Genomic DNA, 364536 nt, shown 5'->3' with positions numbered 1-364536 from the left:
TTCGAATCCCACCCTCTCCGCCAAACTAAGTTGGAGAAGTACTCAAGTGGCTGAAGAGGCTCCCCTGCTAAGGGAGTAGGCCTTAATAGGGCGCGAGGGTTCAAATCCCTCCTTCTCCGCCATAGTGCAAGATGGAGGAACTTCACTTATATAGGGGTGTAGTTCAGCTGGTAGAACGTCGGTCTCCAAAACCGAATGTCGTGGGTTCAAGTCCTGCCACCCCTGCCAAAGCAAAAAAGGTAGGAAACAAGGTAACAAGGTAACAAAATAGTATCGGGGCGTAGCGCAGTTTGGTAGCGCATCTGGTTTGGGACCAGAGGGCCGCGGGTTCAAATCCTGCCGCCCCGACCATATTAAGGGCCTATAGCTCAGCTGGTTAGAGTGCACGCCTGATAAGCGTGAGGTCGGTGGTTCGAGTCCACCTAGGCCCACCATTAACAAAATATGAATGAGGGCCATTAGCTCAGTTGGTTAGAGCGCCCGGCTCATAACCGGTAGGTCTGGGGTTCGAGTCCCTGATGGCCCACCATATGCCCAGATAGCTCAGTCGGTAGAGCAGAGGACTGAAAATCCTCGTGTCGGTGGTTCGATTCCGCCTCTGGGCACCATATTGGTGATGAAACAACTCCTTTACGGGAGTTGTTTTGTTTTTTGAACATTGATACAATTGATATATCAATATAATATTTGAGTGGCACTTGTGTCATACAACATTCCTGTCCAATATAAGTCTCATCAACATGAGGATATTTTCCACCAGTGGTGAGCCTTCATTTGACATTACTAGGTATTTATCTGTTTTTATGAAGCCCAAATCCTTCAGGTTTACATATTTTATGCTTTTGCCGTTTGCTATCCCATCGGATGTCAGTATTTCCAGTTCAAGTAATCCTTTGTTTCTATTCCAGTAGTATTTGTAACAAAATGAATTTACATTGATATCAATATCGTTATGGGGAAGAGTCCTGATCCTTATTTTAAGCTGGTTTTTTTTATCAAACAACTTGTCAAAAAATAGATAGTTAAATTCAGGTCTTTCTATTTCCAAACAGTTCTTTCCTTTGAAGTCGTTTACAAGTTCCATTATGAAGGGGAGGTTGTATATGTCTTCAAAGTTGTGAAGCATCATAATTTCAAGATATTCATCCTTGGGGTTCATCCTGTAGGATGTATTGAGTTTCACAAGATCCTTTCCGCTCAATTCATCTTGCCTTAAAATTCCAAGCCTTTCCTCAACAGTTTTGAGTTTGTAGTTTACATAATTAAGACAATCCTTGTACCTTGATAAAATCTGATAGAGGTCAAGCATTATTTTCTTGTCAAGTTGGGGGTCTGTTTTGTTTATCTTGCATCTATGTACATAGAATGGAATATCAAAGGAGTTTCCATTGTATGTTATGATGTACTTTTTTGTTTTTAGTATGTTGGATATTTCATTTGTCAGATATTTTTCTGAATTGGAAGATGTCGAAAACATCTGTTTTAAAATGTAATTGTCACCGGACTTGTAAAGAAATCCTGCAATGAAGATTTCGGATGTAAGCTTTGAAAGTCCTGTTGTTTCTATGTCAAAAAAAACGCAGTCATCTGCGATGGCTTCAGGAATTAATGAATTGTAAATTCTGTTGTCTATTGTTTTCTCTCTGGTTATCATTTGTACACCTGCGATTAAATAATTAATGACTTTTATTATTGGCATAAATTTGTTAATATATGATTATGAAAAATCTAACATTATATGCCACACTTTCTCTGATGCTGGGGATAGTGTCATCCAGATATAATTTAATAAGGATTGAAGTCATCTTTTCTATTTTACCACTAATATCCGGAATTGTTTATTGTTTAATTAAAAACAAGAAATATTTATTGTATGTATCCCTGGTTGGATCTTTTTTTATTCTCGGATATGCATCGACCAATTATTTTTCTGTAGACAAGCTGTCAGCAATGTATGAAGAAGATGTGGATTTTGCAGGAATAGTAACTGGAATATACGTGCCTAAGGGTGGAAGCGACTATGATTCCTTCTCAGCTGACTGTAAAATCAATAAGGACGGAAGGGAAATAGAAGCGAAGGTAATCCTGTATTTAAAGAACGGCAGAGATATAAGGCCTGGAATGGAAATAACAGGGAGTGGAACAATACTTGAACCATCAAAGGCGGGTAATTTTTTAGAATTTGATTATAAGGATTATTTGATGAACAGAGGAGTAGATGGAACATTGATTTCCGGCGACTTTGTCACCTATGATGGCATAGGACCAGGCTACAGGCTTAAGAACGGATTCAGAGACTATATCATTGAAACCATTAATGATAATCTGGATGCACCTGAAGGAGGACTATTAAAGGGGATATTGCTTGGAGATACTGATTTCATCAATGAGGACCTTCTGGAAAGTATAAGAGGAGTGGGTGCAGCTCATGTCCTTGCCGTGTCAGGACTACACATAGGAATAATCATAGCTTCCATAGGTTTCATATTGAGGCTTTTCAGGATGAACAGACGCCATGCACTAGTTCTAAGTCTTTTTATTGGGTGGATATATGCCTGGTTCATAGGATTTCCACTGTCTGTCTTGAGAGCCCTGATAATGATGACATTTGTAATCCTTGGATCCATTCTTCATAGAAAATACGACATGTTGAACTCCATAATGAATGCCATATGCCTAATGCTGATAGCAAGACCACTGTGGCTTTTTGATACCGGGTTTCAGATGTCTTTTGCAGCAGTAATGGGAATTTGTCTGTTCAACAGGACTGCAGAATATTATGAAATGTCAAAAATATTTAAATATCTGCTTTTCATCATTTTTGTACAGATATTTGTTTTTCCCGTTTCATTGTATTACTTCAACCAAATATCCTTACTGGGGATCATTGCAAATCTGCTCATAGTGCCTGTTGTTTCGGCAACCTTATTTTTGACTGTCTGGGTGCTTCCGTTAAATCTCATATCAGGTTTTGTTTCAGCGTTTTTATTCATTTTTATTGAATTTGCACTGAAAACTGTGGTTTTTGCAACAGAGATCCTTACTAGTGTTGAATATACCCTTTTGAATTTCAGATCACCGGAATTTGATGAAATAATAGTATATTATATGCTTGTTGCAGCTGTTTTATACTTCCTGTCATATCCCGAGGAAAGATACAGGTTCAAAGCTGTCTATAGAATAACAGCGATTACGGTAATCTTACATATATCGGTTTTTCACATGATACCTTTAATGACAGGCAACAGTCTTAGGATATCAATAATAAATGTTGGACAGGGGTCGGCTTCTCTTCTCCAATATGAGAATAAAAACTACATGATCGATGCCGGTGGAACAGTCAATGGAGCTTATGAAGTTGCTGACAGAGTCTTGCCGGATTATCTTGTCAAACGGGGAGTAGGAGTTCTGGATGCAATTTTTATCACTCATTATCACGCAGACCACTATAGCGGAATAGACAAGATTGATGAAAAGGTAAAGATTAAGAGTATCATATCAGGCCACAGGGATGATATGATAATTTCTGAATTCAATAAGGATATAGATTTTCTGGAAATCAACAGGGGGGACAGTATTAAACTGGGAAAAGATCTCGCGATTGATGTTATTTGGCCTCCGGTTGGATTTGAATCCGATAATGAAAACAATAACTCCCTTGTACTTCTGGTTGATTTCAAGGGAACTGAAATACTATTTACAGGAGACATGGAGAAGGAAGTGGAGGATGAAATAGCAGACAGCCTGGATAAAACAGACATACTCATAGTGCCTCACCATGGCAGTGAAACTTCATCCAGTGAAAATTTTTTGTTGAAGACTATGCCGGTTTATGGAATAATGAGTTATGGTAAAAACAGTTATGGTATACCTTCAAAAGATGTGATTAAAAGATATGAAGATATAAATACAAACCTCTATGAAACATATATTGATGGTGAAGTAGTCATTAATGTTGAAGGTAGAGGTGGGTATACGGTAAAGTCCCTTAATGAAGATGTTGAAGCAGGAGTTGCCCAGTTGATGACCGGGTCGATTCTACTGGTTGCAGCAGCATATCTGACAGGAAATATACGAATCGAGAGGAAGTGTCGCAATGAGCAGCAAGGACGTAATAATATTGACAGGCAATGAGGTGTATTTGACAGACAACTTCATAGGCAAGCTAAAAAAGAAATACATGTCCGGATTTGAGGATATGAATTTCTTTGTAATAGACAATATAAAAAACAGAGGGGACGAGGTTGGCAGATTCATGAATACCATACCATTCATGGTGGAAAAGAAGATCATGGTCATTGAAAACTGTGACTTCCTCACATCAAAGAAATCACTTGCAGCCGATGACGAAAAACATATAATGGGATATCTTGACAGTAGAGTTGATGAAAATATACTCATTTTCAACTGTTCGGGAATAAAGGTGGACAGTAGAAAAAAACTGTACAAGAAAATCAACAAGATGGGATCAATAGTAAAGTACGACAAGCTTAAGGAAAACGAACTGGTTTCATGGATTAAGATGTATGTCAGCAAGAACAACAGGGAAATGTCAGATGGGGATGTTCATTATCTTGCGCAGGTAATCGGATATCTTGATTATGAAAGTCCTTTGACTTTATATGATGTAAAGAACGAATTGGACAAGTTGATAAGCAATACCGAAAAGGGAGGAGACATAAACAGATCCAATATAGACAGTGTTACCATAATATCCATTGAAAATAACATTTTCAAGCTTGTGGACTTCATATGCGAAGGAAATTCGGATAATGCCTTCAGAATGGTTTACGACATGATAGGAAAGAACGTTGCAGCACACTATATTTTCCACATGATATCCAGACATTACAGGCTTTTATTGAGACTTTATCTGATGGAGAAGGACGGATACAGTTCAAATGAAATACAAAAGGCCATGGGTCTCAGACCCTTCAGCTTCAACAAGATGAAAAAACAGCAAAGACAACTGTCCCAGAATAAAGTCAAAAAAATATACGATATGTGTTTTGATTTTGATAAAAGGGTAAAGAAGGGGCTTCTTGATATGGAAACGGGCATAGACATGATTATAACTGCAGCAAAGGAATAAGAGTATGCTTGAAAAAAAATAAAAACCAGAATATAATCTGGTTTTTTAATCTTAATTATGCCATTGTGTTAAGTCTTTTTGTCAATCTGCTTATTTTTCTGGAAGCTGCGTTAGAGTGCATAGTGCTCTTTGCAGAAGCTCTGCTCAACTTCTTCTGTAATAAAACCAATAATTCTTTAGCTTCTTCTATGTTGTTTTCTTCAACAGAAGCTTCAAATTTCTTGATATAAGTCTTTATTTCAGATTTTCTAGCTCTGTTAATCGCATTTTTTTTATCATTAACTAGAATTCTTTTCTTTGCTGATTTAATATTTGCCACGAAATTCACCTCCTCGGAAGTATAGTATTTATTTTATAATACTAATATTTATTAAATTTAAGCGACTTTAAAATTATACAGTCTTTGCTGGAAAAAATCAATAGGAAATTAAAAAAATCTAAAAAAATAATCTTTCAAAGGAGTGTATTATTTGATATAATTACATTCGGATTAAAAACTAGGAGGCAACCGTGCAGGATAAACAAAAATTTATTAGAAATTTTTCAATAATTGCTCATATAGATCACGGAAAATCAACTTTAGCGGATAGATTAATAGAAAAAACTGGACTGCTTACATCGAGGGAAATGCAGGAGCAGATACTTGACAATATGGACCTTGAAAGGGAAAGAGGTATAACCATAAAGCTTCAGACAATCAGATTGGTTTACAAGGCAAAAGATGGCAACGAGTATATCCTTAACCTTATCGATACTCCCGGACATGTTGACTTCAACTATGAAGTGTCAAGAAGTCTTGCGGCATGTGAGGGAGCAGTCCTGGTGGTGGATGCGGCACAGGGAATCGAGGCCCAGACTCTTGCGAATGTATATCTTGCAGTTGACCAGGACCTTGAAATAGTTCCAGTGATAAACAAGATAGATTTGCCGAGTGCAAGACCGGATGAAATAAAGGAAGAAATAGAGGACGTAATAGGCCTTGAAGCCCATGATGCACCTCTTATATCGGCAAAGGACGGGCTGAACATAGAAGACGTGCTTGAAGCCATTGTGGAGAAGGTGCCTGCTCCGACAGGCGACAAGGATGGAACTCTGAGGGCATTGATTTTCGATTCGTACTATGACAGCTACAAGGGCGTTGTCGCTTATATCAGAGTCAAGGAAGGCACTGTGAGAAAAGGCGACAAGATAAAAATGATGGCAACAAATGCAAACTTTGAAGTTACGGAGGTAGGCATACTGGCTCCAGGTCAGGTTCCAATGGAAAAACTGAGCGCAGGTGATGTTGGATATCTCGCTGCCAGCATAAAGGAAGTCAAGAACTGTAGGGTAGGGGATACCATCACCTCTAAAGAACACCCGGCAGAAGAGCCCCTGCCTGGATACAAGAAGGTCGTATCCATGGTCTACTGTGGAATGTATCCTGCAGAGGGAGAAGATTACAACAATATAAGGGACGCTCTTGAAAAGCTCCAGGTTAACGATGCAGCACTTACCTTTGAACCTGAAACTTCTGTAGCTCTGGGTTTCGGATTCAGATGCGGGTTTTTGGGACTTCTTCATATGGAAATAATTCAGGAAAGGCTTGAAAGGGAATTTGACCTAAACATCATAGCTACGTCGCCTAGTGTTATCTACAACATATACAAGACCGACGGAACAATGATGAAGCTGCAGAATCCTACAAACATGCCTTCGCCGGCAGAAATAGAATATATGGAAGAGCCTGTTGTAAAGGCAAGCATAATGACGCCAACTGACTATGTAGGTGCAATAATGGAATTATGTCAGAACAGAAGAGGCGAATTCATGAATATGGAATATATAGAAACCACCAGGGTTATCCTTCATTACAGGCTGCCTTTGAATGAAGTAATATATGATTTCTTTGATGCTATAAAGTCAAAGACCAAGGGTTATGCTTCACTGGATTACGAACTGGAAGGATACCAAAGGTCTAATCTGGTTAAGCTCGACATTCTCATCAACAGCGAGCTTGTGGATGCTTTTTCCATGATTGTACATGAAGATAAGGCTTATGAACGCGGAAGAACCATAGCTGAGAAGCTTAAGGATGTAATACCTAGACACATGTTTGTAGTGCCAATTCAGGCCGCTGTGGGATCCAAGATCATAGCAAGAGAGACAGTAAAGGCTATGAGAAAGGATGTTCTCGCAAAGTGCTATGGTGGAGACATTTCCAGAAAGAAAAAACTTCTGGCAAAACAGAAGGAAGGAAAGAAAAGGATGCGTCAGATCGGCAGCGTAGATGTTCCTCAGGAAGCATTCCTAACAGTCCTCAAGTTTGATGACAGCAAATAGGGTCGAAAGACCCTTTTTTACTGCGTAGGCTGAAAAAGATACATTAGGAGCAGGATATTGAAAAAACTAGGATTATATATACATATACCTTTCTGCAGGAGAAAATGCCTGTATTGTGACTTTTGTTCCTTTGTGGACCTTGACGAGTCCGTGGAACAAAGATATGCAAAGGCTCTTGTCGATGAACTGAAGCTATATGGCAAGCGGTTTGAAAGCCATGTGGTAGATTCCATTTTCATAGGAGGCGGGACCCCGTCCTTGTTTAGGGGCGGCAGCATTGAATATTTAATGAAGAGTATCAATAAGAACTTAAGGATTGCTAAAGACTGTGAAACTACAATAGAGATCAATCCTGGGACTATAGATGCAAAAAAGGCTCAAGCATATAAACGGGCGGGCATAAACCGCATAAGTGTAGGAGTACAAAGTCTTGACGATGAGGTTCTAAAGAAAATCGGAAGGATCCATAGCAGACAAGAGGTATTCGATACAATCGAAATGTTGAGGGAAACAGGATTTGAAAATATAAGCGCAGACATAATATTCAATCTTCCCGGTCAGAATGTGGAGTCTCCGGTCAATGACATTAAGGAAATACTGAAAACCGGAATCAAACATGTTTCGTATTATTCATTGAAGCTTGAAGAAGGAACTCCTATGTACAGCATGTTTGACAGAGGAGAAATACGTGTTTGTGATGATGAAGATGAAAGAAGAATGTATTATTCGGGAAGAAGGGAAATGGCTGAAAAAGGATTTTTGCAATATGAAATTTCAAACTTTTCACTGAAAGGATTTGAAAGCAGGCATAATCTGAAGTACTGGAACAGGGAAGAATATCTTGGGCTTGGATTGTCGGCTCATTCATGCCTTGACGATCTGCGTTTTTCAAATACCACTGATCTTGACAAATACTTGAAAAATATTGAATTTGGTAAACTTGAATATGAAACTCTAGAAGAAATAGAAAAAAGTGAAGCTGAGTGGGAATATATGATTCTGGGCTTGAGAAAGACCGCAGGAATTACATATAAAGACTACGAAAAAAACATAGTTATAAACCGTGACCGCTTTAATGATAAGATTACTGCACTTGTTGAAAAAGGGCTGATTTTCAATGATGGGGGATCAATCAGACTTACAGAGAAAGGCCTTGACCTTTCGAACTCTGTCTTTATTGAATTAATGCCTGATTAAATCTTCTAAAAAAATGCATATTGGTATTGACAAAACCAATAGTTAGTAGTATCTTATTGCTATGAGCTTAGCACTCATCTGGATAGAGTGCTAACAGAGGAGCTGATAAAATGGAATTGAGCGATAGAAAAATTAAAATATTGAAAGCCATAGTCAGCAGTTATATTCACGAAGGCGAAGCCATCGGTTCAAGGACGATTTCAAAGAAATACGACCTTGGAATAAGTTCTGCAACAGTCAGGAATGAAATGTCCGACCTTGAAGAACTGGGATTCTTGATACAACCTCATACTTCTGCCGGCAGAGTGCCTACAGACAAGGCCTACAGATTATATGTGGATAAGCTTATCAGAAAAAGTTCAAGAAATAAATACAATGAGCAGATAAAGAAAATCCTTCAGGAAGAAATTGATGAAATGGAAAAATTCATCAGAAATTCAGCAAGGATATTGTCCCAGCTCACAAAATATACTGCTTTTGCAATGACGCCACAGCTTAAGGAATCAAAGCTGAAGCGGATACAACTGGTACCTATCACTGAAAACAAGTTGCTGATGGTTCTTGTAACTGAAAACAATCTTGTCAAAAATGTAATATTGAATATTAAGGTACCGGTACCGGCAGATCAGTTGAATCAGATATCCAATCTGTTGACTGAAAAGCTTGGAGGCATACAGCTCAAATCTTTGGACAAAACTCTTTACAGCCAAATATTGAGAGAAATTTATTCCATCAGGGAAAACTTTGATGAAAAGATGGATGAGATTTTTATGCTTCTTCTTAATACAATGAAGCAATATGAAAAGGTAGACTTGTATTATGACGGACTGACAAATATATTGAACTATCCTGAATACAATAATACGGAAAAAGCCAGGGAACTGTTGTTATTCATGGAAGACAGGCAGGCCATGGCAAGTATTCTCATGGATGAAACAGGAAAAGACCTGAACGTATCCATAGGCAATGAGAACAAATATGATGAAATCAAACAGTGCAGTGTTGTTTCAGCCACATACAAGTTGAATGGTGTTACCATAGGCAAGATAGGGCTAATAGGACCAACGAGGATGGATTATAAGAATGTAATATCCATGGTCAAGGCACTGTCCTTAAATGTCAACAGACTGATAGATAAAAACTATATAGATATAGCAAGGAGTGATACAGATGAGCAAGAAGAAAAAGGATGAGATTATAGAGGAAGTGTCTGAAGAAATTGAAGACATGGAATCCGAAGAAATCGTAGAAACTGAAGATGAAGAAGTAGAAACTGAGGAAAGTCAGGAAGAAGAGCCTGAAGAGGAAAAAGACGATATGAATACAAAACTATTGAGACTGCAGGCGGACTTTATCAACTACAAGAACAGAGCCGACAAGGAAAAAACAAGAATCTATTCTTCGGCAGTTGAAGATGTTGTTTGCGAAATGCTTACGGTTCTGGACAATTTTGAAAGAGCCCTTGAGGCGCCAGATGACAATGGAAGCTTCAAGGAAGGAGTACAAATGATATTTGACCAGTTTAAACAAACCCTTGAAAAAAGAGGTTTGGAGGAAATAGATGCTTTGGGAGCAACTTTCGATCCTGCAATGCACCACGGAGTAATGTCCGAAGAGGTTGAAGGTACTGAAGCGGATATAGTACTGGAAGTTTTGCAAAAAGGATACAAAATAAAGGAAAAGATTATCAGACCTAGCATGGTTAAAGTTTCTAGATAACAACAAGGAGGATTAAGATGAGTAAAATAATAGGAATTGACTTAGGTACAACAAATTCATGCGTTGCAGTAATGGAAGGTGGAGAAGCGGTTGTTATTCCAAATAAGGAAGGCAAGAGAACTACCCCTTCAATAGTAGCATTTACAAAAGATGGTGAAAGGCTAGTAGGAGAGACTGCCAAGAGACAAGCGGTAACAAACCCTGACAATACAGTGATGTCCATAAAAAGACATATGGGTACAGACCACAAGGTTACAATACATGGAAAGACATATACACCTCAGGATATTTCAGCTTTTATTCTTCAGAAATTGAAGGCTGATGCAGAGAGCTACCTTGGAGAAACAGTTACTGACGCCGTAATTACAGTACCTGCATATTTCTCTGACAGTCAGAGACAAGCTACAAAGGATGCCGGAAGAATAGCGGGACTCAATGTAAGAAGGATAATCAACGAGCCTACTGCAGCTTCTCTTGCCTATGGCATAGACAAGGAAGAGACCATGCAGACTATAATGGTATTCGACCTTGGTGGAGGTACATTTGACGTATCAATCCTGGAAATTGGAGAGGGTGTGTTTGAAGTTAAATCTACAAATGGAAACAACCACCTTGGCGGAGATGATTTCGACGATAAAGTAGTAAACTACCTGGCTACACAGTTTAAGAACGAGAATGGAGTGGATCTTAGAAACGACAAGATGGCTCTTCAAAGACTTAAGGAAGCAGCTGAGAATGCAAAGAAGGAATTGTCTTCAACAATGTCTACAAACATAAACCTTCCTTTCATAACCGCTACTCAGGAAGGACCAAAGCATATGAACATGGATCTTTCAAGAGCGAAGTTCAATGAAATGACAAGTGATCTGGTAGACATGACTAAAGACCCTATAAGGAAGGCAATGGCAGATGCCAAGCTTTCAGCTTCAGACATAGACCAGGTTATACTTGTTGGAGGATCAACAAGAATACCTGCAGTGCAGGAAGCTGTTGAGAGACTGACAATTGAGCCTCACAAAGGTGTAAACCCTGATGAAGTTGTTGCTCTTGGAGCTGCAATCCAGGGTGGAGTTCTTACTGGAGAATTTGGAAATGAAATACTTCTTGTGGACGTTACTCCTCTTTCTCTTGGAATCGAAACACTTGGTTCTGTTACTACAACTCTTATAGAAAGAAACACAAGAATACCAACAAAGAAAAGTCAGGTGTTCTCTACTGCGGCAGACAATCAGACGGCAGTTGACATCCACGTTTTACAGGGTGAAAGACAAATGGCTGCAGACAATATCTCACTTGGAAGATTCCAACTCACAGGAATACCTCCTGCACCAAGGGGAATTCCACAAATCGAAGTAACATTCGACATCGATGCCAACGGTATAGTTAATGTATCAGCCAAGGACAAGGGAACAGGACAGGAGCAGAAGATTACAATAACTGCATCAACAAATCTTTCTGATGATGACATAGAAAAGAAGGTCAAGGAAGCTGAACAGTTCGCAGAAGAGGACAAGAAGAAGAAGGAAGAAATAGAAATAAAGAACAATGCAGACAACATGATATACCAGACAGAAAAAAGCATGAAGGATCTTGGCGACAAGCTTTCAGCTGAAGAGACTGCATTGATTAACGGAAAGATAGACGAACTAAAAAAAGCTGTGGAATCAAATGTGACGGAAGACATCAAGGCCAAGCTTGATGCTCTTACAGAAGAATTCAACAAGCTTGCACAAAAGATATATCAGCAGACAGCACAGGAACAAGGCGCTCAGCAAGGACAGCCACAGGAAGGTGCGGCGGACGATGACGTTGTAGATGCAGAATATGAAGTCGTAGATGACGAAGAGAGTCAAAGCTAAATCATTAGATTTAGCTTTACCCTTGTAGCGGATGATGGGACATGGTTGCAGCCTTTATTGGCTGACACATTATGTCCCTAAGTCCATACTTAAATGGTGGTGAAAAAATGAGTAGTAAAAGAGATTATTATGATATACTGGGCATTGGTAAAGATGCAGATAATGCTGAAATAAAAAAGGCATTCAGGAAGCAGGCTAAGAAGTACCATCCTGACTTGAATCCAGACGACCATGAAGCGGAAATGAAATTCAAGGAAGTCAATGAAGCATATGAAGTGCTCAGTGATGAAGAGAAAAGGGCAAAATACGATAGATTCGGACATTCTGCATTTGAAAACGGCGGCCAGGGATTTGGCGGTGCCGGTGGATTTGGCGGTGCAGGCGGATTTGAAGATATTTTTGGTGACATTTTCGGCGACATGTTCGGAGGCGGAGGCAGACAGAGGAGGCAAGGTCCAAGAAAGGGTGCCGATCTCAAGATAAGACTCAACATTTCTTTTGAAGATGCTGCCTTCGGTACAAAAAAAGAAGTGAAGGTCTCAAGAATGGAAACATGTTCACATTGCGGCGGAGACGGTGCAGAACCGGGAACATCCAAGAAGACATGTACAACATGTAATGGCATGGGAAGTGTAAGATCTGTTCAGAATACACCCTTCGGACAGTTTTCTAATGTAAGCACCTGTCCCACATGCAAGGGGACCGGAAAGATAATCGAAGAGCCTTGCAGGGTTTGCCATGGATCAGGAAAAGAGAAGAAAGCAAGGAAGATTACAATAAACATACCTGCAGGCGTGGATTCCGATTCAATCATACCTCTCAGGGGAGAAGGAAACCATGGAGACAAGGGAGCGCCTCCGGGAGATCTTTATGTGTATCTCAACGTTAAGTCTCACAAGCTGTTCAACAGGGACGGATACGATATATGGTATGATATGCCGGTATCTTTTGTTACTGCAACCTTAGGCAATACTGTCGAAGTGCCAACTCTTGAGGGGAAGGTGAAGTATCATATTCCGGAAGGAACACAGACAGGTACGGTATTTAGACTGAGGAACAGAGGTATCCAGCACCTTAGAGGCGGCGGAAAAGGCGATCAGTATGTAAGGGTAGTGATAGATACACCAACCAAGCTGACAGACAAGCAGAAAGAGATATTAATGAACTTTGCCAAAGAGTTTGGTGAAAATGTAGAACCTCAAAAAAAGGGGATATTTGATAAAGTAAAAGATGCTTTTAGTTAGGAGAGTGCAGTAATTTGAAATGGATTGAAATTGTTATAAAAACCACTTTTGAGGCAAAGGAAGCTGTTACAAACATACTTCATGAAGCAATGGTTGAAGGGATTGTCATAGAGGATCCAAATGATATTCTGAACCTTTTGAAGGAAGATGAACGATGGGACTACCTGGATGAGGATTTGGCGAAGGACTATTATGATGGTGTTGTGATAAAGGGGTATTTTGAAAATGACGAAAACTGGGAAGAGAAGAAGGATTTCATCAAGGAAAGAATAAATATGCTGCCAAGGTATGACTTGGATCTTGGATTGACAGAAATTGAAATCCAGGATTTGGAGGACAGGGATTGGAACAGCGAGTGGAAGAAGAATTTCAAACCTTTCAAACTTGGAGAAAATGTTGTAGTCAAGCCGACATGGGAGGAATATTCCCAAAAAGAAGGGGAAATTATAATTGAAATCGATCCTGGGGCTGCATTCGGTACAGGAACTCATGAAACAACATCATTGTGCATAGAGCAGCTGGAAGGCAAGATAGATTCGGAAAGCAAGGTTCTTGATATTGGTACGGGAACTGGAATACTGGCAATTCTATCTTCAAAGCTTGGTGCAAAAGAAGTTTTAGGCATAGATATAGATGACGACTCTGTAAGGATTGCCAAGGAAAATGTTGAAGTAAACGACTGTGACAATGTAGATATAAAGAAAGGAAACCTGCTGAACAAGGTGGATTATGAAGCTGACATAGTGGTTGCAAATATAACTGCTGATATTATAATAAGAATGGTGAGCCAGCTGTCAAATGTCTTGAAGAATGGAGGGCTTTTCATTTCTTCGGGAATTTTGGCTACAAAGGTGGAAAATGTAAGGACCGCCCTTGTGGAAAATGATTTTGACATAGTTGAAACCCTTGTGAAAGGCGAATGGGCCGGTATTACGGCAAGGTTGAAATAATATGAATAGATTCTTCATTGATGAATGTGATGGGAAAACCGCTCTTTTGAAAGGCGGGGATTTCAAACATTGTAAAAATGTATTAAGATTAAGGGAAAATGACCAGGTTTATCTGGTGATAGATGAAAAAGAGTACATCGGCAGAATTGAAAGTTTTGGCGATGATACTGTTTTTTGCACTGTTGTTGAAGAAAGCAAATACAAGAGGGAGGCTGATCTGAAGATCAATCTTTATCAATGTTTGCCAAAAGCCAGCAAAATGGAGCTTATTGTACAGAAGAACACTGAGGTAGGTGTTGCTGCCATAATTCCTGTAATCAGCCACCGTACCGTTGTTAAGCTCTCCGATAAGAAAAGGGAACTGAAGAAAGTCGACAGGTGGAGCAAGATAGCAATGGAAGCAGCTAAGCAGTCCATGAGGAACATAGTCCCCGTAGTTGATGAAATAGTGTCTTTTAAGGAGATGATATCCATGCTGAAGGAAAACGGCGGTGACATAATAGTTCCCTATGAAGACGAGGATAATCTCGGTCTTAATGATATAGAAATCGAAGGCAATATTGCCAATGTAATAATTGGTCCTGAAGGGGGATTTGAAGCTTTGGAAATTGAAGAGCTCAAAAATGCCGGGGCGAAAATTGTAACTTTGGGACCAAGAATTTTAAGGACAGAAACAGCTGGAATTGTTGTAAATTCCATACTGATGTATAAAACTAAGAATATTTAGGTGATTTTATTGAATGTATCATTTTACACCCTGGGCTGCAAGGTCAATCAATTTGAAACTGATGCAATGATGCAGCTGTTTAAAGACAGGGGCTACAAGGTTATAGAACCCTGCGGGGAGACTGATGTTTTCATTGTGAACTCCTGTACAGTGACTGCGGCAAGTGACAAGAAAACAAGAAACCTTGTAAAGAGGGCCAAGAAGCTCAACGGTGAAAGTGTTGTAGTAATGGCGGGATGCTATGCACAGGGCAGACGGGAAGAATTGAAGGATAACGACAATATCGACATAGTGGTTGGTACAAAGCACAAGGACAGCGTTGTTGATTTTGTTGCAGAATACTTTGAATCCAATCATCATCTTTACAAGGTTGATGAATTCAAGCCCCATGAAAAATATGAAGAAATGACAATATCACATACTTCTGAGCGTACAAGGGCAACTGTGAAGATACAGGACGGATGCAGACAGTTTTGTACCTACTGCATCATACCCTATGTGAGAGGACCTGTGAGAAGCAGGGAAATAAGCGATATAACAGACGAGATTGTCAAGCTTCATTCCAATGGATACAAGGAAATAGTATTCAACGGTATCCATATGACATCTTATGGTACGGATTTGGAAGATACGAATCTTGAAGATCTGGTGGATGCAATAAATAAACTGAACCTGGATGATATAAGGTACAGGTTCGGATCTCTGGAGCCTGGAATAATAAGCAGGGAATTCATGGAGAAGCTTGTGGAGGGTGATTTCTGCGATCATTTCCATCTGTCACTTCAAAGCGGTTCGGATACGGTTCTTAAGAGAATGAACAGAAGGTATGACACCGCTGAATACAGGGGAAAGGTTGAACTTATAAGGGAATATATGCCGCAAGTGGGAATAACCACTGACATAATAGTAGGATTCCCTGGAGAAACAGAGGAAGAATTCGAGGAGACATGCAGGTTTGTTGAAGATATAAGGTTTTCAAAGGTTCATGTTTTTCCATTTTCACCCAGAAAAGGAACAAAGGCATATGACATGGATAACAAGATTCCAAACCAGGTCAAGAAGGAAAGGGCCAGGGTCCTGGCGGAAATATGTGAAAAAACCGCTGAAAAGTTCTACAGCGATTTTATAGGAAAAGAACTGGAAGTGCTATACGAAAGTTTAAGGGATTCGGACGAATATATGGGTCATTCAAGCAATTATTTGACGGTATTGTCCAAATCGGCTTCGGATTTGCATAATTCGATAAAAAACGTTAAAATAAGTTATAGCAACAACGGTTTTTTATATACGGAGGAGGTGTAAGTGTGAAGGATTGTTTGTTTTGCAAGATAGCAAATAAGGAAATACCTTCAGAAGCAGTTTTTGAAAATGAAGACGTATTTGCCTTTAATGATATTAACCCGGAAGCGCCGGTTCATGTTCTAGTGATTCCGAAAGTTCATATTTCATCATTAAATGATGTGAATGAAGAAAACAGCAAACATATAAGCAGGATTTTTGAAATCATTCCGGAGATAGCTAAAAAAGCCGGTATAGACGAATCAGGCTACAGAATCGTTTCCAACTGCGGCAAGGACGCCATGCAGACTGTCAATCATGTTCATTTCCATATTCTGGGAAAAAGATCCTTGCAGTGGCCTCCAGGCTAAAAATATAAAATAACTGTTGTAATATTTGAATACATAATGTATAATGTACAAGTGCAATTTGAGTATTGTCACAATAGAATTACGAAGGGAGGGTCGCAAATGACAGAAGTTAAAGTAAGAGAAAATGAATCTTTGGATAATGCCTTAAAGAGATTCAAAAGACAATGTGCTATCACTGGCGTTCTCTCTGAAGTAAGAAAGCGAGAGCATTACGAAAAGCCAAGCGTTAAAAGAAAGAAAAAAGCTGAAGCTGCTAAAAGAAAAAGAAACAAGAAAAGTAGATAATTGAGGTGACGTTATGTCTTTAAAAGAGAAGCTAATGGAAGATTTGAAAGCTTCAATGAAAAATAAAGACAAGGTAAGAAAAAATGTCGTAACCATGATTAGAGCAGCTGTAAAGCAGTCCGAAGTTGACAACAGAGTTGAACTTGAAGATGAAGATGTTTTGAGCATTATCATGAAGCAGGTTAAACAAAGGAAGGACAGCATCGAAGATTTTAAGGCTGGCGGCAGAGATGATTTGGTTGCGCTTACTGAAGAGGAAATATCCATATTGACTGAATATTTACCGCCACAACTAGGAGCTGAAGAGCTCGAAGAAATAGTTGTTCAGGCTATCAAGGATACCAATGCACAGTCCAAAAAGGACATGGGCAAGATTATGGGCAAGGTTATGCCGATAATCAAAGGTCGTGCAGATGGTAAACAGGTTAATCAGATAGTCATGAAGTACTTCGGTTAAATTAAAAAAATAGACCCGTAAAGGGTCTTTTTTTTGTGCAATGCTTTTATGCCAGTTCCAGTGCTATTTCTATCATGTCGGTGAGGGTTTTTTCTCTTTCCTCTGATGTTGTCAGTTCATGTGTAACGAGACTGTCGCTGACGGTTAGTATTGCAAGAGCGTTGGCTCCAAGTTTTGCAGCATTCATGTAAAGGGCCGCAGCTTCCATTTCAACTCCCATTACTCCCAGGGCAGCCCACTTCTTCCACGCATCAGGATTGGCATCATAGAATATATCGCTGGAAAGGATATTTCCAACCTTCACGGGGATGCTTTTTTCATCGGCAGCTTTCTTGGCCTTTTCCAGAAGTTCATATGAAGCTGTTGGTGCAAAAGTTCCCGGAAGTTCGTATTGGGATGCATAGTTTGAATTTGTTGATGCGCTCATTGCGAGCAATACGTCTCTTACTTTTATGTTTTCGTTGAAAGAACCGCAGGATCCTATTCTTATGAGGTTTTTCACTCCATAGTCAGCGATGAGTTCATGGGAGTAGATGCCGATGGAAGGCATTCCCATTCCTGTTCCCTGAACAGAAATCCTTTTACCCTTATAATGACCTGTGTATCCATACATTCCCCTTACTTCATTGTAGCACACCGGATTTTCCAAATATTTTTCAGCCACGAATCTGGCTCTTAAAGGATCTCCCGGTAATAATATTGTTTCAGCTATGTCTCCTTTTTTTGCTCCAATATGTACAGTCATTTGCATTCCTCCTTTATAGAACAATTTTATCAGAGAAAACCGCTAAATACAATTCGTTTATACATCGGATTTATAAACTCATGAAAGTAAATATGCATAACCCCTTGAAACGTTGGTATTACGCTTTAAAGGAAACTTTCCTTTGCACCCTAATAAATGCTTACGCATTTAACACGACATAGCCGCTTTCTTGGTAGAAAAAATACATGACTTGTGTTATCATTAAGGTACGTTTTATGACCAAGGAGGATAAATGGACAATTTTGAAAAACAATTGAGTATAAACAACAGTAAAACGGTTCAAATATTATTTGGACAGATGGACAGCAATATCAAACAAATTAGAGAACTTTTTAATATAGATTTGCTTGTAAGAGAAAATGACCTTAAAATAATTGGAAAAGAAGAAGATGTCAAGGCAGTGGCTAAGATGCTTGACGAAATAATTTCAGCCATAGAAAAGGAAGGCAAGGTTTCCCAGGAGAAATTCAATTATTTGATGAGACACTATGCAGAAGGCAATACTGAGAGGGTCAGCGACTATCTCAATGATATATTGACAGTCACCTCTTCGGGCAGGATGATCAAGCCAAAAACCATAGGACAGAAGATGTATATAGACAATATAAGAAAGAACGATATTGTTTTCGGCATTGGTCCGGCAGGTACCGGGAAAACTTATCTTGCAGTGGCAATGGCGGTGGATGCATTCAGGAAGAAGGAAGTGGAGAGGATCATACTTACAAGACCTGCTGTAGAGGCCGGAGAAAAGCTTGGATTTCTTCCGGGTGATCTGCAGGATAAGGTTGATCCTTATTTGAGGCCTCTTTATGATGCATTGTTTGAAATAATGGGTGCTGAAAACTATTTGAGAAATCTTGAAAAAGGATTGATAGAAGTGGCACCCCTTGCTTACATGAGGGGAAGGACTATAGATTCAGCCTTTATAATACTGGATGAAGCGCAAAATACAACAAAGGAACAGATGAAAATGTTTCTTACGAGGCTGGGTTACGGGTCTAAAGCTGTTGTTACGGGCGATGTAACGCAGATAGATTTGCCTGCAGGCAAAAAATCAGGACTCAAACAGGTTGAAGGTATACTAAAAAATGTAAAAGGAATATCGTTCATCTATTTCGATAAAAAGGATGTAGTTAGACACAGGCTGGTTCAAGATATCATAAGTGCATATGAAAAATTTGAAAAAAACAAGGACAGAGAGGAAAAGAGAAGAAATGGAAATTCTAATAGATAACAGGACCGATGGGTGGGAACTAAGTGAAGAAGAAAGCAAGCTTATAGATACGGTTTGCGAGACCACCTTCAATCATCTGGGAGACAGGACAAATTACGAGGTGAGCATTTCATTCGTCACCAACGAAGAAATAAGGGAACTGAACAAAGCGTATAGAGACAAGGATTCGGTAACAGATGTCTTGTCCTTTCCAATGGATGAGGAATTTGAACTTGACTTTGAAAACACCATTCTAGGTGATGTGGTCATATCCGTGGACAGGCTAAGGGAGCAGGCTGAGGAATTCAACCATTCATTCCAGAGAGAACTGTCATACCTTCTTGTACATTCACTTCTTCACCTTTTTGGCTTTGACCATATTGAAGAAGATGATAAACTGGAAATGAGGAAAGAAGAAAAGGAAATAATGGACAAACTGAAAATCTACAAATAAATTTGACTTACATAGGAGAAATTATGCTTAGAAAACTTGTTATTCTTATGGTAATCGCTTTGGCTGCAACCTCCTGCAGTCCAAAAGCTGAGGAAAACAACAATGATCCGGAAACTGAAAACAGTGGAGATCTAGGAAGTGAAAGCGAATCAACAGACAATGGGTCGGAAGTTGCTGAGAACGAAGATTCAGATATTTCGGGAGGCGACGGCCTGACAGGAGAGGACTCACAAGGTGGCGGCCAGGGGGATGTTTCCGAAGATAATCAAGAAGATGAAGTAGTTATTGTAGATGGAGTCTATTCGCCCTTGAGCGGTGTGCTTTATGAAAGGGAACAGACTGAAAACAGGCCTGTCAGCGTAATGATAGACAATCACCCTTCGGCAAGGTGGCAGGCTGGAATCTGCAAAGCCGAGATTGTCTACGAATGCGAGGTTGAATATCCATATACAAGGTATATGGCTGTGTTCATGTGCGAGGCACCTGAACATATCGGCCCTGTAAGAAGCGCCAGACCATATTACTTGAGATATGCCCTTGAATACGATTCCATGTATGTTCATGTAGGAGGAAGCCAGGAGGCTCTTGGAACCATAGTTGACTACAATATGGCAGACCTTGACGGGCTTACCAGCGGCGAATTCTGGAGATATTACAAGACCGGGAAAGATATTCCAAACAACATGTATACTGCCATGGAGAACATAAGGTCTGCACAGTCATACCTGAAGTACAGGCAGACTGGAAATTTTGAAGGCTTCAGCTTCCACGAAGAGCTGACAGGGTTGGATTCATTATATGAAGATGCTGTAGAATGTACAGATCTTAAAATTACATACAACAGATCATATGCAGTGGATTTTGAATACAGCAGCGACGGAGACTACAAGCGTTATGTAAACGGAGAAAGACAGATTGATGAGTATTATGAAGAAAAGATTAATGCTTCAAACATCATAATACAGAAGGTAGACAAGGAAGTAGTGGACAATTATGGAAGAATCCATTTGAACACTGTTTCTGAGGGTACGGGATATTTCATTACAGATGGAAAATGCATAGATATAACATGGAAAAAGGATACATACAGAAGCAAGACCGTGTATATGGATCTCAGTGGCGATGAAATAATCTTAAATCCAGGACAGACATGGATTCAGGTTGTTTCGCAGGATTCAACTGTAGAATTCTAAGGAGGGACAATGGAAGCAGAAAAATTGATTGAAATGGCCATTGAAGCAAGAGAAAAAGCCTATGTTCCTTATTCGGGATTCAAGGTCGGAGCAGCGGTATTGACTAAAGAAGGAAAGGTCTTTACAGGATGCAATATTGAATCGGCATCATATTCGCCAACTATTTGCGCAGAAAGAACAGCCATTGCCAAGGCTGTATCGGAAGGATACAGGGATATTGACACTATAGCCATAGTGGGGAGTCTGGAAAAGCTTTCCTATCCCTGTGGTGTCTGCAGACAGATGATCAGGGAATTCGGAGAGGATATAAAAATAATTGTGGCAAAAAATGCAGAAGAATATAAGGAGTACACAATCAGGGAACTTCTACCTGAAAGCTTTGGACCGGAGGATTTGGAAAATGAGTGAGTTTAAATCAGGATTTGTAACGGTAGTGGGAAGACCCAATGTGGGAAAATCCACTTTAATCAACTATATGGTAGGTGAGAAGGTGATGATAATGTCCGACAAGCCTCAGACTACCAGAAACAAGATAAGGGCTGTATATACCGATAAGGAGGCTCAGATAGTATTTATAGACACACCGGGCATACATAAAGGAAGAAGCAAGCTTTCCGACTTTATGCAGTCGGAGATTGACGGAGCATTGGAGGAGATGGATGTTCTAATATTCATCACGGATGAGAAGAACAAGCTCGGACCTGGGGACAAGTATATAATAGAAAAGGTGAGGGAAATGGCAATACCCAAGATAGCCCTTGTCAATAAATCCGACCTATACAAGGAAAATGAAGCTGTAGAGGAAGAAATAAGGGATATGAATGTATTCAGCGATGTAATCAGGATTTCTGCTACTACAGGCAAGAATATAGGCAGGATTGTTTCCTTCATCAAGGAAAACCTTAATGAAGGACCCCAGTATTTTCCTGAAGATTATATGACTGACAGGCCTGAATGGTTTGTAATTTCTGAACTGATAAGGGAAAAGGCTTTGCTTACCCTTGAGGATGAAGTGCCCCACGGCGTTGGTGTAATGATAGAAAAAATTGAAGAGAGAAAGAACAAGAATATGATAGATGTGTATGCTGTAATACTTTGCGAGAGGAAATCCCACAAGGGAATTATTATAGGCAAGGGGGGCAGCAAGCTGTCAAGCATAGGCAAGAAGGCCAGGATTGACATAGAGAGGCTCCTTGGTACCAAGGTCTATCTGAATCTTTGGGTAAAGGTAAACAAGGACTGGAGAGACAATGAAAAAATGCTCAAGGAACTTGGATACAAGAGCTGGTAACTGTAATGGCTGCCAGTGATGAAATTATCATTTTAAAGGAAGTCAAATACAAGGACAATGACAAGATACTCCACTGCTTCAGCAGAAAGCGAGGCAAAATACAGATAATGGCAAAAAACTCCAGAAAGACAAACAGCAGGAATTTGTCGCTTACACAGACTTTAAGCCATATTTCTGCAGATCTTTACAGGGGAAAGGGAATGTACAGTCTGTCCGATGGAGAAGTGTTGAACAGTTTCTATAGTTTAAAGAATGACTATGAAGGCTTTGTCTATTCCAGCTATGTTCTTGAAATACTTAACCATGTACTTCAGGAAAATGAGAATTATTCAAAAATATTTGACATGACTGTCAAGTTGTTTACCATGCTGTCGGAATCTGTTGAAAACATAGAAGTCCTTGTGGCTGCCTATGAAATCAAGCTTGTAAGCATACTGGGATACAAACCGTGGCTTGATTCATGCATATCCTGTGGGAGCGAAGAAGGGAAATACGCTTTTTCAATTCCGGAAGGAGGTCTTGTTTGCGGAGACTGTCGTGAGAAAGGTAAAAACTATGCATATATGAATAAAGGAGACGTGGACTGTTTGAAGATACTGCTCATGTCGAAGTTTGAAGATTTGGGCAAAGTTGATGTTTGCAGCAAAAAAATATTGAAATTGGCCGGATTATATTTCCGGTACCATATAGGGAAAAACAATTTCAAATCCCTGAAGCTTCTTGGAGGTAATGGAAATGTTTGATGATTTGAAGAAGGTTGATGAAATAATCAAGAGAACCAACTGCAGCTATGAGGATGCAAGAGGAGCCCTTCTTGATAGTGGCGGAGACCTTTTGGCGGCAATAATATATGTGGAAAGGAAAAAATCCACAGAAGAGAAACTGAAGGCAAGAAGTGAGGATGTCATTGATGAAATAAAAAAGGCCATTGTAGATGCAAATGCATCAAAGCTCGTTGTAAAAAAGGGTGACGAAATACTTATCAACATCCCTGTTTCTGCAGGCGTCATCGGTGCAGTTCTGGCGCCACTCTTCAGCGTTGCTGGAATAACTGCGGCAATGGTGAGCAACTATGAGTTCGATATCTACACAAAAGACGGAAACAAAATAAACCTTAACAGCAAACTTGAAGAATCACTGGATAGAATTGATAAATCCATAAACAAAATCAAGGATGAATTTAATATACACAAAAAATAAAGATTATATTGACATATAGAGTTTATGGTGATAAATTATTATTAAAATTATAATGCTATGATGGAAAATAGTATCTGATTAAGCAATCAAGAGATTTAGGGATGGTGGGAACCTAATTTGCAAGGTCATGAGAATGGAGCTCCTGAGCATATTCTACTGAGAGGACATTATGTCAAGTAGGGTGGAACCGCGGAATTTAATTTCGTCCCTATACCGGGGATGAAATTTTTTATTTTTTGTACATGACGTTCAAAGTGATTGCGGTATTTGGGAATTACAATTAATTTATTTATTTTTAGGAAGGAAGGATAAAGATGGCTAAGAAGAAAGAAAAAAGCAAATTGGAAAAACTGGTTTCGTTATCAAAAAGTAGAGGAATAATATTCCCAGGCTCTGAAATATACGGAGGATTGGCAAATACTTGGGATTACGGTCCTGTTGGCGTTGAAATTAAAAACAATGTGAAAAAGGCATGGTGGAATAAATTTGTACAGGCCAACGAATACAACGTAGGACTGGATTCTGCAATACTTATGAATCCCCAGACTTGGGTGGCTTCGGGCCATGTCGGAGGATTCAACGACCCTTTGATGGACTGCAAGAGCTGCAAGGCAAGATTCAGGGCGGACAAGCTGATAGAAGACTATTTCATGGAACAAGGAGATCTTGATACGGTAGTAGATGGCTGGTCAAATGAGCAGATGGAGAAATTCATTGAGGAAAAAGGCATCAAGTGCCCTGAATGCGGAAAGCATGATTTCACAAATATAAGACAGTTCAATCTTATGTTTAAGACATTCCAGGGAGTAACTGAAGATTCACAGGCTGAAATATTTCTTAGACCGGAAACTGCTCAGGGTATATTTGTAAACTTCAAGAATGTAGTTCGTTCGTCAAGAAAGAAGGTTCCTTTTGGAATAGGACAGATAGGAAAGTCTTTCAGAAATGAAATAACACCTGGAAACTTCACTTTCAGAACAAGGGAATTCGAGCAGATGGAGCTGGAATTCTTCTGCAAGCCCGGTGAAGACCTTGAATGGTACAACTACTGGAAGGAATACTGCATGAACTGGCTTCTTTCTCTTGGAATGACAAAGGAAAATGTCAGATTTAGAGACCATGACGAGGAGGAGCTCTCTCACTACAGCAATGCTACTACAGACATAGAGTATCTGTTCCCGTTTGGATGGGGAGAACTGTGGGGCATAGCAGACAGAACTGACTTTGACTTGATGCAGCATCAGGAAGTGTCTGGAGAAGACATGAAATATACTGATCCTGTAACAAATGAAAAATATGTACCTTACTGTATTGAACCTTCGTTGGGTGTGGACAGGGTAATGCTTGCATTCCTTATCGATGCCTACAATGAAGAACAGCTTGAAGACGGGAGCGAAAGACTGGTTATGAAGATTCACCCTGCACTTTCTGCATTCAAGGCTGCCGTATTCCCTCTAACCAAGAAGCTGAGAGAACCTGCAATGGAAGTATTTAAGGAACTGTCCACTTTTATGGCAGTTGATTATGATGAGGCAGGAAGCATTGGAAAGAGATACAGGAGACATGATGAAATAGGAACTCCTTTCTGTATAACATTTGACTATGACTCACTTGAAGATAAATGCGTTACAGTTAGAGACCGAGATACAATGGAGCAAAAAAGAATTAAAATTGAGGAATTGACTCTTTACATACTTAAACACCTAACTTTCTAAGGATGTGATATTATCAAACTTTCGGAAAGACAAAACAAGATTGTTGAACTTGTCAAGAAAAAGGAACCCATAACAGGGGAGCAGATCGGGGATTTTCTCAAACTTTCAAGAGGAACCATAAGACCGGATCTGTCCATTCTGACAATGTCGGGAATACTGGAAGCGAAGCCCAAGGTTGGATATTTCTACAAGGGTGAGCAATCCGGTCCGGAACTGAATGAAGCCTTGTCTATTAGCGTAGACAAGGTGAAGTCAGTACCTGTTGTAATAGATGAAGAAACAACGGTATATGATGCTGCTGTAACCATGTTTTTGGAAGATGTAGGTACAATTTTTGTTGTTAAAGACAACCTGCTGAAGGGGGTCATCTCAAGGAAGGATTTGTTGAAGGCCACACTTACAGGCGATTCCGGGGCTACAATACCGGTTTCCGTAGTAATGACCAGACTGGCAAAGATTGTATATTGCTACAAGAATGACAGGTTCATAGAAGCTGTAAGAAAAATTGTGGAATACGATGTGGACTGCCTGCCCATTGTTGTTGAAGAAGGAGAAAATGAACTCAGGGTAATAGGCAGAATTTCTAAAACCAGTATTTCAAGATATATTTTGGAATTGGCAAAGCCAAACAAGGAGTAATTATGAAAAATGTAAAAATATTTGCCCTTTCTGATTCCATCGGGGAAACTTCAGAACAGGTTTCAAAGGCGGTACTTGAGCAGTTTGACGAAATAGACTATGACATAAAGTTGTATCCTCATGTCAAGACAAGGAAACAGATAGATGATATAATCGAAGATGCAAAAAAAGAAAATGCAGTCATTGTATTCACTCTTGTTGTAGTTGAATTGAGGGATTATCTTATAGTGAAATCCAAAACCCATAATGTTACAAGTGTGGATCTTATAACACCTTTGTTGACACCCTTGATCGAGCACATTGGACTAAAGCCAAAGAGAGAGCCGGGACTTCTGCATAAATTTGATGAAAACTATTTCAGAAAAATGGATGCTATAGAATTTGCAGTGAAGTATGATGATGGAAAGGACACAAGAGGCATTACATTGGCCGATGTAGTCTTGATAGGCATATCAAGAACATCCAAAACTCCTCTTTGCATGTACCTGGCCAACAAGAATATCAAGGCTGCCAACATACCGTTGGTTCCCGAGGTGGATCCTCCGGAGGAACTGATGAAGGCAAATGCAGGAAAGATAGTAGGACTTTTTGCGGATCCTGAATATCTTAACAGGATAAGAAAAGAAAGGCTTAAGGTATTGGGTCTTAGGGACAATGCATCATATGCAAGTCTTGACAGGATAATAAAGGAACTGGAATATGCCGACAGGTATATCAAGAAATTAGGCTGCAAAAAAATTGATATAACAAACAAGTCCATTGAAGAAACAGCAAGCATAATAATCAACTGGCATAATGATATTGCAAAAAAGGAAAGAGAATAACTCTTTCTTTTTTTGGGTAGTAAAAGAAGAGGTGATTATGGTATGAATATCAGAGAAAAGTACGAAGAACTTGAATACAATATTTTATCAGAATTTGCTGTAAAGGCCAAGGAATCAAAGGGGAGATTAAAAGTTGAAAAGGACTGCGACATAAGAACCTGTTTTCAGAGAGACAGGGACAGGATTATCCATTCAAAGGCTTTTAGAAGACTTAAGCACAAGACCCAGGTTTTTTTGGCCCCTGCAGGTGATCACTACAGGACTAGACTTACCCACACTCTTGAAGTATCCCAGATTTCCAGAACCATAGCAAGAGCACTGGGGCTGAATGAGGACCTGACAGAAGCAATATCCCTTGGCCATGACTTGGGGCATACTCCTTTTGGACACAATGGAGAATCGATTCTAAACAGGCTTTTAAAGGATGGGTTCAGACACAATGAGCAGAGTCTGAGGGTCGTGGATATTCTTGCAAAGCACAAGGAAGAATATGGCCTTAACCTGACCATGGAGGTAAGGGACGGGATACTCAACCATACCGGTACAGCAAAACCATTTACATTGGAAGGTCAGATAGTCAAGATTTCAGATAGAATAGCATATCTGAACCATGACATTGACGATGCAGAAAGAGCAGGCCTTGAAGGTATTTCTGAAATACCGGTACATCTCCTTAAAGTATTGGGCTATACTCACGGGGAGCGCATCAATAACATGATACTGGATATAATAACAAACTCCACAAATAAGGATGAAATTATCATGAGTGATGGAATCTATAGAGCTACAATGGATTTGAGAAAATTCATGTTTGAAAAAATATATACAAATGAGATAGCAAAAAGCGAGGACAGGAAAGCTGAAAAAATTCTAAGTGATTTGTTCAACTACTATATGGAGCATATTGATGAAATACCAAACCATGGCAAAAAGGATGGATTTACCGATGAGGAGATCGTAAAAGACTATATAGCCGGCATGACGGACACTTTCGTCATAAAGCAATACCGTGATATTTTTCTTCCATTGCCATGGGATAAATATTGACATTTGCCGAATAAAATTGTATAATTATTGTTCCTAAATTGATATAATGGTGGTAGTATGCCAAACTCTATAAATGAATATAAAATTGAAGAAATTTTAAACCTGAATGACATAGTGGAAGTAATAGGTGAATTGATAACCTTGAAAAAGGCAGGAGCCAACTATTCGGGACTCTGTCCTTTTCACAAGGAAAAGACACCTTCTTTTGTTGTATCTCCAGACAAGCAGATATACCATTGCTTTGGTTGTGGTGAGGGTGGTGATGCAATAAGCTTCATTATGAACTACAAGAATCTGAGTTTTATGGAATCACTTGAATATCTTGGTGACAGGGTTGGAATAAAAGTTGAAAAAACCAGTTCTTCCCAGAAACAGGACAGATACAAGATTAATTATGAGATGAACAGGGATGCAGCTGTGTATTTTTACAAGCAGCTCAGTCAGAACAAGCAGGCTACTGAATATTTGAGGAAGCGTGGCATAAGCAATGAAGCAAGGAAGCTGTTTGGAATTGGATTTTCACAAAACAAATGGGACGGATTGATAAAATATCTTGAAGAAAAAGGATACAAAAAAAAGGATATGGAAGTCAATGGTCTCATAATCAAGAGTGATAAGAGCAGCAGCTATTACGACCGATTCAGAAACAGGGTGATTTTTCCAATCTTTGATGTAAAAAAAAGGATTATAGGATTTGGAGGAAGAGTACTGGGCAATGAACTTCCAAAATATATCAATTCTCCAGATTCTCCCATATTCAACAAGGGAAGGAACCTTTATAATTTGAACAATGCTAAAAGTTTCTCCCATAGAGACGGTATAATACTGACAGAGGGATATATGGATGTCATTAAATTGTCCATCAACGGATTTGAAAATGCTGTTGCATCTCTGGGAACGGCCCTTACGGTTGAACAGGTTAAGCTGATGAAAAAATACAGCAAGAGCTTTTATATTTCCTACGACTCTGACGGAGCAGGAAAAAAAGCTGCAGTTAAGGCGGCAAACTTATTGAAATCCAATGATCTTCAATGTCGCGTACTGTTGTTTCCCGACAAAAAGGATCCGGATGAATTCATCTCACAATATGGAAGGGCAAAATACAAGGAAAGACTTGAAAATTCGCTTGAATACTTTGAATTCCTCGATTATTTTCTTTCTTCTGAATATGACTTGAATTCCGACAAGGGTAAGTTGAATTATATAAGGGAAATGATACAGTATTTAAACAATGTAAACAATGCAGTTGAAAAAGAACTGTATATTGATAAAATATCAAAAAAACTGAATATTTCAAAAGATTCCATTTTCAATTTATTTAAAAAGAGCCAGCATTCCAAAAGAAAGAATGAAAAAAACGTATTTAAAAAAATTGATATGGGAACAGGCAAAACAAATTCATACGAGGTGAAGCTGTTGGATTTGCTTAAAAAGAATCCGGAGCTTTCAGAATATATTAAATCCAAATATAAGGAGGATATATTCAAGAACACCAAATACAAAAGCGAGTTTTATAGTCTTATGAGCAGGGAATTCAAAAACGATGAATTACAGGGTTCATCGGACATAAATCTTACACAACAAGAACTTATAGACATTGCGGATGATTATATAAACAAGATACGTAATGACGGCAAAAAGAAGATTAGAAATATGTTGTACGACAGATTGATGTCAGAACCTGACAACGAGATGTTGCTAAAGCAAATTAAAAATATTGATGAGGAAATAAATTAAGGGGGCTACTATATGAGTGCAAAGAAAGTTGTAAATAACGATTCGAAGAATGAACAGGATGAAACTATAGAGCAAAACACGGTCGAAGAACTTAAGCAGATGCTTAAAAAGAAATGTAAAAAGGAAGGATTTATTGAATATAAGGAAATAGTTGAAACCTTTGAAAAAGTTGATATTTCGCCTGATGAGATAGATGAGGTTTATAAGTTCCTTGAAGACAATAAAATAGAGATAATGGGCTTTCAGGATGACTTGATTCTGACTGAAAAAGAAGATGAAGATGGCGTGGAAGTCGAACCGGATGATAGTGTTACCGATGATGATATCGAAGATATAACCACCAGAAAGAAGAAGGAATCGGATGTGGTCCTTCTTAAAGGTGTAAATGTTGACGACCCTGTCAGAATGTATCTCAAGGAAATTGGAAAGGTACCATTGCTTACGGCTGAAGAGGAAGTAGAGCTTGCTAAGAGAATGGAAGAAAAAGACGATATAGCCAAGAGCAGGCTTGCAGAAGCAAACCTTAGACTTGTTGTAAGTATAGCAAAAAGATATGTAGGCAGGGGAATGCTGTTCCTTGACCTCATTCAGGAAGGAAATCTTGGACTTATCAAGGCTGTTGAAAAGTTTGACTACAGAAAAGGATACAAGTTCAGTACATATGCAACATGGTGGATAAGACAAGCCATCACAAGGGCAATTGCCGACCAGGCAAGAACCATCAGGATACCTGTCCATATGGTAGAAACCATCAACAAGCTCATAAGAGTCAAGAGACAGCTTCTCCAGGAACTGGGAAGAGATGCAACACCTGAAGAGATAGCGGAAGAGATGGATATGGAACCTGAAAAGGTAAGAGAAATCCTTAAAATTGCTCAGGAACCTGTTTCTCTCGAGACTCCAATCGGAGAAGAGGAAGACAGCCATCTTGGAGACTTTATTCCCGATGACGATGCACAGGCACCTGCAGATGCTGCAACGTCAATCCTACTTAAGGAACAGCTTGTAGATGTATTGGATACGCTGACAGAAAGGGAGCAAAAAGTGCTCAGGCTCAGATTTGGCCTTGATGATGGAAGAGCAAGAACTCTTGAAGAAGTCGGCAAGGAGTTCGATGTAACAAGGGAAAGAATCAGACAAATTGAAGCCAAGGCTTTGAGAAAATTGAGGCACCCAAGCAGAAGCAAGAAGCTTAAAGATTATTTAGAATAAGAATATATAGATAAAGATTCGGTTTCCGAATCTTTATCTAGTTAATCGGTCAATATGATTCAACTGACCGGAAATTCGAAGGACTTGATATCCTGAGAATTTTATTATTGTAGGAGAAAAACATGAGTGAAAGACTTAAAACCATAATCAAAATGTTCGACAAGTGCAATAGTGCCGCAGATATAGGGACGGACCATGCATACATTCCGGAAATGCTGATTAAGAATAACTTGTGCAAAAAGGTTGTTGCAACAGATGTCAATGAAGGTCCTTATAGAATTGCCAAAAACTATGTTGAATCCACAGGTCTTGAGGAGTCCATAGAAGTAAGGCTTGGAAACGGACTTCAGCCTGTTGCCCTAGAAGAAGTTGATACCATTGTAATCGCAGGTATGGGAGGAATTCTCATAACAAAAATACTTGATGAAAAAATTACAGAATTTGATGAAATAAAGACATTGATCCTCCAGCCAATGAATGCTGCAGACAAGGTTAGGAAATACCTTCATGAAAAGGGATTTTGCATCGTAGATGAAGAAATAGCCAAGGAAGACTATCATTACTACGAACTTATCAAGGCAAGGAAGTCGTCCAAGGCCTGCATTTATGATAAGGAACTTTTTTATGAAACGGGGAGGACTCTTTTTGAAAAGAAACATCCCTTGCTGAAGAAGTTTGTTGAAAACAAGATGAGGATAAATTCCGAAATAATCCACAATATGGACAAGGCAAATATTTCTAATAAAAAGAAGGAAGACCTGAAGTCCAGAAATGAAGAATACAGGGAGGTATTGAAAAGCTATGGTATTGAATAACCTGATCAATTACTTGAATGAAAGATTTCCTTTGTCTCTGGCTGAATCGTGGGATAATTCAGGAAGCCAGCTTGTAGATGAGAGCAGGGAAGTGAAGAAGATAGTTTTAACCATAGATGTGACAGACAAGGCTGTTGAATATGCGATTGAAAACAATGCAGACATGATACTTTCACATCATCCTTTCATCTTTTCTCCCCTGAAGAACCTGGAGCTTAACACATACAGGGGAGGAATAATTAAAAAGCTTATAGTCAATGATATAAGCTGCTATTCCATGCATACAAATTATGATTCCGGTAAAGACGGCATGAACACCATAGTAGCTGGAATGCTCGAACTTTCAAACTGCAGAAATCTCGTGGAAACCGATGCGGAAATGGAAGCTGGTTTTGGCATGGTAGGAGAACTTGAAAACGCTGAAGAAATTGATGATTTTGTTGAAAGTGTGAAATCTACTTTCAAATTGGATTATGTTATAGAGTATGTCTTCAATAAAGAGAACAAAATCAAGAAAGTGGCTTTTTGTGGAGGTGCAGGATCAGAATTCATAGCTGAAGCAAGCAGCCTCAATGCAGATATTTACCTAACGGGAGACATCAAGCATCACGATGCACAGCTGGCATATGAACTTGGACTGAATCTTTTGGATGTAAGCCACTATGGTTTGGAAAAGGTGTTTGTTGACCATATGGAAAAAGTAATCAGTCACAAATTCCCGGATATTGAATTATTGAAGTACAACAGCAATGACTTTTCAGGAAGAATAAAATAACGATTGATATTATTACAGAAGTGTACTATAATGTTCAAGAGTAAGTTGGATAATCGCATGGAAACATGAGGAAAGTCCGAGCTTCATAGAGCATGATGCTGGTTAACGGCCAGTGAGGGTGACCTTAAGGCAAGTGCAACAGAAAATTACCGCCCGCAAGGGTAAGGATGAAAAGGTGAGGTAAGAGCTCACCAGCGGCTAGGCGACTAGTCGGCTGTGTAAACCCCATTTGAAGCAAGACCAAGCAGGGACCTGGAATGGCTGCTCGTCATATCCCGTGGTAGGTCGCTTGAGCACTTCGGCAACGATGTGCCTAGATAGATGATTATCGAATACAGAACTCGGCTTATAGATTTACTCAACCTAATTGATAGTAATATCAACGGATACAGCTCATGACTATTTTGTTTATGGGCTGTTTTTTATTTTCTATAAGTGAAGTTCGGTAGAAATCTAGTTATTAAATAGAAAAATAAAAATTAGTATGAAATATAGACAGGAGATTTTTTTAGGCCTTGGCGAACCGAATGTGATTCTCGAGGCATATTCGGTTCGGTAGAAAGTGTTGGTAAATAGTGAAAACAAAGCAACGAGTCTTTTATGACTCGTTGCTTTGTTTTGTGAAAAAAAGAAACGTTGGAATTTCATACGATTTTATACTTGTAATCTTGGCATGATAATTGCTTATTAATCTATTGTAATATTCTTTATCAATATATGATGTGAGTAAATATTATGATATTTAAACATAATTACTTTAGAAGTAGCATTCCAATATGCATTTAAGAAAAGGGGAGGCGTTTAAACCACTACTGTATAGGAGAAAGTCAGTTAATTAAATTTGAAGTTACATAGAAAAATTAGGAGGAATAGAATGAAAATATTACCTAGAGTTAATAATCTTAGTAAAGATATTATTGAAAGATACAAAAATGCGGAACCAGCAACAGCTGGACACTATATCCATACCGGATTTATGAATCCGGCAATAAAACCTGTATTTCCAAACGTTAAGGTTGTTGGACCAGCTTTTACATTAAAAATTACAGTTAATGATTCTACACTTCTGCATTATTGTATTGACTTGATTCAACCGGGTGACGTTATAGTGATTGATCGTATCGGAGATGATGTATATGCACCGGTAGGGGATGTATTAGCATTAGCGGCCAAGGAAAGGGGTGCTGCTGCAATTATTGTTGATGGTCCAGTAACGGATATTCATGGAATAAAAGATGTTGGTATTCCGGTGTTTGCAACTGGAGTATCTGTTGTTACTACTAAACTATTAGGTTTGTATGGCGAAATAAATACATCTATTCAATGTGGTGGGGCAGTAGTTAATCCTGGAGATTTGATATTCGGAGATGATACAGGTGTTTTAGTAATCAAGTGTGAAGATGCAGATGAATTATTGGAAAAAGTAGAAAAGGATATGAAGTTTGAAAAAGAACTAATAAAAAAGATAAAGAATGGAATGAGTCTACCAGAAATATCTGGCGCTACTAATTTAGTGAAATCAATAATGTTGTAATATCTTTAATTATTCTAGTTAGTTAATAGATTAGACTTGTTATTAAATATTGAGGTGGTGTATGAAAATGGAAAAACTTCGAATAGGTTTAGGACAATTAAATACAAAAGATGATGTTGAGAGGAATTTGGAAACCATTAAGGATATTACTGAAAAATGTGCTGCAGAAGGTGCAAAACTAGTGGTGTTTCCTGAATGTTCAACTTATTTATCAGATAAAAACATGATAGAACATGCAGAGTTTTTAAATGACAACATTATCAATACTATCAGAAGAATTGCTGTGAAGAATAATGTATACATTCATAATGGAAGCTTTTTGGAAAAGGATGAATCTGAAGAAAAAGTATATAATACATCTGTTTTGATAAATCCCAAAGGGCAAATTGAAACAGTATATAGGAAGATACATTTGTTTGATGTTGATATACCAGGCATAGTAAATGAAAAAGAATCTGATATTGTTAAAAATGGTAATGAAGTAGTTAATGCGGTAACTGAAATTGGATGTTTTGGATTCTCTATTTGCTATGATTTGAGATTTCCAGAATTATTTAGAAAGCTTACTGAAAAAGGCGCTAAAATAATTTTTGTACCAGCTGCCTTTACACTCTATACTGGTAAAGATCATTGGGAGGTATTGTTAAGATCAAGAGCTATTGAAAATCAGGTATTTATTGTAGGTGTAAATCAATTTGGGGAAAGACCTATTGGAAAAATATCTTATGGAAATACTATGGTAGTAGATCCTTGGGGTACAGTTATTGCAAGAGCTAAAGAAGGAGTTGGCTATTTGATGGCAGATATAGATATGAATTATCTGGAAAATATTAGGAAAACAATTCCATGTCTTGAACATAAGAGGGATTTTGTATAGGGAATAATACTAGAGTTATCTACTAATGAATAGTTACAAAACAATGAAATGTGGATGCTCAATAAGAAAGATACAACTAATATATATAAAAAATTAGTTAATATTAAAGAGGAGGTGATGATATGATAAGAGGAGTGCAGCTACATTCACTTTATGGATAAGGTGTAAAGAATTAAAGGATATATTAGTATATTTCAATTCAAAATATGTCAATTAAATTATATTAGGATAGACAGTTTAATTATTATTTGAATGAAGTAGAACGATAATGATATTATTATAGTAGTATTTATGATAAGTAGTGCTACATTAGAAATTGTTGATATTTGAGGATAGAATTATCGTTTGTATACTGGTGTTAGTCAATTTGAGTATTTAACAGGAGGAAATTGTGGAGAAAATTTTTGAGTATATTGATGAACATTTTGACAATATGATTGAAGAACTTCAAGAAATATGTAAGTTTAGAAGTGTAATTGGTGATGAAGAAGGATTGGATAAATCAGCTAAGTATATTGCGAATAAAATGGAATTATTGGATCTAAACTGCAAATCTTATCCAATAGATGAGGGTAATCCGATAGTTTTTGGAGAAAAAACCGGAAATGAGAATAAAACTATTCTTTTTTATAATCATTATGACATAGTAGCTGAACATCCTATTGATAAATGGAAATATTCACCGTTTAAAGGAGAAATTCATAACGGTAAAATATACGCTAGAGGTGTTTCAGACAATAAAGGTGGATTGTTTTCAAGATTGCATGCCGTTGAAGCAATCTTAGCGGTTAAAAAAGAACTGCCTATTAATGTTAAGTTTTTGGTTGAGGGTGATGAAGAAACTGGCAGTACAAGTTTATATAGATTTGCTAAAGAGCAAAAAGAAACATTTAGGCAAATGACAAAAGCGGATTTATGTATTTGGGAGAATGGTAGAAAAGATGAAGATAATAATCCTTGGGTAAGATATGGTGTAAGGGGAGGTATTGGATTAGAATTAGTATGTAAGACTTCAAATGTAGATGTACACGCCAGGATGGGGTCTATAGTACCTAATGCTGCTTGGAGATTAGTTTGGGCTTTAAGCACCTTAAAAGATGTTAATGAGAGAGTATTAATTGATGGCTTTTATGATAAAGTAATTCCTCTTACAAAAGAGGATATTAAAGTATTGAATGATTTCCCATTTGATGAAGAAAAATTAAGAGCTAGAATAGGCAACAGAAAATTCATTGATAATATTAGCGGATATGAAGTTAAAGAGAAATTATACACAGTTCCTACTCTTGTAATTAATGGATTGGAGTCAGGTGAAATGTATAAGAGTAAACGTCTTATTAACCCTTATTTGGCTTCAGCAAAAGCAAATTTCAACCTTGTAGCCAATCAAGATCCAGATGAAATCATTGATTTGTTAAGAAAACATTTAGACAAGCATGGTTTTGAGGATATTGAAATTTATATAACTGGTAAAAATACTCCAGTTAGAACACCTATAGAAAGTGAATTTACTGAGATAATGCGTAAATCAGCGCAGAAAGTTTATGATAAACCAATTGTTTTAGAGCTTACTGCCCTAGGAGGCGGTCCTGGTATTGTATTTAGAGAGGTTTGGCCAGAAATACCAATTATAGGAATAGGCCCAGCAAATACAGGTTCATCTCATCATGGACCTAATGAAAATTTATCACTCGATGATTATAAAGAGTCGATAAAACATATTGTAGCATTACTCTATCAATGTATAAAAAAATAAATTATGTAGAAGTTAGTGTTAAGAAATAGAATAATATTTATAATTCGGAGGTTAAATAATGATTAATGAAAAAGCTAGAGAAACTAGTAAAAGAACTCTTATTATTGGAATGACTCCCTCATGGTTTTTGTTGTTTGGTACAATAATTATGGTAGCAGCATATTTGGGTAAACTCCCAAATAATTTAATTGGTGGATTTGCTGTTTGTATGTTCATTGGATCTGCATTATCATTTGTAGCAAATAAAATTCCTTTTATTAAAAATACGATTGGTGGAGTAGCGGCAATTGCTTTTACTTGTGCTATTCTAAATCATTTTCATGTATTTCCAGAAAATTTAATTGAGACAGTCAAGGGTTTTGTGGGCGGTAATACAAGTTTTATAACATTTTATATTTCTGGTTTGATATGTGGAAGTTTATTAGGGATTGATAGGAATTTGTTAATTAAAGCAGGTTCAAGATATTTCATACCAATTACCGCTGGTATTATTGGGGCATACGCATTAGCTGGATTAGTAGGTCAAGTTGCAGGTATTGGTTGGAAAGAGAGTATTTTATATATAGCAGCACCTATCATGGGAGGAGGTACAGGTGGCGGGGCAATACCTATGTCGGAAATATATGGTACGGCACTTGGAACGGGTAATGAAGTTATGTTTAGTAAGATTTATCCAGCAGTAACTCTTGGGGGAATATCTTCACTGGTGTTTGCTGGAGTATTAAATTCACTAGGAAAGAAGAAACCTTCTCTATCAGGTAATGGAGTATTGATGAAAGGATTCACTATGGTAGAAAGTGAAGAATATGAAGATGATGATTCAATGACTATAACAGATCTAGGTACAGGACTATTTATGTCATCCGCATTCTTTATTTTCGGGAGAATAGTGGGTAACTTTGTTCCGGTAATTCATTATTATGCTTTCATTATTATAACGGTAGCATTAGCAAAAATAACAGGGATCGTTCCTAAGAAAATGGAACTTGCGGCATTAAAATGGTATAAATTCTTGGTGAAAAATTTCACATTAGCATTAATGGCAGGTGTTGGAATAACTATGATTAGCATTCAAGGGATAATTGACATTCTTAGTCCAATTTACTTAATTGTATGTATTGCTACAGTAGTTGGAGGATTCTTAGGGGCAGGAATTGTTGGAAGACTGGTAAATTTCTTTTTTATAGAATCAGCTATTACTGCTGGACTTTGTATGTCTAATGTTGGAGGAAATGGAGATGTAGCAATACTATCTGCATCGGAGAGAATGAATTTGATGCCATTTGCTCAAATATCATCCAGGTTAGGTGGTGCATTGATACTTATCATCCAGAGTTTTCTCATTAGAATACTGGCAGGTTAATATTTAACTTTGGATTACTTGATTGGATCTATATCCTTAATACAGATATAGATCCAATATTTATGAGGAGTGAAAGTTATTGTGTAATTTCAGATAAAAAATGTTATTGTTGATTTTGATATTAGTATAGGAGGATGAATTAATGAAAAATAGATTACGTGAAATGAGTTGGGTAGAGTTTAATAGATGCATAGAGATGACTGATATGGTTATAATACCCACAGGTGCAATTGAAGGATACGGGCCACATATGCCGTTGGGTACAGATATTATAGTAGTGGAGGAAGTTGCAAGAAAAGTAGCAGATATAACTGGAGCATTGGTGGGACCTAGTATTGATGTTGGCGAGAGTAGCATATTAAGAGCTTTCCCAGGAAGTATGACAGTATCGGAGGAAAATTTCAAATGGTATGTCAGAGATATTTGCGAAAGTTTAAGGGGATGGGGATTTAAGAAATTTTTATTCATCACAGGTCATTCAGGAAATGTCCCTATGATTGATTATATTTGTAAAGAGTATAGAGATAAGTACCCTGAAATACAAACGATGCAGGTAGATTGGTGGAGATTTGCAATGGTTAATGATGGAAACTCCCTTGATAATACAGGATATATGGCCCATGGACATGCCAGTGAATGTGGAACTTCAGTCATGTTGTATTTAAGGCCCGAACTAGTAGATATGAATCTTGCTATCAAGCAGGAAATTGAAGAAAAATATTATAATTCATTTAAAGATATCATCCAGTACACATCAATTAATAATATATCTGACTCAGGTGTTATAGGAGATGCGACTTCAGCAACAGTAGAGAAAGGTGAAAAGATAGTAAATGCCTGTATAGGAAGAATTGTTGAGTATATAAAGAATAGTTATTGATTGATTGAATAATTATTTAATAAATAGGGTGTTGAAATATTACACCATAATAATTGAGGAGATATGAAATGATAATTGATAAATATGTATATACATTTTCACCTGACAATTCACCGATTATTGAAATTGAAAAAGGAGATTCTGTTGTATTTAAAACAATTGACTGTTTTTCTAATCAAATATATTCAGATGAACAATTAATCTCTGATGTCAATTATGACAAATTAAATCCTTCGACAGGACCTGTATATATTAGAAACGCAGAAGTTGGAGATATTGTTGTTGTAAACATCGTTGATATTAGTGTTTCAGACCATGGAGTCGTTTCAAGCTTACCAGAAATTGGACCGTTAAGCGATAGGTGTGATTTGAAAACAAAAATAATTAGAATAGAAGAAAATATTGCATATTTTAATGATTTAGAATTATCAATTAATCCCATGATTGGAGTTATTGGATTAGCACCCCAGGAAAGAAGTATTCCAACCGGCTTTCCTGGAAAGCATGGTGGAAATATGGACTGTAAAATAATTACTAAAGGAAGTACTGTATATTTACCTGTTAATACACCTGGTGGATTATTACAAATCGGAGATTTGCATGCTGTCATGGGTGATGGTGAAGTATGTGGTACAGGCCTTGAAGTTGCAGGTAAAGTAACCGTGAAAATTGACTTGATAAAACAGTTTGAGATAAAATGGCCAATAGTCGAAACTAATGATAAATGGTATGTTATTACAAGCGCAAGTGACTATGCAATTGCTCTTAAGCATGCTTCTGAAGTTATGCAAAAGCTACTTGAAGATGCCTATGGATGGGATAAAACAGATGTCTATCTTTATATGTCGTTACAAGGTGATGTTGAAATTTGTCAAGGGTGTAAACCTTGTTCTGTTGATCTAGTATTAAGATTAGGTATTCCAAAAGTAAATAGTAAGAAAAGACTTATATGGTCTGAATAACAATACATGTAATATACAAAATTAATTAGAAGAAATTATTGAATATTAAAATTGAGTAATTTTATGAATACACAAGTATAGTTCTACTCATCAAATTAATAGTATTGATAGCTACAAAAGCTCATGTCCATACGGATATGAGCTTTTAAGTATTTGTAAAAAAAATATATATAAAATATCTTTAAATTAAAGCAAAGAGTATGAATTTGTGATAAAGTTAAATAGCAATAATAAAATTAGGATAATAGATTCGATATCAACTAGTCTGGAAGTTGGATATATATTTGATTTTGATGTTTAATATGACATTTTCTGATTTTAATCGTGATAAAATTATACTAATTGTATACTATTTTAACAGCTAATAAATGAAATGGAGGATTTATTGTGAAATCTGAAATAGAGGATTTGAAAGAACAGTTAATGGTACAGAAATTGATTTTCAATAATGCATATGATGGGTTATATATAGTAGATGCTAAAGGTTATACAGAAGATGTAAACGAGGCATATTTAAAAATGATGGGTTTGAAAAGAGAAGACTTAGTTGGTTATCACATGGAAGAACTTAGGAAAAAAGGATACTTTACAAAATCAGCAGTATTGGAAGCTTTAGAAACTAGTAAAACGGTAACTGTTCTTTTCTTATATAATGGGAAGAAGTGTTTAAGCACTGCTAAACCTATATTTGATAATAATGGGGAAGTTTTTAAAATTATTACAAGTACACGAGATATTACTGATTTAACTGAGCTGCAAAATAAAATAGAAGAGACGGAAAAATTGAATAAAAAATACAAGGAAGAAATAAATTATCTTAGACAGGAGAAAGATAATTCTGACAATATAATTGGTGAAAGTGATTCCTTCAAAAAAAACCTGGAATTAGTACACAAAGTTGCAAAATATGATTCGACGGTTTTAATAACCGGCGAAACGGGAACTGGAAAAGAAATAATTGCACGTGAAATTCATAGGACAAGTTTTAGAAAAAACAAACCATTTATCAAAGTAAATTGTGCTGCTATACCAGAAAATTTACTTGAATCAGAACTTTTTGGTTTTGAAAAAGGAGCTTTTACTGGTGCGCACAAGAGCAAGCTCGGGAAATTTGAATTAGCAGATTCAGGGACAATATTGCTAGATGAAATCGGAGAAATGCCTTTAAGTCTGCAATCAAAATTATTGAGAGTGCTACAAGAAAAGGAAATAACTCATCTAGGAGGTGTGAATCCTATTAAAATAGATATTAGAATAATTGCATCAACAAATAGAAATATTGAAGAACTCATTGATAAAGGAAGTTTTAGACAAGATCTTTTCTATAGACTAAATGTAGTGCCTATTCAAGTTCCCGCATTAAGAGACAGGAAAGAAGACATAATATTGTTAATTAAATTTTTTCTTGAAAAATTCAATATGAAGCATAATAAGAATATAAAATTTGATATTAGAATATTTAATATACTTGAAAGATATAGATGGCCGGGTAATATCAGGGAGTTGGAAAACTTAATAGAGAGACTAGTAGTAGTAAGCGAAAATGATATTGTAGATAGTAGTGTTTTGTCTAATTTTTTAAGTGATAAATATCTCTCACAATTTGATTCGGTTTATAAATCTGGAAATACATTTAGTAGCATAATTGAAAGTGTAGAGAAACAAATATTAAAGGAAACTTATGATGAATTTAAATCAACACGAAAAGTCGCTAAAGTATTAGGACTCAGTCAGACAACGGTAGTTAGGAAAATGAAGAAACATAAAATAACTTATTGATTATACAAAGTATAAATGTGAAGAGTGAACCAATTTTGCAGAATGATTCGTATATGGTTCACACGAATGCGTTTGGAAACAACAACAAACAAAGCAACGAGTCGTTTTAGACTCGTTGCTTTGTTTGTTGTTGTTAATAAATGTTGAAAATTCAATGAATGTTGTAGGGATATATCTGGCATGAATATTGCATAATATTTTGTATCATTAAAACCAATATTCATAAAATGTTATTAAGCCTGTATTGTTCATATAAATAAAAATCTAGAAAATTGAATATATTACAAGTATTTTAATCATTTTTCTTCGCGGCTATGCTGTTTACCGTTTACATTTTAAAAGGAGCGCATATAACGTCAATGGTTTCCCAGAATATTGGTGAAGAATAAATGATTATATAAATGTTGAAGTAATATTTTCTTGTTATTATGAAATTATTGTGAATAATCTGGGATTAATATAATAAATTAAAGAATTTGGAGGAAATATTATTATGTTTTGGAAAAAATCAATTTGTGTGAATTTGCTTATTATGTTTATGGTTTTGATTTGTTTAGGAGGTTGCCAATCAAAAGAACCAAATATCCAATCTACAACAAATGAAAACACACCGAAAGAACCAGTGATAATAAAAATGGGAACAAAGATGTCTGAAGAAAGCATTGAAGGGCAAGGCTTTAAAAAATTTGCGGAACTTGTTGAAGAAAGAACTAAGGGAGAAATAATAGTGCAAGTGTATCCTTCAGAACAATTAGGGGATGCGATGACTCAGTTAGATAATTTGCAGCTTGGGACTCAAGATATTTATTGTGAAGGTGCAGCATATCTTAGTAGATATGATAAAGATTTTGGTGTAGAATCAATTCCATTTTTATTTAAAGACCATGATACAAAACGTGAATTTTATTATAGTGAAATTGGACAGAAGTTAAGTGAAAATCTTATTGAAAATGGCTTGAAAATCATCAATGATAAACGAAATTTTATAAGAGGACCATATAATGTTATAGTTTCAAAAAAACCAATTAAGAGCATTGAAGATGTTAAAGGATTAAGATTAAGAACTTTTGATTCAGAAATATATATGAAGGCTTGGGATAAACTAGGTGCTAACCCCATTGTTATAGCTTGGACAGAAGCATACTTAGCTTTAAAACAGAATACAGTTGATGCAGTTACAGCTCCGATTTCGTTAGTATATAATATGAAATTTACTGAAGTCGCTCCGTACGTTACTACTACAAATGAGTTCCGTCAAGATGTTATTTTCATAATGAATAATGACCGTTTTGAGTCATTTACAGAAGTACAGAGACAAATAATAATTGATTCGGCTAATGATGCAGGCGACTATGTAACTGAACAAATTAATGGGTTTGTTGAATCTGAAATAGAGAGAATGAAAAGTGAACATAATGCTGAATTTTATGAAATGGACACCGAGCCATTCAGAGAAATATTAGTTGAGTTTTATCAGGAACTTGAAGACAAAGGGGAAATTAGTGAAGGGATTTTAGGTATTGTTTTTGAATGAAAATTCAATATCGATTGAATAAACTAATTCATAAAGGTATGAATGCTTTTTCAAAATAGAACTATGTTTTTAGAAAGCCATAGATTTTAATAGTATCAAGAGCTGAATCGCTAAGAAAAGAGATTTGATAAAAATGAGGATGAAATTCAAAGAAGTCAGTCATAATAGGTTGTAAAACGGAAGAATCGCCTACTGATTTATAAGTGGAATTGTCTTTCTTTTCGACAACCATCTCCGATTAAGATGATTTGAATTTATCATCCATAAAGTAATGTGCGGTATAATACCAAGACCGATGGTGAGAATAGAAAATTTGTTATCATAGCAGAAGTGGTCATTTGTGAATATTTGCTTATGTAGCTGGTGCAGAAGCACTGGAGAAGGCATGAGTTGTAAGACATCTTGTAAGAATCAACCTCGGTATTGTATTGTAGAATGACTTAAGTCTTTTATCATTGTATTGAGGTCTTAGGATTGTCTTTCTTTACATAAAGCGCAATACCAGAAGTGTCAAAGATAAGCATCTGAGAAGGACAGTAGTCAACTATGTATTCGACATAAGTTTAGTATGTGTAATAAAATCTTGCTTGAATTGGGTTAACATAGGTACATCAGGGATCTTCGAAAAACAGCAGAAATCCCTAAACTCTTTGTAGATGGTGAGAATGGGAAGATGAGAATTAGTAGGTATGTAAAAATTTTTTGAAGAATGAGAGAGGAAAGAAATCTAGTTAATCGATACTTCCGTTTACGCTCAAGGATTTTATAGATAGTCTTGTGAAATTTTGAAGAGATGAACTTATCCATTTCCATATACTAAGAAATTAAAGAAGGAGGTACTGCCGGAAAGAAATATATTCTGACATTGTTCAAAGGATTCAGAAAGAGTAATCTGATGAACTTATTTATCCATAAATTTTTCTCCGTTTTTTGTTATTTTGAGTGTTTTGTCACTTTTGTTATACCATTAAACGGAGAGAAAATCTATATACACAGATTAGAACAATACAGTTAATTCAAAGGTACAGACACTTAACAAGTACCCAACTAAAAAGGAGAATGGTTTTGGACAAATTGGTTTCAAATTTTGGAAAAAAAATAAAACAAATTGTTGATATTCAAATGTTGATATCGGTAATTGCACTGGTATTACTAATTTTAATCAATGCGTATGAAATTTTCGTTAGAAATACATTTGATAAATCAATAATTTGGATACAGGATATAAGCATTTTATTAATGGTATGGATGGTTTTTTTAGGGTTCTCAAAAATTGTATACAATAAAAACACTATTAGAATAACAGTTGTTTATGATAAATTTCCATCTATTATTAAATCATTTTTAGATTGTTTTCGGTTTATTGTTATAATTATATTTTTTATAATATTATCATTTGCTAGTTATAAACTAATCGTATCTCAATACGGACAAGGAACTACTACTGCGAGTATCCCATTAGTATATTACACGTCAGCTGTATTAGTCAATGCAATAACAATTATATTGATTTATATAAACGAATTTATGAAGACAACAATATTAAGACAAGGAGGTAGATAATTATGGAAATAGGAGCTTTGATTCTTTTTTCATTTATTATTTTAATAATTCTTAGTGTTCCGATAAGTATATCAATGGGAATAGCTACTATGCTTGGCATTTTTGCTAGTGATTATGTATTTGAAGTATTACCGCTTATGATTAGTAGGGGAACTAGTAATTATGCATTAATAGCCATACCTTATTTTGTATTAGCAGGTAACCTCATGAATACAGGTGGAATTACAAATCGAATTTTCGAATTTTCGAATACATTATTAGGGCATATAAAAGGAGGATTAGCACAAGTCAATGTTCTTGCAAGTATGATATTTTCTGGAATTTCAGGTACAGCAGCTGCAGATGCTGCTGGCTTAGGATTAGTTGAAATAAATGCTATGACTGACAAAGGATATGAAAAATCTTTTTCAACGGCTATAACACTTGCATCTTCAATAATTGGGCCAATTATTCCTCCAAGTGTTCCATTTCTAATATATGCAGTTTTGGCTAATGTATCAGTAGGGAAACTCTTTGTTGCTGGAATTATTCCAGGGGTATTAGTTGGATTTATATTAATGGCAACTAATTATTATTTAGCTGCAAAGAAAAAGGTTAAAATACCAGAAGCTGAGCCTTTTGAACTAATAAAAGTAATTAAGGCTTTTAAAAATGGTTTTTTTGCTTTACTTGCACCAGTTGTATTGCTTGGTGGAATAATGTCTGGATTAGCAACACCAACTGAAGCTGGAATTATTGCTGTACTTTATTCGTTGTTGGTAGGTTATATTTATAAAGAATTAACCCTTGAAGGAATTATAAATGCATTAAGATATACAATTTATTCAGCAGCGTTGATTATGTTTTTGATTGGTATGGGAAAAGCCCTAGGGTGGGTCACAACAGCTGAAAGACTACCGATATTAGCTTCAGAATTTCTTTTTGGCTTAACGAATAATAAAATACTTTTGTTGCTTATCATTAATGTGTTTTTAATCATTCTAGGTATGGTACTTGATGGTGTTACAATTAGTTTAATTATGGTTCCAATTCTATTACCTATAATTAAGACGTTAGGTGTAAACACACTACAATTTGGAGTAATACTAACATTGAATACATTAATTGGAAGTGCTACACCACCTGTTGGAGTCGGTTTGTTTATTATGAGCTCAATTACTGATTTATCTCTACCTCAAATTGTAAAATCGTTTATTCCATATTTTATTCCACTGGTTATAGCTTTAATACTTATTACATATATACCATTTATCACAACATGGTTACCATCAATCATATTTCCATAATAGTTTGTATAGGTTTTGCTTAAATTATGAAGAACTATGTATACAGGGGATACTTTCCTCTTTTTCAGAGAATTTCTTGATCTGTTCGTATCAGGTTAAAGCAATCACCTTTTTGAAGAGTTTATGCAAATACTTTCCTGGGAAAGTTACTAAATATACATTTTTAAAATGATATTTATAGTCATTATCTATGTAGTTAAAACTTCATTTTTCAAAGTTGTTTTTGGAGGAATTATGTCAAATGAAATATTAAGTGTAGGTATAGATGTAGGAACTACAACTACACAAGTAATATTCAGCAAGCTTGTTTTTGAAAATTCAGCAAATTATTTTACGGTTCCAAAAGTATCTATAGTCGAGAAGGAGGTTATTTATAAAAGTGATATATATTTTACACCTTTGCTGAAATACTCATTAATAGATATGGATGGGCTTACAGACATTATATTAAGGGAATATGAAAAAGCCGGTTTTGACAAGGAGGATGTTAAGACCGGGGCGGTAATAATTACGGGAGAATCCGCTCGGAAAGAAAATTCTGAAACTGTACTGAATGGTTTAAGCGAATATGCCGGCGATTTTGTAGTTGCAACAGCCGGACCTGATCTTGAAGCTATTATTGCAGGAAAGGGCAGTGGAGCTTATCAGTATTCTATGGATCATGGTAAGGTTATTGTCAATTTGGATATAGGCGGAGGTACTACGAATGTTGTTGTATTTGATAATGGTAATGTGTATTCAAAAGGTTGTTGGAACCTTGGAGGCAGAATAATAAGGATAGACAATGAAGGCACAGTTGAGTATATAAGTGATTCAGCAAAAACTATCATTGAATCCTTAGGTCTCGATGAAAAAGTGGTAATAGGCAACATAATAGATAGAAGAATAAACGACATGATAATAAACAAGATGGCTCAACTGATTGCTCAAATACTGGGGGTATGTCCTCCTGAAAAGTTACTTGAAAAACTTAGGACCAGCGGAAGCAGTGAGTTTTTTCTACCGGAAAATATTGATGCAATATGTTTTTCGGGTGGAGTGGCAGAGGCAATATACAATAAAGTTGAAAATGACGATTACAATTACGGAGATATAGGTATAGGTTTTGGTACGGCAGTAGGCAGACAGGAACAGATAAGTCGGTTTCCCATTATACAACCGAAGGAAACTATTAGAGCAACTGTTGTTGGAGCTGGAATCTATACCACAAGCGTAACAGGGAGCACTATATATTTTGATAGGGAAATTCTTCCGTTGAAGAGCATACCTGTGCTGAAAGTAAGTAAAGAAATTGAAAGTGAATGTTATTATGGTAATTCTTCAAAACTAAAAGATAATATTTCTTGGTTTTTGGAGCAAAGTGGTTCAGAATCGGCTGTTATAGCAATTTATGGCAAGATAAATCCGGAATATCATGAAGTAGTGAATATTGCAAAGTGTATAGCAGAATCCCATATGGAGTTGATGAGTCGCAAAAATCTGATTGTGTGTGTTGAAAATGACATGGCAAAGGCTTTGGGGCAACAGATAATAAAAGTATTGGGAGATGAAAAAAGTATTATTTGCATAGATGGTATCAAGGTAGAATCCAATGATTACTTAGATTTAGGAGAACCAGTCATAAACGATTTGGCGATTCCTGTTATTATCAAAACTTTGATTTATGGTTGAATCGAAAGGAGAAACAAATGAACTTAAAAGCAACTCTTAGGGGTCAAACCTTCGTATTTGACTCAATAAAAGAGGTGTTGGCAAAAGCTAATGAGGAGAAATCGGGTGATATCCTTGCTGGTTTGGCAGCGTCTACGGGACTTGAAAGAATAGCTGCAAAAGAAGTTTTGTCAGACCTGATGCTCAGTGATTTAAGAGATAATCCAGTTGTACCCTATGATACAGATGAAGTAACAAGGATTATTCAAGATCAGGTGAATGAGAAGATATACAGTCAAATAAGGAATTGGACTGTTAGTGATTTAAGAGAATGGATACTAGACAATGAAACCAAGGAATCAGATATCAAGAGAATATCCTGTGGATTGACCAGTGAAATGGTGGCTGCTGTCTGTAAACTGATGAGTAATCTGGATCTGATTTACGGGGCTTCTAAAATCAGAATAACGGCACATTGCAACACCACTATCGGTTCAAGAGGCAATTTTTCAACAAGACTTCAGCCCAACCATACAACTGATGGAATTGAGGGTATAACAGCATCCTTGTTTGAGGGACTCAGCTATGGTTGTGGAGATGCCCTTGTGGGATTGAATCCCGTAAACGATACAGTAGCAAGTCTTAGTGAAGTGCTTAAGAGGTTTCATGAAATAAAGCAACAATTTGACATACCAACACAGACTTGTGTTTTGGGTCATATTAAAACACAGATAGAAGCGGTTAAAAATGGAGCGCCAACAGATATTATATTTCAAAGCATTGCAGGTAGTGAAAAGGGCAACCAGGCATTTGGTTTTTCGACAGGTACCATAAGGGAAGCTCGCCAACTATTGATTAGTCAGGGTACAGGAACGGGACCAAATGTGATGTATTTTGAAACAGGACAAGGGTCAGAATTGTCAAGCAATGCCCATTATGGGACGGATCAAGTCACTATGGAAGCAAGATGTTACGGATATGCAAAGGCATTCAAGCCTTTCATGGTAAATACCGTAGTCGGATTCATCGGTCCGGAATATCTTTATAACAGTAAGCAGGTAATCAGAGCCGGTTTAGAAGATCATTTCATGGGCAAGCTTACAGGTGTTCCTATGGGATGCGACTGTTGCTACACAAATCACATGGATGCAGATCAAAATGATATAGAGAATCTTACAATGCTCCTTGCAAGTGCTGGCATCAATTTCACAATAGGCGTGCCTGGAAGTGACGATATTATGTTGAATTATCAATCTAATTCTTATCATGACGCTGCTGCTGTAAGGGAAATACTTGGCTTGCGTCCAATTAAAGAATTTGAGATATGGTTGGAAAAGATGGGAATTATGGAAAATGGCAAATTAACCAAGAATGCAGGAGATCCAACAATTTTCACTTATAACAGATAGTTGTTGCAGATGGGAGAGATATTTAATATATGATTAACATGGATATAGAAACAATTGTCAAGGATGTATTGGAAGAGCTTGCGAATTCTTCTGCAAAGCAAGAACCAGCAAAGGAAGAAGTTATAGTTCCAAGATTCCAGAATCCCAAAGCAATGGAAAACATGATTCAAAAAACTTCAGCTAGAATAGGAATTGGGAAATCTGGTGCAAGGCTGAAGACAAAGACATTATTGAAACTTAGAACAGATCAAGCGGCTGCAGTAGATTCGGTCATGTTGGATGTATCGGATGATTATCTTGACAGGCTGAACCTTTTTACAGCCAAAACCAAATGCACAAGCAGAAACGAGCATTTGACCAGACCAGATTTGGGAAGAGAGTTCAGCGAAGAGACAAGTAAGGGAATCAGAGAAAAATGTCTACAAGGACCTGATGTCCAGATTTACGTGGCTGACGGTCTTAGTTCAAAGGCAATCGAAGCAAATATAGACAGATTGATGCCTATACTGACTGATGCATTAAAAGAAAAAGGATTATCGATAGGAACGCCATTTTTTGTCAAGTATGGCAGGGTGGCAACAATGGACCATGTTTCGAAAATTGTTAACAGCAAGGTTACATGTGTTCTCATTGGAGAAAGACCAGGACTTGGCTCTGCTGAAAGTATGAGTGCCTATATTGCATATGATGCATATCCGGGTATGATTGAATCCAACCGTTCCGTAGTGTCAAATATCCATAAAAATGGCTTGAATGCAGTAGAGGCAGGAGCATACCTGGCTGACTTGATAGAACTGATATTTAAGCAAAAGGTAAGTGGAGTCGATTTGAAGAAGTAGTTGGAGGTTTATATGACAGGCGAATCAGTAAAGGCATGTGTATTGAGCAGTCAAATAATTCCAAGGGCAGACCAGTCTCTTCTTAGAAGGCTTGGAGCAAAAGCAAGCGAATGTAGTCTTGGAATAATAACAAGTGACTGCGATGATTTATCTTATGTAGCGGTTGATGAATCTACAAAAAAAGCAAATGTACGTGTCGTATATACAAAGAGTATGTATGCGGGAGCAGATAATGCGACAACGAACCTTGCTGGAGAGTGGATAGGAATAATTGCGGGTGAAAATCCTGATGATGTAAAGTATGGATTGGAGGTTGCTAAATCATATATTGAGAATGAGAGAGGGTTTGTCAAGGCAAATGAAGATGGTTCCATAGTATGTTTTGCTCATTGCATTTCAAGCATTGGAACATACTTTTCAAAAATTGCCAAGATTCCCGTAGGATCATCTTTGGCTTATTTGATAGCACCTCCTTCAGAAGCAATCTGTGCTCTTGATGCTGCGTTGAAGTCAGCGGATGTAAAAATCAAGGTATTTTATGGACCTCCTACAGAAACAAACTTTGCAGGAGGATTGCTGACAGGTGAACAGGCTGCATGTGAAGCTGCATGTGATTCATTTTACACAGAAGTGAAAAAGGTGGCAGATAGACCCTTGTCAGTATAATAAATAGGCAGGAAAGGAGTGGTAAATATGACATTTGATAAAGATCTAATCTCGATACAGAGTGTAAGAGATTTAATTAAAAGATCAGAACAAGCACAGAAGCAGCTGTCCGAATATAATCAAGAACAAATAGATGCTATTGTTGCAAAAATTGCAAAAGCATGTGCCAGTAATGCTGAGTTATTGGCCAAGCTGGCAGTTGAAGAGACAGGGTTTGGGAGATGGCAGGACAAGGTGCTCAAAAACCTGCTTGGAAGTACAATGACCTATGAAAGTTGCAAGGATATGAAAACAATAGGCATAATAAATGAAGATGCTGAAAAAAAGTTGATGGATGTAGGCGTGCCTGTTGGAATTGTAGCGGCGTTGATACCTTCTACTAATCCAACGTCAACAACCATGTACAAGGCAATAATTTCAATCAAATCTGGAAATTCAGTAATCTTCAGTCCTCATCCTAATGCAAGGAAATGTATTCTTGAAACCATAAGGATAATAAAAGAAGCAATTGTCGATGCAGGAGGACCAAAGGATACGGTTCTTTCTATTGAGAATGTTACTTTACAGGCGGTGAATGAACTTATAACCGACAGGAGAATTGGAATGATACTGGCTACAGGCGGTGAAGCAATGGTCAGGGCTGCATACAGTTCAGGAAATCCTGCTATTGGAGTGGGACCTGGAAATGGACCTGCCTTTATAGAGCAATCTGCAGATGTTTCCAAGGCTGTAAGACAAATTGTGGAAAGTAAAACATTTGATAATGGAACTATATGTGCATCTGAACAAAGTATAATAACCGAAGACTGTATTAAGGACGAGGTTGTAGAAAAACTGAAAAAGCAGGGATGTTATTTCATGACGACTGAGGAGATTGAGAAGCTTGCGAAATTTATACTTCGAAGCAATGGAACTATGAATCCTCAAATTGTAGGAAAAGATGCAAAAACCATAGCGGACCTGGCAAATATAAGAATTCCTGTAGGAACAAAGATTTTAGTGGCAGAGCAAAATGAAGTTGGAAAAAACAATCCGTATGCAAGAGAAAAATTGTGTCCTATTCTTGCATTCTATACAGAGAACAGCTGGGAAAGAGCATGTGAGAGAAGTATGGAGATTCTACACAATGAGGGAGTAGGACATACTATGACAATACATACAAAAGATGAAAGTGTTGTTAAGGAATTTGCACTGAAAAAACCAGTATCGAGGCTGCTGGTAAATACACCGGCAACTCTTGGTGGAGTAGGAGCAACAACAAATCTGAGTCCTGCATTTACTTTAGGATGCGGTGCAGTAGGGGGTAGTTCAACATCAGACAATATCACACCTATGCATTTGTTGAATGTTAGAAGAGTTGCGTATGGAGTAAAGGAACTGTCTGACATAAGCGGTAAAGAAGTAGTAGATGAATTCGAGAACTTAAAATCAAGTAATACATCTGAAACTTTTTCAAAAGAACAGGTAGAAGAAATTACTAAGGCAGTTTTAAGAAGATTGTCAATAAATTAAAAATTGGAGGATTAAAATGGCAGATTCATTACAAGCATTAGGAATGGTAGAGACAAAAGGATTGGTAGGAGCAATAGAAGCTTCGGATGCAATGGTAAAGGCGGCAAATGTTACACTTATTGGGAAAACACATGTTGGTGGAGGTCTTGTTACTGTAATGGTAAGGGGCGATGTGGGAGCAGTCAAGGCGGCTACAGATGCAGGAGCTGCAGCGGCAGAAAAGATTGGAGAGTTGCTTTCAGTACATGTAATTCCACGTCCTCATACAGAGGTTGAATCAATACTTCCAACCCTCGATAAGTAATTTGGATTTCCCTGTGGAAGAATATTCCGCAGGGAAATTGTCATAAGTAGGCAATGAATCCATATTGATTAGGAGTTTAGAATGAAAGTGATGACAGAAGCCAATTTAAGAAAAAGGTTCAATGATGGGGAAAAGAGGAAAATAATTATTGACAGTGAAACTCTAATTACACCAGCGGCAAAGGATTTTGCTTCCGAAAATAAGATTAGTATAGAAACAGCAAATGAAGTGGAATATGAAATAGAAGAAATGCCAGTTTCCAGGGGATGTTCCAGCGAGTACATAAGTATTGAAACCGGCGAAACATTTGATGAAAAGCCTGAGGATATGACTCACTTGTACGGAATGAACATAGTGAAGAAAACAAATAAACAAATTGTTTTCAGAGGAAAGCTAGATAGTCTTCAGGCGAAAATAATAGAAAGCCAACTGGTTGCATATAGGGGAAAACATGAAAAACTGATTGATGATTTGGAAGAAATGCTTCAATTTACAAGGGAAATGCTTTCTGCAGAAGTAAAGGGTACACCACTTGGAGAAGCATATATTATGGGAATGTATGCAGAGAAGATCCGATATGTATCTCATAATATAAAAGCGGTATATGGAATACCTCATCCAACACCCAATTATAAAATGGGTGAATTGTGCATAAGCTTAAACACATTAAGGACAGTAATACGAGAAACGGAACTTATAGCGGCTGAAGCATTTGATATGGAAGATGGAAACAGTAGAATAGATATAGTCAAAGGACTTAACAGATTGAGCAGCTGTTCTTATATACTTCTATGTCGAGTGTTGGCAGGATATTATAAAAATTAAGGATGATGTCAATGAATAATTATGAAATTAAGGACATAGTGGAAAAAATACTAAATGAGATTTCAAACAAGAGAGTTGAAAGAAAGTCAAAATTAGTACCCGTTGAAGCGTCAGCCAGGCATGTACACCTTTCGAGAAACGATGTTGAAGCGCTTTTTGGAAAAGGAGCGAAGTTAACAAAAAGAAGAGACTTGTCACAACCTGGTGAGTTTTTATCTGAACAGAGAATCAAGTTGATTACGGATAAGGGAATTATTGAAAACGTAGCAGTTCTAGGACCTGAAAGGGATGCTACTCAAGTTGAAATATCAATGACTGATGCAAGAACACTAGGATTGAATGCACCTGTTAATCTCTCAGGAAATCTCAATAATGCATCTAGTGCATATCTTGTTGGAAACAATGGAATGGTTGAGGCGGTAAATAGTGTTATAGTTGCAAAATGCCATATACATATGAGTGTTGGTGATGCAAGGGCTTTTGGGCTGGTCAACGGACAACGAGTTAGAGTAAGGATAGCCGGACAGCGGCCAATGACATTTGATGATGTTGTAGTGAGGGTAAACCCTGATTTTACCTTGGCCATGCATATTGACTATGACGAAGCAAATGCATGTGCGCTTGAAAAGAATAATTATGGAACAATACTTGATTTAAATGAAATGAATTGTGAACTGGAAGTTGAAAACTCTGATATTAATTGTTTAGAGAAACAAGAAGATAAAAAGCCGATGGATATTGGAAAGCTCATTACTGAAAGCAAGGCTACTGATCTCATAAAGTGTAAAGGTGAAAATATTGATGTTCCGGCAGGTACAATCATAACCCCTTCAGCTAAGGATATTTTTAGCAGGAATAATAAGATATTGAATTTTGTTTGATGAAAGGAGCGTGTCGCTATGCAGATATGCAAAGTGATTGGTAATGTGTGGGCAACAAGAAAAGAAGAATCTCTTAAGGGTACAAAAATGATGGTTGTAAAGGAAACAGAGACAAGTCAAGGAGACAAAAAGGTTTTTGTTGCAATTGATGTAGTTGGATCTGGAATAGGAGAAAGAGTATTGGTCGTAAAAGGAAGTCCGGCTAGACTTGCGATAGGTCGTGGACGAGATATTCCTATTGACTGTGCGATTGTAGGAATAATTGATTCTCTAGAGATTAGTGAAGATTAGAAAGTGAAAAGGTTTGTTTTACAGAAAGGAATGTTATGAAATTAGTTGATAAAGTATATTGTGCAGGTATCGTGGGCTGTGGTGGAGCGGGATTTCCAACTCATGTTAAGATGAATGCAAAAGTTGAATATTTTCTGATAAATGCAGTAGAGTGTGAACCATTGCTTTATTCAGACCGGTGGATTATGAAAAATAAAGCTCATGAAGTGGTGGTGGCGATTAGTGCGGTTATGAAGGAACTGGAGGCACAAACTTGTATTATCGCATTGAAGAATGAATATAAAAGTGAAATAGAATCATTGAAAGATGCAATTAAAAAGAATAATGCAAATATAAGAATTCATGGAATGAAAAGTTTTTATCCTGCTGGGGATGAACAGGTTGTCGTTTATGAAACAACTGGAAGAATAGTGCCGGAAGGTGGTATTCCTCTTAATGTAGGATGCGTTGTAAGCAATGTAACAACTTTAAAGCATATTTTTGATGCTATAAATGGAATTCCATTTACAAATAGAGTGTTGACAGTCACAGGAAATGTAAAGAATCCTACAATCGTGGATGTTCCAATTGGAACGTCATTTGAAGAATGCATAGAAATTGCCGGTGGAAGTTTGACTAGAAATTATTCAGTTATAGATGGCGGACCAATGATGGGGAAATACCTGGAAGAATCAGATGTCAGAAACAGTCATGTAAAAAAAACCACTTCTGGAATAATAGTACTATCTGAAGATGATCACCTTACAATAAAGAATAGAGTAAGTATAGAAACAATGAGAAAACTGGCTTCATCGGCCTGTATACAGTGTAATTTCTGTTCCCAGTTATGCCCTAGGAATCTACTTGGCCATGGAATACAGCCTCACAGGATAATGAGAAAACTAGCTATGAATACGAGCTTTGAATCAATATTGCAATATGATGATGTAAAGGCTGCCATGCTTTGCAGTGAATGTGGTGTATGTGAAAACTTTGCCTGTCCCATGGGACTTCAACCAAGGACTATAAATAGCGAAGTGAAAAAACTCCTTGCTGAAAATGGTATAAGGTATGGAAGTGAAGTGAAAGAGTTGAAAGAAGATTATTTCCGTCGATATAGAAAGATACCTACAAAAAGGATTATATCAAGACTAGGCCTCAATAAATACTATTTAGCAAAAATTGAAGCAAGTACCAGTTACAAACCTAACAGCGTAAGTATCCCCCTCTCACAGCATATTGGAGCACCATCAAAACCTGTTGTTGAAATCGGTGATTCGGTCACTGAGGGTCAAGTCATTGCAAGCTGTGAAGAAGGAAAACTTGGAGCTCGTGTACATGCATCCATTAGTGGAATGGTTAGAGAAATAACCGACAAGATAGTGATTTCAAAATGAAAAGTTAAGGAGAATTGATATGATTGGAACGATAGGATTTTTGGAACTGAATAGTATAGCCAAAGGAATAGAAGCAGCCGATAGTATGCTTAAAGCTGCTGATGTGGAATTGTTGATGGCTTGCCCAACCTGTCCAGGGAAATATCATGTTTTGATAAGCGGAGAAGTGTCTGCTGTACAGGCATCAATAGAAGTAGGGACTGAAATAGGAGGATCATTTGTAATAGACAAGTGTATAATACCAAGGATTAACAGCCAAGTAATACAAGCTATACAAAAGGCAAGCGAATATGTTCAGGTTAATGCAATAGGGATAATGGAATTTTTCAGTGTTACAGCTTCAATATATGCTGCCGATATAGCGGTTAAAATGTCAGATATAAGTCTCATTGATGTAAGATTGGGGACAGGAATAGGAGGAAAATCCTTTGTAGTATTGAGTGGAGACGTTTCGGCTGTCAGGGCTGCAATAGATTCCGGAGTTGCAGATGAAAACTGTGAGGGTTTAGGAATAGCCAATGTGATTATTCCAAGTCCTAACAGGGAATTGTTTGAAAGTTTACTTTAGTATCATAAATTTATATTACGGGGTTAAATCTGGAATGAGTTGTAATTATTTTTATTATACTCTCTTGTGGGATTTGCTAAGCACAAAACATGGTTATTGGACTGTAAAATTAACCTATTGAACTGACTACATAGTGTGGTTGTTTTTTATAAAGATAAACAAAAAGTCACTAAAAAATATGATATAATATAATGTAGATTGTTTGATGAGGGGGTTGTTTGAACAAGAATTTATTCTATTGACTGACTAGAATCTGACGAATTGTAAGAAATAATCAGAATTATAGGAGATGTTAAATGGATATATTTAAAAAGATGGAACTGATTTCAGGAAATTATCTGGAAAATGATTGCGTTGGCGGTAATGAAGAAAATCCGCTAAGTATTGAATTGCTGAAATTGCAATTGGTAAGAGAAGGAGTACTAAAAGAACTGGATAGAATAACTAGACCGGTGTTTGACAGTTATGTCAACAGTATGAAAGCGACTTTGTTTACAGAATATGACATAGATTTTGAAGAAAAGGATATCTATGATGACTATATTTTACATACATCCAATAAAGGCATACAGGAAAAAATCAATAAGATAAGACGGGTTATAGAAATGCTTGACAACAAAATTATTGATTTGGAAGATGCCATGGAAGAGGAAAAGAAGCACAGGATCTTTGGATGACGGAAATCGGGAACCCTAATTTTAGGGTTCTTTTTATCTGTGATTTTTTGTATTTTGATGATAAGATATTATATTGAGAAAATGAAAGTGATTTTGGAGGATAAAATGACATGTAAACCCGATGGAACGTATACGTCAGTCTGTCCGAGAGACTGTTTTGGAGGCTGTACGCTTAAGGTAACAATAGAAGATGGAAAGATTGTTAAGGTTGCAGGGAATAAAAGCAACACAAATTCTGACGGCTATCTTTGCAGCAAGGGAGCGTCATATCATAAGCGCCTATACCACCCTGACAGAATTACATTCCCCATGCTTAAGGAAAAGAACACCGGGGAATTCAGTAGAATATCATGGGACGAGGCTTTGGACATTATTGCAAGAAAATTGACTGATTCCGTAAGGGATTGTGGGGCTGAATCCATTATGTATATGATGGGCTACGGACATATGGGGAAGCTTAACGACTATGCAAAAAGCTTTTGGATGCAGCTTGGAAGCATAACTTCCTGCTATGGCAGCCTCTGCATGGCGGCTGGAAAGACTGCTGTGAAATATACATATGGTACTGTTATGCAAAATCACAACAGCGATCTTCAAAATGCAAGGCTGATAATCGTGTGGGGATCCAATCCGGCAAATACAAATATACACAGGATGAGAAACATCAAGGCTGCTGTAAAGAAAGGAGCAAAACTTATAGTAATAGATCCAAGGGTCAGCGAAACCATGATAGAAGGTGCAGTACGGATTCATCCTAGAGGAGGAACGGACGGTCTTCTGGCAATGGGAATTGCAAAGATTATGATTGATAGGAACATTTGCAACCATGATTTTATCCATAAGCACGTCCTTGGCTTTGAAGAATATTGTGAAAGATTGAAGGAATATGATTTGGATGAAATATCTGCCAAGACCGGCATAGCCCTCGAGCAGATAAATGAAGTTGTAGATCATATCGAAGAAAATCCCGTATATGCCTTCATTACAGGATCAGGGAAATCCAGATATTCTAACGGCGGGCAGACGGAAAGGTGTGTGTGCATTTTGCCTGCCCTTACTGGAAGTATTGGTGTCAGCGGGGGAGGGTTCTATTTCTCTGATGACCAGAACCCCAGAATAAGTTGGAAAAACCTGCCGGTTAAGGGATATGAGATAAATGAAAACATACATGTCGGGAAAGTTGCTGAAGCCTTGGAAGATGAGTCTTCCAGAATAAGACTGCTTTGGATTGAAAAGGCCAATCCGCTGGTGAGCTCTCCAGACATTACCGGGATGAAAAAGGTTATGGATAAGATTGATTTTATAGTTACAGTAGAGCATTTCATGACGGATACGGCTCTTGATTCGGACCTTGTATTGCCTGCGGCTATGTTTTCTGAAAAGGATGATATATTTTCGATATACGGAGACTCATATATTCAATTGATGCCAAAGCTCGTTGAGCCTCAGGGGGAATGCAAGAGCGAACCTGAAATATACAGGCTCCTGGGAGAAAAGCTGGGGTTTGACCTGGCGTACCTGCCTGTAATAGATGAAGATGCCATAAACCGGCTCATTAAAGACAATAATATCAATACGACTTATGAAGAACTCAAGGAGAAACCTTATCTCTATGAGGGATATAATGAAATAGCTTATGAGGACCTTGTTTTTGACACACCAAGCGGTAAGATTGAGATATTCAGCGAACAAATGAAAAACTGGGGAAAGGACCCTTTGCCTGACTATTGTGAATCTGTTGAAAGCAGGTACAGCAAACCTGAACTTTACAGCAAGTATCCCTTGCAACTATTCAGCAGCCATGCTCCCGGGATGATAAATTCCCAGTTCAAGGAGATGAAGCTGTCCGTTAAAAACAGTGTGCCGAAGGTTCAGGTCAATTCAATGGATGCGGAAAAAAGGGATATTGCAAACGGAGACCTTGTCGGAATATACAACGACAGGGGAGTGATTGAAATGATTGCAGATGTTGGAGATATGGTAAGGGAAGGAGAAGTCCACATATATGCCGGCTGGGGAGACGGTACAGGGGCTTCCGTCAATGTTCTTATTCCTGGAAGGAAAACGGATATAGGCGATGCTACGGCATACCATGACTGTTTGGTGGAGATCGGCAAGGTATGATAATCAAACGTAAAATGGAGGGGATGTAATGAAAATACTGGTAGGTCCGGATAGTTTTAAGGATAGTGTGAGTGCCTACAAATTTTGTGAAATTGCAAAGGAAGTCATAGCGGAGCATTGGCCGGAAGACGAAGTGACTGTTTTGCCTCTTGCGGATGGAGGGGAAGGTACTGTAGAAGCTCTGGTTGCTGGCCAAAAGGGTGAATTTGTTTATGCACAGGTTGAAGATCCTCTTGGAACACTTGTCAATGCACAATATGGCCTTATTGAAGATGGAAAGGTTGCAGTTATTGAAATGGCTGCAGCTTCAGGACTGCCTCTAGTGCCTGTTGAGTTGAGAAATCCCATGGTTGCTTCGACTTACGGCACGGGACAGTTGATTCTTGATGCCATCAACAAAGGTGTTAAGAGAATAATTGTGGGAATTGGCGGCAGTGCAACTTCCGATGCAGGTCTTGGGATGCTGCAGGCTTTGGGATTCAAGTGCTTGGATAAAAATGGCAATGAGGTTGAAAGAGGAGGAATAGCTCTTCTCCAACTGGCGGCTATTGAAAGACCTGTGGATAGAGACGGCAAATTCATCTTTGAAGGAATTGACCTTCTTGTAGCCTGTGATGTAAACAATCCCCTATACGGCGAAAAAGGTGCAGCCTATGTTTATGGCCCGCAAAAGGGTGCGACTGAAGAAATGGTCAGGGAGCTGGATCTTGGTCTTAGAAATTTTGCAGAAGTTTTTAAAAAGTCCTTGGGAGTGGAAGTTGATTCCCTAATTGGGGGAGGTGCTGCCGGCGGTCTTGGGGCTTGTCTCTATGGTGCCTTGAATGGGCAATTGAAGCCTGGATTTGAAATAATCAAGGATCAGGTTGGACTTGAAGACATACTTAAAGAAGGTGTGGATCTTGTAGTTACAGCAGAGGGACAGATGAATCATCAGTCGCTGCACGGCAAGCTTCCAATTGAACTGGCAAAGCTGGCAAAATCCTACGGTTCCAAGACAGTAGCAATAGTGGGAGCCAGAGACATAGCCTTTGAGGAATTCTATGAACATGGAATCATAGGTGTTTTCCCCATCGCTAATTGTCCAATGACCCTGGAGTATTCAATGATGAACGGCGAAAATCTCTTAAGGGACACCCTCGTCAATGTTTTGAGTCTGCTTCACAATTGAAATTAAAAAGGTAGTTGAAATATAAATCTCAACTACCTTTCTTAGACCTTTAAATATCCATGTCGGTCACAAGAAGCGTGAATGGATAATGCTTCTTGTGACCAACCTTATGGAATGCTGTTTTGGCATTCTTCCCACTGGTAGTATTCATCTTCAAGCTGTGATTTGAGATTTTCCAGATTGTCATTTACTTCTTTTGCCTTTATATGATCGTTGTATACTTCGGGTAGGCAAAGCTTGCCTTCAAGTTCGGAAATTTCCTCCTCAAGTTTGACGATTGAAGCTTCAATTTCTTCAATCTTTTTCTTAAGCCGTTGTCTCTCCCTGATGATTTCACGTTCTTTTTTCGCATTGTTTTTAAGTTCTGTCTTGGTTATTCTGTTTTCCGGTTCTTCCTCCATATTCAACATGTTCTTCTTATAGTAATAGTAGTCGTAGTCTCCGAGATATTCAGTTATTCCCATTGAATCCATATCAAATATTTTTGTTACAATCTTGTTCAGAAAATACCTGTCATGGGAGATTACAAGTATCGTACCGGTATAGTCGGATATGGTTTTCTCAAGTACGTCCTTGGAATCAATATCAAGATGGTTTGTAGGCTCGTCCATTACTATGAAGTTTGTATTTGAAAGCATAAGTTTCAGGAGAGATAGTCTGCTTTTTTCTCCGCCGCTTAGATTGTCGATGGTTTTAAACAGGTCATCATTGAAAAAATTAAACCTGGCAAGGTAGCCTCTAACTTCATGTACCTTCAATCTGGGGTATTCATCCCAGATTTCATCAAGAACCGAATTGTCCGGGTTGAGTCCTGAAAGTTCCTGGTCAAAGTATCCTATGTTTACATTGTGGCCGAAGTTGTATTCCCCTGAATCAGAGCTCAACTGACCGGTTATGATTTTTACAAGAGTTGATTTGCCTACGCCGTTTGGACCGATTAAACCGATTTTATCACCCTTGTATATGTTGAAGTCTATATTTTCGAATACTTTCTCATCATCGAAGGACTTTGATAAGTTATTAACAAAAAGAACGTCGTTTCCGCTTTCCAAGCCGGGTGTAAATCTTATGGATATTTTGTTGTTCTCCTCTTCAGGTTTTTCAACCCTTTGAATATTTTGAAGCATTTTTTCTCTACTTTTTGCCTGTTTGACTTTTTTGTCTCTTCCGTTTGACAGGAATTTTGCTATTATTTCCTTCTGGCGCTGTATCTCCTTTTCCTGGATTATGTATTTCTTTCTCTGAAGTTCGAGTTCTTCTGAACGTTTATTGATGAAGTAGCTGTAGTTGCCGTTGTATTGCGTAATGTGCTTGTTGTTCAGAAACAGTGTTTTTGAAGTTACGCTGTCAAGAAAATACCTGTCATGGGAAATCAAAAGCACGGTACCTTTGTAATCCTTGATGAATTTCTCCAGCCACTCAACAGACTTAATATCGAGGTGGTTGGTAGGTTCGTCAAGAAGGAGTATGTCAGGGGAGGTAAGAAGAAGTTTAGCCAGCATGACTCTGTTCTTTTGACCGCCACTGAGTTTGTTGATGTTTTTGCTGAAATCGTCATGTTTGAACCCCAGTCCGTTTAGAACTCCTTTTATCCTGCTCTGATAGCTGTATCCGTCCAGTTTTTCGAATTCATCATTGACTGCTGAATATTCTTCCATTATAAGGGCTACGTCTTCGCCATCTTTGGGATTGCTCATTTTTGCTTCCAGACTTCTTAGAAGGCCTTCCAGATTCATTATATGCTTGAATACTTCTTCTATGACACTGTATATTGTGTCCTTGTCGGAAAAATCATCGATCTGTTTCAAGTACCCAAGTTTTTTTGACTTGTTGACAAAGACTGTACCGTTGTCATAGTCCAGTCTTGAAGTTAAAATATTAAATAAAGTTGTCTTTCCGGATCCATTTAGACCAATTAATGCTACCTTTTCGTATTCATTTATGGTAAAATCTATTTTGTCTAGTATTTTTTCAGCGGAATAAGACATTGTTAGTTTTTTACATGTTATATCAATCATTTTATCACCATCATATAGTATATTTATAAATATGACAGTTGTAAAGTGTATTTATGATTCCGTTATAAGATTTGCTTAAGCAGTATAAAAAAAACGATTGGGGAATTGTGCTAAATTAGGGATTAATATTTTTAAAAGTATTGAAATAATACCCGAAAATTGTTAAAATATTATCTAAGTGGAGGTGTAAGCATGGGGAAAAAGAAAATATCTGATGCTGTAATAAGAAGACTACCTAAATACTACAGATATTTGGGAGATTTACTGGAAAATGGAATTAATAGAGTATCATCGAATGATTTAAGTAAAATGACTGGATTCACCGCTTCGCAAATAAGACAGGATTTAAATAATTTTGGAGGATTTGGACAGCAGGGTTACGGATATGATGCAATGAATCTGAGAGAAGAAATAAACAAGATACTTGGATTGAACCAAAAGTTTAGAGTTGTAATTGTTGGAGCCGGAAACATTGGTCAGGCTGTTGCAAATTATGCTGGTTTCTATGAAGAAGGATTTGAAGTACTGGCTCTGTTTGACAAGAATCCAAAGCTTATAGGATTAAGGATAAGGGACATAGAGATCAAGGACCTGGATGATCTTCCCGGTTATCTGGATGATAACGAAATAGATATGGGTGTAATATGTACGCCTAAGGCTGTAAGCCAGGATGTGGCTGACATCTTGACTTCACACGGAATCAAGGCTATTTGGAATTTTGCTCCTACTGATATAAAGGTAGATGATGATGTAGCCATTGAACATGTGAGAATGAATGAGAGTCTTTACACATTGGCTTATTACTATAAACAAAAGAATGATACTGAAGAATAAAACTCGTGTATGCGAGTTTTTATTTTTTCTGCATTCTGGTTGCTGAACATATATCCCTTTATGTGATGTGATTTTGAATCAGGGAAAATTATGGAGGATTAGGTGATAATTAAATATTATGAGGATAGAGTTGAAATAGAGAATATAAATGATTTTATACCGAGACATGTATTTGACTGCGGGCAGTGTTTCAGATGGACTGAAGAAGAGGATGGCAGCTATACGGGAGTGGCATATAAAAAGGTTGTCAATATCGGTATGTTTGGAGATAAACTTGTTATAAATAACACCAACAAGCAGGATTTTGATAATATATGGAATGATTATCTTGATCTTACCAGAGATTATGGAAGGATAAAAAGTCATATAGATATAGATGAACACATGCACAAGGCCATTGGTTTTGGAAGAGGAATCAGGACACTCAATCAGGATGAATGGGAAATATTGATTACTTTTATTATTTCTGCAAACAATAGAATACCTATGATTAGAAATGCTGTTGAAAATCTTTCGGAAAAATATGGTGAGGAAATAGGGGAATACAGAGGAAGGAAATATTATGCTTTTCCAACGCCGCAGGCAATTGCGAAAGCGAATCTTGAAGATATCAGAAACTGCAAGGTTGGATTCAGGGACAAGTATATTCTAGCTGCGGCAAAGCATATAGAAAAAAACATGGAATGGCTCTATTCAATAAAGGAATTTGACTATGAAGCGGCTTCCAGGGAACTTAAGAAATTGAAAGGGGTAGGTGACAAGGTGGCTCATTGCATATTGCTTTTTTCCATGGGTAAATACAGTGCTTTTCCTGTGGATGTATGGATAAAAAGAATAATGACTACTCTTTATGGCGATGAAATTGAAGGTAATGGAATTGGAGAATTTGCTTCCAGTAATTTCGGTGAATATGCTGGTTTTGCACAACAGTATCTCTTTTTCTATGGAAGAGAAAATAATGTGGGCAAGAATAATGAAAAACGAAGCAAAATGAAATAAAACGAAGAAAAATAACGTAAATCGAAGGTAAATGAGAATAAGTAAGGAAAATATTCATAATCGTTCGAATATACATTGAAATTGCGTTTGAAAGTTTATCTCTATTGAAGTATTATATTCATTGTAAGTGTTAGCACTCGGGTCTGGTGAGTGCTAATAAAATAGAAAATATAAGATTATATGGAGGTAATCATGAATATTAAACCTTTAGGTGACAGAGTAGTGATAAAAATGCTTGAAGCTGAAGAGAAAACACAAAGTGGAATAGTTTTGCCGGGAACTGCAAAGGAAAAACCGTCAATAGCTGAAGTTGTAGCTGTTGGAACAGGAATCCTTAATGATGAGGAGAAAAAAGAAGAGATCAAGGTTGGCGACAAGGTAATAATCGCTAAATATGTAGGTACTGAAATAAAGATGGACGGAAATGAATTTACGGTTTTGGCGCTAAAAGATGTTTTGGCGATAGTAGAATAAGGGCGAGGTGTAGAAAATGGCTAAACAGATTAAATTTGATGAAAAGGCAAGAAGAGCTATGGAATCAGGTATCAACCAGTTGGCTGATACAGTAAAGGTTACTTTGGGACCAAAAGGAAGAAATGTAGTGCTTCAAAAATCATTCGGATCACCATTGATTACAAATGACGGAGTTACTATAGCTAGAGAAATAGAGCTTAGTGATGCATATGAGAACCTTGGCGCACAACTTGTAAAGGAAGTTGCTACAAAAACTAATGATGTAGCAGGTGACGGAACAACTACTGCAACGCTTTTAGCTCAAGCGATAATCAGAGAAGGAATGAAGAATGTTGCTGCGGGTGCGAATCCAATGATTCTTAAAAGAGGAATCCAGAAAGCTGTTGATGCAGCAGTGAAGGAACTTAGAGGTTTCTCGAAGCAGGTTGAAACAAGCGAAGACGTTGCTCAGGTTGCATCGATTTCAGCTGCTGACGAGTTCATAGGAAAGCTTATTTCTGAAGCAATGGACAAGGTTGGAAAAGAAGGCGTTATAACTGTTGAAGAATCAAGGACTATGGATACAAATCTTGACGTAGTTGAAGGTATGCAGTTTGACAGGGGATATCTTTCTCCATACATGGTATCGGATGCTGAAAAGATGGAAGCAAATCTTACTGATGCATTCCTTTTGATAACAGACAAGAAAATCACAAATATTCAGGATATACTTCCAGTGCTTGAAAAAATTGTACAGCAGGGAAGACCTCTTTTGATAATTGCTGAAGATATTGAAGGAGAAGCCTTGGCTACACTCGTAGTAAACAAGCTGAGGGGAACTTTCAACTGTGTTGCTGTAAAGGCGCCAGGATTTGGAGACAGAAGAAAAGAAATGCTGAGAGACATTGCAATCCTTACTGGAGCTCAGGTTGTTTCGGAAGAGCTTGGATACGACATCAAGGAAGCCACAGTAGATATGCTCGGAACTGCTAAATCTATAAAGGTAGACAAGGAAAACACTACAATTGTTGGTGGATCAGGAACTGAAGAAGCAATTGTAGAAAGAGTAAATCAAATCAAGGCTCAATACGAGGAAGCTACTTCGGAATTTGACAAGGAAAAACTTCAGGAAAGACTTGCCAAGCTTTCTGGCGGAGTTGCAGTAATAAATGTCGGTGCCGCTACTGAGACGGAAATGAAGGAAAAGAAGCTGAGAATTGAAGATGCATTGAATGCTACAAGAGCTGCCGTTGAAGAAGGAATCGTTTCAGGCGGTGGAGTTGCTCTTCTAAACACTGTAAAAGCTGTTGAAGAAGTTGCTGCAGAACTTGAGGGAGATGCCAGGACAGGTGCCCTTATAATTATGAGAGCTCTTGAAGAGCCTGTGAGACAAATAGCTATAAACGCCGGACTTGAAGGATCTGTAATAGTTGACAAAATCAAGAACAGTGAACATGGAATCGGCTTTGATGCTTTAAATGAAAGATATGTAAACATGATGGATGCAGGTATTGTTGACCCTGCCAAAGTAACAAGATCTGCGCTTCAAAATGCTGCATCCGTATCAGCTATGGTACTTACTACTGAAGCTGCCGTTGTAGATGAGCCAAAGGATAATGATATGATGGGCGGAATGCCAGGCGGAATGCCAGGTGGAATGCCGGGAATGATGTAATCAGTCTTTGCAAAAGTAGAATTCAAGAAATATCCGAGGATGTTCATTAAGTTTAAAAACTTAATGAACATCCTTTTGTATATTGTTATTTAATGGATAAAAGGGGAGTGGTGAACGCGAAAAAAGATGGCCCTTTGGCCATCTTTTTCTGGGTTTTGATTTGCTTTTTAATATTCCTTAAACGATCTTTTGTTTCCCCGAAATTAATAATTCCTAATACTGTGCTCTTTTTTAGTTTTGTTATATTAGGATGTTTGATTTTACGGCAGTAAATTTTCGGAAGCAGCATTGCCGCCTTATCAAACCCCAATATATTTATTAGATTTCCTCTTGTTTCCCTCTTTAGAGTCTAGTGCTCTTTTATTTGTTAGTTTATTCTTTGTTTGTTATTGCGGCAGCTCCGGATTCTCCGGTTCTGATTCTGTAGATGTTTTCGACCGGATAAACGAAAATCTTACCATCGCCTATGTTTCCGGTCCTGCAAACTTCATATACCTTGTCTACTACATCCTGTACTGGAGTTGTGGCTATTACAACCTCCACCTTTATCTTGGGGAGGAGTTGAGCTGTATAGTCAGTTCCTCTGTACTTTGTAGTCATACCTTTCTGTGTACCTGAGCCCATTACATTTGATACGGACATTCCCTCTACTCCGATATCAACCAAGGCGTTTTTGAGCTCTTCAAATTTATCAGGTCTTGTAATTATATCCAGTTTTGTATAAGTTTCTGACATGATGGAACCTCCTTATTTAATGCCTAGCGCTCTAGGTGCAAAATCAGCATAACTTTCACAGCCGTGCTCTTCGATGTCTAGACCTATTTTTTCTTCCTCTTCGGTTACTCTAAGTCCAAATGCTGCATCGATTGCCTTGAAAATTATAAAACCTGTTGCCAAAGTCCATGCACCAACTGCAATAACTCCTATAGCTTGAACAGTCAATAGGCTGGATCCTCCACCGAAGAAAAGTCCGCCGTCAGTTGCAAAGAGACCTACGCATAGTGTTCCAAAAGCTCCGCTGATACCGTGTACGCCAATTGCGCCTACAGGGTCATCTATTTTGAGAACCTTATCGACAAATTCTATACCGAAAACCATTACGAAGCTTGTGAGTGCACCAGTTAATACTGCACCGCCCATTCCTATTGCATCGCAACCTGCTGTGATTGCAACAAGACCTCCAAGAGCTCCGTTCAATGTCATACTGACATCAGGCTTCCCGTATTTGATCCATGTAAAAAACATTGTTACGACTGCACATGCAGCAGCTGAAAGATTTGTTGTCATGAATATGTGAGAAATGTCTTCGACTGCCATACCTGCAATTGTAGAACCTGGGTTGAAGCCGAACCATCCGAACCAGAGGATGAATACTCCAAGGGCACCGAGCGTGAGACTGTGTCCAGGCATTGCATTGGGTTTTCCGTCTTTTCCATATTTTCCAACTCTAGGACCTAAAACGAAGGCTCCCATCAAAGCTGCCCATCCTCCAACGGAATGGACTGCAGTTGAACCGGCAAAATCACGGAATCCCATGTTTGCTAACCAGCCGCCACCCCAGATCCAATGGCCTGAGATCGGATAGATTATCAAACAGATGAAAAAGCTGTAAACCAGATAAGATTTGAATTTAGTTCTTTCTGCCATAGCTCCCGATACGATAGTGGCAGCAGTGGCACAAAAAACTGTTTGGAAAATTAGAAATGCTGATTTTGGAATGGTTAATCCTAAATGCTCATATGTTCCTGTAGCCATGAGATCCAATGATCCTATTAACCCTCCAACATCGCTTCCGAACATAATTCCGAAACCGATAAACCAAAATACCAATGAACCTACTGAAAAGTCCATCAAGTTTTTCATGATGATATTCCCAGCGTTTTTAGCTCTTGTAAATCCTGTCTCCACCATTGCAAACCCCGCTTGCATGAAGAAGACAAATGCAGCAGCAATCAAAACCCAAATTGTATCAATAGCAATACTATAATCCATAATAATCACTCCTAATTATATTTTGTTTTGCTGCTTCCGAATGCATATTCCTCCTTTCTTTTTAAATGCTTGGATAATATCAGCTAGTTACTAATATTTATGCGAATCCAACAACATTTGTTAAATCATGAACTAATTGTAACACAACCTCTAATGTTTGTAAATAGACAAAACAAAAATAATTTTCGAGAAAACGTTTCCATTTTAAAAAGCGCCGAAAACATTGGTAAAACAGCGTTTTCCTATGATTGACTAAAAGTGACAAAGATAAAAAGAATTGCGCAAAACAGCCAAAAGACGAACGAAAAAACATTAAAAATAAATAACGTTAAGAAAAATAGACGTGCAATCACTGGATTAAATATGCATACCTGCGTATATATGCTTTGGAAATGTTAAATATATTAAATGGAAGTAAAGAAAGAACTATGGTATAATGTTTTGAATATAAATAGAGGTAAGGATATTGAATAATTTGTTAGACAGTATAAATGACATAAAAGATATAAAAAAATTGAAAATAAATGAACTGGAAAAGTTGTCCGGTGAAATTAGAGAATTTCTGATAAATACAGTTTCAAAAACCGGAGGACATCTAGCATCCAATCTTGGCGTGGTTGAACTTACCATAGCTCTTCATTATGTATTTGATTCTCCGGAGGATAAGCTTATATGGGATGTAGGCCATCAAAGCTATGTTCACAAGATTTTGACGGGCAGAAAGAAGCAGATGGACACAATAAGACAATTTGGAGGATTGAGCGGATTCCCAAAACGGTCTGAAAGTGAACATGATGTATTCGAAACCGGCCACAGCAGCACATCCATATCGGCTGCACTTGGATTTGTAAATGCCAGGGACATTAAAGGCGAGGACTACAGTGTGGTATCAATCATAGGAGATGGGGCATTGACAGGGGGGATGGCCCTGGAAGCTATTAATAATGCAGGCAGAAAGAAGAGCAATATGATAGTGATACTCAATGACAATGAAATGTCCATTTCCAAGAATGTAGGAAGTATTTCTTCTTATCTTAACAGGGTGAGAACAGGTACGGCGTATTATACCGCCAAAAGGGGAATAGAAACAGCCATATCTAAAATACCCATAGTCGGTAATTCCATGGTCAGGTTTATTAGAAAAACCAAGGAATCTTTAAAAACCTTTCTGGTTAACGGCGGAATGTTGTTTGAGGAATTCGGGTTCAGATATATAGGGCCTATAGACGGGCACAGTATAGATGACCTTATTGATGTTCTGGAAAGGGTGAAAAAAATAGAGGCTCCCGTAATGGTACATGTACATACGAAAAAAGGGAAAGGTTATCTTCCTGCTGAGAAGAAGCCGGATGTTTTTCATGGTGTCGGTAAATTTGATGTAAAGACGGGGAAGAGTTTGGATAAGTCCTCGATATCGTTCTCCAAGGTGTTTGGAAGCAAGATGGTGGAACTGGCGGAAGAAAATAAAAATCTTGTTGCCATAACAGCAGCTATGGCAGGAGGAACCGGTCTTGCTGAATTTGAAAAAAAGTTCCCTAAACGATTCGTTGATGTTGGAATTGCGGAACAGCACGGAGTTACTCTTGCAGCAGGAATGGCAAGCAATGGAATGGTGCCTGTGTTTGCTCTTTATTCTTCGTTTATGCAGAGGGCTTATGATCAGCTTGTTCACGATGTAGCTCTTCAAAACCTGCATGTTGTACTTTGCATTGACAGGGCAGGAATAGTGGGAAGAGACGGAGAAACTCATCAGGGTGTATTTGATTCGGCTTTTTTGTATCAGATACCAAATGTCACTGTTATGTCTCCCGTTGATGCTTCCGACCTGGAAAATATGCTTGAGTGGGCTGTGAATGAAGGAACAGGACCTGTAGTAATAAGGTATCCACGAGGTTATGTTGATTCAAGCCTTCCTGAAAAAAGAGAAGGATTTGGGAATACGGAAATTCTAAAGGAAGGTAAGGATATCACCCTTGTTTCATTTGGAAAACTGGTACATGATGCAATGAGGGCTTCTGAGATGCTTGGAAAAGAGGGGATCGAGGCAGGGGTAGTGGCCTTGAAGACAATCAAGCCAATAAGCAGGGAGCTGATAATTGAAGAAGGGCAAAAGACAGGGAAAATACTGTTTGTTGATGAAACCGTAAAATATGGTTCTGTTGGAAGGCTCCTTTATGATTTTCTTCCCGATGGTGTCGAATTGAGGCTGCATACCCTTCCGGACGATTTTATAGAACACGGCAGCGTAGAGGAGCTGTTTGCCAAATATAAGCTTGACGGTGAAGGAATTTCCGAAATTGTACTCAAGTGGTTAAGAAATGGATAGAATTCTTGTACTTGGTCCTTGTGGAGCGGGAAAGTCACATCTTGGCGATAAACTGGGAAGAAAGCTAAAGCTTCCGGTATATCATCTGGACTCAATATTCTGGAATCCAGGATGGGTTGAGTCCGACGGCGATGAGTTCCTTAAAGCAATCAATGAAATAGTTGCAAGGGGAAAGTGGATAATAGATGGAAATTACACGAATTACTGGGGGAACCGTCTGGACAGATGTGACGCTATAATCCTTCTTGATTATAGTAGACGGGTATGTTTTTATAGAACGGTTATGAGAATATTGAGGGGATATAATAAGGTAAGGTCGGATATGGCAGAGGGGTGCCCGGAAAGGTTCGACTGGGAGTTTTTAAAATATTCCTGGAATTTCCGAAAGGATAAAATGTACAATTTATATGAAGTGTTGGAGAAGTATAAAGGGGAAAAGAAGATTTATGTTTTTCGTAAACCTTCTGACCTTGAAGTTTTTATAAGGACGAAAAGTGGGAAATAGAGATTGAAAACCTTGTAAAATGAACGCTTTTGTTAACAGAAGGCAGGAGTATAAATTTCTTCCTGATTTTGTTAAAAAAGTGTTTATTTTTGTTAACATATAGTGTATAGTATATACTATGAGTTTATTGAAGGAACACAGGTGTGTTTGAGGAGGAAACAAAATGTTGAAAGTAGCAAAATTTGGTGGATCATCGTCAGCAAGCGGCGAACAGTTGAAAAAAGTAGCAGATATAATAAAATCTGATTTAGATAAAAAGTATATTGTTGTGTCGGCACCGGGAAAAAGATTTGGAGAAGACAATAAGATTACAGATCTTCTTTATTTATGTCATGCACATATAACATATTCGGTACCTTTTGACCAGGTTTATAAAATGATAGTTGACAGATATTCTGAAATTGTTAAGGACCTAGGTATAGAATTTGATCTTGATGGCGAGCTGAATGAGATTAAAGAAAAACTTGGAAAGAATATTTCAGTCGACTATCTTGTCAGCAGGGGAGAATATCTTAATGCAAAAATTCTGGCTAAATATCTTGGATATAAATTTGTAGATGCAAAGGATATTGTATTCTTCAAGATGGATGGAACTCTTGATGAAGAAAAAACAAGTGTTGTTATGAGAAAGGTGTTGAACCAGGCCGGGAATGCGGTGATTCCAGGATTTTATGGTACTGGAGCACTTGGGGATATCAAGACTTTCTCAAGAGGCGGGTCCGATATTACAGGAGCAATAGTATCAATGGTGATGGATGCTGATGTTTATGAAAACTGGACGGATGTTTCCGGATTCATGATGGCGGATCCCAGGATTATTGACAATCCAAAGAGGATCAGAAGCATTACATACAGGGAACTCAGGGAATTGTCATATATGGGAGCCAAGGTGCTTCATGATGAGGCGATTTATCCTGTCAGGAATGCCAACATACCTATAAACATAAAAAACACAAACAATCCTGAGGATCCTGGAACGATGATAATCAATGAAAGAGAGAAGCTGGATACGGATTTGCCTATAACAGGTATTGCAGGCAGAAAGGATTTTACGGTTATTGGGCTTCAGAAATTCTACATGAATTCAGAGGTTGGATTTGTAAGGAAACTATTGTCCACGCTTGAAATGTTCGACATCACTTTTGAACATATTCCTTCGGGAATAGATACGGTGTCGATTGTAATAGACAATGAAAATCTAAATGGAAAATTGGAGAAGCTTCTCAGTGAAATAGAAAGAGTCTGCAAGCCGGATGCGCTGAATGTATACAAAAACATTGCCTTGCTTGCGGTAGTTGGTCAAAACATGGCTTTTACAACAGGTGTATCGGCTAAGATTTTCAATTCTCTTGGTGAAAATGATATAAACATCAGAATGATAGACCAGGGTTCAAGTGAAATGAACATAATTGTAGGTGTTGCCGAGAAAGATTTTGAAAAGGCAATCAAGTCAATATACGCAGCTTTCAACAAGTAATTAAATATCTATTATCTATAATAATGGGCTATTCATGGCTGGAGGATAATTCCAGCCGTGAATAGCCTTTTTGACAGTTTAAGCAGGTTGAAATGTATGACAAGAATACAACGGCTTCGCTATGTTAAATGCGCAAGCTATAAAAAAACGCCTTCTTTTTACAGAAGGCATTTAATCATTCTAATGTATTATTGTTCTGAATAAAACTGTTTAACCAGTGCTACGGCAGCAAGGGCATCCTTTCCATAGAAATTGGCATTGATTTCCCTGGAATACTCTTCTGTCAACACTGCTCCGCCTACCATTATTTTGGCATCCGGTATATCCCTGTTTATAGCCTCGATAGTCTTTTTCATATTGGCCACCGTTGTAGTCATTAAGGCGCTGAGACCTACCAGCTTTATGTTTTCTTCCTTTGCAACCTTTACTACATCCGCTATTGGGACATCCTTGCCCAGGTCGACTACATCGAAGCCATAGTTGTCCAGCAGCATCTTAACTATGCCTTTGCCTATATCGTGTACATCGCCCTGTACAGTTGCCAGGATGACTCTTTTATTTCTGTCTACTGTTGCATTTGTTTTGCTGCTTTCCTTTATTATCTTGAATATGTTTTGAACGGTTTCAGCAGAAAGCAGAAGCTGGGGAAGGAATATTTCACCTGTTTCATATTTCGATCCAACTTTATCAAGGGCAGGCGCAATGTATTCATTTATTATTTCTATACTTGTCTTTTTCTCAAGCAATTCCTTTGTGATTTCTGCAGCTTTAACTTTCAATGCATTTATTATTGCATGGTCCAGGGTCATTTCAGATTCGGGAATCGGCTTTTCTGCTGTTTCCTTGGTTGTTCTTGAAGTGTCCTTGTAGAATTCTATATAGTCTGCTGAGTCCCTGTCGATATTTTTCAGCACCTTGAAAGCCCTTATTGCATCCATTGAGCTTTCTGATGCCGGATTCATGATTGGTGCATCAAGACCCATTGCAAGGGCGCTGGTAAGGAATGCAGTTGTAAGGAGGTCCCTTTCAGGCAGTCCGAAGGAAACATTGCTGACTCCAAGGCAGGTTTTGGCGCCGATTTCTTTTTTTACCCTGGAAAGGGCGACCAGGGTGTCAAAAACATCCTCTTGCTGTGCAGATGCCGTAAGCGTGAGGCAGTCTATGAAAATATCCTTTCTTTCGATGCCGTATTTTTCCGCTTCTTCAACTATCTTTTTTGCTATGTCAAATCTTTCACTGCTTTTACCCGGTATTCCATCATCGTCCATTGTCAGACCTACAACGCAGCATCCGTATTTTTGAATCAGGGGAAGTATGTTTTCCAGGGATTCCTGTTTGCCGTTTACAGAATTGACCATTGCTTTTCCGTTGTATTTTCTAAGAGCGTTTTCTATTGCATCGTAGTCGGAGCTGTCTATCTGGAGGGGAAGTGTTGAGTGCTTGGACACTTCCATGATTACATCCTCCATTGTCTTGGATTCATCGATGCCCGGTACTCCAACATTGATGTCCAGTATGTCCGCTCCTTCCTTTTCCTGTTTCTTGGCCAGCCCTGCAATATATTCAAGGTCATGGTTTTTAATTGCTTCCTTGAGTTTTTTCTTTCCAGTGGGATTTATTCTTTCTCCGATTATTGCAATGCCGTCAACTACGATGGTTTTTGTAGACGAAGATACAAAGGTATAATCCTTCTTTACAACCTCAGTCGGGGAGAAGTCTTTAATGTTGTCCTTGAAAGCCCTTATATGGTCAGGAGTAGTGCCGCAGCATCCGCCCAGAACATTGACGCCAAGGTCCTTGATCCTGGCCATTGTCGATGCGTATTCTTCGGGACCAAGGTCGAATACGGTCACGCCATCAATCATTTTGGGAAGTCCTGCATTCGGTTGCACAATTATATTTTTGGAAGAATATTTTACCATTTCCTCTATGAAGGGAATCATTTCATCAGGTCCAAAAGAACAGTTCAATCCTATTACATCTGTCCCTAGAGATTCCAATATTGAAACTATGGTAACTATATCTGTTCCTGTAAGCGTTCTTCCGTTTTCCTGCAGGGTCATGCTGCATATAACAGGAAGGTCCGAGTTTTCCTTGGCGGCCAGGACGGCGGCTTTTGCCTCGTAAATGTCTGTCATCGTTTCTATAAGAACCAAATCGCAGCCGGCATCTCTGCCTGCAATAATCTGCTCCTTGAATATGCCATAGGCAAAATCAAAGTCGTATTTGGTATCGTTATTTATAAGCACGCCTATTGGACCTATATCAAGTGCGCAATAGGCATTGGTGGATTCTTTCACGTTCTTGATTCCCCTGGATACAACTTCCTCGACGCTGTATCCTGATTTTTCAAGCTTGTATCCGTTTGCGCCAAAAGTATTTGATGTGATTATATTGGAACCTGCCTTTTCATAGTCTCTGTGTATGGACTTTATAAGGTCCGGCTGAGTTATGTTCAAGAGTTCGGGATTGATTCCGGGGTCTTCAAATCTTTTTTGTATTTCCGTACCCATGGCTCCATCTAGAATCATTATTTTTTCATTTAAATCTTTAATAAAGTTTTTCATATATACCTACCAATTCATGTTTTTAAATATTTTTTTCGCTACTTCGGGTTTGTTCATCACATAAAGATGGAATCCGTCTACTCCAAATTCATTCAACTCTTCCATTTGTCTGCAGGCATATTCTATTCCTGCCTCCATCATTGATTTGTTGTCGTTTTCATACTTTTTCAGCAAGGTATCGAGCTTGGCTGGAATTGAAGCACCGCTCAAGGTGGTGATTCTTTTTATTTGCTTCGCATTTGTAACAGGCAATATACCCATTGTAATTGGTACTGATAGATTTTTTTTAGAAAGCTTATCCTTGAAGGTATAATATTTTTCGTTGTCAAAGAATAATTGGGTTATGAGAAAGTCTGCACCCATTTCCACTTTTTTGCATAGATTGTCGATATCCTTGTCAAGGGAATCGCAATCCATATGACCTTCCGGATAGCAGGCTGCGGCTGCTGAAATATCATACTTGCTTGATTTTATATACTTGATAAGGTCAGATGCATACTGGAAATGTAGAGGGTCGGGAAATTTAAAGTTTGGGTCCGTTGGAAGGTCTCCTCTTAAAGCCAGGACGTTTCTAAGCTTCTTTTCTTCTATGGACCTTAAAATTTCATCTATCTTGTCCTTTGTTGAAGTTATGCAGGTGAGATGAGGCATGGCTTCGATCGTATATTTTTCCTTTATATACTGAGCTATATCTATTGTATAGTTGCTGTTTGCATTTCCTGAAGCTCCGTAAGTTACAGAAATAAAATCGGGTCTGAACAGGGCTAGTTCGTCTATTACATCAAGAAGCTGTTTCAGGGTCATGGTTTTATTTGGAGGGAAAATTTCAAAGGATATTACCTTGTCTTTTTTGTTGAATTTCTCTATTATGTTCATTTTTACCACCTCTAAAATATTTATCATTATATTATAATAAATAATTACATTAATTTAAAGAAAATTAATAAATTTATAACATATTTTCGAGCTTATGTCAAAAAAATGCAGTGCTAATATTTGTGGTGTGTATGGATTGATTAAATAAAAAAATATAGGATATCGATTCATACCGATCATCCTATATTTGTTTCTTGCTTATTTCGTACCGAACAGCCTGTCTCCTGCATCTCCAAGTCCCGGTACTATGTAGGACTTTTCGTTAAGACCTTCGTCTATCGAGATTGTATATATTTCTATGTCGGGGTGGTATTTTAGAACTTCGTTTATACCTGTTTCAGTTGCCACAAGAATCATTGCCTTGATATTTACTGCACCTCTGTTTTTGAGCATTGTAATTGCATCTCTCAGTGAGCCTCCGGTAGCAAGCATGGGGTCTGTTACAATTACAAGTCTTTTAGAAATGTCAGAAGGCAGCTTGCAGTAATATTCTATAGGTTCAATTGTTTCTTCGTTTCTATATAGACCGATATGTCCAACCTTTGCATTGGGAATAAGGCTCAGCATTCCTTCAACCATTCCCATTCCCGCTCTCATTATAGGAACGATTGCTACATCAAGACCGCTTAGGCATTTTCCAACAGTCTTGCAGATTGGAGTTTCAATTTCAACATCTTCAACAGGGAGGTTTCTGGTAACTTCAAATGCCATAAGCATGGAAAGTTCGTTAACAAGTTCTCTAAAATCCTTTGATGATGTATTTTTGTCTCTTAACATTGTCAATTTATGCTGGATCAATGGATGTTTAATCAGCGTTACATTCTCTTTCATTTTGCACCTCTCATTTTTACTAATATATATTATATACACTGACTGAATAATGTCAATTGAATGTTTACATTTTATTTCATTAATTATATAATTTTCTTGGTGATGATAATGATAAGCAATGGAATAGACATAGTAGAAGTGAAAAGGATAGAGAAACTGATAAAAAAAGAGAAATTCTTAAAACGGATTTATTCGGAATCTGAATTGGAATATCTTGAATCAAGAAAATTCAAGGCAACAACGGCTGCCGGCATATTTTCAGCCAAGGAAGCTGTAAGTAAATGCATAGGGACGGGAATAGCCGGATTCAACTGGGATGAGATTGTAATAAGCAGTGATGAATTTGGGAAACCCCATGTGGAACTTCTTGGAAAGGCTCTTTTAATGGCGGAAGAAATGGGCATATCAGATATTGAAGTATCAATAACCCACAGTGACGAATATGCTGCTGCATCAGCCATTGGCCAGATGAAGAAAAATTGGGCGAGCATTCCCGAACCGCCGGTGAAGATATTGAAAAGAAAGAAGGACACCCATAAAGGCGATTATGGAAGGATCGGAGTATTGGGAGGAAAGAAGGGAATGAGTGGAGCCGTATATATGGCGGGCCAGTCTGCATTGAAATCCGGCAGCGGTCTTGTACATGTCCTTGCTCCTGAGGTGTTGCATAACATACTTGCTGTTAAGTTCAACGAAGTTATCATAGAAGAACTTGATTTCAGCAAGGATTTTCTTTCTTGTGATGATTATAAGAATATTGAAAAAAAGATTTCGGAATATGATTCTCTTTGCATCGGTCCTGGAATTGGAAGGGATGAATCTACAGTGAAACTGATATGTGAAGTGATAAAAATGACCGATGTACCCATTGTACTTGATGCCGACGGATTGAATTGTATATCGGAAAATCTTGAGGTTCTGGAAAGCAGGAATGGAGATATCATTGTAACGCCTCATCCGGGAGAAATGTCAAGACTGACTGGATACAGTATAAGTCATATTAATGAAAACAGAGTGGAGGTAGCAAGGGAATTTTCTTTAAAATACGGAGCGGTGACTGTATTGAAGGGGCATAATACTGTCGTTGCAAACGGAGATGATGTTTACATCAATAAAACGGGTAATCCTGGCATGGCAACGGCCGGCAGCGGAGATGTCCTTACTGGGATAATCGGGTCCCTGGTGGGGCAGGGTTTTGGATTGATGGATTCAGCAAAACTCGGTGTGTATCTCCATGGATTGGCAGGCGATATGGCAAAGAAGAAGTACGGCGAATATGGATTGACAGCTATGAATATTATAGAGTATATACCTGATGCCTTTGCTGCAGCATATTGAATAAGCAATAAAATTTCACATATTTACATAGAAAGATGGTTGCAATTCTGATATAATTGTTTAGCACATTTTAGATATAGGAGCAGAATGATGAAATTAAAGAATATATTGGTATTGATGGTTGTTGTAAGCTTGTTGTTTTCCTTTGGTGCCTTGCATGAAAGGTTCAATATAGAAAAGGGGCTGAAAGAGTATAATTACATACTTGACCTTGATGAGATGGAAAAACTGGCTGATGATTCAGACAAGAGTCTGGAGTACTGGCTTGGCTTTTTCAAGGGCCTGGGAGCGGGATATGTTTCCCTCAATGAAGAAACACTGTATTCCATGATTGAAGATGGAAAAAGTTTGTCTGTCGATATAGTTGGAGACTTGGAAAAAGAATATGAAAAATACAGCAGTCTTCCCGAATCCATAAAGAATGATATGAAAGACGGCAATGTCGACAAGTTTGACCTGATAGTGAAAATCCATGACAGTGAAACTTTTGATTTTGTGTGCAATGGTCTGAAAAACAGATATGACGAAGATTTCTATAGGGTTTATGAGGAAGAGAATAATTATGTAGTTTTGGACGGGTCATATGAGGATATGATCTATACCGATGCTGTAAAATACCTTGATATTGATGGTACTGGAATAATAAATGTCAACAATCCCGTTTCATCAAAACTTCTTCTTATTGGTATAGGCTATGACATGGAAAAGTATTCGCTTTTGGAAGCCAGCGGGTTGAAAATTCTTTTCAGACCTATAAACTACAGCAGGTATTCAGATAAGATTGTTGACAATTTCATTGATTCAATAAATACGTTGAATCCTGAACAGAGGTATGTACTTTTTTATGGCAAGGAAGTTGCGGGATATCCTTCGGGCATGGGTAAATTATCTCAATATATGAGGGATAAGGGCATTGTTCCTGTCATGATAGAAAGCGGCGAGCAGAGGGAACATCTGGTTCAAAGCGGTCTGGACAGTCTTGTGGAGTCTCTTGACTATTCTGCAATCAGGGCATTTACAATGTGGGATTTTATAAGGGAAAGAATAGGCTACTATAATTATGCCGGAGCCGAGGAAATAGAAAATTCATTGTACAGGGCCATAACGGAAAGAAATATCAGATTCATATATTTTAAGCCTTACATGGATGGAGATTTGAATTATTCCGACAATGAACAACTATATGTGGATTCCTTTGCAAGCCTTGAAGAAAGGCTTCAAGCCCATGGAATAATACTGGGAGAACCATCGGATATGGGAAATACAAGCAATTCAATAGTTGATACTTTTATTATGAGTCTTGGAATTGTAGCTATAGGCATATATCTGATCAATGGATTGGTGTCAATGAGAAGCAAGACAAATATTGCACTTGCGGCTGCAGCCGTATCATTGTTCGGATTGTTGACTTATTTAAAACCGGACCTTGCAAAGGTTACATTTGCATTGCTTGGTGCTGTCTGTTTTTCTTCGCTGGCAGCATATGTCCTTGCAAGGGAAGGAATGAAAATTGGAAATGGGGACCTTGGAATTTTTGGATGCATGTCAAAGGCTGCAAGAATTCTTGTCGTGTGTACAGCAATAGCACTCATGGGTGGATTATATTCCACATCGTTTCTGTCGGAAACCAAATTCATGCTTGAAATGGATATCTTCAGAGGTGTGAAAATCAGTCAGATCATTCCTATTGCTGCAATGATTGTGTTTTATCTGGAAATCATCTACAAGGATAAGGATGACAGTATAATCAAGATGGCGAAAAGAGTTATGATGAGTGACATCAAGATCATATATGTTGTCATTGGTCTTGTGCTGGCATATGTCGGATATATATATATATCCAGAACAGGTCATGAAACCAGCGTACAGCCCTCCGATATTGAAATGATATCAAGGAATTTCCTTGAAAGGGTGCTTCCGGCCAGACCGAGGACAAAGGAATTCCTTATAGCCTTTCCGGCTTTGTATGCCATGGTTTATTTCTTGAACAAGGGCTTCAAAATATTGGGAGGAATCATGTCTGTTGGAGCTGTAATAGGACTTGCGTCAATAGTCAATACTTTCAGCCACATAAGAAGTCCTCTTTATCTTTCCGTAGTTAGAAGCGGATTCTCACTGGCATTTGGAATCGTTTTGGGATGTGTTGCTCTTGTAGTAATAGACATGGCCTATAAAACATTCTGCAGGTATAAGGAGTCACTGGATGCGTAAAATTTTACTTGCAGGTTATTACGGATTGAACAATATTGGCGATGAGGCAATACTTGAAAAGTTTATAGAAATGATAAGGGGGAATTCAGCAGATGCGGAGATAAGCGTTTTATCTGGCAAGCCTGAATATACGGAAAAGACGTTTGATGTGAGCTCGGTAGACAGGAAGGACTTTTTCAAGGTGAACAAGGCTATAGCGGACAATGACATTGTAGTATTCGGTGGAGGCAGTCTTCTTCAGGATGTTACGAGCAAAAAGAGTATTTACTATTATCTTTATCTGATTTTTGTTTCAGAGCTTTTAAAAAAGAAGGTTATTTTGCTGAGTCAGGGAATAGGACCCATTGAAGGCAAATTCAACAGGTGGATGACGGCAAGACTGCTAAACAGAGCGGACAGGATAACGGTCAGGGATGCCAATTCCTTCAATGTATTGAAGGAACTTGGTGTAAAAGAAGATAAGACAGGTTTTTCTGCGGATCCCGTAATAGACTACGGACCGGATATCAAGTATGAAAAAATGGATAAGACCCTTGTGGGAATATCGGTCAGGAAATGGAAGGACACCGATGTGGTTTCGCCTGTTGTGGAGATAATCGAGAAGCTCCATGAAAAAGGTATAGAGGTTGTGCTTATACCTTTTCATTTTGATGAAGATATTGAATTGATTGAAGAAATTGAGGCAAGAACAGATGTTGAACTGGGAACAGTGAAGGACAAAATGACGTCAAAGGAATTATATGGGCTCATAGGAAGGTTAAGTCTGCTTCTGGGCGCCAGACTTCATTCCTTGATATTTGCCGTTTCATCATTTGTCAGGATATCCGCCATATCCTATGATCCAAAGGTTGAATACTTTATGAAAAGTCTGGGTATGAAATCAACATGCAGCATAGAAAACATAGACCCAGACAAGGTGTGCGGTGACATTTTTGAAAAACTTGAAGGCAATATAGAATATATTGGGAAAAGGAACGAGCTTGTGAATACGCTGGAAGAGAATAAAAAAATTATAAAGGAATTGCTTGAGGAATAGTATGAATAAGATTTCTATAATGGATGTAAGCATCAATAATGTTACAAAAGCAGAGGCTGGGGAAAAAATAAGGAATCGCCTTGAAAAGGGAGGCGATGGAATATTTACAATTTTCACACCAAACACTGAGATTGTAATGCTTTGCAACGATGACAGCGAATTGAAAAGAATCATCAACAAGGGCAGCATGGTTCTTCCCGATGGAATAGGTTTAATCTATGCTTCCAGAATCAAGAGGCTTCCCCTTAAGGAAAGAGTGACCGGTTTCGATACTTCAGTGGAGATATTGACTATTGCAGCTGAAAAGGGATACAAGGTATTCCTGCTCGGAGGTGCTCCCGGAGTTGCTGAAAAGGCTTCTGCAAACATCAGGAAAAAGTTTGGTGACATAATATGCGGATACCAGCATGGATATTTCAAGGGGCAGCATATAGGGCATGCAGACCACCAAGAGGAAAGAGCTATAATAAATAGAATAAATGATTTAAAGCCGGATATTGTATTCGTAGGACTTGGTTCTCCCAAACAGGAAAAATGGATTGATTATCATGGTAACAACTTGAATGCTAATCTTGTCATCGGCAACGGCGGCACTATAGATGTCCTGTCTGGAAATGTGAAGAGGGCTCCTCAGTTTTACCAGAATCTGGGTCTTGAATGGCTTTACAGGCTTGTATCGGATCCTAAGAGGATAAAAAGGCAGATTTTACTGCCTGTTTTCATGCTGAAAATACTTTTTGGACCAAAAGATATTGTAAAAAGCAATAATTGATTTGAAAAATTGCAAAAAGTCTGTAAAATATAAGGGAGTAAAGAAAATGGAGAATTATAATGATGCTAGAATTTGAAAATGTAACGAAAGTATACAAGGATAAGTTTACAGCTGTTCAAAATATCGATTTGAAAATCGAAAAAGGCAGCTTTTCATTTATAGTAGGGAAAAGCGGTGCAGGCAAATCCACCTTGATAAAGCTATTAATAAAGGAAATCAATCCATCTGAGGGTAGATTATTCTTCGATGGTGAGGATATAACCTATTTGAGCAGCAGGAAGGTTCCGATACACAGAAGAAAAATCGGTGTTATATTTCAGGATTTCAGGCTTCTCAACAGGAAAACCGTCTATGAAAACATTGCTTTTGCAATGGAAATGGTGGGGCATTCGCCAAAGGTTATTAGAAGAGAGGTGCCAACGGTATTAAGCATGGTGGGCCTCAGCGACAAGGCCAACAACTTTCCCAATGAGCTGGCGGGAGGGGAACAGCAGAGGATAGCCATTGCAAGGGCTGTAGTCAACAAGCCTGAGTTGATTATTGCAGATGAGCCTACAGGCAACCTGGACCCTGAAACAACATATGAAATAATGAAGATATTCACTGAAATAAATAGGAGAGGTACGACTCTCATTATGGCTACTCATGACAGAATGATAGTGGATGCCATGAAAAAAAGGGTTATTGAACTGAAAAACGGGAAAATAATAAGAGATACTCAAGAGGGGGAATATTATAATGTCTATTAGAATCCTTAAGCATACATTCAGACAGGGATTTCAGGGAATATTCAGAAATAGAACCATGAGTATTGCGTCCGTAGGTTCCATAACGGCAGTTCTTGTAATACTTGGACTGGTCCTTATGCTGATATTGAATGTAAATGCACTGTCCCTGTCAACAAAGGAAAAATTTGATGAAATCTATGTTTACCTTGATGACAACATATCGAATGACAGAATAAGGGAAATAGGGGAAGAAATAAATGATATCGAAGGTACCATGACTACTGTATTCCAGTCCAAGGAATATGCCTTGGAGAATATGAAGGAGGACTTCGGTGATGATGCATACCTTCTCGATGGATTGGCAAACAATCCTCTTCCAAACACCTATGTGGTTCAGCTCAAAGATGTTTCATATTCTAAATCCGTAGTGAATAAGATTGAAAAGACTGATGGAATTGAAGAAGTAAGGTATTACAACGACCTTGTTGAAAAGCTTGTTAATATGGCTGAATTTATTAAGACTTCAGGCATGGTTCTGATAGTGATACTTCTTCTTGTCAGTGTATTTATCATCCAGAATACGATTAAGATTACAGTAGCTTCCAGAAAAAGGGAAATTGAACTCATGCAGTATATTGGTGCATCAAACGGATTCGTAAGGGGACCTTTTCTCCTGGAAGGGATTATCCTGGGGTTGCTTGGAGCAATATTGTCCATTATCATTGTATTGAACGGATACGACTATATGGTGTCGCTGGCCAATGAAAAGTTCTTCGCAATGCTGTCTGTTAATCTTATACCGGCAAACTTGATTTCATTTGACCTGCTTATAATTTTTATCACCATCGGTGTTGGAATCGGAATACTGGGAAGCATAGTTTCCCTTAAGAAATTCTTGAGTGTCTAGGAGGGCGGAATGATAAGAAAAGTTTTTATTCTCTTTGCTGTTGTTGCGTTGGTATTTGCCGCTGTGCCGGCCGAGGCATCCAGTATCAGCGATTTGCAAAATGAACTTAAGAATACTGAAAATAAGATTGACAGTATTACAGACAAGCTTAAGGAAGTGAAATCTGAAAAATACGGCGTTGAAAAACAGATTGAAGAGCTTGACGGCCAGATACGTTCGTTGGTATCTGAAGAGGACAGCCTCAATGACGTAGTCACGGTACTTGAAAATAACATTGCTGCAAAAGAAGCTGAAATAGAACAGATCAAGGATGATATTTCGTCAAATACGGAACTTCTGGAGGACAGACTAAGGGCCATGTACAAGAATGGTGCGGTAGGATATCTCGAGGTTCTTTTCAATGCGGATGATGTTGTGGATTTTATGACCAGGGCTGACATGGTGCAGAGAGTTGTAAACAGCGATGTTGAAATTCTGGAAAATCTTGAAAGCCAGCAAACGGAACTTGAAATAGCGAAGCTTGAGCTTAAGTCGGAGCAGAACAATTACTATATGGCACTTGAGGATGTTCAGAGCAAGAGAAATGATGTTGAAATTGCAAGCCGTGCCAAGGAAACCTATATGTCAAGCCTTGAGGACAATATAGAAGAGCTTAAAAGAGAAGAACAGAAACTCCTTGACGCTTCCAGTGAAATTGAAAATAAAATCAAGCAGAAACAGCTTGAAATGAAATATGCCGGAGGAGAAATGGCTTGGCCTGCTCCTGGGTATTACAGAATCACTTCTCCCTATGGGATGAGACCGCACCCTCTTTATGGATACTGGAGCATGCATACGGGAGTTGATGTAGGCGTGCCTATGCGGTCTAATATTGTGGCGCCAAACTCTGGAGTTGTAACCTATGCGGGATGGTATGGGGCATATGGCAATATAGTCCTTATAGACCACGGAGGCGGCATATCCACTTTGATGGCGCACAACACATCTGTTTTGGTGACGGAAGGGCAGAGTGTAACAAAGGGTCAGATTGTGTCCTATTCGGGAACTACGGGAATGTCAACGGGGCCTCACCTTCATTTTGAAGTAAGGGTGAACGGTTCTCATACCAATCCTTTAGATTATTATTCAGGTTTTTAAATTGTTGATTTTCCCGGGTGAAAAGCCCGGGAAAGTTATTTTGTCAATTATTTTGGGAATTATTTATAAATTGTCTTGACATTGAGACGGCAATTAACTATAATAGACAAGAACAAAGTAGAGGTATCCGCTTCTCACCTTACGGCGCATTTGTGCAGCCAGTATGGTTAATATTTTTGGTTTTTTCTGAAGATAGCGGATTAGTGCTGTCTTTTTTTATTTGCCGGTCGGAATGGTTCAACTGACCGATGATTCGAAGGATTCGATGTCCTGAGGATTTAATTTTAGGAGGTGTAATTATTAAAGAACTTGATATTAATAATCAAATCAGGGATAGAGAAATCAGAGTAATAGATTCAGACGGCAGCCCCCTTGGAATACTCGATACAAGAGAAGCCATGAGGCTTGCTGAAGAAAGAAAACTTGATTTGGTAAAAGTGTCACCAAATGCTAAACCGCCTGTATGCAAGATTATGGATTACGGGAAATACAAATATGATACAACGAAAAAAGAAAAAGAATCCAGGAAGAAGCAAAAGGTTATCAATGTTAAGGAAATAAGAATGACCCCTACTATTGATGAGCATGATTTGCAGGTAAAGATTAAAAATGCTAATAAATTCCTGGCAAAAGGTGATAGGGTCAAGGTTGTTGTAAGATTCAGAGGAAGACAATTAGGGCACACGGAAATTGGTAGAGAAGTATTGATGAAATTCATTGAAGCAACTTCTGAATTCTCGGTAGTAGACAAAAGACCGAAAATGGAAGGGCGTCAAATGGTTATGTTCTTAAATTCAAAAAATTAATATTAGGAGGAGGATTGACATGCCTAAAATTAAGACTAATAGATCAGCCGCTAAAAGATTCAATAAAACTGGTAGCGGAAAAATTAAAAGAGCGAAAGCTAACAAGAACCACTTTACAGGAAAGAAGGCAGCAAAGAAGATAAGAAATCTTAGACAATCAGCTTTGGTTTCTGATGGCGATTTTGAAAGAGTAAGTAAATTAATACCGTATAAGTAACGAATTGGGAGGTTATCATGGCTAGAGTAAAAAAAGCGTTAAACGCTAAAAAGAAGCACAAGAAGATTCTTAAGCTTGCGAAAGGATATTACGGAGCTAAGAGTACTCAATATAGAACTGCAAATCAGGCAGTAATGAAGTCGCTTTCTTATGCATATGTAGGAAGAAAGTTGAGAAAAAGAGAATTCAGACAATTGTGGATTACAAGAATCAACGCTGCTGCTAGAATGAATGGAATGTCTTACAGCAGATTCATCAATGGTCTTAAGACTCAAAACATTGAAATAAACAGAAAGATGCTTGCTGAAATGGCTGTAAATGATGCAGAAGGATTCAAGCAACTTGTAGATTCTGTTAAATAGTAAGTTAAGAAAATAACCGCAGGTCATGCGGTTATTTTTTTCATGTACATGACGTTCTAGATGATTCCGGTTTCTGGGAATTATCACTCGCTTGAACGTCGGATAATTCGAAGGGAAGAAAGTTGCTCAATATCCGGAGAATTTTATTGCTTTAAAAAACAGTGTCTAAGTGCTATAATGTAAAAATGAACTATTAGTAGGTGATTGACATGGAAAATAATGAAAATAATGGTAACAATGGCAACAATTATTCGAATCTGAAGCTGCATCCATCGCATTTTTTAATACTTTGGTTTGCGATACTTATATTTGTAGGAGCCACCCTTCTCAATCTGCCCTTTGCATCGGCGGATGGAAGGAGTATAGGATTTATTGATGCATTGTTCACTGCTGCATCAGCTGTTTGTGTAACAGGACTTGTTGTGGTGAATACTGCCGCTCATTGGACCATATTCGGAAAGCTTGTTATTCTAATGCTGATTCAGGTAGGCGGTCTTGGTATAATGACCATGGCAACCCTCATAGCATTTCTTCTTGGAAAAAAGATAACCCTCAAGGATCGACTTCTTATGCAGGAGGAGATGAACACGTCTACAATACAGGGAGTTGTTCTATTAACAAGAAGGATTCTTTTTCTGACTATTGGAGTAGAGCTTATTGGTGCAATATTTCTGTCGGTGGCTTTCGTAAAGGACTACGGAACTGCCAGGGGAATCTGGTTTGCAATATTCCATTCGGTATCTGCCTTCTGTAATGCAGGTTTTGATATTACAGGAAACAGTCTGGTTGACTATGTAGACAGTCCAATCATAAATCTTACAGTAGTTGGACTTGTAGTAATAGGCGGACTTGGATTTTATGCAATAATGGATATTGTACAGAAGAAAAAATTTAAAAGCTATATGCTTCATACAAAGCTGGTCCTTATTATTTCTGCATCCCTGCTGGTGTTTGGATTTGTAACAATATTTGCCTTTGAATACAATAATCCGGCAACTATGGGCAATCTTGGAATCAAAGGGAAAATATTGAGTTCCCTGTTTCATTCAATGACTCCAAGAACTGCAGGTTTCAACACTTTGGACACTGGAGCAATGACAATGCCGTCGACTTTTCTCACCATTTTATTGATGTTTGTTGGAGGGTCTCCTGGTTCTACAGCAGGAGGTGTAAAGACCACAACAGTTGGAATAGTGGTGATAGCAATATTCAGGCTGATAAAGGGAAATGAAGATGTTGAAGTCTTGTGGAAGAGGATTCCTATAAAGTTGATACTTAGAGCCATTGCTGTAATAGGAATTGCCTTTATGATTATTGCGATTTCCACATTGATTCTATTGGTCAGTGAAAAGAATCTTGGAGCATCATTTATGGATATGCTTTTTGAGGTTGTATCGGCTTTTGGAACCGTAGGACTCAGTAGAGGGCTGACGCCGCAGCTTTCAGATATAGGCAGGCTTGTTATTACCCTTACAATGTTTGTTGGAAGGCTTGGACCGCTGACCTTGGCATTTGGAATAGCACAGAGACAAAAGGAAAACAAGGGATATTACAGATACCCTGAAGGGAAAATATTAGTTGGATAGGTGATAGATATGAAACAGTTTGTAGTAATAGGATGCGGAAGGTTTGGATCAAGTGTGGCAAAAACCTTGTGCAAGCTTGGTTATGATGTTTTGGCAATAGACAAGGACCCTGAGCAAATTCAGGAAATCGCTGAATATGTTACGCATGCGGTTCAAGCCGATGCCATTGATGAAAACGCATTGAGAACAATTGGAATCAGGAATTTTGATGTGGCAGTAGTTACAATAGGGTCCGACATACAGGCTTCCATAATGGGAACTCTTTTGGCAAAGGAGCTTGGAGTCAAGAAGGTTATCGCCAAGGCTCAAAATGAACTTCATGGAAAGGTTCTTTACAAGATTGGAGCCCACAAGGTTATATTCCCTGAAAGGGACATGGGGATAAGGGTTGCACACAACCTTGTTTCATCAAATATTCTTGATGTTATTGAATTTGCACCTGACTACAGTATAATAGAGGTTGTTGCACAGGATGACTGGACTGAAAAATCACTGAGAGAGCTGCAACTTCCAAATAATTACGGTGTAAGTGTAATGGCCATTAAAACAGGTGAGGATCTCAATATTTCTCCTTATGCCGAAGATATTATTAAAAAAGGCGATACACTCATAGTCATAGGCGACAATGCCAGCCTTAAGAAGCTGGAGCAGGATTAAATGATAAAAAGTGCCGATAATAAGAAAATAAAGCTGGTTAGGTCTCTTTTTACAAAAAAGAACAGAGACAAGCTTGGTCTATACATTGCTGAAGGGGAAACTCTTGTTGATGAATATGCTTCTGGAACGGATCTTATAGAGTTTATACTTGTCTCTGAAGATTGCAAATCGCAAAAGTTTGTCTCCGATGAAGACTTGGTGTTCTCTGTTGAAAAGAAGATATTCAAAAGCATCAGTAATACGAGCAATTCCCAGGGAATTCTTGCCGTTGTCAGAAAAAGGGAATCCAATATTGAAGATCTTCTGAGAAGCAATCTTATTGTTTTTATAGATGCATTGCAGGACCCGGGAAACATGGGAACCATTATCAGGTCTGCAGATGCTTTTAATGCATTGGCTCTAGTAGTAAACAAGGGATGTGTTGATGTTTACAATCCCAAGACTGTCCGGTCTGCCATGGGGTCTATGACAAGGGTATCCTTTTACAATGCAGGGGACAGCATTGAAACATTGGAATTCTTAAAAGAAAAGGGATACGGGATATATTCTGCGGTAGTCGATGGTGATTCCTACATGGAGGATCTTGATTATTCGGGAAAATCCGTAATTGTTATAGGCAATGAAGGCATTGGAGTCAGTGATGAGATAAAGGAAGCCAGCGATGTGAAATTTAGCATAAGAATGACGGGTAAGGCCGAATCATTGAATGCAGGAGTGGCGGCAAGTATATGTCTATATAAATTTAGCAATAAAATGTTTGAAAAACAATGATTGATTTGTTATAATCAATCATGATTAAAAACTTTGATAGGGCAAAGTAGGTCGGGATGTTTAAATTCCAGAGAGAAATGACTAGGCTGCAATCATTTCATTTGACTCGACTGAAATTTCACCTTGGAGTTGACAGGCTGAATCAAGTAGGCTTGTCCGGGATGACCGTTAACCTTTTTAAGTAAAAACAAGAGTGGTACCGCGATACTTCGCCTCTTACGAGGAACGCAGTGTCGCTTTTTTTATAGCTTTAGAAAGCAGCTAACACGGCAAAGCTGTGTTCTTGTTATTCGGAGAATATTATTTATTTTTGAAAGGAGTAAAAATGAAAGAACAATTAAAGAAAATCGAAAGTGAAATTTTGGAAAAGATTCCAAAGACAAAAAGCATTCAGGAGCTTGAAGATATTAGAGTTGGAGTTCTTGGTAAAAAGGGGGAACTTAAAAATATACTCAAGGCCATGGGAGGCCTGTCAAATGAAGAAAGACCTGTAATTGGCAAAATGGCCAATGAAATAAGAGAAAACATTCAGAATGCCCTTGAAGATGCAAAAAAGAAAATCAACGAGGAAGAGCAGCTGAAGAAACTTAAGGAAGAGAAGATAGATGTGACAATCCCCGGCAACTACACAGCATCAGGGCACAGACATCCGTTGATGCAGGTAAAGGAGCAATTGGAGAACTTATTCCTCAGCATGGGTTTTGATGTGATTGACGGACCTGAGATTGATACTGTCGAGAACAATTTTGATGCGCTGAATGCTCCTGTTGACCATCCGTCGAGAGACAAGTCGGATACATTCTACTTTTCAGATGACCTTATTTTAAGGACTCAAACCTCGCCTGTTCAAATAAGGACCATGAAGACTCAAAAGCCTCCTATCAGGATGGTATCTGCCGGAAGAACATTCAGGTTTGATGATGTTGATGATACTCATTCTCCTATGTTTCATCAGATGGAGTGCCTGGTGGTTGACAAGGGGGTTACCCTTGCAAACCTTAAGGATTCAATAGACAAGTTTGTTAAGGCTCTATTCGGAGAAGATATGAAGACGAGATTCAGGCCTCACAACTTTCCTTTTACCGAGCCAAGTGCCGAGGTTGACGTATCCTGCCTGAAGTGCATGGGAGAGGGTTGTGAAGCTTGCCATCATACGGGATGGAGCATGGAACTATTAGGATGCGGAATGGTTCACCCGAATGTATTGAGAAACTGTGGAATCGATCCCGAGGTTTACAGCGGATATGCATTTGGAATGGGAATAGACAGAATAACAATGGTTAAGCATGGCATCCATGATATAAGACTTTTGTTCGATAACGATCTTAGATTTTTAAAACAGTTTTAGGAGGAAATTAAATGTTAGTACCTGTAAATTGGTTAAAGGAATATGTTGATATAGATGGACTTGAAATAAGAACAATAGCGGATAGACTCACAATGACAGGCTCCCACGTGGATGCAGTTGTTAATTTGGACAAGGACATAAACAATGTTGTGACGGGAAGGATAGTTGAGATTGAAAATCATCCTGAAGCAGACAGACTTTTGGTAACAAAGGTTGACATAGGAAACAAGGTTGTTCAGATTATTACCGGAGCAAAAAATATAAAGCTTTATGACATAGTACCTGTAGCACTCCATGGTTCGGTTCTCGCAGATGGGACAAAGATCAAGAATTCCAAGCTGAGAGGTGTCTTGTCGGAAGGAATGATGTGTTCCTATGAGGAGCTTGGGATTGAAGATAAATTGATTCCAAAGGAGTCAAAGGATGGAATACTGATTTTTCCGGATGAAATGGAACTCGGAATTGAAGCGAAAAAAGCTCTTGAAATGGAAGGGTATTTGCTTGATATCGAAATCACCTTCAACAGGCCGGACTGTCTCAGTGTTATTGGAATAGCCAGAGAAGCTGCTGCAGCAATGGATAGAAAGCTTACTCTGCCTGAAATAAAAATAAATAATCCTGTAGGCAACATTAATGATTATATAAATGAAATAAGGATAGAGTCTCCTGAACTGTGTACAAGATATTATGCGAAGGTTATAAAGGATGTGAAGATAGGCCCTTCTCCATTGTGGCTGCAAAGGAAAATAATGGATGCTGGAATGAGGCCTATTAGCAATATAGTAGACGCTACAAACTATGTAATGCTTGAAATGGGGCAGCCCCTTCATGCCTTCGACCTTGAAAAGATGGCTGGAAGAAAGGTCGTTGTAAGAAGAGCGGGAAAAGGTGAGAAACTCATGACTCTTGACAAGGAGACAAGAGAGCTTACAAGCGATATGTGCGTAATTGCCGATGAAAATGATGCCCAGTGTATAGCGGGTGTTATGGGAGGATATGATTCGGAAATCACTGATGATACAAAACTGATCATTATGGAATGCGCCAATTTCAATCCCACTTCCACAAGACTTACTTCAAAAAGTCTGGGACTGAGATCTGAAGCTTCTTCGAGAAATGAAAAGCCTCTTTCTCCGCAAAATGTATCTTATGCAAATGAAAGGGTTTGCCAAATTATCGAGATGATTGGAGCAGGTACTATTGTTGAGGGAGCCATAGATGCAGGCAGAAACGAATTTGAAGATGCTACTGTTGAATTGAGGCCATACAGATGTACTGAGCTTTTGGGAGTTCATATAGACACTGATGAAATGGTGAAAATCCTAAATTCTCTTGAGATCGAAAGCATATATGACGGCCAGAAGATTGTTTCAAAGGTTCCTCATTTCAGACCTGACATTCAGCAGGAAGCCGACCTCATTGAAGAGGTTGGAAGAATCTTTGGTATGGAAAGAATCGAACCGAAGCCGTTGAAGGGAAATATTTTGAAGGGAAGCATATCCGATTTAAGGAAGGTAGAGGCACGAATAAAAAATTATCTTACAGAGTCGGAGTTTTGTGAAACAACAACATATTCGTTTATAAGTCCGAAAAAATACGACAAGATGAACTTTAACGAAGACAGTGCACTCAGAGAATACATCAAGATACTTAATCCCCTGGGAGAAGACTTCAGTTCAATGAGAACAACTCTTTTGCCCAACCTGGTTGAAGTAATAGGAAAAAACATCAATTATGGCACTAAAAAGGGAAGAATTTATGAAATCGGAAATGTGTTCAAGTCAAATGAATTTCCAATCAAGGACCTTCCGGATGAAATAAGCACATTGTCGTTAGGTATGTTTGGAGATGCGGATTTCTATACAATCAAGGGGGTTCTTGAGAATATATTCAATAAATTCCAGATAAAGGCAGAGTACAGGGTGCTTGAAAACAACCCTGCATTCCATCCTGGAAGAACTGCAGCAGTATTTGCAGAAGGCGTATATATTGGCGTTGTAGGAGAAATCCATCCTATAGCTGCAAAGAATTTCAATATAAAGGAAAGAGTATATGCGGCTGAAATCAACCTTGAAAAGATATTGGAGCTTAGCAAGGAAGAGAGGAAATACAAGGAAATACCAAAATATCCTTCTATTACAAGGGATATGGCTGTAGTCGCCAAGGATGAAGTAAATGTAGGTGACATTATTTCAGACATTGAGACAAGGGGATACGAGTACCTTGAATCAGTAGACTTCTTTGACATATACAAGGGAATGGGAATAGAGGACGGACACAAGAGTCTTGCGTTCTCCCTTGTATTCAGATCGCCTGAAAGAACTCTTCAGGATGAAGAGGTTCAGAAGATATTTGAGAATATTATAAAGAATGTTGAAGATAAGTTTGATGCAAAACTAAGATAAAAAAATGAAGGGGGCGGAGACGCCCTCTTTCCTTTGAGTGATTTCATTGTGTTGTTTGAAATTACATTGCCTATTTTGTTTGACTGTAACTGCAAAAATATATATAATAGACTATTGTTGGAGGTGATTCAAATAAATCCGGTAGCTTTTGAATTATTCGGTATAGAAATAATGTGGTATGGAATACTTATAGCATTGGGGGTTTTGATTGGAACGCTGTTGGCTATGAGGGAAAGTAGAAGGATAGGTTTCAGAGAGGAAGACCTCATAGACCTTCTGATATTTGCCATACCAAGTGCCATTATAGGAGCAAGGCTTTATTATGTAATATTCAATTTTGACTATTACAAGGGAAATCTTTTGGAAATGATAAACATAAGAGGTGGTGGCCTTGCTATACACGGCGGATTGATAGCAGCAGTTCTTGTAGGTGGAATATTCTGCAAGGTGAGAAAGGTGAAATTCTGGCAGATAGCGGATATTACGGCTCCCAGTATCGTTCTGGCACAGGCTGTAGGCAGATGGGGGAATTTCATCAACCAGGAAGCCTATGGAGTCGAGACGGATCTGCCTTGGGGAATAGAAGTGGCAGGAAAAATTGTTCATCCCACTTTTCTTTATGAATCCCTGTGGAACATACTGGTTTTCATATTTCTCGTATGGTACAGGAAGAACAGAAGGAAAAATGACGGTGAAGTGTTTGCCCTTTATGTGATACTCTATTCCGTAGGACGGTTTTTCATTGAAGGGTTGAGAATCGACAGCTTGTATTTTGGAAGCTTCAGAGTTGCGCAGCTCCTCAGTGCATCACTTGTTCTATTGGGAATCATAGTATTTATATTCTTGAGAAAAAAACAAAAAAAATAATCATACAAGATTAGAAAGAACTTTTCATTTAAGTGAAAAGTTCTTTTTTTCATTCTTTTCCATTTTTTTTTGATTTTTTGCAAAAAAGTGGTATAAAAAACCCACGATGTGGTATAATATACCCATGAGGTGGTGAGAAAAGTGTTTACCGGTGAATACTTTCATACTTTTGACAGTAAGGGCAGAATTATTATACCTGCCAAATTCAGGGGAGAATTGGGCGAAAGTTTCTTTTTAGGCAAGGGTTTTGACAATTGTCTTTTTGTATACCCCAATTCTGAATGGGAAGTTTTCCTTGAAGAACTTAAAAAGCTGTCAGTGTTGAGCAATGAACAGAGGAAATTCACAAGAAAGCTGCTGTCCGGTTTTATTGAATGCAGTATGGACAAGCAGGGTAGAATACTTTTGCCTCCTAATTTAAGAGATTACTGCAGACTTAAGGATGAAGCCGTAGTCATAGGGGTCTTGAATCGCATAGAAATATGGAACAGAGAAGATTGGGATAAATACTCCGATGATGAAAATATGGATTTTGAAGATATGGCTGAAAAAATGACCGAACTTGGACTTAATATATAGGAGGGCTACATGGAATTTTCGCATAAACCGGTATTGTTTGACGAATGCATAGAGGGACTCAAAATCAAAGAAGATGGCATATATGTAGATTGTACCCTTGGTGGGGGCGGACATACATCTGCAATTGCCGCAAAGTGCCCAAAGGGCAAAGTTATAGCAATAGACCAGGATATTGAAGCTATTAATAATTTCAAAACGAAGTATCATGACCTTGATAATGTAGTAACAGTTTATGACAATTTTAAGAATATCGGAAATATATTGAAGAGACTAAACGTTGAAAAGATTGACGGGGCACTGATAGACCTTGGAGTATCATCTTATCAGCTTGATAATCCGGAAAGAGGATTCAGCTATATGAATGATGCGCCACTGGACATGAGGATGGATTCAGGACAGAAGGTCACAGCCAGACACATAGTGAATGGATATACTGAGGAAGAGCTTAAAAGGATAATATCTGAATACGGAGAAGAAAACTGGGCTGCCAGAATAGCAAAGTTCATAGTTGAAGAGAGAAAAGAAGCCTTTATCGAAACTACAGGGCAGCTTGTATCTATAATAAAGAAGGCGGTTCCCAAAGGAGCCAGAAAAGACGGACCGCATCCGGCCAAACGTACGTTCCAGGCCATACGGATAGAAGTCAACAGGGAACTGGAAATAATCGAGGAGACAATACAGTCTTTGGTTGACAATATGGGAAAGAAAGGAAGGCTTTGTATAATTACTTTCCACTCCCTTGAAGACAGAATAGTAAAAAACAAGTTCAAGTATCTTGAAAAGGACTGTATTTGTCCTGAAAGCCAGCCGGTCTGCACTTGTGATAAAAAGAAGGAAATAAAAATAATAACACGGAAGCCCATAATACCTACGGAGGAAGAACTTGAATACAATCCAAGGTCCAGAAGTGCAAAATTGAGAATAGCTGAAAAACGTTGAGGTGATATTATGAGTACTATAACAGGCAAAAACAATATAGATTATCAGGATGTAGAAAGGTATTACAGGATTAAGGAAGATGCACTTATTAAATCCAAGAAAAAAAAGCAGAAGAGCAGTAACGGCAATTTAATTCAGTTTAATTATTTTCTGTTTGCTGCGGTTTTATTCATACTTTCACTGGGAATCATATTCAATTATGCTGCAATCACTCAAAGTAAAATGGAAATTAACAATTTAAACAAGGAAATTGAATTGCTTGTTAAGCAAAAAGAAGATATACTTATATCGTTGGAAAGTATAAAAAATTCAAACATTATCGAAAAAAATGCAATGAATTATCTGGGTATGGATTATGCAAACAGCAGTCAGAACAATTTTATCGCTGTTAAATACAGCGATGCAGTTGACGGAGAGTTTGCATATGACAGTTTTTATAACGACAGCGCTTCCCTGGATAGAATCATTGAAAAAACTTTTTTGTTGTTTGCTGATGAGGGTATTTAAATGTCAAAACCGAATTTACATATAAAAAAGAGAATCATTTTTCTAATGTTTCTTTTTTTTGCGTTTATGGTGGCTTTAATTGTGAGATTGGGTCAGTTCCAGCTCATTGATGGAGATGTTTATAAAAAAGAAGCATTTGAACAATGGTCTAGGGATATTTCAATCAATGCCAGCAGGGGTACTATTTATGACAAGAAGGGCAAAAGGCTTGCTGTCAGTGTCAAGTCAGACACAGTGGTTTGCTTCCCGAGAGATATAACAAAGTCCATTAACAAGAGTAATCAGGAAGTGCCTGTGGAAATTGTAGAAGACAAGGGTGTAATGTATAAAATACTGAACATATTCAAGGCGGAAGAAGAAACGGTGGAAGATGACGCCATAGATAAAGAAGCTGTTCAGGCTGAGATAGAGAATGAATACAATGAGATTGCCGTGAAGCTCTCTGAAGTGCTTGAAATGGAAAAAGACGAGGTATACAGCCTGATTACAAAGGATTCCGAATATGTAACCATTAAAAGGTGGATTACAATTGAACAGGCGGACAAGCTCGAAGAGATGGATATTGTTGGAATTAAGATTATTGAAGATACAAAGAGGGTTTATCCCTATGGAAATTTCGCCTCATATATTCTGGGTTTTACAAATATTGACCAGGTGGGACTCTACGGCATAGAAAAGACCTATAATGAATATCTCATGGGCGAGCCGGGAAGAAGAATTGTCAATACGGACAGTAATGGCGTTGAGCTTCCCTATGACGGATTTGAGGAATATTTTGAGCCTGTAGACGGACTTAACGTTGTGCTCACTATTGATGAGGTAATACAGCATTATGCTGAAAATGCAGTTGAAAAGGCCTATTATGACAACAGGGCAAAAAGTGCCACTATGCTGATTATGGACCCTGAAACAGGAGACGTACTTGCAATGGCAAGCAAACCGTCATATGACCCCAACAATCCAAGAGAGCCTTATGACGAGACTATGGAAAAACTCTGGGAGGGGCTGAACGACAATGAATTGACAGAAAAATGGTACGACCTCTGGAGGAATCCGTCAGTCAATGACATATACGAACCCGGGTCAACCTTCAAGCTTTTGACCGGGGCCATAGCGCTTGAAGAAAACAAGGCCAGTCTGGATACTAAATATTACTGCGACGGATATGTGACGGGGATTGAAAGTGCAACAACGATAAAATGCTGGAGATATTACAATCCCCATGGCGAGCAGACTTTTGCAGAGACTCTGCAAAACTCCTGCAACGATGCATTGGCTGACATGGGGCTTGCAATAGGAAAGGAAAGGTTCAGGCATTATATAGATGCACTTGGCTTTGGTGAAAAGACAAACATAGAGCTGAACGGAGAGGCTTACGGTCTCGTAAACGAACCTGCAAACATGAAGGATGTCAATACTGTTACCCAGTCATTTGGTCAGGGAATTTCAGTTACGCCTATTCAACTTGTCACTGCACTTTGTTCGCTTTGCAATGACGGCTATCTGGTAAAGCCAAGAATAGTGAAGCAGTTGGTGGACAATGATGGCAACATAGTCAAGGAAAATGAAGTGGAGATTGTCAGAAGGGTTTTTTCTGAAGAGACCTGCAATGATATGCTCTATGCAATGGAATCAGTGGTAAGCGAAGGTTCCGGCAGAAATGCATATATACCTGGATACAGCGTAGGAGGCAAAACAGGAACTGCCCAGAAGGTTATTGGCGGCAAATATTCGGAAGACATGTATATTACATCTTTCATAGCGGCCGCTCCCACCTATGATCCGGAGGTTGTGGCACTCATGATTATTGATGAGCCGAAAGATTCGTATTACGGTTCTACAATTGCCGCGCCGGTAATTGGCGATGTTTTGGAAGAGGTATTGAATTATATGGATGTTCCTCCGGTATATACCGACGAGGAAAAGGTTAAAATTGAGAATTCCTATGTGATTGTTCCTAATGTTACGGGAATGAACATCAAGGATGCCAGCGGTCTCCTTGAAAAACTGGGACTTGAGCATAATGTAACCATCAATGTTGATGAAGAGATGGTTGTCAAGGAACAGTATCCCAAGGAAGGCACGGAGGTTATGAGAGGTTCGGTTATAACGATTATGCTTAATTAGTGCTATGGTGCTCAGGACATATGTTCCTGAGTATTTCAGCTGGGAGGTATTAATTAAAGTTGATTTTATGCTGTAATAGTATTATTATATTGTAAGATTAGACAATGAGAGGTTTAGTATGCGTGTTAAAGGAATACTTAATAATATTGAATATTGTGATTTTAAAGGCGATGAAAATGTTGACATAACAGATATCACCTATGATTCAAGAAAAGCTGACCCGAACACCGTTTTTGCAGCTATAAAGGGTTTTGAGAGGGATGGGCACGAGTATATAAAGGATGCATGCAGCAATGGATGCAGGGTTGTGTTGTGCCAGGATATGCCCGAGGAAATCGACGAATGTACCTTTATAAGGGTTGGTGATACAAGAAAGGCCATGTCGGATATTTCATATCTGATGCAAAGACCCGATGAAGGCTTGAACTTAATAGGCGTAACGGGAACAAACGGAAAAACCAGTACTACATACATATTGAAGAAAATATTTGACCACCAGGGGATTATGTCGGGGATAATTGGAACCATGGGAGCCGTAATTGGAGAAAAAAAGGTTAAACTCAACAATACTACCCCCGAGTCCCCGGATTTGCACAATCTTATGAACAGGATGAAGGATGAAGGAATTGAAAACTGCTTTATGGAGGTTTCGTCACATTCCACAGAATTATACAGGGTGAAAAACCTTAAGTTCAAGAGCGGTATCTTTACAAATCTGACAAAAGACCATCTTGTATTCCATAAGAATATGGAGAACTATTATCAGGCAAAGAAAAAATTCTTCTATAATTGCGAACTGTCAATAGTAAACATGGACGATGAATACGGAATGAGGCTCTACAGGGAGCTTAGAGAAGAAGGAATCAATGTCAGGGGATTTTCAATGCAAGAGGATTGCCATTACAGGATCAGCAATTGCAGAATCAACAAGGACGAATCCAGATTTTTGATTTCATTTAACGGAGAAGATCATGAAGTGAAAATCAATACTCCTGGAATGTTTAATGTATACAATTATACAGGAGCCCTGATAGCGGCTCTCGAATATGGAATTGACATTGAGGATATAATAAAGGCTTATGATCTCTCATCAGGAGTTGTTGGAAGATTTGAATTCCTGCCTACAAAACTTGACTGCACCATAATACTGGATTTTGCCCATACACCCGATGGTCTTGAAAAGGTTATGGAGACAATAGACCAGTTTGCAACAGGTCGCAAGGTGGTTATGTTTGGAGCTGGAGGAGGAAGGGACATAGCGAGAAGAGCCTTGATGGGAAAGGTTGCCGGAAGGTATTGTGACTTCGTAATGATTACTGCCGACAATCCGAGATATGAAAATATCATCGACATATGCAATGAAATAGCAGGTGGAGTGAAGGAATACCACAACAATTACATGATAATTGAAGACAGGGGAGAAGCGATAGACTATCTTATCAAAAATCATGAAAAGGACGATGTAATTCTTCTTGCAGGAAAATCAACGGAACCATACCAGGTTGTTGAAGATAGGAAGGTGCCGCACTTTGAAAGGGAGCTGGCGATGAAATCCATTGAATCCGCAGAAAAACAAATGAAGGAGACAAGCAATGACAAATAGTACTATTTTTGCATTTGCAGCAGCCTTTATAGTGACTGCGGTTTTGGTGCCTTTGATGATACCGTATTTAAAAAAATTGAAATTCGGACAGACAGTAAGGGAGGAAGGACCTGAATCCCACAAGGTTAAAACAGGGACACCTACCATGGGCGGCGTCGCAATAATGGCTGCGGTATTTGTGGCATATCTGGCATTTATTGAAAAGAACATTGTATCAGCTATTACCATGACTGTAATAGCAGGCTTTGGCGCAGTGGGTTTTATTGATGACTACATAAAGGTTGTGAAAAAAAGAAATCTAGGACTGAGAGCCTGGCAAAAGCTATCAGGACAGCTCTTGTTTGCGCTTGTTCTGGTTGTTTATCAGTATGTGTTTACTGATATGGGAGGGGGCATATACATTCCTTTGGTTGAAAAATATTTGAACATGGGAATCTTTTATATACCTTTCGCCATGATTGTTGTACTTGGTATTGTAAACAGTGTGAATCTCACTGATGGTTTGGACGGCCTTGCCTCCGGTGTAACATTGATATTTATGGTATTTTTCGTATTGATTTCTTTTGTGATTGGAAGCAGGCTGCAGAGTGTTGCAACACTTGTATCCTTTGCATCAGCAGTTGCAGGGGGATGTATTGGATTTTTAATTTACAACAAGTATCCTGCAAAGGTATTTATGGGCGATGTGGGATCGCTGGCTCTTGGAGGTGCAGTTTCAGCCTTAATGGTTTTATCCGGTGCCATGATCGTGTTTCCAATACTTGGAGCAGTATTCCTTGCTGAAACACTTTCGGTTGTCATACAGGTTGTTTCATTCAAGACAAGAGGAAAGAGAGTGTTTCTGATGAGCCCCCTTCACCATCATTATGAAGAGAAGGGATGGAAGGAAACCAAGGTTGTAACAAGATTCTATTTGGCTGCAGCAGTATCGGGACTGTTTGCCGTTGCAGTAGTATTCATATAAGGGGATGCAGATGACTAAAGGAAAAATATTGATATATGGATTGGGGATCTCTGGTATATCAGCCTTAAAAAGGTTGAAGGCCGATGGTATCAAGGCAGATATAGTTGATAGGAAAACAAGGGAGGAGCTTAAGCCAATTCTTGTTGATATTGGAATGTCCGATATGAAAATTTACAGTACAGATGACAGTCTTGACATGAGTCAATATGCTGTGGTTATAAAGAGCCCGGGAATACCAAATGATGACCCTGTGCTTGATGCTGCCAGAAACAGCAATGTTGAAATAATAAACGATGTGGAGTATGCCTACAGAAATTGTGATGGCAGCTTTATTATAGGAATTACCGGGACAAACGGCAAGACTACCACTACGACCATTATAGGCGAAATGATAAATCAGTGGAAGGGAAACGCTGTTGTCACCGGCAACATCGGATCCGGAATAATGTGGGATTTCAAGGATATGGGCAGTGAGGACATAGGAGTAGTCGAACTAAGCTCATTTCAGCTTGACGGAGTTGTCGAATTCAGACCTAATATTTCTGTTATTACAAATATAAGTCCCGACCATATATCATGGCATAAAACATATGAAAACTATATTGAAGCAAAACTTAAAATAACGGCAAATCAAACCGAAGATGACTATTGCATAATCAACTATGATAACGAGATATCGAAAAGTGGAGTTGAGGATGTGAAGTGTAAAAAACTGTATTTTACTACAACAGACGAAGAGGTTGAAGGTATTTATGTAAACCAAGGGAGGATTGTGCTAAATATCGTTGAGCCTGAATATGTCTGCGATACAGATCAAATATTCATACCTGGTTTACATAATTTAGAAAATTGTCTTGCTGCGATCCTGGCATCCAGGCTGGCAGGAGCTGATATCGAATCTATTAGAACGGTGCTTGAATCATTTAGAGGAGTAGAGCATAGACTTGAATATGTAGCAGATGTAGAAGGGATAAGTTTCTATAATGATTCAAAGGGTACAAACACAGATGCTTCAATCAAGGCTATAAACAGCTTTGAATCACCGGTCCACATAATACTTGGAGGAATGGACAAAGGTGAGGAATTCAAGCTTCTAGTGGAGAATTTGAAAGGCAATGTGAAAACTGCAAGTATTTTTGGTGAAACCAAGCATAAGATAGCAGAGACAATGAAAGAAAATGGATTTCTTGACTATGAAATCTACGATACATTGAAAGAATGTGTAATGAGTTCATATAATAAAGCAGCTCACGGGGAAATAGTTCTTTTGTCACCAGCTTGTGCAAGCTGGGACATGTACGATAATTACATGGTCAGGGGAAGAGAATTCAAGAGTATAGTATTTGATTTGGTGGATAAAAATGGAGAATAGAAAGACAATTGACTGGCTGTTGTTTTTAACGACTCTAATAATAGTACTTTTCGGATTTGTTATGGTGTACAGTTCCAGTTATCCTGATGGATACTACAATTTTCAGGGAAATGGATTCTTTTTTCTTAAAAAGCAGATAATAGCAGGTGTTTTGGGTTTTGTAGCAATGATTGTTACATCTTTTATCGACTACAGGATATACAGGAAGTTGAACAAGATATTTCTTGGAGTAATATTATTAGCTGGATTTTCACTGTTTACTGCAGCAGGAACTACTGCAAACGGAGCACAGCGATGGGTGAGTATTGGTGCATTAAGTATCCAGCCTTCCGATATCATAAAAGTGACAGCAATAGTGTATATGGCATATTTTCTTGAAAAGAACAATGATTTCATAAAGAAATTCGGCAGAGGATATATTCCTGTTTTGGCAATGATAGGTATGTTTGCAGGAATAATTGTAATCCAGAATGATTTGAGTACAAGTTTTGTTCTGGCGCTTACACTGGGAGTAATGTATCTCTGTGCCGGTGCAAACATTTTGCATGTATTCCTTACCATTATGATTGGAGCTTCGGGAATTGCTTACTTTATAGTAAACGAACCTTTCAGAAAACTTAGGCTGATAAGTTTTCTTGATCCTTTTGAATATAAGCTTTCAATTGGATGGCAGGTTGTCCAGTCAATATATGCTCTTGGTACAGGAGGATTGTTTGGGCTGGGGCTTGGCAAGAGCAGGCAAAAGTTTTTTTATATTCCGGAAAGCTACAATGATTTCATCTTTTCGATAATTGGAGAGGAATTGGGATTCATTGGATGTTTCATAGTCATTCTTTTTTACATAGTGATTATTTGGAGAGGTTTCAGAATTGCAATAAATGCAAATGATCTTTTTGGTTCTTTTCTGGCAGTGGGAATAACTGCATTAATTGGGATACAGGCTCTTGTTCATATTGCAGTTGTCACTTCTTCCATGCCTCCGACGGGAATAGCGCTGCCTTTTATTAGCGCTGGAGGGACATCGTTGATGATATTCATGGCTGCAATGGGAATATTGCTTAACATTTCAAAAAATTCAATATAAGTCAGAGGTGTTTATGAAGTACATACTTAGCGGTGGAGGTACTGGAGGGCATATTTCTCCAGCGCTGGCCATTATAGATATAATAAGGGAATATGACGGTGATGCTGAAATACTATACATTGGTTCAAAGAATAGTATGGAGAGCGAACTGGTTCCAAAAAGAAACATAAGGTTTAAGTCAGTTAGTACTGGGTATATTAATAGAAAGCTTTATTCTCCATCCAACATTAAAACACTTTTCAACAATATTGCAGGCTTGATTCAATCCATGGCCCTGATGAAAAAGGAAAAGCCGGATATAGTCATTGGAACGGGAGGATTTGTATCGGGGCCTGTAGTTCTTGGGGCAAGACTGTGTAAGATCAGAACAATGATACATGAACAGAACGTATATCCGGGGATAACCAACAAGCTTCTTGGAAGAATATCAGATGTTGTAATGTTGAGTTTTGAAGAATCCGGGAAATATTTTGCCAAATCCAAAGAAAGGGTCCTTGTGGGAAATCCCGTTAGAAAGGATTTGTTTGATTTTGACAGGGAAGAATCAAGAAAGGAAATGGATATAGAGGGTGATAGATTTTTCATATATTCCTTTGGAGGAAGTGGCGGCCAGTTGAGTCTGAACAATGCCGTCATGGAACTGATAGATCTTATTGGAGGCGATGAAAGGATACAGCTTTTGCACGTTACAGGAAAGAGGCTTCATGAAAGATTTTTAAAGGAGCTGGAAGATAAGGGAACAGTATTGCCTGATAATGTGGCTGTACAGGATTATATGTTTGAGGCACCAAAGGCGTTGAATGCCTGCGACTTGGTACTTGGCAGTTCCGGAGCCATTACAATTGCAGAAATAACATCACTGGGTCTTCCTTCGGTCTTGATTCCAAAAGCATATACTGCAGAGAACCACCAGGAAAAAAATGCCAGAAGTGTTGAAAAATCAGGCGCTGCATATGTTCTTACTGAGGATGAGGTTACAGGCGAAAAACTTTATGATATAATAAATGAGTTGATTGAAAAAAAAGATGTATATGAAAAAATGCGGTCTGAAAGCTTGAAACTTTCTAATTCAGACTATAGTAAAAAGATAAATGATGCTATTGGGAAGGTATTAGAAATTAAATATGAGTGAATTTGAAGTATCAAGGGAAGCTTTAAGAAGAAAAAGAGAAGAAAAAAGAAAGATAAGAAGAAGAAAGAAAATCAGGAAACTGTTGGTTTCAATGACTGTGTTTTTGGCTTTGGCTGGAATATATTATACTGTTTATTATACAGACTTCTTCTCCCTTGAAGAGATACTTGTAGAGGGTAATCATGAATTGTCACCAGATGAAATAATCAGCGATTCCGGATTGAGAAAGGGGGAGAATCTGCTTTTCATCAACAAAAAAGGTATTGTTGATAATATTAATCAGATACCCTATATAAAGGAAACAGTAATCAAAAAAAAGTATCCCGATGGTATGGCTGTTTCTGTCGTTGAAAGAACCGCAGAAATATCCCTAAAGACTTCAAATGAAATAATATTGTTGGATTTTGAAGGGATTCCCCTTGAAGCAGTCGATGAAATCAATGAGGAATCTATGGTAGTTGAAACTGACAATATTTATGAATGTGAAATGGGTAGAGCAGTTTTATTCGAAGAAAATAATATTTCCTTTGATTTAATTGTAGATTTAATGTATTATATTAGTTTAAACGAGATGGTTTATGTTAACAAACTGAAGATATCAGGGGATGATGTTTATGTACTTTTGGACGGCGGGACCCTTGTTAAGCTTGATCAGGATAAAGACATGAAATATCAACTTGTTTTCAGTAAAAATATTATAGATGAAAGAACAGATAAAAACCAGGATATCGATGGCTTGATTGATTATACCAAGGGAGAAAATCCTGTTTATATAAGTTCTGAAGATTCGGAGGACCGTTTTGAAGAATAAATTATTGATTTTAATCGTTAGTCTGGTCCTGGGGTTTATACTTGCATTTCAGTATCAGGTTGTAAAAAACACTTCAGGCGAAACTGAGATTTCTCAAAAGGTGAATGAATTAAAAAGTGAATTGAAAAATGCCGAGGAAGAAAAGGAACAGCTTGTGGCGGATTTGAACGAGATAGAAAGCAGACTTAAGGAATACGAGAGTGCTGCAGCAGAGGAAAGTATCTATGTCAAGAATCTCACAGAGGAGCTGGATAAATTCAAAATAATGTCGGGCTATACCGATGTATCAGGTCCCGGGGTCGTAATTACCCTCGATAACCCTGATATTGAAGATCAGTTTGGTGAGTTCAATTCAAATCTTATATACAATTACGAGTATATTCTTCTTGTACTGAGCAATCTTAATGCTGCCGGTGCTGAAGCAATTTCCATAAACGGTCAAAGGCATACAAACTATACAGAGATAGTGCCGGTTGGAACTCATTTGAATATAAACGGGATGTCTGTCATACCGCCTCTTGAAATAAAGGCAATAGGCAACAAGCAGACTCTTGAATCTGTATTGAATTTCAAGGGTGGCGTTGTTTGGGAAATGAGGAATTTGAATTTCAAAATAGATATTGAAGTAGAAGATGAAATTGAGATTCAAAGGCAATTGAAAACTATTGATTTCAAATATGCTCAGTCATATGAATAATGATGGTGGCACTATGAAGAAAGGATTAGCAGTATTGATATTGTCTCTGACAATTGGTTTGCTGTTGGGTACTCAAATAGTTAATGAATCAAAGGATTTTGTTTTCATCAATATAAATACTGTTGCCGGTTTGTCAACTGAAGTGGAAATCATAAATCAGGACATTGAAGATATTAAAAATATTATAGAAAGAAGCAGAAATGAACTTGCAGAGTATGAGATGCTTGAAAGCAATGGAGAAGATATTTCTGTTTATCTGAATGATGAAATTGATAAAATGAAAGCAATAGCAGGATATACAAATCTGAGAGGCGAGGGAATCATGGTCAAGCTTTCGGACAATATGGAAGAAAGCCATGGGAATATTAATTATGATCTCATCCATGATATGGATGTAACCATAATAATCAACGATTTGATCAACGCTGGAGCAGAAGCTGTTTCAATAAACGGGAAAAGAATACTTTCCAATACTGAAGTTGTATGTATAGGTCCTTTAATAAGGGTTAACGGAGAAGGTATTGCAGCCCCGTTCATTATTAAGGCCATAGGCAACAAGGATGAGTTGTCTGCTGCTATAAATGCTCCAAATACTTATGCATACAATTTAAAAACAGTTTATGGAATAGGTATTGAAACAATGAAAAGCAATTTTATTCTTATACCAAAATATACGGAAAAAATTGAGTTTGACTATATAGAAAATTAAGGATGGTGGTGATATCATGTTGATTGCAGGTATAGGAATTATTATAGGATTTTTGCTGGGGCTTGCGCTCACTCTGACATACAGTGCGACGTTCACCTTGTATATTACACTTACTATTTTGATTTTACTGGAAAGCCTTTTGAGGATTATCAGGGATTCCTCAAAGGATTTGGATATCTTCAAGGAAATACTACTGGTTCTATGTGAAATAATATTTGCCTGTTTCCTTGCTTTTATCGGTGAAAACCTTGGTATTTCATTATATCTGGTAGTAATGCTTGTATTCGGTCTGAGAATATTCAACAGTTTTAATATTATTGTTAGAAAGATTATTAAATATGATAAAATAAATTGAATTTGACTATTTTTATGCTATACTTTAAATAGCATAATCGGGGAGGTATATTATGTTTGAATTTGATGTTGATCCTGTCAGCTTGGCGAAAATAAAGGTTGTAGGAGTAGGTGGTGGCGGTAATAACGCTGTTAATAGAATGATAGATGCTGATGTAAAAGGTATTAACTTTATAGCAGTAAATACAGATAAACAGGCTTTGCTTAGTTCAAAGTCCGACAACAAGATACAGATTGGTGAGAAGTTGACAAATGGATTGGGAGCAGGTTCTAATCCAAATATTGGATTTAAGGCTGCCGAGGAAAGCAAAGCTGAACTTCAGGATGTACTTGAAGAAACAGACCTGGTATTCATAACTGCAGGAATGGGTGGTGGAACAGGTACCGGCGCAGCGCCATATATTGCAGAATTGTCCAGGGAAAAAGATATTCTTACGGTTGCAGTTGTAACGAAGCCTTTCATGTTTGAAGGCAAGAAAAGAATGGACAATGCAAGACAGGGTATAGAGAAGCTTAGTGAATCGGTAGATACAATAATTGTAATACCAAATGACAAATTGCTTGAAATCACTGACAAGAAGGCAACTCTTCTTGAAGCATTCGATATAGCTGATGATGTATTGAAACAAGGTATACAGGGCATTTCTGATCTTATAGCAATTCCCGCAGTTATAAACCTTGACTTTGCCGATGTGAAGACAATTATGGCTAATCAGGGACTTGCTCACATGGGGATTGGATACGCTACAGGTGAAAGCAGGGCGATGACTGCAGCCAAGCAGGCTATTAAGAGTCCCCTCTTGGAAACTTCGATAAATGGAGCAAGAGGAGTGCTTATAAATATTACCGGTGGCGTGGACATGGCTTTGCATGAAATCAATGATGCGGCAAGGCTTATAACTGAATCAGCAGATCCGGAAGCAAATATAATTTTCGGTGCAAATATTGAAGAAAGCCTTGGGGATTCCATTAAGGTAACTGTAATTGCAACGGGATTTTCCGAGCAAAGATTGGAAAAGCAGGAAATAAAGGCTGAGCCCGAAAAGAAACCGGATGAAAACAAAGACGGTGAAAAGAAAGAAGACGATCCTTCGTCTCCAAAATTGAAAACTTCTTGGGATTTAGATATTCCAAGTTTCATAAAGTCTGATGAAAAGATAAAATTCGAAAAGGAATAAAAATACATTAAAACCTATGAAAGGACTGAGGCGTTCAGTTCTTTTTGAGGTGCTTCCGGAGGATTTATATGAAATGTCCATTTTGTGAAAATGAAGAAACAAAGGTTATAGATACGAGACCAACAGATGAAGGCCATACAATAAGAAGAAGAAGAGAATGTATGAGTTGTGGAAAAAGATTTACAACTTACGAAAAGATTGAAAACATACAGCTCATCGTAGTGAAAAAAGACAAGACCAGAGAAGTGTTTGACAGAACCAAGATGCTTAATGGAATAATAAGGGCTTGTGAAAAAAGGCCGGTTCCCCTTAAGGAGATTGAAAGAATTACGGACAATATTGAGAAGAAACTTCAGAATTCTCTTGATAATGAAATAACATCCGACAGGATTGGCGAGCTGGTTATGGAAGAATTAAAAAACCTTGATGATGTGGCATATGTAAGATTTGCATCTGTCTATAGACAATTCAAGGACATTAATACCTTTATGGACGAGCTGAAAAAATTGATTAACGGTAATTAACCTAAAACTGTTGGGTTCACACTGATCTATTATTGATTTAGTTGATGATGAAGCCGGGTAATCTGGCTTTTTTGTTTATGAAGCAGGATGGTTTTTTGTCTTGCTTGGGAAAGAAGGAAGTTATAACAATAAAGGTAATTATTGCAGATGAAGTAAGGAGAAACAGGAGAAACAATGGAAAAAAATCGAATAATAGATGTTCTTGACGGAAGTATAAGTCAGGAACTAGGTGTCGAAAAGGGTGACTACCTTATAAGTATAAACGGTGTAGAGGTTAGTGACTGCATAGAATATAGATTCCTGGAAACAAATGATTATATTGAGCTGGAAATCGAAAAGAAATCCGGAGAAATATGGGTACTTGAAATTGAAAAGGAAACAGATGAAACATTGGGTATAGTGTATGAAAATTCCTTGATGGACAAGGTGAAAACATGCAGCAATAAATGTGTATTCTGCTTCATCGACCAGCTCCCGAAAGGAATGAGGAAGTCGCTCTATCTCAAGGATGATGACTCCAGGCTTTCATTTCTACTTGGAAACTTTCTCACCATGACAAACATGAAGGAAGAGGAACTTGACAAGATTATCGAATATGGCATAAGTCCCATTAAAATATCTGTACATTCAACAAATCCTGATATAAGAAAAAGGATGCTTAAAAATGAAGCAGGGGGCAATGTACTTGAAATAATAAAGCGGTTTCAGAATACAAACATCACAATAGACTGTCAGATAGTACTTGTTCCTGAATTCAATGACAGGGAGGACCTGGAGAATACCATTGAGGATTTGATGGGCTGCTATCCAACTGTAAGAAGTGTTGCCATAGTACCGGTAGGTCTTACAAAGCACAGGGATGGTCTTGAAGAAATCAGAGGATTTACCGTCGAGGAATCAAGATATGCAATAGACCAGGTTGAAACTTATCAAAAGAAGTATCTTGAAGAGATAGGAACAAGGTTTGTCTATTTAAGCGACGAATTTTATATAAAAGGCAAAGTGGAGCTTCCGGGATATGCTGAATATGAAGACTTTACACTGATTGAAAATGGTGTAGGGATGGCAAGACAGTTTGAAAGAGAAGTCGATGATGCTTTGGAAGAAATCGAATTTGATGAGAAAGAAAATGCATGCAATAAGGTTTCAATGGCGACGGGAGTATTGTCATACGAATTTATGAAGAATATTGGCTTAAGAATTGTTGAAAGATTCAAGGGCCTGTCAATAGAAGTTTTTGAAATAAAAAATGAATTTTTCGGCGAAGAGGTTACTGTATCAGGACTTGTTACCGGAGAAGACATAATTAAACAGCTGAAAGGCAGAGTGAAAAGCACCCTTTTGATTCCAAGGGACATGTTGAAAAGCGACGAGGATATTTTTCTGGACGACTTGATGCTTGAAGAAGTGGAAAATGAACTGGGTGCAAGAATAATACCTGTAGAAGTAAATGGATACAGTTTGATTAATGAAATAATTGGAGAGTGTAATAATGAGTAGACCTATTGTAGCAATAGTGGGAAGGCCTAATGTCGGGAAATCCACCTTGTTCAACAGAATAGCGGGAAAAAGGATAGCAATTACAGAGGACACCCCTGGTGTTACCAGGGATAGAATCTATGCAGAGGCTGAATGGCTAAACAAGTATTTCACCTTGATAGATACAGGAGGCATAGAGCCTGCAAGTGAAGATATTATCCTGAAACAGATGAAGAGACAGGCGGAAGTGGCTATAGACACAGCTGATATAATATTGTTTCTCGTAGATGGAAAAAACGGAGTGACATCTGCAGACAGGGATGTTGCTGAAATGTTGAGAAAATCAAAGAAGAAAGTTATATTGGCATGCAATAAAATGGACAAGTTCGTCGACGAAGGCAACATTTTTGAGTTTTATGAACTAGGCATTGGTGACCCTGTATCCATATCCTCTACCGAGGCACTGGGTCTTGGAGACTTGCTTGACGTTATCATAGAAAATTTTCCGGAAGAAAGTGATACTGAATACAATGACGAAGTAATAAAGGTTGCAGTCATAGGAAAGCCCAATGTGGGAAAATCATCATTGATAAACAGGATCCTAGGACAGGAACGGGTAATTGTAAGTGACATTCCAGGAACTACAAGGGATGCCATAGATACATATTTTAAATCAAAAGATCATGAATTTGTGTTTATTGACACGGCAGGTATAAGAAAAAGAAAAAAGATATATGATAATATTGAAAAATACAGTGTTGTAAGGTCTTTTGCTGCAGTTGAAAGGGCTGACATATGTTTAATGATAATCGATGTGAATGAAGGCGTTACCGAACAGGACACAAAGATAGCAGGCTATGCCCATGATAATGGCAAGGGTATAATAGTCCTTATAAACAAATGGGATTTGATTGAAAAGGACGACAAAACCTATAAAACATTCATAGATGATGTCAGGAACAAGCTGCCCTTTATGACTTATGCACCAATATTTCCAATATCAGCCCTCACAGGTCAGAGGGTAAACAAAATATTGGATGAAATCATTGAAATCAATAATTTTAGAAATATGAGGATAGCTACTGGCGTGCTGAATGATGTAATAAATGAAGCCGTATTGATGAACCAGCCAAGAACTGTAAAAGGCAAAAGGTTGAAAATCCTCTATGTATCTCAGGTTAGTGTATGTCCTCCGAAGTTTGTGATTTTTGTAAACAACAAGGAGCTTATGCATTTCTCCTATGTAAGATATCTGGAAAATAAAATAAGAGAAAACTTTTTATTCAAGGGAACACCGGTTGTTTTCACCCTAAAAAATAGAGGAGATTAAGTATGAATTTATTTTTAGCTTGTTTGGCAGGTTACTGCCTGGGTAATTTTTCCAGTGCCATAATAATAGGCAAGGTATTCCTGAATAAGGATGTAAGAGACTATGGAAGCGGAAATGCGGGTGCTACAAATGCAGTAAGGGCCTTTGGAGCTAAGATTGGTCTTGTAGTATTTTTACTGGATGTACTAAAGGGAGTTATAGCAGTAGTGATTGGAAAATATCTTGATCCGATCTGGGGACAGTATTTTGCAGGAATATTTGTAATAATGGGGCATAACTGGCCTGCAGCATTGAAATTCAAAGGCGGAAAAGGCATTGCCACTTCAATAGGAGTAATGCTTCCCATCAATCCTTTAGTAGCTTTGATTTGTGTTGTTGTTGGGGTGGCTCTTATTGTTTTGACAAGGATCGTGTCGATCGGCTCAATTTCAGGAGTTGTATTGGCACCTGTCATAGTGCTCGCCTTTGTAAGACCTATGGATACAAAATTGTTGGGATTGACCTGTGTTTTATCTGCAATGGCTATTTTTAGACACAGAAGCAATATTTCCAGGCTCCTCAAGGGAGAAGAAAATAAATTCAAAAAAAAGGACTGATCTTATGAATTATAATATATCTATTCTTGGTGGTGGAAGCTGGGGCACTGCAGTGTCAAAGCTGTTGAGCGAAAATAACCATAATGTAAAAATCTGGTTCAGAAATGAAAAAAAAGCTGAAATTGTAAAAAAAACCAGGGAGAACAAGCATTATCTGCCAGATATAAAAATACCTGAAGAGGTATATATCACAAGTGACATAAAGGAAGCAGTTGAAGGGGCAGAAATCATTGTTCTTGCAGTTCCTACTCAGGAAATAAGGGGATTGATTACCGGTAACATAGAACTTTTCAAAAAGGATGCAGTACTGGTCAATCTGGCAAAAGGCCTCGAAAAAGACACCTTGTACAGAATTTCCCAAGTGTGTGAAGAGCTACTGCCTGAAAACAGGTTTGTTGTTTTATCAGGACCTTCCCATGCTGAAGAGGTGGCTCTTGAAATGCCTACAACCGTAGTTGCAGCATCCCTGGATGAGGAAGCGGCAAAAATGGTACAGGATATATTCATGAGTGACTATTTCAGAGTATATATCAATACCGATATAATAGGAGTTGAAATAGGCGGAGCACTGAAAAATGTTATTGCTCTGGCTGTAGGAATTTCAGACGGTCTGGGATTTGGAGACAATACAAAAGCGGCCATCATAAACAGAGGAATACATGAGATTGCCAAGCTTGCCGAGAAAATGGGTGCAGACAGACTTACCTTCCTTGGCCTTTCGGGAATAGGTGATCTTGTTGTAACGTGTACCAGTGAGCATAGCCGGAACAGAAGGGCGGGAATACTTTTGGGCAAGGGTTATACCAAGGAGGAGGCTGCAGAAGAGGTAGGCATGGTGGTGGAAGGAATAATCACTACCCACGCTGCATATCAGATGGCAAAAAAATCTGAAGTCGAAATGCCTATAGTCAATGAACTTTATGCGGTGCTTTACTCTGATCACAAGGCGGAAGATGCAGTTGACAGGCTGATGAAAAGAAATAAAAAGCATGAACAGCACTAACTGATATGTTATAATCTAATATGTTGTTTTGTGAGGTGGGGAATTGGCAAAGAAAAAGAAAAAGACTAATTATCTGAACTTCATATTATTGTTGGTTTTTGTTTCTTTCATAATTTATCTGGTAGACAATTGGAGAATTACAAAGGATACCTATACGGTTCGCGAAGGAATAGTGGAAAACAGCATAGAGGCAGAAGCAACCATAATCAAGGATGAAAAAACAGTTTATTCCCACAGCTCAGGAAATGTCAGCTTTTATAAGGAAAACGGTGAAAAATTGAAAGCGGGAATTCTTGTGGCAGAACAGTTTAATGATAGAAATTCAAAGGATATTTCAGACGAGATCAGCGTAATAGACAAAGTTATTGAAATTAAGAATAATGAGTTAATAACCGGCAAGAGTTCTGAGAAAATATATAATGAAGAAACTGAAAAAAACATACAAAATATGATTTTTGATGAAAACTATGGCAGCCTTCTTGAAACAGTGTCAAATATGAACAGTGATTTTACTGACATCTATTCTGGATATGAAAACTACAGCATACAGGAATTGACTGAATTGAAGGCTTCCTTGAATGCCAACGTATCTTCGGACAGCATATCTTATTACAGTCCAAGAGGTGGACTTGTCAGCTATTGTTTTGACGGTTTGGAGCAGAAATATACTCTGGATAGACTGGAATCATTAAATATCAATGATATCAAAAAAGTGGATTATGAACTTGTGAATCAGGTGAATTCATATATACAGCAAGGCGATCCGGTTTTTAAGATTGTCGACAATTACAAATGGTATTTGGCTTTTGAACTTGATAGTGATAGCGCAGAACTTGTAATGGACAACAAATATTTGAAAATAAGATTAAAAAAAATCGACAAGACACTTTATGGTACTGTCACAAGCTTGGAGGACTATGGTGAAAAATCTCTTTTGGTCTTGATGGTGGACAGATATCTATATGAGTATCTTGATGACAGATATATTAATGTTGATTTGATTCTTAAGGAGTATAAAGGCCTTAAGGTTACTAAGGCTTCGATGACTGAATACGAAGGGAAAACAGGGGTTTTTGTATCTGATGCAAACAAGGTTGTAAAATTCAGACCATTGAAAATAATAGGAGAAAACAGCGAATATGCCATTGTAGAAGAAGGGGACAAGATCAGTATAGGAAGCAGAGGCAGAATATTAATAGATGAAAAATTGTATTATACTATTAAAACTTATGACAGCATAATAGAAAATCCTGACAAAATTTATGACGGTCAAATATTGAGGTGATATTATGAGTATGGAAAAGAATGTGGACGAGATATTACAGAATATCAAGGAAGCATGCGAAAAGTCCAATAGAAGCCAAGATGAGATCACGCTTATAGCGGTGACAAAGACAGTAGATGTGGATGCCATGATTGAGGCAAGGAAGCTTGATCTTAAGAATTTTGGTGAAAACAAGCCCCAGGAGCTTGTAAGAAAATTTGATTTTTTTGATGAAGAAATCAGATGGCATATGATTGGACATCTGCAAAGAAACAAGGTCAAGTATATTATTGACAAGGTTGAACTTATTCATTCCCTGGATAATATGAAACTGGCAGAGGAAATACAAAAGCAAAGTGTTAAACATGACAAGGTCATGGATGTTTTGATAGAAATAAATATTGGGAATGAAATATCAAAACATGGAATAAGTCCAGATGAATTATTTGATTTTGTAGACAAGGTTAAGGAACTGAAAAATATTAGAATCAAGGGTCTTATGACGGTAGCTCCATACATGATTGATGCTGAAGAGGTAAGACCCTATATGAAGAAAATGAAGAGCTTGTTTGATCAACTCAAGGCAATTGAAGGTGACTGCATTGATACCCTGTCCATGGGAATGTCTAATGACTACAAGATTGCCATTGAAGAAGGTGCTACAATGGTAAGGATAGGATCATCGATATTCGGCGAAAGAATCTATTAGGAGGGTAATATGTTTAAAAAATTCAAGGATGTTATAGGGCTTACTGATTTGGAAAATGAGTATGAAGACGAAATAGAGGAAACAGAAAAGAAAAATGATTATATTGGAAAATATGATAAAAAGAATGACATGAAATATGAAACAAAATATGAAAGTAAATTTGACAGTTTGTCTACGGTGAAAAGCAAAACGACAAAACCGAGAGACAAATACAGTGTTGAAGAAAATGCAGATCTGTTTATCATTACGCCAAAAAAATATGAAGATTGTGCCGGTGTAATAGATGAGTTAAAAAGGAAGAAGACCATTGTATTGAATCTTGAAGAACTTGAACTGGAAGTGAAAAAACAGATATTCGAATTTGTAAAGGGTGCGGTATATGCGCTGGAAGCAAATATTCAAAAGGTTTCTTCGGACATATTTGTTATAGCGCCATATGATGTTGAAATAAGCGGTAAACTCAAATTTAATATCGACAAGAAAAAATTTACATGGGAGTAATATATGATTTTAATAGTTAGAACATTGGATAAGGTATTTGACATTATAGAATTGCTTATTCTGGCAAGAATAATAATATCCTATATTCCAAACTTAAGAGGCAGCCAGATTACAGAAATTATCTATCAACTTACAGAACCAATCTTGCATCCGGTAAGAGAGCTTCTGTATAAAATTGGCTTAAACAAGGGAATGATTGATTTTTCACCTATTGGAGCATTTTTGCTTTTGGCTGTAATCAGAAGCCTTTTGTTTTCGCTTGTATAAATGAAAAATCTGGAACTGTATATTAAGGGACTGAAAGAGGATGACAGGCATATTGCCAGGAGAATCCTGGATATAAGGGATGGAGCGCAAAACAACTTCATGATCAACGATTCAGACTTTCTTTACCCTAATGAGGCAAGGATTGGGGAATCGGTTTTGAATTATTTCAGCGATACCAGTTATTTAATAACTGGTATTTCTAAAAATGCGGAAAGAAAAGCTATCATCGTAGCGCCCTGTGAGATATATGATGAAATCCTGAAGGATTTTTTTACATTATTGAGAGGGAGAATCTGTGATGTGAATATAACGCACAGGGATATACTTGGGGCTCTTGTATCTACAGGTATTAATAGAAACAAAATCGGTGATATTTACATTACAGGCGAATATGTATATGTAATTGCAAAAAAAGAGATTGAAAAGCATATTGTTCATAACTTCAAGAGAATAAAAAATATTAGCATTGATTTTGAATCAGTTGAACTTGAAGAGGCAGAAAACCTTTCGCTGAATTTTGAAAAAACAAGAATAATCACTTCTTCCATGAGAGTGGACAATATTGTATCCAACCTGGGCAACATGTCCAGGGGCAAGGCTCAGGAGTTCATTAAATCGGGCAATGTAAAGCTGAATTGGAGCAATGATGTAAACAGGAACAGACTTCTTGAAGAAGGGGATGTATTGTCGTTGAGAGGAAAGGGGAAATATAAGATATCAGGAGCCATAGGACACAGCAAAAAAGGAAATATAGTTTTGGAATTAGAAAAGTATGTTTAATGGAGGATGTATGGTTATAGGAATAATAGGGGCAATGGATGAAGAAATATTGCTTCTCAAGGAAAAAATAGAAAATATTGTAGAAACGGATTGCTTGAACTTTAAAATATACAGCGGTGAATATGCAGGTAAGAAGGTAGTATTCATGAGGTCGGGCATAGGAAAGGTAAATTCTGCTGTTTCCACACAAATACTGATCAGTGACTTCAAAGCCGCTTCAATTATCAATACGGGAATTGCCGGTTCGCTGGCGGAATCGGTTTCTATCGGAGACATTGTAATATCAACTGAAACACAGCAATACGATATAGATGTCACTGTATTCGGATACAAGGAAGGAGAAATACCGAGAATGGATACATCGGTATTCAAGTCAGATGAAAATATGATCAGGATATGCAGCGACCTTGTTGAAGGAGAAGCAAAAGTTCATGTCGGAAAAATTGTGTCGGGAGACAAGTTTGTAAGCAAAAACGAGTTGAAGTCCAAGCTGCGAAAAGACTTTAATGCCCTTTGCGTAGATATGGAAAGTGCATCTATTGGACATGTGTGCCATCTTTATAAAACCCCTTATGTTGCCATAAGATGCATATCGGACAACGCAGATGAATCTGCCGACGTCAAGTATGCAAACTTTGACAAGTATGCAGCAGAGATAAGTGCAAAAATAACATTGAAAGCAATAGAAATGTTATAGGAGAGAGTTATGCATATTATTATTGTATTGCTTCTTGCATCCATAGACCAGATAAGCAAGTATTTCGTTTTGGAATTGTTGAAATTTTCAAATGCGGTTGTTCTGATAGACAATTTTTTGAGGTTGAACTATGTTGAAAACAGAGGCGCTGCATTTGGAATATTGCAGAACCAGCAGCTGTTTTTTATTGTAATCACCTTAATGGTAGTGCTTGCAGTAGTTGTCTACAGAATCAGGTACAAGGGATTCAACAAGGTAGCAAATTTTGCACTGGACCTGATAATTGCAGGTGCTCTTGGGAACCTTGTGGACAGGGTCAGGCTCAATTATGTTGTGGATTTCATAGACGTGAACTTTTGGGGATATTATGATTTCCCCGTATTCAATTTTGCAGACATATGTGTGGTGGTCGGAACCTTGCTTTTGGCTTTGTTGATTATTCTTGACAAGTACGAGATGGACAAGATATGAAGATAGATATTGAATTTAAAGGTGAAGGTATGAGGATTGACTTGTTTTTGAAGGAAAGGTGCAAAGACATATCAAGATCATACCTGCATAAGCTTATTAAAAACAATAACGTTTATGTAAATGGCAAATGCAGGAAGAAGAACTATATATTAAGTGAAGGCGATCATATTGTGTTTGAAGTGCCTGAACCTGAAGAGTTGAAGATTGAGGCGGAAGACATCCCTTTGGAAATTGTATATGAAGACAATTGCCTTGCGGTAATAAACAAGCCAAGAGGAATGGTTGTTCACCCGGCACCTGGAAATTATACCGGTACCATGGTGAATGCACTAATGTACAAGCTTGATAATTTATCCTCCATTAACGGAGTTATAAGACCGGGAATAGTCCATAGGATTGACAAGGATACAACGGGCCTCCTTGTTGTTGCAAAGGATGACAAGTCCCACAAAGTCCTGAGTGAAGAGATAAAAAACAGGAAAACGGGAAGGTTTTATGTGGCTCTTGTCCACGGGAATGTGAAAGATGATGAAGGTGTAATCGAGCTGCCAATTGGAAGAGATCCCAAAAACAGGAAAAAGATGGCGGTAACGGAGAAAAATTCAAAATATGCCCTGACAAGATTTAGAGTTTTGAGACGTTTTGGAAACTACACATATATTGAATTGATTCTTGAAACCGGTAGAACGCATCAGATTAGAGTCCATATGACATACAAGGGATACCCAATTGTAGGAGATGAAGTCTATGGACGAAGAGACAATGAGTTCAAAATGAAGGGACAGCTTCTTCATGCAAAAAGAATCTCCTTTATCCATCCCGAAACAGGTGAACTCTTGGAATTTGAAGTTGAACTGCCTGAAGATTTCAGAAAGATATTAAACATATTGGAGGGAAGATTATGAAAACCAAAGCATTCATAATGGATGAGAAATCCATAAAAAGAGCACTAACCAGGATTTCCCATGAAATAATAGAAAGAAACAAGGGTATTGAGAATTTGGTTATTGTGGGCATTAAGTCCAGAGGAGTTCCAATGGCAAAGCGAATCGTCAGCATCATCAAGGATATTGAAGGTGAAACCGTGCCTTACTACAGCCTTGACATATCCATGTACAGAGATGATGTAAACAACGTTGGAAGTATCAATATCAATGAGGAAAGTGAAATGGACGTAAAGGACAAGGTGGTAATACTCATAGACGATGTACTGTTTACAGGAAGAACCGTTAGAGCTGCCATGGATGCCATAATCGATCAGGGAAGGCCAAGGAAGATTGAACTTGCTGTTCTCATAGACAGGGGGCACCGGGAGTTGCCCATACGTGCTGATTTTGTCGGGAAAAATGTTCCAACATCCAGAAATGAAAGGGTGACTGTTCATATCGAGGAACTTGACGGTCTAAACCAGGTATTGATACAGGAATGAATGTAGTTGAAAAACATTTAACTGTAAGAGGTGATCGGAACAACAATCACTGATCAATAATGTTGATTGTTGAACCTCGAATTCACGACCTCGGAATTATGCTGAATTCTCTTAATCAGGAGAAAATCAGACATAATCACCGGTGCCGGGAACAGTAATATGTTTTTCATTTCACTGTTTATATTGTACTTGTGAGAGTGTTCTTATTGTTCCGATAGAGGTTTTTTTGGCTCTATGATGAGGGAGTAATTTTCATGAAATATTACGAAGCCCGGTTTTGAACCTTTGGGCTTTTTTATATTTTGTCTTTTGGTATAGTCGATTTCCACTTTTTTCTGTTTGCTGTTTTTGCTGTAGAAGGCGGCATAGGAAGCAGCTTCCTCGATTGTCGAATCTGGTATTTCCTTTCCTTCTGCCCTTACAATTACGTGGGATCCGGGTATATTCTTGGCATGAAGCCACAAGTCATCCTTTGAAGACAGCTTAAAGGTAATCAGGTCGTTCTGGATATTGTTTTTCCCGATAAGTATTTCGAATCCATCTTTTGATACAAGTCGGATTGGTTTGCTTTTACCAGTTCTGTTCTTCTTTTTGTCCATTGTATTTATATAGCGCGTTTCGTAAAGTTCCTTTTTTATTTCTTCAAACACTTCTATTTCCGATACTGATTCGAGATTGTACAATACATTTTCCAGGTATTCAATATTTTCCTCAGTGATAGCAATTTGTTCCTTCAGGTTTTCTTCCGCCGACTTGAGTTTGTTGTATCTTTTATAGTATTTCTGTGCGTTCTGTGAAGGCGTAAGCCTTTTATCCAGCCTTATTTCCACCCTTGAACGATTAGTATAGTCAACTGCTTCCAGTACTTCGTCATTTTTGTCTATCCTGTATATGTTTGCTATCACAAGATCGCCGTAGGTTTTATAAATCTCCCTTTTTTCTGACTTTCTCAGTTCCTGAAGGAGTTTACCGAGTTTCTTTCTGTTTTTATCCAGCAGGTTTGAGATTTTTTTTCTAAGGCTTGATGTTTTTTGTTTGAAGCTGTTGAAGTTTGCTTTTTCATAATAGAATATGTCCAATATTTCATTTGACTTGTCAAATTTTATGGGAGACCTGTTTTCAAGATGGGTCATTTCGAAGCAGTGGAAATCCAGGTATTCTCCAGTTTCTTCATCAGCGTATATCACAGGGTAATAGTCACTTTTCTCTATCCTTCTCTTCAATGATTCCAGATTACTGTATAGAAGATCCTTTTTTTCTTCATCGATTTCACCCAGAAAATCATCTTCTCCAAGGAGGCTTCGATGACAAAGTTCTCTTGACAGAAGAGGGCTCATGCCGTAGAAAGATTTCAACATGAATTTTCCAATCTTTAATCCCTGATTTGATTCAATAAGTGTTTTATTATACATTTCTTCATTGATTCTCATCAAATTGATTTTTTTCTCGAATACTGGTGCGAGATATTTTACACCGGGAAAAATCTGCCTTTTTGAGCTGACGTTATAACCTATTCTTTTTATTGAATCGAGAACCTTGTTGTCAGAATCAGTCAGGACGATATTGCTGTGTTTTCCCATGATTTCCACGTATATCCTTTTTATTGCAAAGCTTTTAAGTTCATCTCTTGTTTCTATTTCCATCATTACAATTCTGTCCATATTGATTTGAACAATTTTCCTGATTATTCCGCTTGTAAGGTGCTTTCTCAGAAACATGCAAAAAGAAGGCGGTGTCTGGGGGTTCTTGAATGATTTGCTTGTTGTATTCAGTCTTGGATAGGAACTGCTTGCTGAAAGGAGCAGTTTTGTATTTCCACGGTTTGATCTCAGGTTTAATATGATTTCATCTTTTTCAGGCTGGTATATCTTATCTATTTTACTTCCTTCAACAGTATCCCTAAGTTCTGAAACTATACTGCTAAGGAAAAATCCGTCTAGTGCCATAATTTTCTCCTTGAAATTATTTATCATCTTATATTATAATGTTTCATTGATAATTACAATCATAGATGTTAAGATATAGTATAAATAATTATCAAAATTACTATACAGGAGGAGTCAATGAATTTTGTTAGCAGTATGACTGGCTTTGGGAAAGGCGAATATTCAAATGAAAAGATCAAGTTTTCTGTTGAGACAAAAACCATCAACAACAGATATAATGATATAAATATTAGAACACCTAAATATATAAGAAGCTTTGAAGACAAAATAAGAAGAATGGTAAAGAAACGCATAAGCAGGGGAAGGGTGGATGTTTCTGTCACTTATGAGATGCTCAAGGACAGCGATGTTGAGGTCAAAGCCAATGTGTCGGTTGCAATGATGTACAAGAAAGCCGTCGAGGAACTTTCGGTGGCTTTAAACCTTGAGGAAGCACTATCTTTGGATACATATTTAAAGCTTCCGGATATTCTTGAAATAAGAAAATCAGAGGAAAATGAAGATGAAACATGGCTGATTCTTGAAGAAGCAGTTGAAAATTCAATAAAAGATCTTATAGATATGAGGAACATTGAAGGAGAAGAGCTTAAGAATGACATAATCAAGCAATCCCATAGAATCGATGTTCTTATTGATGAAATAGAAGGTTATGCCGGAACCGTAGTTGAGGAATACAAGCTAAAGCTTGAAAACAGAATAAACGAGCTATTGGCTGACAAGTATGCCATAGATGACAGCAAGCTTTCAAATGAAATAGTATTCTTTGCTGACAGGGCTGATATCAATGAAGAGATTGTTAGGTTGAGAAGCCATATCAAACAGCTCGTTGAAACCCTAGACAAGGGTGGTGTGATAGGTAGAAAACTTGATTTCATACTACAGGAAATAAACAGGGAGGCAAATACCATCGCTTCCAAGTCAAGCTCTGTCGACATTACTCAAAGAGCTGTTGAAGTCAAAAACTGTATTGAAAGAATGAGAGAACAGGTTCAAAATATTGAATAGGTGATTGTATGAGAATGATTAATATTGGCTTTGGCAACATAGTTTCGGAAGACAGGGTAATAGCTGTAATAAGCCCCGAGTCTGCTCCCATTAAAAGGGTTATAAATGACGCCAGGGATGGAAATAAGCTTATTGACGCCACTTATGGCAGGAAAACCAGGGCAGTAATTGTCATGGACAGCAACCATGTGGTATTGTCGGCCATCCAGCCTGAAACTGTAGCTCAAAGATTTATGACAATAGATAACGTTGCAAAAGGAGTGGAAAATGACTAAAGGATTATTAATAGTTGTTTCAGGCCCTTCCGGGGCTGGAAAGGGCACATTGTGCAAGGAACTCATAAGGAGAAACAACGAAATTGAACTGTCGATATCTTGTACCACAAGAGATCCAAGAGGCAAGGAAGTCGATGGTGTAAACTATTATTTCATTAGCACAGAAGAGTTCGAATCCAGAATCGAAAACAATGATTTTCTGGAATATGCACAAGTTTATGGAAATTACTATGGCACTCCGAAGTGGAAAGTGTTAGAATTGATTGATAAGGGTGTTGATGTAATACTTGAGATAGATATTCAGGGTGCACTTAAGGTAAAGGAAGAATATCCTGACGGAGTGTTTGTTTTTGTGTTGCCTCCATCCCTTCAGGAATTGAAGGAAAGAATAACATCCAGAGGAACGGACAGCAAGGATGCAATCATCAAAAGGATGGATTGTGCATATGAAGAACTCAGTTATGCATTTAAGTATGATTATGCAATTGTTAACGATTATGTAGAAAGCGCCGTGGACAAGATTGAAGCTATAATCACCGCGGAAGAGAACAAGGCAAATCGTCAGAAGCAAACAATAAACAGTATAAGGGAGAATTAAGATGATAAAACCGTCTATTGACGAATTATTGGAAAAAGTTGAAAGCAGATATATGCTTGTTACAATAATATCTAAAAGAGCAAGAGATATAGTTGAAGGTGAAGAAATACTGATAAAAACAACACAGTTAAAGCCTGTAAACATTGCAGTTGAAGAGTTTTACGCTGGTAAAATTGATTATGAAATAATTGACTAAAGCTTGCTATGCAAGCTTTATTTCATTTGATGGTCAGGTGATGGCATGATCAGGTATTTTAATATTATCATAAGCAACAAATCCAGAAATACAGACAAGGCATATTGTTACAAGACCAATTCAAGTTCTTGTGAAGATATCCTTACAGGAAGAAGGGTATTGGTGAACTTCAACAATTCTCTTATTGTAGGCATTGTAGTGTCCGAAGAGGATTCAGCAGATATTGATCCGGGAAAGGTTAAGGAAATAATATCTGTAATAGATGAAAAACCCATTGTTGACAGTGATAAAATAATTTTGGCGAAATGGATAAGAGAAACATATCTTTCAAGATTCAACGAAGCATTTTCATTGATGAATCCGCCAATGTCAAAAATTGAAGTATGCATTAATAAATCATGTAAATCAGATTTTGAGATGGATACTCTGCCTGTTGGAAAATGGATCTCCTTGAAGAAACTGACTGATATCCTGAAGGACAGGAAAACTTTTGAAATTTTGAATACCTCTTTTGAAAACAGACTTGTGATTATTGAATCAAGAGACAAGTCTTTTGAAAAGAAAGTCACTGAAACCGTTCACCTTGTTAAAGAGGATTTTGAGGACCATGTGAGAAAAAATTCCCACAAGCAGCTACGTATACTTTCAGCACTGAGAGATAGTCCAGTAGAAATAAGAAATTTGATAAAAATTACCGGATCAACAAGGAGTGAGATTGTCAAGCTTTGCAAAAAGGGCTTTGTTGATATTTCAACCTCAATATCTGCGGAATCTTCTGCAGCAAAGGTTGTGAACAGGGGAGATGTGATAATAAATGACAGACAGCGAGATACCGTAGAAAGCATTTTGAATTCAAATGTTAAAAGACATCTTATTCATGGTGTTACAGGAAGCGGGAAAACTGAAGTCTATATGAAAATCATTGAAAATATCATTGAAGAAGACAAATCTGTAGTTTATCTCATTCCCGAGATATCCCTGACTCCACAGACTATTGAAAGATTCAAGAGGAGGTTTGGAGACAGGATTGCAATAATACACAGCAGGCTTACATCAAAGAAAAGGATGGATGAATGGCTGAAAATATACAATGGTGAATGTGATATAGTCATAGGACCAAGGTCGGCTCTCTTTACTCCTGTCAGGAATCTTGGAGCAGTCATAATAGACGAATCCCACGAAGATTCATACAAGTCTTCGTCATCGCCTAAATACGATACAATAGAGGTTTGTGAAAAGCTTACGGAAATAGGTGGTATAAAGCTTGTTCTTGGAACAGCCACACCGCTTGCCGGTATTTACTTGAAAGCAATAAGGAATGAATATGCCCTGCACAGCATGCCTGAAAGAATAAGTAGGGCACAAATGCCCAAGATAAAAGTGGTTGACATGAGGAATGAATTAAGCAGCGGCAATGCAGGTGTTTTCAGCACGGATTTGAAGGAAGCGCTAATATCTGCATATGGCAGGAATGAGCAGTCGATACTTTTTTTGAACAGACGGGGTTATTCCAGCTTTGTATCTTGCAGAAACTGCGGTTATGTTGTAAAATGTGATAATTGTGATGTTTCAATGACCTACCACAGCATGAAAGGATATCTTATCTGTCATTACTGCGGTTCAGCGAAAAAAATTGACCATAATTGTCCCCAGTGCGGAAGCACATATTTCAAAAGTTTTGGAATAGGTACCGAGCGCATTGAAGAGGAAGTTAAAAAACTTATACCAGAGGCCAGGGTAAAAAGGATGGATTTTGATACTGTTAATAATATTGAGGACTATAATGGGGTTTACAATGATTTCAGGGACAGGAAAATAGACATTTTGGTTGGTACTCAGATGCTTGCCAAGGGGCTTCATTTTCCACATGTTACAGTAGTGGGTGTCGTATCTGCGGATTTGACAATAAACCTGCCGTTTTTTAATTCAAATGAAAAGTCATATCAGCTTCTCACTCAGGTAAGTGGCCGTGCTGGAAGAGGTGACAAGGATGGCAATGTATTCATTCAAACATATGATCCTGAAAATTACAGTATAGTTGATTCAAAAAACAATGATTATTTATCTTTCGTAAAAAAAGAGCTGTATTTGAGAAAGGAATTCAGATATCCTCCTTACATAGAGATAATGACTATAACGGTGTCTTCAATATATGAAGACAAGTTGAAGCTTTTCGTGGATAAAAAGTATATGGAGTTGAAAGAGACTATGGCTGGATTGATTTCAGGCAGGAAGATGCTTCTATACCGCCCCATGAACAGCAATATTTACAGAATTAAAAAGAAATACCGCATATCAATAACCATGAAATATAAGAAGAACGATGCAGAAGTAATTAAGAATAATTTAAGAAAAATATTATTAAATAAAAGTTACAAGGATATGGAAATTTCGTTGGATTTAAATCCGACATTTATATAAGGAGAGGATACTATGGCAATTAGAAAATTGAGAGTTGAAGGTGACTCAATATTAAGAAAAAGAAGCAGGGAAGTAGAAAAAATAGATGGCAGAATCCTGGACCTGCTTGATGACATGCTTGAAACCATGTATGAAAATGATGGGGTTGGCCTTGCAGCAGTTCAGGTAGGTATTTTAAGAAGAGTGGTAGTAATTGATGTAGGTGAAGGTCCTGTTAAGCTTATCAATCCCGTTATTGTTGAAAAATCAGGAAGTCAGATATTTACAGAGGGATGTTTGAGTGTTCCGGGTAAAAATGGAGATGTTGAAAGACCCGGAAAGGTTGTTGTTGAATATATGGATGAAAAAGGAGAGAATCAGACTATGGAGGGAGAAGGGCTTAAGGCTGTTTGTTTAAGTCACGAGCTTGACCATCTTAATGGTATTCTTTTCATTGACAAGGTGATCAAAGAGGAAAGTAATGAGTAGAATAATCTACATGGGTACTCCTGAGTTTGCAGTGCCTGCACTTGAGAGAATACACAATGAAGGCCATGAGGTTGTATTGGTGGTTACCCAGCCGGACAAGTCAAAGGGACGGGGCAAGAAAATTCTTAAGACTCCTGTAAAAGAATCGGCAGAAAAACTTGGGCTTGAAATATTTCAACCTGACAATATCAACAGTGAAGAAAGCATGAAGGTACTTAAATCATATGATGTTGACTTTATTGTAGTTACTGCTTACGGACAAATATTGAAAAAGGAGATACTTGAGATTCCGAAATTTGACTGCTTAAATATCCACGCATCCCTTTTGCCGAAATACAGAGGGGCTGCGCCTATTAATTGGGCGATTATTAATGGTGAAAAAAAGACAGGAATAACTATAATGAAAATTGAGGAAGGGCTTGATTCCGGTCCCATGTATTTGAAGAAAGAAATGGACCTTAATGAGGAAATAACGGCAGGGAATCTCCATGACAGACTTATGGTCATGGGGGCTGAAATGATAGTTGAAGCGATTAAAGGTATTGCCGACAAAAGGCTGGTACCGGAGGAACAGGACCACAAAATGTCTTCCTACGCATCAATGCTCAAAAAAAGCATGAGTCTGATAGACTGGAACGACAAGGGATTGAATATACACAACAAGATTAGAGGGCTTGATCCGTGGCCGGGTTCAGTAATGATATACAAAGATAAGAAGGTGAAGATTTTCAATACTGAATATATTGTGGAGAATCATGATTATGACTCCGGTACAATAGTTTCAATTGACAACACGGCTATAAAGGTTGCTGTAAATGACGGCTATCTCATAATAAAGGAAATTCAATTTCCAGGCAAGAGAAGGATGGATATCAAGACCTTTCTTTTGGGAAATGAAATAGAAATCGGTTATGAATTAAGAGGTGAATAAAATGTTTTTTTATGACTCAACTTTTCTGCTGCTAATACCGGCTATAATAATATCCATGTATGCCCAGCAGAAGATTCAAAGTACATTCAGAAAGTATTCAAGGGTGTTTTCAGGAGGAAGTTATTCTGGACATGATATTGCCAGGATGATACTTGACAAGAACGGTCTTGAAAACATCAGAATTGAGCATGTTAGAGGAAATCTTACAGACCATTACGATCCTAGAAGCGGTGTATTGAGATTGTCTGATTCAGTTTACGGAAACAGGTCAATCGCGGCCTATGGAGTTGCCGCCCATGAAGTCGGTCATGCAATACAGCATTCAAAAAGATATATGCCTCTTGAAATAAGAAACTCAATGGCACCCGTAGTGAGCTTCAGTTCCAGGGTGGTTTGGCTGATTATACTATTGGGCTTTTTCCTTGGCATTGCAGGTTTCATCAAAATAGGAGTGTTTTTATTTTTGGCAGTGGTGATTTTTCAGCTTGTTACACTTCCAGTGGAATTTGATGCAAGCAGCAGGGCCATTGTGCAGCTTGAAAGCCTTGGTATTCTTTACGATGATGATATCAAAGGTGCAAGAAAGGTTTTAAATGCAGCTGCCCTGACATACGTTGCTGCAGCATTGACGGCAGTAAGCCAGCTGGTAAGGCTGTTGATCTTGTCAGGATATGGTAGAAGAGATTAAAGGCTGAAATTTCAGCCTTTTATTTATAGCTTAAGAAAGTTAAATATGCATAACCCCTTGAAGCATTGGTGTTATGCGATCAAGGAAACTTTCTTAGCCTCTTAATAACCTCTCACGCGGTTAACGCGTCGAAGACGCTTTCTTGTGGATTGGTGTTTACCGCAATTATGTATTCTGATTAAGTGAAATTAAATAAATTAAACTGGGAGAAGTTATGAAATATAGAAAGTATGTGGTCGATTCTCTTTACAAGGTTCTTACTGAAGGGAAATATTCAAATATTGAATCTGTATCTGCAATGGGAAGGATGGAAGACAAAAAAGAAAAGGATTTGTATCTCTTCACCTTCAATGGAGTGCTTGAGAATCTTATTTTCGCAGATTGGGTTATAGCCGAGTATTCTTCCGTAAAACTCAGAAAGATAAATGCAAATGTACTGAACATAATGAGGTCGGCAGTTTTTCAAATATTTTTCAGTGAAAGGATATCCAGCACAAGGATAGTGAATGACAGCGTTGAACTGACTAAAAAGTGTCTTTACAAGAGTACAAGGTTTGTCAATGGCATCTTAAGGAATATCGTCAGAAACAAGGAAGAAATTCTAATAAAACTTGATGGAATTGGCGGAATCGAGGGATTGTCAATAAAGTATTCATATCCGATGGAATTCATGAAGCTCATAGTAGAGGAGTTTGGATTTGAAGAAGCTGAAAAATTCTGCATAGCATCGAATTCAAAACCTGAAACCGTATTTAGGGTGAATTCATCAATTATTTCCAGAGATGAATTCCTGAAAAAATATGGCGGCAAATATGAAGTGAAAAAAACTGACACATCAAATTATGGAATAATAATCAGAAATATTCACAGACTGCAGGATATGGATGAATTCAAAAATGGTTTGATCACGCCTCAGGATGAAAGTTCAATATTGGTATCTGAAATCCTTAACCCGGACAAGGATTCAAGAATTATAGACATGTGTTGTGCGCCTGGTGGAAAATGTCTGCATTCGGCAGAAATAATGAAAAACACAGGGAAGGTTATTTGCTGTGATATTTATGGACACAAGTTGAAGCTTGTTGAAGAAACGGCCCTAAGACTTGGCCTTGAAAATATTGAAATAAGGGAACAGGACGGGTTGGAACTGATACCTGAATTTTTTGAGAGTTTTGATTATTGTATAGTGGATGTGCCTTGCAGCAATACGGGCATAATAAGAAGAAAGCCTGAAATCAAATACAATCTCAGGGTTGATGGTTTGAAGGAAATTGAAGAAATACAATATGGCATTCTGGAAAATGCGTCCAAATATCTTAAGAAAGGCGGCAGACTTGTCTATTCGACATGTTCTGTTCTTGATAATGAAAATATCAATCTCGTTAAAAGATTTTTGGAAAACAACAGCGAGTTTGAATTCAAAGGATTTGAGGTTGGCGGGAAAGTTGTTTCAGAGGGATATTTGCAGCTATATCCCCAAATAGACAATATGGACGGCTTTTTTATTGCGTCACTGGTTAAGAACTGATATACAAATCAACTTGGTTTATGATATAATATCAGTGATTTTGGAGAATGAATATGTATATAAATAATTTAGACTATAATGAAATGGAAAAACTTGTTGTTGACAGTGGCTTTCCAAGATTCAGAGCTGATCAGTTGTTCAGATGGATCCATGGGAAAATGGTTAGTGATTTCAAGGAGATGAAAAACCTTCCTAAAACTTTCATTGAATATATGAATGACAATCACCGATTTGACAAGCCGGGGATTCACAAGAGACTGGATTCTTCTCAGGACAATACCAAAAAATATTTGATCGAGCTTGAAGACGGCAATATTATTGAAAGTGTTTATTTGAATTATGATTTTGGAGAGAGTGTCTGTATTTCATCACAGGTTGGATGTAATATGGGATGCCTTTTTTGTGCGTCTACAAAAGACGGCAGAATCAGGAATCTAAGAGCTTCTGAAATGCTGGAGCAGATATATATTATCCAGAAAGACATAATGACCAAAATAAACAGTGTTGTAATCATGGGTTCAGGAGAGCCCTTTGATAATCTTGATAATGTAAAAAGATTCATAGAGATTGTTACAGATGAAAAAGGAATGAATATCAGCAAAAGGAAGATAACACTTTCCACTTGTGGAATTATTCCAGGAATCTATGAAGCATTAGATGAAGGAATGCAATTCAATCTTGCCGTATCGTTGCATTCCGCTGTACAGAAAAAAAGGGACGAGATAATCCCGGCTTCCAAGAATTATCCTCTGAAGGATTTAATAAAAGCTTGTGATTATTATACGGAAAAAACCGGCAGAAGGGTTACTTACGAATACATTATCATCAAGGGATTCAACGATGGGAAGGAAGATTTGAAGGAACTGGTAAAGCTCCTTAAGAACTCAAATTGTCATGTAAATCTTATACCTCTTAATCCAATTGAGGAATTCCATGGGGAAGCGCCTACGCACAGGGAAACGGTTCTTATTAACAAATATTTAAACAGCAACGGAATCAATGCAACAATAAGAAGGGAACTTGGCAGGGATATTAATGCAGCTTGCGGTCAATTGAGAAGGAACTATATTAATAATCGGGAGTGAATTATGAAAGCTTATTACAAAACGGATATAGGCAGCGTGAGAGAGAAAAATGAAGATACAATTTATTATGACAACAGTGGAGATTTTGTAATTGCTATTGTCGCAGATGGCATGGGCGGACACAGGTCAGGAGAAATTGCAAGTAGACTGGCTGTAGAAACCGCTGCCGATTATTTTAATAGAAATATAGGTAAATTCATGGAAATGCCCATGGAATTCTTGAGAGATATTTTCATGTCGAGTTCCACAAGAGTTTTTGATGCTGCATCAACTGAACCTGAATGTGAGGGTATGGGCACCACTATGACCATGATTCTTGCGAACAGAAAGACTGGAAAGCTTTATATAGGAAATATAGGAGACAGCAGGACCTATATAGTAAAAAATGGAGAGATTTTACAGGTTACAGAAGATCATTCCCTTGTTAATGAAATGTTCAAGAAAGGACAAATCACAAAAGATGAGTTGCTGATCCATCCCAAAAGAAATGTGCTGACGAAATCACTGGGAACATTCAAGGATATAGAACCTGATTTCTATATTGAGGAACTGGATGATATTGAAAATATCATACTTTGTTCTGATGGTTTGACTAATTATGTAAACAGCAGCGAGATTAAGGATATTGTCAAAAATAACGAAGGTGAAGAGGTTGTGGAAAAACTTGTTAATGAAGCGAATGCCAGAGGTGGAAGCGATAATATATCGGTTATTGTTATCAACAACTAGATAGAGGTGAATAATGAAAAGCATATTAAATAATAGATACGAGATAATAGAGGAAATAGGCAGTGGCGGAATGGCTTATGTGTATAAGGCAAGATGCAATGTTTTAAATAGATTTGTAGCTATAAAGGTTTTAAAGGAAGAATTTACCAAGGATCAGGACTTCATAGACAAGTTCAAGCAGGAGTCCATGTCGGCAGCCAGACTTAATCACAAGAATATTGTGAATATATACGATACAGGTGTTGACGAAGATATTTACTTTATAGTCATGGAGCTGGTAACGGGGAGAACCTTAAATGAAATGATAGAGGAGGAGTATCCAATACCAGTTGGAAGAGTTCTTGATATTTCACTCCAGATATGCGAGGCATTGGAACATGCACATTCCAATGGAGTGGTCCACAGGGACATAAAGCCACACAATATTCTTATAAACAAGCATAATCTGGTAAAGGTAGCTGATTTTGGCATTGCGAGAGCGGTAACCAATAAAACAATAACAAACAATGACAATACTCTGGGTTCTGTAAATTATTTGTCCCCTGAGCAGGCCAGAGGCGGTTATGTAGATGAAAAATCGGACATATATTCTTTGGGTATTGTCATGTATGAGCTTTTGACAGGAGAACTGCCTTTCAAAGGCGATTCTCCCATTTCCATTGCACTGAAGCATGTCAACGAGAGGGTTATGCCTCCATCGCTCATAAATAAAGATGTTTCGCCAAGAGTCGATGAAATTGTCCTTAAGTGTACAAATAATAAATCGACTATGAGATACAACAGCGTAAGTGAAGTGATTGAAGCAATCAAAAAGATATATGGAAAGTCCGCACTTTATTCAATGCACGAAGAAGGTCTTGGAAGTGAAGAAAAAAACGATGCTTTCAATAAATTCTTTGATGGAGAAGATGAAAACGGCAAAGTTGAAAACCCGGTTGGAAAAAAAAGGAAGGTTAAGGCAAGAAAAAACAAGCCTGAAACCGATGAAGAAGAGGCAGAGGAAAAGGAAGTTGTAAGGGGAAGGTTCAAGTACACCCTCCTTGCAATCATTGCAGCCCTTGTGGTTACAGGGACCGTATCGGTAGTGGCACTGAATATGATTAAGGATTATCTGACTGTCAAGGTGGTTTCTGTTCCTGATCTCATAGGCCTTACAGAGGAAGCGGCAGAGGAAACCGTTCTAAGTCTTGGTCTAAAGTTTAGTGTAAAGGATGAAATTTACAATTCCGAGTATGCAGAAGGTCTGGTTATCAATCAGAATATCAACGAAGGACAGGAACTGAGGGAAGGGTTTCCAATTGAAGTTATTTTGAGCAAGGGGGAAAGGCTTGTAAAGATACCTGATCTTACCCATAAATATTCAAATGAATCAATAGTTATATTGAAGAAGAATGACCTTGCAGAGGGTGATGTCACTTATGAATTCAATGATACTGTACCCTGGGGTCTTGTAATCAGACAGGTGCCTGAAGCCGGGAATATGGTGAAGGAAGGGACTGAAGTGTCATATGTACTGAGCAAGGGACCTGAAGTTGAATATACGCTAATGCCTGATTTGTTGGGCAAGCATGTGGATGATGTTAAGAATATTATTCTGGAAAAAGGTTTTACGGTTGGTGAGATAACATACAAGCCATCTGATGAAGTGGGAATGGACCTGATTCTTTATCAAAGTTATCCAAGCGGAACTGAAGTTGAAATGGGTACTGCAATAAATCTTATAGTCAGTTCAGGCGTCGAGATACAGATTGAAAATCCCGAGGATGGAGGGAATGATGGTCAAGAAGGAGTGAACAGTGGGGTTTCAGGCAGTGGAGAGCTTGTTGTAGAACTTCCACAGGACAAGAACAAAGTACACCTTCTTATTGAAAAGGTACTGGAAGACAAGCGTGTAATTGTATATGAAAAACAGGTAAAAACGGATTTGAGCCCTCTTACAATTAAAATTGAAGGATTTGGAGTTCAAAAATTCGAGATATTCATAAACAGCGAATATTATGGAGTCAAGGAGATAAATTTTGGAGAGTAATATTCAAAAGGGCATCATTCTCAAATCTTTAGGTGGATTCTACTATGTAGACACAGGCAGTGAAATTATAGAGTGCAGGGCCAGGGGGCTTTTCAGGAAACAGTCCATCAAACCTTTGGTTGGAGACAGATGCAGGATTAGAATAACTGAAGAAGATTCGACCATGGGATATATTGAAGAGATCTTCGAACGAAGCAATGAAATCATACGCCCTCCCGTTGCAAATGTTGAACAGGCTATAATTGTATTTTCAGTCAAGAAACCGAATCCGAATTTCAAACTTCTTGATAAGTTTCTTATACAGGCTGAGCTGAACAATATTCAAGCTGTGATATGCATCAACAAGATTGACCTTGACGAGAGGGAAGCTAATAGAATAAAAGAGCTATATGAAAAAGCCGGCTACAGCGTCATTTTGACATCTAAAATGATGCAAGAATCCCTAGATGGCCTTAAAGAAATACTTAAAGGCAAGATTTCTGTGTTTGCCGGACCGTCAGGTGTGGGCAAGTCTACCATGGTCAACATAATAGAGGAAGGCCTGGATTTAAAAACCGGTGAAATCAGCAGAAAATTGAATCGAGGCAAGCATACAACCAGACATGCCGAAATATTCAGGCTTAGTTTCGGCGGGTGGGTGGTTGACACTGCCGGATTCAGCAATTTGAACCTTGAAGGTGTAGACAGATACAATCTCAAGGAGTATTTCATTGAATTCAAGGAATACAATGACTGCAGGTTTACCAGTTGCAATCATTACAAGGAGCCTGACTGCGGTGTAAAGGAAGCAGTGGAAAATGGAGAAATAAGCAGGGAACGATATGACAGCTATGTCGAATTATATAAGGAATTGATTTCAGGAGGAAGGAAATGAAAAAGATTGCGCCATCAATCTTGTCTGCAGACTTCAGCAGACTTGGAGAAGATGTGAAAATGATAGATGAAGCGGGTGCAGAGTATGTGCATATAGATGTAATGGATGGGATGTTTGTGCCAAACATCAGTTTTGGATTACCTGTAATAAAGGCTATTAGAAATGTAACGGAAAGGGTTTTTGATGTTCATCTCATGATAGAAGATCCAGGCAGGTATATAGATGAATTTGCAGATGCAGGGGCTGACATTATAACAGTACATTACGAAGCGACTGTACACCTTCATAGAGTGGTTCAGCAGATTAAAAACAGGGGATTGAAGGCAGGTGTATCATTAAACCCGTCAACTCCGGTTATGTTGCTGAAAGATATAATCAAGGACCTTGACCTGGTTCTTATAATGTCTGTAAATCCGGGATTTGGCGGCCAGTCATTTATCGAAGGGGCAAAAGACAAGGTGATTGAACTTGTGGAACTTAGGGACAAATACAACAAGGAACTGCTCATTGAAATAGACGGAGGAGTAAAGGAAGCAAATATAGGTGAAATCAGCTGTTGGGGAGTGGATGTTTTCGTTGCCGGCTCAGAGGTGTTCAAGGCGGATAATCCTGCTGAAAAAATAAAGCGATTGAAGGAAATAGTAAATGCCTGACAAGTGTCTCATAATTACTGGTGGAGAAAAAGTTTCCAAGGATAGGATTATTTCTTTTGTTGATGAGGATACATTCATAATTTGTGCCGACAAGGGTGGAGAAACAGCTTTTGAATATGGACTGACTCCCGATATTCTATTAGGTGACTTTGATTCCATAGATCCGGAATTATTTAAGAATTTCGATGTTAATGTAATGGAATATCCTGAAGATAAAGACTTTACAGATACCGAGCTTGCAATCAACCATGCATTGGAAAAGGGATTTGAAAAAATCACTGTAGCAAATGCGACTGGAGATAGAATAGACCATGTATTTAGCACTTTTATGTTGCTTTATAAATATAGAAGTACTAATATAATTATTATTGGCAATAATTTTGAAGCATTTATTATAGATGGCGATAAAAGAATATCCAACATGAAAGGCAGAACCTTGTCAATAATTCCTCTGGAAAGGGAGCTTGAAGGAGTATGCCTTGTTGGATTTAGATTTCCTCTTGACAATAGAACCGTCAATTTGGGCGATTCGCTTTGTGTAAGCAATATCATCGAAGAGGATGAAGCTTTAATAAAAATTAAAAGCGGTACTGCCATAGTAATAATAACAGATTTGGAGGATTAGAAATGGAAACGACAGATTTAAGAAAACTCATAGGAAATCCATCGGAATTTTTCAACAAGGAAATAAGACTGGAAGGCTGGATAAAGACTTTGAGAGCATCGAAGCAATTTGGCTTTATTGAAATAAACGATGGTACATCTTTTAAAAACATTCAAGTTGTTTTTGAAGACGGTTTGGATAATTTTAACGAATTGAAAAAGTTCAAGACTGGAGCGGCAATCGAAGTTGAAGGTATTTTAGTTGAGACACCTGATGCAAAACAGGATTATGAAGTCAAGGCTTCCCTTATAGGCCTTATAGCCGACTGTGATTCAAGCTATCCGCTGCAGAAAAAGAGACATACATTGGAATATATGAGGACAATTGCGCATCTTAGACCCAGGGCAAACATTTATTCAGCAGGCTTTAGAATCAGGTCTTCAGCTGCATTTGCAGTTCACAAGTTTTTTCAGGAGCAGGGTTTCATTTATGTCAATACTCCCATAATAACTTCCAGTGATGCTGAAGGTGCCGGAGAGATGTTTAATGTAACAACTCTAAACTATGAGGAAACACTGAAAACGAAGGGAGAGGACTTTTCGGAAGACTTTTTCGGAAGGAAAACAAACTTGACAGTAAGCGGACAGCTGGAAGCTGAAACATTTGCACTGGCATACAAGAATGTTTATACCTTCGGACCGACATTCAGAGCTGAGAATTCAAATACTTCAAGGCATGCAGCAGAATTTTGGATGATAGAGCCCGAGATGGCCTTTACGGACATTAACGGAAATATGGATATGGCCGAAGCCATGATAAAATACATCATAGACTATGTGCTTGAAAACAATAGGGATGAAATTGAATTTTTCAACAAGTTTGTCGACAAGGGACTTATTGAAAGACTTGAAAATGTAAGAAACTCGGATTTTGAAAGGATAACCTACACTGAAGCTGTTGAAAAGCTCATAGCCAGTGGCGAGAAGTTCGATTATAAGGTGGAGTGGGGGATTGACCTGCAGACGGAACATGAAAGATTCCTGACTGAAAGCATTTATGGAAAACCTGTTTTTGTAACGGATTATCCAAAGGAAATCAAGGCATTCTATATGAGACACAATGACGACAACAAGACTGTTGCAGCTATGGACCTCCTGGCACCTGGTGTTGGTGAGATAATCGGCGGTTCGCAGAGGGAAGAAAGACATGATGTACTCATGAAGAAAGTTGAAGAGCTGGGAATAGCTGCGGAGGAACTATGGTGGTATCTGGAACTCAGGAAATTCGGGTGCGCATATCATTCCGGATACGGTCTTGGCTTTGAAAGGCTTATCATGTATTTGACAGGAATAGGCAATATCAGGGACGTAATACCATTCCCCAGAACTCCAAATAATGCAGAATTTTAATAGGTGATAAACTTGTACCGTCAGCCAAGTGGTTGGCGGTATTTTAATGTACATGGTGTTTAAGATAATTCCGGTTTCTGGGAATTATCACTCGCTTGAACGTCAGATAATTCTCGGGACTCGATGTCCTGAGAATTTTAATGTCAGTGTATTTGGGGAGGGAAAAAGGCACAAAAAAAATGCGGAGTATTCTCCGCACTGATTTACAGCAGCATAGCTGCTTTCTTTTCCTACTATATTGCTCTTTCTACCTTTCCAGATCTCATACATCTGGTACAAACATATTTTCTCTTTGGTACACCATTTTCCAGCACTCTTATTCTTCTAACATTAGGTTTCCATGTTCTTTTGATTTTTCTATCAGAGTGAGTTACATTGTGACCTGACATCTTGCCTTTGCCGCAAACTTCACAATACTTAGCCATAATCACACCTCCTATCAGCATAAATAAATATGTAAATTTTCGTTCTTAAATCAACTGTTATATTCTAACATTAAAAAGTATATATTGCAATAAATATTTTAAGCTATTATAATATTCTTTGTAGTAAATAATAATTGGAGGAAAATCATGTCAGTAAAGATTAATAGTGATAATGGATATATAAACATTGATGAGCAAGTTGTAGCAACGTTGTCAGGCATGGCTGCCATAGAATGCTATGGTATAGTAGGCATGGCTGCAAAGAGTGCAACAGAAGGATTCTTTGAACTGGCAAGAAAAGAACAGCTGACCAAGGGTGTTAAAGTTACACTTAAGGAAAACAGTGTGATTATAGATTTGTTTGTTATAGTACAATATGGAGTCAGAATATCAACAGTTGCAGAAAATATTATTGCAAAAGTAAAATACAATATTGAAAAATATACAGGATTGGCAGTAAAGAGCGTCAATGTACATGTCCAGGGAGTACGGGTACAGTAGAATCATAGGAGGACAAAATGAATATTAACAACATAAACAGCGAGGCTATCAGGGAAATAATTCTTAGTATGGCAGCCAACCTGGAGAAGAACAAGAATATGGTGGATGCTTTAAATGTATTTCCTGTACCGGATGGAGACACAGGAACAAATATGCACCTTACTATACAGTCAGCAGTGAAAGAGGCTACGGAATATGAATATACCGATGCCAGAAAAGCTGTCAAGGCGGCAGCGAACGGATCACTTATGGGTGCAAGGGGAAATTCGGGAGTCATACTGTCACAGCTTTTAAGAGGCTTTTCTGAGGGCTTTAAAGATAAAGAGGAAATCAGCACCAAAGTAATAGCGGAAGCGTTAAAATCAGCATCTGATACGGCATACAACGCTGTCATGAAACCAGTCGAGGGGACAATCCTTACGGTGGCAAGAGAATCAGCGGAGAAGGCAATAGAGATATATGCCAAGTATGAGAAAATTGTAGACTTTTTAGAGATTGTTGTCGAACATGCAAAGGATGCATTGAGAAGAACTCCTGAAATGCTTGATGTTTTAAAACAGGCAGGAGTTGTAGATGCGGGAGGACAGGGCCTTGTTTTTCTTATGGAGGGAGCTTTGCTCTATCTCAAGGGTGAAAAGATCGAAGCCATTGATGTCGAAAATGTCGAAATAAAAGACACAGAAGATGAACTTGGGCTTTTTCTTTTTGAAGAAGACATAAAATTTGCATACTGTACGGAGTTTATTATCAACAAGGCTTCCGTAGAAAGGGAGAAATTTCTCGACATAATAAAAAACAAGGGCGATTCCATTGTGTGCATCAAGAACGATGACATTATAAAGGTCCATATCCATACAAATGAACCCGGATACGTTCTTGACAGGGCCGGACAATATGGAGAGCTGATAAATATCAAGATAGACAATATGAGAAAGCAGTTCAGGGACAAGCAGAAATCTGCCAAGCCAATGGAAAAGAAGAAGGATGCATTTATTTCCATAGGAATGGGAGAAGGTGTAAAAAAGGTTTTTGAGGAACTGGGCGTGGATATATTCATATCGGGTGGACAGACTATGAATCCCAGTACGGAAGACATAATGAAGGCCGTTGATTCGGTTAATTCAGACAACATATTCATACTTCCCAACAACAGCAATATAATATTGGCGGCCAACCAGGCAAAGGAAATTTCAGACAAAAATATATTTGTGATACCGACAAAGACCATACCGCAGGGTATTGCAGCCATGATTGCATACAATCCCGAAATAGATGAAACAGAAAATGAGGTTGAAATGCTCAATGCTCTGGCAAATGTTAAAACCGGTCAAGTCACTTATGCAGTAAGGGATACGGTTGTTAATGATATGGAAATCAAGAAGGATAATATAATAACAATCCATGATGGAAAGATAATATCAAACGGTGAAGACAAAAAGGAAGAAACCCTTAATCTTTTAAAGGAAATGATAGATGAGGACAGTTACTTGATCACATTGATCTACGGTGAAGAAGTGGACAAGAAGGAGGCTGAAGAAATTGCAGCTGAAATAGAGGAATACGCTGAAGACTGTGATATAGAGCTGATATCGGGAGGGCAGCCCCTCTATTATTACATTGTATCAGTAGAGTAAGGAATAGCATTATGCTGATTGTCGTGAATAAACGGCTCTTGGTATAATGCTATTGGATTTAGAGGTGTTTATGAACGTGACCCTTAAAGACATACCGGGTATAGGGATTAAAAGCATAGAGAAATTGAACAGACTTGGCATCTTTACAGTTGATGATCTTCTGGGATACTATCCCTACAGATACGAAGACAGAACTGTATCCAGACCTGTATCTCAACTTGAAATCGGCGAAAAGGCTTTGATTTCCATAAGGCTGGCATCAGGTGTCAGGAGCAGGACGTCAAGATACAGGAAAAGTTTAACAGAGGTGGATTGTTCCGATGATACTGGAGTCATAAAAGCCATCTGGTTCAACCAGCCATATATCGGAGATAAAATATCAAATTATCGTGACGCCTGCCTTTATGGAAAGATACAGGAGTTCAACGGAAGGCTTCATATAGTAAATCCTGAAATTGAGAATATGCATAATTCCCATAAAATAATGGGCATCAAGCCTGTATACAGACTTAGCAAGGGTATACAGAATTATGAGGTGAAAAAGGCAATAACCAGCTTTTTTAAAAAGTATGGCAGGAGTGTTGAAAACATAATTCCTGAATATCTTATTGGGAAGTACAAACTTATGAACCGCAGGGACGCCCTGAGATGCATACATTTCCCTACGGACAGGAAATCTTACCAGAGAGCAAAAATCACCCTTGCCTTTGAGGAACTCTTAATACTTCAGCTTGGGCTTGCAGCTGTTAAAGCCAAGACGGCAATTAAAAAAGGCAATATTCATCGCTTTAATAATGATATTGAAGAATTCAAGAAATATCTGAAATTTGAGCTTACCGGTGCACAAAACAGGGTGATTGAAGAAATGAAGACGGATATGTGTTCGAACAGGATAATGAACAGACTTGTTCAGGGAGACGTTGGCAGCGGAAAAACGATTGTATCTTTCTTTGCGGCTTTTCTTGCATTCAAAAATGGTTATCAATGTGCATTGATGGCACCTACAGAGGTCCTTGCAAGACAGCATTATGAAGGATTTTGTGAAATGTTTTCAAATCTTGGAATCAAGACGGAAGTGCTGTTGGGAAGCCAGAAGAAGAAAGAAAAGGAAGAAATCAAGAAAAAAATCAGGAATCATGATATTGACTTTATTATAGGAACACATGCACTTATACAGGATGATGTGGTTTTCAAAAATCTGGGGCTTGTTGTCACTGACGAACAGCACAGGTTTGGCGTAAAGCAACGCTCATTGATATCAGGAAAGGGTAATAATCCAGATGTGCTCGTCATGAGCGCTACACCGATACCTAGAACTTTGTCATTGATAATCTATGGAGATCTGGACGTATCGGTGATTGACGAACTACCTCCGGGAAGAAAGAAGATAGATACCTTTATAATAAGAGGGAAGAGATATGAAAAGCTTTTGAAATTTGTAAGAGGGGAGCTGGATAAGGGTAGACAGATATATTTTGTGGCTCCTTCCATTGCCGATAACGAAAATGGCATGATTTCAGTTGATGAGATACGGGAAAAACTGGAAGGAGAGTTGTCAAGCTTCAATATAGCCACTATACACGGAAAACTTAAAAGCGAAGAAAAGGAAAAAGTCTTTAGGGGATTTGAAGACGGTGAAATCGACATACTGGTTGCAACAACAGTTGTAGAGGTAGGGGTGAACGTACCTAATGCAACAGTAATGGTTATAGAAGGAGCGGAAAGATTTGGACTTTCGCAGTTGCATCAGTTGAGAGGTCGAGTAGGCAGGGGAAGTGAAAAATCATATTGTTTCCTTGTTACAGATTCTAAAAACAGCAATACAATGGAAAGACTTAAGGCAATAGAAAAATCCAATGACGGGTTCTACATAGCGGGGGAAGACTTGAAGTTGAGAGGTCCCGGGGAATTTCTCGGAGTAAGGCAGCATGGAACTGTCGAACTCAAATTTGCATCGACATATGATTATTCCGGTATGATAGAAGTGATTCACGAGGAGTCCAAAAGAATAGTGGAAGAAAACCTGATTGATCAAGAAGGTTTTGAAAGTATTAAAAACAGCATACACAAATACTATAAAGATAAAAAAATCATTTTAAATTAGTTGGTTATATTATATAATTATGATTGGAGATGTAAAATATGAGGGTTGTTTCAGGAAAGGCAAGAGGAACTAAACTGTTTTCGCCAAAGGATAATTCGGTCAGACCGACAACGGACCGCATAAAAGAATCTCTATTTAATGTCATCCAGCCCATAAAGAAGGATTCCACTGTTTTGGACCTTTTTGCAGGAGCAGGAGGCATAGGCATTGAATTTATCAGCAGAGGTTCATCAAAGGTTTATTTTGTAGATAAAAGCAAAGACAGTATAAATATTATTAAGAAAAATATAGAAAAATGTAGATTTGAGGAATATTCTCAAATATTATATTCTGATTTCGAAAGGGCAATTGAGGAAATCAGAAGAAGCTCCAATGAGATAGATTATATATTTATTGATCCACCTTACGGAGTATATGATTTGGGCAGCATACTCAGTTCTATATTGGATGCAGGTATTCTTTCGAGGGATGGGATGATTATCATTGAAAGTGATAAAGATGATAATATTTCATTTGATGATTGTGAATTCAATCTGTTTAAGGAGAAAATTTACGGAAGAACAAAACTGACAATAATTACAGAGGTATAAAATGAAGGTAATGTATTCGGGAAGCTTTGACCCCGTGACTAAAGGACATCTGGATATTATATACAGATGCTCAAAAAAATTTGATGAAGTTTTAGTGGTTGTGTTTGACAATAATTCCAAAAAACATCTTTTCACTGCAGAAGAAAGAAAAGGACTTATTGAAAAAGTTACATACAACCTTGACAATGTATTTGTTGACCTGGCGGAGGGAATGCTTGTTGATTATGCAAGGGAAAACAATATAGATGTCGTAATAAGGGGATTAAGAGCGGTTTCGGACTATGAATATGAAATGACGGTTGCGTCAATGAACAATCTTCTATATAACGGACTGGAAACTTTGTTTATGCTGTCATCACCAAACTATTCGTTTATCAGTTCGAGCATTGTAAAGGAAATTGCAAAGCTTAAAGGGGACATAAGTCAAATGGTTCCAAAAGTTGCAGAGGAAGCTTTGATAAAAAAATTTGAGGAGGAATAGAATGGAGATAATAAATCTGTTGGAAAAGCTAGAGGATATAATTGAAGAGTCATCAAAATTTCCAATGTCAAATAAAGTTATTGTTGACAAGGAAGAAATCCTTGAAATAATTACAGACATGAGAATCAAATTGCCTGATGAAATAAAACAAGCATCCTGGATAAAGGAAGAAAGGCAGAGAATTCTTTCGGAAACTCAAAATGAAGCTACAAACATGATTAGTGATGCGAAAAGCCTTCAGGAAACTTTAATTGATGATCACGAACTTACAAAGCTTGCAGAAAAGAATGCAAAGGGAATAGAGGAGACCGCAAGAAAGACTGCTTTTGAAATAAAGAGCGAAACACAGGAATATTGCGACAAGCTTCTTGCAAAAACCCAGGAAAGTTTTGAAAAAATGCTGGCAACAATAATTGAAAACAGAGAAGAAATCGAAAATATGTAAAGATGGCTTAAAGCCATCTTTTTTTATGGGCGGTCAGGACTTGTCTACTATAGAAGGGTTAGAAGTTGCTTCGCTGTTCAAATTCTTGGAATTAACCGAAAAATTGTATATCTGCGAGGCTTTGTTTGTCGCTTCAAATATCTTTCTATCGGCAAGACTGGATGTTTTATGGTTGAAATCGGATTTTTTTGTTATGAAGTTGATTCGGTGCTTGTTGTTTTTCATAAAAAGCTGACCCTTCTTGTCAAATGAAAGAACTCTGACATTGTTAATGTTTTCGATTTGTATTGATTCATATAAATCATTTGTAAGATTTAGAAGAGTATTTAATATGATTCTTTGAATTCTTGAATAGGTGAATCTTTTTGACTTGACACCTTTTATGAATTGGTCAAGGCTTTCATGGATGCCAAGATTTTTTTTAAACCTGTTTTCAATTCCTTCTTTCATATCATAAATATTGGTGAGGTCATTGTGGCTTGAAGACAGCATCTTGTATTGAACGAGCGGATAACAATGATTCAGCGAGTTGAATTTACCATATGAATCAAGAAAAGACATTATGCGTTCATGGGAATATAATGGAACACTGTCGAAAACATTGGGATCATTGCTTCCAAGAAGTGTATTCCTTATTGCGCTCGCACTGGAATATTGACCTTCCATTTGACTTGAATTGTATGAACTTCCTATTCTTTCTATATTTAGCGGTTTGATGTTGTAATTGTTTTTTATTATCGTTTTTACATACTCTATTCCAAGAATATTGTTGGGGGTGAACACATGATCCAGGTTTTCTCCAACAGTCATGGAAATCGCCATGGGATATGAATATCCCTTGTTGAGGTTGCTTTTGAGCATGGCTTTGAATTCAAGCGTCTCCTTTGAAAGCAGTTTGGATATATTTATTATATCATTTAGATCTTTACTTTCAGTACCGAAGCATATGCTTCCAACATCCATCTTTGAAAGTATGCCCAAAGCACCTTTGGCAAACATTTCGGCGTTTTGGACAGCATAAGGGAGAGGCAGTTCCAGCACTATGTTGCCGCCTCCTATAACAGCTGCTTCGGCACGTCTCCATTTGTCTATGATTGCCATATCTCCCCGCTGGACAAAATTGCCGCTCATTATTATTACTATGCAGTCTGGTTTGTATTTTTCTTTTACTTTTTTCAGAAGATATTCATGCCCGTTGTGGAAGGGATTGAATTCTGATATTATACCAATATTATTCATTTTTATCACCATAGACAGTATATAATAAAAATCCGCAATCGTCTATTGCCAAGTGGAAAATAAAAACAGCTGACTAGGTTAAATTCATTTGGGTGCCTGGAAAACCTTATCCTGTTGAATATCTTTGATCAATAAACCGAAATTTCAGTATTGAAACTGCATATTCTCGCAAAAACTTTAAATGAGCAAACTAAATTATTGATTTATTAGGGATTTTATATTAATATATATAGGTCAGTTATATATATAATTAGGAGGATTCAAATGAATATTTTAGTAATCAATTGCGGTAGTTCTTCACTTAAGTATCAGTTGCTTGACATGGAAACTGAAAATGTCCTGGCAATAGGTCTTACGGAAAGAATAGGAATAGAAGGAAGCAGAGTCAAACATGAGACTGTTGGCAAGGAAAAGGTTGTAATAGAACAGCCTATGGAAAGCCATAAGGAAGCTATCCAACTTGTTCTTGACACTCTGGTAAACCCTGAATATGGTGCTATTGCATCCCTTGAAGAGATTGATGCTGTTGGCCACAGAGTTGTTCACGGTGGAGAGAAGTTTGCAGGTTCAGAAGTTATCACAGAGGAAGTAATAGCAGCCATGGAAGAGTGTATCGACCTGGCACCTCTTCACAACCCGCCGAATATCATAGGAATAAGAGCATGTCAGGAATTGATGCCTGGAGTACCAATGGTTGGAGTATTTGATACTGCATTCCACCAGACAATGCCTGCATATTCATACATATATCCGCTTCCTTATGAGCTTTATGAGGAGCTTGGAGTTAGAAAATATGGCTTCCACGGTACATCACACAAATATGTATCTTTAAAAGCCGCTGAAATGATGAATCAAGACATCAAAGATCTTAAAATAATCACTTGCCATCTTGGTAACGGTGCAAGTGTTACTGCAATCAAGGATGGTAAGTCTTTGGATACAAGTATGGGTCTTACGCCTCTTGAAGGACTTGCAATGGGCACTAGAAGTGGAAACATTGACCCTGCAATAGTTACGTTCCTTATGGATAAGAAGAATCTTTCCATAGACGAGGTTAACCATATAATCAACAAGGAATCAGGAGTTTTGGGAATATCAGGCGTAAGCAGTGACTTCAGAGACATTGAGGAAGCAGCTGAAGCAGGAAATGAAAGAGCACAACTGGCACTTGACATATTCCATTATCTGGTTAAGAAATTCATTGGAAGCTATGCAGCTGCAATGGGTGGCGTTGATGTACTGGTATTCACTGCAGGACTTGGTGAAAACTCCGTATCTTCAAGAGAAGAAATATGCAAGGGTCTTGAATTCATGGGAATAGAAATAGATCCTGAAAGAAACAACGTAAGAGGAAAAGAAACTCTTATTTCAAAAGATGGAGCTAAAGTGAAGACATTTGTAATTCCTACAAATGAAGAACTTATGATAGCAAGAGACACAAAATCATTAGTTTCAAAAAACTTAATTAAATAGCTTGACAAATTCGTATAATTTACATATAATTTTCTTTGCAGTCTTGAGGTGATTTATTTGATTTTAGATTTAAAGGATTTTTTAAAAGACGATTCGGTTTATAAGCAATATATCAAAGGCATAAGACCAGAAAGCTTGCAAACAGAAGACTTTGTCAAATTGACCGATGATGTTATGTGTACAGTGGATGTATACAAGACAGATGAAAATCTTTATGGGGAAGTAAAGCTTGTTTACAAGTATATGGAAACATGTGCCAGATGCCTTGATGAGTTTGAACATCAGGTAGAAACTGAATTTAAAATTAGTATAGGTGAAGAAAACGGTGAAGATGAACTAAACATTGAACTTGTTGATGATAAAATTGACTTGACGGATGCTATTGTTCAATCGATTTACATATCTAAGCCTATAAAAGTCTTGTGCAAAGATGATTGCAAAGGTATTTGTCAAAAATGTGGAATAAACAGAAACCACGGTGATTGTAACTGTGATGAAGAAATTGTTGATCCTCGTTTAGATAAATTAAGAAAATTGCTTGATAAGGAGGTGTAGCTAATGGCAGTACCAAAGAGAAAAATATCCAAAGCTAGAAGAGACAAAAGAAGAACAGCAAAAGAGAGAGTTAAAGTAACAGGTTTTGTTGAGTGTCCACAATGTCATGAGGTGAAGCTTCCTCACAGAGTTTGTAGAGAATGCGGATACTATGATGGAAGAGAAGTCTTAAACGTAGAATAATAAAACCATGAAGATAGTGTTAGCACTATCTTCATTTTTATTTACATGACATCCATGATAATTCCGGTTTCTGGGAATTATCATGGACGTCGGATAATTCGAAGGAAAGAAAGCAGCTGCTCGATGTCCTGAGAATTTTATTTTGATTGCAAATTCATTTGTTCTACGTTATACTAAAACTTGAGTATTATATCGAGGTGTAAAATGAATATTATTATGGACGCAATGGGTGGAGACAACGCACCTGAAGCGATAGTCAAAGGCTCAATTGAAGCATTAAGAGAATATGACGTAAAAATCACTTTTTCCGGAAAGGAAGAGGAAATAAAGAAATATTTGAATATTGAAAAAAATCTTTTGAACAGAATTGAAATAATAAATGCTGAGGATGTCATAACCAATGAAGACAAGCCTGTAAAGGCTATCAGAAAGAAAAAGGACTCCTCAATGGTAAAGGGGATGAATGCCCTAAAGGATGGTTTTGGCGATGCATTTGTTTCAGCAGGAAATACAGGAGCCATACTCAGTGGAGGCTTGTTCATAGTAGGAAGACTTCCTGGAATAGAGAGGCCATGTCTTGCGCCATTGTTTCCCAATGGCGAAAGGTTCAGTTTGCTGATGGATGCCGGTGCCAATGTAGACTGCAAACCATTATTCTTAAATCAATTTGCACTTATGGGATCCATTTATATGGAGAATGTTCTAAAGATTGAAAACCCAAAAGTGGGACTGATAAATATTGGAACGGAAGAGGGTAAGGGAAACAAGCTGGTAAATGACACCTTCAAGCTTTTAAAGGAATCCGAACTGAACTTTATCGGAAATATTGAAGCAAGAGACATATTGTCAAATGACGCAGATATTTTGGTATGTGACGGCTTTGTTGGAAATGTTGTCCTTAAGCTTATGGAAGGAGTTGTTTCCGAGCTTATGGGAAGGATGAAGAATGAAATACTCAAGACTACCAAGGGTAAAATCGGCGGATATCTCATAAAAGATTCCATGAAAAGACTCAAGGATAAGCTTGATTATTCGGAACATGGGGGAGCGCCTTTACTGGGACTTAAGGCACCAGTAATTAAAGCCCACGGAAGTTCCGACAGTACCGCAATAAAAAATGCAATAAGACAGTCAAAGATATTTTTGGACAGCGGAGTGAATGAAATTATCAAAGAAGAACTTGATAGGGGAGGAAATGACAATTGATTTTTCAAACAATAAAGAACTTGATTATTGAAAGGCTCAACCTTGAAGAGGATATTGAAATAACCATGGATACATCTTTTTCAGATGATCTTGAAGCGGATTCCATAGGTCTTGTTGAACTTATCATGAGTATTGAAGATGAATATGATATCGAAATTGATGATCAAGATGGCGAAAAGATAAAGACTGTTAGAGATGCAGTTGAATATATCGAAGGTATAATAAATAAAAAGTCCTGATTTCAGGACTTTTCTTGTAAGGTGATAATAGGATATACCTTAATGATTGGTGATTGGTGATTAACTTCAAGTTAATTAGCAATCTCTAATTATTAATATCTGCCGATAAGGGCAGTGTTGAAATTTGCAGGATGTTAGTCTTGCAAGGATAATAATGGAGGAAAGATGGATAATAATTTATCGCTTATTGAAGAACGATTGGATTACAGTTTTACTGACAGGGAGCTCCTTGTAGAGGCCCTGACTCACAGTTCATATTCAAATGAAAATGGACAGGATATTAAAAACAATGAAAGACTGGAGTTTTTAGGTGACGCCGTACTGGAAATAATGGTCAGCAATTACCTTTTCAGCAAATACAAATCCATGCCTGAAGGAAAGCTGACAAGACTCAGATCCAAGGTGGTTTGTGAAGAAATATTGTATGATATTGCAATAGATATTGAAATAGGTAAATTTCTCCTGCTTGGAAAAGGTGAGGAAATAACGGGTGGAAGAGAAAGGAAATCCATATTGGCAGACAGTATAGAGGCTATAATTGCCGCAATATTTCTTGACAGCAACATGGACACAGTCGTAGGTCTTTTCCTGCCGAGATTTAAAAAATATATCAATCTTGCAGTTACTGGAAAGCTTAACATGGACTATAAAACAAGGCTTCAGGAAATCATTCAGAAGGACGATTCCTCAAAGCGAATCAAATATGTTGTATATAAGGAAGAAGGACCTGACCACGACAAGATATTCTATGTCAAGGTACATCTTGACAAACAGACCATAGGAAGAGGTTGTGGAAAGAGCAAAAAAAATGCAGAACAGGAAGCTGCCAAGGCGGCACTTACCAGCAGGGGATGCATAGATGAGAAAGAAGACTAAGATAATACCGATTTTTATTCCCCATCAGGGTTGCCCAAATGATTGTATTTTTTGTAATCAAAAGAAGATTACAGGCAAGGGAAAACATCTGGATGTATATGAAATTGAAAATGACATAAAAGAATTTTTTTCGACTATAGATGTTGAAAATTATGAAGTTGAAATAGCTTTTTTTGGCGGCAGTTTCACAGCTATTGATATTGAACTGCAAAGAAGCCTTTTAAAGATCGCCTATGACTATAAAAGCAGGAAACTTGTCAATAGAATAAGACTGTCTACGAGACCTGATGCAATTGATTATGAAATTCTCGACATTCTTGAAGATAATGGAGTTGACATTATAGAACTTGGGGTCCAGTCATTGAATGATGATGTATTGCTGAAAATCAACAGGGGGCATACTGCTGAAGATACTCTAAGGGCCAGCAGTCTAATAAAAGAAAGAGGGTTCATTCTCGGTCATCAAATAATGCCTGGAGTTTATGGAAGCAGTCCCTTAAATGATATAGAAACTGCTGAAAAGTCAATAGAAATGAATCCTGACATAGTCAGGATTTATCCGGCTCTTACCATCAGGGATACAAAGATGGAGGAGCTATATAATGACGGAAGTTATAATCCGCCAAGTCTTCTGAAGAGCATCGATGTTGTTGCATACATATATTCTCTTTATGAAGTGGCGGGAATTAAAATAATCAGGGTTGGCCTTCAAGCTACCGAGAATATCAATTATGATGGAGATATTGTAGGCGGACCGTTTCATCCTGCCTACAGACAGTTGGTGTTGACCCATATAATGACAAGCAGTCTTGTTTGGATGCTAAAAGACTGTGAATTGGATGAATTGACAGTAGCGTGCAGCAAGACCATGATTAATTCCTTTGCAGGAATAAATGGCAGGGGAAAGAAAGACTTGATCGAAAAGCTGGACTTGGTTTCAGTTAAATTTAAGGAATACCATAAAGAAAATACTGTTTTGCTAAAATTCAATGATATGGAAGTTGTTGTCGAAACAAAGAAATTCTTCGATTATTTCATAAAAACCAACAAGGAGTCCGGTTATGTATTTGAAGGAGATAATTATTAATGGATTCAAATCCTTTCCTGAAAAAACGGTTATAAAAATAAATTCTGAATTCACAGCCGTAGTTGGGCCCAATGGCAGTGGAAAGAGCAATATTTCCGATGCATTCAAGTGGGTTATGGGCGAGCAAAGCGCCAAGACTCTCAGGGGAACCAAAATGGAGGATGTAATATTTGCAGGCACGGAAAGACGAAAGCCCCTGGGTTATGCGGAGGTAAACCTTGTATTCGACAATTCTGACAAAAGGCTTCCCATAGAATATCAGGAAGTATGTGTAACCAGAAGACTTTTCAGAACGGGAGAAAGTGAATATCTGCTCAACAAAACATCTACCAGGCTTAAGGAAATAAGAGAACTGTTTATGAATACCGGCATTGGTATAGATGGGTATTCCATAATCGGCCAGGGCAGAGTCGAGGATATAGTCGGTACAAAATCCGAAACCAGAAGAAAGGTTATTGAAGAGGCTGCAGGAATAGTCAAGTTCAAGACAAGGAAGGAAGAATCCATAAGGAAGCTTTTAAAAACGGAAGAAAATATTGAACGGGTAAATGATATAATTTCGGAAATAGAACAGCGTATTGAACCTTTGAGAAAGCAAAAGGAATCTGCCGAAAAATATCTTGAATTTAAAGGCACCCTGAAATCAGCGGAGCTTAATTTGCTGTCCAGGGATTATGATGTTCAAAATGAATTCCTTGAAGATATCAAAGAACAGTTGAAAAGCAAAACCGAGGAACTTAAGAAAATTGAAGAAAAGCTTGAAAACAATAGAAATGGTTTTGAGAAGCTTATTTCAGACAACAAGGTTTTGGATGAAGAAATTTCAGGTTATGAGCTGAAGAATTCTGAATATAACAAGAAGTTTTTTGAAAATGAAAATTCATTAAAGCTACGCAAGGAAAAGAAGATTCTATTTGAATCAGAAAATGACAAAATAAAAAATGCCTTAGTAAACAGTGATGAAAGACTTCGTCAATGGGCAAAAGAAATTGAAAGATGCAAAAGTGAAGAAGAGAAAGTAAAGATTGAAATTGACTACTTCAGGAAAGTGCTTTTAGAAAAGGAAAAAGAACTGGAAGCATTTATCGAAGAAAGCAACAGCATTCAAAGTGTAATAGAAATGAAAAAAAACGATGTTTTTGAGATGTACAATATCCAGACGGAAACAAAAAGTAAAATTAATATTGTAGATTCCTTAATATCGAATCTTGAAGATAGATACAAGAGCCTTGAAACCGAATATTCCAATGCGGAGGAATCTGAAAAAAGGATATTTGAAAGCATTGCCGAAAGCAATGAAATGCATGAAATAAATACTGCGAAAAAGGACAGGCTGACGGAGGAAATACAAGAAGCAACCTCTGAAACAAACAGGTTTAAGCTTGAAAAAAATGTATCCGACAATGAACTTGTTAAAATCAAAAACAGCCTTAATGAGGTTGAATCGAAAAAAAAGATATTGAGCAGAATGCAGGAATCTTATGATGGCTATTACAAGAGCGTGCAGAGATTTATGGTTGACTGCAAGGACAACAAGGTATTCGATGATAAAATAATAGGTGTGGTGGCGGAACTTGTAGAAGCTGAAAAATCCTATGAAACAGCTCTTCAGGTGGCGCTGGGAAGTTCTATGCAGAACATTATCATTAAAAATGAAAAATACGCTTCGGAAATAATATCCTATCTTAAGAAAAGAAATATAGGAAGGATAACCTTCCTGCCTCTGGATACAATGAAGCCAAGAAAGCTGAATACTCATGAACTCAATGCGCTGAAATCTACCGGATGCATAGGGGTGTTCAGCGAATTGGTAGCTTATGAAGACAAGTATAAAAATATCATCGACTACCTTTTAGGCAGGGTAATATTGGTCGACAGTATTGAAAACGGAATTAAGATTGCGAAAAGTATAAATTACAGCGCAAAAATTGTGACCGTTTCAGGAGAAACCGTCAATGCGGGAGGATCCATTACTGGTGGTACCATTAAGAATTCCATCAACCTTGTTGGAAGGAAAAGGGAAATAAGTGAATTGGAGGACCTGGCAGAAAAGACTGTTTCAGCGGGCAGAAATGAAAGCGAAAGAAACAGGAACTTAGTCGACAGGATTCGGGAACTGGATATATGCTGTGAAAATTTAAAGACTTCCCTTAACAAGGTGGATATCGATATAAAAAACAGTATGCTTGAATCCAAATATCTCAAGGAAGAACTTGGTAGAATCCAGTCCGGAAAATCAAAGCTTCATGAAGATTTCGAATTTTTGAAAATAGAAAAAAGCAATTATATTTCTGAAAAGGACAAAAGGCTCAGTGAACTTGATGAATACAGTGAGAAAATCAGATTCATTGAAGAGGAGCTTGAAGAAAGAAGCAGTACGTACAAGAATTCAGTCAATGAGCTTGAAAGCCGACGAACAGGAATTACAGATTATAAAATAAAGATTACAGAGCTTGTCAGCAGCAGGGAAAACATCTTGAATGAAGCAGGAAATATTGAAAACAGGGTTTCAGCAGAAAAAACAACATTGGATAGCAGCAGGGAGTTGATTGAAAAGAACAACTATTTAATCAAGGAACTGGATTTGGAATCCTTGGAAGTTGAGAAAGTGAATGAAATGTTGTCGGACAAGATAAAGTCCATTGATATGAAGCTGGCGGAGACAAGGGAACTAAAGAAAAAGAATCAGAATTTGCAGTATGAACTTCAAAAGAGCATGAATGAAGACACAAAGCTCATTGGAGAATTGGGGATTGAAAATAATTCAATCAAGACAAAGATTGAAATTACAGAAAATAAAATTGTTTCAATATCGAATCAGATGTGGGAAGACTATGAGATGAGTTATGCCATGTGTTGTGAATACAAGGATGAATCATTGAGCATGACAAAGCTGAAAGAAATCGTAAGAAAATCGAAAAGTGCAATAAAAAATCTTGGAGATATAAATATCGGGTCAATTGAAGAGTATAATTCAGTATCTGAAAGATACGGATTCCTTGTTAAGCAAAAGGATGATCTTGACAAGGCGAAGGACAAGCTGAATAAGGTAATAAATGAGCTGACATACAAGATGAAAAAACAGTTCAGTGAGGAATACGGCAAAATAAGAGAGCAGTTCAAGGCGGTTTTTGTAACTCTCTTTAATGGTGGAAAGGCAGATATAGTGATGACCGATGAAAGCGACATGCTGAATAGTGATATAGAAATATATGCACAGCCGCCAGGTAAGAAGCTTAACAAGATTTCATTGATGTCAGGTGGAGAAAAAGCAATGACTGCAATAGCGTTGTTGTTTGCCATTCTAAAAATAAATCCAACGCCATTTTGTATACTTGATGAAATTGAAGCGGCACTTGATGATGCCAACGTATACAGGTTTGCGGCATACTTGAAGGAATTTTCAAAGGAAACACAATTTTTAGTAATTACACATAGAAAGGGAACCATGGAATTTGTAGACACTCTATATGGAACGACTATGGAAGAACAGGGCGTTACAAAACTCGTATCCATGAAACTTTCAAATTATAATATGTAGGAGGAAATATGGCAATAAATATTTTCAAGAAATTTACGGATGGATTAAAGAAAACAAAAGACGAGTTCGCATCAAAAATCGATAGTGTATTCAGTATGTATACAAAGATAGATGATGAACTCCTGGAAGATCTTGAGGATATACTCATTGGATCTGATATTGGAGTGGAATCTACAATGGATATCATCGAACACTTGAAGAATTGCGTAAAAACCGAAAAACTTAAGACACCTGATGAAATAAGAATTAGGCTTAAGGAATATTTGAAGGAAATAATACACACAGATGATGAAACGGATGATTCAAATATGAAGACGCCGACAGTAATCCTTATTATTGGAGTCAATGGTGTAGGAAAGACGACAACCATAGGCAAATTGGCAAACAGATACAAGACCATGGGCAAGAGTGTTCTTGTGGCGGCAGGGGACACTTTCAGGGCTGCTGCTGTAGAACAGCTTCAGGTTTGGTGCGACAGAGCAGGGGTTGAGCTTATAGCAAACAAGGAAGGCAGTGATCCTGCTGCCGTGATATTTGATTCTGTACAGGCTGCAAAATCCAGGAAGGCAGATGTGCTTATATGCGACACTGCAGGACGTCTTCACAACAAGAAAAACCTCATGAACGAACTGAACAAGATTTTCAGGGTTGTAGACAAGGAATATGATACGGCATTCAAGCAGGTTTATCTTGTAATTGATTCCACAACCGGACAAAATGGGATAATACAGGCAAAAACATTCAAGGAAGCAGCAGACATTGATGGAATAATTTTGACGAAGCTTGACGGCACTGCAAAAGGTGGAATAATAGTGCCTGTTCAGAAAGAAATAGGAGTGCCTGTCAAGTATGTCGGACTGGGAGAGAAGATTGATGATCTTCAACCTTTTGATTCCAATAAATTTGTTGATGCTATATTCGAATAAACTATTGACAATTGCATCATAATACATTACAATAACTACTTGTCAAGGTAAAAACTTTACAGGCGGTTTATTATGCTGGATAAATATGAAAGAATAGGCAGGTTGTTTGATTATTATTCAAATATATTGAAGGATAAGCACAAGGATGTTTTGGACCTTTACTATTTTCAGGACCTCAGTCTTGCAGAAATATCGGAAATATTTGATATGTCAAGACAGGGTGTGCACGATCTTTTAAAAAGAGCGGAAGGAAACCTGGAGAATTACGAAAAAAAACTCGGACTGATACAAAGAAATGACGGAATTAGGGAAAAGCTGGAACTGTTGAAAAAAAATATAAACGGGAATGATTTCGACCTAAAGAATATAAATGGAATTATAGACGGTCTGATCGATTCCTTATAGGTGATAATATGATATTTGAAAGTTTATCTGATAAGATTCAGGGAACATTGAATAAACTGAAAGGCAAGGGAAAGCTGACTGAAAAAGATATCAACAATGCCATGAGAGAAATAAAGCTGTCACTCTTGGAAGCGGATGTCAACTTCAAGGTGGTTAAGGATTTTATAAAAACCGTTAAAGAGCGTTCTCTGGGTTCTGAGGTTATGGAAAGTCTTACTCCCGGACAGCAGGTTGTAAAGATAGTAAATGAGGAAATGATCAAGCTTTTGGGAGAAAGCGAATCAAAGATTGATTTCTCAGATGATATAACAGTCATTATGATGTGTGGACTTCAGGGTGCCGGTAAAACCACAACATCCGGAAAGCTTGCGTTGAAATTTAAAAAGCAAAATAAAAGGCCATTGATAGCGGCTTGTGACATATACAGACCGGCAGCGATAAAACAGCTGGAAGTGGTAGGTAAGGGCATAGACGTTCCCGTATTCAAGATTGAGGGAGAAAATGATGCTGTTAAAATAGCAAATGAGGCATTCAAGGAAGCAAAAAAGAAGGGCAATGACGTGCTTATTCTTGATACTGCCGGTAGACTTCATATAGATGAAGCTCTAATGGAAGAACTGCAGCAAATCAAATCCAGTCTTAATCCAAGAGAGATTCTACTTGTTCTCGATTCAATGACGGGACAGGATGCTGTGAAAATAGCCGAAGCATTCAACTCAACTATGGAAATATCAGGTGTTATCCTGACTAAGGTTGATGGAGATGCCAGGGGAGGAGCAGCGCTTTCTCTCAGGGCTGTGACCAGCAAACCTATCAAGTTTGTTACAACAGGGGAAAAAATGTCTGATTTGGAACCTTTCTATCCAGACAGGATGGCATCCAGGATACTTGGAATGGGTGATGTTCTAAGCCTGATTGAGAAAGCCCAGGAATCCTTTGACATGAAGCAGGCAAAGGAAATGGAGCAGAGACTGAAGAGCATGCAGTTTACATTTGATGATTTTCTCATGCAGATGGAGCAGATGCAAAATCTTGGACCTTTGGACCAACTCCTTGAGATGATACCTGGAGCTAATTCAAAGCAGTTGAAGAATATTAAAATTGACGAGAAAGAGCTTGTTTATATAAAGGCTATAATTCAGTCGATGACTAAAAAGGAAAGAAATGACCCATCAATTATAAACGGCAACAGAAGAAAAAGGATAGCCGCAGGAAGCGGAACTTCTGTTCAGAGAGTCAATCGTCTTCTGAAGCAGTTCAACGAGACAAAGAAGATGATGAAGAAGATGGGAGCAATGGAAAAGACAATGAAAAAGCGCGGCGGCTTTAAAATGCCATTTTAAGATTAAGTTATTTTAGATGTAAATCTTTAATATATATAGATTTGAATACCAAATCATAAAACAAATTTATTTAGGAGGTGAATATAATGGCAGTAAAGATCAGATTGAAAAGAATGGGTGCGAAAAAGAAACCTTTTTATAGAATAGTTGTTGCAGATTCAAGATCGCCTAGAGATGGAAGATTCATCGAGGAAATAGGTTACTACAATCCTGTAGTGGAGCCTAAGGTTGTTAAGATTGATGAAGAAAGCGCAATAAAATGGTTGAACAACGGAGCGAAGCCCACAGATACTGTAAATGTTTTGTTCAAGAACAATGGTATCTATGATAAGAGAGAAGAAAGCAAATAAAGGTGGTGCATTAAATGGGAGAATTAGTAGAATATATTGCTAAGTCACTAGTAGACAATCCAGATGAAGTTAGTGTTAATGAAATAGAAGGTAGTCAATCCCTGATAATCGAACTGAAAGTTGCACCTGATGATATGGGTAAGATCATTGGAAAACAGGGCAGAATAGCAAAGGCGTTGCGTACCCTTGTAAAAGCTGCTGCCACTAAGGATAATAAAAGAGTAATAATTGAAATTATTCAGTAAGGATTAGCGTTAGCTAATCCTTATACTTTAGCTTAAGAATGTTATGCTGTCGGACGAGGTAAGTAATGGAGAAAATTGTAAGAGTTGGTAAAATTGTAAACACTCATGGTTTGAAGGGAGAGGTCAAATGTATTTATTTGACTGATGAAATGGAGCGATTTGACGATTTTGACCATGTTTATATAGAAGATACTAAAGAACGCCTGGACATTGAAAGCGCAAGGTATATGAAGGGAATGGTTTATCTTAGGTTTAAAGGGTTTGATAATATAAATCTGGTTGAGAAATACAAGAATAAATATATTATTATCGATGAAACCCAGATGAAGACTCTTGATGAAGATTCCTATTATGTTTCGGATCTTATAGGGCTTGAAGTCTATGATATGGAAGGTAATTATCTTGGAAAGATTACATATGTTTATCAGACGGGTGCCAATGATGTCTATGAGTTGAACAGAAATAAGGAACTGCTGATACCTGCAATAAAGGAAGTTGTCAAATCTGTTGACATTAGTAAAGGTAGAATGACAATAAAGAAGATTGAAGGTCTGCTGTCATGAAATTTAAACTGATAAGCCTTTTCCCTGAAATGCTTGAAAGCATATTGTCTGTCAGTATAATAGGAAGGGCTGTTAAGGATGGGAAACTTGAAATAGAATATATTCAACTGAGGGATTATTCGGAGAACAAACATAAAAAAGTTGATGACTACCCTTACGGCGGCGGTCCGGGAATGCTGCTCAAGCCTGAGCCGGTATATAATGCACTGTTGCAAAACAGAAGCCAAAACTCAAAAGTTATATACATGTCGCCAAAGGGCAAAAACCTTACTCAGAGCATTGTTAAAAGTTTGGCTGAAGAAGAGGAAATCATCATTATTGCAGGTCACTATGAAGGGCTTGATCAGAGGATAATTGACAATTATGTAGATGAATCCATTTCCATCGGTGAATATGTGCTGACAGGAGGAGAATTGCCTGCTGCTGTTTTGGTTGATTCCATTGCCAGGATGCTTCCTGGAGTATTAAGCGGAGAGGAATCATTCATATCGGAATCCCACTATGACATTCTTCTGGAGCATCCCCAATATACCAGACCTCAGGAATTTATGGGCCACAAGGTTCCGGACATACTGTTGTCGGGCAACCATGCAGAAATTGAAAAGTGGAGAAGATTCAAGTCAATTGAACACACCATCATATATAGGCCGGACCTTATTGACGGCAGAGATGAACTAATAGATGAGTATAATAAACTGAAGAAATATTTTTCAAAATAATTATTGATTAGAGCATATGATTGTGCTATAATACATTGGAGTATACGGCGGTCCTCTGTAATTTCATTGCAAGAACGCTAGGAAAGGAGGGTATACTATGGACTTAATAAAAGCTTTAGAACAAGAACAGCTAAAGGAAAGCATGACGGATTTCAATGTTGGTGATACTGTAAAGGTTCACTATAGGATCAAGGAAGGTAACAGAGAAAGAATTCAGATATTTGAAGGTACTGTTATCAAGAGACAAGGTGGAAGCGTTAGAGAAACATTCACTGTAAGAAGAATATCATATGGTGTTGGTGTTGAAAGAACATTCCCTTTACATTCACCAAGAGTTGAAAAACTTGAAGTTGTAAGAAAAGGTAAAGTCAGAAGATCCAGATTGTTCTATCTTAGAGAAAGAACTGGAAAATCTGCAAAAGTTAAAGAAAAGAAGATGTATAGATAATGAGGACTTTCTAGTCCTCATTTTTTCTTAATCACGCGACGTTCAAGATAATTCCGGCATCTGGGAATTATCACTCTCTTGAATGTCGGAAAATCCTAAGGGTAAGAAAGCAGCTTTGCTGCGTTATCGACAAAGTCGATATTAAATCGCGAAGGAAAGTATCCTATCATACATATCACAATGGTTCAATGTGATATTAATATTTACTTTCGTAAGCTACTCGATGTGCTGAGGATTTTAACTGGAAGGAGATATTATGGCAATTAATTGGTATCCCGGTCATATGAAAAAGACCAATGAACTTATAAGGGAAAATTTAAAAATAGTGGATCTGGTCATTGAAATTGTTGATGCCAGAATACCATATAGCAGCAGGAATCCTATACTGAAAGAAATATCGGCAAACAAGCATCATATAATAGTAATGAACAAGTCCGATCTTGCCGATTCCAGAATATCCGAATTGTGGAAAAAGGAGTATACCAAGGACAATACAAGGTGTATCATGTACAATTCAACCAAGGACTCTACAGCAAAGTTTTTTAATTCCATAAACGACATAGCTGATGAAATATTATTGAAATACAAAAAGAAGGGATTCTTCAACAGGCAGCTTAAGGCCATGGTGGTAGGAATCCCTAATGTGGGCAAATCGACCTTCATAAACAGGATAGCTAAAAGAAAAGGCGCAGCTACGGGAGACAAGCCTGGCGTCACAAAGGGAAAACAGTGGATAAAGGTGAAAAACGGCATAGACCTTCTTGATACACCTGGAATACTGTGGCCTAAGATAGAAACGGATATACAGGGCTACAATCTGGCTTGCACGGGAGCCATAAGGGAAGAGATACTCAACAAGAATGATATAGCTACTTACATTGTTGAATTTCTTAACAAAAACTACAAGGATTACCTTGTAAAGAAATACCAGATTGAAACTGGGGACAAAGAAACATACGCTATTATTGACGATATAGCCCGTAGAAACGGTTGCATATTGAAGGGCGACGAATTGGATTACGAGAGGGTCTCTAGGCTTATAATCAATGATTTCAGAAGCGGTAAACTTGGCAAGATTACAATGGAGAAACCTGAAAATGCTTAAGATAGAAAACGAGCTTCATAAAAAAGGCTACAAGTATATAGCCTGCCTTGATGAAGTGGGCAGAGGCTGTCTTGCAGGAGATGTAACGGCGTGTGCGGTTATAATGCCTGAAGGACTCCTAATAGATGGAGTGAACGATTCAAAGAAGCTTTCCAAGAAGAAAAGGGAAAAGCTGTATGAGGAAATAAAAAAATCTGCCATTTCCATAGGAATAGGGACTGCATCCAATGTGGAAATTGATGAAATGAATATTAAAAAGGCAACACATCTTGCTATGGAGCGAGCTATTGAAAATCTTATGGATGAAGAAGGGAACAGTATTGTTCCTGACTTTTTGCTTATCGATGCTGAAATCATTGCCCTTAAAATTCCCCAGGAAGGTATAATCAAGGGCGATGCCAAATGTCACGGAATAGCTGCAGCTTCAATAATTGCCAAGGTGACAAGGGACAATTGCATGGCAGAACTCCATGAAGATTATCCTGCATACAATTTCAAGAAAAATGCAGGATATGGTACGAAGGAGCATATTGCAGCATTGTTGAAAGATGGGAAATGCAAAATTCATAGAAATACTTTTATAAGAAAAATAATGGATAGTAATGAACAGTTGAAATTAATCTGATAAACAGTCGGATCGAGGTGATCTTATGAACAACAGGGAAGTAGGTTCCTGGGGAGAAGCTGAAGTTGTTGATTATTTGAAGAAGAAGGGATATCTGATTGTAGAGAAGAATTACAGAACAAGGTATTCTGAAATTGATATAATTGCCAAGACTGGAAATACCATTTGCTTTATAGAGGTAAAATCAAGAAAAACATCGAAATACGGGCTTCCGAGAGAGGCTGTTAACAGAAAGAAGCAGAATCAGATAATAAAGGGAGCCATGACTTATATTAAATACAGGAAACTCACAACTTTTTCATACAGATTTGATGTTGTTGAGGTGTTTCTCAATGATGGAAGAATAAATCATATAGAAAATGCGTTTTGGGTATAAAAAAGCACTGGTGGTTACACCAAGTGCTTTTTTATATCTTTTATTTATAATTAAACTAATCCTTGGCTCAGCATTGCATCGGCAACTTTTTTAAATCCTGCAATATTTGCGCCTGCAACATAGTTGCCTGAAAGACCGTATTCTTCGGCTGCTTTACTGGACTCCTTGAAAATATTAACCATAATCGCATCAAGTTTATTGTCCACCTCTTCAAAACTCCATGGCATTCTCATGCTGTTTTGAGCCATTTCAAGTGCGGAGGTTGCAACACCTCCTGCATTGGCAGCCTTGGAAGGTGCCAGCAGCACATTGTTTTCAAGGAAATAATCCACAGCTTCGTTTGTGCATGGCATATTTGCCCCTTCTCCTATAGCGAAGCATCCGTTCTCAATGAGTTTTTTTGCATCATTAAGATTGATGTCGTTTTGAGTTGCACAGGGTAGAGCTATATCACATTTCAGGTTCCAGATATTTCTCTGATTTTCCACATACTCAGCTTCGGGATGATATTTCACATATTCGCTTATTCTTTTTCTTTCAACTTCCTTGATCTTTTGAACAGTTTCGATTTTGATACCTTTGGGATCATAGATATAACCTGAAGAATCACACATTGCAACTACATTGGCACCATATTCCTGTGCTTTTTTGCATGCATATATTGCTACGTTACCTGATCCTGATATTACAACTGTTTTACCCTTGAAGCTTTCATTATTTGCCTGGAGCATTTCTCTAACAAAATAAACCAGACCGTATCCTGTTGCTTCTGTTCTGGCAAGGGAACCACCGAATTTCAATCCCTTTCCTGTCAATACACCTGCTTCAAAATCGTTTCTAATTCTTTTATATTGTCCGAAAAGGTATCCGATTTCTCTTCCGCCGACACCAATGTCACCGGCAGGAACATCAACGCTGTCTCCAAGGTGTCTGTACAACTCTGTCATGAAACTCTGGCAAAATCTCATGATTTCACTGTCCGATCTGCCCTTTGGATCAAAATCGGAACCTCCTTTTCCTCCGCCTATGGATAATCCTGTAAGCGAGTTCTTGAAAATCTGTTCAAATCCAAGAAATTTAATAATGCTAAGGTTAACTGACGGATGGAATCTCAATCCACCCTTGTAAGGGCCAATGGCGCTGCTGAACTGAATCCTGTAACCTCTGTTGACATGTATTTGTCCCTTATCATCTGTCCATGGAACTCTGAATATCAATTGTCTTTCCGGCTCGATGAGTCTTTCAAGTATGCAGTATTCCTTGTACTCAGGATGTTTATCCATTACTGGCTTCAATGACTGAAGCACCTCTTCAATTGTTTGTAGAAATTCCGGTTCTGCAGAATTCCTTTCTTTAGATAAATTTATTACATTTTCGACATATTTCATTGTACAACCTCCCTGTTTGCGTTTTATTATAGCATCGTTCAAACATAAATCAATATTTATTGTGAATAAAGCAACAAATGTTATATAAATGTAACAAATAACACAAAAAGAAAACATTTTCTCACATATTGACATACATTTTTCTTTGTCGTATTCATGTTTGGTTAAGGGAAATGAAAAGGAAAAGTCATGAGGGGAGAGTAGTGATGCGAAATATTAACAAAATGTAACAAAATGAGGCTGCCTTGGAGAGGGACAGCCTCACTTCATTCTTTTTAAATCTGTATAGAATTATACTATTCCGAGACTCATCATTGCTTCAGCAACTTTTATGAACCCTGCAATGTTTGCTCCTGCAACATAGTTTCCGGGTACTCCGTATTCTTCTGCTGCTTCACTGACTTCTTTGAAGATATTGACCATTATTTCATCAAGCTTCTTGTTGACTTCTTCAAATGTCCATGAAAGCCTCATGCTGTTTTGTGCCATTTCAAGGGCTGATGTGGCAACACCTCCTGCGTTTGCAGCCTTTGCTGGCGCCAGAAGGATATTCTTTTCGAGGAAATAACTCATTGCTTCATTGGTACAAGGCATATTTGCTCCTTCTCCTATAACAAAGCAGCCATTTTCAACCAGTTTTTCTGCGTTTTCAAGGTGTATATCATTTTGAGCAGCACAAGGGAGCGCTATATCACATTTCAAATCCCACAATTTCCTTTGATTGTCCACATACTCGGCTTCGGGATGATATTTAACATATTCGCTTATTCTTTTTCTTTCAACTTCCTTAATCTGTTGAACAGTATCGATTTTTATTCCATCAGGGTCAAATATGTACCCTTTGGAATCAGACATGGCAACCACATTTGCACCATATTCCTGAGCCTTCATGCATGCATATATGGCTACATTTCCGGATCCTGAAATAATGACAGTCTTGTTTTCGAAACTATCATTATTTGCTTTCAGCATTTCTCTCACAAAATAAATGAGACCAAAACCGGTAGCTTCCTTTCTTGCCAGGGAACCTCCGTATTTCAAACCTTTGCCAGTTAAAACGCCTGCTTCGAATTCATTTTTTATTCTCTTATACTGTCCGAAAAGATATCCGATTTCTCGTGCGCCTACACCAATATCACCGGCAGGCACGTCTACGGATTGTCCAAGGTGTCTGTACAGTTCGGTTATGAAGCTCTGGCAGAATTTCATTATTTCCTTTTCGGATTTTCCCTTTGGATCGAAATTTGATCCGCCTTTTCCACCTCCTATGGACAAGCCTGTAAGAGAGTTTTTTAGGATCTGTTCAAATCCTAAAAACTTTATTATTCCAAGATTTACTGAAGGATGGAAGCGCAGCCCTCCCTTATAAGGGCCTATGGCGCTGTTGAACTGTACCCTGAATCCTCTGTTGACCTGTATCTGGCCATTGTCGTCAAGCCAGGGAACTCTGAATATTATCTGTCTTTCAGGTTCAATAAGTCTTTCGAGTATTTTATTTTCTTCATATTCGGGATGTCTGTCCAACGCTGGTTTTAATGATAAGAGAACCTCTTCAACCGCTTGAATGAATTCTGGTTGAGATGAATCATTATTTTTTGCTATTTCTATTACTTTCTGAATATAATCCATGTTGATACCTCCCTTTATTACTTTAATTATAACAAAAAAACAAATTTATTATTAATAATTATTTCAAATATTAATAATTTGTAACAATAGATATAATTATTTGATTTTGTCAGTTCAGGTTATACAATATAAGAGCGAATATTAAATAATTATTGGGGGTTGCTATGTTATCAGAGGTTAATGCCTGTGTCCTATCCGGACTTGAAGGCAATATTATAAAAGTAGAAACGGATTTGGCCAATGGCTTGCCTACTTTCAATATTGTTGGACTTCCGGATGCATCCATAAAGGAGTCAAAGGAAAGAGTCAGATCTGCATTATCAAATTCAAATTATGATTTTCCCATGTCTAGAATAACGGTGAACCTATCGCCTGCATCAATAAAGAAAGAAGGGTCACAGCTTGATCTTCCCATAGCCTTGGGGATTTTGTCAGCTATGGATATTTGCACAGTTAAAAATCAGGAAAGGACTTGTTTCATAGGTGAACTGTCTTTGGATGGTTCCATAAAACATATAAATGGAGTGTTGCCAATGCTCATATCCTTAAGGACCATGGGTATTGATAAGGCATTTGTACCTTTGGAAAATATTGAAGAATCAAGTTACATCAAAGATATGGAAATCTATCCTGTAGAAAGCCTGAATGAAATCGTTGATCATCTGAATGGCAAGAGAATTTTGATTCCAACGATGAAAAAGGACTATTCCTCTCCCGATGAATGCAGCTGCTATGAAGTGGATTTTTCCGAAGTAAAGGGTCAGGAGACATTAAAACGGGCTGTTGAGATAGCGGCTGCAGGAAGTCACAATATTTTAATAATCGGTTCGCCAGGATCCGGAAAAACCATGATAGCAAGAAGAATTCCAACTATTCTTCCGAATCTGACATTCGAGGAATCTTTGGATATCACCAAAGTATACAGCATTGCCGGTCTTAATGGTGAAAGCGGATTAATTAAAACAAGACCATTCAGATCCCCGCATCATACGATATCCAGAACTGCACTGGTTGGAGGAGGTCGTATACCTAAACCGGGTGAAATTTCACTGGCAAACCACGGAGTATTATTCCTTGATGAACTGCCGGAATTCAATAAGAGTTCACTTGAAGTTCTAAGGCAGCCGCTTGAAGATGGAAGAGTTACAATTTCCAGAGCGAATATGAGTGTGGATTATCCATCTAAGTTTATGCTTGTATCAAGCATGAACCCTTGTCCGTGCGGTTACTACGGCGACCCGAAGCACGAATGCAAGTGTTCGACATCTCAAATTGAAAGATATTTAAGCAAAATATCCGGACCTCTATTGGATAGAATTGACATTCAGATTGAAGCTACTCCTGTTGAATATGATGATCTAAATTCAAGCAGGAAAAGCGAATCTTCAGCTGATATAAGAAAAAGAGTAAATGGTGCAAGAAAAATTCAGGAAGAACGTTATTCCGGACTTAAAATATTTTCTAATTCAGAGTTGAGTGCAGGTCAGATAAAGAAATATTGCAAGCTGGAAAAAAATGCAGAGAATATTTTAAAAACAGCTTTCGAAAGGTTATCCTTAAGCGCCCGTGCATACAATAAGATTATCAAGGTTTCAAGAACCATTGCAGATTTGGATGGCTCCATTGATATTAAGATGGAACATGCTGCAGAAGCTATCCAATATAGAAACATAGACAAGAAATACTGGGGATAAAATACCGGTCCGTTAAACGGACCGGTATTTTTGTTGCAAGCAATAACTACACATTACCTATAACTTCAAATACATCAGATACCTTGCTTTCAAAATCTTCATTAAATTGGTTGATTTTATCAAGCACTTTTGCAGTTTTGCTGTTCCATGTATATTTCACCAAAAAACCTGGAGATATGCTTAATTTTTCATAATTGTTGTTTGACACCAGTTCCTTTATTTTTGCATTTTCTTCCGGGAGTAGGATGTGTCTGTTTTTTAGAGTATCGATTATTTCAATCAAATCAGTAATTTTGTGTTCTTCAATTATTTTATATTCGTTTTTCCAGAACCTAAGATATTCTTCAAGGAACAAGTCACCTTTGAATATAAGAAGGGTTTCATTTTCATGTTGTATGATTATGTTTTTGGATATTTCATAACCTTTGTTCCTTAGTTCAAAAAGGCCATTTAAATCAAGGTTTTCATAGGTGGTATACGCTGTGCTCAATGAATTTCCCGCATACATCCAAAGATTTACAGCCCAGTTTGAATAAAGATCATTAACATCAAGATATAATTTTTCGACAGTTTTCTTGCCGCTGTATATAAATGGGCGCATGTCATCCTGGTACTGTATTTCCGATGAGTTTTTGTATTTTGATAGAGCATATACACATCTCTTGTTCAACTGATCAATGTTGTTCTCGCAAGAATGGAAGGTTGTATATGGATTTATGAATCTATATTCAGATTCGATGAATTCCAAAAAATCTTGGACCAAAACCCTTTCGAGACCTTCCAGCATGTTGCTGCTAACAAGATCATTGATTTTATATACAATGCTTTTCCATGAAAGATGTATGGTGTTGCTTATGACATCCATAGTTCTGTTTTCGGGAATAACCGATTTTACCTTCTCCAGCCATATTCTTTCTTCGCCGGGATTGTTTTCTATAATGAGACCATAATTGTTTTTTGTGAAAATAATACCGTTGAACTGTTTATCAAGGCTGTTAGTGACGAAATCCTTTTTTGGCGACTGGTCGTCTACAATTACTATATGAGCCACTGTTTTATCTTCAAAATGAGAATCGAAAAGCTTATCGGTGGGTCTTACCTGATAGAAAAAGTCTTCTATGCAAGTATCTTCAGGGAATAACCTATCAGGTATGTATTTACTTGTTTTTTCATTTATCAAGCTGAAGAATACACTTTGCATGGAGGGGACATATTTCAAAGTTATAAAAAAAGCCCTAATAAGTTCATCTTCATTATTGTCAATTCTTGATTTACAGGGACTGAAAAAATTAAGCTTGTTCACATTGATTCCTCCTTATATGTTATAAAACAAAAAAGTCATTCACAAAATTATGAATGACCTGGCTGTTATATCTCTTAATAAAATTATACCATTAATTTTTAGCATATTCAATAATACATTGGAATTCAACGCCGCATAATACTAATGCTTCAAGGGATTATGCATTTCAACCTTCTTAAACTGCAAAATTAATGAAGCATGTATTTGACTATAAAAAATGTTATTCTTGTATTTATTGTGTTATAATGCTATGAAAATTTATTTGAGGGAGTGCTATGGATATAAATGTAGGAATAATAAAATCAATTATGCATATAATGGACAGGTCAGTAAGTGAGCCGGTATATTCTGATTATGAATTGAATATGGATTTTCTGGGAGAATTCATAGGAAAGCACATTGGTAATTTTTTAAACTCGCCAGATGTTAAGGCCTTTGATGAAAGGTATAATGAAGATATGAATCTGTTTTTTGAGAATATTCACGAGGATTTCATTGAAGCGAGTAAAAAAATGACTGAAAGCATTTTTTATTTAATAAACAATAATGACGACGTACCTGCAGGTGATGCATTGTATGTATTGTATGAAAAGGAAGGTGAATTGAATTTCATCATGCTTTTACTGGAATACAAGACTGGATATATTCATAAATTCGGTTATGAGAATGAAAAAATGCAAACAGAAATAATTGAATACAAAACTTGTCTTACAAACATTACACAGAAAGTATCCAACGTTTTCAACTATTCAGTTGGTGATGGTGAAGTGAAAATACTTGAAAAGCAGTATAAGGTTGATGGGGCAAAGACAAATTTCCTTTCTCAGGGGATTTTTAATCTTGAGGAAAAAAAGACTGTAAATGAAAAGTTGAATATTGTCAGGAAGACGGCCGAAAAACTGATAAATGAATATTATGAAGATGACATTGAAAAGCACAAGGATTTGAAAACTGAAATCATAAGGGATTGTATAGAAAAGAAGGAAGTTGATATCGAAAAAATTGCAGAAAAGATTTTTGAAGGAGATGATATCTTAATAGACAATTTCAACACCCATATATCAAACAAGGGTCTTAAAAATGAGCCGATCAAGATTGATGAATTGAATTATAACAAAATCTTGAAAAAGCAAAAAATCAAAACAAAGGAAGGAATAGAACTATTAATTCCTATTGACTTGATGACGGACTCCAATAAAATAGCATTTGAACAGAATGATGACGGCACTACGAATATTATTCTGAGAAATCTTAAGGAAAAGGAAGAATAAACCTTGTCGGAGTTGAAGTATATCAAATTGCCAATATTGATATATCAAAGCGAGAAGTTTTTTATAAATGAGACAAAAATCCCAGCTACAATAAGTGCCCAATATTCAGGAAGGTCAATCGTCTCCTGATTGTGCAGTGTACATAAATTGCACAAAAAGGAAATGTGGCTGTTTGACAAATGGATGGAGGTTGACATAAAATATAAATGGAACTTCTGATTTGTTTGCCAAGTGGGTTTTCTTGAATTGGCAAAGGGCTCCAGGATGAAAAAAATTATAAGTTTTTGATGCTTTTGATGCGACAAGTGTTAAACAGAGAGTTTAACATATATGAAGTTTTCCTTTACAATACAATGGTTATATGCTAATAATAGAAAAAAAGAGGTTGAGCAAATCTTGGGATATGAGGTTGAGCATGGATAGATTAACGGAAAACATTCTAATGTTAAACACTGCAATTGGTCCAAATAACACTCTTATTGAAAAGATAGAGGACTATTTTGGGGAGGAAGGACTTGGCAACTTAATGGACTTGATGGATGAGTTAAAGGAAGCCAATATTCTTGACAAGGAAAAATATGATTCTGTTGAAAGATTTATAAGGGAAGATAGAATTGAGTTTTATGATGAATATTTTCAAAAGGAAAACATCAGAATTGTAACAAAATTTGATGATGCTTATCCGGATAGATTAAGATATATAGACAACCAGCCATATATAATATATGTAAAGGGAAATTTGGAAAAATTGAACAGTTCGAAAATGGGCATTTCAATTGTCGGGTCAAGAAAGGCAACATCATATGGGAAATGGGTTGCAGAAAGCATAGCAGGAGATTTGGCGGAAAAAGGAGTTTCTATTATAAGCGGCATGGCATTTGGCATTGATTCAATAGCACATGGAATTACATTGGGCAGGGGAGGCTTTACTGCTGCAGTACTGGGTTCGGGTATAGATGTTATATATCCTGCAAAAAACAAGAAGCTTTATCATGAAATAGAAGAAAAGGGATGCATAATAAGTGAATTTGCTCCTGGGACGCCACCTATAGGATTCAACTTTCCTTTGCGAAATAGAATTATCAGTGGCCTTGGAGATGGAGTACTTGTAGTTGAAGCAGGAATTAAAAGCGGATCTCTTATTACTGCGACTTATGGAGCAGAGCAGGGAAAGGTGGTTTTTGCCGTTCCGGGAAACATAGACAGTATTTACAGCAAGGGAGTCAACAAGCTCATTAGGGATGGTGCAAGGATTGTAACAAGTGCCGGGGATATATTTGAAGATCTTTCATACGATGCGTATGAGAATAAAAGTTTTGAGACAGATCTGGGCAACTATGATGAAATAAAAATGGCGCTATTGGGAATTCTTGGTTCTGGAGAAAAATCCATAGCGGAAATTGAAGCGAAACTGGATTATGATATGAATAAAATACTCAGCAATTTGACAGTTCTTGAAATGGATGGTTTAATTATTCAGAGCAGCGGTAAAAAATTCAGGCTGATAAATAATGAAATAATAAAATATATGGAAACTGTATTAAGAGGAGGAAACGATGGCTAAAAACCTGGTTATAGTTGAGTCACCGTCAAAAGCGAAAACAATAGGAAAGTTCCTTGGTAAAAACTATAAGGTGAAAGCTTCAGTAGGTCATTTAAGGGATTTGCCGAAGAGCAAGCTTGGCATAGATGTAGAAGATAACTTCAATCCAAATTATATTACAATACGCGGAAAGGGAGATATAATCAAGGAATTGAAAAAAGAGGCAAAAAAAGCCGACCATGTATACCTTGCAACGGACCCCGACAGGGAAGGTGAAGCTATATCCTGGCATCTGGCAGAAATACTGAAACTTGATCCAAGCGACAATATTCGGATAGTGTTTAATGAGATAACTAAAAATGCTATCACTAATGCAAAAAAAAATCCTAGAAGCATCAATCAGGATCTTGTTGATGCGCAACAGGCAAGAAGAATACTTGACAGACTTGTCGGATACAAGATAAGTCCACTTCTGTGGAGAAAAATAGAAAAGGGACTAAGTGCAGGAAGGGTGCAGTCTGTTGCCGTGAAGTTGATTTACGACAGGGAAAAGGAAATTGAGAATTTTGTACCTGAAGAGTATTGGACCATAGATGGTGAATTTGGAGAAAAGAAAACTCTTGAGGCAAAATTTGCCGGCGAACTCAATGACAGCAGAGTTAAAAAGATTTCAATAAGCAGCAGGGAAGAGGCTGACAAATTGCTGGAGGTTTTGAGGGGCAAGGATTACGGAGTTATTGAAAAAATCACTAACAAGAAAACAAAAAAATCTCCACCGCCTCCCTTTACAACAAGTTCATTGCAACAGGATGCAAACAGACAATTGAATTTCTCCACAAAGAAGACAATGATGATTGCCCAGCAGTTGTACGAAGGCGTTGAGTTGGAAGACCAGGGAACTACAGGTCTGATTACTTATATCAGGACGGATTCCTACAGGATATCCGATGAAGCAAAGAAAGAAGCTGCTGAATATCTCGAAGAAAGTTATGGCAAGGATTATGTGAATATTTCAAGAGTGTTCAAAACCAAGAAGAAAACCGATATCCAGGATGCACATGAAGCTATTAGACCTTCTACGGTATACAACCATCCGGACCGAATCAAGGAATCCCTTACTAATGATCAATATAAATTATACAGACTCATATGGAAAAGATTTCTGGCATCATGCATGGAATCGGCAGAATTTGAAAACCTTACAATTTTGATAAATGTGGAAGGATATGCTTTTAGATACTCTGGAAAGAGAACTCTCTTTGATGGATATATGAAAGTTCTTCCTTCGAAGGATAAGATTGATGAATTTCCTGAATTGGAACAAGGGAAAGATATCAAGATCAAAAAAATTCTGGAAAAACAGAACTTTACGAATCCTCCAGCACGATATAACGAGGCTTCTCTTGTCAAGACCATGGAGGAACTGGGAATCGGAAGACCTAGTACGTACGCCCCTACGGTTTCAACGATATTAAACAGAGGTTACGTTGTAAAGAATGAAGGTGTTTTCAACATAACTGAGATTGGTGAAATAGTAACGGAACTTCTGATTGAACATTTCAGCAGCATAATAAACGACAAGTTTACAGCAGACCTTGAAAACAAGCTTGATGAGGTTGAATCTGGAAGCTTCAGATGGCAGGAAGTAATCGAAGGATTCTACAAGGAATTTGAAAAGGCCCTTGCCCTGGCGGACAAGAATATTGAAAAGATAGAAATTGAGGAAGAAATAACCGACATAGAATGTGAAAAATGCGGATCTAAGATGGTGGTTAAAAAGGGTAGGTTCGGAAAGTTCCTGGCATGTCCAAACTATCCTGAGTGCAAGAACACAAAACCATATGATGCAGAAACTGGCGAAGCAAAGGTGAGTGATGTGGATTGCGATAAATGCGGAGCCAGAATGGTAATAAAAAAAGGAAGGTATGGTGAATTCCTGGCATGTCCAAACTATCCTGAGTGCAAGAACACAAAGCAGATAGAGAAGACTATTGACGTGAAGTGTCCCAAGTGTGGTGGAGATATCCTTGAGAAAAGGACTAAAAAGGGAAGAAAGTTCTACGGTTGCAGCAATTACCCTGAATGTGATTTCACAGCATGGAATGAACCGGTAAATGAAAAATGTCCCGTCTGTGGAGGATTGCAGGTCAAGAAAAAAACAAGAGACGGAGAAGTAATAGTATGTACAAATGAAAATTGTGAAAAATAATATTTACAAACAATTACAGTTGTGATATACTACTTCAGGTATTACACACAACTGATGATTTCCGGAGGTGTGCCGCAAGGTCCTTTGGAAAAGAGATTCAGTTGGAGGAAATAACAAGGAGGAAACAAATGGCAGTACTAAGTATGAAAAAATTATTGGAAGCGGGAGTTCACTTCGGACATCAAACTAGAAGATGGAATCCTAAAATGGCAGAGTATATCTTTACTGAAAGAAATGGAATCTACATCATAGACCTTCAGAAAACTACAGGATTGATAGATGAAGCTTATGAGTTTATTAAGGAAGTTGTAGCAGGCGGAGACGAAATTCTTTTTGTTGGAACAAAGAAGCAGGCTCAGGAATCAATCAAGAAAGAAGCTCAAAGATGTGGAATGCATTTTGTAAGCCAAAGATGGTTGGGCGGTATGCTTACAAACTACAAGACTATTAAAAGTAGAATAAACAGACTTCACGAGCTTGAGCAAATGGAAGCAGATGGAAAATTTGAAATGTTGCCTAAGAAGGAAGTAATCAAGTTGAGACATGAAATTGAAAGACTTGAGAAGTTCCTGGGTGGAATCAAGAACATGAACAAGCTTCCTGGAGCAATGTTTATTGTTGATCCAAAGAAGGAAAGAATTGCAATAAGCGAAGCTAAGATTATGGATATTCCTATTGTAGCTATTGTTGATACAAACTGTGATCCTGATGAAATTGATCATGTAATTCCAGGAAATGACGATGCAATAAGAGCGGTTAAGCTTTTGACAGCTACTATGGCTGATGCAGTTCTTGAAGCAAAGCAGGGAGTTCAACTTGAAGATGTTGCACAGGAAGAAGTAGAAGAAGTAGAAGAAGAAATAGAAGCAACTGAAGAAGTTTAAATAAGTTAATAGAAAAATATAAAGTTTAGGTAAGGGGAAAGGGATTTAATCCCTTGTCTAACTTACCTTTTATTATTAGGAGGTTAACATGGCAAATATTACAGCAGCAATGGTAAAAGAATTGAGACAAGTAACAGCAGCAGGAATGCTTGATTGCAAAAAAGCTTTAGTGGAAACAGATGGTGATATCGACAAGGCTATTGACTTTTTGAGAAAGAAAGGTTTGTCAAAGGCAGCTAAGAAATCAGATAGAATAGCAGCAGAAGGTATAGTTGCATCTTATATACACGGAAATAGAATAGGTGTCATTATAGAAGTTAACAGTGAGACTGACTTTGTAGCAAAGAACGAAGAGTTCCAAAGCTTTGCAAAGGATGTAGCTATGCAGATAGCGGCTCAAAAACCTGCATATATCAAACCTGAAGATGTTCCGGCAGAAGTTATTGAAAAGGAAAAAGCTATACTTAGAGAACAGGCATTGAATGAAGGAAAACCAGAAAAAATTGTTGATAAGATGGTTGAAGGTAGAATCAAGAAGTTCTATGACGAGAACTGCCTGTTGAATCAGACATACATAAAGGATACAGATAAAACTATTCAAGACTTGTTGAATGAACTTATAGCCAAGATAGGTGAAAATCTTGTAATCAGAAGATTCACCAGATATGAAGTTGGTGAAGGTCTGGAGAAGAAGGAAGAAAATTTCGCAGAAGAAGTTGCTAAACAAATGAATATGTAATATTATTAGATGGAGGACATTTTGTTCTCCATTAAAATTATGCAGCAATATGGAGGCTTTATGGATTATAAGTATAAACGAATTGTCTTGAAAATCAGCGGTGAAGCTCTAGGTGGTGAAAAAGGCAGCGGATTAGAGGAATTGACATTGGCGAAAATTGCCAGGGAGATTAAAAACATCAATGAACAGGGTGTTGAAGTTGCAATTGTTGTAGGCGGCGGCAACATATGGAGAGGTGCAAGTGCAAAGCATACGGACAGGGCTACATCAGACTATATGGGCATGCTGGCTACTATAATAAATGGAATGGCATTGCAGGATGCTCTTGAAAGTATTGATGTACCAACAAGGGTACAAACCGGAATAGAAATGAGGCAGGTAGCAGAGCCCTATATTAGAAGAAGAGCCATCAGGCATATGGAAAAAGGCAGAGTTGTGATATTTGCCGGAGGCTCGGGAAATCCATATTTTTCTACAGATACGGCAGCTGCCTTAAGGGCTGCGGAAATAGGTGCAGAAGTCATACTTCTTGCGAAAAAGGGAGTTGAGGGAGTATACAATGACGATCCTAAAACGAATCCCGAAGCAGTGATGTTCAGTGACCTGAAATATATCGATGTTCTAAACAAGGGACTAAAAGTAATGGATTCAACGGCAACATCCCTTTGTATGGACAATAAAATACCAATCATAGTATTTGGAATAGAACACCCTGAAAATATAATTAAAATAATAAAAGGTGAAAACATAGGAACTATTATTAAGGAGGATTAAGATGCATAGAGAAGTTCACAAGGAATTAGAAAAAAAAATGGACAAGACTATTAGTTTTTTGAAGGAAGATCTTGGTAGCATAAGAGCTGGAAGAGCAAATCCAAAATTGGTTGACAAAATCAAGGTGGATTACTATGGAACTCCTACTCCTCTTAATCAACTGTCAAATATCTCAGTACCCGAGCCTAGATGTCTTTTGATACAGCCATATGATATCAATGCTTTAAAGGATATTGAAAAAACATTAGGTGCTTCTGACCTTGGAGTAAATCCAAGTAATGACGGCAAGGTTATAAGAATAATGATTCCCGAGTTGACTGAAGAAAGAAGAAAGGATCTTCTAAAGACTGTTAAGAAAGAAACTGAAAATGCCAAGGTCGCTTTAAGAAATGAAAGAAGAGACACTAACGAAAAATTGAAGAAGATGGAAAAGAACGGCGACCTTACCAAGGACGATTTGAGAGATGCTGAAACAGAGGTACAGAAAATTACTGACAAGTACATCAAGAAAGTAGAAGAAATCTATTCCGACAAGGAAACGGAAATTCTCGAGGTATAGACAAGATGACTGAACTGACAGGATTCTCATTGGGAGATGCTATCAGGCAAATAAACAAAAATGAAAGAAAAATAATTGAAATATGCTATGCTAAGGGGTCAAACAGGAATTTTAGCATGAATCTTGTTAACCCCGTAGTTGTGCGTTTTTTGCAAACTGATGATGTTTATAAATTGACTGTTTCATATTTTTAATCCCCGAAAGGGGATTTTGTTTAATTCGAAGGACTCAATGTCTTGAGAATTCTAGTTTAATCATTTGAATTAGATGAGGTGAAGGGTAAGAGGATGAATGACACAATTGACATGAGAAGAATTCCCCACCATATAGCAATTATTATGGATGGAAACAGAAGGTGGGCAAAGCGTAATAATAAGAACAAAATGCTTGGACACAGGGAAGGTATGTTAAGAATCAGGGAGATAGTTGAAGAGTGTGTAAAACTTGGAGTCAAATCATTGACAGTATATGCATTCTCTACTGAAAACTGGGGCAGAGAAAAGGACGAAGTGGGTTACTTGATGAATCTTCTTATCGAATTTTCGAAGACCATGATAAAGCCCCTGGATGAAGCCGGCGTTAAAGTAAATATATTTGGGGATATTTCAGAATTGCCTGAAAGGTCAAGAACCAGTGTGTTGAAGGCTATTGAAAGGACAAGCAATAATGAGAAATTGAACTTCAACATAGCGTTGAATTATGGATCCAAAACTGAAATAGCAAGAGCTGTAAGGAATATTGCTCGTGATGCGAAAGAATGCAAACTTGAGATTGATGACATAAATGAAGATTTAATCGGCAGTTATTTGTATTCTAAAGATCAGGAAGATCCGGATATGATAATCAGAACCAGCGGAGAACAAAGATTAAGTAATTTCTTGTTATATCAGGCTGCATATTCGGAATTTTATTTTACCGATGTGTTATGGCCTGACTTTACGGCAGATGAATTGAATAAAGCCATTATAGAATATCAAAACAGGAATAGAAGATACGGCAAGGAGTAATTGATAACTATGGGAAATCGATTAAAAACGGGGCTGATAGCCGGAGCATACTTGGCAGTGGCGACATATTTAGGCGGCTATTTGTTTAAATTCACTTTTTTTGTGATAACAATGATAGCTCTGTATGAGTATGACAAAGCGGTGAACAATAACAAAAATCATGTATACATCCTTAATTACCTGGTAACAATTGCAATTTTTGCTTCAAATGCATTGGAATTTAATATTGATCCTTTTCTTGTACTGGCATCCTATATGGTGGCGGCAGGTGTGTTTTACGTCATTGATTCAAGTATTAAACTGTTCGATATTTCTTCAACAATATTTGGGTTTTTGTATGTCGTTATACTTATGTATCATGTTGTACTGCTGGGTGATACCATTTATATATGGGCGGCTTACGCAGTGTCTTTCAGCGCGGATTCCTTTGCATATTTGGTAGGGATTCGTTACGGAAAGCACAAGCTTAGTCCAAAGCTTAGCCCTAAAAAAAGTGTGGAAGGAGTTGTTGGGGGTCTTGCAGGTGCAATAGCTGTAATGGTAATCCTGAACATATTCTTGATAAAAGGGCCTGTATCAACAGTAGTACTGATAAGTATTGTAGGCGTTCTGGGATCAGTTTTTGGAGATTTGGTTGCCTCAAAGATAAAAAGGGAGTACAATGTAAAGGATTACGGAAATGTATTGCCTGGTCATGGAGGAATGCTGGACAGATTTGACAGTTTTTTGATAGTGGCTCCCATTGTTTATTATATGACGTTATATTTGCTTTAGGAGGACATAATGATTACAACTATATCTTCAATTATAATATTTTCCCTTGTTATACTGATTCATGAATTGGGTCATTTTATGGCGGCTAGAAGAGTTGGCATAAAGGTTCATGAGTTTTCTATTGGCATGGGACCTGTTCTCTACAGGAAAAAAGGGAAGAAAACTGATTACTTGATAAAAGCGTTACCGATTGGCGGATATGTGAGAATGGAAGGAGAGGATGATGAAACCTTCTCTCATGACAGTTTCAATTCGAAAACAGCACTGGAAAGATTCAGTGTTATTTTCATGGGCCCAATGATGAATTTTATACTTGCTTTTGTTTTGTTTTTTATTATTATATCTACTTATGGAATATCAGGAACTACAGTCGAATATATCGATATGGAGTCCAACGAATATTCTTCAGGACTTAGAGAGGGCGATGAAATAATAAGCATTGAAGGTAATCGTGTTAGATTTTGGGATGACCTGTATGAAGAAATTTCAGAAAATGAAAAAGGCTATAATATTATTGTTGAAAGAGACGGAAAGGAATATGATTTTAATATTGAAAACAGCTACAGATATATTATAGGTATTTCCCCAACGGAAATAGAGGGAGAATATACTACAGAGTTGTCCCTGGTCAATATGGGATATCCGGCTTCAGAAGCTGGAATCAAGGCAGGCGACAGGGTACTGGCTGTAAACAATATTAATACTGAAACCTGGGATGAAGTTAAAAATGCAATAAAGGGTTCTCAGGGCAATGAAATCGATATAAAGGTTGACAGGAACGGACAAACACTTAGTTTTCAGCTTAAACCCATGAACCAGTTGACTATAGGATTCTATACGGAAGTTGAGAGAAACATAGTGGCTGCATTCTATGGTTCACTTTTTAAAACTGTATTTTATATTAAGCTTATGTTCCAATTCGTATTCATGCTTTTTACGGGAAGCGTAGGGACGGAAGCCATTGCCGGACCTGTAGGAATCATTTCCATGGTTGGAGAAGCGGCGAAAATTGGATTGTATCCGCTGATCAACCTGGCTGCATTCATAAGTTTAAATCTAGGATTCATGAATTTATTGCCTATCCCGGCACTGGATGGGAGCAGATTGATATTTATATTATGGGAAGGTATTTCCGGCAAAAGAATTCCTCCTGAAAAGGAAGGGTATGTACATTTCATTGGCTTTGTATTCCTTATGGCACTGATGTTTTTTATTTTGTATAAGGACATACTAAGACTATTAACTTAGGGGTAAAGATGAGTAAGAAAATATACTATGGTAATGTTGCTGTTGGCGGAGACAGCGTGGTGACGGTACAGTCAATGACAAATACAGATACAAGGAATATTGTGGAGACTGTAAAGCAGATTAAATCTCTTGAGCGTTTAGGTTGCGACATAATAAGATGTGCAGTACCGGACACGGATAGTGCCTGTGCGCTTGGGGAAATCAAGAAAGACATAGTGATTCCTCTTATTGCCGATATACATTTTGACTACAAACTGGCTATAAAATCTCTTGAAAACGGAGCCGACGGAATAAGGCTCAATCCTGGAAACATAGGAAACAGGCAAAATGTAAGAGACGTTGTCAAGGCTTGCAGTGAAAGGAATATCCCAATAAGGGTGGGTGTCAATTCCGGTTCTGTAAAAAAGGAATATATAGAAAAGTACAATGGAGTAAATGCCGATTCTCTTGTTGAAAGTGCTATTGAACAGGTAGGCATAATCGAAGACTGTGGATATGACAATATTGTGATTTCAATCAAGTCATCTGATGTAAACCTGACATATGAGGCAAATAGTCTCATGAGAAAAAGAAACGATTATCCCCTTCATTTGGGTATAACGGAAGCCGGGTCCTTTGTCAACGGAACCATAAAGTCTGCAATGGGAATAGGCAGCCTTCTAATGAAGGGAATAGGGGATACAATCAGAATATCACTGACGGATTCTCCTGAGAATGAAGTTGTAGTGGGAAGAAAGATGCTTCAGTTTTTAAACATGAGGCCTTACGGACCCAATATTATATCTTGTCCCACTTGTGGAAGGACCAAGATAAATCTTCAAAGAATTGTTAAGGAAGTAGAAGAGGCTCTTGTTGATTGCAGGAAGGATCTGAGCATCGCCATAATGGGATGCATAGTTAATGGACCGGGAGAAGCAAAGGAAGCAGACATAGGCATTGCCGGCGGAGAGGGTAAGGCGGTTCTATTCAAGAAGGGTGAAGTTGTTAGAACCTTGAATGAAAAGGATGTTGTCAAAGAGCTATTGGATGAAATAGAAAAATTATAACTGCGTAATGCAGTTTTTTTATATTGGTGGTACAAACATGAGTGAGAATTTATTAATTAATGACTTGATTTCAAATATTGAATTGGATCACAGTTCCAGTAGAATGAAGATAGTGCTTGGTACTGAACGGATATTCGACCTGGCTTCACTGTACGAATACGAAAGGGAATATAGAAGAATGTTCTCTGACGGTATTGCAGTGAAAGTTGCATATGGCAGCAAGATTGAGGGCATTCCTGACAATATTGTGAAATCCAATATATGTTTTCTTTTCAAGAAATACATCAAGTCTTTTTCAAGGGAATTCAGTGAAGAAAATATTCAGGTTGAAGGTGATTCTGTTATTGTCAACATAAACAGCAAATTACTGTTTGATAATCTTATGAGAAGCAATACTGCCGATAAAATATCAGGATACAACGAAAAGGTATATGGATGCAAATACAATATCATCATAAATCTTGTCAAGAACAATGGCCAGGATCTAGATCTTGACAAGGAGCTTGATGAAATAGTCAAGAAAACCAGTGAAATAAACTCTGTACAGCAGTCTAAGAAGGCAAAGCAGCAGCCGGTGAAGCAAGGCAATGAAAAAGTGTCCGGTGAAAATGTTATTCTTGGAAAGAATATTAAGGACAGTTTTATTAAAATTGATGATGTAATGGATGTTGAAGGATTTGACTGTTGTTTGAGAGGGAAAATACTTTCTATTGAAGTCAAGGCTATTAAAAAGGATTTGTTCATCAGTCAGATTGACATTACAGACTATACGAATTCAATTACAGTTAAGAGTTTCATAAGAAAAGCAGATGCTGTTGAGCGAGTGGAATCCCTTGGTAAGGGAAGTACAATACTTGTGAAGGGCAGGATGAACTATGATACATACTCAAAGGAATATGTATTGATTGCCAACAGTATATGCATGTGCAGCATGGATTCGGAGGGTAAGGGAATATGCCAGGATACAAGCTCCGAAAAAAGGGTTGAACTCCATGTGCATAGCAAGATGAGTTCCATGGACGGCATCAGCGACTTCGGAGACATTGTAAAACGTGCAAAGGAATGGGGGCACAAGGCCATAGCAATTACGGACCACGGTGTTCTTCAGTGTTTCCCCGATGCAATGCATGCAGCTGACAAGCACGGATTGAAAATTCTTTACGGCGTTGAAGGGTATTTGTCGGACGATGACGTAACAATAGTGAAAAATCCTGTAAATCAGGGGATACGTGAGGAAATGGTGGTTTTTGATATTGAGACTACAGGTCTTTCCCCTATTAAGGACATGATAATAGAGATTGGTGCAGTAAAGGTTGTTGGCAATGAAATAACGGAGGAATTCAACATACTTGTTAATCCCGGCATGGACATTCCTGAAAATATTATTGAACTGACCGGTATAAGAAATGAAGATGTTAAGGATTGTGAAGACATTTATTACTGCATTGAGGAATTCATGAAATTCATAGGCGACTGCAAGGTATTGGTGGCCCATAATGCAAATTTCGATTATTCCTTCATAAGAAAATATCTTAAGGGTGATTTTAGTATTCTGGATACTCTTGAACTTTCACGGATACTTTTGAAAAAGAGAAGAAGCCATAAGCTCAACAAGATATGCGAGCATTTCAAGATATCACTTGAAAACCACCACAGAGCTTCAGATGATGCAAGAGCCACTGGAGAAATCCTTATTAGATTCATTGAAATGCTTGAGGAGAGAAAGATTTCAAATCTTACCGATGTGAATTCGGGACTGTCTACCGAAACTTCAATAAAGGATTCCCAGACATATCATATAATCATACTTGCTAAAAACTATGTAGGATTGAAGAATCTTTACAAGATAGTATCTGAAGCCCATATAAATTATTTCTACAAGAAGCCAAGAATACCAAAATCCCTGATCAGCAAATACAGGGAAGGTCTTATACTTGGCACAGCATGTGAAGCAGGAGAACTGTTCAAGGCTGTAATGAGCGGTTCAACTGATGCTGAAATCGACGAGATTGTTTCAATGTATGATTTTGTTGAAATCCAGCCGGTTATGAACAATATGTTTCTTGTAAATAAGGGGATTCTAAAAAGCAGGGAAGATCTAGTAGAAATAAACAAAAAGCTTGTTGAAATTGGAAAAAGGAACGATAAAATAATATGTGCAACCGGAGATGTCCATTTCCTTGATGAAGACGACAGTCAGACAAGAGAGATTCTTATGAGCGGCCAGGGATTTTCTGATGCCTCCGACCAGCCGCCGCTGTATTTTAAATCTACAGATGAAATGTTGAAGGAGTTTTCATATCTTGGAGAGGAACTTTGCAGGGAAGTTGTAATAACTGGACCTAATCTCGTAGCTGATTCCATAGAAGATGGAATCAAGCCAATACCTGACGGGACCTTTCCTCCTATTATAGAAGGTTCCGACGAAATGCTGAAGGAGATAACCCATAAAACCGCTTATGAAAAATACGGAAATCCTCTTCCTGAAATTGTCGAACAGCGATTGAACAGGGAGTTGAATTCCATTATATCCAATGGTTATGCCATCATGTATATCATTTCACAGAAGCTTGTTGAAAAGTCCTTGCAGCTTGGATACCTGGTAGGTTCAAGGGGGTCTGTTGGTTCTTCGTTTGCTGCAACCATGAGCAATATAACCGAGGTTAATCCTTTGCCTCCCCATTATATTTGCAGAAACTGCAAAAACAGTGAATTCATACTTGATGGAACTTATGGTTCGGGAGTGGATATGCCTTCCAAGAAATGCCCGGTTTGCGGTGGAGAATATGAAAAAGAAGGTCATGATATACCCTTTGAAGTATTCCTGGGTTTCAAGGGAGACAAGGAGCCTGATATAGACCTTAATTTTGCTGCAGTAGCGCAAATTGCAGCAATGAAAAATACGGAAGAGCTATTTGGTGAAGGGTTTGTATACAGGGCCGGTACCATAGGCACAATAGCTTCAAAAACGGCTTATGGATTTGTTAAAAATTATTTTGATGAAAAGGGCATGAAGCTGAGAAATGCTGAGATAAACAGGCTTGTGGATAATTGTACAGGAATAAAAAGAACAACCGGACAGCACCCGGGCGGAGTTATGATAGTTCCCAAAAACAAGGAAATATACGATTTTACACCTATCCAGTATCCTGCCAACAACAAAAAATCAGGTACAATAACAACGCATTTCGATTATCATTCGATTTCGGGAAGGATATTGAAACTGGACCTTCTTGGCCACGATACGCCCACTATCATCAGAATGCTTGAGGATTTCACCGGTGTAAGCAATTACGATGTTCCCCTTGACGACCCTGAAACCATTTCACTTTTTGAATCGCCTGAGGCGCTTGGGGTAACAAAGGAAGATATCAAATGTGAAACAGGCACTCTGGGAATACCTGAGTTCGGAACTCATTTTGTAAGACAGATGCTTCTGGATACGAAGCCAAGGACATTTTCTGACCTTGTCAGGATATCCGGCCTTTCCCACGGTACAGACGTTTGGATAAACAATGCACAGGAACTGGTCAAGAAAAACATAACAACAATAAGCAATGTAATATCAACGAGGGATGACATCATGACTTATCTCATCTATCAAGGGCTTGAAAAGAAAAGATCATTCGATATAATGGAGAGAGTAAGGAAGGGTAAAGGTCTAAGGGACGAGGACCTTGAAGCCATGCACGAACAAAATGTTCCCCAGTGGTATATTGATTCCTGCAACAAGATCAAGTACATGTTCCCGAAGGCTCATGCTGTTGCATATGTTACCATGTCTGTTAAGATAGCTTATTTCAAGGTTCATCATCCATTGGCCTTTTATGGCTCATATTTCACAATGAAGGCGCAGGATTTTGATGCTGACCTTGTAGTGAAGGGGGAGAAGGCCATAGAAGATACGTTAAACGAGATATCGAAGAAGGAAAGCAATACACAAAAGGAGAAGAATCTGTGTACGGTGCTTGAGGTTGCTCTTGAAATGTACAAGAGAGGATACTCCATACTGCCGGTTGATCTGTACAAATCCGACTACAAGGAATTTAAAATCGAAGACAATAAGCTCTTGCCTCCATTCATATCAATCCAGGGGCTCGGAGAAAGTGCGGCCCTCAGCATTCAGGAAGAGAGAGAAAAGGGAGAATTCATCTCCATAGAGGACCTTTCAAAAAGAGCCAGGGTGAACAAGACATGTATAGAGATTTTGAAAAACCATGGAACACTTGAAGGTCTTAATCAAAGCAATCAGATATCTTTATTTAATATTTGATTTTTCAACGATTTTGTGGTATAATGTTTTTTGTTGAATAAAGAAACTAGAGAGTGGGGCAGCCCACTCTTTCTAATTGCCCAAAGGAGGGTTGTATGAATAAGAATAATTTAATAGACTATGTGAGAGGTATTTCAGAAAAAATAGTTGAAGACATGGATGTTGATATCTATGATGTTGAATATGTAAAGGAAAGCGGTCTGAACTATTTGAGAATATATATATCTAAAGAAGAAGGAGTAAGCCTTGACGACTGTTCCCTTGTAAACAACAGAATCAGCGAGGAGCTTGACAAGGAAGATCCCATAGAAGACGCTTATTACCTGGAGGTATCTTCTCCGGGGATAGACAGAGCCTTTAGAAACGACAGGGACTTTGAAAGCAACATTGGGAAAGAGGTTGAAGCCAAGCTTTACTCGAAGCTTGACGGTAAAAAGTACTATTTGGGCATCTTGGTCAAATTTGATGAAAAGACAGTAACTCTTGAAGAGGGCGGAAAAGAAGTCACCATAGAAAGAAGCAATATAACAAAAATCAATAAATCAGTTGAATTTTAGTGGAGGAAGAAATGAACAAGGATTTTATCAGAGCTATTGATGATTTAGAAAAAGAAAAAGGAATATCGAAGGAAATCGTCATCGAGGCAATTGAAACAGCACTTATTTCGGGATATAAAAAGAATTATGGAAAAAATGGAAATGTAAAGGTTCAAATTGATACCGAAACAGGCCAATACAATGTATATACGGAAATGGTTGTTGTTGAGGAAGTTGAAGATGGCGGGTTCCAGATAGATCTTGAAAGTGCCAAGGAAATAGACGACAAGTACGAAATTGGAGATATAGTAAGAAGCACAATCCAGCCTAAGGAAGATTTTGGAAGGATTGCGGCCCAAACTTCAAGACAGGTTATACTCCAAAAGATAAGAGAAGCCGAAAGGGAGAATATCTATGAAGAATTCCACGGCAGGGAAAGTGAAATAGTAACAGGTACCGTACAAAGAATCAGCAAAAACAATATTTTCATAAATCTCGGGAAAATTGAAGGTATACTGACTGAAAGCGAGCAAATCCCCGGAGAGGTTTACAGACAGGGCGACAGAATCAAGGCTGTAATCGTGGATGTGAAAAATACGAGCAAGGGTGCAAATATCACCTTGTCCAGAACTCATCCTGATTTGGTGAAGAGAATATTCGAACTGGAAGTGCCTGAAATATATGACGGTGTCATAGACATATACAATATCGCAAGGGAAGCAGGTTCCAGATCAAAAATAGCTGTCATGACAAATGATGAAAATGTTGACCCGGTTGGTTCTTGTGTTGGAAACAAGGGTACAAGAGTAAAGGCCATTGTAGATGAAATAAATGGTGAAAAAATCGATATCATAGTCTATGACAAGGATCCGGTGAAATTCATTTCCAACAGTCTGAGCCCTGCTACGGTTGTAAAAGTCGAAGTCAACGAGAAGAGCAAAAGCGCCCTTGTAGTTGTACCTGATTTCCAGCTTTCTTTGGCTATTGGCAAGGAAGGACAGAACGCAAGGCTTGCAGCAAAACTGACCAGCTGGAAGATTGATATAAAAAGCGAATCTCAATATGATGCAATGAATGAAGGTGAGTAAATGAAAAATAAGAAAGTACCTATGAGGAAATGTCTGGGGTGCAATGAAGTTTTTCCAAAAAAGGAACTCATACGAGTGGTAAAGAATAAAGACGGAGATATAGCCATCGACTTAAAGGGTAAGATGAATGGAAGAGGGGCATATATATGCAAGAATAAGGAATGTTATGAAAAAGCATACAAGACTAAAAGGCTTAACAAGGCATTTCAATGTGAAATTTCGGAAGAATTATATGAAGAAATGTTAAAGGTTCTTGAGGATGATGAATAAAATATACGGCATGCTTGGCTTTGCCAGGAAAAGTGGAAATCTGCTTTTGGGATATGATGCAGTTACCGATGGAGTCAAGAATAAAAAGGTGGTTCTGGTAATTTGCAGTACTGATTCTTCAGAAAAAATCAGGGAAAAAGTGAAAAAACTTTGCAACACAAACACTATTAAATGTCTGGAATACGGTTTGAAAGTAGAAATCGGCAGCATTTTAAATAAATCGGAAGTGAGCTTCATAGGAATAAGTGATGTAAACATGGCGGACTATATAATGAAGCATTATTAACAGGAGGTGTTCTTTATGAGAATATACGAATTATCAAAAATACTTAATATATCAAGCAAAAAAATAATAGAATCGGCAGAAAAAGAATTGAACATTAAAGGGATAAAAAATCATATGAGTTCGGTTAGTGAACTAGATGCAGCCAGAATACAAAAACTGTTCCTAAAAACACATGAAGATAAGGCCCAGCCAAAGGCGAAGGAAGGCAAAACGACTGAAAATAGGCAAAAGTCAAGTGACAATAGAAATAATAAGCATCATGGTAAAGATCAGAGAAGCGGTGACAAGAGGCAAGGCAATCAAAGCAGACCGCAAAAGAGTGATGACAACAGACAAAACAACCAGAACAGGCAGGGTGGATCAAGCAACAGGAACAAATCGCAAGGCAGAGACGACAGGAAGCAATTAAGCAAAAAGTCCGGTGTTCAGCAGAAACAGCAAGGAAATGCCAGACAAGATGCAGACAACAAGGGTGGCAATGTAAAAAGAAGAAGTCTCCAGAAAAAGGAAAAAGGCAAGAAACAACAGTATAAGAGAGCCCAGGAGCTTAACAAGGTTGATGAAGTGAAAGAGTATAAAATTGGTGAATCCATCATAGTGAAGGATTTGGCCGAGGTATTGGAAATACCTGTAAACACTCTTATTACAAAATTGATTTCAAACGGTATTATGGCAAATCTCAACCAGGAAATAGATTTTGAAACAGCATACATTATTGCTGAGGAAATGGGAATAACCCTTGAAAAGATTGAGGAAATTGATGAAATTGAAGTCATTGAAAGTGACCTTGACTATGAAGATGATGAAAAGGACCTTAAGCCAAGACCTCCTATTGTTACAGTAATGGGACATGTTGACCACGGAAAGACTTCACTTCTTGATGCCATTAGGAATACAAACATAACTGACGGTGAAGCAGGTGGAATCACTCAGCATATTGGTGCATCTGAAATAGTCATAAACGACAAAATAATCACCTTCCTTGATACTCCCGGTCACGAAGCCTTTACTTCAATGAGGTCCAGGGGAGCACAGGTTACAGATATAGCAATACTTGTAGTTGCAGCTGACGATGGCATCATGCCTCAGACAATAGAAGCCATCAATCATGCAAGGGCAGCGGAAGTACCTATAATTGTTGCAATAAACAAGATAGACAAGCAAAATGCCAATGTAGACAGGGTGAAGCAGGAGCTGGCCGAGCAAGGTCTGTTGACTGAAGACTGGGGTGGCAGTACAATAAGTGTTGAAGTGTCCGCTCTTAAAAGAATAGGAATCGACGAGCTATTGGAGATGGTTCTTTTGGTTGCCGAACTCGAAGAACTCAAGGCCAATCCAAACAGACTTGCAGTAGGTACAATCATAGAGGCTAGACTGGACAAGGGCAGGGGACCTGTAGCTACGGTACTCATAGCAAAGGGAACACTTAACAAGGGTGATTTTGTACTGACTGGTACTTCCTACGGCAAGATCAGAGCCATGGTCAACAGCAAGGGAAGAAGAATTACAACGGCTACACCTTCTACACCTGTTGAAATAACAGGATTGTCAGAAGTTCCTGAAGCAGGTGAGATACTGTATTCTGTTGAGGATGAAAAAATGGCCAAGGACCTTGCAGAGAAGAGAAGACAGAAAATCAAGGATGAATCCAATAAGGGAACTGCAAGAGTTTCGCTGGAAGATTTGTTCAGCAGAATACAGGAAGGTGAAATTCAGGATCTTAACCTGATTGTAAAGGCTGACGTAAAAGGTTCAATTGAAGCAATAAAACAGTCTCTTGAAAAGCTTAGCATAGAAGAGGTAAATGTCAAGACTATCCACGGTGGTGTAGGTGGAATAAACGAAACTGATATTATGCTTGCTTCGGCTTCAAATGCCATAGTAATAGGATTCAACGTCAGACCTACAAATTCTGCCATTGAACTTGCCAAGAGGGAAAATGTGGATATCAGAACCTACAGCGTAATTTATAGTGCCATCGAAGATATCGAAGCTGCTGTAAAGGGGATGCTGGCACCTGAATTCAAGGAAACAGTACTTGGAAGAGCCGAAGTTAGGCAAATATTCAAAGTTTCCGGTGTTGGAACAATTGCAGGTATCTATGTGTCAAGTGGTAAAATCACTAGAAAGTCAAGCATAAGACTATTAAGAAATGAAATAGTCATCCATGAAGGAACAATAGCTTCCCTTAAGAGATTCAAGGATGATGCATCAGAACTGAATACAGGTTATGAAGGCGGCCTTATGATTGACAAATACAATGACCTTAAAGAGGGCGACATCATTGAGGCATTCATAATTGAAGAAATAAAAAGGTGATGTTAAATGAACAGTAAAAGGAAAAACAGACTCAAGCAGGATATAAAGAGGTACTTGAGTTCTATAATACATAATGATGTTAAAGACCCAAGATTGAATGAACATGTTTCCATTACCGAAGTCAGGATAACTGAAGACATGAAATTCGCCAAGGTATATATTTCAGCAATTGGGTCTGACAAAAACAGAAAAGAGACAGTTGAAATACTGAATAAGGCAAAGGGATATATAAGAAAGGAGCTAAGTTCGAAGCTTACTACAAGATTTACACCGGAGCTGAACTTTTATCTGGACGAGAGTATTGAAAACAGCATCAGGATTAACGAGCTGTTGAAAGGCTTGGAAAACGAAAAGGAATAGCAGGTGCGAAATGAATAAACATAATATAAATTATGTAAACAATATCAAGGATTTGATAGAAAAATCCAGCAGTATAGCGCTGATTTCCCACAAGGACCCTGACGGAGACTGTCTGGGGTCTCTGCTGGGGCTTTACAATATTTTGTTTGACAGAGGAATAGAATCAGATGTTTACCTTGATAGTGGAATACCTGACAACTATGCATTTTTGCCGGGTTTGTCAAAAATAAACAGCAAACCCGGTAAAGATGGACATGACCTTGTCATTGTTTTGGATTGCAGTGATTTGGACAGAACTGGAAATATGAAAGAAGTATTTCATGGCGGGAAGAAGAGTGTATGCATAGACCACCATGAATCAAACCTGAACTTTTGCGACATCAATATTGTTGAAGAGAACTGTAGCTCCACTGGCGAGATGATATATAAAATGTCCAGTCAATGGGGATACGAAGTAGGGAAAGATTCTGCTGTAAACTTATATACGGCAATATTGACTGATACGGGAAAGTTTATTTATGATAAAACAACTCCGGATACTTTCAGATGTGTTGCCGAGCTGGTTGAAAAAGGAATAGATTTCACTGATATAGTTGATAATGTATATGGAAGCGAGGACAGACGGGCAGTTTTGGCAAAGTCTAAAATTCTTTCAGAAGCGGAGTTTTTCTATAACGGAAAGCTTTCAATTGGATGTGTCAGTCAAAAGATCCTTGAAGACTATGATGTGGAAATGAAAAACATAGATGGACTGGTTGAATCTTTAAGAGATATAAAAGACGTTGAAATATCCTGCATACTGAAGGAAACGGGAGAAAACAGCACTAAAGTCAGTCTAAGGTCTAAGGGCGACATAAATGTATCCAAAATAAGCAGATTATTCAACGGCGGAGGACATGCAAAGGCTGCAGGTTTTACATTGAAAAACAATATTTTTGAAGCTAAGGATATAGTGGTTGAAAAACTAAAGGAGTTTTTATAGCTGTGGCCCGGTTAACTCAGCAAATCTGCTTTTTTGGAGGACTGGAATGAATGGAATAATAAATGTATTGAAACCTACGGGAATGACATCTCATGATGTTGTATCAAGAATCAGGAGAATAATTTCGCAAAAAAAAGTAGGACATGCCGGAACTCTCGATCCAAATGCCGCAGGAGTTTTGCTCATTTGCGCAGGAAAGGGAACCAAGCTGTCCGACTATCTCATGGCATTTGACAAGGAATATGTCTTCCATGTAAAACTTGGCCTCCTTACTGATACATTTGATATTTATGGAAAAACAATTCATGTAGATGACAACTTGAAAGAAATCCCTGTTGAAGAGATCAGAAGTGTGTTGGATGGTTTTCGAGGAGAGTCGTATCAGACACCGCCAATGTATTCAGCATTGAAGGTCAACGGCAAAAAGCTCTATGAATATGCAAGAAGCGATATTGAAATAGAACGCAAAAAAAGAAGGATTTACATAGATAGAATTGAACTTCTGGATTATTCATTTCCTTATATAAAGGTCAAGGCCAAGGTATCCAAGGGGACCTATATAAGAACCTTATGTTATGATATTGGTGAAAGACTTGGCACCTGTGGGACAATGGAAAATCTTGTAAGAACATTTGCAAAAACCCAGGCGATAGAAGATTCATATACGCTTGAGGAGATTGAGAACATGTATAAGCTTGGCAATACTAGCTTTCTCAAGAAATATGACGAGGTGTTGAAGCTTGATTCCATTATGTTTGATGACAATGACATTGACAAGTTGAAAAACGGAATCAAAGTGAAAAGTAATGAAGCAGATGGATTAAAGGATATGTTCTATATAAGGGATGTACATGGCGATATCCTAGGTATAGGAGAAAAATCAGAAAAAAATCTGATAAAAATAAAGAAACGATTGATCTAGGAGAAAATATGAAACATATTACAGCGGCAATTGGTAATTTTGATGGAATTCATATAGGGCATAATGAAATAATCAGGAATTGCATAGAAATTGGCAATCGTAATTCTCAGCAGAAGAAAATCATAACATTTGAGTATGAATTTGCAAATATATCCAATAGTGCCAAGAGAATGAAAAAGATATATGGAAAGAATGGCAAAATAGGTTCATTGAGAAATTATGGCATTGATGATATCATATTTTATTCGCTTGATGAGGATACTGCAAAAATGTCTCCGGAGGAATTCATATCTGAAGTACTGATTGACCAGCTCCAGATAAAAAACATTGTAGTTGGATTTAATTTTAGATTTGGATACAAGGCCATGGGAGACATTGGACTGTTGAAATATTTAAGCAAAAAATATGATTATGATGTTTGTATTATCGATGCCATAAAAAAGGATGACATAGTTGTCAGCAGTTCCATAATCAGGACTATGATTGAAAGCGGAGACATCGAAAGTGTGAACGGTCTTCTTATGGAAAGATATAGAATGGACCTGAGAGACCATGATGTGAAACCAATGCCTGGAAATATTTTAAAATTTGGGGATATGCGTTTTGCATATCCGCCGACAGGGGAGTACCTGGTGTTTGCCAATGAACGGTTTCAACATGTTAAAATTAAAAATACAGGTAATGAATTCTTTCTGGGAACAGAAAAGAAACTAAATACTCATTTAATTGAATTTATTAAAAAGATTAATTGAAATTATTGGAAAATCTGATTTACAAAACAAATCAAATGTGTTAAAATACTAGATGTTCCAATATCTATGTTCTTCGACACCTCGACGAATGCATGGATTTTGGTGAAAAAAATAATCGGAGGAAACAAAATGGCATTAACTAAAGAAGAAAAGCAAAGCATCATAGAAGAGTACAGACTGAGTGAAACTGATACAGGTTCACCGGAGGTACAGATAGCTATACTTACAAATCAAATCAATCAGTTGACTGAGCACTTGAAGGTAAACAAGAAAGATCACCATTCAAGAAGAGGTCTGTTGAAAATGGTTGGTAAGAGAAGAGGTCTTCTAAACTACCTAATTAGTAAAGATATTGAAAGATATAGAAGTATCATAAGCAGACTAGGATTAAGAAGATAAACAAGAGCGGGGTTCACCCGCTCTATTTTTTAATTATCCGACATCCAAGATGATTCCGGGTTCTGGGAATTGTTACTTGTTTTAATATCAGATAATTTTATGGACTCGATATTCTATTGTAGTTTATCGGGCGTAAAGAAAGAAGCCACGCTGCGTTAGCCGCAGCTATAATAAAGGAGGAAAATATGGAGAGTATTTTCGAATATGAACTTGCTGGACGTAAGCTTAAATTGACATTCAACAAATTGGCAGGTCTTGCAAATGCATCTTGTCTTGTAGAATATGGAGAGACTGCAGTTCTTGCTGTTGCAACTGCTTCCAAGGAACCAAGAGAAGGTATAGATTTCTTCCCGCTGGGAGTTTTTTATGAAGAAAAAATGTATTCTGTAGGAAAAATTCCCGGAGGATTCATTAAAAGAGAAGGTAGACCAAGTGAAAAGGCAACCTTGACTTCAAGACTTATTGACAGACCGTTGAGACCGCTTTTCCCAAAAGGTTTTAGGAATGATGTGCAGGTCGTCACTACAGTAATGTCTGTTGACCCTGACTGTTCACCTGAAATAGCAGCTATGATTGGATCTTCAGCAGTACTTACAGTATCGGACATTCCATTCGAAGGACCAACAGGAGCGGTAAATATCGGACTTGTAAATAACGAGTTTGTTGTGAATCCAAATCTTGAGCAAAGAGCTGAAACACAGCTGGACTTGACAGTATCAGGTACAAAAGATGCAATCATGATGGTTGAAGCAGGTGCAAATATCCTTTCGGAAGAGACAGTTCTGGATGCTATATTGTTTGCACATGAAGAAATAAAGAAAATATGTGATTTCATTGAAGAAATAAGGAATGACATAGGGAAGGAAAAGCTTGACGTTAAACTTTTCAAACCTCTTGAAGAAATAGAAGTTGAAATTGTGGAATATTGCGACAACAGGTTTGAAGAAGCATTGACAATAGAAGACAATGTAGAAAGACAAGAAAAGATTGATGAAATCAAAAAAGAAACATCTGAAGTATTTGTAGAAAAATACCCTGACAATGCCAAGGATGTTGACGAAGTGCTTTATGGTATTGTAAAGAAAAAGGTTAGAAAAAATATTCTCAAGAAGGGAATAAGACCTGACAATAGAAAAATTGACCAGATAAGACCTATTTCATGTGAGGTAGGAGTACTTCCAAGAACCCATGGCACGGGACTTTTTACAAGAGGACAGACTCAGGTTATGACAGTAACAACTCTTGGCGTTGCCAGTGATGCTCAAACAATAGATGGTCTTTCAGAGGAAGAATCAAAGAGATACATGCATCATTATAACTTCCCAGGGTACAGTGTTGGAGAACCATCTCCATTGAGAGGTCCGGGACGTAGGGAAATTGGTCACGGAGCACTTGCCGAGAGAGCTCTTGTTCCTGTACTGCCGGACAAGGAAAGCTTCCCTTATACCATCAGACTTGTATCTGAAGTTCTTAGTTCAAACGGGTCGACTTCTCAGGCCAGTGTATGTGGTAGTTCAATGTCACTTATGGATTCAGGAGTGCCAATCAAGGCTCCGGTTGCTGGAATAGCAATGGGTCTAATGAAGGATGAAGAGGATGTTGTTGTACTTACAGATATTCAGGGACTTGAGGATTTCCTGGGAGACATGGACTTCAAGGTCGCAGGAACTGCAGAAGGTATAACGGCCATTCAGATGGACATAAAGATTCATGGAATCGACAAGGAAATACTGACAAGGGCATTGGAACAGGCAAGAGTAGGAAGACTGTTCATACTGGATAAAATGAATAGTTGTATTGAAAAGCCTAGAGAAGAAGTTTCAAAATATGCACCAAAGATTATTTTCATGAAGGTGGACCCTGACAAAATCAGAGAAATCATAGGGCCTGGTGGAAAGGTGATCAACAAGATCATTGAAGAAACAGGTGTCAAGATTGATATTGAAGATGACGGTTCAGTAATGATTGCGGCTACAAATCCTGAAGCCGGAAACAAGGCAAAGGCTATTGTTGAAGGAATTGTCAAAGGAGTTGAAGTTGGAGACGTTTATCTTGGAAAAGTAGCAAGAATAATGAAGTTTGGAGCTTTTGTAGAAATAGGAAACAACAAGGAAGGTCTTCTTCACATCTCCAAGATATCAGATAAAAGAATAGAAAAGGTTGAAAATGTATTAAGCATTGGAGATGAGGTTCTTGTCAAGGTCATCGAAATAGACAAGCAGGGAAGAATAAACTTATCCAGAAAAGCTGCAATAAAGGATAAAGAGAAAGAAAACGAAAATAAATAACAGACAATCCCTCTTTATGAGGGATTTGTTTTTGACGGGAGGAAACATGATTCACAAAATAGTTTTGGACAACGGTTTGAGGATAGTTTTTGAACAGGTTGATTATGTGAATTCAGTCACTACAGGTATATGGGTAGGGGCAGGCTCTATTAACGAAACTGATGAAAATAATGGGATATCACATTTGATAGAACATATGTTGTTTAAAGGTACAAAGAAAAGGAGTGCCGCCGATATTGCTGAAGAAATGGACAGCATGGGAGGGCAGCTCAATGCCTTTACCACTAAAGAGTGCACCTGTTTCTATACAAAGGTTACTTCATACAACTTTGAAGCGTCCCTGGACGTCTTGTCGGATATGATATTCAATTCTGTTCTGGACGAAGAAGAGCTTGAAAAGGAGAAAAAGGTGGTTTTTGAAGAAATACTCATGTATGACGATTCTCCGGAAGATTATGTCCATGAACTACTGACAAAGATATCCTTCAAGGGTAATTCCATTGCATATCCTATTTTGGGAGATGCCAATACTGTAGGCAAAATAGGAGTTGCAGATATAAAGAAATACATGGAAAACAATTATACTTCTGACAACATTGTTATTTCAATTGTTGGGAATGTAACCCCTGAAAAAGTCAAGGCACTGTGTTCCGAGTATTTTGGCCAGTTCAAAAAAAGCGAGGCTGAAACGATAAAAGACAGCAGCTATAGATATAAGAACAATATAGAAAGTGTTCATAAAAGTATAGAACAGTATCATTTTTGCATTGGCGTTGAAGGCTATGAAAGAAACAATAAAAACTACTATGCTTCAAATATACTCAATAATATAATCGGCGGAAGCATGAGCTCAAGACTTTTTCAGAATATCAGAGAAAAAAGCGGTCTTGTATATACAATTTATTCCTTTAATTCCAGTTACAGATCAGCAGGGTTGTTTGGAATATATTCGGCTCTTAAGGAAGAGAGCATAGATGAAGTTGTGAGCAGAGTTAAAATTGAATTGGACAGTTTGAAAAAAGGGAATATTACAAAAAGTGAATTCGAAAGATCAAAGTCACAGATTCAAGGAAACTATATCCTAAGCCTTGAGAATACATCGAACAGGATGACTGTTCTAGGCAGAAGAGAACTATTCTACAATGAAACCATCAATCCTGAGGATATTGTCGATACTATAAAAAATGTTGAATATAATGATATTGTAGAAGTATCAAAAGAGCTGTTCGGATGCGATAAGTACAATATTGCATTAACTGGAAATATAGAAAAAAACAAGGATATAATCAAGCGTTTTGATTTTTCATAGTACACGGCTAAGCCGTTTTGTTTAGGAGGACAACGATGATAGTAAAGATAAAAAAAACAAACGATTTTGACCTGCCTCAGTATAAGACAGAAGGATCTTCCGGGATGGATTTGAGCGCAGACATTAATGAACCCATAGTACTTAAGCCATTTGAAAGATATCTGGTACCTACAGGCATTTACATTGAAATACCAATTGGCTACGAAGCTCAAATAAGAGCAAGAAGCGGGCTGGCTATAAAGAACGGAATAAGTCTTGTAAACGGAATAGGTACTATTGACAGCGATTACAGAGGCGAAATAAAGGTAATACTTATAAATCTGGGTGGTGAAGATTTCACAATATACAGGGGAGACAGAATAGCTCAGATGATATTTGCAAAAGTTGAAATTGCCGATATTGAAGAAGTTGAAATAGTTGATGAAACAGCCAGAGGGGCTGGCGGATTTGGACATACTGGCATAAAATAAAATTTATGCAGGGATTTGGAGGATGTTATGACATTATTGGAAGGCATTGTATTAGGGTTGGTACAGGGGATTACTGAGTTTTTACCGGTAAGCAGTTCCGGGCATCTTGCATTGTTTAGTGCATTGTTCAAAATCAATGAAGGAAATCTGTTCTACAGTGTAATGCTTCATTTCAGCAGCCTGGTAGCTGTGTTGATATACTTCAGAGAAGAAGTCAAGGGATTATTTTTTGCATTTTTCAGGCTTTTGGGGAGGATTGGAAAAGACAACAGAACAAGAAAATTGATCAAGTATGAACGGGTGCTGCTGCTTCTCATCGTTGCAACTATCCCGACAGTCATAATCGGATTGGTTTTTGGTGACTTTTTTGAGGAGTTATACGCAAGCGAAAGTATCAAGCCTGTTGGTGTCGCTCTTTTTTTCACCGGCTTGCTGCTTCTTGTATCAGAAAGATTCAACAGACCAAAATATGAGATGAATGATGTTCCATTTTACAAGGTAATACTTGTAGGTATATTTCAGGGACTGGCAATAGTTCCGGGAGTATCAAGATCCGGCTCCACAATTGTAGGATCTCTTTTCATAGGCTTGAACAAGGAAGAGGCGGCCAGATTTTCATTCCTGCTTGCGATACCTGCGATTCTTGGAGCCACAATACTTGAAGTTTTTTCAATAAATACGGCTGAAGTTGCCATAAATGCAAATTTGTTTGTTGGAATGATTGTTTCATTTGTATCAGGAATGTTTTCAATAAGTGTTCTTATGAACATAATAAAAAAGGGCAAGCTTTATTATTTTGCAATTTATGTATTTATTGTGGCTGTGTCAATAATATTGTTTTTCTAAGAAGGTGAAACTTTGAATAATAAAAAGAAAGGTTCGGCAAAAGATAAAAAGAGAAAACCCGCAAGAACTAAAAAGACGAGTGACAAGAGCACAATGGATTCAAGACTAAAAAATGAAATAAAGGGAATTGTTTATCTTGTTGTTGCAATTCTGTTTTTTGTTTCACAGAAATACGAGGATGGAATTGTATTCAAATACCTGGTGAATTTCCTTAAGATAGCTGCAGGCAAGGGGTATGTATTCGTACCCTGGTTTCTTGCGCTTATAGGAATGCTGTATTTCGCAAACCTAATAAAGGAAAAGAACAACAGGAATATATTCTTCGCAGTTGCAATATTTATTTCAAATATCTGTTTGATGACAGTTTGGGACAAGAATATTATTGCTTCAGGAATATTTGATTCAGGAAAGATTGCACAGATTGCTGTGGCTGCCGAATATTTTGTTAAAAGTGGACTTGATGATGTTTCAAGAGGTGGAGGAATAATCGGAGGCGTTATTTCATACCTTATGGTGATTTTGTTCGGCATCACCGGATCCAAGGTTATTTTCATAGCACTGATTGTGATTTCACTGATTCTTATATTGAATAAAAGTGTTTTCGTGACCATGGAAAAGATACTGAAGACACTTTTGAAAGTAATAAAAAATATTGGTGTTTCGGTATATGAGTTCATTTTCATAGAGGAAGATAAGGCCAACAAAAAGAAAGAAAAGAAAGAAGAAAAAAAGGAAGCGAGGGCTTCAAGGAAAAAAGAAACCTCAAAAAATACTTCTAAGAAGGAGTATGACAACAATTATTCATACAAGGATTACAATTATAAGCATGAAGCTGACATGAAGAAGGTCATGGACCTGGGAATTGATGAGGTGGAAGTCAAGCAGCTAGATTTCAGCAATGAAATCGGTGGAGAATTCAAAACCGCAGAAAAGACTGAAATGTCGAAAAAACCAAGAAAATCAAGAACTACAAAACCTGCAAAATCTTTACCTGTGGACGACGAGTCAGTTGAAAAAATGGATTCCGGTACTGAAGACATTGAAGGCAAATACAATGACAGTCTTGAAAGCGGTGCTGCACAAGGTGTTGAATACAAGCTTCCTCCGTTGGAATTCTTAATGGAAAACAGAAGAGAAAACATAAAAAACGAAAAGCAGGAAGCGATAGAAAGCGCTGATATACTGCTCAATACGTTGAACAATTTTGGTATAGACTGCAAGCTTGTGCAGATCAACAGAGGTCCAACTATAACAAGATATGAACTTCAGCCGGCACCTGGAGTAAAGGTGAGCAAAATAACCAACCTTTCAAAGGATATAGCTTTGAGCCTTGCAACATCAGACTTGAGGATTGAAGCACCAATACCCGGCAAGGCTGCAATTGGAATAGAGGTTCCTAATTCAAACAAGTCAAATGTATTTCTTAAGGAGCTCATAGATTCAGCTGAGTACAGGGAAAGGGAAAATGATAAATCCATCCCCTTTACAGTAGGAAAGGATATAGCGGGTAAAAATGTAATAGCTGATATTACATCTATGCCCCATTTGCTCATAGCGGGAGCAACCGGGTCTGGAAAGAGCGTCTGCATCAACTCCCTGCTCATAAGCATACTCTACAACGCTAAACCTAATGATGTGAAATTGATTCTTGTTGACCCAAAAGTTGTTGAACTGAATGTTTACAATGGAATCCCCCATTTGTTGATACCTGTCGTAACGGACCCAAGAAAGGCTGCCAATGCTCTTAACTGGGCAGTACAGGAAATGACCAACAGGTATGAACTGTTTGCAAAGAACAGTGTAAGGGATATCAACTCCTACAATGCAAAAATGGAAAAGGAAAACGAAAATGACAAGATACCAAAGATAGTAATCATAATAGATGAGCTTGCTGACCTTATGATGGTAGCAGCAGGAGAGGTTGAAGACAGCATAACCAGACTTGCACAGCTTGCAAGGGCAGCGGGAATACATCTTGTAATTGCAACGCAGAGACCGTCTGTTGATGTCATAACAGGTACCATAAAGGCGAATATTCCTTCCAGAATAGCATTTGCGGTTTCTTCCCATATAGACTCAAGAACCATACTTGATGTAGGCGGGGCAGAAAAACTCCTGGGAAAAGGAGATCTTTTGTATCATCCTGTAGGTATGAGCAAGCCTCAAAGGATTCAGGGAACTTTCGTAAGCGATGATGAAGTAAAGGATGTCATTGAATTCATAAAGAACCAAAGTATAATTTCAAGCATGGAAAAGATAGAAGAAGAAATAAACAATGTACAGCTTGACAAGGACAAGGATTACGACGAGTTGATACAAAATGCAGCGGAACTTGTAGTTATTGAAGGACAGGCTTCAGTTTCATACCTACAAAGAAAGCTTAAGCTTGGGTATTCAAGAGCTGCAAGAATAGTGGATCAGTTGGAAGAAATGGGTATTGTAGGCCCCCATGAAGGCAGCAAGCCCAGGAAGGTTCTGATCAATGCTGAAGAACTTGAAGAAATTAATTTTTAGCAGGTGGAAAATGGAAAAAATACATATAATAACTCTTGGATGTTCAAAGAATACAGTTGATTCTGAGTATATGCTTGGTGTTTTAAAAGAAGGATATGAACTGACATCCGACATTGAAGAAAGCGACATAGTGATAATAAACACTTGTGCCTTTATTAAGGACGCCAAGGAAGAGTCAATAAACACAATCTTTGAGGTTGTCAATTTGAAAAATGACGGCATTGTCAAGAAAATTGTAGTGGCAGGATGTCTGTCTCAACGATATTACGAAGAACTTTTGAAGGAAATACCTGAGATTGACCTTTTCATTGGAACGTCAAATTATGATGAAATACTAAAGATACTGGAGGAATCAAAAGCAGGTGCGGTAGTAACAAATCCTTCAAGGATTATTCCGGACAGACTGCCAAGGGTTCTCACTGAAAGCAAACACTATGCTTATGTTAAAATTGCAGAAGGATGCGACAATCTTTGTACCTATTGTATTATTCCACAATTGAGAGGAAAGTACAGAAGCAGAAAAATGGAAGACATTTTAGAAGAAGTCGGATTTCTTGCTGAGAAGGGTATCAGGGAAATAATAGTAATAGCGCAGGACACAAGTAAATATGGAATAGATCTATATGGTGAAAAAAAGCTGCATACTCTTCTTGAAAGAATTTCAGAAATAGAAGGTGTAGAATGGGTAAGGGTACACTACATATACCCTGAAGATTTCTATGGCGAGCTTCTGGAAACCTTCGCCGTTAATGAGAAGCTTCTCAATTATTTTGAGATACCTCTCCAGCATGTTAATGACAATGTACTTAAAAGAATGAACAGACATACAAATAGAAAAAGCATTGAGGCGCTTTTGACAAGCATCAGAAATAGAATTCCGGATGCTGCAATAAGAACAACATTTATAGTGGGATTTCCTGGAGAAACGGAAGAACAGTTTGAAGAACTGGAAAAATTCGTGGAAGAATTTAAATTTGACAGACTTGGAGTTTTTGCATATTCCGAGGAGGAGGGTACTCCTGCTGCCAGGATGATGGAAAGAATAGATGAAGATATAAGGGAAGAAAGAAGAAGTATTTTAATGGAAAAACAAATGAATATTTCCATTGAAAAAAATAAAGGATTTATTAACAAAAGGTTTGATGTTATAATTGATTCGTACGTTGAAGAAAACAGATACATTGGAAGGACATATATGGACTCGCCTGATATAGACGGTGTTGTATATGTAGACAGCAAACATGAATTAAAACCGGGGGATATTGTTGATGTGAAGATTACGGAATCCCTTGAGTACGATTTGATAGGAGAGTATTATGAACTTGCCCAATAAGCTTACCATATTGAGAATTTGTTTGATACCATTTTTCATGTTTTTCATTCTTACGGATTTCTTTCAATATACGGAATTGGTTGCACTAATCATATACGTTGCAGCATCTATTACTGACAGTGTTGATGGTCACATAGCCAGAAAGTATAATCTGATCACGGACTTTGGCAAATTCATGGACCCGCTTGCAGACAAGCTTCTTGTAATTTCATCATTGGTATGTTTTGTCGAAATCGGCGTATTGAATTCATGGGTGGTAATGATAATAATAGCTAGAGAACTTGCAATAACAGGTTTTAGAACCTTGGCTGCAAACAAGGGAATAACCCTTGCTGCAAATATCTGGGGTAAGTTAAAAACCATATGCCAGATGACTACAATTATCTTGCTGTTGGTGATCAATGCAGAAATGTTGCTGTTCCTGGATATTCTTGTGTTGCCCCTGGTGGCGCTCACTGTACTATTGACACTTTTATCCGGGTTTATTTATATTATTCAAAATAAAAGCGTCCTTAAATGAAAGTTAAAGGACAGCGGATAAAATAAAAACTTGACACAGTCGAAAATATGTTCTATAATTCAGTTAGAACAAATGTTCTAAAAATGACGGGGTGATATGATATGGAAAAAGATAAGGCTCTAGAACTGGCATTAAGTCAGATTGAAAGGCAATTTGGTAAAGGATCTATAATGAGGCTGGGAGAAGACAGCAAGCTAAATGTTGAATCCATTTCAACGGGCGCGCTTCCTCTTGATATTGCTTTGGGAATAGGAGGTCTTCCTAAGGGAAGAATAATTGAAATATATGGACCTGAATCATCAGGTAAAACTACTGTAGCGCTACATGCTGTAGCTGAAGCTCAGAAAGAAGGCGGAATAGCGGCTTTCATAGATGCTGAGCATGCATTGGACCCTTTGTATGCCAGAAATTTAGGTGTAAATACTGAAGGGTTGATTGTATCTCAACCGGATACCGGTGAACAAGCACTTGAGATAGCAGAGGCGCTTGTTAGAAGTAATGCAATTGATATAATCGTTGTGGACTCTGTAGCAGCACTAGTGCCCAGGGCGGAACTGGAAGGCGAAATGGGAGACAGTCATGTAGGGTTGCAGGCGAGACTTATGTCACAAGCATTGAGAAAGCTTGCCGGTGCAATTAAAAAATCAAATACAATAGTTATTTTTATTAATCAGTTGAGAGAAAAGATAGGAGTCATGTTCGGGAATCCTGAAACGACCACGGGAGGTAGGGCTCTTAAGTTTTATGCGTCTGTGAGACTTGATGTAAGAAGAATTGAAACATTGAAAAAAGGTACTGACATGGTGGGCAACAGAACAAAGATCAAAGTTGTCAAAAATAAGGTTGCTCCTCCATTTAAATTGGCAGAGTTTGATATAATATATGGAAAGGGCATTTCAAATGAAGGCTGTGTTCTTGATCTTGGAGTAGAAAACGATATTGTAAAAAAAGCCGGTGCATGGTACAGTTATGGCGAAACAAGACTGGGTCAGGGAAGAGAAAATTCCAAAGAATTTTTAGAATTGAATAAAGAGCTTTGCGACGAAATTGAAATGAAATTAAGAGTAAAATACGACCTTGTAAATGACAGTTCAGAAGAAAAAAATGAAGAAGAGCAGTAATGCTCTTTTTTTATTTATATGACGTTCATATGTACTGAGAATTTTGTTCAATTGTCTTGACACATAGGTGAAAACACTATAAAATTATAATAGTTTCTCAAATGATAAGTTATAGTATAGAAAAATCAATAAATTTGAATCTTGATAACTGAATAACAGGAGGTGACCCAATGTTACAAAATGTAATATTTGCTTTAGTTGGCGCCGGTGTTGGAGTACTGATTGGCATACTGATAAGAAAAATGGTAGCTGAAAGGAAAATTACAAGTGCTGAAACTGAAGCAAGAAGAATTATCGAAGATAGTATTAAAGCAGCTGAAACCAAGAAAAAGGAATCTTTGCTTGAAGCTAAAGATGAGATACACAAAATAAGAAATGAAGCAGAAAAAGAGAACAAAGACAGAAGAAATGAATTGCAGAAGTTAGAAAAGAGATTGTTAAAGAAAGAAGAAACCCTTGACAGTAAAAATGAGTCAATTGAAAAAAGAGAAGAAAAAATCAACAAAATGTACAAGGATATTGATTCAAAGGAAAAGGAAATCAAAGAACTTGAAGCAACACAAAAAAGGGAACTGGAAAGAATATCCGGTTTAACTTCTGAAGAAGCAAAAACTGTATTGATGGAAGGCATAAAAAAAGAAGCAGAATATGATGCAGCTATTATGGTCAAGGATATTGAGAGAGAAGCTAAAGAGAACGCGGACAGAAAAGCAAGAGAAATTGTAAGTTATGCTATACAGAAATGTTCAGCAGACCACGTTGCTGAAACAACTGTATCAGTAGTGGATTTGCCGAATGATGAAATGAAGGGAAGAATAATCGGCCGGGAAGGTAGAAATATTCGCGCTCTTGAAACAGCCACTGGAATTGATCTTATTATAGACGATACTCCTGAAGCAGTCGTAATTTCAGGATTTGATCCAATTAGACGTGAAGTGGCAAGGATAGCACTTGAAAAACTAATCAATGATGGAAGAATTCATCCTGCGAGAATTGAAGAAATGGTTGAAAGAGCAAGAAAAGAAGTAAACCAGATAATCAAGGATGAAGGTGAAAAGGCAGCCTTTGATGTTGGAATACACGGGCTGAGAAATGAAATTGTTAGATTGTTGGGAAGACTTAAATATAGAACAAGCTATGGACAGAATGTCCTGAAACATTCTATTGAGGTCGCACATTTAAGTGCAATAATGGCAGCGGAGCTTGGAGCTGATGTGAAAATTGCAAAAAGAGCTGGTTTGCTGCATGACTTGGGAAAAGCTGTAGACCATGAGGTTGAAGGCCCCCACGTTACCATTGGTGCTGATCTGGCTAGAAAGTACAAGGAAAACCATAAGGTTATTCATGCAATTGAAGCTCACCATGGCGATATAGAAGCTAAAACCGTTGAAGCGGTCATAGTTCAAGCCGCAGATGCAATTTCTGCAGCAAGACCTGGTGCACGAAGAGAGACATTGGAATCATACATCAAAAGACTTGAGAATCTTGAAGAAATAGCAAATTCTTTTGACGGTGTTGAAAAATCCTTTGCAATTCAGGCGGGAAGAGAAATCAGAATCATGGTTAAACCTGAAGATGTAAATGATTCCAGCATAGTTGTTATAGCCAAGAATATTGTTAAAAGAATTGAAGATGAACTTGAGTATCCAGGTCAAATAAAAGTAAATGTAGTGAGAGAGACAAGAGCTATAGAATACGCTAAGTAGTTACAATAACTCAAGACAAAATTAAGAAGTAAACTTTTGGTTTACTTCTTTTTATTGAATAATACCAAATAATGATAAGGAAGTGATTACCATAGATACAAAATCTTACAAGAATCCGCTTATAACAAGATATGCAAGCAAGGAAATGAGTTACGTTTTTTCAGATGAAAACAAGTTTTCATACTGGAGAAAGCTCTGGGTTGCATTGGCTGAATCTGAAAAGGAACTTGGTCTTGATATAACAGATGAACAGATTAATGAAATGAAAGAAAACATATACAATATAGATTTTGAAATGGCAAGGAAGAAGGAAAAAGAAGTAAGACATGACGTTATGGCCCATGTTCATACTTTCGGAAACCAATGCCCCAATGCGAGACCTATAATCCATCTGGGAGCCACCAGCGCCTTTGTAGGGGACAATACGGATATACTTCAAATAAAAGAAGCCCTTGAAATTGTCAAGAAGAAACTTCTCAACCTGTTGTATGTAATGTCGGAATTTGCCCTTGAATATAAGGAAATGCCGACCCTTGGATATACTCACTTCCAGCCGGCTCAGCTTACAACCGTAGGCAAGCGTGCAGGATTGTGGCTTCAGGATTTATATTTTGACTATAATGACCTTATTTATGTAATTGAAAATCTGAAAATGAGGGGTACTAAGGGAACTACAGGAACACAAGCGAGTTATCTGAAGCTTTTCGAAGGTGATTCCGACAAGGTGAACAAACTTGATAAAATGGTTGCCAACAAATTGGGTTTTGAAAGTTCATATTATCTTACTGGGCAGACATACTCGAGAAAAGTGGATGCAAGTGTTACCAAGGTGTTGAGCGGAATAGGACAGTCTCTTCACAAAATGACAAATGACATAAGACTGCTTCAGAACCTAAAAGAGATTGAAGAGCCGTTTGAGAAAACACAGATAGGTTCATCGGCAATGGCATATAAAAGGAATCCGATGAGAAGCGAGAGAATAGCTGCATTATCAAGATTCATTATTAATACTTCGCACAATACTGAAGATACTGCATCGGTGCAGTGGTTTGAAAGAACCCTTGATGACTCTGCCAATAAAAGACTTTCAATTCCTCAAACATTCCTTGGTTGTGATTCCGTCCTTGAAATCGCAATAAACATATTCCAGGGCATGGTTGTAAACGAAAAGGTCATTGAAAAGCATATCAATGAAGAATTGCCGTTCATGGCTACTGAAAATATAATTATGGAAGCTGTTAAGCGTGGTGGTGACAGACAGGATTTACATGAAGAAATCAGAGTCTTGTCAATGGAAGCCGGCGAACAAGTCAAGAAATTCGGTAATAAGAATGATTTGATTGAAAGGATGATTAAATCCGATAAAATATCTTTAAATGAAAAAGAAATCTTGGAAATCATAGATGCCAAGAAATTCATTGGAAGATCAGCAGAACAAGTTGATGTTTTTTACAATGAAGCTATAAAACCGTTGCTTGAAGAAAATAAAGATTTATTGGGTATGACAGTCGAGCTGAATGTATAAGAAATAAATATTAAATCCCAGGATAGATAGTCCTGGGATTTTTTAGCAAGGATATGTCGGACAACGAATTAAACGCTGTAATGAGTGTTTTTTTATAACTTAACATAGGATCTGGTTTTTGAGCATCGAGAAATGAAATCGGTTGAGAAAAATGTAAAAAAACGGCTTGAAAATTTCGGTTTTAAGAAGTTTAAAAATATTTGCAGAGTAATTGTATGTCGAAGGTATTAAAATTGATTAAAGCTGATAATAATGTGGCAAAATGGCAATTCAATATGCAAAGGTGTATCTGGAATGAAAATATAAGAATCGGCACAATAAGCAGTTGCAATATATTGGAAAACAAGATATAATTACAATAAATTCATTTATTTTGTCGCAAAATAACTATTTTGCGACAAAATAAAAATATGGCCGGAGGCAAATATGGACTATTTTTCAGCCCCTCCTCTTTTGGGAGATTTCATAAATTATATAGAAACCATCAAAGGCAAGTCGGCAAAGACTGCCGAGGAGTATTTTTTGGATTTAAGGACCTTCTACCGATTCTGTGGAATGAGATTCAAACTGACAGATGAAAAGGTCTTTAACAACATCGATATAAATTCGTTTTCAGAGGATTTTTTACAGCGGATCAAGCTGCAGGACCTCCACTCCTTTATTTCCTTCGTAGACAGGATTAAAAAGAACAACAATAAAACCAAGGCAAGAAAAGTCGCCAGCCTCAGATCCTTTTTCAAGTATCTTTATCATGTGATAAATGCCATTGAAAAAAACCCTGCTGAAAATCTAGAATCTCCGAAGATTGAAGCCAGGCATCCGATACATTTGACTCTGGATGATGCAAAGAAGCTTCTTGATTCGATTGAAGGTCGATATGCTACAAGAGACTTTGCAATAATCATGACATTCCTGAATTGCGGCATGAGATTATCGGAACTTGTAGGTATAGACATATCAAGCATAAAGGATGATACCTTGACTGTCGTAGGTAAAGGCAATAAAGAAAGAACGGTCTATTTGAATGATTCGGTAAATGAAGCCATAAATAATTATCTGTTGGAGAGACCTGATCCGGCTGATGAAAATGACGATGCCCTGTTTTTAAGTTCCAGGAAAAAAAGAATATCCCCAAAAGCGATACAGCATCTTTTGAGAAAACATCTTTTGAATGCAGGACTAGTAGATGAAAAGTATTCCCCTCACAAGCTGAGGCATACAGCTGCAACCTTGATGTATCAGCACGGCAATGTGGATATAAGGGTTCTGCAGGAAATACTTGGCCACGAAAGCGTATCAACTACACAAATCTACACCCACATAAACGATGAAAGGCTTAAAAAGGCTGTCGAAAAGAATCCGTTAAGCGGTTTTACCAAAAAAGAAGAAAAAATAAATAAGTAATGACAAACATCCTTGCTGCGAACAATTGTTCGGAAAACCGGAGGTCATGTCTTCATAAAGCGTGCATGGTTACACATATGGATAGTATGGAAATCCTAATTAAAAAAATAACGGTCATATTATAGTATTAAAAACTGACTTGGGAGTCTTATGCCGAGGCCTCCCGAGTCAGTTTTTTATTGGAACCTTTATCGTTTGTCCTGGGTAAATGTATCCGTCCTGAAGATTGTTGAATTCCATTATTTCATATACATCTTTTCTTATGGAGCTGTTTTGTCCATATTCCCTGGCTATATCCCAGATTGTATCTCCTGAATTTATTTGCAGTTCGATATATTTGATTTCGCTGTATGAATAGGCTTTAACTGTATAGGTAATCATTGATGTCAGTAGTAAAAGTAAAACTGTAGATGTAACCAGGAACGCTTTGAATCTTCTCTTGTCTGCAACACGGTATCTGTTTAATATAATCATATCCTCACCTCGAACTTATGTTTGATTATATAATAACAGAACATAAGTTCTGTGTCAATAGTTTTCAGAACAAATGTTTGCAAGGGTGTTCTATTTATGTTATAATACAATTGCTAAAGAAAAATAAACAGGGGTGTTCCAATGAAAGATTTATCAAACAAACAGATAACAATATTAAATTACATAAAGAAAGAAATTTCAGATAATGGTTATCCTCCATCAGTGAGGGAAATATGCAAGGCAGTAGGTCTTAAGTCAACATCTACGGTCCATTCTCATCTGAATACTCTTGTTAAAAAGGGTTATATCCGAAAGGGAGACAACAAGAACAGAGCCATTGAAGTGATTGATACGGAAGATGCATTTGTGGATATTCCCAAGAAGGAAGTTACAAATGTTCCCCTTGTTGGAAGAATTGCAGCAGGCGAACCTATACTTGCCGTTGAAAATGTTGACGACCTCTTCCCCATTCCTGTGGATTGGGTTGGCAAAAACGAAACATTTGTTCTGAGAGTCAAGGGCGACAGTATGATAGATGCAGGAATACTGGATGGAGATTATGTAGTGATAAGTTCACAAAACACTGCAAGAAACGGCGATATAGTAGCGGCCCTCCTTGATGACGAAACTACACTTAAGAGGTTTTATAAGGAAAAGGATCATTTCAGACTTCAGCCTGAAAACAGTACTATGGAACCAATCATAGTCAAGGATGTAAATATACTGGGAATATTGAAGTGTGTAATTAGAAGGTATTAGAAACTTTGTGAAATATACTCTACGCAGCTGTCAAGTATTTGATGTATCAAGCATACGAGATAGTGTTCGATGTGCGTTCGGTAACTGGATAGAACTAAAAAATCATGGTATTTGGATACCATGATTTTTTGTTACTTTAGTATTCTTTTGAGGGTTATTGCAGCTGCCAGCTTGCACTGGGCGTAGGTAATGCCTCCCTGGAAGTAAGCCATGTATGGTTCCCTTAATGGAGCATCGGCACTCAGTTCTATTGAAGATCCTTGAACGAATGCTCCACATGCCATAATGACTTCGTCCGTATATCCTGGCATGGCCCAGGGTTCAGGCAGTGCTCTGGAATCTACAGGTGAAGCCTCTTGAACTCCCTGACAGAAAGCAATGAGTTTTTTCTTGTCGTTGAATTTGATTGCCTGAATGATGTCGCTTCTTTCATCATCAATTTGTGGAATAATATCATATCCAAGCTTATTGTATATGTGGGCTATGAGAAGAGCACCTTTCAAGGATTCCCCTACTGCAGATGGAGCCATGTAAAGTCCCTGTAGTATATTCCTGGTTTGTCCGAAGGTAAGGCCTACCTCTTTCCCTATTCCAGGTGATGTCAGTCTGTTGGATATCATTTCTATAAGATATGACTTACCACAGATATATCCTCCCGTAAGGGCTATTCCTCCACCCGGATTTTTTATGAGGGATCCTACAACAAGGTCCGCACCGGCATCGCTGGGTTCGTATTCTTCCATAAATTCACCGTAACAGTTGTCTATCATAATGACAACATCATTATGTCTGGATTTAATATGGGAGATGCATTCCTTCATCTTCTCTACAGTTATTGCCTTTCTTTCCGAATATCCCGTTGATCTCTGAATCATTACGACTCTGGTGGAATCATCTATGACCCGGTCTATTTTTTCCAGATCAAAATCTTCGTTATTTATTAAATCGACTTCCCTGTATCTTATCCCATGCTGTTTTAGATTGTTTGCTTCCTCTCCTGTTTCACCAAGAACTGTAAGCATTGTGTCGTAAGGAGTACCTGAAATGGAAACGATCGTATCGCCATACTTTGTAATTCCCGAAAGTGTAAGGTACAAGGCATGTGTTCCTGAAACGATATTCGGCCTGACAAGGGAATCTTCCGTATTGAAGATTCTTGAGTATATTTCTTCAACCTTTTCCCTTCCGGGATCGTTGTAGCCGTACCCCGTGTTCCAGTAAAAATTCGTATAGTTGAGGTTTGAATCCTGCATTGCCTTTATTACTTTGAACTGATTATACTCTTTTATTCTGTCTATTTCCTTGAATTTTTCATATAAATTGTTTTCAGCCATTGAAATGAGGTTAGAAATTTCATTACTAACCTCAAATAGTTTACATAAATTATTTTTAATCAACTAAATCACCCTATTGTATGTCGAATCTGATGTTTACATCAGGTACTATGGTTGAAATAGCATGTTTATAGATAAGTTGCTGCTTTCCATTGTATTCAAATATTACTGCATAGTTGTCAAATCCCTTGCAAAGTCCTTTAAGCTTGACACCATTGGTCAAGAATATTGTAAGGTTGATTTTTTCCTTTCTCGCCTGGTTTAGAAAAGAATCTTGTAAATTAATAACTTGTTTCATTTTGTAGTCCCCTTTCATTTAGGTAGATTTTAATATCTTCTATTAGTTTGATTTTATTTTCAGGATCAACTTCAATCCATTTTATCCTTTTGTCAGGCCTGAACCATGTGAACTGTCGTTTGGCAAGCCTTCTCGAGTTTCTTTTAATGAGTCTCACAGATTCTTCAAGTGGTATTTCACCATCAAGGAAGGCTGTGACTTCCTTGTATCCTATCCCTTGCATTGATTGAAGGTCTCTATTATATCCTTTTTTCATCAATGATTCAACTTCTTTAACAAGACCGGCTTCAATCATTTCTTCAACTCTTTCGTTTATGCGTTTATAAAGAATTTCCCTGTCCATGTTTAGACCTATGATAATGAAGTCATATTGTTCGGAATTTTTTCTGAAGTCTGTATTTTGTTCAGAAAACGGTATGCCCGTTATCCTGTATACTTCAAGAGCCCTGACAACCCTTTTGACATTGTTGCAGTGAATCTTTCCGGCAGAGACAGGGTCTACGGATTCAAGAATTCCATGCAGATATTCCTTCCCTTTTTCCTCCAGCAGGTCCTCAAGTTCCCGTCTTATGGCAGGATCGGAAATGGTACTTGAAAAATCCAAATCATATATTATTGAATTAACATAAAGGCCTGTTCCGCCTGCCATTACAGGAATCTTATCTTCTGAATGAAGCTTATCAATTATTTTCTCAGCATCATTCTTGAATTCGGATACAGTGTATGAGACATCCGGATCAACAATATCGATCATATGATGTACAATACCTTGTTTTTCTTCTTCAGTGACTTTTGCAGTTCCAATGTCCATATGCTTGTAAATCTGCATTGAATCGGCCGATATTATTTCACTGTTGATATATTTTGCGATTTCAACTGATGCAAAGGTTTTGCCTGAAGCTGTCGGCCCTACAATCAGTATGATTTTTTTCTTCATATATGCACCTAATTAATCCTGTTGAATGATTTTTCGATTTCATGCCTGCTGTATCTTATCCATATAGGTCTGCCGTGAGGACATGTAAATGGTGACCTGCATTTTGACAATTCATTGAGCAGATTGTCCACTTCGGTCTTGTCAAGTCGGTCTCCTGCCTTTATGGATGCTACGCAGGCCTTCTTTATTAGTTTGTTGAGATAATCGCCCATATTGCCTTCGGTTTTTTTCAGGTCCATATTGTCAAGGATGTCATAAAATATTCTTTTAATGTCTCCTCCTGTAAATATGAAGGGAAGAGCCGATATCCTTATTGTTTTTGAACCGAAGTTCTCTACTTCGAAACCAAGCTCTGCATAGGTTTCAAGGTTGTCAAGGACCTTGTCGTACTCCTTGATGTCGAGATGTATGAGTTCAGGCACAAGAAGGTTCTGAACCCTTATATCCGACGAATTGAACTGGTTGATGAACCTTTCGTAGTTTATCCTTTCATGGGCTGCATGCTGATCCATAAGAAACATGTTTCCGTTTATCCTGTCTTCAAATATAAGGTATGAATCAAATAGAGCACCTATATATGAAAGTTCCTTGTATACCATGTTGTATGGATTGTCTTCATTGTTTTCCAGTATGATGATGTTGTCTGAATTTTCGATGTCTTCTTCAATTTGCACCTTGAACTCATCTCTGCAGCCGTCTTCGTGGATTCTTAGGTCAACCTGGTTGTTTCCGTAGTTCAAATTATCATTAAGCAGACAATGACCTTCTATATATGAAACATCATCAGATATTTCTTCTTGCCTGACAACACTATTTTCATTCGAGCAGATTTCTTCATTTTCACCGGATATTACCGTACTTATTTCACTTGTCTCTACAGTTTTTTTGTTACATGATTTTAAGTTTTGACTGTCAGATGTATCAACAAGCATGTTATCAGCAAAATCGGCAGGATTTAGTATAAAACCGTCTGAAATCTCCTCCGGCGTAAATACCTTTATCTGTTCAGAAACACGGTTAGAAGAAATGTTGCTTGTTCCTGATTGATTGAGGCTTGTTTTTTTCTGTGCAGATTTAGTCAAAAATCTGCTTCTTAGTTTTTTTGATATGAGAGAATACAGCAAGTCTTCCAGGAACTTCATGTCGTTGAACTTGATCTTGGACTTCTGCGGATGTATATTCACATCTATTTCAGAAGGGTCCAGATTGATATAAAGTATGAATCCCGGAAACTTCCCCTTGGGAAGCATTGTTGAGTATGCCTTTTCAATGGACGATGAAATGTCCTTATCTATAATAAACCTGTCATTGACATAAATCAACTGCATTTTTCTATTTGCCCTGTAATAATTCAGATTTGTAATATATCCCCTGACATCCACCATGTCCGAGGAATATTCTATTTCCATCAATGATCTTGAAAAATCACTTCCCAGTATACTGCTGATTACATTTAGTTCGGTAGTATTCTTTGGAGTAGTATGGATGATTTTGCCGTCTCTGATGAGTTTGAATGAAATGTCAGTATTTATCAGTGACAGCCTGGTGATAAGGTCTGTAATGGCAGAGCCTTCACTTTTATCGGTCTTCAGAAATTTTTTCCTTGCAGGAATATTGTAGAACAAATCTCTTACAATTACAGTAGTACCGTTCGGAGCTCCTGTAAACTGTTCTGATATCGTTGTTCCCCCTGAAATCTTGACGGTTTTCCCCATCTCTTCACCTTCTGTTTTTGATGTCAATTCAAACTTTGACACGGCTGAAATGCTTGACAAGGCTTCCCCTCGGAAACCCAGGGTGTCAAGGCTGTAGAGGTCGGAGACAGTCCTTATTTTACTTGTAGCATGTCGCAGAACAGATATTCCAATATCATCGTTGGAAATTCCACTGCCGTTGTCTGTAATCCTGATATAGCTTTTTCCGCCATTCTTGATTTCAACAACAATTTCATCCGCCAAGGAGTCAATTGAATTTTCCACAAGTTCCTTGACTACTGAAAAAGGGCGTTCAACTACTTCGCCGGCAGCTATCTTATCAATTGTTTTTTCATCCAAAAGTTTAATTTTGCTCATTTAGTCACCCAGTTCTCTGGCTTTTTTTATCAATTCATTCATCAGATTCAAGGAATCCAGTGGAGTCATTGAATTTATGTTCAAATTAAGTATGTTTTCGGATATGAAATCCTTGTATTTTGCATCATAATTCCAGAATGAAACCTGTTCCCTGTTTTCATCGGTAGAGACTGGAATTTCATTCTTGATTTTTGTATCTGAAAGATTCAATGAATTCTTCTTATTCAAATCTATTTCCTCAAGCTTTTCAAGGAGCTCGAAGGATCTGTTTATTACGTTTTTAGGAAGTCCAGCAAGCCTTGCAACTTGGATACCATAGCTTTTGTCTATGCTCCCCTTGGTGATTTTTCTCAGGAAGATGATATCTTCACCTGATTCCTTGATCATTATCTTGTAGTTGTTGATGCCCTTGATCTTGTCCTCAAGCTCTGAAAGCTCATGGTAGTGGGTGGCAAAAAGAGTCTTGGCCATTATGTTGTTTGTAATATATTCCGTGACGGACCACGCAATACTCAGTCCATCATAGGTACTGGTTCCACGGCCTATTTCATCAAGGATGATTAGACTGTTTTCAGTGGCATTGTTTATGATGTTTGACACCTCTGACATCTCAACCATGAAAGTACTCTGACCGCTTGACAGATCGTCTGATGCCCCTACCCTGCTGAAAAGCTTGTCTACAAGAGAAATCTGAGCCTTTTCCGCAGGTACGAAGCTCCCTATGTGGGCCAGGATCGTAATTAGGGCAACCTGTCTCATATAGGTGGACTTTCCTGCCATATTCGGTCCCGTGATTATGGAGAATCTGTTCTCGTCCTTGTCAAGATAGGTTGAATTTTCAATGAACCTTTCGTCCTTCAACACCTTTTCAATGACAGGATGTCTTCCATTTACTATATTGACTATTCCGTCGACGCTCATTTCAGGTCTGATATAACTGTTCTTAAGGGCTGCCGTACACAGTGAGTTCAGTGCATCGACAGTGGAAATCATTTCAGCCGACTGCTGGATCCGTTCAATCTGATTCTTTACAAACAACCTGATGTCGTTGAATATTTCATACTCAAGTTCCACAATTTTTGACTCGGCATTAAGAATCTTGGCTTCCATATCCTTAAGATCGGGGGTTATGTATCTCTCGGCATTTGCAAGGGTTTGTTTTCTTATATAATCTTCCGGAACAAGATTGAGATATGATTTTGTCACTTCAATATAGTAACCGAAAACCTTATTGAATCCTATTTTGAGATTTTTTATGCCTGTCTTTTCCCTTTCCTGGTCAATCAGTCCGTTGAGCCATTCCTTACCGTTAACAGATATGTTCCTGAGTTCGTCAAGCTCCTCGTTGTATCCGTCCCTTATTAGATTGCCTTCCTTGATCGTTACAGGCGGATTTTCAATAATGCTGGTTGCAATCATTTCATGAACATCGAGAAGCGTGTCCATGTTTTTTGATATCTCATTGAACAGTTTGGCATCAAGAGTAGAAATGTCACACTTAAGGTCGGGAAGAACTTCAATTGACTGGTTCAGTGAATTCAAGTCCCTTGCATTGCAGTTTCCATAGGTGATCTTGCTCATAAGTCTTTCAATGTCATAGATTCGCTTCATATGTTCTCTGATATTATTTGAAACAATTATGTTGTTGTATAGTACTTCAACAGCATCATGCCTGCAGTTTATAGAGGCTATGTCCTGAAGAGGCTCTAAAAGCCATTTTTTAAGCTTCCTTGCACCCATTGCCGTCTTTGTATAGTCAATAACGTTGAAAACGGTGTTTTTCTTGTCTGTGCCCCTTAGCGGTTCTGTTAGTTCCAGGTTTTTTCTTGTGCTGTTGTCAATGATCATATAATCATCAGTTTTGTAGCATGCAAGTTGATTTATATGGTCAAGGGATATCTTTTGGGTTGAATAGAGGTATTCAAGTAGATTCCCTATTGATAATATCGATGCTCTGTCTTCGGGATAGATTCCAAAGACTTCAGTGGATATGACCTTGAAATGATCCTTTATCATATTCAAATAATAGTCTGTATCAGTACCCTGGTCTATAATGTTCAAATTTTTAAGCACCGTATCCAGACTGTTCAGCTTGTGTGCAGAAAAGATCTCTTCCAGGTTCCTGTTGGACAAAATTTCAGAAGGATTGACTTTACAGATTTCATTGTAAAGATCAATAATGTTTTTATCATTGATGGGATCCTTGAATTCTGTAGAAAGCATGTTGCCGGTGGATACATCCACATATGAAATGCTGCAGGAATTCTTTAAAACTGTAACTGAACTCAAATAGTTGTTTTGCTTCTCATCCAGCATGCTGTTGTCAATTACAGTTCCAGGAGTTATAACACGTACTACCTCTCTTTTTACAATGCCAGCCGAGGAAGGCGGTTCCACCTGTTCGCAGATTGCAACCTTGTATCCCTTTTCAACAAGCTTTGAAATATATCCATTTGATGAATGGTAAGGAACCCCACACATTGGAGCCCTTTCTTCCAAACCGCAGTTTTTGCCTGTAAGGGTTATTTCAAGAACCCTTGAGGCTGTAAGTGCATCATCAAAAAACATTTCATAAAAATCTCCAAGCCTGAAGAATAAAATGCTGTCCTGGTGATGTTCCTTTATTTCCATATATTGCTGCATCATCGGAGTTAATTTGTTCTTTTTTTCATTCAATTCTAGTACCTTCCATATACCAGGTTTTTGCTTTTTCTATTTTTACATTAACCAGCTTTCCAAGAAGATTCCTGTCTCCCTTGAAATGTACAATCTTGTTTGTATCAGTTCTGCCTGTCAAATAGCTCTCATCGTTCTTGCTCACATTATCCACTAAAAGCTCTACAGTCTTTCCTATATAGGATATGTTGATTTCTTCAAATATTGGATATAAAACATCCAGAAGCCTGTCGAACCTTTCGTGTTTGATTTTTTCGTCTATTTGGTCTTCCCTTCTTCCTGCAGGTGTACCAGGACGTATGGAATATAGGAAGGTGAATGCAGAATCAAATCTGACTTCTTTAACAAGGTCCAGGGTTTCCTGGAAATCCTCTTCAGTTTCTCCCGGAAAACCAACTATGAAATCCGAGGAAATTGCTACGTCGGGAATTTCTTTTTTCAGTTTTCTGATTATTTCAAGATAGTTTTCTCTTGAATATTTTCTGTTCATTTCCTTTAAAACCTTGGTACTGCCGGATTGAATGGGAAGGTGAACTTGATTGCATACCTTTTTGCATTCCTTCATTGCCTTGATGAAATCATCGTCAACACTTTTGGGATGAGATGAAATAAACCTTATTCTGTCGATTGATTCAATTTCGTTGAGCTCCCTTAACAGATCGGCAAAGTTATATGTTTTATCAGACTCGAAAAGATATGAATTCACATTTTGCCCAAGAAGGGTTATTTCCTTGTATCCATTAAGTCCCAGGTCTTTCACTTCTTCTACTATATCGTGGAAATTCCTGCTTTTTTCCCTTCCCCTTGTATAGGGCACTACACAGTATGAACAGTAATTGTCACATCCATGCATTATATTTACAAAAGCCTTGTGGCTGAATTTTCTGTTTTTGGGCAGATCTTCCTTTAATTCATCACTGTCCTTTAATATTGAAACCACTCTTTTATTTTTTAACTCAATATCATATAGGAGTTCAGGAAGTCTGTCGTAAGTATTTGTTCCAAAAATAAGATCTATGAATGGAAATTTCTTCAATATAAACTCTCTGATTTCATCATTTTGCGGTATGCATCCGCAAACTGCAATGATTTTGGATGGATTATCCATTTTAAGCTTTTTTATGGCTCCAAGCTTGCCGTAAAGTCTTTTTTCTGCGTTTTCCCGTATGAGACAAGTATTGTAAATAATCAGGTCTGCATCCCTGTTGTCCATTGTTTCAAGATATCCTTGGGAATAGAGCAGTCCGCATATTTTTTCCGAGTCGTATTCATTCATTTGGCAACCAAATGTTTCAATGAAAAATTGTTTGTTCATAATATCACCTCAAAAATTAAAATTCTCAGGACTTGGAGTCCATCGAATCTTTGGTAAGTTGAATCATTACGTTCTAACTTTCCTAAACTGTAAAGAAAAAAAGTTGTTAGTCAGAAACTAACAACTTATATTTCAACTAATCATTTGACTAATCTTTCTTTTTAAACAAGTCTCCAATTGTAAAGCTGTCATCACCAAGAGTATAGCTGACTACATCTTTACTGCTTGTCTTTTCCTTGGTTTCAGCTTCTGTTTCTATAATCATTGAAAGCTTGATAGTCTTGTTCTTTCTGTTTATGTCAATTATCTTGCATTCAACTTCCTGATCCTTTTCAAGAACCTGTGCAGGAGTTCTTAGCTTGTCTTTCGAAACCTTGTTTAAAGGAACAAATCCATCAATCTCATCATCAAGCTGGATTACAGCACCTTCTACAGTCATGCTCTTAACAGTTCCGCTAACGATGTCGAATCTTTTCTTGTCCTTTGTGTATTTTGCAAAAGGATCTTCAGAAAGCTGTTTCATGCCCAGGGAAAGCCTTTCGTTTTTAACATCTATCTTAAGTATTTTTACTTGAATCTCGTCACCTACATTAAGGACATCTTCAGGAAGATTCACCTTGTCCCATGATATGTCGGATACGTGAAGAAGACCCTGTACATTCTCTACCTGTACAAAAGCACCAAAATTTGTGAGTGATACAATCTTTCCAGTTACTATATCGTCAACCTTGTTGTTTTCATCAAATATTTCAAAAGGCTTTTGAAGGTTTGCTTTAAGGCTTAAAGACATTCTTCTCTTCTCAACATCTTTCTTAAGAACCTTAACCTGGACCAAATCTCCTATAGACAATACATCTGAAGGATGCTTGATTCTGTTCCATGATATTTCATTGATATGAAGAAGTCCTTCAATGCCGTTGATTTCAACGAAAGCACCAAAATCAGCAAGTCTGTTAACCTTACCTTCGTAAGTTTCCTTGATTTCAAGAGCTTCCCATGCAGCCTGTTCAACTTTTCTTGCTTCATCAAGCTCTATTTTCTTTCTTGAGAATATCAGCTTGTTCTTGCCGTTTTTCATCTTAGCTTCAATTATTTCAACTTCCATAGTCTTGCCGGCAAAATCTGCAGGTTCAACATTTCTGTCTTTGGAAAGATGCGATCTTGGAATGAATCCACTGAATCCTTTAAAGTTGGCTATTGCACCTTTTTCATTTGTCTTTCCAACTGTGATTTCTATTTTTTCACCTTTTTCGAAAAGCTCAACTACTTCGTTCCACTTACTTTCCTGTTCGAACTGTCTTCTGGACAATACAACATTGCCGTCATCACTTGTACTGCTGACAACCACTGCTTCTATTTCATCACCAACATTTAGTATAGTGCTCAAGTCTTCAACTTTCTCTAGTGTATAGTTTTCCTTTTCAATTATTCCGTCACTTTTGTAACCAAAATTCACCAAAGCTGAATCCGGATTAACAAGGATTACGGTTCCTTTTATTTTTTTGCCTGGATAGATCTTGACAAACTCAAAATTCTCCAGCAGTTCCTGCATCTCATTTTTTTCTGACATTTAAAATGACCTCCTCGATTACCCATAGTGGGGTGGATGCTCCCGCGGTAATACCTAATCGTTTTGTGTTTTTTATTAAATTATAAGGAATTTCATTAGAGTTTTCTATCCAGAACGTATTCTTACAAATTTCCTTACCAATTTCAAATAATTTTTTTGTATTGGAGCTTTGTTTGCCTCCAACAACAAGCACAATGTCGCATTCGCCTGCAAGTTTTCTACAGGCATTTTGTCTACGCTCGGTAGCGTTGCATATGGTGCTTTTAAATATAATATCATTATTTGGTGAATTATTAAAGTATTCTTTTATTTTATTGAATTTATCTGTATTATATGTTGTTTGAAATACTATGCAGCTTTTTGACAAATCTTCCTTGTGGTTATCAATAAAATCATCAAGGTCTGAATAAATATATGCCTTACCTGCACTCCAACCCTTGATACCAATGATTTCAGGATGATTTTCGTTGCCGAAGATTATTATGCTGTACCCATCGCTACTGTACGATTCCACTATTTCATGTATTTTCTTGACCTTTGGACAGGTTGCATCAATAATTTTTATATCATTGTATTTGCAGTACTCATAGGCAGCTTTGCCCACTCCGTGAGACCTGAGAATAAGGGTGGGTTTTTTGCCTTCTTTAAGATCAAGGCTTTCAAGGTCATTTATGACCTTCAGTCCCCTTTTTTCAAATCTTTCCACTACCCGCCTGTTGTGTATAAGCTCCCCAAGACAATAAAGCGTATCGTAGTTGTTTAAAGCTTCATTTGTCATATCAAGGGCGCGGTCTACACCAAAGCATGTTCCGTAGTAATCCGCCATGATTATTTCCATTATGATGTTTCTCCATCTTTAAGACTATATATTTTTCTCATTATGCTTTTGCTTATTTCCACATAATCAGATGATTCCAGCTCTTTAGGGTTCAGGTCTCTAAAATCGAATTTTTTACCATAGTAAATATCCACCCTGCTGAATGGCCTGAATTTTGATTCTACGTACACCGGCATTATTGTGGCCTTTGATTTTACAGCCAGCATTCCGATTCCGCCTTTTACAGCACTTTCATCATACTTTTCCATCCTGGTCCCTTCCGGGAAAATTCCCAGAGTATGGTTCCCTCTAAGTATTTTAAGTGAATTCTTTATAGCGGACAATGAATTCCCGCTTCTGTCAACCGGGAATGCTCCAAGGCCTCTGTTGAAAGCTCCTATAAAACGATTTTTAAAGAGCTCCTTCTTAGCCATGAATCTGATTCTTCCCTTGAAGGTTATGGCTATCATTACAGGATCAAACCCGGTTCTGTGGTTAGAACATACAATGAGAGGTTCTCCTGTATTTACCCTTTCATCTTCAGAATGTATCTTTATGCGGAATATCATCCTGCATAATACAAATAGAATGCTTCTTACAATATCATAAAGAATCATAAAGCGCTTACCCCTCCCTTGATGCAGTTTACCATTTTTTCTACAACTTCATCAATAGTCATGGAGGTTGTATCTATTTCTATTGCATCGTCAGCCTTTGAAAGAGGAGCAATTTCCCTGTTCTTGTCATTGAAATCCCTCTTTTTAATGCTGTCTACAATCTCTTCAAGGGTCGTATCCATTCCCTTGTCAATCATATCCTTGTATCTTCTTTTACCGCGTTCTTCCTCGCTTGCCGTAAGATAAAACTTATAATCTGCATTTGGGAATACCACTGTTCCGATATCCCTTCCTTCAAGAACTATGTCTTCATTTAAGGATATGTTCCTCTGCATTTCAACTGCGAAGACCCTTATTTCAGATTTGCTGGAATAGTGGGAAGTTTTTTGGGATATGGATTCAGTTCTGATTTCATCATCGACTATCTTTCCATTAAGGAAGATATGGTCCGTTGTATACTCCATATCAATTTCAGAAAGAGATTCTGCAAGTAATTCCTTGTTTTCTACATCTATATGCCTATTGCACAAATCAAGAGTTATAGTTCTGTAAATGGCTCCTGTATCAAGATACATATAACCCATCTGCTTGCTTAGCTTTTTTGCAATAGTGCTTTTTCCCGCTCCGGCAGGTCCGTCAATTGCTATAATCATATTATCCTTTCCTGTCCAAATCAGTTCTAAGACGACTTGCGTTTTTTAAATATATATGATTCGGTTTTCTGTCATCCATTCTTGCAAACATAAGAATCCTAATGCATTTTCTAAGGCTTCCTTCCACATGCATTTCCTGCATGCACATGTAGGTGGGATTTTCCAGTCCTATTTCCCTTGCGTGCTTTGCGGGATATGATTTAGTCAAATCATTTGTTACTGAGAATATAATACTTTCTATATCATCGTGGTTCAATGAATTTTCCTCGATGATACATTCAAGCAGTTCAACAGTACTTTTTCTAATATCATCTTCCGTATTGAAGTCTGCTGTAATTGCACCTCTAATTGTCTTCATAAAAATCACCTCTAACATTATATTATAAAAAGGTCTTTAATTCAATAAAAATATCATTATAAGAACAAAAAATGAATTAGTTAATGCAAGAAAAAGAAAGTTTCTTTAACTTTCTAATGCTATAAAAAAACCGGTTATAAAACCGGTTTTAATTGTTTTCTTCTTCTTCAAGAGGCTTTTTGTAAATGCTGTATCTGTGCCATACATCTTCCAGCAGATCAAAATACTGTACTATATCATCCTTTTCTCTCATTCCAACGGCCATTATAAGAGAGTTTATCACAGCCATAGGTGTCACCAGGGAATCAACGAATGAAACCATATTGCTCTTTCCCAGCAGGGCTATGTCAGACATGGAGTAGAACGGTGAAGATTCAGTATCTGTTATAGCCAAAATTTTTGCATTCTTGTCCTTGACAAAATTCACTGCATCAAGTGACTGTTTTGAATATCTTGGATAACTTATGATTATGAAGAGATCATCTTCGCTTATTCTTACAACTTGCTCAAAAAGTGAATTTGAACCGAAATTGAGTACCTTGACATTGTCAAGGATTACATCAAGATAAAATCCAAGGTACAGTGCAAGGGTATACGATACCCGCATTCCAAGAATATATATCTTTTTTGCATTGAAAATCAAATCCGCTGCTCGTTCAAGCTGTTCCTGATCAAGTTCTTCCTGGTAATTTTTCAAAGAAGTAATTTCATTTTTTAGAACTTTTTTGATGAATTCGTCAGAATCCTTTTGATCTTCTTCCAGGGAAATTCTCTGGACAGTCGTAAGCTTGTTCTTGATCATTACCTGAAGAGCTTTCTGCAACTCAGGATAGCCGTCAAAACCAAGCGCAGTTGCAAATCTAACCACAGTAGATTCACTGACATCAACTGTCTGTCCTATCTTGGCGGCAGTCATGAATGCCGCCTTGTCATAATGTTCAATTATGAACTGTGCAATAGCTTTCTGTCCCTTGCTGAATTTAAAATAGCTGTTTTGAATAATTCTGACTACATCATCGTTGGCTTCTATATTCATAATATCATCCTTCATGTTAAATTATAAAAGAGATACACCTTTGCTGAAAGCTTCTTTATTGACGTTTTCAGTTCCTGGAGGAACCCTCTTGAGCACTGCTGACAATATATTTTTCTCGTCAAGGATGTCAAGAATATTGCTGATTGCACCCAATGATACAATATTGGCCACCATAGGCTTTTTCATCTCTTCTATTGCTGTTTTTAGTATTGGCAGCTTGTAAATTTTTGCATCAGTAGCAAAATGATTATCAATGCTGTCATCTATAACTAGTATACCATCATTTTTTAATGATGCAATATATTCATCATAAGATTTTTGAGTAAGGCATAGAAGAAGATCGCATTGCTGAACCTTCGGGTAATTGATTTCTTCAGTGCTTATTATTACTTCCGCCTTGCTGGCTCCACCCCTTGCCTCAGGTCCGTATGATTGAGACTGCACTCCGTTTATACCCTGTATAAGACTGGCATCAGCAAGGATGATTCCTGCAAGGATAAGTCCTTGTCCGCCTGAACCACTTAATCTAATTTCATATTTCTTAGACATATTAGTTCTCCTTTTTAAATCTATCGATAATTTTTTGATATTTAGCTGTATATTCCTCTTCAGGCTGGTTGTAGAATTCACCCATAAGAATCTTGCATTCTGCAAGCTCAGGCTTCTTCTCGGCAACCTTCACATCTACGAAGTCGTTTTTCAAATCTTTAAGCATTTTAACAGCACTACCCTTCTTGTTCTTTCTACCATAGTATGTAGGACACACGCTTACTGCTTCCACAAATGAGAATCCTTCATTCATGATTGCTTTTTCAATAAATGAAGTAAGCTGTTGTGCATGATATGCTGTAGCTCTTGCTACATATGTAGCGCCTGCAGCATTTGCAAGATCGCAAAGGTCAAAGCTCTTGTCTATGTTGCCATATGGAGCTGTAGTTCCATAATCTCCCGATGGAGTTGTAGGAGAGTACTGTCCGCCTGTCATTCCGTATATATTGTTGTTGAATGCAACCGTTGTTATATCTATATTTCTTCTTGCGGCATGGATAAGGTGGTTACCGCCTATAGCCGAACAGTCTCCGTCACCGGTCAATACTATTACCTTGAGATCCGGTTGAGACATCTTGATTCCTGTTGCAAATGCCAGGGCCCTTCCGTGAGTAGTGTGAAGAGTATTGAAATCCATGTATCCTGGAGCCCTTGATGAACATCCTATACCGGATACTATACATACATTGTCCTGATCAAGACCAAGATTATCTATTGCCCTTGCAACTGCGTGCATTATTATACCGTGTCCGCATCCCGGGCACCAGATATGAGGAAGGTTGTCTTCTCTGAAATATTTTTGTACCAATTTACTTGCGTTCATTATAATACCTCCTTAGTAAATTCATATAATTCACCAGGGTTTAATGGTTGTCCGTCTATTCTTCCGTAGAATTCGACCTGACAGTCAGGTGCTGCAACTCTTTGTACTTCACCAACATATTGTCCCATGTTCATTTCAGCCACTATTACCTTCTTGGTATTTTCAGTAAGCTTAACAAGCTGTTTTTCAGCCAAAGGCCATATTGTTATTGGTCTGAACATTCCAGCCTTGATTCCTTCTTTTCTCAAGTTCAATACAGTTTCCTTTGCAGCTCTTGAAGTGGCACCGAAGGCAACAAAAGCAACCTCTGCATCTTCAAGCATGAATTCCTCATATTTCACTATGTCGTCGATATTGTTGTCTATCTTGTCCATGAGTCTGTGAATAAGGTCGTGTGATATTTTTGCATTAGTACTTGGGAATCCAGTTACATCATGAACAAGTCCTGTAACATGGTAGTGGTATCCGCTTCCGAAATCCGCCATAGGAGGAATTAGATCTTCTTCAGGCTGGTATGCAAGATACTCGTCCTTGCTGCATGTAGGTCTTTTTCTATCTATGATTTCCATTGATTCCTTAGCGCTCAAATCAACTTTTTCTCTCATGTGTCCGATTATTTCATCCAATAGAAGGATAACCGGAGTTCTGTATTTTTCAGCCATATTGAAGGCATCGATTGTTGTTGTATATATTTCCTGTACAGAGTTTGGATACAGAGCAATCACAGGATGGTCTCCATGGGTTCCCCACTTGGCCTGCATAATTTCTCCCTGTGCCGGTGATGTAGGCAGCCCTGTACTTGGACCTCCTCTTTGCACGTTTACTACTACACAAGGTATCTCGGCGATGCATGCATAACCGAAGTTTTCCTGCTTAAGTGAAAATCCAGGTCCGCTTGTGGCAGTCATTGACTTCTTGCCTGTAAGGGATCCGCCGATTGTTGCAGCCATTCCTGCAATTTCATCTTCCATTTGTATAAAGTGACCGCCTACCGTAGGCAGTTTTTCAGCCGATAATTCAGCCAGTTCAGTTGAAGGAGTAATGGGATATCCAGCATAGAACTTCATTCCTGCTGCAATAGCACCTTCAATACATGCTTCGTTTCCCTGTAGTAATTTAATATTATTGCTCATCAGATACCTCCTCAAGGAATATTGCCAAATCAGGGCATCTTAGTTCACATAAACCGCAGAATATGCAATCATCCGGTCTAGTGACATCAATGATTCCGTTTTTCAGTTCCAAAACATTTTTAGGACAGAATTCAACACAAATTCCGCAACCTTTACACCATTTTTTATTAGTAACTATTTTCTTGGGCGCGCCCATAAAGCTACCTCCTATTAATAAATTCACCTAAATCATAGCACTGCAAAATTCATTTTGCAAGAAAAATTTCATGAAAATATTAAATTGCAGGATGGGTGTCATTCGTTGCAAAATCCCCTGCTAAACTACAATATTCTACACTTTTAAACAAAAAAATGCATGCAACATTTATAATGTGTCATGCATTTTTTGTATTATAAACAACTCCGGTGGATAATTATTAATGTTTATGAGTCGGTGGTTTGCCACCTTGTATCTTTTGCTGTCCAGACTGCTGAGATAGTCAAACAGACTGTTCCTTTCAACTGAATTGTCATGGCCCAAATAAGCCGCAATGAAGATATAGCCTTTTTTTCTAAGGCGTTCAAGTATCGCTTCAACGGATTTTAAGGTTGTATCAAAAGCAGTTGAAATCCTGCTTTCGCTGTTGGGAAGGTATCCCAGATTGAACACGGCAACGTCGATAGGAACATCTATAAAATAACCTATTCGACTGTGACAGTCCATTATTATCTCATAGTTGTCATAAGCGCATTTTTGCTCAAGAAGTTCAATTGTAGCTTTTACAGCTTCTTCCTGAAGGTCAAATGCAAACACTTTGCCCCTTCCCTTCATGATATTGCATAAAAATAATGTGTCGTTGCCTTTGCCGGCAGTACAGTCGACGGCAACCATGTCGTCTTTAATCAGGTTTTCTATCATGAATTGATAGTATCCTACTATATTGAAGAAGTTTATTTTCATTCCATTTCCTTCAAATACTTGACTTCATCGTCTCTTAGATGTCTCCACTGACCAGAAGGAAGTTCACCAAGACTTATCTCGCCAATGGATATTCTCCTCAGATAAACAACCCTGAAGTTAAATTTTTCAAACATCTTTCTGATCTGTCTGTTTCTCCCTTCAAGTATTGATACCTTGAGAACCGACTTCCTGTCGTCGTCGCTTACAAGAGACACCTTGCAGGGCCTGGTCCTGTAGTTGTCGATATATACTCCCTTCTTAAGCTTTTCTATTGTCTCATCATCTATTAGCCCGTTTATCTTTACAATATAGGTTTTATAGATATTGTGTTTTGGATGGGTAAGCTTGTAGGTCAAATCACCGTCGTTTGTAAGAATGATAAGTCCGCTTGAATCATAATCAAGTCTTCCCACCGGATAGATCCTCTCCTTTATGTCAACAAGGTCCAGTACCGATGGTCTGTCAAACTGGTCCTTTACAGAGGTTATATATTTTATGGGCTTGTTGAGTATTATATACTTCATCTCCTCTTCAAGACTTATGTTCTTTCCCTCCACTTCAACAATATCTACAGAAACTTGAACCTGTGTGCCGGGTTCCTTTACAGTTTCTCCATTGATTTTTACTTTTCCTTCAAATATTAATTCATCAGCTTTTCTTCTGGATGTGTATCCTGAATTGCTGATGAATTTATTTAATCTCATTTTATTCATTTATTCACTCTCGTTTATTATTTTTTCCATGTTATCCATGTTTTCCTCAAAGCTTAGTGCCGGAAGGTTGTCGATTGATTCCAGTCCAAAGTGTGCCAGGAAATGGTCCGTAGTGCCGTATAGGCTTGGTTTTCCAGGCTTGTCCAGCTTGCCTTTTATGGCAATGAGTTTTTTGTCGACAAGACTTTTCAGTATGTAGTCGGACTTCACTCCCCTTATCTGGTCTATTTCAATTTTGGTTACAGGCTGCTTGTAGGCTATTATGGAAAGCGCCTCCAAGGCGGAATGTGAAAGGCTGTTTCTTGTATTGGGCTTGAAGAGTTGATTGATAAATGGGAAATTCTCATTTTTTGTCTTCAGCTGGTACATTTCATTGGCCTTTTTCAAGACTATTCCCCTGTTTTCAGCCTCATATTCTTCAGCCATTTCAACAAGAACGCTTTTTGCCGTTGAGGGCTTGATATTCAGTATCTTGCTGATTTCGCTGATCCTTATGGGTTCACCCCAGGCAAACAATATGCTCTCAATTATGCTTTTCATCCTGTTTTTATTCATGCAACCACCTAATCTTTGTGTCCTTATATAACTGTTCAACTACGCTGCCTTGATAAGATATATTTCTCCAAAAGTGTAATCCTGAACAAGTTTCAAATTCTTTAATTTTGACATTTCAAGAATGCTCAGGAATACAGCTACTATAAATTTTCTTGACTTGTTGGAGGAAAAAATTTCCCTGATGCTAATTTTTTTCAATAAGCCGAGCTTTTCATTTATTATTTCCATACAGTCTGTAATTGTAAACTCATCCTTTTGTATTTCAAAAGTGTATTCCTTGGGCTCATCTTCCCTGCAGTTTTTCAACAGTTCCTGGAAGGTGTACATAAGGTCATACACGCTTATCCCTTCAAAAAGAAGCTGTTCATTAAGACTGGAGTCGTACTGTATTTCTTCGGCAGGCTTGCCTACAAATTCCTTTTCCTTTTCTTCCTTGACCATTAGAAGCTCTGAAACGCCTTTGAATACCTTGTATTCAAGAAGCTGGCTGACAAGATCTTCCCTAGGGTCTTCCGATCCTTCCTTTCTAGGCAGAAGCATCTTTGACTTGATTTCAAGGAGAGTTGATGCCATGAGAATAAACTCGCTGGTTACATCCATGTCAAGATCCTGTATAGCATCCACGTAGCCTATATATTGCTCCGTTATTTCAGATATGGGTATGTCGTAAATATCCACTTCATTTGACTCGATGAGATAAAAAAGGAGATCAAAGGGGCCGTGGAACTTATTTAGATGGACTATATATTTCAATTTCCTACCTGCCTTCTAAGGTCTGTAAAGCCTGCCTGGTCCACAAGACCGATTATTGTTTCCTTTTTCTTTGTGGGACTGCTGCTGAACTTGTATGAACTCATGAACATATCTCTCAGTTCACCTTCAATTCCTTCCCTGTCCGTATAAATCACGCCAAGGATTTCCCCCTTTTCCACCCGGCTTCCCGTTTTCTTATGCAGCAAAATGCCGGCTGAATAGCTTATATCCGATTCCTTGGTTTCCCTTCCGGCTCCGGTCATCAATGAACAGATGCCTATCTTTTCTGCATCGATTGCTTCAATATATCCATCTTTCGGACAGATCATTTCATATGAATACTTTGTTGATTCGAATCTGTCGGTTTCATCAATATATGAAACATCTCCCCCCTGGGCGGAAACAAATTCCCTGAACTTATGAAGGGCGCTTCCCGATTCAAGGGCTTCCATTGTCATGGATTTGCCGTCTTCGATATCGGATACAATTCCCGTAAGCTTAAGCATTGCTGAATTCAGGAAGATGCAAAGTTCCGTAAAATCCCCTGGTCCATTGCCTTTCAGCGTGTTTACCGCTTCAATGACTTCGAGGGAATTGCCTACAGCCATTCCCAAGGGTTCCTCCATGTTTGTAAGGACAACCCCCACGTTTCTGTTGAAGCCCCTTCCTATGCTTACCATAGTTTCGGCAAGCTCAACTGCATGTCCAATGTCTTTCATGAAGGCACCGCTTCCTATCTTTACATCAAGCATTATATTGTCTGCACCTGAAGCAATTTTTTTTGACATGATGGAACTTGCTATGAGGGACATGTTGTCAACTGTTGCCGTAACATCCCTCAGTGCATATAGTTTCTTGTCTGCAGGCACAAGATTTGCTGTCTGCCCTGCAATTGCAAACCCTACACTGTTGACTACAGATGACATTTCCTCCTTGGAAAGGTTGATGTTGAATCCGGGAATCGACTCAAGCTTGTCAAGGGTTCCTCCCGTATGTCCTAGTCCTCTTCCGGACATTTTGGATACCTTCAGGCCGCAGGATGCCATGAGGGGCAAAAGAGCAAGGGATGTCTTGTCCCCGACACCGCCCGTGCTGTGCTTGTCTGCCGTTATCCCTTCAACATGTGAAAGATCCACCACATCCCCTGAATTTATCATGGCTTCAGTGAGGTTTATGGTTTCTTCAAGGTCCATTCCCTGGAAGTATATTGCCATGAGCAGAGACGATATTTGATAGTCCGGAATATCGCCGGATACATACCCTTCAATTATATGGTTGATTTCATCCTTTGAAAGCTTTTCTCCATGCTTCTTCTTTGTTATCAAATCATAGACTCTCATTTTATCAGCTCCTGACTAAGTCTCTTAATATGCTTTTATCTTCAAAATCGATTTCGATATTGAAATTGTCAAGTATGGTACTGGCAATGGTATTGAATCCCTTCATTGTTTTCATGTCTGTCGATATTATATTCTTGGTGTAGCACAACAGAGGAACGTATTCTCTTGAGTGGTCCGTGCTGTCTGTTGACGGGTCGCAGCCGTGGTCGGCTGTAATCATCAAAAGATCGTCATCCTTCATGGCTGCAATTATTTCGGGAAGCCTGGAATCAAAATACTTGAGTGCCTCGCCGTAACCCTGAACGTTGTTCCTGTGGCCGTAGAGCATGTCGAAATCCACAAGATTGGTGAAAATCAAGCCGTTGGATCCACTCTTGATTTCATCTATCGTAGCCTCTATTCCATCTGCATTGTTTGTAGTGTGAAGGGCTTTTGTAATGCCCACATGGGCGAAAATATCCTCAATCTTTCCAATGGCGACAACATCAAATCCATTTTCCTTAAGCAGGTCAAGCATTGTCTTGCCTGTTGGAGGAAGGGAATAATCCCTTCTGTTTTCAGTTCTCTCGAAGGAACCAGGACTTCCTGTGAAGGGCCTTGCTATTACCCTTCCCACACCATGCTTTCCCTTAAGCATCTTTCTCGCCTTTTTACATATGTCGTAGAGTTCCTCAAGGGGCACTATGTCCTCATGGGCAGCTATCTGGAAAACACTGTCTGCAGATGTATATACTATAAGCTTGCCCGTTTCCATATGTTCACGTCCAAGCTCTTCTATGATGGCAGTACCTGAAGCGGGCTTGTTTCCAAGGTATCCCCTTCCCGATTCCCTTACAAATTCATCCATAACCTCATCGGGAAAACCTTCGGGGTAGGTTGGGAAGGAACTCTCGGACACCAACCCTGCAATTTCCCAGTGTCCCGTCGTAGTATCCTTGCCTTTTGACATTTCCATGAGCCTGCCGTAAATTCCGTTGGTTATTATTTCATAGTCCTTTATTTCATCAAGTCCCTGGATATAGGTAAGGCCCATCTTTTCAAGGTTGTCAAGATGGAAATTCTCATTCCCCTCATATACATGAAGGATCGTATTGCTGTTTTCATCTCCGTAATCCGCGGCATCAGGCATTGCTCCAACACCTACACTGTCTAAAACAATAAGAATAACTCTGTTAAACATATGTTACCTCCTTAAGATCTTGGATGTGTCCTCTTGTAGATTTCAAATGTCTTGTTCTGCTTGCTCTTCAAGTATGATTGTATCATGCTGATGTTGTTTTGTCCGAAAAGGGAGTTTAGAGTTCCTATGTCGGCACCGTTTTGCAGCAGGTGGACAACGAAGGAGTTCCTGATAATCTGTGGAGTTATGTCCTTTTCGATGTTTGCAGATTTTGCATAGCTTTTTATGATTTTCCAAAAGCCCTGTCGGGACATGCTTTTGCCGTTCACATTGAGAAAAATTGCATCCTCTCCTTCTTCAGGATTCAAGGATTGCCTGTGCCCTTCAAGGTATGCTTCAAGATGCTTTTTAGCGGTTTCACCTACAGGAACATGTCTTGAATTCTTAGTCTTTACTATTCTAAGGCTGTCTGTGAACCTTGAGTATGAACTTATTTTCAAATTGAGGAGTTCACTCACCTTTATTCCCGTGGAATATAAAAGTTCAAGCATTGCCTTGTCCCTGCATCCCTTCACCGTATCGATATCAGGCATATCAAGGAGTTTTTCAATTTCCTCCACAGTAAGAAACTGAGGCATCTTTTTTTCGATTCGGGGTGCCTGAATGCCGGTTGAAGGATTCTTTTCCACTAATCTTTGGCTTTCAAGATATTTGTAAAATGACTTTATTGACGAAAGACTTCTGGATACCGTAGAGGCATTTTTTGATTTCTTCTGCATATCCAGCACATAGGTCAAAATCATTGTTTTTGTAACTTCAGTCAATTCCTTTTTATAGCATTCTTCAATATATGTGTTGAAACTTGTCAGATCCCTTATATATGCCGAGGAAGTGTTTTGGGAGAAATTCTTCCTCGTTTCAAGGTATTCTGCATATTTTCTTATATGTTCATTCATTATTACCTCCGGTACTATATATAGTACCATCTATATAATACCACATACTATATATAAAGTGGTAGTTTAATTGCAGTGATTTGTTTTATAGTAAAGAAGTCCTGCTATGGTTTTTGAATCTGTTATTTCCCCGGTGCTTATGAGTTTGACCGCTTCGTCAATATCCATTTTTACAACCTCTATAAACTCATCGTCGTCGCATTCAAGATATGCTTCCTCCAGGTCTTCTGCAAGATACATATGAATTATTTCCGTGCAGAATCCGGGAGAAGTCGAAAGGTCAAACATGCGGGTGATCTTATTGGGTTTGAACCCCGTTTCTTCAATGAGCTCCCTTACGGCGCATTCATCGGGATCTTCATCAAGCTCAAGCTTGCCTGCGGGAATTTCAATGAGCACTTCTTCCACGGCCTTTCTGTACTGCTTCACAAGCAGCACTTCGTTTCTATCATTTACTGCCACCATTGCAACAGCACCGTTATGCTCTATAATCTCGCGCTGTGAGGTGTTTTTGTTGGGCAAAAGCACCTCGTCAACCCTAAGATTGAGAATCTTTCCTTCATATATCCTTTTTGTCGATATTGTTTTTTCTATCATAATCTTCTCCGTTATTTTATGGTTTTGATGAGTTCTTCAGCATTCCTGACGGAATTTTCCGTAATGTCAAGGCCACTCAAGAGTCTGGCAACCTCGTTGATTCTCTCTTCCCTGTTCAACTTTTCCACTGAAGACCATGTCTTGTCATTGTCCGATTTTTTCTCTATCCTGAAATGGGTATCGGCAGCAGAGGATATCTGCGGCGAGTGAGTTACGCAGATTATCTGATGGGTTTTCGACAACTTGCTTATCTTGTTTCCCACTAGATGAGCCGTTCTTCCGCTGATTCCCGAATCTATCTCGTCAAATATCATAGTAGGGATATCATCTATTTCATTGATTATCGACTTGATTGCAAGCATTATCCTTGAGACCTCACCGCCGGACAGTATCTTTTCAAGTTCCATAAGCTCCATTCCAAGATTTGTGGAAATAAGAAAGACTACATTGTTTTTGCCGTAGCTGTTGAAATTTTCCGTATCATCAACTTCAACCTTGAACCTTGCATCTTTCATGTTCAGGGAGTGAAGCTGGTTCTCAACAAGTTTTTCAATGCTTGCAGCCTTTCTGTTTCTGGCCGCCTTCATTGTATCCGACAATGATTCCATTTCTGCAACAATGATGTCAAGATCGGCTTTCTTTTTTGCAATGGCATTTTCAAGGTCTAAAAGTTCCAAAAGTTCTCCTTCTGCCTTTTCCTTGAATGCCAGTATTTCATCGGTCTCCATGTTGTATTTTCTTTTCAGGCTGTTCAGCAGGTCAAGCCTTTCCGTAAGATAGCTGATCCTTTCCTGGTCAACGTCCTTCTCTTCAAGATAGCTGATGATGTCATATGAAAGCTCCTGGCAATTATCCATTATAATTCCAAGGGTTTCGTCAAATTCGCCTATCTTTGGATCGAATCTGGAAACCTTTCTCAAGAATCCAATTGACCTTGAGAGGTTTTCAATTACAGAATCTCCTTCTCCGCTTATTATATTGAGGGAGTTGTTAAGACCCACCTTTATATCGTTTATGTTTGACAATACAGACAGCTCTTCCAGCAGGTCTGCATCTTCCCCCACCTTAAGTGAGGCATCCTCTATTTCACCTATCTGGTATTTGAGATAGTCAATTTTGGCATACTTGTCACTGCTGCTTTCTTCAAGGGTTTTGAGCTCCGATTTAAGATTTTTATAGATGGAGAACTTTTCGGAATATTCCCTGAGCACTGAAGACATTTCTTCGCCGCACATCTTGTCAAGGATGACAATGTGTTCATCCCTGTTGAGTATTGACTGCTGCTCGTATTGTCCGTGTATGTCCAGAAGATGCTTCGATATCCTTTTCAGATAGGATATATTTATCATAATGTCGTTGATTCGTGCCGTGGAGCGGCCGTTGCCGTGAACTTCGCGGGTAATGATGATTGTATTGTCTTCCACATCAATATTGTTATCCGAAAGTAAAGAAACAAGGGGCGAATTTTCCTCAACAAAAAAGCTCCCCTGGACAACCGCCTTGGAGCTTCCCTTTCGTACAAAGTTCTTATTGGATTTGCCTCCCAAAAGCAGATTCAAGGAATCTATTATCATGGACTTGCCGGCACCTGTTTCTCCTGTAAACACGTTAAAGCCTTCTGTGAAATCTATGAAAATTTTCTCAAATATGATAAAGTTCATTACGCTAAGGTTGAGAAGCATCGTTTCCTCCTAGTTTATGAGACTGTACAGGTTGCTTATTATCTCATCTACAGACTCAAGACTCTTGCATGCCACAAAAACAGTATCGTCACCGGCTATGGAACCGCCTATGTCGGTTATCTGAAGAGAATCAATTGCAGAACCGCATATCTGAGCAGCTCCGGGTATTGTTCTAATTATTACAATGTTCATTGCCGCATCTATGGATACGATGGAATTCTTGAATATTCTAACAAGCCTGTCTGAAATTGAATTCTGGCTTTCCTCTATTGTTCCGTACTTGTACTTGCCTGACTTTGCCGTAACCTTTATCAGTCTCAGTTCCTTTATGTCCCTTGAAATAGTCGCCTGGGTCACATCTATTCCAATGGCTTTAAGCGCTTCAGCCAGATCCTCCTGTGTTTCTATTTCCTTTTCGTTGATCAGTTCAAGAATCTTGGACTGTCTTGCATATTTTTTCATAATATCTCCTTGTTTTATTTATTGTAAACGGAATCCATCCGCTAAATTTCTTCCTTAAATATAATATATCCTATTATTGCATATTTATACACATATTTCAATTGTTTAATTCATTTAGAGCAAAATTTACAATTTTTTCAGCATCTATTTCAATATTGTCGTCCCTGGTTGTGAAAAGTGCAAGATATTCTATGTTGCCCTTGGCACCTTTTATAGGAGAAAAGGTCACCGACTTGCAGAACAAGCCATTTTCCCTTGCATAATTAACCACCTTCTGAATAACCTCAATGTGGACATTGCTGTCGCGGACTACGCCGTGCTTTCCCACCTTTTCCCTTCCGGCTTCAAACTGGGGCTTGACAAGGGTTACAATCTGTGAGTCGTCGTTTGAAAGCTTCCTGATATTGGGAAATATATGCTTAAGGGATATGAAGGAAACATCAACGCTGAAAAAATCAATGCTCTCCTCTATGGTATCGGTGTCAAGATTCCTGAAGTTGCACCTTTCCATTACCACTACCCTGTCATCGCTTCTAAGCTTCCAGTCAAGCTGTCCATATCCCACGTCTACCGAGTATACCTTGCTTGCACCGTTTTGCAGCATGCAGTCAGTGAATCCTCCTGTGGAAGAGCCAATATCCATGCAGATTTTATCGTCCAGAACAAGTCCGAATTCAGCTATAGATTTTTCCAGCTTGAATCCTCCCCTGCTTACATACTTGTCTCTTTCCTTTACCCTGATTTCAGCGTCAACCTCCACCATGGCACCGGCCTTGTCCACGATCACATTGTTTACAAGGACATTTCCTGCCATGAGAGCTCTTTTAGCTTTTTCACGGCTGTCAAAATACTTTTTTTCAGTTAAAAGAACATCGATTCTTATTTTTTTACTCATTTTTCACCTATACTCTAAATTTTATGATTTTATGGATCTGGCGGAGAAATCTTGCCGCAGTCATGACAATGGTCTTTGACTTGTTTATCGCCAGATCCTTGCCAAGGGCCTTGCCTCCTACTGTAAGTCCTGCTATGACGCTGCTCATGAACACGCTCATGAGAGAACCGCTTACGAAGCCGTGCCTTTCTATAAGGCTCAGCACTATTATGGTGCCTGCAGCTCCGCTGACTATGCCTGCTATATCTCCTATGACGTCGCTGCAAAAGCTGGACACCTTGGAAGCGTTTTTTGTTATGAAAAGGCAGTATCTTGCTATTTCCACCTTTTTGGCTGCCATGGCATGAAAGGCTTTTTCGTCGGATACGGCTGAAGCCACTCCGATAATATCAAAAATAACACCTATACCTATTATTGCTATAAGTGTCAGGAATGCAAAATATATATTGAGATTTTTCAATATGGATTCTGAAGTGAAACTAAAAAATGATGCCAGAATTATAGTCGACACCGTTACTATCAGAATCCAGTGATTTTTTGTTTCCTTGTTATTGCCCATTGATTTCCTCAAATTAAAATTAAAATGGCGGTACGAATAGTAAATTTTACGGCTTAGGTTCAGTTGGATTTCCCAAGGATCAACCCTTTGTCGCCAAAAGGCGGTTCCCCTTTAATGACACTTCTGCAAAGTTGCCTGTTACAGTACTGAATTACCACTTAGTCCGCACTACAATCCTTTTCATACCTTCTTGCGAATCAGTCTAGGAGTTTTCCTCCACAGCTTCTCTATCCTCTAGCCTCTTTTGCAGTAAAAATTTCAGCAGCATGGTTCGTCAATGCATGAGCTCCTGCATCTTTGAACTTTAATCTGCATCCCATTTTACCACTCAAGGCAGGCTACACTGCCGGCAGGATTGCTGCCGGACAGGTTTTCCTATTGCTAGGTCTCCACGATAGTGGGGTCCACGCCCACATGCCGTTGTGGATCGCCCCATCTACCTTACTCCCAGAAAAGACCCTCGACTGGGCGTCGAAAGCCAAAACCAGAAACTTCATCGATTTGCCCTTTGACGGATTTTTAGGCCCGCCCTCAAGAATAGATATACTGACTAGAATACTGAGCCATTCTTCAAAATTATATCACAGGGAGATATTTATTTCAATTCCTCGCCTATTGTTTCAAATTTGTTTTCAGCCTTCTCTACAAGATCCTTGCAGTACTTGTACAGCTTCATCCCTTCCTCGTAGTTCTTTACAGCATCATCAAGGGTCAGGTCCGTATTGTTGAAGGACTGTACCATTTCATCAAGTTTTTTCACAGCTTCTTCAAAAGTCATTTTATTCATTGTCTTTTACTCCCGAATCAAGAATTTTGGCTTTAGCAAACTCATTTAAATTTTCAATGACCACAATGTCATCCTTTTTAATATCTGAGATATTTCTGACAATCTTGTTGTCACTGTCCTTTAAAAGAACAAAGCCCTTGTTGAAAATTTCAGCCATGTTGTTTTCTCTAAGTTTAATATGCATTTCATTAAGAATACTGTTTTTATCGCTGATATATTTAGTGAAACATCTAGATATATCACCTTTCTTCATCTTAATTATATCATATTTCCTGTCGAAAATTCTTCTGCCGTCTATGAAATCAAGCCTTTGTCCAAGTGAGTTTACATAATATTTCCTTCTATCAATATAGTCGCAAGCTCTGGAGTTCAGGTTTTCCAACATGTATGGCAGATTATGAACCATGAGCTTGTATTTTCTCATTACATATTCGGCTGCCGCAGTAGGAGTCTGTGTCTCCTTGTCTGCTATAAGGTCAGCTATGGTCATGTCGCTTCCATGCCCTATGCCTGTCACGATGGGAGTCTCGGATTTATATATGCTGGCTCCGATTATTTCATCATTGAAGGTATCAAGATCCACCTTGGATCCTCCTCCCCTTGCTATGATAATAACGTCGCATTTCTTCCTGGAGTTGAAATGCTTGATTCCTGACACGATATTGAACACTGCCGACCGCCCCTGTACGAATGAATTGTAAAAGAAAACATCCAAGCCTACACTGCATTCCCTGAAGACTCGTTTTATGTCTTCCACCGCGGCCCCTTCGAGAGATGTGATTACACCTATCCTCTTCGGACATTCAGGAATAGTCTTCTTGTGCTCCATATCGAAGTATCCCATTTTTTCAAGCTTCTTCTTAAGCTCCGAAAGAAACAGGCTCTCTTCACTTTTAGCCTCTTCCACAACCTCGCTGACTATTATCTGGTAGGTGCTTCGCTTGTCATAGGCTTCCACCTTGCCCTTCAGCACTATCCTTGTCCCTTCTTTTAGAGCAAGGGACTTATGGAAGGATACGCAGTTGATAATACTGTCCTCATCGGCAAGAGAAAAGAATTTAAAGCCGTTTTTGGACTCCCGGTAGTCTCTTACATCACCGGTGACTATAACGTTGCTTAAAATGGGATTGCTGTATAGAATCTTCCTTATATAGGCATTGAGTTCAGACACCTTAAGTGGCTTCAGCTTCATAATATCACTCCGTCCCGGCTGCAAAAAAGACAGCTAAAGCTAGCTGTCCTGATCCTTGCTTCTGCTTAAATTTCCAAGTATCCCGTTAATGAACTTGTGGGCGTCCGAGTTTGAATACTTCTTGCTTATTTCCACAGCCTCGTTTATTGATACGCTTACAGGGATGCTTTCGTCGTATTCCATTTCACAGACTGCAAGCCTGAGGATTGCAAGGTCAACCTTCGCTATCCTGTTAAGCTTCCATCCGTTGGAATACTTTTCTATGGATTCGTCAATTTCAGTCAGATTGTTGACGAAATTGTCTGCCGTTTCGATGAAGTACTTGTCATCAACCTTCATCTCAAGGGATTTCACGTATTCTTCAGCATTGAATCCTTCAATCTTATCAGTCATATCCAGCTGATAAAACAGTTTCATAAGTTCTTCTCTGGTTTCTTTTCTACTCATTAATCTTCTTTAACCTCTTCAGTTTCCTCTTCCACTGGTTCTTCCTTGGGAATCACAACATTTTGTACTATAACATTAACCTTTGTTACGTTAAGACCGGTCATGTTTTCCACTTCCCTCTTAACCTTGGACTGTACCTGTTCGGCAACATCATGTATCTTGAAACCATAATCTATGGTAATTGTCATGTCAATAACGGCATCATTATCCTTAAGTTCAACCTTAATGCCCTTAGTGTAGCTTTTCTTGGTAAAAAGACTGGAAAGTCCGTCAACAAAACCGCTTGCGGCAGAATTGACTCCTTCTATTTCGGAAGCTGCTATGCTTGCAATTATGCTTATAACCTCATCCGATATTTTCACCTGTCCGTCGTTCAGCATTTCATGTTTTTCACTCATAATAATACCTCCTTCCGCTATTTGAAAAGAAAAAAGGGAGAATAATCTCCCGTTTTATTCTTCGTCAAATTCCACTTCTTCAATGTCCTCGTCAAGCTCTTCGATGTCAAACTCTCCGAATACTTCTTCTTCAAGGATTGTAAGATCATCATCCATAAGCTCAACATACTCTTCCATTTCAGCTTTCTCTTCATCCATATCGTCAAGAGTTTCGATAATGTCTTCAAGAATTTCAGCTATTACAGAAATTGCCTTTCCTTCCTTTGTAGTCTCTTCCATTTCCATTCCGTCAATAAGACCGTTAAGGTATGCAACCTTTTCGTACAAGTAATCCATATTACCCTCCTATACTCTTGACAGGTATTCACCTGTTCTGGTATCGATTTTTATTTTATCGCCAATTTCAACAAACAGCGGCACCTGGACAGTAGCTCCAGTTTCAACCTCTGCAGGTTTCTGTGCTCCCTGGGAAGTGTCTCCCTTGAATCCAGGCTCAGTATGTACAACCTCAAGCTCTACAAAGTTTGGTGCCTGTACCTCGAAAGGCTTGCCCTGGAAAAATCTCATTATCGCAATGTCATTTTCCTTAAGGAACTTGATAGCCTCTTCCACCTGGTCATGGTTGAGTGCGATCTGCTCGTAAGTTTCAGAATCCATGAAGTGGTAAAGCTCTCCGTCTGAATAGAGATACTCCATTTCCTTTGTTTCTATGTGGGCCTTGGGGAATTTCTCAGTCGGGTTGAAAGCCTCGTCCCTGATAGCTCCAGTCATTACGTTCTTAAGCTTCGTTCTGACAAATGCAGCTCCCTTTCCCGGTTTAACGTGCTGGAAGTCTATTATCTGCCAAACTCCGTTATTCCATTGTATAGTGATTCCTTTTTTAATATCACCTGCTGATATCATATTTCCTCCTGTTAATGTTTATTCTAATAATAATATTCTACCGGTGTAGGGTACTATTGTTATTTCCCTCTTGTTACCGGTTGATGTATGAAGTATGGTGATGGTCTGTGCATGCTTCGGTGTCCCGTTAGCATTGAACATAATGCTGTTGTTGTCAAATGCTATTTGATATCCATCTTTTAAATTAACGGTTTTATAATACTTTGGCATTCCATTTGAATATTTTATACTATATCCATTGTCTGACAATACAATATTGAATGACTTGATTGGTTCAAGCATGTCTTCAGATTTGACCATTCTAATGTCATAAGTCATCTCTTTTGCTATTTTATCCAAATAAAATAAATCAATGTCAATATTTGGGACTGTAATTAGTAATAATATAGAAATTAAAGCAAAAATACATATTAATTCGATCAAAGTGTACCCTTTACTATCCATAGTCGATACCAATCCTAATAAGAATTATTGTTGTAAATTTAAGTAAAAAGCATTTGAATATATGCACAAGCATATCAATTATATACTAAAGAATAAGTTAAATCAATACAATAAAATCACTTGATAAAATTTTTCAAAAAAAGCACTGAAATGATTCAATATTCAAGGTCTATTTGAACTTCCTTTGAAAGTAAAGCAGCAATTCAGTTCATATTTCTCATATACACAACATTAATTAAATTGTATGATGAATCGCCTCTTTCCAGAACCACCTCATAACGTATATTGTTATTATCAGGGCTTGTAAGATTGAACGATACCACATCTTCCGCAAGAGGGACTTTCCCGGTACCTATTACAGTTTTTTCGACATAAAGAGTATTATTGGCCTCCAGCGTGAATTTAATTTTAGGACTGGTTGTACCGGGATCATCGTCATTATCTTTAAGTATGATTTCCTGGTCATCATAATCAAATCCGTAAGCCTGTGATATCTCTGTATTCAGAAAATTGCTGATCACCTGAGCTTGATACTGAAGTTCATTGGAATTATCTATTCTGTTATTGTTGCGAATATTTCCCAACAGGATAGAAAAAACAAGAACCATGACAAACGAAGTCATTCCCAGAGCTATTATCATTTCTACAAGCGTCAGTCCCTTATTGTCAATTTTAGTCATATGTAACACTCCAGTTTTCACGATGAATCAGATTTTGATCTTCAGGGAGAACTATTTCATCAATAACCTTCTCAGTAGGAAGTTCGTCAATATATTTCAATGCTGGTTTAAAGGCATTTTCAAGGTCTACAGCAGCCTTATCATCCGAACTGTATACTGACTGCGTCAAATTGGTCATTGGAGTATTTGTCAAAGTAATAGATTCATTCTCTGCATCAAGATGAATATCATCAAAGGCAAGCAGAGAACCCTCTATTGAAGTACTTCCTGTAACATTTATTTCTCCGGTTGCCAGAAATACACCCTTGATGCATCCTACTCCTGCCTGAACGGATTCATAATTTATTTTAACACTTGAAGGTACGTCGCCGTCAACGACAATAGTGGTACCTTGTTCAGACACGTAATAATCCTGATTTTTTTTTGTACCTTGATATGGATATCCATATATATCCAATGATTTTTCATTTTCATTTGATGTATTTGATGAGTAGAAGATATCGCTATATTGAAAAGGATCATTTGTGTTATTCATACCTGAAAGATCATAAAGAAGCTGGATTGGTTGAATATCTTCAGCAATTACTGTTGCTACACTCATCGTGTCGTAAGTTGATTTATTGACATTTTTGGCATCCTCTCCAATATTCTCCAAAGCTGCCTCCATTTGGCTTATGAAAGAGCCTCCTGCTTCATATACCCCGAGACCAAGTGTGGCGACCCTGAATTCATCTGATTCCTTATCTTTACTCCAAGAGATGGAATCAATATTACTTGCGGCAGAAGAATCTTCAAGGTACAGTTCATTGACATCTGATATTGAAACTTCTTTAGAATTTGTGTCGTAGCTTCCATATACAGCAAGATTATATCCATTCATGTTCATATTGAAATCATCCTCAGCTATCAAATCGCCAAAAATGATAATATCACCATAAACTTCTATATCACCATCTAAATATAAATCTCCTTGAACAACAAGAGGACGCTCCAGCAAGGGATTATAGGGATCAATTTCAGTATATATGCTTTCTTCCGTTATTACGGTAGATATATCAGGAGTTGCTATGACCAAATCCATGTAGGTGCTCCTGGAAATACCTTCACTCATATAGGATGATTTAACCTGAAGAGTCAATTCGTTTGATGAAAATCCCGGAACACTGGCTAGAGCAATAGTAGGTTTTATACTGTTCGATGAATACAGAAGCTTTGAGTCATCATAATCCAAATTGTTAGCCATAAGGTATTCACGATAATCAAGTAAATATTTCGATTCAAAATATTTCTTGAACTCATCATCCAGTGCATCGTCATAAAATGGCTTGTTCAATATAGTAATAAACTCGGTTTCCGTAACTTGACTGCCATCGGGATGACAAAGCGAAGTGAATTCACCATCTTTTGAATAATTGTTCAATGCAGCATCCAATATCATTATGAAATCATGTGAATCATGGTAGGCAGTATCATAAATTTTCATTGAAAGAGCATATATTTCATCAAGACCGGATTCACTTGAATAAAAATTATTGCTGGCAATAGTATTTTTCTTGCTGATTTTAAGGTTTGTCATTGATGTAGCCATAAGAGTAACACCAAGTAACGATAGAATAGAAACTACGAAAATAAGTAATATTAATGAGGAGCCTCTATTGTTGATTTTTTTGAACATTATTCTCCGCCTCCTGATAGATTGACTGCCAATAATTTAGTTCCTTCTGTATACTGCAGTATGTCTCCATTGTCATTTTTCATGGTTATTTCAATAAAGTACAAAGTATCGTCTGTAGAAAATTGGGACAGCTGATATTCGTTGACAGGATTGATTTTATAATACAAATTTGTTTCTCCCTGAAATTGAGTACTAACTCCATCGAGGGCTAAACTCTCGAATTCTGTTTTGGAATAGGATTTAATGGTTTCAAGAGTTTTCTGCACATCCGACAAAGAGCTTATTTCAGTTTCAGTGGATTTATTGATTTTAGCAGATACAATAAGAAGATTAAACATAGGAACAATGATTATTGAAAATATAGCTATTGTGAACAATATTTCCAAAATAGTAAAACCCTTATTGTTTTTTAATATATTTTTCATGATATGTCCATCCATAATTTTTAAATATATAATAACACACTATTTATTTATATACCACCTGAACAGTTAATTATTCAAAAAATTAAGATTATTGCTATATGATTAACACCTTGGAGTGCAGATAGCGCCGTGTTGTTATTTTTAAATGTTGGGTAAAAAAAATGTGCGATTTGTTCTATATAGTGTCGTTTAACAACATTCTAATTACTCTTTATTTTTTGCGCACAAAGTAAAAGACTCCTCTGTTTGAGGAGTCCTAAATCTTTGATTATATATGCGTTTAATCCCAACTTGGCTCAAAGTCAGTATCATCAGGTGATGAATAATATATGGTTGTTACATCAATTGGAGACATTGTTGTTGAGTAATTGTTTAACAAAATCTCAGTCGTCAAATCATATGAAGTATTAATGTTTGTTCCAACACCAACCTTATCCGCTTTTATGTAAAGAGTCAAGACATTATTGTCAATCTTAATATTCGATGATAATGAGTCATTACCATCTATTAAATCATCAATTACAATATCGTCCAAACCACTATCTGTGGTACTAATTTTCGTAGAATTTCGCAATTCTTCAGTAATATAAGCCGAGGCTCTTCTTACTTCATATTGAATATCTGACTGTGCCATACTCATGCTGAACGATCTTAACCCTATTAACGACATCATAACAGTAACAGAAATTACCATTGCGACTATGGAAAGTGAAATCAACAGCTCAACCAGCGTCAATCCTTTGGTATTTTTTATTTTATCTAAATTTTTCATAACAACATCCCCAATGCTAATTATCTGTTTTTATTGAATAAATTGTTGAATTCTGATCAACTCTATCTTCAACATCTTTCTCAACATATATTTTATTAACTGTAACATTTTCTGTTGTTTCTTCGTTAAAATGTATTGGCAAACTTATTTTCTCATAACCAGTAGTATCTACATCACTCATCATAGTATTTGCATCGGATTGAGCAAGTACAGATGAAGTACTTTTACTCCTAGCCATACTGAGATAAGACGTCCCATATGAAAATAGATTTAGAAATCCAACTATAACGAAAGAGAGTATAGTAACAGTCAGTAACAACTCAATTAATGTAAATCCGTTTTCGCTCTTAAAATATTTACACATAATAACCTCCACGTCGCGAAGCTAAGGCTTGCTATCCGCTCTATTCCTCTGTCCATGTTTTAACCGAATAAGTATATTTTTCATTTCCAATCTCTTCACCTGAAATTGAATATGGCGGAACTTCATAATGCACATGAGATTTATCTGACGTTATTTCAACATAATCAGCAATTATTGCACCATGCAATCCTCCGCTGGCTTCTATATAAACAGATTTATCAGGTGCAAAAATAAATAAATTTTCAGCTCCTTGATCACCAGTTTTTATTACTATTTCACCATCTTCATAATTTCTCCATTCATTAGGATCAATGTCTTTATATGTTGTAACCAAAAACATTCCATCATCTTCATGGGATAAAATATCACATGTAATATATGCTGATTGCAGGCGGATAATAATTTTTCCACTTCCTTCGAGATCTATGGAACCCGCCCCATATAAATGTTGAAAATATAATTCAGGAACGTTATCTACACCATTGTTATTAATTTTAAATGTCAAATTTTTATTACCAAAATTCACATTACCAAGATATGTTCCGACATAAAGCTCTTCTGAACCTGTACCTACGTTTCTACAATCAAATTCCAAATCATCATTTGCTGTAAATATATCTTCTTTCTTGTCCATACCTGTTAGTTTTTGATTTAATATTTTTACATCAAAGTTTGCATCTGCCACTAAATCATAACTTTCTGGACTTTCATCGACTACATACACTTCATAATCTAAATATTTTCTAGATATGTTGTTTTCATCATAGTCAACTTGAGGTCTTTTAATACTATATTCTCCATCAGAATCAATAATCATCTTACCTGTTACTACACCATCATCAAAAACCAATTCATTATCTACTACTATTGCTGCATCATTTCCAAATGGTGGATCTCTTTCAAGCAAGGCCATCACAGTTTTATCTATACCGTTGTATGTTCCTACACTTTTGACAATCAAATCAGTTGTTCCAGTTGGCATGACACCAACCACAAATGACCCATTTCCATATACAGTTGGCTTATTTTCTAACAAGTCATCACCCTCGCCAAGTAGATAATCATCTTCTAATTCGTCTTTAGACTTAGGATTTCTATAAAAATAATCAGCGGTTGCTGCCGCACCAGCCCTTGCATAAAAATATGCCTGTTGATAATCATGTTCTTTTATTGCATTTCTATTTTCGTTTACACTTGTATTCATTAGAACGATGCCAAATAATGATAAAATTGCTAATATCAATATTAACATAACCATTGTCGAACCTTTTTCATTTCTTATCATCTTTGTCACTCCATTCAAAATATATTAAATAATAAAAGGTATATCTTATCATAATATTTATACCCATTATAGTATAAAATATATATAATATTATGATAAGTTTTGGATTTAAAGAACCGGCAGGTATTAAACTGCCGGTCTGTACTGTCTATCAATCATTCTTTATTATAACATTCTCAGTAGTTTCAACATTTATCCTAGGTCTTACAAGATCATCACTGTAGACATTTATATAGAATAGTTTATCCGTATTGTTGACTATACTAATATTTGCTCCCGATTGATCTTCTTCTGAAGTCCTTGCTGAAGAAGTTACATTCATGCTGATGAATTCATTTACAGGTTCGAATTCTATCCAGAATTGATAATTGTCAGGATAAGAACCAAGGAGTGTTTTGTACTTGTAAAAATATTCATCTCCTTCCTGCTTGAATTGGATTTCAATATTTTCCACATTGTTGCTGTCTGCATAAACATATGAATTGTAAGTTGGATCATTGAACAAGCCGATGCTTACAGTTGGTGAATCAGATTGAATCGGTCCGACTGACATATTCAAATCGTATCTCGTAGTCCAATAGGGATTCAATACTACATTGTCCAGATAGAAAGGATTTGCCCTTCCGTATTCTATAAGATCATTCCAAACCCACTCAAGATTTTCGTGGTCATGGAGTTTAGGTATGGAATATAAAGCCACCTGCATTGTTCCGGTCATTGTTGTTGCGCTTTCCTCTGAAGATACAATATTTGAGTTTGATATTACAAAATTTATCTGGTTTGTCTGCAATGCATCGATAAAATCCATGAGATCATAATAGTCTGTTTCAAAATCAAATACCAATTGCATGTTTTCTGCTGTAGCTGAAAAAGACTCTTCCTCTAATGCCACTTCAGCATCAACTTCGAAATATTTATTTTTCAAATCATGCAAGGGATATTCAGCTTTATCTTTTTTCGAAATATTAGTATACTCAACAGTAGTCAAGTTTACATCTGTGAAATTAATACTGCTTACATCTATACCATAGTTGTCAAAATACTTGTTAAAGAATACAATGACTTTTTCCTGATCTATTTGAGGTAAATAAGGGGTTGACATGTCGGAAATTTCAAAATTCAAGGATTTGAATTCAAAACTCAATTCCTTTTCACGTTCAACTGCATTCAAGAGTTCATTTGCAGTGGCTGCTTTTTCATTCAACTCCTGTTCAAGTGAAGCAAGCCTTTCTTCATTTTTTAAATATACGAAATTATAAAACAAATATGCACCTATGACTAGAACTAATACTAACAATAACATTTTCTCTCTACTACTTATTTTCATATTAATTCACATCCTTTATTGTACAGTTTACAGAAAAGCTATAATTTGATACATTTTTTTCCTGCTCTGCTATGCTTGGGATAAATACTTTGTCGATAATATCAATATCTTTAAGATTCTTTTCAAGTTGTGCTACAGATTCCCTCAGTATTGAAGTTCCCTGTATCACTATATTTTCACCGTTGATAGACAATGAATCAATACTTATGTCAACCGGTACAGTAGATGAAATGAAATTCAACAGGTCAGTTTGTACCGTATCTGATTTTGATAATTGTTCATTCAAAACCGAAAGTGCACTTTTGTATTCCTTAAGAACATTTATCTTGTTTTCCATAGCTTGCATTTCCTGATATTTTTCCTGATATACAGGATTGTTGATTATATCATCATAGTAGTCTATCTCATTGTTTAGGGAATTAACTTCTACCATGAAGTTCAGATAATATAAAATTAGAGCGAGTGCAACAGCGCCAAGTAGAATTGACCCGGTAAAGACACCCTTAAGTCTGCTTTGTTTCATTTTGATGATATCAGACAAAAGATTCATGTCATTCTTGGATACCAAAAGTCCTGAAACAGCATCCAGGTATTCCGATAGATTGAATTCCTCCATCAGCTTGCTGCTGCCGGACTTGAATCCCGAAATATCTTTTATTATCTGACTTTCAATTTCCAGTGCTTCTGAAAAATAATTGTCTATACTTTTTATGTTTGAAGATCCACCGTAAATGAATAGATTGTCAATTACAATTCCCTTGTTTCTTGAATTGAAGTATTGTATAAGTCTCCTTATTTCATTAATCCAGGAAGAAAGATTGGTTTCAATGATGTTGTTAACAAACTTCTCTTCCTCGGTTTCTATTTCGGAAGTGTCAAGTGTTGAAAACTTATGCTTGATCTTTTCTGCATTTTCAGAGTTTACTTCAAACATGTTCTCGATCCCAACATCTATATCACTACCACCCAGGTTGATTATCCTGGTGAAGAGATTGTTACCATTTGATATGACGTTGAAAATAATTGATTTATGACCAAACTCCAAAACATAGTATGCCTTGTCTTTTTCAATCTTTACATCATTGATTGTCCTGCCCACAGAAAATACTCTTTCAAGTGAATTGAATGACAAGTCAATCGACTGAAGTCTCAAACCTAAATCATCAGAAAGTTTTCTGTAGTCGTCAATGAGCTTTGTAGGTACTGCATTGATTAAATAACTCCCCTTTTTAACTCCATCTTCAACATAATTTTTAATGATTCTGAATACTATCTTGTATTCATCCAAAACAACAGGTAAAAATTGTTCAAGTTCAAATCGTATCATTTGAATGGTTTCATCACTGCTTTTAACAACTGGGAGTTCAATGGTTCTGGTAATTAGTGATGTAGTGTTTATACTAAATACTACATTCTTTGTTTTAATACCATTCTTGGTGATTGTCTGCTTAATTACATTGCGAATATTTTCATAGTCAATGATATTGCCTTCACTCATTGAACTCGCAGGAGTATCAACAGAGACGGCTTTGATGATATTGATGTTCTTCTTGTCCGAGGAGCCTTCAACTATCTTGATGTTCTTGCTGCCGATATCAATAGAAATAAATTTAGCCATTTTACCCCTTACCTCCTAAAATATAATATTGAAATACAATTCAAGTATGATGTCTCCAACTAGTATATATGTTAAAGCAGCTAAAGATATGAATGGTCCAAATGGTATAAAATCTTTTCTGCTGGCTTTACCTGATATAATAAGTCCTGAAGATATTACTGCTCCATAAATGAAACTGATAACCGTAGTGAATATTATTCCTTCTAATCCAAATAGAATTCCCAGGACTCCCATAAGCTTAATGTCTCCTCCCCCCATTGCATTTGTAACAACAGCAATTAGCAGAAAAAGTAGAAATCCAAATAGAAATCCGTAAAAATGGTATAAATAGTCACCTCTAAAAAGATATATACCCAGCAATACTGTAAATATTCCACCAAAGAGGTTTATACCGTCAGGTATTGTCTTAGTATTCAGATCTATAATACTTATTACAATAAGCAAACTAGCAATACCGTCATATAAAACAAATTGTAAAGACAAACCGTACTTCATAAAAATCAATAGATATAAAATTCCGTTCAGGAGTTCAATCAACGGATATTGAATGGAAAAGGAAGCCCCGCAGTAGCGGCATTTCCCCTTGTAAATAAAATAGTTTAGTACCGGAATCATATCAAGAAAGCTAAGTCTGTGACCGCAGTTTCCACAACTTGAAGGTGGAGACACTACGGATTTACCTTCCGGTATTCTGTAAATACAGACATTTAGAAATGAACCTATAAACAAGCCATATATAAATATAATTGCTACCATTAATGTCATAATATATCCTTAAATTGTTAATATTTAGTAATATTATACCATAAGCGAACATGGATTAACAAAGTTTTTTTACTAGTATAAGAAAGTTAAATATGCGTAATTCCTTGAATCTCTGGTATTACGCTGGTAATGAAACTTTCTTATACCGCTTGATAAATGCTTGCACATTTATCTACTAACGTATTTAACGCAGCGTAGCTGCTTTCTTGAAAAAAGAAACCTTTCGGTTTCCCTTTAGTCATCTTTTTTCATATTTCAACAGGTTGCCATAATTTACATATTTCTTGCAGGATTCGACGGTCTGTTCCAGTTTAAGCCTGTCGCCGTTTTTCAATGCAACATATTCGCATCCATCTTCCCTGACAAACCCATTGAAATAGTACACATCAAAACATCCGTTGGCGCCGTCCCTCTTGCACCTGGGATTTCTGGCCTTGAAATGGACCATTACATGCTTGTCGGAAAAGATATAGGGCACCTTGTTCTTTATGTTCAGCATGGTACCGTATACCCTTCTGTTTGCCTTTAAATTGGTGCAGTAATAGTCAGCCATCCTGTCGACGCATGCTTTTACATTCTTCATCTCCAGAAAGTGATTGCCGTCTTTTGTATGCACTTCAGTGCAGTCCCCTATATCCTTCTCATACTTTGGCACCAGGGCTACAACATCATCATAATTGATTTCTTTCCTGTCTTTTCTGTCATTTTTTTCCATTTCCGTGTCTTCCCCTTTTATTTTTTCCTTAAACATCCTGAAACATCATCACCTGAAAAAATGCGACACAAATATTTTATCGAACAAACGTACTTAAATCAAGATTCTTTTTTGATTATTTTCAAATCCACATGGACTTTTCATATATCCCTAAGGGACTTGCTGAATTAAGCTTCAGGATTATCAAAAGTTCCCCTTTTTACAATATAGGTTTATGGATGTATCCTCTCACTACCGGAAAAAACAAGAGAGCGCTCTCCAAATGGAGAATTTCTTGAAAAAACAGAATGAAAAAACAGAATACACACTGGAAGAATTCGACTTCCAGCTAAAGGAAGCACTGAACGGTAGCATACAGGCGACGGAGAAGGTAATGGAAATGACTAGTCCCCTGATAAAGTCTTCAGTAAAGAAATACTTCTTTGGCAGCATGACCTATGAAGACCTTCTTCAAGAAGGCTACCTGGTCATTGCCCAGTGCCTGGAAGACTATGACACGGACAAGAGCATCCCCTTTCTAGGATACGCCCGCACAAGACTCAAGTACTACTACATGGATCTGGGTAGAAAGTCAAACAAAGATGAATGCGACTCACTTAACAGGCAGGTAGGCGGAAAGGACGGCACAGTAGAAGTCATGGAACTCATTAAAGACGAGAATTCATCTGCCGATGGGAATATCCTGAAGTGCGAGGAATACCTCTTCCTCCTGAAGTCACTAAAGATTCTTACAACAAGGGAAGCTCAGATAATACGTCTCTACTATTTCCAGAACAAGTCCATGAAGGAAATATCAAGAGGTCTAGAATTGTCCTACAGGACTGTAGTCAATACAAAAGCAAATGCAATCAGTAAACTGAGAAGCTTCATGGAAAAACAGGCGTAGGAATAGTATTAAGGCAAGTCAATTGTGTTGAGGCTGAAATATTGCCTCAACATAAAAAAGAAACCTTCCGGTTTCCCTTTTGTAGACAAAATATTGACAATATCCCTTACTCTCGTTGCACTTATAATAACTCATAAACTCATTTAACAGGCACACATCGTTAGGGATTGGGATACAGTATTGTGCCGCTCGAACTATTCCCAGCATAAACACCTACAGTGCCACCAGTGTCAAGTCTGATTACAATATAAACATCTTTACCTTTATTATCAGGATGTTGCCACCCAATCCATTCATCATTTAAATATTTTCCTGTTAAATCTCCAATAGTAGGATTTATAGAAGGTTCTTCTTCTTGTACGAAATATACCTCTGCTGCCTTAGCTATTGAAGCAGCATTCCCATAATCAGCTTCTTTTTTTGATTTATCTTGAACCGAAAGATATCTTGGAATTGCTATTAAAGCAATGATTGATAAAACTGCTAATACAATAATCAATTCTATAAGAGTAAATCCATTTTTAAATTTAATTTTCATAGATACACCTCTTTTTAAAAATGCAGTCATAAAATGACTGCATTTTTAGATATTCATTTAACAAAACAATTCATATTATTCAGTTCTTGTATCTGGGTACAGTTGGTTAGCTTCTAAATCTGTATCATCCATATATACTTCAACAGTTCCTCCACCAGCTGGATCAATAAGAATATAAACTTCAGTCTCTTCAGATGATTGCCAGCCTGTCCATGAATCAATATAGCCATCTGATGACATGTCATCAATGTCAGCAGACCATTTAGTATCAACGGCAGTCATACTAGCAGTTCCAGCTTGTACATAATACAGTTCTGCAGCTTTAGCTATACCAGCAGCAGTTCCATAGTCCGCATCAATTTTAGCTTGTTCTTGAACCGACAAAAACCTCGGAATAGCTATCAAAGCAATAATACCCAATACCGCCAAAACCACAATCAACTCGATGAGTGTAAATCCTTTCTTGTTTTTTAATTTGTTAATCCATTTAAACATATTATTTCCTCCTAAAATTTGAGATTTTTTCATCTGCTTATATAATACCCCTGACAATACTCTTTATTCATTGTTTTTAAAAATTAATCTGTATTTTTACTTTACAGTCTTCACCATATCAAACATAGGCATCATCATTGCTATAATAATTGAACCTACAACCACAGCCATTACAACAATCATGATTGGTTCTATCATTGATGTAAGCCTTTGTATTGCAGTGTCGAGCTCTTCATCGTAGAAATCTGCTGTTTTATCAAGTATATCTTCCAGCGCTCCGGAGTCTTCCCCAATCTTAATCATAGATGGAATCATAGGCGGAAACAGATTGTACCTTCTTAAGGGTTCAGACATCCCTACACCTTTTTTTACATCATCTGCGACTTTACCTAAAATATTTTCTGCATATTTGTTTCCTGTAACTCGGCTGGTTACTTCTATTGCTGAAAGAAGTTCAACACCAGAACCAATCAGGGTAGCCATTGTTCTTGTAAATCTTGCAGAAATTATTTTTACACTTACATCCTTGTAAATTGGTATCTTGGTTAGTTTGAAATGATCCTGTTTTATTCTCATTTCACTGGAAGTCTCAATTTTGGTCATAGCTAATGCTATTACGCCAACTCCAAATACAAGAATATACCATTTAGTTATTAGAAAATCACTTATTGACATCATGATTTGAGTAGGAAGTGGAAGTTCTACTCCAGAGCTTTCAAACATTGATACAAATGTAGGCAATACCTGGGTCAGCATGAAAATTACAACTAAAATTGTAACAATAACAAGTATCACTGGATATGCCATGGCACTCTTAACCTTGTTTTCAATCTTGAATTCCTTTTCGAAGTGCTCGGCAAGCCTCGTCATGATTACATCCAGGTTACCGCTAAGCTCCCCTGTTTCAACCATTGATATCATGATGTTTGGAAAGGTATCCGCATGTTGTTTGAGAGCTTCTGAGAAGGTATATCCCTTCTGTAACTGCTCATAAATATCTGCAATAATTACCCTGAATTTCTTTTTTTGCGTTTGTTGCTGAACAATATCAAGGCAGTTGATTATCGGGATACCTGCATTTAACATTGCCTGGAACTGACGACAGAAGACTGCAAGGTCCTTTGCCTTTATTTTTGTAAACCTTGAAAGAATCCCTTCGGAATCCTTGTAGCCCTTGTCTTCGGATATTTCAACAGGGAAAAATTTCTTGTGCTTGAGCATTTCAGCTACATCGGAGGCTGTGGCTGCAGTGTAGTTTCCTCTGACCTTCGCCCCTTTATTGTTTAACGCTATATATTTAAAACTAGGCATATTGTAACCCCCTTTACACCATGACAAAACGCTTGATATAATCCCTGTCAATGCATGACTGGAACAATGTCTGTTTTGATATGGTATTTGATCTGTATAGATTAAGAAGGTCTGCATCCATAGTGTGCATGCCAAACTTGGCACCTGTCTGGATGCTGTTCATAATCTGGTGGGTTTTCTTTTCCCTTATTGTATTCTTTATTGCCGGAGTTGCTATCATAACTTCCGTTGCAACGGCCCTTCCTCCCTGGTTCTTTACCAGGAGCTGCTGGGATATAACCGACTCCAGTACGTTTGCCAGCTGGACTGCAACCTGTTGCTGCTGATGAGGCGGGAATACATCTATTATCCTGTCCACTGTAGCTGCGGCACCTATTGTATGCAGCGTCGAGAAAACAAGGTGACCTGTTTCTGCTGCAGTCAGTGCTATCTCTATGGATTCGTGGTCACGCATCTCTCCAAGGAGGATTACATCAGGATCCTGTCTAAGGCAGGACTTGAGTCCCTGACCGAATCTGTCGAAGTCGGAACCCATTTCCCTCTGGTTGACTATGCACTTCTTGTGCCTGTGAAGGTACTCTATGGGGTCCTCCAGGGTGATTATGTGATTGTTTCTTTCCCGGTTGATTATATCTATCATTGATGCAAGGGTCGTAGACTTACCGCTTCCCGTAGGTCCCGTTACTAGTATCATTCCCCTTTTCTTTTTGGTAAGCTCCCTCAGAATAGGAGGCAGTCCCAGTTCTTCGAGAGAAGGTATGGTCAGTGAAACCGCCCTTACGGCAATGCTGATTGATCCTCTCTGTTTGAAGGCGTTGATCCTGAATCTCCCGGTGTCTGCAACAGACATGGACATGTCTGCATCGCCTTTTTCCTCAATCATCTGCATGTGTTTCTCTGTAAGAATCTGCTTGGCAATATTCAGTGTATCTTCAGCTGTCAGGATCCTGTCGTCGACGATTTCAAGCTTTCCGTCGATTCTCATTGTAAGGTAGTAGCCTGCCGCTATATGGAGGTCGGATGCCCCCATACTGATGGTTCTCTTTAGTATTTCATGAATATTGTACATGTAACCCCTCCCTTTAATCTACTGTGTATGCAACTCTCAGCATTTCTTCCACTGTAGTTTTTCCCTGTATAACAAGGTCTATGCAGTTGTCCCTCAGGGTTCTCATTCCCTGCCTGTTGGCTTCCGTCCTGATATTGTCTGTTGACGCTGTTGTGTCTATTTCCTTTCTTACTTCCGGTGTCATCTTCATTATTTCGTGTATTGAAGTTCTTCCCATGTAGCCTGAATTGTAGCATTTCTTGCATCCCTTTCCCCTGAAAAGCTGTATGTCGTCATGGACATGGAGAATCTTCTTCTCGGCTTCCGTTATTAGGTAGGATTCCTTGCAGTGTGGACATATGGTCCTTACAAGTCTCTGTGCTACGATTCCCTTTACTGATGTGGATATCAAATAGGGTTTTACCCCCATATCGATCAATCTCATGATGGTTGACGGTGCGTCGTTGGTATGGAGTGTGCTTATAACTATATGGCCTGTGATTGCGGCCCTTACGGCTATCTGTGCAGTCTCCATATCCCTGATCTCACCTATCATAATGATGTCCGGGTCCTGTCTCAGTATGGACCTGAGACCACTGGCGAAGGTAAGTCCTGCCTTTTCGTTTACCTGAACCTGGTTGATGCCGTCAAGACGGTACTCCACCGGGTCTTCAACAGTTATGATGTTTGTTGCCATGTCGTTGAAGTCGCTGAGGACAGTATAAAGAGTAGTGGTTTTTCCACTACCTGTCGGTCCCGTAACCAGTATTATTCCATTTGGTATGTCAAGGATGTCCTCGAAAAGTTCAAGGTTATCAGGGGTGAATCCAAGGTCTGTCTTTGACATGAGGAAATTGGCCCTGTCAAGAAGCCTGATAACTATCTTTTCTCCATGGACAGTAGGCAGTATGGATATACGCATGTCAACTATTCTCTCGTCTATCTGCATCTCCACCCTTCCGTCCTGGGGGTTCCTCTTTTCTGCAATATTGAGGCCTGCAATGATCTTGATCCTTGTTACTATTGCAGAGTGTGTGTTTATTGAAGGTGTCATTACTTCCTGGAGCTGGCCGTCAATCCTGTATCTTATCCTTACAATTGTGTCGAATGGTTCTATATGGATATCACTTGCCCTTGACTTAAGAGCCTGTTTTATGACTGAATTCACAAGCCTTACAACCGGAGCCTGCCTTATGGCTTCAAGGGATTCCTCGCTTATATTGCTTTCAATGCCCTCTTCATTGTACTGCTTTGAAAAGTCCTCTATGGCCTTCTCTGCATTCTGCTTGCCGAAGAACTGGTCTATAGCACTGTTGATGTCCTTCTTGCTGGCAAGGACAGGTTCAATCTTAAGTCCCGTGGCAATCTCTATATCGTCTATGGCATAGATATTTAGAGGGTCATACATTGCAACTGTAAGCTTGCTTGTAGTTTCATTGATTTTTACAGGTATTGCAAGGTATCTTCTTGCAAGGTTTTCTGTTATTAGTTTTGGTATTTCTGCTTCCACTACGTTGTTTTGAATGTCATATCTTTCGATTCCCATCTGCTGCTCTAGTGTTTCTATTATATCTCTTTCATTGACCCAGCCTTTTTCCACAAGAATTTCACCGAGCTTCTGCCCCGTCTTTTTCTGAAGGCTGAGAGCTTCGGTGAGCTGGTCGTTGTTTAGTTTACCTGAATAAATCAGTAAATCCCCAAGTTTCATCGCTTTAATTTTGTTTATCATATGATCATCCTTATTATGAATTCAGTTAATAAATACCCAGTAAAAAAAAATATATTCAAGTTACCTTTAATAGTAAATTTGAATATATATTTATATGATACCATAATTATATTAAAAATAATATAATTAATGGGGTATGACTATAATTTTATCTTCGATCCTTAAATTATCGACTTTATCTTTGTAACCATGAGGTCGATTGCCACAAGATTGTGTCCGCCTTCGGGAATTATGATGTCTGCGTATTTTTTTGTAGGCTCTATGAACTGTTCGTGGGCAGGCCTTACGGTCTGCATGTATTGGTTAAGTACAGAGTCTATAGACCTTCCCCTTTCATTCATGTCTCTTATTATCCTTCTTACAAGTCTTATGTCCGAATCCGTATCCACGAATATCTTTATATCCAGAAGGTCCCTGAGTCTTTCATCATAGAAGATAAGTATACCTTCGAGTACTATAATATCCCTCGGTTCTACTGTTATTGTTTCTTCCTTCCTGTTGTGGGTCTCATAATCATAGACAGGCTTCTCAATCTCCTTTCCCTTTGCAAGATCCTTTAGATGCTCAATCAAAAGATCGTTGTCAAAAGCCAAGGGATGGTCATAGTTTGTTTTGCATCTTTCCTCAAAGGACAAATGGCTCTGATCCTTGTAGTAGGAGTCCTGTTCTATTACAGTGAGGCTTTTGGAAGGAATGGCTGTCTTGATTTTCTTGACGACTGTTGTCTTTCCTGAACCGCTTCCGCCTGTTATACCTATAAAAATCGGTTTTTTCATGACTTGCTCCTCTATGAGTGGGACTTGAGAGTTTTACTTCACTACCCGCCTTAGGATATACCAGGGCTTCAGTTCCCTGTCTATCTTAAGCTTTATTAACTCCTGAGGATGAGGTGCTGATTCTATTTCCTCATCTTTACTATTATACATTTTTTCAACTGTAAAATCAAAGTGTCTTATGTCCGGCCCGAAAATTTCTATCTCATCGCCTACGGAGAACTTGTTTCTCTGTTCAACCAGCGCTATGCCGTTTTCCGCATCGTATTCCTTTACAAGTCCTATGAAGTCATATTCCCTGATGTAGGAACTTGAAGTGTATAGCTGTCCGTCTTCCCTGGGATTTCCGTAATAGAAGCCGGTGGTGAAGTCCCTGTGGGAAGCCTTCTTTATCTCATCGTACCAGTAACTGTCAAATTCTTTTCCTTCAAGACAGTCATTTAGGGCATTCTTGTAGGATCTTACGACTGTAGCGTCATAGTAGGAGCTTTTCATCCTTCCTTCTATCTTGAAGCTGTCAATTCCTGCATCCACAAGGTCCTTTATGTTGTTGATCATGCAGAGGTCCTTTGAATTGAATATGAAGGTGCCATTGTCATCTTCTACTACAGGGTAGTACTCGTCTGGTCTCTGTTCCTCAACCAGGCTGTATTTCCATCTGCATGGATGGGAGCAGTCTCCAAGGTTTGAATGGCGGTTTGTCATATAAGAACTTAGAAGGCATCTTCCAGAGTATGAGATGCACATAGCACCGTGCACAAAGGTTTCAACCTCAAGATTTTCCTTCTTGTTTTCGATTATTCCGTTTATTTCCTCAAAGGTAAGCTCCCTTGCGGGCACTATCCTTTTAACTCCCATGTCATACCAGAAGTTTGCAGTAAGATGATTTGTAGTATTTGCCTGTGTCGACAGGTGTATTTCCATGTCCGGGACAGCAGTCTTGACTACAGTCATTACTCCGGGATCCGCAATTATAACGGCATCAACTCCAGCCTCATCCAGGAATCTTACATACTCTGTCAGACCTTCAAAGTGTCTGTCATGGGCTATGATGTTGAGTGTGACGTATGCCTTGACTCCCCTGTCATGGCAATATTCCACTGCTTCTTCTATATCTTTGCGGTTAAAATTCTTTGCTCCTGCTCTGAGTCCAAACTCAGGCCCTGCAAAATATACTGCATCTGCACCATATTCAACAGCCATTTTCAGTTTTTCCAGGTTGCCTGCAGGTGCTAAAATTTCAGGTCTTTTCATAACTTGCTCCTTGTAGACTAAAACTAATCAAAGCTAGTCAATATCTATTTCGTTGTTTTCTTGTTTCTTTCTTGTTTATCAGATTTTATATGAAAATTTTACTTTTTATAGCTGATCGACACCCCGTCACCCATGGGAAGAATGGATGTCTCCAACGCTTCGTGCTCGCTTATGAATTTGAGATACTGTCTCATTTTTCTAACTATGGTCTTCTGTCTTCTCACTACAAGGTCATCTGTCGCTATCATTCCCTTGTACAGTACATTGTCCGATACGATCAGTCCTCCGGGCTTAAGAAGCTTCATGCATCTTGGAAAGAAGTCCATGTACTTGCTCTTTGCCGCATCAAGGAATATCATGTCGTATTCCCCTTCTATGGAATCAAGCACTTCCAATGCATCCCCTTCCCTGATTTCTATAGGGGTAGGCGGATTATACTTGTCTATATTTGACTTTGCCTGGTCTATGAAGAGCTGCCTTCTTTCAACAGTGGTGATGAGACCGTCTTCAGAGTCAATGATTTTGGACATCATAATGGAAGAATACCCTACAGCCGTTCCCAGCTCAAGTATCCTTTTTGTATTTGTCATTGTAATGAGAAGCTTGATGAGCTGCCCTACTTCCTTGTGGACAATGGGTATCTTCTTTTCTTCGCATTGAAGCCTGAATTCGGCCATTTCGTCGTCTTTTTCCACTATGAGGCTTCTAAGGTATTCAGGTATGTATCTTTTATTTATCAGTTCCATGTCTTCACCTAGTTTATATATTTTCTCTTTGCTTCAAGGAAATCATCATAGTTGTCGGTGAAATAGTGGAAACCATCTCCCTTTGCCAAAAAGAATAAATAGTCTGTTTCTTCAGGATTAAGTGCCGCCTTAATCGATTCAAGTCCCGGCGAGTTTATAGGTCCGGGAGGCAATCCTTCGTAAAGGTATGTATTGTATACTGAATCTATTTCAAGGTCATCATAGGTAAGCCTTGGCTTTCTTTCCCCCAGGGCATACTGCACTGTTGCACAGGATTCAAGCTTCCATCCCAGTTCAATTCTGTTGTGAAAAACAGAAGATATCGCAGGTCTTTCGGAATCCTTCAATGCCTCTCCTTCAACGATTGACGCCATAGTCATTATCCTGTTCAGGTCGTTGATGTCATCAATGTTATCCGCCATATATGAATCATATATGGATTGATATCCGTCAAGGAATCTTCTTATCAGGGTTTCCTCGTCAGAATCCAGATATACATTGTAAGTCTCGGGATAAAGATAGCCTTCAAGGCTTTTAATATTTTCCGACTTTAGAAATTCATATTCATGGGAAAAATATTCAACATCATCGCACAGACTCAGGAATCTATCTTTGTCAATAGAAAGCTGTTCGTTGATTTCCTCTGCGGCTTCAATGATAGTCAGTCCTTCCCTCACTGTTATATTGATTGTTCTGTTCACATTGCTGCCGTTTTCAAGCAGGCTGCAGATTTCATCAAGGCTCATGGACCTTGACATTTCGTAGTCTCCTGCCTTGAACAACGAGCCTCTGCCATTCAGCTTCAGATACACTTTGTATACAGTCAAATCGCTGACAAGGCCATTGTCATACAGGATGTCACCTATGCCGCCAGGTGTTGTCCCTGTTGGAACAGTCAGTACAACAGTACTGCTGTCTTCAATGGCTACAGGCTTTATATTGTCATTGTAGTAGTTTGATGCGCTGAAAAATGCTATTGCTAAAATGACAATCAATGTCAGTATTAATTTTGCAGATTTTTTCATGATCTACCTCCGTTAAACAATAGTAGAACAGTTGTTAAGCAGTGGCTAAACAGTTGTTTAGCAGTAGTTGAATGGTAAAAATGCATAATCCCATGGAGCATATAAAATGCTTCATGGGAAGGTTATGTGCTAGGGTGTGCTCCTGCATCTATTGAAAGCTTGATATACATAGCCCCTTGAAGCATTGGTGCTATGCTTAAAATGAAATTTTCATTAGAGCCTGGAATTCGTCTACGAATCTTGGGCAGTTCTTGAAAACTTGATATGCATAGCCCCTTGAAGCGTTGGTGCTATGCTAAAAATGAAATTTTCATTAGAGCCTGGAATTCGTTTTACGAATTCCGGACTTCCATAATTATCGGAAGTATCATCGGTCTTCTTTTTATTTCGCTGTAGATGAATTTGCTCAGCTCGTCCTTGATGGCGGACTTGATGGCGGACCATTCCCTTACGTTGTTGGCAAAGCATTTTTCAAGGGCGGCTTGTACGGCAGCTCTTGAGTCAACCATAAGGTCCTCGTTTTCACGCACGTATACGAATCCCCTTGATATGATGTCGGGGCCTGAAAGTACAGTACCGGACGACCTGTCTATTGTTACAACTGCTATTATTAGACCGTCTTCGGAAAGATGCTTTCTGTCCCTCAGCACTATGTTTCCAACGTCTCCGACTCCAAGGCCGTCGACCAGGATATTGCCCGACTGGATCTTCTGTCCAAGCTTCATTTCCTTTCTGGTTATTTCAACCATGTCGCCTGTTTTGATAACCATGATGTTCTTGTTTTTTATACCCATTTTTTCAGCAAGCTCGGCATGTTTCTTGAGATGCCTTGCCTCCCCGTGTACCGGTATAAAGAATTTCGGCTTAAGGAGTGCCAGCATGAGCTTGTGCTCTTCCTGCTTTGCATGACCGGATACGTGTATATCATACAGCTTGTCGTAGATAACTTCTATGTTTTTCTCATAAAGCAGGTTTATTACCTGGCTTATGGATTTTTCATTTCCGGGTATAGGACTTGCGGAGATTATTACAGTATCTCCCTGTCGGAGTTCGATTTTTCTGTGTTCATCGGCGGCCATTCTTGAAAGTGCGGCCATTTCCTCGCCCTGGCTTCCTGTTGAAATTATTACTAGTTCCTTGTCCTTGTATTTGTTTATATCGTTGACGTTTACTATCATGTCCGGATTTAGATCAAGGTATCCAAGGTTTGTGGCAACATCGATGACATTGACCATGCTTCGTCCCGATATGACTATTTTTCTCTTGAATATCTTTGCAGCATCGATTATCTGCTGCACCCTGTGCACGTTAGAAGCAAAGGTTGCAACAACTATCCTTTTCTTGGCCTTCTTGAAAAGCTCTATGAAATTGTTGGACAAAGAGCCTTCGGACAGTGAGTATCCGGGGCTTTCAATGTTGGTACTTTCCGAAAGGGCAAGAAGAACTCCCTTCTTGCCGTACTCGGCAATTGTGTGAAGATCTATCGGCTCTCCCTTTACCGGTGTCAAGTCCACCTTGAAGTCTCCCGTGTGGAAAACAACACCAACAGGCGTGGTTATGGCTATGCATGAAGCATCAGGTATGCTGTGGTTGCTTCTGATGAAGTGGGCCTGGAAGCAGCCAAGCTTTATCTTGTCATCATGGTTCACGACATGGAGACATTTGTTGTCCAGTCTGTGTTCTATGAGCTTCTTCTCAATTAGACCTATTGTAAGCTTTGTTCCGTAAATTGGCACTTCCAGCTTTTTCAAAAGATATGGTATTGAACCTATATGGTCTTCGTGTCCGTGGGTAATTACTACCCCTCTTATTTTATCCTTGTTTTTAATTAAATATGATATGTCTGGGATAACGATATCGATTCCCAGCATTTCATCTTCCGGGAATCCCATACCACAGTCAACTATCATTATATCATTTCCGTACTCAAGTACTGTGATATTCTTGCCGATTTCACCCATTCCTCCAAGTGGAACCAGCTTTAATTTTCTGTCGTTTCCTTTTTGCATTTTTTCCTCCTATTTTTGCAGTCACTACAAATACCGTAAAACTTCAGAGTATGGTTGTGTATACTAAAATCGTATTCATCTTCGATGATTTTCTCGAGGTCCTGAAGCAAGTCGATCTTAACCTCTTCGATCTTGCCGCATACCTGGCACACCAAATGGTGGTGTCTGTGAGCTTCATCTTCCACATGACTTAATTCAAATCTACTACAGCCATCATTGAAGTTTAATTTATAAACAATATCAATTTTTTCAAATAATTTCAGCGTTCTATAAATTGTAGCCAGTCCGATCTCCGGATGCTTTATTTTTACTATTTCATATATTTCTTCCGGGCTAAAGTGCTTTCCTTCATTGGAATTTATTATTTCGAATACTACTCTACGTTGTGTAGTCAGTTTGTAACCTGCATTGTTCAATTTTTCTTTAAATATTTCAAAATTTGTCATTTTACCACCACTCTCATTATTTATAGTATTCACCATTCCACAGATATGCCTAACAGCTCCCTACTCCCTCCTTCCATGTATCTATGATTAATAATGTTGATACAAGGGCGTCGAAGTCGAGACCTCGCTGTCATTCATATCTGTTCCATTAGTTTGGTACATTATCTAGTGTTTATTAAGTCTAAATCATTTGACTTTTATTCTCAGTAAGAGTGTATTATTAATTGACAGTTTTGTCAAATGGTAAATTTCTCAATTGAGAGTGCTTAGATTAAATCGTCAGCCATTCCTTCATAGATCTGGATGACTTCTTCAAGTTCTTCGTCGTCTTCTATCATGACGAATACGGGTTGTCCTTTGTCTTTTTCAACCCTGTATATCATTCCTTCTTCGCTGTCGGGGTATCTCAATACGGCATATTCCTCTTCATCCAGATGAAAGGTTGCCAGGATTTCGATTTTTTCCTTCTTGCCTTCGTCGTTTATAAGTTCTATATAATTGCTCATTCTTTCACTCCCTTGTCTAAAAATGTTGTAAGTATATTTACTGCAGCCATCTTGTCGATGACGTCCTTCCTTTTGCTTCTGCTTACATTGCCGCTTATGAGCACTTTTTCTGCCATAAGGGTTGTAAGCCTTTCGTCTTCGTATATGATTTCCTGTTCAAACTTGTAGGACATCTTCTTCACAAACCTCTGTACCTTTTCAGCCTGTATGCCTACTGTACCGTCAAGTTTTTTTGGAAGTCCCACTACTATTGATGTTATTCCATATTCTTCAATGATTCTTTTCAGTTCTTCGAAATCTTTTCTGTAGCTGACCCTTCTAATTGTTTTGACTCCCTGGGCGGTTATGTTGAGGGGGTCGCTTACGGCTACTCCGATGGTGTTGTCGCCTACGTCAAGTGCCATATATCGCTTCATGTTAACTCCTTTTTTATTCTATTTACCGTTCCACGATTATGACTGACAGTTCCCTACTCCGTCGGCACGACAATCTCTTGTTGATAAGGATGATTGACGAGCCTCCAAGTCGAGACCTCACTGTCACTCATAACCGTTCCACTGTTTATTTGTTTAATCCAGGTTCTACTGTTACTTAACAATCGCTTCACTATTGCTTTGACGACGGTCTCCTGTTTTTAAACTATCTTTATACAAAACTCATCGCATGCGGAAGCGCAGTAGCTGCAGAGGACGCATTTGTCACTGTCCACGATGCATTTACCGTCTGTTATTTTCAAGGCACCTTGCTGGCATCTTTCGACGCAGTTGCCGCAGCCGGTGCACCAGTATGCGATTTTAAGTTTTCTTTTTTTATTGTTAATACTGTCTTCCAGGAATCCTTCGGGGTCTTCATTGTTGAGGACAGCCAGGTTGAAGTCTATTTCCTCTTCGTATCTCATGCCTACTGCAGTCCAGTCAACAAGCGGGGATTCGAAGGAGAATTTAAGGGCATCTGCAGGGGCTTCCGTCAGGTGTCCTCCTCCAAGGGGCTTCATGGACAGTATTTTCTTTCCATTTTGTTTGGCAAGGTTTATGCTTTCAGTCATGTCGTCAATGGTGCCGTCGACTATGCCCAAACCTTTTCTGTTGAATATGGGATGGATTATCTCTATTTCATCCTTGTCTGCCAGGTCTCTTACTGCACTGTGGAAGTGGGTTGATATGCCGAAGTGCCTTATGATTCCATCTTCCTTGTACTTCAGCAGTCTTTTTACTGCATCGTAGTGTCCTCTGAAGGTATGGATGCTTTCCTGTTCGTGAAGCATGAATATGTCTATATAGGCCGTATCCATTTCCTTAAGGGCTTTTTCTATGCTTTTTTCTGCAGTTTCTTCGGACCATGCATATGATTTTGTCGATATTATTATGTCTTCCCTGTCTACTTTTTTCAGAAGTTCACTGAATATGTCATAATTGTCATATAGCTCTGCCGTGTCAAAAAAATTCATGCCTCTTTCATATCCGTACAGAAGCAGCTCGGCCTTCCTTTCAAGGGAATACTCGCATTGAAGAGGACTTAGGGCCAGAGTTCCATAACAGATTTTTGAAGCTTCCTTTAAATCCAAGTTTTCATCTCCTACATTTGCAACAATTGTAATTGCAAAAAATATAGCAGTATTACAAGAATACTGCTAATTATTGTTACTCATTTTTTAGATTTTCCAAATAATCGTTTAGTATTTCTTCAAGAAGCTCATCACGTTCAACTTTCATGATTATGCTTCTTGCGTTATTATGACTGGTTATATAAGTAGGGTCTCCCGAAAGTATGTATCCGATAATCTGGCTTACAGGATTGTACCCCTTCTCGTTCAATGCATTGAGTACGGATTTTATAATTTCCTTTACTTCGTTGACATTGTTCAGTCCAAAATCAAATTGTGTCGTCTTATTATCCAAGCTAACCACCCCTCTAGACCTTTTTATGAATTACTTTAATCTAATTATAAGTACATTTAAGCAATAATTCAATCTATTTTATCATATCTTTGATGATTTCCAGTGCTTTATTTAATGCTTCATCTATTTTTTCAGGTTTCTTTCCTCCTGCCTGAGCGAAGTCCGGTCTTCCACCGCCTCCACCGCCGACAACTTTCGCAGCTTCCCTTATTATGTTTCCGGCATGAAGCCCTTCCTTGACTAAAGGCTTTGCAACTGAAGCAATCAGCAGAACCTTTCCGTTGCTTTCTGCAGCAAGGACGGCTACAGAATCTGAATATTTATCCTTTATCCTGTCGGAAAGCTCTCTCATTTGATCGGCATCTGATTCTCCCAGATTGTTCAGGAATATCTTTACATTGCCTTCTTCAGTGTAGTTGTCAAGAATGTTTCCAAGCTCGGCCTTTACAGCTTCACTCTTGTAGTTTTGAATCACAGCATCTTTTTCCTTGCTTTCAGCAAGTATCTGATTTATTCTGTTTTCAATGTTTTCCGGCTTTGTCTTCAACTTTGAAGCCAGTTTTAGAGTATTTTCCCTATAGGCGTTGAGATAGTCAAAGGCATCCATTCCCGTAAGCGCTTCAATTCTTCTGATTCCGGAAGCTATTCCTGTTTCACTCACAATCTTGAAAAGACCGATCTCTGAAGTGTTCTTCACATGGGTTCCGCCGCAAAGTTCCCTGCTGTATCCTTCAACACTAATAACTCTTACCTTTTCACCATACTTGCTGTCGAAAAGTGCAGTGATGCCCGAAGCCTTTGCTTCTTCAAGTGTCATGCTTGCAGTAGTCACCTGTAGATTTTCAAAGATTTTTTCATTGACCATTTTCTCGACTTCTTCGATTTCCTTGTCAGTCATTCCTTCAAAGTGGGAGAAGTCAAATCTCAACCTTTCCTTTTCAACCAGGGATCCCGACTGGTTTACATGGCTTCCAAGAACCTGTCTCAGAGCTTCGTGGAGAAGGTGTGTAGCGGTATGGTTTGCCGCAGTGGCATTCCTTCCACGAATATCATAGGTTACCTTTACCTTGTCTCCTGTTTTCAATGTTCCCGCAGTCACCTTTACATGATGAAGGAAGATGTCGTTGTTTGCCTTGGTTACATCTTCGACATGGGCGGAAACACCTTCTCCCGCCATAATGCCGCAGTCACCTTTCTGGCCGCCGCTTTCAGCGTATAGAACGGTTTCATCGGTTACAGCAAATCCCTTGCCATCTATTGACTGCACTTCATTGTATTCTTCATCGTAAAGTTTCAAGATTGTAGCTTCTGTTTCTTTTTCGGTATATCCCTTGAACAGGGTACTTTCTGTATTTTCAATCTTGAAACTGCTTCCATGCCAGGCTTCTCCGGCAGATGCATTTCTTGCTTTTCTTGCGTTTTCCTTCTGCTTGTTCATGAATTCCACAAAGGATTCTTCACTTACTGTAAGTCCTTTTTCACCAAGGATCTCTTCAGTCAGTTCAAATGGGAATCCATATGTGTCGTAAAGCTTGAATGCCTGCTCTCCGGAAAGTTCAGTAGTCCCATCTTTTTCCATCTTTTCAGTATATGTATTGAGAATTTCAATACCCTGGTCTATGGTTTTGCTGAATCGGTCTTCTTCTATTTCAATAATTTTATATATCTGGTCTGCTGAATTTGCAAGTTCCGGATATGCTTCGCCGAACATCTCTACAACAAGCTTGGAAATTGTAGTCATGAAATTATCCCTGATGCCAAGGAGTTTTCCGTGTCTGGCAGCTCTTCTTAGAAGCCTTCTAAGTACATATCCCCTTCCTTCATTTGAAGGTATTACACCGTCTCCTATGAGGAAGGTAACAGCTCTTGCATGGTCTGTAATTATCCTTACCGAAATGTCGGTCTTCTTGTCCTTGCCGTATTCCACTCCGCTTATCTTTTCAACCATCTTGATAATTGATACAAGGGGCTCTATTTCAAATACATTTTCCTTGCCTTGAAGCACGGCTGCCATTCTTTCAAGACCCATACCTGTATCTATGTTTGGATTTGCAAGGGGATGGTATTCTCCCTTTTCATCCTTGTTGAACTGGGTAAATACAAGGTTCCATACTTCTACATATCTGTCGCAGTCACAGCCCGGCATGCAGTTTGGATCTCCGCAGTCGTACTGCTCTCCCCTGTCATAGTATATCTCGGAACATGGACCGCTTGGGCCCACTTCAAGTTCCCAGAAGTTGTCTTCCTTTCCAAGTCTTACGATTCGTTCTTCAGGAACCTTAATTTCATCTTTCCAGATATTGTATGCTTCATCATCTTCATGATATACAGAAACCCATAGCCTGGAATCATCAAGACCCATTTTTTCAGTCATGAATTCCCATGCCCATGCTATTGCCTCTTTCTTGAAATAGTCTCCAAAGGAGAAGTTTCCAAGCATTTCAAAAAATGTACAGTGCCTTGAAGTGTGCCCCACATTTTCAATATCTCCGGTTCTTACACATTTCTGGCATGTAACCATTCTTGTCCTTGGCGGAGTGTCCGCACCTGTAAAATATCTTTTAAGGGGAGCCATTCCTGCATTCACAAGAAGAAGTGTATTGTCGTTTTTAGGTATCAAAGGAAAACTGTGTGCTGCCAGGTGATTCTTGCTTTCGAAAAATTCGATAAAGCTTTTTCTGATATTGTCTACGGAATATTTGTTCATCTTATCCTCCATCTATGCAACTCGTATGTCAACGAATAGTCTATCTTTTCAAGTATGTAGATAAACTCGTCCCCACGGACGAGTTTCATTAAAATTATAATTAAGGGTGGTGGATATGTCAACCTTTTCTATACATCAATATTTATTATTCCACCGCCTACGAGTACATCTCCATCGTAAAATACCATGGATTGTCCCGGTGCAAGTGATTTTACAGGCTCAGTGAAGTTCACAACAAGTCTCTGTCCGTCCCTTTTTATTGAAGCTTCGGCTTCCCTTGCTGAATACCTTATCTTGCACATCAAAGGCTTCTCTTCTATCTTGTAATCGTCGTATACGATATTGTATTCTTCAAGTGTGCATGTTTCAGCATACAGGTCCTTTTCAACGCCTAAGACCACACTGTTGTCTATTGCATCTATCTTCACGACATATCTTGGAGAGCCCAGGGCTATTCCAAGACCCTTCCTCTGGCCTACGGTGTACTTGTGTATCCCCTTGTGCTTTCCGAGGATTCTTCCCTTTGTGTCCACGAAATTACCAAGCTTTTTCTGCGGATTGATATATTGTTCCAGGAAGCCGACATGGTCGTTGTCGCTTATGAAGCAGATTTCCTGGCTGTCCTTCTTCTGGGAAAAGTCAAGGTCTATGTCCTTGACTATCTGCCTGGCCTCTTCCTTGTCTTTAATGTCTCCCAAAGGCATGAGAATTCTTTCAAGGTCTTTTTCCTTGAGATTGTAAAGATAGTAGCTCTGGTCCTTGTATTTGTTTTCGGCTTTTTTTATCAGGTATCTGCCGTTTTCCGAAACGATTTTCGCATATTGTCCCGAAGAGATATACCAGGCACCAAGCCTGTCCGCTTCTTCAAGAAACTTTTTATATTTTACGACCTGGTTGCACTTGACGCATGGGTTGGGTGTCCTTCCCCTGTCGTATTCCGAGTGGAAATATTGGATGATTTCCTCATTGAATTCCTTCCTCAGGTCAAGTACATAGTGCTCTATTCCAAGAACTCGGGCAGCTTTCCTTGCGTCCCCTATTGCCGTCTCCATTTCTTCAAAGCTTGTCTGGACAAAGGTCACGCCTATTACTTCATATCCCTTTTGCTGTAAAACAACAGCAGCGGCGGTGCTATCCACACCACCGCTCATGCCCAGCAAAACTTTTTTATTAAAGGTGTTCATGCTCATGCTCGTGAACATCGAAATCAGGATCGAAATCCTCAAGACCCTTGATTGTTTTTCCAGTTTTCTCGGCGTAATTGTGGAGTGCAGCCTTTACAGCCTGCTCCGCAAGTACCGAACAGTGTACCTTTACCTTCGGAAGTCCTCCAAGGGCATCTACAACAGCCTTGTTTGTAAGCTCAACAGCCTCGTCGATGCTCTTTCCCTTGATAAGCTCCGTTGCCATGCTTGACGATGCAATGGCAGATCCGCATCCGAAAGTAAGGAACTTGACATCAGTGATGATGTCGTCATCTATTTTCAGATATATTTTCATTATATCTCCGCATTGGGCATTGCCTACCTCTCCAATACCGTCTGCGTTTTCTATTTCTCCAACATTTCTTGGATTCCTGAAGTGATCCATAACCTCTTCTGTATACATTCTATTTCCTCCTACCTGTATATAATGGCGACATTTGTCTTAATCTATCTACTACATTTACAAGTTTTTCAACTGTATAGTCAACATCTTCTTCTGTATTAAAATCAGAAAGGCTCAGTCTCAATGAACCGTGTGCAATTTCATGAGGCAGCCCTATTGCCATAAGTACATGGGACGGATCGAGTGCCCCCGATGTACAGGCGGAACCGCTTGAAGCTGATATTCCGTCCATGTCAAGATACAGCAGCAATGACTCGCCTTCTATGAATTCAAACGAGAAATTCACATTGCCCGGAAGCCTGCTTGTGGGATGACCGTTCAGCTTGGCGTTTTCTATCTTTTCAGGAATAAGCTTCATCAACCTGTCTCTTAATGCAGTTGTTTTACCGATGCTTTCCTCCATGGTTTCACCGGCTATTTCAACAGCCTTTGCAAAGCCCATGATGCCTGGAACATTTTCTGTACCAGCTCTCATCTTTCTTTCCTGGGCTCCTCCATGAATAAGATTCTCGGGTCTTATTCCCTTTTTAATGTAAAGCATTCCAACACCTTTTGGTCCGTGAATCTTGTGGGCTGATGCTGAAAGCATGTCTATGTTCATTTCTTCAACGTCTATCGGCACATGTCCGAATGCCTGTACTGCATCGGTATGGAAGAATATGTTCTTCTCCCTTGCGATTGCACCGATTTCCTTAATTGGCTGGATTGTACCTATTTCGTTGTTTGCGAACATTATTGAAATAAGTATCGTATCTTCCCTGATGGCATCATTCAAGTCATCAAGGCTCACCATTCCATATTCGTCCACTTCAAGGTAAGTAACTTCAAAGCCGTTTTTTTCAAGATACTCACATGTGTGAAGTATTGCATGGTGTTCTATTTTTGATGTAATGATGTGCTTGCCTTTGGAGCAGTATTTTTCGGCTACACCCTTGATTGCCCAGTTGTCCGATTCGGATCCGCATCCGGTGAAATAAATTTCATCAACATCGGCGTTGATCAATCCGGCTACGGTTTCTCTTGCACCGGCAAGGGCTTTCTTGGCTTTTTGTCCAAAATCATATATACTTGATGGATTTCCATATAGTTCAGTAAAGTATTCATTCATGGTTTCAACCACTTCAGGTCTAACCATGGTTGTTGCTGCATTGTCCAAATACACTCTTCTCTCCATTATTCTACCTCCAGCATTTCTTTCGAATGCTCCTCCATTACTTTAGTATGCTGACTTACCATATCGCTTAGATATGTGTTGTCGATCACATCGTTGATGCTTTTTTCTATTTTTTCAAACACAACCCTTGTTGCACAAATGGATTCCCTGCTGCAAAGATCCGACGACAGACAGTCCGACGGCGACATCTCTCCTTCCAATGCCCTTAAAATCATTCCTACTGTTATTTCCGAAGGATCCATAGCGAGAAGATATCCACCATTGGCTCCCCTTACGGTTTTTATATATCCCTTCTTTTTCAGCTTTGACAGAAGCTGTTCAAGATAGTTTTCAGATATATTGTACATTTGTGAAATTATTTTAAGACTCACCGGACCGGTGCCATAATTTTTGGCCAATTCGAAGGTTGCCTTCAGTCCATAACGTCCTTTTGTAGATAATAACAAATAATCACCTCTAATCCCAAGTGAAACACTAGACTTTTAACTGAGTATAATATACCCTAGTAAATTTGTCAACATTTATTTGCGGAAATTCCCATGACATCGATTTCATCATGCCATCATAAGTTGAAATGCAAAAATTACCAAAAAAAGAACCCTTTTCAAGGTTCTTTCGCATTTTGAAAACTTGTGTTCAAATCACAGCCATGCGTTCATGCACAGCGAATTAGTTGATATAGCTTTCCTTTTCAAGAAAGTCAAGAAGGCCGAATTCTATCTGCAGCAGCTTAAGCTTTGCCTCATACTCGTCAACGTCTATTTCTTCGTTTTCAAGAAGGTCGTCGAGGATCTGCTTACCTCCGTCATAAAGGTACAGCTCCTTGCTGGGCCACATTATGTTTTTGCTTTCTTCGGAATCAACCGTAGGTTCAGCCGCCACTCTCAGGGATGACAAAAGGGACTTGTCCAGGGAACCTAAAAGATATATCTTTTTGACATTGATGTCTGCATCCTCAAGGGTTGTTCTCAGCTTTCTCAGGTATCTTAGGTGCTCGGGCTTAATTTCAAGCATGTAGTTTTCTGACAAAATCTGTTCCTCGACTATAAGGTTGTTGTATTCTATTACTATGTTGTAGCTTTTTGAGCTATCTATATCCGCCAGCTTTTCCCTTATGTTATCAAGGGCGTCAATATCGTGAAAGCCGTTAAATTCAACTGTAAAATTCATTATTCCTCCTCTTCGACTTCTTTCAAAAAGTCCAGATATCGTATTATGTTTTTCTCATAACCGATATTCTTAGGATTATAAAACTTTTCCGAGTCAAAATCAAGAGGAAAATAATCCTGCTTGACATAACTGTACCTGTAGTTGTGGGGATATTTGTATCCTACGCCATGGCCCAGTTTAGATGCCGACTTGTAGCTTTTATCCTTTAAATGGTTTGGAACCTCGGGGTTTTTCTTCCCTGCATATTCCATTGCCTTGTTTATTGCAACGTATGCTGCATTGCTTTTAGGTGCGCAGGCAAGATATGTAACAGCCTGAGAAAGGTTTATCCTGCATTCAGGCATTCCAATTACATTGACTGCATTGAAACAGTCCACTGCAATGCCCAGTGCCTTCGGATCTCCATTGCCAATATCTTCGGAAGCGCTGATCACCAGCCTCCTGGCTATGAACTTGGGGTCTTCACCTGAATTGAGCATCTTGGCAAGCCACAACAGTGCTGCGTCCGGGTCCGAGCCCCTTATGCTCTTGATGAATGCCGAAACGGTATCATAATGGTTGTCACCGTTCTTGTCATAGTATGAAGTCTTGCTCTGTATGCTTTCCTTTGCATCTTCCACAGTTATTATCAGATGGTTGTTTTCGTCTCTTTCAGTAGTAAGTATTGCAAGTTCAAGGGCATTCAATGCCTTTCTTGCATCTCCGCCACTATAGTCCGAAATAAGCTGCACGGCATTGCCATCGATTTCTGCATTGAGTCCAAGCTCGCCGTTTATAACAGTCTCCATTGCCCTGTTTATGATTATTGTTATGTCCTCAGGCTCCAGTGCTTTCAGTTGGAAAATCATTGACCTTGAGATAAGGGCGCTGTTCACTTCAAAGTAAGGATTTTCAGTAGTGGCTCCTATGAGGATTATAGTGCCGTTTTCAACATATGGCAGCAGGGCATCCTGCTGCGATTTGTTGAATCTGTGGATCTCGTCGATGAATACGATAGTTTGCTTGTTGTACATGGAAATTTCATTTATTGCATAATTGATTTTTTCCTTGATGTCCTTGATTCCCGATGTAACAGCATTCAGTGTCTCGAAGTTCTTTTCAGTCTTTTCGGCAATGATGCGGGCAAGGGTTGTTTTACCCGTACCGGGAGGGCCATACAGTATTATGGAACTGAGCCTGTCGGCCATAATTGCCCTTCTAAGCATTTTTCCGTCGGCAAGTATATGGTCCTGCCCAACATAATCAGAAAGATCCCTTGGCCTCATTTTGTCGGCCAAAGGATTATTCTTCTTTATGAATTCATCGTAATTCATGTTAAAAAAGTCCACGTTGTTACCTTCCTGTCTATTCGTAAACGCTCATCAATGCTTCAACTCTTTTTATAAGCGTTTCCTTGTCCTGTGACTGAGTGAATGCACAGTTCATTATGTCTGCAATCTCTGCCATATCCTTTTCAACAAGCCCTATTGTAGTGATGGCAGGTGTTCCTATTCTTATTCCGCTTGTTACGAAAGGACTCTTTGGATCGTTTGGTATGGTGTTCTTGTTTACTGTAATATTGATGTCTCCAAGTATCTTTTCAGCTTCCTTTCCTGTAACATCCTTGCTTCTCATGTCCAAGAGTATAAGGTGGTTGTCTGTTCCGTCCGATACAAGTCTGAATCCTTTTTTCTTAAGCTGTACTGCAAGCTCTGCTGCATTTTTCACAACTTGATTCTGATACTCTTTGAAGTCGTCTTCCAAAGCTTCCTTGAAGCATACGGCCTTGGCGGCAATGACATGCATCAAAGGTCCGCCCTGGATTCCCGGGAATATAGCCTTGTCAACAGCCTTTGCATACTTTTCCTTGCACAGTATTGCTCCACCTCTTGGTCCCCTGAGGGTCTTGTGGGTTGTAGTTGTTACAAAGTCAGCATATTCAACAGGATTCTGGTGAAGTCCTGCAGCTATAAGACCGGCAATGTGAGCCATGTCCACCATGAGGTATGCTCCCACCTCGTCTGCTATTTCCTTGAATTTAGCAAAATCGATTTTTCTTGCATAGGCACTGGCACCTGCAACTATCATTTTTGGCTTTTCCTTTACTGCAATTTCCCTTACCTTTTCATAGTCTATTACTTCAGTTTCCGGATCCACACCGTAAGGTACTATTTCAAAGTATTTTCCTGAAATGTTAACGGGACTTCCGTGAGTGAGGTGTCCGCCTTCAGACAGGTTCATACCCATTATCTTGTCGCCGGGTTCCAAAACAGCGAAGTATACGCCTAGGTTTGCGTTTGAGCCTGAATGAGGCTGTACATTGGCATGATCCGCGTTGAAAAGTTTCTTTAATCTTTCTATGGCAAGAGTTTCCGCTTCATCTACAAACTCGCATCCGCCATAGTATCTCTTTGCAGGATAACCTTCCGCATACTTGTTGGTCAACTGGCTTCCCATTGCTTCAAGTACGGACATTGAAACAACATTTTCCGAAGCTATGAGCTCAAGATTTCTATGCTGTCTTCCGATTTCTCTTTGTATTGATTCATAAATTTCTACATCTGTGTTTTTCAAATTCTCAAACATGTTTACTCCTCTCATTTCGAATATTTTATTATTATATTTAACAGTTCCTCCAGGGCCTTTTCGGGATCTTCAGCTTCCGCCCTCTCCTTGAAACAGTTTTTGGCGTAGTTTTCCATTACCATGCCTCCAACCTTGTTCAAGGCGGATTTTGCAGCCGAAATCTGTATAAGTACATCACCACAGAATTCACCGTTTTCAATCATTCTTTGAATGCCTTTTACCTGGCCTTCGATTCTTTTCATTCTATTAAGCAACTGTTTATTTGAATCCATTTTACTCACCTCTATAAGGACTTATGCTTTCAATAATATCATTATGCTTAAATATTTTTTTATCTACTGTTCTCAATATGTAAAATGAAACCACAAGGGACAAAACACCGATTGCCGAAGAAACTATTTCCCTGTTTCCCCAAGCTATGAAGTTGTATGCCAGCAATGATGCGATTATCATGACCAAAAGGGGTATTCCATAGGCAACCATTGAATAAAGGAGAACATTGACGTCTTTTGTAGTCACCGTCAGCAGCTGTCCGGGGAAATAACCCTCATCCTTAACCTTCAATACATGGCCTTCGTCAGTACACTGGCTTCCGCAGGATGCGCAGTTGTCGCCGCATGCCGATGCCCTTGCCACCTTAATATGTGCTGTTCCATTTTCTATAAATACTACTTGTGCTATTTTTTCCATTTTATCACTCTTTCATTTCATTAGTTGCATTCCGCCAAATCATTGATCACATAGGATGCAAGGAGGAGGCCTGCAGATGAAGGGACAAAGGAGTTGCTTCCTATGTCTCCGGTTTCCAGTGACTTTTTCGGAGTTTCTTCCGAAAATACCACCTTGTGCCTCTTTATTCCCCTTGCCTTCAATTCCTTTCTCATCTTCTTTGCAAGAGGGCAATTGAAGGTCTTGTATATGTCTGCTATCCTGAAAGCCTGGGGATTTGTCCTGTTTCCGGTCCCCATGCAGCTTATGATCTTTATGTCGTTTTTCAGGCAGTAGTCTATGAGCAGTATTTTTGCATTGACATCATCTATGGCATCAATAACATAATCAACTTTATCATTTTTGAAAAATATTTCAATGCTTTTTTCTTCAATTCTGCAATCGTATTTTTTTATTGCTATGTCGGGATTAATGGAAAGGATATTTTCCTCTATGACATCAACCTTGCTTCTTCCCAGGTTTTCCACCGTTGAGTGGAGCTGTCTGTTCAGATTGGTAATGTCGTAGGTGTCAAAATCCACAATGGTCATCTTTCCCACAAAGCTTCTGCATACTGCCTCGGCAGAGTAGGATCCCACTCCGCCAAGACCTGCTATCATCACATTTGCATTCCTGAATCTCTGTACATTTTCAATGCCGTAGATTATTTCCAGCCTGGACCAGGGATTCATGTTATTCTTCCAGGTCCAGTTTCAGGCCAAGTTCATGAAGCTGAGCTTCATCAACATCCGTAGGGGCTCCTGAAAGCAGGCATGTTGCACTTTGTGTTTTTGGAAATGCTATTACGTCCCTTATGTTTTCGCTTCCTGTCAGAGTCATTACCAGTCTGTCTATGCCGTATGCAATTCCACCATGTGGCGGAACACCATATCTGAAGGCATTGAGAAGGAATCCGAACTTGGCTTCTGCTTCCTCTTCCGAAAGTCCAAGAGCCTTGAACATTCTCTGCTGGAGAGTCCTGTCCGTAATCCTTATGCTTCCTCCGCCTATTTCGTCTCCATTGATCACTATATCGTAAGCTTTTGCCCTCACTTCGGAAGGATTGCTTTCAAGCTTGTCGATATCCTCGTCCACAGGGCTTGTGAACGGATGGTGCTTGGCAACATACCTGTCTTCCTCTTCATCATATTCGAAGAGCGGGAAGTCAGTGATCCAAAGGAATTCGAATTTCGACTTGTCGATCTTGTCAAGGTCCTCTGCTATTTTCTTCCTCAGTGCTCCCAGAGCATTGTTGACTACTGTATTCTTGTCCGCGATTATGAATACTATGTCTTTTTCTTCAAGGTTCAGCTTTTCAACCAGTCCATTCTTCTCTTCATCACTCAGGAATTTGGCAACAGGCGAAACAAACTCTCCATCTTCGATCTTTGCCCAGGCAAGTCCTTTTGCATTGTAAGTCTTTGCGAATTTTTCAAGCTTGGATATCTTTTTCTTTGAAAATTCATCAGCACTCTTTTCTATGACAATCCCCTTTATTGAATTGCCTTCAACTGTGTTGGCCTTGAATGCATTGAATTCGGAATTTGCAAAAACATCTGTAAGGTCATTGAATTCATAACCGAATCTTAGGTCCGGCTTGTCCGAACCGTATCTGTTCATGGCTTCGTCATATGACATTCTTGCAATTGGAAGTGTAACATCAACATCGATTACTTCCTTGAAGACTTTTTGAATAAGTCTTTCATTTATTGAAATTACGTCTTCTATGTCCACGAAAGACATTTCAACGTCAAGCTGTGTGAATTCAGGCTGTCTGTTGGCCCTTAAATCCTCGTCCCTGAAGCATTTTACTATCTGATAGTACCTGTCGTATCCTGACACCATCAAGAGCTGCTTGAATATCTGTGGCGACTGAGGCAGTGCATAGAAGGACCCCTTGTTTACCCTGCTGGGTACAAGATAGTCTCTTGCCCCCTCCGGTGTAGGTTTGTTGAGAACCGGCGTTTCAATATCAAGAAATTCATTTTCGCACATGAATTCCCTTATTATCTTTGTGGTCTTGGCCCTTGTAATAAGGTTGTTTTGCATATATGGCTTCCTGAGGTCGAGGAATCTGTTCTTCAGTCTCATGACTTCCGAAGCATCATCATTGTCCCTTACATAGATAGGTGGAGTTTCAGATACACTCAATATCTTGATTTCATCTGCATATATTTCAATATCACCTGTAGGCATATTGTCGTTTTTTGACTGCCTTTCCCTTACGCTTCCAGTAACGGCAATTACATACTCGCTTTTTACATCTGAAGCCTTTTCAAATGCTTCCTTGTTCAGGTCCTCGTCGAATACAGCCTGCACTATTCCGGCTACATCTCTAATATCCACAAAAACAAGGCTTCCCAGGTTTCTTTTCTTTTGCACCCATCCCATAACAGTAACATTGTCTCCAATATGGCTGCTTCTAAGATTGCCGCATTTGATGGTTCTTCTTGTTGATCCTAATTTTTCCATATTTCCTCCTGATTATCATTTTTTATTTTAATAATAGGCCGTTTTCTATCCAACAGACATCTCATATATTTATGTTATTTCATACTTGTACAGCTTAATATTATATTGAGTGTAATATATGAAAGTTGTTCTCTTGCGCAGCTCAGGGGAATTTTATATGCATAAACCCTTGGTACAATGGTTTTATGCTTTAACGGATATTCCCCTTTGCGCCCGTCATAACTGCATTCGCAGTTATGACAGAAATAAAAAAATCGTCCCTGTAAAAACAAGGGACGAGAAATTTCCCGCGGTGCCACCCTATTTGGACTTGTTGAAGTCCCGCTCATTAAAACAACTGAATCCATTTTTTTCGATAACTCAGAAAAGTTATGGAGGTGTCTTCACAAGGGTCTGCAAACCGGATTTCCATCAACACCGGCTTTCTATGATTGCTTCGCATCGTTACTCTTCCTCTGGATTTTGTAGTTGCTTCCTTGTAAATTACCATATTATTGAGTGTCTGTCAATATTTGTGAAATTAATTTTTTCTTTAACAAATAGACCTGTTCGAGTTTTTCACTGTATGTCTTTAAATCCTTGTTGTTCCCCACCCTGTGGATTTTGTTTTTGTAGGGATCCACTATCTTCGATGCGGAGCCTGCGCCCATGGCAAGAATTGTCTGAATCTCCTCAATGATGTTAATATTGTAAATGGATTCATGGCCCCTGCAGGTGTATCCGAAATTATCAGCATTGTTTCTTATGTTTTTCTGTCTGTAAAGATAGTAGATATTCATTCCCAAGTCCTCAAGACTTCTCTTGTATAGTTCATTTATTTCATCAAGTACTTTTTCAAATCGCTGGTTTACGTAATTTTTATTATGGTAATATGAACCTCTTTTTACAGCCAGATTGTGGACCGTCACATTTTCCGGTCGATAGTCTTTTATGAAGTCAATATTCCTGTATGCATCTTCCATACCCTCTCCGGGGAGGCCTATTATGAAATCTGCATTTATTGTTTCAAATCCTGCAGCCCTTGCAATATCAAAGGCTTCCATAATATCCTCTGCTGTATGATCCCTGTTTACAAGCTTCAAGGTATCATTGTTCATAGTCTGAGGATTGATGCTTATCCTGTTTACTCCCATGTCCTTCATTATTTTCAGCTTTTCATTTGTTATGGTTTTCGGTCTGCCCGATTCCATGGTAAATTCAAGACCGTCTTTGATTTTGAAGTTTTTTCTAATGCTTTCCAGGAGTTTGTATGTCATTTTATCATTTAGTATTCCCGGTGTCCCTCCACCTATGTAGATGCTCTGGACATCAAGGTCGAACTCTTCTGATATATCAGCGTTTTGCTTGATTTCTTCAATTAATATATCTATATAGTTTTCTATTTCTTCTTCGCTTTTCCCCACATATGATGTGAAGGAACAGTAATTGCATTTTGTAGGACAGAAAGGAATGCCTATATAAAGGCTGGCATTTGTTTTATTCTTTGCCAAAAGCTTGCTCTCTGTTTCATACACCCTGAAAAGATTTTCTATGGTGTTTTCCTTCAGAAGAAAGGTCTCTTTCAATACACGGGCGATATAACGTCTATCGTATCCGTTCCCTGCTGCAATCCTGATGATTTTTACAGGTCTTACTCCTGTCAGTATCCCATATGAATATGTCGTTTCATAGTATCGTGAAAGCAGTCTATAAAGATTGTGCCTCAACAGTACCTGGATATTCTTATTGTTTTCCTTGTTAAGGAATTCAAGATCTTCCAATGAAGTACCTTCTTCACATACAAAGACGGAATCCACAGCAAGTCTAGAAACTGCCGTGCATTCCATATCCAGGTTGATATCTATATCTATGATGGTATCATTATCATCCAAATTGTCTTTGTCAGCTTCAAAGTCCTTTTTGTTTATGCTGATTTTATGGACCTTGTCAAATATTCTTACGGTGTTAAAAATGCTGTCTGAATATTTATGGCTGTTTATAGTAACATTAATCATTATCTAAGAAACGGATTGTTTTTCTTTTCATACCCTATGGTAGATGAACTGTTGTGTCCAGGGTAGACCTTTGTCTCGTCCGGATAATCAAGAAGCTTCGTCTTGATGGAATTGATGATCTGATCGTATGAACCTCCCGGAAAGTCAGTTCTTCCTATGCTTCCCCTGAAAAGAGTGTCCCCGGAGAATATTGCATCTTCGCAAACAAGACAGATGCCGCCTGGAGTATGTCCGGGAGTATGAAGCACCTTGTATTCCATTTTACCTGCAGTAACAATATCCCCTTCTGACAGGAACTTGTCAGCCTTGAGTATTATATCCCTTCCGAACATCATTTTCGTAAAACTGCTTGCTCCGCCTTTTATAAGTTCATCATCAAACTTGTGTATATACAGAGGAACCTCGTATTTGGCAATCAATTCCTCCACTGCTCCAATATGGTCGCCATGACCATGTGTAAGTACTATTCCTACGGGAGTGAAGCCCTTTCCCTCTATTGCATCAATTATCTGTTCCGGATTGAACCCCGGGTCTATGATTATTATTTCCTTAGTATCCGAATCACCTGTAAGATAACAGTTTACCATGTAGCTTCCAACTACTATATTTTCCAGTATCATTTTTTTCCTCCTAGTTTTATATCACAACTTAGTTGAGTTAATTCATGTGTTATTTGAAATATAAACGCTTCAATTGTATTTCAAATGTTGCATGAATTAGCATGAAACTTGTTGTGAGATAAAACATCATTATTTTTGATTATCACAACTTTAGTCAAATTTATTTATTAAACAGGAATATCGCAACGCTTCAATGCGATATGACTTGTCATAGTCTAAGAAATTCAAAAATGTGTAATCCCTTAAAACATTGGTATTACACGCATAAGGATAATTTCTCAGACCTCTTAATAACCGTGTTCACATGAAGCGTGAACACGGTTAACGCAGCGCAGCTGCTTTCTTGATTAACAAGTACGAAACTTGTGTTTGCTTAAAGCTTCCTTATTTTGTGTTAATTCATGTGTTATTTGAAATATAAACGGTTTTACAGCAGCTTGGTACTGTCAAGCAATATGGTTACAGGTCCGTCGTTGATCAGCTCAATATCCATATCTGCTGCAAATACTCCTGATTCCACCTTGATGTCTGTACATTTAATCTGCTCAATAAATTCATTGTAATATGCTTCTGCCTTTACAGGGTTTCCCGCACCTGTAAAACTTGGCCTTCTTCCTTTTCTTGCATCTCCCATTATTGTGAACTGGGAAATGACAAGCATTTCTCCTTCTATGTCTTTTAGACTTAGATTCATTTTCCCCTGATCGTCTTCAAAGATTCTAAGATTTAAAGATTTGTCTATCATGTAAGACAAATCCTTGTCAGTATCGTCTTCGGCAACTCCCAGGAAAACAAGAAGTCCCTTGTTGATCTTTCCTGTTACAGAATCATCAACCCGTACTTCTGCTTCTTTCACTCTCTGTATTACTGCTCTCATAATTTTATGTGCTCCTTATTTCTTGTACCTGTATACGTCGATTACTCCGTCAATCCTTTTGAATTTCTTGATCAGATCATTCAGTTCCCTTGATTCCTTGATTTCAAAAGTAATGTTCATAACTGCAATCTTATCCTTGTTAACCCTAAGATTAAGATGGGTGGCATTAACCTTGAATTCGGTATATGCACCTGTAATATCCTGGAGAAGTCCCGGCCTGTCGACAGCCTCAATCTGAAGCTCTGCAGTAAAGCTGATGGACTTGCTGTTGTCCCATTCAACCTCTATGAACCTGGCATCCTTGTCTGCAGCGGAAATATTGGTACAGTCCGCCCTGTGCACTGATACTCCACGGCCTCTGGTGATGTATCCCACTATTTCATCTCCGGGAACCGGACTGCAGCATTTTGAAAATCTTACCTTTATATTGTCAAGTCCTTTTATGATGACTCCGGATGTTGGTGCCTTGGACTTCCTGACAGTTTCGACTTCCTTGATTTTTTCCTCGAACTTGTCCTTGTTTACTGCCTTGTATTTGGTAATCAGCTTCATGACTACCTGAAGCTCGGTGATCGTCCTGTGGCCTACTGCAGCATAAAGGTTGTCAAGAGTCTTGAGATTCATCTTTTCAACAACTTCCAGCAGCCATTTTTCCTTGAGAAGTTCAGTGAGCTTGAATCCCTGCTTCTTTACTTCCTTTTCAATGGCATCCTTTCCATGTTCGATGTCCGTGCCTCTTTCCTTGTCCTTGAAATACTTTCTGATCTTGCTTCTTGCCTGACTGCTTTTCACAATCTTCAGCCAGTCCCTGCTGGGACCGTTACTGCTTGCAGAAGTGATTATTTCCACCTGGTTGCCGTTTTTCAGCTTATAGTCAAGGGGTACTATGCGTCCATTGACTTTTGCCCCTATGCACTTGTTTCCTACGGCTGAATGGACCCTGTATGCAAAGTCTATTGGGGTCGATCCTATGGGGAGGTTAATTACATCGCCATTGGGCGTAAAAACAAAAACCTCGTCCGTATAAAGGTCGATTTTAAGGGATTCCATGAATTCCCTGGGATCATTGGTATCCTTTTGCCAGTCAAGCATGTGTCTAAGCCAGTTTAGCTTGTCTTCAAAGTTGTCGGTTTTGATTCCTTCCTTGTACTTCCAGTGGGCGGCAATACCATATTCGGCCGTCTTGTGCATTTCAAGAGTCCGGATCTGGATTTCGAAGGGCTCCCCATTGGGGCCGATAACCGTGGTATGAAGGGACTGGTACATGTTAGGCTTGGGCATGGCTATATAATCCTTGAACCTTCCGGGCAGGGGCTTCCACAGGGTATGGGCGACACCCAGTACTCCGTAGCAGTCCTTGACGCTATGGACGATTATCCTTATGGCTGTGATATCATAAATTTCCTCGAATATCTTGTTCTTGTGGTACATTTTTTTGTAGATGCTGTAGATACTCTTGGGCCTGCCGCTTAATTCGAATTCAATATGGGCTTCCTCAATCTTTTCCCTGAGGATGTTCATGATGCTTTCAATATATTCTTCCCTGTCTTTTCTTTTTTCTTTTATCCTTTTCCTTACGTCTTCAAATCCTTCAGGGTCTATGTATTTGAGGGACAGGTCTTCAAGCTCCCATTTTATGGATGCCATACCAAGCCTGTTTGCTATTGGAGCATATATCTCCAATGTTTCCATAGCTTTTTCCTTTTGTTTTTCAACAGACATATACTCAAGGGTTCTGAGGTTGTGCAACCTGTCGGCAAGCTTTATGATTATTACCCTGATGTCCTTGGACATGGCAATTACCATTTTTCTTAAACTTTCCGCCTGCCTTTCTTCCTTGGACTTGTATTTCACCTTGCTGAGCTTTGTAACACCATCTACCAGATTGGCTATGTCTTCGCTGAATTCATTTTTTATGTCGTCATAGGTTGCAATGGTATCTTCAATGGTATCATGAAGCAAGCCTGCAGCTATGGTATCCACATCCATGTTAAGTTCCGTAAGAATTGTAGCAACAAGATATGGATGGATAAAGAAAGCTTCTCCGGACAATCTTAAAGGAGCGTCATCATGAAGCTTTTTTGAATAATTATATGCCTTTTTTATTAGTTCAATATCTGCCTTTGGATTGTATTCCAAAATATTCTTTATAAGTTTTTCCATGAAAATTACACCACCAATATTTAGAAAAGGCTGGATAAACCAACCTTTAGTATTTCACTATGGATTTAACATTGTATTTATCAAGTTTGTCCCTTCCATTGAGGTCTACAAGTTCAATAAAAAAGCCAAGGCCAACAACCTCTCCACCAAGCTTCTCTACAAGCTTGGCAGTAGCGCTGATGGTTCCTCCGGTTGCCAGAAGGTCGTCAATTATAAGAACCTTCATGCCATCCATAATTGCATCTACATGAATTTCAAGTGCATCCTTGCCGTATTCAAGGTCGTATTCAAATTTTTCAACTTCTGCAGGCAGCTTCCCTGGTTTTCTAACAGGAACAAAGCCTGCCCCCAGATTGTATGCTACCGGAGTGGCAAAAATGAATCCTCTGGATTCGGGACCTACTACTATATCTACATCAACATCAGAAAAATAATCCGTAAGTTCGTCGATTGTTTCCTTAAGATATTTTGGATCCTTAAGAACAGTTGTAATATCCTTGAAGCTTATTCCTTCTTCCGGAAAATTTTCGATCTCTCTAATCTTATCTTTATAATTCATTTTTTTCTCCCTGATTTAAATATTTTACATACACAATATTGCTTTTCAGTTTAAAATCAATCAATCCCTTACGTTGCAGAATTATGATTGTAGAAATTATCTTTTCTTCATTGATTACTATATTATAAAGTTTGTTTATATAATTGACAAGCCTGTTTATGTCAAATTTAAACACGCTGCTGTTGTTTTTATTCAGGACAGCACTGATTATTTCTTCCTCTTCAGTTGAAGGAACCCAATGTTTCCTTGCAAATTCTACCTTTGAAGTGGTTTTCCCGTTAAGATTTCCTGATTCCAGAGATTCAAGATCCTCTTCTGTAATGAATGCCACTTCCGGCATATCAATAGAACCATATCCAATTTCCATAGCTGATACTTTTTTTAGAAAATCAACCTTGATGTTTTCGAAATAATTCCCGGTGAAGTTGATGATGTTGAACTGTACGCTGGATCTTCCGTTGAAGGTGTTAATGTTCAAGTTTCCGATTGCCGGGTTGAGACTCTGGAATTCCTTCTTCTCATTTTCCTCAATATTGAACTTGATGACATCCAATACATTGTCACCGATTTTTATATTTGCCTTGAGGTGATTTCCTTCGGCTCCTATATATCTGTGGCTAACAACTTCATATCCGTCTATCAAGAACACAGGTTGTTCATTTTCGAGACCAAATGGTTCCAAAAGATGTATTTCATTGACTGTATCGAGGTTGATTTTATCGTTTTTCATTATTACAGCATCTATGTCTATTTCTTCGACAAGGTCTGTATCACTGATTTTTTCATTGGCATAGCTTTTTATATTATTGATGAAGTCCTCTATGTTGTCCTCATGGACAGTAAGACCTATTGCCTGGCTGTGACCGCCGCATTTAACTGTAAGATACTCAAATTTTTTGACAGCCTCGTAAAGATTGAATGCAGGGATGCTCCTACCCGACCCCTTGTAATACTCCCCGTTTCTTGAAAAGACGATTGAAGGCTTGAAGTATTTTTCGGTAATTCTTGAACTTACTATTCCTATTACACCCTCATGCCAGTCTCCCCCCTTTGCCACCAAAAGGTTGCTTGCCTTCTGAGAATGTATTCCAATATCTGCCTGAAGGAATATCTTTTTTTCGATCTCCTTCCTGTAGGAATTCAGCCCGTTTATTTTGACAGCCAGATTGCCGGCGATGTCCCTGTCGTCGGAAACAAGCATTTCAAGTGCAAGACCTGCATCGTCCACTCTTCCTGCAGCATTGATTCTTGGTCCTATAATATAGCCAAGGGTACTGGAAGTGACGTCATTGTTTTTGATGGAAAGTTCGTTCAGCAGACTTTTTAGTCCAAGCATTGTGTTGTTGTTTATCTCATAGAGTCCGTTTTTGACAATTATCCTGTTTTCACCCTTGATAGGCACTATGTCTGCCACCGTTCCTACTGCAGCCAACTGAATGAATTTGTCGAGCTCAATCCCAAGGTTTTTGAATTCATCATATGCAGATACAAACTTAAAGGCAAGACCTGCTCCGCACATAACCTGATAGTAAGTCTGCGTATCATCTATATGAGGATCTATAAGTACATTGGCAGGCGGCAGTTTTTCAGGACACTTGTGATGGTCTATTACTATGACGTCAATTCCTGCTTCAACAACTCTCTTGATTTCTTCATAGTTTGATATCCCGCAGTCAAGTGTAATCAGCAAACTGTAACCGCCTTCTATTATTTCTTCAACGGTCTTCATGTTAAGTCCGTATCCATCTGCTTCCCTGTCAGGCAGATGATATCCAAACCTTGCTTCAATTGCTTTTAAAAGAAGAACAAGCTGAGCGGTGGCAGTAACACCGTCAGCATCGTAATCTCCATAAACAAATATTTTATTGTTTTTATCTGCATGCTTATCAAGTAGTTCTACAGCATCTTTCATGAACTTGATGTCAAATGGATTTTTAAAATCTTGAAATTCAGTATTCAAGAATTCATTTATACTATCCTTTGATTTCAGATTTCTGTTATACATTGTAATGGCAGTTATCTGGTTCAAATGATAATTATCTGCAATTTCAGCAACCAGTTTTTCATCATAAGTTCTTATATGGAATTTCTTCCTCAATCAGTTTGCTCCTCTTCTTCAACAGGGGCTGAATTTTCTTCTTTATGGACTTCAGTCTGTGGTCCAGGTCTTTTTGACAATTCTTTAATCTTCTCTTCACTTGAACTCAGTTCAGACTTAAGGTCTGAATTGAGTTGCTGAAGATCGGTATTTTCCTTTTCCAGATTTTCGTTTTTTGTGGAAAGCGTTGTGTTTTCTTCGGTTAAACCCTTGATTTGCTTGTTCAACGCCTTGATGTTCCTGAGCCTCTTGATTTTCCCGAATGTGCTGAGCGCTACGGTAACCAGGGCTCCCAATCCTACAGATGCCAGGATGACCAAAGCCTGTGACATTTCACCCTGGAAAAAGAACAAATCTATTGTAACAGTGTCGCCGTTTTGAATTGCGAATATTGCGATGAAAATTGATACTATCAACAATAAAATAAAGTTAACTTGCATGTTACATATCTCCAGCTTTTATTAATACAATTATACTACAAATATCCATTCATTCATATAATTAATTCTGAACCTTATGTGGGTTGTAGTAGTTCACATCACCCTTCAGTGACTTGAGCATAACCCATATGGGGCTGGCTATGAAAATGGATGAATATGTACCTGCAAGAACTCCAACTATAAGCGGAAAAGCAAAGTCCTTTATTGCCTCAACACCAAAGATATAAAGGGCGGATATGGCAAACAAAGTTGTTACAGATGTATTTATGGACCTTATAAGAGTTTGAGAAATACTTAGGTCCACAATTTCTTCATATTTGGATTTCCTCATTTTCTTGATGTTCTCCCTGATTCTGTCAAAGACAACTATGGTGTCGTTTATGGAGTATCCGACTATTGTCAGCATGGCTGCTATGAAGGAGCTGTTCACAGGCACCTTGAAAATCGAGTATACCGCAATACCGATGAGAACGTCATGTATAAGGGCAATTACTGCCGCCACTCCAAAGAGGAACTCGAATCTCAGCGTAATGTATGCAAGCATGCATACTGAAGCAATAACAACAGATATTACTGCCTTTCTCTGGGTTTCCTTGCCTATTGAAGGACCGAACTTGTTCTGACCGATGAAGTCGGCATCCTCAAGACCGTACTTGTCCCTGAATTGTGTGAAGATTGCAAATCGTTCTTCATTATCAAGGTTTACAGTGGTTTTGATGATTATTTCATTGTTGTCATCACCTGCATGAACTATGCTTGCATTTTTGTCGAAGCTGTCAGTGATTTCCCTGATGTCATCCACGGGAATTTCGTCGTGAACATCTATCTGCAGGTGCGTTCCTCCGGTGAAGTCTATCCCGACATTCAAGCCCCTTGCAAATATGAGGACAATTCCTGTCAAAATTATCAGTATCGATACTGCAAAATATATTTTTTTATTTTTAACAACATTAAGCTTCATGTTTTGCCTCCCTTACTCCATACATCCTTTTGTCTTTGGAAAGTTCCATCTTCACGATTGTCTTAAGGAGGAATCTCGTTACAAAGACAGCCGTCAGCAGGGATACTCCAAGACCTACAAGTAGTGTAACTGCGAATCCTTTGATTGTACCGGTTCCGAAATAGAACAATACAAGTCCTGCTATGAGGGTTGTAACGTTGGCATCGATTATTGTCCTCATGGCTCTTTTGAAGCCTGAATCAACTGCTGTTCTCACTGATTTTCCAACAATAATCTCTTCCTTTATTCTTTCAAATATCACTACATTGGCATCAACTGCCATACCTACAGACAGTATAAGACCTGCTATACCTGGCAAGGTGAGCTTTGCGTCTATGCCAATAAGCACTCCCAATACAACCATTATGTAGATTACCAATGCAACATCTGCAGCTATACCGGGCAGTCTGTAGAAGAATATCATGAACAGGAATATAAGTATCAGTCCGATGATTGCAGCATCAATACTCTTGTCAAGAGATTCAAGTCCAAGAGTTGGGCCTACGACGGAGACTTCTATTTCTTCCATCTCAACAGGCAGAGCTCCGGCTCTAATGAGGTTTGCAAGGTTTGTTGCTCCTTCTATGGTGAAGCCACCGGAAATGACTCCTTTTCCGTCTGTTATCTCATCATTTACATAAGGAGCGGATATTATTTCTCCATCCAGTACGATTTCAATAATCCTGTCTTCCCTGTTTGGTTCGCTAACGAGTCTTCCTGTTGCTTCTGCAAAGGCTTCCGCACCTGCCTTGTCGAATTCAAGGGCTACTACTATATCGTTATTCTCACCATATGTAACCTTCGATTCCTTTACGTTTTCTCCTGTCAGCACAACAGTTCCGTCAAGTTCCCTGAATTGGAGCTGTGCCGTTTTTCCTATAAGGTCGATGGCTTCCTGAGGGTTTGTAAGTCCTGCCAGCTCTATCCTTATTCTGTTGTTGTTTTCAACAGTGATGTTCGGTTCCGATACACCAAGGCCGTTTACCCTTTGTTCTATGATCGATTTTGCCTGGGATATTTTTTCGTCCAGTTCCGTTCCCGTAGCATCAGTCACCGCTTCCAAAACTACATAGACACCGCCTGACAAGTCAAGTCCCAGATCCATTTCATCCTTTACAGGGCTGATGATATATCTGCCAAGATTCATTCCGAAAGATGAAAGATACACTCCTACTGCTACTATAAGAACAATAACAGCAAATATAATCCTGTTTCTGTTTTTCATAATTAACACTAACCTCCTGGTTTTATGCAACAACTTAGTTGAGTTGATTAATGTGTGATAAGATATATTAATGGTTAGATTGTATATTGTATTACACATTAATCAGAACATAACTTGTTGTAGGATAAAACATCCTTAAATTTAGATGGCGCGACAACCTAGCATCACGCCTAAAAAAAATTATACATTTATTAATTTTCTAAATCAATAAAAATTTGTTATCTTTTCGTAATACCTTATGCTTATCTCTTTTATTTCTTCTATTTCCTCAGCTGTAATCTGTCTCTTTATGCAGCAAGGATTGCCCATAACGACAGAATTGGGAGGTATTTTCTTCCCAGGCGGAATCAGGGTGCCTGCCGCAACCATGCAGTTTTCACCTATTTCACAACCATCCAGGAGTATTGCTCCTATTCCGATTAGAGTGTTGTTTCCTATGATACAGCCGTGAAGGTTCACATTATGTCCAACAACAACATGATCTCCAATTATGGTAGGAAAGCCTAAAGAAGTATGTACTACTGAACAATCCTGTATATTGGAATATTCACCAATAACTATTTTGTCGCGGTCGCCTCTAACCACTGCATTGAACCAGACGCTTGAACCTCTTTTCATTTCTACTGCAGCAGCCACAACTGCTGTTTCGACTATCTTTGTTTCTTTGTGAATCTTGGTCTCATATCCGTCTATTTCAATTATCATATCAGCCTAGCCTTTCAGCCTTAAGCCTTATGGCACACTCTATTCTTTTTCTTTCCATTTCACAGCCTATACTATATGGCTTCTTGAAGTCTTCATTGAAATTCCATGCATTTGCATGACATCCGCCGCTGCAGAAATACTTTGCCCAGCACTTGCTGCATTCTTCCTTTGCAAGTACGTTGCTTTCATAAAGCCTGTCCGGAATCTCGGTATTTGTTATTCCTTCGTTTAGGGTGCCTATCTTGAATTCATCTTCTCCGACAAACTGGTGACAAGGATATATGTCTCCCTCGGGAGTTACAGCTATGTATTCATTGCCTGCCCCGCAACCTGAAATCCTTTTGTAGACGCAGGGACCATGTTCAAGGTCTATTTCAAAGTGGAAGAAGTTGAATTCCTTGTCGGTTCCTATGGAATCCTTATACAGGTGATACAGTTTTTCATACTCGTCCTTCACCTTGTCCAGGTCCGATTCCTTAATTTCATATATATTGCCGGGCTCGGTTACGACCGGCTCCATTGACAGGCTTTCAAAGCCAAGGTCCCTCATATGCTTTACATCTTCGGAAAAATCGAGATTTTGTCCGGTGAATGTTCCTCTTATAAAATATGACCTGTTTTCTCGTTTCTTTACAGCATTCTTGAATTTCGGAACTATGAGATCATAGCTTCCCGTACCCTTTGGAGTGACTCTTACATTGTCATTGACTTCCTTTCTTCCGTCAAGGCTCATAACAACATTGTCAAAATGCTCGTCTATGAACTCCATCTTTTCATCGTCAAGGAGTACTCCGTTTGTGGTTATTGTAAATCGGAAGTTTTTGTTGTATTTCTTTTCTTCCTGTCTTCCATAATGTACAAGTTCCTTGCATACATCGAAATTCATAAGGGGTTCTCCGCCGAAGAAGTCCACTTCAAGATTTCTTCTGTCTCCTGAATTCCTGAGTATGTAGTCCAGCGCTTTTTTGCCTGTTTCAAGGGACATCATCGACTTTTGAACCTGGTAGTCCCCCTGGGATGCAAAACAGTATCCACAGCGAAGATTGCAGTCATGGGCTACATTGAGGCACATTGCCTTCAGGACAGGCTTGATCTTCGGAGTGACATTCAGTTCCTCCGTATATATCATCTTGTTGTCCTCCAGCTCCTTAAGTTCCTTGCAAGCTTCATCAATATCTTCCCTGGAATATTTCTTAAGCAATGTATCTATATTTTCTCTTTTTTTATAGTAATCGGTCTCAAGTATGTCATAGACCATATTGTCTATTTCGTGGATCAATCCGCTGTTGACATCCACAACAAATCTTTTATTGTCCAGTTCGAACAAGTGTATCATTTTTTTCTTGTATACCAAAATTAGATATTCAGTATACTCTCCTTTCCTAAATTTATTTCCACTCAAGATGATTAAGTATTTATGTATCATCTTGAACGCCTGGTAATATATAATTCTCAGGTCATCAAGCCCTTAAAATTAACTATCAGTAATGTTTCCGACAGTTATCATAACTGTCTACTAAATAAAAAAGTAGTGGGAATCCACTACTGTTTTACTTCTCACATTTTTGATTTCCTACAGTACATGAAGTTTTGCATGCAGACTGACATGAAGTTTGACACTCTCCACAGCCCTTGTTCTCCAAATTGCTTGATAAATTCTTTGTGTTAAGATTCTTTATATGCTTCATATAAACCTCCTGCTCATTAATTGCTATAACATTATAGCATATTAATATTAAAAAACAAAGAGTTTTAATGATTCAAGATAAAAATAAAAAGAGCCCCTTGGCTTGTCATGGACAAGACCTGGAACTCCAGATTGTTCTTCAGGTTATTCTTCTGTTTTTTCTACAGTTTCTTCTGTTGCTTCAACTACTTCTTCAGCTTCAACAACTGTTTCTTTTACCTCTTCAACAGGCTCCTTGATCTCCTCAACCACTTCTTTTTCCTTAGAAGGGTTTACCACGCTGTGAATGGCCCATTTCTGCATTTTAAGTCTTTGCTTGGCATGATCAAGCTCTATAACGACTATTTCGTCATTCACTTTAACGATCTTTCCCTGGATACCGCCGATAGTAACAATCTCATCACCTTTTTTTCAAAGAAGCTCTCATATCCTTAACTTGCTTATCTCTTTTTCTTTGTGGTCTTATCAGCATGAAATAGAAGATAGCAAACATCGCTACCATGAAAATAATACTTGTTGCTCCACCTTGTGCCATTGTAACCTCCTGTTAGTTATTATTTTTTATAACCGTATTTTTGATAGAAGTCATTCTTGAATTCAAGAAATCTTTCTTCTCTAATAGATATTCTAATATTTTTCATCAAATTAATCAAGAAGAAAAGATTATGAATTGTTGCCAGTCTGGCTCCAAGTATCTCATTTTCCTTGAAAAGATGGCGCAAATAGGCTCTTGAATAATTTTTGCAGCAATAGCATTCACACTCGTCATCTATGGGACTGAAGTCGTTTCTATGGACTGCGTTCTTTATTGTGATCCTTCCCTTGCTGGTCATGAATGCACCGTTTCTGGCCATTCTTGTAGGCATTACACAGTCTGCCATGTCTATGCCTCTTTCTACAGCCTCAAAGATATAATCGGGACTTCCCACCCCCATAAGATACCTCGGCTTGTTTCTCGGCATTTCGTGTACCATGTAGTCAAGAACTTCTTTCATGATTTCTGCAGGCTCCCCTACACTCAATCCTCCAAGTGCATAACCGGGAAGGTCAAGCTCTACAAGCTGCCTTAGACTTTCGAGCCTCAGGTCCTTGTACATGCTTCCCTGTACGATGCCGAAAAGTGCCTGTTTATCCGTATTCTTATGGGCTTCCTTGCATCTTTTGGCCCATCTCGTCGTTCTTTCCATTGACTGTTTTGCATATTCATAAGTTGCAGGGTATGGGGTACACTCGTCGAAAGCCATCATGATGTCAGAACCCAGACAGTTTTGTATTTCAACAGCTTTTTCAGGAGAAATGAAATGTTCAGAACCGTCTATATGGGATTTGAACACAACTCCTTCTTCCGTTATCTTTCTCATTTTTCCAAGGCTGAAAACCTGAAATCCTCCGCTGTCCGTCAATATCGGCCTGTCCCAGTTCATAAATTTGTGAAGACCGCCTGCTTCCTTGACCAGACTGTGTCCCGGTCTTAAATAAAGGTGATAGGTATTGCTGAGAATGATTTGCGCTTCCAGATCTTTCAATTCATCAGGCGTCATTGTTTTTACCGTCGCCTTTGTCCCTACGGGCATGAATATTGGTGTTTCTATAACTCCGTGAGGCGTGTGGATTTCTCCAAGCCTCGCATTGCATTCCTTTGATTCGTATAATAGTTTGTATTCCAGTGCCATTGCTCCTCCTAAATGTAACATTGTTGCTTTATCTTGATTAATAAATAAACATCGCATCTCCGAAGCTGAAAAACCTGTAGTCGTTGTCTACTGCTTCCTTGTATGCCTTTAGAATGAATTCCCTGTTGGAGAATGCGCTTACAAGCATCAGCAGGGTCGATTCCGGTAGATGGAAATTTGTTATGAGAGCGTCTACAGCCTTGAATTCATAACCCGGGTAAATGAAAATATCCGTCCATCCACTGTCCTTGTCAAGCTTTCCAAGCTTCTTGCAGATTGATTCAAGTGTTCTTGTTGAAGTTGTTCCAACAGAAATTATCCTACCGCCCTTGTTTCTGGCAGCCTTGATAATATCCGCATTATATTCATTGAGCTCATAATACTCCGAGTGCATTATATGTTCATCAATGTTGTCCACCTTTACAGGTCTGAAGGTTCCAAGACCTACGTGAAGTGTTACGTAAGCTATTGATATTCCCTTTTCCCTGACTTTATCCATCAGGTCCTCAGTGAAATGAAGCCCTGCAGTAGGCGCTGCTGCAGACCCGCTAACCTCTGCATAAACTGTCTGATATCTTTCCTGGTCCTCCAGCTTTTCCTTTATATAAGGAGGCAAAGGCATTTCTCCAAGCTCTTCTATGATGCTTTCAAAAACCCCTTCATACTTGAATTCCACAAGCTTAACACCGTCTTCAAGATCTTCCAGGACTTCTCCCTGAAGCTTGTTGCCGAAGTTTATTACAGTACCCGGTTTCGCTCTTTTCCCTGGTTTTACAAGACATTCCCATCTGTCAAGGGACTGCCTTTTCAGGAGAAGTATTTCAATTACTGCTCCAGTGGTCTTTGTACCGAACATCCTTGCAGGAAGAACCCTTGAATTGTTCATTACAAGACAGTCTCCTTCATTGAGGTATTCCAGAATATTGTAGAACTTCCTGTGCTCAATCGTTTCACCGGTTTTGTCCAGCACCATGAGCTTCGACTGCTCCCTGTTCATGATGGGCGTCTGTGCAATCTGGTCTTCAGGAAGGTCAAAGGTGAAATCCGATGTTGTAAGTTTATCATTTTTCATTTTATGTTAACTCCATAATATCTAATCTTTTTGTGTTCCTTGCTACTCAACCTTGTCAAATGAAATCTGTTCGTTGTTTCTTTTGACAAGGTTGAAGTATCTGTAGGCCTTTTCCGTCGCTATCCTTCCCCTTGGTGTCCTGCTTAAAAATCCCTTCTGCATGAGATAGGGCTCACAGACATCTTCTATTGTTATGCTTTCCTCTCCAATTGATGCAGCTATCGTATCGAGTCCGACGGGACCCCCGTTGTAGAAGTCTATTATTGTCTTGAGAAGCTTTCTGTCAATATTGTCAAATCCCTGGGAGTCTATTTCAAGCATATCAAGGGCCTTGTTGGAAATATCGGCATCTATTATCCCATCTCCCTTTACCAGGGCATAGTCCCTTACTCTTTTCAATATTCTGTTGGCTATCCTTGGTGTTCCCCTGGAGCGTCTTGAAATTTCAAAAGCACCTTCTTTCTTGATTTCTATTGAAAGGATATCCGCGGACCTTTTTACAATTTCAACAAGTTCCTCTTCCGAATAATAGTCCAGCTTGCATACTACTCCAAACCTGTCACGTAAAGGAGATGTAAGGGAACCTGCCCTTGTTGTAGCCCCTATAAGGGTGAATTTTGGAAGGTCAAGTCTTATGGACCTTGCAGAGGGTCCCTTGCCGATGATTATATCGAGGGCATAGTCCTCCATGGCGGGATAAAGCACTTCTTCCACGCTTCTATTGAGTCTGTGGATCTCGTCAATAAAGAGTACGTCGTTTTCATTGAGATTTGTAAGTATTGCGGCAAGGTCGCCGGGTCTTTCAATGGCAGGGCCTGACGTAATCCTGATGTTTACATTCATCTCATGGGAGATAATTGTAGACAGGGTTGTTTTTCCAAGTCCCGGAGGGCCGTATAGTAGAACATGGTCAAGGGGTTCATCCCTTAGCTTTGCAGCTTCTATGAATATATTAAGCTTTTCCTTGATTTTTTCCTGTCCTATATACTGGATGAGACTGTCGGGTCTCAGGGATTTTTCCGCTTCTTCCTCTCCCTTGTTCAAGCTGGATGTAATTATTTCATTTTCTCTTTCTATCATAGTCTATCCTAGCTCCCCATTTTCTTTAATGCTATCTTAAGCACCTGGTCGTCTGTCAGGCCTGTCCTGTCTATTGCATTAAGTGCCTTTTTGGCTTCATTGCTGTTGAATCCCAACGAGGTAAGTGCTTCCATGAGGAATTCACTGTCCTGGGCGGGATATTCAATTCCTACGTTGATTTCCGAACCTGAGAACTCGTCCTTAACCTTGTCCTTGAGTTCAATGATTATCTTTTCAGCAGTCTTCTTGCCTATGCCCGATGCCTTTGATATGAATTTGTAGTCTCCGTTGAAAATGGAATACTTCAATGTGTTCACATCTGAAAGGGACAGTATGGACAAGCCTGCCTTCGGACCCACTCCGCTGATTTTTATAAGGTTCTTGAACAGCTCAAGTTCCTGAATGCTTGCAAATCCATATATGCTTATTATATCCTCTCTAACATAAAGATATGTATGTACAGTTGCTTCTTCATTGAGCTTGCTGTTTCTTACCGTGTTCATGGATGTGTTTATGCTGTATCCTATTCCACCATTCTCTATCACAAGGTGATTTTCGGACGACGACTTGATTGTTCCCTTGATATAACTGTACATGGTACCTCCTAGTTTTATATCACAACTCTAGTTGAGTTGATTCATATGTTATTTGAAACATAAACGGTTCAATTGTGTTTCAAATGTTATATGAATCAGTACGAAACTTGTTGTGAGATAAAACATCATTATTTTTATTCATATATCGCAACATCTATAACTTGAATGAATCCTGGAACTTAAGCGAATGGGCATGGCATATTGCTATAGCTAGGGCATCGGCCGCATCATCGGGCTTAGGTATGCTGTTTAGATTAAGCATGACCTTTGTCATTTCCTGCACCTGCTTCTTCTGTGCCCTTCCATAACCTACAATGCCTTGTTTCACCTGCAGGGGAGTATATTCGAAAATAGGTATATTCTTGTTTACGGCAGCAAGAATATGGACTCCCCTTGCCTGACCAACTGCTATTACAGTCTTCACATTCTTGTTGAAGAAAAGTTCCTCTATTGCCACAGCATCGGGCTTGTGCATTTCAAGCAGTTCCATATAGGAATCATAGAGTATCTGAAGCCTTCTTGCCATAGGCATGGTGCTTTTGGTTGTAACTACGCCGTAGTCAAGAACCTTGAATTTATTGCCTGTATAATCGATTATTCCAAACCCTGAAATTGCATAGCCGGGATCTATTCCAGCAATTATCATGTCAAACTCCCTTCCGAATAAATGGTGCATTCAAATTTTGATTTACAATCAAATATGAGCCTTTGCATCCTGCTTACAGTTCCGCATCTTCGGGAAGATTGCAATTGTGGTATATTTCCTGAACATCGTCGTTGTCCTCCAGATGGTCAATGAGCTTGAGTATCAGCTTGATGCTTTCTTCATCTGTAACACTTACTTCATTCTGCGGTATCATGCTTATGTCCGCTCCAAGAATCTTGTAATCTGTGTTCTTGTATGCATTGCTTACTTGAGAGAAGTTCTCCGGTGCAGTGATTATTTCAGCTATTCCGTTTTCTATTCTTACATCATCAGCTCCGTTTTCCAGAGCTTCCATCATTACTTCATCTTCATCGGCAGATTCATCAAGTTCCAATGCTATTATACCGAGTCTGTCGAAAAGGTAAGATACACATCCAGATGATCCAAGATTGCCGCCGAATTTTGAAAAATAGTGTCTGACATCAGCTGCAGTCCTGTTTTTGTTGTCGGTAAGGCAACTCACTATAAAAGCAGTACCGTTTGGACCGTATCCTTCATAGGTTATTGTTTCAAAGTTTTCAGAGTTGTCTCCTCCCGCACCTTTCTTTATTGCTCTATCTATATTATCATTGGGCATGTTTTCAGCCTTTGCCTTGTCTATTGCATTGGCAAGTGCAGTATTGTATTCAGGATCCTGACCGCCTTCCCTGGAAGCCACGGTTATTGCTCTTGCGAGTTTTGTAAATATCTTGGCTTTCTTGGCGTCCTGTCTTCCTTTTCTATGTTTTGTATTAGCCCATTTTGAATGTCCTGCCATTAGTTATCCTCCTAAATTTAAATCATATGTATTCTAGCAGAAAAGTCCAATCCTTTCAAGTTATACGTTAAGGATGGATTTTCCGTCACTGAGATAATGTCTCTTGTACATAAGCTCGATGCTTATATTGTCTGAAGTCAAATCCCTGAGTTCCGTTTTTACGCCTTCATATTCTTCAACTTCTACAATTAATTCGATATTCACCTTTTCAAGGTAATCCCTCTGGGACACGTGGATTCCTGTGTTATTGAGATAATTGTCTATTTTACCCAGCAATGTGTAGTCAACTGAAATCCTGAAGCACGCAAATTCCCTTGCTTCAGCTATAATGCTCTTTTCCACGGCAAGTTTGGCTGCTTTTGAATAGGCCCTTGCCAGTCCGCCCGTACCCAGCTTTATTCCTCCAAAATATCTGGTTACCACGACCAGGATGTTTGTAAGTTCCATGCTTTTCATATAATTGATTATGGGAATTCCCCCGGTACCGCTTGGCTCACCGTCATCGGTATACCTCTGGATGTTTGACTTCTCACCAATTATATATGCATATACATTGTGTCTTGCATCCCTGTGCTTCGTTTTTATTTCCTGTATATGTGCGGCAGCCTCTTCCTCGGTTTCAACCGGAAAGGCATAACCTATGAACTTTGACTTGCTTATGGTTATTTCATCACTTTCGCTTTTCAATATTGTTTTAAAACTCGCTGTCATTTTTCTTCTCCCTGAAATACCTGTCATAAAGCTTTTCTCTCGTCTTAAACACTACTCTTGTGCCGCTTTCAAGGTATTCCCTTTCTATTATTTCCGTCTTGTTTTCAACAATCTGCAGTTTTTCATACTCGTTGTAGCCTATATTTAGTTCATATGTGCCTTCTTCTCCGAACAAATTGTAAAGTATTTTTCCAACAAGGATGTCAACGTTGATATCGGACTTTGCAGAAATATAGGTACCCGTCTTGCCGTCATAGTCGAGATTGCTGTCGTCGATCTTGTTGTAGACTTCAAGCATGGGTATATCTGCAGCCTCTATTTCCTTGAGGACTTCTTCCGTAGTGGATTTTTGCACCTGCAGGTTTTCATTGGTTATGTCTATAAGGTGGATTATCAGGTCGGAATAGTTTATTTCCTCCAAGGTACTCTTAAATGACTCCACAAGCAAAGTCGGAAGCTTGCTGACAAAACCTACCGTATCCGTAACAATCACTTCAAATTTTCCCGGCAGCACAAGCTTTCTGTTCTCAGTTGTCAGCGTTGCAAAAAGCTTGTTGTAGACATATACTTCCTTATCCTTTTCAACTCCGTATTTTGCAATGAGCGTGTTTATTAATGTAGACTTTCCCGCATTTGTATATCCTACAACGGATACTATTGGAATATTGTTCTTCAATCTGCTTTTTCTGTTGACATCCCGTACAGCTACGGTTTTCCTGAGCTGTTTCTCAATTTCATATATCCTTCTTTCTATATGCCTTCTGTCTGTCTCCAGTTTCTTTTCTCCAGGCCCTCTCGTACCGATACCGCCTCCCAGCCTTGACAGTTCGATTCCCCTGCCCTTCAGCCTCGGTGTTGTATATTTAAGCTGGGCAAGTTCGACCTGGAGCTTGCTTTCCTTCGTCTTCGCCCTCAAGGCGAATATGTCTAGGATCAGCATGGTTCTGTCTATTACCCTCAAGTCCGTTACCTTTTCTATATTGTTGATTTGCGACCCTGTTACTTCATCGTTTATCACCAGGAGGGTGGCACCAATTTCTTCCGCCAGCAGTTTGATTTCTTCCACCTTTCCCTTGCCGAAATACGTTGCTGCATTGTATTTGTCAAGCTCCTGAACTAAAGAACAGGCAACTTCACCGCCTGATGCTTCCACAAGATTCTTGAGTTCTTCCATTTCATAATCCATGTCCTGTTTGCGCTGTTTTATTTTAACACCTGCAATTATACTTTTTTCCGTCAATTCAATCTCTCCTATTTTCATATGTCAAATCATCAAACAAACTGTTTGATGACTAATTTCCACTGGAATTTATTTATTATTTGAATAGTCGCTTAGTTGAATATACATTCTTCATGCGAACAGATTAATGTTATCACAGCCTGTAGCCATACACAAGTTAATGGATTAAAAATTTAATAATTATTTCATCATATTTGTGTTATAATAATTACTTGACGAACAGCATTGGAGGTTTATATGGCTAAGAAAAAGAAAAAAAGAAAGTTTAGTCTGGCAAGACTTATAATCTTAATATTAATAATTGCATTGTTTGCAGGTGCAGGAGCAGCGATTGGCATTGTTGCCGCCGCCGTAAGAAACGCACCTGAAATCGACCCTACAATAATACTGTCATTGTTGTCTGAAAGTTCCAATATAGTTGACGACAAGGGAAATGTAATAGAAATAATTCAAAGTACTGATGACAGGAAAATTGTAACCCTTAAAGAAATACCCGATTATCTGGAAGATGCATTCATATCAATAGAGGACCACCGGTTTGAAGAGCATTTTGGGATAGACCTTAGAAGAATAGCGGGTTCCATGCTTCACAACATCCAGGTCGGGGATTTGACAGACCAGGGTGCAAGTACCATCACCCAGCAGCTGGCAAGAAATTTGTACCTTACATTGGACCAGACTTTTGACAGGAAGTTCAAGGAAATGTATCTTGCCATAGAAATGGAGAGAGCATTGACAAAGGACCAGATTCTTGAATACTACCTGAATACAATACCCCTTGGACAAAGCAACAACGGTGTACAGGCCGCTTCGTTCGCGTACTTTTCAAAGGATGTAAGCGAATTGACAATTGCAGAATCAGCACTACTAGCTAGTGTACCGAAGGCAGTAACAAAATATGCCCCTTTCAAGAAGATACGCACAGGTGATGATACGGACATTGATCCCGAAGACATAGTGGGATATGTATATGTATCGGGAACAAAGTATTCCTGCATATATAACCAGGATGCCGTAGACAGGCAGCAGACAGTTTTATTCAGAATGCATGAATTGGGAAAAATAACAGACGAAGAATACGAGGAAGCCCTTGCACAGGATATAAGGGCAAGTTTGAATCCGGGACAAAAGAAAAATATTGAAATCTCATCATACTTTACAGACTATGTAAAAAGCCAGGTTATAGAAGATTTGGTGGCCGAATATGGATACACCTATGAAGATGCAGAATCACTGCTCTACACTGGCGGTCTTACAATATATTCGACCATGGATTTCGATGTTCAAAAAACTCTCGAGGAATCCTACAATAATTTTGCAGAGCTTCTTCTGGGAGATCTCGAAAGCGAAACAACCCCTTATGTAGAAGAATGGAAAGCCTTCAGCTGGAAAAGCGACGGCACAAGCACAGGCAACCTTGACGGTTATGAAAACATTTTAAACGAAAATGGAAGATATCTTTATTTCAAAAAGGGAAATCTGTTGGATGAAGGATATAATGTTGTATTGGGCCCTGATGAGTATACTTTTGATGAAAACAACAACCTGTTGATTGATTCGAAGAAATTCAACCTGTACTCCACCGTTGTAGATATTGTTGACTATTATACAATTGAAGATAATTTCCTCGTTACCCATGAAGTGGGCGGATTGAACATAGGAGAAAACTTCGAAATAGTATCTTCCTATGCCAACAAGGGAGAATTCAAACTGGACAGCAACTATCTTGAATCAATGGAGGATTTTTATACTATCGACTCGGAAGGAAATCTCATTATCAGCAACAGCAATTTCTTCTATGATGAAACAGGAATTTTCCAGCCTCAATCAGCAGCTGTCATAATGGACTACCATTCAGGCGAGATCAAGGCCCTCATAGGGGGTCGAAACATAACTGCAGGTAAGTCCTTCAACAGGGCTGTAAGTGCAGAAAGACAACCGGGGTCAACCATAAAGCCATTGTCTGTTTACCTTCCAGCTCTTGATACGGGCTATACTGCCGCATCCATAATCGATGACGTACCAAGATACAATGATGACGGACAAAGATGGCCAAAGAACTGGTATGAAAAACAGGCTTACAAATACTGGGGACTTACAACCCTAAGAAAATCGGTTGAATTTTCTCTTAATGTAAATGCAGTAAAAATGCTTGAAAATATAGGTTTTGACACTTCCCTGGAGTATTTGAACAAATTCAGGCTTGTCAACTTCGAGAATCCATCGGAGGACAGTTTCGTTACTCCAGAGGAGAACAGGTCCTACAACGACTTGAATCTCGCTTCAATGGCACTGGGAGGTCTTACAAAAGGATTCACTCCCCTGGATATGACTGCCGCATATGGAGCAATAGCAAACGATGGTGTTTATATAGAACCCTATGCATATACCAAGGTTGTTGACAGTAATGGAATAACGATACTGGACAAGGAAGCGGAAAGCAATTATGTAGTTTCTCCTCAGGTTTCATTTTTAATGAAGGACATACTGAGAAGTACCGTAACCCAGGGGTTGTCTTACAACGCTGCCCTTCCAGCTGAATACGGCATCGAGGTTGCAGGAAAGACAGGTACAACCTCCGACAACGGCGATATATGGTTTATGGGATTCTCTCCTTATTATGTAGGCGGTATATGGATTGGAAACGACGACTCACAGCTTAGGGTTGGAACGGGAAGTTCATCAACTGCAAGACTTTGGGGAAATATTATGAAAGAGGTCCATAAGGACCTTGAACCGCAGGAGTTCCTGAAACCTGAAGGAATAGTACAGGTAGCCGTGTGTTCCCAGTCGGGGCTTCTGCCTACGGAGCTTTGCGAGCACGATCAAAGAGGAAGCAGCGTCATAAATGAGTATTTTGTCAAGGGAACGGAACCAACATCATTCTGCAAAACGCATATAGAAGCAAATGTATGTACTCTTTCCGGAATGGCCCAAGGCCCATACTGCCCTCTGGACAGTCTGGAAAAGAAGGTCTTCATCACAAGGGAAACCCTTTATGATCCTATTCTGAATCCTCTGGAAAAAGACGAAAGCTATTATACACTTCTGGAAAACTACCAGATGTATCTGGAAATCAAGGAGCAGATAGCAAACAAGAATATGGATGATGCAACCATTGAAAATGTATACGGCGGTGTTGTGAAGATGTACGACGGGCAGATATCGCATATAAACGGGATAGCTGTTGAAGATCTTGTAATCAACGGACTGCTCACCCAGGACTACAATTATCAAATGCCTGTTGACGAATGTACATGGCATAATGTATACCACTGGAACGAATACCTTAATTCACAGGGCAGGAACACTTCGGACAATGACAGCAATGACTCCAGTGATATTGAGGAAGAAGCTGAAAATGACACTAGTACGAGCAGGAGTGATACAAGGGATATCGGCGAGGAAGAGGACGAATAGAACATAAATACATATCACCTAATATTTTAATATCAAATAAGAAAAGTTGGGACGAGGGTCTCAACTTTTTTAGTTTATGTAATTTGCGCCGTTCAGCACTTTAAATAATCAATAATTCCGACACGAACTACATAAACTCGACTAATGAAACAACATAGTTGATATCCATTTTTCACAGGTATCGCTGGTATAAGACATAACAAAAAATCCTCAAGTTTGTCACACTTGAGGATTTCGATTCGTATTGGTTGCAAGACTATATCATTAGTCTTCGTACAGATTGTTCCCTTCCGAGTCTATTACTACTATGACTGGGAATTTTTCGACTTTTAGCTTGAAAACGGCTTCGGCGCCAAGGTCTTCGTAGGCTATGAGTTCCTTTGATTTTATTGATTTTGAAATGAGGGCTGCGGCTCCGCCGACGGCTGCGAAGTAGACGGAGTTGTTCCTTTTTATTCCTTCCACAACTTCCTGGCTTCTGAGGCCTTTACCTATCATTCCCTTAAGTCCAAGGTCAAGGAGCTTGACTGCATAGGGATCCATCCTGTAGCTCGTTGTAGGTCCGGCAGGTCCTATTACGTATCCCGGCTTGGCGGGTGCAGGTCCAACGTAGTAAATGGTCTGGTCCTTCAATTCGAATGGAAGCTCTTCGTTCTTTTCAATGCTTTCCACTATTCTTTTATGGGCGGCATCCCTTCCCGTATATAGATATCCATTAAGGTATACCCTGTCTCCGGATTTTAGGGTCTTAACGGTTTCATCATTCAATGGAAGATTTATTTCCTTTATTGACATATATACCTCCTATATTTCCACACTGGCATGTCTATATGCATGACAGCAGATATTTACAGCTACAGGCATTCCCGCTATATGGGTAGGAAAATAATTGACATGGACTCCAAGACATGTAGTCTTGCCCTTCAGTCCGGCAGGTCCTATGTTCAGCTCATTGATTTTTCCGAAAAGTTCTTCTTCAAGGCTGCTGTATAGTTCATTAGGGCTTTTCTCCCCCAGTTCCCTGGTCAAGGCCTTTTTAGAGAGTATGGCGGCTTTTTCAAAGGTGCCTCCTATTCCGACTCCTACAACTATGGGCGGACATGGGTTTGGTCCTGCAATTTTTACTGTTTCCATTACAAAATCCTTCACGCCTTCTACTCCATCGGCAGGCTTGAGCATTTTTATCCTGCTCATGTTTTCAGAACCAAAACCCTTTGGAGCAACAGTTATTCTCACTTTGTCCCCTTCAATATAACTGGTATGTATTACTGCAGGAGTATTGTCTCTGGTGTTTACCCTGTTGAATACAGGATCGTTAACGACTGATTTTCTCAAAAAGCCTTCGTCATAAGCTTCTCTTACACCCTGGTTTATTGCATCTTCAACAAATTCACCTTCAAGAAAAACATCTTTTCCTATTTCCATAAATACAACTGCCATTCCTGTATCCTGACACATGGGAATGCTTTCTTCTTTTGCTATCATATCATTGTCGATTATCTGGTCCAGAACATATTTTGCAGTCTCGCTCTCTTCCTTTTCCCTTGAGGACTTAAGAAGTTCAATCATATCGTCTCCAATATCATAGCTTGCTTTGATAAAAAGATTCTTAACATTCTTTTTGATCTCGGAAGTATCAATTTTTCTAATCATAAAATCTCCTTAGTATTATTTGTCGTTTATTTGAATTGTTTTCAGCATCTGTCAATTTTAAGGTTAGGATATGCATTCAAGGTACTTTCTGAAAATTCATTCTTCAGATACTTGTAATAGGCTGCACAACCTATCATTGCTCCATTGTCCGTACACAAGATTCCAGGCGGATAACTGAAGTCAAAACCTCTTTCCTTTGATGCCTTTTCCATAACTTCCCTTAGTCTGGAGTTGGAAGCTACACCACCTGCCATGGTTACCTTCTCTATTTTATATTTTTTTGCTGCTTCTATTGTCTTTTTAACAAGGACATCCACTACGGCTTCCTGAAAACTTGCTGCTACATCTTCAACCCTGTAATCCATTTTCTTCATTGCCATTCGGTTTTGATAATTCAAAACTGCAGACTTCAAACCGCTGAAGCTGAAGTCAAAGGAATCCTTTTCAAGCATGATTCTTGGAAAGTCTATTGATTCCCTGTCCCCTTCAGTAGAAATCTTGTCAATAAGAGGCCCTCCGGGATATCCCAAGCCAAGAGACCTTGCAACCTTGTCATAAGCTTCGCCAGCAGCGTCGTCCCTGGTTTTGCCTACAACCTCGTATTCCCCGTATTCCTTGACCACTACCAGATGGGTATGGCCTCCCGATACAACAAGAGTCAAAAACGGAGGTTCAAGATCCTTGTTTGATATAAGATTTGCACATATATGTCCTTCTATGTGGTTTACTCCTATGAGAGGCTTGTTGATTGCATAAGACAAAGCCTTCGCAAAATTTATGCCTACCAGAAGAGCTCCAACAAGACCCGGACCATAGGTTACTGCCACCGCATCAATCTCTTCAAGACCAGTTTTCGCTTCCTTGAGTGACTCTTCAAGTACACCGTCAATAGTCTCAATATGTTTCCTGGATGCAACTTCTGGCACAACTCCGCCAAAAGTCTTGTGTATGTCTATCTGTGAATATATTATATTTGACAATATTTTTCTGCCATTTTCAACTACGGATATTGATGTTTCATCACATGAAGTTTCAATGGCTAGTATTTTTATTTTCTGCATATCAATTTTACGGTGCTGACCGTAACTCCTTACTGATTTGCTGCTATATCAGCAGCAAGTATTTTATCTTTTTTAAATGTCCTTTTTGCATTTCTCAAATAACAAAAAGCAACTATCTTGTCATCATCAATGGACAGAACCCTTATTTCCCTTTCTGTGATGACACCCTTGTTGTCATAAATGATTCTGATAATGGCTTTCTCATGTAAAGATTTTTTCAAATAATATTCAATCACGGAATCATCCTTTCAAGAAAATTGTGGTTTTTTATCTATTTGGGAAGATGATCCAGGGGGTTATATGCGCTTGCATATCTCTGATAGAACCCTATCAGTTTTCCGTCCTTGTCCCTTACCGCCCTGAGGTACAGTTTACTGTTCACTTTATGGCTTTCATAAAGATACAGTTCATCTTCTCCAGATTCCATCAAGTCCTTGAAGGCCTTTCTGAGTGTTTCCTTGGCTTGCGGAGGATGACAGTGGTAGATGTCCTTGTCTATAAGATTTTTAATCCTTCTTCTGACATAGTACTCATCCTTTGCCCTTTTATTCAAATATTTTATTATACAGTTTGTATCAACAAATATCACCGGATACTCTATGCTGTCAAGTATCGCTTCCATTATTTCCATTTCATTCATTTGTACTCCTCCTAAATTGCCATTAATGCAAAGCCTGCAGATATCAATATCCAGGAAAACCACGTTCCCAGTATAAAAACAGCAGCCTTTCCGTAGTTTACTCTGTATATCTTTGATATTCCAATTACTGCCAGTATTTCATACCATATTACAAATATGTCAAACTCCTTTAGAAGCACGCTGGCAATACCGACACTGCCACCAAGTTCCATGATTGAGCCGGGACTGAAATCAAATCCATAGTGACCAATGAGAACTGCGGTTATAGATGCTATGAGGGCACCTGCAGCTGCAGGCAAATATGCATAGGATATGACGGTCAACGAATCCTTCAGTTTTCCGAAACCTCCAAAGGATGCTATTCCATTGACCAGATACGATTTAATAAAGATAACTATCATCGGTGCCAGGCTCGATACCAGAATACTTGTTATTCCCTGCATCCTTAGTTCTCTGGCCAATTCATCCTTTGAGACATCACCGACACTTTGTAAAATAGCGGCATAATGTTCCATATAAAGGTTTTTTACAATTATTGACGATATTATTGCCATTATAAAAACTGCCGCCAAAGGTAAAATGAAGTTTTTTTCTTCCCTTGAAGCCAGTTCATCGAAAAACGCTACAGGTTGAATAATAAGATTCTTAAAGTCTTTAACAGTATTCAAAAAACCACCTCAAAAAAGTTCTTTTGTCATAATTATTGCATCTTCTTTTGGATTCTTATAGTAATCTTTTCTGAATCCCATTATTTCAAATCCGTATTTCTTGTATAGTTCAATTGCCGGAGTGTTGGCCTTTCTAACTTCAAGGGTCAGGTAGGTGACAGACAGTTCCTTTGCAATTTCAATAGACCTGTCCATTATGAGACTGGCATATCCTTTTCTTTGACAATAAGGATCTACGGCAATATTGTTTATATGCATTTCGTCCAAAACCTTGAATAGAGAGATATATCCTATAACAGCATTGTTTTCCAGCAATACGTACAAGAATGTGTTGTCATTGTACATTTCGGAAAGAAACATGTTCTTTGACCATGGAACAGTAAAACATTTTTTTTCAACTGTCATTATTCCATCAAGATAATTTATATCCGCTTCAATGAATCTTATTTCGTTCATCCTTTAATCCTTCTTAAGATTTCTCTCTGCCTGAGAAGGTCTCAAATAATTTGGAGAAAAGTCCTTTGAATTGATCGTCAGACCTTTCAAGAATTTCCTGTAACCCAAAACACAAAGTGACCAGGCTTTAATGATGCTGTCATATTCATCTGCAACAAAAGCTTTATTGCCGAATATCTCTGTTATAAGCGACTCGTGCTTCATTGCACCATCTCCTGTAAAAATCATCTCTCTGTATTTTTCATTGGCAGTGGCAAGGAATTCCTGTATGGTACCTGCATCTATTTCCTCAAGCTGCTCCATCTCATCGCCTTTTTTTACATAAATTCCGTGAAAAACCCTGTCCCCTCTTGCATCAATAAGAACTGCAATTGGTATATCCACAGTTTTTATATTGTTGGCCAGGGCTTCCGTAGAGGCTATATTCACCAGCGGTATATTATCTTTGAATGCAAGACCTTTTGCAATGGCAGCGCCAATTCTTAATCCTGTATAGGAACCTGGCCCTTCATCTATTGCTATAAGATCTATGTCAGATATGTTTATGTCCAAGGATGACATCAGATTTTCAATCAGAGGCATCAGCTTTTCAGAATGGGTAAGCTTGTGGTTCAAGGTGAATTCTCCAAGAAGAGTGTTGTCTTCGACAATTGCACAGGATGCTGCTATGGATGATGATTCAATTCCTAAAATTTTCATTGTTTTCCAACTCCCCCAGCAAACATTCATAATATTTGCCTTTTCCTTCAATACTGAGCTTTCTCATACTGTCTTCAGCATTGAAACTTATATTTATATAAATACTGTAATCAGGAAGTATGTCCCTGATTCTTTCCGACCATTCAATAACAAAAAGACCATTTGAATATATATACCTGTCTATATCAAGATCATAGGCGTCATCAGAATTTTCAAGCCTATAGGCGTCCATGTGATAAAACTCCATATTTTCAGTGTATTCTTTTATTATACTGAAGGTTGGGCTTGTTATATAGTCTTCAATGTTTAAATGTTTTCCTATGAACTGTGTCAGAGTTGTCTTTCCCGCACCCAAGTCACCGTCAAGACATATAACCATTCCCGGTCTGTAGCAATTTGTTATTGACTTGGCCAATGTTTCCATATCGTCTAAATTTTTTATTAAAAGTTCTATCATATTACTTTCCTTAACAGCATGAGACCTACTCTTTGAAGGGCTATGCATTTTATCGTCTTCTATATAGTCTAAGAAAGTTAAAAATGCTTTCGCATTTAACGCAGCATAGCTGCTTTCTTGCAGCTTAGGAAAGTTAAATATGCATAAAACCTTGAAGCGTTGGTTTTGTGCGCTTAAGGAAACTTTCCTTCACAGCTTAATAAATGCTTTCGCATTTAACGCAGCATAGCTGCTTTCTTGCTAGAAAAAAAACATAAGTACATTATAACCATTTAATGGAATTTCATCAACTAAAAAATAAAATCATTGACACTTAATATACAAAATCATTTAGAAAAAGTAAAGACTCATAAAAAACCGTTTCTATTACCGGTCTTTCAATGAGTCTTTATTTTTCCGGTTCGACAGTTAATCCTATCTGTGAAGAACCGGCGATATCCTTTTGTATATAAGGATTGTAACTGCCGATACAATTATACCCTTTACAATATTAAATGGAACAACTGCAAAAAGTATAAATGATTTTAAATCGACTATGGATGAATTCAAGGCATTTCCCATATCGATGAAGACTTGGATCGGCATACCAAATACCTTTGCATAAACAGGCAACAACACAAAATAATTTGCCAAAGCCCCTACAACCGCCATCATCAATATACCGGCAACCATTCCTACGATTGCAGATTTCATGGATTTGTTTCTGCAATAGATTATTGAAGCCGGCAATACGAATGAACATCCAATGATGAAATTGGCAGCTTCACCCACTCCTCCGGTCACCGTACCGTTCAATGCAAGATTCAAAAGAACTTTTATAAATTCTATTATAACTGCAGGTATTGGACCAAGTGCAAATCCACCAATCAGGACAGCAACCTCGCTTAAGTCAAGCTTGTAGAATTCCGGTGCGAAAAACAATGGGAATTCAATAAGCATAAGAACTGCGGCGACTGCCGCCAATACGGATATTTTTGTCAATTCCTTGACATATCCTCTTTTCAAAGTATTTGTTTTTTGTGACATTTTACATCCTCCAAATCTGATTTTTCAGAGAATCTTCTGTAACAGTCTTTCTCGTCAGTATTGATCCGACGTTCAAGAGAGTGACAACTCCCAGAACCCGGAGTTGTCTTTCTCGTCAGTAACAAAAAAAATCCTCTGAAATCCTCAGAGGCGCGAATTGATAGTATAATAAAGCAATATACTAATCTCCTATCATCCAGACTTTAACTGTCGGTATCGGAATTGCACCGATTCAACCATAAGGTTCGCGGACTTTACCGCCGGTAGGGAATCACACCCTGCCCCGAAGATTCTAACATCATTATAGCACTAATTCAGTATTTGTCAACCAATTTCAAATACATATTCTGTTTTCAAATAAAAACGGCTGTGCAATAAGCACAGCCATTCACAATAACTAAAAATTTAATATCGAAGCATGTTGAATCGAACAGTTGATGTTTAAGCTGCTTCTTCCACTTTCTTTCCTACTGTCTTCACAAAAATTATTATGCCGGCTACACTTACTGCAAGTGCTATGACTGTACCGACAAGACTGTCAAGGGTTCCGACTATGATATATGATACCATGGCGAAACCTGCACCTGTCAGGGCATATGGCACCTGCGTCTTTACATGGTCAAGATGGTCCGAACCCGAAGCCATTGAAGACATGATCGTAGTATCGGATATCGGTGAACAGTGGTCTCCGAATATGGAACCGGATAGAACCGCACTGAGGGTTGCAAGTACTACAGGTGAAGTTGTAGGGTCTACAGATACGTAGGCGCTGGCAAGGGGAACCGCCAAGGGAACGACAATCGCCATTGTACCCCATGAAGTACCTGTAGAGAATGCAACTACACATGATATTGCAAAAACAAGTATCGGTAATAGAAGTTCCGGTACAGTATCTGAAACTACCTGAATCAGGAATTCTGCAGTTTGTACTTCGCCTACGACAGCTCCAATGGACCAGGCAAGTATCAGTATGACTGAAGTAATGAACAGTGACTTGCATCCTTCAATCCACGAATCAAACACTTCACCAAGATTCATGATTTTTCTCGAGATGGCAAGAATTCCAGCCGCTATACTTCCAAGAACTGCAGCCCATATTAGAACTACTGAAGCATCTGCGTTTCCAAAACATTCCCTGATTGCAGTCCAGGGTATCTCACCTTCCCCAAGAACCCATCCGTTATACCATAATCCCAGAAATGCCGAGATTACAAGAGTTGAAATTGGAACAACTGCATTTGAAACCTTGAGCTCTATTTTCCTGTTGTCCTTAAAATCTCCAAAGTCAAGATTCGACATAGGCTTTGCACCGTCAGCGAGGACTTTGCCGGTAGTTCTGGCTCTTTTCTCCGCCTCGTACATCGGTCCAAATTCCCTGCCTTGAATAATAAGGGTGTAAATCAAAACCAAGGTGAAGATATTATAGAATGCATATGGTATGGTTTTGATGAAAACGATAAAGAAGTTTCCTTCTACACCCATTCCAGTAAATACATCGGCAATAAGACCAATTTCATAACCGACCCAAGTAGAAATAGCTGCCATTCCTGCAACGGGTGCTGCAGTTGAGTCAACTATATATGAAAGTTTCTCTCTGGACACCTTCATTTTATCAGTCAACGGTCTCATTGTAGGTCCTACTATAAGGGTATTGGCGTAATCGTCAAAAAATACTACCATGCCCATGATTGTAGTGGCTATCTGGGCACTCTTTGCCGTTTTAGCCCTTTTTGCAAGGGAGTCGGCAATTGCCTGTGTTCCCTTCATTTTTCCAATGATGCCTACCATGCCTCCAATTGTAAGGGAGAATATGATAATGCCTGCATTCCAGCTGTCTGCCAGACTTCCAAGTATATAAGTATCAAGAGTTCTGAGAAATGATATGAAAGGATTGTATCCATTTAGCATCATGACCCCTGAAAAGACACCTATAAACAGTGACAGAATGACCTGCTTGGTTAAAAATGCAAGAGCTATTGCAAGTAAAGGCGGCAGCAATGACAGTATCCCGTAGGGACTGCCGCCGTCCTCGGCAAAAGCCGGTGTAATAAATAATAATAGCATTAAAATTACTAATCCAAATATTTTTTTGTTTGTTTTCATAACAAACCTCCTTGTGATTGTTCGACTCAACACCAGAAATACACATTGTATTTCACATAAAAAATATATGGTTATTTACCAAAATTATATCATATTATTTTGATATACGAAATATCATTTACCAATAATTATGAAAAATGCAAATTATACAACATCCTATATATGGAGCAAAAAAAAAGAGAAGTGTATTCACTTCTCAAACATTTTAAGGTTATATCTCATCATTAATGATTTCAAATATTTCATCATATCCGCTTATTTCGTAGTCAGCCTTTATTTCATCATCCAAGTGGTCGTACTCATTCCATTTTACAAGAATTGATTTCACACCTGAATTCCTTGCACATTCAATGTCAAATTCCGTGTCCCCTATGTAGATTGTCTCTTCTCGTTTTGCATTAAGTCCTTCAAGACATTTAAGCATGGGTTCCGGATGCGGTTTGTGGTTTTCACACATGTCAGCTGTCACTACACAAGAGAAATATTCCCTTATATGGTGCATATGGAGTATTTTCATTGTCGTATACTCCAATCTGGAGGTTACTATACCCAACTTGTATCCCTTGGCATACAACAATCTGACAAGTTCTTCAGCGCCATTGAAAAGCTTCATGTATTTTTCGAAATTTGCATAATGGTAATTTCTGTATTCTTCAACCACTGTTTCATAAGGTTCATCGAAATTGGCTGTTATCACATCCTGCAAAGTACCTCCGAAGGTGCTTCTAAGAACAGACTCTTCTTCTTCCCTTCCTTTAAATATCTTATATATGTGCTGAAAGGATCTTATAATCAGTTCTTCAGAGTCTGCCAGGGTTCCATCAAGATCAAATAAAATATTTTTAATCATTTTGTCACCTGCTTATTTATTTCTATAGTTCTTTTTCCTGTCATTTTCTGAAAGGAATTTTTTCCTCAATCTCAGGCTGTTTGGAGTTACTTCCAGAAGTTCGTCTACTTCAATGAACTCCAAGGACTCCTCTAGATTCATTTTCTTGTATGCAATGATCTTGGCGGCGTCATCTGAACCACTTGCTCTCATATTTGTGAGTTTCTTGTTTTTGCAGGGATTTACAGTCATATCTTCATTTCTGCTGTTTATTCCTATTATCATCCCCTCATAAACTTCCTGGGCAGGTTCAACAAAGAGCTGAGCCCTGTCGGAAAGGTTTGATAATGCATATGTCATGGCAGTTCCCGTTTCTATGGAAATGAGAACTCCGTTTTTCCTTCCAGGTATTTCTCCCTTGAAGTTGTCATATCTTTCAAACCTTCTTATAATGGTTCCTTCACCTCTTGTATCATTGATGAATTCGCTTCTGTAACCTATCAATCCTCTTGTAGGCACATCATAATTAAGTGTCGTATATCCATTTTCCTGAAGCATGTATGTGAGCTCTCCCTTCCTGAGGTTCAGCTTCTGGATTACAGCTCCGCTATATTCATCCGGAACTTCAAGGAATACTTTTTCTATGGGTTCCATTGTTTTTCCGTTTTCCTTGTGGAAGATAACTTCAGGCTTTGATACTGAAAGCTCATATCCTTCCCTTCTCATATTTTCTATCAGGATGGAAAGATGGAGTTCTCCTCTCCCCGATACCTTGAAACCTTCAGCATTGTTTGGGATTTCTTCAACCTTCAAACCAACATTGACTTCAAGTTCCTTTTCCAGTCTTGCCTTTATATGTCTTGTGGTAACAAATTTACCATCTCTGCTGGAAAACGGTGAAGAGTTTACAAGAAAGTTCATGGATAGAGTAGGCTCTTCAATATTAATCATCGGCAGCGGTTCAACCTTGTCCGGAAGTCCTATTGTCTCCCCTATGGATATGTCGCTCAGTCCTGAAATCACTACTATGTCACCGGATAATGCTTCCTTGACGGAAATCCTGTTGAGTCCCATATATGTAAAGAGTTTTCCAACCTTGCACTTTTCCAGCTCTCCATTTCTTTTATAAACCGAGACATTCTGTCCTTCTTTAATTGATCCCTTGAAAATCCTGCCTATACCAAGTCTTCCTATGTACTCATCATATGCAAGGGACGAGATTTGAATCTGCAGGTTTTCTTCATTCAGCTGCGGATAACAATCTGCATGCTTTAGTATTGTGTCAAACAAAGGTATTATATCTTCATTGTCGTCATCCAGTTCATATTTAACTATTCCATCTCTGGCAACACCATAAAGAATAGGGAAATCAAGTTGTTCCTCGTTGGCATCAAGCTCGACGAAAAGGTCGAATACCTCGTCTACAACTTCTTCTGCTCTCTGGTCTTTCTTGTCTATCTTGTTTATCAATAAAATAGGCTTAAGTCCCATTTCCAATGATTTCTGAAGAACAAACCTTGTCTGCGGCATTGGTCCTTCCGAAGAATCGACAAGAAGTATTACAGTGTCTACAGTCTTGATTATCCTTTCAACTTCGGATGAAAAATCGGCGTGTCCCGGTGTATCTACAATATTTATTTTAGTATCGTTATACAGAACAGAACAGTTCTTGGAATAGATTGTTATTCCTCTTTCTCTCTCCAGATCGTTGCTGTCCATAACACAGTCAACTACTTCTTCATTGTCCCTGAAAACACCGCTCTGCGATAGGAATGCATCTACAAGAGTTGATTTTCCGGCATCAACGTGAGCTATAACAGCTATATTTACAATTTTGTTATTCATAGTTTTTTTATTAAACTTCCTTTCTTATAGTTTAAGAAAGTTAACTGTGCATAAACCCTTGAAACGCTGGTGTTATGCTGTTAAGGATACTTTCTTAAACCTCTTGATAAATACTTGCGTATTTAAAGCAGCGAAGCTGCTTCCTTGACATACTTTTATAAGTTTAATACTAATTCGTAGAATAAGCAAGATATTTTTGTCAAACAATAGTTAAGCTATGGTAAAAGAATAGTGAAACTGTGGATAAACAATGGTTGAACAATGGCAGGACATTATTGAAGCCGCGGCAGGGGAATGGAAAAGTCTTGATGAAGAATAGACAGATAAATATTTGAGAGAAGAATTAAAAAGCGCAGTATATCAGCAAGTTCTCGATTAATAGGAGGCTGACATGCTGCGCTTTATTGTTTTCTACATCTTTTCAGGTTCTTCAGCTTCGTAACCGTTCAAATCAATAGTGATTTTCTTGATCTTCTGCTCTTCTTTCGGCTTGTCTCTGAAGTCTGTTTTAGTTTCAGCAATCTTGTCTACTATGTCAAGGCCTTCTGTTACCTTTCCAAATGCAGCATAACTGCCATCGAGGTGAGGTGACTTCGCATGCATCAGGAAAAACTGAGAACCTGCAGAATTGGGATTCTGCGCTCTGGCCATTGACAGGACACCTTTGTCATGCTTCAAATCGTTGTCGAAGCCATTTGCCTTGAATTCACCCTTGATGCCGTATCCGGGTCCGCCTGTTCCAGTACCTTGCGGACACCCTCCCTGTATCATGAATCCTTTTATGACTCTGTGGAAAATCAATCCGTCATAGAATCCTTTATTTACAAGAGATACAAAGTTCTTAACAGTATTTGGAGCTATATCGGGATACAGCTCCCCTATCATTACATCTCCATTTTCCATTTCAATTTTAAAAATCGGATTACCCATAATTCCTCCATTTTATTTTATTTTTAACTTCTTGATGATACCTGTGAAATTTTCAAACCTGGAGTCTGAAATCCCGCTGTAGTTTTCATCATCGTTAAATTTATCTATGTAATTATATACGAAGTTTTCTGCTTCGTCATAAAAACCAATATTATACAGCGAATAAGCAATGTTTGTAATGTACTTCTCTATAATATCAAATTCAACATCATAATCAATTGTTTCTTCTTCTTGAATTTCAAGCTGCTCATTTTCCTCAATATTCAAATCAATGAAGTCACCGGAAATCAAGTCAAGGTCTTCATATCCTAATATCATTTCATAGAGTTCAGCAAATTTTTCATTCTTATTATAATAATCCATGAGCAAAAAATCAATATCCGCTTTCAGAGTGTCATCTTCTATCCTTTTTCTGGTTTTTTCCAGATATATGGCCATTTTCTTGTCAAGATCATAGTTTACCAGTTCATGAAGAAGTATGAGCTTTTCTTCAATTCCAATGCTTGTGTTGAAAAGCATGGAATCCAGGATTGCGTTGCTGTGTAAAAGCTTGACTTCATCTGTAATATCATCATTGAGCAACAGGTAGTAATGAACGCCAATCTTGTTGAAATAATCATTTTCATCAAGTTCCCTCAATGTCCTTACGGGATTAAGGTCATACAAGGGTTCATCTTCAGGGAAGATATAGCCTCCAAATTCCAAATATTCTATAGTTGTTACCGCTTTTATGTATCTGAAATCATCTTCCGTCAAGTTGTTGTTTTCATAATTGAAAAATAATGGAAACTCGCCTAGATAATCATTGTTGAAATAAGTTACTCCATCCAGATAGCCATTCTTTGAATATACGGCTTCCTTGAATATTCTTTTAGAAACCACTGCAGCTTCAGCTCTAGTCAAGTTCGTATCAGGTCTGAACATATTGTCGCTGAATCCCAAGTAAATTTCATTATTGAAAAGTTCCTTGAATATATCTGCAAACTTGTCGTCAGCATCAATATCATAAAAAGGCAGATCTTCATTGTCAACTGAAGGCAATGACAATACCGAAGTAAGCAAGGCCGCTTCATATCTCGTTATGAATCTGTCCGGTTCAAGGCTTTCTTCCGGGAAAATGTCCTTGAGGGTTATATTTATCCTATGGGTTCTTTTCATGTAATTATCAATGGACATAATATATGTATATGCCCAATGATTCAAGTCAATATCTGCATATTCTGCATCTCCTGTCATATCAATACCGAGTATCCCGTTTTCATTCCCTATCTTATATATTATTTTAATGAATTCGCTGACTGTAACGTTGTTGTCCGGCCTGAATGTCCAATCTCCATATCCATTGAAAATATTCAAAGAATTCGTTGCATAATAAATATCGTCCTCTGCCCAATGATCATATATATCAAAGTAATACACATCGGCTCCAGCGCTTACAGTCATTAATACAGTAATGACTAATGCTATAATCAGCACTTTGATTTTCTTCATAATATCACCTCAAACCCTTTTCATGCGGCAAAACCGCTTTCTTGATAAATTTCTTTATTAACTGTATTTCGCTGCTGTCAAAACCAAGATAAGAGTATAGTTTTAAATCTATATTATCACAGTTTTTACCATTATAGCATCCCATACGGTCATTTTCAAAATACGGAAGCTTTAAAATATTATAGGGATAGTACTCATAGAGATCCTTCCCTATTTTTTTCGAAGTAACCTTAACCAGGAATTCAAAAATCTCAGAATTCAGATAGCCAAGACACTCTTTTAAATTCAAATCATCAGACAGACCGGTCATCATGTAAATATCGGCACTGAAGTAATTCCCTTGTCCATCTATTGCGAACCTGTTTTCAGATGACTTGTATGGAAAAAGAATCTTTTGTGTTTCAAACTGACTTCTGTCTCTTCCCCATTGAAGGTCAAACCATCTTCTATAGCCTTTCCTGCATTCCCGCCTTTTTTCAAGTCTTTCCTTGAATCTTTCAAGATAATCCCTTGTATTGGGAAAGTCTTCTATTTCTATATCATTGGTGTAAATTAGCTTTAGCCTCTTGGTGTCATTGATTTCATACTTCTTCAAGGCACTCCCCTTTAGCCAGTCAACAAGAATATTTTCTTCAAGTCCATATTCCTCTATTGTTTCCTTCGATACAACAAATGCCTTATCATAGCCTGTGATAATCCCCTGGTTTATTTTGAAATGATCTCCTATAGTTGTCGCCGACCTGGAAATAATTTTCCCATACAAGCTTTCTATTTCCTTTTCCAGAAGTCTCCAGGGATTTTCATTCAAGTCTTCTTTTGATACTGAAAATTTCGAGTTTCCAGGAATGTTTACGACCTCAACTTCCCGGCATTCACCGGATTTTACAAGGCTGATGATCACCGGACTCACTCCTGTATTTTTAAACAAGGTTATGCCGGCATAATCCACTATTCTATTTATTCCATAATTGTTACCTATGAATTTCCTTAGTTCTCTTGCATTGTCCCCTTCAATGAAGTATCTGGATGTAATAAATAGGAGCTTTCCTGAAATATCAAGTTCCTCCAGTGCTTTCTCAAAGAAACAGTATGAAATATCCGACTTGTCATTGTATACTGAAAATTTGCCGTTTAATGCTTTCTTGTATTCAATTGCCAGATTTTTATGCCCTATATAAGGCGGATTTCCAATTATTGCATGAACCTTACTTCTTATATCACTAAAAAGATAGTCTTCGTTTCTAATGTCGGGGCAGCATAATGATTTGCCGGCAATATTAATACCGGCAGTAGTCAATATACAGGAGAAACCGTCTATATCATAGCCCATAAGATTGTTTTCAATGATATGCCTGTCTATATCCTTTCCGCTTATGCCATGATTTTCAATGATCAAATCCTCGTTTTTGTCGTAAACTTCTCTAAGTTTTTTATACAATGCCACCAGAAAATATCCGCTTCCGCAGGCAGGGTCCAAAAAACTGATATATGGATTTTCAATGAATTCTTTTTCATCAACTATTTCATCAACCATCTCATCCACTGTATCCGACGGAGTATAGACCTGCCCGTACTTTTTCTTCAGTTTCAGAGGTATGATTTTTTCATATACTTCACCTGGAGTCATCAATTCTTTTTTGCATGTTTTTCCAAAAACATTTGACAGGGAGCCTTTTATTGAATAAAATTCTTTAAGAGTATAAAAAGATTTAATTTTTTCTCCGTCGATGTATTCACTGTAGAAATAATTGATATATTCAAAAACAATGTATCGTATCATATCAATATTTTCCGGATCAGATTTAATTATTGTTTTCAACTCTTTTATTAAAGACATGTCGAACTCCTAAGAAAGTGAGGTTTATATGAAAAAAAATATACTTGCAATATTACTTCTGTGCATTGTCATGTTATGTGGCTGTACAGACGATGTAAAAAATGAACATGACACAGAAACTGTAAATGAAATTTTAAACTATGTTAACATCAACATCAAGGATTTTCAGAACATTGAATCAAGGATAATAAAAAGATACAACGACATGGAATACGATATTGATAACGAAAATGAAATAATCGATGCATTGAAAAATGAAATACTTCCTGAATACAAGGAACATTTCGAGAATCTATCAAATGTTGCAATTAAAAATGACGAAATCAAAGAAATACACAGCATTTATCTTCAATCTGCAAAATATCAATTGGAGGCATTCGAACTTTATCTATCATATATCGAGAATAAAAACTACAGTGATTTGAAGTCCGTAAATTCCAAAATCAATTCATCCAATGAATACTTCAAATTGTTTAAGAAAAGCCTTGTTGAATTTGCAGACAAACATGAAATTCCATACAATTGATCATGATCGGTTGAATATGTAAAAACATTGAAAAAGCGGTATTACCGCTTTTTTCATATTTTTGCAGTCTATCAGACTATTCCTTCGCCATACCTTTTTTGAGTTCATTTTCAAAATACAAACTCATGCTTGGGAATGCAAAATCCACTTCTTCCTTATGGAACAGTTCCATGATTTTCAGATTGATTCTTTCCACTACTTCCATGAATTCATTGTAGTCAAGCTTTGTTGCATAATAGCTTATCAATATGTCAAGACTGCTTCCGCCAAATTTTTCAAATCTAACTATTATTCCATCATTTTCTACATCTGTTTCTGAAATAAGAAGTTCCTTTATTCCCGAGATAATCTTTCTGATTTTCTCAGGCTTTGTTGAATAGGTCACACCTACATAATGCCTTTGACGCCTCGATCCCCTTCTTGAATAATTGTGAACCGTACCGTCTGTAAATGCAGCATTCGGCATGGAAACCAGTCCCTTGTCAAATGCTCTTAGCTTGGTACTTCTCAACCCTATATCCTCAACTATTCCTTCAATGTTGTTAATTATTATGATGTCTCCTATGTTGAAGGGACTGTCCATATATATTATTATTCCGCCAAATATGTTTTTAAGGGTATCCTGGGCCGCCAGTGCAAAAGCTATACCACTTATTCCAATACCTGCAAGAAGACTCTGTACCTTTACATCAAACTCTGTCAATATTATAAGGATGGCAATGATTATAACTACAAGCTTGATTATTTTGCTGATAAGTGTATTAACCTGTTTCTGCCTGCGATCTTCACTTCGCTTGATGACATAGGCATTAAAATATGCTTCAACAATTCTTATCATTGTCTGCGCAGCCATAAATACAAAAAGACTTTTGTAGACACTCAACAAAAATGACATTAAATTCTCATTGAAAGGCAGGGTTATAAGAGCAAAAAAAATACCGGTTGCCAATATGATTATAGACAAAGGTTTCTTCGTCTTTTCTATCATTATGTTCAGGACTTTAAGCTTTTTAAACGCCCTGCTCATCCATTTAATTATTTGTGTTACAAACAACCTTCTCAGTACAAGCACGATCAGAATTATTAGAAATACTTTACCGATTTCACCCATAGTGGGTATTCTTGAAAAAATAAGTTCAGTCATAGTGTTCTCCTACTTTCTTGCAGTCTAAGAAATTTAAATTTCTGCGACCTCTTAAAAAATGCTTACGCATTTTACACAGCGTAGCTGCTTTCTTGTAGTCTAAGAAATTTAAATATGCATAACACCTTGAAGCGTTGGTGTTATGCGATTAAGGAAAATTTCTGCGACCTCTTAAAAAAGGCTTACGCATTTTACGCAGCGTAGCTGCTTTCTTGTCATATAATTATACTATATGAGTATACAATAATAAAGACACGAAATCATTATAATTGTTGAAAAACAAGGGAGAATCTTTGTAAAAGCAAGATTCTCCCTGATTCTCAAGACTACCATTATAAACTCTGCCTATTGTCTCCTTAATGCTTCTACAGGAGGAAGATTTGATGCAATGAAAGCAGGATATACTCCAAAGAGCAGACCTGAAGTCAAGGCTACTATCGTTGATATCTTAACGGCTTCAAGGCTTATTACAGCTTCAAACCCCTTTGACTCAAACAGGTTTATGAGCCATATTCCCACAACTATGCCTACAAGACATCCAATAATACTGACATAGAATGCTTCCAGTATGAACTGAAGAAGAAGGTCTGACTTCTTGGCTCCCAGAGCTCTTCTTACTCCGATTTCCCCGGTTCTCTCACTGACTGCAACAAGCATTATATTCATTATGCCAAGGCCGCCTACGAGAAGAGATACTGCAGCAATGCCTCCAAGCAAAAGTGTCATTATCCTGTTTGCATCGTTAGCTTCCTCTACAAGCTGGTTAAGGCTTGTAATGGTCAGTATGTCTTCCCCTTTTGAGAAAATTTCGTCTTTCTTATCTTCAGGCTCCTCCACAGACACTTCCATGGTGTCAATCATTACATCACCTGAAACACCTTCATTTCCGTTTCCTCCTTCACTGTTGACATTTGTAAAGGATGTTCCATTTATTTTTCTTGTATATATTCTACCCAACTGAACTATGGCAAGAGCTGTATTTTCTTCATTTGAAGCCTTACCCCAAATTTCATCCACGTTTCTCTTGTCATTGAGTTTTTGCGAAGTTGAATACGGAATGATTATCTTGTTGTCAATATCATCCCCCTTTCCTTTTCCCTTTGGAGCCATGACACCGATTATTCTAAAAGTCAGATTATCGATGTTTATGGACTGTCCTACAGGACTTCTCCCATTAAGCAGTGAAACTGCAACATTGTATCCCAAGACACAGACCGGTGACCTTTGGTCAACGTGGAGGGACGAAAAGAAGTTTCCTGACATAACCTCGTGATCCTTGATAGCCGGATACATATGATTTACACCAAGAACGTCAATCTCTCCTCTTGTTCTTCTCCACTTGACATATTCTTCAGTCTGCACAACCGGTGTTGCATATTCCATTTCCTCGATTCTTTCCATCAAATCCTTGTGTTCATCGCTGGAGAATGAAAAAGTGTTTGTGTTTGTCTTCATCACTATTACATTTTGTCCAAGGCTTTCAAACTGTTCAACTACAGCCTTTCGTGCACCCTCTCCTATTCCCATGAGACTTACTACGGAAGCCACTCCTATTGTTATGCCCAATACAGTAAGGGATGTTCTAAGAAGGTTTGAAACCAGTCCCGAACCTGCCATTTTTGCAGTAAAATACAATCTGATGAAAAATGATTTAATACCGCTGTTTTTATCCATATCATCACATCCGATTAGTTGTTGCTTTCAGGGATAAAGGTATTGTTATCCTTTATATGTTCGCTGGGGAGCAAGTCAGAACTGCTTCCTGTAATTACAAGGTCCCCTTCTTCCAATCCAGACAGTATTTCAACATACCTGTCATTCATGAGGCCTGTTTCTATTGAAACAGTTTCAACACTTTCGTCTTCATTAAGTATTTCAACCTTTGTAATGCCATCCTCCTCAAAAACAGCCTCAATAGGCACCAGCATGGTGTCCAAAGATTCTCCTGCATCTATGAAGCACTGTGCCATCATGCCCGGTCTAAGTTCGCCGCTTCCACTCACTTCAATATCCACAGAATACTTGATTATACCGCTTGAGTCTTTTCCGGACTGGGATACTCTTGTTACAACGCCTTCAAACTCTTCTCCAGGAAGGGCGTCAATTGTAACATTGACAGGTGCATCCTGCTTTATGTAAACCACATCTATGTCATCCACCTGTGTCCACACCCTCATGTTGTTGGTATTGAATATATCTCCTATCCAGTCTCCGGGAGATATGGTTTCACCCTGTGTCCTCCAGAATCCTGAAACCACACCGTCCATAGGCGATAGAATAGTCATATTACCCTTCATTTCCTGTGCTTTTGCTATGGTTCTCTTAATTTCATTAATTTCATCCAGCTTTTCCTGTATCATTATTCTAACATCGGCACCTGCAAGCTTCACTATAGCCTGGCCTTTTTCTACATAGTCCATTTCATTCACCAACACTTCCGTGACGGTGATTTCATCAGACGATATTGAGTTTTTAAATATTTTCTTCTCCTTGCCATATGATTCGACTTTGCCTGATTCGGACAAAGTAAACTTTGGAAGGTTCACATCATCGCTTATGGGGGTGCTTATTGATGCAGTCATATTTGTTTGTACCAATCCCGGATTCGGAGCCGTGATTTCTCCCCAGTGCACATAGGACAGCCCGAATTCGGTATCATCATTTGGAACCGAATTGGGATTAAGATCAGTTATCTTTCCCTCGTAATATCCTTCAAAATATGGGAATTTAAGAAGTATCCTCTGACCTTCATAAACGTTGGAATATTCGCTTTCAAGCACTTTGAATGAAATTTTTATCTCCGAGTCATTTATGATATTTGCAATCAAGCCGTCAAGCTCCTCACCTTCAGAAGCCTGAAGCTCGGTAACCCTTCCATCTATTGGCGAAACAATGACAATTCCATCATATGGGTTAACATTTTCTACATCTCTTGCATCGATTCCCAGAAGCTGTGCAAGATAATCCTTCTTGTTTTCTAGATTCACCTTCAAGTCATCAATTCTGGTTTCAAGGTCATTTGAAGAAAGCCTTATGACAGGTTCATCCGCTTTCAACGAGTCCCCTTCTTCAACCAGGAATTCTTCAATCACATAGGTTATTCCATAAAATTCAGGAGATGACGCTTCCGGTACCCTTATTCCTCCTCCATAGGATGCATTCAGTTGTCCCGATGTGTTGACTCCTACGTTTATATCCCCTTTTATTACAGGGTCTGTCGAATATACGATTTTGTTGATTTCATCTTCATTGTTGCCTGGCATGAGTTCATTTACAGCATATGAAATCCCTGCAAAAGCCAATGCCAGTATCAACATTATAGGTATGAATTTTTTTAACATATTTTCCTCCAATCAATTTATGTCTATTCTGTTTATTTCTCCGTCCACCAGACGAATGATTCTTTTGCCGTACTCAGCTATTGATTCCTCATGAGTAACCTGTACTATGGTCAGTTCGGTTTCCTCGTTTAGTTTCAAGAACAACTCCATGATGTTCTTGCTTGTTGATGTATCAAGAGCTCCTGTAGGTTCGTCTGCCAAAAGTACCGACGGATTTCCCACTATGGCTCTGGCAATGGCTACTCGTTGCTGCTGCCCTCCTGAAAGCTGCATGGGCAAATGTTTCATCCTGTCCTTAAGTCCTACCTTAATCAATGCTTCCTCTGCCATTTCCTTTCTCATTTTCCCATTGACTCCCCTGTATACAAGAGGAATTTCAACATTTTTAATGGAATTCAGCTTTGGCAGAAGGCTGAAATTTTGAAAAACAAATCCCAGAAACCTGTTTCTAATTTCAGACAGCTTGTTATCGCTCAGTTTTTCAACACTGTTTCCGTCAAGTATATAACTTCCTTCTGTACACTTGTCCAGGCAGCCAATCACATTCAACAAAGTCGATTTACCGGATCCGGAAGGACCCATAATTGAAACAAATTCACCATTTTCGATTGTCAGATCGATATTCTTAAGTGCATTCAGCCTTATTTCTCCAATTCTATATTCCTTTACTATATTATTCATCTTTATTACATCCAAGATGTCACCTCCAGTCCAAATATATTAGACGGCCATAAAAAATAAAAGTTCCTTTATTTAAGTAAATAAATAAAATTTCAGAAAAACGAATAATATGTAAATAGACAAAAAAATAAAGCGGTCATCCGCTTTATTTCAATACGTCAATTTCAATTCCATCTATCCATACGGTAGAGTCACCATCATAATCAAAATACAGCAGTATTCTATCCGTATTTCCAAGATTCACCGTAAGCTGGTTCAGGGACCATATATCACTGTTCAAGAAAACCTTGTCGCTTGAGTACGCAGAAATCTTGCCATTTTCTATCACTTCGACAATCACCGACCCTTCTACTTCATCCTTCTCGCTAGTAAGCTTCATTGACAGACCAACTTGTCTGTTCTTCATATAATCCAGGTCTTCATTTGACATATCCACTACGGCAAACAATGTCTTCCTGCTTGAACTGCCGTCATTCTTGATAACAAGTGATGAATATCCATCGTAAAACTTTTTGAAATCAATTTCAGCATTGTATTCACTGTCCGTAGAATCCAACAGGTCCTGACTGAAAAACTTGTTTATTGTCTCTTCAAGATTTTCCCCGTCTGTACTGGCATTGTTGGTGTTATTATTGTTGATCACTATCTCGTTGTTTGCTTCAGGCAGATCGGCATGCTCTTCAAGCACTTCCTTGCCTAGATTTGTCATAATCAGTATTATTACAGGTATGGTCATAATAAGTATGATTGCTGCAATTTGATTAAGGCTGAATTTCCTTTTGCCTGCAATTTCACCGGCAACATTGTCAACTTCTTCAAGTTCCCCTTCGTCACCTTCGTCTGAACTCAGCAGGTTGTTGAAATCAGGTCCCGCTTTTGCAGGTTCGTCAAAAACCGGTTCAGGCTCTTTTTTCAGGACCGAAGGAGGAACAGGTACGAAAACCAGCGAATATGTCTGCGATTTCTTGAAGGCACTTATAACTTCGTTCATGTCCCTGTATTGATTTGAGTAACATCTGATTATTATCTTCATTATGTCAGGAGGCAACTTGTCTGATATGTTGTAGTCGTCTATGAATCTACCGGTGTATATATAATGCATGTAATCGCCGGCAGATTTAATGAGCAGACTTTCACTTATATCATATCCCTGACTGAATTTCAAAATATTGTTGAATTCTATTCCATTATCCTTTACAAGGATATTCTCCTTGGCAATTATGGCCTCTTCTATAAGATCTTCAAACACTTCAAGTTCCTGAAACTTAAAAAGAAGATTCTCAGTTAGAAATAGCTGTTCTTTCATGGTGAGGCTCTTGTTTGAAAAATATTCCTCAAAAGGAATCCCACCCCCCGGTACAGTTATTATATATGCTCTGTCTTCTGATTTTTCAGCCAAAAGAACATTCTTGAACATTCTTGTCATTTTCTCAGTATCAATGAGATCAATGATCCTTGCGCTCATTATTATATTATTATAGAATTCAGAATCATCATCATTATTTTTACACAACGCTATTCTCTGAAAACTGTTGTCATATATTATTTCCTTAACATCGTAATTTTTAAAGTAACCCATCGTATACCTCTCTGTCATCTCTGCTATTATTTTAACATAAGTTCACACTATTTGAAATACGAAAACAAAAAATGAGCATTCATTGCTCATCTTCATCATTGTTGTTACCCTTAACATCTTCAGAGTCATCCACCTCATAGTCAACATCACTGACAATATGATCAGGGTCAACGTCCTTGTTATTGGTTGTACCGTATTTTTTTATAGACCTGTTAACTAAATTCATCAATAGCATGAATACAACAAGATCATCTATTATACTATAACCCAATATTGGGTAAGGAATTAAATCTACAGGACTTAATATATATAGAATCAACCCGATAATTGGAAGTTTATCCTTCCAGCTGACTTCCCTGCTTCTCAAAAGTTTAAGCATAACACTAAATTTTCTGAACAATATGCACCACTTCTTTATATTATTATCATTTCTATGTCTTTAAGTTTTTTCTTGAGCTTGTCTTCAAATTTACTCTTGCCGTCCGGAGACTTACCAAGCACTACTTTTCCTACATCATTCTTATCTGCAAATTTAACTAATGTATCAATTATATTTTTGGATCTTTCTATTACAAGTTCGGCACCGAGTTTTTTGGTAATGCCAAACAAATATTCCAAAGCTTCTCCATCTGTATAATTCCTTAGAAGCTTTTCATTCTCATTCACCACATGCACAACATACAACATATCTTCATCATTTTTGAGACTGTAGCCCTTGTCAATGAGCCTTTCGCATGTTTTTTGCTGTGTAACACAAACCATTATATTATTAATCAATGGAGCTCCTTTCAAGAAATGGCGGGAGTATATGGGAATCGAACCCACCCAGGACGCTATAAACGCCCCACACTGGTTTTGAAGACCAGGAAGCACACCAGCACTTATATACTCCCATGCAATGACAAATATACCATAATCGACAGATGTTTACAAGATATATTTTATAATTCAAGAAAGCATCTTCGACGGGTTATCCGCGTACGAGGATATCAAGGGGCTATGTCGAGTCCCCTTAACCGTATAATACCAACGAATAAGGCATGCGCAAATTAAAAAGCGGCATGCCATCAAGCATGCCGCTTAATATTTAATCCATATTATATGCCTTTAGATTCTTTTTCAGCGTAAATCTCGCTTATTTCAAATACGTCAAGATCTTTTTCTGCAACCTTGTTTTCAATTATTGAACAAAGCGCATCAACTGTTTCAAGATTTGTCAAAAGGTCCACTCCGTTTTCAACCGATTTTCTTCTTATCATGAATCCATCTCGCTTGGAGTCATTTGCTTTTGTAGGAGTGTTGACTATAAGTCCAACCTGTCCGCTTTGGATAAAGTCTAAAATGTCATCTTCCTGACCTATTTTGTTCACCACCTTGGAATCCACGCCTACACTGCTTATATCTTTACTCGTACCTTCAGTTGCGGCAATCTTGTATCCAAGGCTGTCAAATCTTTGAGCCAGGGATTTGATTGTTTCCTTGTCCTTTGGCTTCACAGTGGCCAGTATATACTTGTCCTTGTCCGGCATCTCTACTCCGGCTGCCAGGAATCCCTTGTACAATGCTTCTTCATAATCAGACGCAAGACCAAGAACTTCACCTGTTGATTTCATTTCAGGTCCAAGACTCACTTCCACTCCCGATATCTTTTGAGAAGAAAAAACAGGCACTTTTACTACATAGTTATCAATGGACTTATAGAGACCAGTACCGTATCCCAGATTAGACAATTCTTCACCCATCATGCACTTGACTGCCAGATCAACCATTGGCACACCAGTCACCTTGCTGATGAAAGGTACCGTTCTACTTGATCTTGGATTGACTTCAATTATGTAGACTTCATTGTCGCATTCAATGAATTGTATGTTTATAATTCCTTTGACACCCATATTTTTTGCTATTTTAGAAGATATTTCAACAACCTTGTCTAATATCTCCTGGCTCAGGGAAACAGGCGGATATATTGAAATGCTGTCACCAGAGTGGACTCCGGCTTTTTCAAGATGTTCCATTATTCCAGGTATAAGTATTTCATTACCGTCAGATATGGCATCTACTTCAATTTCCTTTCCATTGAGATATTTATCTATAAGCACAGGGTTTTTTGAATCCTTTTCAAAGGCATTGCTTAAATAGTTTTCAAGCTCCGTGTCATTGTAGGTTATTTCCATTCCCTGTCCGCCAAGAACAAATGACGGTCTAACAAGTACAGGATATCCTATTTCCCCCGCAGCCTTCTTTCCGTCCTCTACCGACCATACTCCAACCCCCTGGGGCCTAAGAATATCCAACGATTCAAGAAATGCTTCAAATTTCTCCCTGTCTTCTGCCGTGTCTATATGCTGGGATGTAGTTCCGAATATCTTTATACCTTTGCTGTCGATAAATTCAGCCAGCTTGATGGCTGTCTGTCCTCCGAACTGAAGTATTACTCCATCCGGCTTTTCCTTAAGGATGATATTGTAGACATCCTCTTCAGTCAAAGGCTCGAAATAAAGCTTGTCGGAAATATCAAAGTCAGTACTTACAGTTTCAGGATTGTTGTTTATGATTATTGTTTCAACACCCATGTTCTTAAGTGAAAAGACGCAGTGTACACAACAGTAGTCGAACTCCACTCCCTGGCCTATCCTTATTGGACCTGAACCTATTACAACTATTTTCTTTTTATCGGAAACCTCGACCTCGTCAAACTGTTCATACGTGGAGTAGTAATATGGCGATACAGCATCAAACTCACCGCTGCAGGTATCGACAATCTTGTATGCAGGTACAATATCATTCTCCAGTCTAAGATTCATAATATCATTTGCCTTGCATCCAACAAGCTGTGAAATCCCCTTGTCTGAAAAACCATAGTACTTAAGCTTTTTAATCCAGTCGGAAGTCAAGTCTTCAATATTTACTCTTCTGAGAAGCTCCTCGTTTTCTACAATATTCAGTATTTTATGTATGAAGAAATTATCAATTCCTGTTATTTCATTAACCTTTTCAATGCTGTAACCCCTCCTAAGAAGTTCTGCAGTTATATACAACAACTCGTCACATGGCTTTTTCATCATTTCTCTAAGCTCAACTATTGACATTTGTGAATATTTTTCCTTAAAAAGAGTATACTGTGAATTTTCAAGGGACCTTACAGCTTTAAGCAAAGCAGCTTCAAAATTGTTTCCGATTGCCATAACCTCGCCTGTCGCCGCCATTTGTGTACCAAGGCTTCTTATATCGCTTTGAAGCTTATCAAAAGGCCATTTAGGTATTTTAAGCACTATATAGTCAAGTACCGGCTCAAAACATGCAAAGGTCTTTTTTGTTACAGAATTTTCTATTTCATCCAGGTAGTATCCAAGTGCGATTTTTGTAGCAACTTTTGCGATCGGATAACCTGTAGCCTTGGATGCCAGTGCTGAAGATCGGCTCACCCTCGGATTAATTTCTATAACAACATATTCATAGCTTTCAGGATGAAGTGCAAGCTGAACATTACAGCCTCCCTCTATTCCTATTGCATCGATTATGTCAAGGGATGCAGTTCTAAGCATCTGATATTCGACATCCGATAAGGTCTGGGAAGGAGCTGCAACAATGCTGTCTCCCGTATGAATTCCTACAGGGTCTATGTTCTCCATATTACAGACTGTAATGCAGGTTCCCTTTCCGTCCCTCATAACTTCATATTCTATTTCTTTCCAGCCCTTTATACTCTTTTCTATAAGCACCTGGCTGTTGAGACTCAAATTCAGACCTTTTGATAGGATCACCTTGAGTTCTGCCTCGTTATCGGCAATTCCACCACCTGATCCACCAAGGGTATAGGCAGGTCTTACAATTACCGGATATCCGATTTTGGCGGAAGCTGCAATACCTTCATCCATAGTTGTAACTATTTCACTTTGCACTACAGGCTGTCCGATTTCTTTCATTAATTCCCTGAAGAGCTCCCTGTCTTCTCCAACCTTTATGGCTTCAATTGGAGTACCGATTATATCAACTCCATACTTTTCAAGCACTCCCGAATCGTAGAGGTCGACAGCAAGGTTCAATGCAGTCTGTCCACCCATTCCCGGCAATATGCTGTCAGGCTCTTCCTTCTTGATCACCTTCTCCACATATTCAAGTGTAAGAGGCTCAATATAAACCTTGTCGGCTATTTCCTTGTCAGTCATTATTGTAGCAGGGTTGCTGTTGATAAGAACTGTTTCTATACCTTCTTCCTTCAAAGCCCTGCAGGCCTGAGTTCCAGAATAGTCAAATTCTGCAGCCTGTCCTATGATAATCGGGCCTGAGCCCAGTACTAATACCTTTTTAATATTCTTGTTGATTGGCATATTATCCTCCTAAACTATACTTAAAAAATCATCGAAAATGTAGCTTGATTCATGCGGTCCCGGACATGCTTCGGGATGGAACTGTACGGACATCAGCTTCCTGTCCAGATTTCTTATGCCTTCGACAGTGAAATCGTTCATGTTTATATGGGTGATTTCGAAATCTTCAGGAATTGTATCCTTTTTAACTACATAACCGTGGTTTTGAGATGTTATTGTCACCTTTTCTGTGAACAGGTTTTTTACAGGATGATTGCTGCCCCTGTGACCGTATTTCATTTTTTCCGTATCGGCACCACATGCAAGCGCTATTATCTGATGCCCCAGGCATATTCCGGTAACAGGCAGTTTTCCTATTATTCCCTTTACTGTTTCCACAACTTCAGTAAGATCCTTAGGGTCTCCAGGTCCATTTGAAAGGAACAGACAATCAGGTTCCGTACTCATTATTTCCTCCATAGTGGAAAGAGCCGGAAGAACAGTCACCTTGCAGCCTCTTTCGCTGAATGAATTTATTATGTTTGTTTTCACACCGAGATCAAGTACTGTTACTTTTTTACCCTTTCCTGATATTGTCATTGCACTTTTTCTGGTTACCTTTTTAACAGCATCCTCCACAGGATTTTTCTCGAAGAAGCCCTCTATGTTGTCAGTGTTTTCTTCAGTGACTATTATACCCTTCATGGTTCCGCTGTTCCTGATGAGTTTGGTAAGGTATCTTGTATCTATTCCCTGTATTCCAATTATTTTTTCCTCTTTCAGATAAGCATTGAGGGACATTTCACATCTCCAGTTGCTGGGTCTGTCGCAAAGTTCCCTGACAACGAATCCCTTTACCTTTGCACTGTCCGACTGGATATCGTCAAAATTGATTCCATAGTTTCCTATCAAGGGATAAGTCATTACTACAATCTGTCCATAATATGACGGATCTGTCAATATTTCCTGATATCCCGTCATCCCAGTATTGAACACTACTTCCCCAAAGCTTTTCTCCAAGTATCCAAAACAATAACCTTCAAATTCCATTCCATTCTCAAGAATTAATTTACCTTTCATATATCCTCCTACAAAAAAAATAGCAACTAACGGTATTTAAATTGTTTTTTTAAATACCGTAAATCGCCTTCCTTTTAAAATAAATTTCTTATTGATTTTTTCAGTCTTATTATTATATATCATTAATTTTCTCCTTATCAGCATCTCGTACCGATTTAAAGGTTTTATAGAAGATAACATATTATTTCATTATTGTCAATATTTATTCAACAATTTCTTTTATTTTATATTTCCCACTAGACAATTCAAGCAAAAATGATATATTTTCGTTAGTATAATTACCGGAGCTGTCCTGCAACATTATATTAGTTTTTACAGTTACATATTCACCGTATTTGTTGTATTCATATTTGGTTATCTTATATGAGACTATGTCGAATCCTGTATTGTAAAAAATATTGTTAGCCTTTGCTTCTGCAGCACTGTCGGGAATATTCTTTACAATTACTGAATTCAAGAATTTTTCAACAGTCTCTATAGGACTTATGTAGTCCTTGTACAGCAGGGTGTTTGTTGGCGTAAAGGGTGATTCTATGTTGAAGTATTTGCTGAAGTAATTGGACCCGTTGCTGTTTGTCAATTTGACAAAATCAATGTTTTCATAGTTGGTTGCAGTATTTACAATGGAATACAGCATAAGGCACTCTTCCATCTCATCCAATTCATTTCCATTGTCAAAATAATACTCGATAAATACCGTATCCGATACAACACTAGTATTTAATATCTTTAGATATTCCATGGAAACAAAACTGCCGGACTCCATTGTTCTATTTTGCATTATATCCAGTGTTTCTTCTATTTCCTTCGCCTCATTCAGATCATAAACTCCTGATAATTCCGTTATTATGCAACTCATGCTCTTATTGGGAAGATAAAGCTGTACATATACATTCTCTTCCTCGCTGAAAGGAGAAATCCTTATGACATCATCCTCACTTCTCGTGCATGATGTCGTCAACAGAATGACGACAGCCAAGATTGAAATCATTATTTTATTCTTCATTGAAAACTCCTTATACAATAGGAAGACTGATATAAAACTCAGTACCTTCATCCAGTTTGCTCCTTACACTGATTGTTCCATGATGAAGGTTTACAATCTGCTTTGATATTGAAAGTCCAAGCCCCGTACCTCCCGTATTTCTGGACCTGGCCTTGTCCGCCCTGTAAAACCTGTCAAAAATATACTGAAGATTGTCTTCAGATATTCCTACACCAGTATCCTTTATGCTTACGATGGCAAAATCCTTTTCCCTGTAAACCCTTATGTCCACCTTGCCGCCATCCCTGGTATATTTGATTGCATTGTGTACTATGTTGATCAGTGCCTGTTTTATCTTGCCCTTGTCAATATTTATCTGTATACTGTCATCTTCAAAGAAATTTAAACGTATGTGTTTCTGGTCTGCTAGAGGTTTCAGCTGTTCAATAATCTTTTCAATCAGATAATTAAGATATGCAGGCTGATAATCCAGGACCAGTTGCTTTTTATCCATATCCACCAGGGCAAGAAGTTCCGTTACGATCCTGTTCAGTCTGTCAACCTCGTTGTTAATGTCCATAAGAAATTCCCTGTAAACATCTTCTTCAACTTCATCCTGCAAGAGAAGGCTTTCAGACAACAATTTGATGGATGACAAGGGAGTTTTCAACTCATGGGACACATTTCCCACAAACTCCTTTCTTTGCAGTTCAACTTCGTTGAGCTTGACGCTCATGCTGTTGAATGAATTGGCAAGAACCTTGAATTCATCATTGGATTTCACATCGACCTTGTCTCCGAATTCCCCGTTGGAAAGCTTGCTTATTACCGGATAAAACTTGTTTATTGGTCTGAGGAAATGATTTGATATCAGTATGATACCGATAATTATCAGTATGCCTTCAATCAGGACAATCATCCTTATCGTATTGTTGATATCCTCAAGGTTGCCGTAAAGGTCGTTGATGGAATTTGATATGAATATTCCACCATTGACTTCATTCTCATATTTGACCGGTACCGAAATATACATTACATTTCCAATGTCGTTGAAATAGTATTCATTCCAGTATACATTTCCGTCAAGAGATGAATTTATCTCTTCCAAATTGATATTTCTGAATTTGAACTGATTGTTGGAATCGGATAGTATTCTGCCGAACTTGTCATATATCATGATTCTTGAATCAATTGATTTCGAATATTGTTGGGTAACATTGTCAAAATAGGTACTATAAAGGGCCGCATCATAATTATGCAGATAGTAGTCGATTTCCTGGCCTATTTCCCTGCACGACATTTCCAGATTCTTCTTTCTGAATTCCAGCTGCCAACTCAATACGTACTGCGGTATCAGGCTTGTCAGTAATATGAATAATATTACTATAAGCAACAAATAGGTGGAAAGCATCTTCCACCTAAAACTTACAAATCTATTCTTAAATTCTATTCCTAAAATAGTAGCCAACTCCCCATTTGGTCAGGATATACTCATAATTGTTGGAATCCTTCTCTATCTTTTCCCTAAGTCTCCTTACATGGACATCAACAGTCCTCAAGTCTCCGAAATATTCATAACCCCAGATTATCTCCAGCAGTTCCTCTCTGGTAAATACTTTTCCGGGATTTGTTGCCAGAAGTATAAGCAAATCAAACTCCTTGGCTGTAAGGTTTATTTCCTTGCCGTTTACTGTAACCTTTCTTCCAAGGGTATTGATAATGAAATCATCTACATAAATGATCTGTTCTCCAAGCTTTGCCTCCTTGGAATTGGACCTTCTCAATATAGCCTTTATCCTGGCCTTAAGTTCAAGTATATTGAATGGTTTTGTCATGTAGTCGTCTGCTCCGTATTCAAGTCCCAATATCTTATTCATATCTTCGCCTTTAGCAGTTAGCATGATGATCGGAACATCTGACCTTTCCCTTATTCTTTGACATACTTCCAATCCGTCAATTTCAGGAAGCATAAGATCCAGAATTATTATGTCAAATTTTTCCCTGTTGTGTTTTTCCAAAGCTTCTTTTCCGTCATATGCAACTTCCGTTGAGTATCCATCCTGCTCAAGACTATATTTCAACCCCTTTACCAATAACGGCTCATCGTCTACAATCAATATCTTGTTATTCATATTTTCACCTCGTTGTATTGTTATTACTATTATAAATCATTTTATACCAAATTGATAATTTTTGTTTACCACAGAATTCTATCATTATCCACCCGTTTAGTAAACTTAATTTTATCAAGATATTCCAAGACGATCACTGCCTTGTTTCTGTTGGTTTTCAATAAGTCCCTAATTTCCGCCACGGATATTGTTCCATTTTTTTGTATATATTCTGATGTTTTATCTTTTATTGTGTCTATATACTCGTTTTTGATAACATATTCATTGCTTATAACTGAAACGACTCCATCTGATTGGAGATATTCAAGTATAGACAAATCCCGATCAATTTCCTTTATATTTTCTTTTTTAACAATCATATCATCCTCTTGAAGAAGCATCGATACTTTTCCCAGTATTGAGCTCTGTTCATCTGACAACTCAGGTGAATAACCATATAACCTGATAAACTCATTCTGCATTTCAATAAGCGATTCATTCTCCATGTCTCTTAGGACCTTGTTAAAGATAGAATTGTCCATTTCGCCGGAAATGGAGCTCGTGAGAGTCTCCTTGTTTATGCCGGGCTTAAGATTAAAGCGGTTGTGGTACTCCTTAACTTTTGACAATACGTCATTCTTTATCTTTCCATAATTTTCAGACGTCATGTACAATTCCTTTCGATTGTCCTCATAACATCTTATTCTTCCCGATTCCACCAGTTGCTCAAGTATGTTCTCCAGCTGTGAAATCTCCATGGAAAAAATTTTGTATAGGTCATTTTTTTCCACCGAAATAGCTTTTTCCCTTATGAATTCATATATTATATCCTTGAAATCATCTCCGGATTTAGTGATTGAAGATTTTATTGCTGTTTTACTGCTGGTCTTGTGTCTTCTTGCAATGGGATCCAGGATCCTTCCTCCGCCTATTGTTTCAAGTGGAGAATAAAATCTTACAATAAAACGGTCACCAAATTTCACTGAAATATCTTCATCAAATCTAATCTGTGCAGTTGCCATTTCACCGGGATTCAGTTCCTTTTTGCCAAAAAGAATAACCGCACCTACAGTTTCCTTTGTCCCTACGAAGAAATGCACCTTGCTGCCATTCTTTATAGTTCTTATGGAATCGTCCAGATTTTTCAATTCAACATCAATAATATTGCTTCTGAATACACTGTCCTTTTCTGCCAGCAAATCTCCACGTCTTATATCAGACTTTGAAAGGGATGAAATATTTATTGCCGCTCTCTGTCCCGCTAAAGCCCTGTCCACATCAACTCCATGGACCTGTATGTTTCTTACTTTTGCAGGCATCTCATATGGATAAAGCGACAGCTCGTCATTCAGATTCACACTTCCTTCAATTATTGTTCCCGTAACTACTGTTCCTATCCCCTTAAGTGTAAAAACCCTGTCCACGGGAAGCCTGAAAGGTTTGTTGTCATCCCTGGGGACCACCTTTTCAGAATATTCGTTTATCATTGTCTTCAACTTTTCAATTCCATCACCAGTCTTTGAAGAAACTTCAACAACGGGAGCATTTTCCAAAAAAGTATTTGAGAAATTTTCTTTGATGTCGTCAACTACAAGCTCAAGCATTTCTTCATCCACTATGTCTTTTTTTGTTATTACAATGATGCCGTTCTTTATTCCAACCAAATTGAGAATATTAAGATGTTCAACCGTTTGAGGCATTACTCCTTCGTCGGCTGCAACAACAAACAGTATGAAATCCATGCCGACAACACCCGATAGCATGTTGTTCAAAAACTTTTCATGTCCGGGAACATCAATAATACCTACCTTGTCGCCGTTTGATAGTTCAAAGAAAGAAAATCCAAGATCTATGGTTATCCCTCTCTCCTTTTCCTCCTTGAGCCTGTCGGTGTCATGTCCCGTAAGAGCTTTTATCAATGTCGTTTTACCATGGTCTATATGTCCTGCAGTACCTATAATAATGTTTTTCATATTTTCACCTGTCACTTTAGTATTCTATTGACTTCTTCTGCTATGATTTCATAATCATCATCCAAGACAGTCCTCATGTCAAGTATAACCCTGTCTTCGTTAATCCTTGCAACAATGGGTATTTCCAGATTTCTGAAGTCCCTGTCTATCCTTGCAGCATTGGTTTTCTCAGGATAAAGAGCAACAGCATAGCTGTCAAGAAGTTCTTCAGGCAACGACCCTCCTCCAATTTTTGAATTGCATTTCTCTATTTTGATATTTGCATGGGGATTTTTTTCCTTAATCATATTATAAAGCTTTTCAGCCTTAAGCTTGATTTCCTCTTCGGTTTGTATAATCATTCTAAGTGTTGGAATATCCTTTAAGGCCTTTGATTCAAGAAGATATTTCCTGAAGATGCTTTCCAGTGATGCAAGTGTAAACTTGTCCACTCTTAGCGCCCTGGTAAGCTGGTTTTTTTTCATTTTATCAATGAGTTCCTTTTTGCCAAGAATTATTCCTGCCTGTGGGCCTCCCAGAAGCTTGTCTCCGCTGAATGTTACAATATCCAAGCCCTTCCTTACACATTCATGCACCGTCGGTTCGTAAGTTATGCCAAACTTGCTTAAATCCACCATGGTTCCACTTCCCAGGTCCTCCATTACAATCATGCCCTTTTCCCTTCCTAACTTTACAAGATCAGCAGAATCAACACTCTTTGAAAATCCTATTACCTTGTAGTTGCTGGTATGAACCTTAAGAATTACTCCGGTATTTTCACCTATGGCATTTTCAAAATCCTCAAGATGAGTTCTGTTGGTTGTTCCCACTTCCACAAGCTGGGCGCCCCCCATTCTCATAACCTCTGGAACTCTGAAGCTGCCGCCAATTTCAACAAGTTCTCCCCTTGAAACAATGGCTTCCCTTCCTGATGAAAGCGTATTAAGTGCAAGAATGACAGCAGCTGCATTGTTGTTTACGACCAAAGCCGCTTCTGCTCCTGTCAGGAGACAGATTACATCTTCAACAATATCATATCTGGATCCTCTTTCACCTTTAGAAAGATCATATTCAAGGTTTGTATAATGAGTCAGAACATCCTTTATTTCATTAAATATTTCCTCTGAAAAAACTGATCTTCCCAGATTGGTATGAACAACTACCCCGGTACAGTTTATGACCCTTCTTAAATTGCTTCTATAAAGGTCTTCCAGTTTGTCTATAATGTCATTATCTATGTTTTCAACTCTTGATTCCAGCGTCTTCAAATCATCTGTCCTGGATATTTCACTTCTTATGTCATCCAGATGCTTCCTTATGATTCCCACTACTATTTTCTGGTCAATTTTATTTAAATAGGTTTTGAATTCCTCTTTTTCAATCATGGAATCCACTTTTGGAATTTTTCTATACAAGTCCTTTTTCATTTCATCTCCATCATTTCAATATTAGACTATATTTTGATTTTTTGACAACTTTTCCTATCACTTTAAATAAATCATATTCTTCTATCTTTTCCATGTTTTCTGCAGGTATTGACACAAGAAGTCCACCTGAAGTCTGAGGATCATAACAAATATCCGTTATCAGTTCTTCAGAGAATCCGTTTTCCTGAATTTTGCTTCCATAAAAATCCCTGTTGCTGTATGCTCCTGCAGGTATAAGTCCCATGGATGCAAATTCCAGCGCTTCTCCTATTACAGGTATTTTATCCATTTCAAACTCAATTGCCACCTCGCTGTTGTCGGCCATTTCTATACTGTGACCAAATAGACCGAATCCTGTTATATCAGTACATGCATTTGCCGAAAGTGCTACAGCCGCTTCAGCTGCCTCCTTGTTTAGGGTTGTCATGATATCCACAGCTTCCCTGTAGGTTTTATCATCGCACAGTTCACCCTTTATGGCAGTATTGACTATGCCAAGACCCAAAGGCTTGGAAATTGCTATAATATCTCCTTCCCTGGCTCCACAGTTCATTAGAACATTACTCTCCTTAACTATGCCCATTACAGAAAGACCATATTTGGGTTCGTCATCATCAACGGAGTGCCCCCCTGCCAGAACCGCACCGGATTCCTTCACCTTGTCTGCACCACCCCTAAGTATCTCTGAAAGAACTTCAGGATCGACACAATCGGGAAAACACACAATATTCAAAGCAAGGACAGGCTTTCCTCCCATTGAATATACATCACTCAGTGAATTTGCAGCGGCTATCTGGCCGTAAGTATAAGGATCATCGACAACGGGTGTAAAGAAATCCAGTGTCTGTATTATACAGTTGTCTTCGTCAATTTTATATACGGCTGCATCGTCTGCCTTTCCAAGACCTACGATGAGTTTTTCATCTTCAAAAGCTGGTAATTTACTCAAAACTTGAGCAAGGGTGTCAGGCCCCAATTTGGCTGCTCAGCCAGAGCTTTTTGTCATTTGAGTCAATTTTATATCTTCAATACTCATATATTTCTCCTATAATCAAATATTTTCATACTATCCATATTTATTTTACTTTTATTAAATCCTTAATCTGATTAAACCTGCCTTCAGCAATTCCAGATACTTTTTTAATATCTTCGATGCATGAAAAACATTCGTTGCTTTCCCTGTATTCGATAATTCGTGTTGCCAGGACTTCGCCTATTCCAGGAAGAGATTCCAGCGCTGATTTTGTTGCAGTGTTGATATTGATCATTCCATCATCGGCTTCGCCTGAATCCACAGGATTCTCTCTGGCATCAATAGCAGCAGGCTCGATTTCCTCGCCTTTCTCGGGAATATACACCTTTTGCTCGTCGTGCAGTTTTTCTGCCCTGTTTATAAACCTTGTATCGGCATTTTCCGTCAGTCCACCTGCCAGTTCTATAAGAGTGCACAGTCTTGTTCCCTCAGGAAGCTGGAATGTTCCCCTATTGTTTACAGCGCCGTCGATATCGACAAATATGATCGTATTCTCAGCTTCATCAGAGGATTCAGCTTCTTCATTCAAGTCTCTATTCTTATCTTCAGATGGTGATTCTGAATCGATGTATTTGTCCTCAATTGCTTCATCTTCAAGATTATTTGCGTTTCTTTCAATCGAATCAGCTATATTGCCTGTTTCACGGTTATAAAATCCGTATAAAAAAGACACTAAAAGCACTAAAACAATAATAACCACTAAAGTCCTCTTCTTCAAATAATCCATATCAGTCCCTCAATTCACTGAATTTTGCTAAATAAACATTCGCTAACTTATATATAATAACAAAAAAAATAAGAACTTACAATTTTATTAATTTTTTGGTATACTATTTTATGTTTGACATATTCGGAGGTACTTATGAAAAAAATATTTTTTATGATAATTTTACTGCTATTGACAACAATGGTTAATTCCTTTGCTATAGATAATCTGGAATGCAATTCTTCAATTCTTGTGGATGCTGAATCAGGCAAGGTACTTTACAGCAAATATCCGGACAGGATAAAATACCCGGCAAGTCTTACAAAGCTTATGACTGCAGTTATTGCAGTTGAAAACGGCGATCTTGACGATGTATATACAGTTGATGATGAAACGCCTTTTACCATTGACGGCAGCCATATCGCCCTTGAACCTGGAGAAAAGCTTACTCTGGAAGAACTGCTTCACGCCCTTTTGATTCCATCGGCAAACGATGCAGCGGAAGTGATAGCCATAAACAATGCAGGTTCAGTAGAAAGCTTTGTTGAAAAAATGAATGAAAAGGCGGCAGAGCTTGGCATGACAAATACAAATTTTGTGAATCCCCATGGGCTGCACGACGATTCACACTACACTACAGCTTCGGATCTTGCAAAGCTTGCCGTGTATGCATACAAGAATGAGGTTATTCGAAACATAGTGAAGAAAAAGAACTATACAATACCTGCAACAAACATAAAGGAAGATGAAAGACTTCTGAATACCACAAACAGACTCTTTATAGGCACCGGATATGGCAACCAGATAATAATCGACGGCAAGTATAGAGACATCAAATACGACGGTGCTACGGGGATGAAGACCGGATATACGCCTCAGGCGGGAAGCACATTCATAGGCTCTGCCGAAAGGGATGGCCTTACTCTCATTTCTGTAGTGCTGGACGGATATATTACGGAAGTGTATTCAGACACTGTCAAGCTTCTCGACTACGGATTCAGCAATTTTGAAAAAATTGGCCTTGTTGAAACGAATACATATGTGGATAGTACAGAAGTCATTGGTGCCAATGTGGAAAAAATTCCTCTCGTAACAGAAGACAGCTTTTCAAGCGTTATAGAAAAGAATGAATCGTCAAATATAACGAGCAGAATCACTATGGATGAAATTACTCTTCCAATAAAAAAAGACCAGTGTATGGGCAAGTATGAATTCCTTTTGAACGATGAGGTTATTGGAGCGGTCAATCTATATACCCCCATTAGAATAGACGAGTTCGCGCCAATAAATACAAGAGCTATCGTTGTAAAAACAATACTGTCGGTATTCCTCGCAATTGCCGGTCTTATTCTACTCCTCCGGCTCTATTTTACCATTAGGGTATGGAGCGTCAGAAAAAACAAAAAATTAAAGCTGTAATAAAAAACTTATTTAAAAAAGAAAACTGGAATTAATTCCAGTTTTCTATTCCATAATCTTCAACGTCAATATCCGTACCTTCAGACCATAGCTTTTCAAGGTCATATACATATCTTTCATCCTTGTGGAAAATATGCACTACTGCAAATCCGTAATCTAGAAGTATCCATCTCTTGGTTTGATACCCTTCCTTGTGTATCAACTTTACACCGATCTTGGACATTTTGTTTATTATTTCATCTGCCACAGCCTCTCCCTGTCTCTCGTTGTTGACTGAGCAAATTATAAAATAGTCTGCTATTGTTGATATATTTGAAATATCTATAACACTGAAAGAATAAGCTTTCTTCTCGTCACAAGCTTTCAGTATGGTTTCAATCTTTTCTCTGTTGTTTTCCAATTTTTCCTCCTGTCCTTTTGTTTTCCAGCCAGCCAAGGCATTTCAATGTATTTTTGTGTATTTCCGTATTTTTTCTTTCCAGGTAACCACAGGTATTGACAAGGGACATAATCATGGCTTCATCAAGATCCTCCATTGCCATCTTTCTTATTTCCCAGACACCTTCATATTCACGCTTGGGTTCTATTGCATCAGCCAGATATATTATTTTTTCAAGAATCGTCATGTTTGCCCTTCCTGTGGTATGATATCTTATGGCATTGAGTATATCAATATCTGTAATACAAAATCTGTCATAGGCCAAAAACCTTCCCAAAACTGCATGATGAAGATTTGTATTCAAGAACGTAGCGGAATCCAGGATGATGTTTCTTTCATTGAAATATTCTATGAGACTTCTGCAATCCTTGAGTCTCCCGCAATCGTGAAGTATAGCGGCAATTCTTGTTTTGTTTACAGGCACTCCATATGCAAGTGCCATATCCGTGGCTGTCTTCATAACTCTCACGGAATGGCTGAACCTTTTTCTCCCTATGGAATCGATCAAGGGTTGCTTGAATATATCTACAGGCATTTCAGTTGAATCTCTTGATAGAGACCGTTTTTCAGTATGTACTGTTCAACCATTTCCGGCAGAAGGTATTTGACAGGCCTTTTGGAAGCTATCCTGTTTCTGATGTCCGTTGATGATATGTGGAGCTGGGGTGCCTTGGTGATATAAATTTCCCCTCCGTATTTATCGGTTATTGCCTTTATTTTCTTATCCAGACCGTCAACTATATAACCTGGTCTGTTAACGGCAATAAACGTGCATAGCGAAAGTATCTCTTCTGTATTTTTCCAGGAAGGAAGATCAAGCACCGCATCGGTTCCTGTAATAAAATAAAACTTTTCTTCCTCATTTCCCGAGATCAATTCTTTAAGTGTATCTATTGTATATGACATCGTAGATTTCTTGGTTTCAATATCTGAAACATCAAAATCCGGATTTGTCATCGTAGCAAACTGAGTCATCATGTACCTGTGATATGGAGATGTCAGCCCTTCTACAATTTTGTGGGGCGGCATTCCGGTAGGTATGAATATTATCTTGTCCAGATCAAACAATGACAATACTTCATTTGCTATTACCAGGTGTCCGTGATGAATAGGATCAAATGTACCGCCCATAATTCCATATTTTTTCAATGTATGCTCCTCCCGATATGATAGTTTATTATACAATAAGTACTCTACTTTAGCAAACAGAAAGAAAATCATGTATTCAACAAACACAAATCCAAAGTCAATTATATTTATCATGTATCGCATATTGTGTTATAATTGATTGTCAATGTACAATAAAACTGAGATAAAATAAAATATGAATTCACAAGAGGTATATGAATTGAAAAATATATCAATTTTAGGTTCCACAGGTTCAATTGGAACACAAACACTTGAAATAGTAAGAGAAAACAAGGATAAGATTAAGGTACATGCACTGAGCGGAAACAGCAATATCAATCTGCTGGAAAGGCAAATCAACGAATTTGAGCCTGCCATCTGCGCAGTGATGAACAAGGAAAATGCAGAGAAGTTAAAATCAAGAATTTCAGGAAAGACTAAAGTCGTATGCGGCATGGACGGACTTGTTCAATCCGTCTGCGCCAATGGAGTTGATATTGCAGTAACTGCAATTAGCGGTATGATTGGGTTGAAACCCACCATTGAAGCAATACGCTGCGGCAAGGACATCGCTCTCGCAAACAAGGAAACCCTTGTAGCAGGAGGTGAAATGGTGATGTCCCTTGCAAGGAAGCACAATGTCAACATAATGCCGGTTGACAGTGAACACAGCGCCATATTCCAGAGCCTGATGGGCAACGAGGTCAATAAAATTAAAAAAATACTTCTTACAGCTTCCGGAGGCCCTTTCAGAGGAAAAACTCTTAAGGAACTTGAAACCGTATCCTTGGCAGATACCCTTAATCATCCAAACTGGTCAATGGGAAAGAAAATCACTGTCGACTCGGCAACACTCATGAACAAGGGACTTGAAGCAATAGAAGCAAAGTGGCTTTTTGATTTGACGCCGGAACAGATTGAGGTTGTTGTCCATCCCCAAAGCATTATACATTCTGCAGTTGAATATGATGACCATTCTGTTATTGCACAGATGGGAAATCCGGATATGAAAATACCAATACAACTTGCGCTTTTTTATCCTTACAGGCTTAAAAACAATCTCAAAAGTCTTGATCTTTTTGAGATTGGCAAACTTACATTCGAAAAACCCGACATGAATACCTTCAAATGCCTTAAACTTGCTTTTGAAGCAATGAAAATTGGAAAATCAATGCCAATAGTACTAAACAAAGCCAATGAACTGGCGGTTGAAATGCTTATAAGAAAGGAAATCAAATTCCTTGACATCCAGAACATGGTTGAGGATATTATGCTTCGACATACCCCTGTTGAAGCTGCCAGCTTTGATGAAATACTTGAGATAGCCAAATGGACTGCAGCAAATATAAAAAAGCCGAATTAAATTCGGCTTTTTATACTATTTCTCATTGAAGGCTTCAGGGTGAATTGCAGCAGCAATTTTTTCCAAAGCCTCAATCATTCTAGGTCCCTTTCTTGAAACAATGTCCTGGTTGAGCATAAACAATTGTTCGGTTTCTATGGCTTCGATATTGTCGTATCCTTCTCTTGCAAAAATTTCTTCTGCAGTCTTGAATCCATCATCTGCAGTAAGATAAACCTGAGGATTCTCTGCAATCAGCTCGTTCGGACTGTATTCAGGATAGGGTGAACCAGTGTCTCCTGCAATGTTCACTCCATTTGCCAGAGTTATAAGCTCGTGATGAAAGCTTCCAGGACCTGCTGCTGTCAGAGGATCGTCCCATATTTCAAAAAATACGGTTTTCGCTTCATATCCTGAAACTCTTTTCATTATCATTTCCTGTTTTGCCTTCAAATTGCTTACCATCTGGTCAGCCTCTTCGGAAGCTCCTACAACATCACCTATTATAAGCATTGTTTCATAAGTCTCTTCCAAATTGCCCGGATCAACAAGAACCACAATAATTCCTTCGTCTTCAAGCCGAGCAACTACATCATTTGACATCCACGATCCAAAAACAACATCAGGGTCCAGACCAATTATCAACTCGGTATCCGGTCCGTCATAATCCCCAATCTTCTCAATTTCAAGTGCTTCTTCCGGATAGTTGCAGTAGGCGGATACACCCACAAGGTTCTCCCCCTTGCCTATTCCAAAGATGATTTCAGTATTGCCTGGAACTGTTGACACCAGTCTTTTGGGCATCTCTTCAATAGTTATTTGTCTGCCTGTATCGTCTGTTATTGTAACAGGATATATTCCGGTATCTTCAAATTTTCCGTCTTCGGCATCACCTGAACTATCCAAACCGCCATCGGTAGTCTCTTCATTTTTTATGCATCCTGCCAGTGTAAAGATCAATACGATTATCATCAGCAGTGTCAGTACTCTCCTTTTCATTGCTCCTCCAATATCGTTTCTCATTTCTTGTAGCTTAGGAAAGTCAAAAATACGTAATCCCTTGAAACATTGGTATTACGTGGTCAAGGTAACTTTCCTTCGCACCTTAATAAATACTTGCGTATTTAACGCGGCGAAGCCGCTTTCTTGCTTTTCACATATGAATATTTTTCTCTCATTTCTTCTATTTTGCCGCAGGACATCTTTCCTTCTGGACATGGTCCTGCAACGCAGGCAGGTCCACAGTTGCTGAAAATATTAGGAGCTGCTGCATGAGCTTCCCTTAGCATCTGCGATGCCATTTCCCTTATTTCCCACTGCGCTCTGTTGCAGCATCTTACAGAGAAAAAATGTATAAGGTTTCTGGCATTCATTGTCACCATTATCTTTGTTTCACAAGCATTGGGCAATACATACCTGGCATCTTCTATAGCCTTCTTTTCCGCTGCGCTTTTAGCCGCATTTTCACTTTTTCCTTCTCCAACAAGACGCTTGTAATTTCCTTCATAAAGTAAATCAGTTATTTCGTCATATACCTTCTGATCGTATTCCATAGCTTCAATGAATTTTGCCGAAGCAGCACTGTTTTTCTCTATTTCAGGCGGAATTATATACTGAAACTGTCCTTCTGTAACATATCTTTGTGATCTTTGACTGTAGCTTGCAAGTCTATGCCTTACCAGCTGATGTGTCAATGTCCTGCTGACTCCCTCTATTGCAAATGAAAAATTTATATGCTCAACCGGTGACTGATGCCCAAGCTTCATAAGCATGTTAATAAACTTTTCAGTGTTCTCCTCATCCAAATCATTCATTATTTCATCGCCGGACAATGGCGAGTAGCATAGTTTGGCAGCAGCCGCCACTAATTTCTCGGGTTCCGGTGTATATTGTACGAGCTTAACTCTCAGTTCTGTTTTCATGTTATCTCCCCTTATGGTAAATTGATTTTATCATTAAATCGACTATAATATAATAGCATAGAGCACCTTGGAATTCAATTCAAATGATAAGTCCAAAACTGTTTTAAAAGTAACTGTCTGGACATTTTTAAGCATATGGTTTATAATGAAATTAGATACATCATTCATTTTATAAAATTCAAGGATGTGTTTGCATGGGAAGGTATAAAAAAGGAATAGAAACCAAGAACAATATAACTAATGCTGCAAAATCACTTTTCTACCTCCAGGGATTAAACTCAACTACAGTGCAGAAGATTGCTGATCTGGCATCTGTAAATTTGGGACTGCTATCTTATTATTTCAAAACAAAAAACAATATAATAATAGCCATTTATTCAGATTTCTTAAACAGCATTAGGGAAACAGTACTTAATGAACTCGGCAAAGACAAGGAATCATGTCTTGTAAACATGGTTATCATAAGGATATTTTACGATGTAGTTTTTAGCGATTCAAACAATCTGAGATTTTTCAGAGAAACCATTGAAAAAGATATAATTCATAATTTGTTGGAAGAGGTAACCATAAACAACTATATAAACATAAGCGAATCAAATGGCATTTCTATCGAAAAAGACAAGCTCAAAACTATTGCAATCTTCGAATCAGGCGGTAGGATTAATCTATTGAAAAATTATTTCAACAATAACTTCGAAATGGATTTAGACAATATGCTCAACACAATTATCAGCAATACGCCAAAACTTCTTTGTGTAAACAAAGATGAAATACACAAACACATGGTTGATTCAAAGAAAATCCAAGAATCCATGGACTATTCAAAACTAAAACTTCTAATTTAAAACAGGTAATTCCTCAGCTGCCAAGCCAAAGAATTACCTGTTTTGATATATAGCGCAGAATAACTGCTCCTTAATAAAGTTCTATCTTGGGTTCTTCAGATTCCCTGTACAATACAAATTTCTTTCCCATGCTCATTACAAACTCTGCATTAAGAACTTCTGCAAGTTCTGATGCAGTTGTTTTTGCATCAAGCTCACAATTAGGAAGAATCTTGAACTTCACAAGCTCCCTGGCTTCCAGAGCCTCATCAGCCTGGGATATAAGATTTTCAGATATGCCATTTTTGCCTATCTGAACTATCGGGTCCAGTTTATGGGCCAGTCCCTTTAAATAACTTCTTTGTTTTCCAGTTATCATTGTATCTCCTCTATTCTACAAAGTCGAATTCAACTCCGCAAACTACAATCGTATCATCTTCTTTTGCTCCAAGCTCCATGAGTCTATCGATGACTCCCTTGTCATTCAATACCTTCTGGAAGTTTTTCAATGATTCATAATCGCCGAAATTTGTGGATTCAACGAGGACATCGAGAAAATATCCGTCTGCGTAGTATCTTTCTCCTTCTTTATATACATTTATTGTATCTTTCTTTTTAGTTTCATAAAGCGCTGCCGCTTCACTTTCATCGTAAAAAATCTCTTCTTCTGCAGTCTTTACATAGTCAAGAGCCTTATAGAGCACTTTTTCCAGCCCTTTCCCAGTAATGGCAGATATTTCATATATTTCGTATTTATCTCCAAGCTTCTCTCGTACTTCCTTGACATTTTCATCTATACCTGGAATATCCATCTTGTTAAGTACGATTATCTGTTTTTTGTGACTAAGCTTTTCACTGTATTCTGCAAGTTCTTCATTGATTTTGTGAAAATCTTCTACCGGGTTTCTTCCTTCCTGACCTGAAATATCCAGTATGTGGAGAAGGACCTTTGTTCTTTCCACATGCCTCAAAAATTCATGTCCAAGACCCACACCTTCTGCAGCACCTTCAATGATTCCAGGAATATCTGCTATTACGAAGCTTTCACCCGAGCTCATCTTCACAACGCCGAGATTTGGCTTCAAGGTTGTGAAATGATAGTTTGCTATCTTTGGTTTTGCACTGGTTGTCTTTGAAAGAAAAGTCGACTTTCCAACATTGGGAAATCCCAGAAGACCAACATCAGCTATAAGCTTAAGCTCCAGAATGATATCTCTTTCTTCCGCAACGCCTCCCGGTTCAGCAAATCTCGGTGCTCTTCTTATGGAATTCTTAAACTTTACATTTCCACGACCGCCTCGCCCGCCTTTTGCAACAATGAATTCCTGACCATCTGTATTCATGTCAGCCAGAACTATTCCTGTTTCTTCATCCCTGACTATGGTTCCTACGGGAACTTTCAAGATAAGATCATCCGCATTGGCTCCATATTGATTCTTCTTTCTTCCGTCTTCACCATTTCTGGCTTTGTAATTCTTCTTGTATCTGAAGTCCATAAGGGTCCTAAGACCATTGGTTGCCACAAGAATGATATTTCCACCCCTGCCGCCGTCACCGCCGGACGGACCTCCCATAGGTTCATATTTTTCTCTTCTGAATGCTACTGATCCATTACCGCCCTTTCCAGCTTTTACATGGACCTTTGCTATATCAATAAACATCAAATCACATCCTTCTTTGCCATAAGCTAAAAAAAACCTACCGTAAAGGTAGGTTTAATTTAAGCTTCTTGTGAGTAAACACTAACTTGTTTTCTCTTTTTATCTTTTCTCTCAAACTTAACTACACCATCAACAAGTGCATAAAGAGTGTCATCTCCACCTATACCAACATTGTTTCCAGGATGAAGCTTAGTACCTCTTTGTCTTACGAGAATGTTTCCAGCTAAAACAAATTGTCCATCTGCTCTTTTTAAACCGAGTCTTTTAGACTCACTGTCTCTACCGTTTTTAGAACTACCTACACCTTTCTTATGTGCAAATAATTGTAGATTCAATTTTAATATCATGACTACACCTCCTTATAATCAAGGCTTATATACTGACTATAATTTTCTAATAATAGTTTGATGCCCGTTTCAAATGTTTTAAATAAAATATTCGATTCAAGGCAAGTCTTCTGAAGCAATATCTTCATAAATCCTGTTTTTTCATCAACGGACCAATCAATGTCATCTGAATTGATTCCTGCTACAACTTCCAAAGAATTCAGCACCGTATATGACAGTATTGAAACTGCAGCACATACTATGTCCCTTCCTTCATCATCATAGCCGGCATGCCCTGTGACTTCAAAACCCTTATGAGAATCACCGCTTCTGTAAATTTCTACTCTGATCACTGATTAACCAACAATCTTTTCAATCTTAACTTGTGTATATGGCTGTCTGTGTCCTTGCTTCTTTCTATAATCTTTTTTAGCCTTATATTTGAAAACAATGATTTTCTTAGCCTTTCCATGACCTTCAACAACTGCGTCTACTGCAGCTCCTTCAAGATACGGCTTTCCAGTGTTTATGCTTCCATCTTTGGATACAAACAACACTTTGTCAAACTTAACAGCATCACCTTCAGCAAGATCCAGTTTTTCAACTCTGATCACATCGCCTTCCTGTACTTTGTACTGTTTTCCGCCTGTTTCAATAATTGCGTACATTAATGCACCTCCTCAACCCAGTCTCGCCATTGCAGGTACTTTCGTTTTAAAACCTGTTCAGAGCGGCTTACAAAATAAAATTATAACCAATTTACATTACTTTGTCAATAAAATTTAAATTAATTCTTTTTACTTTTATTCTTCCAGCCTTTTTTAATGAAGAAGTTATGAATTCTTTCATCTCTTCAACCTTTAAGCTTCCGTTTTCATTAATATCTATAGTCATGTCAAAGGACATTTCCAAACCTTCAATATTCCTCATTTTAACACCATGAATATATTCTACTACATTGATTGTCTTTCTTTTGATTTTGTTTTTTTTCTTTCTCACCCTTTCGATGATGTATTCATCATCAAGAATGGAATTCAAGGACTTGATCGCATTTTCCAAAGCATCCTCCTCCTCAAAAGAAACTGTAAAATTATAAACCTGGGAGGATATCAGGGCCGATACAGCCTTCTTGTTGTTGTATTCATCCGCTTCAATAATCTTCATGCCTTCCGGAAGGTTTCTGTTCATTTTATCCATAAAATCTTCTGACGTTATATTACCGTCAATCTCGACCTCGCCATATTCCCCGGTACTTTCTATTCCCAAGGACAAGGGAAAGGCTATACTTAGCTTCGGATGCGGATTATATCCCTCAGAATACTTTACAGGTATCATGGTCCTTCGCAAAGACCTCTGAAGCACTCTCATTGTATCAAGATGTGAAATGAATTTCAATCTTCCTAATTTTGTAAACTTAAATACTATCTTCAAAGCACGGACCTCCAACCAAATTAAAATTAACACCGCATCCTGTACAATTTAGTCTGCAGTCCTCTGTTGTTTTTCCTTCCAGAGATTTCTTCTTTTCATTTATCAGGAACTCCTTGTTTACTCCGCAATCGATGAAATCCCATGGAAGTATCTCTTCAAAATCCTTTTCTCTTTGATTGTAGAATTCAGGCTCTACTCCAGACTCTTTGAAGGAGTTCATCCACACTTCATAATTGAACTTGTCTCCCCAGCCGTCAAATATGCATCCATTTTTCCATGCTGTTTTTAATGCCTTCGCCACCCTTCTGTCTCCCAATGCAAAAACCGCCTCAATGGAACTTAGTTTTGGGTCATGGTAGCTGTAAGACACCTTCTTGTCCTTGATTGCTTTTTTCAACAATCCTGTTTTTTCAAAAAATTCATCAACAGTGTTCTGGGCTTCCCACTGGAACGGTGTAAATGGCTTTGGCACAAAACATGCTGCGCTTACATTCACTCTCAGGTTACCCCTTATTTTTTCCCTTTCCCTGTTGAAGAATTCATTCTTGATGTCATAAGCCAGGTCCTTGATTCCATAGATATCCTCAATTGTCTCTCCAGGCAGACCTACCATGAAATAGAGCTTCACTGTAGACCATCCAAGATCAAATGCAGTCTTTACAGTTCCAATTATATCTTCTTCTGTAATATTCTTGTTTATTACGTCTCTCATTCTCTGTGTCCCTGCTTCCGGTGCAAAGGTCAGTCCTGACTTTCTTACCTTTTGCACCCTTTCCATAAGGTCGAAGGTTATGGAATCAAGCCTCAAGGACGGTAATGAAAGGCCTATACGCCTTTCTTCGTATTTATCCAGCAATTCAGTTGCCAGTTCAATAAGCTTTGAAAAATCTCCCGTACTCAATGAAGAGAGAGAAATTTCTTCATGTCCCGTAGACTCAATCAGAAGGTCTGCTTGTCTCAAAAGAGTCTCTACGGATTTTTCCCTGATGGGACGATAAATCATCCCTGCCTGACAAAATCTGCAGCCTCTTGTACAACCTCTGAATATTTCCAGCATTATCCTGTCATGGACGGTTTCAATGAACGGAACCACTATCTTCTCAGGGAAGAATGACTTGTCAAGGTCCTTGATTATTCTTTTTTTCACAGTATCCGGAGCCTTGTCGTACAGTTTTATCCTTTTTCTTATTGTACCATCTTCATTGTATTCGACATCGTAGAATTCAGGCACGTATATTCCCTCAATGAGACAGGCTTCCTTTAAGAAGTCTGTTTTTTCATAGCCTTTATTCTTGTGCTCCCTGTAAAGATCCAAAAATTCAGCCAGAACCTCTTCACTCTCCCCAAGAAAAAAAACATCGACAAATTCATAAAGGGGTTCAGGATTAAAGGCACAAGGTCCACCGGCAATTACAAGGGGATATGATTTGTCCCTTTTTGCCGATTCCACGGGGATATTGGCCATGTCCATCATGTTTAAAATGTTCGTATAGCTCATTTCATACTGCAATGTGAACCCAAGAATATCGAAAGCTCGCAAGGAGTCCATGCTTTCAAGGGCAAACAGTTCCATGTCATTTTCACGCAACTGCCCTTCAAGGTCCGTCCAAGGCGCAAAGACCCTTTCGCACCACACGTCGTCAATGTTATTGAGTAGATTGTAAAGTATATGCATTCCAAGATGAGACATTCCCACTTCATAAACATCAGGGAATGCAAAGGCGTATCTGATGTTTACATCTTCAACTTTCTTGACGACGGAATTGAGCTCTCCTCCGGTATATCTTGCCGGTTTTTCCACTTTTAATAAAATATCTTCCAATTTGTTTATATCCAATTATTCTACCTCTTCATTCAGTAATTCTTTAATCATTTTGATTTCTCTTGCATGGCCTTTTTCGTCATATGGTGTTTCAAGGTAAAAAGGCAGGTTTTTCAGCTTTGGATGCTTGATAAAAGACAATAAAGCATCCAGTCCAATAAGGCCCTCTCCAATGCCTGCGTGCCTGTCCTTGTTTTCTCCAAAGGGTTTCAGGCTGTCATTCAGATGTATGGCCTTTAACTTGTCCAATCCGATAAGCTTGTCAAATTCTTCCAGAACACCGTCAAGGTCATTGACAATATCATACCCTGCACTGAATATGTGGCAGGTGTCCATGCAAACACCAAGCTTTTCCTTCTGTTTTGTTCCATCGATTATTCTGGCAAGTTCTTCAAAGCTTCTTCCTATTTCCGTACCTTTCCCGGCCATAGTCTCCAAAAGTATGGTTGAAGTAATGTCATCCGTGATATTTTCATTCAGTATCTCGATAATATGCTCTATTCCCTTGTCTACACCAAGCCCCGTATGACTTCCCGGATGGAAATTGTACAAGTCGCAGGGTAAAAGTTCCAATCTTTCAAGATCCTGTCTGAACGCTTCCCTTGCAAAGGTTCTTACATCTTCCTTTGCAGAGCTTAAGTTGTATGTATATGGGGCATGGCATAATATTGGAGCGAAGTTGTTGCACCTCACTATTTCATGAAATGCCTTAACATCATTGTCATCCAGTTTTTTTACGGCTCCGCCTCTTGGGTTTCTAGGAAAATACTGAAAAGTATTTCCTCCAATTTCAAGAGCCATGTTTGCAGCAGCCTCAAAACCTTTTGAACTCGATAGATGTGTACCTATATTTATCATTGAACCACCTGTTCTCCATTGATTTTTTTCAGACTTAATAATACCATAAATAAACATTTAAAGCTATTCAATATTTACAGCATTGTCTTTCACTGATAATCAGCCCTTGATTACCTTGTCTATTATTCCCCCGCCAACTACAATATCATCCATATATACCACTGCAGCCTGTCCTATGGCAGGAGCTCTCATTCCGACCTTTGTTCTTATAACGACTCTATCCCTGCCGGATATTTCAATGCTGCATCCTGTTTCATGACCCCACTGGCTCGTTTTCACCTTTAAATTACCTGATTTCATAAACCGGTCTGCAATAATATTAAACTTCCCAACCTCAATTTCTTTACTGAAGAGCCTTTCCTCCGGACCGAGGATGATTTCGTTCTTTTCACTGTTTATGTCAATAACTACATAGTCCAAATGGATTTTCCCTTTAATGCCTCTTTTTTGCCCAATTGTATAGTTGATAATTCCCTTATGTTTCCCGAGTATTTTCCCGCATTCATCACTGATAAATCCAGGACGAGGCTTCTCACCTGTTTTTTTGCAGATAAAAGCCTGATAGTTCCTGTTGCCTATGGAGCAAATATTCTTGCTTTCCCTCAATTTCCCAAGCTCAGGAATGATCTCTTCAATCTCTTTTCTTGCCATTTCCTTGTTTTCATATTCAGCCATGGGAAGAATAATCGATCCAAGGTTTTCCCTGGTTATTCCATGAAGAAAATACGACTGGTCTTTTCTTGAGTTTTTGCTTTTCTTCAATACATGCTGGTTTAAACTTTCATCAAATTCAATTTTAGCATAATGACCAAGAGACAAAAAATCGCAACCCCTGTTCTTCATCATTTCAATAAGGACACCATATTTTATATGATAGTTGCAGTAAATACAAGGATTGGGTGTTTTACCATCCAAATAGAGTTCTACAAAAGGATTCACCACTCTTTCTTCAAATAGTTCCTTTAGCTCCACCACCTCAAGTTCAACACCTATTTTTCCTGCATTTATTATAGCTTGATTTTTTTCCTTTTCTGCTTCATAATTATCATGAAGTACTAAATGTATACCTTTGACTTCATATCCACTTTTTTTTAGTACATATGCGGACAATGCACTGTCTAAACCACCGCTGAGTCCTACTAACACTTTTCTTTTTACCATTGCATCACCATTTGTAAATTAATTGCAGCTGTTTTGCTTTATTGATTTTAACATAAAGCTTTAAAAAATATAATATAAATTTGAGGTAATCATGTCAAAAATAGATAAAAAGTTCTGGAAAAGATTCGACTTCACGCTGGTAGCAACCGTGCTGGTCTTATCCGTATTTGGTGTCATAATAGTAAGAAGTGCTACAATGAGTCTAGCGGAAGGCTCGTCAAGATATGTAAACAGACAGCTTCTGTCCATGTTTCTTGGAATAGTCATAATGATTTTTCTGATTTTCATTGACTATGAAATATACGGAAATTTTTATATTCCAATTTATGTGGTATGCAACTTGATGCTTGTTGCAGTATTGTTGTTTGGCTTCGGTGAAAGCCAGTGGGGTGCCAGAAGTTGGATTGAAATCGGTCCCATCACTTTCCAGCCTTCCGAGGTTGTAAAATTCGGGCTCATAATTTCATTGGCAAAGTTCATAGACAAGAATAAGGCTGAATTGAACAGTCCTCTTACCCTCCTAAAGATACTTGCCTTTGCAGGATTTCCAATAGTGCTGATCATGCTTCAGCCCGATTTCGGCACTTCCATGGTATTCATCTTTTTCATAATGGTGATGCTTTTTATTTCCGGTCTGGACATGAAATATTTTTTGATATTCATAGCCATAGGAATAATAATGGTTCCGATACTGGCCATGACTCTTGACGACTATCAGATAAACAGGATACAGGTATTCCTGGACCCAAGTCTCGATCCTCAGGGTGCCGGTTATCAGGTCATACAGTCTAAAATCGCCATAGGCTCCGGTCTTGTATATGGAAGAGGTCTATTTCAGGGAGTACAAAATCAATATGGATTCCTCCCCGCAAAAGAGACGGATTTCATTTTTGCCGTCATCGGAGAGGAACTTGGCTTCTTTGGAGGCATGTTCCTGATTTTCCTCTATGCCTTTCTTATGTACCGGCTTATCAAGATAGCCAAAAATGCTCTGGACATGTTCGGTTCATTAATTGTTGTAGGTATAACGGCAATGATGTTTTTCCACATATTCGAGAATATTGGAATGACCATAGGGCTTACTCCCGTAACGGGAATTCCCCTTCCCTTCATCAGCTATGGAGGAACATTCATGCTGATCAACATGATAAGTATAGGGCTTGCCCTTTCGGTGGCAGTAAAAAGAGAAGGACTGGAGTTTTAGTGTTTCCTCAATTCTTCAATTGTTCAATTTAGCAGGGTACAAATAATAACAGGTAACTGTTCCCTACTCCCTCGGAACGACAATCTATAATCCATTAAGGTTGATTGTCGAACCTCGAAGTCGAGACCTCACAGTTACCTGTTATTATTTTTTGTAATTATCGCCTGTTATTATTTTTTGTAATTGTCGTAAATTCACCTATTCAAAGCTTTACGAATCTCTCAAAATTAAGTGGAGGGATTTGGCCATGGTTATCGGAAACAACTGCCTCCTATGAATTCCTTGATGATGGAGGTGTTTGGGATTACGCTGTCGTCTTCGATTTCCCTGAAGTAGCTTAAAAATTGGAGCAATCTTTTCTTTTCGTAGCAGTAGCTGCATTCGTCTCTTATTTTTTCGATTATGGGTATTGCATATTTTTTGAGTACGGCAAGTTCATATATCAAGGAGGAATTGAACATGACATCTGCATTTTCCTGGTAGGGAAAAATATATTTGTTTTCGCCCTTCACCACATTGTTCCAGAGCTCCAGTGTTCGTTCACCGTTGTGACCTCTGTACTTCATGTCTCTGATAATCCTCCTTATCAGCCTCAAATCCGTTGTTGAAACTCTGTTGTGGTCATCTATGTTGAGCTGGGTCAACGCACTGATATATATTCTGTATTTGAGTTTTTGTTCTATGGAGGCTGTCAATCTTTCGTTAAGCCCGTGTATTCCTTCTATTACAATATACTGCCCCCTGTCTACGGAAACAGGTTTATCGTGACTTTCTCTTTTCCCAGTAAAGAAGTTGAATTTTGGCATGGTAATTTCCTCGCCTGCAAGAAGACTGTTCAAATCCTTGTTGAAAAGTTCCAGATCAAGAGCTTCAATAGTGTCGAAATCATATTCTCCATCACTGTCCCTCGGTGTGTTTTCCCTTTCGACAAAATAATCATCAAGAGAAATTGTCAGGTAATCCTTGCCGTTGACCTTCAGTTGTATTCCAAGTCTGTTGGCAAAGGTTGTTTTTCCAGACGACGAAGGGCCTGCTATCAATATTACTCTTGCATCGCTTTCACATATGCTGTCGGCTATATAAGCGATTTTCTTTTCATGAAGAGCTTCAGTCACCCTTATTATATCATTGATCTCATCATTCAGTATGGACCTGTTAAGCTCTCCTGCATTACTCACTTTCAAGAGTTTAGCCCATATTTCCGATTCAATGAATATGTTGAACAATTTTTCCTGATGGTTGTATTCAGGAATTGAATAATTGAATTCCTTTCTGGGAAATATCAGGACCAGCCCCGGTGCAGATATTTTCAGATCATAGCTTTCAAGTTTTCCCGTGTTTTTGTAGGTTTCACCCATAATATTATAATAGGTCTTGTTTATCTTGCTTACCTTGATATTTTTAATCTCAAGATTTTCAAAAAGAAGGACCTTGTCCATCATATTCTGTTTTTTAAAAATCCTTATGGCCTCTTCTTTCTTCAACAGTTCCTTACTGATTTCCATATTGTCTGCTATGATTCTATTCATTTCCATCTTTATTTTTTCAACATCATCTTCCACCAGTTCCCTGTTCAATACAAGCTCTGTATAAAATCCCTTGTTTATTGAATGTTCTATTACAACCTGTTTCCCCGGAAATGTTTTATTGCATGCTTCAAGATAAACAAGCACCAATGTGTTTATATATCTTCTCAAGGCATTGTCGTTATATATTTGAATATCACTCATATTTTCACCTGCACAATTATTTGTAAGATTTCAGACACTGGGACTGTGCCCATATCTGTTTTTATTTTGTCACTTGATTCTTGGAACATTTTTCCTTAATATTCGTTTAAGTTAACAAGGTTAACCTTTATTCACCCTAACGGGAGCAGATTTCATGTCTGCTCCTGTCCCCTATTGATCCATCAACTCTTTTTTTAGTTTCAAATAGTTTTCAGGACAATTCGTTTCAAACACTTTCCCGTTAAGGTATTCAAGTTTCCCCTTAAACCCCCTGAATTCCAGCTTTTTTGAATGAAGGAGATAACGTTTCACACCTTTCATCTTGCCTCCGTATTTGACGTCCCCGACCAGTGGATGGCCTATGCTGCTTAAGTGCGCCCTGATCTGATGAGTCCTTCCGGTTATAAGCTGGACCTCTATTTCCGTAAAGCCATTACTGCAGGAAACAGGTCTTATTCTGGTAGTGATTTCCTTATATCCTTCTTCAGCAGCATTTATGACCTCGACCTTGTTTACATCTGATCGTTTCCTTAAAAATCCACCTATTTCAACATTTCGGGATATTTCCCCCTTCACTATCGAATAGTAGTACTTGTTCAGGTTTCTATTCCTAATGTTTTCATTCATTTCTTTCAAAGAATTGTAGTTTTTTGCAGCAATGATTATCCCGGTGGTATTCCTGTCCAGCCTGTTGCAGAATGAAGGCCTGAAAGTCCCGGCACCATCAGCTTCATCCAGATAAGCAAGGAGCTTGTCCACCAGGGAAATCCTTCCATCTCCGGAAGGTTGCACATCGATTCCTGCCGGCTTGTTTACGAGCAATATGTTTGAATCTTCATAAACAATGTCAAGTTCACCTTTGTTTTCAACATATGACTTTGATTCTCTGAATTTCTCAATGGTATCATCGGCAAGGTATATTTCCACAATATCCCCTGATTCCAGGAAGTACTCTTCCTTGACCCTTTTTCCGTTGACCTTGATATATTTTTTCCTGAGTATCTTGTATATGAAGGTACTGGGAGCCTTGTTGAGATATTTCTTTAAAAATCTGTCAATCCTCTGCTTCTCTTCATTTCTGTCTATCTTAATGGTTTTCATATTATTCCTTTCTAAAAGTACTCTAAATATTATAATATAATTCCGGTGCAAATGGAACATTATATATATTGAATACGTCCAAATATTGTGATATATTTATTATGACTTTAGCGAATGGAGTGATATCTTTTTGAAAAAACTTATAAATGCAATAAAAGACTTTTTTTATGAATCAACAGATTATGCAATTATTTTGATGATTGTCGTAGTCATAGGAGTTATACTCATTTGGAGATTTAACATTTTGTTTAGTTTTGATATTTCAAAAAACCCAATTCAGGATGGTGATGAGATTCCAATAGAAACAAATATTCCTGATGAAACTCAAGAAAATACTCCAGGCGATCAAGATCCATCAGACACGGACAATGAAATTCCTGATGATTCTACCGTTGATAACAACAGTCCTGAAGATGAAATAAGGACTGTCATGGTTACTATCCCTTCAGGAAGTTCGGCCCAGTCAATAGCTGAAATCCTGTACAACAAGAATCTGATATCCGATTCTGACGAATTCATACAAAGATCAATTGAACTCGGTATGGATACCAAGCTTAAATCAGGTGATTTCGAAATCACTTCCGACATGGGACTTGACGAAATCATTAAGGAAATTGCCAGAATGAACTAGTTAATGGAAAAACATTAGTGGAACGATAGCAAAACGGTAGTTTAACCATTGAAAAGTGATAAAGTATTGAAAAAATCAAGAATCTGAAGATTCTTGATTTTTGTTTATTGCAACGATACGCTATTGTTCAGCAATTATTTTGCCTTCGTTTCAGTACAGGTCATTGACATAATAATCAATCACTGATTTACGAGTCTCTTCCGAAAAAACCTCCTGTTTCTTCAATGCATTCAGTATCCAAACACTTTTGGAATGAAGAACTGCAAATTTATATTCCTTCAGTACTACTTCATAAAGAACATTCTTTAGTTTTTCCGATTCCATCTCTATGAAATACGCCTCGATATTCTCATAATTCATATGTCTTAAAAGCCTGAAAGTGGTCTTGTCTTTTTCATCGTAGAAGTAATTGCATTCTTTAAGATATGTTTTATGAAAATTGTTGTGTTTTTCCTTGCCTCTTTCATCCAAAGCAAGGGTTTTATAGTATTTTGCCATTGTATTGTAATACTGATAGTTGTACATCCCTTTTTCAACACAGTCGATCGTTTCAAAGGGAGCCGATTTCGAACTGACTATAAATGCATGACTTAAAAGTATATACTCTCTTTTCGTTATTTCACCTTTTCTCAATCTTATAATCAATGAGTCCCTATTCTCATAAAATCTTTCGATTTTTGTATCTTGTTTCGTATTGTATTTCAAATTAACACCTTTCTATATATTGCATTTTTGTATTCCTATTATAACACATTATTGCATTCTAGTCTTCACTAACCGGCAACTTATCCAATTCGTCTGATGACAATTCCCGATATTCACCCTTTTCAAGATTGCTGTCCAGTCTTATATCACCTATTGACAGTCTCTTTAAATAAGTCACTTTTCTACCTGTCATTTCAAACATTCTTTTGATCTGATGATATTTCCCCTCTCTGATAAATATCTTTAGTTTACATAATTTCATTTCGTTGGATATCATTTCTATCCTGCAATCAAGACATTGACTTCCGTCCTCAAGTGTAATCCCATTTTCTATTGAAATTCTACCATTTTCCGAAAGTTCACCGTCAAGCTCCACATAATATTCCTTTTCAACATGTTTTTTTGGAGACAGGATATTGTGAGCCATTTTTCCATCATTTGTAAGAAGCACAAATCCTTCCGTATCCTTATCCAGTCTCCCTGCCGGGAAAAGACTGATATTTTTCAGCTTGCCGTCTAATATATCAATGACATTGGTGTCCCTGCTGTCAGTCGATGAAACAATACCGGCCGGCTTGTTGAGCATGATGTATGTGTACTTCCTATACTCCACATGCTCCCCTCTTACAAACACTTTGCTTTCATCAGTGTCTACTTTTGAAGAAGGGTCCTCTATTGTTTTTCCATCAATCTCCACATGTCCGGATTTGACCAGTGACTTTATTTCCCTTCTGCTTCCATAACCCATGTTGGACAGTAGCTTGTCAAGTCTCATCACTGCCATTACATCATCCTCCACTCTTTCAGGTAATGGTTTTTCAGTATTCCCTGAGACAATTTTCCCCATCCTGCAGAAAACCCGTCTATAGCCACAAGATTCCATCCCTTTTCACCATTAATGTGAAGTGTTTCACCTTTAAGATACTTAAGTGCTTCAGGACCTTCAATTCCAATGTCCACTGATTTGTTCACATCCTCCTTTTTCAGGAAAGATGCCAGAGCCTGGGAAGGCATGAATCTTCCGTTTTTTTCAAATCCGACTTCCAATCCATTATAGAACACATCCATGCCTTTGGTCCCAATTCCCGTTTCCTTGAATATTTTGCCCTTTTTAAGCACCAAATCCCAGCCGCCGATGTCCAAGCCCACTTCGTCAGCAAAAGCCTTCACAGAGCATATCTGCCTATTTTCATATGCAATCGTTTCAACATTTCCAATGTTGCCGCTAGATTCCTCTGTTTTTTTAAGCTTTACTGCAAAATGTCCCTCTCCATTTGCCACATGGGGCCATATTCTAATTGCTTCATCAAGTCCCATCAACCCTTTTGACAACTGTTTCGTCGAATTATGTAAACCAATATCGTCGATCAGTTCAAAGTCCTTATTATTTTCAAGGAATTCCAGGATGACTTTTTCGTTTTCTTCAGTTGAAAACGTACACGTAGAATAAACCAACTCGCCACCAGGTCTTAATAGGTCCTTGGCATGGTCAAGAATTTCTTTCTGCATTTCCGTAAACTTATTGTCTTCATAGGTCGAATATCTATTCTTCGTTTTTTCATCCCTTCTGAACATTCCTTCTCCGGAGCATGGTGCATCTACAAGAATCTTATCAAAATAGTTTTCAAAGGGAACCTTCATTGTCTCTGCAGTTTCATTGGTTACAATAGAATTAGTGATGCCAAACAGCTGTATATTCCTTTTTAGAGAAAGAAGTCTTTTTCTATTCACGTCATTGGCTATAAGAATTCCTTCATTTTTCATCTTTGCACCGATCTGCGTTGTCTTTCCTCCAGGTGCAGCACATAGATCAAGGACTCTTTCTCCAGGAAGGGGGTTAAGAAGTTCCACAGGCAGCGAAGCGCTTGGTTCCTGTATATAAAACAATCCGCAGTGATAGTATATGTCCTTCCCCGGTCTGCTGTCATAATCAATATAATAGCCTTCATTGCACCAGGGTATCGGTTCTTTCAGGTATTCAATTTTTTTTAAAAAATCATCTTCGCTGATTTTCAATGAATTGCGCCTTATACCCCTAACGTTTCTTTTATCAAAAGAATCGATGAATTCATCGTAATCATCTTTAAGAAGCATTTTCATTCTATCTTCAAATTTCCTTGGCAACATCATAATTTTACACCTCGTTTATTCCAGCTTAAGAAAGTAATACGCACATGTTACAGCATACAAATTCTATCAGAGACACGGAATAAAAGCAATAAAAAATGGCACCTGATATTACAGGCGCCATCTGTTTTCATCTAAAATATGTATTCTTTCATTTCAGGTGTCAGCTGATGTTCATCAAAACTTACACTCATAACAAAATCCACTTCAAATTTTTCAGATGCAGTTTCAAGTTTTCTTATTACATCTTCCAAATCTCCTGCCTCTATATGGGCAATTTTATACAACCCGTCTATATAAACCAGTTCAATATCATAATCCGCTGCCAGCAATCCGTATGCAAAACCCAGGAATTGATCTGGATTGTCTATTCCAAAATCCTTTGTATTAATGTACTTGATGTCATGGTTTAAATCAAATATATGCTTATTGTTTGCTTCAAGAAAGAAAACCTTACCTTTGACAGTGCTTACAGAATCATTTCCCATCTCAATCATTTTTCTTGTCTTTCCGGTTCCTTTAGAACCACAAACTAGCTTGACCATTTTAACCGCCTCCATTGCTTTTTTATTATTATAGCATAAATGGAAAAGGTTTTCTATCAATAAGTCGTTTAAATTTTCTTCATATTTAAGGCTCGTCCGCCAAGATAATTGCAAAGTTTACCCTGATACGAATTATCGACCTTCATTTTTAATATAAATTCATCTTTTAGCTTCCTCCAGGATGTTCCCCAGTTGGAAAAAAGAGTCTCATCCTTGGGAGCCCTTCCAAAAAGTCTTTGAACCACTATATCCGGAGAAAGGTATAACAAAAACGCTTCTAGCCTTTCCAAATATTCGTCTTTTTCTATCATTTTAATTTCATCGTTTTTATACATTTCTCCAAGTATGGTGTTTTTTAGTATATACAAGGAATGAACCTTGACAAATTTTATTTTCAGAGCGGAGAGTATCTTTGCATTTTCAATGACATCTTCCATATCATCCCATGGAAGATTCAATATTATATGAGCACACACTTCAAATCCATATTTTTTGATCATAAGAACAGCATCTATGAATTCCGCCAAGGTGTGTCCCCTGTTGATTTTTTTAAGCGTCTTGTAGTTGCAGGTTTGCAGTCCAAGTTCGATTTCTATGTCAATGCCTTCCCTGTCTCTTACTTCGGAAAGCATTTTCAGCTGCTCTTCGCTGATACAGTCAGGCCTTGTTGATATGGATATGCCTGCCAAATCTTCAATCAACGCCTCTTCAATGTTTTCCTTCAGCTCCTCAACACTCAAATATGTGTTGGTATAATTTTGAAAATATGCAATGAATTTCTCAGCCTTGTACTTTTTCCCAATGTACTCCTTGTTCTTGTCAAGCTGGCTGCGAACCGACATGCTGCTGTCATGCATTTCAAATCCGGCACCAACATCACCGCAAAAAATACAGCCTCCCGTTCCCAGAAGACCGTCTCTGTTGGGACAGGTTACAGGAATGTTTACAGGAAGTCTGTATACCTTGCACCCATATTTATTTTTGAGGTATTTTGAATACTCAAAATATATCCTATCCATTTATCTCTCCAAACAATTTAACCAGCTCATGATACACTCCGTTGCGGTCATTGCTAAATTCTGTAACCCTGTTTCCGTTGTCCTTCAGTTTCTTAGTGCCGTTTGACATTACAATCCCAAGTCCTGAATTCATGATCATTTCCAAATCATTGTTGTCGTCTCCAAAGGATGCTACATTTCTTATGTCAATTCCCTTGTAATTGCAATAACTCTTAAGAGCCTCCCATTTACATCCTCTGATATCAAGAAATTCAAGCAATGCATTAACGCTTAGGTTTATTGAAGTAACAGTGTTGTAGGTTGAAGGATAGAGATTTATTATACTGTTTTTAAGATTAGTCAATTCCTCTATATTTCCAGCATAGCAAACCGACAAGATATCATCGTCGCAGTATTGTCTGAAATCCATCCTTCTGAATCTTCTTTCAGCCTTGCACATATATCCATTATACGCTGAAAAATCACGTTTTTGCTCTATTACTATATCAAAATCATCCTCAAACTTGTCTACATAGACAATTGGATGCAAATCATATTCACGTGATTTTTCAACAAGCTTCTGGAAGTCGTCATTTTTAATGTAGCAGGAATTGATTCGTTCATGATTTTGTCCCTTTCTGGTAACTGATCCATTGTTTGAAATTATATCAAAATCAAAATCAAGGTTTTCCGTCAATTTGACAGCATCAAAATGGCTTCTCCCGGTAGCAATTATTATGTCAACGTCATCATTTTTAAGTTTTTTCAAATAATCAGCTGTTATCAAATCAATTTTCTTTTCTCTGTTCAGTAATGTTCCGTCCAAATCAAGAGCAATCAATTCAAATTTCATATTATCACCAGCTATTTTCTTTTTCTTGTCAGCTCGGCACTGACCTTTCTTCCCTTTATTTTAACATTTTTCATTTTTGAAAGTATATTTTTTCTTTCTGACTTAACCACATTGAAGAATGAAAAAGTTTCATAGACATCTATTTTTCCCACTTCTGATGCTGAAATCTTGCATTCTCCGGCTACAGCGCCAAGAATATCACTTTCTCTAGCCTTGTCTTTCCTTCCTACCTGTATATAGTATCTGTCATAATTTTCAGGATTGGACTGTTTTCTCTTCCCTTTGCCCATTCCTTTAGCATTGTGCGATTTTTTCCTAAAGCTGTCATTGATGTCCTCTTCATAAGCAGCAACCTTAAAGTCATAGTTCATCTTTATCAGAGCCTTCACAGCATCTTCCATATTCACTTCTGCTTTATTAAGCATTTCAAGGAGTCCATCAGCTTCCGTCAAGTCTTCGTTGTTTATATAATCCACAACAGAATTAACAAGCTTTTCCTTCTTTACATCCAGTACCCTCTCTGCAGTAGGAATATTTCTCTTTCTTATTTCCTTCTTGGTATACCTTTCTATATTCTGTATTCTTTCAAGATCCCTGTAGGATGAAAGAGTAAAGGAATATCCTTTGCTTCCAGCTCTGCCTGTTCGTCCTACACGGTGAACATAATAGTCTTCTTTTTCAGGAACGTCATAGTTTATTACAGCCTCGACATTTTTTATGTCCAAACCTCTTGCTGCAACATCTGTAGCAATCAGTATGTTGATTATTCCATTATTGAATTTGTTTAGAACGTCTAGTCTTGTGCTTTGCTTTATATCACCGTGGATTTTATCACAGTTGTATCCCTTTTCCATCATCTGATCAGCCACTTCATCAACCATACGTTTGGTGTTGCAGAAAACCAATGCAAGCTTTGGCGAATAAATATTAAGAATTCTTTCCAGCGCTTCAATCTTTTTTGAATGTTTGACTATATAATAGCTTTGATTGATGGTACTGGATGTCACCTCGTCAGTAACTGTTTTAATGAATATAGGATTTTTCTGATACTTATTCTTAAGGTTTCTTACTTCCTTGGGTATCGTTGCAGAAAAGAAAAGTGTCTGAATATCTTCATTGGCATTTTCCAAAATTGTTTCAATATCCTCTCTGAAGCCCATTTTCAACATTTCATCAGCTTCATCAAGTATTACAGTTTTGATATTATTGAATGATATGACCCTTCTTCTGATCAAATCTATTGTTCTTCCCGGGGTTCCAACAATTATATGGCTTCCTCTTCTGATTTTTTTAATTTGATCAACTACTGGCGCTCCACCGTATACTGCAGTTGACTTTATGTTCATATGTGCAGTTATTTTTTTGATTTCTTTTTTCACCTGTACAGCCAGTTCTCTTGTAGGGCAAAGAATCAAGCACTGGGGCTTGTTTATATCAAGATCAATATTATTTATTACCGGAATTGAAAAGGCTGCAGTCTTCCCAGTACCCGTATGGGCCTGTCCTATTACATCTTTTCCATCCATTATAGGATCCATAACCTCTGTCTGTATCGGGGTAAGCCTTTCGAACCCCATGTCTTCCAAACCTTTGATTATTTCTTGTTTTACCTTTAATTCTTTAATTAGCATTATCTCATCCTTTTTGTTTAATCGTACCATTATATCATTAAATCAACAATAAGCAAGCTTTATTTTAGCTAAGGAAAGTAAAATAAGTATAAACACCTGAATCTATGATTTTATGATTCAAATTTTAAAAATGCCAAAACAACAAGAGCCATATATTTACATATATGACTCGTCTGTTATGCCTGTTATTTGATTTTTTTCAAAATACTCTTCACAAGATTGTATGTCCTCTCAGTTGATGAAATGCTAAGATGCTCGTCAGGTGTATGAATGTCATGCATTTCAGGTCCAAAGGATACTGCATCCATTTCAGGTATCTTTTCAATGAAAAATCCGCATTCAAGTCCGGCATGGATGGCTTCTACCTTTGCTTCGGTTCCAAATTCTTCCTTGAAAACATCTGCACACAAATCTCTTATATATGATTCCTTTGCATACTCCCATCCCGGATAGAAAGCTCTCTTTTCAACTTCAAAACCTGTTGCTTCTCCCAGCTGGACCATCTGATCACAGAAATCATCCCTCAGGGTGGCTATTGAACTCCTGGCGGCACATTTTACCTTCAAGAAGCCATCTTCAATCTTTACAACTCCAGGGTTGTTTGACTGGATGACCAGATCTATATCCCTGTTAATCTTCAATGGCCCATAAGGCACAAGATTTATCAATTTAAGGTATCTGTCAAGGAAATCGTCAGAAAAAACTTCACAGATTGATTCTTCCACTTCCTGAATTTCAATGACTATTCCAGCGTCTGAGAATGCATACTCGTTTCTGAAGGTTTTCTCCATCTCCTCAACTTCCGATTTCAACTTGTCAGAATCATCTGTTGAAGCTACTGCAAATGCTTCTCTCGGGATTGCATTGTCTGCGGAACCACCCTGCACATCTTCTATTTCTGCAAACTCCCTAAGTTTGAACAATAATCTACCCATGAGCTTGTTTGCATTTGCCCTGTCAAGATGGATTTCGACTCCCGAGTGTCCTCCAACAAGACCTTTTATGCCGATTCTGTATTTTTTTGAATATTTGCCTTCTTTTCTGTCTATTTTCGATGAAAAATTGATTCTCCCGCCACCTGCACAACCGGCAGTGAATATTCCTTCTCCTTCACTGTCAAGGTTTAAAAGAATTCTCCCCTTCAGTACTGAAGGATCAACATTCATGGCTCCAGTCATCCCTGTTTCTTCGTCTGAAGTAATAAGAACTTCCAAAGGCGGGTGAGGTATGTCATCCGATTCCAGTATTGCCAGATTCATTGCAACCGCTATTCCATTGTCCGCTCCCAGCGTAGTTCCATCCGCATGTATGTGGTCTTCCTTGACTACAAGTTTTATGGGGTCATTGTCAAAATCATGGACAGTATCTTCATTCTTCTCGCATACCATATCCATATGGCCTTGCAAAACTACTGTAGGAGAATTTTCATAACCTGGTGTGCCCTTCTTGTATATTACAACATTATGATATTCGTCCTGGTAAACCTCAAGATTCTTGGATTTTGCCCAGTCAACAAGATAATCGCTGATCTGCTTTTCATTGCCTGAGCATCTTGGTATCTTAGAAATCTCTTCAAAATAGTACAATACTCTTTCCGGTCTGTATCCTTCCAATATTCTACTCATAATCTTCTCCTAATCATTACTGTTCTATTCGATTCTACCAACTCGGCTGAACGGGAAAAATCTGAACAATGCTACTCCCATTACCTTGTCTTCGGGAATATATGGCTGTTCCCAGGCTCTGGCGTCCAATGAATTCGGTCTGTTGTCTCCCATGAAAAAATATGATTTTTCAGTGACATTGAAAACTTGTGGATTTTGGCTGGTATTCTTTGCATATGGTTCATCAATTTCTTCTCCATTGACATGCACTATACCGTCCTCGTCAATTAAAACCTCGTCTCCGGGTAATCCAATGAGTCTCTTGACAAGCACCTTTTCAAGTTCATCTGAATAAAAGACTATAATGTCTCCTCTTTCAAAATTTTCCTCGTTGTATATTTTGGTAACGTAAAGCTTGTCTCCAGGCATAATTGTTGTTTCCATGGAACCTGTCGGAACTGTAACAAGAATAAAAATGAATTTATTCAAAAATACCACTATCAACAGAGCTACGATTATAGGAATTATCCATTCCTTTATGAAATAATTTAGTGACTTCATATAACAACTCCTTTGGTAAAATCATAAACAATTATACCATATATACTTATTCGCTATACAATATTATTTGTATTATTATAAAAACTTAACAATCATATCAGCCGCCGGCCAATAGATGGTGTATTTTCACATCATCGTTCTCATTTAAAAATACATTTGAATACTCTTTTTTTTGAATCAATTTCCCGTTGACTTTTACTACCAGCCTGGGATACGTGAATTTCATTACATCTATTACATCCTGTATGGACATGTTTTCCACATAGTGTTCAAATTGTCTGTTGTTTAAAAGCATCATTAACCTCCTATAAAAAATGAGCAGAGACAGCACCTCTACTCATTTTAATGTTCTTTCATGATTTAATCAACATAAAATCATCAATTTTTTTAAATATGCTTCTCTACAACCTCAAGAAGTTCCGGAAGGTCCATGCCTATTGCCTTCAGCTTCTCAGGAGTGGGCACTCCGTTCTCTGTCCATCCTCTTCTTTTGTAGACTGCGTCTGTAAGCTTCTCGTACTGGTCTTCCCTGTATGCCCTCATTGCAGCTATCTTTTCTTCAACTGTCTTTCCTGTCGGGTCGTATCCTACGGTCTCCTTGAGCTGCTTGTCGTATCTTTCGGCTCTTGATTCGTATTCCTCGGGGGTTACAGGTCCCATTGTCCTGTAAGGGGTCTTGTCGTTCACTCTGAGGCCCTTGCCCATCCTTATGTTGAAGATCCTCTGGAAGTTGTATGTCCTCTCCGACTGCTCAACCATGTCTTCAGGAGTCATCCTTGTTCCTGTTATTCCGTAGTAGAGGTCAAGGTAGTTCTGCACGTGCTCGGGTATCTTCGCAGGTTCCTCAGTCTCGGAGTTGTTTGCAGGTGCTATGTCGTTCCAGGGCAGCTTGCACAGGCCGAGAAGTCCGAACCACGTCCTGAACATGGGGAAATAGTGGAGGGCTTCCGCCTTTTCCTCGAATGTCGGTATCTGGTTGTTCACCATGTCTATGAATATGAGCCACGCCTCGTCGTGCTGGGGTCCCTTGTTTGT

General features: G+C 38.3%; 357 protein-coding genes, 7 tRNA genes, 1 other RNA gene, 1 riboswitch and 1 other annotated feature. Of the genes, 195 read left to right on the top strand and 170 right to left on the bottom strand.

Features of this window, described 5'->3' with window-relative positions:
- The first annotated feature begins 32 nt into the window (after positions 1 to 32).
- The 6 genes from BUB05_RS05260 to BUB05_RS05235 all read left to right on the top strand — a co-directional run bounded on the left by BUB05_RS05260 (position 33) and on the right by BUB05_RS05235 (position 608).
- Positions 33 to 122: transfer RNA gene (locus BUB05_RS05260), tRNA-Ser, on the top strand.
- Between the two features lie 30 nt (positions 123 to 152).
- A tRNA-Trp gene (locus BUB05_RS05255) sits at positions 153 to 228 on the top strand.
- A 46-nt stretch (positions 229 to 274) separates the two neighbouring features.
- Positions 275 to 351: transfer RNA gene (locus BUB05_RS05250), tRNA-Pro, on the top strand.
- A 6-nt stretch (positions 352 to 357) separates the two neighbouring features.
- Positions 358 to 434 (top strand) — tRNA-Ile (locus BUB05_RS05245).
- Between the two features lie 18 nt (positions 435 to 452).
- Positions 453 to 529: transfer RNA gene (locus BUB05_RS05240), tRNA-Ile, on the top strand.
- A 3-nt stretch (positions 530 to 532) separates the two neighbouring features.
- Positions 533 to 608 (top strand) — tRNA-Phe (locus tag BUB05_RS05235).
- A gap of 95 nt (positions 609 to 703) precedes the next feature.
- On the opposite strand, the gene BUB05_RS05230 is transcribed toward BUB05_RS05235, so the two are convergent.
- Positions 704 to 1654: a ribonuclease H-like domain-containing protein gene (locus BUB05_RS05230; protein WP_073048193.1), complete on the bottom strand. Its 951-nt coding sequence runs from the start codon at positions 1652 to 1654 to the stop codon at positions 704 to 706.
- A 59-nt stretch (positions 1655 to 1713) separates the two neighbouring features.
- On the opposite strand from BUB05_RS05230, the gene BUB05_RS05225 reads away from it, so the two are divergent.
- Together BUB05_RS05225 and holA are read left to right on the top strand one after the other, a co-directional pair.
- Complete coding sequence (locus tag BUB05_RS05225; protein WP_094762723.1) at positions 1714 to 4134, top strand: DNA internalization-related competence protein ComEC/Rec2; 2421 nt, start codon at positions 1714 to 1716, stop codon at positions 4132 to 4134.
- Positions 4097 to 5092, top strand: a complete 996-nt coding sequence (gene holA, locus BUB05_RS05220; protein ID WP_073048188.1) for a DNA polymerase III subunit delta — start codon at positions 4097 to 4099, stop codon at positions 5090 to 5092. The genes BUB05_RS05225 and holA overlap by 38 nt, the downstream gene beginning before the upstream one ends.
- 55 nt (positions 5093 to 5147) lie before the next feature.
- Here holA and rpsT read toward each other — a convergent pair whose 3' ends face one another.
- Positions 5148 to 5411 carry a 30S ribosomal protein S20 gene (gene rpsT / locus BUB05_RS05215; RefSeq protein WP_073048185.1) on the bottom strand — a complete coding sequence of 88 codons (264 nt, stop codon included), beginning with the start codon at positions 5409 to 5411 and terminating at the stop codon, positions 5148 to 5150.
- A gap of 191 nt (positions 5412 to 5602) precedes the next feature.
- Between rpsT and lepA the strand changes: the two genes are divergently transcribed.
- From lepA to BUB05_RS05155, 12 genes are all read left to right on the top strand, one after another.
- A complete protein-coding gene (lepA, locus tag BUB05_RS05210) occupies positions 5603 to 7414 on the top strand; it encodes a translation elongation factor 4 (protein WP_073048183.1) in 1812 nt (603 codons plus the stop codon).
- Positions 7415 to 7471: 57 nt separating this feature from the next.
- On the top strand, positions 7472 to 8611 hold the full coding sequence (gene hemW, locus BUB05_RS05205; RefSeq protein WP_175548505.1) for a radical SAM family heme chaperone HemW: 1140 nt from the start codon (positions 7472 to 7474) through the stop codon (positions 8609 to 8611).
- Positions 8612 to 8721: 110 nt separating this feature from the next.
- Entirely contained in the window at positions 8722 to 9804 is a 1083-nt protein-coding gene (gene hrcA, locus BUB05_RS05200; RefSeq protein WP_073048178.1) for a heat-inducible transcriptional repressor HrcA, read from the top strand.
- Positions 9782 to 10330: a nucleotide exchange factor GrpE gene (gene grpE, locus BUB05_RS05195; RefSeq protein ID WP_073048176.1), complete on the top strand. Its 549-nt coding sequence runs from the start codon at positions 9782 to 9784 to the stop codon at positions 10328 to 10330. The genes hrcA and grpE overlap by 23 nt, the downstream gene beginning before the upstream one ends.
- Positions 10331 to 10347: 17 nt before the next feature.
- Positions 10348 to 12189 carry a molecular chaperone DnaK gene (gene dnaK / locus BUB05_RS05190; RefSeq protein ID WP_073048173.1) on the top strand — a complete coding sequence of 614 codons (1842 nt, stop codon included), beginning with the start codon at positions 10348 to 10350 and terminating at the stop codon, positions 12187 to 12189.
- Between the two features lie 107 nt (positions 12190 to 12296).
- The gene (dnaJ, locus tag BUB05_RS05185) at positions 12297 to 13433 is read left to right on the top strand and encodes a molecular chaperone DnaJ (RefSeq protein WP_073048170.1); all 1137 of its coding nucleotides are present in this window, start codon (positions 12297 to 12299) and stop codon (positions 13431 to 13433) included.
- Positions 13434 to 13447: 14 nt separating this feature from the next.
- On the top strand, positions 13448 to 14383 hold the full coding sequence (prmA, locus tag BUB05_RS05180; RefSeq protein WP_073048168.1) for a 50S ribosomal protein L11 methyltransferase: 936 nt from the start codon (positions 13448 to 13450) through the stop codon (positions 14381 to 14383).
- Position 14384: 1 nt separating this feature from the next.
- Positions 14385 to 15110 carry an RsmE family RNA methyltransferase gene (locus tag BUB05_RS05175; RefSeq protein ID WP_073048165.1) on the top strand — a complete coding sequence of 242 codons (726 nt, stop codon included), beginning with the start codon at positions 14385 to 14387 and terminating at the stop codon, positions 15108 to 15110.
- Positions 15111 to 15119: 9 nt separating this feature from the next.
- The gene (mtaB, locus tag BUB05_RS05170; protein WP_073048162.1) at positions 15120 to 16412 is read left to right on the top strand and encodes a tRNA (N(6)-L-threonylcarbamoyladenosine(37)-C(2))-methylthiotransferase MtaB; all 1293 of its coding nucleotides are present in this window, start codon (positions 15120 to 15122) and stop codon (positions 16410 to 16412) included.
- A gap of 2 nt (positions 16413 to 16414) precedes the next feature.
- A complete protein-coding gene (locus BUB05_RS05165) occupies positions 16415 to 16759 on the top strand; it encodes a histidine triad nucleotide-binding protein (RefSeq protein WP_073048159.1) in 345 nt (114 codons plus the stop codon).
- Positions 16760 to 16858: 99 nt separating this feature from the next.
- Positions 16859 to 17044, top strand: a complete 186-nt coding sequence (gene rpsU, locus BUB05_RS05160; RefSeq protein ID WP_073048156.1) for a 30S ribosomal protein S21 — start codon at positions 16859 to 16861, stop codon at positions 17042 to 17044.
- A 13-nt stretch (positions 17045 to 17057) separates the two neighbouring features.
- A complete protein-coding gene (locus BUB05_RS05155) occupies positions 17058 to 17501 on the top strand; it encodes a GatB/YqeY domain-containing protein (RefSeq protein ID WP_073048154.1) in 444 nt (147 codons plus the stop codon).
- A gap of 46 nt (positions 17502 to 17547) precedes the next feature.
- On the opposite strand, the gene deoD is transcribed toward BUB05_RS05155, so the two are convergent.
- Positions 17548 to 18246 (bottom strand): purine-nucleoside phosphorylase, encoded by a 699-nt coding sequence (gene deoD, locus BUB05_RS05150; protein WP_425430036.1) that lies wholly within the window; start codon positions 18244 to 18246, stop codon positions 17548 to 17550.
- A 253-nt stretch (positions 18247 to 18499) separates the two neighbouring features.
- Between deoD and BUB05_RS05145 the strand changes: the two genes are divergently transcribed.
- The 40 genes from BUB05_RS05145 to BUB05_RS04950 all read left to right on the top strand — a co-directional run bounded on the left by BUB05_RS05145 (position 18500) and on the right by BUB05_RS04950 (position 60206).
- A complete protein-coding gene (locus tag BUB05_RS05145; RefSeq protein ID WP_073048148.1) occupies positions 18500 to 19501 on the top strand; it encodes a PhoH family protein in 1002 nt (333 codons plus the stop codon).
- Complete coding sequence (gene ybeY / locus BUB05_RS05140) at positions 19482 to 19934, top strand: rRNA maturation RNase YbeY (protein WP_073048145.1); 453 nt, start codon at positions 19482 to 19484, stop codon at positions 19932 to 19934. The genes BUB05_RS05145 and ybeY overlap by 20 nt, the downstream gene beginning before the upstream one ends.
- Positions 19935 to 19957: 23 nt before the next feature.
- Positions 19958 to 21127, top strand: coding sequence for a DUF3048 domain-containing protein (locus tag BUB05_RS05135; RefSeq protein ID WP_073048142.1), 1170 nt, complete (start codon positions 19958 to 19960; stop codon positions 21125 to 21127).
- 9 nt (positions 21128 to 21136) lie between these two features.
- A complete protein-coding gene (cdd, locus tag BUB05_RS05130; RefSeq protein WP_073048139.1) occupies positions 21137 to 21535 on the top strand; it encodes a cytidine deaminase in 399 nt (132 codons plus the stop codon).
- Complete coding sequence (era, locus tag BUB05_RS05125; protein ID WP_073048136.1) at positions 21528 to 22418, top strand: GTPase Era; 891 nt, start codon at positions 21528 to 21530, stop codon at positions 22416 to 22418. The genes cdd and era overlap by 8 nt, the downstream gene beginning before the upstream one ends.
- 5 nt (positions 22419 to 22423) lie before the next feature.
- On the top strand, positions 22424 to 23161 hold the full coding sequence (gene recO, locus BUB05_RS05120) for a DNA repair protein RecO (protein ID WP_073048133.1): 738 nt from the start codon (positions 22424 to 22426) through the stop codon (positions 23159 to 23161).
- Positions 23154 to 23618, top strand: a complete 465-nt coding sequence (locus BUB05_RS05115) for a DUF4342 domain-containing protein (protein WP_073048132.1) — start codon at positions 23154 to 23156, stop codon at positions 23616 to 23618. The genes recO and BUB05_RS05115 overlap by 8 nt, the downstream gene beginning before the upstream one ends.
- A gap of 314 nt (positions 23619 to 23932) precedes the next feature.
- The gene (locus tag BUB05_RS05110; RefSeq protein WP_073048129.1) at positions 23933 to 25333 is read left to right on the top strand and encodes a glycine--tRNA ligase; all 1401 of its coding nucleotides are present in this window, start codon (positions 23933 to 23935) and stop codon (positions 25331 to 25333) included.
- Positions 25334 to 25342: 9 nt separating this feature from the next.
- Positions 25343 to 25972, top strand: coding sequence for a transcriptional regulator CcpN (gene ccpN / locus BUB05_RS05105; protein WP_342747084.1), 630 nt, complete (start codon positions 25343 to 25345; stop codon positions 25970 to 25972).
- Between the two features lie 2 nt (positions 25973 to 25974).
- Positions 25975 to 26796, top strand: coding sequence for a pyruvate, water dikinase regulatory protein (locus BUB05_RS05100; RefSeq protein WP_073048120.1), 822 nt, complete (start codon positions 25975 to 25977; stop codon positions 26794 to 26796).
- Between the two features lie 42 nt (positions 26797 to 26838).
- Positions 26839 to 27843, top strand: a complete 1005-nt coding sequence (locus BUB05_RS05095; RefSeq protein WP_073048118.1) for a deoxyguanosinetriphosphate triphosphohydrolase — start codon at positions 26839 to 26841, stop codon at positions 27841 to 27843.
- 57 nt (positions 27844 to 27900) lie between these two features.
- Positions 27901 to 29580: a DNA primase gene (gene dnaG / locus BUB05_RS05090; protein ID WP_073048116.1), complete on the top strand. Its 1680-nt coding sequence runs from the start codon at positions 27901 to 27903 to the stop codon at positions 29578 to 29580.
- A gap of 12 nt (positions 29581 to 29592) precedes the next feature.
- On the top strand, positions 29593 to 30792 hold the full coding sequence (gene rpoD / locus BUB05_RS05085) for an RNA polymerase sigma factor RpoD (RefSeq protein ID WP_073048114.1): 1200 nt from the start codon (positions 29593 to 29595) through the stop codon (positions 30790 to 30792).
- A gap of 122 nt (positions 30793 to 30914) precedes the next feature.
- Positions 30915 to 31607 carry a tRNA (adenine(22)-N(1))-methyltransferase gene (locus tag BUB05_RS05080; RefSeq protein WP_073048112.1) on the top strand — a complete coding sequence of 231 codons (693 nt, stop codon included), beginning with the start codon at positions 30915 to 30917 and terminating at the stop codon, positions 31605 to 31607.
- Entirely contained in the window at positions 31594 to 32382 is a 789-nt protein-coding gene (locus tag BUB05_RS05075; RefSeq protein ID WP_073048109.1) for a Nif3-like dinuclear metal center hexameric protein, read from the top strand. Before BUB05_RS05080 ends, BUB05_RS05075 begins: the two co-directional genes overlap by 14 nt.
- 37 nt (positions 32383 to 32419) lie before the next feature.
- Positions 32420 to 32747, top strand: an RNA gene (gene rnpB / locus BUB05_RS05070) — RNase P RNA component class A.
- Positions 32748 to 33256: 509 nt separating this feature from the next.
- Positions 33257 to 33916, top strand: coding sequence for an RraA family protein (locus BUB05_RS05065; RefSeq protein ID WP_073048106.1), 660 nt, complete (start codon positions 33257 to 33259; stop codon positions 33914 to 33916).
- A 67-nt stretch (positions 33917 to 33983) separates the two neighbouring features.
- The gene (locus BUB05_RS05060) at positions 33984 to 34793 is read left to right on the top strand and encodes a carbon-nitrogen hydrolase family protein (RefSeq protein WP_073048249.1); all 810 of its coding nucleotides are present in this window, start codon (positions 33984 to 33986) and stop codon (positions 34791 to 34793) included.
- Between the two features lie 391 nt (positions 34794 to 35184).
- Positions 35185 to 36549, top strand: a complete 1365-nt coding sequence (locus BUB05_RS05055) for a M20/M25/M40 family metallo-hydrolase (protein WP_073048103.1) — start codon at positions 35185 to 35187, stop codon at positions 36547 to 36549.
- A gap of 58 nt (positions 36550 to 36607) precedes the next feature.
- Positions 36608 to 37912, top strand: coding sequence for a 2-hydroxycarboxylate transporter family protein (locus tag BUB05_RS05050; RefSeq protein WP_073048100.1), 1305 nt, complete (start codon positions 36608 to 36610; stop codon positions 37910 to 37912).
- Between the two features lie 142 nt (positions 37913 to 38054).
- Positions 38055 to 38792, top strand: a complete 738-nt coding sequence (locus BUB05_RS05045) for a creatininase family protein (protein ID WP_073048097.1) — start codon at positions 38055 to 38057, stop codon at positions 38790 to 38792.
- A 68-nt stretch (positions 38793 to 38860) separates the two neighbouring features.
- Positions 38861 to 39754, top strand: a complete 894-nt coding sequence (locus tag BUB05_RS05040) for an acetamidase/formamidase family protein (RefSeq protein WP_073048095.1) — start codon at positions 38861 to 38863, stop codon at positions 39752 to 39754.
- 387 nt (positions 39755 to 40141) lie between these two features.
- On the top strand, positions 40142 to 41533 hold the full coding sequence (locus tag BUB05_RS05035) for a sigma-54 interaction domain-containing protein (protein WP_094762718.1): 1392 nt from the start codon (positions 40142 to 40144) through the stop codon (positions 41531 to 41533).
- A gap of 493 nt (positions 41534 to 42026) precedes the next feature.
- Entirely contained in the window at positions 42027 to 43067 is a 1041-nt protein-coding gene (locus BUB05_RS05030) for a TRAP transporter substrate-binding protein (RefSeq protein WP_073048091.1), read from the top strand.
- Positions 43068 to 44132: 1065 nt separating this feature from the next.
- On the top strand, positions 44133 to 44630 hold the full coding sequence (locus BUB05_RS05025) for a TRAP transporter small permease (RefSeq protein WP_073048088.1): 498 nt from the start codon (positions 44133 to 44135) through the stop codon (positions 44628 to 44630).
- A gap of 2 nt (positions 44631 to 44632) precedes the next feature.
- Positions 44633 to 45916: a TRAP transporter large permease gene (locus BUB05_RS05020; RefSeq protein ID WP_073048085.1), complete on the top strand. Its 1284-nt coding sequence runs from the start codon at positions 44633 to 44635 to the stop codon at positions 45914 to 45916.
- A gap of 234 nt (positions 45917 to 46150) precedes the next feature.
- Complete coding sequence (locus tag BUB05_RS05015) at positions 46151 to 47587, top strand: ethanolamine ammonia-lyase reactivating factor EutA (RefSeq protein ID WP_073048081.1); 1437 nt, start codon at positions 46151 to 46153, stop codon at positions 47585 to 47587.
- Positions 47588 to 47604: 17 nt separating this feature from the next.
- On the top strand, positions 47605 to 48975 hold the full coding sequence (locus BUB05_RS05010) for an ethanolamine ammonia-lyase subunit EutB (protein ID WP_073048078.1): 1371 nt from the start codon (positions 47605 to 47607) through the stop codon (positions 48973 to 48975).
- Between the two features lie 29 nt (positions 48976 to 49004).
- A complete protein-coding gene (gene eutC / locus BUB05_RS05005) occupies positions 49005 to 49814 on the top strand; it encodes an ethanolamine ammonia-lyase subunit EutC (RefSeq protein WP_073048076.1) in 810 nt (269 codons plus the stop codon).
- Positions 49815 to 49826: 12 nt separating this feature from the next.
- Positions 49827 to 50480: an ethanolamine utilization microcompartment protein EutL gene (gene eutL, locus BUB05_RS05000; protein WP_073048073.1), complete on the top strand. Its 654-nt coding sequence runs from the start codon at positions 49827 to 49829 to the stop codon at positions 50478 to 50480.
- Positions 50481 to 50507: 27 nt separating this feature from the next.
- A complete protein-coding gene (locus BUB05_RS04995; RefSeq protein WP_073048071.1) occupies positions 50508 to 51992 on the top strand; it encodes an acetaldehyde dehydrogenase (acetylating) in 1485 nt (494 codons plus the stop codon).
- A 16-nt stretch (positions 51993 to 52008) separates the two neighbouring features.
- Complete coding sequence (locus BUB05_RS04990) at positions 52009 to 52296, top strand: BMC domain-containing protein (protein ID WP_073048068.1); 288 nt, start codon at positions 52009 to 52011, stop codon at positions 52294 to 52296.
- Between the two features lie 81 nt (positions 52297 to 52377).
- Positions 52378 to 53121, top strand: a complete 744-nt coding sequence (locus tag BUB05_RS04985) for a hypothetical protein (RefSeq protein WP_073048064.1) — start codon at positions 52378 to 52380, stop codon at positions 53119 to 53121.
- Positions 53122 to 53132: 11 nt separating this feature from the next.
- Positions 53133 to 54002: a phosphate propanoyltransferase gene (pduL, locus tag BUB05_RS04980; RefSeq protein WP_094762715.1), complete on the top strand. Its 870-nt coding sequence runs from the start codon at positions 53133 to 53135 to the stop codon at positions 54000 to 54002.
- Between the two features lie 18 nt (positions 54003 to 54020).
- Positions 54021 to 54293 carry a EutN/CcmL family microcompartment protein gene (locus tag BUB05_RS04975; RefSeq protein ID WP_073048058.1) on the top strand — a complete coding sequence of 91 codons (273 nt, stop codon included), beginning with the start codon at positions 54021 to 54023 and terminating at the stop codon, positions 54291 to 54293.
- Between the two features lie 35 nt (positions 54294 to 54328).
- The gene (locus tag BUB05_RS04970) at positions 54329 to 55669 is read left to right on the top strand and encodes a 4Fe-4S dicluster domain-containing protein (protein WP_073048056.1); all 1341 of its coding nucleotides are present in this window, start codon (positions 54329 to 54331) and stop codon (positions 55667 to 55669) included.
- A 19-nt stretch (positions 55670 to 55688) separates the two neighbouring features.
- The gene (locus tag BUB05_RS04965) at positions 55689 to 56237 is read left to right on the top strand and encodes a BMC domain-containing protein (RefSeq protein ID WP_073048054.1); all 549 of its coding nucleotides are present in this window, start codon (positions 55689 to 55691) and stop codon (positions 56235 to 56237) included.
- 296 nt (positions 56238 to 56533) lie between these two features.
- On the top strand, positions 56534 to 56914 hold the full coding sequence (locus tag BUB05_RS04960; RefSeq protein WP_073048051.1) for a hypothetical protein: 381 nt from the start codon (positions 56534 to 56536) through the stop codon (positions 56912 to 56914).
- Positions 56915 to 57019: 105 nt separating this feature from the next.
- Complete coding sequence (locus BUB05_RS04955; RefSeq protein WP_073048050.1) at positions 57020 to 59038, top strand: molybdopterin-containing oxidoreductase family protein; 2019 nt, start codon at positions 57020 to 57022, stop codon at positions 59036 to 59038.
- 28 nt (positions 59039 to 59066) lie between these two features.
- A complete protein-coding gene (locus tag BUB05_RS04950; protein ID WP_073048047.1) occupies positions 59067 to 60206 on the top strand; it encodes a glycerate kinase in 1140 nt (379 codons plus the stop codon).
- 107 nt (positions 60207 to 60313) lie between these two features.
- Here BUB05_RS04950 and BUB05_RS04945 read toward each other — a convergent pair whose 3' ends face one another.
- Positions 60314 to 62224, bottom strand: a complete 1911-nt coding sequence (locus BUB05_RS04945; protein ID WP_073048044.1) for an ABC-F family ATP-binding cassette domain-containing protein — start codon at positions 62222 to 62224, stop codon at positions 60314 to 60316.
- Between the two features lie 192 nt (positions 62225 to 62416).
- Here BUB05_RS04945 and BUB05_RS04940 point away from each other — a divergent pair, with 192 nt between their 5' ends.
- The 4 genes from BUB05_RS04940 (at position 62417) to groL (ending at position 66185) form a co-directional block, all read left to right on the top strand.
- The gene (locus BUB05_RS04940; RefSeq protein ID WP_073048041.1) at positions 62417 to 63058 is read left to right on the top strand and encodes a redox-sensing transcriptional repressor Rex; all 642 of its coding nucleotides are present in this window, start codon (positions 62417 to 62419) and stop codon (positions 63056 to 63058) included.
- A gap of 102 nt (positions 63059 to 63160) precedes the next feature.
- Positions 63161 to 64057, top strand: coding sequence for a DNA-3-methyladenine glycosylase family protein (locus BUB05_RS04935; RefSeq protein WP_342747082.1), 897 nt, complete (start codon positions 63161 to 63163; stop codon positions 64055 to 64057).
- Between the two features lie 192 nt (positions 64058 to 64249).
- On the top strand, positions 64250 to 64531 hold the full coding sequence (locus tag BUB05_RS04930; RefSeq protein ID WP_073048038.1) for a co-chaperone GroES: 282 nt from the start codon (positions 64250 to 64252) through the stop codon (positions 64529 to 64531).
- Positions 64532 to 64547: 16 nt separating this feature from the next.
- Positions 64548 to 66185, top strand: coding sequence for a chaperonin GroEL (gene groL, locus BUB05_RS04925; RefSeq protein ID WP_073048035.1), 1638 nt, complete (start codon positions 64548 to 64550; stop codon positions 66183 to 66185).
- A 372-nt stretch (positions 66186 to 66557) separates the two neighbouring features.
- Here the strand turns inward: groL and BUB05_RS04915 are convergent, their stop codons facing one another.
- Both BUB05_RS04915 and BUB05_RS04910 read right to left on the bottom strand, forming a co-directional pair.
- Positions 66558 to 66920, bottom strand: a complete 363-nt coding sequence (locus tag BUB05_RS04915; RefSeq protein WP_073048029.1) for a P-II family nitrogen regulator — start codon at positions 66918 to 66920, stop codon at positions 66558 to 66560.
- Between the two features lie 12 nt (positions 66921 to 66932).
- Positions 66933 to 68177, bottom strand: coding sequence for an ammonium transporter (locus BUB05_RS04910; protein WP_073048026.1), 1245 nt, complete (start codon positions 68175 to 68177; stop codon positions 66933 to 66935).
- A 466-nt stretch (positions 68178 to 68643) separates the two neighbouring features.
- On the opposite strand from BUB05_RS04910, the gene dxs reads away from it, so the two are divergent.
- From dxs to BUB05_RS04895, 3 genes are all read left to right on the top strand, one after another.
- Positions 68644 to 70503, top strand: coding sequence for a 1-deoxy-D-xylulose-5-phosphate synthase (gene dxs / locus BUB05_RS04905; RefSeq protein ID WP_245819751.1), 1860 nt, complete (start codon positions 68644 to 68646; stop codon positions 70501 to 70503).
- Positions 70496 to 71008, top strand: coding sequence for a P-loop NTPase family protein (locus tag BUB05_RS04900; protein ID WP_073048023.1), 513 nt, complete (start codon positions 70496 to 70498; stop codon positions 71006 to 71008). Before dxs ends, BUB05_RS04900 begins: the two co-directional genes overlap by 8 nt.
- 163 nt (positions 71009 to 71171) lie before the next feature.
- Positions 71172 to 72485, top strand: a complete 1314-nt coding sequence (locus BUB05_RS04895; RefSeq protein ID WP_073048020.1) for an aspartate kinase — start codon at positions 71172 to 71174, stop codon at positions 72483 to 72485.
- Between the two features lie 188 nt (positions 72486 to 72673).
- On the opposite strand, the gene BUB05_RS04890 is transcribed toward BUB05_RS04895, so the two are convergent.
- The 3 genes from BUB05_RS04890 to upp all read right to left on the bottom strand — a co-directional run bounded on the left by BUB05_RS04890 (position 72674) and on the right by upp (position 76759).
- Positions 72674 to 75052, bottom strand: a complete 2379-nt coding sequence (locus tag BUB05_RS04890) for a homocysteine S-methyltransferase family protein (RefSeq protein WP_073048017.1) — start codon at positions 75050 to 75052, stop codon at positions 72674 to 72676.
- 6 nt (positions 75053 to 75058) lie between these two features.
- Positions 75059 to 75928: a methylenetetrahydrofolate reductase [NAD(P)H] gene (metF, locus tag BUB05_RS04885; RefSeq protein ID WP_073048014.1), complete on the bottom strand. Its 870-nt coding sequence runs from the start codon at positions 75926 to 75928 to the stop codon at positions 75059 to 75061.
- 198 nt (positions 75929 to 76126) lie between these two features.
- Complete coding sequence (gene upp, locus BUB05_RS04880; RefSeq protein WP_073048012.1) at positions 76127 to 76759, bottom strand: uracil phosphoribosyltransferase; 633 nt, start codon at positions 76757 to 76759, stop codon at positions 76127 to 76129.
- Positions 76760 to 76867: 108 nt separating this feature from the next.
- Between upp and BUB05_RS04875 the strand changes: the two genes are divergently transcribed.
- The 44 genes from BUB05_RS04875 (at position 76868) to pyrR (ending at position 119013) form a co-directional block, all read left to right on the top strand.
- Positions 76868 to 78097, top strand: coding sequence for an NAD(P)H-hydrate dehydratase (locus tag BUB05_RS04875; RefSeq protein ID WP_073048010.1), 1230 nt, complete (start codon positions 76868 to 76870; stop codon positions 78095 to 78097).
- Positions 78098 to 78187: 90 nt separating this feature from the next.
- Entirely contained in the window at positions 78188 to 80308 is a 2121-nt protein-coding gene (locus tag BUB05_RS04870; protein WP_073048008.1) for a DUF5693 family protein, read from the top strand.
- Positions 80301 to 81344 (top strand): polysaccharide pyruvyl transferase CsaB, encoded by a 1044-nt coding sequence (gene csaB, locus BUB05_RS04865; protein WP_073048006.1) that lies wholly within the window; start codon positions 80301 to 80303, stop codon positions 81342 to 81344. Before BUB05_RS04870 ends, csaB begins: the two co-directional genes overlap by 8 nt.
- A gap of 1 nt (position 81345) precedes the next feature.
- A complete protein-coding gene (locus BUB05_RS04860; RefSeq protein ID WP_073048004.1) occupies positions 81346 to 82116 on the top strand; it encodes a WecB/TagA/CpsF family glycosyltransferase in 771 nt (256 codons plus the stop codon).
- 62 nt (positions 82117 to 82178) lie between these two features.
- Entirely contained in the window at positions 82179 to 82865 is a 687-nt protein-coding gene (gene ftsE / locus BUB05_RS04855; RefSeq protein ID WP_073048241.1) for a cell division ATP-binding protein FtsE, read from the top strand.
- Positions 82855 to 83751, top strand: a complete 897-nt coding sequence (gene ftsX, locus BUB05_RS04850) for a permease-like cell division protein FtsX (protein ID WP_073048002.1) — start codon at positions 82855 to 82857, stop codon at positions 83749 to 83751. The genes ftsE and ftsX overlap by 11 nt, the downstream gene beginning before the upstream one ends.
- Before the next feature lie 9 nt (positions 83752 to 83760).
- Positions 83761 to 84888, top strand: a complete 1128-nt coding sequence (locus BUB05_RS04845) for a murein hydrolase activator EnvC family protein (protein ID WP_073048000.1) — start codon at positions 83761 to 83763, stop codon at positions 84886 to 84888.
- Between the two features lie 248 nt (positions 84889 to 85136).
- A complete protein-coding gene (infC, locus tag BUB05_RS04840) occupies positions 85137 to 85694 on the top strand; it encodes a translation initiation factor IF-3 (protein ID WP_094762713.1) in 558 nt (185 codons plus the stop codon).
- A 19-nt stretch (positions 85695 to 85713) separates the two neighbouring features.
- Positions 85714 to 85911 (top strand): 50S ribosomal protein L35, encoded by a 198-nt coding sequence (rpmI, locus tag BUB05_RS04835; protein WP_073047998.1) that lies wholly within the window; start codon positions 85714 to 85716, stop codon positions 85909 to 85911.
- 17 nt (positions 85912 to 85928) lie between these two features.
- Complete coding sequence (gene rplT / locus BUB05_RS04830) at positions 85929 to 86273, top strand: 50S ribosomal protein L20 (protein ID WP_073047996.1); 345 nt, start codon at positions 85929 to 85931, stop codon at positions 86271 to 86273.
- A 209-nt stretch (positions 86274 to 86482) separates the two neighbouring features.
- Positions 86483 to 87859, top strand: a complete 1377-nt coding sequence (locus BUB05_RS04825; RefSeq protein WP_073047994.1) for a TrkH family potassium uptake protein — start codon at positions 86483 to 86485, stop codon at positions 87857 to 87859.
- Positions 87860 to 87868: 9 nt separating this feature from the next.
- Positions 87869 to 88516 (top strand): potassium channel family protein, encoded by a 648-nt coding sequence (locus BUB05_RS04820; RefSeq protein WP_073047991.1) that lies wholly within the window; start codon positions 87869 to 87871, stop codon positions 88514 to 88516.
- The gene (locus BUB05_RS04815; RefSeq protein ID WP_073047988.1) at positions 88517 to 89287 is read left to right on the top strand and encodes a TrmH family RNA methyltransferase; all 771 of its coding nucleotides are present in this window, start codon (positions 88517 to 88519) and stop codon (positions 89285 to 89287) included. It begins immediately after the preceding gene.
- 24 nt (positions 89288 to 89311) lie between these two features.
- Positions 89312 to 89507 (top strand) — a binding site (T-box leader).
- A gap of 105 nt (positions 89508 to 89612) precedes the next feature.
- The gene (pheS, locus tag BUB05_RS04810) at positions 89613 to 90635 is read left to right on the top strand and encodes a phenylalanine--tRNA ligase subunit alpha (RefSeq protein ID WP_073047985.1); all 1023 of its coding nucleotides are present in this window, start codon (positions 89613 to 89615) and stop codon (positions 90633 to 90635) included.
- An 11-nt stretch (positions 90636 to 90646) separates the two neighbouring features.
- The gene (pheT, locus tag BUB05_RS04805; protein WP_073047982.1) at positions 90647 to 93040 is read left to right on the top strand and encodes a phenylalanine--tRNA ligase subunit beta; all 2394 of its coding nucleotides are present in this window, start codon (positions 90647 to 90649) and stop codon (positions 93038 to 93040) included.
- 33 nt (positions 93041 to 93073) lie between these two features.
- Positions 93074 to 93907, top strand: coding sequence for a prolipoprotein diacylglyceryl transferase (gene lgt, locus BUB05_RS04800; protein ID WP_342747081.1), 834 nt, complete (start codon positions 93074 to 93076; stop codon positions 93905 to 93907).
- Positions 93908 to 94048: 141 nt separating this feature from the next.
- Positions 94049 to 94486: a division/cell wall cluster transcriptional repressor MraZ gene (gene mraZ / locus BUB05_RS04795; protein ID WP_073047979.1), complete on the top strand. Its 438-nt coding sequence runs from the start codon at positions 94049 to 94051 to the stop codon at positions 94484 to 94486.
- A 9-nt stretch (positions 94487 to 94495) separates the two neighbouring features.
- Complete coding sequence (gene rsmH / locus BUB05_RS04790; RefSeq protein ID WP_073047976.1) at positions 94496 to 95425, top strand: 16S rRNA (cytosine(1402)-N(4))-methyltransferase RsmH; 930 nt, start codon at positions 94496 to 94498, stop codon at positions 95423 to 95425.
- A 9-nt stretch (positions 95426 to 95434) separates the two neighbouring features.
- Positions 95435 to 95932 carry an FtsB/FtsL family cell division protein gene (locus tag BUB05_RS04785; protein ID WP_073047974.1) on the top strand — a complete coding sequence of 166 codons (498 nt, stop codon included), beginning with the start codon at positions 95435 to 95437 and terminating at the stop codon, positions 95930 to 95932.
- Between the two features lie 81 nt (positions 95933 to 96013).
- Entirely contained in the window at positions 96014 to 98059 is a 2046-nt protein-coding gene (locus tag BUB05_RS04780; protein WP_175548504.1) for a penicillin-binding transpeptidase domain-containing protein, read from the top strand.
- Between the two features lie 118 nt (positions 98060 to 98177).
- Positions 98178 to 99662 (top strand): UDP-N-acetylmuramoyl-L-alanyl-D-glutamate--2,6-diaminopimelate ligase, encoded by a 1485-nt coding sequence (locus tag BUB05_RS04775; protein WP_073047969.1) that lies wholly within the window; start codon positions 98178 to 98180, stop codon positions 99660 to 99662.
- On the top strand, positions 99652 to 100626 hold the full coding sequence (mraY, locus tag BUB05_RS04770; RefSeq protein ID WP_073047965.1) for a phospho-N-acetylmuramoyl-pentapeptide-transferase: 975 nt from the start codon (positions 99652 to 99654) through the stop codon (positions 100624 to 100626). Before BUB05_RS04775 ends, mraY begins: the two co-directional genes overlap by 11 nt.
- Before the next feature lie 10 nt (positions 100627 to 100636).
- Positions 100637 to 101998, top strand: a complete 1362-nt coding sequence (gene murD, locus BUB05_RS04765) for a UDP-N-acetylmuramoyl-L-alanine--D-glutamate ligase (RefSeq protein WP_175548503.1) — start codon at positions 100637 to 100639, stop codon at positions 101996 to 101998.
- Entirely contained in the window at positions 101988 to 103082 is a 1095-nt protein-coding gene (ftsW, locus tag BUB05_RS04760; protein WP_073047959.1) for a putative lipid II flippase FtsW, read from the top strand. Before murD ends, ftsW begins: the two co-directional genes overlap by 11 nt.
- Positions 103083 to 103095: 13 nt before the next feature.
- Positions 103096 to 104214, top strand: a complete 1119-nt coding sequence (gene murG / locus BUB05_RS04755; RefSeq protein ID WP_073047957.1) for an undecaprenyldiphospho-muramoylpentapeptide beta-N-acetylglucosaminyltransferase — start codon at positions 103096 to 103098, stop codon at positions 104212 to 104214.
- Positions 104207 to 105025, top strand: coding sequence for a cell division protein FtsQ/DivIB (locus tag BUB05_RS04750; RefSeq protein ID WP_073047954.1), 819 nt, complete (start codon positions 104207 to 104209; stop codon positions 105023 to 105025). Before murG ends, BUB05_RS04750 begins: the two co-directional genes overlap by 8 nt.
- On the top strand, positions 105015 to 105722 hold the full coding sequence (locus tag BUB05_RS04745; protein WP_094762712.1) for a DUF881 domain-containing protein: 708 nt from the start codon (positions 105015 to 105017) through the stop codon (positions 105720 to 105722). The genes BUB05_RS04750 and BUB05_RS04745 overlap by 11 nt, the downstream gene beginning before the upstream one ends.
- A gap of 13 nt (positions 105723 to 105735) precedes the next feature.
- Positions 105736 to 106431 (top strand): DUF881 domain-containing protein, encoded by a 696-nt coding sequence (locus BUB05_RS04740; RefSeq protein ID WP_073047948.1) that lies wholly within the window; start codon positions 105736 to 105738, stop codon positions 106429 to 106431.
- A gap of 16 nt (positions 106432 to 106447) precedes the next feature.
- Entirely contained in the window at positions 106448 to 106786 is a 339-nt protein-coding gene (locus BUB05_RS04735) for a DUF1290 domain-containing protein (protein WP_094762710.1), read from the top strand.
- Between the two features lie 52 nt (positions 106787 to 106838).
- A complete protein-coding gene (gene ftsZ, locus BUB05_RS04730; RefSeq protein ID WP_073047945.1) occupies positions 106839 to 107963 on the top strand; it encodes a cell division protein FtsZ in 1125 nt (374 codons plus the stop codon).
- 68 nt (positions 107964 to 108031) lie between these two features.
- On the top strand, positions 108032 to 108487 hold the full coding sequence (gene nrdR, locus BUB05_RS04725) for a transcriptional regulator NrdR (RefSeq protein ID WP_073047942.1): 456 nt from the start codon (positions 108032 to 108034) through the stop codon (positions 108485 to 108487).
- Positions 108488 to 108661: 174 nt separating this feature from the next.
- Positions 108662 to 109987 carry a DUF512 domain-containing protein gene (locus BUB05_RS04720; protein WP_073047939.1) on the top strand — a complete coding sequence of 442 codons (1326 nt, stop codon included), beginning with the start codon at positions 108662 to 108664 and terminating at the stop codon, positions 109985 to 109987.
- Complete coding sequence (gene der / locus BUB05_RS04715) at positions 109980 to 111296, top strand: ribosome biogenesis GTPase Der (RefSeq protein WP_073047936.1); 1317 nt, start codon at positions 109980 to 109982, stop codon at positions 111294 to 111296. The genes BUB05_RS04720 and der overlap by 8 nt, the downstream gene beginning before the upstream one ends.
- A 2-nt stretch (positions 111297 to 111298) precedes the next feature.
- Positions 111299 to 111892, top strand: a complete 594-nt coding sequence (gene plsY, locus BUB05_RS04710) for a glycerol-3-phosphate 1-O-acyltransferase PlsY (RefSeq protein WP_073047934.1) — start codon at positions 111299 to 111301, stop codon at positions 111890 to 111892.
- Positions 111893 to 111896: 4 nt separating this feature from the next.
- Positions 111897 to 112895 carry an NAD(P)H-dependent glycerol-3-phosphate dehydrogenase gene (locus BUB05_RS04705; RefSeq protein WP_073047932.1) on the top strand — a complete coding sequence of 333 codons (999 nt, stop codon included), beginning with the start codon at positions 111897 to 111899 and terminating at the stop codon, positions 112893 to 112895.
- Between the two features lie 43 nt (positions 112896 to 112938).
- Entirely contained in the window at positions 112939 to 114180 is a 1242-nt protein-coding gene (locus BUB05_RS04700) for a biotin/lipoyl attachment domain-containing protein (protein ID WP_073047929.1), read from the top strand.
- Between the two features lie 4 nt (positions 114181 to 114184).
- Positions 114185 to 114868, top strand: coding sequence for a YggS family pyridoxal phosphate-dependent enzyme (locus BUB05_RS04695; RefSeq protein WP_073047926.1), 684 nt, complete (start codon positions 114185 to 114187; stop codon positions 114866 to 114868).
- Between the two features lie 9 nt (positions 114869 to 114877).
- Positions 114878 to 115369 carry a cell division protein SepF gene (gene sepF / locus BUB05_RS04690; RefSeq protein WP_073047923.1) on the top strand — a complete coding sequence of 164 codons (492 nt, stop codon included), beginning with the start codon at positions 114878 to 114880 and terminating at the stop codon, positions 115367 to 115369.
- A 3-nt stretch (positions 115370 to 115372) separates the two neighbouring features.
- Positions 115373 to 115636, top strand: a complete 264-nt coding sequence (locus BUB05_RS04685) for a YggT family protein (protein ID WP_073047921.1) — start codon at positions 115373 to 115375, stop codon at positions 115634 to 115636.
- Positions 115637 to 116416, top strand: coding sequence for a YlmH/Sll1252 family protein (locus BUB05_RS04680; protein WP_073047918.1), 780 nt, complete (start codon positions 115637 to 115639; stop codon positions 116414 to 116416).
- 10 nt (positions 116417 to 116426) lie between these two features.
- Complete coding sequence (locus tag BUB05_RS04675; protein ID WP_094762709.1) at positions 116427 to 117113, top strand: 5'-methylthioadenosine/adenosylhomocysteine nucleosidase; 687 nt, start codon at positions 116427 to 116429, stop codon at positions 117111 to 117113.
- Between the two features lie 9 nt (positions 117114 to 117122).
- The gene (lspA, locus tag BUB05_RS04670; protein ID WP_073047912.1) at positions 117123 to 117584 is read left to right on the top strand and encodes a signal peptidase II; all 462 of its coding nucleotides are present in this window, start codon (positions 117123 to 117125) and stop codon (positions 117582 to 117584) included.
- Positions 117581 to 118489 (top strand): RluA family pseudouridine synthase, encoded by a 909-nt coding sequence (locus tag BUB05_RS04665; RefSeq protein ID WP_073047910.1) that lies wholly within the window; start codon positions 117581 to 117583, stop codon positions 118487 to 118489. Before lspA ends, BUB05_RS04665 begins: the two co-directional genes overlap by 4 nt.
- The gene (pyrR, locus tag BUB05_RS04660; RefSeq protein WP_073047907.1) at positions 118486 to 119013 is read left to right on the top strand and encodes a bifunctional pyr operon transcriptional regulator/uracil phosphoribosyltransferase PyrR; all 528 of its coding nucleotides are present in this window, start codon (positions 118486 to 118488) and stop codon (positions 119011 to 119013) included. The genes BUB05_RS04665 and pyrR overlap by 4 nt, the downstream gene beginning before the upstream one ends.
- A 203-nt stretch (positions 119014 to 119216) precedes the next feature.
- Here pyrR and BUB05_RS04655 read toward each other — a convergent pair whose 3' ends face one another.
- Entirely contained in the window at positions 119217 to 120959 is a 1743-nt protein-coding gene (locus BUB05_RS04655) for an Rqc2 family fibronectin-binding protein (RefSeq protein ID WP_073047904.1), read from the bottom strand.
- A gap of 117 nt (positions 120960 to 121076) precedes the next feature.
- Here BUB05_RS04655 and BUB05_RS04650 point away from each other — a divergent pair, with 117 nt between their 5' ends.
- The 16 genes from BUB05_RS04650 to asnS all read left to right on the top strand — a co-directional run bounded on the left by BUB05_RS04650 (position 121077) and on the right by asnS (position 136452).
- Complete coding sequence (locus tag BUB05_RS04650) at positions 121077 to 121964, top strand: YicC/YloC family endoribonuclease (RefSeq protein WP_073047901.1); 888 nt, start codon at positions 121077 to 121079, stop codon at positions 121962 to 121964.
- A gap of 8 nt (positions 121965 to 121972) precedes the next feature.
- Positions 121973 to 122239 (top strand): extracellular matrix/biofilm regulator RemA, encoded by a 267-nt coding sequence (gene remA, locus BUB05_RS04645; RefSeq protein WP_073047898.1) that lies wholly within the window; start codon positions 121973 to 121975, stop codon positions 122237 to 122239.
- Entirely contained in the window at positions 122232 to 122837 is a 606-nt protein-coding gene (gene gmk / locus BUB05_RS04640; RefSeq protein WP_073047895.1) for a guanylate kinase, read from the top strand. The genes remA and gmk overlap by 8 nt, the downstream gene beginning before the upstream one ends.
- A 1-nt stretch (position 122838) precedes the next feature.
- Complete coding sequence (gene rpoZ / locus BUB05_RS04635; RefSeq protein ID WP_073047892.1) at positions 122839 to 123033, top strand: DNA-directed RNA polymerase subunit omega; 195 nt, start codon at positions 122839 to 122841, stop codon at positions 123031 to 123033.
- 45 nt (positions 123034 to 123078) lie between these two features.
- Positions 123079 to 125454 carry a replication restart helicase PriA gene (priA, locus tag BUB05_RS04630; protein ID WP_073047889.1) on the top strand — a complete coding sequence of 792 codons (2376 nt, stop codon included), beginning with the start codon at positions 123079 to 123081 and terminating at the stop codon, positions 125452 to 125454.
- Between the two features lie 12 nt (positions 125455 to 125466).
- Positions 125467 to 125922, top strand: a complete 456-nt coding sequence (gene def, locus BUB05_RS04625; protein ID WP_073047886.1) for a peptide deformylase — start codon at positions 125467 to 125469, stop codon at positions 125920 to 125922.
- A complete protein-coding gene (gene fmt / locus BUB05_RS04620) occupies positions 125915 to 126853 on the top strand; it encodes a methionyl-tRNA formyltransferase (protein WP_073047883.1) in 939 nt (312 codons plus the stop codon). The genes def and fmt overlap by 8 nt, the downstream gene beginning before the upstream one ends.
- Before the next feature lies 1 nt (position 126854).
- Positions 126855 to 127541 (top strand): zinc metallopeptidase, encoded by a 687-nt coding sequence (locus BUB05_RS04615; protein WP_073047880.1) that lies wholly within the window; start codon positions 126855 to 126857, stop codon positions 127539 to 127541.
- Between the two features lie 214 nt (positions 127542 to 127755).
- Positions 127756 to 129069 carry a 16S rRNA (cytosine(967)-C(5))-methyltransferase RsmB gene (gene rsmB, locus BUB05_RS04610; protein WP_073047877.1) on the top strand — a complete coding sequence of 438 codons (1314 nt, stop codon included), beginning with the start codon at positions 127756 to 127758 and terminating at the stop codon, positions 129067 to 129069.
- A 53-nt stretch (positions 129070 to 129122) separates the two neighbouring features.
- Positions 129123 to 130154, top strand: a complete 1032-nt coding sequence (gene rlmN / locus BUB05_RS04605) for a dual-specificity RNA methyltransferase RlmN (RefSeq protein WP_245819748.1) — start codon at positions 129123 to 129125, stop codon at positions 130152 to 130154.
- A 3-nt stretch (positions 130155 to 130157) separates the two neighbouring features.
- Positions 130158 to 130883 carry a Stp1/IreP family PP2C-type Ser/Thr phosphatase gene (locus BUB05_RS04600; RefSeq protein ID WP_073047871.1) on the top strand — a complete coding sequence of 242 codons (726 nt, stop codon included), beginning with the start codon at positions 130158 to 130160 and terminating at the stop codon, positions 130881 to 130883.
- Positions 130884 to 130896: 13 nt separating this feature from the next.
- Entirely contained in the window at positions 130897 to 132912 is a 2016-nt protein-coding gene (gene pknB / locus BUB05_RS04595; RefSeq protein WP_094762707.1) for a Stk1 family PASTA domain-containing Ser/Thr kinase, read from the top strand.
- Positions 132902 to 133786 carry a ribosome small subunit-dependent GTPase A gene (gene rsgA / locus BUB05_RS04590; RefSeq protein ID WP_425430035.1) on the top strand — a complete coding sequence of 295 codons (885 nt, stop codon included), beginning with the start codon at positions 132902 to 132904 and terminating at the stop codon, positions 133784 to 133786. The genes pknB and rsgA overlap by 11 nt, the downstream gene beginning before the upstream one ends.
- Positions 133783 to 134439 carry a ribulose-phosphate 3-epimerase gene (rpe, locus tag BUB05_RS04585; protein WP_073047866.1) on the top strand — a complete coding sequence of 219 codons (657 nt, stop codon included), beginning with the start codon at positions 133783 to 133785 and terminating at the stop codon, positions 134437 to 134439. Before rsgA ends, rpe begins: the two co-directional genes overlap by 4 nt.
- Positions 134432 to 135064 carry a thiamine diphosphokinase gene (locus BUB05_RS04580; RefSeq protein ID WP_073047863.1) on the top strand — a complete coding sequence of 211 codons (633 nt, stop codon included), beginning with the start codon at positions 134432 to 134434 and terminating at the stop codon, positions 135062 to 135064. Before rpe ends, BUB05_RS04580 begins: the two co-directional genes overlap by 8 nt.
- A 2-nt stretch (positions 135065 to 135066) precedes the next feature.
- Complete coding sequence (asnS, locus tag BUB05_RS04575; protein ID WP_073047860.1) at positions 135067 to 136452, top strand: asparagine--tRNA ligase; 1386 nt, start codon at positions 135067 to 135069, stop codon at positions 136450 to 136452.
- A gap of 233 nt (positions 136453 to 136685) precedes the next feature.
- Here the strand turns inward: asnS and rpmB are convergent, their stop codons facing one another.
- Positions 136686 to 136877, bottom strand: coding sequence for a 50S ribosomal protein L28 (rpmB, locus tag BUB05_RS04570; protein WP_073047857.1), 192 nt, complete (start codon positions 136875 to 136877; stop codon positions 136686 to 136688).
- A 147-nt stretch (positions 136878 to 137024) separates the two neighbouring features.
- On the opposite strand from rpmB, the gene BUB05_RS04565 reads away from it, so the two are divergent.
- The 6 genes from BUB05_RS04565 to BUB05_RS04540 all read left to right on the top strand — a co-directional run bounded on the left by BUB05_RS04565 (position 137025) and on the right by BUB05_RS04540 (position 142632).
- Positions 137025 to 137378 carry an Asp23/Gls24 family envelope stress response protein gene (locus BUB05_RS04565; protein ID WP_073047854.1) on the top strand — a complete coding sequence of 118 codons (354 nt, stop codon included), beginning with the start codon at positions 137025 to 137027 and terminating at the stop codon, positions 137376 to 137378.
- Positions 137379 to 137395: 17 nt separating this feature from the next.
- Positions 137396 to 139012, top strand: a complete 1617-nt coding sequence (locus tag BUB05_RS04560; RefSeq protein ID WP_073047851.1) for a DAK2 domain-containing protein — start codon at positions 137396 to 137398, stop codon at positions 139010 to 139012.
- A 70-nt stretch (positions 139013 to 139082) separates the two neighbouring features.
- Positions 139083 to 141116, top strand: coding sequence for an ATP-dependent DNA helicase RecG (gene recG / locus BUB05_RS04555; protein ID WP_175548502.1), 2034 nt, complete (start codon positions 139083 to 139085; stop codon positions 141114 to 141116).
- Between the two features lie 38 nt (positions 141117 to 141154).
- Positions 141155 to 141706, top strand: a complete 552-nt coding sequence (gene rsmD / locus BUB05_RS04550; RefSeq protein ID WP_073047846.1) for a 16S rRNA (guanine(966)-N(2))-methyltransferase RsmD — start codon at positions 141155 to 141157, stop codon at positions 141704 to 141706.
- Position 141707: 1 nt separating this feature from the next.
- A complete protein-coding gene (gene coaD / locus BUB05_RS04545; RefSeq protein ID WP_073047843.1) occupies positions 141708 to 142187 on the top strand; it encodes a pantetheine-phosphate adenylyltransferase in 480 nt (159 codons plus the stop codon).
- A gap of 1 nt (position 142188) precedes the next feature.
- On the top strand, positions 142189 to 142632 hold the full coding sequence (locus tag BUB05_RS04540; protein WP_073047840.1) for an ATPase: 444 nt from the start codon (positions 142189 to 142191) through the stop codon (positions 142630 to 142632).
- 33 nt (positions 142633 to 142665) lie between these two features.
- Here the strand turns inward: BUB05_RS04540 and BUB05_RS04535 are convergent, their stop codons facing one another.
- Entirely contained in the window at positions 142666 to 143871 is a 1206-nt protein-coding gene (locus tag BUB05_RS04535; RefSeq protein ID WP_073047836.1) for a nucleotidyltransferase, read from the bottom strand.
- A 264-nt stretch (positions 143872 to 144135) separates the two neighbouring features.
- Between BUB05_RS04535 and BUB05_RS04530 the strand changes: the two genes are divergently transcribed.
- The 19 genes from BUB05_RS04530 (at position 144136) to BUB05_RS04440 (ending at position 160136) form a co-directional block, all read left to right on the top strand.
- Entirely contained in the window at positions 144136 to 145344 is a 1209-nt protein-coding gene (locus BUB05_RS04530) for an acetate/propionate family kinase (RefSeq protein WP_073047834.1), read from the top strand.
- A gap of 57 nt (positions 145345 to 145401) precedes the next feature.
- Positions 145402 to 145899 carry a YceD family protein gene (locus BUB05_RS04525; RefSeq protein ID WP_073047831.1) on the top strand — a complete coding sequence of 166 codons (498 nt, stop codon included), beginning with the start codon at positions 145402 to 145404 and terminating at the stop codon, positions 145897 to 145899.
- Positions 145900 to 145902: 3 nt separating this feature from the next.
- Positions 145903 to 146082 (top strand): 50S ribosomal protein L32, encoded by a 180-nt coding sequence (rpmF, locus tag BUB05_RS04520; RefSeq protein WP_073047828.1) that lies wholly within the window; start codon positions 145903 to 145905, stop codon positions 146080 to 146082.
- Positions 146083 to 146286: 204 nt separating this feature from the next.
- Positions 146287 to 147288 (top strand): phosphate acyltransferase PlsX, encoded by a 1002-nt coding sequence (plsX, locus tag BUB05_RS04515; RefSeq protein ID WP_073047825.1) that lies wholly within the window; start codon positions 146287 to 146289, stop codon positions 147286 to 147288.
- Positions 147285 to 147527: an acyl carrier protein gene (gene acpP / locus BUB05_RS04510; RefSeq protein ID WP_073047822.1), complete on the top strand. Its 243-nt coding sequence runs from the start codon at positions 147285 to 147287 to the stop codon at positions 147525 to 147527. Before plsX ends, acpP begins: the two co-directional genes overlap by 4 nt.
- Positions 147528 to 147692: 165 nt before the next feature.
- Positions 147693 to 148403, top strand: coding sequence for a ribonuclease III (gene rnc / locus BUB05_RS04505; RefSeq protein WP_073047819.1), 711 nt, complete (start codon positions 147693 to 147695; stop codon positions 148401 to 148403).
- The gene (locus BUB05_RS04500) at positions 148387 to 149490 is read left to right on the top strand and encodes an elongator complex protein 3 (RefSeq protein WP_073047816.1); all 1104 of its coding nucleotides are present in this window, start codon (positions 148387 to 148389) and stop codon (positions 149488 to 149490) included. Before rnc ends, BUB05_RS04500 begins: the two co-directional genes overlap by 17 nt.
- Positions 149465 to 153031, top strand: coding sequence for a chromosome segregation protein SMC (smc, locus tag BUB05_RS04495; RefSeq protein ID WP_073047813.1), 3567 nt, complete (start codon positions 149465 to 149467; stop codon positions 153029 to 153031). Before BUB05_RS04500 ends, smc begins: the two co-directional genes overlap by 26 nt.
- Before the next feature lie 8 nt (positions 153032 to 153039).
- Complete coding sequence (ftsY, locus tag BUB05_RS04490) at positions 153040 to 153957, top strand: signal recognition particle-docking protein FtsY (RefSeq protein WP_073047810.1); 918 nt, start codon at positions 153040 to 153042, stop codon at positions 153955 to 153957.
- Between the two features lie 72 nt (positions 153958 to 154029).
- Positions 154030 to 154362 (top strand): YlxM family DNA-binding protein, encoded by a 333-nt coding sequence (ylxM, locus tag BUB05_RS04485; protein WP_073047807.1) that lies wholly within the window; start codon positions 154030 to 154032, stop codon positions 154360 to 154362.
- A gap of 8 nt (positions 154363 to 154370) precedes the next feature.
- Positions 154371 to 155705, top strand: coding sequence for a signal recognition particle protein (gene ffh / locus BUB05_RS04480; protein WP_073047804.1), 1335 nt, complete (start codon positions 154371 to 154373; stop codon positions 155703 to 155705).
- An 86-nt stretch (positions 155706 to 155791) separates the two neighbouring features.
- Positions 155792 to 156055 (top strand): 30S ribosomal protein S16, encoded by a 264-nt coding sequence (gene rpsP / locus BUB05_RS04475; RefSeq protein WP_073047801.1) that lies wholly within the window; start codon positions 155792 to 155794, stop codon positions 156053 to 156055.
- A gap of 14 nt (positions 156056 to 156069) precedes the next feature.
- Positions 156070 to 156300, top strand: a complete 231-nt coding sequence (locus BUB05_RS04470; RefSeq protein WP_073047799.1) for a KH domain-containing protein — start codon at positions 156070 to 156072, stop codon at positions 156298 to 156300.
- A 65-nt stretch (positions 156301 to 156365) separates the two neighbouring features.
- Positions 156366 to 156863, top strand: a complete 498-nt coding sequence (gene rimM, locus BUB05_RS04465; protein ID WP_073047796.1) for a ribosome maturation factor RimM — start codon at positions 156366 to 156368, stop codon at positions 156861 to 156863.
- Complete coding sequence (trmD, locus tag BUB05_RS04460) at positions 156860 to 157582, top strand: tRNA (guanosine(37)-N1)-methyltransferase TrmD (protein WP_073047795.1); 723 nt, start codon at positions 156860 to 156862, stop codon at positions 157580 to 157582. Before rimM ends, trmD begins: the two co-directional genes overlap by 4 nt.
- 97 nt (positions 157583 to 157679) lie before the next feature.
- A complete protein-coding gene (gene rplS, locus BUB05_RS04455; RefSeq protein ID WP_073047792.1) occupies positions 157680 to 158030 on the top strand; it encodes a 50S ribosomal protein L19 in 351 nt (116 codons plus the stop codon).
- 256 nt (positions 158031 to 158286) lie between these two features.
- Positions 158287 to 159135, top strand: coding sequence for a ribosome biogenesis GTPase YlqF (gene ylqF / locus BUB05_RS04450; RefSeq protein WP_073047789.1), 849 nt, complete (start codon positions 158287 to 158289; stop codon positions 159133 to 159135).
- Complete coding sequence (locus tag BUB05_RS04445) at positions 159128 to 159760, top strand: ribonuclease HII (protein WP_245819746.1); 633 nt, start codon at positions 159128 to 159130, stop codon at positions 159758 to 159760. The genes ylqF and BUB05_RS04445 overlap by 8 nt, the downstream gene beginning before the upstream one ends.
- Before the next feature lie 25 nt (positions 159761 to 159785).
- Complete coding sequence (locus tag BUB05_RS04440; RefSeq protein WP_073047783.1) at positions 159786 to 160136, top strand: YraN family protein; 351 nt, start codon at positions 159786 to 159788, stop codon at positions 160134 to 160136.
- Between the two features lie 50 nt (positions 160137 to 160186).
- Here the strand turns inward: BUB05_RS04440 and gdhA (BUB05_RS04435) are convergent, their stop codons facing one another.
- A complete protein-coding gene (gene gdhA, locus BUB05_RS04435) occupies positions 160187 to 161524 on the bottom strand; it encodes an NADP-specific glutamate dehydrogenase (protein WP_073047780.1) in 1338 nt (445 codons plus the stop codon).
- Between the two features lie 291 nt (positions 161525 to 161815).
- Complete coding sequence (gene gdhA / locus BUB05_RS04430) at positions 161816 to 163153, bottom strand: NADP-specific glutamate dehydrogenase (protein WP_073047776.1); 1338 nt, start codon at positions 163151 to 163153, stop codon at positions 161816 to 161818.
- A 164-nt stretch (positions 163154 to 163317) separates the two neighbouring features.
- Here gdhA (BUB05_RS04430) and BUB05_RS04425 point away from each other — a divergent pair, with 164 nt between their 5' ends.
- Complete coding sequence (locus BUB05_RS04425) at positions 163318 to 164847, top strand: YifB family Mg chelatase-like AAA ATPase (protein ID WP_073047774.1); 1530 nt, start codon at positions 163318 to 163320, stop codon at positions 164845 to 164847.
- A gap of 46 nt (positions 164848 to 164893) precedes the next feature.
- Here BUB05_RS04425 and BUB05_RS04420 read toward each other — a convergent pair whose 3' ends face one another.
- Positions 164894 to 166150, bottom strand: a complete 1257-nt coding sequence (locus BUB05_RS04420; RefSeq protein ID WP_073047772.1) for a hypothetical protein — start codon at positions 166148 to 166150, stop codon at positions 164894 to 164896.
- A 275-nt stretch (positions 166151 to 166425) separates the two neighbouring features.
- On the opposite strand from BUB05_RS04420, the gene BUB05_RS04415 reads away from it, so the two are divergent.
- From BUB05_RS04415 to BUB05_RS04250, 33 genes are all read left to right on the top strand, one after another.
- Positions 166426 to 167421, top strand: a complete 996-nt coding sequence (locus tag BUB05_RS04415) for a nucleoid-associated protein (protein ID WP_073047769.1) — start codon at positions 166426 to 166428, stop codon at positions 167419 to 167421.
- Between the two features lie 415 nt (positions 167422 to 167836).
- The gene (dprA, locus tag BUB05_RS04410; RefSeq protein WP_073047766.1) at positions 167837 to 168985 is read left to right on the top strand and encodes a DNA-processing protein DprA; all 1149 of its coding nucleotides are present in this window, start codon (positions 167837 to 167839) and stop codon (positions 168983 to 168985) included.
- Entirely contained in the window at positions 168978 to 171173 is a 2196-nt protein-coding gene (gene topA / locus BUB05_RS04405; protein WP_073047764.1) for a type I DNA topoisomerase, read from the top strand. The genes dprA and topA overlap by 8 nt, the downstream gene beginning before the upstream one ends.
- A 128-nt stretch (positions 171174 to 171301) precedes the next feature.
- Positions 171302 to 172057 (top strand): 30S ribosomal protein S2, encoded by a 756-nt coding sequence (rpsB, locus tag BUB05_RS04400; RefSeq protein ID WP_073047761.1) that lies wholly within the window; start codon positions 171302 to 171304, stop codon positions 172055 to 172057.
- Positions 172058 to 172145: 88 nt separating this feature from the next.
- Positions 172146 to 172796, top strand: a complete 651-nt coding sequence (gene tsf / locus BUB05_RS04395; RefSeq protein WP_073047758.1) for a translation elongation factor Ts — start codon at positions 172146 to 172148, stop codon at positions 172794 to 172796.
- Between the two features lie 60 nt (positions 172797 to 172856).
- Positions 172857 to 173570 (top strand): UMP kinase, encoded by a 714-nt coding sequence (gene pyrH, locus BUB05_RS04390; RefSeq protein WP_073047755.1) that lies wholly within the window; start codon positions 172857 to 172859, stop codon positions 173568 to 173570.
- Position 173571: 1 nt separating this feature from the next.
- Complete coding sequence (gene frr, locus BUB05_RS04385) at positions 173572 to 174129, top strand: ribosome recycling factor (protein WP_073047752.1); 558 nt, start codon at positions 173572 to 173574, stop codon at positions 174127 to 174129.
- A 287-nt stretch (positions 174130 to 174416) separates the two neighbouring features.
- A complete protein-coding gene (locus tag BUB05_RS04375) occupies positions 174417 to 175136 on the top strand; it encodes an undecaprenyl pyrophosphate synthase (protein ID WP_073047746.1) in 720 nt (239 codons plus the stop codon).
- A gap of 9 nt (positions 175137 to 175145) precedes the next feature.
- Positions 175146 to 175910: a phosphatidate cytidylyltransferase gene (locus tag BUB05_RS04370; protein ID WP_073047743.1), complete on the top strand. Its 765-nt coding sequence runs from the start codon at positions 175146 to 175148 to the stop codon at positions 175908 to 175910.
- Positions 175911 to 175919: 9 nt separating this feature from the next.
- Positions 175920 to 177158 carry an RIP metalloprotease RseP gene (gene rseP, locus BUB05_RS04365; protein ID WP_073047740.1) on the top strand — a complete coding sequence of 413 codons (1239 nt, stop codon included), beginning with the start codon at positions 175920 to 175922 and terminating at the stop codon, positions 177156 to 177158.
- Positions 177159 to 177166: 8 nt separating this feature from the next.
- Positions 177167 to 178204: a flavodoxin-dependent (E)-4-hydroxy-3-methylbut-2-enyl-diphosphate synthase gene (gene ispG / locus BUB05_RS04360; RefSeq protein WP_073047737.1), complete on the top strand. Its 1038-nt coding sequence runs from the start codon at positions 177167 to 177169 to the stop codon at positions 178202 to 178204.
- 37 nt (positions 178205 to 178241) lie between these two features.
- On the top strand, positions 178242 to 182477 hold the full coding sequence (locus tag BUB05_RS04355; protein ID WP_245819744.1) for a PolC-type DNA polymerase III: 4236 nt from the start codon (positions 178242 to 178244) through the stop codon (positions 182475 to 182477).
- Positions 182478 to 182572: 95 nt separating this feature from the next.
- A complete protein-coding gene (locus BUB05_RS04350) occupies positions 182573 to 183034 on the top strand; it encodes a ribosome maturation factor RimP (RefSeq protein WP_073047731.1) in 462 nt (153 codons plus the stop codon).
- A gap of 11 nt (positions 183035 to 183045) precedes the next feature.
- The gene (gene nusA / locus BUB05_RS04345; RefSeq protein ID WP_073047728.1) at positions 183046 to 184101 is read left to right on the top strand and encodes a transcription termination factor NusA; all 1056 of its coding nucleotides are present in this window, start codon (positions 183046 to 183048) and stop codon (positions 184099 to 184101) included.
- Entirely contained in the window at positions 184102 to 184371 is a 270-nt protein-coding gene (gene rnpM, locus BUB05_RS04340; RefSeq protein WP_073047725.1) for an RNase P modulator RnpM, read from the top strand.
- A complete protein-coding gene (locus BUB05_RS04335) occupies positions 184361 to 184657 on the top strand; it encodes a L7Ae/L30e/S12e/Gadd45 family ribosomal protein (protein ID WP_094762704.1) in 297 nt (98 codons plus the stop codon). The genes rnpM and BUB05_RS04335 overlap by 11 nt, the downstream gene beginning before the upstream one ends.
- Before the next feature lie 15 nt (positions 184658 to 184672).
- Positions 184673 to 186976, top strand: a complete 2304-nt coding sequence (infB, locus tag BUB05_RS04330; RefSeq protein WP_073047720.1) for a translation initiation factor IF-2 — start codon at positions 184673 to 184675, stop codon at positions 186974 to 186976.
- Positions 186977 to 186982: 6 nt separating this feature from the next.
- Positions 186983 to 187336, top strand: coding sequence for a 30S ribosome-binding factor RbfA (gene rbfA, locus BUB05_RS04325; RefSeq protein ID WP_073047717.1), 354 nt, complete (start codon positions 186983 to 186985; stop codon positions 187334 to 187336).
- 10 nt (positions 187337 to 187346) lie between these two features.
- Complete coding sequence (locus tag BUB05_RS04320) at positions 187347 to 188318, top strand: DHH family phosphoesterase (protein ID WP_073047715.1); 972 nt, start codon at positions 187347 to 187349, stop codon at positions 188316 to 188318.
- A 46-nt stretch (positions 188319 to 188364) separates the two neighbouring features.
- Entirely contained in the window at positions 188365 to 189240 is an 876-nt protein-coding gene (gene truB / locus BUB05_RS04315) for a tRNA pseudouridine(55) synthase TruB (RefSeq protein ID WP_073047711.1), read from the top strand.
- An 8-nt stretch (positions 189241 to 189248) separates the two neighbouring features.
- Positions 189249 to 189992 carry a hypothetical protein gene (locus tag BUB05_RS04310; protein ID WP_073047708.1) on the top strand — a complete coding sequence of 248 codons (744 nt, stop codon included), beginning with the start codon at positions 189249 to 189251 and terminating at the stop codon, positions 189990 to 189992.
- A 129-nt stretch (positions 189993 to 190121) separates the two neighbouring features.
- On the top strand, positions 190122 to 190391 hold the full coding sequence (rpsO, locus tag BUB05_RS04305) for a 30S ribosomal protein S15 (RefSeq protein WP_073047706.1): 270 nt from the start codon (positions 190122 to 190124) through the stop codon (positions 190389 to 190391).
- 185 nt (positions 190392 to 190576) lie between these two features.
- Complete coding sequence (locus tag BUB05_RS04300) at positions 190577 to 192679, top strand: polyribonucleotide nucleotidyltransferase (protein ID WP_073047703.1); 2103 nt, start codon at positions 190577 to 190579, stop codon at positions 192677 to 192679.
- Positions 192680 to 192725: 46 nt separating this feature from the next.
- A complete protein-coding gene (locus BUB05_RS04295) occupies positions 192726 to 193988 on the top strand; it encodes a M16 family metallopeptidase (protein WP_073047700.1) in 1263 nt (420 codons plus the stop codon).
- Positions 193989 to 194023: 35 nt separating this feature from the next.
- Positions 194024 to 194458, top strand: coding sequence for a dUTP diphosphatase (gene dut, locus BUB05_RS04290; RefSeq protein ID WP_073047698.1), 435 nt, complete (start codon positions 194024 to 194026; stop codon positions 194456 to 194458).
- A 27-nt stretch (positions 194459 to 194485) separates the two neighbouring features.
- Complete coding sequence (uppP, locus tag BUB05_RS04285) at positions 194486 to 195304, top strand: undecaprenyl-diphosphatase UppP (protein WP_073047695.1); 819 nt, start codon at positions 194486 to 194488, stop codon at positions 195302 to 195304.
- Between the two features lie 12 nt (positions 195305 to 195316).
- A complete protein-coding gene (locus tag BUB05_RS04280) occupies positions 195317 to 197818 on the top strand; it encodes a DNA translocase FtsK (RefSeq protein ID WP_073047692.1) in 2502 nt (833 codons plus the stop codon).
- Positions 197819 to 197828: 10 nt separating this feature from the next.
- Positions 197829 to 199151: a 30S ribosomal protein S12 methylthiotransferase RimO gene (rimO, locus tag BUB05_RS04275; RefSeq protein ID WP_073048228.1), complete on the top strand. Its 1323-nt coding sequence runs from the start codon at positions 197829 to 197831 to the stop codon at positions 199149 to 199151.
- Positions 199135 to 199671: a CDP-diacylglycerol--glycerol-3-phosphate 3-phosphatidyltransferase gene (gene pgsA, locus BUB05_RS04270; RefSeq protein ID WP_073047689.1), complete on the top strand. Its 537-nt coding sequence runs from the start codon at positions 199135 to 199137 to the stop codon at positions 199669 to 199671. The genes rimO and pgsA overlap by 17 nt, the downstream gene beginning before the upstream one ends.
- A gap of 101 nt (positions 199672 to 199772) precedes the next feature.
- On the top strand, positions 199773 to 200792 hold the full coding sequence (recA, locus tag BUB05_RS04265; RefSeq protein ID WP_073047686.1) for a recombinase RecA: 1020 nt from the start codon (positions 199773 to 199775) through the stop codon (positions 200790 to 200792).
- Between the two features lie 170 nt (positions 200793 to 200962).
- Positions 200963 to 202498, top strand: coding sequence for a ribonuclease Y (gene rny / locus BUB05_RS04260; RefSeq protein ID WP_073047684.1), 1536 nt, complete (start codon positions 200963 to 200965; stop codon positions 202496 to 202498).
- A 91-nt stretch (positions 202499 to 202589) separates the two neighbouring features.
- A complete protein-coding gene (gene purB / locus BUB05_RS04255; RefSeq protein ID WP_073048225.1) occupies positions 202590 to 204023 on the top strand; it encodes an adenylosuccinate lyase in 1434 nt (477 codons plus the stop codon).
- Between the two features lie 426 nt (positions 204024 to 204449).
- Entirely contained in the window at positions 204450 to 205427 is a 978-nt protein-coding gene (locus tag BUB05_RS04250) for a tyrosine recombinase XerC (protein ID WP_073047681.1), read from the top strand.
- A gap of 168 nt (positions 205428 to 205595) precedes the next feature.
- On the opposite strand, the gene yneA is transcribed toward BUB05_RS04250, so the two are convergent.
- The gene (gene yneA / locus BUB05_RS04245) at positions 205596 to 205901 is read right to left on the bottom strand and encodes a cell division suppressor protein YneA (protein WP_073047678.1); all 306 of its coding nucleotides are present in this window, start codon (positions 205899 to 205901) and stop codon (positions 205596 to 205598) included.
- Positions 205902 to 206042: 141 nt separating this feature from the next.
- Here yneA and lexA point away from each other — a divergent pair, with 141 nt between their 5' ends.
- The gene (lexA, locus tag BUB05_RS04240) at positions 206043 to 206660 is read left to right on the top strand and encodes a transcriptional repressor LexA (RefSeq protein WP_073047675.1); all 618 of its coding nucleotides are present in this window, start codon (positions 206043 to 206045) and stop codon (positions 206658 to 206660) included.
- A 131-nt stretch (positions 206661 to 206791) separates the two neighbouring features.
- Here the strand turns inward: lexA and BUB05_RS04235 are convergent, their stop codons facing one another.
- From BUB05_RS04235 to BUB05_RS04015, 45 genes are all read right to left on the bottom strand, one after another.
- Positions 206792 to 208057, bottom strand: coding sequence for a methionine gamma-lyase family protein (locus tag BUB05_RS04235; protein WP_073047672.1), 1266 nt, complete (start codon positions 208055 to 208057; stop codon positions 206792 to 206794).
- A gap of 10 nt (positions 208058 to 208067) precedes the next feature.
- Positions 208068 to 208292: an RNA chaperone Hfq gene (hfq, locus tag BUB05_RS04230; RefSeq protein ID WP_073047669.1), complete on the bottom strand. Its 225-nt coding sequence runs from the start codon at positions 208290 to 208292 to the stop codon at positions 208068 to 208070.
- Positions 208276 to 209229: a tRNA (adenosine(37)-N6)-dimethylallyltransferase MiaA gene (miaA, locus tag BUB05_RS04225; protein ID WP_073047666.1), complete on the bottom strand. Its 954-nt coding sequence runs from the start codon at positions 209227 to 209229 to the stop codon at positions 208276 to 208278. The genes hfq and miaA overlap by 17 nt, the downstream gene beginning before the upstream one ends.
- 8 nt (positions 209230 to 209237) lie before the next feature.
- Positions 209238 to 211301 carry a DNA mismatch repair endonuclease MutL gene (gene mutL / locus BUB05_RS04220; RefSeq protein WP_073047664.1) on the bottom strand — a complete coding sequence of 688 codons (2064 nt, stop codon included), beginning with the start codon at positions 211299 to 211301 and terminating at the stop codon, positions 209238 to 209240.
- Positions 211302 to 213947: a DNA mismatch repair protein MutS gene (gene mutS, locus BUB05_RS04215; protein ID WP_073048223.1), complete on the bottom strand. Its 2646-nt coding sequence runs from the start codon at positions 213945 to 213947 to the stop codon at positions 211302 to 211304.
- 22 nt (positions 213948 to 213969) lie between these two features.
- Positions 213970 to 215292: a tRNA (N6-isopentenyl adenosine(37)-C2)-methylthiotransferase MiaB gene (miaB, locus tag BUB05_RS04210; RefSeq protein ID WP_073047661.1), complete on the bottom strand. Its 1323-nt coding sequence runs from the start codon at positions 215290 to 215292 to the stop codon at positions 213970 to 213972.
- A gap of 148 nt (positions 215293 to 215440) precedes the next feature.
- Entirely contained in the window at positions 215441 to 216862 is a 1422-nt protein-coding gene (locus BUB05_RS04205) for a S1 RNA-binding domain-containing protein (RefSeq protein ID WP_073047658.1), read from the bottom strand.
- A complete protein-coding gene (locus BUB05_RS04200; protein WP_073047655.1) occupies positions 216846 to 217700 on the bottom strand; it encodes a 4-hydroxy-3-methylbut-2-enyl diphosphate reductase in 855 nt (284 codons plus the stop codon). Before BUB05_RS04200 ends, BUB05_RS04205 begins: the two co-directional genes overlap by 17 nt.
- The gene (locus tag BUB05_RS04195; protein WP_073047652.1) at positions 217700 to 218296 is read right to left on the bottom strand and encodes a lysophospholipid acyltransferase family protein; all 597 of its coding nucleotides are present in this window, start codon (positions 218294 to 218296) and stop codon (positions 217700 to 217702) included. The genes BUB05_RS04200 and BUB05_RS04195 overlap by 1 nt, the downstream gene beginning before the upstream one ends.
- Positions 218293 to 218949, bottom strand: coding sequence for a (d)CMP kinase (gene cmk / locus BUB05_RS04190; protein ID WP_073047649.1), 657 nt, complete (start codon positions 218947 to 218949; stop codon positions 218293 to 218295). The genes BUB05_RS04195 and cmk overlap by 4 nt, the downstream gene beginning before the upstream one ends.
- Before the next feature lies 1 nt (position 218950).
- Positions 218951 to 219307 (bottom strand): chorismate mutase, encoded by a 357-nt coding sequence (gene aroH / locus BUB05_RS04185; protein ID WP_073047646.1) that lies wholly within the window; start codon positions 219305 to 219307, stop codon positions 218951 to 218953.
- 148 nt (positions 219308 to 219455) lie between these two features.
- Complete coding sequence (locus BUB05_RS04180; protein WP_073048220.1) at positions 219456 to 220337, bottom strand: MurR/RpiR family transcriptional regulator; 882 nt, start codon at positions 220335 to 220337, stop codon at positions 219456 to 219458.
- A 27-nt stretch (positions 220338 to 220364) separates the two neighbouring features.
- Positions 220365 to 220892 carry a 2-oxoacid:acceptor oxidoreductase family protein gene (locus BUB05_RS04175; RefSeq protein ID WP_073047643.1) on the bottom strand — a complete coding sequence of 176 codons (528 nt, stop codon included), beginning with the start codon at positions 220890 to 220892 and terminating at the stop codon, positions 220365 to 220367.
- 1 nt (position 220893) lies between these two features.
- The gene (locus BUB05_RS04170; protein WP_073047639.1) at positions 220894 to 221715 is read right to left on the bottom strand and encodes a 2-oxoacid:ferredoxin oxidoreductase subunit beta; all 822 of its coding nucleotides are present in this window, start codon (positions 221713 to 221715) and stop codon (positions 220894 to 220896) included.
- Positions 221715 to 222848 carry a 2-oxoacid:acceptor oxidoreductase subunit alpha gene (locus BUB05_RS04165; protein WP_073047636.1) on the bottom strand — a complete coding sequence of 378 codons (1134 nt, stop codon included), beginning with the start codon at positions 222846 to 222848 and terminating at the stop codon, positions 221715 to 221717. The genes BUB05_RS04170 and BUB05_RS04165 overlap by 1 nt, the downstream gene beginning before the upstream one ends.
- A complete protein-coding gene (locus BUB05_RS04160; RefSeq protein WP_073047633.1) occupies positions 222838 to 223044 on the bottom strand; it encodes a 4Fe-4S dicluster domain-containing protein in 207 nt (68 codons plus the stop codon). The genes BUB05_RS04165 and BUB05_RS04160 overlap by 11 nt, the downstream gene beginning before the upstream one ends.
- 168 nt (positions 223045 to 223212) lie before the next feature.
- Entirely contained in the window at positions 223213 to 223788 is a 576-nt protein-coding gene (gene mnmM / locus BUB05_RS04155) for a tRNA 5-(aminomethyl)-2-thiouridylate-methyltransferase MnmM (protein WP_073047632.1), read from the bottom strand.
- Positions 223785 to 224492, bottom strand: coding sequence for a pseudouridine synthase (locus BUB05_RS04150; protein WP_094762732.1), 708 nt, complete (start codon positions 224490 to 224492; stop codon positions 223785 to 223787). Before BUB05_RS04150 ends, mnmM begins: the two co-directional genes overlap by 4 nt.
- Before the next feature lie 9 nt (positions 224493 to 224501).
- Positions 224502 to 225056 carry an SMC-Scp complex subunit ScpB gene (gene scpB, locus BUB05_RS04145; protein WP_073047619.1) on the bottom strand — a complete coding sequence of 185 codons (555 nt, stop codon included), beginning with the start codon at positions 225054 to 225056 and terminating at the stop codon, positions 224502 to 224504.
- Between the two features lie 39 nt (positions 225057 to 225095).
- Positions 225096 to 225809, bottom strand: coding sequence for a segregation and condensation protein A (locus BUB05_RS04140; RefSeq protein WP_073047616.1), 714 nt, complete (start codon positions 225807 to 225809; stop codon positions 225096 to 225098).
- A complete protein-coding gene (locus BUB05_RS04135) occupies positions 225806 to 227149 on the bottom strand; it encodes a thymidine phosphorylase (protein WP_073047614.1) in 1344 nt (447 codons plus the stop codon). Before BUB05_RS04135 ends, BUB05_RS04140 begins: the two co-directional genes overlap by 4 nt.
- A gap of 4 nt (positions 227150 to 227153) precedes the next feature.
- Positions 227154 to 228329 carry a phosphopentomutase gene (locus BUB05_RS04130; RefSeq protein WP_073047613.1) on the bottom strand — a complete coding sequence of 392 codons (1176 nt, stop codon included), beginning with the start codon at positions 228327 to 228329 and terminating at the stop codon, positions 227154 to 227156.
- 11 nt (positions 228330 to 228340) lie between these two features.
- Positions 228341 to 229225, bottom strand: a complete 885-nt coding sequence (locus BUB05_RS04125) for a tyrosine-type recombinase/integrase (RefSeq protein ID WP_073047610.1) — start codon at positions 229223 to 229225, stop codon at positions 228341 to 228343.
- 66 nt (positions 229226 to 229291) lie between these two features.
- A complete protein-coding gene (locus BUB05_RS04120) occupies positions 229292 to 229822 on the bottom strand; it encodes an NUDIX hydrolase (protein WP_094762700.1) in 531 nt (176 codons plus the stop codon).
- A gap of 11 nt (positions 229823 to 229833) precedes the next feature.
- Positions 229834 to 231504: a DNA repair protein RecN gene (recN, locus tag BUB05_RS04115; protein WP_073047606.1), complete on the bottom strand. Its 1671-nt coding sequence runs from the start codon at positions 231502 to 231504 to the stop codon at positions 229834 to 229836.
- Positions 231505 to 231513: 9 nt separating this feature from the next.
- Positions 231514 to 231966, bottom strand: a complete 453-nt coding sequence (locus BUB05_RS04110) for an arginine repressor (protein ID WP_073047603.1) — start codon at positions 231964 to 231966, stop codon at positions 231514 to 231516.
- Positions 231967 to 232063: 97 nt separating this feature from the next.
- A complete protein-coding gene (locus tag BUB05_RS04105) occupies positions 232064 to 232861 on the bottom strand; it encodes a TlyA family RNA methyltransferase (RefSeq protein ID WP_073047600.1) in 798 nt (265 codons plus the stop codon).
- Between the two features lie 7 nt (positions 232862 to 232868).
- A complete protein-coding gene (locus BUB05_RS04100) occupies positions 232869 to 233420 on the bottom strand; it encodes a hypothetical protein (protein ID WP_073047597.1) in 552 nt (183 codons plus the stop codon).
- A gap of 595 nt (positions 233421 to 234015) precedes the next feature.
- Complete coding sequence (gene xseB, locus BUB05_RS04095) at positions 234016 to 234207, bottom strand: exodeoxyribonuclease VII small subunit (RefSeq protein ID WP_094762699.1); 192 nt, start codon at positions 234205 to 234207, stop codon at positions 234016 to 234018.
- Positions 234200 to 235399: an exodeoxyribonuclease VII large subunit gene (xseA, locus tag BUB05_RS04090; RefSeq protein WP_073047595.1), complete on the bottom strand. Its 1200-nt coding sequence runs from the start codon at positions 235397 to 235399 to the stop codon at positions 234200 to 234202. The genes xseB and xseA overlap by 8 nt, the downstream gene beginning before the upstream one ends.
- A gap of 39 nt (positions 235400 to 235438) precedes the next feature.
- Positions 235439 to 235846, bottom strand: coding sequence for a transcription antitermination factor NusB (gene nusB / locus BUB05_RS04085; RefSeq protein ID WP_073047592.1), 408 nt, complete (start codon positions 235844 to 235846; stop codon positions 235439 to 235441).
- Positions 235846 to 236244 carry an Asp23/Gls24 family envelope stress response protein gene (locus tag BUB05_RS04080; protein ID WP_073047587.1) on the bottom strand — a complete coding sequence of 133 codons (399 nt, stop codon included), beginning with the start codon at positions 236242 to 236244 and terminating at the stop codon, positions 235846 to 235848. The genes nusB and BUB05_RS04080 overlap by 1 nt, the downstream gene beginning before the upstream one ends.
- Positions 236245 to 236298: 54 nt before the next feature.
- The gene (locus tag BUB05_RS04075; RefSeq protein WP_073047585.1) at positions 236299 to 236580 is read right to left on the bottom strand and encodes a CD1247 N-terminal domain-containing protein; all 282 of its coding nucleotides are present in this window, start codon (positions 236578 to 236580) and stop codon (positions 236299 to 236301) included.
- A gap of 9 nt (positions 236581 to 236589) precedes the next feature.
- Positions 236590 to 237147 carry an elongation factor P gene (efp, locus tag BUB05_RS04070; RefSeq protein ID WP_073047582.1) on the bottom strand — a complete coding sequence of 186 codons (558 nt, stop codon included), beginning with the start codon at positions 237145 to 237147 and terminating at the stop codon, positions 236590 to 236592.
- 18 nt (positions 237148 to 237165) lie between these two features.
- Entirely contained in the window at positions 237166 to 237591 is a 426-nt protein-coding gene (locus BUB05_RS04065; protein WP_073047579.1) for a prepilin-type N-terminal cleavage/methylation domain-containing protein, read from the bottom strand.
- A 203-nt stretch (positions 237592 to 237794) separates the two neighbouring features.
- Positions 237795 to 238271 carry a hypothetical protein gene (locus BUB05_RS04060; RefSeq protein WP_073047576.1) on the bottom strand — a complete coding sequence of 159 codons (477 nt, stop codon included), beginning with the start codon at positions 238269 to 238271 and terminating at the stop codon, positions 237795 to 237797.
- Positions 238264 to 239946 carry a pilus assembly PilX N-terminal domain-containing protein gene (locus BUB05_RS04055; protein ID WP_073047574.1) on the bottom strand — a complete coding sequence of 561 codons (1683 nt, stop codon included), beginning with the start codon at positions 239944 to 239946 and terminating at the stop codon, positions 238264 to 238266. Before BUB05_RS04055 ends, BUB05_RS04060 begins: the two co-directional genes overlap by 8 nt.
- Positions 239946 to 240371 (bottom strand): PulJ/GspJ family protein, encoded by a 426-nt coding sequence (locus tag BUB05_RS04050; protein ID WP_073047573.1) that lies wholly within the window; start codon positions 240369 to 240371, stop codon positions 239946 to 239948. Before BUB05_RS04050 ends, BUB05_RS04055 begins: the two co-directional genes overlap by 1 nt.
- Positions 240372 to 240651: 280 nt before the next feature.
- Positions 240652 to 241143: a PilW family protein gene (locus tag BUB05_RS04045; RefSeq protein ID WP_073047571.1), complete on the bottom strand. Its 492-nt coding sequence runs from the start codon at positions 241141 to 241143 to the stop codon at positions 240652 to 240654.
- A 16-nt stretch (positions 241144 to 241159) separates the two neighbouring features.
- Positions 241160 to 241507: a type IV pilus modification PilV family protein gene (locus BUB05_RS04040; RefSeq protein WP_073047569.1), complete on the bottom strand. Its 348-nt coding sequence runs from the start codon at positions 241505 to 241507 to the stop codon at positions 241160 to 241162.
- Between the two features lie 40 nt (positions 241508 to 241547).
- Positions 241548 to 242792: a PilX N-terminal domain-containing pilus assembly protein gene (locus BUB05_RS04035; protein WP_073047568.1), complete on the bottom strand. Its 1245-nt coding sequence runs from the start codon at positions 242790 to 242792 to the stop codon at positions 241548 to 241550.
- Between the two features lie 151 nt (positions 242793 to 242943).
- Positions 242944 to 244119, bottom strand: a complete 1176-nt coding sequence (locus tag BUB05_RS04030) for a hypothetical protein (RefSeq protein WP_073047566.1) — start codon at positions 244117 to 244119, stop codon at positions 242944 to 242946.
- Position 244120: 1 nt separating this feature from the next.
- On the bottom strand, positions 244121 to 245737 hold the full coding sequence (gene pilM, locus BUB05_RS04025) for a type IV pilus assembly protein PilM (RefSeq protein ID WP_073047563.1): 1617 nt from the start codon (positions 245735 to 245737) through the stop codon (positions 244121 to 244123).
- Positions 245738 to 245752: 15 nt separating this feature from the next.
- Entirely contained in the window at positions 245753 to 246502 is a 750-nt protein-coding gene (locus BUB05_RS04020; protein ID WP_073047559.1) for a prepilin peptidase, read from the bottom strand.
- Between the two features lie 238 nt (positions 246503 to 246740).
- Positions 246741 to 247217, bottom strand: a complete 477-nt coding sequence (locus BUB05_RS04015) for a competence protein ComK (RefSeq protein ID WP_139257928.1) — start codon at positions 247215 to 247217, stop codon at positions 246741 to 246743.
- 274 nt (positions 247218 to 247491) lie between these two features.
- On the opposite strand from BUB05_RS04015, the gene BUB05_RS04010 reads away from it, so the two are divergent.
- Positions 247492 to 248103, top strand: a complete 612-nt coding sequence (locus BUB05_RS04010; protein ID WP_073047551.1) for a sigma-70 family RNA polymerase sigma factor — start codon at positions 247492 to 247494, stop codon at positions 248101 to 248103.
- Positions 248104 to 248263: 160 nt separating this feature from the next.
- Here BUB05_RS04010 and BUB05_RS04005 read toward each other — a convergent pair whose 3' ends face one another.
- The 49 genes from BUB05_RS04005 to hflX all read right to left on the bottom strand — a co-directional run bounded on the left by BUB05_RS04005 (position 248264) and on the right by hflX (position 295488).
- Positions 248264 to 248641 (bottom strand): competence type IV pilus major pilin ComGC, encoded by a 378-nt coding sequence (locus BUB05_RS04005; protein ID WP_073047548.1) that lies wholly within the window; start codon positions 248639 to 248641, stop codon positions 248264 to 248266.
- Positions 248642 to 248716: 75 nt separating this feature from the next.
- Positions 248717 to 249136 carry a competence type IV pilus major pilin ComGC gene (locus BUB05_RS04000; RefSeq protein ID WP_073047545.1) on the bottom strand — a complete coding sequence of 140 codons (420 nt, stop codon included), beginning with the start codon at positions 249134 to 249136 and terminating at the stop codon, positions 248717 to 248719.
- 96 nt (positions 249137 to 249232) lie between these two features.
- Positions 249233 to 250447 carry a type II secretion system F family protein gene (locus BUB05_RS03995; protein WP_073047542.1) on the bottom strand — a complete coding sequence of 405 codons (1215 nt, stop codon included), beginning with the start codon at positions 250445 to 250447 and terminating at the stop codon, positions 249233 to 249235.
- Between the two features lie 13 nt (positions 250448 to 250460).
- The gene (locus BUB05_RS03990) at positions 250461 to 251516 is read right to left on the bottom strand and encodes a type IV pilus twitching motility protein PilT (protein WP_073047539.1); all 1056 of its coding nucleotides are present in this window, start codon (positions 251514 to 251516) and stop codon (positions 250461 to 250463) included.
- 13 nt (positions 251517 to 251529) lie between these two features.
- Positions 251530 to 253224: a GspE/PulE family protein gene (locus tag BUB05_RS03985; RefSeq protein ID WP_073047536.1), complete on the bottom strand. Its 1695-nt coding sequence runs from the start codon at positions 253222 to 253224 to the stop codon at positions 251530 to 251532.
- Positions 253225 to 253385: 161 nt separating this feature from the next.
- Positions 253386 to 254000 (bottom strand): uridine kinase, encoded by a 615-nt coding sequence (gene udk, locus BUB05_RS03980; RefSeq protein WP_073047533.1) that lies wholly within the window; start codon positions 253998 to 254000, stop codon positions 253386 to 253388.
- A gap of 33 nt (positions 254001 to 254033) precedes the next feature.
- A complete protein-coding gene (locus BUB05_RS03975; protein WP_073047530.1) occupies positions 254034 to 255251 on the bottom strand; it encodes a peptidase U32 family protein in 1218 nt (405 codons plus the stop codon).
- Positions 255252 to 255349: 98 nt separating this feature from the next.
- Positions 255350 to 255997, bottom strand: a complete 648-nt coding sequence (locus tag BUB05_RS03970) for an O-methyltransferase (RefSeq protein ID WP_073047527.1) — start codon at positions 255995 to 255997, stop codon at positions 255350 to 255352.
- A gap of 8 nt (positions 255998 to 256005) precedes the next feature.
- A complete protein-coding gene (gene mltG / locus BUB05_RS03965) occupies positions 256006 to 257022 on the bottom strand; it encodes an endolytic transglycosylase MltG (RefSeq protein ID WP_073047524.1) in 1017 nt (338 codons plus the stop codon).
- A gap of 332 nt (positions 257023 to 257354) precedes the next feature.
- Complete coding sequence (locus tag BUB05_RS03960; RefSeq protein WP_073047521.1) at positions 257355 to 259031, bottom strand: ribonuclease J; 1677 nt, start codon at positions 259029 to 259031, stop codon at positions 257355 to 257357.
- Positions 259004 to 259477: a Fur family transcriptional regulator gene (locus BUB05_RS03955; protein ID WP_073048216.1), complete on the bottom strand. Its 474-nt coding sequence runs from the start codon at positions 259475 to 259477 to the stop codon at positions 259004 to 259006. Before BUB05_RS03955 ends, BUB05_RS03960 begins: the two co-directional genes overlap by 28 nt.
- A gap of 266 nt (positions 259478 to 259743) precedes the next feature.
- Positions 259744 to 259983 (bottom strand): DUF1292 domain-containing protein, encoded by a 240-nt coding sequence (locus tag BUB05_RS03950; protein WP_073047517.1) that lies wholly within the window; start codon positions 259981 to 259983, stop codon positions 259744 to 259746.
- The gene (gene ruvX, locus BUB05_RS03945) at positions 259980 to 260399 is read right to left on the bottom strand and encodes a Holliday junction resolvase RuvX (RefSeq protein ID WP_073047514.1); all 420 of its coding nucleotides are present in this window, start codon (positions 260397 to 260399) and stop codon (positions 259980 to 259982) included. Before ruvX ends, BUB05_RS03950 begins: the two co-directional genes overlap by 4 nt.
- 218 nt (positions 260400 to 260617) lie before the next feature.
- Complete coding sequence (locus BUB05_RS03940; RefSeq protein WP_245819743.1) at positions 260618 to 261547, bottom strand: aldo/keto reductase; 930 nt, start codon at positions 261545 to 261547, stop codon at positions 260618 to 260620.
- 76 nt (positions 261548 to 261623) lie between these two features.
- On the bottom strand, positions 261624 to 261890 hold the full coding sequence (locus BUB05_RS03935) for an IreB family regulatory phosphoprotein (protein ID WP_073047507.1): 267 nt from the start codon (positions 261888 to 261890) through the stop codon (positions 261624 to 261626).
- A gap of 64 nt (positions 261891 to 261954) precedes the next feature.
- On the bottom strand, positions 261955 to 264588 hold the full coding sequence (alaS, locus tag BUB05_RS03930) for an alanine--tRNA ligase (protein WP_073047504.1): 2634 nt from the start codon (positions 264586 to 264588) through the stop codon (positions 261955 to 261957).
- Positions 264589 to 264716: 128 nt separating this feature from the next.
- The gene (gene mnmA / locus BUB05_RS03925) at positions 264717 to 265772 is read right to left on the bottom strand and encodes a tRNA 2-thiouridine(34) synthase MnmA (RefSeq protein WP_073047501.1); all 1056 of its coding nucleotides are present in this window, start codon (positions 265770 to 265772) and stop codon (positions 264717 to 264719) included.
- A complete protein-coding gene (gene nifU, locus BUB05_RS03920; RefSeq protein ID WP_073047498.1) occupies positions 265759 to 266196 on the bottom strand; it encodes a Fe-S cluster assembly scaffold protein NifU in 438 nt (145 codons plus the stop codon). The genes mnmA (BUB05_RS03925) and nifU overlap by 14 nt, the downstream gene beginning before the upstream one ends.
- A gap of 1 nt (position 266197) precedes the next feature.
- Positions 266198 to 267370 (bottom strand): cysteine desulfurase NifS, encoded by a 1173-nt coding sequence (gene nifS / locus BUB05_RS03915; RefSeq protein ID WP_073047494.1) that lies wholly within the window; start codon positions 267368 to 267370, stop codon positions 266198 to 266200.
- Positions 267370 to 267816 (bottom strand): RrF2 family transcriptional regulator, encoded by a 447-nt coding sequence (locus BUB05_RS03910; RefSeq protein WP_073047491.1) that lies wholly within the window; start codon positions 267814 to 267816, stop codon positions 267370 to 267372. The genes nifS and BUB05_RS03910 overlap by 1 nt, the downstream gene beginning before the upstream one ends.
- Positions 267817 to 268039: 223 nt before the next feature.
- Positions 268040 to 268540, bottom strand: coding sequence for a hypothetical protein (locus tag BUB05_RS03905; protein WP_073047489.1), 501 nt, complete (start codon positions 268538 to 268540; stop codon positions 268040 to 268042).
- A complete protein-coding gene (locus BUB05_RS03900; RefSeq protein WP_073047487.1) occupies positions 268540 to 269868 on the bottom strand; it encodes a replication-associated recombination protein A in 1329 nt (442 codons plus the stop codon). Before BUB05_RS03900 ends, BUB05_RS03905 begins: the two co-directional genes overlap by 1 nt.
- Before the next feature lie 16 nt (positions 269869 to 269884).
- Positions 269885 to 271105, bottom strand: a complete 1221-nt coding sequence (locus BUB05_RS03895; protein ID WP_073048213.1) for a serine hydroxymethyltransferase — start codon at positions 271103 to 271105, stop codon at positions 269885 to 269887.
- Between the two features lie 11 nt (positions 271106 to 271116).
- Positions 271117 to 271377 carry a metal-sensitive transcriptional regulator gene (locus BUB05_RS03890; protein WP_073047484.1) on the bottom strand — a complete coding sequence of 87 codons (261 nt, stop codon included), beginning with the start codon at positions 271375 to 271377 and terminating at the stop codon, positions 271117 to 271119.
- A gap of 1 nt (position 271378) precedes the next feature.
- Positions 271379 to 271795 carry a SoxR reducing system RseC family protein gene (locus tag BUB05_RS03885; RefSeq protein ID WP_073047481.1) on the bottom strand — a complete coding sequence of 139 codons (417 nt, stop codon included), beginning with the start codon at positions 271793 to 271795 and terminating at the stop codon, positions 271379 to 271381.
- A 20-nt stretch (positions 271796 to 271815) separates the two neighbouring features.
- Entirely contained in the window at positions 271816 to 272505 is a 690-nt protein-coding gene (locus BUB05_RS03880; RefSeq protein ID WP_073047478.1) for a tRNA threonylcarbamoyladenosine dehydratase, read from the bottom strand.
- A gap of 1 nt (position 272506) precedes the next feature.
- A complete protein-coding gene (gene aspS, locus BUB05_RS03875; protein ID WP_073047475.1) occupies positions 272507 to 274285 on the bottom strand; it encodes an aspartate--tRNA ligase in 1779 nt (592 codons plus the stop codon).
- A gap of 491 nt (positions 274286 to 274776) precedes the next feature.
- Complete coding sequence (gene hemZ, locus BUB05_RS03870) at positions 274777 to 276279, bottom strand: coproporphyrinogen dehydrogenase HemZ (RefSeq protein ID WP_073047472.1); 1503 nt, start codon at positions 276277 to 276279, stop codon at positions 274777 to 274779.
- Positions 276279 to 276899 carry an MBL fold metallo-hydrolase gene (locus BUB05_RS03865; RefSeq protein ID WP_073047469.1) on the bottom strand — a complete coding sequence of 207 codons (621 nt, stop codon included), beginning with the start codon at positions 276897 to 276899 and terminating at the stop codon, positions 276279 to 276281. Before BUB05_RS03865 ends, hemZ begins: the two co-directional genes overlap by 1 nt.
- A 427-nt stretch (positions 276900 to 277326) precedes the next feature.
- Positions 277327 to 277776, bottom strand: a complete 450-nt coding sequence (dtd, locus tag BUB05_RS03860) for a D-aminoacyl-tRNA deacylase (RefSeq protein ID WP_073047466.1) — start codon at positions 277774 to 277776, stop codon at positions 277327 to 277329.
- Between the two features lie 15 nt (positions 277777 to 277791).
- On the bottom strand, positions 277792 to 279939 hold the full coding sequence (locus tag BUB05_RS03855) for a RelA/SpoT family protein (protein ID WP_073047464.1): 2148 nt from the start codon (positions 279937 to 279939) through the stop codon (positions 277792 to 277794).
- A 46-nt stretch (positions 279940 to 279985) separates the two neighbouring features.
- Positions 279986 to 280498, bottom strand: a complete 513-nt coding sequence (locus tag BUB05_RS03850) for an adenine phosphoribosyltransferase (RefSeq protein WP_073047461.1) — start codon at positions 280496 to 280498, stop codon at positions 279986 to 279988.
- Positions 280488 to 282596 (bottom strand): single-stranded-DNA-specific exonuclease RecJ, encoded by a 2109-nt coding sequence (recJ, locus tag BUB05_RS03845; protein ID WP_073047458.1) that lies wholly within the window; start codon positions 282594 to 282596, stop codon positions 280488 to 280490. The genes BUB05_RS03850 and recJ overlap by 11 nt, the downstream gene beginning before the upstream one ends.
- On the bottom strand, positions 282593 to 283036 hold the full coding sequence (locus BUB05_RS03840) for a LapA family protein (RefSeq protein WP_073047455.1): 444 nt from the start codon (positions 283034 to 283036) through the stop codon (positions 282593 to 282595). Before BUB05_RS03840 ends, recJ begins: the two co-directional genes overlap by 4 nt.
- Before the next feature lie 61 nt (positions 283037 to 283097).
- Positions 283098 to 283997: a protein translocase subunit SecF gene (secF, locus tag BUB05_RS18640; protein WP_073047452.1), complete on the bottom strand. Its 900-nt coding sequence runs from the start codon at positions 283995 to 283997 to the stop codon at positions 283098 to 283100.
- Positions 283987 to 285261 (bottom strand): protein translocase subunit SecD, encoded by a 1275-nt coding sequence (secD, locus tag BUB05_RS18635; protein ID WP_073047449.1) that lies wholly within the window; start codon positions 285259 to 285261, stop codon positions 283987 to 283989. Before secD ends, secF begins: the two co-directional genes overlap by 11 nt.
- 204 nt (positions 285262 to 285465) lie before the next feature.
- Positions 285466 to 285966, bottom strand: coding sequence for a gamma carbonic anhydrase family protein (locus tag BUB05_RS03825; RefSeq protein WP_073047446.1), 501 nt, complete (start codon positions 285964 to 285966; stop codon positions 285466 to 285468).
- Position 285967: 1 nt separating this feature from the next.
- Positions 285968 to 287302 carry a thioether cross-link-forming SCIFF peptide maturase gene (gene scfB, locus BUB05_RS03820; RefSeq protein ID WP_073048211.1) on the bottom strand — a complete coding sequence of 445 codons (1335 nt, stop codon included), beginning with the start codon at positions 287300 to 287302 and terminating at the stop codon, positions 285968 to 285970.
- A gap of 214 nt (positions 287303 to 287516) precedes the next feature.
- On the bottom strand, positions 287517 to 287654 hold the full coding sequence (gene scfA / locus BUB05_RS03815; protein WP_073047443.1) for a six-cysteine ranthipeptide SCIFF: 138 nt from the start codon (positions 287652 to 287654) through the stop codon (positions 287517 to 287519).
- Between the two features lie 143 nt (positions 287655 to 287797).
- Entirely contained in the window at positions 287798 to 288010 is a 213-nt protein-coding gene (locus BUB05_RS18840) for a hypothetical protein (protein ID WP_073047439.1), read from the bottom strand.
- 43 nt (positions 288011 to 288053) lie between these two features.
- Positions 288054 to 288188, bottom strand: coding sequence for a preprotein translocase subunit YajC (gene yajC / locus BUB05_RS18835; protein WP_073047436.1), 135 nt, complete (start codon positions 288186 to 288188; stop codon positions 288054 to 288056).
- Between the two features lie 19 nt (positions 288189 to 288207).
- Complete coding sequence (gene tgt / locus BUB05_RS03800) at positions 288208 to 289326, bottom strand: tRNA guanosine(34) transglycosylase Tgt (RefSeq protein WP_073047434.1); 1119 nt, start codon at positions 289324 to 289326, stop codon at positions 288208 to 288210.
- 37 nt (positions 289327 to 289363) lie between these two features.
- Positions 289364 to 290398, bottom strand: a complete 1035-nt coding sequence (gene queA, locus BUB05_RS03795) for a tRNA preQ1(34) S-adenosylmethionine ribosyltransferase-isomerase QueA (RefSeq protein WP_073047431.1) — start codon at positions 290396 to 290398, stop codon at positions 289364 to 289366.
- A gap of 42 nt (positions 290399 to 290440) precedes the next feature.
- On the bottom strand, positions 290441 to 291478 hold the full coding sequence (gene ruvB, locus BUB05_RS03790) for a Holliday junction branch migration DNA helicase RuvB (RefSeq protein ID WP_073047427.1): 1038 nt from the start codon (positions 291476 to 291478) through the stop codon (positions 290441 to 290443).
- Between the two features lie 8 nt (positions 291479 to 291486).
- A complete protein-coding gene (ruvA, locus tag BUB05_RS03785; RefSeq protein WP_073047423.1) occupies positions 291487 to 292074 on the bottom strand; it encodes a Holliday junction branch migration protein RuvA in 588 nt (195 codons plus the stop codon).
- Positions 292075 to 292228: 154 nt separating this feature from the next.
- Positions 292229 to 292720: a crossover junction endodeoxyribonuclease RuvC gene (ruvC, locus tag BUB05_RS03780; RefSeq protein WP_073047420.1), complete on the bottom strand. Its 492-nt coding sequence runs from the start codon at positions 292718 to 292720 to the stop codon at positions 292229 to 292231.
- A gap of 73 nt (positions 292721 to 292793) precedes the next feature.
- Positions 292794 to 293537 carry a YebC/PmpR family DNA-binding transcriptional regulator gene (locus BUB05_RS03775; RefSeq protein WP_073047417.1) on the bottom strand — a complete coding sequence of 248 codons (744 nt, stop codon included), beginning with the start codon at positions 293535 to 293537 and terminating at the stop codon, positions 292794 to 292796.
- A gap of 60 nt (positions 293538 to 293597) precedes the next feature.
- Positions 293598 to 294248 (bottom strand): YigZ family protein, encoded by a 651-nt coding sequence (locus BUB05_RS03770; protein ID WP_073047413.1) that lies wholly within the window; start codon positions 294246 to 294248, stop codon positions 293598 to 293600.
- Positions 294232 to 295488, bottom strand: coding sequence for a GTPase HflX (hflX, locus tag BUB05_RS03765; protein ID WP_245819740.1), 1257 nt, complete (start codon positions 295486 to 295488; stop codon positions 294232 to 294234). The genes BUB05_RS03770 and hflX overlap by 17 nt, the downstream gene beginning before the upstream one ends.
- A 237-nt stretch (positions 295489 to 295725) precedes the next feature.
- Here hflX and BUB05_RS03760 point away from each other — a divergent pair, with 237 nt between their 5' ends.
- On the top strand, positions 295726 to 298908 hold the full coding sequence (locus BUB05_RS03760; RefSeq protein ID WP_073047407.1) for a penicillin-binding protein 1A: 3183 nt from the start codon (positions 295726 to 295728) through the stop codon (positions 298906 to 298908).
- A 264-nt stretch (positions 298909 to 299172) separates the two neighbouring features.
- On the opposite strand, the gene BUB05_RS03755 is transcribed toward BUB05_RS03760, so the two are convergent.
- The 16 genes from BUB05_RS03755 to BUB05_RS03680 all read right to left on the bottom strand — a co-directional run bounded on the left by BUB05_RS03755 (position 299173) and on the right by BUB05_RS03680 (position 314603).
- Positions 299173 to 299703, bottom strand: coding sequence for a Fe-S-containing hydro-lyase (locus tag BUB05_RS03755; RefSeq protein ID WP_073047404.1), 531 nt, complete (start codon positions 299701 to 299703; stop codon positions 299173 to 299175).
- A 9-nt stretch (positions 299704 to 299712) separates the two neighbouring features.
- Complete coding sequence (locus tag BUB05_RS03750) at positions 299713 to 300561, bottom strand: fumarate hydratase (protein WP_073047401.1); 849 nt, start codon at positions 300559 to 300561, stop codon at positions 299713 to 299715.
- A 41-nt stretch (positions 300562 to 300602) separates the two neighbouring features.
- On the bottom strand, positions 300603 to 301622 hold the full coding sequence (gene tsaD, locus BUB05_RS03745) for a tRNA (adenosine(37)-N6)-threonylcarbamoyltransferase complex transferase subunit TsaD (protein ID WP_073047398.1): 1020 nt from the start codon (positions 301620 to 301622) through the stop codon (positions 300603 to 300605).
- Between the two features lie 29 nt (positions 301623 to 301651).
- Positions 301652 to 301858: a hypothetical protein gene (locus BUB05_RS03740; protein WP_073047395.1), complete on the bottom strand. Its 207-nt coding sequence runs from the start codon at positions 301856 to 301858 to the stop codon at positions 301652 to 301654.
- 35 nt (positions 301859 to 301893) lie between these two features.
- A complete protein-coding gene (locus tag BUB05_RS03735) occupies positions 301894 to 302262 on the bottom strand; it encodes a PAS domain-containing protein (RefSeq protein ID WP_073047391.1) in 369 nt (122 codons plus the stop codon).
- A gap of 11 nt (positions 302263 to 302273) precedes the next feature.
- Entirely contained in the window at positions 302274 to 302930 is a 657-nt protein-coding gene (locus BUB05_RS03730; protein WP_073047388.1) for a YIP1 family protein, read from the bottom strand.
- A gap of 9 nt (positions 302931 to 302939) precedes the next feature.
- Positions 302940 to 303386, bottom strand: coding sequence for a ribosomal protein S18-alanine N-acetyltransferase (rimI, locus tag BUB05_RS03725; protein WP_073047385.1), 447 nt, complete (start codon positions 303384 to 303386; stop codon positions 302940 to 302942).
- A gap of 3 nt (positions 303387 to 303389) precedes the next feature.
- Positions 303390 to 304085: a tRNA (adenosine(37)-N6)-threonylcarbamoyltransferase complex dimerization subunit type 1 TsaB gene (gene tsaB, locus BUB05_RS03720; RefSeq protein WP_073047382.1), complete on the bottom strand. Its 696-nt coding sequence runs from the start codon at positions 304083 to 304085 to the stop codon at positions 303390 to 303392.
- Entirely contained in the window at positions 304066 to 304542 is a 477-nt protein-coding gene (gene tsaE / locus BUB05_RS03715; RefSeq protein ID WP_073047378.1) for a tRNA (adenosine(37)-N6)-threonylcarbamoyltransferase complex ATPase subunit type 1 TsaE, read from the bottom strand. The genes tsaB and tsaE overlap by 20 nt, the downstream gene beginning before the upstream one ends.
- A 414-nt stretch (positions 304543 to 304956) precedes the next feature.
- The gene (locus BUB05_RS03710; RefSeq protein WP_073047375.1) at positions 304957 to 305568 is read right to left on the bottom strand and encodes an ECF transporter S component; all 612 of its coding nucleotides are present in this window, start codon (positions 305566 to 305568) and stop codon (positions 304957 to 304959) included.
- A 180-nt stretch (positions 305569 to 305748) separates the two neighbouring features.
- A riboswitch (FMN riboswitch) is annotated at positions 305749 to 305863 on the bottom strand.
- A gap of 146 nt (positions 305864 to 306009) precedes the next feature.
- Entirely contained in the window at positions 306010 to 307671 is a 1662-nt protein-coding gene (locus BUB05_RS03705; protein ID WP_073047372.1) for a Na+/H+ antiporter NhaC family protein, read from the bottom strand.
- A 211-nt stretch (positions 307672 to 307882) separates the two neighbouring features.
- The gene (locus tag BUB05_RS03700) at positions 307883 to 308521 is read right to left on the bottom strand and encodes an HAD family hydrolase (RefSeq protein WP_073047369.1); all 639 of its coding nucleotides are present in this window, start codon (positions 308519 to 308521) and stop codon (positions 307883 to 307885) included.
- A gap of 12 nt (positions 308522 to 308533) precedes the next feature.
- A complete protein-coding gene (gene typA, locus BUB05_RS03695) occupies positions 308534 to 310345 on the bottom strand; it encodes a translational GTPase TypA (RefSeq protein ID WP_073047367.1) in 1812 nt (603 codons plus the stop codon).
- A gap of 411 nt (positions 310346 to 310756) precedes the next feature.
- The gene (locus BUB05_RS03690) at positions 310757 to 311275 is read right to left on the bottom strand and encodes a peptidylprolyl isomerase (RefSeq protein WP_073047364.1); all 519 of its coding nucleotides are present in this window, start codon (positions 311273 to 311275) and stop codon (positions 310757 to 310759) included.
- Between the two features lie 12 nt (positions 311276 to 311287).
- Positions 311288 to 312766 carry an S-layer homology domain-containing protein gene (locus BUB05_RS03685; RefSeq protein WP_073047360.1) on the bottom strand — a complete coding sequence of 493 codons (1479 nt, stop codon included), beginning with the start codon at positions 312764 to 312766 and terminating at the stop codon, positions 311288 to 311290.
- A gap of 4 nt (positions 312767 to 312770) precedes the next feature.
- On the bottom strand, positions 312771 to 314603 hold the full coding sequence (locus BUB05_RS03680; protein ID WP_073047357.1) for an Eco57I restriction-modification methylase domain-containing protein: 1833 nt from the start codon (positions 314601 to 314603) through the stop codon (positions 312771 to 312773).
- A 28-nt stretch (positions 314604 to 314631) separates the two neighbouring features.
- Between BUB05_RS03680 and BUB05_RS03675 the strand changes: the two genes are divergently transcribed.
- Positions 314632 to 315129: a hypothetical protein gene (locus BUB05_RS03675; protein WP_073047353.1), complete on the top strand. Its 498-nt coding sequence runs from the start codon at positions 314632 to 314634 to the stop codon at positions 315127 to 315129.
- A gap of 76 nt (positions 315130 to 315205) precedes the next feature.
- On the opposite strand, the gene BUB05_RS03670 is transcribed toward BUB05_RS03675, so the two are convergent.
- From BUB05_RS03670 to BUB05_RS03590, 17 genes are all read right to left on the bottom strand, one after another.
- A complete protein-coding gene (locus BUB05_RS03670; protein ID WP_073047350.1) occupies positions 315206 to 316273 on the bottom strand; it encodes a mechanosensitive ion channel family protein in 1068 nt (355 codons plus the stop codon).
- 345 nt (positions 316274 to 316618) lie between these two features.
- Positions 316619 to 317947, bottom strand: coding sequence for an ABC transporter permease (locus tag BUB05_RS03665; RefSeq protein WP_073047347.1), 1329 nt, complete (start codon positions 317945 to 317947; stop codon positions 316619 to 316621).
- A gap of 14 nt (positions 317948 to 317961) precedes the next feature.
- A complete protein-coding gene (locus BUB05_RS03660) occupies positions 317962 to 319614 on the bottom strand; it encodes an efflux RND transporter periplasmic adaptor subunit (protein ID WP_073047344.1) in 1653 nt (550 codons plus the stop codon).
- A gap of 12 nt (positions 319615 to 319626) precedes the next feature.
- Positions 319627 to 320310 (bottom strand): ABC transporter ATP-binding protein, encoded by a 684-nt coding sequence (locus tag BUB05_RS03655; RefSeq protein WP_073047341.1) that lies wholly within the window; start codon positions 320308 to 320310, stop codon positions 319627 to 319629.
- A 130-nt stretch (positions 320311 to 320440) separates the two neighbouring features.
- Complete coding sequence (locus tag BUB05_RS03650) at positions 320441 to 321874, bottom strand: hypothetical protein (protein WP_073047339.1); 1434 nt, start codon at positions 321872 to 321874, stop codon at positions 320441 to 320443.
- A gap of 79 nt (positions 321875 to 321953) precedes the next feature.
- The gene (locus BUB05_RS03645) at positions 321954 to 322274 is read right to left on the bottom strand and encodes a YkvA family protein (RefSeq protein WP_073047336.1); all 321 of its coding nucleotides are present in this window, start codon (positions 322272 to 322274) and stop codon (positions 321954 to 321956) included.
- A gap of 14 nt (positions 322275 to 322288) precedes the next feature.
- The gene (locus BUB05_RS03640; RefSeq protein ID WP_245819738.1) at positions 322289 to 322651 is read right to left on the bottom strand and encodes an adenine nucleotide alpha hydrolase family protein; all 363 of its coding nucleotides are present in this window, start codon (positions 322649 to 322651) and stop codon (positions 322289 to 322291) included.
- Positions 322652 to 322670: 19 nt separating this feature from the next.
- Positions 322671 to 322767, bottom strand: a tRNA-Sec gene (locus tag BUB05_RS03635).
- Between the two features lie 204 nt (positions 322768 to 322971).
- Positions 322972 to 326205, bottom strand: a complete 3234-nt coding sequence (gene carB / locus BUB05_RS03630) for a carbamoyl-phosphate synthase (glutamine-hydrolyzing) large subunit (protein ID WP_073047334.1) — start codon at positions 326203 to 326205, stop codon at positions 322972 to 322974.
- 9 nt (positions 326206 to 326214) lie between these two features.
- Positions 326215 to 327264, bottom strand: a complete 1050-nt coding sequence (gene carA, locus BUB05_RS03625; RefSeq protein ID WP_073047331.1) for a glutamine-hydrolyzing carbamoyl-phosphate synthase small subunit — start codon at positions 327262 to 327264, stop codon at positions 326215 to 326217.
- Between the two features lie 202 nt (positions 327265 to 327466).
- Complete coding sequence (locus BUB05_RS03620; RefSeq protein WP_073047328.1) at positions 327467 to 328270, bottom strand: GerMN domain-containing protein; 804 nt, start codon at positions 328268 to 328270, stop codon at positions 327467 to 327469.
- 10 nt (positions 328271 to 328280) lie between these two features.
- Positions 328281 to 329717: a HAMP domain-containing sensor histidine kinase gene (locus BUB05_RS03615; protein ID WP_245819736.1), complete on the bottom strand. Its 1437-nt coding sequence runs from the start codon at positions 329715 to 329717 to the stop codon at positions 328281 to 328283.
- Entirely contained in the window at positions 329689 to 330381 is a 693-nt protein-coding gene (locus tag BUB05_RS03610) for a response regulator transcription factor (RefSeq protein WP_073047325.1), read from the bottom strand. The genes BUB05_RS03615 and BUB05_RS03610 overlap by 29 nt, the downstream gene beginning before the upstream one ends.
- A gap of 65 nt (positions 330382 to 330446) precedes the next feature.
- Entirely contained in the window at positions 330447 to 332333 is a 1887-nt protein-coding gene (gene selB / locus BUB05_RS03605; RefSeq protein WP_073047322.1) for a selenocysteine-specific translation elongation factor, read from the bottom strand.
- 11 nt (positions 332334 to 332344) lie between these two features.
- On the bottom strand, positions 332345 to 333739 hold the full coding sequence (gene selA / locus BUB05_RS03600) for an L-seryl-tRNA(Sec) selenium transferase (protein WP_073047318.1): 1395 nt from the start codon (positions 333737 to 333739) through the stop codon (positions 332345 to 332347).
- Between the two features lie 10 nt (positions 333740 to 333749).
- A complete protein-coding gene (gene selD, locus BUB05_RS03595; RefSeq protein ID WP_094762693.1) occupies positions 333750 to 334775 on the bottom strand; it encodes a selenide, water dikinase SelD in 1026 nt (341 codons plus the stop codon).
- Positions 334776 to 334815: 40 nt separating this feature from the next.
- Positions 334816 to 335499 carry a helix-hairpin-helix domain-containing protein gene (locus BUB05_RS03590; RefSeq protein WP_094762692.1) on the bottom strand — a complete coding sequence of 228 codons (684 nt, stop codon included), beginning with the start codon at positions 335497 to 335499 and terminating at the stop codon, positions 334816 to 334818.
- Positions 335500 to 335634: 135 nt separating this feature from the next.
- Here BUB05_RS03590 and BUB05_RS03585 point away from each other — a divergent pair, with 135 nt between their 5' ends.
- Positions 335635 to 336897 (top strand): D-alanyl-D-alanine carboxypeptidase family protein, encoded by a 1263-nt coding sequence (locus BUB05_RS03585; RefSeq protein ID WP_073047312.1) that lies wholly within the window; start codon positions 335635 to 335637, stop codon positions 336895 to 336897.
- A 31-nt stretch (positions 336898 to 336928) separates the two neighbouring features.
- Here the strand turns inward: BUB05_RS03585 and rsfS are convergent, their stop codons facing one another.
- From rsfS to nadD, 3 genes are read right to left on the bottom strand one after another with little or no spacing between them, the layout of a single operon-like run.
- The gene (rsfS, locus tag BUB05_RS03580) at positions 336929 to 337297 is read right to left on the bottom strand and encodes a ribosome silencing factor (protein ID WP_073047309.1); all 369 of its coding nucleotides are present in this window, start codon (positions 337295 to 337297) and stop codon (positions 336929 to 336931) included.
- Entirely contained in the window at positions 337272 to 337871 is a 600-nt protein-coding gene (gene yqeK, locus BUB05_RS03575; RefSeq protein WP_073047306.1) for a bis(5'-nucleosyl)-tetraphosphatase (symmetrical) YqeK, read from the bottom strand. Before yqeK ends, rsfS begins: the two co-directional genes overlap by 26 nt.
- A complete protein-coding gene (nadD, locus tag BUB05_RS03570) occupies positions 337862 to 338485 on the bottom strand; it encodes a nicotinate-nucleotide adenylyltransferase (protein ID WP_073047303.1) in 624 nt (207 codons plus the stop codon). The genes yqeK and nadD overlap by 10 nt, the downstream gene beginning before the upstream one ends.
- Before the next feature lie 199 nt (positions 338486 to 338684).
- On the opposite strand from nadD, the gene BUB05_RS03565 reads away from it, so the two are divergent.
- Positions 338685 to 339827 carry a 1-deoxy-D-xylulose-5-phosphate reductoisomerase gene (locus tag BUB05_RS03565; protein ID WP_073047300.1) on the top strand — a complete coding sequence of 381 codons (1143 nt, stop codon included), beginning with the start codon at positions 338685 to 338687 and terminating at the stop codon, positions 339825 to 339827.
- Between the two features lie 15 nt (positions 339828 to 339842).
- Here BUB05_RS03565 and BUB05_RS03560 read toward each other — a convergent pair whose 3' ends face one another.
- Both BUB05_RS03560 and thyX read right to left on the bottom strand, forming a co-directional pair.
- Entirely contained in the window at positions 339843 to 340805 is a 963-nt protein-coding gene (locus BUB05_RS03560) for an ABC transporter substrate-binding protein (RefSeq protein ID WP_073047296.1), read from the bottom strand.
- Positions 340806 to 340930: 125 nt separating this feature from the next.
- Positions 340931 to 341728, bottom strand: coding sequence for an FAD-dependent thymidylate synthase (gene thyX / locus BUB05_RS03555; protein WP_175548501.1), 798 nt, complete (start codon positions 341726 to 341728; stop codon positions 340931 to 340933).
- 194 nt (positions 341729 to 341922) lie between these two features.
- Between thyX and BUB05_RS03550 the strand changes: the two genes are divergently transcribed.
- The gene (locus BUB05_RS03550; protein WP_073047293.1) at positions 341923 to 342573 is read left to right on the top strand and encodes a TetR/AcrR family transcriptional regulator; all 651 of its coding nucleotides are present in this window, start codon (positions 341923 to 341925) and stop codon (positions 342571 to 342573) included.
- A 70-nt stretch (positions 342574 to 342643) separates the two neighbouring features.
- On the opposite strand, the gene yhbY is transcribed toward BUB05_RS03550, so the two are convergent.
- The 9 genes from yhbY to mnmA (BUB05_RS03505) form a co-directional block, all read right to left on the bottom strand.
- On the bottom strand, positions 342644 to 342931 hold the full coding sequence (gene yhbY / locus BUB05_RS03545; RefSeq protein WP_073047290.1) for a ribosome assembly RNA-binding protein YhbY: 288 nt from the start codon (positions 342929 to 342931) through the stop codon (positions 342644 to 342646).
- A gap of 10 nt (positions 342932 to 342941) precedes the next feature.
- Positions 342942 to 344213, bottom strand: coding sequence for a GTPase ObgE (gene obgE / locus BUB05_RS03540; RefSeq protein WP_073047287.1), 1272 nt, complete (start codon positions 344211 to 344213; stop codon positions 342942 to 342944).
- Between the two features lie 59 nt (positions 344214 to 344272).
- Positions 344273 to 344557 carry a 50S ribosomal protein L27 gene (gene rpmA, locus BUB05_RS03535; RefSeq protein ID WP_073048199.1) on the bottom strand — a complete coding sequence of 95 codons (285 nt, stop codon included), beginning with the start codon at positions 344555 to 344557 and terminating at the stop codon, positions 344273 to 344275.
- 5 nt (positions 344558 to 344562) lie between these two features.
- Positions 344563 to 344892 (bottom strand): ribosomal-processing cysteine protease Prp, encoded by a 330-nt coding sequence (locus tag BUB05_RS03530; protein WP_073047285.1) that lies wholly within the window; start codon positions 344890 to 344892, stop codon positions 344563 to 344565.
- A gap of 3 nt (positions 344893 to 344895) precedes the next feature.
- The gene (gene rplU, locus BUB05_RS03525; protein ID WP_073047282.1) at positions 344896 to 345207 is read right to left on the bottom strand and encodes a 50S ribosomal protein L21; all 312 of its coding nucleotides are present in this window, start codon (positions 345205 to 345207) and stop codon (positions 344896 to 344898) included.
- Between the two features lie 91 nt (positions 345208 to 345298).
- Positions 345299 to 345970 (bottom strand): TIGR03936 family radical SAM-associated protein, encoded by a 672-nt coding sequence (locus tag BUB05_RS03520; RefSeq protein ID WP_073047280.1) that lies wholly within the window; start codon positions 345968 to 345970, stop codon positions 345299 to 345301.
- Positions 345954 to 347807: a TIGR03960 family B12-binding radical SAM protein gene (locus BUB05_RS03515; protein WP_073047277.1), complete on the bottom strand. Its 1854-nt coding sequence runs from the start codon at positions 347805 to 347807 to the stop codon at positions 345954 to 345956. Before BUB05_RS03515 ends, BUB05_RS03520 begins: the two co-directional genes overlap by 17 nt.
- Positions 347808 to 348650, bottom strand: a complete 843-nt coding sequence (locus tag BUB05_RS03510; protein WP_073047274.1) for a deoxyribonuclease IV — start codon at positions 348648 to 348650, stop codon at positions 347808 to 347810.
- Positions 348651 to 348749: 99 nt separating this feature from the next.
- Positions 348750 to 349811, bottom strand: coding sequence for a tRNA 2-thiouridine(34) synthase MnmA (gene mnmA / locus BUB05_RS03505; protein ID WP_073047270.1), 1062 nt, complete (start codon positions 349809 to 349811; stop codon positions 348750 to 348752).
- Positions 349812 to 349902: 91 nt separating this feature from the next.
- Between mnmA (BUB05_RS03505) and rodA the strand changes: the two genes are divergently transcribed.
- Positions 349903 to 351015: a rod shape-determining protein RodA gene (gene rodA, locus BUB05_RS03500; RefSeq protein ID WP_073047267.1), complete on the top strand. Its 1113-nt coding sequence runs from the start codon at positions 349903 to 349905 to the stop codon at positions 351013 to 351015.
- A gap of 251 nt (positions 351016 to 351266) precedes the next feature.
- On the opposite strand, the gene BUB05_RS03495 is transcribed toward rodA, so the two are convergent.
- Complete coding sequence (locus BUB05_RS03495) at positions 351267 to 352745, bottom strand: nucleoside kinase (RefSeq protein ID WP_073047264.1); 1479 nt, start codon at positions 352743 to 352745, stop codon at positions 351267 to 351269.
- Between the two features lie 171 nt (positions 352746 to 352916).
- A complete protein-coding gene (locus tag BUB05_RS03490; RefSeq protein WP_073047262.1) occupies positions 352917 to 353846 on the bottom strand; it encodes an RluA family pseudouridine synthase in 930 nt (309 codons plus the stop codon).
- A gap of 130 nt (positions 353847 to 353976) precedes the next feature.
- Between BUB05_RS03490 and BUB05_RS03485 the strand changes: the two genes are divergently transcribed.
- Positions 353977 to 354477 (top strand): endolytic transglycosylase MltG, encoded by a 501-nt coding sequence (locus tag BUB05_RS03485; RefSeq protein WP_073047259.1) that lies wholly within the window; start codon positions 353977 to 353979, stop codon positions 354475 to 354477.
- 150 nt (positions 354478 to 354627) lie between these two features.
- On the opposite strand, the gene BUB05_RS03480 is transcribed toward BUB05_RS03485, so the two are convergent.
- From BUB05_RS03480 to BUB05_RS03430, 11 genes are all read right to left on the bottom strand, one after another.
- Positions 354628 to 355182 carry a DUF6648 family protein gene (locus BUB05_RS03480; RefSeq protein WP_073047256.1) on the bottom strand — a complete coding sequence of 185 codons (555 nt, stop codon included), beginning with the start codon at positions 355180 to 355182 and terminating at the stop codon, positions 354628 to 354630.
- A 58-nt stretch (positions 355183 to 355240) separates the two neighbouring features.
- The gene (locus BUB05_RS03475; RefSeq protein ID WP_425430034.1) at positions 355241 to 355966 is read right to left on the bottom strand and encodes a pseudouridine synthase; all 726 of its coding nucleotides are present in this window, start codon (positions 355964 to 355966) and stop codon (positions 355241 to 355243) included.
- A complete protein-coding gene (locus tag BUB05_RS03470; protein WP_073047253.1) occupies positions 355966 to 357312 on the bottom strand; it encodes an NOL1/NOP2/sun family putative RNA methylase in 1347 nt (448 codons plus the stop codon). Before BUB05_RS03470 ends, BUB05_RS03475 begins: the two co-directional genes overlap by 1 nt.
- 131 nt (positions 357313 to 357443) lie before the next feature.
- Complete coding sequence (locus BUB05_RS03465; RefSeq protein WP_073047250.1) at positions 357444 to 357854, bottom strand: hypothetical protein; 411 nt, start codon at positions 357852 to 357854, stop codon at positions 357444 to 357446.
- Between the two features lie 68 nt (positions 357855 to 357922).
- Complete coding sequence (gene mnmL, locus BUB05_RS03460) at positions 357923 to 358873, bottom strand: tRNA modification radical SAM protein MnmL/YtqA (RefSeq protein WP_073047248.1); 951 nt, start codon at positions 358871 to 358873, stop codon at positions 357923 to 357925.
- On the bottom strand, positions 358866 to 359705 hold the full coding sequence (locus BUB05_RS03455) for an HAD-IIB family hydrolase (RefSeq protein WP_073047245.1): 840 nt from the start codon (positions 359703 to 359705) through the stop codon (positions 358866 to 358868). The genes mnmL and BUB05_RS03455 overlap by 8 nt, the downstream gene beginning before the upstream one ends.
- An 11-nt stretch (positions 359706 to 359716) precedes the next feature.
- On the bottom strand, positions 359717 to 361336 hold the full coding sequence (locus tag BUB05_RS03450; protein ID WP_073047242.1) for a DEAD/DEAH box helicase: 1620 nt from the start codon (positions 361334 to 361336) through the stop codon (positions 359717 to 359719).
- A gap of 185 nt (positions 361337 to 361521) precedes the next feature.
- Positions 361522 to 362961, bottom strand: a complete 1440-nt coding sequence (locus BUB05_RS03445) for an aminoacyl-histidine dipeptidase (RefSeq protein ID WP_073047238.1) — start codon at positions 362959 to 362961, stop codon at positions 361522 to 361524.
- 24 nt (positions 362962 to 362985) lie between these two features.
- Positions 362986 to 363501 carry a signal peptidase I gene (gene lepB / locus BUB05_RS03440; protein ID WP_073047234.1) on the bottom strand — a complete coding sequence of 172 codons (516 nt, stop codon included), beginning with the start codon at positions 363499 to 363501 and terminating at the stop codon, positions 362986 to 362988.
- 97 nt (positions 363502 to 363598) lie between these two features.
- Positions 363599 to 363799, bottom strand: a complete 201-nt coding sequence (thiS, locus tag BUB05_RS03435) for a sulfur carrier protein ThiS (protein WP_094762687.1) — start codon at positions 363797 to 363799, stop codon at positions 363599 to 363601.
- Positions 363800 to 363888: 89 nt separating this feature from the next.
- The coding region (locus tag BUB05_RS03430) for an aldehyde ferredoxin oxidoreductase C-terminal domain-containing protein (RefSeq protein WP_217683715.1) at positions 363889 to 364536 on the bottom strand (648 nt) is incomplete at its 5' end.

The organism is Dethiosulfatibacter aminovorans DSM 17477 (genome assembly GCF_900142005.1).
GTDB lineage: Bacteria > Bacillota > Clostridia > Tissierellales > Dethiosulfatibacteraceae > Dethiosulfatibacter > Dethiosulfatibacter aminovorans.
The sequence above is the reverse complement of the archived record's forward strand: the minus strand, read 5'-3'. Positions and strand labels throughout refer to the sequence as shown.

Coding starts and splice junctions, on each gene's coding strand:
- BUB05_RS05230 (WP_073048193.1), bottom strand. CDS start 1,654: ATGATAACCAGAGAGAAAACAATAGACAACAGAATTTACAATTCATTA.
- BUB05_RS05225 (WP_094762723.1), top strand. CDS start 1,714: ATGATTATGAAAAATCTAACATTATATGCCACACTTTCTCTGATGCTG.
- holA (WP_073048188.1), top strand. CDS start 4,097: ATGAGCAGCAAGGACGTAATAATATTGACAGGCAATGAGGTGTATTTG.
- hrcA (WP_073048178.1), top strand. CDS start 8,722: ATGGAATTGAGCGATAGAAAAATTAAAATATTGAAAGCCATAGTCAGC.
- grpE (WP_073048176.1), top strand. CDS start 9,782: ATGAGCAAGAAGAAAAAGGATGAGATTATAGAGGAAGTGTCTGAAGAA.
- dnaK (WP_073048173.1), top strand. CDS start 10,348: ATGAGTAAAATAATAGGAATTGACTTAGGTACAACAAATTCATGCGTT.
- dnaJ (WP_073048170.1), top strand. CDS start 12,297: ATGAGTAGTAAAAGAGATTATTATGATATACTGGGCATTGGTAAAGAT.
- BUB05_RS05175 (WP_073048165.1), top strand. CDS start 14,385: ATGAATAGATTCTTCATTGATGAATGTGATGGGAAAACCGCTCTTTTG.
- rpsU (WP_073048156.1), top strand. CDS start 16,859: ATGACAGAAGTTAAAGTAAGAGAAAATGAATCTTTGGATAATGCCTTA.
- BUB05_RS05155 (WP_073048154.1), top strand. CDS start 17,058: ATGTCTTTAAAAGAGAAGCTAATGGAAGATTTGAAAGCTTCAATGAAA.
- deoD (WP_425430036.1), bottom strand. CDS start 18,246: ATGACTGTACATATTGGAGCAAAAAAAGGAGACATAGCTGAAACAATA.
- BUB05_RS05145 (WP_073048148.1), top strand. CDS start 18,500: ATGGACAATTTTGAAAAACAATTGAGTATAAACAACAGTAAAACGGTT.
- ybeY (WP_073048145.1), top strand. CDS start 19,482: ATGGAAATTCTAATAGATAACAGGACCGATGGGTGGGAACTAAGTGAA.
- BUB05_RS05135 (WP_073048142.1), top strand. CDS start 19,958: ATGCTTAGAAAACTTGTTATTCTTATGGTAATCGCTTTGGCTGCAACC.
- cdd (WP_073048139.1), top strand. CDS start 21,137: ATGGAAGCAGAAAAATTGATTGAAATGGCCATTGAAGCAAGAGAAAAA.
- era (WP_073048136.1), top strand. CDS start 21,528: ATGAGTGAGTTTAAATCAGGATTTGTAACGGTAGTGGGAAGACCCAAT.
- recO (WP_073048133.1), top strand. CDS start 22,424: ATGGCTGCCAGTGATGAAATTATCATTTTAAAGGAAGTCAAATACAAG.
- BUB05_RS05115 (WP_073048132.1), top strand. CDS start 23,154: ATGTTTGATGATTTGAAGAAGGTTGATGAAATAATCAAGAGAACCAAC.
- BUB05_RS05110 (WP_073048129.1), top strand. CDS start 23,933: ATGGCTAAGAAGAAAGAAAAAAGCAAATTGGAAAAACTGGTTTCGTTA.
- BUB05_RS05100 (WP_073048120.1), top strand. CDS start 25,975: ATGAAAAATGTAAAAATATTTGCCCTTTCTGATTCCATCGGGGAAACT.
- BUB05_RS05095 (WP_073048118.1), top strand. CDS start 26,839: ATGAATATCAGAGAAAAGTACGAAGAACTTGAATACAATATTTTATCA.
- dnaG (WP_073048116.1), top strand. CDS start 27,901: ATGCCAAACTCTATAAATGAATATAAAATTGAAGAAATTTTAAACCTG.
- rpoD (WP_073048114.1), top strand. CDS start 29,593: ATGAGTGCAAAGAAAGTTGTAAATAACGATTCGAAGAATGAACAGGAT.
- BUB05_RS05080 (WP_073048112.1), top strand. CDS start 30,915: ATGAGTGAAAGACTTAAAACCATAATCAAAATGTTCGACAAGTGCAAT.
- BUB05_RS05075 (WP_073048109.1), top strand. CDS start 31,594: ATGGTATTGAATAACCTGATCAATTACTTGAATGAAAGATTTCCTTTG.
- BUB05_RS05065 (WP_073048106.1), top strand. CDS start 33,257: ATGAAAATATTACCTAGAGTTAATAATCTTAGTAAAGATATTATTGAA.
- BUB05_RS05060 (WP_073048249.1), top strand. CDS start 33,984: ATGGAAAAACTTCGAATAGGTTTAGGACAATTAAATACAAAAGATGAT.
- BUB05_RS05050 (WP_073048100.1), top strand. CDS start 36,608: ATGATTAATGAAAAAGCTAGAGAAACTAGTAAAAGAACTCTTATTATT.
- BUB05_RS05045 (WP_073048097.1), top strand. CDS start 38,055: ATGAAAAATAGATTACGTGAAATGAGTTGGGTAGAGTTTAATAGATGC.
- BUB05_RS05040 (WP_073048095.1), top strand. CDS start 38,861: ATGATAATTGATAAATATGTATATACATTTTCACCTGACAATTCACCG.
- BUB05_RS05030 (WP_073048091.1), top strand. CDS start 42,027: ATGTTTTGGAAAAAATCAATTTGTGTGAATTTGCTTATTATGTTTATG.
- BUB05_RS05020 (WP_073048085.1), top strand. CDS start 44,633: ATGGAAATAGGAGCTTTGATTCTTTTTTCATTTATTATTTTAATAATT.
- BUB05_RS05015 (WP_073048081.1), top strand. CDS start 46,151: ATGTCAAATGAAATATTAAGTGTAGGTATAGATGTAGGAACTACAACT.
- BUB05_RS05010 (WP_073048078.1), top strand. CDS start 47,605: ATGAACTTAAAAGCAACTCTTAGGGGTCAAACCTTCGTATTTGACTCA.
- eutC (WP_073048076.1), top strand. CDS start 49,005: ATGATTAACATGGATATAGAAACAATTGTCAAGGATGTATTGGAAGAG.
- eutL (WP_073048073.1), top strand. CDS start 49,827: ATGACAGGCGAATCAGTAAAGGCATGTGTATTGAGCAGTCAAATAATT.
- BUB05_RS04995 (WP_073048071.1), top strand. CDS start 50,508: ATGACATTTGATAAAGATCTAATCTCGATACAGAGTGTAAGAGATTTA.
- BUB05_RS04990 (WP_073048068.1), top strand. CDS start 52,009: ATGGCAGATTCATTACAAGCATTAGGAATGGTAGAGACAAAAGGATTG.
- BUB05_RS04985 (WP_073048064.1), top strand. CDS start 52,378: ATGAAAGTGATGACAGAAGCCAATTTAAGAAAAAGGTTCAATGATGGG.
- pduL (WP_094762715.1), top strand. CDS start 53,133: ATGAATAATTATGAAATTAAGGACATAGTGGAAAAAATACTAAATGAG.
- BUB05_RS04975 (WP_073048058.1), top strand. CDS start 54,021: ATGCAGATATGCAAAGTGATTGGTAATGTGTGGGCAACAAGAAAAGAA.
- BUB05_RS04970 (WP_073048056.1), top strand. CDS start 54,329: ATGAAATTAGTTGATAAAGTATATTGTGCAGGTATCGTGGGCTGTGGT.
- BUB05_RS04965 (WP_073048054.1), top strand. CDS start 55,689: ATGATTGGAACGATAGGATTTTTGGAACTGAATAGTATAGCCAAAGGA.
- BUB05_RS04960 (WP_073048051.1), top strand. CDS start 56,534: ATGGATATATTTAAAAAGATGGAACTGATTTCAGGAAATTATCTGGAA.
- BUB05_RS04955 (WP_073048050.1), top strand. CDS start 57,020: ATGACATGTAAACCCGATGGAACGTATACGTCAGTCTGTCCGAGAGAC.
- BUB05_RS04950 (WP_073048047.1), top strand. CDS start 59,067: ATGAAAATACTGGTAGGTCCGGATAGTTTTAAGGATAGTGTGAGTGCC.
- BUB05_RS04945 (WP_073048044.1), bottom strand. CDS start 62,224: ATGATTGATATAACATGTAAAAAACTAACAATGTCTTATTCCGCTGAA.
- BUB05_RS04940 (WP_073048041.1), top strand. CDS start 62,417: ATGGGGAAAAAGAAAATATCTGATGCTGTAATAAGAAGACTACCTAAA.
- BUB05_RS04930 (WP_073048038.1), top strand. CDS start 64,250: ATGAATATTAAACCTTTAGGTGACAGAGTAGTGATAAAAATGCTTGAA.
- groL (WP_073048035.1), top strand. CDS start 64,548: ATGGCTAAACAGATTAAATTTGATGAAAAGGCAAGAAGAGCTATGGAA.
- BUB05_RS04915 (WP_073048029.1), bottom strand. CDS start 66,920: ATGTCAGAAACTTATACAAAACTGGATATAATTACAAGACCTGATAAA.
- BUB05_RS04910 (WP_073048026.1), bottom strand. CDS start 68,177: ATGGATTATAGTATTGCTATTGATACAATTTGGGTTTTGATTGCTGCT.
- BUB05_RS04900 (WP_073048023.1), top strand. CDS start 70,496: ATGGATAGAATTCTTGTACTTGGTCCTTGTGGAGCGGGAAAGTCACAT.
- BUB05_RS04895 (WP_073048020.1), top strand. CDS start 71,172: ATGTTGAAAGTAGCAAAATTTGGTGGATCATCGTCAGCAAGCGGCGAA.
- BUB05_RS04890 (WP_073048017.1), bottom strand. CDS start 75,052: ATGAAAAACTTTATTAAAGATTTAAATGAAAAAATAATGATTCTAGAT.
- metF (WP_073048014.1), bottom strand. CDS start 75,928: ATGAACATAATAGAGAAATTCAACAAAAAAGACAAGGTAATATCCTTT.
- upp (WP_073048012.1), bottom strand. CDS start 76,759: ATGAAAGAGAATGTAACGCTGATTAAACATCCATTGATCCAGCATAAA.
- BUB05_RS04875 (WP_073048010.1), top strand. CDS start 76,868: ATGATAAGCAATGGAATAGACATAGTAGAAGTGAAAAGGATAGAGAAA.
- BUB05_RS04870 (WP_073048008.1), top strand. CDS start 78,188: ATGAAATTAAAGAATATATTGGTATTGATGGTTGTTGTAAGCTTGTTG.
- csaB (WP_073048006.1), top strand. CDS start 80,301: ATGCGTAAAATTTTACTTGCAGGTTATTACGGATTGAACAATATTGGC.
- BUB05_RS04860 (WP_073048004.1), top strand. CDS start 81,346: ATGAATAAGATTTCTATAATGGATGTAAGCATCAATAATGTTACAAAA.
- ftsE (WP_073048241.1), top strand. CDS start 82,179: ATGCTAGAATTTGAAAATGTAACGAAAGTATACAAGGATAAGTTTACA.
- ftsX (WP_073048002.1), top strand. CDS start 82,855: ATGTCTATTAGAATCCTTAAGCATACATTCAGACAGGGATTTCAGGGA.
- BUB05_RS04845 (WP_073048000.1), top strand. CDS start 83,761: ATGATAAGAAAAGTTTTTATTCTCTTTGCTGTTGTTGCGTTGGTATTT.
- infC (WP_094762713.1), top strand. CDS start 85,137: ATGATTCGAAGGATTCGATGTCCTGAGGATTTAATTTTAGGAGGTGTA.
- rpmI (WP_073047998.1), top strand. CDS start 85,714: ATGCCTAAAATTAAGACTAATAGATCAGCCGCTAAAAGATTCAATAAA.
- rplT (WP_073047996.1), top strand. CDS start 85,929: ATGGCTAGAGTAAAAAAAGCGTTAAACGCTAAAAAGAAGCACAAGAAG.
- BUB05_RS04825 (WP_073047994.1), top strand. CDS start 86,483: ATGGAAAATAATGAAAATAATGGTAACAATGGCAACAATTATTCGAAT.
- BUB05_RS04820 (WP_073047991.1), top strand. CDS start 87,869: ATGAAACAGTTTGTAGTAATAGGATGCGGAAGGTTTGGATCAAGTGTG.
- BUB05_RS04815 (WP_073047988.1), top strand. CDS start 88,517: ATGATAAAAAGTGCCGATAATAAGAAAATAAAGCTGGTTAGGTCTCTT.
- pheS (WP_073047985.1), top strand. CDS start 89,613: ATGAAAGAACAATTAAAGAAAATCGAAAGTGAAATTTTGGAAAAGATT.
- pheT (WP_073047982.1), top strand. CDS start 90,647: ATGTTAGTACCTGTAAATTGGTTAAAGGAATATGTTGATATAGATGGA.
- rsmH (WP_073047976.1), top strand. CDS start 94,496: ATGGAATTTTCGCATAAACCGGTATTGTTTGACGAATGCATAGAGGGA.
- BUB05_RS04785 (WP_073047974.1), top strand. CDS start 95,435: ATGAGTACTATAACAGGCAAAAACAATATAGATTATCAGGATGTAGAA.
- BUB05_RS04775 (WP_073047969.1), top strand. CDS start 98,178: ATGCGTGTTAAAGGAATACTTAATAATATTGAATATTGTGATTTTAAA.
- mraY (WP_073047965.1), top strand. CDS start 99,652: ATGACAAATAGTACTATTTTTGCATTTGCAGCAGCCTTTATAGTGACT.
- murD (WP_175548503.1), top strand. CDS start 100,637: ATGACTAAAGGAAAAATATTGATATATGGATTGGGGATCTCTGGTATA.
- ftsW (WP_073047959.1), top strand. CDS start 101,988: ATGGAGAATAGAAAGACAATTGACTGGCTGTTGTTTTTAACGACTCTA.
- murG (WP_073047957.1), top strand. CDS start 103,096: ATGAAGTACATACTTAGCGGTGGAGGTACTGGAGGGCATATTTCTCCA.
- BUB05_RS04750 (WP_073047954.1), top strand. CDS start 104,207: ATGAGTGAATTTGAAGTATCAAGGGAAGCTTTAAGAAGAAAAAGAGAA.
- BUB05_RS04740 (WP_073047948.1), top strand. CDS start 105,736: ATGAAGAAAGGATTAGCAGTATTGATATTGTCTCTGACAATTGGTTTG.
- BUB05_RS04735 (WP_094762710.1), top strand. CDS start 106,448: ATGTTGATTGCAGGTATAGGAATTATTATAGGATTTTTGCTGGGGCTT.
- ftsZ (WP_073047945.1), top strand. CDS start 106,839: ATGTTTGAATTTGATGTTGATCCTGTCAGCTTGGCGAAAATAAAGGTT.
- nrdR (WP_073047942.1), top strand. CDS start 108,032: ATGAAATGTCCATTTTGTGAAAATGAAGAAACAAAGGTTATAGATACG.
- BUB05_RS04720 (WP_073047939.1), top strand. CDS start 108,662: ATGGAAAAAAATCGAATAATAGATGTTCTTGACGGAAGTATAAGTCAG.
- der (WP_073047936.1), top strand. CDS start 109,980: ATGAGTAGACCTATTGTAGCAATAGTGGGAAGGCCTAATGTCGGGAAA.
- plsY (WP_073047934.1), top strand. CDS start 111,299: ATGAATTTATTTTTAGCTTGTTTGGCAGGTTACTGCCTGGGTAATTTT.
- BUB05_RS04705 (WP_073047932.1), top strand. CDS start 111,897: ATGAATTATAATATATCTATTCTTGGTGGTGGAAGCTGGGGCACTGCA.
- BUB05_RS04695 (WP_073047926.1), top strand. CDS start 114,185: ATGAGTATGGAAAAGAATGTGGACGAGATATTACAGAATATCAAGGAA.
- sepF (WP_073047923.1), top strand. CDS start 114,878: ATGTTTAAAAAATTCAAGGATGTTATAGGGCTTACTGATTTGGAAAAT.
- BUB05_RS04685 (WP_073047921.1), top strand. CDS start 115,373: ATGATTTTAATAGTTAGAACATTGGATAAGGTATTTGACATTATAGAA.
- BUB05_RS04680 (WP_073047918.1), top strand. CDS start 115,637: ATGAAAAATCTGGAACTGTATATTAAGGGACTGAAAGAGGATGACAGG.
- BUB05_RS04675 (WP_094762709.1), top strand. CDS start 116,427: ATGGTTATAGGAATAATAGGGGCAATGGATGAAGAAATATTGCTTCTC.
- lspA (WP_073047912.1), top strand. CDS start 117,123: ATGCATATTATTATTGTATTGCTTCTTGCATCCATAGACCAGATAAGC.
- BUB05_RS04665 (WP_073047910.1), top strand. CDS start 117,581: ATGAAGATAGATATTGAATTTAAAGGTGAAGGTATGAGGATTGACTTG.
- pyrR (WP_073047907.1), top strand. CDS start 118,486: ATGAAAACCAAAGCATTCATAATGGATGAGAAATCCATAAAAAGAGCA.
- BUB05_RS04655 (WP_073047904.1), bottom strand. CDS start 120,959: ATGGCACTAGACGGATTTTTCCTTAGCAGTATAGTTTCAGAACTTAGG.
- BUB05_RS04650 (WP_073047901.1), top strand. CDS start 121,077: ATGAATTTTGTTAGCAGTATGACTGGCTTTGGGAAAGGCGAATATTCA.
- remA (WP_073047898.1), top strand. CDS start 121,973: ATGAGAATGATTAATATTGGCTTTGGCAACATAGTTTCGGAAGACAGG.
- gmk (WP_073047895.1), top strand. CDS start 122,232: ATGACTAAAGGATTATTAATAGTTGTTTCAGGCCCTTCCGGGGCTGGA.
- rpoZ (WP_073047892.1), top strand. CDS start 122,839: ATGATAAAACCGTCTATTGACGAATTATTGGAAAAAGTTGAAAGCAGA.
- priA (WP_073047889.1), top strand. CDS start 123,079: ATGATCAGGTATTTTAATATTATCATAAGCAACAAATCCAGAAATACA.
- def (WP_073047886.1), top strand. CDS start 125,467: ATGGCAATTAGAAAATTGAGAGTTGAAGGTGACTCAATATTAAGAAAA.
- fmt (WP_073047883.1), top strand. CDS start 125,915: ATGAGTAGAATAATCTACATGGGTACTCCTGAGTTTGCAGTGCCTGCA.
- BUB05_RS04615 (WP_073047880.1), top strand. CDS start 126,855: ATGTTTTTTTATGACTCAACTTTTCTGCTGCTAATACCGGCTATAATA.
- rsmB (WP_073047877.1), top strand. CDS start 127,756: ATGAAATATAGAAAGTATGTGGTCGATTCTCTTTACAAGGTTCTTACT.
- rlmN (WP_245819748.1), top strand. CDS start 129,123: ATGTATATAAATAATTTAGACTATAATGAAATGGAAAAACTTGTTGTT.
- BUB05_RS04600 (WP_073047871.1), top strand. CDS start 130,158: ATGAAAGCTTATTACAAAACGGATATAGGCAGCGTGAGAGAGAAAAAT.
- pknB (WP_094762707.1), top strand. CDS start 130,897: ATGAAAAGCATATTAAATAATAGATACGAGATAATAGAGGAAATAGGC.
- rpe (WP_073047866.1), top strand. CDS start 133,783: ATGAAAAAGATTGCGCCATCAATCTTGTCTGCAGACTTCAGCAGACTT.
- BUB05_RS04580 (WP_073047863.1), top strand. CDS start 134,432: ATGCCTGACAAGTGTCTCATAATTACTGGTGGAGAAAAAGTTTCCAAG.
- asnS (WP_073047860.1), top strand. CDS start 135,067: ATGGAAACGACAGATTTAAGAAAACTCATAGGAAATCCATCGGAATTT.
- rpmB (WP_073047857.1), bottom strand. CDS start 136,877: ATGGCTAAGTATTGTGAAGTTTGCGGCAAAGGCAAGATGTCAGGTCAC.
- BUB05_RS04565 (WP_073047854.1), top strand. CDS start 137,025: ATGTCAGTAAAGATTAATAGTGATAATGGATATATAAACATTGATGAG.
- BUB05_RS04560 (WP_073047851.1), top strand. CDS start 137,396: ATGAATATTAACAACATAAACAGCGAGGCTATCAGGGAAATAATTCTT.
- recG (WP_175548502.1), top strand. CDS start 139,083: ATGAACGTGACCCTTAAAGACATACCGGGTATAGGGATTAAAAGCATA.
- rsmD (WP_073047846.1), top strand. CDS start 141,155: ATGAGGGTTGTTTCAGGAAAGGCAAGAGGAACTAAACTGTTTTCGCCA.
- coaD (WP_073047843.1), top strand. CDS start 141,708: ATGAAGGTAATGTATTCGGGAAGCTTTGACCCCGTGACTAAAGGACAT.
- BUB05_RS04540 (WP_073047840.1), top strand. CDS start 142,189: ATGGAGATAATAAATCTGTTGGAAAAGCTAGAGGATATAATTGAAGAG.
- BUB05_RS04535 (WP_073047836.1), bottom strand. CDS start 143,871: ATGAATAATATTGGTATAATATCAGAATTCAATCCCTTCCACAACGGG.
- BUB05_RS04530 (WP_073047834.1), top strand. CDS start 144,136: ATGAATATTTTAGTAATCAATTGCGGTAGTTCTTCACTTAAGTATCAG.
- rpmF (WP_073047828.1), top strand. CDS start 145,903: ATGGCAGTACCAAAGAGAAAAATATCCAAAGCTAGAAGAGACAAAAGA.
- plsX (WP_073047825.1), top strand. CDS start 146,287: ATGAATATTATTATGGACGCAATGGGTGGAGACAACGCACCTGAAGCG.
- rnc (WP_073047819.1), top strand. CDS start 147,693: ATGGATAATAATTTATCGCTTATTGAAGAACGATTGGATTACAGTTTT.
- BUB05_RS04500 (WP_073047816.1), top strand. CDS start 148,387: ATGAGAAAGAAGACTAAGATAATACCGATTTTTATTCCCCATCAGGGT.
- smc (WP_073047813.1), top strand. CDS start 149,465: ATGTATTTGAAGGAGATAATTATTAATGGATTCAAATCCTTTCCTGAA.
- ftsY (WP_073047810.1), top strand. CDS start 153,040: ATGGCAATAAATATTTTCAAGAAATTTACGGATGGATTAAAGAAAACA.
- ylxM (WP_073047807.1), top strand. CDS start 154,030: ATGCTGGATAAATATGAAAGAATAGGCAGGTTGTTTGATTATTATTCA.
- ffh (WP_073047804.1), top strand. CDS start 154,371: ATGATATTTGAAAGTTTATCTGATAAGATTCAGGGAACATTGAATAAA.
- rpsP (WP_073047801.1), top strand. CDS start 155,792: ATGGCAGTAAAGATCAGATTGAAAAGAATGGGTGCGAAAAAGAAACCT.
- BUB05_RS04470 (WP_073047799.1), top strand. CDS start 156,070: ATGGGAGAATTAGTAGAATATATTGCTAAGTCACTAGTAGACAATCCA.
- rimM (WP_073047796.1), top strand. CDS start 156,366: ATGGAGAAAATTGTAAGAGTTGGTAAAATTGTAAACACTCATGGTTTG.
- trmD (WP_073047795.1), top strand. CDS start 156,860: ATGAAATTTAAACTGATAAGCCTTTTCCCTGAAATGCTTGAAAGCATA.
- rplS (WP_073047792.1), top strand. CDS start 157,680: ATGGACTTAATAAAAGCTTTAGAACAAGAACAGCTAAAGGAAAGCATG.
- ylqF (WP_073047789.1), top strand. CDS start 158,287: ATGGCAATTAATTGGTATCCCGGTCATATGAAAAAGACCAATGAACTT.
- BUB05_RS04445 (WP_245819746.1), top strand. CDS start 159,128: ATGCTTAAGATAGAAAACGAGCTTCATAAAAAAGGCTACAAGTATATA.
- BUB05_RS04440 (WP_073047783.1), top strand. CDS start 159,786: ATGAACAACAGGGAAGTAGGTTCCTGGGGAGAAGCTGAAGTTGTTGAT.
- gdhA (WP_073047780.1), bottom strand. CDS start 161,524: ATGAAATATGTCGAAAATGTAATAAATTTATCTAAAGAAAGGAATTCT.
- gdhA (WP_073047776.1), bottom strand. CDS start 163,153: ATGGATTATATTCAGAAAGTAATAGAAATAGCAAAAAATAATGATTCA.
- BUB05_RS04425 (WP_073047774.1), top strand. CDS start 163,318: ATGTTATCAGAGGTTAATGCCTGTGTCCTATCCGGACTTGAAGGCAAT.
- BUB05_RS04415 (WP_073047769.1), top strand. CDS start 166,426: ATGGATATAAATGTAGGAATAATAAAATCAATTATGCATATAATGGAC.
- dprA (WP_073047766.1), top strand. CDS start 167,837: ATGGATAGATTAACGGAAAACATTCTAATGTTAAACACTGCAATTGGT.
- topA (WP_073047764.1), top strand. CDS start 168,978: ATGGCTAAAAACCTGGTTATAGTTGAGTCACCGTCAAAAGCGAAAACA.
- rpsB (WP_073047761.1), top strand. CDS start 171,302: ATGGCAGTACTAAGTATGAAAAAATTATTGGAAGCGGGAGTTCACTTC.
- tsf (WP_073047758.1), top strand. CDS start 172,146: ATGGCAAATATTACAGCAGCAATGGTAAAAGAATTGAGACAAGTAACA.
- pyrH (WP_073047755.1), top strand. CDS start 172,857: ATGGATTATAAGTATAAACGAATTGTCTTGAAAATCAGCGGTGAAGCT.
- frr (WP_073047752.1), top strand. CDS start 173,572: ATGCATAGAGAAGTTCACAAGGAATTAGAAAAAAAAATGGACAAGACT.
- BUB05_RS04375 (WP_073047746.1), top strand. CDS start 174,417: ATGAATGACACAATTGACATGAGAAGAATTCCCCACCATATAGCAATT.
- BUB05_RS04370 (WP_073047743.1), top strand. CDS start 175,146: ATGGGAAATCGATTAAAAACGGGGCTGATAGCCGGAGCATACTTGGCA.
- rseP (WP_073047740.1), top strand. CDS start 175,920: ATGATTACAACTATATCTTCAATTATAATATTTTCCCTTGTTATACTG.
- ispG (WP_073047737.1), top strand. CDS start 177,167: ATGAGTAAGAAAATATACTATGGTAATGTTGCTGTTGGCGGAGACAGC.
- BUB05_RS04355 (WP_245819744.1), top strand. CDS start 178,242: ATGAGTGAGAATTTATTAATTAATGACTTGATTTCAAATATTGAATTG.
- BUB05_RS04350 (WP_073047731.1), top strand. CDS start 182,573: ATGAATAAGAATAATTTAATAGACTATGTGAGAGGTATTTCAGAAAAA.
- nusA (WP_073047728.1), top strand. CDS start 183,046: ATGAACAAGGATTTTATCAGAGCTATTGATGATTTAGAAAAAGAAAAA.
- rnpM (WP_073047725.1), top strand. CDS start 184,102: ATGAAAAATAAGAAAGTACCTATGAGGAAATGTCTGGGGTGCAATGAA.
- BUB05_RS04335 (WP_094762704.1), top strand. CDS start 184,361: ATGATGAATAAAATATACGGCATGCTTGGCTTTGCCAGGAAAAGTGGA.
- infB (WP_073047720.1), top strand. CDS start 184,673: ATGAGAATATACGAATTATCAAAAATACTTAATATATCAAGCAAAAAA.
- rbfA (WP_073047717.1), top strand. CDS start 186,983: ATGAACAGTAAAAGGAAAAACAGACTCAAGCAGGATATAAAGAGGTAC.
- BUB05_RS04320 (WP_073047715.1), top strand. CDS start 187,347: ATGAATAAACATAATATAAATTATGTAAACAATATCAAGGATTTGATA.
- truB (WP_073047711.1), top strand. CDS start 188,365: ATGAATGGAATAATAAATGTATTGAAACCTACGGGAATGACATCTCAT.
- BUB05_RS04310 (WP_073047708.1), top strand. CDS start 189,249: ATGAAACATATTACAGCGGCAATTGGTAATTTTGATGGAATTCATATA.
- rpsO (WP_073047706.1), top strand. CDS start 190,122: ATGGCATTAACTAAAGAAGAAAAGCAAAGCATCATAGAAGAGTACAGA.
- BUB05_RS04300 (WP_073047703.1), top strand. CDS start 190,577: ATGGAGAGTATTTTCGAATATGAACTTGCTGGACGTAAGCTTAAATTG.
- BUB05_RS04295 (WP_073047700.1), top strand. CDS start 192,726: ATGATTCACAAAATAGTTTTGGACAACGGTTTGAGGATAGTTTTTGAA.
- dut (WP_073047698.1), top strand. CDS start 194,024: ATGATAGTAAAGATAAAAAAAACAAACGATTTTGACCTGCCTCAGTAT.
- uppP (WP_073047695.1), top strand. CDS start 194,486: ATGACATTATTGGAAGGCATTGTATTAGGGTTGGTACAGGGGATTACT.
- rimO (WP_073048228.1), top strand. CDS start 197,829: ATGGAAAAAATACATATAATAACTCTTGGATGTTCAAAGAATACAGTT.
- pgsA (WP_073047689.1), top strand. CDS start 199,135: ATGAACTTGCCCAATAAGCTTACCATATTGAGAATTTGTTTGATACCA.
- recA (WP_073047686.1), top strand. CDS start 199,773: ATGGAAAAAGATAAGGCTCTAGAACTGGCATTAAGTCAGATTGAAAGG.
- rny (WP_073047684.1), top strand. CDS start 200,963: ATGTTACAAAATGTAATATTTGCTTTAGTTGGCGCCGGTGTTGGAGTA.
- BUB05_RS04250 (WP_073047681.1), top strand. CDS start 204,450: ATGGACTATTTTTCAGCCCCTCCTCTTTTGGGAGATTTCATAAATTAT.
- yneA (WP_073047678.1), bottom strand. CDS start 205,901: ATGATTATATTAAACAGATACCGTGTTGCAGACAAGAGAAGATTCAAA.
- lexA (WP_073047675.1), top strand. CDS start 206,043: ATGAAAGATTTATCAAACAAACAGATAACAATATTAAATTACATAAAG.
- hfq (WP_073047669.1), bottom strand. CDS start 208,292: ATGAAACAAGTTATTAATTTACAAGATTCTTTTCTAAACCAGGCGAGA.
- miaA (WP_073047666.1), bottom strand. CDS start 209,229: ATGAAGAAAAAAATCATACTGATTGTAGGGCCGACAGCTTCAGGCAAA.
- mutL (WP_073047664.1), bottom strand. CDS start 211,301: ATGAGCAAAATTAAACTTTTGGATGAAAAAACAATTGATAAGATAGCT.
- mutS (WP_073048223.1), bottom strand. CDS start 213,947: ATGATGCAGCAATATATGGAAATAAAGGAACATCACCAGGACAGCATT.
- miaB (WP_073047661.1), bottom strand. CDS start 215,292: ATGAACAAACAATTTTTCATTGAAACATTTGGTTGCCAAATGAATGAA.
- BUB05_RS04205 (WP_073047658.1), bottom strand. CDS start 216,862: ATGTCAGAAAAAAATGAGATGCAGGAACTGCTGGAGAATTTTGAGTTT.
- BUB05_RS04200 (WP_073047655.1), bottom strand. CDS start 217,700: ATGGAAATAATCATGGCGGATTACTACGGAACATGCTTTGGTGTAGAC.
- BUB05_RS04195 (WP_073047652.1), bottom strand. CDS start 218,296: ATGATTCTTTATGATATTGTAAGAAGCATTCTATTTGTATTATGCAGG.
- cmk (WP_073047649.1), bottom strand. CDS start 218,949: ATGATTATAGCAATTGACGGACCTGCCGGAGCGGGAAAAAGCACTATT.
- aroH (WP_073047646.1), bottom strand. CDS start 219,307: ATGAAGACAATTAGAGGTGCAATTACAGCAGACTTCAATACGGAAGAT.
- BUB05_RS04175 (WP_073047643.1), bottom strand. CDS start 220,892: ATGTCTAAGAAATATGAAATTAGATTAAGTGGTTCAGGCGGACAAGGA.
- BUB05_RS04170 (WP_073047639.1), bottom strand. CDS start 221,715: ATGAACGCAAGTAAATTGGTACAAAAATATTTCAGAGAAGACAACCTT.
- BUB05_RS04165 (WP_073047636.1), bottom strand. CDS start 222,848: ATGAGCAATAATATTAAATTACTACAGGGAAACGAAGCATGTATTGAA.
- BUB05_RS04160 (WP_073047633.1), bottom strand. CDS start 223,044: ATGGGCGCGCCCAAGAAAATAGTTACTAATAAAAAATGGTGTAAAGGT.
- mnmM (WP_073047632.1), bottom strand. CDS start 223,788: ATGAAAATAAACTTCTTCAATATAGTAGGATACTATCAATTCATGATA.
- BUB05_RS04150 (WP_094762732.1), bottom strand. CDS start 224,492: ATGAGATTAAATAAATTCATCAGCAATTCAGGATACACATCCAGAAGA.
- scpB (WP_073047619.1), bottom strand. CDS start 225,056: ATGAATAAAAACAGGATGAAAAGCATAATTGAGAGCATATTGTTTGCC.
- BUB05_RS04135 (WP_073047614.1), bottom strand. CDS start 227,149: ATGAGAGTCTATGATTTGATAACAAAGAAGAAGCATGGAGAAAAGCTT.
- BUB05_RS04130 (WP_073047613.1), bottom strand. CDS start 228,329: ATGTTTAACAGAGTTATTCTTATTGTTTTAGACAGTGTAGGTGTTGGA.
- BUB05_RS04125 (WP_073047610.1), bottom strand. CDS start 229,225: ATGAATGAACATATAAGAAAATATGCAGAATACCTTGAAACGAGGAAG.
- BUB05_RS04120 (WP_094762700.1), bottom strand. CDS start 229,822: ATGATAGAAAAAACAATATCGACAAAAAGGATATATGAAGGAAAGATT.
- recN (WP_073047606.1), bottom strand. CDS start 231,504: ATGCTTCTCAACCTTAGCGTAATGAACTTTATCATATTTGAGAAAATT.
- BUB05_RS04110 (WP_073047603.1), bottom strand. CDS start 231,966: ATGAAAAAATATGCAAGACAGTCCAAGATTCTTGAACTGATCAACGAA.
- BUB05_RS04105 (WP_073047600.1), bottom strand. CDS start 232,861: ATGAGTAAAAAAATAAGAATCGATGTTCTTTTAACTGAAAAAAAGTAT.
- BUB05_RS04100 (WP_073047597.1), bottom strand. CDS start 233,420: ATGGGCAATAACAAGGAAACAAAAAATCACTGGATTCTGATAGTAACG.
- xseB (WP_094762699.1), bottom strand. CDS start 234,207: ATGAATAAAATGACTTTTGAAGAAGCTGTGAAAAAACTTGATGAAATG.
- xseA (WP_073047595.1), bottom strand. CDS start 235,399: ATGAAGCTGAAGCCACTTAAGGTGTCTGAACTCAATGCCTATATAAGG.
- nusB (WP_073047592.1), bottom strand. CDS start 235,846: ATGAGTAGAAAAGAAACCAGAGAAGAACTTATGAAACTGTTTTATCAG.
- BUB05_RS04080 (WP_073047587.1), bottom strand. CDS start 236,244: ATGAGTGAAAAACATGAAATGCTGAACGACGGACAGGTGAAAATATCG.
- BUB05_RS04075 (WP_073047585.1), bottom strand. CDS start 236,580: ATGGATTACTTGTACGAAAAGGTTGCATACCTTAACGGTCTTATTGAC.
- efp (WP_073047582.1), bottom strand. CDS start 237,147: ATGATATCAGCAGGTGATATTAAAAAAGGAATCACTATACAATGGAAT.
- BUB05_RS04065 (WP_073047579.1), bottom strand. CDS start 237,591: ATGGATAGTAAAGGGTACACTTTGATCGAATTAATATGTATTTTTGCT.
- BUB05_RS04060 (WP_073047576.1), bottom strand. CDS start 238,271: ATGACTAAAATTGACAATAAGGGACTGACGCTTGTAGAAATGATAATA.
- BUB05_RS04055 (WP_073047574.1), bottom strand. CDS start 239,946: ATGTTCAAAAAAATCAACAATAGAGGCTCCTCATTAATATTACTTATT.
- BUB05_RS04050 (WP_073047573.1), bottom strand. CDS start 240,371: ATGAAAAATATATTAAAAAACAATAAGGGTTTTACTATTTTGGAAATA.
- BUB05_RS04045 (WP_073047571.1), bottom strand. CDS start 241,143: ATGAAAAATTTAGATAAAATAAAAAATACCAAAGGATTGACGCTGGTT.
- BUB05_RS04040 (WP_073047569.1), bottom strand. CDS start 241,507: ATGTGTAAATATTTTAAGAGCGAAAACGGATTTACATTAATTGAGTTG.
- BUB05_RS04035 (WP_073047568.1), bottom strand. CDS start 242,792: ATGATAAGAAATGAAAAAGGTTCGACAATGGTTATGTTAATATTGATA.
- BUB05_RS04030 (WP_073047566.1), bottom strand. CDS start 244,119: ATGAAAATAAGTAGTAGAGAGAAAATGTTATTGTTAGTATTAGTTCTA.
- pilM (WP_073047563.1), bottom strand. CDS start 245,737: ATGGCTAAATTTATTTCTATTGATATCGGCAGCAAGAACATCAAGATA.
- BUB05_RS04020 (WP_073047559.1), bottom strand. CDS start 246,502: ATGACATTAATGGTAGCAATTATATTTATATATGGCTTGTTTATAGGT.
- BUB05_RS04015 (WP_139257928.1), bottom strand. CDS start 247,217: ATGGAAAAAAATGACAGAAAAGACAGGAAAGAAATCAATTATGATGAT.
- BUB05_RS04005 (WP_073047548.1), bottom strand. CDS start 248,641: ATGAAAATTAAATTTAAAAATGGATTTACTCTTATAGAATTGATTATT.
- BUB05_RS04000 (WP_073047545.1), bottom strand. CDS start 249,136: ATGTTTAAATGGATTAACAAATTAAAAAACAAGAAAGGATTTACACTC.
- BUB05_RS03995 (WP_073047542.1), bottom strand. CDS start 250,447: ATGCCTAGTTTTAAATATATAGCGTTAAACAATAAAGGGGCGAAGGTC.
- BUB05_RS03990 (WP_073047539.1), bottom strand. CDS start 251,516: ATGTACAATATTCATGAAATACTAAAGAGAACCATCAGTATGGGGGCA.
- BUB05_RS03985 (WP_073047536.1), bottom strand. CDS start 253,224: ATGATAAACAAAATTAAAGCGATGAAACTTGGGGATTTACTGATTTAT.
- udk (WP_073047533.1), bottom strand. CDS start 254,000: ATGAAAAAACCGATTTTTATAGGTATAACAGGCGGAAGCGGTTCAGGA.
- BUB05_RS03975 (WP_073047530.1), bottom strand. CDS start 255,251: ATGAAAAGACCTGAAATTTTAGCACCTGCAGGCAACCTGGAAAAACTG.
- BUB05_RS03970 (WP_073047527.1), bottom strand. CDS start 255,997: ATGGAACTGATAAATAAAAGATACATACCTGAATACCTTAGAAGCCTC.
- mltG (WP_073047524.1), bottom strand. CDS start 257,022: ATGAAAAAATCTGCAAAATTAATACTGACATTGATTGTCATTTTAGCA.
- BUB05_RS03960 (WP_073047521.1), bottom strand. CDS start 259,031: ATGCAAAAAGGAAACGACAGAAAATTAAAGCTGGTTCCACTTGGAGGA.
- BUB05_RS03955 (WP_073048216.1), bottom strand. CDS start 259,477: ATGACAAATTTTGAAATATTTAAAGAAAAATTGAACAATGCAGGTTAC.
- BUB05_RS03950 (WP_073047517.1), bottom strand. CDS start 259,983: ATGAGCAATTATATAGAACTTATAAACGACGAAGGCAAGAAGGAAAAA.
- ruvX (WP_073047514.1), bottom strand. CDS start 260,399: ATGAAGCGATATATGGCACTTGACGTAGGCGACAACACCATCGGAGTA.
- alaS (WP_073047504.1), bottom strand. CDS start 264,588: ATGAACAAATATTCCGTAGACAATATCAGAAAAAGCTTTATCGAATTT.
- mnmA (WP_073047501.1), bottom strand. CDS start 265,772: ATGAACACCTTTAATAAAAAAGTTTTGCTGGGCATGAGCGGTGGTGTG.
- nifU (WP_073047498.1), bottom strand. CDS start 266,196: ATGTATACAGAAGAGGTTATGGATCACTTCAGGAATCCAAGAAATGTT.
- nifS (WP_073047494.1), bottom strand. CDS start 267,370: ATGGAGAGAAGAGTGTATTTGGACAATGCAGCAACAACCATGGTTAGA.
- BUB05_RS03905 (WP_073047489.1), bottom strand. CDS start 268,540: ATGAATTTTACAGTTGAATTTAACGGCTTTCACGATATTGACGCCCTT.
- BUB05_RS03895 (WP_073048213.1), bottom strand. CDS start 271,105: ATGTTTGAGAATTTGAAAAACACAGATGTAGAAATTTATGAATCAATA.
- BUB05_RS03890 (WP_073047484.1), bottom strand. CDS start 271,377: ATGGATTCAAATAAACAGTTGCTTAATAGAATGAAAAGAATCGAAGGC.
- BUB05_RS03885 (WP_073047481.1), bottom strand. CDS start 271,795: ATGGAAAAAATAGCACAAGTAGTATTTATAGAAAATGGAACAGCACAT.
- BUB05_RS03880 (WP_073047478.1), bottom strand. CDS start 272,505: ATGAATCCCTGGTCCAGGCTGGAAATAATCTACGGCATTGAAAATGTA.
- aspS (WP_073047475.1), bottom strand. CDS start 274,285: ATGGAAAAATTAGGATCAACAAGAAGAACCATCAAATGCGGCAATCTT.
- hemZ (WP_073047472.1), bottom strand. CDS start 276,279: ATGATTAATGTTACTATAAACAGCCATAAATATTCAGACAGCATTTTT.
- BUB05_RS03865 (WP_073047469.1), bottom strand. CDS start 276,899: ATGATACTGGAAAATATAGTAGTTGGAAGCTACATGGTAAACTGTTAT.
- dtd (WP_073047466.1), bottom strand. CDS start 277,776: ATGAGAGCAGTAATACAGAGAGTGAAAGAAGCAGAAGTACGGGTTGAT.
- BUB05_RS03855 (WP_073047464.1), bottom strand. CDS start 279,939: ATGGAAAAACTTATAAAGAATATTTTGGAATACAATCCAAAGGCAGAT.
- BUB05_RS03850 (WP_073047461.1), bottom strand. CDS start 280,498: ATGAATTATAAAGATAAGATTAGAGAGATCGAAAATTTTCCGGAAGAA.
- BUB05_RS03840 (WP_073047455.1), bottom strand. CDS start 283,036: ATGCAAGTTAACTTTATTTTATTGTTGATAGTATCAATTTTCATCGCA.
- secF (WP_073047452.1), bottom strand. CDS start 283,997: ATGAAGCTTAATGTTGTTAAAAATAAAAAAATATATTTTGCAGTATCG.
- secD (WP_073047449.1), bottom strand. CDS start 285,261: ATGAAAAACAGAAACAGGATTATATTTGCTGTTATTGTTCTTATAGTA.
- BUB05_RS03825 (WP_073047446.1), bottom strand. CDS start 285,966: ATGATAATTGAAATAGACGGATATGAGACCAAGATTCACAAAGAAACA.
- scfB (WP_073048211.1), bottom strand. CDS start 287,302: ATGATACACTTGTTCGAACTGGACAATAAAAGATTTGTTGTGGATGTC.
- scfA (WP_073047443.1), bottom strand. CDS start 287,654: ATGAAGCATATAAAGAATCTTAACACAAAGAATTTATCAAGCAATTTG.
- yajC (WP_073047436.1), bottom strand. CDS start 288,188: ATGGCACAAGGTGGAGCAACAAGTATTATTTTCATGGTAGCGATGTTT.
- tgt (WP_073047434.1), bottom strand. CDS start 289,326: ATGGCACTGGAATACAAACTATTATACGAATCAAAGGAATGCAATGCG.
- queA (WP_073047431.1), bottom strand. CDS start 290,398: ATGAAAAATGATAAACTTACAACATCGGATTTCACCTTTGACCTTCCT.
- ruvB (WP_073047427.1), bottom strand. CDS start 291,478: ATGATAGAAAGAGAAAATGAAATAATTACATCCAGCTTGAACAAGGGA.
- ruvA (WP_073047423.1), bottom strand. CDS start 292,074: ATGTACAGTTATATCAAGGGAACAATCAAGTCGTCGTCCGAAAATCAC.
- ruvC (WP_073047420.1), bottom strand. CDS start 292,720: ATGATAATTGCTGGAATAGATCCCGGCTATGCAATTTCAGGGTTTGGA.
- BUB05_RS03775 (WP_073047417.1), bottom strand. CDS start 293,537: ATGGCAGGACATTCAAAATGGGCTAATACAAAACATAGAAAAGGAAGA.
- BUB05_RS03770 (WP_073047413.1), bottom strand. CDS start 294,248: ATGACAGCGAGTTTTAAAACAATATTGAAAAGCGAAAGTGATGAAATA.
- BUB05_RS03760 (WP_073047407.1), top strand. CDS start 295,726: ATGGCTAAGAAAAAGAAAAAAAGAAAGTTTAGTCTGGCAAGACTTATA.
- BUB05_RS03755 (WP_073047404.1), bottom strand. CDS start 299,703: ATGTCAATAAAGGAAATAAATCTTCCATTGAATGATGAAACCGTTAAG.
- BUB05_RS03750 (WP_073047401.1), bottom strand. CDS start 300,561: ATGATTAGAAAAATTGATACTTCCGAGATCAAAAAGAATGTTAAGAAT.
- tsaD (WP_073047398.1), bottom strand. CDS start 301,622: ATGCAGAAAATAAAAATACTAGCCATTGAAACTTCATGTGATGAAACA.
- BUB05_RS03735 (WP_073047391.1), bottom strand. CDS start 302,262: ATGAATGAAATGGAAATAATGGAAGCGATACTTGACAGCATAGAGTAT.
- rimI (WP_073047385.1), bottom strand. CDS start 303,386: ATGAACGAAATAAGATTCATTGAAGCGGATATAAATTATCTTGATGGA.
- tsaB (WP_073047382.1), bottom strand. CDS start 304,085: ATGAAAATTTTAGGAATTGAATCATCATCCATAGCAGCATCCTGTGCA.
- tsaE (WP_073047378.1), bottom strand. CDS start 304,542: ATGATAGAACTTTTAATAAAAAATTTAGACGATATGGAAACATTGGCC.
- BUB05_RS03710 (WP_073047375.1), bottom strand. CDS start 305,568: ATGTCACAAAAAACAAATACTTTGAAAAGAGGATATGTCAAGGAATTG.
- BUB05_RS03705 (WP_073047372.1), bottom strand. CDS start 307,671: ATGAAAACAAACAAAAAAATATTTGGATTAGTAATTTTAATGCTATTA.
- BUB05_RS03700 (WP_073047369.1), bottom strand. CDS start 308,521: ATGATTAAAAATATTTTATTTGATCTTGATGGAACCCTGGCAGACTCT.
- typA (WP_073047367.1), bottom strand. CDS start 310,345: ATGAATAACAAAATTGTAAATATAGCTGTTATAGCTCACGTTGATGCC.
- BUB05_RS03690 (WP_073047364.1), bottom strand. CDS start 311,275: ATGGGTAATCCGATTTTTAAAATTGAAATGGAAAATGGAGATGTAATG.
- BUB05_RS03685 (WP_073047360.1), bottom strand. CDS start 312,766: ATGAAGAAAATCAAAGTGCTGATTATAGCATTAGTCATTACTGTATTA.
- BUB05_RS03680 (WP_073047357.1), bottom strand. CDS start 314,603: ATGTCTTTAATAAAAGAGTTGAAAACAATAATTAAATCTGATCCGGAA.
- BUB05_RS03675 (WP_073047353.1), top strand. CDS start 314,632: ATGAAAAAAAATATACTTGCAATATTACTTCTGTGCATTGTCATGTTA.
- BUB05_RS03670 (WP_073047350.1), bottom strand. CDS start 316,273: ATGACTGAACTTATTTTTTCAAGAATACCCACTATGGGTGAAATCGGT.
- BUB05_RS03665 (WP_073047347.1), bottom strand. CDS start 317,947: ATGGATAAAAACAGCGGTATTAAATCATTTTTCATCAGATTGTATTTT.
- BUB05_RS03660 (WP_073047344.1), bottom strand. CDS start 319,614: ATGTTAAAAAAATTCATACCTATAATGTTGATACTGGCATTGGCTTTT.
- BUB05_RS03650 (WP_073047339.1), bottom strand. CDS start 321,874: ATGGGTTACTTTAAAAATTACGATGTTAAGGAAATAATATATGACAAC.
- carB (WP_073047334.1), bottom strand. CDS start 326,205: ATGCCAATCAACAAGAATATTAAAAAGGTATTAGTACTGGGCTCAGGC.
- carA (WP_073047331.1), bottom strand. CDS start 327,264: ATGAAAGGTAAATTAATTCTTGAGAATGGAATGGAATTTGAAGGTTAT.
- BUB05_RS03620 (WP_073047328.1), bottom strand. CDS start 328,270: ATGAAGAATAAAATAATGATTTCAATCTTGGCTGTCGTCATTCTGTTG.
- BUB05_RS03610 (WP_073047325.1), bottom strand. CDS start 330,381: ATGAATAACAAGATATTGATTGTAGACGATGAGCCGTTATTGGTAAAG.
- selB (WP_073047322.1), bottom strand. CDS start 332,333: ATGAAAAACATTATTATAGGTACTGCAGGACATATAGACCATGGTAAA.
- selA (WP_073047318.1), bottom strand. CDS start 333,739: ATGAAAAAGGACTTGTATAGAAAAATTCCAAAAGTGGATTCCATGATT.
- BUB05_RS03590 (WP_094762692.1), bottom strand. CDS start 335,499: ATGGATTATTTGAAGAAGAGGACTTTAGTGGTTATTATTGTTTTAGTG.
- BUB05_RS03585 (WP_073047312.1), top strand. CDS start 335,635: ATGAAAAAAATATTTTTTATGATAATTTTACTGCTATTGACAACAATG.
- yqeK (WP_073047306.1), bottom strand. CDS start 337,871: ATGCCTGTAGATATATTCAAGCAACCCTTGATCGATTCCATAGGGAGA.
- BUB05_RS03560 (WP_073047296.1), bottom strand. CDS start 340,805: ATGAAAAGGAGAGTACTGACACTGCTGATGATAATCGTATTGATCTTT.
- thyX (WP_175548501.1), bottom strand. CDS start 341,728: ATGAAAACAGAACTGAGAGTTAAGCTCGTACAATATACACCGGAACCC.
- BUB05_RS03550 (WP_073047293.1), top strand. CDS start 341,923: ATGGGAAGGTATAAAAAAGGAATAGAAACCAAGAACAATATAACTAAT.
- yhbY (WP_073047290.1), bottom strand. CDS start 342,931: ATGATAACTGGAAAACAAAGAAGTTATTTAAAGGGACTGGCCCATAAA.
- obgE (WP_073047287.1), bottom strand. CDS start 344,213: ATGTTTATTGATATAGCAAAGGTCCATGTAAAAGCTGGAAAGGGCGGT.
- rplU (WP_073047282.1), bottom strand. CDS start 345,207: ATGTACGCAATTATTGAAACAGGCGGAAAACAGTACAAAGTACAGGAA.
- BUB05_RS03510 (WP_073047274.1), bottom strand. CDS start 348,650: ATGATAAATATAGGTACACATCTATCGAGTTCAAAAGGTTTTGAGGCT.
- mnmA (WP_073047270.1), bottom strand. CDS start 349,811: ATGGTAAAAAGAAAAGTGTTAGTAGGACTCAGCGGTGGTTTAGACAGT.
- rodA (WP_073047267.1), top strand. CDS start 349,903: ATGTCAAAAATAGATAAAAAGTTCTGGAAAAGATTCGACTTCACGCTG.
- BUB05_RS03495 (WP_073047264.1), bottom strand. CDS start 352,745: ATGAGTGATATTCAAATATATAACGACAATGCCTTGAGAAGATATATA.
- BUB05_RS03490 (WP_073047262.1), bottom strand. CDS start 353,846: ATGAAAACCATTAAGATAGACAGAAATGAAGAGAAGCAGAGGATTGAC.
- BUB05_RS03475 (WP_425430034.1), bottom strand. CDS start 355,966: ATGGCAGTGATGAGACTTGACAAGCTACTGTCCAACATGGGTTATGGA.
- BUB05_RS03470 (WP_073047253.1), bottom strand. CDS start 357,312: ATGATGTTGCCAAGGAAATTTGAAGATAGAATGAAAATGCTTCTTAAA.
- BUB05_RS03465 (WP_073047250.1), bottom strand. CDS start 357,854: ATGGTCAAGCTAGTTTGTGGTTCTAAAGGAACCGGAAAGACAAGAAAA.
- mnmL (WP_073047248.1), bottom strand. CDS start 358,873: ATGGATAGGATATATTTTGAGTATTCAAAATACCTCAAAAATAAATAT.
- BUB05_RS03455 (WP_073047245.1), bottom strand. CDS start 359,705: ATGAAATTTGAATTGATTGCTCTTGATTTGGACGGAACATTACTGAAC.
- BUB05_RS03450 (WP_073047242.1), bottom strand. CDS start 361,336: ATGCTAATTAAAGAATTAAAGGTAAAACAAGAAATAATCAAAGGTTTG.
- BUB05_RS03445 (WP_073047238.1), bottom strand. CDS start 362,961: ATGAGTAGAATATTGGAAGGATACAGACCGGAAAGAGTATTGTACTAT.
- lepB (WP_073047234.1), bottom strand. CDS start 363,501: ATGAAGTCACTAAATTATTTCATAAAGGAATGGATAATTCCTATAATC.
- thiS (WP_094762687.1), bottom strand. CDS start 363,799: ATGATGCTTTTAAACAACAGACAATTTGAACACTATGTGGAAAACATG.